The organism is Nonomuraea sp. NPDC050663, from assembly GCF_044456985.1.
In the GTDB taxonomy this organism is placed as follows: Bacteria; Actinomycetota; Actinomycetes; order Streptosporangiales; family Streptosporangiaceae; genus Nonomuraea.
Map to the genome: position 1 here is coordinate 84,345 of NZ_JBITGL010000003.1, position 453,036 is coordinate 537,380.

393 protein-coding genes and 1 pseudogene (1 of these 394 cut by a window edge) are annotated in these 453,036 nt (G+C 71.9%); 217 read left to right on the forward strand and 177 right to left on the reverse strand.

The annotated features are described in order from the left end of the window. Window positions 1-88: 88 nt before the first annotated feature. The 6 genes and pseudogenes from ACIBH1_RS09510 to ACIBH1_RS09535 form a co-directional block, all read left to right on the forward strand. Window positions 89-1,530: pseudogene (locus ACIBH1_RS09510) on the forward strand (molybdopterin oxidoreductase family protein); the annotation flags it as partial. Continuing rightward, window positions 1,527-2,921 (forward strand): FAD-dependent oxidoreductase, encoded by a 1,395-nt coding sequence (locus tag ACIBH1_RS09515; RefSeq protein WP_397313202.1) that lies wholly within the window; start codon window positions 1,527-1,529, stop codon window positions 2,919-2,921. The pseudogene ACIBH1_RS09510 and the gene ACIBH1_RS09515, both read left to right, overlap by 4 nt. Beyond that, window positions 2,918-5,341, forward strand: a complete 2,424-nt coding sequence (gene nirB / locus ACIBH1_RS09520) for a nitrite reductase large subunit NirB (RefSeq protein ID WP_397313203.1) — start codon at window positions 2,918-2,920, stop codon at window positions 5,339-5,341. Before ACIBH1_RS09515 ends, nirB begins: the two co-directional genes overlap by 4 nt. Continuing rightward, window positions 5,338-5,667 carry a nitrite reductase small subunit NirD gene (gene nirD / locus ACIBH1_RS09525; RefSeq protein WP_397313204.1) on the forward strand — a complete coding sequence of 110 codons (330 nt, stop codon included), beginning with the start codon at window positions 5,338-5,340 and terminating at the stop codon, window positions 5,665-5,667. Before nirB ends, nirD begins: the two co-directional genes overlap by 4 nt. Window positions 5,668-5,690: 23 nt before the next feature. Further along, on the forward strand, window positions 5,691-6,848 hold the full coding sequence (locus ACIBH1_RS09530) for a uroporphyrinogen-III synthase (protein ID WP_397313205.1): 1,158 nt from the start codon (window positions 5,691-5,693) through the stop codon (window positions 6,846-6,848). Further along, complete coding sequence (locus tag ACIBH1_RS09535) at window positions 6,845-7,639, forward strand: sirohydrochlorin chelatase (RefSeq protein ID WP_397313207.1); 795 nt, start codon at window positions 6,845-6,847, stop codon at window positions 7,637-7,639. Before ACIBH1_RS09530 ends, ACIBH1_RS09535 begins: the two co-directional genes overlap by 4 nt. 252 nt (window positions 7,640-7,891) lie before the next feature. On the opposite strand, the gene ACIBH1_RS09540 is transcribed toward ACIBH1_RS09535, so the two are convergent. From ACIBH1_RS09540 to ACIBH1_RS09550, 3 genes are all read right to left on the reverse strand, one after another. Continuing rightward, on the reverse strand, window positions 7,892-8,461 hold the full coding sequence (locus ACIBH1_RS09540) for a hypothetical protein (RefSeq protein WP_397313208.1): 570 nt from the start codon (window positions 8,459-8,461) through the stop codon (window positions 7,892-7,894). Between the two features lie 251 nt (window positions 8,462-8,712). Then, window positions 8,713-9,567, reverse strand: a complete 855-nt coding sequence (locus tag ACIBH1_RS09545; protein ID WP_397313209.1) for a PAC2 family protein — start codon at window positions 9,565-9,567, stop codon at window positions 8,713-8,715. 295 nt (window positions 9,568-9,862) lie between these two features. Continuing rightward, a complete protein-coding gene (locus ACIBH1_RS09550; protein WP_397313210.1) occupies window positions 9,863-10,369 on the reverse strand; it encodes a universal stress protein in 507 nt (168 codons plus the stop codon). Window positions 10,370-10,426: 57 nt separating this feature from the next. Here ACIBH1_RS09550 and metH point away from each other — a divergent pair, with 57 nt between their 5' ends. The 13 genes from metH (at window position 10,427) to ACIBH1_RS09615 (ending at window position 27,987) form a co-directional block, all read left to right on the forward strand. Next, complete coding sequence (gene metH / locus ACIBH1_RS09555) at window positions 10,427-13,885, forward strand: methionine synthase (protein WP_397313211.1); 3,459 nt, start codon at window positions 10,427-10,429, stop codon at window positions 13,883-13,885. A gap of 735 nt (window positions 13,886-14,620) precedes the next feature. Further along, the gene (locus ACIBH1_RS09560; protein WP_397313212.1) at window positions 14,621-15,271 is read left to right on the forward strand and encodes an HAD family hydrolase; all 651 of its coding nucleotides are present in this window, start codon (window positions 14,621-14,623) and stop codon (window positions 15,269-15,271) included. Between the two features lie 125 nt (window positions 15,272-15,396). Next, complete coding sequence (locus ACIBH1_RS09565) at window positions 15,397-17,073, forward strand: ABC transporter substrate-binding protein (protein WP_397313213.1); 1,677 nt, start codon at window positions 15,397-15,399, stop codon at window positions 17,071-17,073. Next, window positions 17,074-18,081, forward strand: coding sequence for an ABC transporter permease (locus ACIBH1_RS09570; RefSeq protein WP_181614812.1), 1,008 nt, complete (start codon window positions 17,074-17,076; stop codon window positions 18,079-18,081). It abuts the gene before it with no gap. Then, complete coding sequence (locus tag ACIBH1_RS09575) at window positions 18,078-18,986, forward strand: ABC transporter permease (RefSeq protein WP_397313214.1); 909 nt, start codon at window positions 18,078-18,080, stop codon at window positions 18,984-18,986. The genes ACIBH1_RS09570 and ACIBH1_RS09575 overlap by 4 nt, the downstream gene beginning before the upstream one ends. Before the next feature lie 4 nt (window positions 18,987-18,990). Next, window positions 18,991-19,977, forward strand: a complete 987-nt coding sequence (locus ACIBH1_RS09580; RefSeq protein WP_397313215.1) for an ABC transporter ATP-binding protein — start codon at window positions 18,991-18,993, stop codon at window positions 19,975-19,977. After that, a complete protein-coding gene (locus ACIBH1_RS09585; RefSeq protein WP_397313216.1) occupies window positions 19,967-21,019 on the forward strand; it encodes an ABC transporter ATP-binding protein in 1,053 nt (350 codons plus the stop codon). The genes ACIBH1_RS09580 and ACIBH1_RS09585 overlap by 11 nt, the downstream gene beginning before the upstream one ends. A 160-nt stretch (window positions 21,020-21,179) precedes the next feature. Next, on the forward strand, window positions 21,180-21,719 hold the full coding sequence (locus tag ACIBH1_RS09590; protein ID WP_397313217.1) for a cellulose synthase: 540 nt from the start codon (window positions 21,180-21,182) through the stop codon (window positions 21,717-21,719). Between the two features lie 317 nt (window positions 21,720-22,036). Next, window positions 22,037-23,047, forward strand: a complete 1,011-nt coding sequence (locus ACIBH1_RS09595; RefSeq protein ID WP_397313218.1) for an ABC transporter permease — start codon at window positions 22,037-22,039, stop codon at window positions 23,045-23,047. 17 nt (window positions 23,048-23,064) lie between these two features. Then, window positions 23,065-24,843 carry an ABC transporter substrate-binding protein gene (locus ACIBH1_RS09600; protein WP_397313219.1) on the forward strand — a complete coding sequence of 593 codons (1,779 nt, stop codon included), beginning with the start codon at window positions 23,065-23,067 and terminating at the stop codon, window positions 24,841-24,843. Window positions 24,844-24,911: 68 nt separating this feature from the next. Beyond that, the gene (locus ACIBH1_RS09605) at window positions 24,912-25,925 is read left to right on the forward strand and encodes an ABC transporter permease (RefSeq protein WP_397313921.1); all 1,014 of its coding nucleotides are present in this window, start codon (window positions 24,912-24,914) and stop codon (window positions 25,923-25,925) included. After that, window positions 25,922-26,944 carry an ABC transporter ATP-binding protein gene (locus ACIBH1_RS09610; protein ID WP_397313220.1) on the forward strand — a complete coding sequence of 341 codons (1,023 nt, stop codon included), beginning with the start codon at window positions 25,922-25,924 and terminating at the stop codon, window positions 26,942-26,944. Before ACIBH1_RS09605 ends, ACIBH1_RS09610 begins: the two co-directional genes overlap by 4 nt. Next, window positions 26,941-27,987 carry an ABC transporter ATP-binding protein gene (locus tag ACIBH1_RS09615; protein WP_397313221.1) on the forward strand — a complete coding sequence of 349 codons (1,047 nt, stop codon included), beginning with the start codon at window positions 26,941-26,943 and terminating at the stop codon, window positions 27,985-27,987. Before ACIBH1_RS09610 ends, ACIBH1_RS09615 begins: the two co-directional genes overlap by 4 nt. 3 nt (window positions 27,988-27,990) lie before the next feature. Here the strand turns inward: ACIBH1_RS09615 and ACIBH1_RS09620 are convergent, their stop codons facing one another. The 3 genes from ACIBH1_RS09620 to ACIBH1_RS09630 form a co-directional block, all read right to left on the reverse strand. Next, window positions 27,991-28,674 carry a response regulator gene (locus ACIBH1_RS09620; protein WP_397313222.1) on the reverse strand — a complete coding sequence of 228 codons (684 nt, stop codon included), beginning with the start codon at window positions 28,672-28,674 and terminating at the stop codon, window positions 27,991-27,993. Between the two features lie 13 nt (window positions 28,675-28,687). Continuing rightward, window positions 28,688-29,848, reverse strand: a complete 1,161-nt coding sequence (locus ACIBH1_RS09625; RefSeq protein WP_397313223.1) for a sensor histidine kinase — start codon at window positions 29,846-29,848, stop codon at window positions 28,688-28,690. A 73-nt stretch (window positions 29,849-29,921) separates the two neighbouring features. Further along, window positions 29,922-30,782 (reverse strand): RecB family exonuclease, encoded by an 861-nt coding sequence (locus ACIBH1_RS09630; RefSeq protein WP_397313224.1) that lies wholly within the window; start codon window positions 30,780-30,782, stop codon window positions 29,922-29,924. A gap of 132 nt (window positions 30,783-30,914) precedes the next feature. Here ACIBH1_RS09630 and ACIBH1_RS09635 point away from each other — a divergent pair, with 132 nt between their 5' ends. Further along, a complete protein-coding gene (locus ACIBH1_RS09635) occupies window positions 30,915-32,051 on the forward strand; it encodes a site-2 protease family protein (protein ID WP_397313225.1) in 1,137 nt (378 codons plus the stop codon). A 173-nt stretch (window positions 32,052-32,224) separates the two neighbouring features. Beyond that, on the forward strand, window positions 32,225-34,084 hold the full coding sequence (locus ACIBH1_RS09640; protein ID WP_397313226.1) for an FHA domain-containing protein: 1,860 nt from the start codon (window positions 32,225-32,227) through the stop codon (window positions 34,082-34,084). A 361-nt stretch (window positions 34,085-34,445) separates the two neighbouring features. Here ACIBH1_RS09640 and ACIBH1_RS09645 read toward each other — a convergent pair whose 3' ends face one another. Both ACIBH1_RS09645 and ACIBH1_RS09650 read right to left on the reverse strand, forming a co-directional pair. Then, complete coding sequence (locus ACIBH1_RS09645; protein ID WP_397313227.1) at window positions 34,446-35,081, reverse strand: hypothetical protein; 636 nt, start codon at window positions 35,079-35,081, stop codon at window positions 34,446-34,448. Window positions 35,082-35,194: 113 nt separating this feature from the next. Then, window positions 35,195-36,298 carry a GNAT family N-acetyltransferase gene (locus ACIBH1_RS09650; RefSeq protein WP_397313228.1) on the reverse strand — a complete coding sequence of 368 codons (1,104 nt, stop codon included), beginning with the start codon at window positions 36,296-36,298 and terminating at the stop codon, window positions 35,195-35,197. An 85-nt stretch (window positions 36,299-36,383) separates the two neighbouring features. On the opposite strand from ACIBH1_RS09650, the gene ACIBH1_RS09655 reads away from it, so the two are divergent. The 8 genes from ACIBH1_RS09655 (at window position 36,384) to ACIBH1_RS09690 (ending at window position 44,848) form a co-directional block, all read left to right on the forward strand. Beyond that, window positions 36,384-37,232: a tRNA (adenine-N1)-methyltransferase gene (locus ACIBH1_RS09655; RefSeq protein ID WP_181614824.1), complete on the forward strand. Its 849-nt coding sequence runs from the start codon at window positions 36,384-36,386 to the stop codon at window positions 37,230-37,232. Window positions 37,233-37,433: 201 nt separating this feature from the next. Beyond that, window positions 37,434-39,194, forward strand: coding sequence for a proteasome ATPase (gene arc / locus ACIBH1_RS09660; protein ID WP_397313230.1), 1,761 nt, complete (start codon window positions 37,434-37,436; stop codon window positions 39,192-39,194). Window positions 39,195-39,297: 103 nt separating this feature from the next. Next, window positions 39,298-39,657, forward strand: a complete 360-nt coding sequence (locus ACIBH1_RS09665) for a VOC family protein (protein ID WP_397313231.1) — start codon at window positions 39,298-39,300, stop codon at window positions 39,655-39,657. An 83-nt stretch (window positions 39,658-39,740) separates the two neighbouring features. Beyond that, on the forward strand, window positions 39,741-40,931 hold the full coding sequence (locus ACIBH1_RS09670; RefSeq protein ID WP_397313233.1) for an acyltransferase family protein: 1,191 nt from the start codon (window positions 39,741-39,743) through the stop codon (window positions 40,929-40,931). Window positions 40,932-41,004: 73 nt separating this feature from the next. Continuing rightward, window positions 41,005-42,519 carry a depupylase/deamidase Dop gene (gene dop, locus ACIBH1_RS09675; protein WP_397313234.1) on the forward strand — a complete coding sequence of 505 codons (1,515 nt, stop codon included), beginning with the start codon at window positions 41,005-41,007 and terminating at the stop codon, window positions 42,517-42,519. A 555-nt stretch (window positions 42,520-43,074) separates the two neighbouring features. Next, window positions 43,075-43,284: a ubiquitin-like protein Pup gene (locus ACIBH1_RS09680; protein WP_397313235.1), complete on the forward strand. Its 210-nt coding sequence runs from the start codon at window positions 43,075-43,077 to the stop codon at window positions 43,282-43,284. A gap of 74 nt (window positions 43,285-43,358) precedes the next feature. Next, the gene (locus ACIBH1_RS09685) at window positions 43,359-44,243 is read left to right on the forward strand and encodes an endonuclease VII domain-containing protein (RefSeq protein ID WP_397313236.1); all 885 of its coding nucleotides are present in this window, start codon (window positions 43,359-43,361) and stop codon (window positions 44,241-44,243) included. Between the two features lie 98 nt (window positions 44,244-44,341). Continuing rightward, on the forward strand, window positions 44,342-44,848 hold the full coding sequence (locus ACIBH1_RS09690) for an acyltransferase (protein ID WP_397313237.1): 507 nt from the start codon (window positions 44,342-44,344) through the stop codon (window positions 44,846-44,848). Between the two features lie 380 nt (window positions 44,849-45,228). Here ACIBH1_RS09690 and ACIBH1_RS09695 read toward each other — a convergent pair whose 3' ends face one another. From ACIBH1_RS09695 to ACIBH1_RS09715, 5 genes are all read right to left on the reverse strand, one after another. Next, window positions 45,229-46,275, reverse strand: a complete 1,047-nt coding sequence (locus ACIBH1_RS09695) for a DNA polymerase IV (RefSeq protein ID WP_397313238.1) — start codon at window positions 46,273-46,275, stop codon at window positions 45,229-45,231. Next, window positions 46,272-47,318, reverse strand: coding sequence for an ABC transporter ATP-binding protein (locus ACIBH1_RS09700; RefSeq protein WP_397313239.1), 1,047 nt, complete (start codon window positions 47,316-47,318; stop codon window positions 46,272-46,274). Before ACIBH1_RS09700 ends, ACIBH1_RS09695 begins: the two co-directional genes overlap by 4 nt. Next, entirely contained in the window at window positions 47,315-48,133 is an 819-nt protein-coding gene (locus tag ACIBH1_RS09705) for a carbohydrate ABC transporter permease (RefSeq protein WP_397313240.1), read from the reverse strand. The genes ACIBH1_RS09700 and ACIBH1_RS09705 overlap by 4 nt, the downstream gene beginning before the upstream one ends. Next, on the reverse strand, window positions 48,130-49,041 hold the full coding sequence (locus ACIBH1_RS09710) for a carbohydrate ABC transporter permease (RefSeq protein ID WP_397313241.1): 912 nt from the start codon (window positions 49,039-49,041) through the stop codon (window positions 48,130-48,132). Before ACIBH1_RS09710 ends, ACIBH1_RS09705 begins: the two co-directional genes overlap by 4 nt. A gap of 120 nt (window positions 49,042-49,161) precedes the next feature. Next, window positions 49,162-50,514 (reverse strand): extracellular solute-binding protein, encoded by a 1,353-nt coding sequence (locus ACIBH1_RS09715; RefSeq protein WP_397313242.1) that lies wholly within the window; start codon window positions 50,512-50,514, stop codon window positions 49,162-49,164. A gap of 198 nt (window positions 50,515-50,712) precedes the next feature. Between ACIBH1_RS09715 and prcB the strand changes: the two genes are divergently transcribed. After that, entirely contained in the window at window positions 50,713-51,555 is an 843-nt protein-coding gene (gene prcB, locus ACIBH1_RS09720) for a proteasome subunit beta (protein ID WP_397313922.1), read from the forward strand. 21 nt (window positions 51,556-51,576) lie between these two features. Further along, entirely contained in the window at window positions 51,577-52,356 is a 780-nt protein-coding gene (prcA, locus tag ACIBH1_RS09725; RefSeq protein WP_397313923.1) for a proteasome subunit alpha, read from the forward strand. 153 nt (window positions 52,357-52,509) lie between these two features. Here the strand turns inward: prcA and ACIBH1_RS09730 are convergent, their stop codons facing one another. From ACIBH1_RS09730 to ACIBH1_RS09760, 7 genes are read right to left on the reverse strand one after another with little or no spacing between them, the layout of a single operon-like run. Next, entirely contained in the window at window positions 52,510-54,480 is a 1,971-nt protein-coding gene (locus ACIBH1_RS09730) for an acetylxylan esterase (protein ID WP_397313243.1), read from the reverse strand. Next, complete coding sequence (locus ACIBH1_RS09735; RefSeq protein ID WP_397313244.1) at window positions 54,473-56,011, reverse strand: right-handed parallel beta-helix repeat-containing protein; 1,539 nt, start codon at window positions 56,009-56,011, stop codon at window positions 54,473-54,475. The genes ACIBH1_RS09730 and ACIBH1_RS09735 overlap by 8 nt, the downstream gene beginning before the upstream one ends. Window positions 56,012-56,034: 23 nt before the next feature. Next, on the reverse strand, window positions 56,035-56,937 hold the full coding sequence (locus ACIBH1_RS09740; protein WP_397313245.1) for a carbohydrate ABC transporter permease: 903 nt from the start codon (window positions 56,935-56,937) through the stop codon (window positions 56,035-56,037). Between the two features lie 7 nt (window positions 56,938-56,944). Next, window positions 56,945-57,862 carry a carbohydrate ABC transporter permease gene (locus tag ACIBH1_RS09745; RefSeq protein ID WP_397313246.1) on the reverse strand — a complete coding sequence of 306 codons (918 nt, stop codon included), beginning with the start codon at window positions 57,860-57,862 and terminating at the stop codon, window positions 56,945-56,947. A gap of 4 nt (window positions 57,863-57,866) precedes the next feature. Then, on the reverse strand, window positions 57,867-59,276 hold the full coding sequence (gene ngcE, locus ACIBH1_RS09750) for an N-acetylglucosamine/diacetylchitobiose ABC transporter substrate-binding protein (RefSeq protein ID WP_397313247.1): 1,410 nt from the start codon (window positions 59,274-59,276) through the stop codon (window positions 57,867-57,869). 2 nt (window positions 59,277-59,278) lie between these two features. Further along, window positions 59,279-60,853, reverse strand: a complete 1,575-nt coding sequence (locus tag ACIBH1_RS09755) for a right-handed parallel beta-helix repeat-containing protein (RefSeq protein ID WP_397313248.1) — start codon at window positions 60,851-60,853, stop codon at window positions 59,279-59,281. Window positions 60,854-60,873: 20 nt separating this feature from the next. Continuing rightward, on the reverse strand, window positions 60,874-62,478 hold the full coding sequence (locus ACIBH1_RS09760) for an FAD-dependent oxidoreductase (RefSeq protein WP_397313249.1): 1,605 nt from the start codon (window positions 62,476-62,478) through the stop codon (window positions 60,874-60,876). Window positions 62,479-62,576: 98 nt separating this feature from the next. Here ACIBH1_RS09760 and ACIBH1_RS09765 point away from each other — a divergent pair, with 98 nt between their 5' ends. From ACIBH1_RS09765 to ACIBH1_RS09785, 5 genes are all read left to right on the forward strand, one after another. Beyond that, on the forward strand, window positions 62,577-63,674 hold the full coding sequence (locus ACIBH1_RS09765) for a LacI family DNA-binding transcriptional regulator (protein WP_397313251.1): 1,098 nt from the start codon (window positions 62,577-62,579) through the stop codon (window positions 63,672-63,674). Between the two features lie 319 nt (window positions 63,675-63,993). Then, entirely contained in the window at window positions 63,994-65,217 is a 1,224-nt protein-coding gene (locus ACIBH1_RS09770; RefSeq protein ID WP_397313252.1) for an erythromycin esterase family protein, read from the forward strand. Window positions 65,218-65,336: 119 nt separating this feature from the next. Then, on the forward strand, window positions 65,337-66,695 hold the full coding sequence (gene pafA / locus ACIBH1_RS09775; RefSeq protein WP_181614843.1) for a Pup--protein ligase: 1,359 nt from the start codon (window positions 65,337-65,339) through the stop codon (window positions 66,693-66,695). Window positions 66,696-66,772: 77 nt separating this feature from the next. Continuing rightward, the gene (locus ACIBH1_RS09780) at window positions 66,773-67,681 is read left to right on the forward strand and encodes an FKBP-type peptidyl-prolyl cis-trans isomerase (protein ID WP_397313253.1); all 909 of its coding nucleotides are present in this window, start codon (window positions 66,773-66,775) and stop codon (window positions 67,679-67,681) included. Window positions 67,682-67,801: 120 nt separating this feature from the next. Further along, window positions 67,802-68,692 carry an FKBP-type peptidyl-prolyl cis-trans isomerase gene (locus tag ACIBH1_RS09785; protein ID WP_397313254.1) on the forward strand — a complete coding sequence of 297 codons (891 nt, stop codon included), beginning with the start codon at window positions 67,802-67,804 and terminating at the stop codon, window positions 68,690-68,692. Here ACIBH1_RS09785 and ACIBH1_RS09790 read toward each other — a convergent pair. Beyond that, the gene (locus ACIBH1_RS09790) at window positions 68,689-69,204 is read right to left on the reverse strand and encodes a GNAT family N-acetyltransferase (protein ID WP_397313255.1); all 516 of its coding nucleotides are present in this window, start codon (window positions 69,202-69,204) and stop codon (window positions 68,689-68,691) included. The two genes, ACIBH1_RS09785 and ACIBH1_RS09790, sit on opposite strands and share 4 nt — an antisense overlap. Window positions 69,205-69,316: 112 nt before the next feature. Between ACIBH1_RS09790 and ACIBH1_RS09795 the strand changes: the two genes are divergently transcribed. Both ACIBH1_RS09795 and ACIBH1_RS09800 read left to right on the forward strand, forming a co-directional pair. Beyond that, window positions 69,317-71,722 carry a protein kinase gene (locus ACIBH1_RS09795; protein WP_397313256.1) on the forward strand — a complete coding sequence of 802 codons (2,406 nt, stop codon included), beginning with the start codon at window positions 69,317-69,319 and terminating at the stop codon, window positions 71,720-71,722. Further along, the gene (locus ACIBH1_RS09800) at window positions 71,722-72,789 is read left to right on the forward strand and encodes a hypothetical protein (RefSeq protein WP_397313257.1); all 1,068 of its coding nucleotides are present in this window, start codon (window positions 71,722-71,724) and stop codon (window positions 72,787-72,789) included. The genes ACIBH1_RS09795 and ACIBH1_RS09800 overlap by 1 nt, the downstream gene beginning before the upstream one ends. A gap of 149 nt (window positions 72,790-72,938) precedes the next feature. Here the strand turns inward: ACIBH1_RS09800 and tuf are convergent, their stop codons facing one another. Continuing rightward, on the reverse strand, window positions 72,939-74,105 hold the full coding sequence (tuf, locus tag ACIBH1_RS09805) for an elongation factor Tu (RefSeq protein ID WP_397313258.1): 1,167 nt from the start codon (window positions 74,103-74,105) through the stop codon (window positions 72,939-72,941). A 342-nt stretch (window positions 74,106-74,447) separates the two neighbouring features. Here tuf and ACIBH1_RS09810 point away from each other — a divergent pair, with 342 nt between their 5' ends. The 4 genes from ACIBH1_RS09810 to rhaS are packed head-to-tail and all read left to right on the forward strand — an operon-like array spanning window position 74,448 to window position 78,967. Then, entirely contained in the window at window positions 74,448-75,917 is a 1,470-nt protein-coding gene (locus tag ACIBH1_RS09810) for a sugar ABC transporter ATP-binding protein (protein WP_397313924.1), read from the forward strand. Continuing rightward, on the forward strand, window positions 75,914-76,918 hold the full coding sequence (locus ACIBH1_RS09815) for an ABC transporter permease (RefSeq protein WP_397313259.1): 1,005 nt from the start codon (window positions 75,914-75,916) through the stop codon (window positions 76,916-76,918). The genes ACIBH1_RS09810 and ACIBH1_RS09815 overlap by 4 nt, the downstream gene beginning before the upstream one ends. A 31-nt stretch (window positions 76,919-76,949) precedes the next feature. Then, window positions 76,950-77,954: an ABC transporter permease gene (locus ACIBH1_RS09820; protein ID WP_397313260.1), complete on the forward strand. Its 1,005-nt coding sequence runs from the start codon at window positions 76,950-76,952 to the stop codon at window positions 77,952-77,954. Beyond that, window positions 77,915-78,967: a rhamnose ABC transporter substrate-binding protein gene (gene rhaS, locus ACIBH1_RS09825; RefSeq protein ID WP_397313261.1), complete on the forward strand. Its 1,053-nt coding sequence runs from the start codon at window positions 77,915-77,917 to the stop codon at window positions 78,965-78,967. Before ACIBH1_RS09820 ends, rhaS begins: the two co-directional genes overlap by 40 nt. Before the next feature lie 10 nt (window positions 78,968-78,977). Here the strand turns inward: rhaS and ACIBH1_RS09830 are convergent, their stop codons facing one another. The 3 genes from ACIBH1_RS09830 to ACIBH1_RS09840 form a co-directional block, all read right to left on the reverse strand. Continuing rightward, window positions 78,978-80,336 (reverse strand): ankyrin repeat domain-containing protein, encoded by a 1,359-nt coding sequence (locus ACIBH1_RS09830; protein ID WP_397313262.1) that lies wholly within the window; start codon window positions 80,334-80,336, stop codon window positions 78,978-78,980. A 165-nt stretch (window positions 80,337-80,501) separates the two neighbouring features. Beyond that, window positions 80,502-81,161, reverse strand: coding sequence for a response regulator (locus ACIBH1_RS09835; RefSeq protein WP_397313263.1), 660 nt, complete (start codon window positions 81,159-81,161; stop codon window positions 80,502-80,504). Continuing rightward, window positions 81,158-82,324 (reverse strand): sensor histidine kinase, encoded by a 1,167-nt coding sequence (locus tag ACIBH1_RS09840; protein ID WP_397313264.1) that lies wholly within the window; start codon window positions 82,322-82,324, stop codon window positions 81,158-81,160. Before ACIBH1_RS09840 ends, ACIBH1_RS09835 begins: the two co-directional genes overlap by 4 nt. Window positions 82,325-82,481: 157 nt before the next feature. Here ACIBH1_RS09840 and ACIBH1_RS09845 point away from each other — a divergent pair, with 157 nt between their 5' ends. From ACIBH1_RS09845 to ACIBH1_RS09890, 10 genes are all read left to right on the forward strand, one after another. Then, entirely contained in the window at window positions 82,482-83,669 is a 1,188-nt protein-coding gene (locus ACIBH1_RS09845) for an alpha/beta hydrolase family protein (protein WP_397313265.1), read from the forward strand. A gap of 89 nt (window positions 83,670-83,758) precedes the next feature. Continuing rightward, window positions 83,759-85,633: a S9 family peptidase gene (locus ACIBH1_RS09850; protein WP_397313266.1), complete on the forward strand. Its 1,875-nt coding sequence runs from the start codon at window positions 83,759-83,761 to the stop codon at window positions 85,631-85,633. Beyond that, window positions 85,597-86,916, forward strand: a complete 1,320-nt coding sequence (locus ACIBH1_RS09855; protein WP_397313267.1) for a serine hydrolase domain-containing protein — start codon at window positions 85,597-85,599, stop codon at window positions 86,914-86,916. Before ACIBH1_RS09850 ends, ACIBH1_RS09855 begins: the two co-directional genes overlap by 37 nt. After that, entirely contained in the window at window positions 86,913-88,229 is a 1,317-nt protein-coding gene (locus ACIBH1_RS09860; protein ID WP_397313268.1) for a serine hydrolase domain-containing protein, read from the forward strand. Before ACIBH1_RS09855 ends, ACIBH1_RS09860 begins: the two co-directional genes overlap by 4 nt. Continuing rightward, complete coding sequence (locus ACIBH1_RS09865; protein WP_397313269.1) at window positions 88,222-89,025, forward strand: serine hydrolase; 804 nt, start codon at window positions 88,222-88,224, stop codon at window positions 89,023-89,025. Before ACIBH1_RS09860 ends, ACIBH1_RS09865 begins: the two co-directional genes overlap by 8 nt. 4 nt (window positions 89,026-89,029) lie before the next feature. Then, a complete protein-coding gene (locus ACIBH1_RS09870; RefSeq protein ID WP_397313270.1) occupies window positions 89,030-90,592 on the forward strand; it encodes a PucR family transcriptional regulator in 1,563 nt (520 codons plus the stop codon). Between the two features lie 97 nt (window positions 90,593-90,689). Further along, on the forward strand, window positions 90,690-92,237 hold the full coding sequence (locus ACIBH1_RS09875; RefSeq protein WP_397313272.1) for an ABC transporter substrate-binding protein: 1,548 nt from the start codon (window positions 90,690-90,692) through the stop codon (window positions 92,235-92,237). Then, window positions 92,238-93,251, forward strand: coding sequence for an ABC transporter permease (locus ACIBH1_RS09880; protein ID WP_397313273.1), 1,014 nt, complete (start codon window positions 92,238-92,240; stop codon window positions 93,249-93,251). Then, window positions 93,251-94,981: a dipeptide/oligopeptide/nickel ABC transporter permease/ATP-binding protein gene (locus ACIBH1_RS09885; protein WP_397313274.1), complete on the forward strand. Its 1,731-nt coding sequence runs from the start codon at window positions 93,251-93,253 to the stop codon at window positions 94,979-94,981. The genes ACIBH1_RS09880 and ACIBH1_RS09885 overlap by 1 nt, the downstream gene beginning before the upstream one ends. Next, on the forward strand, window positions 94,981-95,667 hold the full coding sequence (locus tag ACIBH1_RS09890; protein ID WP_397313275.1) for an ABC transporter ATP-binding protein: 687 nt from the start codon (window positions 94,981-94,983) through the stop codon (window positions 95,665-95,667). Before ACIBH1_RS09885 ends, ACIBH1_RS09890 begins: the two co-directional genes overlap by 1 nt. On the opposite strand, the gene ACIBH1_RS09895 is transcribed toward ACIBH1_RS09890, so the two are convergent. Together ACIBH1_RS09895 and menC are read right to left on the reverse strand one after the other, a co-directional pair. Next, window positions 95,622-96,377: a GNAT family N-acetyltransferase gene (locus ACIBH1_RS09895; RefSeq protein WP_397313276.1), complete on the reverse strand. Its 756-nt coding sequence runs from the start codon at window positions 96,375-96,377 to the stop codon at window positions 95,622-95,624. The genes ACIBH1_RS09890 and ACIBH1_RS09895 overlap by 46 nt on opposite strands. 78 nt (window positions 96,378-96,455) lie before the next feature. Beyond that, window positions 96,456-97,556, reverse strand: coding sequence for an o-succinylbenzoate synthase (gene menC, locus ACIBH1_RS09900; RefSeq protein WP_397313277.1), 1,101 nt, complete (start codon window positions 97,554-97,556; stop codon window positions 96,456-96,458). A gap of 224 nt (window positions 97,557-97,780) precedes the next feature. Here menC and ACIBH1_RS09905 point away from each other — a divergent pair, with 224 nt between their 5' ends. From ACIBH1_RS09905 to ACIBH1_RS09920, 4 genes are read left to right on the forward strand one after another with little or no spacing between them, the layout of a single operon-like run. Then, window positions 97,781-100,174 carry a PQQ-dependent sugar dehydrogenase gene (locus ACIBH1_RS09905; protein ID WP_397313278.1) on the forward strand — a complete coding sequence of 798 codons (2,394 nt, stop codon included), beginning with the start codon at window positions 97,781-97,783 and terminating at the stop codon, window positions 100,172-100,174. Window positions 100,175-100,223: 49 nt separating this feature from the next. Further along, on the forward strand, window positions 100,224-101,225 hold the full coding sequence (locus ACIBH1_RS09910) for an endonuclease/exonuclease/phosphatase family protein (protein WP_397313279.1): 1,002 nt from the start codon (window positions 100,224-100,226) through the stop codon (window positions 101,223-101,225). 49 nt (window positions 101,226-101,274) lie between these two features. Further along, on the forward strand, window positions 101,275-102,525 hold the full coding sequence (locus tag ACIBH1_RS09915; protein ID WP_397313280.1) for an enolase C-terminal domain-like protein: 1,251 nt from the start codon (window positions 101,275-101,277) through the stop codon (window positions 102,523-102,525). Window positions 102,526-102,566: 41 nt separating this feature from the next. Further along, window positions 102,567-103,670 carry an NAD(P)-binding domain-containing protein gene (locus ACIBH1_RS09920; protein ID WP_397313281.1) on the forward strand — a complete coding sequence of 368 codons (1,104 nt, stop codon included), beginning with the start codon at window positions 102,567-102,569 and terminating at the stop codon, window positions 103,668-103,670. A gap of 2 nt (window positions 103,671-103,672) precedes the next feature. On the opposite strand, the gene ACIBH1_RS09925 is transcribed toward ACIBH1_RS09920, so the two are convergent. Then, window positions 103,673-104,167, reverse strand: coding sequence for a DUF4396 domain-containing protein (locus ACIBH1_RS09925; RefSeq protein ID WP_397313282.1), 495 nt, complete (start codon window positions 104,165-104,167; stop codon window positions 103,673-103,675). Window positions 104,168-104,211: 44 nt separating this feature from the next. Continuing rightward, window positions 104,212-104,865 (reverse strand): NADPH-dependent F420 reductase, encoded by a 654-nt coding sequence (locus ACIBH1_RS09930; RefSeq protein ID WP_397313283.1) that lies wholly within the window; start codon window positions 104,863-104,865, stop codon window positions 104,212-104,214. Window positions 104,866-104,940: 75 nt separating this feature from the next. Between ACIBH1_RS09930 and ACIBH1_RS09935 the strand changes: the two genes are divergently transcribed. The 3 genes from ACIBH1_RS09935 (at window position 104,941) to ACIBH1_RS09945 (ending at window position 108,938) form a co-directional block, all read left to right on the forward strand. Then, complete coding sequence (locus tag ACIBH1_RS09935; protein WP_397313284.1) at window positions 104,941-105,366, forward strand: winged helix-turn-helix transcriptional regulator; 426 nt, start codon at window positions 104,941-104,943, stop codon at window positions 105,364-105,366. A gap of 92 nt (window positions 105,367-105,458) precedes the next feature. Beyond that, window positions 105,459-106,436 carry a coiled-coil domain-containing protein gene (locus tag ACIBH1_RS09940; protein WP_397313285.1) on the forward strand — a complete coding sequence of 326 codons (978 nt, stop codon included), beginning with the start codon at window positions 105,459-105,461 and terminating at the stop codon, window positions 106,434-106,436. Window positions 106,437-106,505: 69 nt separating this feature from the next. Beyond that, window positions 106,506-108,938: a protein kinase gene (locus tag ACIBH1_RS09945; protein WP_397313286.1), complete on the forward strand. Its 2,433-nt coding sequence runs from the start codon at window positions 106,506-106,508 to the stop codon at window positions 108,936-108,938. Here ACIBH1_RS09945 and ACIBH1_RS09950 read toward each other — a convergent pair. After that, on the reverse strand, window positions 108,935-109,819 hold the full coding sequence (locus tag ACIBH1_RS09950; protein ID WP_397313287.1) for a pirin family protein: 885 nt from the start codon (window positions 109,817-109,819) through the stop codon (window positions 108,935-108,937). The two genes, ACIBH1_RS09945 and ACIBH1_RS09950, sit on opposite strands and share 4 nt — an antisense overlap. A gap of 37 nt (window positions 109,820-109,856) precedes the next feature. Here ACIBH1_RS09950 and ACIBH1_RS09955 point away from each other — a divergent pair, with 37 nt between their 5' ends. After that, a complete protein-coding gene (locus tag ACIBH1_RS09955; RefSeq protein ID WP_397313288.1) occupies window positions 109,857-110,531 on the forward strand; it encodes a DUF4011 domain-containing protein in 675 nt (224 codons plus the stop codon). On the opposite strand, the gene ACIBH1_RS09960 is transcribed toward ACIBH1_RS09955, so the two are convergent. The 3 genes from ACIBH1_RS09960 to ACIBH1_RS09970 form a co-directional block, all read right to left on the reverse strand. After that, window positions 110,502-113,009 carry an FtsX-like permease family protein gene (locus tag ACIBH1_RS09960; RefSeq protein ID WP_397313289.1) on the reverse strand — a complete coding sequence of 836 codons (2,508 nt, stop codon included), beginning with the start codon at window positions 113,007-113,009 and terminating at the stop codon, window positions 110,502-110,504. The two genes, ACIBH1_RS09955 and ACIBH1_RS09960, sit on opposite strands and share 30 nt — an antisense overlap. Beyond that, window positions 113,006-113,698 carry an ABC transporter ATP-binding protein gene (locus ACIBH1_RS09965; protein ID WP_397313290.1) on the reverse strand — a complete coding sequence of 231 codons (693 nt, stop codon included), beginning with the start codon at window positions 113,696-113,698 and terminating at the stop codon, window positions 113,006-113,008. Before ACIBH1_RS09965 ends, ACIBH1_RS09960 begins: the two co-directional genes overlap by 4 nt. A 257-nt stretch (window positions 113,699-113,955) precedes the next feature. After that, a complete protein-coding gene (locus ACIBH1_RS09970; RefSeq protein WP_397313291.1) occupies window positions 113,956-114,897 on the reverse strand; it encodes an AraC family transcriptional regulator in 942 nt (313 codons plus the stop codon). A gap of 81 nt (window positions 114,898-114,978) precedes the next feature. Between ACIBH1_RS09970 and ACIBH1_RS09975 the strand changes: the two genes are divergently transcribed. Both ACIBH1_RS09975 and ACIBH1_RS09980 read left to right on the forward strand, forming a co-directional pair. Beyond that, the gene (locus ACIBH1_RS09975; RefSeq protein WP_397313292.1) at window positions 114,979-115,521 is read left to right on the forward strand and encodes an SDR family oxidoreductase; all 543 of its coding nucleotides are present in this window, start codon (window positions 114,979-114,981) and stop codon (window positions 115,519-115,521) included. Then, a complete protein-coding gene (locus ACIBH1_RS09980; RefSeq protein WP_397313293.1) occupies window positions 115,467-115,811 on the forward strand; it encodes a hypothetical protein in 345 nt (114 codons plus the stop codon). The genes ACIBH1_RS09975 and ACIBH1_RS09980 overlap by 55 nt, the downstream gene beginning before the upstream one ends. An 18-nt stretch (window positions 115,812-115,829) precedes the next feature. Here the strand turns inward: ACIBH1_RS09980 and ACIBH1_RS09985 are convergent, their stop codons facing one another. The 4 genes from ACIBH1_RS09985 to ACIBH1_RS10000 form a co-directional block, all read right to left on the reverse strand. Further along, window positions 115,830-116,594: a MerR family transcriptional regulator gene (locus ACIBH1_RS09985; protein ID WP_397313294.1), complete on the reverse strand. Its 765-nt coding sequence runs from the start codon at window positions 116,592-116,594 to the stop codon at window positions 115,830-115,832. A gap of 16 nt (window positions 116,595-116,610) precedes the next feature. Next, the gene (locus ACIBH1_RS09990; protein WP_397313295.1) at window positions 116,611-117,372 is read right to left on the reverse strand and encodes an ABC transporter permease; all 762 of its coding nucleotides are present in this window, start codon (window positions 117,370-117,372) and stop codon (window positions 116,611-116,613) included. Between the two features lie 11 nt (window positions 117,373-117,383). Next, window positions 117,384-118,145 (reverse strand): ABC transporter ATP-binding protein, encoded by a 762-nt coding sequence (locus ACIBH1_RS09995; protein WP_397313296.1) that lies wholly within the window; start codon window positions 118,143-118,145, stop codon window positions 117,384-117,386. A gap of 86 nt (window positions 118,146-118,231) precedes the next feature. Beyond that, window positions 118,232-118,792 carry a TetR/AcrR family transcriptional regulator gene (locus tag ACIBH1_RS10000; protein ID WP_397313297.1) on the reverse strand — a complete coding sequence of 187 codons (561 nt, stop codon included), beginning with the start codon at window positions 118,790-118,792 and terminating at the stop codon, window positions 118,232-118,234. Window positions 118,793-118,848: 56 nt separating this feature from the next. Between ACIBH1_RS10000 and ACIBH1_RS10005 the strand changes: the two genes are divergently transcribed. Together ACIBH1_RS10005 and ACIBH1_RS10010 are read left to right on the forward strand one after the other, a co-directional pair. After that, on the forward strand, window positions 118,849-120,474 hold the full coding sequence (locus ACIBH1_RS10005) for an FAD-dependent oxidoreductase (protein WP_397313298.1): 1,626 nt from the start codon (window positions 118,849-118,851) through the stop codon (window positions 120,472-120,474). A gap of 9 nt (window positions 120,475-120,483) precedes the next feature. Then, window positions 120,484-121,254, forward strand: coding sequence for an SDR family NAD(P)-dependent oxidoreductase (locus ACIBH1_RS10010; protein ID WP_397313299.1), 771 nt, complete (start codon window positions 120,484-120,486; stop codon window positions 121,252-121,254). Between the two features lie 71 nt (window positions 121,255-121,325). On the opposite strand, the gene ACIBH1_RS10015 is transcribed toward ACIBH1_RS10010, so the two are convergent. Together ACIBH1_RS10015 and ACIBH1_RS10020 are read right to left on the reverse strand one after the other, a co-directional pair. Then, window positions 121,326-122,429 (reverse strand): MBL fold metallo-hydrolase, encoded by a 1,104-nt coding sequence (locus tag ACIBH1_RS10015; RefSeq protein ID WP_397313300.1) that lies wholly within the window; start codon window positions 122,427-122,429, stop codon window positions 121,326-121,328. A 33-nt stretch (window positions 122,430-122,462) separates the two neighbouring features. Continuing rightward, on the reverse strand, window positions 122,463-123,482 hold the full coding sequence (locus ACIBH1_RS10020; protein WP_397313301.1) for an AraC family transcriptional regulator ligand-binding domain-containing protein: 1,020 nt from the start codon (window positions 123,480-123,482) through the stop codon (window positions 122,463-122,465). A gap of 96 nt (window positions 123,483-123,578) precedes the next feature. Here ACIBH1_RS10020 and ACIBH1_RS10025 point away from each other — a divergent pair, with 96 nt between their 5' ends. Together ACIBH1_RS10025 and ACIBH1_RS10030 are read left to right on the forward strand one after the other, a co-directional pair. Next, window positions 123,579-125,483: a GMC family oxidoreductase N-terminal domain-containing protein gene (locus ACIBH1_RS10025; RefSeq protein ID WP_397313302.1), complete on the forward strand. Its 1,905-nt coding sequence runs from the start codon at window positions 123,579-123,581 to the stop codon at window positions 125,481-125,483. Then, window positions 125,480-126,919 (forward strand): aldehyde dehydrogenase family protein, encoded by a 1,440-nt coding sequence (locus ACIBH1_RS10030; protein WP_397313303.1) that lies wholly within the window; start codon window positions 125,480-125,482, stop codon window positions 126,917-126,919. Before ACIBH1_RS10025 ends, ACIBH1_RS10030 begins: the two co-directional genes overlap by 4 nt. Here ACIBH1_RS10030 and ACIBH1_RS10035 read toward each other — a convergent pair. The 6 genes from ACIBH1_RS10035 to ACIBH1_RS10060 form a co-directional block, all read right to left on the reverse strand. Next, on the reverse strand, window positions 126,916-127,485 hold the full coding sequence (locus ACIBH1_RS10035; RefSeq protein ID WP_397313304.1) for a DUF3152 domain-containing protein: 570 nt from the start codon (window positions 127,483-127,485) through the stop codon (window positions 126,916-126,918). The two genes, ACIBH1_RS10030 and ACIBH1_RS10035, sit on opposite strands and share 4 nt — an antisense overlap. Window positions 127,486-127,650: 165 nt before the next feature. Next, window positions 127,651-129,108 (reverse strand): NAD(P)/FAD-dependent oxidoreductase, encoded by a 1,458-nt coding sequence (locus ACIBH1_RS10040; protein WP_397313305.1) that lies wholly within the window; start codon window positions 129,106-129,108, stop codon window positions 127,651-127,653. A 125-nt stretch (window positions 129,109-129,233) separates the two neighbouring features. Next, window positions 129,234-129,635: a hypothetical protein gene (locus tag ACIBH1_RS10045; RefSeq protein WP_397313306.1), complete on the reverse strand. Its 402-nt coding sequence runs from the start codon at window positions 129,633-129,635 to the stop codon at window positions 129,234-129,236. Next, the gene (locus ACIBH1_RS10050; RefSeq protein WP_397313307.1) at window positions 129,632-131,680 is read right to left on the reverse strand and encodes a tetratricopeptide repeat protein; all 2,049 of its coding nucleotides are present in this window, start codon (window positions 131,678-131,680) and stop codon (window positions 129,632-129,634) included. The genes ACIBH1_RS10045 and ACIBH1_RS10050 overlap by 4 nt, the downstream gene beginning before the upstream one ends. A 172-nt stretch (window positions 131,681-131,852) precedes the next feature. Next, entirely contained in the window at window positions 131,853-132,284 is a 432-nt protein-coding gene (locus ACIBH1_RS10055; RefSeq protein ID WP_397313308.1) for a type II toxin-antitoxin system PemK/MazF family toxin, read from the reverse strand. A 19-nt stretch (window positions 132,285-132,303) separates the two neighbouring features. Continuing rightward, on the reverse strand, window positions 132,304-133,296 hold the full coding sequence (locus ACIBH1_RS10060) for a helix-turn-helix transcriptional regulator (protein WP_397313309.1): 993 nt from the start codon (window positions 133,294-133,296) through the stop codon (window positions 132,304-132,306). Between the two features lie 89 nt (window positions 133,297-133,385). On the opposite strand from ACIBH1_RS10060, the gene ACIBH1_RS10065 reads away from it, so the two are divergent. Both ACIBH1_RS10065 and ACIBH1_RS10070 read left to right on the forward strand, forming a co-directional pair. Then, on the forward strand, window positions 133,386-133,733 hold the full coding sequence (locus ACIBH1_RS10065; RefSeq protein WP_397313310.1) for a VOC family protein: 348 nt from the start codon (window positions 133,386-133,388) through the stop codon (window positions 133,731-133,733). Window positions 133,734-133,770: 37 nt separating this feature from the next. After that, window positions 133,771-136,971 carry a hypothetical protein gene (locus ACIBH1_RS10070; protein ID WP_397313311.1) on the forward strand — a complete coding sequence of 1,067 codons (3,201 nt, stop codon included), beginning with the start codon at window positions 133,771-133,773 and terminating at the stop codon, window positions 136,969-136,971. A 31-nt stretch (window positions 136,972-137,002) separates the two neighbouring features. On the opposite strand, the gene ACIBH1_RS10075 is transcribed toward ACIBH1_RS10070, so the two are convergent. The 3 genes from ACIBH1_RS10075 to ACIBH1_RS10085 are packed head-to-tail and all read right to left on the reverse strand — an operon-like array spanning window position 137,003 to window position 141,162. Next, window positions 137,003-137,185: a ferredoxin gene (locus ACIBH1_RS10075; protein WP_397313312.1), complete on the reverse strand. Its 183-nt coding sequence runs from the start codon at window positions 137,183-137,185 to the stop codon at window positions 137,003-137,005. Continuing rightward, entirely contained in the window at window positions 137,179-138,312 is a 1,134-nt protein-coding gene (locus ACIBH1_RS10080; RefSeq protein WP_397313313.1) for a cytochrome P450, read from the reverse strand. The genes ACIBH1_RS10075 and ACIBH1_RS10080 overlap by 7 nt, the downstream gene beginning before the upstream one ends. A 3-nt stretch (window positions 138,313-138,315) precedes the next feature. Further along, the gene (locus ACIBH1_RS10085; RefSeq protein WP_397313314.1) at window positions 138,316-141,162 is read right to left on the reverse strand and encodes an ATP-binding protein; all 2,847 of its coding nucleotides are present in this window, start codon (window positions 141,160-141,162) and stop codon (window positions 138,316-138,318) included. Window positions 141,163-141,199: 37 nt separating this feature from the next. Between ACIBH1_RS10085 and ACIBH1_RS10090 the strand changes: the two genes are divergently transcribed. After that, window positions 141,200-141,964 (forward strand): acyl-CoA thioesterase domain-containing protein, encoded by a 765-nt coding sequence (locus ACIBH1_RS10090; protein WP_397313315.1) that lies wholly within the window; start codon window positions 141,200-141,202, stop codon window positions 141,962-141,964. Here ACIBH1_RS10090 and ACIBH1_RS10095 read toward each other — a convergent pair. Both ACIBH1_RS10095 and ACIBH1_RS10100 read right to left on the reverse strand, forming a co-directional pair. Continuing rightward, window positions 141,924-142,916: a sialidase family protein gene (locus ACIBH1_RS10095; RefSeq protein WP_397313316.1), complete on the reverse strand. Its 993-nt coding sequence runs from the start codon at window positions 142,914-142,916 to the stop codon at window positions 141,924-141,926. The genes ACIBH1_RS10090 and ACIBH1_RS10095 overlap by 41 nt on opposite strands. Then, complete coding sequence (locus ACIBH1_RS10100; protein WP_397313317.1) at window positions 142,913-143,509, reverse strand: hypothetical protein; 597 nt, start codon at window positions 143,507-143,509, stop codon at window positions 142,913-142,915. The genes ACIBH1_RS10095 and ACIBH1_RS10100 overlap by 4 nt, the downstream gene beginning before the upstream one ends. Window positions 143,510-143,587: 78 nt before the next feature. Between ACIBH1_RS10100 and ACIBH1_RS10105 the strand changes: the two genes are divergently transcribed. After that, window positions 143,588-144,013, forward strand: a complete 426-nt coding sequence (locus ACIBH1_RS10105) for a GNAT family N-acetyltransferase (RefSeq protein ID WP_397313318.1) — start codon at window positions 143,588-143,590, stop codon at window positions 144,011-144,013. A 1-nt stretch (window position 144,014) separates the two neighbouring features. Here the strand turns inward: ACIBH1_RS10105 and gndA are convergent, their stop codons facing one another. Continuing rightward, window positions 144,015-145,436, reverse strand: coding sequence for an NADP-dependent phosphogluconate dehydrogenase (gndA, locus tag ACIBH1_RS10110; RefSeq protein WP_397313319.1), 1,422 nt, complete (start codon window positions 145,434-145,436; stop codon window positions 144,015-144,017). Between the two features lie 32 nt (window positions 145,437-145,468). Further along, window positions 145,469-146,158 (reverse strand): HAD family hydrolase, encoded by a 690-nt coding sequence (locus tag ACIBH1_RS10115; RefSeq protein ID WP_397313321.1) that lies wholly within the window; start codon window positions 146,156-146,158, stop codon window positions 145,469-145,471. A gap of 96 nt (window positions 146,159-146,254) precedes the next feature. Between ACIBH1_RS10115 and ACIBH1_RS10120 the strand changes: the two genes are divergently transcribed. Then, entirely contained in the window at window positions 146,255-147,286 is a 1,032-nt protein-coding gene (locus tag ACIBH1_RS10120) for an aldo/keto reductase (protein ID WP_397313322.1), read from the forward strand. 45 nt (window positions 147,287-147,331) lie between these two features. Here ACIBH1_RS10120 and ACIBH1_RS10125 read toward each other — a convergent pair whose 3' ends face one another. Further along, window positions 147,332-149,227: a S9 family peptidase gene (locus tag ACIBH1_RS10125; protein ID WP_397313323.1), complete on the reverse strand. Its 1,896-nt coding sequence runs from the start codon at window positions 149,225-149,227 to the stop codon at window positions 147,332-147,334. Between the two features lie 110 nt (window positions 149,228-149,337). Between ACIBH1_RS10125 and ACIBH1_RS10130 the strand changes: the two genes are divergently transcribed. Together ACIBH1_RS10130 and ACIBH1_RS10135 are read left to right on the forward strand one after the other, a co-directional pair. After that, the gene (locus ACIBH1_RS10130) at window positions 149,338-150,042 is read left to right on the forward strand and encodes a VIT1/CCC1 transporter family protein (protein WP_397313324.1); all 705 of its coding nucleotides are present in this window, start codon (window positions 149,338-149,340) and stop codon (window positions 150,040-150,042) included. A gap of 143 nt (window positions 150,043-150,185) precedes the next feature. Further along, window positions 150,186-151,094, forward strand: a complete 909-nt coding sequence (locus ACIBH1_RS10135) for a hypothetical protein (protein ID WP_397313325.1) — start codon at window positions 150,186-150,188, stop codon at window positions 151,092-151,094. Here the strand turns inward: ACIBH1_RS10135 and ACIBH1_RS10140 are convergent. Next, a complete protein-coding gene (locus ACIBH1_RS10140) occupies window positions 151,076-151,420 on the reverse strand; it encodes an MmcQ/YjbR family DNA-binding protein (protein ID WP_397313326.1) in 345 nt (114 codons plus the stop codon). The genes ACIBH1_RS10135 and ACIBH1_RS10140 overlap by 19 nt on opposite strands. Before the next feature lie 185 nt (window positions 151,421-151,605). Between ACIBH1_RS10140 and ACIBH1_RS10145 the strand changes: the two genes are divergently transcribed. Next, window positions 151,606-152,643, forward strand: coding sequence for an NAD-dependent epimerase/dehydratase family protein (locus ACIBH1_RS10145; protein WP_397313327.1), 1,038 nt, complete (start codon window positions 151,606-151,608; stop codon window positions 152,641-152,643). A 46-nt stretch (window positions 152,644-152,689) separates the two neighbouring features. Here the strand turns inward: ACIBH1_RS10145 and ACIBH1_RS10150 are convergent, their stop codons facing one another. Together ACIBH1_RS10150 and ACIBH1_RS10155 are read right to left on the reverse strand one after the other, a co-directional pair. Beyond that, entirely contained in the window at window positions 152,690-153,868 is a 1,179-nt protein-coding gene (locus ACIBH1_RS10150) for a zinc-dependent alcohol dehydrogenase (protein WP_397313328.1), read from the reverse strand. Continuing rightward, window positions 153,865-154,293 (reverse strand): DUF6789 family protein, encoded by a 429-nt coding sequence (locus ACIBH1_RS10155; RefSeq protein WP_397313329.1) that lies wholly within the window; start codon window positions 154,291-154,293, stop codon window positions 153,865-153,867. Before ACIBH1_RS10155 ends, ACIBH1_RS10150 begins: the two co-directional genes overlap by 4 nt. Window positions 154,294-154,402: 109 nt before the next feature. On the opposite strand from ACIBH1_RS10155, the gene ACIBH1_RS10160 reads away from it, so the two are divergent. Both ACIBH1_RS10160 and ACIBH1_RS10165 read left to right on the forward strand, forming a co-directional pair. Continuing rightward, the gene (locus ACIBH1_RS10160; protein WP_397313330.1) at window positions 154,403-155,128 is read left to right on the forward strand and encodes an alpha/beta hydrolase; all 726 of its coding nucleotides are present in this window, start codon (window positions 154,403-154,405) and stop codon (window positions 155,126-155,128) included. Between the two features lie 43 nt (window positions 155,129-155,171). Further along, window positions 155,172-155,957 carry a class I SAM-dependent methyltransferase gene (locus ACIBH1_RS10165; protein WP_397313331.1) on the forward strand — a complete coding sequence of 262 codons (786 nt, stop codon included), beginning with the start codon at window positions 155,172-155,174 and terminating at the stop codon, window positions 155,955-155,957. Here ACIBH1_RS10165 and ACIBH1_RS10170 read toward each other — a convergent pair. After that, window positions 155,938-156,456 carry a hypothetical protein gene (locus ACIBH1_RS10170; protein ID WP_397313332.1) on the reverse strand — a complete coding sequence of 173 codons (519 nt, stop codon included), beginning with the start codon at window positions 156,454-156,456 and terminating at the stop codon, window positions 155,938-155,940. The genes ACIBH1_RS10165 and ACIBH1_RS10170 overlap by 20 nt on opposite strands. Before the next feature lie 11 nt (window positions 156,457-156,467). Then, window positions 156,468-157,508, reverse strand: a complete 1,041-nt coding sequence (locus ACIBH1_RS10175) for a hypothetical protein (RefSeq protein WP_397313333.1) — start codon at window positions 157,506-157,508, stop codon at window positions 156,468-156,470. Between the two features lie 147 nt (window positions 157,509-157,655). On the opposite strand from ACIBH1_RS10175, the gene ACIBH1_RS10180 reads away from it, so the two are divergent. Both ACIBH1_RS10180 and ACIBH1_RS10185 read left to right on the forward strand, forming a co-directional pair. Next, window positions 157,656-158,585: a GNAT family N-acetyltransferase gene (locus ACIBH1_RS10180; protein ID WP_397313334.1), complete on the forward strand. Its 930-nt coding sequence runs from the start codon at window positions 157,656-157,658 to the stop codon at window positions 158,583-158,585. Window positions 158,586-158,690: 105 nt separating this feature from the next. Then, complete coding sequence (locus ACIBH1_RS10185; RefSeq protein WP_397313335.1) at window positions 158,691-159,566, forward strand: DMT family transporter; 876 nt, start codon at window positions 158,691-158,693, stop codon at window positions 159,564-159,566. Window positions 159,567-159,700: 134 nt separating this feature from the next. Here the strand turns inward: ACIBH1_RS10185 and ACIBH1_RS10190 are convergent, their stop codons facing one another. After that, on the reverse strand, window positions 159,701-160,525 hold the full coding sequence (locus tag ACIBH1_RS10190) for an SDR family NAD(P)-dependent oxidoreductase (RefSeq protein WP_397313336.1): 825 nt from the start codon (window positions 160,523-160,525) through the stop codon (window positions 159,701-159,703). A 288-nt stretch (window positions 160,526-160,813) separates the two neighbouring features. Between ACIBH1_RS10190 and ACIBH1_RS10195 the strand changes: the two genes are divergently transcribed. The 4 genes from ACIBH1_RS10195 to ACIBH1_RS10210 all read left to right on the forward strand — a co-directional run bounded on the left by ACIBH1_RS10195 (window position 160,814) and on the right by ACIBH1_RS10210 (window position 164,151). Then, on the forward strand, window positions 160,814-161,662 hold the full coding sequence (locus ACIBH1_RS10195; protein WP_397313337.1) for a hypothetical protein: 849 nt from the start codon (window positions 160,814-160,816) through the stop codon (window positions 161,660-161,662). 6 nt (window positions 161,663-161,668) lie between these two features. Next, window positions 161,669-162,367: a hypothetical protein gene (locus ACIBH1_RS10200; protein WP_397313338.1), complete on the forward strand. Its 699-nt coding sequence runs from the start codon at window positions 161,669-161,671 to the stop codon at window positions 162,365-162,367. A gap of 6 nt (window positions 162,368-162,373) precedes the next feature. After that, window positions 162,374-163,258 (forward strand): hypothetical protein, encoded by an 885-nt coding sequence (locus ACIBH1_RS10205; RefSeq protein WP_397313339.1) that lies wholly within the window; start codon window positions 162,374-162,376, stop codon window positions 163,256-163,258. 155 nt (window positions 163,259-163,413) lie between these two features. Then, window positions 163,414-164,151 carry a hypothetical protein gene (locus ACIBH1_RS10210; RefSeq protein ID WP_397313340.1) on the forward strand — a complete coding sequence of 246 codons (738 nt, stop codon included), beginning with the start codon at window positions 163,414-163,416 and terminating at the stop codon, window positions 164,149-164,151. Between the two features lie 83 nt (window positions 164,152-164,234). On the opposite strand, the gene ACIBH1_RS10215 is transcribed toward ACIBH1_RS10210, so the two are convergent. Further along, window positions 164,235-165,380, reverse strand: coding sequence for a UDP-N-acetylglucosamine--N-acetylmuramyl-(pentapeptide) pyrophosphoryl-undecaprenol N-acetylglucosamine transferase (locus ACIBH1_RS10215; RefSeq protein ID WP_397313341.1), 1,146 nt, complete (start codon window positions 165,378-165,380; stop codon window positions 164,235-164,237). Between the two features lie 61 nt (window positions 165,381-165,441). Between ACIBH1_RS10215 and ACIBH1_RS10220 the strand changes: the two genes are divergently transcribed. Both ACIBH1_RS10220 and ACIBH1_RS10225 read left to right on the forward strand, forming a co-directional pair. Beyond that, the gene (locus tag ACIBH1_RS10220) at window positions 165,442-167,226 is read left to right on the forward strand and encodes a hypothetical protein (protein ID WP_397313342.1); all 1,785 of its coding nucleotides are present in this window, start codon (window positions 165,442-165,444) and stop codon (window positions 167,224-167,226) included. A 9-nt stretch (window positions 167,227-167,235) separates the two neighbouring features. Beyond that, a complete protein-coding gene (locus ACIBH1_RS10225; RefSeq protein ID WP_397313343.1) occupies window positions 167,236-168,195 on the forward strand; it encodes a Ppx/GppA family phosphatase in 960 nt (319 codons plus the stop codon). Here ACIBH1_RS10225 and ACIBH1_RS10230 read toward each other — a convergent pair. Both ACIBH1_RS10230 and ACIBH1_RS10235 read right to left on the reverse strand, forming a co-directional pair. Then, window positions 168,162-168,584, reverse strand: a complete 423-nt coding sequence (locus ACIBH1_RS10230) for an ATP-binding protein (RefSeq protein WP_397313344.1) — start codon at window positions 168,582-168,584, stop codon at window positions 168,162-168,164. The two genes, ACIBH1_RS10225 and ACIBH1_RS10230, sit on opposite strands and share 34 nt — an antisense overlap. Window positions 168,585-168,625: 41 nt before the next feature. Next, window positions 168,626-169,171: a TetR/AcrR family transcriptional regulator gene (locus ACIBH1_RS10235; protein ID WP_397313345.1), complete on the reverse strand. Its 546-nt coding sequence runs from the start codon at window positions 169,169-169,171 to the stop codon at window positions 168,626-168,628. 105 nt (window positions 169,172-169,276) lie between these two features. On the opposite strand from ACIBH1_RS10235, the gene ACIBH1_RS10240 reads away from it, so the two are divergent. Further along, entirely contained in the window at window positions 169,277-170,791 is a 1,515-nt protein-coding gene (locus ACIBH1_RS10240; protein WP_397313347.1) for an MDR family MFS transporter, read from the forward strand. Here ACIBH1_RS10240 and ACIBH1_RS10245 read toward each other — a convergent pair. Continuing rightward, a complete protein-coding gene (locus tag ACIBH1_RS10245) occupies window positions 170,769-171,077 on the reverse strand; it encodes an STAS domain-containing protein (RefSeq protein ID WP_397313348.1) in 309 nt (102 codons plus the stop codon). The two genes, ACIBH1_RS10240 and ACIBH1_RS10245, sit on opposite strands and share 23 nt — an antisense overlap. Window positions 171,078-171,147: 70 nt before the next feature. Between ACIBH1_RS10245 and ACIBH1_RS10250 the strand changes: the two genes are divergently transcribed. Then, window positions 171,148-172,095 (forward strand): GNAT family N-acetyltransferase, encoded by a 948-nt coding sequence (locus ACIBH1_RS10250; protein WP_397313349.1) that lies wholly within the window; start codon window positions 171,148-171,150, stop codon window positions 172,093-172,095. Here ACIBH1_RS10250 and ACIBH1_RS10255 read toward each other — a convergent pair. Both ACIBH1_RS10255 and ACIBH1_RS10260 read right to left on the reverse strand, forming a co-directional pair. Then, window positions 172,073-172,444, reverse strand: coding sequence for an ASCH domain-containing protein (locus ACIBH1_RS10255; protein ID WP_397313350.1), 372 nt, complete (start codon window positions 172,442-172,444; stop codon window positions 172,073-172,075). The two genes, ACIBH1_RS10250 and ACIBH1_RS10255, sit on opposite strands and share 23 nt — an antisense overlap. 21 nt (window positions 172,445-172,465) lie before the next feature. After that, on the reverse strand, window positions 172,466-173,137 hold the full coding sequence (locus tag ACIBH1_RS10260; RefSeq protein WP_397313351.1) for a PaaI family thioesterase: 672 nt from the start codon (window positions 173,135-173,137) through the stop codon (window positions 172,466-172,468). Between ACIBH1_RS10260 and ACIBH1_RS10265 the strand changes: the two genes are divergently transcribed. Then, a complete protein-coding gene (locus ACIBH1_RS10265) occupies window positions 173,037-174,659 on the forward strand; it encodes a glycoside hydrolase family 3 protein (RefSeq protein ID WP_397313352.1) in 1,623 nt (540 codons plus the stop codon). The two genes, ACIBH1_RS10260 and ACIBH1_RS10265, sit on opposite strands and share 101 nt — an antisense overlap. Here the strand turns inward: ACIBH1_RS10265 and ACIBH1_RS10270 are convergent. Next, entirely contained in the window at window positions 174,653-175,339 is a 687-nt protein-coding gene (locus tag ACIBH1_RS10270; protein ID WP_397313353.1) for a class I SAM-dependent methyltransferase, read from the reverse strand. The genes ACIBH1_RS10265 and ACIBH1_RS10270 overlap by 7 nt on opposite strands. Window positions 175,340-175,362: 23 nt before the next feature. On the opposite strand from ACIBH1_RS10270, the gene ACIBH1_RS10275 reads away from it, so the two are divergent. Together ACIBH1_RS10275 and ACIBH1_RS10280 are read left to right on the forward strand one after the other, a co-directional pair. Next, window positions 175,363-175,788, forward strand: coding sequence for a hypothetical protein (locus ACIBH1_RS10275; protein WP_397313354.1), 426 nt, complete (start codon window positions 175,363-175,365; stop codon window positions 175,786-175,788). Next, window positions 175,778-176,347, forward strand: a complete 570-nt coding sequence (locus tag ACIBH1_RS10280) for a TetR/AcrR family transcriptional regulator (RefSeq protein WP_397313355.1) — start codon at window positions 175,778-175,780, stop codon at window positions 176,345-176,347. Before ACIBH1_RS10275 ends, ACIBH1_RS10280 begins: the two co-directional genes overlap by 11 nt. On the opposite strand, the gene ACIBH1_RS10285 is transcribed toward ACIBH1_RS10280, so the two are convergent. Continuing rightward, the gene (locus ACIBH1_RS10285; RefSeq protein ID WP_397313356.1) at window positions 176,334-177,290 is read right to left on the reverse strand and encodes a phosphotransferase family protein; all 957 of its coding nucleotides are present in this window, start codon (window positions 177,288-177,290) and stop codon (window positions 176,334-176,336) included. The two genes, ACIBH1_RS10280 and ACIBH1_RS10285, sit on opposite strands and share 14 nt — an antisense overlap. Beyond that, complete coding sequence (locus ACIBH1_RS10290) at window positions 177,287-178,465, reverse strand: acyl-CoA dehydrogenase family protein (RefSeq protein WP_397313357.1); 1,179 nt, start codon at window positions 178,463-178,465, stop codon at window positions 177,287-177,289. Before ACIBH1_RS10290 ends, ACIBH1_RS10285 begins: the two co-directional genes overlap by 4 nt. 76 nt (window positions 178,466-178,541) lie before the next feature. Between ACIBH1_RS10290 and ACIBH1_RS10295 the strand changes: the two genes are divergently transcribed. Next, window positions 178,542-179,753 (forward strand): lanthionine synthetase LanC family protein, encoded by a 1,212-nt coding sequence (locus ACIBH1_RS10295; RefSeq protein WP_397313358.1) that lies wholly within the window; start codon window positions 178,542-178,544, stop codon window positions 179,751-179,753. A gap of 3 nt (window positions 179,754-179,756) precedes the next feature. On the opposite strand, the gene ACIBH1_RS10300 is transcribed toward ACIBH1_RS10295, so the two are convergent. Then, on the reverse strand, window positions 179,757-180,629 hold the full coding sequence (locus ACIBH1_RS10300) for a TIGR03564 family F420-dependent LLM class oxidoreductase (RefSeq protein WP_397313359.1): 873 nt from the start codon (window positions 180,627-180,629) through the stop codon (window positions 179,757-179,759). Between the two features lie 28 nt (window positions 180,630-180,657). Beyond that, complete coding sequence (locus tag ACIBH1_RS10305; RefSeq protein ID WP_397313361.1) at window positions 180,658-181,539, reverse strand: zinc-binding dehydrogenase; 882 nt, start codon at window positions 181,537-181,539, stop codon at window positions 180,658-180,660. Between the two features lie 69 nt (window positions 181,540-181,608). Here ACIBH1_RS10305 and ACIBH1_RS10310 point away from each other — a divergent pair, with 69 nt between their 5' ends. Then, complete coding sequence (locus ACIBH1_RS10310; RefSeq protein WP_181614938.1) at window positions 181,609-182,232, forward strand: TetR/AcrR family transcriptional regulator; 624 nt, start codon at window positions 181,609-181,611, stop codon at window positions 182,230-182,232. An 8-nt stretch (window positions 182,233-182,240) separates the two neighbouring features. Then, window positions 182,241-182,585 carry a DUF6285 domain-containing protein gene (locus ACIBH1_RS10315; RefSeq protein WP_397313362.1) on the forward strand — a complete coding sequence of 115 codons (345 nt, stop codon included), beginning with the start codon at window positions 182,241-182,243 and terminating at the stop codon, window positions 182,583-182,585. A gap of 23 nt (window positions 182,586-182,608) precedes the next feature. Here the strand turns inward: ACIBH1_RS10315 and mctP are convergent, their stop codons facing one another. Together mctP and ACIBH1_RS10325 are read right to left on the reverse strand one after the other, a co-directional pair. After that, the gene (mctP, locus tag ACIBH1_RS10320; protein ID WP_397313363.1) at window positions 182,609-184,204 is read right to left on the reverse strand and encodes a monocarboxylate uptake permease MctP; all 1,596 of its coding nucleotides are present in this window, start codon (window positions 184,202-184,204) and stop codon (window positions 182,609-182,611) included. Further along, complete coding sequence (locus ACIBH1_RS10325) at window positions 184,201-184,392, reverse strand: DUF3311 domain-containing protein (RefSeq protein ID WP_181614941.1); 192 nt, start codon at window positions 184,390-184,392, stop codon at window positions 184,201-184,203. Before ACIBH1_RS10325 ends, mctP begins: the two co-directional genes overlap by 4 nt. Before the next feature lie 180 nt (window positions 184,393-184,572). On the opposite strand from ACIBH1_RS10325, the gene ACIBH1_RS10330 reads away from it, so the two are divergent. Together ACIBH1_RS10330 and ACIBH1_RS10335 are read left to right on the forward strand one after the other, a co-directional pair. After that, window positions 184,573-184,890: a hypothetical protein gene (locus ACIBH1_RS10330; protein ID WP_397313364.1), complete on the forward strand. Its 318-nt coding sequence runs from the start codon at window positions 184,573-184,575 to the stop codon at window positions 184,888-184,890. Further along, entirely contained in the window at window positions 184,887-187,001 is a 2,115-nt protein-coding gene (locus tag ACIBH1_RS10335; RefSeq protein WP_397313365.1) for a carbon starvation CstA family protein, read from the forward strand. The genes ACIBH1_RS10330 and ACIBH1_RS10335 overlap by 4 nt, the downstream gene beginning before the upstream one ends. 25 nt (window positions 187,002-187,026) lie before the next feature. Here ACIBH1_RS10335 and ACIBH1_RS10340 read toward each other — a convergent pair whose 3' ends face one another. Next, window positions 187,027-187,374 carry a hypothetical protein gene (locus ACIBH1_RS10340; protein ID WP_397313366.1) on the reverse strand — a complete coding sequence of 116 codons (348 nt, stop codon included), beginning with the start codon at window positions 187,372-187,374 and terminating at the stop codon, window positions 187,027-187,029. A gap of 71 nt (window positions 187,375-187,445) precedes the next feature. After that, entirely contained in the window at window positions 187,446-187,826 is a 381-nt protein-coding gene (locus ACIBH1_RS10345; RefSeq protein WP_397313367.1) for a winged helix-turn-helix transcriptional regulator, read from the reverse strand. Window positions 187,827-187,936: 110 nt separating this feature from the next. On the opposite strand from ACIBH1_RS10345, the gene ACIBH1_RS10350 reads away from it, so the two are divergent. From ACIBH1_RS10350 to ACIBH1_RS10360, 3 genes are all read left to right on the forward strand, one after another. Continuing rightward, window positions 187,937-188,299 (forward strand): DoxX family protein, encoded by a 363-nt coding sequence (locus tag ACIBH1_RS10350; protein WP_397313368.1) that lies wholly within the window; start codon window positions 187,937-187,939, stop codon window positions 188,297-188,299. A gap of 43 nt (window positions 188,300-188,342) precedes the next feature. Then, window positions 188,343-189,563, forward strand: coding sequence for an FAD-dependent monooxygenase (locus ACIBH1_RS10355; RefSeq protein WP_397313369.1), 1,221 nt, complete (start codon window positions 188,343-188,345; stop codon window positions 189,561-189,563). A 61-nt stretch (window positions 189,564-189,624) separates the two neighbouring features. Further along, the gene (locus tag ACIBH1_RS10360) at window positions 189,625-190,335 is read left to right on the forward strand and encodes a TetR/AcrR family transcriptional regulator (RefSeq protein WP_397313370.1); all 711 of its coding nucleotides are present in this window, start codon (window positions 189,625-189,627) and stop codon (window positions 190,333-190,335) included. A 471-nt stretch (window positions 190,336-190,806) separates the two neighbouring features. Here the strand turns inward: ACIBH1_RS10360 and ACIBH1_RS10365 are convergent, their stop codons facing one another. Beyond that, window positions 190,807-191,421, reverse strand: a complete 615-nt coding sequence (locus ACIBH1_RS10365) for a TetR/AcrR family transcriptional regulator C-terminal domain-containing protein (protein ID WP_397313371.1) — start codon at window positions 191,419-191,421, stop codon at window positions 190,807-190,809. 553 nt (window positions 191,422-191,974) lie between these two features. On the opposite strand from ACIBH1_RS10365, the gene ACIBH1_RS10370 reads away from it, so the two are divergent. Continuing rightward, entirely contained in the window at window positions 191,975-192,454 is a 480-nt protein-coding gene (locus ACIBH1_RS10370) for a DUF6326 family protein (RefSeq protein WP_397313373.1), read from the forward strand. Window positions 192,455-194,078: 1,624 nt separating this feature from the next. Here ACIBH1_RS10370 and ACIBH1_RS10375 read toward each other — a convergent pair. Then, window positions 194,079-194,519, reverse strand: a complete 441-nt coding sequence (locus ACIBH1_RS10375) for a VOC family protein (protein ID WP_397313374.1) — start codon at window positions 194,517-194,519, stop codon at window positions 194,079-194,081. 304 nt (window positions 194,520-194,823) lie between these two features. On the opposite strand from ACIBH1_RS10375, the gene ACIBH1_RS10380 reads away from it, so the two are divergent. Then, window positions 194,824-196,296: a hypothetical protein gene (locus ACIBH1_RS10380; protein ID WP_397313375.1), complete on the forward strand. Its 1,473-nt coding sequence runs from the start codon at window positions 194,824-194,826 to the stop codon at window positions 196,294-196,296. 524 nt (window positions 196,297-196,820) lie between these two features. On the opposite strand, the gene ACIBH1_RS10385 is transcribed toward ACIBH1_RS10380, so the two are convergent. Beyond that, on the reverse strand, window positions 196,821-197,591 hold the full coding sequence (locus ACIBH1_RS10385; RefSeq protein ID WP_397313376.1) for a phosphotransferase family protein: 771 nt from the start codon (window positions 197,589-197,591) through the stop codon (window positions 196,821-196,823). A 426-nt stretch (window positions 197,592-198,017) separates the two neighbouring features. Between ACIBH1_RS10385 and ACIBH1_RS10390 the strand changes: the two genes are divergently transcribed. Beyond that, window positions 198,018-199,052 (forward strand): ABC transporter substrate-binding protein, encoded by a 1,035-nt coding sequence (locus ACIBH1_RS10390; RefSeq protein WP_397313377.1) that lies wholly within the window; start codon window positions 198,018-198,020, stop codon window positions 199,050-199,052. 24 nt (window positions 199,053-199,076) lie between these two features. Here ACIBH1_RS10390 and ACIBH1_RS10395 read toward each other — a convergent pair whose 3' ends face one another. Next, complete coding sequence (locus ACIBH1_RS10395; RefSeq protein ID WP_397313378.1) at window positions 199,077-199,604, reverse strand: hypothetical protein; 528 nt, start codon at window positions 199,602-199,604, stop codon at window positions 199,077-199,079. 60 nt (window positions 199,605-199,664) lie between these two features. Between ACIBH1_RS10395 and ACIBH1_RS10400 the strand changes: the two genes are divergently transcribed. Genes ACIBH1_RS10400 through ACIBH1_RS10410 form a run of 3 tightly spaced genes read left to right on the forward strand, consistent with a single transcriptional unit; the run spans window position 199,665 to window position 202,500 of the window. Further along, the gene (locus tag ACIBH1_RS10400; RefSeq protein ID WP_397313379.1) at window positions 199,665-200,690 is read left to right on the forward strand and encodes a FecCD family ABC transporter permease; all 1,026 of its coding nucleotides are present in this window, start codon (window positions 199,665-199,667) and stop codon (window positions 200,688-200,690) included. Further along, complete coding sequence (locus tag ACIBH1_RS10405) at window positions 200,687-201,727, forward strand: FecCD family ABC transporter permease (RefSeq protein WP_397313380.1); 1,041 nt, start codon at window positions 200,687-200,689, stop codon at window positions 201,725-201,727. The genes ACIBH1_RS10400 and ACIBH1_RS10405 overlap by 4 nt, the downstream gene beginning before the upstream one ends. After that, window positions 201,724-202,500: an ABC transporter ATP-binding protein gene (locus ACIBH1_RS10410; protein WP_397313381.1), complete on the forward strand. Its 777-nt coding sequence runs from the start codon at window positions 201,724-201,726 to the stop codon at window positions 202,498-202,500. The genes ACIBH1_RS10405 and ACIBH1_RS10410 overlap by 4 nt, the downstream gene beginning before the upstream one ends. A gap of 90 nt (window positions 202,501-202,590) precedes the next feature. Here ACIBH1_RS10410 and ACIBH1_RS10415 read toward each other — a convergent pair whose 3' ends face one another. Genes ACIBH1_RS10415 through ACIBH1_RS10430 form a run of 4 tightly spaced genes read right to left on the reverse strand, consistent with a single transcriptional unit; the run spans window position 202,591 to window position 206,340 of the window. Next, complete coding sequence (locus ACIBH1_RS10415) at window positions 202,591-203,211, reverse strand: carboxymuconolactone decarboxylase family protein (protein WP_397313382.1); 621 nt, start codon at window positions 203,209-203,211, stop codon at window positions 202,591-202,593. Further along, on the reverse strand, window positions 203,211-203,759 hold the full coding sequence (locus tag ACIBH1_RS10420) for a VOC family protein (RefSeq protein WP_397313383.1): 549 nt from the start codon (window positions 203,757-203,759) through the stop codon (window positions 203,211-203,213). Before ACIBH1_RS10420 ends, ACIBH1_RS10415 begins: the two co-directional genes overlap by 1 nt. A gap of 4 nt (window positions 203,760-203,763) precedes the next feature. Then, window positions 203,764-205,425 (reverse strand): CocE/NonD family hydrolase, encoded by a 1,662-nt coding sequence (locus ACIBH1_RS10425; protein WP_397313384.1) that lies wholly within the window; start codon window positions 205,423-205,425, stop codon window positions 203,764-203,766. Window positions 205,426-205,476: 51 nt separating this feature from the next. Beyond that, window positions 205,477-206,340, reverse strand: a complete 864-nt coding sequence (locus ACIBH1_RS10430) for a DUF4394 domain-containing protein (RefSeq protein ID WP_397313385.1) — start codon at window positions 206,338-206,340, stop codon at window positions 205,477-205,479. A gap of 106 nt (window positions 206,341-206,446) precedes the next feature. On the opposite strand from ACIBH1_RS10430, the gene ACIBH1_RS10435 reads away from it, so the two are divergent. Further along, window positions 206,447-207,226: an SGNH/GDSL hydrolase family protein gene (locus ACIBH1_RS10435; RefSeq protein ID WP_397313386.1), complete on the forward strand. Its 780-nt coding sequence runs from the start codon at window positions 206,447-206,449 to the stop codon at window positions 207,224-207,226. Here ACIBH1_RS10435 and ACIBH1_RS10440 read toward each other — a convergent pair. Continuing rightward, window positions 207,189-210,671 carry a S8 family serine peptidase gene (locus tag ACIBH1_RS10440; protein ID WP_397313387.1) on the reverse strand — a complete coding sequence of 1,161 codons (3,483 nt, stop codon included), beginning with the start codon at window positions 210,669-210,671 and terminating at the stop codon, window positions 207,189-207,191. The two genes, ACIBH1_RS10435 and ACIBH1_RS10440, sit on opposite strands and share 38 nt — an antisense overlap. Window positions 210,672-210,941: 270 nt before the next feature. Between ACIBH1_RS10440 and ACIBH1_RS10445 the strand changes: the two genes are divergently transcribed. Continuing rightward, window positions 210,942-213,068, forward strand: coding sequence for an anthranilate synthase component I (locus ACIBH1_RS10445; RefSeq protein WP_397313388.1), 2,127 nt, complete (start codon window positions 210,942-210,944; stop codon window positions 213,066-213,068). A gap of 45 nt (window positions 213,069-213,113) precedes the next feature. On the opposite strand, the gene ACIBH1_RS10450 is transcribed toward ACIBH1_RS10445, so the two are convergent. Continuing rightward, a complete protein-coding gene (locus ACIBH1_RS10450) occupies window positions 213,114-213,977 on the reverse strand; it encodes a RimK family alpha-L-glutamate ligase (protein WP_397313389.1) in 864 nt (287 codons plus the stop codon). A 156-nt stretch (window positions 213,978-214,133) separates the two neighbouring features. On the opposite strand from ACIBH1_RS10450, the gene pip reads away from it, so the two are divergent. From pip to ACIBH1_RS10470, 4 genes are all read left to right on the forward strand, one after another. Continuing rightward, complete coding sequence (gene pip, locus ACIBH1_RS10455) at window positions 214,134-215,093, forward strand: prolyl aminopeptidase (protein WP_397313390.1); 960 nt, start codon at window positions 214,134-214,136, stop codon at window positions 215,091-215,093. An 84-nt stretch (window positions 215,094-215,177) separates the two neighbouring features. Beyond that, window positions 215,178-216,323, forward strand: coding sequence for an amidohydrolase family protein (locus ACIBH1_RS10460; RefSeq protein WP_397313391.1), 1,146 nt, complete (start codon window positions 215,178-215,180; stop codon window positions 216,321-216,323). Between the two features lie 74 nt (window positions 216,324-216,397). After that, the gene (locus ACIBH1_RS10465; RefSeq protein ID WP_397313392.1) at window positions 216,398-217,291 is read left to right on the forward strand and encodes an ABC transporter ATP-binding protein; all 894 of its coding nucleotides are present in this window, start codon (window positions 216,398-216,400) and stop codon (window positions 217,289-217,291) included. Then, window positions 217,288-218,070 carry an ABC transporter permease gene (locus ACIBH1_RS10470; protein ID WP_397313393.1) on the forward strand — a complete coding sequence of 261 codons (783 nt, stop codon included), beginning with the start codon at window positions 217,288-217,290 and terminating at the stop codon, window positions 218,068-218,070. Before ACIBH1_RS10465 ends, ACIBH1_RS10470 begins: the two co-directional genes overlap by 4 nt. Before the next feature lie 96 nt (window positions 218,071-218,166). On the opposite strand, the gene ACIBH1_RS10475 is transcribed toward ACIBH1_RS10470, so the two are convergent. Genes ACIBH1_RS10475 through ACIBH1_RS10490 form a run of 4 tightly spaced genes read right to left on the reverse strand, consistent with a single transcriptional unit; the run spans window position 218,167 to window position 219,674 of the window. Then, window positions 218,167-218,415: a hypothetical protein gene (locus tag ACIBH1_RS10475; protein WP_397313394.1), complete on the reverse strand. Its 249-nt coding sequence runs from the start codon at window positions 218,413-218,415 to the stop codon at window positions 218,167-218,169. A gap of 60 nt (window positions 218,416-218,475) precedes the next feature. Next, entirely contained in the window at window positions 218,476-218,787 is a 312-nt protein-coding gene (locus tag ACIBH1_RS10480; protein ID WP_397313395.1) for a hypothetical protein, read from the reverse strand. 46 nt (window positions 218,788-218,833) lie between these two features. Beyond that, window positions 218,834-219,310: a MarR family winged helix-turn-helix transcriptional regulator gene (locus ACIBH1_RS10485; RefSeq protein WP_397313396.1), complete on the reverse strand. Its 477-nt coding sequence runs from the start codon at window positions 219,308-219,310 to the stop codon at window positions 218,834-218,836. Between the two features lie 13 nt (window positions 219,311-219,323). After that, on the reverse strand, window positions 219,324-219,674 hold the full coding sequence (locus ACIBH1_RS10490) for a DoxX family protein (RefSeq protein ID WP_397313398.1): 351 nt from the start codon (window positions 219,672-219,674) through the stop codon (window positions 219,324-219,326). A 122-nt stretch (window positions 219,675-219,796) separates the two neighbouring features. Between ACIBH1_RS10490 and ACIBH1_RS10495 the strand changes: the two genes are divergently transcribed. After that, window positions 219,797-220,822 (forward strand): acetylxylan esterase, encoded by a 1,026-nt coding sequence (locus tag ACIBH1_RS10495; RefSeq protein ID WP_397313399.1) that lies wholly within the window; start codon window positions 219,797-219,799, stop codon window positions 220,820-220,822. A gap of 214 nt (window positions 220,823-221,036) precedes the next feature. Further along, entirely contained in the window at window positions 221,037-221,492 is a 456-nt protein-coding gene (locus tag ACIBH1_RS10500) for a VOC family protein (RefSeq protein ID WP_397313400.1), read from the forward strand. Window positions 221,493-221,588: 96 nt separating this feature from the next. Here ACIBH1_RS10500 and ACIBH1_RS10505 read toward each other — a convergent pair whose 3' ends face one another. Both ACIBH1_RS10505 and ACIBH1_RS10510 read right to left on the reverse strand, forming a co-directional pair. Beyond that, window positions 221,589-222,347, reverse strand: a complete 759-nt coding sequence (locus ACIBH1_RS10505) for a formylglycine-generating enzyme family protein (protein WP_397313925.1) — start codon at window positions 222,345-222,347, stop codon at window positions 221,589-221,591. A gap of 25 nt (window positions 222,348-222,372) precedes the next feature. Then, entirely contained in the window at window positions 222,373-223,161 is a 789-nt protein-coding gene (locus ACIBH1_RS10510) for a saccharopine dehydrogenase (RefSeq protein ID WP_397313401.1), read from the reverse strand. A gap of 540 nt (window positions 223,162-223,701) precedes the next feature. On the opposite strand from ACIBH1_RS10510, the gene ACIBH1_RS10515 reads away from it, so the two are divergent. Then, window positions 223,702-224,319 carry a TetR/AcrR family transcriptional regulator gene (locus tag ACIBH1_RS10515; protein ID WP_397313402.1) on the forward strand — a complete coding sequence of 206 codons (618 nt, stop codon included), beginning with the start codon at window positions 223,702-223,704 and terminating at the stop codon, window positions 224,317-224,319. Between the two features lie 4 nt (window positions 224,320-224,323). On the opposite strand, the gene ACIBH1_RS10520 is transcribed toward ACIBH1_RS10515, so the two are convergent. The 3 genes from ACIBH1_RS10520 to ACIBH1_RS10530 all read right to left on the reverse strand — a co-directional run bounded on the left by ACIBH1_RS10520 (window position 224,324) and on the right by ACIBH1_RS10530 (window position 226,803). Then, on the reverse strand, window positions 224,324-225,214 hold the full coding sequence (locus ACIBH1_RS10520; protein ID WP_397313403.1) for an aldo/keto reductase: 891 nt from the start codon (window positions 225,212-225,214) through the stop codon (window positions 224,324-224,326). Between the two features lie 208 nt (window positions 225,215-225,422). Continuing rightward, a complete protein-coding gene (locus tag ACIBH1_RS10525) occupies window positions 225,423-225,629 on the reverse strand; it encodes a molybdopterin synthase sulfur carrier subunit (RefSeq protein WP_397313404.1) in 207 nt (68 codons plus the stop codon). Between the two features lie 94 nt (window positions 225,630-225,723). Then, window positions 225,724-226,803, reverse strand: a complete 1,080-nt coding sequence (locus ACIBH1_RS10530; protein ID WP_397313405.1) for a WD40/YVTN/BNR-like repeat-containing protein — start codon at window positions 226,801-226,803, stop codon at window positions 225,724-225,726. Between the two features lie 135 nt (window positions 226,804-226,938). Between ACIBH1_RS10530 and ACIBH1_RS10535 the strand changes: the two genes are divergently transcribed. After that, window positions 226,939-227,745: a helix-turn-helix domain-containing protein gene (locus ACIBH1_RS10535; RefSeq protein ID WP_397313406.1), complete on the forward strand. Its 807-nt coding sequence runs from the start codon at window positions 226,939-226,941 to the stop codon at window positions 227,743-227,745. A gap of 141 nt (window positions 227,746-227,886) precedes the next feature. Here the strand turns inward: ACIBH1_RS10535 and ACIBH1_RS10540 are convergent, their stop codons facing one another. Both ACIBH1_RS10540 and ACIBH1_RS10545 read right to left on the reverse strand, forming a co-directional pair. Further along, entirely contained in the window at window positions 227,887-229,005 is a 1,119-nt protein-coding gene (locus tag ACIBH1_RS10540; RefSeq protein WP_397313407.1) for a globin domain-containing protein, read from the reverse strand. A gap of 251 nt (window positions 229,006-229,256) precedes the next feature. Next, complete coding sequence (locus tag ACIBH1_RS10545) at window positions 229,257-230,744, reverse strand: amidohydrolase family protein (RefSeq protein WP_397313408.1); 1,488 nt, start codon at window positions 230,742-230,744, stop codon at window positions 229,257-229,259. Window positions 230,745-230,863: 119 nt separating this feature from the next. On the opposite strand from ACIBH1_RS10545, the gene ACIBH1_RS10550 reads away from it, so the two are divergent. From ACIBH1_RS10550 to ACIBH1_RS10560, 3 genes are read left to right on the forward strand one after another with little or no spacing between them, the layout of a single operon-like run. Beyond that, window positions 230,864-232,129, forward strand: a complete 1,266-nt coding sequence (locus tag ACIBH1_RS10550; protein WP_397313409.1) for a serine hydrolase domain-containing protein — start codon at window positions 230,864-230,866, stop codon at window positions 232,127-232,129. Beyond that, the gene (locus ACIBH1_RS10555) at window positions 232,126-232,890 is read left to right on the forward strand and encodes a GNAT family N-acetyltransferase (RefSeq protein ID WP_397313410.1); all 765 of its coding nucleotides are present in this window, start codon (window positions 232,126-232,128) and stop codon (window positions 232,888-232,890) included. The genes ACIBH1_RS10550 and ACIBH1_RS10555 overlap by 4 nt, the downstream gene beginning before the upstream one ends. Next, window positions 232,883-234,457: a PucR family transcriptional regulator gene (locus ACIBH1_RS10560; RefSeq protein ID WP_397313411.1), complete on the forward strand. Its 1,575-nt coding sequence runs from the start codon at window positions 232,883-232,885 to the stop codon at window positions 234,455-234,457. Before ACIBH1_RS10555 ends, ACIBH1_RS10560 begins: the two co-directional genes overlap by 8 nt. Here the strand turns inward: ACIBH1_RS10560 and ACIBH1_RS10565 are convergent, their stop codons facing one another. Beyond that, complete coding sequence (locus ACIBH1_RS10565; RefSeq protein ID WP_397313413.1) at window positions 234,458-236,035, reverse strand: ABC transporter substrate-binding protein; 1,578 nt, start codon at window positions 236,033-236,035, stop codon at window positions 234,458-234,460. It abuts the gene before it with no gap. 200 nt (window positions 236,036-236,235) lie between these two features. On the opposite strand from ACIBH1_RS10565, the gene ACIBH1_RS10570 reads away from it, so the two are divergent. From ACIBH1_RS10570 to ACIBH1_RS10580, 3 genes are read left to right on the forward strand one after another with little or no spacing between them, the layout of a single operon-like run. Beyond that, window positions 236,236-237,198, forward strand: coding sequence for an ABC transporter permease (locus tag ACIBH1_RS10570; RefSeq protein WP_397313414.1), 963 nt, complete (start codon window positions 236,236-236,238; stop codon window positions 237,196-237,198). Further along, entirely contained in the window at window positions 237,198-238,973 is a 1,776-nt protein-coding gene (locus ACIBH1_RS10575; protein WP_397313416.1) for a dipeptide/oligopeptide/nickel ABC transporter permease/ATP-binding protein, read from the forward strand. Before ACIBH1_RS10570 ends, ACIBH1_RS10575 begins: the two co-directional genes overlap by 1 nt. Further along, entirely contained in the window at window positions 238,970-239,683 is a 714-nt protein-coding gene (locus ACIBH1_RS10580) for an ABC transporter ATP-binding protein (RefSeq protein ID WP_397313417.1), read from the forward strand. The genes ACIBH1_RS10575 and ACIBH1_RS10580 overlap by 4 nt, the downstream gene beginning before the upstream one ends. Here ACIBH1_RS10580 and ACIBH1_RS10585 read toward each other — a convergent pair. Together ACIBH1_RS10585 and ACIBH1_RS10590 are read right to left on the reverse strand one after the other, a co-directional pair. Continuing rightward, window positions 239,661-241,229, reverse strand: coding sequence for a CocE/NonD family hydrolase (locus ACIBH1_RS10585; protein ID WP_397313418.1), 1,569 nt, complete (start codon window positions 241,227-241,229; stop codon window positions 239,661-239,663). The genes ACIBH1_RS10580 and ACIBH1_RS10585 overlap by 23 nt on opposite strands. Window positions 241,230-241,250: 21 nt before the next feature. Beyond that, entirely contained in the window at window positions 241,251-243,614 is a 2,364-nt protein-coding gene (locus tag ACIBH1_RS10590) for a penicillin acylase family protein (RefSeq protein ID WP_397313419.1), read from the reverse strand. Window positions 243,615-243,822: 208 nt separating this feature from the next. On the opposite strand from ACIBH1_RS10590, the gene ACIBH1_RS10595 reads away from it, so the two are divergent. Together ACIBH1_RS10595 and ACIBH1_RS10600 are read left to right on the forward strand one after the other, a co-directional pair. Continuing rightward, a complete protein-coding gene (locus ACIBH1_RS10595; RefSeq protein WP_397313420.1) occupies window positions 243,823-244,521 on the forward strand; it encodes a sugar phosphate isomerase/epimerase family protein in 699 nt (232 codons plus the stop codon). Continuing rightward, window positions 244,518-245,603 carry a Gfo/Idh/MocA family protein gene (locus ACIBH1_RS10600; RefSeq protein WP_397313421.1) on the forward strand — a complete coding sequence of 362 codons (1,086 nt, stop codon included), beginning with the start codon at window positions 244,518-244,520 and terminating at the stop codon, window positions 245,601-245,603. The genes ACIBH1_RS10595 and ACIBH1_RS10600 overlap by 4 nt, the downstream gene beginning before the upstream one ends. Window positions 245,604-245,646: 43 nt before the next feature. Here the strand turns inward: ACIBH1_RS10600 and ACIBH1_RS10605 are convergent, their stop codons facing one another. Both ACIBH1_RS10605 and ACIBH1_RS10610 read right to left on the reverse strand, forming a co-directional pair. Then, complete coding sequence (locus ACIBH1_RS10605) at window positions 245,647-246,111, reverse strand: MerR family transcriptional regulator (protein WP_397313422.1); 465 nt, start codon at window positions 246,109-246,111, stop codon at window positions 245,647-245,649. A 25-nt stretch (window positions 246,112-246,136) separates the two neighbouring features. Further along, window positions 246,137-247,303: an alpha/beta fold hydrolase gene (locus tag ACIBH1_RS10610; RefSeq protein WP_397313423.1), complete on the reverse strand. Its 1,167-nt coding sequence runs from the start codon at window positions 247,301-247,303 to the stop codon at window positions 246,137-246,139. A gap of 77 nt (window positions 247,304-247,380) precedes the next feature. On the opposite strand from ACIBH1_RS10610, the gene ACIBH1_RS10615 reads away from it, so the two are divergent. Further along, the gene (locus ACIBH1_RS10615; protein WP_397313424.1) at window positions 247,381-248,361 is read left to right on the forward strand and encodes an acetylxylan esterase; all 981 of its coding nucleotides are present in this window, start codon (window positions 247,381-247,383) and stop codon (window positions 248,359-248,361) included. Window positions 248,362-248,409: 48 nt separating this feature from the next. Here ACIBH1_RS10615 and ACIBH1_RS10620 read toward each other — a convergent pair whose 3' ends face one another. Further along, window positions 248,410-248,694: a Fe-S cluster assembly protein HesB gene (locus ACIBH1_RS10620; protein ID WP_397313425.1), complete on the reverse strand. Its 285-nt coding sequence runs from the start codon at window positions 248,692-248,694 to the stop codon at window positions 248,410-248,412. 129 nt (window positions 248,695-248,823) lie between these two features. Here ACIBH1_RS10620 and ACIBH1_RS10625 point away from each other — a divergent pair, with 129 nt between their 5' ends. The 4 genes from ACIBH1_RS10625 to ACIBH1_RS10640 all read left to right on the forward strand — a co-directional run bounded on the left by ACIBH1_RS10625 (window position 248,824) and on the right by ACIBH1_RS10640 (window position 253,458). Then, entirely contained in the window at window positions 248,824-250,170 is a 1,347-nt protein-coding gene (locus ACIBH1_RS10625) for an aldehyde dehydrogenase family protein (protein ID WP_397313426.1), read from the forward strand. Window positions 250,171-250,299: 129 nt separating this feature from the next. Continuing rightward, a complete protein-coding gene (locus ACIBH1_RS10630) occupies window positions 250,300-251,469 on the forward strand; it encodes an alginate lyase family protein (protein ID WP_397313427.1) in 1,170 nt (389 codons plus the stop codon). Further along, complete coding sequence (locus ACIBH1_RS10635) at window positions 251,466-252,809, forward strand: ricin-type beta-trefoil lectin domain protein (protein WP_397313428.1); 1,344 nt, start codon at window positions 251,466-251,468, stop codon at window positions 252,807-252,809. The genes ACIBH1_RS10630 and ACIBH1_RS10635 overlap by 4 nt, the downstream gene beginning before the upstream one ends. Before the next feature lie 70 nt (window positions 252,810-252,879). Next, the gene (locus ACIBH1_RS10640; RefSeq protein WP_397313429.1) at window positions 252,880-253,458 is read left to right on the forward strand and encodes an AAA family ATPase; all 579 of its coding nucleotides are present in this window, start codon (window positions 252,880-252,882) and stop codon (window positions 253,456-253,458) included. 3 nt (window positions 253,459-253,461) lie between these two features. Here ACIBH1_RS10640 and ACIBH1_RS10645 read toward each other — a convergent pair whose 3' ends face one another. The 6 genes from ACIBH1_RS10645 to ACIBH1_RS10670 form a co-directional block, all read right to left on the reverse strand. After that, on the reverse strand, window positions 253,462-253,677 hold the full coding sequence (locus ACIBH1_RS10645; protein ID WP_397313430.1) for a hypothetical protein: 216 nt from the start codon (window positions 253,675-253,677) through the stop codon (window positions 253,462-253,464). Window positions 253,678-253,757: 80 nt separating this feature from the next. Then, window positions 253,758-254,810: an LLM class flavin-dependent oxidoreductase gene (locus ACIBH1_RS10650; RefSeq protein ID WP_397313431.1), complete on the reverse strand. Its 1,053-nt coding sequence runs from the start codon at window positions 254,808-254,810 to the stop codon at window positions 253,758-253,760. Between the two features lies 1 nt (window position 254,811). Further along, entirely contained in the window at window positions 254,812-256,269 is a 1,458-nt protein-coding gene (locus ACIBH1_RS10655) for an APC family permease (RefSeq protein WP_397313432.1), read from the reverse strand. Further along, window positions 256,256-256,507 (reverse strand): hypothetical protein, encoded by a 252-nt coding sequence (locus tag ACIBH1_RS10660; RefSeq protein ID WP_397313433.1) that lies wholly within the window; start codon window positions 256,505-256,507, stop codon window positions 256,256-256,258. Before ACIBH1_RS10660 ends, ACIBH1_RS10655 begins: the two co-directional genes overlap by 14 nt. Continuing rightward, window positions 256,504-257,997: an FAD-binding oxidoreductase gene (locus ACIBH1_RS10665; protein WP_397313434.1), complete on the reverse strand. Its 1,494-nt coding sequence runs from the start codon at window positions 257,995-257,997 to the stop codon at window positions 256,504-256,506. The genes ACIBH1_RS10660 and ACIBH1_RS10665 overlap by 4 nt, the downstream gene beginning before the upstream one ends. Next, entirely contained in the window at window positions 257,994-259,154 is a 1,161-nt protein-coding gene (locus tag ACIBH1_RS10670; protein ID WP_397313435.1) for a (Fe-S)-binding protein, read from the reverse strand. Before ACIBH1_RS10670 ends, ACIBH1_RS10665 begins: the two co-directional genes overlap by 4 nt. A gap of 48 nt (window positions 259,155-259,202) precedes the next feature. Here ACIBH1_RS10670 and ACIBH1_RS10675 point away from each other — a divergent pair, with 48 nt between their 5' ends. After that, the gene (locus ACIBH1_RS10675) at window positions 259,203-259,937 is read left to right on the forward strand and encodes a FadR/GntR family transcriptional regulator (RefSeq protein WP_397313436.1); all 735 of its coding nucleotides are present in this window, start codon (window positions 259,203-259,205) and stop codon (window positions 259,935-259,937) included. Window positions 259,938-259,939: 2 nt separating this feature from the next. Beyond that, a complete protein-coding gene (locus ACIBH1_RS10680; RefSeq protein ID WP_397313437.1) occupies window positions 259,940-260,617 on the forward strand; it encodes a cache domain-containing protein in 678 nt (225 codons plus the stop codon). An 88-nt stretch (window positions 260,618-260,705) separates the two neighbouring features. Here the strand turns inward: ACIBH1_RS10680 and ACIBH1_RS10685 are convergent, their stop codons facing one another. From ACIBH1_RS10685 to ACIBH1_RS10700, 4 genes are read right to left on the reverse strand one after another with little or no spacing between them, the layout of a single operon-like run. Then, the gene (locus tag ACIBH1_RS10685) at window positions 260,706-261,671 is read right to left on the reverse strand and encodes an ARPP-1 family domain-containing protein (protein WP_397313438.1); all 966 of its coding nucleotides are present in this window, start codon (window positions 261,669-261,671) and stop codon (window positions 260,706-260,708) included. After that, window positions 261,668-262,897 (reverse strand): hypothetical protein, encoded by a 1,230-nt coding sequence (locus ACIBH1_RS10690; protein WP_397313439.1) that lies wholly within the window; start codon window positions 262,895-262,897, stop codon window positions 261,668-261,670. Before ACIBH1_RS10690 ends, ACIBH1_RS10685 begins: the two co-directional genes overlap by 4 nt. Window positions 262,898-262,935: 38 nt before the next feature. Next, window positions 262,936-264,093: an MFS transporter gene (locus tag ACIBH1_RS10695; protein ID WP_397313440.1), complete on the reverse strand. Its 1,158-nt coding sequence runs from the start codon at window positions 264,091-264,093 to the stop codon at window positions 262,936-262,938. 20 nt (window positions 264,094-264,113) lie between these two features. Continuing rightward, a complete protein-coding gene (locus ACIBH1_RS10700; RefSeq protein WP_397313441.1) occupies window positions 264,114-264,431 on the reverse strand; it encodes a hypothetical protein in 318 nt (105 codons plus the stop codon). 161 nt (window positions 264,432-264,592) lie between these two features. Between ACIBH1_RS10700 and pgi the strand changes: the two genes are divergently transcribed. Continuing rightward, on the forward strand, window positions 264,593-266,224 hold the full coding sequence (pgi, locus tag ACIBH1_RS10705) for a glucose-6-phosphate isomerase (RefSeq protein WP_397313926.1): 1,632 nt from the start codon (window positions 264,593-264,595) through the stop codon (window positions 266,222-266,224). A gap of 18 nt (window positions 266,225-266,242) precedes the next feature. Then, window positions 266,243-266,578 (forward strand): spore germination protein GerW family protein, encoded by a 336-nt coding sequence (locus tag ACIBH1_RS10710; RefSeq protein WP_181615011.1) that lies wholly within the window; start codon window positions 266,243-266,245, stop codon window positions 266,576-266,578. An 87-nt stretch (window positions 266,579-266,665) separates the two neighbouring features. Here ACIBH1_RS10710 and ACIBH1_RS10715 read toward each other — a convergent pair whose 3' ends face one another. Together ACIBH1_RS10715 and ACIBH1_RS10720 are read right to left on the reverse strand one after the other, a co-directional pair. Further along, a complete protein-coding gene (locus tag ACIBH1_RS10715) occupies window positions 266,666-267,805 on the reverse strand; it encodes a site-2 protease family protein (RefSeq protein WP_397313442.1) in 1,140 nt (379 codons plus the stop codon). A gap of 75 nt (window positions 267,806-267,880) precedes the next feature. Then, window positions 267,881-268,531 (reverse strand): hypothetical protein, encoded by a 651-nt coding sequence (locus ACIBH1_RS10720; protein ID WP_397313443.1) that lies wholly within the window; start codon window positions 268,529-268,531, stop codon window positions 267,881-267,883. A 266-nt stretch (window positions 268,532-268,797) separates the two neighbouring features. Here ACIBH1_RS10720 and ACIBH1_RS10725 point away from each other — a divergent pair, with 266 nt between their 5' ends. From ACIBH1_RS10725 to ACIBH1_RS10740, 4 genes are all read left to right on the forward strand, one after another. Then, window positions 268,798-270,885, forward strand: coding sequence for a hypothetical protein (locus ACIBH1_RS10725; RefSeq protein WP_397313444.1), 2,088 nt, complete (start codon window positions 268,798-268,800; stop codon window positions 270,883-270,885). Window positions 270,886-270,949: 64 nt separating this feature from the next. Further along, complete coding sequence (locus ACIBH1_RS10730) at window positions 270,950-274,294, forward strand: phosphodiester glycosidase family protein (protein WP_397313445.1); 3,345 nt, start codon at window positions 270,950-270,952, stop codon at window positions 274,292-274,294. A gap of 73 nt (window positions 274,295-274,367) precedes the next feature. Beyond that, complete coding sequence (locus ACIBH1_RS10735; protein ID WP_397313446.1) at window positions 274,368-275,009, forward strand: helix-turn-helix transcriptional regulator; 642 nt, start codon at window positions 274,368-274,370, stop codon at window positions 275,007-275,009. Between the two features lie 12 nt (window positions 275,010-275,021). Further along, window positions 275,022-275,507: a DUF3291 domain-containing protein gene (locus tag ACIBH1_RS10740; RefSeq protein WP_397313447.1), complete on the forward strand. Its 486-nt coding sequence runs from the start codon at window positions 275,022-275,024 to the stop codon at window positions 275,505-275,507. On the opposite strand, the gene ACIBH1_RS10745 is transcribed toward ACIBH1_RS10740, so the two are convergent. Next, complete coding sequence (locus ACIBH1_RS10745) at window positions 275,444-276,592, reverse strand: monooxygenase (protein ID WP_397313448.1); 1,149 nt, start codon at window positions 276,590-276,592, stop codon at window positions 275,444-275,446. The two genes, ACIBH1_RS10740 and ACIBH1_RS10745, sit on opposite strands and share 64 nt — an antisense overlap. Before the next feature lie 57 nt (window positions 276,593-276,649). Next, window positions 276,650-277,735 (reverse strand): DUF3866 family protein, encoded by a 1,086-nt coding sequence (locus tag ACIBH1_RS10750; protein ID WP_397313449.1) that lies wholly within the window; start codon window positions 277,733-277,735, stop codon window positions 276,650-276,652. 28 nt (window positions 277,736-277,763) lie between these two features. Here ACIBH1_RS10750 and ACIBH1_RS10755 point away from each other — a divergent pair, with 28 nt between their 5' ends. The 7 genes from ACIBH1_RS10755 (at window position 277,764) to ACIBH1_RS10785 (ending at window position 284,744) form a co-directional block, all read left to right on the forward strand. After that, window positions 277,764-278,711: a helix-turn-helix transcriptional regulator gene (locus tag ACIBH1_RS10755; RefSeq protein ID WP_397313450.1), complete on the forward strand. Its 948-nt coding sequence runs from the start codon at window positions 277,764-277,766 to the stop codon at window positions 278,709-278,711. After that, on the forward strand, window positions 278,708-279,667 hold the full coding sequence (locus ACIBH1_RS10760) for a helix-turn-helix transcriptional regulator (protein WP_397313451.1): 960 nt from the start codon (window positions 278,708-278,710) through the stop codon (window positions 279,665-279,667). Before ACIBH1_RS10755 ends, ACIBH1_RS10760 begins: the two co-directional genes overlap by 4 nt. Then, the gene (locus ACIBH1_RS10765; RefSeq protein ID WP_397313452.1) at window positions 279,664-279,813 is read left to right on the forward strand and encodes a hypothetical protein; all 150 of its coding nucleotides are present in this window, start codon (window positions 279,664-279,666) and stop codon (window positions 279,811-279,813) included. Before ACIBH1_RS10760 ends, ACIBH1_RS10765 begins: the two co-directional genes overlap by 4 nt. Window positions 279,814-279,878: 65 nt before the next feature. Next, the gene (tatA, locus tag ACIBH1_RS10770) at window positions 279,879-280,172 is read left to right on the forward strand and encodes a Sec-independent protein translocase subunit TatA (RefSeq protein WP_181615021.1); all 294 of its coding nucleotides are present in this window, start codon (window positions 279,879-279,881) and stop codon (window positions 280,170-280,172) included. Window positions 280,173-280,181: 9 nt separating this feature from the next. Then, window positions 280,182-281,051, forward strand: a complete 870-nt coding sequence (gene tatC, locus ACIBH1_RS10775) for a twin-arginine translocase subunit TatC (protein ID WP_397313453.1) — start codon at window positions 280,182-280,184, stop codon at window positions 281,049-281,051. A 9-nt stretch (window positions 281,052-281,060) separates the two neighbouring features. Next, entirely contained in the window at window positions 281,061-281,939 is an 879-nt protein-coding gene (locus ACIBH1_RS10780) for a diacylglycerol kinase (RefSeq protein WP_397313454.1), read from the forward strand. A 51-nt stretch (window positions 281,940-281,990) separates the two neighbouring features. Continuing rightward, entirely contained in the window at window positions 281,991-284,744 is a 2,754-nt protein-coding gene (locus ACIBH1_RS10785; RefSeq protein ID WP_397313455.1) for a DEAD/DEAH box helicase, read from the forward strand. Here the strand turns inward: ACIBH1_RS10785 and ACIBH1_RS10790 are convergent. After that, a complete protein-coding gene (locus ACIBH1_RS10790) occupies window positions 284,726-286,051 on the reverse strand; it encodes a cytochrome bc complex cytochrome b subunit (protein ID WP_397313457.1) in 1,326 nt (441 codons plus the stop codon). The genes ACIBH1_RS10785 and ACIBH1_RS10790 overlap by 19 nt on opposite strands. Window positions 286,052-286,172: 121 nt before the next feature. On the opposite strand from ACIBH1_RS10790, the gene ACIBH1_RS10795 reads away from it, so the two are divergent. The 3 genes from ACIBH1_RS10795 (at window position 286,173) to ACIBH1_RS10805 (ending at window position 287,425) form a co-directional block, all read left to right on the forward strand. Next, window positions 286,173-286,721 (forward strand): helix-turn-helix domain-containing protein, encoded by a 549-nt coding sequence (locus tag ACIBH1_RS10795; RefSeq protein ID WP_397313458.1) that lies wholly within the window; start codon window positions 286,173-286,175, stop codon window positions 286,719-286,721. Continuing rightward, window positions 286,718-287,083 carry a RidA family protein gene (locus ACIBH1_RS10800; RefSeq protein WP_397313460.1) on the forward strand — a complete coding sequence of 122 codons (366 nt, stop codon included), beginning with the start codon at window positions 286,718-286,720 and terminating at the stop codon, window positions 287,081-287,083. The genes ACIBH1_RS10795 and ACIBH1_RS10800 overlap by 4 nt, the downstream gene beginning before the upstream one ends. Before the next feature lie 171 nt (window positions 287,084-287,254). Continuing rightward, window positions 287,255-287,425 carry a hypothetical protein gene (locus tag ACIBH1_RS10805; protein WP_181615027.1) on the forward strand — a complete coding sequence of 57 codons (171 nt, stop codon included), beginning with the start codon at window positions 287,255-287,257 and terminating at the stop codon, window positions 287,423-287,425. A gap of 68 nt (window positions 287,426-287,493) precedes the next feature. Here ACIBH1_RS10805 and ACIBH1_RS10810 read toward each other — a convergent pair whose 3' ends face one another. Further along, entirely contained in the window at window positions 287,494-288,783 is a 1,290-nt protein-coding gene (locus tag ACIBH1_RS10810) for a LysR family transcriptional regulator (RefSeq protein WP_397313461.1), read from the reverse strand. Between the two features lie 77 nt (window positions 288,784-288,860). On the opposite strand from ACIBH1_RS10810, the gene ACIBH1_RS10815 reads away from it, so the two are divergent. Next, on the forward strand, window positions 288,861-289,793 hold the full coding sequence (locus ACIBH1_RS10815) for an EamA family transporter (RefSeq protein ID WP_397313462.1): 933 nt from the start codon (window positions 288,861-288,863) through the stop codon (window positions 289,791-289,793). Between the two features lie 282 nt (window positions 289,794-290,075). Here the strand turns inward: ACIBH1_RS10815 and ACIBH1_RS10820 are convergent, their stop codons facing one another. Next, complete coding sequence (locus ACIBH1_RS10820) at window positions 290,076-291,518, reverse strand: RNB domain-containing ribonuclease (protein ID WP_397313463.1); 1,443 nt, start codon at window positions 291,516-291,518, stop codon at window positions 290,076-290,078. A gap of 126 nt (window positions 291,519-291,644) precedes the next feature. On the opposite strand from ACIBH1_RS10820, the gene ACIBH1_RS10825 reads away from it, so the two are divergent. Both ACIBH1_RS10825 and ACIBH1_RS10830 read left to right on the forward strand, forming a co-directional pair. After that, a complete protein-coding gene (locus tag ACIBH1_RS10825) occupies window positions 291,645-292,046 on the forward strand; it encodes a hypothetical protein (protein ID WP_397313465.1) in 402 nt (133 codons plus the stop codon). Beyond that, entirely contained in the window at window positions 292,039-293,187 is a 1,149-nt protein-coding gene (locus ACIBH1_RS10830; RefSeq protein ID WP_397313466.1) for a hypothetical protein, read from the forward strand. The genes ACIBH1_RS10825 and ACIBH1_RS10830 overlap by 8 nt, the downstream gene beginning before the upstream one ends. Here the strand turns inward: ACIBH1_RS10830 and ACIBH1_RS10835 are convergent. Continuing rightward, window positions 293,180-294,082: a 5'-3' exonuclease H3TH domain-containing protein gene (locus ACIBH1_RS10835; RefSeq protein ID WP_397313927.1), complete on the reverse strand. Its 903-nt coding sequence runs from the start codon at window positions 294,080-294,082 to the stop codon at window positions 293,180-293,182. The two genes, ACIBH1_RS10830 and ACIBH1_RS10835, sit on opposite strands and share 8 nt — an antisense overlap. Window positions 294,083-294,145: 63 nt before the next feature. Next, window positions 294,146-295,378, reverse strand: a complete 1,233-nt coding sequence (locus ACIBH1_RS10840; RefSeq protein ID WP_397313467.1) for a PP2C family protein-serine/threonine phosphatase — start codon at window positions 295,376-295,378, stop codon at window positions 294,146-294,148. Between the two features lie 144 nt (window positions 295,379-295,522). On the opposite strand from ACIBH1_RS10840, the gene ACIBH1_RS10845 reads away from it, so the two are divergent. From ACIBH1_RS10845 to ACIBH1_RS10875, 7 genes are all read left to right on the forward strand, one after another. Further along, window positions 295,523-296,632 (forward strand): M24 family metallopeptidase, encoded by a 1,110-nt coding sequence (locus ACIBH1_RS10845; protein WP_397313468.1) that lies wholly within the window; start codon window positions 295,523-295,525, stop codon window positions 296,630-296,632. A 36-nt stretch (window positions 296,633-296,668) separates the two neighbouring features. Then, window positions 296,669-297,331 carry an AIM24 family protein gene (locus ACIBH1_RS10850; RefSeq protein ID WP_397313469.1) on the forward strand — a complete coding sequence of 221 codons (663 nt, stop codon included), beginning with the start codon at window positions 296,669-296,671 and terminating at the stop codon, window positions 297,329-297,331. Between the two features lie 97 nt (window positions 297,332-297,428). Further along, a complete protein-coding gene (locus ACIBH1_RS10855; RefSeq protein WP_397313470.1) occupies window positions 297,429-297,986 on the forward strand; it encodes an RNA polymerase sigma factor in 558 nt (185 codons plus the stop codon). Further along, entirely contained in the window at window positions 297,983-298,942 is a 960-nt protein-coding gene (locus ACIBH1_RS10860) for a hypothetical protein (RefSeq protein WP_397313471.1), read from the forward strand. The genes ACIBH1_RS10855 and ACIBH1_RS10860 overlap by 4 nt, the downstream gene beginning before the upstream one ends. A gap of 36 nt (window positions 298,943-298,978) precedes the next feature. Further along, on the forward strand, window positions 298,979-300,124 hold the full coding sequence (locus ACIBH1_RS10865; RefSeq protein ID WP_397313472.1) for a hypothetical protein: 1,146 nt from the start codon (window positions 298,979-298,981) through the stop codon (window positions 300,122-300,124). Window positions 300,125-300,256: 132 nt separating this feature from the next. Next, the gene (locus ACIBH1_RS10870; protein ID WP_397313473.1) at window positions 300,257-300,802 is read left to right on the forward strand and encodes a GTP-binding protein; all 546 of its coding nucleotides are present in this window, start codon (window positions 300,257-300,259) and stop codon (window positions 300,800-300,802) included. Between the two features lie 17 nt (window positions 300,803-300,819). After that, the gene (locus ACIBH1_RS10875) at window positions 300,820-301,278 is read left to right on the forward strand and encodes an Lrp/AsnC family transcriptional regulator (protein ID WP_397313474.1); all 459 of its coding nucleotides are present in this window, start codon (window positions 300,820-300,822) and stop codon (window positions 301,276-301,278) included. Window positions 301,279-301,332: 54 nt separating this feature from the next. Here the strand turns inward: ACIBH1_RS10875 and ACIBH1_RS10880 are convergent, their stop codons facing one another. The 6 genes from ACIBH1_RS10880 to ACIBH1_RS10905 are packed head-to-tail and all read right to left on the reverse strand — an operon-like array spanning window position 301,333 to window position 307,916. Beyond that, complete coding sequence (locus tag ACIBH1_RS10880; RefSeq protein WP_397313475.1) at window positions 301,333-302,313, reverse strand: N-acetylglucosamine kinase; 981 nt, start codon at window positions 302,311-302,313, stop codon at window positions 301,333-301,335. Further along, the gene (locus ACIBH1_RS10885) at window positions 302,304-303,548 is read right to left on the reverse strand and encodes a 6-phospho-beta-glucosidase (RefSeq protein WP_397313476.1); all 1,245 of its coding nucleotides are present in this window, start codon (window positions 303,546-303,548) and stop codon (window positions 302,304-302,306) included. The genes ACIBH1_RS10880 and ACIBH1_RS10885 overlap by 10 nt, the downstream gene beginning before the upstream one ends. Next, a complete protein-coding gene (locus tag ACIBH1_RS10890) occupies window positions 303,545-304,438 on the reverse strand; it encodes a carbohydrate ABC transporter permease (protein ID WP_397313477.1) in 894 nt (297 codons plus the stop codon). Before ACIBH1_RS10890 ends, ACIBH1_RS10885 begins: the two co-directional genes overlap by 4 nt. Beyond that, window positions 304,438-305,382, reverse strand: a complete 945-nt coding sequence (locus ACIBH1_RS10895) for a carbohydrate ABC transporter permease (RefSeq protein WP_397313478.1) — start codon at window positions 305,380-305,382, stop codon at window positions 304,438-304,440. Before ACIBH1_RS10895 ends, ACIBH1_RS10890 begins: the two co-directional genes overlap by 1 nt. A 2-nt stretch (window positions 305,383-305,384) precedes the next feature. Next, window positions 305,385-306,743, reverse strand: coding sequence for an extracellular solute-binding protein (locus tag ACIBH1_RS10900; RefSeq protein ID WP_397313479.1), 1,359 nt, complete (start codon window positions 306,741-306,743; stop codon window positions 305,385-305,387). 12 nt (window positions 306,744-306,755) lie between these two features. Beyond that, window positions 306,756-307,916 (reverse strand): ROK family protein, encoded by a 1,161-nt coding sequence (locus ACIBH1_RS10905; RefSeq protein ID WP_397313480.1) that lies wholly within the window; start codon window positions 307,914-307,916, stop codon window positions 306,756-306,758. Between the two features lie 234 nt (window positions 307,917-308,150). On the opposite strand from ACIBH1_RS10905, the gene ACIBH1_RS10910 reads away from it, so the two are divergent. The 5 genes from ACIBH1_RS10910 to ACIBH1_RS10930 all read left to right on the forward strand — a co-directional run bounded on the left by ACIBH1_RS10910 (window position 308,151) and on the right by ACIBH1_RS10930 (window position 314,892). Further along, window positions 308,151-310,319, forward strand: coding sequence for a HelD family protein (locus ACIBH1_RS10910; RefSeq protein WP_397313481.1), 2,169 nt, complete (start codon window positions 308,151-308,153; stop codon window positions 310,317-310,319). A 444-nt stretch (window positions 310,320-310,763) separates the two neighbouring features. Further along, on the forward strand, window positions 310,764-312,635 hold the full coding sequence (lnt, locus tag ACIBH1_RS10915; RefSeq protein ID WP_397313483.1) for an apolipoprotein N-acyltransferase: 1,872 nt from the start codon (window positions 310,764-310,766) through the stop codon (window positions 312,633-312,635). Further along, on the forward strand, window positions 312,635-313,378 hold the full coding sequence (locus ACIBH1_RS10920; RefSeq protein WP_397313485.1) for a polyprenol monophosphomannose synthase: 744 nt from the start codon (window positions 312,635-312,637) through the stop codon (window positions 313,376-313,378). Before lnt ends, ACIBH1_RS10920 begins: the two co-directional genes overlap by 1 nt. Window positions 313,379-313,529: 151 nt before the next feature. Further along, on the forward strand, window positions 313,530-314,042 hold the full coding sequence (locus ACIBH1_RS10925; protein WP_397313486.1) for an FxsA family protein: 513 nt from the start codon (window positions 313,530-313,532) through the stop codon (window positions 314,040-314,042). A 31-nt stretch (window positions 314,043-314,073) separates the two neighbouring features. Next, on the forward strand, window positions 314,074-314,892 hold the full coding sequence (locus ACIBH1_RS10930; protein ID WP_397313487.1) for an SAM-dependent methyltransferase: 819 nt from the start codon (window positions 314,074-314,076) through the stop codon (window positions 314,890-314,892). A 56-nt stretch (window positions 314,893-314,948) separates the two neighbouring features. On the opposite strand, the gene ACIBH1_RS10935 is transcribed toward ACIBH1_RS10930, so the two are convergent. Together ACIBH1_RS10935 and ACIBH1_RS10940 are read right to left on the reverse strand one after the other, a co-directional pair. Then, window positions 314,949-315,293, reverse strand: a complete 345-nt coding sequence (locus tag ACIBH1_RS10935) for an RNA polymerase-binding protein RbpA (RefSeq protein WP_181615045.1) — start codon at window positions 315,291-315,293, stop codon at window positions 314,949-314,951. 249 nt (window positions 315,294-315,542) lie between these two features. Next, window positions 315,543-316,034, reverse strand: a complete 492-nt coding sequence (locus tag ACIBH1_RS10940; protein ID WP_397313488.1) for a nuclear transport factor 2 family protein — start codon at window positions 316,032-316,034, stop codon at window positions 315,543-315,545. A 40-nt stretch (window positions 316,035-316,074) separates the two neighbouring features. On the opposite strand from ACIBH1_RS10940, the gene ACIBH1_RS10945 reads away from it, so the two are divergent. Beyond that, window positions 316,075-316,566: a winged helix-turn-helix transcriptional regulator gene (locus ACIBH1_RS10945; protein WP_397313489.1), complete on the forward strand. Its 492-nt coding sequence runs from the start codon at window positions 316,075-316,077 to the stop codon at window positions 316,564-316,566. A 23-nt stretch (window positions 316,567-316,589) separates the two neighbouring features. Here the strand turns inward: ACIBH1_RS10945 and ACIBH1_RS10950 are convergent, their stop codons facing one another. From ACIBH1_RS10950 to ACIBH1_RS10970, 5 genes are all read right to left on the reverse strand, one after another. After that, a complete protein-coding gene (locus ACIBH1_RS10950; protein ID WP_397313490.1) occupies window positions 316,590-317,402 on the reverse strand; it encodes a class I SAM-dependent methyltransferase in 813 nt (270 codons plus the stop codon). An 80-nt stretch (window positions 317,403-317,482) separates the two neighbouring features. Then, window positions 317,483-318,916: an MFS transporter gene (locus tag ACIBH1_RS10955; RefSeq protein WP_397313491.1), complete on the reverse strand. Its 1,434-nt coding sequence runs from the start codon at window positions 318,914-318,916 to the stop codon at window positions 317,483-317,485. Window positions 318,917-319,127: 211 nt separating this feature from the next. After that, window positions 319,128-320,513 carry an RNA polymerase sigma factor gene (locus ACIBH1_RS10960; protein WP_397313492.1) on the reverse strand — a complete coding sequence of 462 codons (1,386 nt, stop codon included), beginning with the start codon at window positions 320,511-320,513 and terminating at the stop codon, window positions 319,128-319,130. A gap of 208 nt (window positions 320,514-320,721) precedes the next feature. After that, window positions 320,722-321,039 carry a hypothetical protein gene (locus ACIBH1_RS10965; RefSeq protein WP_397313493.1) on the reverse strand — a complete coding sequence of 106 codons (318 nt, stop codon included), beginning with the start codon at window positions 321,037-321,039 and terminating at the stop codon, window positions 320,722-320,724. Window positions 321,040-321,049: 10 nt separating this feature from the next. Beyond that, entirely contained in the window at window positions 321,050-322,210 is a 1,161-nt protein-coding gene (locus ACIBH1_RS10970; protein WP_397313494.1) for an AMP-binding protein, read from the reverse strand. Window positions 322,211-322,258: 48 nt separating this feature from the next. Between ACIBH1_RS10970 and ACIBH1_RS10975 the strand changes: the two genes are divergently transcribed. Beyond that, window positions 322,259-323,143, forward strand: a complete 885-nt coding sequence (locus tag ACIBH1_RS10975) for an o-succinylbenzoate synthase (protein WP_397313928.1) — start codon at window positions 322,259-322,261, stop codon at window positions 323,141-323,143. Continuing rightward, entirely contained in the window at window positions 323,140-324,810 is a 1,671-nt protein-coding gene (gene menD, locus ACIBH1_RS10980; protein ID WP_397313495.1) for a 2-succinyl-5-enolpyruvyl-6-hydroxy-3-cyclohexene-1-carboxylic-acid synthase, read from the forward strand. The genes ACIBH1_RS10975 and menD overlap by 4 nt, the downstream gene beginning before the upstream one ends. A 42-nt stretch (window positions 324,811-324,852) precedes the next feature. Here the strand turns inward: menD and ACIBH1_RS10985 are convergent, their stop codons facing one another. From ACIBH1_RS10985 to ACIBH1_RS10995, 3 genes are all read right to left on the reverse strand, one after another. Beyond that, on the reverse strand, window positions 324,853-330,033 hold the full coding sequence (locus ACIBH1_RS10985) for a DNRLRE domain-containing protein (protein ID WP_397313496.1): 5,181 nt from the start codon (window positions 330,031-330,033) through the stop codon (window positions 324,853-324,855). 78 nt (window positions 330,034-330,111) lie between these two features. Further along, window positions 330,112-331,065: a hypothetical protein gene (locus tag ACIBH1_RS10990; protein ID WP_397313497.1), complete on the reverse strand. Its 954-nt coding sequence runs from the start codon at window positions 331,063-331,065 to the stop codon at window positions 330,112-330,114. Between the two features lie 121 nt (window positions 331,066-331,186). Beyond that, the gene (locus ACIBH1_RS10995) at window positions 331,187-331,927 is read right to left on the reverse strand and encodes a GntR family transcriptional regulator (protein ID WP_397313498.1); all 741 of its coding nucleotides are present in this window, start codon (window positions 331,925-331,927) and stop codon (window positions 331,187-331,189) included. A gap of 52 nt (window positions 331,928-331,979) precedes the next feature. On the opposite strand from ACIBH1_RS10995, the gene ACIBH1_RS11000 reads away from it, so the two are divergent. The 4 genes from ACIBH1_RS11000 (at window position 331,980) to ACIBH1_RS11015 (ending at window position 336,944) form a co-directional block, all read left to right on the forward strand. Then, a complete protein-coding gene (locus ACIBH1_RS11000) occupies window positions 331,980-332,765 on the forward strand; it encodes an inositol monophosphatase family protein (RefSeq protein WP_397313500.1) in 786 nt (261 codons plus the stop codon). A gap of 261 nt (window positions 332,766-333,026) precedes the next feature. Then, window positions 333,027-334,937, forward strand: a complete 1,911-nt coding sequence (locus ACIBH1_RS11005; protein WP_397313501.1) for a BTAD domain-containing putative transcriptional regulator — start codon at window positions 333,027-333,029, stop codon at window positions 334,935-334,937. 25 nt (window positions 334,938-334,962) lie between these two features. Then, window positions 334,963-336,150: a CaiB/BaiF CoA transferase family protein gene (locus tag ACIBH1_RS11010; protein WP_397313502.1), complete on the forward strand. Its 1,188-nt coding sequence runs from the start codon at window positions 334,963-334,965 to the stop codon at window positions 336,148-336,150. Further along, window positions 336,147-336,944, forward strand: coding sequence for an HpcH/HpaI aldolase/citrate lyase family protein (locus ACIBH1_RS11015; RefSeq protein ID WP_397313503.1), 798 nt, complete (start codon window positions 336,147-336,149; stop codon window positions 336,942-336,944). Before ACIBH1_RS11010 ends, ACIBH1_RS11015 begins: the two co-directional genes overlap by 4 nt. On the opposite strand, the gene ACIBH1_RS11020 is transcribed toward ACIBH1_RS11015, so the two are convergent. After that, window positions 336,941-337,573 carry a TetR/AcrR family transcriptional regulator gene (locus ACIBH1_RS11020; protein WP_397313504.1) on the reverse strand — a complete coding sequence of 211 codons (633 nt, stop codon included), beginning with the start codon at window positions 337,571-337,573 and terminating at the stop codon, window positions 336,941-336,943. The genes ACIBH1_RS11015 and ACIBH1_RS11020 overlap by 4 nt on opposite strands. Before the next feature lie 135 nt (window positions 337,574-337,708). Between ACIBH1_RS11020 and ACIBH1_RS11025 the strand changes: the two genes are divergently transcribed. The 8 genes from ACIBH1_RS11025 to ACIBH1_RS11060 are packed head-to-tail and all read left to right on the forward strand — an operon-like array spanning window position 337,709 to window position 345,664. Then, window positions 337,709-338,860 carry an ABC transporter substrate-binding protein gene (locus ACIBH1_RS11025; protein ID WP_397313505.1) on the forward strand — a complete coding sequence of 384 codons (1,152 nt, stop codon included), beginning with the start codon at window positions 337,709-337,711 and terminating at the stop codon, window positions 338,858-338,860. Further along, window positions 338,860-339,786: an inorganic phosphate transporter gene (locus tag ACIBH1_RS11030; protein ID WP_397313506.1), complete on the forward strand. Its 927-nt coding sequence runs from the start codon at window positions 338,860-338,862 to the stop codon at window positions 339,784-339,786. Before ACIBH1_RS11025 ends, ACIBH1_RS11030 begins: the two co-directional genes overlap by 1 nt. Before the next feature lie 43 nt (window positions 339,787-339,829). Then, window positions 339,830-340,525: a DUF47 domain-containing protein gene (locus tag ACIBH1_RS11035; protein ID WP_397313507.1), complete on the forward strand. Its 696-nt coding sequence runs from the start codon at window positions 339,830-339,832 to the stop codon at window positions 340,523-340,525. Next, window positions 340,525-342,324 (forward strand): ABC transporter permease, encoded by a 1,800-nt coding sequence (locus ACIBH1_RS11040; RefSeq protein WP_397313508.1) that lies wholly within the window; start codon window positions 340,525-340,527, stop codon window positions 342,322-342,324. Before ACIBH1_RS11035 ends, ACIBH1_RS11040 begins: the two co-directional genes overlap by 1 nt. Before the next feature lies 1 nt (window position 342,325). Continuing rightward, window positions 342,326-343,360 carry an ABC transporter ATP-binding protein gene (locus ACIBH1_RS11045; RefSeq protein WP_397313509.1) on the forward strand — a complete coding sequence of 345 codons (1,035 nt, stop codon included), beginning with the start codon at window positions 342,326-342,328 and terminating at the stop codon, window positions 343,358-343,360. Beyond that, window positions 343,357-344,091: an HAD family hydrolase gene (locus tag ACIBH1_RS11050; protein WP_397313510.1), complete on the forward strand. Its 735-nt coding sequence runs from the start codon at window positions 343,357-343,359 to the stop codon at window positions 344,089-344,091. Before ACIBH1_RS11045 ends, ACIBH1_RS11050 begins: the two co-directional genes overlap by 4 nt. Further along, the gene (locus tag ACIBH1_RS11055; RefSeq protein WP_397313511.1) at window positions 344,088-344,891 is read left to right on the forward strand and encodes an inositol monophosphatase family protein; all 804 of its coding nucleotides are present in this window, start codon (window positions 344,088-344,090) and stop codon (window positions 344,889-344,891) included. Before ACIBH1_RS11050 ends, ACIBH1_RS11055 begins: the two co-directional genes overlap by 4 nt. Window positions 344,892-344,896: 5 nt before the next feature. Then, complete coding sequence (locus ACIBH1_RS11060; RefSeq protein WP_397313512.1) at window positions 344,897-345,664, forward strand: HAD-IIB family hydrolase; 768 nt, start codon at window positions 344,897-344,899, stop codon at window positions 345,662-345,664. Between the two features lie 72 nt (window positions 345,665-345,736). Here ACIBH1_RS11060 and ACIBH1_RS11065 read toward each other — a convergent pair whose 3' ends face one another. Beyond that, the gene (locus ACIBH1_RS11065) at window positions 345,737-346,978 is read right to left on the reverse strand and encodes a phytase (RefSeq protein WP_397313513.1); all 1,242 of its coding nucleotides are present in this window, start codon (window positions 346,976-346,978) and stop codon (window positions 345,737-345,739) included. A gap of 135 nt (window positions 346,979-347,113) precedes the next feature. On the opposite strand from ACIBH1_RS11065, the gene ACIBH1_RS11070 reads away from it, so the two are divergent. The 5 genes from ACIBH1_RS11070 (at window position 347,114) to ACIBH1_RS11090 (ending at window position 350,987) form a co-directional block, all read left to right on the forward strand. Then, window positions 347,114-348,100, forward strand: coding sequence for a sugar ABC transporter substrate-binding protein (locus tag ACIBH1_RS11070; RefSeq protein ID WP_397313514.1), 987 nt, complete (start codon window positions 347,114-347,116; stop codon window positions 348,098-348,100). A 76-nt stretch (window positions 348,101-348,176) separates the two neighbouring features. Next, a complete protein-coding gene (locus ACIBH1_RS11075) occupies window positions 348,177-349,169 on the forward strand; it encodes an ABC transporter permease (RefSeq protein ID WP_397313929.1) in 993 nt (330 codons plus the stop codon). Continuing rightward, on the forward strand, window positions 349,166-349,924 hold the full coding sequence (locus ACIBH1_RS11080; RefSeq protein WP_397313515.1) for an ATP-binding cassette domain-containing protein: 759 nt from the start codon (window positions 349,166-349,168) through the stop codon (window positions 349,922-349,924). The genes ACIBH1_RS11075 and ACIBH1_RS11080 overlap by 4 nt, the downstream gene beginning before the upstream one ends. A gap of 78 nt (window positions 349,925-350,002) precedes the next feature. Further along, a complete protein-coding gene (locus ACIBH1_RS11085; protein WP_397313516.1) occupies window positions 350,003-350,623 on the forward strand; it encodes an IMPACT family protein in 621 nt (206 codons plus the stop codon). Window positions 350,624-350,783: 160 nt separating this feature from the next. Next, window positions 350,784-350,987: a cold-shock protein gene (locus ACIBH1_RS11090; protein ID WP_181615073.1), complete on the forward strand. Its 204-nt coding sequence runs from the start codon at window positions 350,784-350,786 to the stop codon at window positions 350,985-350,987. A 38-nt stretch (window positions 350,988-351,025) separates the two neighbouring features. Here the strand turns inward: ACIBH1_RS11090 and ACIBH1_RS11095 are convergent, their stop codons facing one another. Continuing rightward, window positions 351,026-352,243, reverse strand: a complete 1,218-nt coding sequence (locus tag ACIBH1_RS11095; RefSeq protein WP_397313517.1) for an isochorismate synthase MenF — start codon at window positions 352,241-352,243, stop codon at window positions 351,026-351,028. A gap of 119 nt (window positions 352,244-352,362) precedes the next feature. On the opposite strand from ACIBH1_RS11095, the gene ACIBH1_RS11100 reads away from it, so the two are divergent. Continuing rightward, window positions 352,363-353,169, forward strand: coding sequence for a GDSL-type esterase/lipase family protein (locus ACIBH1_RS11100; protein ID WP_397313518.1), 807 nt, complete (start codon window positions 352,363-352,365; stop codon window positions 353,167-353,169). Here ACIBH1_RS11100 and ACIBH1_RS11105 read toward each other — a convergent pair. Both ACIBH1_RS11105 and ACIBH1_RS11110 read right to left on the reverse strand, forming a co-directional pair. Further along, window positions 353,147-353,842: an HNH endonuclease family protein gene (locus ACIBH1_RS11105; RefSeq protein WP_397313519.1), complete on the reverse strand. Its 696-nt coding sequence runs from the start codon at window positions 353,840-353,842 to the stop codon at window positions 353,147-353,149. The genes ACIBH1_RS11100 and ACIBH1_RS11105 overlap by 23 nt on opposite strands. Beyond that, window positions 353,839-354,735 (reverse strand): TetR/AcrR family transcriptional regulator C-terminal domain-containing protein, encoded by an 897-nt coding sequence (locus tag ACIBH1_RS11110; RefSeq protein WP_397313520.1) that lies wholly within the window; start codon window positions 354,733-354,735, stop codon window positions 353,839-353,841. The genes ACIBH1_RS11105 and ACIBH1_RS11110 overlap by 4 nt, the downstream gene beginning before the upstream one ends. 74 nt (window positions 354,736-354,809) lie before the next feature. Here ACIBH1_RS11110 and ACIBH1_RS11115 point away from each other — a divergent pair, with 74 nt between their 5' ends. Beyond that, the gene (locus ACIBH1_RS11115; RefSeq protein WP_397313521.1) at window positions 354,810-355,928 is read left to right on the forward strand and encodes an FAD-dependent monooxygenase; all 1,119 of its coding nucleotides are present in this window, start codon (window positions 354,810-354,812) and stop codon (window positions 355,926-355,928) included. A gap of 10 nt (window positions 355,929-355,938) precedes the next feature. Beyond that, window positions 355,939-356,844 (forward strand): S1C family serine protease, encoded by a 906-nt coding sequence (locus ACIBH1_RS11120; RefSeq protein ID WP_397313523.1) that lies wholly within the window; start codon window positions 355,939-355,941, stop codon window positions 356,842-356,844. On the opposite strand, the gene ACIBH1_RS11125 is transcribed toward ACIBH1_RS11120, so the two are convergent. Then, window positions 356,835-358,130, reverse strand: a complete 1,296-nt coding sequence (locus ACIBH1_RS11125; RefSeq protein ID WP_397313524.1) for a glycosyltransferase family 4 protein — start codon at window positions 358,128-358,130, stop codon at window positions 356,835-356,837. The two genes, ACIBH1_RS11120 and ACIBH1_RS11125, sit on opposite strands and share 10 nt — an antisense overlap. Before the next feature lie 141 nt (window positions 358,131-358,271). Next, complete coding sequence (locus ACIBH1_RS11130) at window positions 358,272-361,508, reverse strand: PDZ domain-containing protein (protein ID WP_397313525.1); 3,237 nt, start codon at window positions 361,506-361,508, stop codon at window positions 358,272-358,274. Window positions 361,509-361,862: 354 nt separating this feature from the next. On the opposite strand from ACIBH1_RS11130, the gene ACIBH1_RS11135 reads away from it, so the two are divergent. Continuing rightward, on the forward strand, window positions 361,863-362,891 hold the full coding sequence (locus tag ACIBH1_RS11135; RefSeq protein WP_397313526.1) for a DUF418 domain-containing protein: 1,029 nt from the start codon (window positions 361,863-361,865) through the stop codon (window positions 362,889-362,891). 137 nt (window positions 362,892-363,028) lie between these two features. On the opposite strand, the gene ACIBH1_RS11140 is transcribed toward ACIBH1_RS11135, so the two are convergent. From ACIBH1_RS11140 to ACIBH1_RS11150, 3 genes are all read right to left on the reverse strand, one after another. Further along, window positions 363,029-363,865: a DUF4097 family beta strand repeat-containing protein gene (locus ACIBH1_RS11140; protein WP_397313527.1), complete on the reverse strand. Its 837-nt coding sequence runs from the start codon at window positions 363,863-363,865 to the stop codon at window positions 363,029-363,031. Between the two features lie 5 nt (window positions 363,866-363,870). Beyond that, window positions 363,871-364,395 carry a hypothetical protein gene (locus tag ACIBH1_RS11145; RefSeq protein WP_397313528.1) on the reverse strand — a complete coding sequence of 175 codons (525 nt, stop codon included), beginning with the start codon at window positions 364,393-364,395 and terminating at the stop codon, window positions 363,871-363,873. A 111-nt stretch (window positions 364,396-364,506) separates the two neighbouring features. Continuing rightward, window positions 364,507-366,486 (reverse strand): intein-containing Rv2578c family radical SAM protein, encoded by a 1,980-nt coding sequence (locus ACIBH1_RS11150; protein ID WP_397313529.1) that lies wholly within the window; start codon window positions 366,484-366,486, stop codon window positions 364,507-364,509. Window positions 366,487-366,618: 132 nt separating this feature from the next. Here ACIBH1_RS11150 and ACIBH1_RS11155 point away from each other — a divergent pair, with 132 nt between their 5' ends. From ACIBH1_RS11155 to ACIBH1_RS11165, 3 genes are read left to right on the forward strand one after another with little or no spacing between them, the layout of a single operon-like run. Continuing rightward, window positions 366,619-366,879, forward strand: a complete 261-nt coding sequence (locus ACIBH1_RS11155) for a DUF3040 domain-containing protein (protein ID WP_397313530.1) — start codon at window positions 366,619-366,621, stop codon at window positions 366,877-366,879. A 60-nt stretch (window positions 366,880-366,939) separates the two neighbouring features. Next, window positions 366,940-367,581, forward strand: coding sequence for an HAD family hydrolase (locus ACIBH1_RS11160; RefSeq protein ID WP_397313930.1), 642 nt, complete (start codon window positions 366,940-366,942; stop codon window positions 367,579-367,581). Between the two features lie 55 nt (window positions 367,582-367,636). Next, on the forward strand, window positions 367,637-368,233 hold the full coding sequence (locus tag ACIBH1_RS11165) for a TetR/AcrR family transcriptional regulator (protein ID WP_397313531.1): 597 nt from the start codon (window positions 367,637-367,639) through the stop codon (window positions 368,231-368,233). Here ACIBH1_RS11165 and ACIBH1_RS11170 read toward each other — a convergent pair. From ACIBH1_RS11170 to ACIBH1_RS11200, 7 genes are all read right to left on the reverse strand, one after another. Next, window positions 368,221-369,816, reverse strand: a complete 1,596-nt coding sequence (locus ACIBH1_RS11170; protein WP_397313532.1) for a penicillin-binding transpeptidase domain-containing protein — start codon at window positions 369,814-369,816, stop codon at window positions 368,221-368,223. The genes ACIBH1_RS11165 and ACIBH1_RS11170 overlap by 13 nt on opposite strands. Window positions 369,817-369,868: 52 nt before the next feature. Continuing rightward, a complete protein-coding gene (locus tag ACIBH1_RS11175) occupies window positions 369,869-370,528 on the reverse strand; it encodes a lysophospholipid acyltransferase family protein (RefSeq protein WP_397313533.1) in 660 nt (219 codons plus the stop codon). 228 nt (window positions 370,529-370,756) lie between these two features. Beyond that, the gene (locus tag ACIBH1_RS11180) at window positions 370,757-371,929 is read right to left on the reverse strand and encodes an RNA polymerase sigma factor (protein WP_397313534.1); all 1,173 of its coding nucleotides are present in this window, start codon (window positions 371,927-371,929) and stop codon (window positions 370,757-370,759) included. Beyond that, window positions 371,926-372,627 (reverse strand): YciI family protein, encoded by a 702-nt coding sequence (locus ACIBH1_RS11185; protein WP_397313535.1) that lies wholly within the window; start codon window positions 372,625-372,627, stop codon window positions 371,926-371,928. The genes ACIBH1_RS11180 and ACIBH1_RS11185 overlap by 4 nt, the downstream gene beginning before the upstream one ends. Next, window positions 372,624-373,235, reverse strand: coding sequence for a hypothetical protein (locus ACIBH1_RS11190; protein WP_397313536.1), 612 nt, complete (start codon window positions 373,233-373,235; stop codon window positions 372,624-372,626). The genes ACIBH1_RS11185 and ACIBH1_RS11190 overlap by 4 nt, the downstream gene beginning before the upstream one ends. After that, a complete protein-coding gene (locus ACIBH1_RS11195) occupies window positions 373,232-373,978 on the reverse strand; it encodes a MerR family transcriptional regulator (protein WP_397313537.1) in 747 nt (248 codons plus the stop codon). Before ACIBH1_RS11195 ends, ACIBH1_RS11190 begins: the two co-directional genes overlap by 4 nt. A gap of 51 nt (window positions 373,979-374,029) precedes the next feature. Next, the gene (locus tag ACIBH1_RS11200) at window positions 374,030-374,968 is read right to left on the reverse strand and encodes a tyrosine-type recombinase/integrase (RefSeq protein ID WP_397313538.1); all 939 of its coding nucleotides are present in this window, start codon (window positions 374,966-374,968) and stop codon (window positions 374,030-374,032) included. Window positions 374,969-375,031: 63 nt separating this feature from the next. On the opposite strand from ACIBH1_RS11200, the gene ACIBH1_RS11205 reads away from it, so the two are divergent. Further along, window positions 375,032-375,724 carry an alpha/beta fold hydrolase gene (locus ACIBH1_RS11205; RefSeq protein WP_397313539.1) on the forward strand — a complete coding sequence of 231 codons (693 nt, stop codon included), beginning with the start codon at window positions 375,032-375,034 and terminating at the stop codon, window positions 375,722-375,724. Here the strand turns inward: ACIBH1_RS11205 and ACIBH1_RS11210 are convergent. After that, window positions 375,696-376,925 carry a cysteine desulfurase-like protein gene (locus tag ACIBH1_RS11210; protein WP_397313540.1) on the reverse strand — a complete coding sequence of 410 codons (1,230 nt, stop codon included), beginning with the start codon at window positions 376,923-376,925 and terminating at the stop codon, window positions 375,696-375,698. The two genes, ACIBH1_RS11205 and ACIBH1_RS11210, sit on opposite strands and share 29 nt — an antisense overlap. Window positions 376,926-376,976: 51 nt before the next feature. Here ACIBH1_RS11210 and ACIBH1_RS11215 point away from each other — a divergent pair, with 51 nt between their 5' ends. Genes ACIBH1_RS11215 through add form a run of 4 tightly spaced genes read left to right on the forward strand, consistent with a single transcriptional unit; the run spans window position 376,977 to window position 381,417 of the window. Further along, on the forward strand, window positions 376,977-378,407 hold the full coding sequence (locus ACIBH1_RS11215; protein ID WP_397313541.1) for a wax ester/triacylglycerol synthase family O-acyltransferase: 1,431 nt from the start codon (window positions 376,977-376,979) through the stop codon (window positions 378,405-378,407). Between the two features lie 10 nt (window positions 378,408-378,417). Then, window positions 378,418-379,521: a winged helix DNA-binding domain-containing protein gene (locus ACIBH1_RS11220; protein ID WP_397313542.1), complete on the forward strand. Its 1,104-nt coding sequence runs from the start codon at window positions 378,418-378,420 to the stop codon at window positions 379,519-379,521. 55 nt (window positions 379,522-379,576) lie between these two features. Continuing rightward, a complete protein-coding gene (locus ACIBH1_RS11225) occupies window positions 379,577-380,446 on the forward strand; it encodes a GNAT family N-acetyltransferase (RefSeq protein WP_397313543.1) in 870 nt (289 codons plus the stop codon). After that, window positions 380,440-381,417 carry an adenosine deaminase gene (gene add / locus ACIBH1_RS11230; protein WP_397313544.1) on the forward strand — a complete coding sequence of 326 codons (978 nt, stop codon included), beginning with the start codon at window positions 380,440-380,442 and terminating at the stop codon, window positions 381,415-381,417. Before ACIBH1_RS11225 ends, add begins: the two co-directional genes overlap by 7 nt. Window positions 381,418-381,422: 5 nt before the next feature. Here the strand turns inward: add and ligD are convergent, their stop codons facing one another. Continuing rightward, entirely contained in the window at window positions 381,423-382,313 is an 891-nt protein-coding gene (gene ligD / locus ACIBH1_RS11235) for a non-homologous end-joining DNA ligase (RefSeq protein ID WP_397313545.1), read from the reverse strand. Window positions 382,314-382,739: 426 nt separating this feature from the next. On the opposite strand from ligD, the gene ACIBH1_RS11240 reads away from it, so the two are divergent. The 3 genes from ACIBH1_RS11240 (at window position 382,740) to ACIBH1_RS11250 (ending at window position 385,204) form a co-directional block, all read left to right on the forward strand. Next, window positions 382,740-383,126: a VOC family protein gene (locus ACIBH1_RS11240; RefSeq protein WP_397313546.1), complete on the forward strand. Its 387-nt coding sequence runs from the start codon at window positions 382,740-382,742 to the stop codon at window positions 383,124-383,126. Between the two features lie 380 nt (window positions 383,127-383,506). Then, entirely contained in the window at window positions 383,507-384,376 is an 870-nt protein-coding gene (locus ACIBH1_RS11245) for an alpha/beta fold hydrolase (RefSeq protein ID WP_397313548.1), read from the forward strand. Window positions 384,377-384,412: 36 nt separating this feature from the next. Beyond that, a complete protein-coding gene (locus ACIBH1_RS11250; RefSeq protein WP_397313550.1) occupies window positions 384,413-385,204 on the forward strand; it encodes a MerR family transcriptional regulator in 792 nt (263 codons plus the stop codon). Window positions 385,205-385,266: 62 nt separating this feature from the next. On the opposite strand, the gene ACIBH1_RS11255 is transcribed toward ACIBH1_RS11250, so the two are convergent. Continuing rightward, a complete protein-coding gene (locus ACIBH1_RS11255) occupies window positions 385,267-385,608 on the reverse strand; it encodes a hypothetical protein (RefSeq protein WP_397313551.1) in 342 nt (113 codons plus the stop codon). A gap of 321 nt (window positions 385,609-385,929) precedes the next feature. Between ACIBH1_RS11255 and ACIBH1_RS11260 the strand changes: the two genes are divergently transcribed. Genes ACIBH1_RS11260 through ACIBH1_RS11275 form a run of 4 tightly spaced genes read left to right on the forward strand, consistent with a single transcriptional unit; the run spans window position 385,930 to window position 388,489 of the window. Beyond that, on the forward strand, window positions 385,930-386,271 hold the full coding sequence (locus tag ACIBH1_RS11260) for a YciI family protein (protein WP_397313552.1): 342 nt from the start codon (window positions 385,930-385,932) through the stop codon (window positions 386,269-386,271). Between the two features lie 2 nt (window positions 386,272-386,273). Then, window positions 386,274-387,527 carry an RNA polymerase sigma factor gene (locus ACIBH1_RS11265; RefSeq protein ID WP_397313931.1) on the forward strand — a complete coding sequence of 418 codons (1,254 nt, stop codon included), beginning with the start codon at window positions 386,274-386,276 and terminating at the stop codon, window positions 387,525-387,527. 9 nt (window positions 387,528-387,536) lie between these two features. Then, the gene (locus ACIBH1_RS11270; protein WP_181615118.1) at window positions 387,537-387,743 is read left to right on the forward strand and encodes a PF20097 family protein; all 207 of its coding nucleotides are present in this window, start codon (window positions 387,537-387,539) and stop codon (window positions 387,741-387,743) included. Between the two features lie 29 nt (window positions 387,744-387,772). Next, on the forward strand, window positions 387,773-388,489 hold the full coding sequence (locus tag ACIBH1_RS11275; protein WP_397313553.1) for a hypothetical protein: 717 nt from the start codon (window positions 387,773-387,775) through the stop codon (window positions 388,487-388,489). A gap of 1 nt (window position 388,490) precedes the next feature. Here ACIBH1_RS11275 and ACIBH1_RS11280 read toward each other — a convergent pair whose 3' ends face one another. Further along, on the reverse strand, window positions 388,491-389,135 hold the full coding sequence (locus tag ACIBH1_RS11280; RefSeq protein WP_397313554.1) for a maleylpyruvate isomerase family mycothiol-dependent enzyme: 645 nt from the start codon (window positions 389,133-389,135) through the stop codon (window positions 388,491-388,493). Window positions 389,136-389,197: 62 nt separating this feature from the next. Here ACIBH1_RS11280 and ACIBH1_RS11285 point away from each other — a divergent pair, with 62 nt between their 5' ends. From ACIBH1_RS11285 to ACIBH1_RS11300, 4 genes are read left to right on the forward strand one after another with little or no spacing between them, the layout of a single operon-like run. Continuing rightward, window positions 389,198-389,623 (forward strand): MarR family winged helix-turn-helix transcriptional regulator, encoded by a 426-nt coding sequence (locus ACIBH1_RS11285; protein WP_397313556.1) that lies wholly within the window; start codon window positions 389,198-389,200, stop codon window positions 389,621-389,623. Between the two features lie 38 nt (window positions 389,624-389,661). Next, on the forward strand, window positions 389,662-391,035 hold the full coding sequence (locus ACIBH1_RS11290) for an amidohydrolase family protein (RefSeq protein ID WP_397313557.1): 1,374 nt from the start codon (window positions 389,662-389,664) through the stop codon (window positions 391,033-391,035). Next, window positions 391,019-391,606: a TetR/AcrR family transcriptional regulator gene (locus ACIBH1_RS11295; RefSeq protein ID WP_397313558.1), complete on the forward strand. Its 588-nt coding sequence runs from the start codon at window positions 391,019-391,021 to the stop codon at window positions 391,604-391,606. Before ACIBH1_RS11290 ends, ACIBH1_RS11295 begins: the two co-directional genes overlap by 17 nt. Then, the gene (locus ACIBH1_RS11300) at window positions 391,603-392,334 is read left to right on the forward strand and encodes a maleylpyruvate isomerase family mycothiol-dependent enzyme (protein WP_397313559.1); all 732 of its coding nucleotides are present in this window, start codon (window positions 391,603-391,605) and stop codon (window positions 392,332-392,334) included. Before ACIBH1_RS11295 ends, ACIBH1_RS11300 begins: the two co-directional genes overlap by 4 nt. Window positions 392,335-392,421: 87 nt before the next feature. Here the strand turns inward: ACIBH1_RS11300 and ACIBH1_RS11305 are convergent, their stop codons facing one another. Further along, window positions 392,422-392,907: a MarR family winged helix-turn-helix transcriptional regulator gene (locus ACIBH1_RS11305; RefSeq protein WP_397313560.1), complete on the reverse strand. Its 486-nt coding sequence runs from the start codon at window positions 392,905-392,907 to the stop codon at window positions 392,422-392,424. 214 nt (window positions 392,908-393,121) lie between these two features. Here ACIBH1_RS11305 and ACIBH1_RS11310 point away from each other — a divergent pair, with 214 nt between their 5' ends. The 4 genes from ACIBH1_RS11310 to ACIBH1_RS11325 are packed head-to-tail and all read left to right on the forward strand — an operon-like array spanning window position 393,122 to window position 398,032. Beyond that, a complete protein-coding gene (locus tag ACIBH1_RS11310) occupies window positions 393,122-394,453 on the forward strand; it encodes an ROK family protein (protein WP_397313561.1) in 1,332 nt (443 codons plus the stop codon). Window positions 394,454-394,465: 12 nt separating this feature from the next. Continuing rightward, window positions 394,466-395,944, forward strand: coding sequence for a sugar ABC transporter ATP-binding protein (locus ACIBH1_RS11315; RefSeq protein ID WP_397313562.1), 1,479 nt, complete (start codon window positions 394,466-394,468; stop codon window positions 395,942-395,944). Between the two features lie 37 nt (window positions 395,945-395,981). Further along, window positions 395,982-396,986: an ABC transporter permease gene (locus ACIBH1_RS11320; protein WP_397313563.1), complete on the forward strand. Its 1,005-nt coding sequence runs from the start codon at window positions 395,982-395,984 to the stop codon at window positions 396,984-396,986. Then, entirely contained in the window at window positions 396,983-398,032 is a 1,050-nt protein-coding gene (locus tag ACIBH1_RS11325; RefSeq protein ID WP_397313564.1) for an ABC transporter substrate-binding protein, read from the forward strand. Before ACIBH1_RS11320 ends, ACIBH1_RS11325 begins: the two co-directional genes overlap by 4 nt. Window positions 398,033-398,072: 40 nt before the next feature. Here the strand turns inward: ACIBH1_RS11325 and ACIBH1_RS11330 are convergent, their stop codons facing one another. Next, entirely contained in the window at window positions 398,073-398,942 is an 870-nt protein-coding gene (locus ACIBH1_RS11330) for an aminoglycoside phosphotransferase family protein (RefSeq protein ID WP_397313565.1), read from the reverse strand. Window positions 398,943-399,032: 90 nt separating this feature from the next. Here ACIBH1_RS11330 and ACIBH1_RS11335 point away from each other — a divergent pair, with 90 nt between their 5' ends. The 7 genes from ACIBH1_RS11335 to ACIBH1_RS11365 all read left to right on the forward strand — a co-directional run bounded on the left by ACIBH1_RS11335 (window position 399,033) and on the right by ACIBH1_RS11365 (window position 408,409). Beyond that, complete coding sequence (locus tag ACIBH1_RS11335; protein WP_397313566.1) at window positions 399,033-399,884, forward strand: NAD-dependent epimerase/dehydratase family protein; 852 nt, start codon at window positions 399,033-399,035, stop codon at window positions 399,882-399,884. A gap of 54 nt (window positions 399,885-399,938) precedes the next feature. Further along, entirely contained in the window at window positions 399,939-402,260 is a 2,322-nt protein-coding gene (locus ACIBH1_RS11340) for a substrate-binding domain-containing protein (protein ID WP_397313568.1), read from the forward strand. Between the two features lie 98 nt (window positions 402,261-402,358). Further along, complete coding sequence (locus ACIBH1_RS11345; protein WP_397313569.1) at window positions 402,359-403,363, forward strand: glycoside hydrolase family 99 protein; 1,005 nt, start codon at window positions 402,359-402,361, stop codon at window positions 403,361-403,363. Beyond that, window positions 403,360-404,733 carry an ABC transporter substrate-binding protein gene (locus tag ACIBH1_RS11350; RefSeq protein ID WP_397313570.1) on the forward strand — a complete coding sequence of 458 codons (1,374 nt, stop codon included), beginning with the start codon at window positions 403,360-403,362 and terminating at the stop codon, window positions 404,731-404,733. The genes ACIBH1_RS11345 and ACIBH1_RS11350 overlap by 4 nt, the downstream gene beginning before the upstream one ends. Then, a complete protein-coding gene (locus ACIBH1_RS11355) occupies window positions 404,715-405,680 on the forward strand; it encodes a carbohydrate ABC transporter permease (RefSeq protein ID WP_397313571.1) in 966 nt (321 codons plus the stop codon). Before ACIBH1_RS11350 ends, ACIBH1_RS11355 begins: the two co-directional genes overlap by 19 nt. Further along, window positions 405,677-406,480: a carbohydrate ABC transporter permease gene (locus tag ACIBH1_RS11360; RefSeq protein ID WP_397313572.1), complete on the forward strand. Its 804-nt coding sequence runs from the start codon at window positions 405,677-405,679 to the stop codon at window positions 406,478-406,480. The genes ACIBH1_RS11355 and ACIBH1_RS11360 overlap by 4 nt, the downstream gene beginning before the upstream one ends. Before the next feature lie 12 nt (window positions 406,481-406,492). Then, entirely contained in the window at window positions 406,493-408,409 is a 1,917-nt protein-coding gene (locus ACIBH1_RS11365; RefSeq protein ID WP_397313573.1) for a WD40 repeat domain-containing serine/threonine protein kinase, read from the forward strand. Here the strand turns inward: ACIBH1_RS11365 and ACIBH1_RS11370 are convergent. The 7 genes from ACIBH1_RS11370 to ACIBH1_RS11400 form a co-directional block, all read right to left on the reverse strand. Beyond that, the gene (locus ACIBH1_RS11370) at window positions 408,406-409,479 is read right to left on the reverse strand and encodes a thiopeptide maturation pyridine synthase (RefSeq protein WP_397313574.1); all 1,074 of its coding nucleotides are present in this window, start codon (window positions 409,477-409,479) and stop codon (window positions 408,406-408,408) included. The genes ACIBH1_RS11365 and ACIBH1_RS11370 overlap by 4 nt on opposite strands. 3 nt (window positions 409,480-409,482) lie before the next feature. After that, on the reverse strand, window positions 409,483-410,382 hold the full coding sequence (locus tag ACIBH1_RS11375; protein ID WP_397313575.1) for a lantibiotic dehydratase C-terminal domain-containing protein: 900 nt from the start codon (window positions 410,380-410,382) through the stop codon (window positions 409,483-409,485). Then, window positions 410,375-412,822: a lantibiotic dehydratase gene (locus ACIBH1_RS11380; RefSeq protein ID WP_397313576.1), complete on the reverse strand. Its 2,448-nt coding sequence runs from the start codon at window positions 412,820-412,822 to the stop codon at window positions 410,375-410,377. Before ACIBH1_RS11380 ends, ACIBH1_RS11375 begins: the two co-directional genes overlap by 8 nt. Window positions 412,823-412,907: 85 nt before the next feature. Next, the gene (locus ACIBH1_RS11385) at window positions 412,908-413,102 is read right to left on the reverse strand and encodes a hypothetical protein (protein WP_397313577.1); all 195 of its coding nucleotides are present in this window, start codon (window positions 413,100-413,102) and stop codon (window positions 412,908-412,910) included. Next, window positions 413,099-414,625: a SagB/ThcOx family dehydrogenase gene (locus tag ACIBH1_RS11390; RefSeq protein WP_397313578.1), complete on the reverse strand. Its 1,527-nt coding sequence runs from the start codon at window positions 414,623-414,625 to the stop codon at window positions 413,099-413,101. Before ACIBH1_RS11390 ends, ACIBH1_RS11385 begins: the two co-directional genes overlap by 4 nt. Then, window positions 414,622-416,535: a TOMM precursor leader peptide-binding protein gene (locus ACIBH1_RS11395; protein ID WP_397313579.1), complete on the reverse strand. Its 1,914-nt coding sequence runs from the start codon at window positions 416,533-416,535 to the stop codon at window positions 414,622-414,624. The genes ACIBH1_RS11390 and ACIBH1_RS11395 overlap by 4 nt, the downstream gene beginning before the upstream one ends. Beyond that, entirely contained in the window at window positions 416,525-418,201 is a 1,677-nt protein-coding gene (locus ACIBH1_RS11400; protein WP_397313580.1) for a hypothetical protein, read from the reverse strand. The genes ACIBH1_RS11395 and ACIBH1_RS11400 overlap by 11 nt, the downstream gene beginning before the upstream one ends. A 250-nt stretch (window positions 418,202-418,451) precedes the next feature. On the opposite strand from ACIBH1_RS11400, the gene ACIBH1_RS11405 reads away from it, so the two are divergent. The 4 genes from ACIBH1_RS11405 (at window position 418,452) to ACIBH1_RS11420 (ending at window position 423,968) form a co-directional block, all read left to right on the forward strand. Beyond that, window positions 418,452-419,126 (forward strand): CHAP domain-containing protein, encoded by a 675-nt coding sequence (locus ACIBH1_RS11405; protein WP_397313581.1) that lies wholly within the window; start codon window positions 418,452-418,454, stop codon window positions 419,124-419,126. Beyond that, on the forward strand, window positions 419,119-419,829 hold the full coding sequence (locus ACIBH1_RS11410; protein WP_397313582.1) for an FG-GAP repeat domain-containing protein: 711 nt from the start codon (window positions 419,119-419,121) through the stop codon (window positions 419,827-419,829). The genes ACIBH1_RS11405 and ACIBH1_RS11410 overlap by 8 nt, the downstream gene beginning before the upstream one ends. A 79-nt stretch (window positions 419,830-419,908) precedes the next feature. Next, entirely contained in the window at window positions 419,909-423,010 is a 3,102-nt protein-coding gene (locus ACIBH1_RS11415) for a BTAD domain-containing putative transcriptional regulator (protein ID WP_397313583.1), read from the forward strand. 52 nt (window positions 423,011-423,062) lie between these two features. Beyond that, the gene (locus tag ACIBH1_RS11420) at window positions 423,063-423,968 is read left to right on the forward strand and encodes an alpha/beta fold hydrolase (protein WP_397313584.1); all 906 of its coding nucleotides are present in this window, start codon (window positions 423,063-423,065) and stop codon (window positions 423,966-423,968) included. Here the strand turns inward: ACIBH1_RS11420 and ACIBH1_RS11425 are convergent. From ACIBH1_RS11425 to ACIBH1_RS11475, 11 genes are all read right to left on the reverse strand, one after another. Next, entirely contained in the window at window positions 423,925-425,757 is a 1,833-nt protein-coding gene (locus ACIBH1_RS11425) for an AMP-binding protein (protein ID WP_397313585.1), read from the reverse strand. The two genes, ACIBH1_RS11420 and ACIBH1_RS11425, sit on opposite strands and share 44 nt — an antisense overlap. Continuing rightward, entirely contained in the window at window positions 425,754-431,051 is a 5,298-nt protein-coding gene (locus ACIBH1_RS11430; RefSeq protein WP_397313586.1) for an amino acid adenylation domain-containing protein, read from the reverse strand. Before ACIBH1_RS11430 ends, ACIBH1_RS11425 begins: the two co-directional genes overlap by 4 nt. Continuing rightward, a complete protein-coding gene (locus tag ACIBH1_RS11435; RefSeq protein ID WP_397313587.1) occupies window positions 431,048-431,215 on the reverse strand; it encodes an MbtH family protein in 168 nt (55 codons plus the stop codon). The genes ACIBH1_RS11430 and ACIBH1_RS11435 overlap by 4 nt, the downstream gene beginning before the upstream one ends. A gap of 5 nt (window positions 431,216-431,220) precedes the next feature. Continuing rightward, window positions 431,221-436,392 (reverse strand): SDR family NAD(P)-dependent oxidoreductase, encoded by a 5,172-nt coding sequence (locus ACIBH1_RS11440; RefSeq protein WP_397313588.1) that lies wholly within the window; start codon window positions 436,390-436,392, stop codon window positions 431,221-431,223. An 11-nt stretch (window positions 436,393-436,403) separates the two neighbouring features. Continuing rightward, window positions 436,404-439,724, reverse strand: a complete 3,321-nt coding sequence (locus ACIBH1_RS11445; RefSeq protein WP_397313590.1) for an amino acid adenylation domain-containing protein — start codon at window positions 439,722-439,724, stop codon at window positions 436,404-436,406. Next, window positions 439,721-442,714, reverse strand: a complete 2,994-nt coding sequence (locus ACIBH1_RS11450) for a thioesterase domain-containing protein (RefSeq protein WP_397313591.1) — start codon at window positions 442,712-442,714, stop codon at window positions 439,721-439,723. Before ACIBH1_RS11450 ends, ACIBH1_RS11445 begins: the two co-directional genes overlap by 4 nt. Further along, entirely contained in the window at window positions 442,711-444,345 is a 1,635-nt protein-coding gene (locus ACIBH1_RS11455) for a beta-ketoacyl synthase N-terminal-like domain-containing protein (protein WP_397313592.1), read from the reverse strand. Before ACIBH1_RS11455 ends, ACIBH1_RS11450 begins: the two co-directional genes overlap by 4 nt. Continuing rightward, the gene (locus tag ACIBH1_RS11460) at window positions 444,342-445,703 is read right to left on the reverse strand and encodes a DUF6002 family protein (protein ID WP_397313593.1); all 1,362 of its coding nucleotides are present in this window, start codon (window positions 445,701-445,703) and stop codon (window positions 444,342-444,344) included. Before ACIBH1_RS11460 ends, ACIBH1_RS11455 begins: the two co-directional genes overlap by 4 nt. A 15-nt stretch (window positions 445,704-445,718) precedes the next feature. Beyond that, complete coding sequence (locus ACIBH1_RS11465) at window positions 445,719-446,774, reverse strand: hypothetical protein (protein ID WP_397313594.1); 1,056 nt, start codon at window positions 446,772-446,774, stop codon at window positions 445,719-445,721. 146 nt (window positions 446,775-446,920) lie between these two features. Further along, the gene (locus ACIBH1_RS11470) at window positions 446,921-452,236 is read right to left on the reverse strand and encodes an amino acid adenylation domain-containing protein (protein ID WP_397313595.1); all 5,316 of its coding nucleotides are present in this window, start codon (window positions 452,234-452,236) and stop codon (window positions 446,921-446,923) included. After that, window positions 452,233-453,036: the final stretch of an amino acid adenylation domain-containing protein gene (locus ACIBH1_RS11475; protein WP_397313596.1), read on the reverse strand. The gene runs 4,077 nt beyond the window's last position; only the last 804 of its 4,881 coding nucleotides appear in the window; the start codon falls outside the window, past its right edge — the gene reads right to left on this strand; the stop codon is at window positions 452,233-452,235. Before ACIBH1_RS11475 ends, ACIBH1_RS11470 begins: the two co-directional genes overlap by 4 nt.

Genomic DNA, 453,036 nt, shown 5'->3' on the forward strand with positions numbered 1-453,036 from the left:
TAACCCAGGCCGCGTTTCGACCCCCCCCGGCCGCCCATAATCTAAACCCCCCCCCCCCCCCCCCCCCCCCACAACCCCCCGGGGCGGGGGGGGGGCCCCCCCCGCCCCCCCCCCCCCGGCACCGACCTGGCCCTCGCCCTCGGCCTGCTCCACCTGGCCATCGCCGAAGGCCTCGTCGACTCCTCCTACGTCGAGTCGCGCACCACCGGCTTCGAGGCCGTCAAGACCTCCGTGGCCGCCTGGTGGCCCGAGCGCGTGGAACGTATCACCGGCGTGCCCGTCGCCCGCATGCGCCAGGCCGCCTTCGCCCTGGCCAGGGCCGACAAGGCGATCATCCTGACCGGCCGCGGCGCCGAGCAGCACGCCAAGGGCACCGACACCGTCACCTCCTTCATCAACCTGGCGCTGGCCCTGGGCCTGCCCGGCCGCGAGGGCTCCGGCTACGGCTGCATCACCGGCCAGGGCAACGGCCAGGGCGGACGCGAGCACGGACAGAAGGCCGACCAGCTGCCCGGCTACCGCAAGATCGACGACCCCGCCGCCCGCGCCCACGTCGCCGGCGTCTGGGGCGTCGACCCCGGCACCCTGCCAGGACCCGGCCGCAGCGCCTACGAGCTCCTGACCGCCCTCGGCACCGCCGAAGGCCCGCGCTCGCTGCTGCTGTTCGGCTCCAACCCCGTCGTCTCCGCGCCCGCCTCCCTGGCGGTCACGGAACGGCTCCGATCACTGGACTTCCTGGTCGTGGCGGACTTCGTGCGGTCGGAGACCGCCGAGCTGGCCGACGTCGTGCTCCCCACAACGCAGTGGGCCGAGGAGAGCGGCACCATGACCAACCTCGAAGGGCGCGTCCTCCTGCGCCGCCAAGCCGTCGAACCGCCCAACGGCGTGCGGTCCGACCTCTACGTCCTGGCCGAACTCGCGGCCAGGCTGGGCGACCACAAGTTCGCCACCGAACCCCGCGAGGTCTTCGACGAGCTGCGCCGCGCCAGCGCCGGCGGAACCGCCGACTACTCCGGCATCACCTACGAGCGCATCGCCGACGAGACCGGCGTCTTCTGGCCCTGCCCCTCCGAGGACCACCCCGGCACTCCCAGGCCCTTCCTCGACCGCTTCGCCCACCCCGACGGCCGCGCCCGCTTCGTCGCCGTCGAACACCGGCCGCCGGTCGAGGAGGCCGACGACGACTACCCCGTCTACCTCACCACCGGCCGCGTGCTGGCGCACTACCAGAGCGGCGCCCAGACCCGCAGGATCGCCCAGCTGGTCGAGGCGGCCCCCGAGACCTTCGTCGAGATCCACCCCGCTCTGGCCGAGCACCTGGAGATCAACCCCGGCGACCAGGTCCGCGTGACCAGCCGCCGCGGCAGCACCGAAGGAGTGGCGCGCATCAGCGACACGATCCGTCCCGACACCGTGTTCATGCCCTTCCACTGGGAGGGCGCCAACCGGCTGACCAATCCGGCCCTGGATCCCACCTCGCGCATGCCCGAGTTCAAGGTGTGCGCCGTCCGCCTGGAGCGCGTCGCATGAGAGTTGTAGTCGTCGGGAACGGGATGGCCGGGTCCCGCTTCGTCACCGAGCTGACCGACCGGACCAAGGACTTCCGCGTCACCGTCATGGGCGAGGAGGCCTGGCAGCCCTACAACCGGGTGCTGCTGTCGAACGTCCTGGCCGGAGGCTACGGCCCCGACCAGGTCCGCCTGCTCGACCCCTCCTGGTACGGCGAGCACGGCGTCCAGGCCCTGCTCGGCACCCAGGTGCATCACATCGACAGGGAGACCAGGGCGGTGATCGCCGCCTCCGGCGAACGCGTGCCGTACGACATCCTCGTGCTGGCCACCGGCAGCGAGGCCATCGTCCCGCCGATCCCGGGCGTCGAGCGCGCGATCAGCTTCCGCACCCTCGACGACTGCCAGCGGATCCTCGCCCGAGCGGACGGCGCGAGCCGCGCCGTGGTCGTCGGCGGCGGCCTGCTCGGCATCGAGGCCGCCCGCGGCCTGGCCGGGCGCGGCCTGCCCGTCACCCTCCTGCACCTGGCCGGCCACCTCATGGAACGCCAGCTCGACGCCGAGGCCGGGCTGGTGCTCGGCGAGACCCTGGCCGCCCTCGGCGTCGAGGTCCGCACCGGCGTCAACGTCGCCGAGGTCCTCGACGACGGCGTACGGCTCGCCGACGGCGAGTTCGTCCCCGGCGACCTGGCGGTCCTGGCCTGCGGCGTGCGGCCCCTGACCCGCCTGGCCCAGGACGCCGGCCTGGAGGTACGGCGAGGCGTCGTCGTCGACGACGAGATGCGCACCGACGACCCGTCCATCTTCGCCATCGGCGAGTGCGCCGAACACGAGGGCACCGTCTACGGCCTGGTCGCCCCCGCCTGGGAGCAGGCCGAGGTCGCCGCCACCGTCATCGCCGGAGGCAAGGCCCTCTACCGCGGCTCGCGCCTGGTCACCCGGCTCAAGGCCCGCAGCGTCGAACTGGCCGCCATGGGCGAGACGCACCTGACCGAGGAGCACGCCGAGGTCGTGCGCTTCAGCCACCGCGCCAAGGGCACCTACCGCAAGCTCGTGATCAAGGAAGGCCGCTTGGTCGGCGCGATCGTCCTGGGGGAGAGCGACGCCGTCGGCACGCTCACCCACCTGTTCGACCGCGGCGGCCCTCTCCCCGGCGACCGGGCCGGGCTGTTGTTCCCCGGCCTCTCGGGGGCCGCCGCGGCCGACAGCCCGGTCCGGATGCCGGACTCGGCCAAGGTCTGCCAGTGCAACAACGTCACCAAGGGCCAGATCCGGGCCTGCTGGGAGGCCGGAGCGCGCGACGTGGCCGGCGTGGCCGCCGCCACCCGCGCCACCACCGGATGCGGGTCGTGCAAGAGCGCGGTCGAAGGAATCGTCGGCTGGCTGTGTGAGCAGGAAGGGGTTTCGGCATGAGCAAGGTCGTCGTCGTTGGGTACGGCCCCACCGCTCACCGGTTCATCGAAACGATGCGGTCGAAGGGCTTCGCCGGGTCGATCACCGTCGTCGGCGAGGAGCCCCGGCCCGCCTACGACCGGGTGGCGCTGACCACCTACCTCACCGAGGACGCCTCGCTGGAGTACGCGGTGCCCTCCGGGATCACCACGCGGCTGTCGACGCGCGTGACCGAGATCGACCGCCAGGCCCAGGAGGTGGTCACTCTCGACGGCGAACGCGTGCCGTACGACACGCTGGTCCTGGCCACCGGCTCGGCGCCGTTCGTGCCGCCGGTGCCGGGACGCGGGCGGGCCTTCGTCTACCGCACTATCGACGACCTGGAGGCCATCCGCGAAGCCTCGCTCGGCTCCACGCACGGCGTGGTCGTCGGCGGCGGCCTGCTCGGCCTGGAGGCCGCCGACGCGCTGCGCGGCCTCGGGCTCAAGACCGGCATCGTGGAGATCGCCCCGTGGCTGATGCCGCGCCAGGTCGACGAGGGCGGCGGCAGCGTCCTGAAGGGCCACATCGAGTCGCTCGGCCTGGAGGTCCACGCCGGCGTCATGCTGCAGAGCATCGAGGCCGACACCGTCCTGCTGGCCGACGGGCGCGCCATCCCCGCCGAGGTCGTCGTCTTCTCCGCCGGCATCCGCCCCCGCGACGAACTGGCCCGCGCCGCCGATCTCGAGGTGGGCGAGCGCGGCGGCATCGCCGTCGACGCCGGCATGCGCACCTCCGACCCCTCCATCTACGCCATCGGCGAGTGCGCCCTGGCCGGCGGCATGGTCTACGGCCTGGTCGGTCCGTGCAACACGATGGCCGAGGTGGCCGCCGACCGCATCCTCGGCGGCTCCTCCACCTTCGGCGGCTCCGACCTGTCGACCAAGCTGAAGCTCCTCGGCGTCGAGGTCGCCCAGTTCGGCGCGATGGAGGGCGCGCTCGACGTCACCTACATGGACCCGGTGGCCGGCGTCTACAAGCGGCTGTTCGTCTCCGACGACGCCTCCACGCTGCTGGGCGGCATCTGCGTCGGCGACGCCTCGCCGTACACCTCGCTCAAGGGCTTCGTCGGCAAGGCGCTGCCCGCCTCGCCGTCCGACCTGCTGTTCACCGGCGGCGGGCTCTCGCTCGACCTGCCCGACGACGCCCAGGTCTGCTCCTGCAACAACATCTGCGCCGGCATCGTCCGCGAGGCCATCGTCGAGCAGGGCCTCACCGACGTGCCGTCGGTCAAGAAGTGCACCCGCGCCGGCACCACCTGCGGCTCCTGCGTCCCGATGCTCAAGCAGCTGCTGGAGAAGTCGGGCGTCGAGGTCAGCAAGGCCCTGTGCGAGCACTTCGACTACAGCCGCGCCGAGCTCTTCGACGTCGTCAGGGTGCGCGGCATCGCGACCTTCTCCGAGCTGGTCTCCACCGTCGGCACCGGGCGCGGCTGCGACATCTGCAAGCCCGCCGTCGCCTCGATCCTGGCCTCGCTCAACGGCGAGCACGTCCTGGCCGGTGAGCTGGCCGCGCTCCAGGACACCAACGACCACTTCCTGGCCAACATCCAGAAGAACGGCACCTACTCGGTGGTGCCGCGCATCCCCGGCGGCGAGATCACACCCGACAAGCTCATCGTCATCGGCGAGGTCGCCCGCGACTTCGGCCTCTACACGAAGATCACCGGCGGGCAGCGCATCGACCTGTTCGGCGCCCGCGTCGAGCAGCTGCCGCAGATCTGGGCCCGCCTGGTCGAGGCCGGATTCGAGTCCGGCCACGCGTACGGCAAGGCGCTGCGCACGGTCAAGTCGTGCGTCGGCTCCACGTGGTGCCGCTACGGCGTGCAGGACTCCGTGGGCCTGGCCATCGCCCTGGAGCAGCGTTACCGCGGCCTGCGCTCGCCGCACAAGCTCAAGTCGGCCGTCTCCGGCTGCGCCCGCGAATGCGCCGAGGCCCGCTCCAAGGACTTCGGCATCATCGCCACCGAGCACGGCTGGAACCTGTACGTCGCCGGCAACGGCGGCTTCAAGCCCCGCCACGCCGACCTGCTCGTCTCCGACGTTCCCACCGACGAGCTCATCCGCATCATCGACCGCTTCCTGATGTTCTACATCCGCACCGCCGACCGGCTGCAGCGCACCTCGACGTGGCTGGAGTCGCTCGACGGCGGCCTCGACTACCTGCGCCAGGTCGTCGTCGAGGACTCGCTGGGCCTGGCGTCGGAGCTGGAAGCGCAGATGGAACGCCACGTCGCCGGATATTTCGACGAATGGCGCGCGGTTCTCGACGACCCCGACAAGCTTCGCCGCTTCACCAGTTTCGTCAACGCGCCCGGCCTCCCCGACCCGTCCATCGCCTTCGAGACCGAGCGCGAGCAGATCAAGCCCGTCCTGATCCCCCTGGAGGTGGTTCGCTCATGAGCACCCTGACCTGGACTGCCGTGTGCGCCTTCGACGACCTGCTGCCCGAACGGGGCGCCTGCGCCCTCGTCGACGGCAAGCAGATCGCCGTCTTCCGCGACTTCGGCGGCGCCGTGTACGCCATCGGCAACCTCGACCCCTTCAGCGGCGCCAACGTGCTCTCACGCGGCATCGTCGGCACCCGCATGGGCGAGCCCACCGTGGCCTCACCCATGCACAAGGAGGTCTTCTCCCTGGTCACCGGGGTCTGCTTCGACGATCCGGAAGTGGTCGTCCCGACCTATCCGGTGCAGGTCCGCGACGGCCGGGTCGAGATCGCCGCCTAGTGACCACCCAGAAAGGTAGTTCCATGAGTGCTCTGATGGCGGAGACCCCGCTGGAGACCGCACCGGACGCGCTGTCCGGCTTCACCGTCGGCGTGACCGCGACCCGGCGCCGCGAAGAGTTCGGCGCGTTGCTGGAACGGCGCGGCGCCCGCGTGGTCAGCGCGCCCGCCATCCGCCTGGTCCCCCTGCCGGAAGACGCCGAGCTGCTGGCCGCCACCCGCGAATGCCTCCAGGCTCCCGTCGACGACGTCGTGGTCACCACCGGCGTCGGGCTGCGCGGCTGGGTCGCCGCCGCCGAAGGCTGGGGCCTGTCGACCGAGCTCATCGAACACCTGGGCGACGCGCGCATCCTCTCGCGCGGACCCAAGGCCCGCGGCGCCGTGCGCGCCGCCGGGCTGGGCGACCACTGGACCGCCCCCTCCGAGTCGTGCGCCGAGGTCCACGACTACCTCGTCCAGCAGGACCTGCGCGGCCGCCGCATCGCCGTCCAGCTCCACGGCGAACCGCTCACCGAGTTCGTGACCGCCCTGCGGACGGCCGGCGCGCACGTCATCGAGGTGCCCGTCTACCGGTGGCTGCCCTACCGCGACCCCTCGCCGCTGCGGCGCCTGATCAGCCAGGCGATCTCCGGCGGCGTCGACGCGGTGGCCTTCACCAGCGCCCCCGCCGTGCTCGCCATGCTCAACGCCGCCCGCGCGGAAGGGCTGGAGGACCAGCTGCTGGCCGCCTTCAGCGGCGGCGTCGTGGCCGCCTGCGTCGGACCCGTCACCGCGGCCCCCCTGGTCGCGCGCGGCGTGCCCGTCGTCCAGCCCGAGCGTTCCCGCCTCGGCGCGCTGGCCCGCACCCTGGCGCGCCACCTGCCCGAGCACAGCGTCACGCGGCTCGTCGCCGGCGGGCACTCGCTGGAGATCAGGGGCCACGCCGTCGTGGTCGACGGGGAACTGCGGCCGCTGCCGCCCGCGCCGATGGCGGTGCTCAAGCGGCTTGCCGACAAGCCCGGATATGTCATCAACCGCGGGGAACTGCGCACCGTGCTGCCCGGAAGCCACACGCGGGACTCGGCCGAGCACGCGGTCGAGATGGCCATCACCCGCCTGCGCCGCGCCCTCGGCGCCCCCGGGATCGTCGAAACGGTCGTCAAGCGGGGGTACCGGCTGGCGTGCGACAGGGACGCCCTGTGAACGGCACCACGCTCCGCCGTACGGCACGCGGGACCGGCGGGGGCCCTGGCGTCCAGGGCACCGCTTGCGAGAGCACGACCGGCGACGGCGCCTCGGCCCTGGCCGGCCCTGCCCCTCGTAACGCCGATGGCGAGGGCACCCTGGTCCTCGCCGCCCACGGCACCCGGAGCGCCGCCGGTGAGGCCACGCTCGCGCGCCTGGCCGACGAGGTGCGAGCCCAGCGCCCCGGCCACCGGGTCGAGCTTGCCTACCTCGAAATCAGCCGCCCCCTCCTCGCCGACGTCCTCGACGCGGCCCACGGCCCGGTCACCGTGGTGCCGCTGCTCCTGGCAGGCGGCTACCACGTGCACATCGACCTGCCCGCCGTCGTCGAGCGGGTGCGCCCCGACGCCGTGCTCGCCCGCCACCTCGGCCCCCACCCCGTCCTCGCCGAGGCCCTCGCCCGGCGCCTGACCGAGGCGGGACTGCGGGCGCACCACGACATCGTCCTGGGCGCCGCCGGCTCATCGGACCCGGCCGCCCTGGCCGACGTGCGCGGCACCGCCCAGCACCTGGCCGTGCTCCTCGGCCGACCGGTGACCGCCGCCTTCGCCTCGGGCGGCGCCCCCTCGCTCGCCCAGGCCGTCAAGCCGGGCACGGCCATCGCGTCCTACCTGCTGGCGCCGGGGTTCTTCCACGACCGCCTGCTGGACGCGGGCGCCGACCTCGTCACCGCCCCGCTGGGCACCGAGGTCGCCGAACTCGCCTGGCTCCGCCACGACGAGGCCCGCTGCGCGGTGACCCACCGCTGACCGGGTCCAGCTCAGCGGCGTCCGACGGCGGGCCTATAGGCGTGCGACGGCGGCCCGTTGGTGCCGGGCGGCGAGATCCCGCAGGCAGACGGGCGTCCGGAACTCCGCGGGCAGACGGCGACCGGAACCCCCGCAGCCAGGCGGGCGGCCGGAACCCCCGCGGGCACTACGGCGCGCTCCGCAGGCCGGAGGCATGCAGTGCGGCGCCCGGCCCGAGGGGGTTCCCAAAGCCACCACCACCGGCGGCCCGGGTCAGGACGTAGGCTCGCCCCGCCCGGAGCCCCGCCCGGAGCCCCGCCCGGCCTCCTGTTCGGCCTTCTGCTTGCCCTCGCCGTGGCCGCCGTCGCTCGGTTCCAGTCGCAGCTCGCGGACGATCTCGACCGCCGCGTTGTCCCGCGTGGGCCCCGCGTCGGCGCCCACGAACATCTCGTAGTAAGCGTGCTGGAAGCACCCCGCCAGCAGCAGCCGCGCCGTCGCCTGCGGGTCGGCCGAGGCCACGATGCGCCCCAGCCGCTGCTCGGCCTCCAGGTACGCGGCGAGCGGCAGGATCTCGGCCATCGGCCCCAGCCCGCTGTCGCGCACGGCCTTGCGGAATCTGACGGTGACCGAGGGTTCAGTGAAGGCGGGAAGGGCCGCCGATTGCACCTCCACATAATGGTCGATGCCGGCGCGGGCGACGAATATGAGGTTGTCCGTGACCCGGCCCCGGCCGGGCGTCAGGTTGTGAAGGATACGCAGCCAGAGCGGCAGACGGTCCTGAAGCAGGGCCAGAAAATGATCCACCGGCCCGCCCTTGCGGTCTTCGCGCAGGGACAGAGCCATCCCCAGAACGCGTCGCCTGGTGTCCTGACTTCTTTGGTGCGGATCTACATGGGAAGTCGCCATGGTTGGCCTAACGTGCGCAGTCACATGGGTAGGTTCGACGTGGCACCGCTGGAATTCGCCGTTGTTACAGAGCCGTGTTTCTCCTGGTTATGGAATTGTTGTCAGCTGGAGTTCCACCTCGGTGCATTCTGGTGAAACTCAGGCTCGGGCCTGATTATTACGCGAAACGGGAGCGAAATGGCTGAAAATCAGCTGTCAGTGTTGCCGTTGCGACGACGGAGGTAACGCTCGAACTCCGCCGCGATCGCGTCGCCGCTGGCCTCGGGCAGGTCGGCGGCGTCCTTGCGCTCCTCGAGCTCCTTGACGTATTCGGCCACCTCGCTGTCCTGCGAGGCCAGCTCGTCGACGCCGTGCTCCCAGGCGCGCGCCTCCTCCTCCAGCTCGCCGACGGGCATCGGGATGTCGAGCAGGTCTTCCACCCGGCGCAGCAGCGCGAGGGTGGCCTTGGGGTTGGGCGGCTGGGCCACGTAGTGGGGCACCGACGCCCACAACGACACCGACTTCAGGCCCGCCTGGCCCAGGGCGTGCTGGAGGACGCCCACGATGCCGGTCGGGCCTTCGTAGCGGCTCAGCTCCAGGTTGATCTCTCGGGCCAGCCCCTCGTCGGAGGCGGCGCCGATGATCGGCACGGGACGCGTGTGCGGGGAGTCGTTGAGCAGCGCGCCGAGCATCACCGACAGCTCGATGCCCAGCTCGTGGGCCAGGCCGACGATCTCGTCGCAGAACGAGCGCCAGCGCATGTTGGGTTCGATGCCGCGCAGCAGCACCACGTCGCGCTCGGAGCCCGGCGGGCGGGCGTAGGACAGGCGGGTGGTCGGCCAGATGATGGATCGGGTCAGGCCGTCGCCCAGCTCCACGATCGGGCGGGTGACCTGGAAGTCGTAGTAGTCCTCAGGGTCGAGCGCGGCCAGCGGCTGCGCCTCCCACGCGTTCTCGAGGTGGGCGATCACGCCGCTCGACGCCTCGCCCGCGTCGTTCCACCCCTCGAACGCGGCGATCAGCACCGGGTCGACGAGCTCGGGGAGCCCTTCGAGCTCGATCACGCGCCCCGCCTCCTCTCGCTCTGGTGTGGCTAAGCCTATGCGGTGGGACGGGGATCACGTCACGTGTTGAGATCCCTTCCGCTTCTAGCGCACTTCGCGCCGGTTCCGTGCCCTGATGTGCCCGTACGGCACGCGTTCGGCCGGTTTGGCACCCGCCCCGGCAGTCCCCGCGGGCGCGCCCGCGAGGCCGCGAGCGCGCCCGCGGGCAGCCCGTCCACACCGCCGCGCCCGCCGGGGAGCGCGACGCGGCCAGGGAGCTCGACGCCCGCCTCCACCCCCTGCTCACGCCGTCACCTTACGAGCGCCCGCCCGGCGTCGTGTGCACGATCAGCACGTCGCACCCCGCCCGGTGCGTGACCGTCGACGGCACCGAGCCCAGCAGGCGGCCCGCCAGGCTGTTGAGCCCCCTGTTGCCCACCACGATCAGGTCGGCCCGGTGCCGCTCCGCGAGCCTGACCAGCACGTCGACCGCCTCGCCCTCCTCGGCCTCCAGCACCGTGCGCGCGGCGCCGGCCGCCACGGCCCGCTCGCGGGCGGCTCGCAGCGCGTCGTCGGCGGGCGTCGACCCGCCCACCTTGTAGGCCAGCTCGCCCAGCCGGTCGGCGGCGGCCGCGCGCTCGCTCTCGCGCATCGGCAGGTAGGCGCAGGCCAGCACGAGCGTGGCGCCGGTCGCGGCGGCCAGTCCCGCGGCCGTGGTGACCGCGCGGAAAGAGGAGGAGGACCCGTCGGTGCCCACGACGATGGTCCGGTAGGCCGGCGAGCTACCGTCTGTTTTCCCTGCGGACGCTAATGATTCGCTCATGTCGGAGCCTCTCATTGGACGCGATGTTCAATTGCCGGGAGCACTAAGCTTAGGCGCATGAGCAACACGCCCTCCTTCCGTGAAGTCCTGTCCGAGCGCGTCATCGTCGCCGACGGGGCGATGGGCACGATGCTCCAGGCGCAGGACCCGACGCTCGACGACTTCGAAGGCCACGAAGGCTGCAACGAGGTGCTCAACGTCACCCGCCCCGACATCGTGCTCGGCGTCCACGACGCCTACTTCGAGGCCGGCGTCGACTGCGTCGAGACCAACACCTTCGGCGCCAACCTCGCCGCGCTCGGCGAGTACGACATCTCCGACCGCGTCTACGAATACTCCGAGGCCGGCGCCCGCATCGCCCGCGAGGCCGCCGACCGCTGGTCCACCCCCGAGCAGCCGCGCTTCGTCCTGGGCTCCATGGGGCCCGGCACCAAGCTGCCCACCCTCGGCCACCTGCCGTACTCCACCCTGCGCGACGCCTACCGCGACAACGCCGCGGGCCTGGTCGCGGGCGGCGCCGACGCGCTCATCATCGAGACCTGCCAGGACCTGCTCCAGGTCAAGGCCGCCGTCGTCGGCGCCAAGCGGGCCATCGCCGACGCCGGCCGCGACGTGCCGATCATCGCCCAGGTGACCATCGAGACCAACGGCGCCATGCTCCTCGGCTCCGAGATCGGCGCGGCCCTGACCGCGATCGAGCCGCTCGGCGTCGACCTGGTCGGCCTCAACTGCGCCACCGGCCCCGCCGAGATGAGCGAGCACCTGCGCCACCTGGCCCGCCACTCGCGGCTGAAGCTATCGTGCATGCCCAACGCCGGCCTGCCCGTGCTGACCTCCGACGGCGCCTACTACCCGCTCTCGCCGGGCGAGCTCGCCGACGCCCACGAGACGTTCGTGCGCGAGTACGGCCTGGGCCTGGTCGGCGGCTGCTGCGGCACCACCCCCGAGCACCTGCGCCAGGTCGTCGAGCGGGTGCGCGGCAAGCAGCCCACGGCCCGCAAGCCGCACCCCGAGCCCGGCGCCTCCTCGCTCTACCAGAGCGTGCCGTTCCGCCAGGACACCTCCTACCTGGCCATCGGCGAGCGCTGCAACACCAACGGCTCCAAGGCCTTCCGCGAGGCGATGCTCGAAGGCCGGTGGGACGACTGCGTCGAGACCGCCCGCGACCAGGCCCGCGACGGCGCCCACATGCTCGACCTGTGCGTCGACTACGTGGGCCGCGACGGCGTGGCCGACATGAAGGAACTGGCCTTCCGCTTCGCCACCGCCTCCACCCTGCCGATCATGCTCGACTCCACCGAGCCCGCCGTCCTGCAGGCCGGCCTCGAGATGCTCGGCGGGCGCGCCGCGGTCAACTCCGTCAACTACGAAGACGGCGCCGGCCCCGACTCCCGCTTCCAGAAGATCATGCGGCTGGTGAGCGAGCACGGCGCCGCCGTCGTGGCGCTGACCATCGACGAGGAGGGCCAGGCCCGCACCGCCGACTGGAAGGTCCGCGTCGCCGTACGCCTCATCGAGGACCTGGTCGACAACTGGGGCATGCGCGTCGAGGACATCATCGTCGACTGCCTGACCTTCCCGATCGCCACCGGCCAGGAGGAGACCCGCCGCGACGGCCTGGAGACCATCGAGGCCATCCGCGAGCTCAAGCGCCGCTACCCGGCCGTCCAGACCACGCTCGGCCTGTCCAACATCTCCTTCGGCCTCAACCCGGCCGCCCGCATCGTGCTGAACTCCGTGTTCCTCAACGAATGCGTCAACGCCGGGCTCGACTCCGCCATCGTGCACGCCTCCAAGATCCTGCCGATGGCGCGCATCCCCGACGAGCAGCGCCAGGTCGCCCTCGACATGGTCTACGACCGCCGTCGCGAGGGCTACGACCCGCTGCAGCGCTTCATGGACCTGTTCGAAGGCGTCGACGCCGCCGCGCTGCGCGGCAACAAGGCCGCCGAGCTGGCCGGGCTGCCGCTGTGGGAGCGGCTCAAGCGCCGCATCATCGACGGCGAGAAGAAGGGCCTGGAGGCCGACCTCGACGACGCCCTCACCCAGCGCCCCGCCCTCGAGATCATCAACGACGTGCTGCTCGACGGCATGAAGACCGTCGGCGAGCTGTTCGGCTCCGGCCAGATGCAGCTGCCGTTCGTGCTCCAGTCGGCCGAGGTCATGAAGACCGCCGTCGCCCACCTCGAACCGCACATGGAGAGGGTCGAGGGCGAGAGCAAGGGCCGCATCGTGCTGGCCACCGTCAAGGGCGACGTGCACGACATCGGCAAGAACCTCGTCGACATCATCCTGTCCAACAACGGCTACGAGGTCGTCAACCTCGGCATCAAGCAGCCGGTGTCGGCCATCCTGGAGGCGGCCGAAGACAAGCGCGTCGACGTGATCGGCATGTCGGGGCTGCTGGTGAAGTCGACCGTCATCATGAAGGAGAACCTCGAGGAGATGAACTCCCGGGGCATCTCCACCCGCTACCCCGTCCTCCTCGGCGGCGCCGCCCTGACCCGCTCCTACGTCGAGCAGGACCTGGCCGCCATGTTCGAGGGCGACGTGCGCTACGCCCGTGACGCCTTCGAGGGCCTGCGCCTCATGGACGCCTTCATGGCCCACAAGCGCACCGGTGCCCCCCTGCCCGAGCTGCGCGAGCGCCGCGTCAAGACCGGCGCCGTGCTGCGCCGCACCGCCGTCGAGGAGCTGCCCGCCCGCTCCGACGTGGCCGCCGACAACCCCCTGCCCGTCGCGCCCTTCCTCGGCGACCGCATCGTCAAGGGCATCTCGCTCAACGACTACGCCGCCTTCCTCGACGAGCGCGCCCTCTTCCTCGGCCAGTGGGGCCTCAAGCCCACCCGCGGCAACGACGGGCCCTCCTACGAGGAGCTCGTCGAGACCGAGGGACGGCCGCGCCTGCGCATGTGGCTGGAGCGCATCCAGACCGAGGGCCTGCTGGAGGCCGCCGTCGTCTACGGCTACTTCCCGGCCGTCAGCGAGGGCGACAGCCTCGTCATCCTCGGCGACGACGGCGCCGAGCGCACCCGCTTCACCTTCCCGCGCCAGCGCCGCGACCGGCACCTGTGCCTGTCCGACTTCTTCCGCTCGCGCGAGTCGGGCCAGACCGACGTCGTCGCCTTCCAGGTGGCCACCATGGGGTCACGCATCTCCGACGCCACCGCCGAGCTGTTCGCCAAGGACGCCTACCGCGACTACCTGGAACTGCACGGTTTGTCGGTGCAGCTGACGGAGGCGCTGGCGGAGTACTGGCACGCCCGGGTGCGCGCCGAGCTGGGCATCGGCGGGGACGAGTCGCTCGACGACATGCTGAAAGTGAACATTCAGGGGTGCCGTTATTCGTTCGGCTATCCGGCCTGCCCGAATCTGGAGGATCAGCAGCAGTTGTTCGAGCTGCTGGACCCCGAGCGGATCGGGGTGACGTTGTCGGAGGAGTTCCAGCTGCACCCGGAGCAGGCGACGTCGGCTCTCGTGGCGCACCATCCGGAGGCCAAGTACTTCAACGTGTGACGGGGGTTGAGGCGACGGCTCAGGGTCCGGGTCCCGCGCCGCCGTGCCGCGTCGCCTCACGCCTGTGCCGTGCCGCTTCACGCCTGTGCCGCGTCGCCCCTCGTCGTGCTACGTCGCCTCACGCCTGTGCCGCGTGCCCTCGCGCTTGAGTCGTGTGGCTTCGCGCTGAGTCGTGCGGCCCGCGTGTCCATGTCGTGCGGCCCGTATGCCCGTGTCGTGTCGCCCGTGCGGCCCGTATGCCCGTGTCGTGTCGCCCGTGTGCCCGTGTGCCCGTGTGCCCGTGTGCCCGTGTCGTGTGGCCCGTTTGCCGTGTCGCGTGGCGTTCACGGTCGTGCCGCGTGGCCTTCTGGGGCGCGTGCCGCGGCTGGGCGCCGCATTTCGCGCCGGGCTTCGCCGTACACACTCGGCCGACGCCGACGCCGACGCCGACGCCGACGCCGACGCCGACGCCGACGCCGACGCCGACGCCGACGCCGACGCCGGCGTGGCGTTGGGCGTGTGCTGCGTGTCGGCTTCGAAGCGGGCGTTGGGGTGGCGCGTGTGGGGAGCGGGCGTTGCCGTGACAGGCGGTGGGGGTGCGGCCTCCCGCCGGATGGGAGCCCGCCCGTGGGAACCCCGTGCGGCGGGGCAGGGGCCGGTGGTGGCGAGGCCGGGCGTTGGTCTTCCGGTCCCGTCGGGAATGATCGAGGCGGGCGGATCGTTGCATCCTGCCCAACAGTCAACCAGGGGGGATGAATGGAAGCAGCGTTCTTCGACATGGACGGCCTGCTCGTCGACACCGAGAAGGTGTGGCTCGACATCGAGACCGAGGTGATGGCCAGGCTCGGCGGCGAGTGGTCCCACGAGCACCAGACGCACCTGGTGGGCGGCTCGATGGAGCGTACCGTCGACTACATGCTCGGCGTCTCCGGCGCCCACGTGGCCCCGGCGCGGTTGCGGCAGTGGCTGATCGACGGCATGGTCGAGCGCCTCAGGTCGGGCGTGGTGGCGATGCCGGGCGCCCTGGAGCTGCTCGACGCGCTACGGCTGGAGCGGGTGCCCGTGGCGCTGGTGACCTCGTCGCTGAAGGAGATCGCCGAGGCGGTCCTGCACTACGTGGGCCGTGACCGGTTCGATGTGATCGTGACCGCCGACGACGTGACCAGGACCAAGCCCGACCCGGAGCCGTATCTGACCGCGGCGCGCCTGCTGGGTGTGGAGCCGACGCGGTGCGTGGTGCTGGAGGATTCGCCCAACGGCGTGGCGGCGGGAACGGCCGCGGGGTGCGCGGTGGTGGCGGTGCCGAGCCTGTTGCCGATCGAACAGGCGCCTCGACGGGTAGTCGTGGCGTCACTGACTGATATGAGTGTGTCTCAACTTCGTGACCTTTCGCAGCTTGGGTCATAGACCAATCACGATTGCGACACAGGTCGTGACAAGGGCTTTTCTCACACTCCGAGACATGGCGACCATACACCGAAGACCCATGACCGGGTCCGTCCAATGGTGGGCGGAATCAACTGAGGTGGAATATGGAAGCACGCAAGCGACTGTCCGCGGTCGCCGTGGGGGGAGCGATGCTCCTGGCCGTCGCGGCCTGTGGCGGCGGCGGCACCGGCACCAGCAGCACGCCGGGCGCGACTCAGCCCCCCGCGGCGGCGGGCAGCGACAAGGCGTTCGTCTGGGCGCTGTCGGCTGAGCCCAAGGCGCTCGACGGCGCGTATGTCAGCGATGGCGAGTCGCTCCGTGTGATCAGGCAGATGTTCGAGGGCCTCGTCGGCACCAAGCCGGGCAGCACCGAGGTCGTTCCGGCCCTGGCCACGAAGTGGGAGTCCACGGACGGCACGAACTGGACCTTCACCCTCAAGCAGGGCGTCAAGTTCCACGACGGCACCGACTTCAACGCCGAGGCCGCCTGCTGGAACTTCGAGCGCTGGTACAACTTCAAGGGCGCCCAGCAGAACCCCGCAGTGAGCTACTACTGGTACACCGTCTTCGGCGGCTACGCCAAGAACGAGGACGCCACGCTGGCGCCCAGCAGCTACAAGGGCTGCAAGGCCGAGGGCGCCGACAAGATCACCATCAGCCTGGCCGCCCCGTCCGCCAGCTTCATCGCGGCGCTGAGCCTGCCGTCGTTCTCCATGGTGAGCCCCGCGGCGATCCAGAAGAGCGGCGACGCCGTCGAGATGAAGGGCGACGCGCCGGAGTTCACCGGCAAGTTCGCCACCGAGGCCCCCGTCGGCACCGGCCCCTACAAGTTCGTCTCCTGGCAGCGCGGTGACCGCGTCACCCTGCAGGCCTTCGACGGCTACCACGGCGAGAAGGCCAAGATCAAGGACTTGATCTTCCGCGCCATCTCCGACGCCCCGGCCCGCCGCCAGGCCCTCGAGTCCGGCGAGATCGACGGCTTCGACCAGGTCGAGCCGGCCGACGTCGACACCCTCAAGGGCGCCGGCTTCCAGGTCCAGGAGCGCTCGGCCCTCAACGTCGGCTACATCGGCTTCAACCAGAAGATGGCGCCGCTCGACAACCCCAAGATCCGTCAGGCCATCGCCTACGCGATCAACCGTGAGGCGCTGGTCCAGGCCAAGTACCCCGCGGGCTCGCGGGTGGCCACCCAGTTCATGCCTCCGGAGCTGACCGGCTACAACGAGGGCGTCACCACCTACGGCTACGACGTCAACAAGGCCAAGCAGCTCATCGCCGAGTCCGGCGTCGCCAACCCGACGATCGAGCTGTGGTACCCGACCGGCGTGACGCGTCCGTACATGCCGGACCCCAAGGCCAACTTCGAGGCCTTCAAGGCCGACCTCGAGGCCGCCGGCTTCAAGGTCACCGTCAAGTCCGCCCGCTGGACTCCGGAGTACCTCGACGCGGTCGACAACGGCAAGGCCATGGTCTACATGATCGGCTGGAACGCCGACTTCGCCGACGCCGACAACTTCGTCGGAACCTTCTTCCAGCAGTTCAACAAGCGCTTCGGCTTCGAGAACAAGGAGATCTTCGACAAGCTGAACGCCGCTGAGCAGGAGACCGACCCGGCCAAGCGGACCACGCTGTACCAGGAGGCCAACAAGCTCATCATGGACTTCCTGCCCGGCCTGCCGTACGTGCACAACAAGTCCTTCGTTGGTCTCGGAAAGGACGTTCAGGGCTTCCTGACCGACCCGCTGAGCAACGAGAACTTCTCCCTGGTGTCCCGCGGCTAAATGCTTCGGTTCATCGTCCGGCGGCTCCTGGTCCTCGTACCCGTTCTCCTGGGGCTGTCGATAGCACTCTTCGCGTGGGTGCGCGCGCTCCCCGGATCGCCTGCACAGGCGCTCCTGGGCGAGCGCGCCACCCAGGCGCAGATCGAAATGATCAATCGCCAGATGGGGCTGGACCAGCCGCTGTACGAGCAGTACCTGCGCTTCCTCGGCAAGGTCGTGCGGCTCGACTTCGGCACCTCGGTCCAGACCAGCCAGCCGGTGATCGACGAGATGATCCGGCGCTTCCCCGCCACCTTCGAACTCGGCGTCACGGCGCTGCTGATCGCGGTGGTCGTGGGCGTGCCCCTGGGTTATTTCGCCGCGCGCCGCAACGGCACCTGGCTCGACTCCGCCACGATCACCGGTTCGCTGATCGGCATCACGATCCCGGTGTTCTTCCTGGCCTACATGCTCAAGTACGTCTTCGCCGTGAAGCTCGGCTGGTTCCCCAACACCGGCCGGCAGGAGGCCCGGATGCTCGACGTCGAGCACCCGACGGGCTTCTACGTGCTCGACGGACTGGTGACCGGCAACATGGCGGCCTTCTGGGACGCCATCCTGCACCTGGTGCTGCCCGCGATCGCGCTGGCCACGATCCCGCTGGCGATCATCGCGCGCATCACCCGGGCCGCCGTGCTCGACGTGCTCAACGAGGACTACGTGCGCACCGCCGAGTCCAAGGGCCTCACCTCGGGCGTGGTGACGCGCAGGCACGTGCTGCGCAACGCGCTGCTGCCGGTGACCACCGTGATCGGCCTGCAGTTCGGGCTGCTCATGTCGGGCGCCATCCTGACAGAGACCGTCTTCGCCTTCCCCGGCGTGGGCAAGTTCGTCGCCGACGCCATCCCCACCCGTGACTATCCCAGTCTGCAGGGCTTCATCCTGGTGATCGCCACGCTGTTCGTGCTGATCAACCTGGTGGTGGACGTGGCCTACGGCCTGATCGACCCGAGGGTGAGGGTGAGATGAGTCTCGGAGCCGCAGAAGCGGCGATCACCGTCGCCGAGGAACACGGCGGGGGAGTGTGGCGTGAGGCGGTCAAACGCCTGGCGCGCAACCCCGCGGCCATCATCGGCGCCGTCCTCATCGCGCTCTTCCTGTTCGTGGCGATCTTCGCCGACTGGCTCGCGCCGTACACGGCCCTGACCCCCGACCTGAAGCAGATCAAGGGTCCTGGCCACATCCCGGGTCCGACCGCCGAGCACTGGCTCGGCCTCGACGACCAGGGCCGCGACCTGCTGTCGCGCATCATCCTGGGTGCGCGTCAGTCGCTGCTGGTCGGCGTCGTCTCGCTGCTGTTCGGCATGATCGGCGGCATCATCCTGGGCCTGCTGGCCGGGGGCCTCGGCGGCTGGTTCGACACCGGCGTCATGCGCCTGGTCGACATGATGCTGGCCGTACCCGGTCTGCTGTTCGCCATCGGCATCGCCGCGATGCTCGGCGAGGGCCTGCTCGCGGTGATGATCGCCATCGGGGTGGTCAACGTCCCGGTCTTCGCCCGGCTGCTGCGCGGCCAGATGCTCGCCCAGCGCGAGGCCGACTACGCGCTGGCGGCCAAGTCGCTCGGCGTCAAACGCCGGCGGATCGTCCTGGGTCACGTCTTCCCCAACTCGCTCACCCCGGTGATCGTGCAGGGCACGCTGACCCTGGCCACCGCCATCATCGAGGCGGCGGGACTGGCCTTCCTCGGCCTGTCAGGCGCGGACCCGTCCATCCCCGAATGGGGCAGGATGCTGGCCGAGTCCCAGCGGCACCTGGCCATCGCACCCCAGCTCGTCATCGCCCCAGGCCTGGCCATCGTGCTGGCCGCCCTCGGCTTCACGCTGCTGGGCGAGTCGCTGCGCGAGGCCCTCGACCCGAAGTACCGGCGGTGACACCGTGAACAATCTGCTCGACGTCAACGATCTCGAGATCGTCTTCAGCCGCCGCGGCCGCAAGGACGTGCGCGCGGTCGACAAGGTCAGCTTCTCGGTGGCGCCCGGCGAGACCGTCGGCCTGGTCGGCGAGTCCGGCTGCGGCAAGTCGGTCACCTCGCTGGCCATCATGGGCCTGCTCCCCAAGCGGGGCGTACGGCTCGGCGGCAGCATCGCCTTCGAGGGCACCGAACTGATCGGCCTGCCGCAGGACAAGCTGCGCCGCATGCGTGGCCGCGACCTGGCCATGGTCTTCCAGGACCCGATGACCTCGCTCAACCCGGTGATCCCCATCGGCGTGCAGGTGACCGAGGTCCTCGTACGGCACCGCGACATGGGCGCCGACGCGGCCCGCAAGGAGGCCGCGGAGCTGCTGGCCCGCGTCGGCATCCCCGACCCGGGCCGCCGGCTCAAGGAGTACCCCCACCAGCTGTCGGGCGGCATGCGCCAGCGCGCGCTGATCGCGATGGCGCTGGCGGCCAAGCCCCGGCTGCTCATCGCCGACGAGCCGACCACGGCGCTCGACGTGACCATCCAGGCGCAGATCCTGGAGCTGCTCAAGGAACTGGTCCGCGAGTCCGGCACCGCGCTCATCATGATCACGCACGACCTGGGCGTGGTCGCGGGCATGTGCGACACCGTGCACGTCATGTACTCCGGGCGCATCGTGGAGCGGGCGCAGCGGCACGAGCTGTTCGCCCACCCACGCCACCCGTACACCGGCGGCCTGCTGGCCTCCATCCCGCGCCTCGACCAGCCCAGGGGAGAGCGGCTGGAACCCATCCAGGGCTCGCCGCGCGACATGCTGGCGTGGACGCAGGGCTGCGCCTTCTCGCCACGCTGCCGCAACCGCGTCGACGAGTGCGTGGGCGAGGCCCCCGTGCTGGCGCCCGCCCGGCCGGACCACGAGGTGCGCTGCTACAACCCGCTCGGGGGATCAGATGACCGATGATGTTCTGATGTCCGTGCGCGGGCTCAAGGTTCACTTCCCGATCAGGAAGGGCGTGCTGGTCGACCGCGTGGTCGGTCACGTGCGCGCGGTCGACGGCGTCGACCTCGACATCCGCCGCGGCCAGACCTACGGCCTGGTCGGCGAGTCCGGCTGCGGCAAGTCGACGCTGGGCCGCGCCATGCTGCGCCTGGTCGAGCCGACCGACGGCACCATCACCTTCGACGGCGCCGACGTGCGCGCGCTGAAGCCGGAGCCGATGCGGCTGCTGCGCAAGCGGCTGCAGATGGTCTTCCAGGACCCGCTGGCCAGCCTCGACCCGCGCCAGAGCGTGGAATCGGTGCTGACCGAGCCGCTGCGCACGCACGGCTTCGCCGGCAAGCCGGCCGACCGGGTGCGGGAGCTGCTCGACGTGGTGGGCCTGCCCGCCAACGCGGCCGGCCGCTACCCGCACGAGTTCTCCGGTGGCCAGCGCCAGCGCATCGGCATCGCCCGCGCGATCGCGCTCAACCCCGACCTGATCATCGCCGACGAGCCCGTCTCGGCGCTGGACGTGTCGATCCAGGCGCAGATCGTCAACCTGCTGGAGGACCTGCAGGAGCAGCTCGGCCTCACCTACGTCGTGGTCGCCCACGACCTGGCGGTGGTGCGGCACGTCAGCGACACGATCGGGGTCATGTACCTCGGCTCGATCGTGGAGGAGTCGCCCTCCGACGACCTGTACGCCGAGCCGCTGCACCCGTACACGATCGCGCTGATGTCGGCGATCCCGATCCCCGACCCGGTGGTCGAGGAGCGGCGCGAGCGCATCCTGCTCACCGGCGACCTGCCCTCGCCGGCCAACATCCCGCCCGGCTGCCGCTTCCACACCCGCTGCCCCTTCCGGCAGACCACGCGGTGCGCGGACGAGGTGCCGGCGCTGCGCGAGATCAGGCCGGGGCGCAAGGTGGCCTGTCACTGGTCGGAGGAGATCGTGGCCGGCCGCATCCAGGCCGCCGCCAGCTCCCATGACCCGACCGCCACCGAGGTGGGCGTGCCGGTCTGACGAGCCCGTCCGGTACGGCGGAGCATGCCCCCCGGGTGCTCCGCCGTACCGGATGCGTCTCCTGGTTCCCCCTAGGGGCAGGACCCTTCTTTCGGAGGAGCGCCGATCCCCGGAGAAGGTGCCAGGATGGGAGGCAAAGCCGAGACGAAGGGCGGCCCCCATGCCTGTCGATCAGATTGCCTGGTTCCCGATCCTCGCCGGGGCGAGCGTGGTGGGCCTGGTGTTCACCTTCCTCACCTGGCGACGCCGGGGTGCCCTGGCGGCGGCCCGGGTGCTGGCCTGGTCGCTGCTGCCGATGGCCGCCTACCTGACGGGGGCGTTCAAGGCGTTGTGGACCGTGGGCTCGACGCTGGTGAGTTTTGTGGCTGGGCTGGTGCTCAACCCGCTGGTGTGGGCGGGTGTGGTCCTGGCCGGCATCTCGGTGGTGCTGTTCGTGGTCACCGGCGTGCTCAGGGGCAGGAAGCTGGCCAAGGCCGACCGCGTCGACGCGGGAGCGGAGCCGGCGGTCTCCGGCCGGGCGCGCAAGGCCGCCGTCCAGGCCGCGCCCAAGGCGGCCCAGCAGGCCAGGCAGAGCCAGCAGGCCCAGCCCGCGCAGAAGCCCGTCCCGCAGCCGGCGGCCGCGCAGGCCAAGAAGAAGCCCGCCGCAGACGACGACTTCTCCGACATCGAGGACATCCTCAAGCGCCGCGGAATCAATTGATGTCACGATTTCCGGACACAATCGGAACGGTCCCTCGATAAACCAGCCAAGATCAACACGAATGCGTTTCACGCTGATCACGGTTGAGCCACATAGCGCCTCAGGGGACTAGTCACCGCAATTGGCGCATTACATCCTCCTTCGTGGGACCGGCACCGCGGTCTCTCGCACGACCAGACGGCCTCGCATCAGAGGGACGTCTGGCAGGACACGCCGTCTGAGACCCAGGGGCTGCACAACCTCGTGAAGGCTGCGCAGTGCCCTTGGTCATGCGAGGGAGGATGCATGGCCGAACAAGGCTGCTTGAGGGCAGTCTTATGACGGCGCCGCTCGACGTCTCGGGGACGGCGGCGGAAGCCCAGCCCGAGGCCGTGCTCCAGGGCGTGGGCGCCAAGGCCATCCAGGGACGATCGCTGGGACAGATCGCCTGGACCCGCCTCAAGCGCGACAAGGTCGCCATCGCGGGAGCCGTGATCGTCGTCTTGCTCGTCCTGGTGGCCGCCCTGGCCGAACGGCCCTTCGGCGGCCTCATCGCCCTGTTCGGCGATGACCCCAACGTCCCCAACCAGGACGCGATCGACCCCCTCACCAGCGCCCCACTGGCGCCGTGGGGCGGGATGAGCTTCGAGCACCCGCTCGGCCTGGAGCCGGTCAACGGCCGCGACATCTTCGCGAGGATCCTGTCCGGCGCCCAGATCTCCCTGCTGGTGGCCTTCCTGGCCACCCTCCTGTCAGTGATCATCGGCACCCTCATGGGCGTGCTGGCCGGCTACTTCGGCGGCTGGACCGACACGATCATCAGCAGGCTCATGGATATGTTCCTGGCCTTCCCCCTGCTGCTGTTCGCGATCGCCATCGTCGGGGCCATGCCCGACCGGGCCTTCGGGCTCTCGGGCAACGGGCTGCGCATCGGTGTGATCGTCTTCATCATCGGCTTCTTCAGCTGGCCGTACATCGCCCGCATCGTGCGCGGCCAGACGCTGTCGCTGAAGGAGAGGGAGTTCGTCGACGCCGCCCGGTCGCTCGGCGCCACCAACGGACACATCATCTTCAAGGAGGTGCTGCCCAACCTGGTCGCGCCGATCCTCGTCTACTCCACCCTGCTCATCCCCACGAACATCCTGTTCGAGGCGGCGCTGTCGTTCCTCGGCGTCGGCGTGGCGGAACCCCAGGCGTCCTGGGGCGGCATGCTCACCCGCGCGGTCGACTACTACCAGAGCGCGCCCCACTTCATGATCATCCCAGGTCTGGCGATCTTCATCACCGTCATGGCCTTCAACCTGCTGGGCGACGGGCTGCGTGACGCCCTCGACCCAAGGAACCGATAGAAGGGATGTAGTTTTCAATGAGGAAGACCCGTTCCCTGGCGCTCACCGCGCTGGGCGCATCCTTAGCCCTGGCCTTGGCCGCCTGCGGCGGCACGGCGGGCGGCGGTCCCCAGCAGCAGCCGGCCGCGACAGGTAGCGGCCAGCAGCCGGCGGCCGCGGCCAAGCACAACGACGGCTACACCAAGGTCGTCAACGCCTCCGACAAGGCCGGCGGCACCCTGAAGTTCGCCCTCTCCGACGAGCCGGACTCGATGGACCCGGGCAACACCTACTACGCCTTCAACTGGAACTTCACCCGCCTGTACGCCAGGGCCCTGCTGACCTACGAGCCCGCGCCCGGCGACGCCGGCCTCAAGCTCGTCCCCGACCTGGCCGAAGGCCTGGGCGAGGCCAGCGCCGACGGCAAGACCTGGACCTACAAGCTCAAGAAGGGCATCAAGTACGAGGACGGCACCGAGGTCAAGGCCATCGACGTCAAGAACGCGATCGCCCGCAGCAACTTCACCGAGGAACTGACCGACGGACCCAAGTACTTCGCGGAGTACCTGGACGCCGGTGAGTACGCGGGCCCGTACAAGGACAAGGACCTGGCCAACTTCAAGGGCGTCGAGACGCCGGACGACTACACCATCGTCTTCAAGCTCAAGGCGCCCTTCTCCGAGTTCGACTTCCTCGTGGCCAACCCGCAGTCGGCCCCGGTGCCGCAGGCCAAGGACACCGGCCTCGACTACGAGAAGACCGTCCTGTCGACCGGCCCCTACAAGATCGAGACGCACGAGGTCGGCAAGCAGTTCAACCTCGTCAAGAACGACCAGTGGGACGCCTCCACCGACCCGACGCGCAAGCAGCTGCCCGACCGCATCGAGGTCCAGTTCAAGCAGGACGCCAACGACATCGACAACCGCCTGCTGGCCGGCCAGCTGCAGGTCGACCTCGGCGGCACCGGCGTGCAGCCCGCCGCCCGCGGCAAGATCGTCGCCGACGAGAAGCTGAAGGACTCCACGGACAACCCGTACACGCCCTTCAACCGGTACATGATGATCTCGACGCAGGTGAAGCCGTTCGACAACATCGAGTGCCGCAAGGCCATCCAGTACGCCGTCGACAAGGTCGCCACCCAGGCGCCGTGGGGCGGCCCGCTCGGCGGCGACATCGGCAGCACGCTGATGACCCCGACGACCGTCGGCTACCAGGCCTACAACCTCTTCGAGACGCCCGAGAACAAGGGCGACCAGGCCAAGGCCAAGGAGCACCTGACCGCCTGCGGCCAGGCCAACGGCTTCGAGACCAACATCGCCGTCCGCGGTGACCGCACCAAGGAAGTCCAGGTCGCCGAGGCCGTGCAGGCCGCGCTGGCCAAGGTCGGCATCAAGGCCACGATCAAGAAGTACCCGTCGGGCGACTGGAGCGCGCAGTACGCCGGCAAGCCCGAGTTCGTGCACGCCAACAACCTGGGCCTGATGATCGCCGGATGGGGCGCCGACTGGCCGTCCGGATTCGGCTTCCTCTCCCAGATCGTCGACGGCCGCTTCATCAAGGCCTCCGGCAACTACAACATGATGGAGCTCAACGACCAGGCGGTGAACGACCTGCTCGACAAGGGCATCCAGACCACCGACCCGGCCGAGCGCAACAAGATCTGGGCCGAGGTCGACAAGAAGGTCATGGAGTCCGCCGCGTTCGTGCCCTTCGTCTACGAGAAGACCCTCATCTACCGTCCGGCCAACCTGACCAACGTGTACGTGCACCCGGCCTACGGGATGTACGACTACACCTGGCTGGGACTGTCCCAGTAACCACTGAAGGCAGGTGAAGGCGCAGGCACCCGGGGCGCAGCCCGCCCCGGGTGCCGGGCCGAACGATCGTGCTCGGATTCCTCGTACGCCGCGGGGTCGCGGCCGTCCTGATGCTGGCCGTCGTCAGCTTCGTCACGTTCTCGATCTTCTTCCTGATCCCGCGCGCCATGGGCCAGACGCCCGAGGGCATGGCCACGCGCTACGTCGGCCGGGACGCCACCCCGGCGGCGATCCAGGCCGCGGTCAAGCGGCTGCACCTGGACGACCCGATCCTCGTGCAATACGGCCGGTTCGCCGCCGGCATCGTCGTCGGCGTCGACTACTCCCTCGGCCCCAGGAAGGCCGAGTGCCCCGCGCCGTGCTTCGGCTTCTCCTTCAACAACAACCAGCCCGTGTGGCCCACCCTGATGGACCGGCTGCCCGCCACGATCTCGCTGGCCGCCGGGGCCGCCGTCATCTGGCTGGTCGCCGGGGTCTCCATCGGCGTGATCTCGGCACTCAGACGCGGCTCGGCCGTCGACCGCGGGGCGATGACCGTCGCGCTGGCCGGGGTGTCGCTGCCGATCTACTTCACCGGCCTCGTCGCGCTGGCGGTCTTCGCCTACGCGCTGGGCATCTTCCCCGGCGGCGGCAGCTACTACCCGATCACGCAGGACCCGCGCCAGTGGTTCCAGGCGCTCGTGCTGCCCTGGATCTCCCTCGCCTTCCTCTACGCCGCCCTGTATGCGCGGCTGACGCGCGCGGGCATGCTGGAGACCATGGGCGAGGACTACATCCGTACGGCACGCGCCAAGGGCCTGCCCGAGCGCACCGTCGTCACCAAGCACGCCCTGCGCGCCACCCTGACGCCCATCCTCACCATCTTCGGCCTGGACCTCGGCCTGCTGCTCGGCGGCGCCGTCCTGACCGAGAGCACCTTCTCCATCCCCGGCATCGGCAAGCTGGTCATCGACGCCATCCGCGGCAACGACCTGCCCGTCGTGCTCGGCGTGACGCTGTTCGCGGCCCTGTTCATCGTGCTGGCCAACCTCATCGTGGACGTGCTGTACGCCGTGGTGGACCCGAGAGTGAGAGTGACGTGAGCCCCTTCCTCGAGGTGAAGGACCTGCGCATCCACTTCAAGACCGACGACGGCCTGGTCAGGGCCGTCGACGGCCTGTCGTTCGAGCTGGAGCGCGGCAAGACCCTGGGCATCGTCGGCGAGTCGGGCTCCGGCAAGAGCGTCACCAGCCTGGGCATCCTCGGCCTGCACAACCGGGCGCAGATCTCCGGCGAGATCTGGCTGCACGGCGAGGAACTCGTCGGCGCCGGCCCCGACCACGTGCGCGGATTACGCGGCAAACGCATGGCGATGATCTTCCAGGACCCGCTGTCGTCGATGCACCCGTACTACACGGTCGGCGCGCAGATCATCGAGGCCTACCGCATCCACAACAAGGTCACCAAGGCCGTCGCCCGCAAACACGCCGTCGACATGCTCGGCCGCGTCGGCATCCCGCAGCCCGACCGGCGCGTCGACAGCTACCCGCACGAGTTCTCCGGCGGCATGCGCCAGCGCGCCATGATCGCCATGGCGCTGTCGTGCGACCCCGAACTGCTCATCGCCGACGAGCCCACCACCGCGCTCGACGTCACCGTCCAGGCGCAGATCCTCGACCTCATGCGCGACCTGCAGCGCGAGTTCGACTCCGCGCTCATCGTCATCACCCACGACCTGGGCGTGGTGGCCGAGCTGTCCGACGACATCCTCGTCATGTACGCGGGCAAGTGCGTGGAGTACGGCACGGCCGACGACATCTTCTACCGCCCTGAACACCCCTACACCTGGGGGCTGCTCGGCTCCATGCCCCGGCTGGACCGCGAGCCGAGCGAGCGGCTGCTGCCCATCAAGGGCACCCCGCCCTCGCTCATCAACGTCCCGCCCGGCTGCGCCTTCCACCCACGCTGCCCGCACGCCGAGCTGACCGCGGGAAAGGCCCGCGCCGAGGTGCCCGACCTGCTGGCCAGCCAGCCCGGCCACCTCGTGCGCTGCCACCTGGCGCCCACCGAGCGGCGCCGCCTGTGGGACGCCGAGATCAAGCCCCACCTGGAGACCCAGTGACAGAGCCGTTGTTGTCGGTGCGGGACCTGACCAAGCACTTCCCCGTCACCAAGGGCCTGCTCAGACGGCAGGTCGGCGCCGTCAAGGCCGTCGACGGCGTCTCCTTCGACGTGCGCAAGGGCGAGACGCTCGGCCTGGTCGGCGAATCGGGATGCGGCAAGACCACGACAGGACGCCTGATCACCCGCCTGCTGGAGCCCACCGCCGGCCGGATCGTCTTCGAGGACGTCGACATCACCCACGTGAAGCAGAGCCGCATGCGCCCCCTCCGGCGCGACATGCAGATGATCTTCCAGGACCCGTACTCCTCGCTCAACCCGCGCCACACCGTGGGCACCATCGTCGGCGCGCCCTTCCGCATCCAGAACGTCAAGACCGAGGCCGGCATCAAGAAGGCCGTCCAGGACCTGCTCGAACTGGTCGGGCTCAACCCCGAGCACTACAACCGCTACCCGCACGAGTTCTCCGGCGGCCAGCGCCAGCGCATCGGCATCGCCAGGACGCTCGCACTGAAGCCCAAGCTGATCATCGCCGACGAGCCCGTGTCGGCGCTCGACGTCTCCATCCAGGCCCAGGTCGTCAACCTCCTGGAGGACCTGCAGGGCGAGCTCGACCTGACCTACGTGGTCATCGCACACGACCTGTCGGTGGTGCGGCACATCAGCGACCGGGTCGCCGTCATGTACCTCGGCAAGATCGTCGAACTGGCCGAACGCAAGGCGCTCTACGACTCGCCCATGCACCCGTACACCAACGCGCTGCTCTCGGCGGTGCCCGTGCCCGACCCGCGCAGGCGCACCGAGCGCGACCGCATCCGGCTGACCGGCGACGTGCCCTCGCCGATCAACCCGCCGCCCGCGTGCCGCTTCCACACCCGCTGCTGGAAGGCGCAGGACATCTGCAAGACCCAGGAACCGCCCCTGGAGGCGCTGGCGAGCGGCCACCTGGTGGCCTGCCACTTCCCCGAGAACGCCCCGGAAAGGACCACAGGGCAGGCCGCGGACGAGGCGACGCGCTCCACCGGGGAGCCGGCCACGACCTAGCCCCTACGGCAGCGCCCCCGGCGTGATCAGCCCGGTCTCGTAGGCCAGCACCACCGCCTGCACCCGGTCGCGCAGCCCCAGCTTCGTCAGCACGTTGCCGACGTGCGTCTTGACCGTCGTCTCGCTGACCACCAGCTTGGCGGCGATCTCGGCGTTGGACATGCCGCGCGCGATGAGCTTGAGCACCTCGAGCTCACGCTCGGTCAGCCGGTCGAGCCGCGCGGGCGTGGCCTGCTCGTAGGCGGGCGGCAGCTTGGCCGCGAACCGGTCGAGCAGCCGCCGCGTCACGCTCGGCGCCACGATCGCGTCGCCGTCGGCCACCACGCGGATCGCGGTGACCAGCTCGTCGGGCGGCACGTCCTTCAGCAGGAACCCCGAGGCGCCCGCCCGCAACGCCTCCACGATGTACTCGTCGAGGTCGAACGTCGTCAGCACCAGCACCTTCGGCACATGCGCGCCCGCAGCCCCGTCGCGCACGATGCGGCGGGTGGCCTCGATGCCGTCGATGCCCGGCATGCGGATGTCCATCAGCACCACGTCGGGCAGCAACGCCCGCGTCTGCTCCAGCGCGTCCTTGCCGTCACCGGCCTGGCCGACCACCGTGATGTCGGGCTCGGCCTCCAGGATCAGGCGGAATCCCGTGCGCAGCAGCGGCTGGTCGTCCACCAGCAGCACCCTGATCGTCACTGACCCTCCACCGTCACAACGGGAACCTGGCCTGGATCTCGAAACCGCCGCCCTGCCGCGGTCCGGCCCTCAGGATTCCACCATAGAGCGCCACCCGTTCGCGAATCCCGACCAGGCCGTGCCCGCCACGCCCCTCGCCGTCCGGCTCCGGCCCCCGGCCGTCGTCGCAGACCTCCACGTCGAGCTCGCCCGGCCGGTGCCGTACGGTCACCACGGCCTGCGCCGCCGAGCCCGCGTGCCGCAGGCTGTTCGTCAGCCCCTCCTGGACCAGCCGGTAGGCGGCCAGATCGACACCGGCCGGCAGCGCGGCCGGCTCGCCCTCCACCACCAGGCTCGTCGGCAGCCCCGCCTCGCGCATCTGCTCCACCAGCTGCGGCAGCAGCCCCATCCCCGGCTGCGGGCCGCGCTCGGCCGGGCCGCGCAGCACCTCGACCAGGTGGCGCATCTCACGCATCGCCACCCTGCCGGTGCTCTCGATCGCCGACAACGCCTCGCGCGCCTGCTCGGGATCCTCCGTCAGCACCCGCCGCGCGGCGGCCGCCTGCACCGTCATCACGCTCACGTGGTGGGCCACCACGTCGTGCAGCTCGCGGGCGATGCGCGAACGCTCCTCGGCCCTGGCGGCGCGTGTGTCGGCCTCGCGGGCCCGCTCCAGCCTGGCCGCCCGGTCCTTCAGCTCCTCGAGATAGGCGCGGCGCAGCCGCAGCGTGCGGCCCAGCCCCCACGCGCCGCCCAGCAGGACCAGGCCCACCAGATAGTCGGCCCAGCCCATCACCGGGGTGAACATCGCCGCGATCGCCGACACGTTCGACGCCAGCGCCAGCAGCAGCCCGAGCAGCGCCACCGCCAGCCCCCGGTAGGCGGCCACGGAGTACAGCAGCACGAGCGGGGCCAGCCCCGACAGCCCGTAGCCCAGGCCCGCCGCCAGCAGCTCGGGCACCAGCCCCAGGCACAACGCCGTCAGCGGCCAGCGCCGCCGTACGGCCACCGGAGCACACGACAGGACCACCAGCGCGGCGCCCACCACGTCGGGCGGGCGGAAGGCCACGACCGGCCCGGCCGCGGACACATCGGCCATCATCTCGGCCGGGCGGGTCAGATACAGCGCCAGCGAGGCCACCGCGAGGCAGGCGGCCAGCACCGAGTCGAAGAGCGGAGCCCGGCGGTTGTGCACGCTTCCACTGTAGGCCCGGCCCTCGGCCGCACTCCTCCTACCTGGGGAGGAGCTCTCCAGGGGGAGCGGGACCCTACAACTCGTCGGTGGCCGACCGCCGGGTGCTGCGCCACCGGTCGCCCGGCTTGCGGTCGGGCACCGGCGGGGGAGTGCCGCCGAACTCCGGGCACAACGCTTGGTGGTCGCACCAGTCGCACAACCGCGACGGCCGCGCCCGCCACTCGCCCGACTCCAGCGCCCGCTCGATCGCCACCCACAACGCCTGCACCTTGCGCTCGGTCGCGCGCAGATCGGCCTCGTCGGGGGAGTAGCGCAACACCTCGCCCCTGCCGCCCAGATAGACCAGTTGCAGCAGCCTCGGCACCTCGCCGCGCAGCCGCCACAGCACCAGCGCGTAGAACTTCATCTGGAACAACGCCTTGGCCTCGAAATCGGGCCCGGGGGCGCTGCCGGTCTTGTAGTCGACCACCCGCACCTCGCCGGTGGGCGCCACGTCGAGCCGGTCGACGTAGCCGCGCAACATCAGGCCGCTGTCGAGCACCGCCTCCACGTACAGCTCACGCTCGGCCGGCTCCAGCCGCGTCGGATCCTCCAGCGTGAAATATCGCTCCAGCATGCCGCGCGCCTGCTGCAGCCACGTCGCCTGCTCCTCCGGAGAGGCGAACATCTCGCCGAAGGCCGGCTCCTCGGCCAGCAACCTGGTCCACTGCGGCTCCAGCAACTCCAGCGCCGCCCGCACCGAACGCGCGGGAGCGGGCAGGTCGTAGAGCCGCTCGAGCACCGCGTGGACCAGCGTGCCCCGCACGGCCGCCTGCGACGGCTTCTCCGGCAGCTGGTCGATGACGCGGAACCGGTAGAGCAGGGGGCAGGTCATGAAGTCACCCGCCCGCGAGGGGGAGAGCGCTCCGATGATCACGGGCTCCGTCAACGTCATGCCCCGAACTGTAGGTGAAACGGCCGACAGAATGGCGCATCACCGAGCCCGTGACAAGAGGATCAGCCTCCGGGAACGCGTAGCATCAAGGGCGACAGGCACGGCACGACCTTCGAGGAGTGGTGACAGCCGGTGAGCGAGCAGGACCCGCCGCAGGAGTTCTCCGGCATCCGCATGGGCAGGCCCTTCGGCATCCCCGTGTACGTCTCGTGGACGTGGTTCATCGTGGCGGCGGTCATCACGTGGATGTACGCCGAGGCGGTCCGCACCCAACTGCCCGGCATCGACACCGTCGTCTCGTACGTGGTCGCCTTCGTCTTCGCCGTCCTGCTCTACGTCTCGGTCCTGCTGCACGAGCTGGCCCACAGCGTGGCGGCCAAGATGTACGGCCTGCGCGTGCGCCGCATCACCCTCTACCTCCTCGGCGGCGTGTCCGAGATCGAGAGCGAGCCCAAGTCGCCCGGCCGCGAGTTCGTCATCGCCGCCGTCGGCCCGCTGCTGTCGCTCGGCTTGGCCGGCCTCGGCCTGGGCCTCGACTGGCTGCTGTTCAACGAGGGCGGCATCGCCGAGGTCCTGGTGCGCATGCTGTGGTTCGCCAACCTCATCGTCGGCGTGTTCAACCTGCTGCCGGGCCTGCCGCTCGACGGCGGCCGCATGCTGCGCGCCGGCGTCTGGAAGGCCAGCGGCGACGCCGGCACCGCCACCGTCGTGGCCGCCTGGGTCGGCCGCGGCCTGGCCGTCCTGCTGGTCCTGGGGCCCTTCCTGCTGTCGGTGATGAGCGGCCAGCCGCTCGACGAGCGCAACATGATCTGGTCCTTCATCCTGGGCGCCTTCATCTGGATGGGCGCCAGCCAGTCGCTGCGCGTGGCCAAGGTCCGCGCCCGCATCCCGCAGGTCGACGCCCGCGCGCTGGCCAGGCGGGCGGTGCCCGTCACCCCCGACGTGCCGCTGTCCGAGGCGCTGCGCAAGGCCGCCGAGCAGGGAGCCGGCGCCGTCGTCGTCACCGACTACGAGGGACGCCCCACCGCGATCGTGCACGAGGCCTCCGTCCAGGCCACCCCCGAGCACCGGCGCCCCTGGCTCACGGCCGGCTCCGTGGCGCGCACGCTGGAGCCCGAAATGGTGCTCCCCGCCGACCTGACGGGCGAGGCGCTCATCGACGCCATGCGCCGCACGCCCGCCGCCGAGTATCTGCTGGTCGAACGGGGCGGAGAGATCTACGGCGTGCTGGCCACCAGCGACGTCAACCGGGTCTTCAGTGGCGTGTGATGCGGGGGTTGATCGCCCACTTTCGGGCGATTGACCGTTGCGGATAGGGTTATCGGCGTCCAGCGGATTCACCGAATCGAGACCGACGGTGCGTGACAGGGCGAGTCACGTCTGGGTATGCGTTAGGCCATGAGTCCGCTACGGCAGGGGCTGCTGCGGGGAGGAGAGGTTCAGTGACCGACCAGGGCTTCGGGGTGGTGCGACCGCTTCCGGGCAACGGACTGGTCGCCCACATGGGCGGACTGCTGCTGGTGTGCGACGCCGGAGAGGCCGGCACCGACCTGCTGCAGGCGTTGCGCGAGACCGCGGCAGGGGGCGGCGACGGCCGGGCCCTGGCGCGCCGGGTGGCCCAGATCCTCGACCGTTCGGTCGCCGGCAACCCCGCCACGTGCGCGGTGGCCTGGCCCGCCGGTGGCGGCGTGGCCGTGATGGTGAGCGGCGAGGCCGTCGCCGTCGTGCGCGCCGGCGACGGCGAACACCGCCTGGCCGGCCGCGACGCCCTGCTCACGTGGACCGACCGGCTGTTCAAGGGACCGATCCAGTCGGTCGAGCTGAGCCTGCCCGGCGCCGGCCAGCCGCACCCGGCGATGCGGCTCGACGACGGCGTGGTGTTCGGCGGCGGGCTGGTCGTCGAGGTGGGCGAACAGGCCTCCCGGCCCGCCCCGTCCTCGGGTGAGCGTCCCTCGGGCGCGCAGCCCGCCTCCTCCTACCCGCTGACCATGGACCTGCCGCCCACGGGCGTGTTCGAGGACCCCGACCTGCTGCCCAAGAAGGACCGCCAGCAGCCCGCGGCGCCCTACCCGTGGCCCTCCGACGGGCCCGAGCGCCAGCCGGTCTCCGGGCCGATCGGCGTGCCCGACCAGCACGGTCCCGGCTCCGGCCCGCAGCTGCCCGGCTCCGGCCCTCAGGGTCCTCAGGGTCCTCAGGGGCCTGGTCCCGGCCTTCCCGGCTCCGGCCCGCAGCCGCCCTCGGGCCCGCAGGGCCCCGGCCCCCACAGCCCCTACGGCCCCGGCCCTCATGGCCCCGGCTCGCACGGTCCCGGCTCGCAGGGCCCTGGTTCGCAAGGCCCTGGTTCGCAGGGTCCCGGTGGGCACGGACCACAGGGCCCCGGTGGTCCCGGCGGCCCGGGTGGTCCTGGCGGTCCCGGTCACGGTGGTCCCGGTTCCGGCGGCCCCGGCGCTCCCGATGGGCCCGGTGGGCCCGGTCAGCAGGGTCCCGGTGGGCCCGGCCCGCTCGGGCCGCTCGGACCCGCCTCCGGTCCCATGCCGCCCCTCGGCCCGCCGTCGGGCCCGATGCCGCCGGTGGGTCCCCCCTCCGGTCAGGGAGGCCCCGAATACGGCTCCGACTTCGGCCCCATGGGCGGGCAGCCCGGCGGCCCCATGAGCGGGCCCATGCCGATGGGTCCTGGTCCGCAGCCGCCGTCAGGTCCGCAAGGCCCGGGACCGCTCGGCGGCCCCGAGGGTCCCGGCGGACGCCACCTGCAGTCCGTTCCGCCGCAGGGCAACGGCACCGCGCCCGACGCCCTGCCGTACGACCAGGGCGAGGAGTCGGCCGACGGCAAGCCTCTCGTCTACGGCGTCGACTGCAAGAACGACCACTTCAACGACCCGCGCCTGCCGTACTGCGCCTCCTGCGGGGTGGCGCTGGTGCAGCGCACGCTGGTGCCGTACAAGGGGCCGCGTCCGGCGCTCGGCGTGCTCATCCTCGACGACGGCACGGCGCTGCCGCTGGAGAGCGACTACCTGCTGGGCCGCGACCCCGACCGCGCGCCGGAGGTGGCCGGCGGCACCGCCAGGCCCGCCAAGGTGACCAGCCCGGACGGGTCGGTCTCGCGGCGGCACCTGAGGGTGGCGCTCGACGGGTGGGACGTCAACCTGGTCGACCTCGGCTCGGTCAACGGCACGCAGATCCAGCCGCCGGGCGACCCGAACTTCTACGACATCCCGCCGAACGAGCCGGTCACGATCACGCCGGGGACGACGGTCCGCATCGGCGTCTCTCGCACGATGAGGTTCGAGTCCCGCCGGCCCTGACCGTCTCTTTTCGTACGGCACGCATGGGTCACCGCCACCCGCCGACCGTGGCCGGCGGCCTTCCAGGGTGACGCTCACCGGCCGCCCCACCCGGCCGCCGTCACGGAGCCGGTTCTAGGGTCGATGGCTCACCCGCTTCCCCGCGCCACGACAGCCGAGCGCGGCGGCAGCGGAGGGCTGGCGCGGGGTCAGCGGAACGCCTGACGCGTGGTCGGCAGCGGGCTGCGTGGCGCCCACAGGAGGCCGGGCGTGTCAGCGGAGGGCCTGGCGCGGGGCCAGCGGAGGTCTGGCGCGACCAACGGAAGGCAGGCACGCGGGTCAGCGGAAGCCTGGCCGGGGTCAGCCGAAGCCTGGCGCGGGGTCAGCGGAAGGCTTGGACGGCGCGGAGCATGCGCGCTGCGGCCTCCAGGCTCCTGGCGCCCTCCAGGGCGCGGCCGGCGGCGGTGGCGAAGCGGCCTAGCAGGTGCTCGTCGATGTCGTCGAAGGCCCGCCCCGCCACCCACAGGTAGGCCTGGGCGTGCGTGGCCAGCGGCATCGGCACCGCCAGGAAGCCCGGCTCGCCGAACTCCGGGTCGGCGGCCAGCCGTACCGCGCCGCAGGCGGTGGCGAGCGTCTTGAGCGCGCCCGACTCGGCCAGCCAGCGCCGCACCCGCTGCGGGTCGCCCGGTGGCACGTGCACCCGCACCGGCCACGCGCAGTCCTGCAGCGGGTCCACTTCCACGAACCCGGCGCACCCGGCCCCGGTGACCGCGGCCGCCGCACGCGCCATACGGTCGAGCAACTGCTCGGCGTTCACACGCGACAGCTCGGCGACCAGGCCGCTGACGCCGGAGGCGGCACAGGCGCCCGGCAGCGACGTCGCCGGCAGCGTCGTGCCCGGCAGCGTCGTGCCCGGCAGCGTCGTGCCCGGCAGTGACGTGCCGCTTCTCGCGGTGGGCGTGGCCGGGGGCGGGGCCGATGCGGGCATGGCGGAAGGCACGGACAAGGGCATGGTCATGGGCGATCCTCTCGGCGGCACGCCGGTTGATCACTGGAACCTCATGGGCGGTGACTCAGAGTCTTCTATGCCGATCCGCCCTTGCCTAGCCCCGAACCGGAAATTCGGATTTTTCACATGTTGTCGTCATTCTTCGGTCGAAGCCGCAACCACGACAGATCGTCCGACCGTTTCCCGTCCTTGCGCGGGAACAGCTCCCGCTCCACGAACTCCCGCGTGAACCCCGCCCGCTCCAGCACCCGGTGCGAGGCCGTGTTCGCCGTGTCGGTGCCCGCGATGACGCGATGCAGCGGCGTCGCCTCGAAGGCCCACTCCACCAGCATCCGCACCGCCCGCGTCATGAACCCGCGCCCCCGGAAGGCGGGCATCAGGCTGTAGCCGACCATCGCCTGGTCGAGCGGCTGGGCCACGTTGGCGAGCTGGATGTGCCCGGCGAACTCGCCGCCGGCGGCGTCGCGCACGGCGAGCTCCACCCGCTGGCCGGTCGCCCACCAGAACCCGGTGCTCCGCAGCCGCCGCAGCAGCCCCTCCATGGGCGGCACGGGGAAGACGGAGAAGCGCGCGGTCTGCTCGTCCTCCAGCAGCGCCTTGAACAGCTCCGCGTCGTCCGGCCCGATCGGCTCCAGCCGGACCGTGCCGTCGTCGAGCGCCTCGAAGAACGGCAGGTAGGGCTTCGTGTCGGGCACCGGCTCCCCGGCCAGCCTGGCGAAGCCCGCCCAGTCGGCCCAGCGCCCGTCACGCAGCCGCTTGGCCTCGCGCTGCACCCCCTCCAGGGTGAACCCCGCCGCCAGGGCCGTCCGGACCGAGGCCACGTTCTCGATCTCGGCCTTCAATCCCACCCGGTGCAGGCCCTGATCGAACAGCCAGTCCGTCACCGCCCTGGACGCCCGCGCCGCCACACCCCTCCCGCGGGCCCAGGGCGCCACCAGGTAGCCGATCTCCACCGCACCCCACCGGTCGGGCGCGGGCACGCCGACGGCCCCCAGATAGCCGCCAGAGGCGTCGGAGATCACGAAGTCGGCCCCGCCCTCGTCCCGGCGGTCCCGCGTCTTCTTGATCCACTCACGCGCGTCCTGGGCCGTGTACGGCTGGGGCAGCAGGGGCAGGAAACGGGCGGTCACCGGGTCGTTGGAGGTGCGCACGACCGCCTCGACGTCGTCGTCGGAGGGAGCGCGCAGGATCAGGTCTCCGGTGGAGATCACGTCACGGGGCAGCATGGGAGTATTGCTACCAGGCGGGCGGCCCGGCCACACAACCGGTTACCGCACGGGACACCCCCGATTTGGCCCTAGCCTTTACGCCATGGGTTTCCGCAGGCACGGGCCGTTCCAGCCCGGGGATCAGGTGCAGCTCACCGATCCCAAGAACAAGCGCCACACGATCACGCTCAAGGAAGACGGGATCTTCCACACCCACAAGGGGGCGATCCCGCACGCCGACCTGATCGGGCAGCCTGAAGGCTCCGTGGTGCGCTCGTCGGGCGGCACGCAGTATCTGGCCTTCCGTCACCTGCTGCAGGACTACACCCTGGCGATGCCGCGCGGAGCGGCCGTGATCTACCCGAAGGACGCGGCGCAGATCGTCGGCATGGCCGACATCTTCCCCGGCGCCCGGGTGATCGAGGCCGGCGTCGGCTCCGGCGCGCTGACCTGCTCGCTGCTGCGCGCGGTCGGCCCCGAGGGTCACGTCACCAGCTACGAGCGCCGCCAGGACTTCGCCGACATCGCGCGCAAGAACGTCACCAACTTCTTCGGGCCCATGGACGACAACTGGCGCCTGGTCGTCGGCGACCTGGTGACCGAGATCGACGAGGTCGACGTCGACCGGGTCATCCTCGACATGCTGGCTCCGTGGGAGTGCGTCGACGCCGTCTCCAAGGCGCTCACGCCCGGCGGGGTGATCTGCGTATACGTGGCCACAACCACCCAGATGTCGAAGACCGTCGAGACGATTCGGGATCATGGAAGTTTCACCGAGCCCCACGCGTGGGAGACCCTGAGTCGCGACTGGCATGTCGAAGGACTCGCGGTCCGGCCCGATCACCGGATGATCGGCCACACGGGATTCCTCGTCATGGCCCGCCGCATGGCGGACGGGGTCACCCCGCCGCCGCGCCGCCGCCGTCCGAAGGGGACCACTGAAGAACTGTGACAATTCGGCCACGAGAGCGTATAGATCCACTACGCGGGAACAGATCACATCCCTCGTACGCTGCAAGGACTAAACGCTCTTATGGGGATTAATTACCGAATACTTAGTGTCATTGTACGAATACTGCCCGGCCAGGTTACGGAGGGGCCCGAGATAGGTAAGTCCCTAGTAGTCTTCCGACTTGGAAGGAGGTGACGGGGCGTGGCAGCTCGCGATGATGAGGCTAGGCACGCGCAGCGCGATCGGGAGGTCGCTGATCTCAACACACAGGTCTCCTTCCTCCAAGAGGAGATCACCGCGCTGAGGCGTAAGCTCGCCGAGTCTCCCCGTCAGGCCAGGGTTCTCGAAGAGCGTCTCCACGAGACACAGGCGAATCTGGCGGCCGTGACCGCCCAGAACGAACGCCTGGTCTCGACGCTCAAAGAGGCCAGAGACCAGATCGTCGCCCTGAAGGAAGAAGTCGACCGGCTGGCCCAGCCGCCATCCGGGTTCGGCGTTTTTCTCGAAGCGCGTGAAGACGGCACGGTGGAGGTGTTCACGGGCGGCCGCAAGCTGCGCGTGAACGTCAGCCCCGCCGTCGATGTCGACAACCTCAAGCGTGGCCAGGAGGTCATGCTCAACGAGGCGCTCAACGTGGTCGAGGCGCTCGGCTACGAGGATCTCGGCGAGATCGTGATGATGAAGGAGCTGCTCGAAGACGGGCAGCGCGCCCTGGTCATCTCCCACGCCGACGAGGAGCGGGTCGTCAGGCTCGCCGAATCGCTGCTCGACCAGCCGATTCGCGCGGGTGACTCGTTGCTGCTGGAGCCCCGCTCCGGCTACGTCTACGAACGTATCCCCAAGTCCGAGGTCGAAGAGCTGGTGCTCGAAGAGGTCCCCGACATCTCCTACGAGGAGATCGGCGGCCTCATGCGGCAGATCGAGCAGATCAGGGACGCCATCGAGCTGCCCTACCTGCACGCCGACCTGTTCCGCGAGCACAAGCTGCGTCCCCCGAAGGGCGTGCTGCTGTACGGCCCGCCCGGTTGCGGAAAGACGCTCATCGCCAAGGCGGTCGCCAACTCCCTGGCCAAGCAGGTCGCGGAGAAGACCGGCCAGTCCGGCAAGAGCTTCTTCCTCAACATCAAGGGGCCGGAGCTGCTCAACAAGTACGTCGGCGAGACCGAGCGGCACATCCGCCTGGTCTTCCAGCGGGCTCGTGAGAAGGCCTCCGAGGGCACCCCGGTGATCGTGTTCTTCGACGAGATGGACTCGATCTTCCGCACCCGTGGCTCGGGCGTCTCCTCCGACGTCGAGAACACCATCGTCCCGCAGCTGCTCAGCGAGATCGACGGTGTCGAGGGCCTGGAGAACGTCATCGTCATCGGCGCCTCCAACCGCGAGGACATGATCGACCCGGCGATCCTGCGGCCCGGCCGCCTGGACGTCAAGATCAAGATCGAGCGGCCGGACGCCGAGGCGGCCAAGGACATCTTCTCCAAGTACCTCATCTCCGACCTGCCGCTGCACCCCGACGACCTGGCCGAGCACTCCGACTCGCGCGAGGGCACCATCCACGGCATGATCCAGAGCGTCGTGGAGCGTATGTACACCGAGAGCGAGGAGAACCGCTTCCTCGAGGTGACCTACGCCAACGGCGACAAGGAAGTCCTGTACTTCAAGGACTTCAACTCCGGCGCGATGATCCAGAACATCGTCGACCGGGCCAAGAAGATGGCGATCAAGCAGTTCCTGGAGAGCGGCACCAAGGGCCTGCGGGTGCAGCACCTGCTGTCGGCCTGCGTCGACGAGTTCTCCGAGAACGAAGACCTGCCCAACACCACCAACCCCGACGACTGGGCCCGCATCTCCGGCAAGAAGGGCGAGCGGATCGTCTACATCCGCACGCTGGTCTCCGGCAAGACGGGCACCGAGGCGGGTCGCTCGATCGACACCGTCGCCAACACCGGTCAGTACCTCTGACCCAGCTTTCACCAGAAGGCCCCGCGCTCATCCATCCGGAGCGCGGGGCCTTCTGGGTGGAAACGCCTTTCCGCGCCCACGGCGGCGTCGTTAGCGTGACTCCATGCGACTGCGGCACCTCGCGCTCCCGGTGCGCGACCGGGAGCGATCACGCGCGTTCTACGAGACGTACTTCGGCTTCGCCGCCGGCCCCGCCACCGAATACCCGGACGGCACCCTCATCATCCGCACCGCCGACGGCTTCGACCTTGCCCTGCACCCCGACCCCGGGCACGGCCCCGCACCCGCCTTCCTCCACTTCGGCTTCACCTGCGCAGGCCGCGACGAGGTGACCCGCATCCAGGCGCGGCTGCGCTCCGGCGGCGTCGAGATCGTCGAGGAGGACGACGAGGACGACCTGGTCAGCTTCAAATGCCTCGACCCCGACGGCTACCGCATCGAGGTGTACTGGGAAACCGTCTGAGCCCGGCCGGACCAACAGCCGCCACATAAGTCACAAAAGCTGTCACACTGGTCTCTCCTGTCACAGCAGTCCCGGGGAGAACGGTGACCGACCAGCCGCGCCTGCGCGAGCTCGACGCCCTGCGCTTCCTCGCCGCCTTCGCGGTGATGGCCTTCCACTACCTGTCGGCGTTCAAGTCGATCTGGGTGACCGAGCCGAACCACATCTTCGCCCCGGTCGCCCCCGTGACCACGCTCGGCATCCTCGGCGTGGAGCTGTTCTTCCTCATCAGCGGCTTCGTCATCCTGATGAGCGCCTGGGGCAGGACCGTCGGCGGCTTCGCCGTCTCCCGCTTCGCCCGGCTCTACCCGGCCTACTGGTTCACCGTCCTGGCCATCTGGGCGCTGTACTCCTTCACCAGTGTGCAAGGCTTCCGGCCCAAGTTCGAGGTCTCCGACTACCTGTGGAACCTCACGATGTTCCAGTCGGCGGCCAAGGTCGGCCACGCCTCCGGCGTCTTCTGGTCGCTCTGGGCCGAACTGCGCTTCTACATCCTCATGGCCGTCTTCGTGATCATCGGGATCACTCTCAAACGCTGCTACGCCTTCATGGGCCTGTGGTCGCTCGGCGCCCTCGCCGCCGAGTTCACCACCAAGACGTGGCTCGTCGACCTCTTCGGGATCACCCCCGAGCGCTGGCTCGTCAAGACCAACGAATGGCTCACCCTCATCTTCATGCCGCGGCAGATGCCGTACTTCATCGCCGGCATGTGCTTCTTCCTGCTGTGGCGCTACGGCCACTCCTTCCTGTCGTGGTTCTTCGTCGCGCTCAGCTTCTACCCGGCCGTATGGGTCGCGCTGGAACGGGTCGGCAGCCGCGTCAAATCCAAGGGCTACGAGGACTTCCCCGCCTCCGAGACCGGCGTCGTCATCGCCATCACGCTCATCTACCTGCTCATCGCCGCCGTCGCGCTCGGCTGGCTGAAATGGATGACGTGGAAGGGCCTGACCATCCTCGGCGCCCTCACCTACCCGCTCTACCTGGTGCACCAGACCCTCGCGGCCGTCGTCATCCCGCCGCTGAAGGACTCGATGAACCCCTGGCTGCTCGCCGCCCTCACCATGGTGATCGCCATCGTCGTCTCCTACCTCGTCTACGCGCTGATCGACAAGCCCGGCCAGCGGCTCCTGCGCAAACTCATGCCCCGCGACAAGACCCGCGGGCGGCGGCGTAAGCCCTCGTCGGAGCCCATTCCCGAGATGTCTCCGCGAACGCATCAGGCATCTGTGCCATAACGGAGTGCTGGCCGGGCATCAAGAAAGGGCTAGGCTCGGGAACGAACGGACTGCCGCTAGACATGGGGTGCGCATGACGGTGCGTCGGGTGATGGGCATCGAGACCGAGTACGGAATCTCCGTACCCGGCCAGCCAGGCGCCAACGCGATGGTGACGTCGTCACAGGTCGTCAACGCCTACCTGGCCGCTTCGGCCGCCAGGGCGCGCAGGGCGCGCTGGGACTTCGAGGAGGAGAATCCGCTGCGCGACGCGCGCGGCTTCGATCTCGCCCGGGAGGTCGCCGACCCCAGCCAGCTGACCGACGAGGACCTGGGGCTGGCCAACGTCATCCTCACCAACGGGGCGCGGCTCTACGTCGACCACGCCCACCCGGAATACTCCACGCCCGAGTGCACCAACCCTCGCGCGGCGGTCATCTGGGACAAGGCCGGCGAGCGCGTCATGTACGACGCCGCCGTACGCGCCTCGGCGATCCCCACCAACGCGCCGATCCAGCTCTACAAGAACAACACCGACGCCAAGGGCGCCTCCTACGGCTGCCACGAGAACTACCTCATGCGCCGGGCCACCCCCTTCGCCGACATCGTGCGGCACCTGACGCCCTTCTTCGTCTCCCGCCAGGTCGTCGTCGGCGCGGGCAAGGTCGGCATCGGGCAGGACTCCCGCACCGAGGGCTTCCAGATCAGCCAGCGCGCCGACTTCTTCGAAGTCGAGGTCGGACTCGAGACCACACTCAAGCGGCCGATCATCAACACCCGCGACGAGCCGCACGCCGACCCCGAGAAATACCGGCGGCTGCACGTCATCATCGGCGACGCCAACATGTCGGAGATCTCCACCTACCTCAAGCTCGGCACGACCGCGCTCGTCCTGGCCATGATCGAGGACAACTTCCTCACCCGCGACCTCACCGTCGACAACCCCGTGCAGGCCCTGCGCGCCGTCTCCCACGACCCGACCTGCCGCTACGAGATCGCCATGCGCGACGGGCGCAAGCTCACCGCCATCCAGCTGCAGATGGAATACCTGGAGCAGGCCCGCAAGTACGTCGAGGAACGCGGCACCGCCCAGGAGGAGATGACCAAGGACATCCTCGACCGGTGGGAGTCGGTGCTCACCCGCCTGGCCGACGACCCCATGCAGCTGTCGCGCGAGCTCGACTGGGTCGCCAAGCTCGAACTCCTCGAGGGCTACCGCACCCGCGACAGCCTGCCCTGGTCCCACCCCCGTCTGCAGCTCGTCGACCTGCAGTACTCCGACATCCGCCCCGACCGCGGCCTGTACAACCGGCTCGTCGCCCGCGGGCGCATGCAGCGCCTCGTCACCGAGGAGCAGGTCCTGCGAGCGGTGGAGAACCCTCCCACCGACACCCGCGCCTACTTCCGCGGCCGCTGCCTGGCGCAGTACTCCGAATCCGTCGCCGCCGCCTCCTGGGACTCGGTCATCTTCGACATCCCCGGACGCGAGTCGCTGCAGCGTGTGCCCACCCTTGAGCCGCTGCGCGGCACCAAGGCCCACGTGGGGGAGCTGTTCGACCGCTGCCGCACCGCCGCCGACCTCGTCGCCGCCCTCACCGGCGGCGAATGACCCGCCCCGCGCTCCGCCGTACCTGTTCCCGGTACGGCGGAGCCGTGTCGGCCCCGGACTCGGCCAGTCAGAATCTACAAAGTAAAGCCGCTCGGTTCGGTGTGCCCCCATCGAACAGGCCACCATGAGCAAACCTGCACGACGTGTGCACCCACGCCCAGGTCGGGGGACCCCACCCTTGCGGGACCGCACCGACGGCCCGTCCTGGCGCCGACTCGCGGCCAACGCCCAATCCCCTGCGGCTGCCCCACCACCGCCAACGACACCGTCAAACGCGGCGCCCTGCCCGCCCAGCTCTTCCCGCTCCCGGCCGAGACGGCCGACCCAGGCGGTATCTGCCTTGATCACATGTCGCACCGGACCATAGGGTCGCCGCCAACCCTGGGGCTCCAGGTTTCCGTGGTCCGCCATTGTCCGGGCCCGCCGGACATCCTTGGGGCCTGGATAGTGAAGGTATCCGGGGAAGTGGCGAAGATCGCCGGGTCGTCTGCGCGAAATGTCGGCCGGTTCGGGGAAGATATAGGTCAGAGGCAGTCCCCCAACCGGAGGTAAGAGATGGCAGCGAAGGACACGGGCGGCCAGAAGCAGGCCGGTCGGCGCGAGGGCGAGGTCGAGGCGGTCGAGGCGACCGCCGAGACCGACGTCCAGGAGCGGCACGAGAAGCTCACGGACGATGTCGACGCGATTCTGGACGAAATCGACGAAGTTCTCGAAGAGAACGCAGAGGAGTTTGTCAGAGGTTACGTGCAGAAGGGCGGAGAGTAGGGCAAAACGGGCGCTGAAATCGGGTTAGACCGGTGGGAAGTGGTCCTGGGGTGAAGCGGTGCCCGGATTGTGGGGTGGTGAAGGCCGTCTCGGAGTTCGGGCTCAACAAGCGCATGTCTGATGGGCGGGCGCGCTACTGCAAGGCCTGTTTCGGGGTTCGCTCGAAGACGAGTTATCGCAAGCGGGCGGCCGAGCAGGGGCGGAGCGTGCGCGAGCGGGCGGAGGCTCCTGAAGGCCACAAGTACTGCCCGCGATGTCAAGAGACCAAGCCGACCGCCGAGTTCGGGAGGAACCGCTCGGAGTCGGATGGGCTCACGTCCTACTGCAAGCCGTGTCACACGCTGGTGGCACGGGAGAACCGCATCAAGAATCACGGCAGCGAGCGCAACTACAAGCTCCAATACCGCTACGGCATCACCGAAGACGACTACGAGCGCATGCTCGCCCAGCAGGGCGGGCTCTGCGCCGTGTGCCGGGAGAACGCCGGCACGCATGTCGACCACTGCCACAGCACCGGCCGGGTGCGTGGCGTTCTCTGTTTCAACTGCAACAACGGCCTCGGGCACTTCCGTGACGATCTCACGGGCCTGGCCCTGGCCGCGGCGTACCTGTGGGACGTGGAGGTCTGGGCCGACCGGCCCGCGGTGCCGGGGCCGCGGCGGGCGCAGGCCGCGCCGACCCGCTCCTACCACCTGTCCCAGCGGTACGGCCTGTGTCATGCCGACGTGGAGCGGATGATCGAGGCGCAGTCGGGGCTGTGCGCGGCCTGCTGGGAGCGGGAGCCGGAGCACGTCGATCACTGTCATGGCACGGGTGAGGTGCGCAAGGCCCTGTGCCTGCCGTGCAACACCGGGATCGGCCAGTTCCGCGATGATGCCCGGTTCGTCTGGCGGGCTCTGGAATATCTGGCGCCGCCGATCGCGTGGGAGGATTACCTGGCTCTGGTCACGCACGACTAGAAGGGGTGCACGCGGTCTTGTTGATTCGTCATCGGGGGCATGAGCCGCAGGTCGACCCGAGTGCTTTCGTGGCGCCCACGGCGACGTTGGTGGGGCGGGTGAGTGTCGGGCCGCGGGCGAGGGTGATGTACGGGGCGGTGCTCGACGCCGAGGACGGGGCGATCGAGGTGGGGGAGTCGTCGATCGTCTGCGAGCACGCCGTGTTGCGTGGTGACGTGTCGTTGGGTGATCACGTGTTCGTGGGGCCGCAGTCGACGTTGCTGGGGTGCCGGGTGGGGCGCTGCTCGTATCTGGCGACCGGGGTGACGGTGCTGCAGGAGGCGGTCGTGGGGGCGGGCGCCGTGGTGGCGATCGGCGCGGCCGTCCATGCGCGGGCGGTGGTGGCTGAGGAGTTCTTCGTGCCGCCGATGACGGTGCTGGTGGGGGAGCGGGTTTTCGCGCCGGGGGATCCTGGGTTGCCGGAGGCGATCAAGGAGGTGGGGTTCGCGAAGGTGGCCTTCGGGGTGGAGGCCGACTGGGAGGATCGCATCGCCCGGTATGAGCGGATCGCCGAGGTGCGGTCGGCGCAGTTCGCCGCCCACGCGGACGACGAGATCGTGGGCTGAGGGGCACGGGGACGAGGCGCCCCACGCGGCGGGCTACGTCCACGCACCGGCCGGGCCTGAGGGGGTCGCGGGGACGAGGCGCAAAACGCGCCGGTTGGCGCCCACGCGGCGGTTGCGCCCACGTGGCGGCCGTGAAGGGGGCGCTTGGCCCGCGCTCACGACGAAGCGCGATGCTCACGACGAAGCGCGACGCCCACGACGAAGCGCGACGCCCACGACACGGGCCTTCCCGCGCTCACAACGAAGCGCTGCGCCTGCGGCGCGGGCCTCCCACCCCGCACGAGGGTGCGTCGCGCCCACGGCGCAGCGCCGCGCTCATGACAAAGCCGCTGCGCTCATGACGAAGCGCTGAGCTCACGACGGAGCATCGCGATCCCGCGTTAGCGGGGCGTTGGGGCGAATTCGACTGCGACCCCGATCAGGCGCACCGGTCGGCGTAGGTCGAAGCGGTCGAGGAGGTCCGTCGCCGTGGCCGCGAGAATGTCGGGGTCGGTGGTGGGCTGGGTGAGCTTGGTCTGGCGGGTGCGGGTGAAGAAGCTGCTGAGGCGGATCTTGACCACGACCCGCACCGCCGTACGCCCCTCGTCGCGGGTTTCGGCGGCCAGGGTGCGGGCGAGGGTGTCGACGTGGGCGTCGATGGCGGCGCGGTCGGTCACGTCTTCGGCGAGGGTGATCTCGTGGCTGCGGCTGCGTGGCACCCAGGGCACGTCGGTGACGCTCTCCTCGCCCTTGCCGAGCGCGAGGTACCGCAGCCAGGGCCCGTTGGTGGGGCCGAAGGTCTTGGCGAGCAGGTCGACGTCGGCGGCGGCGAGCTGGGCGACGGTGTCGATGCCGAGGGCGGCGAGTTTGGCGGCGGTGCGGCTGCCGATGCCCCACAGGGCGGTGACGGGCCGTTCGTTCATGACGTGCGCCCAGTCGGCGGAGGTGAGGCGGTTGACGCCGGAGGGTTTGTCGAAGGCGGCGGCGAGTTTGGCCTGGTGTTTGTTGTCGCCGATGCCGACTGAGCAGGTGAGGCCGGTCTGTTCGGTGAGGGCGTGCTGGATGGCGTGGGCGAGGGTGAAGGGGTCGCCGTCGTAGCCGTGGCCGTCCCAGCCGAGGAAGGCCTCGTCGAGGCCCCAGACCTCGACGATGACGGGGAAGGTGCGCAGGACGTCCATGACCTGGGCGGAGGCGTGTTCGTAGAAGGCGAGGTCGCGGGGGATGAAGACGGCGTCGGGGCAGGCGCGCATGGCGGCGCGGATGGGCATGCCGGAGTGCACGCCGTGGGCGCGGGCTTCGTAGGAGGCGGTGGCGACGACGGTGCGGGCCTGGGTGGGTTCGGCGCCGGTGCCGACGATGACGGGTTGCCCGCGCAGGTCGGGGTTGCGCACGATCTCGACGGCGGCCATGAAGAAGTCGAGGTCGATGTGGATGACCCAGTTCTTCATCCCACCAGTGTGTCATCGGCGTAGAGGAGGGCGCGGCGCCGGCGGGGTACGGCCCAGGCGCGGCTGCCGATGGGGGGTTCGTCGCCTTCGGGGACGAGGACCTGGATGAGGCGGTCGCGGGCTTCGAGGGTGACGAGGGTGGCGGTGCCGAGGTTCTCCAGGACGGCGACGGTGCCGGGGAAGCCGTCTTCGCGTTCGTCGAGGGCCAGGTCGGCGTATTCGGGCCGCACGCCGTACAGGATCTCGCTGCCGTCGGCGAGGGCGCCGGCGGGCAGGACGGCTCCGGCGACGTGCAGGGTGCCTCCGGTGACCTTGCCGGGCAGCAGGTTCATGGGGGTGGAGCCGATGAAGGAGGCGACGAAGGGGGTGGCGGGGCGTTGGAAGATCTCGGCGGGGGTGCCGACCTGGATCATGCGGCCGTGGTCCATGACGGCGATGCGGTCGGCCAGGGCGAGGGCTTCGGCCTGGTCGTGGGTGACGAAGACGGTGGTGACGGCGAGTTCGCGTTGCAGGCGTTTGAGGAAGGTGCGGGCTTCGAGGCGCAGGCGGGCGTCGAGGTTGGACAGGGGTTCGTCGAACAGGAAGGCGGTGGGGTGGCAGGCGATGGCGCGGGCGAGGGCGACGCGTTGCTGCTGGCCGCCGGAGAGCTGGCTGGGGCGGCGTTCGAGCAGGTCGCCGAGGGAGAGCCTGGTGGCGACCTCGCGGGCTTTGGCGAGGCGTTCGGCTTTGGCGATCTTCTTGATGCGCAGGGGGTAGGCGATGTTGTCGGCGACGCTCATGTGGGGGAAGATCGCGTAGTCCTGGAAGACCATGGCCACGTCGCGTTCGCCCGGCTGGCGGGTGGTGACGTCGGTGGTGTTGATGGCGATCGTGCCGGTGGTGGGGGTCTCGAGGCCGGCGATGGTGCGCAGGAGTGTGGTCTTGCCGCAGCCGGAGGGGCCGAGCAGGGCGAAGAACTCGCCGTCGCCGATGGTCAGGTCGATGCCGTCGAGGGCTCGTACGCCGCCGGGGAAGGTCTTGGTGAGGTCGCGCAGAGAGATCATCGTTTGATGCCTCCGTGGAAGCGGAAGCCGTAGCGCTGGCTGACCAGCAGGTACATGGCCACCACCGGCAGCGAGTAGAGCAGGGAGAAGGTGGAGATCAGGTCGAGCTTGGGCGCGCCGCCCTCGGTGTAGAGGGTGTAGAGGATCACCGAGCCCGGCAGTTTCTCGGGGTCGCGCAGGAGGATGAACTGGAACAGGAAGCCGCCCCAGACGGAGGCCATGGCCCAGACGCCGATCGTGGCCAGGCCCGGCCGGACGAGGGGGATGACGATGTGGCGCAGGATCTGCAGGGGTGAGGCGCCGAAGACGCGCGCGGACTCCTCGTAGGAGGTGGGCGTCTCGTCCATGAAGTCCTTGAGGATGAAGATCGCCGCGGGGAGCAGGCCGCCGGAGACGACGAGGATGACGCCCAGGTGGGTGTCGATGAGGCCGAGTCTGGTGGCCAGTTCGAAGATGGGGACCATGGCGGCGGTGCCGGTGACGACGCTCGACATCAGCAGGAGCAGGTAGAGGAGCAGGTCGCGGCCTGGCACGTGGACACGGGAGAGGGCGTAGGCGGCCAGGGCGGCCAGGGCGACGACGAGGACGGCGGCGCCGCCCGCCTGCAGCAGCGAGTTGACGATGGATCCGGCGGCGTAGGGGTTGTCGAGGATGGCCTGGAAGTTGCCGAGGGTGAACTGGGGGATGGAGACGGTGATGGTCGGCGTGTCGTCGAAGGGGGCGGCGGCCAGCCAGAGCATGGGCAGGGTGAAGAAGCCGATGACGACGGCGAGGAAGGCGGTGGCGGCCAGGCGGCCGATGACGTGCCGGGTCATGCCGGTGGTCCTTGCGCGGCGGCGGCTTCCTGGCTGCGGCGCCGGCCGCGCAGCAGGCGCAGGTAGGCCAGGGCCAGGATGAGGTTGATCAGCAGGATGAGGAAGGAGATGGCGGCGCCGACGCCGAGCGAGCCGCCGCGCAGCGCCACGTTGTAGACGTAGACGGGCAGGATCTCCGAGCGTCCTTCGGGACCGCCGGCGGTCAGCAGGAACGGGGTGAAGTCGTTGAACGTCCACAGGCTGATGAGCAGCAGGTTCGTCAGGATGTGGCGGCGCAGCAGGGGGAAGACGACGTCGCGCAGCTGTTGCGGCACGCTCGCCCCGGCCAGGCGGGCGGTCTCCAGGTGGGAGGGCGGCACGTTCTCGAGGGCGGCGGAGTAGAGCATCATCGAGAAGGCGGTGCCGCGCCAGGTGTTGAAGACGATGATGCTGAGCATCGGGTAGTCGAGCAGCCAGGCGAAGCCTGGGGTGTTGAGCAGGGCGTTGAGGGTGCCGCCGCTGCGGTCGAGCAGGGCGATCCACAGGAACGCCACGACGGAGCTGGGCAGGATCCACGACAGCAGGACGACGCCTTCGACGAGGCGGCGGACGGGGCCGCGGCGGCTGCGCAGGATCCAGGCGATGGTGAAGCCGAGGACGGCCTGGCCGAGGATGGCCGAGCCGCCGACGAACAGCACGGTCAGCCAGAGCGAGGTGTGGAAGCGGGTGTCGGCCAGGGCGCCGGTGTAGTTGTCGACGCCCACGAGTTGGGGTTCGGCGGCGGCCAGGCCGGTGAGGCGGTAGTCGGTCAGGCCGAGGTAGATGGTCCAGAGGGCGGGGAAGATCAGGAAGACGGCGATGAGGGCCAGGGCGGGCAGGATGAAGGCGCTCGCCCTGGCCTTGCCGAGCCCCGCGGCGTCGGTGGTCATGCGGGCGCCGCCCCGCGGTGGTACGGCACGCGCCCGGGGGTGGTCCGGGCGCGTGCCGGACCGGCGAAGGATGCGCGTGCCGTACCGGCCGGGCGCGTGCCCGCCTCGCCGGGGGTGTGGTCAGCCCGCGATGTTGGCCGCGCCACCGACGAGTCCCTCCAGTTTGCCCTGGTAGGCCCCGGCGGCCGCGTCGGGTGTCTGGCCGCCGACGATGGCCGCGGTCGCCTCCTGCAGCGCGGTCGACACCTGCGGGTAGACGGCCAGGGGCGGCCGGTAGGCGGTGATCGGCAGGACCTCCTCGGCGACGAACTTCAGCATCGGGTCGGCCGTCAGCACCTCGTCGTTGACGTCGTCGCGCGAGCTGATGCGCACCTGCCCGGCCAGCTGCGACTTGATGGCCTCGGCCGAGTGCATGAAGGCGAGCAGTTCCCAGGCGAGCTTGCCGTTCTTGGAGAAGGGGTTGAGCGCTCGTACGGCTCCGCCGGACATGGAGACGAAGTCCTGGCCGCGGATGCCGGCGCCGGGCTGCTTGGCGGGGATCTTGGCCCAGCCGACGGCGGTGTCGCGGTCGGCCATGGGGGCGACGCCCGCCTTGGGTTCGATGACCGAGCGCCAGAAGTAGTCGCTCTCGGCCAGGATGGCGATCTTGCCTTCGGCGAACTGGGCGAAGGAGGTGTCGCGGCCCTTGGCCTCCTGCTGGAGTTTGGGGTCGCCGAGGCCGCTGCCGCCGTAGATCTGCTGGTAGAAGCCGAGCACGTCCTTCATGGCCTGGGAGGCGCCGGCCCACTTGCGGTCGGCGTAGATCTCGGCTCCCGCTCCGACCAGGAGCGGCAGCGCGCCCTGCATGGTGGTGGCCTCGCCCATGGCGGTGCCGGCGTTGATCTGGATGGGGATCGGCACGCCTGCGGCCTTGAGCTTGGTGCCGGCGTCGATGATCTCCTGCCAGCTGGCGGGCTGCCAGGGTTCGGGCAGGCCGGCCTTCCTGAACAGCGTCTTGTTGTAGAACAGGACGCGGCCGTCGGTGCCCTGCGGCAGGGCGTACTTCTTGCCGTCGAAGATGCCCAGTCCCTGGACGGCCTGCGGGATCTGGCCCCAGCCCTCCCAGGTGTCGACGGCGGGCCCGCCGACGTCGGCCAGCGGCTTGATGTATCCGGCCTGGGCGAACTCGCCGACCCAGATGCCGTCGAGGTCGATGACGTCGGCGCCGGTCTTGGACTTCAGGTCCAGGGCGATCTTGGTCTTGTACTGTTCGTCCTCCACGCCGCTGGACTGGAAGAGGACCTTCACGTTCTGGTGGGTCTTCTCGAACTCGGGGATGACCCACTTCTTGATCCAGGCGGCGCTCTCGGAGTTCTTGCCGCCTTCGATGGAGTTGGCCGCGATCGTGAGCGTCACGCTCTCCGGTCCGGCCGGGGTGCTGGACCCGCACGCGGTCAGGGCGATGGCCAGGGCAGCCACGAAGACACGTCTCACAGCGGCCTCCCGTGTGGATGGACGTGCAGACATACCGACAATCGCACGGGGCCCGTGACGCGTAAAGAAACGATCTGATGAACGCTGTTTGATCACGGCCGGTTCGCCGCGAGCTGATCGGGGGAAGTGCAAGCTGCGACGGAAGATGAGTAGGGTCGAGCCTGTCGGATCTATCGTTTGGAGGGAGCCGGAGTGGCAATGCACAAGGATCTGCCCGCCGGATTGTCGAACCATCTTTTCACCAACACCGGCAACTCCTCGTTCACCGAGTTCCTCGGGTCGTTCGCCCCGCAGCTGCTGCCGGTGCGCGACGACAGGCTGGCGACTCCCGTCGGTGACCAGGTCCCGCACGCCACCACCATCGTGGCGGCCTCCTTCGCCGGTGGCGTGGTGATGGCCGGCGACCGGCGCTCCACCTCGGGCAACATCATCGCCCAGCGTGACATCGAGAAGGTGTTCCGCACCGACGACTACTCCTGCATGGGCATCGCGGGCACGGCGAGCACCGGCATCGAGATGGCCAGGCTGTACAGAGTGGAGCTTGAGCACTACGAGAAGCTGGAGGGGCGCACGCTGTCGGTGGCGGGCAAGGCCAACCGGCTCGCGGCGATGATCCGCGGCAACCTGGCCATGGCCATGCAGGGCCTGGTCGTGGTGCCGCTGTTCGCCGCCTACGACCCCGACCGCGACGCGGGCCGCATCTTCGGCTACGACGTGGCGGGCGGGCCGTACGAGAAGGAGCGTTACGACGCCATCGGCTCGGGTTCGATCTTCGCCAAGGGCGCGCTGAAGAAGCTGTACCGCGAGGGCGCCTCGGCGGACGACACGGTGACGATGCTCATCCAGGCGCTCTACGACGCCGCCGACGACGACTCCGCCACCGGCGGACCCGACGTGACCCGTAAGATCTGGCCGGTCGTCTCGGTCATCGACGCCGACGGCTTCCGCCGGCTGGGCGACGACGAGGTCGCGGGCGTCGTGCAGCGCATGCTCGACGAACGCATGATCTCCCCTGACGGCCCCATCGCACCGCTGCGCTAGAAAGGATCCTCGAAGGTGACCATGCCTTTTGGATACGCCTCTCCCGAGCAGATCATGCGGGACAAGGCCGACTACGCGCGCAAGGGCATCGCCCGCGGGCGTAGCGTCGTGGTGCTGCAGTACCAGGACGGCATCCTGTTCGTCGCGCCCAACCCGTCGCGGGCGCTGCACAAGATCAGCGAGATCTACGACCGGATCGGCTTCGCGGCCGTCGGCCGCTACAACGAGTTCGAGGAGCTGCGGCTCGGCGGCATCCGCTACGCCGACATCAACGGCTACACCTACGACCGCTCCGACGTGACCGGGCGCGGCCTGGCCAACCTGTACGCCTCCAACCTGGGGCGCATCTTCACCGAGTCGATCAAGTCGCTGGAGGTCGAGGTCGTCGTCGCCGAGGTGGGCGACACGGCCGACGGCGACGCGATCTACCGGCTGACCTTCGACGGTTCCGTCTTCGACGAGCACGGTTTCACCGTGATGGGCGGCCAGGCCGAGGCGGTGTCGGGGCGGCTGAAGGAGCGTTACCAGGAGGGTGCTCCGCTGGCCGACGCGCTCGAGGTGGCGCTCGTGGCGCTGACGGAGCCGGGCGGCGAGCGGCCGGCGGTGGGGCAGCTGGAGGTGGCGGTCCTCGACCGCAACCGGGAGCACCGCAAGTTCCTGCGCCTGGTGGGGCCGAGGCTGGAGCGGCTGCTGCAGCGTCCGGCCGGTGAGGCGCTCGCGGCGCCGGCGGTCACCTCCGAGGAGGGTGACGGCGACGGCGCGCCGACGGCGCCGGAGGGTCCGCTCGACGACGGTTCCTGACCTGTGAAAAGGACGGCGGGCGCACGGCCCGCCGTCCTTTCGCATGCCGTACGGCCCGCATGGGTCACCCCCACCCGCCGCACGGGGCCGGTGGCCTTCCAGGGTGACGCTCACCGGCCGCACCGGCGGCCCGCCGCGACGCGACGGCGGTTCTCAGCCCCCCGGCACCCGCGCGAGCGGTTCGCCGGTGAGCCACCGCTCGCCCGGCGACAGGCGCGCCCCCAGGGCCTGGTCGATCCGCTGCTTGGGGCAGTGGTGTGCCATTCCGGGGATGAGGCTCTGGTGGTCGCGTTCGGGCCCGTAGAAGCGGGTGCGCACCAGCTCGGCCGGGTCCAGGGCGGGGGTGAGGCAGACGATCTCGGCGACGCCGGGGTCGAGGGCGCCGGCCAGGCGGGCGAGGAAGGCGCCCTGTCCGGCGCCGACGAGCCGCACCGGCAGCCCGCCGCCGAGTCCGGGCTCGGAGCGCACGAAGTCCACGGCCCGCAGCACGTCGTACACGCGGGCGGCGCCGAGGCTGTCCGACAGGCCGATCAGGTCGGAGACGAGCTTGAACGTCGTGCCGTACATGGCCTCGGGGTCGAACTCGTTGAGGCGGTGCGGCGTGAGCGCGCCGCTCGCCCGCACGTCCACGACGACGACGTGCCGTCCGGACCGGGCGGCGCGGCGGCAGGCGCCCGCGTGGGCGGGCAGGTCGTCGGTGCCGCGGTCGAGCAGTACCAGGTCGACACCCGAGGCGGGCCCGGAGGGGTCGAAGACGACGGCGGCCGTGACGATGTCGTGTTCCGCCCACCAGAACGCCTTGCGCACCCCCGGCTCCTGCGTGTCCCACCAGCGCGGGTAGAACTCCTCGCCGGGTTCGCGCCCGGCCTCGACCCGGGAGCGCAGCCACGGCAGCCCGCCCCCCGCCTCGCGCCGGTCCAGCTCGGCCAGGCGCCGCATGTTGAGGTCGAAGACCTTCGCCGAGCCGGGCAGGTCGGTGGAGATCTGCCCGCTCACGGTGCACTGCAGAGCCTCGTCCGGCTGCGCGGCCGGTTCCCCGGGCGGGGCGTTCCCGGCCCGGCCGAGGTGGCGGCGGAAGAAGGCGGTGGCGGCGGCGGCGAGCTCCGGCGACAGCCCGTGGCCGCCGTCGGCCCGCACGTGCTCCAGCGCCCGCGAGCCCAGCACCTCGTAGAAGCGCCGTCCCCGCGTCACGGTGCGGACGGCTCCTTCGACCGGGAAGAAGTCGTAGTTCGCCGACATGACCAGCGTCGGCCGGGGCGCCATGGCCAGCAGGAAGTCCTCGTGGTCGAGCCCGAGCAGCGTGCCGCCGGGGATGATCTGCTCGGGGTCCTGGGCCTGCCCCGAGCGCTGGTAGTCCTCCCGTGAGGAGACGAAGCAGCTCGGCGCGGCGGCGGCCAGCCGGGGCTCGACGAGCATGAGCCACGTGGTCAGGGTCCCGCCGCCGCTGTTGCCCATCACCCCGACGCGGCGCGGGTCGACCTCGGGCCGGGCGCTCAGGTAGTCGAGCATGCGCCGGGCGTCGGAGACGAAGTAGCGGGCCAGGGAGTCGCCGGTCCACCAGCACTGCACGCCGGCGTGCGAGTGCTCGGGAACGTTCGCCGGGATGATCTCCCGGCCGGACGCGTCGAGGTAGCTCTTGCGCTCGCCCTGGCCGATGGTGTCGAAGCTGAGCGTGATGAGCCCGGCCCTGGCCAGCCGGGCGCACATGGCCTGGTAGCGGGGGGCGGCCTTGCCGGTGGGCGCGTGGCCGCACAGGAACAGCACGGCGCCGGCGGGCTCTGACAGATCGTCGGGCAGGTACAGGTTGGCCGGGATGTGGACGCCGTCGCCGACGTCCACGATGAGCCGGTCGACGCGGTGGCCGTCGCCGCGCACCGACCCGGTGCGGCGCGCCACCGGGACCGGGCGGTCCTGCGGTAGGTCGCCGCCGAGGGCGTCGAGGGCGATGCGGCGCAGTTCCTCCTGGCGCCGCCGTACGTCGTGGGGGGTCAGCAGCAGGTCGTTGGCGGCGCGTCCGGCGGCCAGCGCCTGGGCGGTGCGCCGGTAGACGTTCTGCTGCACCTGGGTGGAGGCGTCCCACAGGCCGTCGAGAAAGGGGGCGAAGCGCGGTGCGGCCTCAGCCATACGTGCCCACAGGGATCACGCCCACCGCGCCGGTGGGGCTGCCCCAGCGCACCGTGGGGCCGGCCACCGTGGTGGGCGTGCCGTCGGGACTGGCGGCGACGACGACGCCGTTGAGGTGGACGTACCAGCGGGAGGTGGTGGTGCCCGTGTTCTCGGTGAAGGCGCACGCCACGAACCGGGCGCCCCACGGGTGGCTCTGGATGCCGCCCTCGGTGACGCCCGCGTGGCGGTGGTCGAAGGTGCAGCGCAGGAAGGTCTTGACCGCGGTGTCGGAGTTGGTCCACACGCTGCGGACCTGGCGGGCGACGAAGCGGCAGTCGGCGAAGCGCACGTTCTGCCCGGACGCGGCCGACGCCTCGTCGGTGATCAGGTAGCCGTCGCGGTAGACCTGGCCGTTGGTCCAGGGGCGGTCCTCGAACAGGCAGTCGGCGTAGGAGGTGGCCAGGGCGGCGTCGGCCGCGCCGTACCCGAGGTTGTTCCTGCCGTAGAAGTTCGACCACTTGAAGACCAGGCCGGGCTTGTCGGTGTAGGCGCTCCAGGTGGTGGTGCCCCAGAAGGTGCAGCCTTCGAAACGGGTGTGGCCGCCGTCGCCATGGGTGGCGATGACGCCGGGGCCTCCGTTGTCGACGAACTCGCACCGGGTGAACAGGCCGTTGCGGCAGACGCTGCTCTCGGCCTCGATGTCGAGGCCGGAGGTGGGCGCGGAGCGTACGGCGCCGCGGCCGGTGTGGTTGAACTGGCTGTCGGTGACGGTCAGGGAGTTGCCGCCGGTCCACGACAGGCCCTGACGGCCGTTGTACTCGCTGCGCACGCCGGTGACGGTGTGCGGTTTGGGCGGGTCGGCGGTGGTCAGGCCGCCGTAGCCGATGGTGAGCCCGTCGAGCCCGTGGTGGTGGGTGTGCACGTCGGAGATCGTGACGTCGGTGTTGCGCAGCAGCCGCATGCCGGTGGCGGTGGCCTGGATGCCGGTGTCGCCCCATCGGGCGCCCAGGACCAGCGTGCCGTTGCGGCCGTCGAGTTCGAGGTTCTCGATGGTGACGTCGCTGCTGTCCTCGACCTGGATCATCGCGCCGACGCGTGCCCGGTACAGCTCGTTGAAGTCCTCGCCCGCCGGGGGTTGCTGCGGGGTGCCGTCGTCGGGGTTGAAGGAGCCGTAGTGCATACCGGCGGCCAGGCGCAGGACGGCGCCGCCGCTTCCGCGGATGTGCAGGAAGGCCAGGTTCTTGAACTCCAGCATCGTCCAGTAGCGGTAGTAGGGCTGTCCGGCCACGCGTCCCTGGTTCTGGCCGCCGATCTTGTACACCCCGGCCGGGATGTCGAGCGTCCCGCCTCCCGCGGCGGTGATCTTCTCCACGGCCCTCTGCAGGGCGCCGGTGTCGTTGCCGACGCCGTCGCCCTTGGCGCCGCAGTCGGTCTTGAGATTGATGACGGGGTAGGCGGCGGCGCGGGCGGGCAGCGGTAACCCGCCTGCGGCGGCGACGGCGGCGGCGCCGAGCAGGACGGCGCGGCGGCGGAGCGGGGGACGGGACACGGGGACTCCTCCGAGTCGGGTGATCACTTGAGGGCGCCGGCGACCATGCCGGTCTGGATCTGCCGCTGGAAGCTGAGGTAGACGACGAGCACGGGCAGGATGGAGATGGTCAGCCCGGCGAACAGGGCGCTCCAGTCGCCCGCGTACCCCTGGCTGACGGCCAGGTTGGCCAGGCCCTGCGTCAGGACGTACTTGTCGGGGCTCGACTGCAGGATCAGCGGGAGCAGGTACTGGTTCCACTGCCCGAGGACGACGAAGATGCCGACGCTGACCAGGCCGGGCCGCGCCACCGGCAGCATGATCCGCAGGAACGTGCCCCAGTGGCCGCAGCCGTCGATGAAGGCGGCCTCGGCCAGGCTCGCCGGCAGGGTCCGGAAATAGGCGGTCAGGAAGAAGACCGCGAACGGCAGGCTGTAGACGGAGTAGATGAGGGCCAGCCCGAGCAGCGAGTCGGCCAGGCCCAGGCCGCGGGCGATGAAGAACAGCGGCACGATCGCCAGGAACGTCGGGAAGGTCATCCCGGCGACGAACAGGTAGTAGACGGCCCGGTTGCCGCGGAAGGTGTAGCGGGCCACGACGTAGGCGACGAGCGCGCCCATGGCGAGGGTCAGCGCGGAGCCGACGGCGACCACGACGATGGTGTTGAAGAAGTAGCGGCCGATCTCCGCGGTGGTCCAGGCGTTGACGAAGTTCTCCCAGCGCGGGCTGGCCGGCAGGCTCCACGGGTCGGCCAGCACCTCGTCGCTGGTCTTGAGCGACGACAGCACCGCCCAGGCCAGCGGCGCGACCACCAGGGCGGCCCAGGTGAGCAGGATGCCGTGGGTGAAGACGTTCAGCACGGCCCCGCCCGCCCGCTCGCGCACCGGCGGCGACGCGGGCGGGGTGGTGACGTCGGCGGGCCGGGGGACTTCCAGCAGTGTGCTCATCGTGGTCCTAGTACTCGATGCGGTCGCGGCGGGTCACCTTCAGCGACACCCAGGCGAACACCAGGGTGAGCAGCAGCAGGGCGACGCCGATGGCGGTGGCGTAGCCGAACCGGCTGTCCTGGAAGGCGGTCAGGTAGAGGTGGTTGCCCAGCACCTGGGTGGCGTTGTCGGGCCCGCCCGAGCCGCCCGCGGCCGACATCACGTTGACGATGGCGAACATGTCGAGGGCGTGGATGCCGAGGTAGACGCCGGCGACCTGGACGGTGTCCCAGATGAGCGGCAGGGTGACGCGGTGGAAGATCTGCCAGCGGGAGGCGCCGTCGAGGCGGGCGGCCTCGTAGATCTCGTTCGGGATCGAGCTCATCGCGCCCATGAAGAGCACGACGTAGAAGCCGACCGACAACCACACGATGACGGCCAGGATCGCCGGGTAGGCGGTCTGCTTGTCGCCGAGCCAGTTCACCGGGTCGATGCCCACCACCCCGAGCAGGCCGTTGGCCAGCCCGCTCGCGGTGGGGTCGTAGACGTTGGAGAACAGCACGCCGATGACGGCGATCGACAGCACGTGCGGGAAGAAGTAGGCGATCCGGTAGAACGCCGCGCCCCGCACGCCCGTGGCCCCGCCGCGGGCGCGGTAGCGCCCGACGCGGATCATGGTGGCGAAGAACAGGCCCAGCGCGAGCGTGGCCGCGGGGATGACGACCACGGCGATCACGTTGTGCCACAGCGAGATCCAGAACACCTCGTCGTCCAGGAGCCGGGCGTAGTTGGCCAGCCCGACGAAGTTCCGCTCGGGCGAGAGCCCGTTCCAGTCGGTCAGGGAGATGTAGAACGACTGGAGGTAGGGGGAGACCACCAGGACGCAGTAGAGGAGCACCGGCACCGCCAGCGCGGTGAGGATGAACCTTCGGCTTCCCGCACGCATCGGCTCACACCTCGTACTTGGGGACGGAGGGGTCCTCGCGCAGCGTGTCGGCGATCTTCTGGCAGCGTTCGCTCCACTGGTCCGGGTTGATCTCGCCGGTCATGAGCGCGCTGGTGGCGGCGGACGCCTCGGTCTGCAGCTTGGGGTACCAGGTGCCGTAGCGCCAGTGGAAGGTGTCGTCGCCGGAGGCCGCCAGCGCGTCGCGCAGCGACTTCAGGCCCGTGCTCTCCCGGTCGGGCGTGTACCCGGCCAGGCTGGTGAGGGTCTGGGTCTGGCCGGTGAAGTTCTTCGACGCCTGCGGCGACAGCAGGATCCGCATGAGCTCCAGGCCGCCGTAGGGGTTCTTGGCCTGGGCGGGCACGATGTAGCCCTCGTTGCCCATGCCGCGGATCGCGGCCTGCGGCAGCGCGTCTGCGCCGGTGAGCGAGGGGGTGGGGGCGATCACCATGTCGAAGCCGTCGGGGGTGACGTCGCCGAGTTCGCTCTCCAGCCAGGAGCCGCACGGGATGAACGCGGCCTTGCCCTTGGCCCAGTAGGTCTGCGCCTGGATGTGGGTCAGGCCGGAGGTGCCCTGCATGATGTAGCCCTTCTCGACCAGCTGGTGCAGGGCTCTGGCGGCGGCGAGCACGGGCTCGCTGCGCCAGCTGCCGGGGGCCAGGGTGTCGAGCGCCTTGCGGGTCTCCAGGCCGCCGGCCTTGATCGCCATCATGATGAGCGGGGTGAGGATGTAGCTGGGCACCTTGCCCTGGTAGGTCCAGGGCGCCATGCCGGTGGCCGACTTGATCTCGGCGCACAGGTCGAGCATCCCGTCCCAGGTCGCCGGGTAGGTCCAGCCGTGCTTGTCGAACAGGGAGCGGCTGTAGTACAGGCCGTGGACGGTGTAGGTGTAGTAGAGGACGTACGGCTTGCCCTTGAAGGAGCCCTGGTCGACGATGCCGGGCAGCAGGGTGTCACGCACGGTCTTGCCGCCGCCGTCGAGGGCGGGGGCCTCCAGCAGCGGGGTGAGGTCCATCAGCTGGCCGTTGTCGACCAGCGGAGGCAGCAGCAGCGCGCCGGCGCCGGAGTTGTCGATCAGGTCGGGCACGTCGCCGGAGACGAAGCGGGGCTGCAGCTGCTTGCCGAGCTCCTGGCCGCCGGTGTGCTTGAACTGGGCCTTCGGGAAACGCTGCTTGAAGATCGTCTGGGCGTCGAGCACGTACTGGTCGCCGTAGCCGCCCTTGAAGATGACGGTCTCCACGGGCTTGTCGGGCAGGACTCCCAGCGGGTTGTCGGGGGTGAGCTTGCCGCGGGTGGGAGCGGCTGCGGGGGCGGTGCCGGTGGAGGTGGTGGCGCAGCCCGACAGCAGGGCGGCGCCGAGGCCGGCGCCCAGGGCGAGCACCGATCGGCGGCTGGGCCGGGTGGTGGGATCGATCATCGTCACTGCCTGCCTCTCACGGTGATGGTCAGCGCGTCGCGCCCGGCCACGGTCGTCCCCGGCAGGGGGCGCAGGGTGAGGGTGAGCTCGCACGCCGCGGCGTCGGGGCGGATCCTGACGGGGATGTCGGCCGTGCGCGCGCCGGGAGGGATGACGGCCACGCCGGGCAGGCCGTCGTAGTCGACGCGGTTGCGGGCTCTGCCGCCGGTGTCGTAGCGCAGCACCAGGGGGGTGGCCGTGTCGGGGCCGAGGCGGCGGACGGTGACCGTGACGGTCTGGCCCGCCTGGGCGACCGGGCGTCCGGTCAGCGCCACCTGGGCGGCGCCATCGTGGGGGCGGATGTCGAGGTCGACGTCCTTGGTGACTCCGGCCGTGTCGATGATCGGCTGCTGCGGGCGCAGAGCCCAGACGGTGCCGGAGACGTTCGACAGCACCGGGTCACCGGCTCCCTCGACTCCGGCGACGAACGGCCCGGCCAGGTCGGCCAGGACGACGCAGTCGTCGAAGCGCGCGTTGCCGTACTCGGGCAGGACCGTGACCATGCCGGACCAGATCTTCACGAACGCGTCGGTGCGCGGCTGCTCGCGCAGCGCGGTGAAGGCGACCCGCTCGAACGTGGTGCGCAGCCCGTCGTAGCCGCGCACGCCGTACAGGTTGACGGTGCCGGGGGAGTCGCCGGCGTCGAAGACGCAGTCGCGGAAGGTCATCGTGCCGGAGGCCGGGCCCCGCACGCCCGGCTGGACGTGCACGACCGCGTCGCCGGTCGGCCCCATGTAGCAGCGCTCGACGAGCACCGAGGCCGGGGTGCTGTCGGCGTTGTAGCGCATGAGGTTCATCTCGAAGCTGTACTTCTTGTTGCCGGCGAAGACGGTGTCACGGATGACGACGTCCTTGATCAGCTGGGGCGCCGAGTCGGGCTCCAGGTCGATGCCGGCCTCGGGGGCGGTGCCCTGGGTGTTGATCAGCGCGCAGCCCTCGATGAGCAGGCCGTCGGCGTAGATCACGCTGATGGCGTTGCGCTTGTTGTCGTCGCAGACCACGTTGCGGATGACGACGTTCTTGGAGCCGCCGCCGAGGATGACGCCGTCGCCGGGGGCGCCGCGCAGCACCAGGCCCTCGACGGTGATCGACTCGCTGGTGCCCATGCGGACGATCGAGCGCCACTCGCCGGTGTACTCCGGCTTGTTCATCACGCACGTCGCGCCGTACCCGATGAGCTTGACGTTCTTGCGGCCGTGGATGCGCCAGATGCCGTCACGCATGTCGGGGAAGCCGCCGGCCAGGCCGCGCAGGGTGACGCCGTCCTCGAGGATGACGGTGAGGTCGTCGCGGTTGATCCAGAGCGGGCGGGTGATCCAGTCCTGGCCGACGTCGTCGATGATGACGACGTCGGCGCCGCTGGCCAGGGCGGCGGTCAGGGCCGGGGTGGCGTCGACGGGGTCGAAGCCGAAGTCGGAGGCGCGCACGGCGGTGGCGTCGGGGGAGGCGTGCGCGGCGGCGACGCTGGCCTGGGTGGCTCCGTAGAGCACGGGGGCGAGCGCGGCCATGCGCAGGAGGGTCCTGCGGGTGAGGGGCATGTGGGGTCTCCGGGGGGTTCTCAGATGATCTTCGTGCGGATGCGCTCCGGCCAGGACAGCTCGAAGCCCAGCCGGGTGCCGAGCAGGTGCTGGAAGTCGGCGAGCAGCGCGGGCGTGCCGCGCACCGCGCGCGGGCTGTGCCCGGTGCGCAGGCAGTGGGCGGCCAGGGCGCCCGCGGCCTCGCCGATGTTCCATTCGACCGGGTGCATGCGGTAGCAGCCGTTGGTGACGTGGGTGGTGGCGATGTTCTTGGCGGCGGGCAGCAGGTTGTTGGCGCGCACCGGGATCAGCGCGCCGAGCGGGATCTGGAAGGGGTGGCAGGCGACGTCCACGTAGGTGCGCGGCTCGCCGGAGCCGGTGCTCGGGTGCAGGTCGATGCGGTAGCAGCCGATCCCGACCGAGTCGGGGAAGATCTCGGAGCCGGCGCCCTGGCGGGCCTCGGCGCCGATGTGGGTCTCCAGGACGGTGAACTCGCCGACGATGCGGCGCGATTCGCGGACGTAGGGGCGCAGGGCCAGCTCGTCGGGGGAGCCGAGCAGGTCGCCGCGCGGGCGCAGCTCCGGGTAGCCGGTGCCGCCGTCGTGGCGCGGGGCCTCGGTCTGCATCCAGTGCAGCAGCGACAGGCTGAGCTGCCGGGACGCCTCCAGGTGGCGGCACCGCTCGGCGTCGGTCACGCCGATCAGCGGGCCGAGCCAGTAGTCGTTCTGCGGCCAGTTGACGAGGGTGACGTCGCCGGCCGCGAAGGCGGGGTCGAAGGTGCGGGTGCTGCGGATGCGGCGGTATGTCCACCGGTCGACGGCGTGGCCGCCGGTGAGCGACTCCTCCTCGCGCAGGAGGGGGTGGGTGCGCGGGGCGAGGGTGTCGGGGCGCACGTCGGTCCACGACAGCAGCGGGCCGGGCCAGAAGGCGGGGGTGTAGGCGCGCCAGGTGTCGTAGTCCTTGGGGCGCTCGACGGTCCAGTCCTCGCCGTGGCGGTAGTCCATGGCGAAGCACCAGGTGAAGGCCTGCTGGTCGAGCGGCTGGGGCGGGCCGGGCACGGCGTGCGGCTCGCCGGTGTCGTCGCGGCTCTCGGCGCCGCACACCCACTCGACGCCGCCCAGGTCGAGCAGGTCGCCGAGCTCGGTGGCGTCGAGGTAGTAGGAGGCCTCGACGTGGACGTCGCCGTGCGTGGCCGAGGCCAGCCGGACGCCGGTGATCCGGTCGCCGTCGGTCGCGACCTCGCGCGGCTCCGTGCCGGTCAGGACGGTCAGCCGCCCTGTCGACACGTACGGCGCGAGCATGCCCTCGATGGCGGCCAGCGCGGCCCTGGGCTCGTGGCACAGCGGGCTGACGCGTCCGCCGCCGGGGTTGAGCGCGGCGGCGGCCCTGGCCGACTCGGTGAGGGGGTAGAAGCGCCGGTAGTGGTCCCGGATCTCCTGGCGCAGCCTGCGGTAGGAACTGGTGGCGCCGGACGTCTCGATCCAGGCGTTCTCGTCGGGCGGGACGGCCTGGCTGGTCAGTTGGCCGCCCAGCCAGGGGGACTCCTCGGTGAGGACCACGTTCTCACCGAGGCGTAAGGCGGCCAGCGCGGCGGCCACGCCGCCCAGACCGCCGCCGGCCACGAGGATTCCGGTGCCGAGATGCATAGTGAAGCTCGTCCCAGTTATGCGCTTAAGCACCCTGCTTAAGCGCTTTAGCGGATGCTAGGCTTGCCCCAACGACGTTGTCAACGGAGGCAAGCGGAATGAGCGAGCGCAAGGCCGCCGGGCGGCGACGGGTGACCCAGCAGGACGTCGCCCGCGCGGCGAACGTCTCCATCGCCGTGGTGTCCACCGTCGTCAACGGCAAATCCGACACCCTGCGCGTCAGCGAACAGACCCGCGCCAGGGTCATGCAGGCCATCCACGACCTGCAATACGTCCCCAACGTGGCCGCGCAGAGCCTGGCCGGCGGGCGCAACCGCATCATCGGCGCCTTCACCTACCAGCGGCTCTTCCCGTGGGAGAGCGGCGACTTCTACTACGACTTCCTGCTCGGCATCGAGGAGGAGGCCGAGAAGACCGGCCACCACTTACTGCTGTTCACCGGCGCTCGCAACGAGGCGGGCGAGAGATCGATCTTCAACCGCAACACCAACGTGCTGGAGGTCGCCGACGGCTCCATCCTCGTCGGCGGCCGCATCGACGGCGAGGAGATCAGGCGCCTGGCCGAGGAGGGGTACCCGTTCGTCATGATCGGGCGCCGCAACGCCGCCGGGGAGAACGTCTCCTGGGTGGCCGCCGACTACGCCGCGGCCACCGAGGACGTCGTCGACCGGCTCCACGGGCTCGGGCACCGGACGATGCTCATGGTCGTCGGCGCCCGCACCCTCGAGACGATCGTCGAGCGTCGCGAGGGGTACGCCGGCGCGTGCGCGCGGCACGGGATCGAGCCGCGCATGGCCGCCTTCGCCGCGCCCAACCCGGACGTGCCAGGGGCCGCGCCGTGCCTGGCCGACGAGCGCGAGGTGCTGCGCTTCGCCGCCGAGCAGGGGGTGACGGCGGTGATCGCCGAGTCGTCGTACGTGGCACACCGGCTCTACGAGGCGGCGCGGGAGCAGGGCGTGGCCGTGCCGGGGGCGCTCAGCGTTGTGGGGCTGGGCGACCACGGGGACCGGCAGAACGTGCTCGCCCCGGACCCGGCGGTCGCCGTGGTGCGCACACCGAGCCGGCAGATCGGGGCGTCGGCGGTGCGGATGCTGCTGCGGCGGCTGGAGTCGCGCGACCGGGGGGTCGAACACGTGCGCCTCGCGTGCGACCTGACCGCCGGCACCACACTGGGACCCGCCCCACGATCCGGCTGACCGGTCGCCTTCGCGCGGTCGTCTCTCGCGGTCGCCTTCCCTCCGGCGCGCCTTCACTCGGTCGCTTTCTGCCGCCCGCCTTCACCCGGCCGCCTCTCCGGTCGTTTTCTCCCCATTCCCGCCTCCGACCCCGTCGACCTGGCCCGCCGTCCTCGGGCTGTCTCTTTACGGCACGCGGGCTCACCTCCGCCCGCCGACCGGGGCCGGGGGCCCTCCAGGGGGACGCTCACCGGCCGCGCCCGCCGGCCGCCGTCACGGACGGCGTGGTTCGTAGGATGGTCGAGCGCGTCCCACCGGAGGGCGCACCCGGGGAGGCGTGGTGGCGGTCGAACGGTCCGGAGCGGTGCACGACTGGCTGGCCGCTCGTGCCGTGCCGCTCGGCGACGAGGCGCGCCTGAGTGCGGCGCTGGCGGGTGCGATGACTGGTGTCCGGGTCGTGGGCCTGGGCGAGGCCACCCACGGGAGCCGCGAGTTCTTCGAGCTCAAGCACCGGCTGCTGAAGATCCTGGCCGGGCAGGGGTTCACGACGCTCGCCATGGAGGCCAGCATGTCGGCGGCCGAGCGGGTCAACGACTACGTGCTGCACGGCAAGGGGGATCCGCTGCGGGCGGTGGCGGAGATGGGGTTCTGGACGTGGCGCACCGCCGAGGTGCTGGCGATGGTCGAGTGGCTGCGCGAGTACAACCGCGACGGGCCGCGGATGACCTTCGCGGGGATCGACCCGCAGTACCCGGGCGACTCGCTGGCGGCTTTGGGCGAGGGGGTGCCGGAGGAACTGCGGGCGCTCGGCGGGTTCCGCCTGGGGGACCCGCCGCTGCCTCCGGCCGTGGCGGAGGCCGCCAGACGCCTGGCCGCCTCCGACGCGCAGGCCGCCAAAGGCTCGGCCGCTGCCGCTGACCCGCACGCCTCCGACACGCAGGCCGTCGGCACGCCGGATGTCGACCGGCATGTGCGGGCCGTGTTGCAGAACGCCGAGCTGGCCGTGGTGCCGTTCCACGAGGTGCCGGCGCTGCGTGACCGCTTCATGGCTGACAACGTCGACCGGCTCCTGGCCGACCCGGCGGCGAGGGTGGCGGTGTGGGCGCACAACGGCCACGTGATGAAGGGCAACGCCAAGGGCGGCCTCGTCGCGGCCATGGGACACCACCTGGCCGAGCGCCACGGCCCGGCCTACTACGCGCTGGGCCTGCTGTTCGGCCAGGGCGAGTTCCTGTCCAGGCGCCGGCGTTTCGGCAAGGCCGTACGCACCAGGCAGCCGGTCCGCAACCGCGTGCCCTTCGCCGCCACGCCGACCACGGTCGAGGCGTGGCTGGCGGCCGCGCACCCCGGCGACCACCTGATCGACCTGCGCGGCGACGGCGCCAGGCCGCCGGAGGCCGAGGCGTGGCTCGGCGAGCGACGGCACCTGCGCTCCTTCGGCGGCGTCGTGGGCCGTTTCACCTACAAGACGTCCTTCTCCTCGACCGTTCCAGGCGACGACTTCGACGGCCTGGCCTACATCGAGCGCACGACCTGCTCCACTGTTCTGCCCGATCCGAGATGACGCCGCACCCGCCTGACCGGCCGAATCGAGCGCCGTTCGGCGCAGGCCGCGGGCCGTACGGCAGAAATCCTTCGCCAAGATCTCTCCCTAGCCCGCTTTCGGGGAACTAGTGTGAGGTGATGGATCGTCGCATCTTCGGGCTGGAGAACGAGTACGGCGTGACGTGCACGTTCCGGGGGCAGCGCAGGCTGTCGCCGGACGAGGTCGCGCGCTACCTGTTCCGGCGAGTGGTGTCCTGGGGCCGATCGAGCAACGTCTTCCTCCGCAACGGCGCACGCCTGTATCTCGACGTGGGCAGCCATCCCGAGTACGCAACCCCCGAGTGTGACAACGTCATCGAACTGGTGACCCATGACAAGGCGGGCGAGCGCATCCTCGAGGGGCTCCTGGTCGACGCGGAGAAGCGGCTGCGCGAAGAAGGCATCGCCGGTGACATCTACCTGTTCAAGAACAACACCGACTCAGCGGGCAACTCCTACGGCTGCCACGAGAACTACCTGGTCGGGCGGCACGGAGAGTTCGGCCGCCTGGCCGACGTGCTGATCCCGTTCCTGGTCACCCGCCAGATCATCTGCGGCGCCGGCAAGGTGCTGCAGACGCCGCGCGGCGCCGTCTACTGCGTCTCCCAGCGCGCCGAGCACATCTGGGAGGGCGTCTCGAGCGCCACCACCAGGTCCAGGCCGATCATCAACACGCGGGACGAGCCGCACGCCGACGCCGAGCGTTTCCGCCGTCTGCACGTCATCGTCGGCGACTCCAACATGAGCGAGACCACCATGCTGCTCAAGGTCGGCGCCACCGACCTGGTGCTGCGCATGATCGAGGCGGGCACGGTGATGCGCGACCTGTCGCTGGAGAACCCGATCAGGGCCATCCGCGAGGTCTCCCACGACATGACGGGACGTCGCCGCGTCCGGCTGGCCAACGGCCGGGAGGCGTCGTCGCTGGAGATCCAGCAGGAATACCTGACCAAGGCCAAGGACTTCGTCGACCGGCGCGGCGGCGACCCCGTCTCCCGCCGGGTGCTCGAGCTGTGGGAGCGCACCCTGCGCGCGGTCGAGACCGGCGACCTCGACCTGGTCAGCCGCGAGATCGACTGGGTGACCAAGTACCAGCTGATCGAGCGCTACCGCAAGAAGTACGACCTGCCGCTGTCGTCGCCGCGCGTGGCGCAGCTCGACCTGGCCTACCACGACGTGCACCGCCGCCGGGGCCTGTTCTACCTGCTGCAGAAGCGCGGCGCGGTCGAGCGGGTGGCCTCCGACCTGAAGATCTTCGAGGCCAAGTCGGTGCCGCCGCAGACGACCAGGGCCAGGCTGCGCGGAGAGTTCATCCGCAAGGCCCAGGAGAAGCGCCGCGACTTCACCGTCGACTGGGTGCATCTCAAGCTCAACGACCAGGCGCAGCGCACCGTGCTGTGCAAGGACCCGTTCCGTAGCGTCGACGAAAGGGTGGACAAGCTCATCGCGGGCATGTAGGTGCGCTTATCCGGGGCCTACGGTGAAGTCCGGTAGTGTGGCGCGGACCGAAGCCGTCTGTCCCCGAGGATGACCCCATGCGCCGCCGACTGGCCGTCCTGGCCGCTGTGCCCTTGCTGTTCGCCGCCGCCTGCGGCTCAGGCTCCGCAGACTCCCTGCAGATCAACGGGAAGCTCGGAGCCGCGCCGGAGGCGGTCTTCCCTGCCGGCGACCCGGTGAAGGTCTCCTCCTACCAGATCATCAACCCGGGCACCGGTGCGGCGTTCGCCAAGGGCCAGACCGTGAACGCCCATTACACGGTCTGGGACTGGGACGGCAAGGAGAACAAGCAGCGCATCTCCTCCTACACCGCCAACGACACCTCGCCGATCAAGATCGACGACCGGCTGCCGAAGGTCATGCTGGAGGGCTTCACCAAGACCAAGGCGGGCGGCCGCTTCCTGGCCGTGGTCGGTCCCGACTCGATGAGCAAGGAGGCCGCCGAGGCGGCCAAGCAGGCCGGTGAAGACCCGAACAAGACCCAGGTGTTCGTGATCGACCCGATCTCCGCGATGCCCAGCGCCGCGAGCGGCACCGAGACCGGCGAGAAGGTCGACGGCGTCACCGTGGTCAACCCCGGCGGCGACAAGGCCCCGACGCTGACCACCAAGACCGACCTCAAGCCGCCGACCGAGCTGATCTCCAAGATCCTCATCACCGGCACCGGCGCCAAGGTCAAGGAGACCGACACGGTCCTGGCCCACTACACGGGCAAGATCTGGGGCACCGACAAGCAGTTCGACTCCAGCTGGGACCGGGGCGAGTCGGCCGAGTTCAGCCTCGACGGCGTCATCCCCGGCTGGAAGCAGGGGCTCAAGGACGTGCCTGCCGGCAGCCGGGTGCTGCTGGTGATCCCGCCGAGCCTCGGCTACGGCGACCAGGAGCAGAACGGCATCCCGGCCAAGAGCACCCTGGTGTTCGTGGTCGACGTGCTCTTCGGCGGCTGACAGACGATCGTGTGAACGGCCCCGGGCTCCGGCCCGGGGCCGTTCTCTTGCCCGGGGCCGGTCGCTCTCTTCGCGGCGTGGACTGACAACGCGTCCAATAGGCCGATACCATCACCAACCATGCGCCCCTGGGCCCCGCTCCTCCCGGTCCTGCTGCTGGCCGGATGCGCCCAGCCCGCGCAGGGCGGCGGGCTCGAGGTCGGCGGCCCGTTCGGCGCCCGCCCCACCGTCGTCTTCCCCGACGGCGAACCCGCCACCGCGCTGCAGGTCGACGAACCCACCACCGGCAAGGGCGCCCGGCTCGGACGCGACAGCGTGGCCGTCGTCCAGTTCACCGCCCACGTGTGGGACGGCGCGGAGAACCGCGTGGTCGACTCCACCTTCGATCGCGGCGCCCCCGCCGCCCTGCGCCTCGGGAGCCTGCCGAAGGGCCTCGACGCCGCCCTGCGCGGGCGCCGCGCGGGCAGCCGCGTCGTGGTCGCCCTGCCGCCGGGCGACGGGTTCGGCCCCAACCCGCCGCAGGGCGTCGGCCCCGGCGACGAACTGCTCTACGTCGTCGACATCCTGGCCGCGTACGGCAGGGGCGCGGCGGCCGGGCACGCCCGCGGCGGCACGCTCGAAGGCGTCACCGTCAGCCCCGGCGCCCCACCGCGCGTCGTGATCCCCGCAGGACCCGCCCCGGCGCGCTTCGCCGCCAAGATCGTGACGAAGGGCGACGGCCCGAAGACCAGGGCCGGGCAGCTTTTGGTCACCCAGCACGTCGGCCTGCTGTGGCGCGGCGGCCGGGTCGTGGAGGGGTCGTGGTCCGACGGCTGGCCCAGGGCGGTGAGGCTCGGCGACGGCAGCGTCGTCAAGGGCTGGGAGCGGGCGCTCACGGGCGTGCCGGTCGGCAGCAGGGTCGCCTTCGTGGTGCCGCCCGCCCTCGGTCACGGCCGCACCGGCGTGCCCGCGCTCGGGATCCGGGGGAGCGACACCCTGGTCTTCGTCGTGGACGTGCTGGGCGCCCACTAGCGCAGCTCGCCCTCCAAGAGCCCCATGAGCACCATGTCGTGCCACACCCCGTCGCGGGGGAAGCAGGCCCGCCTGACGCCCTCGGTAACGAACCCGATCTTCTCGTAGACGCGGACCGCCGCGACGTTGGCCGCCACCACCGTCAGCGCGATGCGGTGCAACCGCAGCTCGTCGAAGCCGTGACGGCAGATCACCCGCATCGCGTCGGTGGCGTAGCCGCGGCCCCAGAAGTCGCGATCGCCGATCCTCAGGTCCAGTTCGGCGCTGCCGTCGGCGGGGGACAGGTCGCGCAGCCGGGTGGAGCCGATCAGGCGCCGCTCGCCCAGCGGCTCGATGCCGAAGAAGGCGGGTTCGGCGGGCAGAGCGGCGAAGCGGCGGGTGATCTGCGCCAGCGACTCGGGGTGACGCCGGAACATCCAGCGGGTCACGTCGGGGTCGTTGTTCCACCGCCACATGGGCTCGGCGTCGGCCGGTTCAAGGGCGCGAAGCCGTACGAGTTCGCCGGTCGGCATGCGGTGATCCCATCGTCGGGCCCGGGTAACGATTCGCGCATCCGACCAGGAAGCGGAGCTCTCGTGACGGGGGCGGCGCACCGGGCGCTCGCGAATCAACAATAATCTTCCTATGTCGTTAGTGTCTGACCTGCGCGCGGATGATCCCCAGCGAATCGGTGCGTACGAACTTCGCGGGCGCCTGGGTCAGGGTGGGCAGGGCGTGGTCTACCTCGGCGCGGACCCCTCAGGGCAGCTCGTCGCGCTCAAATGGCTGCACCCCCACCTCACCGACGACGCCGTCGCCGCCGAGCGGTTCGCCCGCGAGGTGGCCGTCGCGCAGCGGGTGGCGCCGTTCTGCACGGCCAAGGTGATCACGACCGGCGTGCACAACGACCGGCCCTATATCGCCAGCGAATACGTCGAGGGACTTTCCCTGGCCGCCGTCGTGCGCGCGGAGGGCCCGCGGACCGGCGCCAGCCTGTCGCGGCTGGCCATCGGCACCGCGACCGCGCTGGCCGCCATCCACCAGGCGGGCATCGTGCACCGCGACTTCAGCCCCGGCAACGTGCTGCTCGCCTCCGACGGGCCGCGCGTGATCGACTTCGGCATCGCCAGGGCCCTGGAGGGCACCTCCACGATCACCTCGACGCCGATGGGCACGCCCGCCTTCATGGCGCCGGAGCAGATCATGGGCGCGATGGTCTCGCCCGCGGCCGACATGTTCTCGTGGGGGAGCACGATCGCGTTCGCCTCCAGCGGCACGGCGCCGTTCTTCGCCGACTCGGTGCCCGCGGTGATCAACCGGGTGCTCAACGCCCAGCCCGACCTGTCGGCGATCGAGGGCGACCTGCGTGACCTGGTGGCGGCGTGCCTGGCCAAGGACCCGGCCGCCCGGCCGACGGCCCAGCAGGTGATCATGCGGCTGCTGCACAGTCCCGGCGCCGCCCTGCCCGACGCGCCTGTGGGCGCTCCGGCGGGCCCCGCCTCGTGGTCGCCCCCCGGCCCGCCGCACGTCAGCGGCCCCCAGCAACCACCCGCCGGGTACGGCCAGCAGCCCCCGTACGGCCAGCCGCCGTGGGGCGGGGCCCCGCCGCTGTACTCCACCGGCCCGCAGCAGCAGTACGGCAACGCCCCCCAGTACGGCGCGCCCGCGCAGGCACAGAACAGCGGCGCGCAGTTCGGCGGGCAGCAGGGGAGTGGTGCGCAGTTCGGGGGCCAGCAGGGGAGTGGTGCGCAGTTCGGCGGGCAGCAGGGCAACCCCGCCCACTACAGCGGGCCGCAGGGCGGCGGCGCGTTCGCCGGGGGCGGGCCTCAGCAGCCCCCGGGCGGCACCGGTGACATCTTCGGCATGGGCGGCCAGCCGTACGGAACCCCCGCGCAACCGTGGCAGCAACCCGCCACCGCCCCGCAGGAGCAGAAGAAACGCCCCTGGCTCATCGCCGTGATCGCCGCGACGGTCGCCCTCGTCGCCACCGTCGCCGCGGTGATCTTCGTGGTCAACAACACGGGCGAGTCCGGCAAGCAGAACGTCGCCGCCACCTCCCCGGCTCCCAGCGACCCGGCTGCCACGAGCGCGCCCCCGGCGACCCCCGACCCCACCCCGACTCCCACCGAGTCCCCGCAGCCCACCGCCACCGGCGTCCCGAAGACGGACCTGGCCAAGGTGGTGCTCCCCGACGCCAAGGCCAGCGTGTTCTCCCACCCCGACGACCCCATCACCCTGCTCGGCTTCTCCTACAAGAAGACCAAGAACGGCGACTGGGTCGACTACGTCAAGACGTCGGGCTCCTTCCGCGCCTACAACAACTACCTGGCCGCCCGCATGTCGCCGAACGGCAAGTACACGGCCCTGCGCACCACGAAGTACACCAGCGACAACTGGGACACCGTCGAACTGCGCGACAACTCCACCGGCCGGACCACCTCGATCAGGACGGTCAAATCCCCCCAGCAGGCGTACGTGGAGAGCTGGTCGCTCGACAGCACCCGCATCCTCATCAACGTCGGCAAGTACGTCGGCGACGACTTCCACTCCAGCGGCTTCGCCATCATCGACGTCTCCCAGCCGGACGCGCCCGTACGGCCCCGCGTGATCAAGGGCCTGCACAAGGAGACCAACTTCGGCTTCGACCACCGGCAGCAGGGCGTCATCGGCATCACCAACACCGTCTCCAAGCAGATGCTGCGCTTCTACTCGCCCGACGGCAAGCTCGCCAAGACGGTGAAGAACGTCGGCGAGGGCGAGGCCGAGGTGCTCTTCTCGCCGTCGGGCGAGAAGTTCGTCACCGACTGCCCGGGCGGCAACAACAACAGCCACTGCATCTTCTCCACCGCCTCGGGCGCCGAGGTCACCCGCTTCGCCTCGGCGTGCACCTTCCAGAGCGGCTGGTACGACGAGGAGCATCTGACCTGCTGGTCCGACACCGACTTCCGGGTGATCGACTTCGAGGGCAACAAGGTGCGCGAGCTGGCCAGGTTCTCCGAGGCGGTGGGCGACAGGCTCAACCTGTACTACAGCCGCAAGGCCGGTTCCTGATGCTCGACCGGCGATGCGACGCCCTCGCGGACGCGCTCGCCGCCCAGGACCCCGGCGCCGTCCTGGCCGCCATCCAGTCCCTGTTCGAGGCCGCGCAGGGCGGGGACGCCGACGAGACGACCGGGGCTCTGCGGCGGGTGAGCTCGTTCGTCGCCCGGCCCGACGTGCCCCTGGGGCTGCGGGCCGAGCTGGCCCTGCTGTGCGGCGCCCTGGTCGAGAAGGGCGCCGACCCGCGGCCCCTGGTGGAGCCGGTGGCGGAAGGGCTGGCGGAGACGCTGGAGAAGGCGGCGGGATTCGCCGAGGCGTGGCGCGTGGTCAGCGGCAAGGAGCTTCCCGACCCGCCGCAGGACGACCGGAGGACGGCGGCGCTGATCAGGACGCTGAGCGGTGGCCTCCTGCGCCGCCCGAAGCAGCGGATCTCGCGGGACGAGGCGCAGGAACTGGTCGTCGCCTGGTCGGTCGCCGAGAGGTGGAGCATGCCGGCCGCCACGCTCCTGCAGCAGTCGCCCGAGCTCAGGGCCGATCTCGCCGGACGGCCGCGCCTGGCCGCCGCGGTCGCGGCGATAGCCGAGGACCGGCCGGATCTGTGGTGCCTGACCGGGCTGATGGCGGTCCTCGACGGCGAGCGGCTGGTGGTGCTGGAACGGGCGAGCGGCCGCGCTTTCGACGTCGTCATCGGCGGCATCGGGCACAACTACCAGCTGCACACCCTGCTGATGCACACGCTCGTCGGCCCCGGCCTGCTCGACGGGGCCCCGCCCGCGCCCGTCTGGGTGTCGGCGGCGACGGACGGGCCGATGGAGCCGGTCTCGGCCATCCAGGGGCGGTTCAACCTCGTCGGAGCCGACGGCCGGTGGATCTGGAACGAGGGCGTGCCTGCCGACATCCCGGTCCTGGACGGGCGGCGCGTCGTCGTGCTGGACGCCTCGCCGTACCTGCGGACCTGGAACCTCGGGCGGGCCTATCCGATGATGCGCCCGGCGATCACCCTGGAGCGCGAGCTGCCGGGGGACGAGGCGGCGCGATGGCTGGGCCTGGTCAAGCCCGCGACCAGGCACGGCGGCTGAGCAGAGGGCCCGTGGTCAGGGACGGCGGTTGAGCAGAGGGCCCGCCACCAGACGCGAGGCGTGACAGTGGAAGGCCGGGCCCCTGTGTAAGGGACCCGGCCTCGGGGTGGGTGGTGTTCAGCCGTAGACGCCGAGCACCGGGCCGTCGTTCAGTCGAGCACTTCGAGCACCGTGCCCGCGCCGACGGTGAGGCCGCCCTCGCGCAGCGCGAAGCCGAGCCCCGCCTCGACGGCGACGGCCTTGCCCAGCTCCACCCGCACCTCCACGGTCTGTCCCGGCTCGGCGGGACCCGTCAGGTCGAGCCGCCCCGGCACGTCGGTGGTGCGCAGGTAGAACTGCGGCCGGTAGCCCGGCCCGACCGCCGTGCGGCGGCCGCCCTCCTCGGCGGTGAGCAGGTAGATCCGGGCGGTGAAGGCCGTGCGGGCCCGCTGGCTGCCCGGGGCGGCCAGCACCTGGCCGCGCCGTACCTGCTCGCGCTTGACGCCGCGCAGCAGCACGGCGGCGTTGTCGCCGGCCTGGCCGCTCTCCATGGTCTTGCCGAAGGTCTCGACCCCCGTCACGACCGCGGAGTACGGCTCGCGGAAGCCGACGACCTCGACCGTGTCGCCGACGCGGACGGTGCCGCGCTCGATGGCGCCGGTGACGACCGTGCCCCGGCCGGTGACCGTGAGCACGTTCTCGACCGGCATGAGGAACGGCGCGTCCACGTACCGCTCGGGCACGGGGATGTGGTCGTCGACCGCCCGCAGCAGCGCCTCGATGGAGGTCACCCACTGCGGGTCGCCGGCCAGCGCCTGCAGCCCTGAGACCCGGACCATGGGCACCTCGTCGTAGCCGTGCGCGGCCAGCAGCTCGCTGAGCTCCAGCTCGACCAGGTCGGTCAGCTCCGGGTCGGCGCCGTCGGCCTTGTTGACGGCGACGACGAGGTGCTCGACCCCGACCCGCTTGGCGAGCAGCACGTGCTCGCGGGTCTGCGGCATGATGCCGTCCTGCGCCGAGACGACGAGGATGGCGCCGTCGAGCTGCGCCGCCCCCGTGATCATGTTCTTCACGTAGTCGGCGTGGCCGGGCATGTCGACGTGGGCGTAGTGCCTGGTGGCGGTCTCGTACTCGACGTGCGAGATGTTGATCGTGATCCCGCGGGCCGCCTCCTCCGGCGCCCGGTCGATCCGCTCGAACGGCGTGTACGTCGCCCCGCCCCGCTCGCTGAGGACCTTGGTGATGGCCGCGGTCAGCGTGGTCTTGCCGTGGTCGACGTGACCCATGGTGCCGATGTTGAGGTGCGGCTTGTTGCGGACGTAAGCCTGCTTGGTCATGTTCCTTTTCCTTGGAAGCCTGAGGTGTCGTGACCCGTGGGCGGGTCGGTCAACCCTCCCTCGCCGGGTCACATCAGGACTTACGAGGAAGGGTCAGCGCTCCAGGCCGTCGCAGGCACGCTCGAACACACCGGCCGCTGCTGCGGCGGTGGTCGGGAGCGTGTAGCGGAACATGAGCGTCATAGTGCCCGGATCAACTGGTGGGGCGCAACGGATATTCCCGTGAGTGAAACGATTTAACCGTCCTTGACACCTATGCGTCGCCGATTTACGTTCTGCAAATTAAAACGATTTGCCCAGCCAGTCGATGGAGGGCATGTGGTCGTCCTTGAGTTGCGTGACGTGGGCAAGGCCTTCGACGCGGTCCAGGCCCTGCGTGCCGTACGGCTCGGCCTCACGGCGGGCCAGGCGCACGGCCTGGTCGGGGAGAACGGCGCGGGCAAGTCCACCCTGGTGAAGATCCTGGCCGGGGCGCACCCTGCCGACGAGGGCACGCTGCTGATGGACGGCCGCGAGTTGCGGCTGGCGGGACCGGCGGACGCGCGCGCCGCCGGGATCGCGGTGATCTACCAGGAGCCGACGCTCTTCCCCGACCTGTCGGTCGCGGAGAACATCTTCATGAGCCGCCAGCCGTTGCGCGGCCTGCGACGGATCGACGCCAAGGCCATGCGGGCCAGGACCAGGGAGCTGTTCGACCGGCTCGGGGTGCCCATGGACCCCGACCGGCCCGCGCGCGGCCTGTCCATCGCCGACCAGCAGCTCGTCGAGATCGCCAAGGCCCTGGCCTTCGACGCGCGCGTGCTCGTCATGGACGAGCCCACCGCCGCGCTGTCGGGACCCGAGGTGGAACGGCTGTTCGCGGTGGTGCGGGCCTTGTGCGAGACGGGCAGCGCGGTGTTGTTCGTCTCCCACCGCTTCGAGGAGATCTTCGCCCTGTGCGAGCGCGTCAGCGTGATGCGCGACGGCCGCCTGGTCTCCACCGACCTGGCCGCCGAGGTCACGGTGGCGGAGCTGGTGCGGCGGATGGTGGGGCGCGAGGTCGCCGAGATGTACCCCAAGACCGAGGCGAGCAAGGGGCCGCCGCTGCTGGAGGTGCGCGGGCTGACCAGGCACGGCGCCTTCACCGGCGTCAGCCTGACCGTGCACGCCGGGGAGATCGTGGCACTTGCCGGGCTGGTCGGCGCGGGACGCAGCGAGGTGGCGCGGGCGGTGTTCGGCGTCGACCGCCCCGACGAGGGCGAGGTTCTGGTCGACGGCAGGCGGCTGCGCAAGGGCGACACCGCCGCCGCCATCGCCGCCGGACTGGCGCTGGTGCCCGAGGACCGCCGCCAGCAGGGCCTGGTCATGGAGCTGTCGGTGGCGCGCAACGCCACCCTCGCCCGCCGCTGGTCCCTGGCCAGGCTCGGCCTGCTGACCGGCGGCGCCGAGCGGCGGGCGGCCAGGGCCTGGGGCGAGCGGCTGCGCGTCAGGAGCGCGGGCCCCGACGAGGCGGTCTCGGCGTTGTCCGGCGGCAACCAGCAGAAGGTCGTGCTGGCCAAGTGGCTGTCGACCGAGCCGCGCGTGCTGATCGTCGACGAGCCCACCCGCGGCATCGACGTCGGCACCAAGGCCGAGGTGCACCGGCTGCTGTCGGAGCTCGCCGGGCGCGGCGTCGCCGTCCTGATGATCTCCAGCGAGCTGCCCGAGGTCCTCGGCATGGCCGACCGGGTGCTGGTCATGCACGAGGGACGGCTGGTCGCCGACATCCCGCGGGCGCTGGCCGGCGAGGAGACCGTCATGCTCGCCGCCACCGGCCACGGCGGTGCCGGATGACCGCGACCCTGGCCAGGGCCGCGTCGCGCCGGCTGCGGCAGGAGAGCTCGCGCCTGTTCGTGATCAGGGAGCTGGGCATCGTCGCGGCGCTGGCCCTGCTCGTCGTGGTCACCACCGTCGTCAACCCGCGCTTCCTGACCTCGCAGGGCGTCAAGGACCTGCTGCTCGGCTCGACCATCCTGGCGATCCTCGCAGTGGGGCAGACCGTCGTCGTCATCACCAGGAACGTGGACCTGTCGGTCGGATCGGTACTGGGCCTGTCGGCCTTCGCCACCGGCAGCCTGTTCGTGGCGGCGCCGGGGCTGCCCATCCCCGTCGCGGTGGTGGCCGGAGTCCTGCTCGGCGCCGCCTGCGGCGCCGTCAACGGCGGGCTGATCGCCGCCGTCCAGGTGCCGTCGCTGGTGGTCACGCTCGGCACCCTGTACGTCTTCCGCGGCATCGACTACACGTGGGCGTCGGGGCGGCAGATCAACGCCGCCGACATGCCGGGCGCCTTCCTGGCCATGGGCAACACCACGCCCGTGATGACGATGTTCGCGATCGTGGTCCTGGCGGCTGCCGGGTACTACCTGCGCGTCTTCCGCGGCGGGCGCGAGCTGTACGCGATCGGATCCCACCCCGACGCCGCCCGCCTGGCCGGCATCCCGGTCGGGCGCAGGGTGCTGGCGGCCTTCGTCGTCTCCGGCGCGCTCGCCGGGCTGGCCGGGGTGCTGTACGCGGCCAGGTTCGGCACGCTCGACGCCAACGCCGGGACCGGCCTGGAGCTGAACGTGGTGGCCGCCGTGGTCGTCGGGGGCGTGGCCATCTTCGGCGGCAGCGGATCGGTGTACGGCGCGGCGATCGGGGCGCTGCTGCTCACCACCATCGGCAGCGCCCTTCCGGCGCTCGGGGTGAGCCCCTTCTGGCAGCGGGCGAGCGTGGGCGCGCTGATCCTGGCCGCCATCGGGCTCGACAGGGCGCTTGCCGTACGGCTGGCCAGGACGCTGAGGAGCGGCCGATGAGAGGCGTGGTCGTGGTGGACAGGGGCGGCCGATGAGACGCCTGGTCCGAGGGCTCGCGTCGTGGGACGCGGTGGTGGTGGTCGCCCTCGTCGTCGTGGTCGCGGTCGGCGCCCTGGCGATCGAGGGGGTGGCCAGCCCCCGGTTCTGGCGGTTCGTCTCGCTGGAGGTCATCCCGATCGCGCTCATCGCCCTGCCGATGACGCTGGTCGTCATCACCGGCGAGATCGACCTGTCGGTCGCCAGCGTGCTCGGCCTGACCTGCGCGACCATGGGCCAGCTGTGGGTGTGGGGCGTCACCTCGCTGCCGGTGCTGGTCGCCGCCGCCCTGCTGCTGGGGGCGCTGCTCGGCGCGGTCAACGGCCTGTTCGTGACCGGGTTCGGGCTGCCGTCGCTCGCCGTGACCATCGGCACGCTCGCCCTCTACCGCGGCCTGGCCTACGTCATCCTCGGTGACCGCGCGGTGGCCGACTACCCGCCGGAGTGGGCGAGCGCCGCGATCGCCCCCATCCCCGGGCTGACGATCCCGTGGATGATCATCGTGGTGGCGGTGCTGGCCGCCGGATTCGGCGTCGTGCTGCACGCCACGCCGATCGGCCGCGGCCTGTACGCCATGGGCAACAACGCCGAGGCCGCCCGCTTCACCGGCATCTCCGTCAGGCGCACCAAGTTCTGGCTCTTCGTCGCCACCGGCGCCATGTCCGCGCTCGCCGGCGTGTTCTGGACGTTGCGCTACGCCAGCGCCCGCGCCGACAACGGCACCGGGCTCGAACTCGCTGTGATCGCCGCCGTGCTGCTGGGCGGCGTCTCGATCTTCGGCGGCAGGGGGCGCCTGGCCGGCGTCCTGGCCGCGGTGATCCTGCTCGGCACCCTGCGCAACGCCCTGCAACTGGCCGACGTGCCCGCCAACACCCTCACCATCATCACCGGATCCCTGCTGATCGTCTCCGTCGTGGGACCCAACGTCGTCGTCAAGCTCCGAGCCAGAAAGGACACATCATGGCAGCGAGGAGTGCCCTGGCGATTCTCACAGCGCTGAGCCTTGCCCTCGCCGGATGCGCGAGCCAGGAACAGCCCGCGACCCAGCCCTCCCCGGGTGGTTCCGCTCCCGCCGGGACCACGATCAAGGAGGGACTGAAGATCGCTTTCCTGCCCAAGCAGGTCAACAACCCCTACTTCGACACCAGCGACAACAAGGGCGGCAAGCCCGCCGTCGAGGAGTTCAAGGGCGTCTACAGCCAGACCGGCCCCTCGGAGGCCAGCCCGTCGGCCCAGGTCAGCTACATCAACACGCTCTCGCAGCAGGGCACCGATGTGATCGTGGTGTCGGCGAACGACAAGGACGCCATCTGCGGCGCGCTCACCGAGGCCCGCCAGGCGGGCGCCAAGGTCGTCACCTACGACTCCGACACCAACCCGACCTGCCGCGACCTGTTCATCAACCAGGCCAGCGCCGAGGGCATCGCCGCCTCCCAGATCAAGCTGATCTCCGACGCGGTCGGCCCGGACGGCGGGGAGATCGCGATCCTGTCCGCCACCGCGAACGCCACCAACCAGAACGCCTGGATCGAGATGATGAAGACCGAGCTGGGCAAGCCGGAGTACGCCAAGCTCAAGCTCGTCACCACGGTCTACGGCGACGACGACGACCAGAAGTCCTTCCAGGAGGCGCAGGGCCTGCTGGCCTCGCACCCGAACCTGAAGGGCATCATCTCGCCGACCACCGTGGGCGTCGCGGCGGCGGCCCGATACCTGTCGGGCTCGGAGTACAAGGGCAAGGTCCAGCTGACCGGGCTCGGGACGCCGAACCAGATGCGCGCCTACGTCAAGGACGACACCGTCAAGTCCTTCGCCCTGTGGAACCCCGCCGACCTCGGCTACCTGGCCGCCTACGCCGGGGCGGCGCTCGCCTCCGGGCTGATCACCGGGAAGGAGGGCGAGACGTTCACCGCGGGCAAGCTCGGCGACTACACCGTCGGCAAGGACGGCACCGTGCTCCTGGGCGACCCGTTCGTCTTCGACAAGGGCAACATCGACACCTTCGACTTCTGAGCCAGGCGGCTCACCGTGGCCGGACCAGGTCGCGGAGCCGCCCTGCCACGGGATCGTCCGGGCGGCCGGCGAAGGCGATGCCCAGCCATCCGGCGGCGTCGAGCCGCAGGAGGTCGTCGCGCACGGACGGGTCGGCGCCGCGTTCCATGAGCAGCCGGACCACGCGCGGCCGGCCGCTCTGGATCGCCCAGTGCAGGCCGGTGCGCCCGAGGTAGGGAGCCACGTCGGGATGCACGCCGTGGTCGAGGAACCAGCGCACCACCTCGACCCGGCCGTGCTGGCAGGCATGGACGAACGCCTCGCCCACGGTCTCCGCCGGGTCGTCGGAGGGCGGCAGCCGGGAGGGGAAGCCCGCGCCGGTGTCGGCCAGATCGGGGCGCGACGGCGCGGCGCCCGGCAGGAGGGCGCCGTCCGGGCCGAAGCAGGCTCGCACCAGGTCGAGCCGGCCGCAGGCGGCGTAGGTCCACAGCGCCCGCGGGGCGATCACGCGCTCGGCCAGCAGGTCGACCACCGCCGTGTGGTTGTGGTAGATCGCGTTCTCCAGCGCGGTGACGCCCCGCGCGCGGGAGGCCGGATCGGCGCCCGCCCCGAGCAGCAGCCGCACCAGGTCGACCCGGTCGAAGCAGGCCGCCCTGGCCAGGGGGAGATCCAGGTCGGTGGCCTTGGCGACCAGCACGGCGACCGCGGGATGCGGCGCGCCGAGGTGCTTGCCGAACCTGGTGCCGTCCGGAGCTTCGGGGCCCGCGACCATGTGCAGCAGGGTGTCGGCCTGCTGCGGCGTCAGGCCGGTCAGGAGATCGAGGTCGCCGGACAGGACGGCCCCGGCCTCGCGGCGCAGCAGCCGCTGCCGGTCGCGCCGCTCGCCGAGGTCGCGCTGGGACTTCTCGGTGAACGCCACGAGCTCGCGCCAGGTCGGGAAGCCGAGTTCCCGCGCGATGATCAGCCGCGTGTCGGTGAGCCCGGCGGCGGCGCCGGATGTCGCGGCGGCGTGCCGGGGCACGTAGGCGCGCAGCCGCCGCAGCGCGCCCGGGTCGTCGCGGCGCACCTCGGCGAGCAGGAGCGCCGCCATCGAGTCGTACACTCCAGGCCTGACGCCCATGAGGCGGGAGACCGGCCGGTCCTCGATGCCGGCGCGGCCCTCGACGTGGGCGCGGAACTCGGCCCAGGTCCTGAAGCCGTGCTCCTGGGCGAGCACGAACTGGGCGTCGCTGAGCAGGAACCGTCCGGCGGCGCGCCCGCCCAGAACGTCGCGGACCTGGGCCGCGGCCTCGGGGTCTCCGGAGGTGTGGGCGTGGTGCAGGTGCTTGGCCCGCTTGCGGTAGAACTCCAGGTTCGGGTGGGCGGGCAGCTCGAAATGACGGTCGGCCATGGCAACCTCCTTCGTCGCCGGTGTCCGCTCGCCCGGCCGGAAAGAGGTTGGTCCTGTCGAATACGCCGACGTGCCCGTCGAGGTGGGAAAATCCCTGCCCGCGGACTGGCAGCGCCCTCGCACGCTCCCTTCAGAGTAGGCATCGCCCCCGCGCCGGGGCAACCGTCAGGAGGCGGGGCGGGCGATGCCGTTCTCGTAGGCGAAGACCACCGCCTGGGTGCGATCGCGCAGGCCGAGCTTGTCCAGGACACGGCTCAGGTACGCCTTGACCGTGGCCTCGGCCAGGTGCATGGCCGCGGCGATCTCCGCGTTCGACAACCCGCGCGCCACGTGGGCCAGCACCTCGTGCTCGCGCGCGGTCAGCGACGCCAGCCGCCGGTCACGGGCGGCGGGCTCCGGACGCATGTGCGGGGCGAACCGCTCCAGGACGCGGCGGGTGACACGCGGGGACAGCGCCGCCTCGCCCGCGGCGACATGGCGGATCGCGTCCAGCAGGTCCTTTGGGCGGGTGTTCTTCGGCAGGAATCCGGACGCTCCTGCGTTCAGCCCGGCGAAGGCGTACTCGTCCAGGTCGAAGGTGGTCAGGATGAGTACGCGGGAGCGGGGGCTGTCGCGCACGATGCGGCGGGTGGCCTCGATGCCGTCCATCCCGGCCATGCGCACGTCCATGAGGACCACGTCGGGGCGCAGCCGCCAGGCGAGCCGGGCGGCCTGCTCGCCGTCACCGGCCTCGCCCGCCACCTCCATGCCGGGCTCGGCGTCGAGGATCATCCGGAAGGCGGTCCGCAGGAGGGGCTCGTCGTCGGCGACGAGGAGCGTGATCATCGCGGCTCACCCAGCTCCAGGACGGCCAGCACCCGCCACCCACCCGGCACCGGCCCGGCGTGCAGGGAGCCGTCGTAGATGGCCACCCGCTCCCGCATGCCCGCGATCCCCCGCCCGTGGCCCGCGGTGCGGGGGAGGGGAGTCGCGTCGAGGTTCGAGGCCGAGGGATGGGGGTCGTGCGCCTTGGAACCGGCGGGCGCGGCCGGGGAGCGCATGTCGGTGACCTCGATCTCGGCGCGGTCCGGCGACAACGTGAGCCGCACGACGGCGCGGGCTCCGGGCGCGTGCCGCAGCGTGTTCGTCAGCGCCTCCTGAACCACCCGGTAGATCGTCACCTGCGCCGCCGCCGGGACCGCCGCGACGGTGCCCGTCACGTGGACGCTCGTCGCCAGCCCGGCCGCGCGCATCCGCTCGGCCAGGGCGCCGAGCTGGGCGATGCCCGGCGCCGCTTGGCTCGGCGCGGCCTCGGCGCCCAGGGAGCGGCGCATGTCCTGCAGAGCCTGCCGCCCCGTCGTCGCGATCTGCTCCATCGCCCCCTCGGCCAGGCCCGGGGCGGTGGCGCGGACGTGCAGGGCGCTGTCGGCCAGCGCCACCATCACCGACAGGTTGTGGGTGACGATGTCGTGCATGTCGCGGGTGATCCGCGCCCGTTCCTCCGCCACCGCCAGCCGGGCCCGATGTTCGCGGTCGCGTTCCAGGGAGGCCACGTGCGCCTGCCGTACCCGGGTCCATCGGCCGGCCATGAGGGCGGCGGCGGTCATGGCGCCCAGGGCGGCCACGGCGAAGGGCAGCCGGCCGGGTGGCGCCCAGCGGGCGGCGGCGAGCACGGCTCCGGCCCCGACGGCGGCTGTCGCCACGAGGGCGTGACGCCACGGGCGGTGCGCGGCGACCGTGTAGAGGGCCACCAGCAGCGCGGCGTCGGCGGGAAGCTGCACGTCGAGCGCCCACTGGACGGCGGCGGCCAGGCCGATCGTGCCCAGCACGGCCAGGGGAGCCCGCCTCCTCCAGGCCAGCGGGGCCACCAGCGCGACCTGCAGCGCCGGCAGCCACGGCGGGCCCGAGAGCACCTGGCCCGGTCCCAGCGTGACCAGGAACAGGGCGGCGGCCAGGAGCGTGTCGGCCGGCAGGGCGAGGCGGGCCGCCGGGACGTCGGCTGGTCTCATGATCTTCACCCTAGGCGGGTGAGCGGGGCGTTCCCGCTCCTCCTCGGGGAGGAGCGTCATCCGGAAGTCGCAGGCGGGGACGAGACCTGAGCAGCTGGCCCGCCGGCGACGCCGGGTGCCAGCCTCGTCGGACGTCGATTCCGTTCGAGGAGCTCTCATGTCGTTCAAACTCGCCGCACTGGTCGTGGCCGTCCTCCCGGTTGTCGCGGTCCCGGCGGCGGCGCAGGTCAAGGAGCCGGTCAGGGTCAGCCTGCCGGCGCCCGGGGGACCGTACCCGGTCGGGACCGTGGCCGTGCGGCTCGTCGACCGTTCGCGGCCCGACCCCCTGGTGCGCGCCAGGCCGTACCGGGAACTGATGGTCAGCCTGTGGTATCCGGCGAAGCCGGGCGGCGGGCCGCGCGCCCCCCACATGTCCCCGCTGGCCGCCGCCGACTGGGACCGTCACTCGGCCCCGCCCATGGGCATCGGCAAGGGCGCCGTCGACTGGGCGGGCACGCGCACCACGGCCCGCGTGGGCGCGCCGGTCGAGCGGCGGGCGGGCAGGCTGCCGGTGGTGCTGTTCGGTTCGGGCGACGGCGGCCCGCGCACGCTGGGCACGACCCTGGTCGAGGACCTGGCCTCGCGCGGGTACCTGGTCGTCACGGTCGACCACACCTACGAGGCCGACCAGGTGGAGTTCCCCGGCCGCCGGCTGGTGCGCGCCCTGCCGCTGCCCGCGAAGCTGACGCCGGAGGTCATCGAGAAACTGCTGGCCAAGCACGCGCGGGCCCGCCTGGCCGACATGCGCTTCGTCCTGGACCAGGTCGGCGTGCTGGCCCGGGGGCGCGGGATCGGCGCGGTGCCCGTGGGCATGCCCGGCGCGCCCGACATGACGCGGGTCGGGGCGCTGGGGCAGTCGCTCGGCGGCTCGGTCGCCGCGCAGCTGACCCGCGACGACCGGCGGGTGGACGCGGGCGTCAACCTCGACGGCGCCTACGTCGGCGAGGTGGCCGAGCGCGGCGTGGCCAGGCCGTTCATGCAGCTGGCGGCCGAGACGCACACGCGCGAGTCCGAGCCGAGCTGGAAGTCGTTCTGGCGGGCCTCCACCGGGTGGAAGCGGGAGCTGCGGTTCAAGGGCGCCGCCCACGGCTCGTTCACCGACCTGCAGGCGCTGCTGCCGCAGGTGGCGGCGCGGGTGCCGGGGGTGCCGCTCGCGGACTTCGTGGGCATGGCCGACCCGGGACGGTCGGTGGCGGCCCAGCGCGCCTACGTGGCGGCCTTCTTCGACCTGCACCTGCGCGGCAAGGCGACCCGGCTGTTCGAGGGCAGCGACCCTCGCTTCCCCGGCGTCTCCCTCATCCCCTGACCACGGTTAGGGGGACGGCACAACGATGGGCCGCGTCCTTCGTGCGCGGCTCCGAAGAACCATCAGGAACGGGGCCATACGGTTCGACCATGCGCCGCCTCACCCTGGATGACCTCTATCGCCTAGCGACGCCCGCCGACCCGCGTCTGAGCCCCACGGGCGACGCGGTCGCCTACACCCTGACGACGGCCGATCGGGAGGCCGACGCGAACCGTACCGAGATCTGGCTGGCCGCCCCCGGCCGCGCGCCCCGCAAGCTGGCCGACGGCACCGCGCCGCGCTGGTCGCCCGACGGCCGCACGCTGGCCTTCCTGCGCCCGGTCGACGGCGCCGCCCAGCTCCACCTTCTGCCGATGGACGGGGGCGAGGCGACGGTCCTGACCAAGGCGCCGCTGGGCGCCGGGGCGGCCGTGTGGTCGCCGGACGGCACGCGCATCGCGTACAGCGGCCCCAGCGGCTCCCTCGACCCGCATGCCCCGGTGGTGGCCGACCGCCTCGACTACAAGGCCGACGGCACCGGCCTGCTGCGCGGGCTGACGGCGCAACTGTTCGTGGTCGACGTGGCCACGCGCGAGAGCACGCAGGTCACCTCGGGAGACTTCCACGCGGGCGAGCCGTCGTGGGAGCCGGGCGGCGCCAGGCTGACGTTCGTCTCCAGCATGGCGCCCGACCGCGACCTGGTGGTGGGCGGCGCGGTCTACGCGGTGCCGGTACGGCAGGGCGAGGCGAAGGCCGGTGACGCGGAAGAGGAGGGCGGCGAGCCGCCCGCGCCGGAGTGCCTCACCGGGCCCGAGCTGATCGCGATGGCCGCCTGGTGGCTCGGCGAGCGCCTGGTCGTCGCGGGCCTGCGCGGAGGCCCCTCCGGCCACGTGCGCCTGTTCGACGAGCACGGCGAGATCGAGACCGGCCTCGACCGCAACGTGATGGTCGGCGGCCCCGGCTACCCGGGCGCCCCGCCGTCGCTGCGCGGCGAGGAGCTGCTCTTCTGCGCCAGGGACAGGGGCCGCACCCACCTGTACGGCCTGGCCGACGGCAAGGCGGCCAAGCTCCTCGACGGCGACCAGACGATCTCCGGCGTCAGCGTCGCGGGCCAGAGCATCGCCTACGTGGCCTCCACCCCGCTCAGCTCGGGCGACGTCCACCTCGACGGCGAGAAGCTCACCGACTACGCCCTGGACGGCGTCGAGCTGGTCAAGGCGCGCACCCGCACCTTCACCGCGCCCGACGGCACCCGGGTCGAGGGTTTCGTGCTGCGCGACCCCGCGACGGCGGGCCGCTCGCCGCTGCTGCTCGACATCCACGGCGGCCCGCACAACGCGTGGGCGCCCGACTTCGACGGCGTGCACCTCTACCACCAGGTCCTGGCCGCCCAGGGCTGGACGGTGCTGACGCTGAACGTGCGCGCCAGCGACGGGTACGGCGAGGAGTTCTACACCGCCGCCCTCGGCGGGTGGGGCCTGGCCGACCAGGACGACTTCCTGTCGGCGGTGGACGAGCTGGTCGCCGACGGCATCGCCGATCCCGAGCGGCTGGCGGTGACCGGCTACAGCTACGGCGGCTACATGACGTGCTGGCTGACCGGCCGGACGGACAGGTTCAAGGCGGCGATCCCCGGCGGCGTCGTCACCGACCTGACGAGCATGTCGGGCACCTCGGACGCCGGGCTGTACCTGAAACTGCACGAGCTCCAGGGCGACCTGGTCCGCCAGTCACCGTTCACCCACGTGGCGAAGGTGACCACCCCCACCCTGATCCTCCAGGGTGAGAACGACGACCGCTGCCCGGTCGGCCAGGCCGAGCAGTGGTTCGCGGCGCTGCGCGAGCAGGGTGTTCCCGCGCGCCTGGTGCGCTACCCGGGCGGTTCGCACCTGTTCATCCTCAATGGCCGCCCCTCGCACCGTTTCGATTACAACGAAAGGATCGTCCAGTGGCTGGAGCAATGGGTCACCGGCTCGCAGAGCTGATCGCCGAATACGAGGTCCCGGGCTCGAACCTGGCCTACTGGCATCAGGGCGAGCTGCACGAGTACGCCGCCGGCGTGCTCAACACCAGCACCGGGGTGGAGGTCACCACCGACTCGCTCTTCCAGATCGGCTCGGTGACCAAGGTCTGGACCGCCACCCAGCTGATGCTGCTGGCCGAGCAGGGCCTGCTCACGCTCGACACCCCGGTCAAGCAGCTGCTGCCCGAGTTCGAGGTGGCCGACCCCGAGGTGACCGAGCAGGTGACCGTGCGCCACCTGCTCAGCCACACCAGCGGCATCGACGGCGACCTGTTCCTCGACACCGGCCGCGGCGACGACTGCGTCGAGAAGTACGTGGCGGCCTGCGCCGACCTGGAGCAGAACCACCCGCTGGGCGTCACCCAGTCCTACTGCAACTCCGGCTTCATCATCGCCGGGCGCATCGTGGAACGCCTGACCGGCAAGGTCTGGGACCAGGCGCTCAGGGAGCAGATCCTGGAGCCGCTCGGGCTCACCCACACGTGGACGCTCCCCGAGGACGTGCTGCGTTTCCGCGCCGCCACCGGCCACGTCGAGGGCGGCGCGCCCGCCCCGATCTGGGGCCTCATGCGCTCGGCGGGACCGGCCGGGCTGATCTGCGCCCGCCCCGCCGACGTGGTCGCCTTCGGCCGCGCCCACCTGGGCACCGAGCTGCTCAAGCAGCCCGAGGCGATGTGGGAGCCGCAGGTCGCCATCCCCGACCCGCACGCCCTGGGCAGCCACTGGGGCGTCGGCTGGATCCTGGACACCTGGGACGGCAAGCGGGTCATCTCGCACGGCGGCAACACCATCGGCCAGCACACCATGTTCTGGGTGGTGCCCGAGACCGGCACGGTCGTGTGCGTCACCTCCAACGGCGGCCACTCGGGCGCCTTCACCCACGCGGTGGCCACCGAGCTGTTCGCCGAGCTCGACGGCCTGACCGTGCCGCCGAGGCTGACGCCGCCCGCCGAGCCGGTCGAGGTCGACGTCACCCGGTACACCGGCGTGTACGAGCGGGTCGGCGTCACCATGACCATCACCGAGGCCGAGGGAGGCGTCAAGCTCGTCGCCGAGTCGACGGGCGCCCTGGCCGAGCTCTCGCCGGGCTGGGAGATGACCATGGTCCCGGTCGACGAGACCACCTTCGTGGGCCGCCGCGAGGGCGACCCCCAGTGGTTGTCCGGAGTCTTCTACCAGCTGCCCGACGGCGCGCCGTACCTCCACCTCGGCGTGCGGGCCACCCCCAAGAAGGAGACGGCGTGAACCTGCAGAAGCGCCTCAACGACGCGGTCGACAAGCACGGCGTGCCCGGCGCGGCGATAGCCGTGTGGCACGGCGGCGAGCTGCACGAGGCCGCGTCCGGCGTGCTCAACACCCGCACCGGCGTGCTGGCCACGCCCGACAGCGTCTTCCAGGTCGGCTCCACCACCAAGGTGTGGACGGCGGCGCTGGTCATGCAGCTGGCCGAGGAGGGCCTGGTCGACCTCGACGAGACCGTCGTCGCCTACCTGCCCGACTTCCCGGTGCAGGGCCACATCACCGTGCGCCACCTGCTCACCCACACCGGCGGCTTCGACGGCGACCTGTTCGAGGACACCGGGCGCGGCGACGACTGCCTCGACAGGTATCTGGGCTTCCTGAAGGACGCCGGCCACGTGCACGCGCCTGGCGAGCTGTTCTCCTACTGCAACGCCGGATACTGCGTGCTCGGCGCGCTGGTGGCGCGCCTGCGCGGCACCACGTGGGAGCAGGCGCTGCGCGACCACCTGATCACCCCGCTGGGGGTGACGCAGGCGGCGCTGTTCGGCGAGGAGGCGGTGCTCTTCCGCGCCTCGGCCGGGCACATCGGCCCCGACAACCAGGTCTATCCGCAGTGGCAGATGCCGCGCTCCAACGCCCCAGCCGGTTCGACGTTCTGCCTGGCGCCGCGCGAGCTGGTCCGCTTCGGCCGCATGTTCCTGGCCGGAGGCGTCGCCGAGGACGGCACCCGCGTGTTGTCGGAGGCGACGGTCGAGGCGATGCTCACCACGCAGGTCGAGGTCCCGATCCGGCACGGCATGCTGGGCGACCGCTGGGGCCTGGGCTTCGAGCTGTTCGACTGGGGCGGCTACGGCCACGACGGCGGCACCCCCGGGCAGTCGACGTTCTGGCGCGTGGTGCCCGGCAGCGACCTGTCGATCGCGCTGACCGTCAACGGCGGCGGCGCGACGGGCCTGATCGTGGAGCTGGCCGTGCCGCTGATCGAGGAGCTGACCGGGCTCAGGCTGCCCGCGCAGCCCGTGCCTCCGGCGAGCCCCGGCGCGTTCGACGCCTCGGTGTACGCGGGCCGCTACCAGGGCCCGCAGATGGCCTACGAGGTCAGCGCCGCCGGGGCCGAGCTGGAGGTCGCCCTGATCCCCGGCGAGCTGATGAAGAGCATGGGCCAGGAGGGCAAGGTCGCCCGCTACGTGCACCTCGCCGACGACACCTTCGTCGCCGTCGAGGCCGAGGAGGGCCGGCACGAGACGGTCTCCTTCGTCGTGCGCGACGGCCAGGCCGCCTACCTGCACAACAGCAGGGCACTGCCCCGTGTATGAGATCTTCGTCCACGCGCGTGACGTGGACGGGGAGGCGGAGACGGGCGAGCGCGCCGACGACCTGGTCGTGCTCGCCTCCGTCTTCAAGATCCCGATCGCGCTGGAGTACGCCCGCCAGGCGGCCGAGGGGCTCATCGACCGCACCGAGCGCCTGACGGTCACCGAGCGCGACAAGGACGGCGGCATCGGCACCTCGGGCTGCGCCGACGACGTCTCCCTGACGTTGCGCGACCTGGCCCACTTCATGATGACGATGAGCGACAACGCCGCGACCGACGTGCTGCTGAGGCGCGTCGGATGCGACAACGTCAACGCCACCCTGCGGGACCTCGGCCTGAAGCGGACCCACCTGATCGGCGGGTGCGCGGAGTTGTTCGCCCAGATCGACTTCCCGCTCGAGGAGATCACCGACGACCTGATCCGCGACTGCGCGGTGCGCGACCCCGAGCGCACCACCAGCGGGACCCCTCGCGAGATGACCACGCTGCTCGGCCTCATCTGGCGCGACGAGGCGGGCCCCGCCGAGGCGTGCGCCGAGGTGCGCACGATCATGGGCAACCAGGTCTGGCCCCACCGCCTGGCCTCGGGCTTCCCCGACGAGGTGAAGGTCTCGGGCAAGACCGGCACCCTGTGGGGCGTGCGCAACGAGGTGGGCGTGGTGGAGTACCCCGACGGCAAGAGGTACGCCGTCGCGGTGTTCGTGCGTTCCGGCCACTTCGGCTTCCGCGACCCGGAGGCCGACCGGGCGATCGGCAGGGCCGCCCGCGAGGCAGTGGACAGGTTGCGTGTATCTTGACGCGATGAGCACCCGGCCGCGAGCCAGCCTGCGCAGGATCCTGGAGGACCTGGGCAGCACTGTGCTGAACGTGGCCGTGGCCGCCGGTGACCCCGACACCGAGGTCACCGGCGTGCACATCTACGACCCGCTCGACGATCTGGCGCCCCCGGCGGGCTCGCTGCTGCTGGCCGTCGGGGTCGAGAGCGCCTCGCGCATCCACGAGCTGCTCGCGCTCACGCCGTCCGCCGCCGGGCTGGTGGTCAAGCAGCCCGTCGACGTCGACGACGGCGTACGGCAGGCGGCGGCGAGCACCGGCACCACGGTGCTCGGCCTGACCAGGGCCGCCTCCTGGTCGCAGGTCTCGGCCCTGCTGCGCACGCTGCTGGCCGAGGGCGAGCTGGAGGAGGAGCCGCAGGACGACCTGTTCAGCCTGGCCAACGCGGTGTGCGCGCTGCTCGACGCGCCCGTCACCATCGAGGACCGCTCGGCGCGCGTGCTGGCCTTCTCCACCCGCCAGGAGGAGGCCGACGCCGGACGCATCGCCACGGTGCTCGGGCGCCAGGTGCCCGAGGAGTACCAGCGCATGCTCTTCGAGCGCGGCCTGTTCAAGCAGCTGTACCAGAGCCGCGAGCCGATCTACATGGAGCTCGACGGCGACAGCATGAACCGTGTGGCGATAGCCGTACGGTCGGGAGACGAGATCCTCGGCTCCATCTGGGCGGCGGTCCACGAGCCGCTCAGCGAGCAGCGGCAGCGTGCCCTCACCGACGCCGCCAAGATCGTCGCGCTGCGGCTGCTGCGCGAGCGCGCCGGCGCCGACACCCAGCGGCGGCTGCGCGCCGACCTGCTGTCGACCGTGCTCGCCGGAGGCCAGGGCGCGGCCGAGGCGGCCGGCAGGCTGGGCCTGGCCACCGAGCGCCTGTGCGTCCTGGCCGCCCAGCTCACCCAGCCGCAGGAGGCCGACCTGGCCAAGCGCGAGAGCGACCGCCAGCGCTTCTGCGACGCGCTGGCCCTGCACGTCGGCTCCATCCATCCCAAGGCCGCGGCCGCGCTGGTCGGCACGGTCGCCTACGCCATCCTGCCCAGCCACTCCGACGAGCGGGCGGTCAAGGTGGCCGAGAGTTTCCTGTCGAGCGTGGCCCCCCGCTACGAGGCCAACGTCGGCGTCGGGCGCCTGGCCCACCACCTGGCCGAGGTGGCACGCTCCAGGGTCGACGCCGACCGGGCGCTGCGCGTGCTGCAGACCAGGGGCACGTCGGGCCAGGCCGCCGACTACTCGGCCGTGCACGTGGAGTCGCTGCTGCTGCAGGTGGCCGACGCCGCCGCCGCGGAGGAGCAGACCCCGACCGGCCCCTACCAGCGCCTGCTGGCCTACGACGCCGAGCACGGCAGCCAGCTGCTGGCGACCCTGCGCGCCTACCTCGACGCCTTCGGCGACGTCAACGTGGCCTCCGCGCAGGTGATGGTGCACGCCAACACCTTCCGCTACCGGCTCAAGCGGCTGGCCGAGATCGGCGAGTTCGACCTGCACGACCCCGAGGCGCGCTTCGCGCTGCTGCTGCAGATGCGGATCTTCGGGCTCTAGCACGACGGCGGCCGCGCTTTTCGTGACCGGGCACGAAGCAGCGCCATGCCACCAGGGGCGAATGTGGGGCATCACCCCCACGTTCTGGAGTCCGCCCATGAGAAAGACAGCAGCCGTCGCCGCCTTCGCGCTGCTCACCGCCGGATGCGGTAGCTCCCCGTCGGCGGAGCAGCCGGCCACGGGCACCGGCACCTTCACCGTGGCGCTGGCCGCCGACCCCGGAGTGCTCGACCCGGCCATGGGCGTGCTCTCGGCGACCAACACCGCCCTGTCGGTGGCCTACGAGAGCCTTGTCACCGTCGACAAGGACGGCAAGACCGCGCCCGGACTGGCCGAGAAGTGGGAGATCAAGCCCGACTCGGTCACCTTCACCCTGCGCAAGGACATCACCTGCTCCGACGGGTCGAAGCTGACGCCCGCCGACGTGGCCGACAACGTCAACCACATCGTCAACCCTGACACCAAGTCGCCGATCTACGGTGTCCTGATCCCCGCCGGGATGAAGGCCACCTCCGACGCCACCTCCGTGACGCTCTCCACGCCGGAGCCGTTCGGCTTCATCCTGCAGAGCGCCCAGAACCTGCTGGTGGTGTGCGGCAAGGGCGTCAAGGACCGGTCCCTGCTGGCCAAGTCGACCTACGGCACCGGGCCGTTCGCGCTCAGCGAGGCGGTGCCGGGCGACCACTACACCTTCGGCCTGCGCAAGGACTACTCGGGCCCGACCGAGGGGCTGCCGGGCAAGGTCGTCGTCAAGATCGTCCCGAACGAGCAGACCGCCGCGAATCTGCTGATGTCGGGCGCGATCAACAACGCCACCTTCTTCGGCCCCGACCGGGCCCGCGTCGAGGCGATCCCCGGCGTCACCAAGGAGGTCATCGCCCCCACCAACGCCCAGTACTTCTACCACCAGGGCGAAGGCAGGCCGGGAGCCGACCCCGAGGTGCGCAAGGCCCTGACGCAGGCGCTCAACCTCACCGAGCTGGCCGGCATCGTCTCCAGCAACACCGGCAAGCCCGCCACCGGGCTGGTCTCCGAGCCGCGCCCGTGCCCCGGCGACACCGTCACCGGCCACGTGACGCCCACCGACCCGGCCGCCGCCGCCTCCGGGCTCGACGCCGCGGGCTGGAAGGCCGGCGCCGACGGGATCCGCGCCAAGGACGGCAAGAAGCTGAGCCTGCGGGTGCTGTACGCGACCACGCGCGGCCCCGGCTTCCAGGCGGCCGCGGAGTACATGGCCGCCACGTGGAAGAAGGTCGGGGCCGAGGTCACGCTCAACGGCGTCATCGACACCAAGCTGGCCGAGTCGCTCAACGTCACCCAGGACTGGGACGTGGCCTGGCTGCCGATCGGCGTGACGCTGCCCACGCAGCTCGTCGGGTTCCTGTCGGGCCCGGCCGCGCCCAAGGGCGCCAACTTCGCGCACCTGAACAACGAGCGCTACACCGAGCTGGCCGCCCAGGCCGCCGCGACGCCCGGTGACGCCGGCTGCAAGCTGTGGTCCGAGGCGGAGTCGGCGCTGTTCGACAACAACGACCTGGTGCCCGTCACCGGCCTCACGATCCTCATCGCCAGCAAGGGCGGCACCGTCCGCCAGGTCGCCGGCTTCTACCAGCCGACCACCTTCCGTCTCACGCAGGGAGGGTGAGTGGCCGAGCTGAAGAACCCGGCCGGCGCGTCGCTCGACGCGCCGGCCGCGGCCCGGCCCCCGGCCCGCTCCGCCGTGGCCCGCAGGCTCGTACGGCACGCCGTGCGCCTCGTGGTGTCGCTGGCCGTGCTGATGGTCGCCTCCTTCGCCATGATCCACCTGATCCCCGGCGACCCCGTCCGCGCCTCGCTCGGCCCCGCCGCCCCGGTGGAGCTGGTCGAGGCCCGGCGGGTGGCGCTCGGCCTGGACCGCCCGTGGCCGGAGCAGTTGCTCGCCTACACCGGTGACGTGCTGACCGGCGACTTCGGCACCTCCTTCATCACCGGCGAGCCGGTCGGCCAGGTCATCGCCACCCGCCTGCCCAATACCCTCGCCCTGGCGCTGATCGCCACCCTGCTGGCGCTGGCCGTGGCGATCCCGCTGGGCATGTGGGCGGCGGTGCGCACCGAGAACGGCCGCAACCGCGGCACCGAGGCGGGCTTCGGCGCGACCACGGGGGCCGCGGTCGCCGTGCCGGAGTTCCTCTACTCGATCGCCCTGGTGGCCGTCTTCGCGATCTGGCTGAAGTGGCTGCCGCCCGCGAGCAAGGCGGGACCCGAGTCGTACATCCTGCCGATCCTGTCGCTGGCCATCGGCCCCACCGCGATGATCGCCAGGATCGCCCGCGCGCAGACGCTGCGCGAGCTGGGCCAGGACTACGTGCGGCTGGCCCGCGCCAACCGCCTGCCGGTCCTGCGGCTGCACCTGCGGCACGTGCTGCCCAACACGCTGACGGCCACCCTCACCCTCGGCGGCCTCCTGCTGACCTCCCTGATCGCCGGCAGCGTGCTCGTGGAGTACGTCTTCGCCTGGCCGGGCCTGGGCATGCGCATCGTGGAGTCGATCACGATGAAGGACTATCCCGTCGCCCAGGGCGCGATCCTCGTCTACGGCGCCCTCGTGCTGGTCGTCAACTTCCTGGTGGACGTGCTGATCGGCGTGCTGGACCCGACCTCTGCCCTCAAGGAGAACTGATGCGCGCCGGTCTGGCGATCGTCGCCGCCCTGATCGTGCTGGCGATCATCGGCCCGCCCCTGTGGGGCGAACAGGCCGAAGCGATCAACTCGGCCGCCATCCTGCAGGGCGCCTCGGCCGCGCATCCGCTGGGCACCGACAACCTGGGCCGCGACCTGCTGGCCAGGGTGCTGGTGGCCGGGCGGTTCACGCTCGCGCTGGCGCTGCTGGCCACGCTGATCGGAGCCGTCGCGGGCATCGTGCTCGGCGCGCTGCCCGCCGTCCTGCCCAAGCGGGCGGCGCGGTTCGTGACCGGCCTGGTCAACGCGCTGGTCGCCTTCCCCGGCCTGCTGCTGGCGATGTTCGTCGCGGTGATCGCCGGGCTCGGCGCCAAGGGCGCGGTGCTGGGCATCGGCGCGGCGATCGCGCCCGGCTTCGCCCGCCTCACCCAGACGCTGGCCGCCTCGGTCGCCGGGGCCGACTACGTCAGCGCCGCCCGCATGCTCGGCGTGCCGCGCGGGCGCATCCTGGTCCGCCACGTGCTGCCCAACATCGCCGAGCCGCTCATCCTCAACCTCACCCAGGCCATGGGCGGCTCCCTGCTGGGCCTGGCCGGCATGTCGTTCCTGGGGCTGGGGGTGCAGCCTCCGGCGTTCGACTGGGGGCGCCTGCTCTTCGACGGCTTCACCCGCATCTACGTCACGCCAGAGGTCGCGCTCGGCCCGGCCGTGGCCGTCGCCCTGGCGGGCATCGGCTTCAACCTGGTCGGCGACGGACTGGTCGAGAAGTCGCGCAGGGCGCGGCCGGCCAGTGACAAGGCCGTGGCGCCCCAGCCCGAGCCCGTCGAGGCCGACCCGGAAGCGGTCCTGGACGTGCGCGAGCTGACCGTCGCCTTCCCCGGCGGCGTCACCCCGGTGCGCGAGTTGTCGCTGACGATCCGCCCCGGCGAGATCGTCGGGCTGGTGGGGGAGTCGGGCAGCGGCAAGAGCCTGACCGCCGCCGCCGTCGGCGGGCTGGTGCCGTACCCGGGGGTGGTCGGCGCGAGCCTGCTGCACCGCGGCGGCGAGGTCGCGATGGTCTTCCAGGAACCCGCGCTCAACCCCGCGCTGAAGGTCGGCGGCCAGCTCGCCGAGGTGGCGATCGTGCGCGATGGCCTGTCGAAGACCGAGGCCCGCGAGCGGGCGATCGACCGGCTGGGCCGCGTGCACCTGCCCGACCCCGCCCGCAGCGCCAAGTCGCACCCGCACGAGCTGTCGGGCGGCATGCGCCAGCGCGCGGTCATCGCCATGGGCCTCATGGGCAGCCCCAAGCTCATCGTCGCCGACGAGCCGACCACCGCGCTCGACGTGACCGTCCAGGGCCAGATCCTCAAGCTGCTGCGTGAGGTGGTCGACCAGACCGGCTCGGCGGTGCTGTTCATCTCGCACGACATCGCCGTGGTGGGCGAGCTGTGCGACCGCGTCGTGGTGATGTACGCCGGGCGGGTGGTCGAGGAGCTGCCCGTCAAGGAGCTGGCGGCCGGAGCCGCCCACCCGTACACCCGCGCGCTGATCGCCTCGCTGCCCGACATGGAGACCGACCGCTCGCGGCCGCTGGCCAGCATCCCCGGCCGCCAGCCCGCGCCCGCCGACGTGGGCGAGGGCTGCGCCTTCGCGCCCCGCTGCGCGCTGGCCACCGAGCGCTGCGCCGCCGAGCGACCCCCGTTGACCCCGTACGGCCCGGCGCACCGGGTCGCCTGCTGGGAGGCCTGATGCGCATCGAGAACCTGACCGTCCGCTACGGCTCCTTCGTGGCCGTCGACGACGTCAGCCTGGAGATCCCCACCGGCTCCATCGTCGGGCTGGTGGGGGAGTCGGGCTCCGGCAAGTCGACGCTGGCGCGCGCGGTCAGCGGGCTGGTGCCGTACACCGGAGGGCTGGCCGGGGCCGAGCGGGTCCAGATGGTCTTCCAGAACCCCTACGCCTCCCTGGACCCGCGCATGACCGTGGGCCAGTCGGTGGCCGAGGCGCTGCTGCGCCTGCCGTCAGGCAGGCGGGCGGCGGAGGTCGAGCGGCTGCTGGACCTCGTGGCGCTGCCCGGCTCGGTGGCCGGGCGTTACCCGCGCGAGCTGTCGGGGGGCCAGCGCCAGCGGGTGGCCATCGCCCGCGCCCTGGGCGCCGAGCCGAGCCTGCTGGTCGCCGACGAGATCACCAGCGCGCTGGACGTGTCGGTCCAGGGAGCGGTGCTCAACCTGGTCCGGTCGCTGCGCGAGGAGTTGGGCCTGTCGATCCTGTTCATCTCGCACAACCTCGCGGTCGTGCGCTACGTGTGCGACTCCATCGCGGTGATGCACCGCGGCCGCGTGGTGGAGGCGGGCCCGACGGATCAGGTGACCCTCGAGCCCGCCCACGACTACACGCGCTCGCTGCTGTCGGCCGTGCCCCGGCTGACCACGTAGAACTGCTTGGCGTGGAAGCCGGTCACCCGGCCGCCTTCCGCGATCAGGCCGCCGAGCACCTCACGCACGGCCAGGCGCCAGGCCTTGGCCGTGCCGGGCTCGCTCCTTCGCAGGCTCTCGATGTCCTCGGGCACCGCCACCAGCACGGTCGGGGCGTCGGAGCCGAGCGTGACGGGCCTGCCGCCGTCGTCGGCCAGGACGACCGCGGCGTTCTCCAGTGACATCTCCGGCCTGCATCCGCGCAGCTCCCAGACGGCCAGCAGGCGGTCGGAGTCGTCGCCCTGGTTGATCGAGTCGGCCATCTCCCCGTAGAAGCTGGGCAGGTACTCGTGGGGCAGGGCGCCCAGCTTGGCGAGATTGAAGTGCGCGTTGCGCCGCACCAGCGGGTCGTAGGTCCACGTGATGCGCGCCAGGCCGCGCTCCAGCGCCCACTCGCGCTGGTGCAGCTTGAGCTCGTGGCCGATGCCACGGCCCAGGCGGGCGCCGGTGATGTGTGAATGCAGCGCGTTCCCGGTCGCCAGGAAGCCCACCGAGCCGCCCACCAGGCGGCCGGCGTCGAAGGCGCCGGACACGTAGCCGCCCGCGTGGGACAGGGCCCGCATGAGCTCCGGGGTCACCGGCATGCTGTCGGCGTCGAAGTGCCAGATCGCCTTGAAAAGCTCGGTGACCTCGGCGAACTCCTGAATACTGCGCAACTCTCGCACGTTCACAGCGCGACGCTATGACAGTGCGGCGGGGCCCGGATTCGTGCGGCTTCACCAAATGCCGGGCCCCTCTTTGTGGTGCCGCTAGAGGGTGATCCACTCGCTGGAGGTCGTGACCTCGTCGAGGATGGCGGCGATCGGCTCGACGCCGAGGCCGGGGCCGGTCGGCACGGTCAGGTGGCCGTCCTGGAGCTCGAACGGCTCGGTGATGTCGGTGGCGTAGTAGCGCCGCGAGCCCGAGGTGTCGCCGGGCAGCGTGAAGCCGGGAAGCGCCGCCAGCGCGACGTTGGCGGCGCGGCCCAGGCCCGTCTCCAGCATGCCGCCGCACCACACCGCGATGCCGTGCGCGCGGCACAGGTCGTGGATGCGGCGGGCCTCCAGGTAGCCGCCGACCCGGCCGGGCTTGATGTTGACGATCGAGCAGGCGCCCAGCGAGATCGCGGCGGCGGCGTGCTCGGCCGACTCGATCGACTCGTCGAGGCAGATCGGAGTCTTGAGCTGGGTGGCGAGCTGGGCGTGCTGGGCCATGTCGTCGTTGGCCAGGGGCTGCTCGATCAGCAGCAGCCCGAAGTCGTCGAGCTTGGCCAGGTGGCGCGCGTCGGCCAGCGTGTAGGCGGCGTTGGCGTCGACCTGCAGCAGGATGTCGTCGCCGAACCGCTCGCGCACCGCGCGGACCGCCTCGACGTCCCAGCCTGGCTCGATCTTCAGCTTGATCCGCACGTAGCCCTCGGCCAGGTAGCCCTCGACGGCGTCGAGCAGCTGCGGGATGGCGTCCATGATGCCGACCGAGACGCCGCACGGCACCCGGTCGGCGGACGCGCCCAGGAACTGGCCGAACGACTCGTTGCCGGCGCGCAGCTGCGCGTCGAGGATCGCGGTCTCCAGCGCCGCTTTGGCCATGCGGTGGCCCTTGATCGGCTCCAGGTGCCGGGCGACCGCCTGGGCGTCGACGTCGTCGGGCAGCGAGGGCAGGAGGAAGCGCTTGATCACCGCGGCGGCCCCGTCGACGTACTCGGAGGAGTACAGCGGCTCTGACATGGCCACGCACTCGCCCCAGCCCTCCGCGTCGGGGGTGACCACCCTGACCAGCAGGACGTCGCGGGACGTCTCGGTGCCGAAGGAGGTACGGAACGGCGCCACGAGCGGCATCGCGATGCGGCGCAGCTCAACTCCAGTGATCTTCACGCTTTCTCACTTCCCGGGTTGGAGAACCTCATTCCCCGATGACCATAAGGCGACGGTATGTCAGCAGAAATCGTCGAGCACGCCGAATCGCCGACGCTGTCTTGTTTCCGGCTCCAGTTGGAAGTTAGGAAAGGTTCCTAAAAAATGGGCCTCCCTTTCCTGCCGGACCTCGTGACAACCTGTGGGCACCTGGAGCAAGGCACCCCCTCCCACCGAGGAGCATCATGTCCTTACGAAGGTCACTGACCTGCGCTCTGGCCCTGGTCGCCGGCCTGATGGTCCCCGCCCCGGCCCACGCCGCCCCCACCCGGTACGAGGCCGAGAACGCCACGATCGTGCAGGGCGCGGTCGAGTCCAACCACGCGGGATTCACCGGCACCGGCTTCGTCAACGGCGAGAACGTGGCCGGGCCGTACGTGCAGTGGACGGTCAACGCGCCCGCGGCGGGCACCGGCACCCTCACCTTCCGCTACGCCAACGGCACCACCTCGCCCCGCGTCGCCGACCTCGCCGTCAACGGCGCCGTCGTCGCCGACGACCGGAGCTTCGCCCCGACGGGCGCCTGGTCGACCTGGGCCACGGCGACGATCACCGCGCCGCTGAACGCCGGCGCCAACACCGTGCGCGCCACCGCCTCCGCCGCCGGCGGCAGCCCCAACTGGGACCACCTCGACGTCGAGGTCGCCGCGCCGGTCACCTCCTACCAGGCCGAGAGCGCCACGATCTCGCAGGGCGTGGTGGAGTCCAACCACGCCGGATACACGGGCTCGGGCTTCGTCAACTACGACAACGTCGCGGGCGGCTATGTCGAGTTCGCCGTCAGCGCCGCCACCGCGGGCCCGCAGACGCTGACCTTCCGCTTCGCCAACGGCACCACCACCGACCGGCCGATGGCGATCACCGTCAACGGAGGCGCCGCGGTCACCCGCGGCTTCCCCGGCACCGGAGCCTGGTCGACCTGGCAGGAGGTCGCCGTGCAGGCCTCGCTGCAGGCGGGCGCCAACACCGTGCGCGCCGCCGCCACGACCGCCGGCGGCGGGCCCAACCTCGACCGGCTCTCCGTGACCGGACCCGGCGACACCCAGGCGCCCACCCCGCCGGGACAGCCCGCCTGCGACCAGTTCACCTCCAGCGGCATGCGCCTGACCTGGCCCGCCTCGACCGACGACATCGGCGTGGTCGCCTACGACATCTTCCACCTCGGCACCCAGATCGGCACCGCGGCCGCCTCGCCGCACACGCTCACCGGCCTGCAGGCGAATTTCACCTACACGATCTCGGTCTTCGCCCGCGACGCTTCCGGCAACGTCTCGGCCAGCAGCCCCGAGGCGACCTGCCAGACCCAGCCCGCCCCGCCCGACAACCCGCCCACCGCTCCCGGCCAGCCCGCCGTCAGCGGCGTGCAGCCCACCCAGGCCACCGTCACCTGGGGCGCCTCGACCGACGACAACGGTGTCAGCGCCTACCGGGTCGTCGACCAGTCGGGCTTCCAGCTCAAGCAGGTCGCGGGCGACGTCACGAGCACCGGCGTCGCGCTGCAGTGCAACACGGCCTACCAGCTGCGCGTGATCGCCGTCGACACCGCGGGCCAGACCTCCGCGCCGAGCGCGGCGTCGGCCTCCTTCACCACCGGCGGCTGCGGCACCGTGCCGCAGACGCCGGCGACCGTCGCGGGCGGCTGGGACGTGCCGTGGGACGTCTCCTGGGCGCCCGACGGCTCCTTCGCCCTGGTCACCGAACGCGACACCTTCCGCGTCTTCAAGCTCACCCCGTCGGGGACCAAGACCCAGGTCGGCACCGTGCCCAGCACGGTGACCACCGACGGCGAGGGCGGCCTGATGGGCGTGGCGCTCTCCCCGGCCTGGAACGGCGGCTCCGACCAGGAGGTGTACTTCATGCACACCGCCTCCGAGGGCAACCGCGTGGCCAGGATGAGCTTCAACGGCACCACGCTGTCCGGCTACGCCTCGGTGCTGCAAGGCATCGCCAAGAACCGCTACCACAACGGCGGGCGCATCAAGTTCGGCCCCGACGGCTTCCTCTACGTGACCACCGGCGACGCCCAGCAGACCAGCCACGCGCAGAACCTCTCCTCGCTCAACGGCAAGATCCTGCGCATCACCAAGACCGGCGCGGCCGCCCCCGGCAACCCCTTCGGCACCCGCGTCTACAGCTACGGCCACCGCAACCCGCAGGGCATCGCCTGGGACTCGGCCGGACGGCTGTGGTCGTCGGAGTTCGGCAACGCCACCGCCGACGAGCTCAACCTGATCCTGCCAGGGCGCAACTACGGCTGGCCGACCTGCGAAGGCACCTGCAGCGTCTCGGGCATGACCAACCCCAAGCGCACCTGGACCACCGCCGAGGCCTCGCCCTCGGGCATCGCCATCGTCAACAACACCGTGTTCATGGCGGCGCTGCGCGGCCAGCGGCTGTGGCGCATCGTGCTCAACGGCGAGAACGTCTCGACGGTCAACTCCTACTTCAACGGCACCTACGGCAGGCTGCGCCTGGTGGAGAAGGTGCCGGGCGCCAACGCCCTGTGGTTCGGCTCCAGCAACTCCGACAACAACGGCAACGGCAGCGCCGACGTGATCAGGCGCTCGGCCATCCAGTGAGCGAGACCCCTCTCACAGGTTTCTCACGTTCGTCCAGGACACTCGGGGCGTGCATGACACCGTGACGGGGGAGAGCGTCGCGCCCGCGCGGCCGTCGAAGCGGCGGCGCGGGCGCTGGTTCTCGTGGACGATCGTGACACTCCTGGCGTTGTGGGCGCCGGTGCGCCTGCTGGGGTGGGAGACGGGCAGCTTCCTCACGCAGCTGATGACCATGACGCCGTACGCGGCCGCCTTCGCCCTGGTCATGGGCCTGTTCCTGCTGCTCAGGAGGGCCTGGCTCCCGGCGGTGGCGGCCCTGGCCGTGTGCGCGGCACTCGCCGCCGCCGTGGTCCCGCGAGCCGTCAGCGGGAGTGCGGGCGGGGGCAGGGCCGGCGGGGTCGAGCTGCGGGTGCTGGCGCTCAACATGTTCGGTCGCGCCGACGCCCGGGCCGTCGTCGACCTGGTGCGCCGCCACCGGCCCCACGTGCTCAGTGCCCTGGAGCTGACCCCGACCCAGGTCGAGCGGCTCGACGAGGCCGGGCTGAAGGAGCTCATGCCGCACCGGGTGCTCGAACCCGAATACAGCGCCTCCGGCAGCGGCCTGTACTCCACGCTGCCGCTGACCAGGCTCGACGGGCTGTTCACCCCGATCGGCCACCACATGCCCGCCGCCTCGCTGACGCTGCCGGGCGCGGGAACGGTCCAGGTCGTGGCCGTTCACCCCAATCCGCCGCTGGGACGCATGACCGCCGAATGGAACGCCTCGCTCGCCGCCCTGCCGCCGCCGGCAGCCGAGGAGATCCGGGTGCTGGCCGGAGACTTCAACGCCAGCCTCGACCACCGCGCCTTCCGCGACCTGCTCGCCCGCGGCTACGTCGACGCCGCCGACCAGGCGGGCAAGGGACTCGTGCCGACCTGGCCCAACAGCAGGCGCCTGCCGGTGCCGCCGTTCATCACCATCGACCACGTCGTGGCCGACGCGCGGGTCTCGGTGGCGGGCGTGGAGGTCCACGACGTGCCGGGCACCGACCACCGGGCCGTCTTCGCCGATCTGCGGCTGCCGCGCGGCTGATCGCCAGGGCAGGATGTCGGGAGATATCCCCCTGAGGAGAGGCACCCCCATGCAGGAGACCCAGGCTCCCTGGCCGCCCCGCGACAACCTCACGATCACCCGGGTGCGCGCGATCGTGACGGCGCCAGAGGGCATCCCCCTGGTCGTGGTGCGCGTCGACACCTCCGACGACGGCCTGTACGGCCTGGGCTGCGCCACCTTCACCCAGCGTTTCCACGCGGTGGCGGCCACCGTCGACGAGCACATCGCGCCCATGCTGGTCGGACGCCACCCCGCCGACATCGAGGACATCACCCGGCTGATCCACCTGTCGTCCTACTGGCGCACGGGACCGGTGCTGAACAACGCCCTGTCGGGCATCGACATGGCCCTGTGGGACATCGCGGGCAAGCGGGCGGGCATGCCCGTCTACGAGCTGCTCGGCGGGCGGGTGCGCACCGGCGCACCGCTGTACCTGCACGCCGAGGGGGCCACGGTCGAGGCCACGCTGGAGCACGCCGCGCACCTCATGGAGCAGGGTTACACGCACGTGCGGCTGCAGACCGGCCAGCCCGGACTGGGCACCTACGGCGCGCCCGGGAGCGCCGGCGCCTACCCCCACGCGCCGCACCCGGACGGGTGGGACAGGCGGCAGTACCTGCGCACCACGCCCGCTCTGTTCGAGCGGGCCAGGCAGGTCCTGGGGGAGGAGGTCGAGCTGCTGCACGACGTGCACAGCAGGCTGACGCCCAAGGAGGCGGTCGTGCTCGCGCGCTCGCTGGAGCCGTACCGGCTGTTCTTCCTGGAGGACGTGATCGCGCCCGAGAACTACGACCGGCTGCCGGAGGTGCGGGCGGCCTCGCCGGTGCCGCTGGCCGTGGGCGAGCTGCTGGTGTCGGCGCAGGAGGCGGCCAGGATCGTCATGGACAGGGGCGTCGACCTGCTGCGCTGCCACATCTCCGCGATCGGCGGGCTGACCCCGGCGCGCAAGCTGGTGGCGTTGTGCGAGCTGACCGGCACGCGGACGGCCTGGCACTCGCCCGGCGACGTCTCGCCGATCGGGGTCGCCGCCAACCTGGCACTCGACGTGAGCACCAGCGCGTTCGGCATCCAGGAGGCGCACGTCTACCCCGACGAGGTGGGCGAGGTCTTCCCCGGCGCGCTCAACCCGGTGCGCGGCTACCTGTACCCGTCCGACCGGCCGGGCTGGGGCGTCGAGCTGGACGAGAAGCTGGCCGCGCAGTACCCGCCGGAGACCCACCTTCACGAGCGGTGGGCGGCCCGCGTGCGCCGCCCCGACGGCGGGCTCGAGGCTCCGTAGGGAAGAGCGGCGGCCGCCGCGCTGTTGCCGCCAGTGTGACCGTGGAGATCGAAGCCGTCGTGATCGGCGCCGGGCAGGCGGGCCTGTCCAGCGCCTTCCACCTGCGCCGCCTCGGCGTGCCCGCCGTCGTCCTCGACGCGGCCGACGGGCCCGGCGGCGCGTGGCGGCACCGTTCTCCCTCGCTCACCATGGACAAGATCCACGGCATCTTCGACCTGCCCGGCGTCACGTGGGAGGAGTCGGGGCTGCTGGAGCCCGGCGCCGCCGATGCCGTACGGCAGGCAGGTCGGGGGCCGCTGCCCCGCGAGCAGGCCCGCGTGGTCGTGCCGCGCTACTACGCCGACTACGAGCGGCGCACCGGGCTGGAGGTGCTGCGCCCCGTGACGGTCTCGTCCGTCACGCGAACCGGGAGCGGGCTGCTGGTGAGCGCCGACGCCGGGCAGTGGGCGGCGCGCGCCGTGGTCAACGCCACCGGCACGTGGAGCCGCCCGCACTGGCCGTACTATCCGGGCGCGGCCGACTTCCGCGGACGGCAGCTGCACTACGCCGGCTACGACGGGCCGGACGGCTTCGCCGGGCGCAGGGTCGTGGTGGTCGGCGGGGGAGCGTCGGCGATGCACGTGCTCTCCGAGGTCGCCGGGGTGGCCGACACCGTGCTCTGGGTGACCAGGCGCCCGCCGGTGTGGCGCGAGGAGTTCGGCGAGCAGGCCCGCCGCGACGCGGTCGCCAGGGTCGAGGCCAGGGTGCGCGCCGGGCTGCCGCCGACCAGCGTCGTCGGCGTCACCGGCCTGGGCTCCACCGCGGTCGTCCGCGAGGCCCTGGCCAAGGGGGCGCTCGACCGGCGGCCCATGTTCGCCAGGGTCCTGCCGTACGGCGTGGCCTGGGCCGACGGGAGCATCGCCGAGATCGACACCATCGTGTGGGCGACCGGCTTCCGCTCCGCGCTCGACCACCTCGCCCCGCTCAAGCTGCGCGAGCCGGGCGGCGGCATCAAGGTCGACGGCACCGCCGTGGTCAGGGAGCCGCGGCTGCAGCTCGTCGGCTACGGCCCCTCGGCCAGCACCGTCGGCGCCAACCGCGCCGGGAGGGCGGCCGCGCGGCGGGTGCGCGACCTGCTGAGAGCCGAGGCCCTGCCCGCCGCCTGAGCTCAGTGGTAGGCGTGGACCACCGCGTGGCCCCTGCCCTTGCCGATGATCCACTTGTTGATCGGCCAGGTGACGAGGAAGGCCACCAGGAAGGCGAAGGCGAGCGCTCCCCAGAACAGGGCGCTGGCCAGGCCCGCGTCCATGGCGCCCGGCACGACCAGCATGACGCCGTTGTCGACGATCTCCATGATCGCGATCGAGATGGTGTCGGCGGCCAGGGCGACCTTGAGCGCCTGCTTGAAGCCGAGCCCCGCCTTCATCACGCCGCGCATCGTCAGCGCGTAGCCGAAGACGAACGCCAGAGCCACGGCCAGCACGATGGTGGGCAGGTTCGACCAGCCGAGCGCGGTGCCGATGACCATGCCCAGGACCTCGCCGATGGCGCAGCCGGTCAGGCAGTGGAGGGTCGCCGAGGCGGCCATGCCCCAGGTGGTGACACCATGACCGGCGTGCTGGCCGTGGTGCTCGTGATGGTGGTGCTCATGATGCTGTGACATCGGTCTTTCACTCCTGCTGTCGATTCATGGGACACCGTATACCCCTATAGGGTGTGTTGCGCAACCGGCGAGTGCGGGACGGCGGAGCCGGGGTCGGTGCCGGCGAAGGCGAGCCCGATGACGAAACCGGCGACCTCCTCCAGCTGGCGGGCACGATCCAGCGATCCCAGCACGGCCGGGGCTCCGCCGACGTCACGGACCAGCTCCCCGACGATCTGCAACGCGCCGGGATCGTCACCGCACATCGCCACCGTGACCGGATGTCCGCCGCCGGCGCGAGGCCTGGTCCACTGCTCGGAGGGGAACAGGTGGAAGGCCTTCACGACGTGCGCCCCCGGAGACAGCACGGCGATCCGCTGCGCCATCGCCTCACCGGGTCCGGTGAGCACCACACCCACGCCGTGCTCGACGGCGTTCGTCGGATCGATCAACGCCGTTCCCTCCAGGGAGCCGTCGGCCGCGCCCGCACTGCGCAGCATGTCCTCGGCGCCCTGCCAGGACACCGCGAGCAGCACGGCGTCCCGATCCACGACCGCCTGACGCGGCGTGACGGCGCGCGCCCCACGCCCCAGCCGGTCGGCGAGCTGCCTCGCCCTGGCCGGGGAGCGCCCGGCGACGGCCAGCTCATGTCCTGCGCGCAGCCAGCCCTCGCCCAGCGCCGCCGCCAGCGTTCCCGTGCCCAGAATCCCGATGCGCATCCGCATCCCCTTTCACCTCGCGTCGAGCGGTGATCGTCTGGTGGCTACGGTAGGGAGGGCGTTACGCACCGATCGGTGCGCGACGGGCCGTCGATGATGGTCGGCGAGAGGGGCGATCGGGGCATGGACCGTGACGAGTTCGTGGCGGATTGCCGGGTGCGAGCGGCCACCGATCTGTTCGCCCACACGTGGGACCCCGTGGTCCTGGCGGCCCTCGCCCCCGGCCCGCTGCGCCGGCGCGAGCTGCGTCACGCCATCGGCGGCGTCAGCGACAAGGTGCTGACGCAGGCGTTGCACCGTCTGCTCGCCAGCGGGCTGATCGACCGCCGTGCGCATGCCGAGGCTCCGCCGCGTGTCGAGTACGCCCTGACCGGGCTGGGGCGGAGCTTGGTGGACGGTCCGTTGAAGGCTCTCGGGCACTGGGCGCAGGAGCACGGTGACGAGCTCCTCGACGCTCAGGAGAAGGCCGGCGCGGAGGTGAGCCTCGGCGGGATGCCGTGAATGATCAGATGTTCCCGGCAGTCCGGGCATAAGCTCTCCAACTGACCGCTACTATCGTCCATCGGACAGTCAAGTGCGGGCAAAGGAGAAGTGTGGCGGTTGGGTGCCTTCGAGCGCTCGTCGCGGCCGTGGTCGCCATCTCCCTGCTGGCGGGGCCCGCGCAGGCCGACCCGAAGCCGTCGCTGAAGAAGCTCAAGAGCGAGCTGACGGCGCTGCAGAAGGAGTCCGACCGGCTGATCGAGGACTACTACCAGGCCCGGATCCAGCTGGAGAAGGTCGAGCAGGCCGACAAGGACGCGCAGGGGCAGCTCGACGAGGCGCAGGCGGTGCTCGACCACGAATCCGGCCAGCTCAAGCGCATGGCCGTCGAGCACTACATGAACGGCAACGGTGAGACGGCCGCGCTGACCATGATCTCCGGCGGCGTCGACCCGCAGACGCACCTGCGGCGCCTGACCATCAACCAGCACATCCTCGAGGAGGAGGCCGACCGGCTGGCCGGGTTCAAGGCCGTGCGCGACAAGCACCAGGCCGCCCAGACCGAGGCCTCCGAGCGCGGCAAGGCGCTCAAGGACTCGATGAAGGACCTCGACAAGCGCAAGAAGCGCGCGGAGAAGCTCATCGAGCAGATCCGCGACAAGATCGACCTGGCCCACGACGCCCCCGGCTTCCGCCAGTCCGACGGCACGTGGGTGCCGCAGCTGCCCACCGGATCCGACCACATCACGCCGCGCATGCGCCTGGTCCGCGACCTGATCGTCGGCCGCTTCGGCACCGGCGGGTACGGCGTCGGCTGCTACCGCGCCTTCAACGACGGCGGCGAGCACCCCCTGGGGCGGGCGTGCGACTTCATGCTCAGCACCGGCGGGCAGATGCCGTCGAAGGAGCAGGTCGACCGCGGCCACAAGATCGCCGCCTGGGTGGTCAAGAACGCCAAGCGGCTGGGCATCATGTACGTGATCTACCGCCAGCGCATCTGGCACGTGCGCAGCGGCCAGTGGCGCGTGATGTCCAACCGCGGCGGCACCACGGCCAACCACTACGACCACCCGCACGTGTCGGTGTACTGATCGACCTGGCCTCCAGGTGGGGTGGCGGTTCTGCAAGCCCGCTGCAAGGAGGAACCGCATAATCCAGGCATGCCGTCGTATACACCGCGCAGGCCGGAAGACCCCGAACGCCTCGGAGGCTACGAACTCCGCGGCCGGTTAGGCGAGGGCGGCCAGGGTGTCGTCTACGTCGGCGCCGACGAGCGAGGCGAGCTCGTGGCGATCAAATGGCTGCGGCCCCACCTGTCGGGCGACACCGTCGCCGCCGAGCGGTTCGTCCGCGAGGCGTCGGTGGCCCAGCGCGTCGCGCCCTTCTGCACCGCACGCTGCATCGCCACCGGCATGCAGGACGGACGGCCCTACATCGTCAGCGAATACATCGACGGGCCCACGCTCCACCAGGTCGTCACCCAGCAGGGGCCGCGCAGCGGACCGGCGCTGCACCGCCTGGCGATCGGGACGGTGACCGCGCTGGCCGCCATCCACCAGGCGGGCATCGTGCACCGCGACTTCAGCCCGGCCAACGTGCTGCTGGCCTCCGAGGGGCCCCGGGTGATCGACTTCGGGATCGCCAGGGCGCTGGACATGACGTCCATCACCTCCTCGCCGGTGGGCACGCCCTCGTACATGTCGCCCGAGCAGATCATGGCGCATCCCGCAGGACCCGCCTCGGACATGTTCGCGTGGGCCTCGACGATGGTGTACGCCGCCTGCGGGCGCGGGCCGTTCCCGGGGGATTCGGTTCCGGCGATCATCCACCAGGTGCTCAACAACGAGCCCGATCTGTCGGGGCTCAGCGGGACGTTGCGCGATCTGGTGGGGGCGTGCCTCAGCAAGGACCCGGCGCGGCGGCCGACGGCCGAGCAGGTGATCATGGCGCTGGTGGGGCAGCCGGTGCAGCTGTCGGAGGCGGCGTCGGTGGCCAGCGGCCAGGGGCCACTCCCGGGCGCGCCGATGGTGCCGCAGCAACACTCGTGGCCGCCGTCGAGCGCGGAACAGCCGTCCCCGCACCCCTCGCCGCGATCGTGGCCGCCGTCGGGAAGCGGCCCGCAGCCGCCGCACACCTGGCCGCCCGCGGGAAGCGGGCCCCAGGCGCCGCACTCGTGGCCACCGGCCGCAGCCGGGCAGGCCGCGCCCCAGTCGTGGCCGCCCGCGAGCGGAGGCCCCGCCGTACCCCAGTCGGGGCCGCCCGCGGGTGGCGGCCCCGCCGTACCGCAGTCGTGGCCGCCCGCCGGAAGCGGGCCGCAGGGGCAGCAGGCCTGGTCGCCAGCGGACGGTGGCGCGCAGGCGTGGCCGCCGCCCTCCGGGGGAGCGCAGCAGCAGTGGCAGCAGCCCGGCCACCAGGAGCAGGCGTGGGCCTCGCCCGGCGCCACCGTGGGAGGAAACGCGCCCTGGTCCCCGTCGTCCACCCCCGAGCGCCGCAGCCGCGGGCCGGTGGTGGCGGGCATCGCGGCGAGCCTGGCCGTGGTGGCCACCGTCGTGGCCGTCGTGGTCGCCGTGCAGAGCAACCGCGGCACCCCGACCCCGAGCCCCAGCCCGATGGCCGCCAGCTCCCAGGTGACGCCGTCGCCCTCGCAGACGCCGGAGGTCACCCCCACCCCGTCCCCGTCGCCGCAGCAGATCAGCACCACCGACCTGGTCACCGTGGAGCTGCCCGACACCGGCGTGAAGATCTACGAGCACCCGTCGGACGCCGTGCGCCTGACGACCTACACCGTGCGCGACCCCGTCACCAAGAACGCGATCTACTACCCGCGCGAGTCGCTCACCGGCGGCTTCACGCGGCGCGGCGACGACTGGGAGGCGCTGCTGTCGCCCGACGGCCGCTGGGAGGCCTCGCGCGGCAAGCAGTACACCGAGAACAACCGCGACAGCGTGAAGATCACCGACAAGGCCAGCGGCGAGAGCTTCGTGGTCGAGACGGCCAAGAAGCCGCAGAGCGGCTACATCGAGATCTGGTCGAAAGACAGCGGCAAGCTGCTGGTCAACATCGGCAAGCCGGTCAAGGACGGCTGGCAGTCGACCGGCTTCGCCATCGTCGACATCGAGTCGCGCACCGCCCAGGTCGCCACCCTGCGCGAGAGCTCGCTGCGTGACATCCGCTACGGCTTCGACGGCGAGCAGAACGGCGTCGTCGCCCTGCACCCCGACACCGACACGCAGGCGCTGCGCTTCTTCGACAAGAGCGGCGAGCGGGTGCGCAGGGTGCCGAACGTGGGCTCGTCCGTGGCCGGGTTCCTGTTCTCCCCGTCGGGCAGGCTGTTCCAGACGACCTGCCCGGGGCTGAGCTCCAGCGACCACTGCGTCTACGACGCCACCACCGGCGGCGAGGTCGAGCGGTTCGCCTCCGCCTGCACCGGCGACTCCTGGTGGTACGACGAGCAGCACCTGGTCTGCTGGGCCGGGCTCAGCGGCGGCGGCTCGGAGATCCGGGTGATCGACTTCACCGGCGAGAAGGTTCGCGTGCTCGCCGAGCTGTCGAAGACCGACGACAAGGTGTCGGTCTTCTACACCTTCCGCTAGCCCAGCCGCCCCCGCGCCTTCAGCCGGGCGTTCGGCAGCGCGGGGGCGGGCAGCCGGGCGCCGTCGAACCCGTCGACGGCGCCGAACTCGCCGCCCTCGGCCCACTCCTTGCGGTAGGCGGCGATCTCCTCGTGGGTGCGGCCCACGAAGTTCCACCACATCACCAACTGCTCGGCGAACGGCTCGCCGCCGATGAGCAGCACCCGTCCGCGCCCGGACAGCGACAAGGAGGTACGGCCGGGCGCCAGGTAGCGCAGGCTGTCCATCGGGCCGGTCAGCCACAACACCCCGTGTTCGAAGGCCGGGTCCAAGGGCACCTCCCGCTCCCCGTCGACGGCGATCTCCGCGCACACCAGCGGCGTGTAGGCGGTGGCGGGGGAGCTCAGCCCTCCCAGCGAGCCCATCACGACCCGGACGCCGCCCTCCTCGGGCAGGCCGGCGTGGTGCTCGAAGTGCGGCGCCACGTGACGGTCGGAGCCGGGCAGCGCCACCCACAGCTGCACGCCGTGCAGGAGCGTGCGCGGCGACTCCTCCGAGTGGGAGATGCCGCGACCGGCGGTCATCAGGTTGAGCTGCCCCGGCCGGACCCGCTGCACGCTGCCGACGCTGTCCTGGTGCAGCACGTCGCCCTCGACCAGCCAGGTGACCGTCTGCAGGCCGGTGTGCGGGTGCGGCGGCACGCGCATGGTGGACACCTCGGGGCCGTAGCTGTCGAGGAAGCACCAGGCGCCGATCATCCGGCGGCCGCGGTTGGGCAGCACGCGGTTGACGTTCATCATGGCGCGCGGGCCGCCGAGGGCCACCCGGTGCCCGGTGAGCACCTCGCCTTCGCCGCCTGCCGTACAAACCAGCTCTTCAGGGTGGTCGTCAACATTGCTCACGTATTCGAGGGTAGTGGTCCGACTCATGGCAGAGCCCATGGAGAGCCCCCGTGGGGAGCTGCTCGACCTGGCGGCTGCCGAGCCCGCGATGCTGGAGCGATTCCTGCGCACCGGCTCCATCCGCCGGGTGCAGACCATCCACCGCAAGGCGCGTGAGCTGCTGGAGGAGCGCGGCATCAGGGCCGCATACCTGGCCACCGGGCTGGCCCGCTGGGACGAGTTGTTCCTGCAGCCCGCCGCGCCCGTGCTGCTGCGCGGGCTGACGATCACCCCGACCCGTGCCCGCCACGACGACTTCGAGCTCGGCCTCGACGCCGGCGGAGCGGACGCGCTGGACGCGTTCGAGGCCGGCGTGCGCGACAGGCTCGCGCTGTTCGGGATCACCGTCGTGCCGCAGTACGGGGTGGGCGGTTTCCGCGTGGACTTCGTGGCCACCCATCCCCGCGACCCGGAGCGCGTGGTGCTGGCCATCGAGGCCGACGGGCCGTCGTATCGGGACTCGCGCAGCACCAGGGACCGGGACCGGCTGCGCGAGGAGCGCCTGGAGAGGCTGGGGTGGAGCTTCCGCCGGCTGTGGTCGACGAACTGGTTCCACAATCCGCAAGGGGAGATCGCCAAGCTGAGGCAGGCGTACGAGCGGGCGGTGGAGGAGACGCCGGGCACGGACCTCGAGTGCCGCCCGTCAGCCCCAGGAGGTCCTCCGGATCCCTGACCCGGTCCGGGTGAGCAGCGCCGCCGCGCTCGACAGGAGGGGCAGCCCCACGACGACGGCGGCCACGAAGAGCCACGGGACGGCGATCGTGGCGGGGTCGCCGGCTCCGTGGGTCGTCATGGGCCGGGCCAGCGCCACGCCTGTCACGGTGCCCGCGCCCAGGCCGATGAGCGCGCCGAGCCCCGAGATGTAGAGCGCCTGCCCGGCCACGACCAGGCGCAGCGTCCTGCGCGGGGCGCCGATGGCCGTCATCGTCGAGCGCTCGGGCCGCATGTCGGCGGCGGCCAGGCCGGTGGCGGCGAGTGTCCCGCCGACGACGAGGATCAGGGCGCCGACGAGCCAGCCCCACAGGCCCGGATCCGGCAGGTTGCGGTAGCCCTCCTCGGAGGCGACGGTCACGCGCGGAATCACCGCGGCCAGGTCGCCCGCCAGCGTCGATCCAGCGGGCGGCCGGTGCATGGCGTAGAGCTGACGCTCCACCGTCAAGAACCCCGCCTGCTCGACCAGGGCGCGCGGCAGCAGGAAACCTCCCTGGTGCTCCTCGGCGGGCGTCGCCACCACCGCCGGGACCTCCAGGGTGCGCGCGGGACCCGAGGTGGAGCCGGCCCGCAGTTTCAGCTTGCCGTCGCGCACCGCGGACGGGTCGAACACCACGGCCTTGCCGCCGGCCAGCGCCGCGGCGGCCTGAGGGTCGTGGCGTCCTTGCAGGAGCCTGAGCAGGTCCTGGCCGCCGACGGCGGCCGTGCGGCGGATACGGACGCCGTTCCAGCGCACGGTGTAGCGCAGCGCGTAGCGGTGGCGGCCCGTGGTGTCCCGCACCTGGTAGCCGGAGGCCAGGGAGACGCCGGGCAGCCGCCGCACCGCCTCGGCCCTGAGCTTGTCCCAGGACCTGTCCGGCATGGTCCCGCCCCAGATCGCCAGCATGCCGGTCGGGCGCGCGGAGGTGTAGGCGCGCCGCTGGTCCAGGTGCTCACTCTGGGCGCCGATGCCCACGGCGACGACCGTGGCCGTGACGCCCATGACGGCCGCCACGGCGCTCGCCGTACGGGACCGGTGGCGGACCGCGTCGCGCACGGACAGCCGCAGGGGCAGGCGCAGCCGGGCGGCGGCGCGGCCGGTGAGGCGGACCAGCCACGGGGTCAGCATCACCAGCCCGACCATGATCAGGACCGCGGTGGCCCACACCCACGTCGAGCCCGTCTGGCGGCGCGCGACCACGATCGCCGCCAGCCCGGCCAGCACCAGCACGAGACCCAGGACGGGCAGGGTGCGCCGCTCGCGGCGACCGGCCACGGACGGCGCGCGGTCGGCCAGCACGCTCACGACGTCCTGCCGGGCCGCCTGGACGGCGGGCACCAGCGCGGCCGCGAGCCCGGAGACCAGGCCCAGCGCCGCGACGCCCAGCACCGGCGCCCACGGCACGTCGGGCGGGCCGACCTGCCCGCCCCATCGCGCCGCGACCGAGGCGCCCAGCACGCCGGCCCCGATGCCCAGCGCCGTCGCCAGCACGGTGGCCGCGCCGCCCAGGATCAGGCCGTCGGCCAGCACGATCATCCGCAGGTGGCGCGCGGAGCCGCCCTGCGCCGCGATCTCGGCCAGCTTGCGACGCCGCCGTCTGAGGCCGACGGCGAAGGCGGGCCCGGCCAGCAGCACGGTCTCCAGCACCATCATGATCACCATGGTGCCGAGCCCGACCGCGTGCTGGACGTTCACGGGGGAGGAGCGGGAAGGCGCATCCTCCATGATCACGGCGTGGGAGGTGACGTGCAGGCCGGCCGCGTTCAGCGTGCGTATCTCGCCCCAGCTCACCGGTGCGGGAGTCTCGGCCAGCCAGCCGGGGCCGAACTCGCCCGGCGACCAGAACCGCTTCGGAGGCGCGAGCGGGAGATCGGGGCCCACGACCTGCCGCAGCGAGGGCCGGTGCGGGTGTTCGACCACGCCCACCACTGGCAGCGGCGTCGCGCCCACCGGCCGGAGCAGGTCGCCGGGCCGCAGGCCGAGCGCCGGCGTCACCGCGACCTCGCCCGCGGACGGAAACCTGCCCTCGGCCAGCGTCAGCATGCCCGTGGTGAGGGGGTCGCGCAGGTCGGTGCTCAGGGCTTCGACGGGTCCGGTGGGCAACGGGAGCTCGCCGGTGCCGTAGGGGATCAGCCGGGCACCGGGCGGGAGCAGGCGCGCCACCTCGGCGACGCCGAGCGTGGGTTCGTCGTCGCCGCGCTCGCCCGTGGTCCAGCCGCCCCCGCCCGGCTTCTGCTGGAGCACCGTGCCCGCGGGGACCTGCATGAGGCGGACGTCGGCCGCGCCGAGCTCGGCGACCAGGCCCTCCTGCGAGGTGATGGTCGCGGTCTCGATGAGGGTGAACATCGCCGTGATGACCAGCACCGGCAGCCCGATCATCACCATGATGAGCGCGCTTCGTCCCCGCGACCTCCACGCCGTACGGCGGGCGATGCGCAGCGCGGCTCGGGCGGCGCTCATCGGGCGCTCCCCGTGACGACGTGCGAGTGGTCGGCGATCATCCCGTCGCGCAGGAACACCACACGGTCGGCCCACGCGGCGTAGCGCGGCTCGTGGGTGACCAGCAGGACCGCGGCGCCCGCGTCGCAGCGCGCGCGTAAGACGCCCAGGATCTCGTCGCCGGTGCGCGTGTCGAGCGCCCCGGTCGGTTCGTCGGCCAGCAGCAGGCGCCGATCGCCGACCAGGGCGCGGGCGATCGCCACCCGCTGGCGCTGGCCGCCGGACAACTCCTCGGGATACCGGCCGGCCAGGTCCTCGGCGTCGAGCTCGGACAGCACCGCCATGGCCTCCCGCCGGGCGCGGCCCGAGCTCAGGCCGTCGAGCTCGCGCGGCAACATCACGTTCTCCGCCGCCGTCAGCGAGTCGATCAGGTTGCGGTCCTGGAAGACGTAGCCGACGCTGCGGCGCCGCAGCGCCGCCAGGTCGCGCACCTCGGCCAGGTCCTGCTCGCCGAGGTGCACGCTTCCGGAGGTGGGCCTGTCGAGGCCGCCGGCCAGGTTGAGCAGGGTCGACTTGCCCGACCCGGACGGGCCCATGACCGCCACCAGGTCTCCCGCGCCGACCTCGAGGCTCACGCCCCTCAGCGCGTGTACGGCCGTCGCCCCCTCGCCGTGAACCCTGGCCACGTCGGCCAGCCGTACGAACGTCATCGTTCCTCCATGAGAACGGCCTCGCAGTGGTCGAGCCGCCGTTGCCCGGCCGGTTCGCCCAGCGGCCGGTCGGAGTGGACGACCGGTGTGCCGGACCACCGCTCCACTTCCGTCCGGCCGGCCCCTGTGATCGTGTGGGCGGCCCGGCCATGCACGTCCGCCTTGCCCCGCGCCGGATCGGCATGAGTACTCAGTATGCATACGCAGTATGCACAACTCAAGGGCTATGCCCGTTCTGTGCCGACGGGCGGCGGGGCTCAGTTGGCCGGTGCGGTGGCGCGGTGCTCCTGCGGGCTGATGCCGTACACGCGCTTGAACGCCGAGCTGAGCGCGAACCCGCTGCCGTAGCCGACCTGGCGGGCGACGGCGTTGAGGGTGGCGTCGGACTGGCGCAGCAGATCGGCGGCCAGCGCCAGGCGCCACTCGGTCAGGTAGGTCATCGGCGGCGTGCCGACCGTGGCGCGGAAACACTCGGCCAGCGTCGCCCGGGACACGCCGATCTCGGCGGCGACGCGCTCCAGGGTCCAGCCGTGCGCGGGGTTCTCGTGGAACAGGCGCAGCGCCTCGCCCGCCACGGGGTGGGCGTAGGCCTGGTACCAGGAGGGCGACTCGGTCTCCGGGCGGTCGAACCACGCGCGCAGCACCGAGATGAGCAGCAGGTCGAGCAGCCGGTCGAGCATCACGCTCTGCGCCGGGCCCTGCTTGGAGACCTCGCCCGCCAGCACCGGGATGAGCGTGGAGTCCCACGTGTCCTGGGAGACGACCAGCAGCGGCGGCAGGACGTCGAGCAGGCGCTGGCCCACGGCGCCGACCTCCTCGTAGACGCCCAGCAGCAGCTGCACGGAGCCGCCCGGGTCGCTGCCCCACGTGCGCACGCCGAGCGACATGCGCTCGCGCAGGTCGACGCCGTCGAGCGCGACGCACCGCTGGCCGGGATGGACGATGACCATCGGCGGGGTGGCCGGGTCGTCGCGCATCACGTACGGGTCGCTCCCGCGCACGATGGCGACGTCGCCGGGGCGAAGGCGCGCGGGCTCGCCGTGGTCGGGTTCGAAGGACGCCTCGCCGCTGAGCATCACGGCCACGCACAGCGGCGAGCCGTCCTGGACCCTGATCGACCACGGCGGGTCGAGGACGATGCGGAGGAGGAAGGCGCCGCTGGCGCGTGGTCCCTCGAGCAGTCCCGCGAGTGCGTCCACGCGCTCCACCCTAGACGATCGCACATGCGTTTCGGCATCTCGGCCATGGACCATCCAGAACCTCGTGGCCAGGCTTGAGGCATGACAGTGAACGAGCACACGACATTGGTTCTCGGCGGCACCGGCAGGATCGGGCGCCGGGTGACCAGGAGGCTGGTCGAGCGAGGCGTCGACGTGCGGGTCGGCTCCCGCGCCGGCGAGCCGCCGTTCGACTGGGAGGACTCCTCGACCTGGGCCGGCGCCTTCGCCGGGGTGAGGTCGGCCTACCTGATGTACTACCCCGAGGTCGACTGGCCCGGCGCGGCGGACGCGATCGGCGCCGTGGCCGGGCTCGCGGTCGACGCCGGGGTGCGGCGCCTGGTGCTGCTGTCGGCCCGCAACCAGGACGAGGCGACGCGGTGCGAGGACGCGGTGACGAGCCTGCCGGTGGAGTGGACCGTCGTCGCCCCGGCCTCGTTCAACCAGAACTTCGACGAGGGCGTGTTCCTGGAGCCGCTGCGCCAGGGGTGCTGGCCCTGCCCGCCGGTGACAACGCCGAACCGTTCGTCGACGCCGACGACATCGCCGACGTGGTGGTGGCCGCGCTCACCGAGGACGGGCACGTCGGCGAGAGGTACGAGCTGACGGGGCCGCGGCTGTGGACCTTCGCGGAAGGCGTGGCCGAGATCGCCAGGGCGACGGGTCGCGAGCTGCGCTACGTGCCGGCCACGCGCGAGCAGTTCGCCGACGCGGTCGTCGCGGAGGGCGCCCCGCGCGCGTTCGCCGAGCCGCTGGCGACGTTGCTCTCGGAGTTCTTCGACGGGCGCAACAGCACGCTGGCCGACGGCGTCGAGCGGGCGCTGAAGCGCCGGCCGCGCGACTTCGCCGACTGGGTGGCCGAAATCGCCCCCAGCGGGGTGTGGAACCCCGCGTAGCCCAGTGCGGCCTCCGCGCTAGCCGGGTGGTCGTGGCACTCGTTCGGGACGGGACCAGCCGCTCCACCCGCGCTCGCGCAGCAGCTCCAGCAGCCGCTGCGACCGCGGATCGGACTCCACGACCAGCGCGTCGATCAGGTCGTGCGCCACGTCGTCGCCCCCCGCCTCGCCGGAGGGAGGCGCCCGCTCGGCCAGGTCGGCGAGGATGTCGGCCACCTCTACCAGGCGCGGATCGTCCGCCGTGCCGTCCTCCAGCAGAGCCGACCCGACCTGGTAGAGCCGCACCATGAGCGGGTCTTCGAGCTGGGCGTGCTTGGTCGGCATGATCTCGGCCAGCTGGTCGCGCCAGCGGGCCGCGACCAGGATCCACCCGTCGCGCTCGGCCTCGACCATGCGCTCCGAGGCCCCGATCTCCCGCAGCCGGTCGAGGAAGGCGACCACCTCGGGCGGCAGCACCAGGCTGTCGCCCGCGGCGAGCTGCGCGATCTGACTGCGGCTCGACTCCAGCCGTCCGATCTCCTCGCGCAGCCGGTCGTCGATCTTCCGTACGGCCAGCGCGAAGGTCTCCGCGTCGGCGTCGAGCAGGTGACCGATCTGCGACAGGGGCACGCCGGCGTCGGCCAGGCTGCGGATCTTGATGAGGGCGACGACGGCCGTCGCGCCGTACTGCCGGTAGCCCGCGGCGTCCCGCTCGGGCTCGGGCAGGAGCCCGATCTGGTGGTAGTGCCGCACGGCGCGGACGGTGACGCCCGCGTAGGCGGCCAGTTGACCGATCGTCAGCATGGTCCGATCATGCCTCCTACGCGATCCGCCGGCGGTACACGAGCGTGGCCAGGACGTAGGCGAGGGCGATGATGCCCGCGCACCAGGCGATGGCCGTCCAGAGGCCGGACCCGGCCGGCTGCCCGGTGAGCAGGTTGCGGATGGTGTCGATGACGGAGGTCACCGGCTGGTTCTCGGCGAAGGCGCGCACCGGGCCCGGCATGGTGTCGGTGGGCACGAACGCCGAGCTGACGACCGGCAGGAAGATCAGCGGGTAGGAGAAGGCGCTCGCGCCGTCGACGGTCTTGGCCGTGAGGCCCGGGATGACCGCGATCCAGGTCAGCGCGAGGGTGAACAGGACGAGCAGGCCCGCGGCCCCCAGCCACGCCGTCACCCCGGCGTCCGGGCGGAAGCCGATGAGGAAGGCGACGCCGACGACGAGCACGAGCGAGATCACGTTGGCCGCCACCGAGGTCAGCACGTGCGCCCACAACACCGACGAGCGGGCGATCGGCATCGACTGGAAACGTTCGAAGATGCCGCCCTGCATGTCCAGCATCAGGCGCATCGCCGTGTAGGCGATGCCGGAGGCGATGGTGATGAGCAGGATGCCGGGAAGCATGTAGTTCACGTAGGGGACCGGCCCGGTGTCGACCGCGCCGCCGAAGACGTAGACGAACATCAGCATCATGGCGATCGGAGTGATCGCCGTGGTGATGATCGTGTCGAGGCTGCGCGTGATGTGGCGCAGGGACCGTCCGGTGAGGACGGCGGTGTCGCCCAGGAAATGCGTGGCCATGATCGATCCCCTCAGGTGCGGACGACGGCGAGGAACACGTCCTCGAGGGAGGGCTGCTTCTCGACGTACTCGACCTTCGCCGGCGGCAGCAGCTTCCTGAGCTCGTCCAGGGTGCCGTCGACGATGACGCGGCCCTGGTGCAGGATCGCGATCCGGTCGGCGAGTTGCTCGGCCTCGTCCAGGTACTGGGTGGTGAGCAGCACGGTCGTGCCGCCCTGGGCTAGAGACCGCACGGCCTGCCACACCTCGATGCGCGCCTGCGGGTCGAGCCCGGCCGTCGGCTCGTCGAGGAAGACGACGGGCGGATCGGCGACGAGGCTCATCGCGATGTCGAGGCGGCGGCGCATGCCTCCGGAGTACGTCGCCGCCCTCCGTGACCCCGCCTCGGTGAGGGAGAAGCGCCGCAGCAGGTCGTCGGCCACGGCGCCCGGGTTCTTGAGATGCCACAACCTGGCGACCAGGACGAGGTTCTCGCGCCCGCTCAGGACGCCGTCGACGGCCGCGAACTGGCCGGTCAGGCTGATGGACCCGCGCACTCCTGCGGCCTGGGCCGCGACGTCGAAGCCGTTGACGCGGGCGGTGCCCGCGTCGGCCTTGAGGAGCGTCGACAGGATCCTCACCACCGTGGTCTTGCCCGCGCCGTTCGAACCGAGCAGGGCGAAGATGCTGCCGCGCGCCACCTCGAAGTCGACGCCGCGCAGGACGTGCAGCTCCTTGAACGACTTCTCCAGGCCCCGCACCTGGATCGCCGTGGGTGTTGGGGGAATGCTCATGGCGCCAGCATGAGGGGTTGACGCTGCGTCAGGGTCAAGCCCCGCTCGTCGAGGCTTGAACCGCGGGATGGGCCCAAGGCGCCGGGCTAGTCGGCCTTCTCCGGAGAGGCGGCGCCCGTCAGGAAGAGGGTGACGATCGCCGACGCGGCGTCCTCGACGCCGAGCGAGACCAGCGGCTCGTAGGTGAGCGAGCCCGCGATGAGGGTGCCGAGCAGGGCGCCGAGCTGGTCGGCGGGGATGTCGGTGCGCAGCGAGCCCGCCTCCTGCGCCCGGGCGACGAACTCCTGGATCCACCACCCCACCTGCTCCTCCTCCGGCCACAAGGAGGCGTGGCGCGGGCTGAGGGCCCAGTAGGCGCGGCCGGTGGTGAGCAGGGCTCGTACGGCGCGGGCGAGCGTCTCGGGCAGCGGCAGGTTCGGGGAGTCGACGCCCGCCTCGGCCAGCACGCGCAGCGACTCAGAGGCGGAGAAGCGCGCCAGCTCCGCCAGGAGTTCCTCGCGGGTGGCGAAGTAGCGGTAGAGCGTGGCCCGGCCGATCCCGGCGGCCGTCGCGATCTCGGCCATGCCGGCCGCGGGGTCCGTGCGCAGGGTGGCGGCGGCTCCGCGCAAGATCGCTTCCCGGGTCAGCTCGGAATATCTCTGCGCCATGAGACGTATAGTACTCATAGTGAGACAGAGATGTCTCGCTTCACCGGAGGAACGCCATGGAGCACATCTACGACGTCGTGGTGGTGGGATCGGGAGCCGCCGGGCTCACCGCCGCGCTGACCGCCCGCCTGCGCGGGCTGACCGCGCTCGTGATCGAGAAGACCGGCAGGTACGGCGGGTCCACCGCGATCTCCGGCGGCGCCCTGTGGGTGCCGGGCAACCCCTACCTGGACCACCAGGGGCTCGGCGAGTCGCGCACCAAGGCCGAGCAGTACCTGCAGGCCACCGTCGGCGACCGGGTGCCGGCCGAGCTGAAGACCGCCTACCTCGACCGCGGCCCCGAGATGCTCCGCTTCCTGCGCGACAAGACCCGCCACGTGCGCTTCCAGTACGCCAGGGGCTACTCCGACTACTACCCCGAGCGGCCCGGAGGCTTCGGCGCCGGGCGCTCCATCGAGCCGCCCGTCTTCGACCTGCGCAGGCTCGGCCCGCTGCTCGGCCAGATGCGACGCTCCGAGCTGCCCACCTACGGCATGGTCATGACCTCGACCGAGTTCAACAAGGTCAACATGATGATGCGCACCTGGGCAGGCAAGGGCACCGCCGTCAAGATCGGCCTCAGGGCGGTGAAGTCGCTGCTGACCGGCGCCAGACCGGCCTCCCTCGGCGAGTCGCTGATCGCCCGCCTGCGCCTGTCGCTGGCCGAGGCGGGCGGCGACGTGTGGGTGTCGACGCCGCTGAAGGACCTGCTCGTCGAGGAGGGCAGGATCGCCGGGGTCGTCGCCGAGCGCGAGGGCAGGACGGTCACGATCCGCGCCCGCCGCGGCGTGGTCCTGGCCTCGGGAGGGTTCTCCCGCAGCCAGGAGATGCGCGAACGCTTCCTGCCCGCGCCCACCGACGCCTCGTGGACCTCGGCCGCGGAAGGCCAGACCGGCGACGTCATCGACGTGGCGCTGGCCCAGGGCGCCGCGCTCGACCTGATGGACCGCGTGTGGGGCATGCCCTCGGCGGTGCCGCCCGGCGAGCGGCCCGTCTTCCTGGTCACCGACCGGGCCGTGCCCGGCCTGATGATCGTCAACGGCCGGGGCGAGCGTTACCTCAACGAGGCCCTGCCGTACGCCGAGTTCGTGGACCGCATGTACGCCGAGGACGCCGTGCCCTCCTGGATGATCATCGACAGCCGGACCAAGAACCGCTACCTGGTGCTCAACCACTTCCCCGGCCAGCCGTTCAAGAAGGCCTGGCTGAAGAGCGGCTTCGTGAAGAAGGGCGGCAGCGCCGAGGACCTGGCCGACCAGATCGGCCTGCCCGCCGGCACCCTGCGCAAGACCTTCGACCGCTACAACACCCTCGCGCTGCGCGGCGAGGACACCGACTTCGGCCGGGGCGACAGCGCCTACGACAACTACTACGGCGACCCCACCCTGCCCAACCCCAACCTCGCGCCGCTGGACAAGCCGCCGTTCTACGCCATCCCGCTCGTGCCGGGCGACATCGGCACCAAGGGCGGGCTGGTCATCGACGCCCGCGCCCGGGTGCTGCGCGAGGACGGCTCGCCCATCGAGGGGCTGTACGCCGCGGGCAACGCCTCCGCCTCGGTGATGGGGGAGACCTACCCCGGCGCCGGAGCCACCATCGGACCCGCCATGACCTTCGGCTACATCGCCGCCATGGACCTGTAGGAGATCATCGTGAAGCGTTTCGCCGACAAGTCGGTCCTGCTCACCGGCGCCGCCACCGGCATCGGCCGCGCCACCGCCGTACGGCTGGCGTCCGAGGGCGCGAGCGTGTTCGCCGTCGACGTCAACGCCGAGGGCCTGGCCGAGACCGTCAAGGAGGTCGAGGCCGGGGGCGGCACGATCACGACGCGAGTCGTCGACGTCACCGACGAGGCCGCCGTCTCGGCCGCCGTGCAGGGCGCCGTCACCGCCTTCGGCGGGCTCGACGTGCTGGTCAACGTGGCCGGCATCCACCGCGTCACGCCGCTGCCCTCGCTCACCGTCGCCGACTTCCGCAAGCTGCTCGACGTGAACATGATCGGCACGTTCCTGTTCGTCCGCGAGGCCATGGCGCACCTCGTGGAGCGCAGGGGCGTCGTGATCAACACCGCGTCGACGTCGGCGACCCACGCCCACCCGTGGATGACGGCCTACGCGGCCAGCAAGGGCGCGGTGTTGTCGTTCACCCTCAGCCTCGCCGCGGAGTACGGCGAGCAGGGCGTGCGGGCGGTGGCGGTCTCACCCGGCGGGGTGGCGACCCCGCTGACCCAGGCCGTGACCTTCCCCGACGGCACCGACCAGGCCTGGTACGGCCGGATCACGCCGCAGGTCGGACAGCGGTTCGGGCCCTACAGGTTCGGCCGGCCCGAGGACGTGGCCGCGACCATCGCCTACGCGGCCTCACCGGACGCCGCCTACCTCACGGGCGTGGAACTGCGCGTGGACGGCGGCTCTCACAACTAGTCGGGCTTGCACAACTGGACGGGCTCGCACGACCAGAAGAGCGCGGGGCTTGCTCGGCCCCGCGCCCGCGGTCAGCCGAGGGTCTCCCACCAGCCGTCGACCTCCGGCGCCGACCCGGCCTCGACGAGCTCGCCCGGCCGGGGCACCACGATCGACACCTCCCGCGCCTTCGCCTCGCTCCACAACCGCCTGACCGGCTCCGCCCACGGGTGCAGGGCGAGCGTGAAGGTCGCCCAGTGCACCGGCAGCAGGAGCTTGCCACCCAGGTCGAGGTGGGCGTTGACCGCCTCCTCCGGGTTCATGTGGATGTCGGGCCAGGCGGGGGAGTAGGCGCCGATCGGCATCAGCGTCAGGTCGAACGGACCGTGCGCGGCCCCGATGCCCTTGTACCCCTCGAAGTAGCCCGAGTCGCCCGCGTAGAAGACCTTGCGCTCACGTCCGGCGACGACCCACGAGCCCCACAGCGTGTCGTTCCGCGTGAGGGACCGCCCGGAGAAGTGGCGCGCGGCGGTCGCGACGAAGCGCAGCCCGGCCACCTGGGCCTCCTCGTCCCAGTCGAGCTCGACGATTCGGTAGGCGGGCACGCCCCAGCGCTCCAGGTGGGCGCCGATGCCCAGCGGCACCAGGAAGGGCGCCCTCTGGGTGCGGGTCAGCGCCTGGACGGTCACCATGTCGAGGTGGTCGTAGTGGTCGTGGGAGATCACGATCGCGTCGACCTGCGGCAGCTGCGCCAGCTCCACCGGCAGCGGGTGATGCCGCTTGGGGCCGAACAGCTGCGAGGGCGAGACCCTGCGGCTCCACACCGGGTCGAACAGCACCCGCTTGCCCTCGATCTCCACCAGCGACGACGCGTGGCCGTACCAGACGACCGAGAGACCGTCGGGGTCGGGCTCGCGGGCCGGCGGCACCAGCAGCGGGATCATGCCCTTGGGCCTGCGGGCCTCGCGGTCCCTGGCCAGCTCGCGCAGCAGACCGGCCGAGGGAGCGCCGACCTGGGTCGGCTCGGGCATGGGGTTGTAGAAGACGCCGTCCTTGAACTGCGGCGAGGCCTTGATCCGCGCCTCGCGATCCGGCCCCGACCCCAGTGGCCGCACTCCCAGCTCGGCCGGGACCTTCCGTGCCGCCCACACGGCCCCCGCCAGCGCCGCACCCGCCACGATCAATGATTTCCGCATGTCGCCCCCTGCACCATCAGTTCACTCTCTGAGTCAACTTCCCGGATACTCCGGCATGTTCCCGGATCTGGCCCATTGACTGGGCGGCGACCCGGACCATTTGGTGAAGGCATGGGTGAAGGCTGCGGTTTCGCTGTACCCCAGCCGCCGGGCGGTGGCCTCGACCGTCATGCCGCAGCCCAGGTACTGCTCGGCCAGGCCGCGCCGTACCTCGGTCACCAGGGCGCGGTAGCTGGTGCCCTCCTCCTCCAGGCGGCGGCGCAGCGACCTGGCCGAGGTGTGCAGCGCGGCGGCGGCCCGCACGATCGTCGGCATGTCCGCCGGATCCTTCAGCAGCAGCTCGCGCACGTCGGCACGGCCGCCGGGACGGCGGTGGCGGCGGGCGCTCAGCTCCATGCAGCGCTGCGCCGCGATGGCGTGCATGGCCGCGTCGGCCTGCGGCAGCGGCAGGTCGGCCAGATGCTCGTGGTAGACGATGCGGTTGGCCCCGGCCTCCCACCACACCGGCACGCCCAGGACCTCCGAGACGTGCTCGGCGTACGGCCCGCGCGGCAGCGCCAGCTCGATCCGTTCGACCGGCGAGGAACTGACCAGCAGCTCCCACCCGAATGCCGCGGTCGCCACCATGTCACGCCACAGCACGAGCTCCCGCACGTCCTCTGGCAGCAGGGAGGCGTCGAACACGAGCGCGGCCCTGCCCGGCTCGACCGAGACCGAGCAGAAGCCGAAGGTGAGTCCCAGGTGGTCGGGGCCGAACGTGATGGCCCGGCGCAGCGTCGGGCTCGTCGCGATCGCCCACCCCCACACGCCGTGCGTGCCCAGGTGGTAGCGCAGCCCGGCGGCCAGGCCCAGCTGGGTCTCCCCGGGTACGGCGGCCGCCAGCGCCCGAAGCGCCTGCAGCTCCTGCTCCCCGGTGATCTCCGCGCCCGGCCGGCGCGCGCTCTGCTCGTCGAGCCCCGCGGTCGCCAGCAGCCGTTCGCGCGGCACGCCGTACTCCTCGCCGAGCCGCGCCATGATGAGCAGGCTCGTGGTCGCGCGGCGGTCGTCGGGCATGCGGGGCGCCTCCTGGGGTGATATTGGCCGAAAGTATCAAATCCCTGGCCGTGTAACGCCTGGGTTACCCACCGGTCACACTCCTACTGTCTGGCCATGAGCCTGACTGACGCGCAGCGCGAGGTGCTGCGAGCTCTGGTCGACACGGTCGTGCCGGCGCTGGAGCACCCCGACGACCCCTCAGGGTTCTGGGCCACCCCGGGCAGCGCGCTGCCCGTCGTCCCGGCCATCGAGGAGATCCTGGCCCAGGCCGAGCCCGAGCAGCAGGCCGGAGTGGCCCAGCTGCTCGACGCGTTGCGGATGGTGGGCTTCGTGCACGGCTCGCCCGCCGTACGGGAGTCGCTGCTGGCCACGGTGGCGCGCCTGTCGCCCGAGGCGGCGCAGGGCGTGGCGACGCTGCGCTCGGGCGCGGCGATGTACGCCTACTCCCTGACGGGCGACGACGGGCGCAACCCCTTCTGGGCGGGCGCCGGCTTCCCCGGGCCGCAGGCCGCGCCGTCCGGCCCCGTCCACGACGTGCTGCCGATCACCGAGCCGGACGGCGACCTCGAGGCCGACGTGGTGGTCGTCGGCTCGGGCGCGGGCGGCGGCGTCGTCGCCGGCGTGCTGGCGCGGGCCGGGCGCCGCGTGGTCGTCCTGGAGGCGGGCGAATACTTCCACGAGGGGCACTTCTCCCAGCAGGAACGCTGGGCGACCGAGAACATGCTCTACCGGAGCGGCGTCGCCGCGACCATCGACGGCAACGCCGCGCTGCTGGCCGGGCGCACCCTCGGCGGCGGCACCACGATCAACTGGCAGAACTGGATCAGGCCGCGCGACCACGTCGTCGCCGAATGGGGTCTGGACCCGGCCGAATGGGACAGGCACGTCACCGAGGTCAGCGCGCGAGTCCTGGCCAACGCCGACTGCTCCGACCTCAACGGGCCCCACCAGCGCATGACGGCGGGAGCCGCCGCGCTCGGCTACTCCTTCCACGGCACCACGCGCAACGTCGACCCCGAACGCTACGACCCGAAGATCGCCGGATACACGCAGTTCGGCGACCAGGGCGGCTCCAAGCAGTCGACCGTCGTCACGTTCCTGCGCGACGCGGCCTCCTGCGGGGCGCGGATCGTCACTGGGGCGAGCGTGCGCCGCGTCCTGGTCGGCGCGGGCCGCGCCGCCGGGGTCGAGGCCGACGTGCGCGGCGTGACCGTCACCGTGCGCGCCCCCGTCGTCGTGCTGGCCGCCGGGGCGCTGGAGACCCCCGCCGTGCTGCTGCGCAGCGGCATCGGCGGCCCGGCCGTCGGGCGCCACCTGCGGCTGCACCCGTCGTCGCCGATGTTCGGCGTCTACACCGACGAGCTCGACCCCTGGTGGGGGCCGCCGCAGGCCGCCGTCGTCGACCAGTTCGCCGACCTCGGCGACGGGCACGGCTACCTGGTCGAGGGCTCGCAGTACTACCCGGGCATCTTCGCCCACCAGTTCACCGCGCAGTGCCGTACCGGGCGCGAGCACAAGCGGGCCATGGCCGGCCTGAACAGGACCGCCGACTTCCTGTTCATCCTGCGCGAGCACGGCGGCGGCCACGTCGACCTCGACGCGGCCGGCGAGGCGCGCCACCACTACCTGCTGTCCGACCCGCGCGACGTGGCGAACTTCCACCACGCGCTGGGCACCCTGGCCCGCCTGCACGAGGCCGCGGGCGCCGTCGAGATCAGGAGCGCGGCCCCGCAACTGCGGCCCTGGCGGCGCGGCCAGAACCTGGAGGCCTGGATCGAGGCGCACCGCGCCGTCCCGATCGACGCGAACGGCATCAAGATCGGCTCGGCCCACCAGATGGGCACCGCCCGCATGGGCGCCGACCCCGCCACCTCCGTGGCGAACCAGGACGGCGAGCTGCACGACACCCCCGGCGTGTGGATCGGCGACACCAGCGCCTTCCCCAGCGCGTCCGGCAGCAACCCGATGCTTTCCTGCATGGCCCTGGCCCACCGCACCGCTGAGAGGATCCTCGCGTGAGAACACCCGTCAAGAGCTGGGACTCCCACTGGATCGACGGCCGCTGGGTACCGGGCGCCGGAGCCATCGAGGTCACCGACTCCCACACCGAGGAGGTCATCGCCACCGTGCCCGAGGGCACGGCGGCCGAGGTGGAGCTGGCCGTCGACGCCGCCCGCCGCGCCTTCCCCGCCTGGAGCGCCACCCCCGCCAAGGAACGCGCCGCGATCCTCCAGGCCGTCGCCGACGGCATGCACGAGCGGCAGACCGAACTGGCCACGCTCATCAGCCGCGAGGTGGGCACCCCGTTCATGCTCGCCAACCTCGTGCAGACCGGGCTGCCGAACGTCTCCTTCTCCTCCATGGCCGAGCTTCTGGACGGCTGGGAACCCGACAGCAGGCAGGGCAACTCGATCATCACCCGCGAGCCCGTCGGCGTCGTCGCCGCGATCACCCCGTGGAACTACCCGCTCCACCAGATCGCCGCCAAGATCGCCCCCGCGCTGGCCGCCGGATGCACCGTCGTGCTCAAGCCGAGCGAGGTCGCCCCGCTCAACGCCTTCGTCCTCATGGAGATCCTCGACGCGGCCGGAGTGCCCGCGGGCGTCGTCAACCTCGTCTGCGGCACCGGACCCGTCGTCGGCGAGGCGCTCGCCGCCCACCCCGGCGTCGACATGATCACCTTCACCGGCTCCACCGCCGCCGGACGCCGCGTCGCCGCCGTGGCGGCGCAGACCGTCAAGAAGGTCGCGCTGGAACTGGGCGGCAAGTCGCCCCTGGTGGTGCTGCCCGACGCCGACATGGGCAACGCCGTCCTGCGCTCGCTCACCGGCTGCTTCATCAACTCCGGGCAGACCTGCTCGGCGCTCACCCGCCTGGTCGTGCCCGCCTCCCGCGCCGCCGAGGTCGAGGAACTCGCCGGAGGCTTCGCCGCCTTCGCCACCGTCGGCGACCCGTTCGACCCCGCCCACCAGCTCGGCCCGCTCGTCTCCGCCCTCCAGCGCGACCGCGTGCGCGCCCACATCGGCCGCGCCCTCGACCAGGGCGCAAGGCTCCTCGCCGGAGGCGTCGAACCACCGCACGAGACCGGCTTCTACGTCCAGCCGACCGTCCTCGGCGGCGTCACCGGCGACATGGCCGTCGCGCAGGAGGAGGTCTTCGGACCCGTCCTCGTCGTGCAGTCCTACGACGACGGCGGCACCGAGCAGGAGCAGGACGACGCCGCCGTCGCCGTCGCCAACGACACCGTGTACGGCCTGGCGGCAGGAGTCTTCGGCGGCGACCCCGAGCGCGCCCTGCGCGTCGCCCGCCGCATCAGGGCGGGACAGGTCGAGGTCAACGGCGGCGCGTTCAACCCCGTCGCCCCCTTCGGCGGCTACCGCCAGTCGGGCGTCGGGCGCGAACTGGGCAGCTTCGGGTTCGAGGAGTACCTGGAGGTCAAGGCGATCCAGCTCTAGGCCGCACTCCTCGGATAGGGCCACGGGTTGGGGCGGCAGCCGCCGAGCGTCTTGCTCTGCTGCGCCATGACCGGCGCCTTCGCGCCCCTGCGAGGGCACGAACGGTGACCGTGGCCCAGACCGTGGCCCACCTCGTGGCTGATCACGTACTGCCGGTAGGCGCCCAGGTCCGGATACTGCCGCACCCCCTTGGCCCACCGGACCGCGTTGATCACCGAACGGGAGCCGTTCCAGCACGACAGGTCGCCGCCGGTGTTCAGCGGCAGGCACTCGCGGTTGGTCGTGGCCGGGCTCGACAACGCCACGCTCAGCCGGACGGGGCCGCCGTCCACGCGGCGGAAGCGGCCCCACCCGCGCGGGTCGTTCAGCGTCCGGTGCACCTGGGCGGCGAACTCCCGGCCGCGGTACGGCAGGCCGCGCTCGACCTCCACCTTGTAGCGGACCACAGGCCCTCGCCCCGCCCGCGGCGCGTCCTCGCCGCGCACGGTGACGTACCGCCCCGAGGCCTCGTACGGCACGCGCACCTCGGCGCGCCTCCGGGGCGTATCGGCCGCGGGCCTGTCCACCCGAGGCACCTCGGGCTCCTCGTGAACGGGCGTGTGCTGGGGCGCCTGCTTCGTCGCCTGCTCAGGCGCCGCGCTGGGAGCCCCACACCCCGCGAACAGCACCATAGCCACCAAGGCCCCCGCTGCGCGCATGCCGCTCCCCCTCATGATCGTGCGGGGGAGCGGCTAGATCATATACGGCTCCGGATCGATCGGCGGACGCTCCCCTACGGCCAGCGCGGCGGCCATCAACCCGGCGAACGGCCCCGCGGTCAGCCCATAGGCGCCGAGCCCGGTCGCCACCACCACCCTGTCGCCGACCGCCGCGATCAGCGGCCGCCGCCCGTCGCCGTACACCGGCCGCAACCCGGCCCTCGCCTCCACCACCGTCGCCCCGGCCAGCCCCGGCGCCAACCGCAACGCCCCATCAAGCACCTCGGCCAGCCCGGCGGCGGTGACACGGGCATCGAAGCCGACCCTCTCAACGGTCGCCCCCACGACGAGCCGGCCACCCTCGAACCCCACCATGTACGGCCCGGCCTGCGGGAGCACGATCGGCCACGAGGCGGTGTCGTGGCCTTGGAGTTGAAGGTGGAGGATCTGGCCCCGCCTGGGCCACACATCGAGCCGGACGCCCAGGGGCCGGCACACCTCACCACTCCACGCCCCGGCGGCGACCAGCACGACGTCGCAGGGAATCACCCGCCCGCCACCGCCCGCCCCGCGCCCGCCACGGGCCCCGCTGCCGCTGCCGACTCCGCCGCCCATGTCGCTGCCGGCTCCACTGCCTGCGGCGATGCCGCTGCCTACGCCGCTCACGCCAGAGCCCCCGGTCGCGCCCCTGGTCGCGCCTCCCGCACCACCGCTGATGCCGCTGAGACCGTCGTCCCCGCCTCGGCTGCTGCCGCCGCCGTCCTCCTCGCCTCCCCGGTCGCCATCGCCGTCGCCCTCCCCGCCCTCCCGGGTGCCATCGACGCCGGAGTCGCTGCCTCGGCGGCTCTCTCCCGAACCCACCTCGGCCGAGCATGCGGGGTGACTGACGACGACCTCGCCGTCCGGGCGCAGGGTCGCCTCGCCGGGCAACACTGTGGCGCCGAGCCGTACGGCCTCGGCGAGCAGGGCGTCGCGGACCACGCGGCCGTCCACCCGCGCTGCCCCCGGCACGTACAGCGCGGCCAGGCCGGGAGCGAGCACCGGGACGCCGCGATCCCCGAGCCCGGGCCGCTCGACGTCGAGGATCTCGCCCATCTCGGGCGCCCCGGCGCGTCGCCGGTCGAGCAGGCCGCGAACCCGCCGCAGCCCCTCGCTGCCACCTCCACCGGCACCGGCGCCTTCACCCGCTCCACCAAGAGCGCTGGGCGGCGCCGGGGCGAGGTCGTCCCCCACCACCAGCGCCCCCGTGCGTGCATACCCGCCGCCGAGCAGCCCCGCCAGTTCCCCGTAGTACGCCGCCCCGGCCCGAGCCAGCGCGTACCAGCCCGCGTCGTCCTCGTGGTCGACCCACGGGCACACGATGCCTGCCCCGGCGGCTGTCGCCTGCCCGGTGTGCCCGCCGTCGACGACCGTAACCGCGACGCCGCGCCCGGCCAGATGGAAGGCGGCGCTCGCCCCGACGATCCCGCTTCCGATCACTACAACACGCATGCCCGACATGATCGCACTTGTCCGATCGTGGGTGGTCCTGCGACCACGTGGAACGAAGGCAGGTCCCAACGGATCGTGTGGCGCGACACGATCACCGGGCGTGCGCGGGAGGTTGTCCCGCCCGCTCAGGAGTCCCGGACCTCCGTGCGCGCCTGCTCGATGTCCCCACCCGCCGCGATGGCGCCGCGACCCGGAGCGCTGATGCCCGGACCGACGGTGCCAGGTGCGCTGGCCTGCGTGGGAGGCGGCGACATCGTGCTCTCGACCCGCGTGCTGACCCCGGTGATGTTGCCCGCCGCCGCGATCGATCCGTCGCCCGATGCCGTCACCCGGTGGTGCGACTCGCTCTGCCGTGGAGTGAGCCACCACTGGAGGCCGAACCCGGCCAGAGCGAGGGCCAGCGCGCCGCCGGTCGCCCACCACCCCGCGGCGCGGTCATCGGTGATCAGCGAGGTGGCCACGTTGACCGCCGCCGCGACGGCGAGGGCGGCGCCCGCTTTCGCCACGCGGGCCAGCCCCGGAGTCATGCCTCCTCCCGCAGGAACGGCAGGGCTTCGCGCAGCGATCGTGCGGAAGGATGGCCGGGTCCGAGAGTGAGATCCAGGTCGAGGTCGATCCGGGCGCCCAGCGGCCGGAGGCGGTCGGTGTCACCGGTGGAGACGCAGGCCAGGACGAGCTGGGATCGCACGGTGATGGCGCTGTCGTGGTCGAGGCCGAAGCGGTCGGCCTTGTGGTCGTGCTCCTCCTCCAGCAGCGGGATCGCAGGCGTGAAGTCCCGTGCTTCCATGTACGCCTCGATGAGCCGGGCGCGGGCGGTGCTCGTCTTGGCGTCGTCGGCGCCGTGGTCGCGCAGGCTTGCGGTGTAGGCGTCTTCGAGCAGCGGGATCGTGGACGATCCTGTCGTCTGCGGACGAAGCTCGGCGAGCTTTTCCGTGATCCGCTGGAGCAGGTGATGGCCGAGTCCGAGAACAGGCGCGGATTCGGTGATGATCCGTTCGAACAGGGCGGCGGCTTCATCGGAGCGTTGGGCCGCATGAAGTGCGTCGGCCAGGTTCACCCGCGCCTCGGTGGCGAGCGGGGCGTCGGCGCCGAACTCGGCGGCGTAGCGGGCCATGCGCTCCCTCAGGAACGCGAGAGCGGACTCATGGTCACCCAGGCAGCCGTGGGCGACGGCCAGGTTGTTCTCCAACTGGAACAGGACCTCGCGCGACTCCTGGTCCACCCAGGTGGCCCCGGCGTCCAGGGCACGCTCGAAGACGACGATCGCCTTCTCGTGCTGATTCCAGACGAGGAACTGGGAGCCGACGATGCCGAGCAGGAGCACCATGTCCGAGGTGTCGTCCTCGGGCGGGAAGTGCTCCAGGAGCGCTTCGGCGTGCGGGACGAACGGATTGAGCAGGCGGAAGGCCTGAGGCTTGCCCATGAGCGGCTCCGTCGCCTGCCGCAGGAGGTGGAGAGCCTGGTCGCGGGCCTGTGCGATCTCCTCGGGGCTGCGGCGGGGGCCCGGCGTGCGGGCGAGGGACTGCACCCGTCTGTGCACGGAGATGGTGTCGTCCGCGAGGGAGATCAGGCGGTAGTCGGCGAGCGTGTCGAGCGCGGCGCCGAGGACGGGTTCCGGGAGGAGCGGGGTGAGGAGCGACCGGGGGATGTCGTCGGGGCTCCACCAGGCCAGGACGCGCAGAAGGCGGGCAGCTTCGGGGGTGAGCCGGTCGAGGGTGATGTGCCACAGGCGGGTGACGGCATGTTCGGCGTCGCTGTCGAGCGGCTCGGAGGTGTCGAGGAGCCGCAGGGACTCCGCGGGGCTCAGGCCGGTCTGCAGCAGGTACGCGCCGATCTGTTCGATGGCGAGGGGCAGGTAGTCGAGGTCGGCGCACAGGTCGGCGGCGCCGGTCAGGTCGGTGACATCGGAGACCCGGCGGAGTAACTCCAGGGCTTCGTCCGGCTGGAGCACGTCGAGCCTGACGGGGGCGGCGATCTGCCGCCAGCCTCCGGTGCGTTGCGTGGTGATGAGGAAGCGGCCGTTGCGGGCGGTCGCCAGGAGGGCACGGATGTCGGTCTGGTCGGCGACGTTGTCGAGGATCAGGAGCCACTCGTCGTGGCTGGACAGCCAGCTGGTCGCCCAGGCCGCGGCGTTCTCCTCGGGCCACTCCGCGAGGGCGGGCTGCAGGGCGACGGCCAGATCGGCGAGGCCCGTGCACAACGACGCGGGCGAGTCGGCGGTGATCCACCACATGATGCCGGGGTCGGTGCGCCGCCGGTCGGCCCAGTGGGCGGCCAGGGCGCTCTTGCCGATGCCGTCGAGGCCGTGCGCGGCGTAGATGACCGCGCTTCCTGGTCCGGCGAGCGCCTGGTCGAGCAGGGCGAGTTCGGTGGTGCGGCCGACGAAGGTCCGCAGGTGGAACGGGAGCCTGACCAGGCGTTCCGGGCCGCGGACGTCACCGGCCGCTCGGACGGTGCCGGGGGAGAGGTCGTAGTGGACGCTGGTGCTCACGTCCGTGGCCTTGGTCGCCACGACGCTGGCGGGCCCGATGGCGGCGAGGTTCTGTGGCTTCGGCTTCCTGCGAAAGATCATGCACCACCCCTTGGTGTCGGACCCCCTACGGTCAGTATCGCGGGATCCGGCGCGGGCCGCGCGCTTCTCCGTGGCATCCCGCTCGCCCCGGTGGTGCCGGGGCATCCTCCGGATCGCCGCAGCCTCGTTGGCCTGGGCAGGGCGCGCAGCGCGGCACCGCTTCGTGGCGCTGCTAGCCGTCGGCCGCCCACCCGTGGGTGCGCTTGAGGCGGGCCGCGACCCGGGCGAAGCGCTCGGGGTGCAGGACCGCGCCCTCACGCCGGATGTCGTCCTCGTCGAGCACGAACACCCGGTCGAGCCGCAGGTAGGAGACGCGCCCGTCGTGGTCCCAGGAGCCCAGCTCCAGCCAGTCGGGTCCGTCGTCGCCCTTGCTGGACAACATCATGCCCAGCAGCCTGCGACCGGAGCGGCCCACGATGAGGAGGGGGCGGTCCTTGCCGCGCGCGGGATCCTCCTCGTAGGGGACCCACGCCCAGACGACCTCTCCTGGGTCGGCCATGCCGTCGAGGTCGGGCGTATAGGCGAGCGAGGCGGCTCGGTCGATGGAGTAGATCTCACGGACCGCGCCCCGCTGCGGCCGGGAATCGTCTTCGTAGAAGCCCACGGAGGGAGCCTAAGGGTGATCAGCCGTCCATCTCCACCGGAAGAGGGTGATCGGGGGGTGCGGGGGAAAGGAGGCGGCGCAGGGTGGTGGGGGTGTGGCCGATGTGCCGGCGGATGGTGCGGGTGAGGTGGGCCTGGTCGGCGAAGCCGAGGTCGGCGGCGAGCAGGGCGAGGCTGAGCTCGCCCTGCTCCAGGCGGTCGAGGGCGCGGCTCACGCGCACGCGGTTGCGGTAGTGGGTGAGGGAGACGCCGAGGGTGTGGGTGAAGGCACGGCTGAGGCGGAACGGGGAGACGTGGAGGTGATCGGCGAGGGGGAGGAGGCCTTCGGCGGCGGGGTGGTCTTCGAGAAGGGCTTCACGGGCCTGGTCGACAAGGCTCACAGTCGATGCGGGCGATGCGGGCGATGCGGGCGATGCGGGCGATGCGGGCGATGCGGGCGATGCGGGCGATGCGGGCGATGCGGGCGCGGCGAGGGGCGCGGCGGAGGGCGCGGCGGTGGACTTGGCCGGCGCGGGTGACTTGGGCGCCCGGGCGCCTGAGCCCCCCGCGCTCACCGGTGTCGTGCCGGTCGCTGTCTGGCCGAGGGTGTGTTCCAGGAGCCCGAGCAGCGCCTCCACCAGCCCGTACGACACGTCCCCCACCCCCGCCGCCCGCACCACGCGCCGGTGGGCGAGCTCCAGGTGCCCGTCGACGTAGAACGTCGGCAGCGTGGGCCCGTCTCCGGCCAGGCGCCCCCACAGCTCGGGCGAGACCGCCAGCGAGGTGCACACGTCGCCCCCGCACGGGTGCGAGAACCGCTCCTCCTCGCCGGGCAGGCTGAGGTAGCCCATGGTCGCGTCGAGGTCGGCGGGGCCCGTCCCGGTGAGGCGGCGGAAGCGGCCGCGGCGGATGAGGACGAGCTGGTGGTCGCCCGAGGACGGCGCGGGCGTGGACCAGCCGCGGTGGTCGTCGACACACGTCACCGCGTCGAGGCGGAAGCCCGGCCCGCGGGCCAGGGCTACGGCGGAGCGCACAGCAGGAAACCTACGCCCGCCGACCGACAGTTTCGCGGGCCGCAAGGATGTTCAAGACCGCGCGCACCCGCCGGGGCGAGGCTGGGGGCATGAACACGATCTCAGCGTTCGTCATCGACTGCGCGGCCCCGGACCGGCTCGTGACCTTCTACCAGAAGGTGCTCGGCGGCGAGGTCAGCAGCGACCCGGACTTCTCCTCGCTCAACACCGGCCGGATGAGCCTCAGCTTCCAGCGGGTCGACGGCTACCGGCCGCCCGCGTGGCCGGACGGGGGCAAGCACGCCCACCTGGATCTGGCGGTCGACGACCTGCAGGCGGCTGTCGACGAGCTGGTGAGCCTGGGCGCCAGCAAGCCGGAGCACCAGCCGGGCGGCGACGGCTGGGTGGTGCTGCGCGACCCGGAGGGTCATCTGTTCTGCGTCGCGCAGAATTCCTGACCCATACGGATCCGGCGCTCTCCGCTTAGATGGAGGGGTGATCGACGAGCTGGAGTCCCTGTCGCACCCTGAGCGTTGCCGCCGCCTGTCCGAGCTGGCCAGGTCGGGGGAGCCGCTGCCGCTCGGCGAGCTGGCGGGCGGCGGGCCGTACGAGCGGGGGATCGCCCTGACGCTGGCCGTCCACCGTGCCAGGACGGGGGCGGGTGGCGCCGATCAGGTCGTCGCGGCCGTCAGGGATCCCGATCCGCGCATCGCCGCCAGGGCGATGCGCGCCGCGGCCGTCCTGGGCCGGACGGACGCGCTGTTCGAGGTGGTGGCGACGGGTTCGGCGGCCGCGCGGGAGACGGTCTACCGCGTCGTGCGCGGCCTGCGCGACAGCGGGGCGGCGGGCGCCCTGATCGACGTGGTCAGGCCCCGGTGGGGCGACGGCGAGGCGGCCGTGCTGCTTCCGGCCTGCGACGGGGACCGGGCCGGGCGGCTGGTCGACGGCCTCGCGCACGCGGTGCGCAACTGGGGCGCGGTGGCCAGGGCGCATCCCGATGTGTTCCTCGGCCACGCCTCCAGGACTCTGAGCGCCCTGCCGGGCAGCCTGCACCGGGAGTGGTGGGAGCGCCACCGTGCGGGCGTGCAGGTCGCGGCCCGGCTGCGGCCGTCCGTGACGCTGGACCTGATCGAGGCGCACTGGATGCCCGAGGCCTGGCCGCGCAATGCCCGGCCCCTCGTCGCCGCGGACCCCGACCGGGTGATCGCCTTCCTGACCCACCCCGACAGGAAGGCGTTCCTGACGCGCACGGTGCGCGACCGCGGGGTGGTCCGGCGCCTGGCCGCGCTCTCCGACGACCGGCTGGCCCCGCTGGCGCGGGCGCTCGCCGACGACCCGAACGTCCTGGCGCGGCTGTTGGCCGGCATCGCGCCGAGCCGCCGCGCGCACCTGTTCGACGTGGCCATGGCCGGCCGCGACCTGTCCGAGGCGCACCTGCGCGACGAGATCATGGACGTCCTGCCGTACGAACGCAGGAGCGCCGAGGCGCGCAGGATGGCGGGCATGCGCTCGGTGGCCGACGATCCGCGGAGCCAGGTCGCCGTGGCGGCGTTCCTGCCGTACGCCGAGGCCGAGCCCATCGTGCGCCCCTGGACCCGCCGTCCCGACGCGGAGGAGCGCGCGCTCGGCTATGGCGTCCTGATCGCCGCGGCGGGGCGTGAGCGCGACCCGGCGGTCCTCTCCGGGCTGCTGTCGTCGATGGATCGCCTGCGCAACGAGCAGGACCCGGTGCGCCAGGTGGCGCTCGACGAGCTGACGATGGTGCCGCCGAGCCTGTTCGGCCCCGAGCACCTCCCGGCGCTGGAGCGCCTGATGCTCGACGCGCTCGCCGCCAGGGACCTGTCGTACGGCACGCGCTCCAGCCTGACCCGCCTGGCCGACAGGATCTTCGCCCAGGGCGCGGCGCGTGGCCACGGCGAGCTGGTCGAGTTCGCGCTCCACGCCGCCGAGCTGCTGACCGAGCACGCGGGCAGGCTGACCGTCGGCGACCTGCGCCCGCTGCTGCGGCGCGGCCAGGAGGCCGGACTGATCGAGCGCCTGACCCCGTGGCTGCGCTCCCAGGCCGCCCGCGACGAGCACGAGCTGGCCCTGAACCTGGCCAGAGGTCTCGGCAGGCGCGGACACGGCCTGACGGCGCTGCAGGAGGCCCTGGAGCAGGCCACCCGCTCACGCCACGACGGCGTCGCCAGGACGGCCATCGGAGTGTGGCTGGAACCGCCGCGCACGCGCGAGCCGCGCGCCGAGGTCCTGATCGCGCGTGACCCGTCGGCTGCCGTCCTGCCCGAGGTCTTCGCCGTCCTGGCCCACCGCCGCACCGACCTGCTCGGCGTGGTCCTCGGCACGCAGGCGCCCACGGGGCGCTTCGCCAAGGCGCGCGTGCTGCCCGTCGCGAGCGACCTGGCGCTGTCCCGCTGGACCACCCGCCAGCGCGCCAGATACGCCGAGCTGCTCGCCGGCTTCGCCACCCGGCGCGCCGTCCCCGACACCGAGCGCGACGGCGCGATCAGGCGGCTGCGCGACATCGAGGCGCTGCGGCCCTTCCTCGGCTCCGGCCACGACCTGCTGCGCCGCGCGGCCCTGACCGCCCTGCCCTGGACACCGAGCCCGCAGGACGCGCTGGCGCTCCTCCTGGAGCACATCGCCGGCGCGGACGCGCACGTGGCCGCCTACGCCGCCTCCCGCGCCGCGCGGTTCGTGCCCCCGGCCGACCTGACCGCCCCGCTGGCCGCGGTGCTCGCCGCAGGCAAGGTGACCGCCCGCAAGGAGGCCGTACGGCTGGCCGCCCGCTTCTCCGTGCCCGGCGTGCTGACCTGGGACGACTCCCAGCACATCGACGTGCGCAGGGCGATCGCCTCCTCCGCCGCGCAAAACCTCCTCGACCGCGACGAAGGCTGGCAGGTGCTGCGCCGCGCCACCGAGGAGGGCCTGGCCGACGTGCTGGGCGAGCGCCGGCCGCTCGACCTGCCGCCTGCCGCCCGCGAGCGGTACGCCGACCTGCTGGTCGCAGCGGTGCGCGAGCGGCCGGACAAGGAGGAGGTGCTGACCGCCCTGTCGAGGTTCGCCCCGTTCGCCCCGCGCGCCCTGGAGATCCTCGCGACCCTCGCCCGCGACCTGGAACGGTCGCGGTTGCCGCAGTCCGCCCTACGGGCCCTGGCCGGGCTGGCCGCCACCGGTGTCGGCGGGCGGGAGCTGGTGGAGACGATCGAGGCGCTGGCCGGGGCGCGGGACCAGCCCGACGCGGAGCCGGGGCGCGACCTGCCGGCTTTGCGGCGCCTGCGCTCGCTCGTCACGGTGTCGATCCACCTGATCCAGACCCGGCCGTGGCCGGTCGCCGGGCTGATCGCCCCTGTCCTCCCGGCCGACCTCGGGGCGGAACTGCTGGCCGCCTCGGTGCGCTGGGAGGCGCCCGAGCTCGATGCCATCCGCCCCAGCGGGGTGCTGGCCGCTCTGGAGGTGGGCCGCGCCCTGGCCGGTTCCGCCGAGCGTGCCGACCCCTCCCTGGTGCTCCCGCACGCCGGGCGGCTCGCCGGGGGCCCGGCGACGACGGCGCTGCTGGCCTGCGCCCTGGTGGAGCGCTGCGGCCCCCGCGCGTTGTGGCCGGGGCCGTGGCGCGACCTGCTCAGGACCCTGCGCGCCCACCCCGACCCCGAGGTCGCCTACCGGGCCCGCCAGATCTTCACCGCCGCCGAGGTCTAGCGGCCGGGCCGGGCGAAGAAGGCGCGCACCCCTATCCCCAGGAGAGCGCCCCGGTCGGGCAGCCGGTCACCGCCCGCCGTACCTCGGGCCCGGCGGCCGCCTCTCCCAGGAGGATCACCCGCCCGTCGTCGGGGTCTTGCCCGAACACCCGCGGCGCCCAGGTGACGCACTGGCCGGCGCCGGCGCAGCGCTCGCGGTCCACGACGATCACCACGTCACCTCCAGCCGGTGCACGCCGTAGATGGCCATCTCGTCGCGGAAGGGCACGCTCGACAGAGGAACCGCCAGGCGCAGCTCCGGCAGCCGCCGCAGCAGCGCGGGGAAGGCGATGTCCAGCTCCATGCGGGCCAGGTTCTGCCCCAGGCATTGGTGGGCGCCGAACCCGAACGCCAGATGGTGGGTGCGCGGCCGGGTGACGTCGAGCTCCTGCGGCCGTTCGAACACCGACGGGTCCCGGTTGGCGGCCCCCAGCGACGAGGTGACGAACTCGCCCGCCTCCACCCGCCGCCCGCCGATCTCCACCGGCTCGGTCGCCAGTCTGTACAGCCCGACGTCCACCACCGACAACCAGCGCAGCAGCTCGTCGACCGCGTCAGGGGCCTTGCCCTGCCTGACCAGCTCCAGCTGCGCGGGATGCTCCAGCAGGGCCAGCGTGCCCAGGGCGAGCACGTTGGCGGTGGTCTCGTGCCCTGCCACCAGCAGCAGGATCGCCATCCCGGCCAGCTCCTCCTCGGTCAGGCCGGTGCCGATCATGTCGGCCAGCAGGCCGGGGCCCGGCGGCCGGCGCAGCAGCTCGACCAGGTAGGCCGACAACTCCAGCAGGGCGGCGTCGCTCTGCTCGGCGGTGCTGTCCATGCGCATCAGCTCGGCGCCGGCCCGCTGGAACCGCTCGCGGTCGGAGTACGGCACGCCGAGCAGCTCGCAGATCACCAGCGACGGGATGGGCAGCGCGAAGTGCGTGACCAGGTCGGCGGGCCGGGGCTGGGCGGCCAGGTGGTCGAGCTGGTCGGCGACGATCTGCTCGATCCTGGGCCGCAGCGTCTTCATGCGCTGCACGGTGAAGCGCCCGGTGACCAGGCGGCGCAGCCGGGTGTGGCGGGGCGGGTCCATCTGGATGAACATGCCGGGGATCGGCTCGGTCCTGTGCAGCGGGATGCCGTGCGATCCGCCGTCGATCTCGGAGCTGAACCTGGCGTCGCCGTACACCTGCCTGACCAGGTCGTGGCGGGAGACGAACCAGATCTCGTCGCCGGTGTCCAGCCGTACCTTGGTCATCGGCTCGTCGGCGGCGCCGTCGGGCGGGCCGAACGGGCACGATCGTGTGGTCGGAAGCTCTCTCATGCCTCAACGGTGCGCGGTGCCGCTGGCAGAGCCCGCACGCGGCGCTGACACGAGCCGCACGATCTGCTCACGCGACATCGCCGCGCCCTTGACGTAGGCCTCGTCGGTGCGCGAGCCGGGCACGCCGCGCAGTGCGGCGGCGGCTCCCTGGAGCTGCGCGGCCCGCTCCTCGGAGGGCTCCAGCGCGGCCAGGCCCTCGACGGCCTCGGCGGCGGCGGGCAGGTCCAGCGTGCGCATGAGCACCGAGAAGGCCTCCCTGTGCAGCCCGGCGTCGCCGGTGACCTGGCCCAGGCCGATGAGGATGCGGGCGCGCACCTCCTCGGCGCCGACCCACAGTGTCTCGCACCCGGCCAGCGCCCGGCCGTACAGCTCCAGGGCCCGTTCGGGCTCGCCGCCGAGCCTGGCCACCTCGCCCAGCCCGAACAGGGCGATGGCCAGCATCTCCTCGGTCTCCCGCGTGCGCGCGACCTCGGCCGCCTGCAGCAGGTCGCGTCGCGCGCCGTCGAGGTCGCCGCACCTGGCCAGGGCCAGGCCGCGGCTCGACAGCGCGCCCGAGGTGTCCTCGGTGGCCCCGAACGGCGCGGTGAGCGCCAGCGCCTGGTCGGTGATGGCCAGCTCGACCCGGTGGTCGCCGCGCAGGCCCGCGATCAGGGCCTGCTGCAGCATGGCCTGCGCGGCGCCCCAGCGGTCGCCGGCCAGCCGGAAGGCGGTCAGCGCGCTGTCGAGGTGGCGGTCGGCCCGGTCGAGCTCGCCGCCGCCCGAGCGCAGGAGCCCGAGCATGAGCTCGGCGAAGCCGCGCAGCCAGGGCTGCGGTTCGGTGCTGGAGCGCAGCAGGGCGGGGATCAGCGCGGTGTAGTCGCCGTCGATGATCGCCGTCATGGGGTGGACCATGCGGACCAGCGGGTGCTCCAGCCCGCCGGCCAGGCGCTCGGCCACCTCCATCAGGGGCCTGATCACCGGCTCGGGCGGTCCGGCGGAGACGACCTGCAGCACGCTCATCACGTAGTGCTCGCCGCACTCGTCGGCGCCGGGCAGGTCGAGCGCCCGCAGCGACAGCCGGGCGCCGTGGTGGCGCAGGCCGCGCAGCCACCAGTAGAACCACAACGAGCCGGTCATCCGCAGCGCGGTGCCCGCCTGGCCGGCGCCGATCGCCCAGTTCAGCGCCGCGTTGAGGTTGTCGTGCTCGGCGGCGAGCTCGGCGAGGGCGGCGAGCTGGCGGTGGTTGCGCAGGTACGGCTCGGCCTCCTCGGTCAGGCGGGCGAAGAACTCCGCGTGCGCCTGCCGTACCGGGTCGTCGCCGAGCTGCTCGGCGCAGAAGGCGCGCACGGTCTCCAGCATCCGGTAGCGGCCGCCGTCGGCCTGGACCAGCGACTTGTCGACCAGGGCGGCCAGGAGTGCGGGCGTGGCGCCGCACACCTGTTCGGCGGCGGCGAGGGTGGCGCCCGACGGGAAGACCGACAGGCGGGCGGCCAGCCGCCGCTCACGTGGGCACAGCAGCTCCCAGCTCCAGGAGACGACCGCGCGCAGCGTGCGGTGGCGGGGCGGAGCCGTACGGCTGGCCAGCAGGTCCAGGTCGAGCCGGTCGGCCAGGTCCTCGGCGCTCAGCGCGCGCAGCCGGGCGGCGGCCAGCTCGATCGCCAGGGGCAGCCCGTCGAGCGAGCGGCAGATGCGCCCCACGGCCTCGGAGGGCTCGAAGTCCGGCCGTACGGCACGCGCCCGGTCGACCAGCAGGCTCTCGGCGACCCGCGCGGGCAGCGGGTGGACGGGCAGCACGCTCTCGCCGTCGAGCCCGAGCGGCTCCCTGCTGGTGGCCAGCACCCGCAGCGCGGGGCAGCCGTCGAGCAGCCGGGCGACGAGCTCGGCCGCCTCGGGGAGGACGTGCTCGCAGTTGTCGAGCAGCAGCACCCCGCTCTCGCCCGCCAGCGCCTCGACCGGGTCGCTGCCGCCGCCGGCGGCGGCCAGGACGGCCGGCGCCACCTCGGTGGCGGCGGCCAGCTCGACCAGCACGATCCGGCCGGCGGTCTCGGAGGACCCGGGTGCCTCCAGGCGTCTGGCCGCTTCGACGGCCAGGCGCGTCTTGCCTGCGCCTCCTGGCCCGGTGAGCGTGACCAGCCGCCGCCGCGCGAGCAGGTCCCCGAGCGCGGTCAGCTCGGCGTCGCGGCCGACGAAGCTGGTCAGCGGCGCCCGCAGGGAGGGCCGTCGCCCGTGCCGGCCGCGCAGGATCTGCAGGTGCAGCCGCTGGAGCTCGGCCGACGGGTCGGCGCCCAGGCGCTCGCCGATGAGGCGGCGGCCCTCCTCGAAGGCGCTCAGCGCCTCGGCCTCCCGGCCGTCGCGGGCCAGCGCCCGGATCAGCAGCACCCGGGGCCGCTCGCGCAGCGGGTGTTCGCGCACCAGCTCGCGCAGCTCCTCGACGACCGGCGCGCCGAGCCGCAGGTCGGCTTCGACACGGTGTTCCAGGGCCTGCTGCCTGGCCTCGTTGAGCCCGTCGAGCGCGGCCTGGCCCCGCCACAACGCCAGGGCTTCGCGCAGCAGTCCGGCGGCGTCGGCCGGGCGGCCCGCGCGCAGCGCCCGCTCGCCGTCGGCGGCCAGGCGGGCGAAGAGGTGGGCGTCGACCTCCTCGGGGTCGGCGGGCAGCCGGTAGCCCGCGGGGGTGCGCTCCACCGGCACGAGCTTGCGCAGCCGGGAGATCTGCGACTGCAGGGCGTTGGCGGTGGCGCCGTCGTGGCGCAACCGCTGCTCGGGGACGGCGGCGCCGCCCGCCATGAGCAGCTCCGACAGCAGCATCTGCAGGCCGCGGCCGGGGACGGGTTCGCCCGCCACCTCGGTGGTGCCCAGGATGCGGAAGCGCATGGTTCGATTCTGACCTTCGCCAGTAGAATAAGGTTCTGTGACTGCCTTCTTCACTCTCAAGGCGGGGGAGCTCGTCCCGGCGCCCCACGCCCGCGGCCCCTGGTCTCCCGACATGTTGCACGGCCGCCTGCTCGGCGGGCTCGCCGCCAGGGCCGTCGACGAGCACACCGAGCCCGGCTTCCGCGCGGCCCGGCTGACGGTCGACCTGTTCCGCAACAGCCCGCTGCTGCCGCTGACCGTGGCGAGCACGGTGGTGCGCGACGGGCGCAGGATCCGGGTGGTCGACGTCGAGATCGGCTCCGCGCACGGGAAGGTGGCACGGGCCTCGGCCGTCCTGCTGAAGGAGAGCACGCAGCCGCCGGGCGAGGTGACCGCCACACCCGCCTGGGACGTCGGGCCGCCCACCGGCGAGCCGGTCGGCTCGGGGGAGTGGTTCCCGCCGTTCGAGTTGTGGCAGCTGACCCAGTGGGGCGAGCCGGGACCGCACCGCGCGTGGATGCGCGAGCGGTTCCCGCTGGTCGAGGGAGAGGAGCACACGCCGCTGGTGCGGGCGGCTCTCGCCGCCGACTTCGCCAGCCCGATCTCCCACTTCGGCACCGCGGGGCTGCAGTTCATCAACGCCGACTACACCCTCACGCTCAGCCGCCTGCCCGCCGGGCCGACGCTGGGCCTGGAGGGCACCGGTCACGTGTCCGACGACGGCATCGCCGCCGGGCAGTGCACGATGCACGACGAGCGCGGGCCGATCGGGTTCTGCGTGGTCACCGCTGTGGCGAATCCGGGGGATCGGCTCGCGAGGTGACCCGGCTGAGGTCGAGGCGGCAGCGGGCGCCGCTGACCCAGTGGGTGGCCTGGGGGCGTTCGCCGCTGTCCTGGATCACCCACGACGCCCCGGTGTCGGCGCCGTCCCTGAACAGGCGGGCGGCGCCCGCGCTGTCGACCACGACCTGCCAGGTGGCGGTCCCGCCGGGGTGATCGACCAGGCGGCTCCACCGCGCGGAGCCCTTGGTCATGACCCAGACCGCGTCGTGCTGGACGGTGAGCATCAGCCGCTTGGCGCCGTTGGCCACCTTCACCCCCATGCTCACCCCCTCGCCGGTCGCCGGGTCGAGCCGGGCCGCCGTCAGGACCTCGCCACGGAACTCGACCGCGAAGTCGCAGCGGGGGATCGGCTTGGAGACGCTGCCGCGCAGGTCGAGCGGGCCCTCGAAGGAGGCGAGCAGGCTGGGCACGGGCGTGTCGAGGTCGAGCGTGACCACCTTGATGTTGGTCTGGTTGTGCTCCCAGACCACGACGAACCGGCCGGGCTCGTACTCGTCGGCGCTGGCGTAGACGTCCCAGCCGCGCGCCGCCTGCCCGGTCAGCCGGCCGCCGTCGGCGAACAGCAGGCCGGGACTCCACGCCTGGCCCGGCCGTTTCGTCTTGTAGTGCAGCACCTCCCGGTAGCGGTCGGGCCGTTCTCCCTGGAACGGGCCGCCCAGGGTGTTGTAGACCGCCAGGTAGCGGTCGTGGCTGTCCTTGCCGAGGAAACCCTTGACGTAGAAGTTCGGGATGTCGGGGTCCAGGGCCATCGGTGACCAGGTCGCCCCGCCGTCGGCGCTCGTCGCCGTGGCGGCGTAGGCGGCGTGCGTGCGGTAGCGGCGGTCCTTCTCCTCCGGCGTGCCGCCGCCGCGCAGGTCCAGGGTCCTGGCCATCATCAGCAGCGTGCCGGGGTCGTCCTGCGAGACGACCACCTGCGGCTCCTCGATCATCATCTGGCGTGGGGGGGGGGGCCGGCCCCCCCCCCCCCCCCGCGCCCCGCCCCCCCCCCCCCCCCCCCCCCCCCCCCCCCCCCCCCCCTCCAGGTGGCCAGATCCGCCGAGCTGAGCACGCCCGCGCCGCCCTGCTGCCAGTACGGCAGCAGCCATCGGCCCCGGTGCCTGACCGGACGGGCGGCCAGCACCACGCCCCGGCTGTTGCGCGGCACGTCCACGCTGACCGGGAAGTCGCTCCAGCTCGCCCCGCGGTCGCGGCTGCGGCGGGCGACGAGCTCCACGGGGAAGCCGTCGCGGTCGGGATCGTCGACCACGCGGCCCAGGAAGGCGTAGAGCGTGCCCGCGTCGTGCAGCAGGATCACGTAGTGGTAGCGCCCGGCGGCCAGCGTGGAGACCGCCCACGTCCGGCCCCCGTCGTTCGACCGGGCGCACAGGATGGACCCCTGGTCCTTGCCCGGCATCCCGGCTCGCCAGGCGACCACGAACGTGCGCGGGTCCAGCGCCACGACGTCGGGCACCCGGTTGCCCTCGTGGGCGAGCTCGCCGTCGGGGCGCTTGGAGACCTTGCCGTAGATCGTGACCGGTGCGTCCATGCGGGACAGGCAAGTGGATCGGGCTCGGGTACGGCAAGGCGTTTCACCCGATGTTCACCCGTAATCTACATTGTAAAGGTGACCTTCCAGGAGATGACCGTCGCCGACCTCCAGCGCATCGTGGCCGATCACCCCCGCTACTGGGGCGAACGCGACCTGCGCGCCCTCCACCTGACCGCCCTGGTGCAGGAGTTCCCCTCCACCTGCCTGGTCGAGCGGGAACTTCGCGGCTACCTGATCGGGTTCGTCACCCCGGCTCTGACGGGATACGTGCACCTGATCGCCACCCGCGACGACGCCCGCGGCCAGGGCCTGGGCAGGGCGTTGTGGGAGGAGTTCACGCGGGCCGCGCGGCAGCAGGGCGCGACGAGGCTGAAGGCGATCACGTCCGTGGCCAACACGGGCTCGATCGCCTTCCACCGCGGCCTCGGCTTCGAGGTCGACCTCGTCGACGACTACAACGGCCCGGGCGAGACCCGCGTGGTCTTCACCCGGGACCTGTGACTCACGCCGGGTGCTCGGCCCGGTCGCCCGACCAGTCGGTGTGGAAGGCGCCCTCGCGGTCGACGCGGTGGTAGGTGTGCGCGCCGAAGAAGTCGCGCAGCCCCTGCACCAGCGCGGCGGGCAGGCGGTCGCGGCGCAGCGCGTCGTAGTAGGCCAGCGCGGAGGAGAAGCCCGGCGTCGGCACGCCGATCGACACCGCCGTGGTCACCACGCGCCGCCACGACTCCTGCGCCACCGCCAGGGCGTCGGCGAAGTACGGGTCGGCCAGCAGCGTGGGCAGCTCCGCGCCGTCGTAGGCCTGCCGGATGCGGTCGAGGAAGCGGGCGCGGATGATGCAGCCGCCGCGCCAGATGGTCGCCATCGCGCCGGGGTCGACGTCCCAGCCGTACTCCTTGGACGCGGCGGCCATCTGGTCGAAGCCCTGCGCGTAGGCGACGATCTTGGAGGCGTACAGGGCCTGCCGCACGTCCTCGATCAGCTCGCGGCCCGCCACGCCCGACACCGACGGGCCCTCCAGGCCGCGGGCCGCCGCGCGCTGCTCCGGATGGCCGGACAGGGCGCGGGCGAAGACCGCCTCGGCGATACCGGTCACCGGCACGCCCAGGTCGAGGGCGCTCTGCACGGTCCAGCGACCGGTGCCCTTCTGCTCGGCCTGGTCGACCACGACGTCGACGAACGGCGCGCCGGTCTCGGCGTCGACCTGCGCGAGCACCTCGGCGGTGATCTCGATCAGGTAGGACTCCAGCTCGCCGGTGTTCCACTCGCGGAAGATCTCGGCAAGCTCGGCGGGGGTGGCGCCGAGCGCCTGGCGCAGCAGGTCGTAGGACTCGGCGATGAGCTGCATGTCGGCGTATTCGATGCCGTTGTGCACCATCTTGACGAAGTGGCCGGCGCCGTCGGGGCCGACGTGTGTCGCGCACGGCACGCCGTCGACCTTGGCCGAGATGTCCTGCAGGATCGGGCCGAGCGCCTTCCACGACTCGACCGAGCCGCCGGGCATGATCGAGGGCCCGTTGAGTGCGCCCTCCTCGCCGCCGGAGATGCCCGTGCCGACGAAGTGCAGGCCGCGCTCGCGCAGGGCCGCCTCGCGGCGCCGGGTGTCGGTGAACAGCGCGTTGCCGCCGTCGACGATCATGTCGCCGGGTTCCATCAGCTCGGCGAGCTGGTCGATCACCGCGTCGGTGCCGGCCCCCGCCTTGACCATGATGATCGCCCGGCGCGGCCGCTTCAGGCTCGCGACGAAGTCCTTCAGCTCCTCGGCCGGCAGGAACGTGCCCTCGCCGCCGAAGGTCTCGACCAGCTCCTTGGTCCGGCTCCCGCTGCGGTTGTGCACGGCGACCGCGTAGCCGTGCCTGGCCAGGTTGCGCGCCAGGTTCCGGCCCATGACCGCCAGTCCGGTGACGCCGATGTCCGCAAGCTCCATATCTGCTCCTACGCAGGCTCGTGGGTTCAGGTTCAGTCGAACCGGACGCCTAGCTCGTCCAGGCGATCAAGCATATCGGCAGGGTCGGCGTACACGCGGAAAGCGCTTGCCCGTTCTAGCTCGTCGCGCCCGTATCCGCCCGACAGCAGGCCGATGCCCAGCGACCCGGCGCGCCTGGCGGCCAGCAGGTCCCAGACGCTGTCGCCGACCACCATCGCCGAGCGCGGATCGATGCCGAGCAGCGCCGCCCCGGCCAGGAACAGGTCGGGATCGGGCTTGGCACGGCGCACCAGATCGCGGGTGACCATGGGCGTGTCCTCCGGCAGGCCGAGCATGCCCAGCGCCAGCCGGGCCGTACGGGCGTAGCCGCTCGTCGCGATCGCCCACGGCACGCCGCGCGAGGTCAGCTCCGTCAGCAGCTCGACCGCGCCGGGCAGCGGGCGGACCGACTCGACCTGGTCGGTGTAGGCGTCGGCGTGGGCACTCTGCAGATCGTCGATCTGCGCCTGGCTCAGCTTGAGCCCGGTCTCGCGCAGCAGCGCGGTGACGAACAGGCCGCCGCTCATGCCGATGCGCCGGTGGATACGCCACACCGACAGGTCGATGCCCATGCTCGACAGGGCCGTCCGCCAGGCGATGACGTGCTGGTACACGCTGTCGATCAGGGTGCCGTCGAGGTCGAACAGGAACGCCGGCGCGGGCGGCTCCGGGAAATGGCTCATCGTTCCATTGTGAGCCGCGCCCTTCCGGCCACCTGGAGGAGGGTGGCGGCCGGTGGGAGGGCGACCGCGGGCCGCCGCCGGGTCATGCTGGTCACCATGACGGAATATCGCTTACTCGGACGCACCGGACTCGAGGTCAGCCCGATCTGCCTGGGCGCGATGATGTTCGGCTGGTGGGGCGAGAACGACCCCAAGGAGTCGGCGCGCATCATCGGCCGCGCCCTCGACGCGGGCGTCAACTTCGTCGACACCGCCGACATCTATTCCCAGGGCCAGTCGGAGGAGCACGTCGGCCAGGCCCTGGCGGCCTCCGGAAGGCGTGACGAGGTCGTGCTGGCGACCAAGTTCTTCGGGCGCATGGGCGAGGGGCCCAACCGCGGCGGCGGCTCGCGCCGCTGGATCGTGCGCGCCGTCGACGACAGCCTGCGGCGCCTGCGCACCGACTGGATCGACCTCTACCAGATCCACCGCCCCGACCCCGGCACCGACCTCGAGGAGACCCTGGGAGCCCTGACCGACCTGGTACGGCAGGGCAAGATCCGCTACCTGGGCAGCTCCACCTTCCCCGCCCACCGCATGGTCGAGGCCCAGTGGGCGGCGGCCAGGCGCGGCGGCGAGCGCTTCGTGTGCGAGCAGCCGCCCTACTCCCTGCTCGTGCGCGGCATCGAGGCCGACGTGCTGCCGGTGGCCCAGCAGTACGGCATGGGCGTCATCACCTGGAGCCCGCTGGCGGGCGGCTGGCTCACCGGCCGCTACCGGCGCGACGCCGTCCCCGAGAGCCGCAGGAGCGCCCTGCTGCCCGAGCGCTACGACCTGAACCTGGCCGGCAACCAGGCCAAGCTCGACGCGGTCGAGCGGCTGGCCGCGCTGGCGGAGGAGGCCGGGCTCACGCTCATCGAGCTGGCCCTGGCCTTCACCCTGCGTCATCCGGGCGTCACTTCCACCATCGTCGGGCCGCGCACGATGGAGCATCTGGAGAGCCAGCTGACCTGCGTGGACGTGCGGCTGGGCGACGACGTGCTGGACCGGATCGACGAGATCGTCCCGCCCGGGACCACCCTCAACCCCGCCGACCGCGGCTACCAGCCGCCCGAGCTCACCACCCCCGCGCTGCGCCGCCGCGCCTGAGGCCGCGCCCTGGCACGCCCGGCCTCAAAGCGGACCCTCAACGGCCTACAGGTGCCTGCCCCACCAGTCGAGGATCGTCTCGAACCGCGCCACGCGGTGGCTGGGCAGGCCGGTCCGTGACATCTCGTGGCCCTCGCCGGGCACCAGCAGCATCTCGGTCTCGACGCCGCGCAGCTTGAGCTTGACGAACAACCGCTGCGCCTGCTCGACCGGGCAGCGCCAGTCGTGCTCGGAGTGGATGATCAGGAACGGCATCTCGATGCGGTCGGCGTGCGTCAGCGGGCTCTGCTCGGCCCACCCCTCGGGCTCGCCGTACAGATCGTTCGCGAACGACCAGCCGATGTCGCTGCTGCCGTGGAAGCTGTCGATCGCGTTGACCGCCCGCTCGCTGATGGCGGCCCTGAACCGGTCGCCGTGGTGGGCGGCCAGCCAGGTGGTCATGAAGCCGCCGTGCGAGCCGCCCAGGACGCCGATGCGGGAGGCGTCCAGGTCGTCGCGGGTCAGCGCCTCGTCGAGCAGGGCGAGCAGGTCGACGGCGGAGCGGCGGCCGACGTCGCCCTTGATCACCCTGCCGTGCGCCTGGCCGTACCCGGAGGAACCGCGGGGGTTGCCCATCACGACGGCGTACCCGGCCCCGGCGTAGACCTGGGCCTCGTCGAACAGCGTCCAGCCGTACTGAGCGAAGGGCCCGCCGTGGATCATGAGCAGCACCGGGTGCGGACCCTCGCCCTCGGGGCGGACCAGCCATCCGTGCACCGGATAGCCGTCCGGGGCGCTCGTGACGATCTCCTCGATCGCCAGCACGTCCGGGCCGGAGGCGAACGACGTCAGCGTGGTCTCCTTGCCGTCGCGCACCCCGACCAGCTCGCCGGCGCTCATCGGGTCGCCGACGGCCGCCACGGTCGTGCCCTTCGCGTGCGCGAAGCCGGTGACCTGGCGCCGTCCCTCGACGACCGTCTCGGGCTCGCCTCCGCCGTACGGCACCAGCAGCAGGTCGACCGCGCCCCGGTTCTCCACGGCGCACAGCACCCCCTCGGGCGTCGGCACCGGCATGCCGGTCACCTGCAGGCGCTCGGCGTCGGTGAGCCTGACCGGCTCCTGCGAGCCGTCGAGCGGCACCGACCACAGACCCAGGTGCGAGGCGACCAGCGTGCGGCGGTTCTCGCCCGCGTCGGCGCCCAGGAAGCACAAGGTGCGGCCGTCGGGGGCGAAACGCGGTGCGGCGACCGCCAGGTTCGTCCCGGTCACCCGGCGCAGCCCGGAGCCGTCGGGCGCGCACAGCCACACGTCGTTGACGAGCATGCTGTCGCTGTCGTCGTGCCGGGCCGCGGTGAACGCCAGCAGCGTGCCGTCCGGGCTCCACGTCACGCCGCCGTGGTCGACGTCGCCCTCGGTGATCCTCGTGGCCTCGGCCGTACCGTCGGCGGCGGAGAACGGGTCGGTCACGAACACGTGCGTGCGGCGGTCCAGGACGAAGCCGATGTTGTCGACGCGGTAGCGCAGGGTGGTGATGCGCCGGGGGCGCTCCTTGCCCGGCTCGCCCTCGCCGTACCTGCCCTCCTCCGGCACCCTGGCCACGAACGCGATGCGCGTGGAGTCGGGGCTCCAGCAGATCTGCGACACGCCCAGCGGCTGGTCGGTGACCCGCCAGGGCTCGCCGCCCGCCGTGGGCATCACGTGCACCTGCGGCTTGGCGCCCTTCCCGCCGCGCAGGAACGCCAGCCACGCGCCGTCGGGCGAGTACACGGGCTCGCCGTCGTTCGGCCCCCCGGTCAGGCGGCGCGGGGCGCCCGACCCGTCGGCGGCGACCAGCCACAGACCGGCGCGGTACTCGTCGGCCTCCAGGTCGGCGCGGCTCACGGAGACGACGGCGTGAGCTCCGTCGGGGGAGATCGCGGGGGTGCCCAGGGTGTGCAAGAGGGAGATCTCGGCAGGCTTCATAAGGTCCTGCTTACCACGATCGTCCGCTTTGCCGGACCTGAGGAGGCCGGTGCGCCGCCTTTACCGACCGGAGGGCTTGACCGGCGGGCGACGCGGAAAGGTCGCCGGAGGTGAAGGATCTTCCCACCGCCGACCTGGCCCGCCGCGCCGACCAGGTGCAGAAGGGCGGTGCCAGGGCCGCCGTGCTGGGCGTCAACGACGGCCTGGTCAGCGTGCTGTGCATCATCCTCGGCCTGGCCGGCGCGGGCGCCGGCGCCGCGGACGTCCGGCTCGCGGGCGTGGCCGGGCTCGTGGCCGGCGCGGTGTCGATGGCGGCGGGGGAGTGGATCTCCGTCACCGCCCAGGTCGAGCTGTTCAAGGGGGTCCTCACGGAGCTGCGCGGCTTCGTCCGCGACGCGCCGCAGGCCCTCACCGAGGAACTCGCCGGCGCCCTGCGCCGCTCCGGCTTCTCCGACCGTACGGCCCGCGCCGCCGCCGGTGAGGCGGCGCAGGACCAGGAGCAGCTGTTCACCGTCTCGGCCCGCCGCATCGTCGGCATCGACCCCCACGAGCTCGGCTCACCCTGGACCGCGGCGCTGTCGTCGTTCGCCCTGTTCACGGTGGGCGGGCTCATCCCGTGCGTGCCGTGGTTCCTCGGCGGCGGGCCGGGCGCCGTGACGGCGTCCATCGTCTGCACCTGCCTGGCCGCCCTCGGCGTCGGCGCCGTCGTCGCCCGCTCCAGCGGGCGCAGCCTCCTCTACGGGGCCGTGCGGCAGCTGGCGATCGTGCTGATCGCCGCGGCGGTGACGTACTTCGCGGGCACGCTCGTGGGCTGAGGGCGCGTATAGCTCGCCTCCCTTGCATTCGGCGATCAAGGCGCCCGACCCGACGGCGGCACGGACGTCGTCGACATAGCTCATCGGCATTCCTTCCGAAGGCGGGCTGCTCGGTATCCACCGACTCTGGTAGGAATGGACGGATGCGCGTCAAGCCCCTGATCGCGGTCGTCCCCCTCGCCGCCGGGCTCCTGGTGGCGGCCCCGGCCGCCGCGGCCCCGCCGAAGATCCCCGCCGGCACGGCCGCGGGATATGTCCTGTTCGACCGCCAGGCAGGCAAGATCATCGCCTTCCGCAACGTGCACAGGAAGTTCCGCTCCGCCTCCGTCAGCAAGATCCTCATCGCGATCGACTTCCTGGAGCGCACCCCCACGGTCTCCCAGGCGGACGCCAGGCTGCTGCGCGTGATGCTCCGCTCCAGCGACGACTCCGCCGCCACCACGTTCTGGAACCGGGGCGGCAAGGGGAAGATCGTCGAGCGGATGGCGCGCAAGCTCCGCCTGGCCGACACCGCGCCGCCGCCCGCCTCCAAGCCCGGCTTCTGGGGGTACGTCACGCTCAGTGCGCATGACATGGTGCTGACCTATCGCTACCTGCTCGACACGGCCAAGCCCGCTGTGCGCGACCTCATCCTCGGCCACCTGCGGCGGGCGACCAAGTGCGGGACGGACGGGTTCGACCAGTCGTTCGGCATCCCCGCCGCCGTGCCCCGGCCGTGGGCGGTCAAGCAGGGGTGGTCGGGCTTCGGCACGGTGCCCGCGGTGAAGTGCACGACAACACCGACGACCCGCACCGCGGCAGGCGGCCGGCCGTCGTGGAGGGCGCTGAGCGGCGGCCAGATGGCGGTGCAGCCGCCCACCCTCACCGGCGTCACCACCACGACCGGGGTGCCCGACCTGGGCAGGCCCGTGCTCCACACCACCGGGCTCGTCGGCCAGAAGGAGCGCTACATCCTCGTCCTGCTCACCGCCCACCCGGCGGGCGGGCGCTGGAACGACTCGGTCAAGCGCACCAACCACATCACCGCCGGCATCTACAAGGCCGCCATGTAGGCCGCGTAGACCTTCTTCGGCACGCACATCCTCCACGCCTCGGTCACGAGCTCGCGCATCTCGCCCTCGTCGAGCTCCGACATGCGCGCCTGCACCCACTGGTAGCGCAGGTCGCGCTCCTCGGGCATGAGGAACTTGTCGGGCTCGGCGGCGACCAGGGCCTCGCGTTCCTCCTTGGGGAAGCCGAACCCCATGATCGTCTCGTCGCGGGAGAAGGCGACGTAGACGATGCTGCCCACGCGGAACTTCACCCGGTCGCGGATGAGGTGCTCGGAGGAACGTGGCAGCCTCGATGCGAGGCGGCGCACGTCGTCGACGGTGACCATGCCGCGGACTCTAACGACCGCCGCCGACAGTTTCGGCGAACCGGGGCGGGCCGACTGTCCAGCCCGCTCCAGTTTCGGCGAACCGGGGCGGGCCGACTGTCCGGCTGCCCGCCGCCAACGGCTGTGCCCGCCCCCGACGATCACCGCCGATGACTAGCACCCCCCGCCCAGGGCAGCCGTGTCGTATGAGAGTCGTCGTCGTGGGCGGATCGGGCAACGTGGGCACCAGCCTGGTCGCCGCCCTGGAGCGGGACCCGGGCGTCACCGAGGTGGTGGGCCTGGCCAGAAGGGTGCCGACCTGGAAACCGGGGACCAAGACCACCTGGCGCCCGGCCGACGTGGCCGAGGCCGACCTCGCGGGGTCGTTCGCCGGGGCCGACGCGGTGGTGCACCTGGCGTGGCTGATGCAGCCCACCCGCGACCCGGTGGCCACCTGGCGCGCGAACGCGCTGGGCAGCGCGCGGGTGTTCCGCGCGGCCGCGGAGGCCAAGGTCACCACGCTCGTGTACGCCTCGTCGATCGGCGCCTACTCGCCGGGCCCGAAGGATCGGGCGGTGGACGAGTCGTGGCCGGCGCACGGCTGGCCGAACGCCGCGTACGCCAGGGAGAAGGCCTACGTCGAGCGCCTGCTCGACTCCTTCGAGCGCGATCATCCGGACATGCGCGTGGTGCGCATGCGGCCGGGGTTCATCTTCAAGCGGGAGGCGGCCAGCCATCAGCGCCGCCTGTTCGCGGGGCCGTTCCTGCCGAACAAGCTCATCGGCGCGCTGCCGTTCGTGCCGGACCTGCCGGGCATGCGGCTCCAGGTGGTGCACGCCGACGACGCCGCGGAGGCCTACCGGCTGGCGCTGACGAGTGACGTCAAGGGAGCGGTGAACCTGGCGGCCGACCCGGTGCTGGGCGCCGCGGACCTGGCCTCGCTGCTCGACGCCCGTACGGTCAGGATGCCCGCCTGGCTGGCGCGCACCGCGCTCAGCGCCGCCTGGCGCGCACGCCTGGTGCCGGCGTCGCCCGGCATGCTGGAGATGCTCCTGGGCCTGCCGGTCATGGACGTCACCAAGGCCAGGACGGAGCTCGGCTGGCAGCCGCGCCACAACGCGCTGGCCACCGTGCGCGAGCTAATCGAGGGCCTGTACGGCGGAGCGGGCATGGACACCCCGCCGCTCGAAGCCCACCCCAGCAGGGTGAGTGAGTTGTCGACCGGAGTGGGCAGGAGGCCCTAGCAATCAGTGAGCCCCGGGAAGCCATGGTCCGGGGCTCACCCATCGTTCAGGGCTTGAGCAGCACCTTGACGGCGCCGTCGCGCTTCTTCTGGAACATCTCGTACGCCCCCGGCGCCTCCGACAGCGGCAGCCGGTGGGTGGCCAGGTCCATCACGCCGAGCGGGTCGGACTCGTCGAGGACCAGCGGCATCAGCGCCGGGATCCACCTCTTGACGTGCGCCTGCCCCATGCGCAGGGTGATGCCCTTGTCGAACATGCGCAGCAGCGGCATCGGGTCGGCCATGCCGCCGTAGACGCCGACGACGGAGACCGTTCCGCCCCGCCGTACCGCGTCGATGGACTCCAGGAGCGCGGCCAGCCTGTCGATGCCGGCGTTGCGCATCAGCGGCGCGGCCAGGGCGTCGGGCAGCAGGCCGGTGAACGCCTGGCCGAGCTTGGCGACGGGGGAGCCGTGCGCCTCCATGCCGACGGCATCGATGACGGCGTCGGTGCCGCGCCCGCCGGTCAGGTCGCGCACCTTGTCGGCGACCTGGCCCGCGCGGGCGTCGATGACCTCGGCGCCGTGCCTGCGCGCCATCTCCAGCCGCTCGGGCACGCCGTCGACGGCGATGACGCGGTGGCCGCGGTGGCGGGCGACGCGGCAGCACATCTGGCCGATGGGTCCCAGGCCGAAGACGGTGACGCTGCCCGACTCGCCGAGCGAGCAGTACTCGACGGCCTGCCAGGCGGTCGGCAGCACGTCAGACAGGTAGACGAAACGCTCGTCGTCGCCCTCGGCGGGCAGCGGGATCGGGCCGAACTGGGCCTGCGGCACGCGCAGGTACTCGGCCTGGCCGCCGGGCACCTGGCCGTACAGCCTGGTGTAGCCGAACAGCGCCGCGCCCGAGCCGTACTCCTTGACCTGGGTCGTCTCGCACTGGGCGTACAGCTCCTGCTGGCAGGGCACGCAGTGGCCGCAGGAGATGTTGAACGGGACCACCACCCGGTCGCCGGGCTTGATGTGCCCGACCTGGGAGCCGACCTCCTCGACGATGCCGATCGGCTCGTGCCCGAGGACGTCGCCCTCGCTCATGAAGGGGCCGAACAGCTCGTACAGGTGCAGGTCCGAGCCGCAGATCGCGGTCGTGGTGATCTTGACGATGGCGTCGGTGGGTTCCTTGATGGCGGGGTCGGGGACCTCCTCGACCCTGACGTCGCGCTTGCCGTGCCAGGTGACAGCCTTCACGATGTGCTCCTTCCAGCGGAGCGGAGCGAGCGGGCGAGGGTCGCGCCGTAGACGAGGTGGGCGGCGATCATGACCGCCTGCCGCCCCGGCCGGTCGCGGTGGGCGGGCGGCATCGCGCCGATGGCGGGCACCCAGCCCTGGTAGGAGGCCAGCCAGATGGCCATGCCGTAGCCGGCGCCGAGCCAGGTGGGCACGCCGCGCCCGCGCGACAGGGTGCTGAGCAGCGCGCCTCCCGCGGCGCCGAATCCGAAGTGGCTCGCGATCGCCACCGGGGTCTCGCCCTGCCGGCCGAACAGGCGGCGGGCGACGCGTCTGGGTGGCTGCTCTCCCATGAGCCCGAGCTTGTCGCCCGCGAGCATCACGGTGCTCATCGCCGTCGTGGCCATGCTTCCGGCGGCGGCTCCTCGCAGCAGGTTGCGTATCATCCGACGCCCCTGCCCCGGCCCCCGGAGGCGAAACCGCTCGTCGCACGGGGGCGCCCGCTCGCCCGTTACACACGGTTACCGGATCTCGCGCACGGGGACAGCCCGGCTCGTGAGTCTCTCCGCGATGGTGCTGGCGTTGACCATGACCGTCTCGTACGGCCCGCAGAGCATGGATGTGCTGCCCGGCGACGGCGGCAGGCGTCCTGGCGTCTTCCTCGTGCACGGCGGCTGGTGGTCGGAGGGCGACAAGTCGGCGCTCGCCTCGGTCGCCCGCCGGTTCTCCGCGCTCGGTTACGCCGTCTTCAACCTCAACTACCGGCTGTCGGGCGCCGCCCGCTGGCCCGCGCAGCGTGACGACACGATCGACGCGATCGAGCACGCCCGGCGCAACGCCGCCCGCTACCGCTTCGACCCCTCCCGCTACGTGCTCGTCGGCTTCTCCGCGGGCGGCCACGTCGCCGCCTCGGTCGGCGTGCACGACAGGCGTCCGCCCGGCCTGCGCGGTGTGGTCGGCTTCTCGCCGGTCTCCTCGCCGCTGCTGGCCTACGACACCGGCGGCCGCCTGGGCCGCTCGGCCCGCGCCCTGGCCGGATGCCCGCCGCGCGCCTGCCCGCGCACCTGGCGGAGCATGGAGGTGGCCCAGCACGCCGATCCGGGCGATCCGCCGATGCTGGTCTTCCACGCGGCACGCGAGTTCGTGCCGCCGGCCCACAGCCTGCCGCTGCGCCCGCTGGCCGAGGTGCGCGTGCTGCCGGGCGCCGACCACAGTCTCAGGCTGTACGGCAAGCGTTCGGTCGCCAGAGCTGCGGAAAGGTGGATCAAATCCATTATGTGAGACAAAGCTTCTCGAAATATGGAAGATCCGATAGCGTCGTGCCATGACGTACACCCACGGCCACCACGAATCGGTCCTGCGCTCGCACCGCTGGCGCACGGCGGAGAACTCCGCCGCCTACCTGCTGCCGCACCTGAAGCCCGGCCACACGCTGCTCGACATCGGCAGCGGCCCCGGCACCATCACCGCGGACCTGGCCGGCCTCGTGGCGTCGGTGACCGCCTCGGAGGTCAAGCCGCAGGCCCTGGAGCTGGCCCGCGCCGAGATCGAGCGCCGAGGTGTGCGCAACGTGGAGTTCGAGGTGGCCGACGTGCACGCCCTCGACTACGCCGACGGCAGCTTCGACGTCGTCCACGCCCACCAGGTGCTGCAGCACGTGCAGGACCCGGTGCGGGCGCTGCGCGAGATGGGCAGGGTGGCACGCGAGCTGGTCGCGGTGCGCGACAGCGACTACGCGGCCTTCACCTGGTATCCGCTGCTGCCGGAGCTCGACGAGTGGATGGAGCTGTACCAGCGGACCGCCCGCGGCAACGGCGGCGAGCCGGACGCCGGGCGGCGGCTGATGGCGTGGGCACGCGAGGCGGGCTTCACCGACGTGAGCGCAACCTCATCGACCTGGTGTTTCGCCACCTCGGAAGACCGGCAGTGGTGGGGAGGCATGTGGGCCGAGCGCATCCTGTCGTCGGACATGGCTGGGCAGGTCCTGGAACGGGGCCTGGCCACCGAGGCGGACCTGCGGCGCATCTCGGAGGGCTGGCTCAGGTGGGCTCAGGACGAGGACGGCTGGTTGTCGATCCTGCACGGCGAGATCATCTGCCGAGTGTCCTGACGCGCTGCCACCGGGGGTCGTTGTAGAGGAAGGTCGGCACGTCGTCGATCAGCTCGTCGGGCGCGGAGACCATCACGATCTCGCCCCACTGCTGCAGCTGCAGGAGCACGTCGCGCACCCGCGGGCCGACCGGCAGCCGCCCGAACTCCAGGCTCAGGCCGCCGCGCACGGCGTCGGCGATCTCCGACAGGTGGAACGGGCCGTCGAAGCCGGCGATCACCGTGCGGGCCAGGGTGACGGTGATGACCTGCTCGGCCTCGGCGTGGGCGAGCTGCCAGTGGATCTGCTCGCGGCGCCGGCCGGTGCCGGCGCACGACGAGCACCCGCGCAGCAGACCGGGGGCGATCTCCTCCTGCTTGCCGCCCAGGCACACCGTGCACAGCCTGCTCTCCGCCGCGTGCACCTCGGCGGTCATGCGGTCGGCGAGGGACAGGCCGCACGCGCAGCCGTACGCCTCATCGCCGAGGAACTCGCCGGACCGCCGGGTGATCACATGCATGGTCATAGACCCTACCCGTCGGCCAGCCCCCGGTGACGCCGCAGGGCCTTGCGGGCGGCCGCGGCCACCTTCGGGTCGGGGTGGCGCTCGACCAGCGTGAGCAGCACCTTCCCGGTGTCGGGGTGGCGGCCGAAGGCCAGGATGGAGATGCTCTCGGCCTGCTCCTCCGGGGCCATGCCCATGGCCATCGCCTCGACCACCTGCTCGCTGTCGCCGCCGTACTCCAGCAGCGAGGCGGCCATGTCGACCAGCACCCACGCGATCTCCTCGGCCGACGACTCCCGCTCGGCGCCCAGCCGGGCGGCGACCAGGGCGCCCACGCGCGGGGTGCCGAGCAGGCCGCGCAACGCCTCGCGCCCGTCGTCGCCGAGCTCGGCGTCGAGGATCTGCAGGGCGACCGTACGGCCCAGCGGACTGGCTCCGGCCGCGGCGGCGGCGATCTCCTCGGCGGCCTTGGCCCGGTCGCGCCCCGACAACCAGCCGGTCAGCTCCTCACGCCGTTCGTCCTCGGCGTAGGAACGCAGCCCCTGCAGCAGCGCGGCCGCGTCCTTGCCGGCCAGCGAGCCGAACACGGGCACCTGCTGGCCGGTGATGCTCGCGAAGACCCGGCGCGCGGCCCACTTCCCGAGCGGCGTCAGCTCGCTCGGCCTGTCACCGGGGCCCTCGTCGCTCCCGCTGCCGTCGCCGGGCCGCTCGGCCACCAGTCCCAGCTCACCCAGGATGCCCGGCGGGACCGGCCGGGGCTCGCCCGACAGGAACAGCTCGGTCAGCGTCACCGCCTCCTCCTGGCCGCCCAGCTCGGCCGGGTGCACGGCGACGAAGCACACCTCGTCCCACAGCCGCAGCACCTCCTCGTCGGAGCCGTCGCGCAGCACCTCCACCTCGCCGTCCGGCGTGTCGAGGCCGGTGCGGCCGGCCAGCTCGGCCGGCGCGCTCTGGTCGAGGAATCGCGCGGCCATCGGGGTGGCGCGCACGGCCGCGGCCAGCTCCGCGTCGCCGGGCAGGTGCAGCGGCGGGAGCAGAGGCATCGGCAGGTCGTCGAAGGAGTCCATCAGACCATCTTGGCGGAAAACGGGGTGACACGGAGACAGCCCCACGCTAGAGTCCCTCGTGCCCGATTAGTCGAATGAAAGGAGTAGATGCCATGCTTCGCCGCTTTGGGGCATCTAATGCCTCTAATGTCGCTTTTCGGAGGAAATATGCTGTTCCGTCCCACGGTCGAGGCTGATCTCGACCGGCTGCTCGACGTCGTCGTCGACGAGCCCGTCAGCTGGGCTCACCCCGAGCGTGTCCGCGCCGAGCTGAAGCTCGGCAACTACCGGCCCGAATGGATGTGGATCGCCGAGGACGACGGCGTCATCCTGGCCCGCGTCGTGTTCTGGGGCATGCCCGCCGACGCCAAGCCGTACTCCATCGACTGCCTGTCGGTGCACCCGTCGGTCACCGACCGCGTCGGCCTGGCCGCCGAACTGATGAGCGCCGCGATCGAGCAGCTCGGCACCAAGCCGGAATACCACCTGTTCCTGCCCAACGCGTGGCGCGAGCGGCCGGACGTCGCGGCCGCCGTCGGCTGGCGCGCCGAGGTCATGGCCAGGGTCGGCATCGCCCACCGGCTCGAACGTTTCCGCTACGAGTGGACCCCCGCCGCCCCGGTGCCCGAGCCCTCGCGGCGCCTGGTCTTCCGCCCCGAGCCCGACGACGAGGTCATGGTCGACGCCTTCCGCCGCGTGGCGCAGGGCACCCTGGACCACTCCACCCTCAAGGAACTGGCCACCATGGACCCCGTCGCGCAGGCGCGCGGCGACGTGGAGTCGTACCAGCACAACTTCCGCGGCGAGCGCGACTGGTGGCGCCTGGCCTTCACGCCCGAGGGCGAGCTGGTCGGCCTGGCCCTGCCGTCGGCCAACAACGGCGGGCCCATCGTCGGCTACATCGGCGTCGTGCCCGAGCACCGCGGCAAGGGCTACGTGGGCGAGCTGCTCGGTGAGATCACCCGCTTCCACGCCGCCCGCGGCGCCGAGGTCGTGCGGGCCGACACCGACTTCGCCAACGTGCCGATGGCCAAGGCCTTCGAGCGGGCCGGATACGTCAACACCTCGGTGCGCCTGGTCCTGTCGGACGAGAGCTGAGCCGTGCGGGGCCCCGCCCGGCGAGCTCCCGTCCGGCGAGTTCTGTCCGGCGAGGCCCCGAACAATTCGATGTTCAACGAAACGTTCCGGCTATAGCGTTCCGCCATGGATGTGGTCACCGAGAAGACCGACCGTCGCGCCCTGCTCGCGGCCGCGGTCACCGTGGTGTTGTGGGCGTCGGCGTTCGTGTCGATCCGCGCGGCAGTCGAGTCGTATTCCGCAGGAGCGCTGGCCCTGGGGCGCCTGGTCGCCGGGACCGTGGCGCTGGTGGCGATCTTGCTGATCCGGCGGGAGGGCTGGCCGGCCCGCAAGGCCTGGCCCGGCATCGCCGTCTCTGGAGTGCTCTGGTTCGGCGTCTACATGGTGGCGCTCAACTGGGGCGAGACCCAGGTCGACGCCGGGACGGCCGCGATGGTGATCAACACCGGACCGATGATGATCGCCCTGCTGGCCGGGTTCTTCCTCAAGGAGGGATTCCCCCGGCCGCTGCTGATCGGCATGGCGGTGGCCTTCTGCGGCGCGGTGGTCGTCGGGATCTCCATGTCGGAGGGCGGCGCCGCCTCCATCCTCGGCGTGGTCGCCTGCCTCGTCGCCGCCGCCTCGTGGGCGGTGGCGATCATGGTGCAGAAGCCGGCGCTCCAGCACGCCTCGGCGCTGCAGGTCACCACCTTCGGCTGCGCGATCGGCATGGTGGCCTGTCTGCCGTTCACCGGCCAGCTGATCGACGAGGCGGCGCGGGCGCCGCTCTCGGCCACGCTCAACGTGATCTACCTGGGGGTCTTCCCGACCGCGCTGGCCTTCACCACCTGGGCCTACGCCCTGGCCCGCACCACGGCGGGACGCATGGGGGCCACGACGTACGTGGTGCCCGCGCTGGTGGTGCTGATGGCATGGGTGGCGCTGGGGGAGGTGCCCGGCTGGCTGACCTTCGTCGGGGGCGCCCTGTGCCTCGTCGGCGTGGCGATCTCCCGCCGAAAGTAGAACCCGCCGACCTCGGAGCCGGTCAGCCTTCGAGCCCGCCGACCGGCCGACCTTGGAGTCGGCCGACTGGGTCGGCGACCGGTCGTTCGCCCTGCTCAGGGGCCCTGCTCGGCGGCTCTGCTCGGCGGCCCTGGTCAGCGGCCGGTGGTGCGGCCTGGTCGGCGCCTGGCGTGCTGCGGGCGCTTGGCGCCGGTGATGCCCGTCAGCCATGCGACCAGGCGGGGCGTCACCCACGCCTGCCCGAGGATCAGCCGCAGCGTCAGCGGAAGCGCCGTGCGCCGCCGCCCCTTGCGCGTGGCGTTGACCAGCGCCCTGGCCACCTGCTCCGGCGTCACCTCGGGAATCATCGCGCTGATGGTCGGGATGCGCTCCTCCGACCCCGGGTTGCTGGCGAAGTAGTCGCTCGACACCTTGCCCGGCAGCACCTCGGTCACCCCGACCCCGGTGCCCCGCAGGTCGGCGTGGAGGGCCTGCACCAGGCCGCGCAGCGCCCATCGCGCCGCCGCGTACCCGAACGCGCCGGGCCAGGCCACCCGCGACACGGGGGAGTTGACCACCACGATCCGCCCGCTGCCCCGCCGTACCATGTCGGCCGCGAAAGCGGTCGTCACGTAGCCCGCCGCCAGGTACGGCACGGCGGCCTGGCGGAGGAAGTCGTGCGGCGTGGTCTCGTCGGCGAACTGCCAGGTGCCGGCTCCGGCGTTGTTGACGATCACGTCGGGCGTGCCGAGCTCCGACTTGACCCTCGCGGCCATCGCCACCACCGCGTCGGGATCGCCCAGATCGGCGGGGTAGACCCAGGCGAGCTCACCGATCTCCAGGGCCAGGGCCTTGAGTCGCTCCTCGCGCCGGGCCACCAGAGCCACCTTCGCCCCCGCGCGGGCGAACTCGCGGGCGGTCGCCTCGCCGATGCCGGACGAGGCCCCGGTGATCAGCACGACCTTGTTCCACAATTCCACGTCGAACTCCCGAGGCGACAGGTGACGGTAGCCGCCTCATGTTAGCCGCGATCACGCACCCGCATTGACCTCGGCTCTCGTCCCCGGCGGCCCTCCCAGGGCGAGGGTCACCCGAGGTTGACATCTCCGTTTCTTGGTTTCACCGTCGTAAGACGGGCATATATGGGGCTGACATTCGCCCAGATGCATCCGTAGTATCCGAAATATCCGGAGCGTTGGGGGCTTCACGTGGCGGGACGTGGCTCGAGTGTGGTAGTGAACCCGGAGGTGTCTCCGGAAGTAGCGACGGTGCTGCGTGCGAACGCGCCCTTATTAGCCCGGATGCGCAACGGCTGGGTGCCCACCCGGGACCGCCGCCGCGTTCTGGCCCGCACCGGCTGGAAGATCGCCAGGGTGATGGCGGCCCTGGGCGCCCTGGTGATGGCCCTGATCCTCTTCGACGCGACGATCCTGGCGCCCTTCGCGCTGGTCATGCTGGGCCTGTCACTGCTGTTCTTCGGCTCGCTCGTCAAGGGCGACCCCGTCAGCGAGGGCGACCGGCGGGCGGCCGCCGAATGGAAGGTCTACGAGCAGGCGCGTGACCACCAGGGCAAGTACGTCCTGCTGGACCGTTTCGACGACGCCTCCATCCGCCTCATGCGCCGCGCCCAGATCGCGGTCGACTCCGTGATGACCTCCACGGTCAACGAGGAGGGCCTGCTCGACGACGCCCGCAACGCCGTGATGTTGCCGGCGCAGGAGTGGGAGATCGCCCGCCTGCTGTCGAAGTTGTCGGGCCTGAGGGTCGAGCACAAGGAACTCGTCGCAGGCGAGATCACCCCCGAGGTCAAGGCGGTGGCCGAGCCGCTGTCGCGGGCCCTCGACAGCAGCGAGGCGGCGGTGATCGCCCGCGTGGAGGCCCTGGAGAACTACGCCGCCCACGTGGCCGAGGCCGAGCGCGCCTACCGCGCCCAGCACCAGATCGAGCAGCTGCGCGCGAAGCTGCCGCGCTACGAGGAACTGCTGGCCGAATCGGGCGCCGAAGACTACATCGAGCCCGAGATCGCCCGCCTGTCCGACGACGCCGACCGCCTGGAGCAGGCTCTGAGGCGCAGTGTGCTCTCCGCCCACGACGCCTTCCGCTACCTGGAGAAATGATCGGCGATGGACCTCGTGGTCGACCCGCGGACACCGGAGGCGCAGACCCGGTTCCTGCGGGAGAGCACGGCCATGCTGGAACGAATGCGGCGCGGCTGGATGCCCGCCAGGACCCATCCCGACCACGGCTCGGCGCCCTATCTGGTCCTGCTGTTCGTGCCGCCTGGCCTGCTGTTGATGGGCGACCTGACCCTGCTGCTGCCGTTCGTCCTCTTCGTCACGGTGGTGATCCTCGCCTTCTGCGCGGTGCCCTGGAATGAGGGCCAGATGACCGACTACGCCCGCTACGAGCGCCTGCGGGTGCTGGCGGGCCACTACGTCCTCGTCGACGACCTGGACGCCGACTCCCCCCGTCTCTGGAGCAGGGCCCGGGCGGCCCTGGCCGTGGCGCGCGGCAGCACCGCGCTCGACGCCGACGGCGAACTGGCGCTGAGCCACCTGGAGTGGCAGATCGCCCGCCTGCTGACCAGGCTCTCCGCCCTGCGGGCCGAGCACGCCCAGCTGGTCACCCCCGAGATCGAGGAGGTCGCCAGGCCCCTGACCTCGGTGCTGGAACGCAGCAGGGCGGGCGTGGAGGCCAGGGTGGCGTGCCTGGAACGCGTCGCCGAGGCCGAACGCATCCGTGCCTGGCTCGAACGCCTCAGCACGGCCGTACCGCGTTACAAGGAGCTGCTCGACGACGCGATCGACTACCAGGGGAGGTGAGGTCCGATGGACGTCGTGGTGGATCCGGAGGTGCCGGAGGAGGACGCCAGGGTCCTGAGGGAGAGCACCGGGCTGCTGGCCCGCATCCGCAACGGCTGGGCGCCCCGCAGGTTGTCGTCGCGCCGTCTCGGCCTGGGCAGCGCGCTCATCATGGGCCTGATGGGCTTCCTGGCCGTCTGCACCCTGATGATCTTCATCGGGCTGGCGCGGACCGGCCCCGGCCTGACGATCCTGGGGTTCGTCGGGTTCATCATCTTCACCGCCGCCTTCATCAACCAGCCGGTCGACACCGAGGACGAGGAGGAGGCCGCCGACCGTGAGATCTACGAGCGAGCGCGCCGCCACCAGGGCCGCTACGTGCTCGTCGGCGACCTCGACGAACCCTCGACCCGGCTGCTGGACCGCACCCGCGGCGCCATCCGCGCCATCACCGGCGCCGCCGTCAACGCCGACGGCCTGCTCGACACCGCCAGCAACGCCGTCACCCTGCGCGCCCAGGAGTGGGAGATCGCCCGGCTGCTGGCCAAGCTGTCCGGCCTGCGAGGCGAGCACCGGCGCACCATGGCCAAGAACCTGGCCCCCGAGGTGGCGGCGATCGCCGAACCCCTGGGCAGGGCCCTGGACGCCAGCGAGAACGCCGTGGTGCGGCGTGTCGAGGCCCTGGAACGTTACGCGGCGCACGTGGCCGAGGCCGAGCGCGCCTACCAGGCCCATCTGCAGGTGGAGGAGCTGCGCGCGCGGCTGCCCAAGTATGAGCAACTCGTGGCCGAGGCGGGCGCCACGGCGGTGCCCGAACTCGAACGCCTGTCTGACGACGCCGAGGCCCTCCAGCGGGCGCTCGGACGCACTCTGGAGTCGGCCCGTGACGCCTTTCGCTACCTGGATGGCTGACAGCCCGGCGAATCCCGCCATAGGATCGCGCAGTAATGGATGTCGTAGTTGATCCAGGAGTGCCGGAAGAAGAGGCGCGGCTGCTCCGAGAGAACGGGGACCTCTTAAGAAGGTTCCGCGCGGGCTGGGTCCCCGACGGACGGCGAAAGCGCCTGATGGGCAAGGTCCCGGACCTGGCCGTGATCGGCGTCGTGACGGCCGTTCTGTTCATGGCGGGCGTGGCGATGGACGGGCCGCTGATCCTCGCGTTCGTGGGGCTTTTGGCCTTCCTCGCCTACTATGTCCGGCTCAGCGCCCAGCAGGAGGAGTCGCGGGCCCGCGAGATCTACGACCAGTCCCGCTGGCACGAGGGCCGCTACGTGCTCACCAGCGACCTGGACGAGGCGTCGCAGCGCCTGCTCAAGCGCGCCAGGGACGCGATCACCACGGTCACCGACTCGATGGTCAACGCCCAGGGGCTGCTCGACGACGTGCGCAACGCCGTCATGCTGCCCGCCCAGGAGTGGGAGATCGCCCGGCTGCTGGCCAAGCTGTCGGACCTGCGGGGCAAGCACCGCGAGACGGTGTCGCACGGCCTCAGCCCCGAGGTGGCCGCGGTGGCCGAGCCGCTGGCCAAGGCGCTCGACAGCAGCGAGGCCGCCGTGGTGGCGCGGGTCGAGGCGCTCGAACGCTACGCGATGCACGTGGCCGACGCCGAACTGGCCTACATGGCCCACCACCAGGTCGAGGAGCTGCGCAGCAGGCTGCCGCAGTACGAGGAGCTGGTGGCCGAGGCGGGGGCCACGGCCGTACCCGAGCTCGACCGGCTCACCGACGACGCGGGGGAGCTGGAGCAGGCGCTACGGCGGAGCCTCAGCTCCGCCCACGACGCCTTCCGCTACCTGGGCCAGTGAGGCCCCGGGAGTCCTGAGCTACCTGGGCCAGTGAGGCCCCGGAGTCTTCGGCCACCTGGGCCGGTGAGCCCTGGCCTCCTGCGCTACTCCGGCTTGCGGCCGACGCCCGCGTGTGCCTGGGCCGCCGTCTGCAGCAGCAGGTCGGCCAGCGCGTCGGCCGCGTCGACCCGCCCGATCTTGCGCGCCGCCTCGCCCATCGACGCCCGCAGCGCCGGATCGGCCAGCAGCGGCATCAGCTCGCCCAGCAGGTCGTCGGCGGTGGGCTTGGGCTCCAGCAGCGCCCGCGCCGCCCCCGACTCGGCCAGGTAGCGCGCGTTCTTGCGCTGCTCGTCGCCCCCGGTCGGGATCAGCGGGATCAGCACCGACGGCTTGCCGATCGCGGTCAGCTCCGACACCGTGCCGGCCCCGCTGCGCGAGATGACCACGTCGGCGGCGGAGTACAGGTCGGGCAGCTCGGCGCCCACGTAGGGCAGCGGGTGGTAACGCTCGGCCAGCTCGGGCGGCAGCTGGATGGCGCGCATGCGCTCGATCCAGGCCGGCCCGCACTGGTGCACGACCTGGGCGTGCGGCAGCAGGCGCGGCAGCAGCTCGGAGATGAGCGTGTTGATCTGCAGGCTGCCGGTCGCGCCGCCGGTGACGTAGATCACCGGCACCTCGAAGGTGAGCCCGAAGTAGTCGTAGGCGGCGGCCCGGTTGCCGTGGAGCAGCTCGGGGCGGACCGGGTTGCCGGTGACCACCACGCGGTCGCGCACGTTCTCGGGCAGGTGCGCCAGCGACGAGACGTGGCTGACGGCGATGGCGGTGGCGAAGCGGGCCAGGATGCGGTTGGCCAGCCCGACGACGGTCGTCTGCTCGTGCATGACCAGCGGCCGCCGGATGATCTTGGCGGCCAGCCCGATCGGCACGGCGACGTAGCCGCCGGTCGACAGCACCACGTCGGGGAGGTAGCGGGCGGCGTGGCCGATGGCCTGCCCGACGCCGAGCGGGATGCGGAACATGTCGGCCACGTTGGTGCCGAGCTCGCGCAGGTTCGGCCGGCGGCGCAGCTTGCCGGTGGTGATGGCCTTGAACGGGATGCCGTGCTCGGCGGTGATGCGGGCCTCCAGCCCGCCCGCGGTGCCCACCCACAGGACATCGTGCGGGATGCCCCGCTTCTGCAGGGCGGACAGGGTGGTGAGCGCCGGATAGGTGTGTCCTCCGGTGCCACCGCCGGTGATGAGCAGTCGCATGCGATCAGATTATGGCCGGGAGCCGTGGTGTCGTGACTTCAGGAGGGGGTAGTCGGCAAGAATGTCGACCATCTCCCGCATCGCCGAACTGCGCCATGGACGAGCTCTGCACACGATTGGCCGTCTGTTCACCGGTGAGCTGGAGCCGCTCGGCCACGAGCCGCTGGGCGTGCCCGTGCTCGACGGCGGCGGCAGGCGCGAGGTGATCGTGCGATTGTCCAAGGGCCTGTCGTTGCCGGGCGGCATGCCGGACGTCCTCGGCATCGCGATCAAGATCCCGGGAGGCGGCGCCGACGGGGGCGACCTGGACCTGCTGCTTTCGAGCAGCGGTCCGTTCCGCCGCCTGCCCTTCCCGCTGACGGGCTTCACCCGGGGACGCTTCTCCACGCTGATGCGCCCGCGGCTGACCGCCGAGCCGCTCGACACGGGCCACCACGCGGGCCACGACACGGGCCACGACACGGGCCACGACACGGGCGCCGATCCTCGCGACCTGGCCCTGCCGCTGGCCTTCGTGATCAAGCGGGGTCGTGCGAGGCTCGCCCTGCTGCGCGTCGTGGAGCCCCGCGAGGGCGAGGCCGACTTCGACCCGGCCGTCAACCAGCACCCGGTGCTGCGCCCGCGCGGCGTGCTGGCCCGCCTGCGCCAGGTGGCCTACGCGCGCTCCCGCGAGGGCCGCAAGGGCCTGCCCAGGGCGAGCGCCGTCGACACCGTACGGCTCGGCGCCCAGGTCCTGGTTCCGACCCTGCTGCAAGGGGTGATCCTGCGGCGCCGGGCGGGCAGCGCCCTGGCCGGGCTGATCGACGCCGACGGCCGCGCCACCCGGCTGCTGCGCCGCATGCGCGCCAAGCACGGCGACGGCCCGCTGCTGGTGCGCGTGCCGATGCGCGGCTGGCTGCTGCTGCCGCTGACCGAGGCCGACGTGCGCCGGGTCCTGCACGATCCGGCCTTCCACCCGGCCACCAGGGAGAAGCGCGGCGCCCTGGCCCACTTCGCCCCCGAGGGCGTGCTCGTCACCGTCGACCGGGAGCTGCGCGGGCGCCGCCGGCGCTTCAACGAGCAGGTGCTGGCCACCGGCGAGGCCGAGCACCCCTTCCACGAGCGGTTCCGCCGAGTCGTGGCCGAGGAGGTCGCGGGCCTGCCCCGCGAGGGCACGCTGACCTGGGACGCCTTCGGCGCGGCGCACTGGCGGATCGCCCGGCGGATCGTGCTGGGTGACGCGGCCCGCGACGACGAGGAGCTCACCTGGCTGCTCAACCGCCTGCGCGGCGACGCCAATTACTCCTACGTGCGCGGCCACCGCACCGACGTGCGCGCCCGGTTCGCGCGCCGCCTGTCGCGCCACCTGGAGCGCGCGGAGGACGGCAGCCTGGCCGCACTGGTGCGGTCCACGCCCGCCGCGCCCGACGTGGACCCCGGCGGCCAGGTGCCGCACTGGCTGTTCGCCTTCGACGCCGCGGGCATCGCCGCCTACCGGGCCCTGGCGCTGCTGGCCGGGAACCCGGACGCCGGCGCGCGCGAGGCCGTGCGCGAGTCGGTGCGGTTGTGGCCGACGACGCTCGCGATCCTGCGCGACAGCCCGCGCGGCGCGATGGTGGCCATCCACAGCCCCTATGCCAACCGCATCGAGGGCGACGACTTCCAGCCGGGTTCGTCGGCCGGCGTTCCCTTCAGCGACGGCCACGGCCGCTGTCCGGGCGAGGACCTGGTGATGCTCGTGGAGAGCATGGTCATCGAGGAGTACCTGAGCTCGCGCGAGATCGAGGGGCCCGACCTGCCCGTGGCCCTGCCCGGCAGCCTCGACCACTTCACCCTCCGCTTCGCCGTACGACCGGCTGAGCGGTAGCGTGCGGCCATGCGACTCGGAGTACTCGATATCGGCTCGAACACGGTCCATCTGCTCGTCGTTGACGCCCATCGTGGGGCCAGGCCGTTGCCCGCGTACTCCCACAAGGAGGAGCTGCGCCTGTCGGAGCTCCTCGACGACGGCAACAAGCTGGCCAAGCACGCTGTCGAGCGGCTCAGCGAGTTCGTCGCCGAGGCCCAGCAGCTGGCCGAGGACAAGGGGGTGGAGGACTTCATGGCCTTCGCCACCTCCGCGGTGCGCGAGGCCTCCAACGGCGAGGAGGTGCTCGCCGAGATCAACGCCCGGTGCGGACTCGACATCCAGGTGCTGAGCGGCCACGAGGAGGCCAGGCTGACGTTCCTGGCGGTGCGGCGCTGGGTGGGATGGTCGGCGGGGCGGTTGCTCGCCTTCGACATCGGGGGCGGCTCGCTCGAGGTCGCGACGGGGATCGATGAGGAGCCCGACGCGGCGATCTCGCTGCCCCTGGGCGCGGGGCGGCTGACCCGCAACTGGTTCACCGCCGACCCGCCCTCCTCCGACGAGGTCCGCAAGCTGCGCAGGCACGTGCGCGCCGAGATCGCCCGCACGGTGGGCGGCGTGGCCCGTTACGGCCAGCCCGACCGGGCGGTGGCCACCTCCAAGACCTTCAAGCAGCTGGCCAGGATCGCCGGGGCCGCGCCTTCCAGCGACGGCCTCTACGCTCCGCGTGTGCTCACCCGCGAGTCGCTGGCCGACTGGGCGCACAAGCTGCCCAGGCTGAGCGCCAAGGAGCGGGCGGAGCTCTCGGGCGTGTCGGCGGGCCGCGCGCTGCAGCTGGCCGCCGGGGCGATCGTGGCCGACGCCGCGATGGACCTGTTCGAGGTGGAGCGCCTGGAGGTCTGCCCTTGGGCGCTGCGCGAGGGCGTGATCCTGCGCCGGCTCGACACCCTGCCCGATCAGAAGACCGACAGCGGCGCGCCCGGCTCGTAGCTCAGCTTCTTCTCCAGGCACACCACCGCGCCGTGCTCGTGGCGGTTGTCGAAGCGCACGTCGTCGGCGAGCGCCCGCATGATCTGCAGCCCGCGCCCGCTCTCGGAGGAGGGGGAGGGGGCGGTCATGGCCGCCGGGTCGAAACCGTGGCCGGTGTCGACCACCCTGATCGTGCACAGGTCGCGCTGGACGGCGGCGCTGACGGTGTACTCGTCGGCCGGATCGGCGTGTCTGATCACGTTGGAGCAGGCTTCTGTCAGCATGAGCTCGATGTCGTCGCGGATGGTCGACACGACGCCCAATGACGCCAGAGCGGCGTCGAGCATCCGGCGGATGAGCGGGACACTGGCGGCGTCGCGGGGGAGCCGCAGGGCGATCGTTGCCTCCATGAGCAACCTCTTGCCCCATATCCGGCGCCCCAATCGCCCCTTCAGCGCTCTACGAGGTCGAGGGCCACTTCCAGCGCGGCGTCCTGGCGCTCCTGAGGGCTCAGTTCGCGGTTTTCGGCCAGGAACAATCCGGCGTGCAGGGTGAACAGCGCCATCGCCCTGCGCAGCCGTACGGCATGCGGCTCGTCGGGCTCGCTCAGCTGCTCCACCAGCGCGATCATGCGCTCCTTGATGCCCCTGGTGGTCGGGTGGCCGCGCAGGGAGGTCTGGTTGCGCTCCAGGAAGTGCATGACCTTGCTGTGGCGGCCGGTGTAGAGCTGGTCGGCGTAGCGTTCGACCAGCTCGCGCCTGGTGCCGGCGTCCTTGGGCCGGCTCTGGGCCCATTCGAGCAGCTTGTCGAGCTCGGCTACGCGCTCTTCTATGAGGCTCAGGACGATGTCGTCCTTGGTCTTGAAGTGGTAGTACAGCGCCGCCTTGGTCACCCCGAGCTGCTCGGAGATCTCGCGCAGCGAGGTGGCCTCGTAGCCCTTCTCGATGAACAGCTCGAGGGCGATCTGCTGGATCCGCGTCCGCGTGTCTTCCCGCACGGTGCTCCATTGTCCTCGAAGTCGGAACTTACTTGACGACCGGCTAGGGGGAAATCTACTGTTTCATGGAACTAGCCGGTCGGCAAGTAAGGGGGAATCCGGTACATGGCCAGAAATCGTGAGGTCATGGTCGTCCTGCCAGGACTGATGCTGGCGATGGTCCTGGCCATGCTCGACAACATGATCGTCGGCACGGCCATGCCACGCATCGTGGGCGAGCTCGGCGGGCTGACGCACCTGTCCTGGGTGGTGACGGCCTACGTGCTGGGCACCACGGTCTCGACCCCCATCTGGGGCAAGATCGGCGACATCTTCGGCCGCAAGACCATCTTCATCATCTCGATCGTGCTGTTCATGATCGGCTCGGTGCTCTGCGGCATGAGCCAGGACATGGGCCAGCTCATCGCCTTCCGTGCGATCCAGGGCCTGGGCGCCGGCGGCCTGATGGTCAACGTGATGGCGATCATCGGCGACCTGGTGCCGCCGCGCGAGCGGGGTCAGTACCAGGGCATCATGGCGGGCGTCATGTCGCTGGCCATGATCGCCGGACCGCTGGTCGGCGGCTTCATCACCGACCACCTCGACTGGCGCTGGGCCTTCTACGTGAACCTGCCGGTCGGCTTCGTCGCCCTGGCGCTCATCGTGGCCAAGCTCCACCTGCCCAAGCGCTCGGCCGCCGTGAGGATCGACTGGCTGGGCGCGATAGTGCTCACCATCGGCATCACCGCGCTGGTGCTCATCACCTCGTGGGGCGGCAACGACTACGCGTGGGGCTCCTGGCAGATCCTGTCGCTGGCGGCCGTCGCCGTCGTCAGCCTGGGCCTGTTCGCCGCCGTCGAGCGCCGCGCCGCCGACCCGATCCTGCCGCTGACGCTGTTCCGCGACCGCAACTTCACGCTGATCACGATCATCGGCTTCCTGCTCGGCTTCGCGATGTTCGGCGCGATCAACTTCCTGCCGCTGTTCCAGCAGACCGTGCAGGGCGCCTCGGCGACCAATTCGGGCCTGCTCCTGCTGCCGATGATGGCCGCCGCCATGGTGATCTCGATCTTCGTCGGCAAGCGCATCACCGTGACCGGGACGTACAAGATCTACCCGATCATCGGCGGCGTGGGCATGGTGGCGGGCGTGTGGCTGCTGTCGCTCATGGACGTCAACACCCCGACCTGGCAGACCGGCGTCTTCATCGCCGTGCTGGGCGTGGGCATGGGCTTCCTGATGCAGACCACCATGCTCATCGCGCAGAACAGCGTCGAGCCCAAGGACATGGGCGTGGCCAGCAGCACCTCGACCTTCTTCCGCTCCATCGGCGGGTCGTTCGGCGTGTCGCTGTTCGGCGCGATCTTCAACAACCACTTCCTCGACGGGCTCACCCAGCACTTCGGCGCCCAGGCGGCCGACCAGCTGGCCAAGGGCGGCGGCCAGATGAACCCGGCGGCGCTGGCCGCTCTCGACCCGTCGGTCAAGCAGGGCGTGCTCGAATCGCTGGCGAGCGCGATCTCCGGGCTGTTCTGGTGGGCGATCGTCTTCGCCGTGGCCGTGCCGGTGCTGGCGATCTTCATCAGGGAGATCCCGCTGCGCGGCGCGCCCGAGCAGGTCAAGGCTGCGGTGGCAGAGTGAACATGCGGTCGAGCGCCGTCATGCGCAGCAGGTTGCGCAGGTAGGGCGTCAGGGCGGTGAGCTGGAGCGCCGCCCTGGCCTCGGTCGCCCGGTGGTGCAGGCGGATCAGCGCCGCCAGGCCCGAGGAGTCGATGAACGACAGCCCGCCCAGATCGAGGTCGATGCGGTTGAGGCCAGGTTCGAGCGGGACGTCGCCGAGCTGGGCGGCGGAGGTGTAGTCGAGGTCGCCGCTCAGCACCATCAGGACCATGGCCGTCTCAGGGGTCTCCAGGTCGATCCGCAGCATTCTTCGCAGTCTAGTGACCTGGGAGAAAACCTGAGGCGTCAAGGGCCACTCGCTGTGCACAATCGGGCACATGGATACCTACGAGCTCCGCAGGCCGCGTGTCGAGGACGCCCCTGAGATCTTCGAGCTGGCCTCGGCCTGCACCGTCGAGTCGATCGGCTTCGCCGACGTGACGCTCGACGACATCGCCGACGAGCTCGTCGAGCCCGGCTTCGACCGCGAGCGTGACGGCTGGCTGGCATGGCGCGACGGCACCCTGGTCGCCTGGGCCTGGGCCTGCCGCAAGGGCGACAGCGACAACGTCGACATCGAGGTGCTGGTCCGGCCCGGCACGCCGGACGACCTGGCCCCCCGGTTGTGGGAGCTGGTCCTCGGCCGGGCGCGCGAGATCGCCGCCGAGCTCGGCCACGAGTCGGTCACCGTCGACATCGGCGTCTACCGGCCCGACACGCTCCAGCGCGACATGGCGGCCCGCCACGGCTTCGCGCCCGCCACCTCCTTCCACCGCATGCGCGTCGACTTCACCGGCCCCGTCGAGGCTCCCGAACTCCCCGCGGGCCTCACGCTGCACCGCGGCGAGAGCGAGGAGGTGCTGCGCGAGGCCCATCGGGTGCAGCAGGAGGGCTTCGCCGAGCACTTCGGCTTCGTCAAGACGAGCTTCGAGGAGTGGTTCGCCCGTCGCGACGCCTCGGCCAGCACCGACTGGTCGCAGGCGCTGGTGGCGCGCATCGACGGCGAGCCGGCCGCGCTCGTCATCGGCACCGACCAGTTCGCCGAGGACGAAGACTGCGGCTACGTGCTCACGCTGGCCGTACGGCCGGCCTACCGCGGGCGCGGCCTGGGCAGGTTCCTGCTGCGCACGGCCTTCGCCGAGGACCACGCGCGCGGGCGCAAGGGCACGCTGCTGCACGTCGACTCGAACAACACCACCCCGGCCCTGGGCCTGTACACCTCGGCGGGCATGCGGCCGGTCCTGGTGATCGACGTCTGGCGCCTCACCCTGAAGGTGCGAACGTGAAGTGCTCGACGACCACGAGGTCGTCGTCGGTGAGCGGCTCGTTGAGGTAGGGCGCCCAGAAGTCCTCGTGCGCCGCCCGCCAGGCGGAGGCGTCGGCGAAGCCCTCGCCCTCGGCGTGGGCCACGTCGTCGCCCACCTGGCCCAGGGGGATCAGCTCGACCTTGACGACCTCGAGGATGCCGCGCACGCCCGAGCTGTCGGCCAGCAGGAAACGCCCCGGCTCGGGCAGCGGATCGCCGTCGCCGTAGAAGAGCTTCAGGCTGGAGGTGGCGCTCTTGACGCCGCTCACCACCGCGGCGACGAGGCGGTCGCGCATCTCGCCGGGCACCCCGAGGTCGTAGATCTCCACCCGCCCATTGTGGGCCATCGCTCAGGCGAGCGGGTGGACGGCGCGGTTGGGCGTGAGGCTGGAGGTGGCCTGGGCGCACGGCCGCCCGTCGGCGTCGGTGACCGTGGCCAGGGCCAGCAGCCTGGTGCGTCCCCGGTGGGTGACGGTCCCGGTGACCAGGTAAGTCTGTCCGACCTGGACCGGGCGCAGGTAGTCGACGTTGAGGTTCATCGTCAGGTGCAGGGTCGGCTGGGGGGCGGCGCTGCCGCAGGCCATGCCGCAGGCGTCGTCGAGCGCGGTGGCGATGTAGCCGCCGTGGACGACCCCCGAGCGGTTGGTCAGGGCGGCGCCGGGCCGCCACTCCAGGTGGACGCTCCCCGGTTCGACGCGGCTGAGCCGCAGGCCGAGGTGGGCCGGATGGGGGAGGACTCGACGGTCCCCTCCGCGATGGCGCGCAAGAAGTCTGCTCCGGTCACCGACACGTCGGCCAGCGTAATGGAATCTTATTCTGATGCGGTCTGGCGGGGTGTGCGATGCCTGGGTTATACGTATAAGCGTGTACAAGGACAAGAATCGCCCGGTCGCCGAGCGCGTCGAGGATCTGCTGGCCAGGATGACCCTCGAGGAGAAGGCCGGCCTGCTCTTCCAGACGATGGTCTTCTTCGGCCGGCCGGTGGACCAGATCGACGAGCTCGCGATGACCCACTTCAACATCCTGGGCAGCGGCTCGCCGCGCGAGATGGCCGAATGGCACAACGCCCAGCAGGAACGGGCGGCCGCCACCCGGCTGGGCATCCCGGTGACCTTCTCCACCGACCCCAGGAACTCCTTCTCCCACAACCCCGGCGCCGCGATCATGGCAGGGCCGTTCTCGCAGTGGCCGGAGTCGACGGGCCTGGCGGCGATCGGCGACGAGGCCCTGGTCGAGCGCTTCGCCGACATCGCGCGGCAGGAGTACCTGGCCGTCGGCATCCGGCTCGCCCTGCACCCGCAGATCGACCTGGCCACCGAACCGCGCTGGGCCCGGGTCAACGCCACCTTCGGGCAGGACGCCGACCTCACCTCGCGCCTGGTCAAGGCCTACATCCGCGGCTTCCAGGGCGAGCGCCTCGGCCCCGGCAGCGTCGCCTGCATGACCAAGCACTTCCCCGGCGGCGGACCGCAGAAGGACGGCGAGGACCCGCACTTCGCCTACGGCCGCGAGCAGGTCTACCCGGGCGGCAACTTCGACTACCACCTCAGGCCCTTCCAGGCCGCCTTCGAGGCGGGCACCAGCCAGATCATGCCCTATTACGGCATGCCGGTCGGCACGCCGTACGAGGAGGTCGGCTTCGGCTTCAGCGAGGGCGTCATCACCGGCCTGCTGCGCGAGCGCTACGGCTTCGACGGCATCGTCTGCACCGACTGGGGGCTGCTCACCGACGCCGAGATCATGGGCCAGGAGATGCCCGCGCGTGCCTGGGGCGTGGAGCACCTGACCCCGCTGGAGCGCGCCCGCAAGGCCGTCGAGGCAGGGGTGGACCAGTTCGGCGGCGAGCAGTGCCCCGAGCTGATCGTCGAGCTCGTGCGCGGCGGCGCGGTCGGTCAGGAGCGCATCGACGCCTCCGTGCGCCGCCTGCTGCGCGAGAAGTTCGTGCTGGGCCTGTTCGACGACCCTTACGTGGATCCCGACAGGGCCGAGGAGATCGTCGGCCGTGAGGACTTCGTCCAGGCCGGGCTCGAGGCCCAGAGCGCCTCGCTGACGCTGCTCAAGAACGGCCCGCTGCCCCTGGCGGAGGGCACGGCCATCTACGTCGAGGGCATCGACGCCGAGACCGCCTCCGCCTACGGCACGGTCGTGGCCACGCCAGAGGAGGCGCAGGCCACGCTCGTCCGGCTGGCCGCGCCGCACGAGCCCCGCGAGGGCGGCTTCGAGGCCTTCTTCCACTCGGGCAGCCTGGCCTTCCCGCCGGAGGAGATCGACCGGCTGGAGCGGCTGAAGCCCACCGTGCTCGGCCTCTACCTGGAGCGTCCCGCGGTCTTCCCCGAGGTCGACCAGGCCTGCCAGGCCGTGCTGGCCGACTACGGAGCACGCGACGACGCCTTCCTCGACGTGGTCTTCGGCCGCAGGTCACCGCGCGGGCGGCTGCCGTTCGAACTGCCCCGCTCGATGGCCGCCGTCGAGGCGAGCAGGTCAGACGTGCCGGGCGACACCGCCGACCCGCTCTACCCGTACGGCCACGGCCTGGCCTACTGACCGGCGGGCACGGCGGGCACGGCGCGCAGCCAGCTGCGGTCCTCGGTCAGGAACCGGTCGAGGACCAGCCCCGCCGTCCCCAGCTCGGCGGCCAGTTCCTCGTCGGTGAACTGGCGCGACTCGAAGGACTGGGTCCAGGCCCGCTCGCCGTGGGTGTAGCGCATCGTGGCGGAGAACAGGCGCGGCTCGACGCGCTCCACCCGGTCCATGACGATCCCGATCGGCCCCGTCGTCCGGCCCATGCCGGGCGCCCACCGTTCATGCGTCTCGTACGGCTGCCACTGCACCAGCACGGAGCCGCCGGGCGCCACGTGCCGCGCGCACGCGGCCAGGAAGGCGCGGCGCAGGTCGTCGTCGGGGGTGTTGAGGAGGAAGGAGGCCAGGACGACGCCGTCGAAGCGGCGGCCCAGGTCCAGCTCCTGCACCCGGGCCTGGACGGTCTCGGCGCCGCGCACGTGCGCCAGCATCTCGGCCGACTCGTCGACGGCGACCACCGACAGGCCCTTGGCCAGCAGCGCGTGGGTGACGCGGCCGACGCCGGAGCCGAGCTCCAGCAGGGACGCCCCGGCGGGCACGGCCGAGGCGATCACCTCGGCCTCGTCGTCGGCGTCGAGGAGGAGGTAGAACTCCACGGGGGATCCGTCGGGCGTGATCGCGCCAGGACCGGTACCAGTGTTCATGACCGTGACCCTAGGCTGTGCGCGTGCCGTCCGCGCTGCGTCATCTCCTGGGGGCCGCCGTCGGCCTGCTCGCCGCCCCGGTGGCCTTCTACCTGACCGAGGCGGGGGCCAGGGCCCTGCGCGCCGCGATCGCGGGGTTCGTGCCGGGGTGGGGCGGTCTGGCCTGGTTGTCGGGGGTGGCGGTGCTCGGCGCGGCGCTGGCCTGCTGGCCGGGGTTGTCGCCGCTGGCCGCGGCGTGCTGCGGGGTGCCGCTGGCCGCGGTGGGGGCGCTGTTCGCCACCGAGCCCGAGGTGGCCGCCGGTCTGGCCCGCGGCCTGCCCTACCCTCCGATCCTGCCGGACCCGGGTGAGCCCGCCGGGGCCGTGGCCGGTCTGACCGGGCTGTACGTGCTGCTCGGCGGCCTGCTCACGGTGTCGGCCGTCCGGCTATGGTGGCGTCGTGAGTCGTAGCCCCGATCGGCGCAGAGCCCTGCTTGACGCGGCCGACAGGGTGATCCTGCGGGAGGGGCACGAGGCGTCCATGGCGCTCATCGCCACCGAGGCGGGCATCACCAAGCCGATCCTCTACCGCCACTTCGGCGACAAGAGCGGGCTGTACGAAGCGCTGGCCGACCGGCACGTCCGCACCGTCATCGCGCACCTGCTGCCCGAGCTGGCCGGTCCCGGCGACCTGCGCGAGCGCACCCGCGCGACGATCGCCGTCTACCTCGACCTGATCTCGGCCAACCTCAACCTGTACCGGTTCCTGTTCCACCGGGCCAGCGCGGAAGACAGCCGCATGCGCTCCCACATGACCTCGCTGGTGCGCAGCCTGGGCGAGGAACTGGGCCGGCTGCTGGCCGCCGAGGGCGTCGTGCGCGACCCGGTGCGCGCCCAGGTGCTCGGCCACGCCTTCGTCGGCATGGTGCAGACCACCGGCGACTGGTGGCTGGAGCACCCGGAGGTGGAGCGTTCCGCGGTGGTCGACGGCCTGGCCGACGCCATCGTGGCGGCCTTCACAGCAGGTTGAGCAGGTCCCACTCGGTCTCGCACACCCGCCGCCCGATCGCGGCCAGCTCGACCGACCTGGCGCCGCCCTCCAGGTGCCGCATCGCCTGCATCACGCAGATGACGCCCCACTTGAGCACGCCGAAGGTCTCCCACCAGCGCAGCGCCGCCGGATCCACCCGGCGCCCGCCCGCCTTCTCGTAGGCCGCGACCAGCGTGTCGTAGTCGCCGAACCCGCCCACCGGGCGCGGCGCGCCGAACCGCCAGGCCTTCACGCACAACCAGCCCAGGTCCTCGATCGGGTCGCCGACGTGGGCCAGCTCCCAGTCGAGCACCGCGCGCAGCCCTTCGGGACCGACGATGAGGTTGCCGTTGCGGAAGTCGCCGTGCACGACCGCGACGCCGCCGGGGTCGGGGCGGGTCTCGTCGAGGCGGCGGAAGGCCAGCTCGAAGGCGGGGTGCGGCTGCCCGGTGAGGTCGAGCACGTCGCGCCACTGGCGCAGCGGGTCCGGGGGAGCCGCCTCGGCCACGGCGGTCACGGGCATGCGGTGGATCGCCGCCAGGGCGGCGCCGCACTGCTCGGTCAGGCTCTCGCGCGCCCCGGCGAACTCCGGGTCGCGAAGGATCTTGCGCGGGATGGTCTCGCCGTCGACCCGGGTCATCAGGAGGTAGGGCCGCTCCGCCGTGCCTTCCGCGACGATGCGGGGGACCGGCACGCCCGTCTCGGCGGCGGCGCGCATCAGCCGCGCCTCGGCGGCCAGCCCGGATCCCGCCCCCGTCTCCAGGACCGCCCCCGGGCCGTCCATCCTGAGCACCAGCTCGTGCGTGACGCCGTCCGCGCGCACGTCGAGCGACCAGGTCTCGCGCGAGGCGCCGCCGGGCAGCCTGGCCGCCGACGACACCCGCGCCTGCTCGCCGAAGACCGCGCGGACGACGCTGGCGGCCGGATCGCCCGCGCTCGTCATCGGGCGAATTCCCATGAGCCGCCCGCCGCGTACGTGCCCAGGAGGCGCCGCCCGACCGAGTCGATGTGCACCTCGTCGGGGCCGTCGTAGATCCGCCCGGCCCGCGCGTGACGGTACATCCGGTCCAGCGGGGTGTCGGGCGTCAGGCCCGCCGCGCCGTACACCTGGATGGCCCGGTCGATGACGGCGTGCAGCATGCGCGCGCCCACCACCTTGATCGCCCCGATCTCCACGCGCGCGTCGGAGCCGCCGTCGACGGCGTGGGCGGCCTGCAGCGTGAGCAGCCTGGCGGCCTGGATGTCGGTGTAGGAGTCGAACACGTGCTGGCGCATCAGCTGCTTGCGTGCCAGCGGCTCGCCGAAGGCGGTGCGCTCGTGCAGCCTGCGGCACATCAGGTCGAAGGCCCGTTGCGCCTGTCCCAGCCAGCGCATGCAGTGGAAGATGCGGCCGGGTCCCAGCCGCTTCTGCGCGATGACGAAGCCGTGGCCGCGCGGCCCGAGCAGGTTGCCGGCGGGCACGCGCACGTCCTCGTAGCGCACCTCGCAGTGCCCGCCCGACAGTCCCAGCACCGGCGTCTCGCGCACGATGCGGTAGCCGGGCGTGTCGGTGGGGACCACGATCATGGAGAAGGCCAGGTGCGGGGGAGCGTCGTCCTCGGTGCGGCACATGACGGTCGTGTAGGCCGCGCGGGAGGCGCCCGTGGTGAACCACTTGTGCCCGTTGATCACCCATTCGTCGCCGTCGAGCACCGCGCTGGTCTGGATCTGGGTGGGGTCGCTGCTGGAGACCGTCGGCTCGGTCATCGCGAAGCTGGGCCAGATGTCGCCGCGCACCAGCGGCTGCAGGTAGCGCTCGCGCTGCTCGTCGGAGGCGTGCTCGTGCAGCATCAGGGAGTCCTGCAGGGTGAAGGTTCCCAGGGCCAGCTGGCCGTACTCACTGCGTCCCTGCACCTCGTTGACGTAGACGTAGTCGAGGAAGCCGAGCCCGCCGCCGCCCAGCTCGCGCGGGTGGCCGAGCGCCCACAGGCCCTCCTTCTTGGCCTCCTCCTGAAGTTCGCGCAGAATGGATGCGTCGCCGGAGTGCAACGCCTCCTCGGCGGGTTCGACTCGTTCGGTCATGAAGGCCAGCACGGCCTCACGGATGGGGCGGACACTGTCGGGTACGGCGAAGCTCATGCTCCGGATCACAACGCAGAACCGTTGCACGGTCAACATCCTGTAATTCCTACCAAAACTATGGGATAATTGGGACGTGAACACCCCGCTGAGCGTGGCCGTACGGGCCGAGCGCCTGATCGGGCCGGGACCGGGCCTGTCCCTGTATTCGGGCGAGGCCGGGATCGTGCTGTTCCAGCTCGACCTGGCGGCCGCCACGGGCCGGGCCGACCACCTGGCGCGAGCACGCGAGGGTGCGCGGCGCCTGGTCGCCGCCTGGCCCGAGCATCGCGACGACCTCACCCTGTACCGAGGCCTGTCCGGCGTCATGATCGCCCTCCTCGAAGCGGGCTGGGTGCTGGGCGGCGGCGAGTTCGAGCAGGCCGCCGCCGACATCGCCGAGCTGATCGCCGCCCAGGCGGGCGTGGGAGGCCTGCCCGGCGACTGGTTCGGCGCCTCCGACGACTACGTCGGCTGGACCGGCGAGCCCGCGCTGCGCGGCGACGGCGGCATCGTCCTGTCGCTGCTGCGCGCCGGGGCCGAACTGGGCCTGTCAGCCTGCACGGCGGTCGCCGTCGAGGTGGGCCGCCGCATCGCCGGCCGCCCCGTGCCCGGCCACCGGCTCGGCGCCCGCGCCGGGCTGCCGGACGACTCCGTCACGCCCGGCTTCCTATCGGGTACGGCCGGCACCATGTACCTCCTGGCGCGACTGCACGCGGTCACCGGCGAGGAGCCGTTCCTGCGCGCGGCCCGCAGCGGGGCGGCCTTCATCCGCGAGGTCAGCTCGCTGACCGACGGCGCCGTCGTGGTGCCCCACCACCTGCCGCAGGGGCGCGACCTGTTCGCCGTCGGCTTCTGCTCGGGCTCGGCCGGGGTGGCGCGGGCCTTCTTCGAGCTCTACCGCTCCGGCGGCGACGCCCGCGACCTGGAGTGGGCCGAGATGCTCGCGCGCGGCATCGAGCGCCACTGCCGCGAGCAGGGCATGCCCGACGCCTCCTGCCAGTGTTGCGGGGTGGCCGGGCTGCTGGAGCTGTTCGTGGGCCTGTGGGCGGGCACGGGCAAGCCCGCCCACCTCGACGTCGCCCACGAGCTGGCGGGCGAGCTGGTGAGCCGCGCCGGCGACCCCGACGGCGCCGGCTTCCGCTGGCCGCGCACCACCAAGCCGGGCTACCTGCCCGGTCCCGCCGGCATCGCGGCGGCCCTGCTGCACCTGCACGCGGCCGGGCAGGGGGAGCGGGCGGCGCGGTTGCCGCTGCTGCCCGACAACCCCTTTCCCGCGATACCCGTCCCCCTGAGCGTCGGGCCCTGAGCCTCAGACCCCCGCGCCTGCCAGGAAAGCGGTCGTGCGCTCCTGCTCCTCCGGCGTGCCGATGGGGACGGCCAGCAGTTCGGTCGCGCCCGCGCCCGCCAGCCGCCCCAGCTGCTTGAGGACGTCCGCCTCGTCACCGGCCACGATGACGTCGGCGGGGCCGCGCGCCCCGCCGCGTTCCAGGATCGCCCGGTAGGCGGGCAACTCGTTGACCACCGCGAACTGCTCGGCGACCATCGCTCGCACGCCCGCCTCGTCGCCGGTGACGCACACGCAGACGGTCGCCACCACGCGAGGCGCGCCGCCGCCCAGGGCCGGGATCACGTACGACTCCAGCGCCTCGGGTCCCGCCCAGGTGGTGACCACGCCGTCGGCCAGTTCCCCGGCGATGCGCAGCGACGCCGGTCCCAGCGCCCCGACCAGCAGCGAGGGCGCCGTGGTGGGCACGCCGACCGCGCCGGACGCCTTCAGGGTCTCGCCCTCGAACGCCACGCTCTCGCCGCGCAGCAACGGGGCCAGCACCGACAGGTACTCGCGCAGGTGGCGGGCGGGACGCTCGTACGGCAGGCCGAAACGCCCCTCGACGATCGGCCGGTGGCTGACCCCCACGCCGAGCGTCAGCCGCCCGCCCACGGCCTCTTGCGCCGTGAGCGCCTGGGCGGCCAGGGCGAGGGGGTGACGCGGCTGGGTGGGCACCACGGCGGTGCCGAGCGCCGGGCCCCGCACCGCGCGGCCGACGACCGCCAGCGCGGTGAGGGCGTCCCTGCCGTCGCGCTGGCCCGCCCAGAGGCTGTCGAAGGCGGCGTGGGCGCGGGCGAAGGAGATCATGTCGTCCAGGGACGGGGCGAGCTCGTCGATCCAGAGTCCGATGCGCATCGGTCGGCCTTTCAGCGGGTGACGGTTTTCAGCGGGTGACGGTGACGACGGAGCGGGCCGCGGGGCGGCGGACGGCGGTCCACGGCTGCGCGGGCGGGTCCTCGGGGCGCAGCAGGCCGCGGTCGATCAGCGTGAGGACCTCGCCGAGCGCCCGGCCGGAGGGCCACTGGCCCCAGAAGGTCTCCAGGGTGCGGCGGGCGGGGGTGATCAGGGCGGCGGGTTCGAGGAGGAGGGGCTCGCCCGACATCGTGCCCACCGCGATCGCCCGGCCGCCGTCGGCCAGCAGTGCGAAGGCGCGGCCCAGCACCGCGCCGCCGACGACGTCGATCACGCCGTGCACGGGCTCGGTGACCTCGTCGAGGTCCGCGACCACCTCGGCGGCCCCGGGCGGCGCCGCAGGGGGCGGCTGGGCGGCCTTGCGGGTGGCGGCGATCACGTGGGCGCCCGCCAGGGCCGCCAGCTGCACCGCGTACCAGGCGACCGCTCCCGAGGCGCCCGTGACCAGGACACGGCGGCCGAGCACCGGACCGAGCCGCCGGACGGCCTGCAGCGCGCTGAGCCCCGGCACCGCCAGCGCGGCGGCCCGCTCCAGCGTCACCGACTCCGGCACGACCGCCAGATCACCCGCGCCGAAGGCGGCCACCTCGGCCCAGGCTCCGGGCCGGTCGCCCAGCCCGACGACCCTTGCGCCGGGCGCCGGACCCGTGCCGTCGGCCGCCTGCCGTGCGACCACGCCCGCCGCCTCGAACCCCCACACGCCCCCGTCGCCCAGCACCGCCGGCGCGTGGACGGCGTCGCGGCCGGTGACTATGACGTGATGGACCTCGACCAGCGCCTGGTCGGGCCGCGGATCGGCGGCGGGCCGCTCGGCCAGGACGAATCCGTCCCCGGAAACCGTGAGAGCGCGCACGATGAAACCCCCTGAACGGAAAGGTTTGAAAAATTGAACCGCGTAGTTCAGTGAAGCTAACATGACCGTATGCACGACGGCAATCGGCCCAGAGGCCGCATCGACAAGCGCGAGATGATCGTGGAGGCGGCCTTCCGCGTGTTCGCCCGCGAGGGCTACGCGCAGGCGAGCGTCGATGTGATCGCGGCCGAGGCGGGCGTGGCCAAGCCGACGATCTACGCCCACCTGGGCGGCAAGGAGCAGATGTTCCGCGAGGTCATCAGATCCACGGCGGCGCGCGGCATCGCCAAGTCGTCGGCGGTGCTCACGGAGCTGCCCGCCGACCCGCCCGACCTGCGGGAGGCGCTCATCGCGGTGGCGTGGGGCCTGGTCGGCTGCTTCCAGGACGAGCGCTCGGCTGCCCTGCGCAGGCTGCTGAACGCCGAGATCGTGCGGTTTCCCGACCTGTTCGACCTGATCCGCGCCGACGCCGTCGACCCGTTCAACGAGGCCCTGGCCGGGCGCCTGGCCAGGTTCGCGCACGCGGGCAGGCTCACGCTCGACGACCCGGTGCGGGCGGCCAGCCAGTTCGTGGCCCTGATCACCGAGGAGCTGCCGATGTTGTCGGCCTTCGGCACCCGGCCGATCCCGCGCGAGAAGCTGGAGGAGATCGTCGTCTCGGGGGTCGACCTGTTCCTGCGCGCCATGCGATAAAGGCGGGCATGGAGCCTCACGACGCCCCCACGGCCGCGCAACTGCTGGCCGCCGTACGCGACTTCCTGTCCGACGACGTGCTGCCCGCGGTCGACGGGCGGGTGCGCTTCCACACGCGGGTCGCGATCAACGTGCTCGGCATGGTCGAGCGCGAGCTCGAACTCGGCCCCGGGCAGGCCGCCGAGCACCGGCGGCGGCTGGCGGAGCTGGGCGTGGCCGACGACGCCGAGCTGGCCGCCGGAATACGCGAAGGCCACCTCGACGGTCCTGAGAACAGGGCCGAGGTGGCCGAGCTGGTACGGCAGGCGGTGCGGGCCAAGTTGCAGGTGGCCAACCCCGGCTACCTGGCCTGACCCGTCCCGCCTGCCGTACTCCTCTAGTGGGTCAGGTCGAGATCCTTGACCCGCGGGTCGCCCTCGTCGGCGAAGTACTCGTCGCGCTTGGTGGCGTCGACGCCGTCGGCGACCTTGAGCGCGCGCAGCGCCACGGTGCCGATCGCGGCCGCGATCAGGTTGACCGCCAGCGCCAGGATGCCCGCGTAGATGGTCATCTTGGTGTCGAAGCCGAGGTTGCTCAGCGAGAAGGCCGAGCCGCCGAAGTGCAGCTTGCCGCTGGCCGGGTTCGGGATGGTGTAGAGCATCCACATGCCCGCGGCCATGCCCAGGGCCCAGCCGATGAGCAGGCCGCCCTTGTGGAACCAGCGCGTGTACAGGCCGAGCGCCACCGCCGGCAGCGTCTGCAGCATGATGACGCCGCCGATGAGCTGCAGGTCGATGGAGAACTGCGGGTCGAGCAGGAGGATGCACAGCACCGCGCCGACCTTGACGAGCAACGAGACGATCTTGGAGACCTGGGCCTCCTGCTTGTCGCTGGCCTGCTTGTTGATGTACTCCCGGTAGATGTTGCGGGTGAACAGGTTCGCCGCGGCGATCGACATGATCGCGGCCGGCACCAGGGCGCCGATCGCGATGGCGGCGAAGGCCACGCCGGTGAACCAGTCGGGGAACATCTGGTCGAACAGGTTCGGCACGATCGTGTTGCCGATCGGCTTGCCGTTCTCGCCGACCGTGGGCTTGGTGCCCGCGGCGATGGCCATGTAGCCGAGCAGGGCGATGAGGCCCAGCAGCAGCGAGTAGGCGGGCAGGGCCGACATGTTCCGCTTGACGACGTTGCGGTTCTTGGCGGCCAGCACGCCGGTGAGGCTGTGCGGGTACAGGAACAGCGCCAGCGCCGAGCCGAAGGCCAGCGTGATGTACTGCAGCTGGTTGCCGGCGTTCAGGATGATGCCGTCACCGGGCGCCGGGGTGGCCGCGAACTTCTCGGCCGCCTTGTCGAAGACGATGTCCCAGCCGCCCAGCTTCACCGGGATGTAGATGATCGCCACCAGGATCACGACGTAGATGAGCGTGTCCTTGACGAAGGCGATCAGCGCCGGGGCGCGCAGGCCCGACTGGTAGGTGTAGGCGGCCAGGATCAGGAAGGCCACCACGATCGGCCAGTGGCCGGTGATGCCCATCGACTGCAGCACGGCCTCGATGCCGACCAGCTGGAGCGCGATGTAGGGCATGGTGGCGACCAGGCCGGTGATCGCGATCACCAGGGCGAGCATCGGCGAGCCGAAGCGGGCGCGCACGAAGTCGGCCGGGGTGACGAAGCCGTGCACGTGCGAGACCGACCACAGGCGGCACAGCACGAGGAAGACCAGCGGGTAGATGATCACCGTGTACGGCACGGCGTAGAAACCCATCGCGCCCGCGCCGAAGACGAGGGCGGGCACGGCCACGAACGTGTAGGCCGTGTAAAGGTCGCCGCCGACGAGGAACCAGGTAATCCAGGAGCCGAAATTACGGCCACCCAGGCCCCACTCGTCCAGGCTGTCGATGGAATCGGGGCGGCGCCACCTTGCGGCGACGAAGCCCATTCCGCTGACAAGGGCGAACAGGACGATGAAGACGACGATCTCTGTGGTCATTTCGTCATCCTGTAAACGATCGTGGTGCAGGCGACGCCGAGCGCGATGAAGGCCAGCTGCAGCCAGTAGAACAGCGGGAATCCGAGCAGGCGGGGCTCGTCGGAGTTGAACAGGAACGTCAGCAGCGGTACCACGATGGGCACGAACAAGAGCCAGTTCCACCGGCTCTTGTCAGTCCGGGTGGTCATCTTTTCTCCGGGGAGTCAGGGGGTGTGACGGGGTGGGAGCGTAACGTTTCGGAGGATTTAACCCCAATGGCCTCTGTATTACAGTTCGGCCAAATCGTCCCAGCGCTTGAGATGGAAGCCGCTTTACGGGTGTGACTTTCGGGTCTAGCGTCGAAGTCAACTGATCGTCAGGAGCCCGCCATGTCCTCGATCACGCTCACGCCGGCCGCCCTCGACGCCCTGCGCGGGGACGAGGTCGTCTACTTCGACTGGCACGTGACCGGACTGTGCTGCGCGGACGCGGGGGAGTTCTCCGTGCGGGCGCTGCGCCGTACCAAGGTCCCGAAAAGAGCGCGGCGGCTCGGCGATCAGGTCTACGCCCACCCCACCGCCTGGGTGCACCTCGCCGAACTGACCGTCGCCGTGGACTGCCGGCCCCTGGGCCGGTGGCGGCGCTTCACCAGCGACCTGCCACCCGACGCGGGCCTGCGCAGTTGCCTAGGGAGGCTGACTCGGTGAAGGTGCGCTCCATCATCGTCTGGACGGCGGTCGCGCTGGTGGGCGCGGCCGGGTGGGCGGTGCTCGCCCTGTCCAGAGGTGAGAACGTCAACGCGGTCTGGCTGCTGGCCGCCGCACTCGGCTCCTACGCCATCGCCTATCGCTTCTACGCCCGGTTCATCGTCAAGAAGGTGCTGCGCGCCGACGACAGCCGGGCCACCCCCGCCGAACGGCTCGACAACGGCATCGACTTCCAGCCCACCGACAGGCGCATCCTGTTCGGCCACCACTTCGCCGCCATCGCCGGAGCGGGCCCGCTCGTCGGCCCGGTGCTGGCCGCCCAGATGGGCTACCTGCCCGGCACCATCTGGATCGTCGCCGGCGTGATCTTCGCCGGCGCGGTGCAGGACATGGTGATCCTCTTCTTCTCCATGCGCCGCAACGGCCGCAGCCTCGGGCAGATGGCCCGCGACGAGGTCGGGCCGATCGGCGGCGTCGCCGCGCTGATCGCCGTTTTCGCCATCATGATCATCTTGCTCGCCGTCCTGGCCCTGGTGGTCGTCGGCGCGCTGGCCCAGTCGCCGTGGGGCGTCTTCTCCATCGCGATGACCATCCCGATCGCCCTGTTCATGGGCTTCTACCTGCGGATCCTCAGACCAGGCGCGGTCGTCGAGACCACCCTGATCGGCGTGGCCCTGCTGGTGCTGGCCATCATCGCGGGCGGCTGGGTGCAGGAGTCCTCGTGGGCGCCGGTGTTCACGCTCAGCCCGTCGGCGTTGTCGCTGTGGCTCATCGCCTACGGCTTCATCGCTGCTGTGCTGCCGGTGTGGATGCTGCTGGCACCGCGCGACTACCTGTCGACCTTCATGAAGATCGGCACGATCGTCCTGATGGCGATCGGCGTCGCGGTGACCATGCCGGTCATGCAGAACACGGCCTTCACCGACTTCGCCTTCAACGGCAAGGGGCCGGTCTTCGCCGGATCGCTCTTCCCGTTCGTCTTCATCATCATCGCCTGCGGCGCGCTGTCGGGGTTCCACTCGCTCATCTCCAGCGGCACGACGCCCAAGATGATCCAGAAGGAGACCCAGGTACGGATGATCGGCTACGGCTCCATGCTGATGGAGTCGTTCGTCGCGGTCATGGCGATGATCGCCGCGTGCATCCTGAGCCCGGGGCTGTACTTCGCGATGAACTCACCCGCGGGGGTGATGGGCGCGACCGTGGAGACCGCGTCGCAGGCCGTCGCCAACCTCGGATTCGTCATCACGCCCCAGGACCTGCAGGCCGCGGCCGCGGCGGTGGGGGAGAGCACCCTCGTCTCGCGCACCGGCGGCGCCCCGACGCTCGCCGTGGGCATCTCGGAGATCTTCTCCGGCTTCCTGGGCGGCGACGGGTTCAAGGCCTTCTGGTACCACTTCGCGATCATGTTCGAGGCGCTGTTCATCCTCACCACGGTCGACGCGGGCACCAGGGTCGGGCGCTTCATGCTCCAGGACACCCTCGGCAACGTGTGGAAGCCGATCGGGCGCGTCAGCTGGTGGCCGGGCCTCGTCGCCGCCAGCGCCGTCGTCGTGGCCGCCTGGGGATACTTCCTCTACCAGGGCGTCAACGACCCGCTCGGAGGGATCAACCAGCTCTTCCCGCTGTTCGGCATCGCCAACCAGCTCCTGGCCGCCGTCGCTTTGACGGTGGCCACCACGCTGCTCATCAAGAGCGGGCGGCTGAAATGGGCCTGGGTGACCGCGGTGCCGCTGGCCTGGGACGTCGTGGTGACGCTCACCGCCAGCTACGAGAAGGTCTTCTCGCCGGTGCCGACGCTCGGCTTCTTCGCCCAGCGCGACCGCTACCAGGCGGCGCTCGACCAGGGGCAGCTGCTGCCTCCGGCCAAGACGCCCGAGGCGATGCAGCAGATCGTGATCAACTCGACGGTCGACGGGATCCTGGCGGCGCTGTTCGCGGTGCTGATCATCATCGTGATCCTCGACGCGGCCCGGGTGTGGGTGAAGGCGATCAGGTCGCCCGCGCCGCTGCCCTCGACGGAGGCGGAGTACGTCGAATCGAAGATCGTCGCCCCCTCGGGTCTGCTGGCCACGCGAGAGGAGAAGGAACGGATGGCTGCGGCGCCGTAGGGCCGGCGCCGGGCTGTCATGCCGGTTATCGTGCCGGGACCCTCGTGTCCCTCGGCGGGCGCCAGTCGGCGCGGCGCACCCTGAGCGCGCCGCGCTGGTGCAGCGCCTGCACCACCCGCTGGGCGAGCAGGTCCAGCTGGGTGTCGGTGAGGAACACGTGGGTCTCGGCGAGCTCCTGTCGCACCAGCGCCTCGGCGTATCCGAGCGTGGTCTGGTCGCCCGGTTCGACGGCCAGCCCGCGGATCTCGCCCTCGTGCATGCTCGGGTCGGCGGCGCTCACCCGGAACCCGCAGACCACGCAGGTGCCGGGCTCGGCGAGCTCCTCGTCGGAGCTGGTCCTGGGCCGGTGGGTGAAGTCCACTTTGGCGGGCATCGTGCACCTCCCTTGTGGCGGGCATCGTGCACCTTCCTGCCCTCCAGGGTAGATCTCATCGGCGCCGCCCGTCAGGTGGCGTTTCTCGACTCGTAGGCGGTGCGGCTGGCCTCGATGTGCGGGACGTGCTCGATCGCCCACCCCGCCAGGGCCAGCGCGGGCGGGATCAGGCTCTTGCCGGTCGCGGTCAGGGCGTACTCCACGCGCGGCGGCACCTCCGCGTGGACCGTGCGCGACACCAGGCCGTCGCGCTCGAGGTTCCTGAGCGTCAGGGTCAGCATGCGCTGGGAGATGCCCGGGACCTGCTGGTGCAGGTCGCCGAAGCGCAGCCGTCCCTGGTCGAGGGTCGCCACGATCAGCAGCGTCCACTTGTTGCAGATGCGGTCGAGGATGGCCCGGATCGTCCGCCCTCCGTCGCCCCGGATCATGCAGGTGTGCTCGTACTCCGACATGACAGTCCTCTGTGGGTAACGCACACGCGTGTGCCTTTTGTACGCCCCTCAATAGTGACGCATCATGTGGCTACTTCCTGTCAGTAACCATTGCCTTCGAGGTGCGGATCATGGAGATCACCTACTGGATCGTCGCGGCGCTGCTGGCGCTCTTCTTCCTCTACGCGGGCGGCAAGAAGGTCGTCCAGAGCCAGGAGCGGCTGCGGCCCATGATGGGGTGGGTCGACACCGTGCCCATGCCGTTCGTGCGGGCGATCGGGTTCCTGGAGGTGCTCGGCGCGGTGGGGCTGATCCTGCCGCCGCTCACCGGGATGGCGCCCTGGCTGGCCGTCGCCGCCGCGATCGGGTTCGCGGTGATCCAGGTCTCGGCCACCGTGCTCCACCTGCGGCGCGGGGAGGCGAGCGCGATCTGGCTCAACCTCGCGCTCCTCGTCCTCATCGGCGCCACGCTGTGGCTGGCCATCGCAAACTGACCAGAATGACCAGATTGGTCAGTTTCTCGGATATCGTCGTCTCATGGACGACTACACGACCCCGCAGCACGGCGGCCGCGCCCTGGTGGTCGGCCTCGGCATCGCCGGCATCGCCACCGCACTCCGGCTGCGCGAGATCGGCTGGGACCCCGTGATCGTGGAACGCGCGCCCTCCCGGCGCGCGGGCGGGTACTTCATCATGCTGTTCACCACCGGCGTCGCGTCGGCGCGCAGGCTCGGCGTGCTCGACACGATCGGCGACCGCACCCCGTCGCCGCTGGTCAACCACGAGGTCAACCGGGCCGGCCGCCGCCGTCCCGGCATGAGCTCGGCGGGACTGCCCGGACGGCCGCGGCAACTGCTGCGCGGCGACATCGAGCAGGCCCTGTACTCCGCCCTGCCCGCCGACGTGGAGATCCGCTACTCGACGATCCCCACCCGCATCACGCAGGACTCCTCGGCCGCCGAGGTCACCCTCCACGACACCTCCTCGGGCGCCACGACCACCGAGCGTTTCGACCTGGTCGTGGGCGCCGACGGCATGCGCTCCGCCGTACGAGAGCTGGCCTTCGGCGGCGGCTTCCTGAGCCCGCTCGGTTACGTCATCGGCGTCACCGTCCTCGACGGGCCGGTCGACGGCTTCCGCCAGGACGAAGGCCTCACCCTGGCCGAACCGGGACGCTCGGCGACGGTCTTCCCCTTCCGCGACCACCCGCCGAGCCTGCTGTTCTCCTACCGCACCCGCGACCTCGACGCCGAGTTCCGGCGCCCGCCCATCGACTCCATCCGCGCCGCCTTCGGCCCGCAACCGCCAGGCCCGCTGCTGGAGCACCTGTTCAGCCGGTTCGAGCAGGCGCCAGAGCACCTCTTCGACTCCGTCAACCAGGTCAAGATGCCGAGCTGGCACCACGGCCGCGTCGTCCTCATCGGCGACGCCGCCTGGTGCGTCACCCTCTACGCCGGCATGGGCGCCTCCAGCGGCATCGCCGGAGCCGAACTCCTCGGCACGATGCTGCGACGCCACCCCGGCGACCTGCCCGCCGCCCTCGCCGCCTGGGAGGCCAGGATGCGGCCCTTCATCTCCACCGAGCAGGACAGCGCCCTGTTCATGCGCAAGATCTTCACCCCGCACGACCGCGGGGAACAACTCGCGCGCGCCATGATGATGCGCATGATGCGCACCCCGGCCCTGGCCAGGGCGATGGGCAAGATAATGAGAGGTCCCGACATGAGCAACAAGGAGCTGGACGTCGCCGCCGCCTGAGCCGCCTGAGCCGCCTCAGCCGCCTGAGACGCCGACCGGCCCCGGAGGAGGAACGATCCCGGTGAACCGGCTCGTCGAACAGCACTCGCGCAAGGCCGCCCGCATCCTCGACAGCGCGCGCGAACTGGTCGCCGACCACGGCGCCGGCAAGGTCACCGTCTCGGAGATCAGCCGCGCCGCCGGCGTCGGCAAAGGCACCGTCTACCTGTACTGGCCCACCAAGGAAGACCTCATCCTGGGACTGTTCGCCCGCGAACTGCTGACCTTCCTCGACGAGGTGATCGCCCGCATCACCGCCACCCCCGACGCCGTACGGCCACGGCACCTGGCCCCGCTGCTCCTGCGCACCGGGCTGCGCTCCCCCCTCGCCCACCGCCTCGCGGTCGACCTGCTCCACCTGCTCACCGTCCAGGGCGCCGACCGCGACCTGTTCGCACGCACCCAGCCCAGCGCGCTGTGCGAGGCGGTGATGCCGATCCTGCGGCGTCACGGCCTCATCCGCCAGGACCGGCCGCTGGCCGACCAGTCGTACGGCATGCACGCGGTTCTGGCCGGGTTCGGCGCCGCCATGGCGGACCCGGGATCGGCTCCGTCTAGTGCGGCGGACCCTGGGGAGATCCTCGCCGACGCCGTCGCCCTGCTGCTCGAACCGGCCTTGCCGCCGGGCGAACAGAGCGTCTTCGCGGCGGCGGAGGAGACGGTGACGGTGTTCCGCAGGACGCGGGAGGGGGTGCTGGACATCATCGAGCGAGGGCAGACGCCTCGCCAGTGAGCGGGGAGATCGATCGCGGCGTATTGGGCGGGGGGTGGCGTGGCGTGTGTGCCGGGCGCCGGGTGTGGTGCGCTTCCGGCACGCCTGGGTGCGGTGTTCGTCCGGAACGCCTGGGTGCGGTGTGCTTCCGGAACGCCCGGGTGCGGCGTGCTTCGGCGCGCCCGGGTGCGGTGCGCTTCCTTGGTGCCGGATCCCCGCGACCGATGAACCGGCTCCCGCGACCGTCCCGCCACGCCCAGGGACCCCCGTCTCCCTGCCCTGTCCACCGAGCTCAACGTCGACGTGACGCCGGCCGCCACGCTGCTGTCGGCCTATGCCTCTGCCTATGCCTGACCGAACCACGGCTGCTGCAGCCGTGGCTGCAAGCGCTGGCGGCCGAGCAGCCACTCAACACAGGCTCATGGCCGGGCGGCCTCCCCCGAACCAATTAACGACCTCGTCCTGGCCGCCCTGGAAGCCGACCACCGCGAACTACGCGGAGCCTCTCAGCGGCTCCAGCGCGGCCAGGACGAGATCGAGGCCGAAGAAGAACTCCTGCGCCGGGTCGTAGCCCGCAGCGGCGAGCGTTGCGGCGGACTCGTTGAGGTAGGGAAACTCGTCAGGAGAAAGCTGGGGCAGGAAGACGTCCTCGGTCATGCCCGCGAGCTGATCGGCGGTGTCGAACGGCAGGTTGGCTTCCTGCAGCGCGAACCCGTAGACGTAGCTGTCGAGCAACCAGTTGGCGTGCGTCGCCATCACGACCGAGAAGCCGGCCCTCCGCAGGCAGGCGGTGACCGCCTCGCGGTGTCGGAGGTTCGCGGGCCCCGGCGATGTCCGCGACTCCATGAGGCCGATCGCCCACGGGTGACGCGCGAGAACCTGACGGGCGGACACCGCCCGCCGCCGCATCGCCGACTGCCAGCCGGTGTCTGCGGGCGGCAGCTCGATCTCCCCGAAGACGATATCGATCATGGCGTCCAGCAATTCTTCCTTGTTCGCCACGTAGTAGTAGAGCGACATTGCGCCCGCGCCGAGCTCGCCGGCCAGCCGGCGCATGCTCAGCCCGTCGACCCCCTCGCGGTCGGCGAGCCGTACCGCCTCGACCACCACTCGCTGCTTGCTCAGCCCCGCGTCTGTGGCGACCTGGCGCCGTTGCCTCCCAGGCACGCTTCTCCTCGCTCTCGAACGGCTTGACTTTCGTACATCGTACTATCATAGTACAGCGTACGAAGTACGGTGTACGAAAGCAGCGCGAGTCGCAGCTCGGCCATGGGGAGGCTGCCGTGGGAATCGAACAACAATCGAATGCCGGAGCACACCTGGCGCCGAGCATGAGTCCGGCCGGGCTGAGCACGCTGCGGGCCCGGGCCGCCCAGCACCGCGCCCAACCCACCCTCGATGCGGGGTCGTCCGACGACGAACTACCGCCGCCGCTAGGTCAAGTCGCTGGGCTCGTCCAGACGGGCACGCCTGCCTCGGTACATCCCGGCGACTGCTCCGTCACGACCGGTGAGCCGTCCGGCGTGGGCCGTTGGGGTCGGTCCGGCCGTCAGACGACGACCTTCCCTCGGCAGCCTGAACGCCAGCCCCACCCCGTGCGTGCACACCCCACCCTGCCGCCCCACCGGCGCAGGGACCGCCCTAACGAAGGAGGAACCCGATGACCACCCGAACGAAATCGCCGACCCTGCTCGACAACCCGCCGATTCCCGTGCAGGCCAAGATCGCCGCCGCATGGACCAGCTTCATGTTCCTCTACATCTACGTCGACTACTTCCACCTCTACAAGCCCGGCACGGTCGACAACATCCTGGCCGGCGTCGTCTTCGAATTCGACATCAGCCCGACGTTGTTGACCATGATGCTCGCGTCTGTGGCGATCCCCGCCGTGATGGTGATGCTCTCCATAACGCTGCCCGGCCGCGCGAACCGCGGCACGAACCTCGTCGTCGCCTCGCTCTACATCCCCTACTCCGTGGTCAACGCGCTAGGGGAGTCCTGGGACTGGGCCTTCTTCTACGGCCTCTCCATTGGAATCGAGGTACTGCTCCTAACCTTCATCCTGCGCTCCGCGTGGACGTGGCCCCGAGCCCTCGCCGTCCCAGCCGCCGGTCCTGCGACGGTCGACCTCCGACAGTAGCCACCGCGGACACCGGCCCGACGGGTGACCACCTCAGTCGCGCTATACGCATAGCAACTTGCTCACGAACGGCCGGCCGAGACGTCCGCGGCGCTGTTCGCGCAGGCGGCCGACAGCTACCCGGGGCCCAGCCGCCGGGGGTCCGCGGTGCCCAACATCGCTCCCCGCAGAGCCGGCGTCTCAGCGCACGCCGGATACCTGGGCCGATTGGGCGGCCGATCGTCTTCCCTGGTTGATCCTGCACGTGCTCCTGGCGATGCTCATCGGCCACCTGGCGGTCGGCCCAACCACCCTCGTCGTCATCGCTGGATACTCGGCCGGCCTCAGATCCATGACAAGGCCACGGTCGAGCGCCTGGGCCCCCGACGCTGAACGCGCCTTCCCGCCGTATATGAAGGAGGCGGTATGCCGTGCACTCGCCGCGGTCGCCTCACGGCCCGTGGCTTCCGGCTGGTCACCTCGATCGCCCGGCTTCGGCACAGCCATCGGTTCTGAGCCTCTTCCTGCAGGCCAGAGCGTCCTGATCCTGTCGGTCACATAAGGCGTGTTGGCCGGCGCTGCCGGCACGTTCCAGGGGCGAGGTCCATGCCTACGCCGGAACCGACAGTATCAGCGCTCGTGTCAGCACCCGTGTCAGCGCGACGCCAGCTGCTCATCAGAGCGCCCAGCGACCGTAACGGCCATGAACGGTTCACTGATGGCGGCCGCGACGCCGCCGGCCCGCTACGGTGCCAGGTTCAAGAGCCACATGGCCATCATCCGGCTGGCGCCGACTGGCAAGAAAGGGCTGGGCGTGCCGCTATCAGCTGGGCCCCAGTCGCTCACCCCGCTCATCGAGACCCTGCGAGGCCTGCTGGCGGGTCCGCCGTCGGTGGTCCCGTTCTTCATGACGATCGCCGGGTGCGCCGTGCTCACTTTGCTCGGCTACCTGTGGGTGCGCGCGCAGTTCACGAAGCGATCTCGGCTGGCGTCTCGACCGAGGCGTTTCGCCTTGGCAGATCTGGACTTTGCCACCATCCAGGAGGCGGAGGCCTTTCTCGAGCTCTGCGCACGAGGGTGTGGACATGACGGGAGAGCCTTCCGGTGCTCGCATCCGCCTCGGACGCGCGGATCCTCCCCCGGTGGCCTGACCCGTCTCCTCGCGCACCGAGGCGAGCTTCTACCCGTCCGACCTGCGGAACAAGAAGGCGTACGGCCCCGCGACGGCCCCGCGACGGCCCCGCGACGGCCCCCGCGATGGCCCCGCGACGGCCCCCGCGATGGCCCCGCGACGGCCCCGCGACGGCCCCGCGACGGCCCCGCGACGGCCCCGCGACGGCCCCGCGACGGCCCCGCGACGGCCCCGCGACGGCCCCGCGACGGCCCCCGCGATGGCCCAGCAACGGCCCGCGACAGCACAGCGGCGGCCCAGCGACGGACGGCACGGCCCGCGACAGCACAGCGGCGGCCCAGGGACGGCCCCTTGCCACAGCCATGCGACACGCCAGGGCTCTGCCCACAGCCGTTGTGACAGGCCAGGCCCCTGACCGCCGCGACATGGCGCCAGAGCCACCGCCCCGCAATCGCGCAGGCCGAGCCCAGGCGGCGCCCCCTGCAAGATGGCGACCGAGGTCCCCGCCACCTCTCAGCCGAGCTGCTGAGCCAGCCCAACGACGATGCCCTCCGGCCCCCGGACGTAGCAGAGCCGATAGACGTCCTCGTAGTCCACCACCTCACCCACCAGCTCGGCGCCGTGGTTGAGCAACCGCCCCACGACCTCCTCGATGTCATCGACCGCGAACATGACCCGACGAATCCCCAGCGTGTTCGCGGGCGCGTCCCTCGGCTCCGGCCTGATCACCTCAGGCGTGTGGAACATGGCCAGCTCGATCCGCCCATGCCCGTCCGGCGTCTTCAGCATCGCGACCTCCTGCCGCACCCCGTCGAGCGCGATGACCCGCTCCACCCAGCGCCCCTCGGCCGGCCCCCTGCCCTCCACCTCCATGCCGATCTCGACGAAGAACGCGATGACGGCGTCGAGATCCTCGACCACGATGAGAACGTTGTCCATCCGCTGCAGCGCCATGCCGACCTCCTTCACGTGGTGCGGCCCACCACCGGGCCGCCTCTGCCCCTTGGACGGAGCCGACACCCCATTTCCGACACCCTCATGGCACCATCTTCGGGATCCGGTCCTCGGGGCCTTCAGCGCAGAATCCATCCCCCGTACGAGGGACCCTCATCCCTGACACCAGGGAGGCGGAAGATCGCTCCCCGGCGTGACGCCCCCGGCAGCCTCCGCTGCCTAATCTGCCACCCATGAAACCCACGGCCGAACCCCCGACCACCCCGAACGCTCAGCCGCGCACCACGGCAGGATGGCAGTCCCCGTGATCCGCGCAGCCTGGACCACCTTCGTAACAAGCCGCGCCCGCCTCATCGGCCTGATAACGGTAACCTTGATCACCCTGGCAGCGGGCCTCACCCTTGCCGCCACCTCCAACGCCACCTGCGGAACATTCGACCTGAAAACCCGCACAGAAGTCCCTGAGCCCTGCCCAGCCCCCATCCTCGGCCCCGGCGGCCAAGCCGTCCAAGACCACTTCTCCTTCGTCCACCAGCCATTGCGGGGCGACGGCAGCCTCACCGTCCGAGTCACCGCCATGACCGGCCGAATCAAGCAACCCCCACCCCCGGGCACAGGAGCCGGCCCAGCCCCCGTCCCCGGCCTCGTGCCATGGGCCAAGGCCGGCCTCATGGTCAAGGACGGCGTCAACCAGGGCTCCCCGTACGCCGCCATCATGGTGACCGCCGAGCACGGCGTCCGCATGCAGCACAACTTCACAGAAGACACGGCAGGCTCATCGGCTGACGGCTACCCACACTGGCTACGCCTGACCCGCACCGGCGACACCCTCACCGGCTTCGAATCAGCCGATGGCAACCAATGGACCGAGGTAGGCAAGGCAACCCTCGACGGCCTGCCCGACACAGTGCAAATCGGCCTCTTCGCCGCTTCTCCCGGCGCCATCACCAACAGCGGATCAGGCCCCGAATCCCGCTTCGCCGAAGCCACCGCCACCTTCGACCATCTCACCCCCCAAGCCGGCACCTGGAAGCACGACGACATCGGCGTGACGATGGAGCTCGACGGCGTCACTCCCCACCACCCGGGAGCCTTCATCCGCTCAGGCGACACGTTCACGGTGACCGGCGTCGGCGACATCGCCCCCAGCACCGACGGCCAGCCCATCGAGCGCATGCTCATCGGCGGCTTTGCAGCCCTGCTCCTCGTCATCATCATCGCAACCACCTACGCGACGACGTCCGAATCCCGCCCCAACGGCACCACCCTCCCTGCCAAGGCAGCTGTCATAGGCGCAGCATCCTTCGCCGCCGGAGTGATCCCCGCCGCCATCGTGATCCCCGTCAGCCTGGCCATCCTGCCGTCCAAAGGCGTCCACCCACACCCAATCGCCTGGCCGACATACCTCCAGCTGATCGTCGGCACCGGCCTCCTCTTCGCCGCCGTCGCCGTCCTGTCCGTCGCCATAGGCGGCCTGCTCAAGCGCACCCTCGTAGCCATCACGGCAACCACGACGCTGATCTTTGTCCCTTACCTCCTCGCCCTCGCAGGCATAGGCGAATGGCTCCTGATATTCACCCCCGCAGCCGGATTCGCGATCCAACAGAGCGTCAGTGAATACGCCCAGGTAGAGAACTTCTACCTGCCGGCCACGGGCTACTTCCCCCTCTCACCATGGGCCGGCCTCGCCGTCCTCTGCGCCTACGCCGCCCTCGCCCTGTGGTCAGCGACCTCGCTCCCCAAGCGCCGACGACCAGGCCACTCGAGAGCCCGCTGAGAGTCCGGGCGGAGGCCTCACGACGATGCGTGCCGCCCGCCCGCCGTTCCCCGCGTCAGCACAGCACGGCACGGCACACGGCACAGCGCGGCACGGCACGGCACACGGCACAGCGCGGCACGGCACGGCACGGCACGGCACGGCACAGCGCGGCACGGACACCACGCCTTCGCTCGACCGACGCTGGATCTCCGGTAGCTCCGCGGGCGATCTCCGCGGGGTCGAGCACGCGATATGACCCCCCGCCGGGCTGAGCATCGGCCGTGCGTAGACCCCCGCCGGGTCGAGCATCGCGCTGTACGTATACCTCCGCCGGGCGAGGAGCGGTACGGCACGGACGCCACCTCTGTGAGGCCAAGAAGACGGCCGCAACGTGATGTCACTCCCCGCGGGGTGAGAACGGGCGCGAGTCGAACCGAGCCACCACTCGCCGTGCGCGGCGGCGGAAGTGCCACGACCTAGGTAGACGCGAAGACGGGCGCCGAGGAAGGTAGGCCCGGATGGCTGTGGGGCGGGGTTACTGCCTACATCCGTGCTTTCAGCACATCGACCTCGCAACCCGGCAAGGACGGGTCGTACCCATGTTCCACCAGCCACCGAATGGCCAGCAGGCTTCGAATAGACCACCACCCGCGGATCACATCGAGGTCGACATCGCGGCCGTACCCGGCAACGAGGGCGTCAAGGTGCTCCTCATGCCCGAGCGTCAGGGTGGCGAGGTCGTACAGGGCGTCCCCTTGGCTCGCCTCCGACCAGTCGATCACGCCAGTGACCTTGTCGCCTTCGAGGAACACGTGACAGATCTGCAGATCGCCGTGAATGAACGCGGGCGTCCAAGGCCGGAGCGCGGCCTCGGCGACCTGACGGTTACGCGTGACGAGATCGGCAGGGAGGATGCCGTTCGTGACGAGCAGCTCACATTCCTGATCGAGTTCGGAAGTGATCTCGTCGAGGCTGCGACCGGGCCATGGCGGCAGCGGCGCATCGTGCAGCATCCGGACTGCGGCGCCCGCGGCGGCCCACGCGGCCGGAGAGGAGGTCGAAGGCTCGCCAAGGCGCCCGAGAGCTATCCCAGGGACAGCAGCGATCGCGAGTACAGGCGGCTTGCGCCACAACACCTCAGGAGTCGGGAGCGGCACCATGGCCATCGCCTCGACTTCTACGTCGATGCGTGCCTGATCGGTGTCGATCTTCAGGAATACATCACCGACACGCAGAGTCGCGCGCTGCTGATGGGCGACTACGACCTCGATGATCTCCTTCACGTCGGCCATTCTCTCGGCGACGAGCGTCATCGTCACCGGGTTTACAGCCTGCAGCGCGGACGAGGTGGCGGGACTATACGGCGGTGGCGGGAGGGGGCGTGTAGGTGATGTGCGTAGCGCTTCGCAGGTGAGCGGTCCCTTGTGCCGTCGAACTGGTCGTGCCGTGGGGTTGGTCGTGCCGTGGGGTTGGTCGTGCCGTGGGGTTGGTTGTGCCCAGGATTGGTTGTGCCCGGGATCGGTTGTGCTCGGGGTCAGTGGTGCCCGGGATCGGTTGGGCCCTGGGGTCGGTGGTGCCCTGGGGCCGGTTGTGTCATGGGCGGTGGCGGCATGGGGTCGGGTTCGTAGTGCCGTATAGCACAGGCGATCAACAATCTGGCGTTTGGGGTGGACTTGCAAAGTTGGTTAGCCTAACCTAACTTATTGCGGAGTTTCCCCCCGAGAGAACAGGAACGCCGCATGCGTGCGCTACGTCCAGCTCTAGTCGTGGCGGCGTTGAGCCTTGTGCTCATCGGCTGCGGCTCGCAGAACACCGCCGGTACCAGCTCCGCCGCTCAGCCGAGCGGGAGCGGGGCTCCGGCCGCTGCCGGTCCCTGGCAGTTCACCAACGGCGATGGACAGGTCGTCAAGGCCGACAAGGCACCCACGCGGATCATCGCCCACGCTGGTGAGGCGGCCGCGCTCATTTCCTTCGGCATCAAGCCGGTCGGCATCTACGCCGACGAGTCGGTGAAGACGGACCCCAACCTGAAGGACCTCGACCTCACGGGCATCGAGGTGCTCGGCGAGGAGTGGGGGAAGATCGACGTCGAGAAGGCCGCCGGGCTGCGTCCCGACCTGATCGTGGCCGACTGGTGGCCCGCCGAGAAGGCGCACAGCGGTCTGGAGGAGGGCGTCGACGAGAAGAGCAAGAAGCTCAAGGAGCTCGCTCCGATCGTGGGCGTCTCGCAGGGCAAGTCCATCGAGGACCTGGCCAAGGGGTACGAGGACCTGGCCAAGAGCCTCGGCGCCAAGGTCGACTCGCCGGAGATCGCCGCCAACAAGAAGCGGTTCGAGGAGGCGGTCGCCCGCTTCAAGGAGACGGTGTCGGCCAAGCCCGGCCTGACCGCGCTGGGGATGTCGCCCGCCGACGACAAGGTGTACGTCGCCAACCCCGAGTACGCCCCCGAGCTGCTGGACTTCCAGAAGTGGGGGCTGAAGGTCATCAATCCCTCCAAGCCTGACGCCGACTTCCCGTACTGGGAGTCGCTCAGCTGGGAGAACGCTGACCGGTACCAGCCTGACCTGATCCTGTGGGACGGGCGCTCCTTCAAGCCGACCTCCAACGACGAGTGGGGGACCAAGCAGCCGACGTGGTTCAAGATCAAGGCTGCAAAGGCTGGCGCAGTTGCCTCCTGGCCGGCGTACTGGATGCACACCTTCGGGCACTTCGCGACCGAGCTGGACAAGCTCACTGAGGCGATCAAGAGTGCCGACGAGAACATCGGTGACTGATCGCCGTCGATCGGTGAGGTCTGGTCACCGCACCATGGTGGCCAGGCCCCTGGCTGTGGCCAGGCCCAAGGCGGTGGCCGGGCGGTTGGCAGTTGCCAGGCGCAAGGCGACGGCCAGGTACAAGGCGACGGCCAGGCCCAAGGTGGTGGCCCCCAAGGCGACGGCCGGGCCAAAGGTGGTGGCCAGGCGCTTGGCGGTGATCACGCGTTTGGCGGGCATCGGTCGTTCGCGGGTGATCGGCCAGTGGCCGGTGATCGCTCGTTCGGCGGTGATCCGCGGGACGGCTTCGATCCGCAGGACGGGTTCGGTCCGCGGGACGGGTTCGGTCCACGGGACGACGTTGATTCGCTGCACGGCGCTGGCCCGCTGCACGGCGCTGGCCCGCTGCACGGCGCTGGCCCGCTGCACGGCGCTGACCCGCGGCGCGACGGCGTCGACCCCCCTGACCCGTGGTGACGTGCTGCACGACAGCGGCTGGCTGCCTGTTGGTGGCTGGCCGTGTGCGGGGACCTCTTCGCCGGCAGCGCCCCCGACCACGGCGGCCTCTGACATGACCCTCACGGCATGACCCCCCTCAACCCCACCCAGGACCATGACCCACACCCACGCACGATGACACAAACCCTCAAAGCACGCCGGGCCTCCCTTCTCGGGCCGGGGCTCGTGGTGCTGCTCGTCCTGTTGGCCGTCGCGGCCTTCCTGAGCGTCACGCAGGGAGCGCGCGACATCGGCCTGCCCGAGGTGATGCGCGCGCTCGGCGGCCTGTCGGTCGACGAGGCGATCACCAGTACGGTGACCCTCGAACTGCGGGTGCCGCGCACCCTGATCGGCATCCTGGTGGGTGCGGCGCTCGGCGTCGCGGGCGCGATCCTGCAGGGGGTGACCCGTAACCCGCTGGCCGATGCCGGGATCATGGGCATCAACGCGGGCGCCGCCGTGATGGTGGTCTTCGCGATCACCGTGCTGGGCATCCGGGGCGTCAGCCTCTACATCTGGTTCGCCTTCGCGGGTGCCGTCATCGCGACGCTGCTGGTGTACACGATCGCCTCGATGGGGCGGGAGGGCGCCACGCCGGTGAAGCTCGCGCTGGCGGGGGCGGCGGTGACCGCGGGGCTCACGTCGGTGACGACCGGCATCGTGATGACGAACGTCGACGCGCTGCAGGAGCTGCGGTTCTGGCAGGTCGGGGCGCTCGCAGGCAGGTACATGCCGGTGCTGGTCGGCGTGGCGCCGTTCCTGATCGTCGCCCTGGTGGTGGCGTTGGGGCTCGGCCGCATGCTCAACGGGCTGGCGCTCGGCGAGGACGTGGCGCGCGGACTGGGGCAACGGGTCGGCCTGACCAGGGCGGTCGCGTTCGGCGTGGTCGCGGTGCTGGCCGGGGCGGCGACGGCGGCGTGCGGGCCGATCGTCTTCATCGGCCTGGTGGTGCCGCACCTGGCGCGGCTCATCTGCGGGCCCGACTACCGATGGCTGCTGCCGTACTCCATGCTGCTGGCGCCGATCATCCTGCTGCTGGCCGACGTGCTCGGCCGGGTCGTGGGGGCGCCGGGCGAGCTGCAGGTGGGCGTGGTGCTCGGGGTGCTGGGCGCGCCGGTGTTCGTGGTGATCGTGCGTTATGGACGGATGTCGGAAGTATGACCACCCTGACCGTGGCGAAAGCCGTACGCGCCGACCGGCGCCGCCGTACGACCCGCACGGCGGTGGTGACCGGCGGGCTGGCCCTGGTGGTCTTCGCGTTGTTCGTGGTCACCATGATGGTCGGCAGCTTCCAGCTGAGCGCCGCCGAGGTGCTCGGGTCGCTGCTCGGCACGATCGACGACCCCAGCCTCGACTTCGTGGTGCTGGGGTTGCGCCTGCCGACGGCCGCTACGGGGCTGGCCGTGGGGCTGGCCCTGGGAGCCTCGGGGACGATCTTCCAGCATCTGCTGCGTAACCCGCTGGCCTCGCCCGACTTCGTGGGCATGTCGTCGGGCGCGAGCCTGGCGGCGGTCAGCGGGATCGTGTTCTTCCAGGTCGGCGGGCTGGTGGTGGCCGGGCTGGCGCTGGGCGGCGCGGTGGTGGCGGCCCTGCTGATGTATCTGCTCGCCTGGAAGGACGGGGTGAGCGGTTACCGGTTCATCCTGATCGGCATCGGTGTGGCGGCGTTCTTCGACGGGCTCATCGGGTTCGTGCTCACCAGGGCCCAGCTGTTCGAGGCGCGGCAGGCGATGCACTGGCTGACCGGCTCCGTGGGCCAGGCGAACCCGACGGAGCTGCGGCTGCTGCTGGGGTCGCTGGTGGTGCTGCTGCCGGTGGCGATGATGTTGCAGCGGCAGTTGCGGATGCTCGAGCTCGGCGACGACGCGGCGCGCGGGCTGGGCGTGTCGGCGGAGTTGTCGCGGGCTGGGCTGCTGGCGACGTCGGTGGTGCTGCTGGCGCTGGCCGTCGCGGCCGCGGGGCCGATCGTCTTCGTGGCGCTCGTGGCTGGGCCGATCGCCAACCGGCTGCTGGGGCCCGCGACCGGCGGGATCGCCCCGGCCGCGCTCGTGGGCGCCGCGGTGTTGCTGACCTCCGACCTCGTCGCCGTTCACCTGCTGCCCGCGCCGTTGCCGACGGGCGTGGTGACCGGTGCGGTCGGCGCGCCGTACCTCCTGTGGCTGCTGGCCACCACGAATCGACAAGGAACAGGCGGATGACCCGACTGCGCGCCGAAGGGCTCTCCCTCGGATACGACGACGCGACGGTCGTCACCAACCTCGACGTCACCGTGCTCGACCGCAAGGTGACCGCCATCGTCGGGGCCAACGCCTGCGGCAAGTCGACGCTGCTGCGCGGCATGGCCCGCCTGCTCAAGCCCCGTAAGGGCGCCGTCTATCTCGACGACCGCCCGATGGCCGAGCTGAGCACGCTGGAGGTGGCCAAGGTGCTGGGCCTGCTGCCGCAGACGCCGGTCGCGCCCGACGGCATCACCGTCGCCGACCTGGTCGGCCGCGGGCGCTACCCGCACCAGGGCTGGTTCCGCCGCTGGACCGAGCGTGACCACGAGGCGGTGACGCTGGCGCTGGCGGCGACCGACACCGCCGACCTGATCGACCGCCCGCTGCGCGGCCTGTCGGGCGGGCAGCGGCAGCGCGTCTGGGTGGCGATGGCGCTCGCCCAGGACACCGACCTGCTGCTGCTCGACGAGCCCACCACCTACCTCGACATCAATCACCAGGTCGAGCTGCTGCGCCTGCTGCGCAAGCTGAACGGCGAGCAGGGCAAGACGATCGTGGCCGTGCTGCACGACCTGAACCTGGCCAGCCGCTACTGCGACCACATCATCGCCATGGCGGACGGCTCGATCGTCGCCGAGGGGCCGCCCGCGTCGGTGATCACGGCGGAGCTGGTGCAGAAGGTCTTCGGCCTGTCCTGTGTGATCGTCACCGATCCGGTGGCGGGGACCCCGATCGTGGTGCCCGGCGAATAAGAGCTCCTGGCGCGTAGGTGCTCCTGGCGAATAAGGGCTCCCGGCGCGTAAGGGCTCCCGGCGAATAAGGGCTCCTGGCGAGTAAGGGCGCTAGCGGGCGAAGTCGTCGGTGATGTCCCGGTTGCCGAACTCGTCGGGGGCCGGGACCTCGACGATCGGCTCGGGCCGGTCGTCGAACTCCAGGCGCAGCGCCCTCGACATGGTGGCGTGCATCTCGTACAGGCACGTCACGTAGGTCAGCTCGAGGATCTGCTCGTCGGGCAGATGCTTCTTGAGTACGGCGAAGACCTCGTCGGCCACCCGCCCGCCGTCGAGGACGAGCCCGTCGGTGTAGGCGAGCACGGCGCGTTCGAGCTCGCCGAAGTGCTCGCTGACCTGCCACGCGGCCACGGCCGCGATCTTCTCTTCCGGTACGGCGAGCGCGCGCAGTTGCTTGCAGTGCTGCGAGTAGACGAACTGCGACTGCCGCGCCCACCCCGCCCGGGTCTGGCCCAGTTCCCGCAGCAGCGGGTCGAGCCCTCCCGAGCGGTAGAGCTGGAAGCCCTGCACGCAGTGTTTGAGTATGCGCGGGTCGAGCGCGAAGACCGTCCACCAGGTGCCGGGGGAGCCGGTGGCGGTGCCCTCGCGGTCGGGGGAGAAGAGCCGGTCGTAGAAGTAGCGCGTGAGCGAGTCGGTCACCTCGTCGGAGGGGACCTCACGAAGGCGCGGCATCAGACCGTCCGCTCGGCGGCGGTCTTGGGCTGGTGGCGCACGTCGGAGGGCAGGTTCAGCTCCCGCAGCCAGCACGCGAACTCGATCAGGATGCCGTCGGGGTCCTTGAAGTAGATCGAGCGCACGAACACCCCTTCGTGCACGGAGGGGGCGACGCCGAACTCGCTGTCGTCGTGGTTGAGCAGCACCCCTACGTCGACGCCCTTGGCGATGAGCTTGTCGCGGTACTCCTCGATCAGCTCGGGCGGCACGTCGAAGGCGATGTGGTTCATCGAGCCGACCGCCGACAGCAGTTCGCCTCTGTCGGGCAGGTTCTTCGGCGCCGAGACGCCCGGCACGGGCTCGGGCGCGTCGGGGAACCAGAAGAACGCCAGCGCGTTGCCGCCCCCGCAGTCGAAGAAGAAGTGCTGGCCCCAGCCCATCGGCAGCTCGATCGTCTTGATCAGCGGCATGCCCAGGATGCCGGAGTAGAAGTCGACGGTGCGCTCCATGTCCGAGCAGACCAGGGCTAGGTGGTTGACGCCGCGCAGCTCGAATTCGGTGTTCATAGGCTCATTTAACGCGCGGAAGCAGCAGAGCAGAAGGATGTTCCGGCGAATGGGACACCTCGATGTCGGCCGGGACCATCTCGTCTGAAGCGGACGCCAGCGAGCCTGTCCCGAAATTTCGGGCAATGGTGGGGTAGGCGCCGCTGGCGATGTGCACCCGCACCCGATGCCCCGCCTTGAACCGGTGCCCGATCGGCCACAACTCCACCTCGACTCGCCGCCACCCGTCGGCATCCGGCTCCGCCGACGAAAGAGAGGAGGAGGGGGGAGGGGCGAGAGTAGAAGGGGCCGGGGAAGAGCCCTGGTCGTCGAGGGCGCCTCCCGACGGCCGCAGCCGCCGCACCCCCTCGCACACGTTCATCGAGCGCCCGTCCGGATGCACGTCGCACAGCCGTACGACGATGTCCACGTGCGGCGTGCTGGAGCGCACCCACAGCCGCGCCGACACGGGCCCGATCGCCTCCAGGTCCTCCCGCAGCGGCTCGCCGCTGTAGACGAGCACGTCGCGCCGCGCCTCCAGCCGGCGCTGGTCGCGCGGCAGCGAGTTGGACAGCAGCACCGGCCCGCCGATCACCGGCGTCGGGTGCTCCGGGTGGTATCGGTACCGGTCGGGCTCCGAGGGCCGGGGGTTGTCCGGCGACAGGCCGAACCCGGGCTGCAGGTGCCAGGGCTCGGCGCGCATGCCGGGCACCGGCCAGTCGGGGTAGTCGCGCCACTCGCCGGCGCCCGTGATGTGCAGGCGCACCGGGTCGGCCCGCAGCCCGGACGGGTCGCTCATGAGGTGCGCGCGGAACCAGGCCAGCGCGTCGGCGGTGGAGTAGCGCCCCTGCCGCGGGTCGACGTGGTACCAGGGCCCCACGGTCAGCTGGGGCCGCCGCCCGGCCGCGCGCAGCGTCAGGTAGTCGCGCAGCTGCCACGGCAGGAACACGTCGTACCACCCGCCGACCAGGGTGACCGGCGCCTCGACCTCGCCGACCGCGGCGGAGAAGTCGCGCTTGCTCCAGTACGGCACAGCCGGGTCGGCGTGGTGCCCGAGCAGGTCCCGGTAGAAGGCCAGCGGCTGCCCGGCCGAGACGAGGTCGAGCTCGTCCACGGCCCGCTTGGACAGCACCGCCCGCCGCGCGTTGCGCGGGGCGCGCAGGATGGCGGTGGCGCCGAACCGCCCGGTCATCGCGTGGGTGAGCGTGGTCCATGACAGCGTCGACTCCAGGGCGAAGGCGCCGCCCACGTAGGCGGCGTCGCGGAACTGGGAGGCGCTGATCTGCACCGCCATGGCCTTGAGGTCGGGCCCGGCGTAGGGGGCGATCGCCCACTGGGTGTAGCCCAGGTAGGAGGGTCCGAACATGCCGAACGTCCCGCCGTACCAGCTCTGGCGCCGCAGCCAGGCGACGGTGGCGAGCCCGTCGTCGTGCTCGTCGCCGAGCGGGTCGAGCAGGCCGCCGGAGCCGTAGCCGCCGCGGCAGCTCTGCATGACGACCTGGAAGCCCTGGCGGGCGAAGCCGCGGCCGAAGGCCCAGCCGAACGCGCCGCGCCTGCCGTACGGAGAGCGGATCAGGATCGTCGGCGGCCGTTCGGCCCCCACCGGGATGTAGCGGTCGGCCAGGAGGACGACGCCGTCGGGCATCGGCACGGGGAGATCACGTTGCAGCCGGACGCGAAAGGCCATTACTCATGAGTAACAGATGGAGCCCGGGGTGCGGTAGCCCGGGTCCCTCGCTCAGCGCAGGGTCACCGCGACGTCGACGACCTGGCGGCTGCTCGGGAACGTTCCAATGAGCATCGCGTTCCCGGTCAGCGCGTTGACCGTGTAGAAACGGTAGGCGCCGTTGACGCGCAGCGTGGCGTAGGCGGTGTTCGACACCGTCACGCCGTCGCGCACCTTGCTGTGGATGTCGAACCCGGCCACGGGTCCGGCGTCGACGCCCAGCTTGCCGGTGGGCGCCAGGGAGCCCGCGTTGGCGGGCGACTGCAGGGAGACCTGGTCGCCGGTGGTGTCCACGTCGAACAGCGTCGTGGCGGTGGCCGGGCTCAGGTCGTTGTTGGTGTAGGCGGCGCCGGTGACGCCCAGGGCGGTGACGCCGGTGGTGGCCGGGGGCACGGGCGGGTTGGTGAGCTTGCCGTCGGTCACGGTCATGCCCGCCGCGGGTGCGCCCATGGCGTCGTCGATGTTGTGCCGCAGGTTCTGCCCGGTGTCGCTGATCACCCGCAGCCGGTTGGCGGCCGGGTTGAAGTCGACGCCGAAGCTGCGCCCGTCGAGGTCGACGGTGAGCTGGGAGACCTTGCTCGCCCTGGCGCGGGCGTCGAGGGTGTAGACGCCGCCCTTGTCGCCGACGGCGTAGAGCTTGCCGTCCTGGACGCGGAAGTCGATGCCGACGACCTTGGCGTCGCCCCTGAGCCCCGCGACCTTGCCGATCCGGTTGGTGGAGCGCGGGTTGTCGGCCTGGAAGGCGACGAGGGTGCCGTCGTCGGTCAGGCCGATGACGGTGGGTCCTGCCCGGTGGGTGGTCGCCGCGCTCGCGGGGGAGGCCGCGAGAGTCCCCGCCGCCACGGCGAGCAGGCCCGCCATGAGTGCCTTTCGCATGGGTGCTCCTTGGGTGAGGTTGCTGTCCCCGGTACTTCGGTGCGGAGCCCGCCGCGGATTGCCTACGGTCGCGTAAGGAGATCGATTGTTGGCACACTGTCGGGTCATGGGACGAATCACGGCATTTGTCGCCTTGGGGGACAGTTTCACCGAGGGGCTCGAAGACCCCGCCGAACAGGGGTACCGGGGCTGGGCGGATCGCCTGGCCGAACACATCGAGGCGCGGGATCCGGGACTGCGCTACGCCAACCTGGCCGTGCGCGGCCGCCTCATCCAGCAGATCGTGCGGGAGCAGGTGCCTGCGGCCGTGGCCAGTGGAGCCGACCTGGTCTCGTTGTGCGGGGGAGGCAACGACATCATCCGGCCGGGGGCGCGGGTGGAGCAGGTGGCCCGCTGGCTGGAGGAAGGGGTGCGGCGGATCAGGGAATCCGGCGCGCAGGTGCTCCTGTTCACCGGCTTCGACCTGCGCCACGTGCCCGTCATGCGGCTGGCGCACACGAAGATCGAACAGTACAACCTGCACATCCACGACATCGCCCGGCGCCACGACACGCTCCTGGTGGACCTGTGGCCGATGCCGACCTTCCGCGACCGGCGCGCCTGGAGCGAGGACCGGCTGCACCTCAGCTCCGACGGCCACCGCCGGGTGGCGCTGCGCGCCGCCGAGGTGATCGGGCTGCCGGTCGACGACGACTGGCGCAACCCCTACCCGTACGTGCCGCAGCAGGGCTGGACCCTCAACAGGCGCGACGACCTGCACTGGGCCAGGGTCCACCTCGCCCCCTGGATCACCCGCCGGTTCAACGGGCGATCGTCAGGGGACGAGGTGGACCCCAAACGGCCGGACCTTATCCCGATTTATCCGGACGCTCGGAGATCCGGATGAGGTTCACGATCGGCTGGCCCTGCCGTACGGCGAAGCGCACGTTGAGCTGCCCGTCGGTCACCGTCGTGGTGTAGGAGCGGGCGCTGGCGGTGTAGTTGCCCACCTCCAGCGCCAGGTCCAGCGCCGGGATGGCCAGCTGGCCCTCGACCAGCACGTCGAAGACGCGCCTGCCGATCTGCGAGCCGCGGGTGTCGGCGAAGCCCAGCTCCACCGTGTAGGTGCCCGCGGGCACGTTGTCGAAGCGGTACTCCAGCATGTTCTCCCGCGCGGTGCGATACAGCGCCTGGTCGGAGGTGCCGGAGATCGTGCGGTTGGTGGTGTGGGTGCGGTTGCTGGTGCCCACCCAGCCGTAGGAACCGGCAGAGTACTTGCGGTCCGGACTCCAGGCGTCGCCGACCGCGTCGACGGAGGACTTGGTGCCGCCCGCGTCGACCGCGACCTGCAGCTTGGGCACCACCACGGTCACGAGCACCTCGGAGATCGGCTTGCGCCCGCTGTTCGACTTGACGATCAGCTTGGCCGCCTGCGTCGTGCCGGGCGCCACCCCGGCGCTGGAGACGGTGACGGTCACCGTCGCCTTGGCGCCCTTGGCCAGCTCACCCGAGGTGGGCGCGGCGGTCAGCCAGCCCGCCTCGCTGGTGACGGTGTAGGCGGCCGGCGAGCCGAGGTTGGTCAGCTCGAAGGTCCGCGTGCGGGTGGCGTTGGTGGGCATCACCACGGTGATCTCGCCCACGCTCGCCGCGACCGCACCCGTGACCAGGGCGGTGTCGATCCTGGTGACGGAACCCGCCGCCACCGTCACCTCCTGGGTGAAGGTGCCGTAGTGCTCCTTGGAGACCGTCACCTGGTAGTCGCCCGCGAGCACCTGGCCGTAGAAGGAGCCGTCGGCGATCGTGGTGAAGGTCGCCACGTCGCCGATCTTGACCGTCGCCCCGGCCAGCGGCTTGCCGTCGTTGGCGTCGGACACCACGCCGGTGACCAGGCCGTGGCGGCTGGCCGAGATGGTGATCGACTGGCCGCTGGAGACCGCCGCGCCCTCGTAGGAGTACAGCAGCGCGTCGGTGCCCGTGGCGTTCTCGACGCCGATCGTGGCGCTGGTGCCGCGCTCGCGCTCGGAGTCAATGCTCGCATACCGGTAGGAGACCGAGCCGTTCTCACTCAGGATCAGTGAGAAGGAGATCCGCAGGTCGGTGGCGTTGTAGAACTTCACGTTGCGCCACTCGACCACGAACTGGCGGTTGGGCGCGGTGCCCGACGAGGCCGTGTAGATGCCGGACTCCGCGTCGGCGACCAGGTCGTCCCAGTAGGCGTAGACGGAGTTGTTGGGCGATGCGGTCGAGGGGATCGTGCCGTTGCTGCCCGTCACCGTGTCGTTGCCCGACATGTTGAGGTAGCCGTTGGTGCTGATCAGGGCGTTGGTCTGGGCCACGCCGTAGAAGGGGAAGGCGAACGGCAGGGTGACCCGCTGGCCCTGGTCGTCGCCGGTCAGGGCGAGCTTCTCCGTTCCCTGGACGTACGGCTCGGCCCCGCTGCGGCAGGTGTAGCCGAAGTTGTCGCCACGCAGCGGCAGCTCCACGTCCTTGGTCACGTCACCGGTCACCACGACCTCGGCCTGCGCCCCGCTGGAACACCGCGAGCCCGGAGTGATCCGCAGCGTGTAGGTGCCCAGGGGCAGGGAGAGGCTGTAGCGGCCCTGCGCGTCGGTCGTCGTGCTCGCCGGGGTGCCGACCGCCTCGACCGTGGCGTTCGGCTCCGCCGTACCGGCCGTGGTGATCGTGCCGGAGACCGTCGCTGACGGCAGCTGGGTCAGGGACAGGTCGGCGGTCGCGTTCTGGTCGGCCACGACCGTGGCGGTGCCGGTGGCGTTCTCGTAGCCGTACTTGGAGGCGGTGATCTGGTAGTCGCCCGGGCTCAGGCGCGGGAAGGCGTACGTGCCGTCGGGGCCGGTGACCACCGAGCGGTCCAGCGGCCCGGAGACGGTGACGGTGACGCCGCTCACCGGGCTGCCGCCGGAGGTGACCGTGCCGCCGAGGCCGCCCATGCCGCCGCGCGGGGTGGCCTGGACGGCGGCGAAGGCGTCGAGCCTGCCCTCGCCCCAGTTGCCGTTGTCGTCGGCGGTGCCGCCGCAGCCGAGGTCGTCGACGTCGATCGCGGTGTCGTCGAGCAGCTGGCGGGTGGCGTCGATGTCGCCGATGAGCGCCGGGGCCGCCGACCACATCAGCGCGACCGTGGCCGCCACGTGGGGCGAGGCCATCGAGGTGCCGGTGTAGTTGTCGTAGCCGCCGCCGGGGACCGACGAGCGCACGCTCACCGCGGGAGCGGAGATGTTGGGCTTGGTCTCCGGCCGGGAGGCCGAGCCGCGGCTGGAGTTGGTGTAGATCGCGTTGTTGATGTCGAAGCCGCCGGTGCTGTAGCTGTTGAGGTAGTCACCGGGCGATCCGGCGGTGCCGCACGCGGGGCCGGAGTTGCCGCTGGAGAACATCGGGAAGATGCCCGCGGCCACCCACGAGTCGACGATCTCCTGGTACCAGGGGTCGCCGCCGGGGCCGCCCCACGAGTTGTTGACGATGTCGGGGGCCAGCTCCGGGCGCGGGTTGGCGCCGCTGAGGTCGGTCGGCGCGGCGATCCACTGGCCGGCCGACAGCAGCGAGGCGTCGCTGCAGGTGCGGGCCTCGCAGCCCTTGGCGGCGATCCACGTGGCGCCGGGTGCGACGCCGATGCCGTTCTGGCCGAGCATGGTTCCCATCACGTGGGTGCCGTGTCCCTGGTTGTCGCAGGGCGCGGCGGTCGGGCAGATGTCGGCCGGGTCGTGCCAGTTGTAGTTGTGGTCGAAGGTGCCGTCGGCGTTGCGGCCGCGATACCGCGAAGCGATCTCGGGGTGGGTGAGATCGGCGCCGGTGTCGATGTGGGCCACGACGATGCCCTCGCCGCGCACGCCCAGTTCGCTCCAGACGCGGGGGGCGCCGACGCGGTCGATGTTCCACTCCACGGCGTTGACCTGCGCCTGGGAGGGTGCCTCGACGACCTTGGGCACTTCCAGCACCCGGATCGGGGTGAGCGCCGTGACCTCGGGGAGCTTGGCGAGCTCGGCGGCCAGCTTGGCGTCGCCGGTCACCTTGACGGCGTTGACCAGCCAGTAGGAGGTGAAGTCGGCCTTGACCGACTTCAGCAGGTCGATGACGTTCGCCTGGGTGCTCTTGGCGAACTGGGTCTTGGTCTCGTAGACGCTCTTGGCCTTGGCCGTCTTGGTGGTGGCCCGGCGTGCTTCGGCCAGGCTCGCCTGGCCCTTGACGCGGACCCAGAAAGTGGCCTTGTCGTCCTGATCCAGATCGGCGGCGACCGCCTTGTCGATCTTGTCAGGATCCGGAGCGGCGTGGGCGACGCCGCTCGTGAAGGTGAGGGTGAGGAACGCGGATAAGACCGCCCGGGTGATCTTTCCAGCCATGTGCTGACAGTGCGACCGAGTTGACTGCTTTGCAAGTGGCATTTATCGCCGAAATGTCAAAAGTCATGAAGCGTTACGCTAGCGACATCTGGTGAGACCGGTTTCCCCCGCCCCGTGCTACGATCCCAGGCATGCGAAACACCCTCCAGCTTCAGTGGTGGCGCCGCTCCTAGGCGGCGCGAGTTTCGCATTCCTCAACGGACGGCCGCCCCGGAAGGCGGCCTTTCCTGTGTCCGCCCCGGGGCTCTCACCAGGTGCTAAGGGGCAGCAGTGGAGACGAGCGGATATACCACCTCAGGTGGCGTCGGCGTCGAACGCCAGACGCGGGAGGTGCCCGAGGAGGCGCTCGAGGAGATCGTGACCGCGCTGGGCAGCAGGCGCGGCGGAGCCTTCTCCTCCGGTATGGACTATCCGGGCCGTTACAGCCGATGGGCCTTCGGCTACGTGGATCCCTGCCTGGAGCTCGTCGCCAGGGGGCGCACCATCCACGCCAGGGCGCTCAACGACCGCGGGCGCGTGGTGCTGCCGATCGTGGCCTCCTGCCTGCTGGCCGCGGGCAAGCCGGTCTCGGAGCCGACGCCCGACTTCGTCGAGGTGTACGTGGCCGACTCCGAGGAACTCGTGCCCGAGGAGATGCGCAGCCGCCGTCCCACCGTCTTCTCCGCCATCCGCGAGGTCATCGCCGCCTTCAAGGGCGACGACCCGAACCTGGGCCTGTACGGCGCCTTCGGCTACGACCTGGCCTTCCAGTTCGAGCCCATCCGCCAGGAGCTCGTGCGCCCCGCCGACCAGCGCGACCTCGTGCTGCACCTGCCCGACCGGATCGTCGTGATCGACCGCCAGCGCGAGACCAGCGTCGAGCACCGCTACGAGTTCACCGTCGACGGCGTCTCCACCCACGGCATCGAGCGCACCGGCGAGACGCAGGCGCCCACCGTGCCCGCCGCCATTCCGGCGGACCCCGTGCCCGGCACCTACGCCCAGGTCGTCGCCGCGGCCAAGGAGAAGTTCAAGCGCGGCGACCTGTTCGAGGTCGTGCCCGGCCAGGTCTTCCACGGCGAGTGCGCCGACCCGTCGGCCTTCTACCGCTCGCTGCGCGTGTCGAACCCGGCGCCGTACGAGTTCATCATCTCCCTGGGCGAGGGCGAGCACCTGGTCGGCGCCTCGCCCGAGATGTACGTCCGTGTCTCCGGCGACCGCGTCGAGACCTGCCCCATCTCCGGCACCATCGCCCGCGGCAGCAACCCGGTCGAGGACGCCGAGGCCATCCGCACGCTGCTCTCCTCCACCAAGGAGGAGTCCGAGCTGACCATGTGCACCGACGTCGACCGCAACGACAAGTCGCGCATCTGCGTCCCCGGCACCGTCCAGGTCATCGGCCGCCGCCAGATCGAGCTCTACTCCCGCCTGATCCACACCGTCGACCACATCGAGGGCCGCCTGCGCCCCGAGTTCGACGCCCTCGACGCCTTCCTCACCCACATGTGGGCCGTCACCGTCACCGGCGCGCCCAAGACGTGGGCGATGCAGTTCATCGAGGACCACGAGGCCACCACCCGCCGCTGGTACGGCGGGGCGATCGGGTTCATCGGCTTCGACGGCTCCATGAACACCGGCCTCACCCTGCGCACCGCCCAGATCAGGGACGGCGTCGCCACCGTCAGGGCGGGCGCGACCCTGCTGTTCGACTCCGACCCGGAGTCGGAGGAGAAGGAGACCGAGCTCAAGGCCAGCGCCCTGCTCGCCGCCCTGGCCGCCGTCAACTCGCCCGCCTCCGCCGTCGAACCCGAACCCGTCGTACGGCACGGCGAGGGCATGAAGGTGCTGCTCGTCGACCACGAGGACTCCTTCGTCAACACGCTGGCCGACTACTTCCGCCAGCAGGGCGCGACCGTGACGACCCTGCGGCACGGCTTCCCGACCGCCATGATCGACTCCATCGCCCCCGACCTGGTGGTCCTGTCGCCCGGCCCCGGCTGGCCCTCCGACTTCGGCATGTCGGCCCTCATCGACGAGGTCTACGCGCGCGACCTGCCGGTCTTCGGCGTCTGCCTCGGCCTGCAGGCCATGGTCGAGCACGCGGGCGGCTCGCTGGAGCTGCTCGACTACCCCGAGCACGGCAAGCGCGGCCAGGTCTCCCGGCTGGGGGAGTCGGCGCTGCTGGAGGGGCTGCCGCCGCAGTTCACGGCGGCGCGCTACCACTCGCTGCACGCCAAGGAGCACGGCGTGGTCGGCTTCACGCCGATCGCGGTCACCCCCGACGGCAACGTCATGGCCATCGAGGACGTGGCGGCCAAGCGGTTCGCGGTGCAGTTCCACCCCGAGTCGATCCTGACCGCGGAGGGCGGGGCGGGCGCGCACATCATCGGCAACGTGCTGCGCCTCACCCGCCGCTGAGCGGGGCCTGAGCCCGGGCGGCGCCTTCGCGGCACCGCCCGGGGTTCAGGACATGACGACCGCGGCCCGTTTCTCGACCGCCGCCAGGATGCGGTCGCAGACCGGCACCCCGGTGGCCTGCTCGGTGGCGATCAGGCCGGGAGAGTTGTTCGCCTCCAGGACCAGCGGCCCCTCGGCGGTGCGGATGACGTCGATGCCCGCCACGTCGAGCCCCAGCGTGGCGGCGGCCGTCACCGCCAGCTCCACCTCGGCGTAGGACGGTTCCACCTCCACGGCGGTGGCGCCCTGGGCGACGTTGCTGCGCCACTCGCCGGCGGCGGCGCGGCGCTGCATGGTCGCCACCACCTCGCCGTCGACCACCACCAGGCGCAGGCTCCACCACGCCTCCGGCACCCATCGCTGGGCGACGAGCAGCTGGTGCCCGTTCATGGCCTTCTCCTGCAGCAGCAGCCGCAGTTCTGCGAGGGTCTCGGCCTTGACCACGCCCGCTCCGCCGTACCCGCTGTCGGGTTTGAGCACCAGCGGGAAGCCGAGCAGGTCGGCCAGGTCCGAAGGGTCGGCGTAGGGCGTGGTCAGGCAGGTTTGCGGGTGAGGCAGGCCGTGGGCGAGGTAGATCGCCGCCTGGCGGGCCTTGCTGACGGCGTTCTCGACCGCGCCCGCCGCGTTGACGGCGGGCACGCCCCGGTTCTCCAGCTGCCGCTGGAGCAGGAGCAGATGGGTCAGATCGGGCTCGCTGCCGAGGATGCGGTTGAGGATGACGTCGGGGGAGATCCCGGCGTGGGAGCCGAGGGGGGTGATCGTGGCGGGGTCGCCGACGATGTGCACGTCCCAGCCGCGCGAGAGGGCGGTCTGGGCGAGCCGTGAGGCCGTGGCGCTGAGCCGGGCCCTGGAGACAAGAGCGAGTCGCATCACGTGCTTTCGCGACAGATGGGATAAGGGAGCGCTCAGCGTAGCGGAGATCGTCACCTTGCGCGTCATCCTACGAAAAAGGCATGTTCGTGCAGGTCAGGACCCTGATGGGAGGGTGTTCTGGCGCGGCCCCGAGGTGCGGCATAGTGGGTGAGCATGAAGACGCTCTATCCGCCCATCGAACCCCACGCCAGCGGCCTGCTCGCGGTCGGCGACGGCAACGAGATCCACTGGGAGGAGTGCGGCAACCCGCACGGCAAACCGGTCGTCATGGTGCACGGCGGACCGGGTGGCGGCTGCACGGCCAAGCAGCGCCGCCAGTTCGATCCGGAGGCGTACCGGATCATCCTGTTCGACCAGCGCAACTGCGGCCGCAGCCGGCCCCACGCGAGCGATCCGGCGGTGTCGCTGGAGCACAACACCACCTGGCACCTGGTCGCCGACATGGAGCTGCTGCGCGAGCACCTGGGCGTCGACCGCTGGCAGGTGTTCGGCGGCTCGTGGGGCAGCGCGCTGTCGCTGGCCTACGCCCAGACGCACCCCGACCGGGTGAGCGAGCTGGTGCTGCGCGGCATCTTCATGCTTCGCCCCTTCGAGCTGCACTGGTTCTACGAGGAGGGCGCCTCGCTGGTCTACCCCGACCTGTGGGAGAAGTACGTCGAGCCGATCCCCTCCGAGGAGCGCGACGACCTGATCGGCGCCTTCCACCGGCGGCTCAACGACCCCGACCCCGCCGTGCGCCTGCCCGCGGCGCGCGCCTGGAGCGTGTGGGAGGGCTCGACCATCACGCTGCTGCCCGACCCCGAGATCATCGCCTCGCACGAGGACGACGACTACGCGGTGTCCTTCTCCCGCATCGAGAACCACTACTTCGTCAACGGCGGCTTCTTCGAGGAGGAGCAGCTCCTGCGCGACATCGACAAGATCCGCCACATCCCCGCGGTGATCGTGCAGGGCCGCTACGACATGTGCACCCCCGCCGCCACCGCCTGGGACCTGCACCGGGCCTGGCCCGAGGCGGACTTCCACCTCATCCCCGACGCTGGCCACGCCTTCGTCGAGCCGGGCATCACCGACGCTCTTGTCACGGCCACGGACCGGTTCGCCGGCCGCTGACCAGGGGCGGGATGGGGATCGGCGACAATCGGGACTATCCGGGAAGGCGACGGCGGGCGCGCACCCAGCGCCTAAGGTGGGCGCATGCTCCCCGCCAACCTTCCGGATGCGGTCCGTGACGCCCTGCTCGCGCCGCTGGTCGACCATCACTGCCACGGGGTGCGGCGCGACGAGGTGTCCAGGGCCCAGTTCGAGCTGCTGATCACCGAAGGGGCCGCGCCCGCACCGCCGGGCACGACCCACTTCGACACCCCGGCCGGCGTGGCCATCAGGCGCTGGTGCGCGCCCGTGCTCGACCTGGAGCCGCACGCCTCCCCGGCCGTCTACCTGGCCAGGCGGCTCGAACTCGGCGCGGGAGAGGTCAACCGCCGGCTGCTGCGGGCCGCCGGGGTGGTGGCCTTCCTGGTCGACACCGGCCTGGAGGAGCCCGACCTGCTGACCGCGCCCGAGATGGGACGCCACGGAGGCGCCGCGGCCGACGAGATCGTCCGCATCGAGCAGATCGAGCAGGACGTCGCCGAGGTGGCGCCCCTCGCCGTCGACTACATGGACAGCCTGGCCGAGGAACTGGCCGCCCGCGCCGCCCGCGCCGTGGCATTCAAGTCGATCATCGCCTACCGGCACGGCCTCGACTTCGACCCGTCGCGGCCCAGCCGCGGATCGGTGATCGCGGCGGCCAACCGGCGCCTGGCCGACCCGAAAGCCCGCCTGACCGATCCGGTGCTGCTGCGCCACCTGCTGTGGGCGGCGGTCGACGTGGCCCGCGACCGCGGGCTGCCCATGCAGTTCCACACCGGGTTCGGCGACCCCGACGTCGAGCTGCACCGGGCCGACCCCGCGATGCTGACCGTCTTCGTCCGCGCGCTGCAGCCGCTGAACGTGCCGGTGGTGCTGCTGCACTGCTACCCGTTCCAGCGGCAGGCCGCCTACCTGGCCAACGTCTACCCGCACGTCTACGTCGACCTGGGGCTCACCCTCACGCACACCGCCGCCGGCGGCGCCCGGGTGCTGGAGGAGATGCTGGAGCTGGTGCCCTTCCACAAGCAGATGTTCAGCTCCGACTGCTACGGCGTCGCCGAGACCTGCCACCTCGGGGCGCTGTACTTCCGGCGCGGCCTGGGCAGGGTGCTGGCGGCCCGCATCGACGAGGGGGAGTGGAGCGTCTCCGACGCCGCCCGCGTCGCCCACATGATCGGCTCCGGCAACGCCAGGCGGGTCTACCGGCTCTGAGCGTTCCGTCATGAACGATCTCCTCCTCCAGGAGGAGGTAGGACGCGGCTCGCCATCGGGATAATCGCCGCATCATGAGCGCGATCGAGATCAGTCAGCTCGCCAAATCCTTCGGACCGGTCAAGGCGGTCGACGGCGTGTCGTTCACCGTCGAGGCGGGGACGATCACCGGATACCTCGGTCCCAACGGCGCGGGCAAGACCACGACGCTGCGCTGCCTGCTCGGCCTCGTCACCGCCGACGCGGGCACCGCCCTGGTCAACGGCGTGCCGTACCCGCAGCTCAAGCAGCCGCTGGCGGCGGTCGGCGCGGTGCTGGAAGCCACCAACTTCCACCCCGGCCGCACCGCGATCAACCACCTCAGGATCCTGTGCGCGGCCGCCGGGCTGCCGCCGGAACGCGCCGCGGAGGCGCTGGAACAGGTGGGCCTGGCCGACGTGGCGAGCAAGCGGGTCTCGGGCTTCTCGATGGGCATGCGCCAGCGGCTGGGCCTGGCCGGAGCCCTGATCGGGCACCCGGAGGTGTTCATCCTCGACGAGCCCGCCAACGGCCTCGACCCCTCCGGCATCCAGTGGCTGCGCGGCTTCCTCAAGCACCTGGCCCACGAGCGCGGCGCCGCCGTCCTGGTCTCCAGCCACGTGCTGGCCGAGGTGGAACAGACCGTCGACAACGTGGTCATCATCGCCAAGGGCAGGCTCGTACGGCAGGGCACGCTCGCCGAGCTCACCCGCAACGGCGACGCCCCGCTGCGGGTGCGCAGCCTCGACCCGCAGGCTCTCGGCCCCGCCCTGGAACGTGCGGGCGGCGCGGTCGAACCGCTCGACGACGGGGCGCTGCGCGTGCGCGGCCTGGCCGCGGAACGGGTCGGCGAGGTCGTCCTGGCCGAGCAGGTCGTGCTCACGGAACTCGTCCAGGAGCGCACCGACCTGCAGCGGGTGTTCCTGGAGCTCACCGAGGAGGCGTCGTGAAGCTGGTACGCGCCGAACTGCTGAAGCTGTTCACCACCCACCTGTGGTGGATCATGCTCGTCGTGGTGCTGAGCTACCTGACCCTCAGCCTCGGCCTGGTGATCGGCTTCGCCGGGCTGGAGCAGAACGGCGTCAGCGTCTTCCCCGCCCGCGACACCCCCGAGTTCCAGCGGGTGGCCTGGGAGCAGTCGATCAGCGGATCGATCCTCGTGGCGATCCTCGGTGCCACCATGATGACCACCGAATTCCGCTACCAGACCATCACCAGTACCTTCCTGACGACGCCGAGACGCGCGCGAGTCGTGGCGGCCAAGCTGGGCGCGGGCGTGCTGATCGGGCTGATCTTCGGACTGGCGATCCTCGTGCTGTTCGCCGTCGGCATCGTCCCCGCCGTGCTGCTGTCGGGCGGCGACCTGCTGATCACCGAGGGCGGGATCCCGCGCATCCTGGGCGGCGTGCTGGCGGCCCTGGTGCTCTACACCCTGTTCGGGATCGGGATCGGTGCGCTGCTGCGCAACCAGATCGCCGCCATCGTCACCGTGGCCGTGTGGATGTTCGTGCTCGAACCCATCGTCAACGCCATCCCGCAGCTGCAGGTCGTGGGCGCGTGGACTCCTGCGGGGGCGGCCAGGTCGCTGACCAACTCCGGCGTCGACGTGGGGCAGATGGGACTCGACTACCTGCTGCCCGCCTGGGGCGGGGCGCTGGTCCTGCTCGGGTACGCCGCGGTGTTCGGGGTGCTGGCCTCGGCCACCACGCTGCGGCGCGACATCACGTGAGGTGCGCCTGCCGTACGGCCCGCTCGCGGCGGGCTTCCGTCCTTTCGTCCGGCGTCCTTTCGTCCGGCAGACTTCTCGTACGGCAGGCGCGGACGGTCACGGCCGTTCGGTGCGCTCCTGGCGCGGGACGGACGGCCTGCCGGACCGCGGCAGTACCTTGACCTGCAGCGCCGCGCAACGCGGGCAGTTGGTCGCCTCCGACCAGGGCGGCATGCTGGCCTGCCCGTTGTGATGCCAGGCGACGCTCTCGCCGCAGTGATGCGCCTGGAAGGCGTCCTGCCAGATGTGCAGGCACCGCAGGCAGTGGTAGGACCAGATCTCCTCGATCGTTTCGATTTCGCGCATGACGAATGCACACTCCGAGCACAGGGTGAATGGACGACGGACGGAAACGCTCGTCCGGCCCTATATGCGCCAGATGCTCAGGTGGGCCCGGCCGCGGCGCACGGCCGGAGCGGGCAGGAGGTCACGCACGGTGACGCGGCTCGCGCCGCGCCGCGCGGGAAGTGCGGCCTTGGTGGCGCCGCCGCCCAGGGTGCGGGCCTTGGACGTGGCTGAATAGCCCCATTCATCCGAGCTGCGCGGACGCGGGCACTCGCCCTCCGCGACGTCCACCACGGAGAACGGCGGGATCGCCTGGACGTTCTGCGGCTGCCACGGGCCGAGGCAGCACAGAACGGCCGCGACGAGCAGGAACAGGCGCAGACCCGGAAACACATCACCACACTACGTCACTCTGTGTGACGATTAAAGGCGGGTCCGGTTATATTCGCTGGTCAGGTCCCATGCAGGCCCCGAGTCGCGTGCCGACGGCCTGCAGAGCCTCGGCGAGGGCGGCGGTCTGTTCGGGGGTGAGGTGGTCGAAGAGGACCTCGCGTTGCGCCCGGGCGTAGTCGGGCGCGATGGAGCAGATGACCCCGCGCCCGTCCTCCGTGATCTCGGCGACGCTCGCCCTGCCGTCGGAGGAGTCGGGACGAAGCGTCACCAAGCCCCGCTCGACGAGCTTGCTGATGCGGTGGCTGAGGCGGCTGATGGAGACGTTCGTCAGCGTCGCCAGATCACTCAGCCGGCACGGCCGCAGCGACAGCGCCGTCAGCAGGCCGTACTCGACATGCACCAGGCCGTGGCGGCGGAAGACCCGCTCCACCTGCGGCATTCCCACGAGTGTCACCGCGAGCAGGCCATGCCAGGCGCGGACCTGCGTCTCGTCGAGCTCCGTCTCCCCGAGCCCCTCGGCCACCGGCCCCCCAGTGTCAGAATCTGCCGATCGCGACGATGAGTGCCAACGCCGCCAAGACCAGATTAAACGCGATCGACTCGCCGCGTCGCCGGTGAACCAGGGCGGCGATGACCATCGTGATGACGAGGCCCACGGCGGCCAGCGGCGTCAGGATCGGGGCGATGCCGGTCGCCCAGGGCAGGACCAGGCCGATCGCCGCCACGCCTTCGATGAGGCCGATGGCCCGGATCTGGCCCTGGGAGAAGTCCTCGACGTACGGCATGCGGGCCTTGAGGTCGTCTTTGGCCACGGTGTTCTTGACGACGGCCGAGCCCAGGAAGGCTGCGGCCAGGAGGATCTGCAGGATCCAGAGGAAGATGTCCATTTGTTGACCCTTCAAGTGATGCGGTGGGGTGGAGTGTATAACTTGAAGCATCAACAAAGCCAGCGCCGTGCCAGGGTCGGGGCGCGGCGGTTCCGGGGTGGGGCGGCTCTAGGATCTGGCCGATGAGCACGCACACCGCCGCCCCCGACCCCGACGCTACCCCCGCCTCCGACCCCGCCTCCGACCCCGCCTCCGACCCAGTCCTCGGCTTCGACCCGACCTACGGCTACGACCTCGACGCGCTGCTGGCCGTACCCGCGCCCGAGCCTCCCGCCGACTTCGACGCCTTCTGGCAGGGCCTGTACTCCGAGGCCCTCGACGTCACCGTCGCGCCCGAGCTCGGCCCCCTGGAGTACGAACAGGACGGCATGCGCGTCCACGGCGTCACCTACACCTCCAGCGGCGGCTTCCGCGTCGGCGGCTGGCTCACGCTGCCCGCCGACGGCGAGGTCACCCGCGGAATGGTCGTCGTCCACGGGTACGGCGGGCGCACCGCTCCCGAGACCAGCCTGCCGGGCCCCGGCACCGCGGCCATCTGGCCGTGCGCCCGAGGACTCGCAGACCGCAGCCTGTCGCCCGAGATCCCCTCCCTGGCCGCCGAGCACGTCCTGCACGGCATCGCCTCACGCGACACCTACGTGCACGGCGGCAACGCGGCCGACGTGTGGTGCGCGGCGACCGTGCTGCGCGAGCTCGTGCCGCAGGCGTCGCGGCTCGACTACGTGGGCACCAGCTTCGGCGGCGGCATCGGCGCGCTCGCCCTGCCATGGGACCCGCGCTTCACCAGCGGCGTACTGGTGGTGCCGAGCTTCGGCAACATCCCGCTGCGGCTGACCCTGCCCTGCCTGGGCAGCGGCGAAGCCGTGCGCGCCCACCACGCCGCCCACCCGGAGGCGGTCGAGGTGCTGCGATACTTCGACGCGGCCTCGGCGGCGACGCGCGTGAACATCCCGACGCTGGTGGCCGCCGCCCTCTACGACCCCGCCGTGCCACCGCCCGGGCAGTTCGCCGTGCACAACGGGCTGGCGGCCGGGGTGCGGGAACTGGTGGTCCTGAGCCACGGGCACGCGGAGCACGAGGGAGCGGAGGCGGAGGCGGCATCGTTGCGCGGCGCCATCAACCACTTCCTCTCCCGCAAGCGAGCCTGACCGCCGCCGCAGACGGGTTCGCCGCCGCCGGGGCTGGAGCCAAGGCCACCCGCCATCTGCCACCCGCCATCTGCCACCCGCCATCTGCCACCCGCCATCGGCCACCCGCCATCGGCCGCCGTCCACCTGCTATCGGTCAGGGACCATTGGGCGGGGGCCGGTGGGCGGTGGCCGGTCGGGCCGGATTGTCGGTGGGCCCTGGCACCATCTCCCTATGGCAACCCGCCTCCAGGTCACCATCGACTGCGCCGACCCCGACCGGCTGGCCCGCTTCTGGGCCGCCGCGCTCCACTACCAGCTCCAGGAGCCGCCCGACGGCTTCGACACCTGGGCCGACTACTGGCGCAGCAGGGGCCTGCCGGAAGGGGAGGTGAACGACGCCATCGGCTACGACTCCATCGTCGACCCCTCCGGCATCGGGCCCCGCATGTGGTTCCAGCAGGTGCCCGAGAAGAAGTCGGTCAAGAACCGCCTCCACCTCGACCTCGACGTCACCAACCGGCGCAGCGGCACCCTCGAGGTGCGCCGCAAGCTGATCGACACCGAGGCGGCCCGCCTGGTCGCCCTCGGCGCCACGATCTCCCGCGTCGCCGGGCCCGAGATCGGCATCGCCGACTACTACGCGATCACCCTGCTCGACCCGGAGGGCAACGAATTCTGCATCAGCTGAGCCCCACCACCGACTCGGCGACGCGAAATCAGCTGTGCGCCGCCGACCGGGCGCCGCGAAATCAGCTGAGCCCCGCCGCCGACCGGGCGCGGCGAATCAGCTGTGCGCCACCGCCGACCGGGCGACGCGGAAGCCCACGTCGTCCAGCCGCAGCGTCGGGTGGCTGCGGCGGCGCACCGAGGCGCGGCAGCTCCACGGTTCGTCGAACCACCCGCCGCCGCGCAGCACCCGGTAGCTGCCGTAGACCTCGGCGTCGTAGACGTCCCAGCACCACTCCCACACGTTGCCGAGCATGTCGTGCAGGCCCCACGCGTTGGGTGTCTTGCCGCCGACGGGGTGGCTGCGCTCGCCGGAGTTGGCCCGATACCAGGCGATCTCGTCGAGCGTGCCGTACCTCGGCCCGGTGGTGCCCGCCCGGCAGGCGTACTCCCACTCGGCCTCGGTGGGCAGCCGGTAGCCGTCGGCCCCCGTGTCCCATGCGCAGTCCGTCCCGTCGGGCGACAGGCGGTAGGCGGGGGTGAGGTACTCGCGTGCCGAGCGGGCGTTGCAGTAGCGCACCGCGTCGTGCCACGACACGGTCTCGACGGGCAGGCGCCCGGCGCGAGCCTGCCCGTCATGCCACGACCCGGTCTCGACGGGCAGGCGCCCGGCGGAAGCCTGCCCGTCGTGCCACGACCTGGTCTCGACGGGCAGGCTCGCCCCGGGCGCGGTGCTGGGGTTCACGCCGGTGACGTCGGCGTAGTCGTCCTGGGTGACGGGACAGGAGGCGAGCAGGAAGGGCGCGACGGGGGCGGGCCAGGTGCGCTGCGTCCGCCGGTCGGACAACATCACCTGCCCGGGGGCCAGGGGGATCATCTCGCCTGCTCTCACGGCGGCGATCTTATCGGCGCACCTCGACGGGTTCGTCAAGGTGCAACTCGAAGCCGTCATGGGCGAGCTCGGTGAGGAAGGCGACGGGATCCACCAGCTCCTCGATGTGCCACACCCCTGGCGGGAACGACGCCGGGTCTCGGATCAGCAGCGCAGCCGCCCGCCCGGTGGCGCGACTCTGGCCCTGCCCGGTGAACGCGGCGCGCGCCGTACCGGCCACCACCGTGACCGCGAACCCGTCACCTCCCACATGAACCCTGCCCAGCACAGCAAGTAGCCACGAGCGAACCAGCGGCCGACGCAACACCCGAGCCACCCCGGGCCGCCCGGCCGCGGCCAGGAGCCGCGTCAGGAGGCGCGAGTCCAGACATATGCCGGTACGCGCAGCGGGCACGCCGAGCGTCCGCGGCAGGGTGTACTGGTCGGAGAACGGGAACCGGTGCACGGCCCGCTCGCCGTACGGGACGGGGAAGGGCATCGCCCACGAGCCGCCGAGCGCCCCGAGCCCGTCAAGGGTCCATTCGAGCGCAGCCGGGCCGTGCTGCTCTCCCGCCCCGAGCAACACGCCGATGCTGGGCTCCGCGCCCGGCGCCCGGTCGGCGCAGATGCGGGCAAGCAGGTTCGTGACCCCAGGCGCGAGCCCGACGCTCAGCGCGACGGTGGCGGAGGCGGCCTTGGCGAGACCGTCCAGGGTGTCGAGATCGGCGAGGAGAGCGGGGGAGGCCGACACGTCCACGTAGGAGATGCCGCGCTCTAGGCAGGCGCGGGCGACGCGCACGTTGTCGATCTCGGCACACATGAGCACGACGACAGCACCACTCGGTCGACTGTCACTCGGTCTGCTGTCACTCGGTTGACTGTCACTCGGTCGACTGTCATTTGGCTCGCTAGACCTCGGTTCGCGGTACCTCGGTTCGTGGCTGGCTGGCTCGTGGCTGGTGGCGAGGGTGTTCAGTGCGCGTGCCAGGTCGGCCGGGTCGGTGGCGTCCACGCGCATCGTCGTGACCCCCTGGACGGGGGCCGCGCGGTCCGGGTGGCGGCCGGCGACGATCACGCGGGTGCCGGGGTGACCGGCGAGGGCTACCGCGGCCTCGCGGCCGACGGCGCCGTAGCCGCCGAGGATGAGCACGGTCGTCGTCGGCCGAGCGCTCGATGGGGTCATGGCGTCGTTCCCGTCTTGGCTCCGGAAGGTCGAGCTCCGGCCCGATTCGCTTCCACGGTGGTGGTCACGATGAGGGCGGGCGTCTGTCTGTTCATGGCCACTCGAAGGCCTTTCGCTGTAGCGGCACTCCAGTGAGTTTGTTGCTATAGTGGCGCTCCAGTCAAGTGGGGGTGCGCGATGGGTAAGCCGGGCGTCCGGGCGGCGAAGGCGGCGGCGACGCGCGAGAGGATGCTCGGCGCGGCGAGGGAGTTGTTCGTCGAGCGCGGCTACACGGCCACGACCGTCCAGGCCATCGCCGCGAAGGCGGGCGTGGCCGTGCAGACGGTGTATTTCACGTTCGAGACGAAGCGGGCGATCCTGAAGGAGTTGCTCGACGTGCAGGTTGCCGGCGACAGTGCGCCGGTCGCGACCCTGGAGCGCCCGTGGGTGGCGCGGGCTCTGGCCGCGCCACCCGCCGAGATGGTCCGCGCGCTGGCCGAGGCGACGGCGGAGATCCATGCCCGGGTCGCGCCGGTGCTGGAGGTGGTGCGCTCGGCGGCGGCCACCGATCCGGAGATCGACGAGATGTGGCGCACCAACCTCGCCCAGCGCCACACGGTGTTGTCGGTCTTCGCGGGGGCGCTGGCTGCCAAGGGCGGGTTGCGTGACGGGGTGAACGCCGTGCGGGCCGCCGACATGGCCCTGGCGGTGCTGGCGCCCGAGTCCTACCGCCTGCTCGTCGAGGGGCGGGGGTGGACGCCGGACGCCTGGACGGACTGGGCGGCCGACACGTTGACGCGCACCCTGCTGAAGTGATGCTCTAGCGAATCGAGGAGAGGAGAGTCATCTCCTCGTCCGTCAGGCGCAGCGAGGCGGCGGCCACGTTGTCGTCGAGGTGGCCCGGGTCGCCGGTGCCCGGGATGGCCAGCACGTGCGGGCCCTGCTGCAGCGTCCAGGCCAGGCGCACCTGTGCCGCCGACACGCCGTGGGCGCGGGCGACGGCGGTGACGGCCTCGGCGTCCGTCGACGGCGCGCCCGACTCGCGGCCGGCGCCGGCGATGGCGAAGAACGGCACGAAGGCGATGCCCTGCTCGCCGCATGACCGCAGGAGGTCCTGGCCGGCGGCCGGGGAGCCGATGCCGTACGGGTTCTGCACGCACACCAGGGGCGCGATGGCCTGCGCCTCGGCCAGCTGCTCGGGTGTGGCGTTGGAGATGCCGAGCTGGCGGATGAGCCCGGCCTGGCGCAGCTCGGCCAGCGCGCCGAAGTGCTCGGTGATCGAGGTGGCCACGCGGCTGGGCGGGATGCGGAGGTTGACCACGTCGAGGTGGTCGCGGCCGAGCTGGCGGATGTTCTCCTCGACCTGGCCGCGCAGTTGCTCGGGGGAGGCCCACCACCACTGGCCCGACGGGTCGCGGCCGGGCCAGACCTTGGTGGTGATGACCAGGTCGCCGGGGTAGGGCGCCAGGGCGCGGTTGATCAGCTCGTTGGCCGAGCGGGTGGAGGAGAAGTAGAAGGCGGCGGTGTCGATGTGGTTGACGCCCAGTTCCACGGCGCGGCGCAGGACGGCGATGGAGGGTTCGCGGTCGCGGGGGACGCCCTGGTCGAAGGCGGCGGTGCCGGTCAGGCGCATCGCGCCGAAACCCAGGCGGTTGACGACGAGGTCGCCGAGTTTCCAGGTGCCTGCCGCGGCGGCGTTCGGGGTGGTCATCGAGCGTGGTCTCCTCTGCGGGGTGTGGACACGCGAATTTGCGGGGTGTGGACACGCGAAATCCGCGGGGGTGCGGACACGCGAAATCTGCGGGGGTGCGGACACGCGAAATCTGCAAGGTGCGGACACGCAAAGAAGCCTCCAGGTGCGACTGGGGCGGTGCCCGGTCGACGTGGAGGCTTCAGGAAGTGGTTGAAAATATAGCAGATCAGCCGAGGGCCGGCAGTACGTAGACCTCGGCGCCGGGAGGCAGGGCGCAGTCGAGGCCGCCGACCGCCCGGGCGTTCTCCCCGCACACCACCATGCTGATGTGGCGCCTGATGCGCCCGTCGACGTCGCGCAAGCGCTCCTCGAGCACGGGGTGGGTGCGCCTGAGCGTGTCGAGCGCGGCGCCCAGGGTCGGGGGCGCGCCCACGGCGAAGACCTTGACCTCGGTGTCACCCCCGACCCCAGTGGCGCAGGGTCGCGGGCAGCACGAACACGACCATGGTCGCGGCTTTCCCCATGGGTCAGAGCACCGCGGAGCGGACGGTGAGCACGTCGGGAAGGTGACGCGCCACCTCCTGCCACGTCTGGCCGTCGTCGCGCGAGCCGTAGACGAAACCGTCGCGGGTGCCGAAGTAGATGCCCGCCTCGGAGGTGCTCATCGCGTCGCGCAGCACGGTGCCGTAGACGGGTCCCTCGGGAAGCCCGGAGTCGAGCGGCTGCCAGGAGCCTCCCGCGTCGTCGCTGCGGTAGACGCGGTAGCGGTGGCCGACGGGGGTGCGGTCCATGTCGGCGTGGAGCGGCAGGACGTAGACGGTGTCGGGCTTCGAGGCGTGCACGGCGATGGGGAAGCCGAAGTCGGAGGGCAGCGAGGAGCCGATGTCGGTCCACGACAGGCCGAAGTCGTCGCTGCGGTAGACGCCGAAGTGGTGCTGCAGGAAGAGCCGGTCGGGCCGCGACGGGTGGACGGCCACCTTGTGCACGCACTGCCCGAACTCGGGATACTGCTGCCCGTCGGGCATGAACGGGGCGCGGATGCCCTGGTTGGCCGCCTGCCAGGAGATGCCGCCGTCGGTGCTGCGGTAGAAGCCGCCGGTGGAAACGGCCACGCCCATGATCTTCGGGTCGGTGGGGTGGTTGAGGATCGTGTGCATGCACAGGCCGCCGCCGCCGGGCTGCCACTGCTCCCGGTGGGGATGCTCCCACAGGCCCTCGACCAGGGTGTAGGTCACGCCGCCGTCTTCGGAGCGGAACAGCGCGCCGGGCTCGGCGCCGGCCCAGACGACACCGGGCTCCGACGGCGAGGGCAGCAACTGCCAGACCTTCTCGAGGGTGGCGCCGGTCTTCTCAGGGAAGGCCACCGGTGGTTTGTCGGCTTCGTGCCAGCTGGCACCCAGATCATCGGAGTACATCACCGAGGGGCCGAAGTGGCCGTACTCGATCCCGGCCAGGAGCCGCGGGGTCTCGCCTCGGGTGTCGATGGCCACGCTCTGGACCCCGACGGTGGAGAACTGGATGGGCTCGACCTCGAACGGGCCCCCGTCGCGTGATCGGGCCAGGATGAGGCCCTTGCGGGTGCCGATGGCGAGCAGTGCATCAGTCATGATCTTGCTCCCTGTCGAGATGGTTGCGGCCATGGTGTCACGGGCTACCGACAAAAGCCGGGCTCTACGGGTTTTGCCCGTCCGCTACCTCCCAGGTAATCGTGGGCATTCCCATATGTCGGTAACGTGCCGACCATGACTGCTCTTGCCGTACACGAAGAGACCTTCGGAGAGCTCCTGCGCTCCTGGCGCCAGCGGCGCCGGGTCAGCCAGCTCGACCTGGCGATCGAGGCCGACGTGTCATCGCGGCACATCAGTTTCCTGGAGACCGGCCGGGCCAATCCCAGCCGCGACATGGTGATGCGGCTGGCCGAGGAGCTCGACGTGCCGCTGCGCCATCGCAACCGGCTGCTGGTGGCCGCGGGCTTCGCGCCCGCCTTCCGCGAGCGCGAGGTGCGGGCGCCGGAGATGGGGGTGGTACGGCAGGCGATCGACAAGATCCTGCACGCCCACAACCCCTTCCCGGCGGTGGTGGTGGACGCGGCGTGGAACCTGGTGGCGGCCAACGAGGCGGCGATGGCCTTCTTCGGCGGGAGCGTGTCGGAGGAGCTGATGAAGACCGACCCCGTCAACGTGCTGCGGATGACCCTGCACCCGGACGGCATGGCGGGCAAGCTGGTGAACCTGGCCGAGGTGCGCGCCCACCTGCTGCAGCGGCTGCGCAAGCAGGCGGAGGCGTCGGGCGACGGCCGGCTGGGCGAACTGCACGACGAGCTGGCCGCCTACACCTATCCGGGGGTGGAGCTGAACGTCGCCCACGTGCCGGGACCCGGCGACATCCTGCTGCCGCTCCGGGTCCGCCACGGTGACGCGGTGTTGTCGATGTTCACGACGATCGCGACCTTCGGCTCGCCGCTGGACGTGACGGTCTCCGAGCTGGCGATCGAGACGTTGTGGCCCGCCGACGAAGCGACCGCCGCCGTCTTCAACGGCGGCGGCTGACCAGGGAACGGCTGACCGGGGAGCAAATGACCGGGCAGCGAATGACCGGGGAGCGAATGGCCGGGGAGCGAATGGCCGGGGAGCGACTGACCGGGGAGCGAATGGCCGGGGAGCGGATGACCCGGGGAGGGGGAGGCCGGGTCACTGCTCGCCGTGCACCACGTCGCGGCTGATGCGCGCGAGCGGCACCCCGTTGACCTGCAGCCGCCGTACCGTCTCGTTGACCATGTCCGGCGGCCCGCACACGTACACCTGGTGCTCGGACCAGGTGTGGAACCGTTCGGTCACCTCGGGCAGGTGTCCGCGCATCCCGTCGAAGGCCGGTTCGTCCGACACCACGGGAAGCACCCGCAGCCAGGGGAAGGACGACTCCATCCTGATCAGGTCGGGCAGGTCGTAGAGCTCGGCGGCGGTCCGCGCGCCGTACAGCAGGTGGACGTTGGGCCGCCGCCCCGAGGCGATGACCTGCTCGATGATGGCCTTGATCGGCGCCAGCCCGGTGCCCCCTGCCACGCACAGCAGGTCGCGGTTGCCGCGGTCGGGCGGCGTCATGGTCCCCATGGGCGGCCCCAGCATGATCGTGTCGCCGATGCGGGTGTGGCGCACCAGCGAGGTCGAGACCCAGCCGCCGCTGACGGCGCGCACGTGCAGCCGGATGGTGTTGTCGGCGCGCGGGGCGTTGGCGATCGAGAACGTGCGCCACACCCGGGGCCAGCGGGAGGTCTGCACGTTGACGTACTGTCCCGCGGTGTACGGCAGGCGCTGCGTCGGCCGGAGCGTGATGACGGCGATGTCGGGCCTGCGCAGTTCGTGATCGATGATCTCGGCCAGCCACCACGCCGGGGAGACCCCCGCGTCGGCGTCGGCGGAGTCGATCATGAGGTTGGCGGCGGCGGTGTAGGCGGCCACCCAGGCGGCTTCGATCTCGCTGTTCCACACCTCGCGCGCGAAGCGCCGGATGGTGGCCAGCAACGCGTTGCCGACCGCCGTGTAGTGCTCGGCGATCACGCCGTACTTGCGATGGTCGCGCCCGAGCTGGCTCAGGTAGCCGGCCATGCTGTCGGGACTGTCGAGGCTCCAGACGATCCGGGTCAGCGAGCTGAACAGCCGGTCCCTCTGGACGTCCATCGCCGGGGGGAACATTCCCCGAAGGTGTGGATTCTCGGCGAAGAGGCGCCCGTAGAAGTAGGCGGTGGCCTTGTCGGCCACCGGCTCGACGACGGAGAAACTCTCCTTGACGAGGCGCGGATTCAACGACATATAGCTTTTACCCCACCTTTCGATCGGAACGGTTATTTCCGATCGAGTCGCAGCACCTCCCTGGCATTCCGGGTGAAGAGCGTCCGGCGGCCCCGGCCCAACCGATCGCTCGAATTCGAGTCTTACACCCGCTCTCGGGCGTCACAACCGTTTCCCCTCAATACGGTGCGAAGTAGAACTATCCGTAACGGTACTGTTATTTTCCGTATCAGAAGTCACAGAAGAAAAAGCGAATAATCATCACTTTCGCGTTAGGCCATTCTCAGCACGCGTCCCGCGCGGACTCCGCCGAACTCCCCGTCCTCGATCACCGGCCGCCCTTCGAGCAGAACGTGCACGATTCCGGTGGGCCGGACGGAAGGCTCCAGATAGGTGCCCGCGTGCCCGACGGTCTCCGGGTCGAAGACGGTGATGTCGGCATACGCGCCCGCTCCCAGCCAGCCCCGGCCCGCCAGCCCGAACTGGTCGGCCACGTGGGAGGTCATCTTGCGCACCGCCTCGGCCATCGGCACCACGCCGCGCTCGCGCACGTAGGCGCCGAGGAAGCGCGGGAAGCAGCCCCACGTGCGCGGGTGCTCCAGCCCGACGGGAGCGCCGTTGTCGGAGCCGATGCCGATCAGTGGATCGGCCATGATCTCGACGACGTCGGCCTCGTCCATCATCTCGATGACCATCTGCGCGGCGGGGTCCTCGGCGACCAGGTCGCAGAGTGTGTCCCAGGTGCCGCCCAGGTCGGCCAGGGTCCGCCCCGCCACGCCGGGCCGGGCGTGCGAGGTGATCAGGACCTTGCCGGGCGAGGCGTCGCGCCACAACCCGGACCCGGAGCTGAGCTCCAGCAGCCTGGCCCGCTCCTCGGGCGACGACAGCCGGGCCGCGACGTTGCCGCCCGACAGGGCGACGGGCGGCAGCAGGGCGGCCAGCACGGTCGAGCCCGCCAGGTAGGGATACTGGTCGCCGAGCACGTCGACGCCGCGGGCGCGGGCCGAGCGCAGCCGCTCCAGCAGCATCGAGGCCTGGCCGTGGTTGGGCAGCCCGCCCACCTTGCAGTGGGAGACCTGCAGCCGCACCCTGGCCCGGGTGGCGACCTCGATCGCCTCGTCGAGCGCGGCGGCCAGCTCCGAGCTCTCGTTGCGCATGTGCGTGGTGTACGGCCTGCCGTACGCGTGGGCGACCCTGGCCAGGGCGACCAGCTCCTCGGTGTCGCCGTAGGAGCCGGGCGGGTAGATGAGGCCGCTCGACAGGCCGCACGCCCCCGCCTCGAAGGCCTCGCGCGCCAGCTCGGCCATCGCCTCGACCGACGTCGTCTCGGAGAAGCCCGACACGGCGGCCCGCAGCGTGGAGTGGCCGACCAGGGTGGCGACGTGGTTGGTGGGCCCGGCGGCCTCGATCGCGTCGAGGTAGCCGGCGAAGCTCCAGTCGGGCACGGCGTGGCCGGTCAGCTCCTCCAGCGCGGGAGCGGAGGGCGCGTAGGAGAAGCCGCAGTTGCCGTTGATCTCGGTGGTGACGCCCTGGAAGAGCTTGAACGGCTGGGGCTGGTCCATCAGCGGTACGAGGTCGGAGTGGCAGTGCGCGTCGATGAAGCCGGGCGCGACGGCCAGGCCCGAGACGTCGATCACGCGCGACGCCGTGAGCCCCGGTCCCACGGCGGCCACCCGGCCGCCGGAGATCGCCACGTCGGCCACCACGCCGGGCGAGCCGAGACCGTCGTACACCGTGCCGCCGCGAAGCAAGAGATCCATACGTGTCACCCAACACCCTGATATTTCGGGAAATCTTGTTGTAACAGACCTAAGAACCGGCCACCGCTTGGTCGATAACGACGAAGAGACGGCCGCCACCCCCCGCCTAGCGTGCCAGCATGACGATGTCGTTGGCTGAACTGAGCAAACGCTTCCGTATCCCCGGCGCGAGCCTCGCCTACTGGCACGACGGGCACCTGCGCGAAGAGGCCACCGGGGTGCTCAACCTGGACACCGGCGTGGAGGTCACCCCCGACTCGCTGTTCCAGATCGGCTCGATCACCAAGGTCTGGACGGCCACCCAGCTGATGCTCCTGGCCGAACAGGGCGAGATCACGCTCGACGCCCCCGTCGAGGGCTTCCCCGGCGTCACGATCAAGCACCTGCTCACCCACACCAGCGGCATCGACGGCGACTTCTTCCACGACACGGGACGCGGCGACGACTGCCTGGCCCGCTACGCCGAGGACGCCAGGCACGTGGCCCGCGTGCATCCGCCCGGCGCCGCCCACTCCTATTGCAACACCGGCTTCTCCCTGGCCGGACGCGTCATCGAGACCGTCACCGGCACGGTGTGGGACGCCGCCCTGCGCGAGCAGATCATCGAACCCCTGGGCCTGACCCACACCTGGACCCTGCCCGAGGACGTGCTGCGCTTCCGCGCCGCCACCGGCCACCTCGGCGAGCCGGGGGAGGAGCCGTCGCCCACCCCGCGCTGGGGCATGATGCGCACCGTCGGCCCCGCCGGGCTGATCTGCTCCACCGCCGCCGACGTGGTGCGGTTCGCCCGCTCCTTCCACGACGGCGCCCTGCTGACGCCCGCGAGCGCCGACCTCATGGTCACCCCGCACGTCGAGCTGCCCGCCAACCCGTACGGCACGCACTGGGGCCTGGGCTGGATCCTCGACACCTGGCAGGGCCGGGCCGTCTGGAGCCACGGCGGCAACACCATCGGCCAGTCGGCGCAGCTGTGGACCCTGCCGGGCACCGGCACCACCGTCTGCGTGCTGGCCAACGGAGGCGACACCTACGGCTTCTTCCAGGCCGTCGCGCAGGAGCTGTTCCCCGCGTTGTGCGGGGTGCGCCCGCACCCGCTGCCGCAGCCGCCCGGCGAGCCCGCCCCCATCGACGGCCGCCACGACGGCGTCTACGAGCGCGAGTCGGCCCGCATCACCGTCGAGGGCGCCCGCATGACCTACCTCAACACCAGCGCCTTCGCCGACCTCGACGAGCCGATGCTCTTCGACCTGGTCGCGCTCGACGACGACCGGTACCTCGCCCGCCGCGAGGGCACCGCCACCTGGGTCGGCGTCACCTTCGCCACCCGCGACGACGGCACGCCCTACCAGTACTTCAGCCTGCGCTCCACCCCCAGGCTTCCGTGAACGAGACCGCCGAGCTGACCATCAGCGAGCTGACCGAGGTGGCCGACCACCATCGCGCCGCCGAGCTGATCACCCGCATCTGGGGCAGCATGCTGCTCGAACCCGGCCTGATCAGGACCATCTCCCACGTGGGCGGCTACGTGGCGGGCGCGCACGCGCAGGGCGAGCTGGTCGGGATCGCCGTCGGCTTCTTCGCCGGCGACGGCCACCTGCACTCCCACATCACCGGCGTGCTGCCCGGCGCCCGCGGCGGCACCGGGTACGCGCTGAAGCAGCACCAGCGCTCCTGGTGCCGCGAGCGCGGCGTGCCGTACATCTCCTGGACCTTCGACCCGCTGGTCAGCCGCAACGCCTACCTCAACGTGCACAGGCTCGGGGCCCGCATCGCCGCCTACCTGCCGGACTTCTACGGCACCATGAGCGACTCGATCAACGCGGGCGACGCCAGCGACCGCCTCTACGTCGTGTGGGAGGTGGAGCGCCCCCGCGACCCGTCGGGGGCGGCGGACGCGGCCGTCCTGCTCGGCAGGGACGGCCTCGACCCCGTGCGCCTGGGCGTCCTGCCCGGCGAGCACGAGCGGCTGGCCGTGGCGATGCCCAAGGACGTCGAGGGCCTGCGCCTGCGTGCCCCGAACAGCGCCAGACGCTGGCGCGCGGCCGTACGGGAGGCCCTGATGACGGCGGCCGACGCCGGTCACGAGATCGTCGACGTGACACGAGATGGGTGGTATGTCCTGAACCGTGAGCAACAGCGTGAGTAGCCTGGCCCGGATCCTGGACGACCTGGGCTCGACGTTCCTCGACGTCGTGGCCTCGCCGGGGGAGCTGGAGTGCGAGATCAGCTCGGTCCAGATCTACGACCCGCTCGACGAGCTCAGCATCGGCCGCGGCGCCATCCTGCTCGGCGTGGGCGTCGAGGGCGCGGACCGCGTCTGCGCCCTGCTGGACGAGCTCGGCGCCCAGCAGGCGGCGGGGCTGGTGGTCAAGATGCCGGTCCAGCTGGACGAGGTGGTGCGCGCCAAGGTGCTGCAGACCGGGGTGGCGCTGCTGGGGCTGACCCGCGCCGCCTCCTGGGCGCAGGTCGCCGCGCTGCTGCGCTCGCTGCTGGCCGAGGGCGACGTCGCAGGCGAGCCCGCCGAGAGCCCCGACGACCTGTTCACCCTGGCCAACGCCGTGTGCGAGCTGCTCGACGCGCCGATCACCATCGAGGACCGCTCCTCGCGCGTGCTGGCCTTCTCCGGGCGGCAGGACGAGGCCGACCAGGCTCGCATCGAGACCGTGCTGGGGCGCAAGGTCCCCGAGAAGTACCAGCGGCTGCAGGAGGAACGCGGCATCTACCGCGAGCTCTACCACTCGCGCGAGCCGATCTTCTTCGACCTGGGCAACGGCATGCTGCCCCGCGCCGCGATAGCCGTACGGGCGGGCGACGAGATCCTCGGCTCCATGTGGGCCACCGTCGACGGGCCCCTGCCCGACGGCAGGCGGCGCGCCTTCGCCGACGCGGCCAAGATCGTCGCCTTGCACCTGCTGCGCCAGCGGGCGGGCGCCGACGCCCAGCGCCGCCTGCGCGCCGACCTGCTCTCCACGGTCCTGGAGGGCGGGCGCGACGCCGCCGACGCCGCCGCCAGGCTCGGCATCGCCACCGAGCGCGTGTGCGTCCTGGCGGCCGGGCTGCACGAGACCTCGATCGAGGACGCCGCGGGACGCGAGGGCGAACGCCAGCGGTTCTGCGACGCGCTCGCGCTGCACGTCGGCGCCATCCACCCGCACGCCGCCGCCGCCCTCGTCGGCAGCGTCGCCTACGCGGTGCTGCCCATGCACGCGCCGGGGCCGGACGCCGAGGCCCGCGCGGTCAAGGTCGCCGAGAGCTTCCTGGCCAGGACCGGGCGGCGCTTCCCCGCCGCCATCGGCGTCGGGCGCCTGGTCAACACGCTGGCCGAGGTGGGCAGATCACGCGCGGACGCCGCGCGTGCGCTGCGGGTGCTGCGCTCGCGCGGCGCCTCGGGCGTGGCGGCGTCGTACGCGGAGGTCTACTTCGACTCGCTGCTGCTGCAGCTGGGCGACCTGGTGGCGGCCGAGGAGCAGCCGCCCGCCGGGCCGTACGAGAAGTTGCTGGCCTACGACGCCGAGCACGGCACCGACCTGGTGCTCACCCTGCAGGCCTACCTGGACCACCTCGGCAACGTGCACGCCGCCGCCAAGGCCGTCCAGGTGCACCAGAACACCTTCCGCTACCGGCTGCGCAGGCTGACCACGATCTCGGGCCTGGATCTCGACGATCCCGGCGCCCGGCTCGCGGTCAGCCTGCAGTTGCGGCTCCACCAGTGACTACTTGGCCAGCATCCTGATCGTGCTCGGGTGGAAGGGGCCGCCGATGCGGGCGAACTCGGCGCCGTTGCCGTACAGCGGCGTCGTGGTGTCGGCGAAGGGCACGATGTCGGCCTTGGCGAACAGCGCCTCCTCGGCGGCGTTCCACTTGGCGCAGCTCTCGGCCTCCGTCGGGGCCTTGGCCGCCTCGACGATCAGCCGGTCGTAGTCGGCGTTCTTGATCGACGACCAGTTCGCGCCGCCCTCGGTCGGGGCCTTGCCCGACAGGAACGGCACGATCATGCTCGGCAGCGGCACGTTGACCTGGATCCAGCCCGCGTCCCAGTCCATGGAGCCGTCGTTGATCGCCCCGAGCTGCGCCGAGGTGATCTGCTTCAGCTCGGTCTGCACGCCGAGCGCCTCCCACTTGCTCTTGACCAGCTCCATCGCCGACTTGCCCGGGTCGCCGTGGTCGGTCAGGTAGACGAAGGTGGCCTTGAGCGGCTTGCCGCCCTGCCCATATCCGGCCTCCTTGAGGAGCGCGGCCGCCCCCGCCGGGTCGTGCTGCGGCAGCTTGGAGGTCGTCACGCCGGGGCAGACCTTGGGCTGCATGCTCAGCCCCTCGGGCAGCGCGCCGGTGCCGCTGGTGGCCACGCGCATGAGCTCGTCGAGGTCGAGCGCCATGGTCAGCGCGCGCCGCACCCGGTCGTCGGCGGTGGCCCGGCCCGCGGCCTGGTTGAAGGTGTACTCACCGAACATCAGCCGGATCTCGGTCTTGAACAGCTTCTTGGCCTCCACGCGCGCCCGGTCGGGGCCGATGATGCTGGCGGCGTTCAGCTGGCCCGACAGCAGCAGGTTGGCGGCGGTCGCCTCGTTCTTGATGACCTTGAGGATCACCTTGTCCGGCAGGCCCTCCTGCTGCGCGGTCACCCCGCCGGGTCCCCAGGCGTAGTCGGCGCGCCTGGTGAGGGTGTAGTGGTCGTCGGCGACCGACTCGGTCAGGGTGAACATGCCGGTGCCGTGCTTGCCCGTCTTGAGCCCGGCCGGGTCCTTGAGCCCGGGGCCGCACACGATGAAGACGCTCGACAGGCGGCGCAGCAGGAACGGGTCGGCGTTGGTGAGTTTCACCGAGACGGTTCCCGCGGCGTCGTCGCCGGAGGCCTTCAGATCGGTGGGCACGAACAGGCCGTACAGCTGCGACTTGTTGGCGGGGTCCGCGATGAAGTTGAGGCTGCCGGCGACGTCGGAGGCCTTCAGCGGGCTGCCGTCGGCGCACTTCACGTCCTTCTTGAGCGTGAAATCCGCCGATTTATCGGTGGATTTCCAGTCGGCCGCGAGCTGCGGGATGATCGTGCCGTCGTCCTGATAGGCGATGAGCGTGTCGTAGAGGAAATAGTCGACGTTCCGCGGCTCCGACAACGCGGTCAGCAGCGGGTTGAGGTCGCCCGGTTCCATGATGGCCATCGTGAAGGTGGCCCCCTTGGCGTATTTCCCCGCCGCCTGCGAGGAGGCCGTGGGGCTCGCGGTCCCTCCGGAACCGCCGCACGCCGCGGTCGCCAGGGCCACCGCGCTCATCACCCCGAGCAATCGTGCGCGCATCGCCAACTCCCATCTGAGCTATGCCTGGATACCGGTCAGCGTGGACCCCGGAGCTTTCCTCTGCATCGTGAGATCCGCCAAAGCAACGAAATATCGCGGTATTTCTCGACAACTCCTCGTCGAAGCCGACAGGCCGCACCGCCCCGACTGGGTCAAGTGAACGATGCCGATTTATCGCCACAACTGGTTAGATGCCCGACATGCCCCGCCATCCCTGGGCCCACTACCTGCTCCGCCGTGCCACCCGCTTCCTCGTCAGCATGGCCCTTCTCGTCACCGCCACCTTCGCCATGGTCCACGCCATCCCCGGCGACCCCGTGCGCGCCGCCCTGGGCGCGACCGCCTCGCCGGAACTGGTCGCGGCCAAGACCCACGAACTCGGCCTCGACCTGCCCGTGTGGCAGCAGTACGTCCGCTACCTGGCGGGCCTGTTCTCCGGCGAGCTCGGCACCTCCATGACCTCGGGCCTGCCCGTCGCCCAGACGATCGCCGACCGCCTGCCGTACACGAGCCTGCTGGCCGCCGTCGCGCTGGCGGTGGTCATGCTCGTCGCGGTGCCGGTCGGCATGGCCATGGCCGCCGTCACACGTGGCGGGCGCGGCCGGGTGAGCGAGCTGCTGTTCACCGGCGTCGCGGGTTTCCTGGCGGTCGTGCCGGAGTTCCTGCTGGCCGTCTGCTTGGTCGCCCTGTTCGCGATGGGCCTGGAATGGCTGCCGGTGGCCGACGTGACCGGCAGCATGGGCCCCGAGTTCTACATCCTGCCCGCGCTGGCCCTGGCGATCGGCCCGGCCGCCGCGCTGGCCCGCATCGTCCGGGTCGAGGGGCTGCAGGTGCTGGCGTCCGACTACGTCCGCACGGCACGCGCCAAACGCCTGCCCGCCCGCGTGGTCCACCTGCGCCACGCCCTGCCCAACCTGCTCACCTCCGCGCTGACGATCGGCGGCCTGCTGGTGTCGGGGCTGGTCGCGGGAAGCGTGCTCGTCGAGAACGTCTTCGCCTGGCCGGGCCTGGGCACCGCCCTGGTCGAGGCGATCAGGGCCAAGGACTTCCCGGTGGTCCAGGGCGTCGTGCTGATCTACGGCAGCGCCGTGCTGCTGGTGAACTTCGGGGTGGACCTGCTGCTGGGACGGCTGGACCCGCGCTCGGTGATCGGGGAGTCGTGATGTTGCGCATCGCCGCGCTGCTGTCGCTGCTGTTTTTGCTCTTCCTGACGGTCCTGGGGCCGGTCATCTGGGGCGACGACGCCCTGGCCATCGACACCGCCGCGCTCGCCCAGGGCGCCTCGGCCGCCCATCCGATGGGCACCGACGGGCTGGGCCGCGACGTGCTGGCCCGCATCATGGTCGCCTCCCGGCTGACCGTCGGCCTGGCCCTGCTGACGACGGCCGTCGCCGTCGCCGGCGGGCTCGTCCTCGGCGGCCTGCCCGCCGTGCTGGGGCCTCGCGCCGGGCGGCTGATCAACGGCTTCGTCGGCCTCGTCGTCGCCTTCCCCGGCCTGCTGATCGCGCTCGTGCTCGCCGTCGTCTTCGGCAGCGGGGGCACCGCGGCCGCGCTGGCGATCGGCGTGGCGTCGATCCCGAGCTTCGCCCGCCTGACGCAGACCCTGGCCGCCTCGGTCGCCGGCCGCGACTTCATCGCCGCCGCCCGGGTCCTGGGCGTGGGCCGGATCAAGATGCTCTACCGGCACATCCTGCCCAACATCGCCGAGCCGCTGGTCGTGCAGGCCACCCTCGGCGCGGGCGGCGCGCTGCTGGCCTTCGCCGCCCTGTCGTTCCTGGGCCTGGGCGTGCAGTCCCCCGACTACGACTGGGGCGTGCTGCTCAACGAGGGGCTCAACCGCGTCTACATCAACCCCGCCGCCGCGCTCGGCCCCGGCCTGGCCGTGGTGCTCGCGGGCCTGGCCTTCAACGTGATGGGGGAGTACGCCGCCCAGGCCTTCGGCGGCAGATCCCGCGTGCTGCGCACCCGCGGCCGCTCCTCCCGGCCCGCCCCGGGCCCCGCCCTGCGGGTGCGCGACCTGACGGTCAGGTACGGCGACGCGGTCCCGGTCAAGGGCGTCTCCTTCGAGGTCGCCCCCGGCGAGCGGGTCGGCATCGTCGGCGAGTCCGGCTCCGGCAAGAGCCTCACCGCCCTGGCCGTCTCCGGCCTGGTCGAGCCGCCCGGCCAGGTCACCGGCGCCATCGAGGCCGCCGAGACCGCCATGGTCTTCCAGGACCCGATGACCTCGCTCAACCCGGCGCTGCGCATCGCCACCCAGCTCGCCGAGGTTGCCACGACCCACGAGGGACTCTCGCGCCGCGCCGCCCGGTCGCTGGCCGTCACCCGCCTCACCGACGTGCACATCGCCGAGGCCGCCCGCGTCATCCGCCAGTATCCGCACGAGCTGTCGGGCGGCATGCGCCAGCGCGCGATGATCGCCATGGGCCTGATGGGCACGCCCCGGCTGATCATCGCCGACGAGCCCACCACCGCGCTCGACGTGACCGTCCAGAAGCAGATCCTCGACCTGCTGCGCGAGGTCAGCACCACGACCGGCGCCGCGATCGTGCTCGTCTCGCACGACCTGGCCGTGGTCGCGCAGCTCTGCTCGCGCGTGCTGGTCATGTACGCGGGCGTGATCGTCGAGGACCTGCCCGTCTCGCGCCTGCTGGCCGGATCGTCGCAGGACCCCGGAGCGGCGGGCCCCGCGCACCCGTACACGCGGGCGCTGCTGGCCGCCGTGCCCGACCTGACCGCCGACCGCTCGCGGCCGCTGGCCACCATCCCCGGGCGCATGCCCTCCCCGCTGGACGTCACCGGCGGCTGCCCCTTCGCGCCGCGCTGCCCCCGCGCCGACTCCCGCTGCCACGCCGAGATGCCCGCCTTCGACGGCGCCGTCGCCTGCTGGCACCCGCACACCGCAGGTCACAGCTCGGAGCACATCAAGGAGACCGGATGACGGCCCTGGAGTTCGACGGCGTCTCGGTACGGCTCGGCCGGGGCCGCAGGGCGGTCACCGTGGTCGACGACGTCACCCTGACCGTGCCCTCGGGCGGCGTCACCGGCCTGGTCGGTGAGTCGGGCTGCGGCAAGACCACGCTGGCCCGCGCCGCCGTCGGCCTGGTGCCGCTGTCGAGCGGCGCCATCCACCCGCGCAGCCGCGTCCAGCTCGTCTTCCAGGATCCCTACTCCTCGCTCGATCCCCGGATGACCGTGGGCGCCGCCGTCGCCGAGGCCCTGCCCCGCCGTACGCTCTCCGGCGAGGTCGCCCGCCTGCTCGACCTCGTCGGCCTGGACCCGGAGCTGGCCGTACGGCTGCCGCGCCACCTGTCCGGCGGCCAGCGCCAGCGCGTGGCCCTGGCCCGCGCGCTGGCCGCCCGCCCCGAGGTGGTGATCGCCGACGAGATCACCTCGGCGCTCGACGTCTCGGTGCAGGGGCTCGTGCTCAACCTGGTCCGCGAGATCCAGCGCGAGCTCGGCCTGACGATGTTGTTCATCTCCCACAACCTGGCCGTGGTCCGCTACGTGAGCGACCACGTGGCGGTGATGCGGGCGGGCCGGATCGTCGAGAGCGGCCCGGTGGAACAGGTGCTCTCCGAGCCCGCCGACCCCTACACCCGCACCCTGCTGGCGGCGGTGCCGACGCTCAGGTCAGCACCGGGAGCGTGAGCGCCGAGGTGTGGCCGATCTCGTAGGAGACCCGCTTGCCGGCCACGGCCGAGGCGACCGGCTCGCCGGTGCCGTGGTTGCGGCCGAAGCGCGGGAAGGAGCCGCCGGAGACCTGCACGCGCAGCCGGTGGCCGCGCAGGAAGCGGTAGCCGGTGGGGAACAGCTCGACCGTGACCTCGTCGTCGCCCGGGGACAGGCGGAGCACGCCGTCGGTGACGTTGCGCGACAGGCCCGCCTGGTCGACGTCGCACAGCCGGACGAACAGGTCGCCGAACCCGGTGTCGGTGCGCACGGCGACGCGCGCGGTGACCGGGCCGACCAGGTCGAGGTCGCGGGTGAGCGGGGCGGAGGTGTAGACGAGCACGTCGCGGCGGCGCTCCAGCTCGCGCTGGTCGCGCTGGCCGCCCTTGCCGCCGAGCAGCGGCCCGCCGACGGTCGGGGTGGGGTCGGAGGGGTCGTAGACGAACGTGTCGTGACCCGGCTCGACGGGCGCCTCCCAGCCGAGCCCGCCGCGCGGACTCAGGTGCAGGGTCGTCGGGGTTGCGGGCGGCGGCCAGCTGTCGAAGTCGAGCCACTGCCGGGCGTTCTGCAGGTGCAGCCGGACCGGGGCGCGGCGGAGCTGGGCGCCGTCGTCCATGAGGTGGGCGCGCAGCCAGGAGACGGCGTCGACCAGGCCCGCCCGGATGGCGCCCGCGTCGTGGCCCCAGGGGCCGATGGTGATGCGGGTGTTCCGCCCGGCGGCGAAGTCGGCGATCGTCTCGGGCAGGAAGATGTCGTACCAGCCGCTGACCATGCTGGCCGGCGTGGTCAGCCCGGCCGCGGCGGGGCTGTGGTCGCTCTCGGCCCAGAACGCCCTGTCGTGGTCCACGACGTCGCGGAAGAAGGCCGACGGCCTGCCGACCGCCGCCAGGTCGGCGGTGGCCAGCGGCAGGTGGCGCTTGGCCCGCTCGACCTTGCGGTGGTAGAGCGGGCTGATCGGGGCGCCGAGCGGCGCCGACTCCTGCACGGTGATCAGCGACGACCAGCCGAGCAGGTTGTGCAGGGCCAGGGTGCCGCCCGGATAGAAGGTGTTGACCAGGCCGGAGGCGGTGATGCCCAGGCACATCGCCGACAGGGGCCGCTCCAGGTAGGGGCCGAAGGCCCACTGGGTGTAGCCGCCGTAGCTGTTGCCCGCCGTGGCCAGGCGCCCGTCGCACCAGGGCTGGGCGCGCAGCCACGCGGCCGTCGCCAGGCCGTCGGCGCGTTCCTGGGCGAAGGGCATGAAGGTGCCGCCCGAGCCGAACGTGCCGCGCACGCTCTGCGCCACGACCTGGAAGCCCTGACGCGACAGCGCGCCGCCGAGCAGCCGTGATTCCAGGTTGGCCCTGCCGTACGGCGTGCGGATCAGCACCACCGGCAGCGGCCCCGCGACCCCTTGCGGGCGGTAGCGGTCGGCCAGCAGGACCGTGCCGTCGGGCATCGGCACGCGCAGATTCCTGGTGACCGTGACCGCGTTCGTCCGTGCCTGGGGCAGGCCCATGAGCCTGTCGATAAGTCGCCCGATCATGTGCGCAAGTATCCCCTTATATCAAGGCGACGTAACCGTGATCGTGCGCAAAGCGGGCGATGCCAGGATGTCGGCCTCGCAGAACCGCTGGGTGATCCACCGCTTGGCCGAGAACTCCCTGGTCTGGTCGGCGTGGTGGGGCGAGTTCGGGTTCTCCGACTGCGAGTAGGTCAGGAAGCCCCGAGCGTCCGGGCAGCCGTCGCCGTCGAACGCGACCGCCTGCAGGTAGCTGGAGCCGTGGTTCATCTCCTTGTAGCCGCCCTGCCAGTCGGCGATCGTGACGTTGTAGACGCCGCCGTTGTGGCCGCCGCCCCCGTGGATCGGGATGCGGGTGCCGCCGCGCGTGACGTAGTGGTGCTCGCCCCACGGCGCGTCGTAGGCGATGCCCGCCTCGCGCAGGTCGGCCAGGGCGTTGCCGAAGTCGATCTGGTGGCCGAGGTTGATCGACACCCCGCGCGGCGTGGCGACCGGGTCGGCGGCGGAGAAGGGCGTGGCCCACGGGTTCTTGGTCAGCTGCTCGGGCAGGCTCGCGCCGACGGTCATGTGCTCCCAGAAGCGGGAGAACAGCACCGCGCCCCGGCTGCCCGTCTCCAGCCGCCCGTCCCAGGCCTCCAGCACGTCGCAGGAGTTCGCCACCGCGATCGGCCCCACCCGCGAGGGCGCGTGGCCGAGCGGCATCGTGCGGCACAACTCCAGCACGTCGGCCCTGACCAGCTCCCAGGCGTGGAAGCGGTTGGTGAAGACCAGCTGCTCCATCGAGGCCCTGGTCAGCCCGGTGCCGAGGGCCGGGATGGCGGTCAGGCCGTAGCGGGTGCGCAGGTCCTGCTGAACGCCGGTCCTGACCTGGTGGCGGGGATAGGCGGTCAGGCGGGTGGTGTCGTTCAGCAGCCACGGGCTGTCGTTGGAGTTGGCGACCCAGGTGCGGTTGGTGATGGCCGGCTGGTTGGCGGGGCCGAAGACGCCCGGCACGATCGCGTCGGGATCGGTGCCCGGCTGGCAGAGCGTGCGCGTGCCGTCCAGGATCGCCACGTAGCTGAGGGTGCTCGCCAGTTGCCCGAGCACGGTGACGCACTCGTCGAGCTGGGCGTCGGAGATGTTCTGCACGACCTGGATGTCGGAGAAGTAGGCGTTGCCCGCCGCGTCGGCGGCGATGGTGTTGACCCACGGGATGCCCTGGTTGCGGCGCAGCGCCTGGTCCAGCTCGGCGACGCTGCCCGCGTGGTCCATGTCGAACCAGGCGTTGGCGGCGCGCAGGTTCGTCACGTTCGCGTCGGCGATCGTGAAGGCGAGCAGGCCCGCCCACGGCGTCGGCAGGGAGGTGATCTTCGTGGTGACCGGGCCGTAGCGGGTGGACCAGACCTTGCGCGTCACGGTGCCCGTGGAGGTGGGCACGACGATGTCACGGCTGGTCATCTGCTCCACCTGGCCGTCGACCAGGTAGGAGGTGGGGGAGCCCGGGATCGTCTTCAGGTCGTAGATCACGAACGGGTAGCTGGCCGAGACCGTGTGGCTCCAGGCGACCCTCTCGTTGAAGCCGATCTGCACGCCCGGCAACCCCAGCAGCGACCCTCCCGACACGTTCAGCCTTCCGGGCAGGGTCAGCTGCGACTGCCAGAAGCGCAGGCCGTCGTGCCACGGGAAGTGCGGGTTGCCCAGCAGCAGGCCCCTGCCGCCGGCCGAGCGCTCGCCTCCCACGGCGACCGCGTTGCTGCCGATCTGCCGCTCGCTCTGGAACCGCGCGGCCCAGGCGGCGACCTCGGCGGGCGTCGGCGCCGTGCCCGTGCCCCGCGTCAGGTCGGCCTGGGCGATGCCCGCCGCCGCCTGGCCCAGCCCGCCGTACAGCATGCGCGCGTAGACGAACAACCACGCGTCGTGCTCGCTGATCGGCCGCAGCCACGGCTTGCCCGCGCAGCGGGTGTCGGTCGTGCCCTCGCCTACCGCCCTGTTGTAGCCGGCCACGTAGCCGCGCAGGATCTCGAAGATCTCCGTCCTGGGTCCCTGCGGGTACGGCTTGGCGAGCAGGCCGTCGAGGGCGGGGGAGACGCTGCGGAAGTAGACGTCGCTGTCGAGGTTGACGTCGGCGGTGGAGTAGACGTCGTCGCCCGGCACGCGCAGCGGTTCCGCGTCCACGCCGAAGGCCTTGCCGTCCTTGCCGAAGAACAACGACCGCTCGCCGCGCACGGTCACGTAGCCGTTGGCGAGGGTGCACAGGTTGTCCTTGGCCATCGCGTATCCCTGGCCGAAGCCCAGATCGCCGTACGTGCCCGCGGTGATGTGCGGGACGCCGTACTCGGTGTAGCGGATCGTGGCGCTGTAGGCGGGCGTGGACTGCACCGCGACGGCACCGCTGAGCAGAGGGAGCAGGCATAACAGACGTTTGATCATCATTCGAGTCTGAGCTCGGCCTCCCGGCCCGCCATCGTCGAAACCGCCCAAGCGACGCCGGGCCGTTGGTGCCGAAACCCCACTCCCGGCGCCGGTCGCGCAGGGTGAGCCTTCGCCGCGATCACGGGCGAGGCACTCGACGTCCGATAGTTTCGACTCACGGCCGAATCTTCCTTGATCGGGTGGGATGTCCGTAGAGTCGGGTGGTATGTATGCCGTCCAGCTTTATACCCTTCGTGACCAGTCATCCCTCAGTGACACCCTCCATCGTCTCGCCGGACTCGGATACGCCGCCGTCGAGCCCTTCGACATCCTGACCGACACCGCCGGCCTGCGCTCGCTGCTCCAGGAGACCGGGCTGCAGGTGCGCTCCGCGCACGTGCCGATCATCGGCGAGCGGCGTCAGGAGGTGGCGGAGGCGGCCGGGGTGCTCGGACTCGACACGGTCATCGTGCCCTTCCTGCCCCCGGACGACTTCGCCGACGCCGGCGCCGCACGCAAGAGCGCCGAGGCCGTCAACGAGGCCGCCGCCTGGGGCGCGGAGCACGGGCTGCGGGTCGGCTACCACAACCACAACTGGGAGCTGGCCCAGTGGGACGCCTTCCTGGACGCGCTCGACCCCTCGGTCTTCCTGGAGGTGGACGTCTACTGGGCGCACGTGGGCGGCGCCGACGTGCCGGAGCTGCTGCGCGGCCTGGGCGAGCGGGTGCGCTTCCTGCACGTCAAGGACGGCCCCGCCAACACCACCGACGCCATGACGGCCGTGGGTGACGGCGTGCTGCCGATCAAGGACATCCTGGCCGCCGTGCCGCACGCCCAGCGCATCGTCGAGCTCGACCGCTTCGACGGCGACATGTGGGACGCGGTCTCCCGTTCGATCGCCTACCTGCGGGAGGTGGAGGCTTGATCGGCGTCGGCATCATCGGGTGCGGCAACATCAGCCACGCCTACCTGCGCAACTTCCAGACCTTCCCCGAGGTGAAGGTCGTCGGCGTGGCCGACCTCGACGTGGAACGTGCCCGCGAGACCGCCGAGCAGTACGGCGTGCCCGTGTGGGGCGAGGCCTCGGAGGTGATCAACCACCCCGACGTGGAGCTGGTCGTCAACCTCACCGTTCCCGCCGCCCACGTCGAGGTCTCGCTCACCGCGGTGCGCGCGGGAAAGCACGTCTACGTGGAAAAGCCCCTCGCGCTCGACCCCGAGGCCGGCAGGGCGCTGCTGGAGGAGGCCGACAAGCTGGGAGTGCGGGTCGGCTGCGCCCCCGACACCTTCCTCGGCGCGGGGCTGCAGAGCGCCCTGCGCGCGGTGAGCGGCGGGCAGATCGGCGTGCCAGGCTCCGCCCTCACCCTGCTGCAGGGACCGGGACCCGAGGCGTGGCACCCCAGCCCCGCCTTCTTCTACCAGCGGGGCGCCGGGCCGCTGTTCGACATGGGCCCGTACTACCTCACCGCGCTCGCCGTCCTGTTCGGGCCGGTCACGCGGGTCGCCGCCAACGGCTCGCGCGCCCACACCCGGCGCAGGGTCGGCTCCGGGCCGCTGGCCGGGACCGAGTTCGACGTCGAGGTGTTCACCCACGTCAGCGCGCTGCTGGAGTTCGCCTCCGGTCAGAACGCCACCGCGGTGTTCAGCTTCGACTCGCCGCTGCCCCGGCACGGCTTCATCGAGATCACCGGGACCGAGGCGACGCTGGCCGCTCCCGACCCCAACACCTTCGCCGGGCCGCTGCGGCTGCGCAGGCTGGGGGAGGGGGACTGGATGGAGCTGCCGGTCGACGGGACGACGGTGGGGCGCGGGATCGGCGTGGTGGAGATGGCGCGCGCCATCGCCGCCGGCCGGCCGCACCGCGCCTCGGGCGAGCTGGCTCTGCACGTGGTGGACGTGATGTGCGCCATCGTCGAGTCGGCGGAGCAGGGACAATTCGTCCCGATCACCTCGACCTTCGAGCAGCCCCCGCCGCTGCCGGAGGACTGGGACCCCGCCTCCGCATGACACACCGCCGGGCGGGGGCGACGACCACCCGCCCGGCGATGGGTCAGCGGGAGCTCCCCGGCAGCCCTGACAGTCCCGTCGGTGCCGTCGCCTTTCCCGCCAGGCGATCGACCGTGGTGACGCCGTCGACGAGGGCGTCCAGCGCGCCCGTCATCGTCGGGCAGTCCCGCGCCGGGTGCTCGGCCGGGCAGTCGCGGGCGTGCACCAGGAACTCCCGCGCCTGCGCGGCCCGCGCGACGAGCTGGTCCAGCTGCCCGATCTGCTCGTCGATCGACGAGCGCCAGCGCGGCGCCGGGCCGTCGAGCACCGCCCCCGCCGTGTCGAGCGAGAGCCCCAGCCGCTGCGCGATCCGCAGGAAGGCGACCCGGCGAAGCTCCCGCCTGCCGTACATGCGCCTGCCGCCCGCCCGCGCGGCGGGCGGCACGAGCCCGAGCTCGTCGTAGTAGCGCAACGCGGAGGCGCTGATCTCCAGCCGCCGCGCGGCCTCACCGATGGGAATCAGGTCCATGTCTTCCATTTGACGTCACGCGTCGTCATGAGAGGAAGCCGCGCAGTGCCTGGATGTACTCCTGCGGCCGGTCCTCGTGCACCGCGCTCCCGGCCGACGGCACGGTGACCACCTGGGCCCCGGGGAAGGCGGCGAGGTACTCGCCCGGTGTCAGCGCCTGGTCGCACGAGCCGCGCACGATCAGCACCGGCAGCACCGGCAGCGCCGACGACTCCGGCACGTCCGCGGCGCGCAGCCGTGGAGCGGGGCGGTCGAGCAGGTCGGCGTAGCCGCCGCCCCCCGGGGTGCTGGGCGCGGGCGCGCCGGGGCAGTGCAGCGCGGGCGCGGTCAGCCGGTGGCGCGTGTCCAGCCGGGCGTCGAGTTCGGCGTCGTCGGCGAAGGTGCGCACGGCGCCGGGGTCGACGCTGGCGAGCACGTCGATGGCCAGAGAGCGGGGATGCAGCATCGACAACGCCAGCCGCCCGCTCTGCGCGCCGTCGAGGTGGGCGAACATGGCGGGGCGGGTGCCGAGGGGTTCGGGGGAGGACAGCACGAGCCTGGCCACCCTGCCGGGGAAGGCCGTGACGTAGGCGGCGGCGACGGTCGCGCCCTCCGCGTGGCCGACGAGGGTCAGCTTCGCGGCGCCGAGCCGCTCCCTGATCTCCTCCAGGTCCTCGACGTCCCGTGCCAGGCCGTACCCCGAGGGGTCGGTCAGCCGCGCCGAGCGGCCCGTGCCGAGGCGGTCGTAGAGGTAGACGGCGTGCCCGTCGGCCCGCAGGGAGCTGAACGTGCGCGACAGCCCGGCGAGGTCGGGGCGCCCGTGCAGGACGATCACCGGCTCCGGCCGCGGCTTGCCCGGGGCGTGCCGCACGTACGCCAGCCGCGAGCCGCTCTTCAGCTCCCACGTCTGCTGCCCGGCCAGTTCGGGCAGCGCGGCGGCGCGGTCGGCGGGGTTGAGCGCGGCCACGCTGACCTGCCAGCCGACGAATGCCGCGACGCCCAGCACGATCAGCGCCCGCACGGTGCGCAGCACCGGCCGCCCCGGGCGGGGCACGCACAGCAGCAGCCCGAGCAGGAAGACGCCGCAGAAGGCGGCCAGCCCCGCGACGGTGTAGACGGTGGGGCTGGCGGTGACCGAGGCGACCCCGGCGAGGGTGGCCAGGCCGAGGACGGGTGCCAGGAGCAGGACCCCCAGCCCGGAAAGCGCTCGCACGACTCGCCTCACCATGAGGATCGAAGCTATCGCTTTTCTGGTGGAATATCGGGAGCTACCGAACAAAAGGAGTTGTAGTGCCGCTTTTCGATCTACCCCTCGAGCGTCTGCGTGAGTACCGCCCCGAGCGGGACGAGCCCGCGGACTTCGACGGCTTCTGGGCCCGCACCCTGGCGGAGGCGGCCGAGCACGACCTGGCCGCCGAGTTCGTCCCCTACGACGTGCCCCTGGCCAACGTGGAGGTCTACGACGCGTCCTTCTCCGGCTGGGGCGGCGACCGCATCCGCGGCTGGTTCGTCCTGCCGCGCGGCGCCGAGGGCCCGCTGCCGTGCGTGGTGCAGTACATCGGCTACAGCGGCGGCCGGGGCTTCGCCCACGACAACATCCTGTGGGCGACGGCGGGTTACGCCTACCTGATCATGGAAACCCGCGGCATGGGCGGCGGCAACACCGAGCGGCCCGGCCACACGCCCGACCCGCACGGCGGCGACCACGTGCACGCCTTCGGCATGATGACGCGCGGCGTGCTCGACCCCGAGCAGTACTACTACCGCCGCGTCTTCACCGACGCCGTGCGGGCCGTCGACGTCGTCAGGTCCCACCCGGCGGTGGACCCGTCGCGCATCGCGGTGCTGGGCGGCAGCCAGGGTGGCGGCATCGCCCAGGCCGTGGCCGGGCTCCGTCCCGACCAGGTGCGGGCGGCCCTCATCGATGTGCCGTTCCTGACGCATTTCCGCCGCGCGGTCGAGATCACGCCGCGTGACCCGTACGCGGAGATCGTGCGCTTCCTGTCGACCCATCGCGACGCCGAGGAGCAGACCTTCCGCACGCTGTCGTACTTCGACGGGCTCAACTTCGCCGCCCGCGGCCGGGCCGACGCGCTCTATTCCGTCGGCCTCATGGACGACGTGTGCCCGCCGTCGACGGTCTTCGCCGCCTACAACCACTGGCAGGGCGAGAAGGAGATCAACGTCTACCCGTGGAACAACCACGAGGGCGGCAGCGGCTTCCAGAAGGAGGCGCAGCTGCGTTACCTGGCCGGGCTGTTCAAGGGCTGATCAGGGTACGGCGGGCGAGCGGTGCGCGTGCCCGCCCGCCGTACATGCTCATGGCTGTTCTGTCACCGTGAAGGAGAGCCCGCCCTCGGCGGTCTCCCCGGCATCCAGAGCCTTGTCCCCCAGGGCCACCGCGGCGGTCTGGTCGAGGTAGACGCGGGCGCCCTCCTTCTCCACCACCTCGTCGGCCGGTTCGGGCCCCGTCGCGAGCGACAGGACCAGTGAGTCCGCCTCAGGACCCTTGGCCGAGATGCGGATGCCGCTCGACTCCGGCTGCGGCGCGGTGGCCGTCAGATCGCGGATCGCCTGGGCGGCGTTGGTTGTCAGGGTGAGCACGTCGGCTCCTCCTCACCTTTCGATTCTCGGACCCGTCCGGCCCTGCCCGTTTTCTACCGACTCAATCACCATTGACGCTTCACTACTTATTTTAAACAATGCACAAAGCCTAAAAATATGGAGTGAGACATGGCTGAGGCCTCCCCCTACCTCAACGGCGTCTTCCGGCCCGCGGAACGCTGGAGCCCGGTGCACGACAAGGCCACCGGCGAGCCGATCGGCCGGTACGCGCCCGCCGGCGCCGCCGACGTGAACGAGGCGGTCGCCGCCGCCCGCGCCGCCCAGCCGGGCTGGGCCGCGCTGGCCGCTCCCGAGCGCGCCGCCTACCTGCGCCTCATGGCCGAACATCTGCAGAGCCGCTTCGAGGAGCTCGTACGGCTGAGCATGAGCGAGACCGGCGGCCTGCGCCGCAAGGCCGAGGACGAGGTGTCGACCGGCATCAAGCAGCTGCACATCTCCTCGGTCCAGGCCATGGGCACCGCCGGCGACATCCTGCAGCCGTACAAGGCGGGCAAGGTCTCGCTCTCGCGTGCCGTACCCCTGGGCGTGATCGGCGTGATCACGCCGTGGAACTACCCGCTCAACCTCGCCATGCGCGCGGTCGCGCCGGGTCTGGCCTTCGGCAACACGATCGTGCTCAAGCCGGCCGAGCTGACCCCGTTCATCGGCGGCCAGGTCATCGCCGAGGCCGCCGACGCCGCGGGCCTGCCGCCCGGCGTGCTGAACGTGCTGCCGGGCGACGGCCCGGAGGCGGGCTGGGCGCTGGCCGAGCACCGCGGCCTGGACCTGCTGGACTTCACCGGTTCGCGGGAGGTGGGCCTGGCCATCGCCGCCTCGGCGGCGGCCGACCTGCGCCCGATCCGGCTGGAGCTGGGCGGCGACAACGCCTTCATCGTGCTCGACGACGCCGACGTCGACCTGGCGGCCGACCACGCGATGATCGCCTCGCTGGAGTTCCAGGGCCAGACGTGCATCAGCTCCAGCAGGCACCTGGTCATGCGGCCGGTGGCCGACCGGTACCTGGCGGCAGTCACCGAGCGGGCCGCGGCGATGGAGGCGGGGCGCGACTTCGGCCCCCTGATCAGCACCGCCCAGCGCGACCGGGTGCACGCGCTCGTCGAGCCCTCCGTCGCCAAGGGCGCCAGGGTGCTGACCGGAGGCACCTGGGACGGACCGTTCTACCGGCCGACCGTGCTGGCCGACGTCACCCCCGACATGCCCGTCTTCACCGAGGAGATCTTCGGTCCGGTGCTGCCGGTGACGGTCGTCGACTCGGAGGAGGAGATCATCGAGCTGGCCAACCGCCACCCGATGCTCATGAACTCGGTCTTCACCGCCGACCTGATGCGCGGGATGGCGCTCGCGGAACGCCTGCACGCGGGCGAGGTGCACGTCAACGACGCCCACGCCCGGCACGGCGCGGAGAACCAGATGGCGGGTTTCACCAAGCGTCAGTGGATCGGTCTAACCCGCTGATCACCGCCGTGTCGGATAGGAAAGTTTCTTAATTTAAGTGTTGACTCAAGGTGAAAGGTCACCGTAACGTCACGGGTGCCGTTCACAGTTGCGGCCTTTGTTCACATATGTGAATCGAAAGGCAACCACATGCGAACCATCCCCCTGATCGCGGCCCTGCTGGCCTGCCTGCTGGCACCCCTGCCGGTGGCACTGCCGGCGCGGGCCGCACCCGCCCAGTTCACCCACCCCGGCGTCCTGCTCGGACGTGCCCAGCTCGACGTCATGCGAGCCCGGGTCCGAGCCGGCGCTCAGCCCTGGAAGAGCGCCTTCGACCAGATGATGGCGCACAACCTGGCCTCGCTCTCGCGCACGCCCAAGCCCAGGGCTGTCGTCGAGTGCGGCTCCTACTCCAACCCGAACCACGGGTGCACCGACGAGCGCCAGGACGCCCTGGCCGCCTACACCATGGCGCTGGCCTGGTACGTCACCGAGGACACCCGCTACGCCACCAAGGCCATCCAGTACATGGACGCCTGGTCGGCCACCCTCCGCGACCACACCAACAGCAACGCCCCGCTGCAGAGCGCCTGGTCGGCGTCGAGCTGGCCGCGCGCCGCCGAGATCATCCGCTACACCTACTCCGGCTGGTCCCAGGCGGGCATCGACCGCTTCTCCACGATGCTGCGCACCGTCTACCTGCCCGAGGTGATCAACGGCTCCAACAGCAACGGCAACTGGGAGCTGTCGATGATGGAGGCCGCGCTGGGCATAGCGGTCTTCCTGGAGGACCGCTCGGCCTACGACCGCGCCGTGGCCCGCTGGCGCAACCGGGTGCCGGCCTTCATCTACCTGGACAGCGACGGCGAGCTGCCCCGCACCGTGCCCGGCAGCGGCCTCGACACCCGCTCGGAGATCGTCGGCTACTGGCACGGCCAGACCACCTTCGTCAACGGCCTGGCGCAGGAGACCTGCCGCGACTTCGTGCACACCGGCTACGGCCTGTCGGCCGTCTCCCACTTCGCCGAGACCACCCGCCTGCAGGGCCAGGACCTCTACCCGGAGATCGCCGACCGGCTGCGGCACGCCCTCGGCCTGCACAGCAAGTACGAGCTCGGCACCGCCCCGCCGTCGTGGTTGTGCGGCGGCAGCCTCAAGCGAGGCCTCGGCCCGATCACCGAGGTCGGCTTCAACGCCCTGCACAACCGCATGGGTTACGCGATGTCCAACACCCAGGCCCTCACCGAGCAGCGCCGCCCGGCCGGCACCAACGTGCTCTTCGTGGCCTGGGAGACCCTCACCCACGGAGGAGCCCCGTGAAGCGCGCCATCGTCATCACCGCCACCGGCCTGCTCGCCCTCACCGCCCTGACCGCGCTCCCCGCCCAGGCCGCCGTCGGTCAGATCACCGGATTCGGCGGCAAGTGCGTCGACGTCGCCGGGGCCGCCAGGGCCAACGGCACCCAGGTCCAGCTCTGGACCTGCAACGGCACCGCCGCCCAGAGCTGGGACGTGCGCTCCGACGGCACGATCCGCGCCCTGGGCAAGTGCCTCGACGTCAACGCCGCCGGCAGCGCCAACGGCACCAAGGTGCAGATCTGGGACTGCAACGGCACCGCCGCCCAGCAGTGGCGCGCCGCCGCCGACGGCACGCTCCGGGCCCTCGGCGCGTGCCTGGACGCCACCGGCGTCAGCTCCGCCGACGGCACCCCGCTGCAGATCTGGAGCTGCGGCACCGGCGCCAACCAGAAGTGGACGCTGCCCGGCGGCGGCACCCCCGAGCCGCCCACCGGCAAGATGGCCGGAGCCCCGTACCTCTACATGGGCTGGGGCAGCCCGCCCAACCCGGGCACCGTCATGGACGCCACCGGTGTGCGCTCCTTCACCATGGCCTTCATCCTGTCGGGCGGCGGCTGCACGCCGCGCTGGGACGGCTCGCGCCCGCTCACCGGCGGCGCCGACCAGCAGGCGATCAACACGATCAAGGGCAGGGGCGGCAGCGTCCAGGTGTCGTTCGGCGGCTGGTCGGGCAACAAGCTCGGGCCCAACTGCTCCACGCCGGCGGCCTACGCCGGTGCCGTCCAGCAGGTCATCAACGCGGTCGGCCCGGCCGTGGTCGACTTCGACATCGAGAACAGCGACGAGTTCACCAACTACACGGTGCAGGACCGCATCCTCAACGGCCTGAAGATCGTCAAGCAGAACAACCCGAACGTGAAGGTCGTCGTGACCTTCGGCACCGGCGTCAACGGCCCCGACGCCGCCGGGATCCGCCTCATCAACCGCTCCCGCGAGCTCGCCGTGCCGATCGACAACTACACGATCATGCCGTTCAACTTCGGCGGCTCCAACCTCTACGCCAACACCGTCAGCGCCTCCGAGGGGCTCAAGAACGCCCTCAAGAGCGCCTACGGCTGGAGCGACGCCCAGGCCTACGCCCGCATGGGCATCTCGGGCATGAACGGCCTGTCCGACCAGCGAGAGACGACCACCGTCGCCACCTGGACCCAGATCCGCGACTGGGCCAGGTCCAGGGGCCTGACCAGGCTGGCCTTCTGGTCGGTCAACCGCGACCGTCCGTGCGCGGGCGGCCTCACCGACACCTGCAGCGGCGTCCCGCAGGCCAACTGGGACTTCACGCGGGTGACCGCGGGATTCTGATCACCTGGAGGGTCGGCGTACACTGGCACGCCTTCCCCATTCGCCCGGGGTCGGGGGAGTGGGGGAGAGCGTGCCGGTCAGGACGCAGAAGCTGATCTATCGTCCCGGGTCGCTGGTGATCATCACCGGCCTGCCGGGCGCGGGCAAGAGCACGCTGCTCAGACGCCTGTACGGCCTGAGCGGCCAGGAGGACCGGCCGCACCTGCGCGGCCGGGTGAGCGTCATCGACTCCGGCCAGTCCAGGCTCACCTGGGCGGGGCGGCTGGCCTGGGCGCCCAAGCAGGTCCGCACCGCCGTCGTGTGGGCCACCCATGTCGGCCGCATCTCCCGCGCCCTGTCCGCCGGCCGGTCGGTCGTCGCCCACAACCGCGGCGGCCACCCCCTGGTCCTGTACGGCTTCGCCTGGCTGGCCAGGCGAAGCGGCCTGCACCTGATCCTGCTGCAGGTCGACCAGGAGCAGGCCCAGCAAGGCCAGCGGTCACGCGGCAGGGTCGTGCCCGGCCCCACCTTCGCCCGTCACGTGCGACGCCACGAGGCGCTGCTGGCCCGGGTCCGGGCAGGAGACCTCGAACCCGCCGCCAGCGTCACCGTGCTCACCCGCCCGGCCGCCGACCTGGTGGAGACGATCGACTTCACGCCAGGACACTGACCTCTACCCCCACTGCTCGGCCAGCTTGCGCAGCTCCGCGGGGTCGCGCGACAGGCCGTGGCGGCGGGTGACGGCGGCGAGCCTGCGCACGATCTCCTCCACCGGCCGCTCCGCGCTCTCGCGGAGGGTCTGCCTGATCTCGGCGTCGTAGGCCGCGAGCACCTGGGACAGGTGCTCGCGGACCTCGTTCTCGAAGTGGGGACCCCACACAACCGTCATGCCGCCATCCTGGGCGCCCCGGCGGAGGGCGCCCTGGGAGAAACGCGGCACTTTGAGCTCTGATGAACGAGCGGCCCCCGTCAGCTGGAGAACGCGGGCATGATCTCGTCGTGGATCAGCCGCAGCTGCGTCTCCACCGGCGCCACCTGCGGCAGGTCACGTCCCATGAACTGCTTGACCAGGGTCGCGTCGGTGATCGCCAGGATCATGTGGTTGACCCCCGCGGGCTCGATCTCGCGCTTGATCTTCTCCACGCACTCGGCGGGCGTGCCCGCGATCGACAGCCGCTCGCCCAGCTCGGGCGTGGTCAGCTCGATCGCCTTGGCCAGGTCTCCGGCGCCGAGCGCCTCGACGATGGGCTTCATCGTGTTGGGGTTGACGCCGTTGCGCTCCAGCTGCTCGGCGGGCATGGAGGAGGCGTAGAGGCCGACCATGCTCCTGGCCGCCTCCTTGGCGACGGCCGAGTCTGGCCCGGTGGCGAAGACGACCCAAGCGCCGATGTCCATGGCGGCCGGGTCCTTCCCGGCTCGCGACGCGCCGTCGCGGAAGTTGGAGACGAGGTAGTCGTAGGCCTCGCGGGTGTAGCTGAGCGCGTGGTGCACGCCGTCGGACAGCTCGCCCGCCGCCTGGAAGGACCTGGGCCCGCGCATGGCGCCGAACTTGACGGGCACCCGCTCCTGGACGGGCCTGGCGAAGGTGAACAGCCCGTTGTAGGTGAAGAACTCGCCGTTCATGGTGATCGCGCCGGTGTCGAGCAGGGTGCGCACGACGTGGGCGGCCTCCTTGACCCGCGACAGCGGCTTGCTGACGGTCCAGTCGATGCCGTACTGCGCCAGCAGCCCGAAGTTGCCGCAGCTGAGCACCACCTCGGCGCGGCCGCCCGACAGCTCGTCGAGGGTGGCGGCGGCCTGGGCGATCAGCGAGGGCTCGCGCAGCACCACGCTGGAGACGCTGGGGCCGAAGCGGATGCGCGAGGTCTGCTGCGAGGCGGCGGCGAACAGCAGCCACAGGTCCTTGTGCCAGGTCTCGTCCGCGGCGTAGCAGGCGTGGAAGCCGAGCTCGTCGGCGAGCTTGATGGCCTCGATCGACTCGGTGAGCGGATAGTCGGGCAGCATCACGTAGCTGAACTTCATCTCAGCCTCCTGAAGAGGGGATGGCGTCGCCCGCCGGGGCGTCGCCGCGGTCGTAGGGCCGGACGACGAGCAGGTAGACCAGCCCGAGGCCGATCACCACCAGTCCGGACAGGAGCACGAGGTAGTTGTCGTACCAGGGGGCGTCGGGCGTGCGCGGCCAGACCATGTTGAGGACGGCCAGCACGCCGTAGGCCAGGGCGGCCACGTTGACGGCCGTCCCGGCGGCGCCGAGGGTGAACGGCCCGGCGGGCCGCCAGCCCAGGAGGCGGGCGCGGAGCGCGGCCAGCACCACCATCTGGAAGGCCAGGTAGATGCCGAGCACCGCGAACGAGATGATCTTGACGAGGGCTTCCTCGGAGACGATGGAGCCGATGACCACCACCGCCGGGACGATCGCGGCGACGGCCAGCGTGTACGGCGGGACGTGCCGGGCGGAGGAGAACGTCGACAGCAGCCTGCTCCCGGCGATCATGCGGTCGCGGGCGTAGGCGTACAGCAGGCGGCTGGCGGCGGCCTGCAGGCTCATCGCGCACGACAGGAACGACAGCAGCACGATCGCCAGGACGACCTTCAGGCCCGTCGTGCCGAAGGCCGCGGTGAGCACCCCGGTGACCGGGTCGCCCGCCGTGCCGGCGATGACCGCGCCGAAGTCGGGGACGGCCAGCACCAGCGCGAGGCAGACGAAGGTCGCCGCCGCCCCGCCCACGTAGATCGTCATCCGCATCGCCCTGGGGATGCGCCTGGTCGGGTCGGGCACCTCCTCGGCGACGTCGCCGCAGGCCTCGAAGCCGTAGTACTGGAAGATGCCGATGAGCCCGGCGGCCAGGAAGGCCGCGAAGTAGCCGGTCGAGGAGCCCGCGCCGAAGGAGTCGAACAGCACCCCGAGCCCGTGGTGGCGCTCGGTCAGCAGCAGCCAGCCGCCCACCACGAGCGCGCCGGCCAGCTCGGCGGCGAAGCCGATGATCGCCGCCATCGCCAGCGCCCGCGTGCCCGCCAGGTTGATCGCCACCGCGATGGCCAGCATGACCAGCGCGCACAGGATCGTGTTGGTGGTGCTCACCCCGATGCCGAGGAAGGCGCTGAGGTAGGGCCCGGCGCCGTAGGCCACGCTGGCGATCGTCACCAGCAGCGCGATCAGGTAGACCCACCCGGTCATCCAGGCGTAGCGCCGGCCCCACAACCGGCGCGCCCACGGATAGATGCCGCCGGTCAGCGGGTACTGCGACACGATCTCCCCGAAGACCAGCGCCACCAGGAACTGCCCGGCGCCGACGATGACCAGGCTCCAGATCATCGGGGGCCCGCCGGTGGCCAGCGAGACGGCGAAGAGCGTGTAGATCCCCACGACCGGCGACAGGTAGGTGAAGCCCAGCGAGAAGTTCGCCCACAGGCTCATCTCCCGCCGGAACTGCGAGGTGTAGCCGAGGTCGGCCAGGCGGCCTTCGTCAGTCGAGGTCATCGAGCAGCTCCTCGCCCGAGATCACGGTGTGGGCGAAGTGGCGGTGCATCCAGGCCAGGTGGTCGGCCCGCGAGCGCACCAGGCGCAGCGTGTCCCAGTTGGGGAAGACCTGCTGGAGCACGTGCTCGGTCATCAGCGCCGGATCGACCTCGAAGACGTGGGCGAACCGGGTGATCGCCACCGGCGAGGCCCGCTCGGCCGAGGGCGGGGTCATCTCCTTGTCGTAGCGGTAGCTCATGAGTAGGCCCTGTCCAGGAGGTACTTGCCCGGGTTCATGATGTTGTTCGGGTCCAGCTCGCGTTTGACGGCGAGCATGATGTCGAAGCCGCCGCCGAGCTCCTCCGGCACCAGGTCGACCTCGCCCTCCCGGCACGAGCCGTGGCAGGCGCTGATCGACCCGCCGTGGCGCAGGGCGACGGCGGCCAGGTCGCGCTTGGCCTTGACCCACGCCGCCCACGAGACGTCGTCGAGGCGCTGCTCCCAGATGCCGATGTCGATCTCGGTGAGGTAGTCGGCCCCCGTCGAGCCGTTGGTGTAGGCGAACATGCCCCAGTCGTCGAACACGTCGCTGGTCCTGCGCAGCTCGGCGGCGATCTCGTGCCACGCGAGCCGTACGGCCGGCAGGTTGCCGTAGGTGATGGAGGCGTCCTCGCAGTGCCAGCTCATCGGCACCACCTGGCCGGCGCGGGTGCGGCCGTGCAGGGGAGTGGCGTAGCGGTCGTGCCTGGCGGCCCAGTCGCCCTGCGAGATCTCGTCGCCCAGGTAGCGGGCGCCCAGGTCGCGCGCGATGCGCATGAGCCGCCGCCCGCCCGCCCTGACCTCGTCGTCGTAGCCGTACAGCGCCGCGCAGACCAGGGCCTTCACGCTCGACGGCTGCGGGATGTAGGCCTCGTCGTCGCGCCGCAGGTAGTCGACCTTCCACTCGTCGAAGAGCACCGCGGCGGCGAAGGTCGCGACCCCGGCGCGGGCCAGCGCGCCCACCGCCCGGTAGGCGCTGTCGTAGTCCTCGAACGCCCAGAACGGCGAGAACTCCGCCTCCGGCTTGGGGAAGAGCTTCAGCGTGGCTTCGGTGGCGATGCCGAGCGTGCCCTGGTGCCCCATGAACAGGTGCTTGAGCTGGTAGCCGCTCGACGACTTGGTGATCTTGCCGCCGATGCCGTCGCCGATGTGCACGACCTTCCCGGTGGGCAGCACGTGGTCGAAGCTGAGCACCAGGTCGCGGGTGTGGCCGTAGCGGGATCCGATCAGCGACCAGCCGCTGGTGCCGATCCTGCCGCCGACCAGCGAACAGGGGTACGACGCGGGGTCGTCGGGATAGAACAGCTCGTGCGCGGCCAGCACCTCGTTGAGCTTGAGCGCGTTGATGCCGGTCCCGACCGTGCAGGTGCGGTTGACCAGATCGATCTCCTTGATCTGGTTGATGCGCTTGACGTCCAGGAGGATGCCGCCGCGCAGCGGCACCGCCCCGTCGGTCAGCCCGGTGCCGCCGTCGCGCGGCACGACCGGGATGCGCAGCCGGTTGGCCAGCCTGACCACCTCGGCCACCTCCTCGGTGGAGGCGGGCATGACCACGACGTCGGGCATGCGCTCGGCCCAGCGGTGCACGGGGAAGGGCGCGGGCACGCGGGCCCGGTTGAGGCGGTCGGCCTTGCCGGTCAGCACGTACGGCTCGCCGAGGATGCGCCGCAGCTCCTCGACGACCGGGTCACTCAGGGCGACGGCGGTCACGGCTCGCCCACCCCCAGCGATTCGGCGAGCAGCTCGTGCAGGTCGACGACGCCGATCGTGCCGACCTCCGACAGCGGGCGCTCGGCCCACGGGCAGGCGGTCACCAGCGTGTCGACGCCCAGCTCCAGGGCCTTGTCCACGCGGGCGGCGCTGATCTTCGCGGTGAGTTCCGGCTTCTCGATGGCCAGCCCGCCCCCGGCCCCCGAGCACGAGGACCACTGCGTGACCCGGTCGACGTCGCGGAAGTCCAGTCCGGGGATGGACCGCAGCAGCTCGCGCGGCTCCTGCCAGATGCCCTTGCGCTTGTTGAGCCGGCACGGGTCGTGGTAGGTGACCGAGCGCTCGACGGGCACGTGCGGGGTGAGCACGCCCTCGCGCACCAGCGAGGCCAGCAGTTCGATCACCAGCACGACTTCGATGTCGAACTCCTCGCCGAAGTAGCGCGGGTAGTCCTCGGTGAAGGTGATGTAGTCGTGCGGGTCGAGCACCAGCACCCGCCGCACGCCGTGGGCGCGCCAGTCGTCGAGGTTGTGGCGGGCGAAGCGCTGCGCCTGCTCGGCGTAGCCCATCTCGGCCGCGGGCCCGCCGCAGCACCACTGCTCGTTCATCAGCCCGAACTTGTAGCCCGCCAGGTTCAGGATGCGGGCGACCGCGCGGGGTAACGAGGTGCGGTAGAAGGCGGCCTCGCAGTCGACGAACAGGATCGTCTCCCCGCCGACGGGCAGGTCGAGCCCCTCGGCCCAGTCGCGCACCCGCTCCTGGGAGACGCCGTCGAGCACCGGCTCGTGGGAGTTCCGATCGGTCAGCAGGTTCCACCGTTGCCAGCCCGGCTGGTGGACACCTTCGGAGACGGCCAGCCCTCGCATCGCCTTGACCAGGTCGACCGTGCGGGTCCTGAAGCGGTAGAAGTCGCCGGTGAACAGGGAGTTGGGGCAGCGCAGCTCGCAGGCGCCGCAGCCGGTGCAGTTGACGTAGTCGGCCGCGACGTCGGAGACCTCCAGCTCGCCCTTCTCCATCGCCACGACGTTGGCGTGGAAGGCGGTGGGGCTCCACGACTCGTTCCTGGTCACCTGCATGACCGGGCAGACCTCGCGGCAGAACTTGTGTCCCGAGGAGAAGCAGTTGTAGGCGGCATCGCGCCACTCTTCGAGGAACATCACTTAAAACTATGAGTTCATATTTCATAAGGCAATATGCTGGATCCCGTGACCCAGCTTCCGGACGCCGCCGTCTTCTCGCCTCTGGACGACGGCTCAGGACGGGTCGAGGTCGTCGTGCGCCGCCTCGGCGAGGCCATCGCGCTCGGGCTCATCACCGACCAGCTGCCCGCCGAGCTGGAGCTGGCCGCCCAGCTCCACGTCTCCACCGTGACCCTGCGCGCGGCCCTGGCCGCCCTGCGCGAGCGCGGCCTGGTCGAGACCCGCCGGGGCAGGGGCGGCGGCACCTTCGTCGTCGGACCCGCCGACCCCTCCACCGCCCGGCTGCGCACCCGCCTGCGCGAGCTGAGCAGCTCCGAGCTGCGCGAGATCGGCGACTACCGCTGCGCCATCGCCGGCACCGCCGCGCGCCTGGCCGCCGTCCGCGCCTCCGCCGACAACGTCGCCCGCCTGCGCCACGTCGTCGACCGCCTGGAGGCCGCCACCTCCACGGGCGAGCGCCGCCGCGCCGACGGCCGTTTCCACATCGAGGTCGCGGCGGCCGCCCAGTCGGTGCGGCTGACGCGCGCGGAGATCGACATCCAGGGCGAGGTGGGCGAGCTGCTGTGGCTGCCGTACGGCGAGGCGGTCGATCCGGCGCTGGTCGTCAGCAGCCATCGCGAGGTGATCGAGGCCGTCTCCGCCCGCGACGCGGAACGCGCGCGCACGCTCACCGAAGAACACATCGACAAGGGCATAGAGCGTCTGATGGAGTTGCACTGGCGGCTGGTGGCCGGGAGGTGACCATGAACGAGTTGGCCGATCGAGCCCGCTCCATCATCGAGGAGGTCTTCGCCTCCCTGGAGGAGATCCGGGAGAGCGTCGTCGCCTGCTACCGCTCGTCGGCGGGGTTCTGCACCGCCGACCTGGCCGGGGTGCGCCCCGACATCTTCCGCTGCCTCGGCCGGGCGCCCGGCACACTCGCCGGCGCCGGGATGATCGTCGCCCCCGGCGTGCTGGCCGACCGGCCGCGCTGGCTCGAATGGTGGCAGGCCCCCGACCCGACCTTCCTCGACGTCGACCTCGATCCCGACAGCCTCGACTTCTACGACTACACCGCCGCCGAGTGGTTCGCCGTGCCCGAGCGCACCCGCCACCGGCACATCGTCGGGCCGTACGTCGACTTCGGCGGCACCGACACCTACATGCTCACCCTCACCACGCCGGTCGAGGACGGCCCGCGCTTCCTGGGCGTGGTCGGCGCCGACGTGCGGGCGGCGAGGTTCGAGGCGCTGCTGCTGGCCGAGCTGACGGCGTGCCCGACGGAGGTGGCGCTGGTCAACGCCGAGGGAAGGGTCGTGGTGGCCAACTCGCCGCGGCACCCGGCGGGCTCGCTCCTGCACGAGGCGGGCGAGCGCCTGCCGGGGTTGCCGTGGGCCCTGGTCAGCGCGAGACAGGCGGCCGGCGCCTCGGCGAACCTTTAGATCGCGCACAGCGATTGCTCTTATCTGGAATGAGAGTGTCGTTCGCCATGCCCGGCACAGTTCTCGCTCCCACCATTGAACCGGCCGCTCACCCCACGGGCAACCGGTTAAACAGCGAGGCGTAGACCAGCCGGCCGCCGTCGGTCACCACCTGGCCCGCCAGGTGACCGCCGGTGAGCGTCGACAGCCGCAGGTCCAGGTACCGCTCCTCCTCGACCGCCTCCACCGGGCCCATCGGCACGGCCGACAACCATCCGGCCACCCGCTCGGACAGGGCCGCGCGCTCGCCGTCGAGCTCGCGCCGCAGCCCCGCCAGGTCCGTCGCCCCGTACGGCACGGCGGGCGCCACCGCCGGCTCCCGCTTCCACGCCGCCACGCCGTAGGCGAAGCAGACCAGCGCCATCCACAACTCGGCGAAGTAGCCGGGGTCGGGGGCGATCTCCAGCCCCGCCCAGCGGTCGCCTTCGAAGAACGCCGCGCCCAGCTGGCCGGGCACCAGCTCCAGCCGGCTCTGGAACTGCGTCAGCACCGCGCGCCTGCGCGACAGGATCTGCTCCAGGTGGCCCCGCGAGGGCAGATCGTAGCCGCGGTTGAGCTCGGCGATGTCGTCCCACAGCTTGGAGTAGCCGCGCTGACCGCGCAGCTCCAGCGCCCTGGCCCGCAGCTCGACCGGCAGCACGAAGAACCACTGGTCGTCGCGTCCGGACAGGAAGCCGCCCTGGCTCTGCTGCACGCAGCAGGCGTCGTGGAAGACGCGCTTCTGACCGGCGGCCAGCAGCGCCGAGCCGCACAGCGCGTGGTTCTGCGCCGCGTCCTGGACGTAGCCGATGTGCAGCGGCACGATCGCCACGCCCTCGGGCATGCCGTTGTACAGCTCCACCTGGCCGTAGCCGACGACCCTGCTGAGCTTGAGCCCCGAGCGCGGCGGGACGAAGCCCGGCCTGACCGGCCCGGTGACCGGCACCATCGTCAGGGCTCCCGCGCGTTGCGGCGTGCCCAGCCGGTAACCGCTCAGGTCGAGCGGCGCGGGCATCAGCGTGTCGAGCTCGCTCATGAGTACCTCCTCCGGATCCAGTCGGCGCCCTGCGGGGCGTGGGTGAGCAGCCAGGGCAGCAGCCCGGCGAAGTCGTCCTCGTGCCAGAAGCCGTGGCACGGCAACGACGGGGCGGGGTTCCTGAACGTCAGATCGTCGCTTCCGGTGAAGGTGGCGCGGCACATCACCACCGGGACGTCGATCCCGGCCCGCGGCAGCGTCGCCGCCACGCGGGCCAGGTCGCCGGGACAGGCGTTCTCGTAGCCGTCGCTCACCACGGCCACCAGGTCGGGCCGGTGCTCCAGCGCGTCGAGGACGCCGGAGGCCAGGTCGGTCTCGCCGGACGCGCCGACCTCCACGACCGTCAGCCGGGCGCACACCTCGGCCAGCACCAGGCGCAGCGCGAAGGCCTGGGCCAGCACCGCCCACTCGCGCTCGCCGTACCCGCGCATCGACGGCGAGGTGTCCAGGACGAGCGCCAGGTGCCCCTCGAAGCGGGGCAGGCCGCCGGTGAGCGCGCGGGTGTAGCGGCCCAGCGCTGGGCGCAGCTCGGCCTGCGGGCCGCCCCGGTACAGGTGCACCAGGGTGGCCGCGAGGTCGCCGCGGTTGGTCGGGGTGACCGTCGCGGGCCGCTCGGCGCGGGTCTCCAGCGGCACCGGCGCCTCCACGGGCGCGAGCGCGCCGTGCACGCCGGGGGAGTAGAGCCGGGTGAGCCGCTCGCGCGCGACGCCGGGGTCGGCGACGAAGCGCAGCAGGTGCCGGTGGAGATAGCCGGAGCCGCTGGCGCCCTCGCGCACCAGCCGGGCGCAGCCGCGGGCGGTCGCCTTGCCCAGGGCGTGCTCCAGGATGTCGGTCAGGGCGGGGCGCCGGGCGTCGACGAGGGTGTCGAAGTCCGGGTGCTCCAGCACGAACGCCACGGCCGCGCGGGTGAGCCTCTTGTTGCCGCGCCGCATCCGGCGCAGGGCCAGCAGCACGGTGATCACGTGTGAGGGCGGCACGCCGTACATCAGCGCCCGCACCGCCGCGTCCTGGCCCTCCCGTGGTGCGGCCAGCGAGCGCAGCAGGACCCTGGCCCGCTGCCACGGCTGGACGCCGGGCACCAGGGCGAGCAGGGTGTACAGCTCGGCGTCCTCCTGCTGGGCCGTGGCGTGCAGGTCCGCGTCGTCCCAGCGCGGCTCGCCCGTCCTGGGCAGGACGAGCGGCTCGGCGTGGTCGCGGAAATGCGCCAGCAGTAAGGAAATGTCCATAAATAACGAGAGTAAAGAGAAAGGCGCGGACTTTCCGTTTATTTATTTCCCGACGGTTCCCCCTCGGGACGGGTCCACCGGCGGCGTCCGAGGGTGGCGGTCAGGCCGAGCGGGATCGCCAGGAGCGCCGCCCAGCCGAAGATCTCGGCGTACCTGTCCGCCTGGGCCAGCGGTCCGGCGAGCACCGCCGCCAGGGCGCCGCCGAGGAACAGGCAGCCCGCGAACGCCGACACCACCGCCGCGCGGGCCCGCGGCAGCACCTCCGTGGCCCAGGTCTGCAGGCTCGAATGCATGAACGCCCACGCCGCGCCGATCAGCACGGCCGCGACGCTCGCGGTGACGACCGAGGGGCGCAGGGCGATCAGGCCGCACCCGGCGACGGCCCCCGCCGCGCCCAAGCCGATCAGCCGCGAGGCGTGCAGGCGGCGCGACAGGCGCCCGGCCAGGGGCGCGCAGACGAAGACCGCCACGCCGTACAGCGCGGTCACCGTGCCCGCGATCGAGGCGTCGACGCCGCTCGCCTCGATCGCCGAGGGCAGCAGCGTCAGCACGCCCAGCAGGACCAGGCCCTCGACGAAGGCCAGGCACAACACCAGCGCCGCCCAGCCCGAGCGGCCGAGCGCGACCAGCGGCGCCAGCAGGCCGGGTTCCGCGCGCCTGGGCGGCGCGGGCAGCCCGCCGACGGCCACGGCCAGGGCCAGGGCGGCCAGGCCCGTCGCCAGGAACGCGGCCCGCCAGCTTCCGTACTGGGCCAGCAGGCCGCCCGCCCCGCAGGCCAGCGCCGTGCCCGCCGCGACCCCCGACATGAGCCGGGTGATCTCGCGCTGCCGCAGACCGGCCGCGACGGTGTCGCCCACGTAGACCAGGCAGGCGGGGATGGCGGCGCTGAAGAACGCGCCCGCCAGGCCCCGCGCGACGGCCAGGCTCGCCGCGTCGCCGGCCAGGGCGGACACCATCGTCGTCACCCCGGACACGGCCAGCGCGGCGCGCAGCGTCGGGACCAGGCCGAACCGGTCCGACAGGATGCCCCACACCGGCTGGAGCAGGCCGTAGGCCAGCACGTAGGCGCCGATCGCGTTGACCACCTGGGCCAGCGGCAGGCCCAGGTCGCGCGAAATCGCGATCAGCATGGGCGGCATCGCGAAGCGGTCGAGGGTGCTGACGAAGGGGACGATCCATAACCGGCGAGGGGTCATGATCGTAGCTTGCCGCACGGTCAGTGGTTCACCCTCCGCAGGTACGGCCGGTAGGCCCAGCCTGGCGACCCGTCGTCGCTCCCGACGCGCACCCAGCCGCCCTGGCTCTGGCACGAGCCCCAGATGGTCTCCATGTAGCCGGCCGCGCCGACGGCGTCGTACCCCGTCCCGGGGCCGGAGCGGATCCGCAGGTTGGCCGGGTACGGCGGCATGACCTGGTAGTAGCAGCCCTCGGCGGACGCGGTCGATGCCGTGGGCGCGGTGGCGGCCCGAGCGGCGGCCGGTGCTGCGACGAGGGCGAGAGCCGCCAGCGAGGTGACGGCGATGATCCTGCGCATGCTGCATCCCTCCAGGAGAACCGGGGGAAGTGCCACCCATTTTATCCCGATATATCCAGATATGAGAAGGTCGGTGAATTCCTCCGACTCACCCCCTCCTCACCGAACGGGCGCTTGGGACATGGAAGAGTGACGGTGAGGCGTTATGGAAAGATGGAGGAATCGTGGCTGACATTACGCAGACCCCGGAATGGGCGGCGCTGAACAAGCACTACGACGAGTTCGCCGGCAGGACACTGCGCGAGCTGTTCGCCGAGGACCCCCAGCGGGCCGAGCGCATGAGCCTGACCGCCGGAGACCTCTTCCTCGACTACTCCAAGCACCGCGCCGGCGCCGAGACCATGGAGCTGCTGCTGGCCCTGGCCGCCACGTCCGCACTGCGTGAGCGCATCGAGGCCATGTTCACCGGCGAGCACATCAACGTCAGCGAGGACCGCGCCGTGCTCCACGTCGCGCTGCGCATGCCCCGCGACGCCCAGCTGGTCGTCGACGGCCAGGACGTGATCGCCGACGTGCACGCCGTCCTCGACAAGATGGGCGCCTTCGCCGACCGGGTGCGCTCCCAGGAGTGGCGCGGCCACACGGGTCAGCCCATCAAGACCGTGGTCAACATCGGCATCGGCGGCTCCGACCTCGGCCCCGCGATGGCCTACGAGGCGCTGCGCGACTTCCTCGACGCCGGCATCGAGGCACGTTTCGTCTCCAACATCGACCCCGCCGACATCACCGGCGCGCTGCGCGGCCTCGACCCGGCCACCACGCTCTTCGTGATCAGCTCCAAGACCTTCACCACGCTGGAGACGCTCACCAACGCGCGCGTCGCCCGCGACTGGCTGGTCGACGGCCTCGGTTCCGCCGACGCGGTCGCCAAGCACTTCGTGGCCGTCTCCACCAACGCCGAGAAGGTCGCCGAGTTCGGCATCGACACCGCCAACATGTTCGGCTTCTGGGACTGGGTCGGCGGACGCTACTCCTACGACGGCGCCATCGGCTTGTCCCTGATGATCGCGGTCGGCCCCGGGCGCTTCCGCGAGATGCTCGACGGCTTCCACACCGTCGACGAGCACTTCCGCACCGCCCCCTTCGAGGCCAACATGCCGGTGCTGATGGCCCTGCTCGGCATCTGGTACGCCGACTTCTTCGGCGCCGAGACCCGCGCCGTCCTGCCGTACTCCCAGCGCCTGCACCGCTTCCCCGCCTACCTGCAGCAGCTGACCATGGAGTCCAACGGCAAGTCCGTGCAGGCCGACGGCACGCCGGTGACCGTGCAGACCGGCGAGATCTTCTGGGGCGAGCCGGGCACCAACGGCCAGCACGCCTTCTACCAGCTGCTCCACCAGGGCACCCGGCTCGTGCCCGCCGACTTCATCGGCTTCGCCGAGCCGCACGAGGACCCGGCGGGCATGCACGACATCCTCACCGCCAACCTGCTCGCCCAGACGACCGCGCTGGCCTTCGGCAAGACCGCCGAGGAGATCGCCGCCGAGGGCACCCCGGCCCACGTCGTGCCGCACAAGGTCATGCCGGGCAACCGCCCCACCTCGACCATCCTGGTCCCGCGCCTGACCCCGCACACCCTGGGCCAGCTGGTGGCGCTCTACGAGCACATCGTCTTCGTCGAAGGCACCATCTGGGGCGTCGACTCCTTCGACCAGTGGGGCGTCGAGCTGGGCAAGAAGATGGCGCTGGCCCTGGAGCCCGCGCTGACCTCGCCGCAGCCGGTCGCCGACTACCCCGACGCGTCGACCGCACAGCTGGTCCGGAGGTACCGGAAGCTGCGGGGACGCTCCTGAGTCCTTACATTTAGTTCCATGAACATCATGGAGCTGCTGGACCAGACCACCGACGCCGCCACGGTCGGCCGGGTCTTCGGTCAGCCCGTCACCCACGACGACGTCACCATCATCCCGGTCGCCCGGGTCGCCCAGGCGGGCGGCGGAGGCACGGGGAAGGGCTCGATCGACGAGCCCGGCGGTGGCGGTGGCTACGCCGTCGCGGCCAAACCGGCCGGGGTGTACGTCATCAAGGACGGGGAGGTGTTCTGGAAGCCGGCCGTCGACGTCAACCGCATCGTCGTGGGCGGGCAGCTGGTCATGGTGGTGCTGCTGATGACGCTCCGGGCGATCTTCCGCAAGCGCCGCAAGTGACGCCCGCCGCCCCGCCGTACGACACGGGCGTCGTGCGGCGCGGGCTTGGTACGGCGCGGGCTTCGTGCGGCGCGGGCCTCGTGCGGCTCAGCGCAGGTCGGCGCCGCGCTGGGCGTAGGAGCGCAGGTCGCCCCGCTGGATGGCGCGGCTGATGTCGCTGGGCGAGACGATGCCGGCCACCCGCCCCGTCTCGTCCAGCACCACCGACCGCCCGTCGGCGCAGCCGTTCATCCGCGGCAGCAGCTCCACCAGCGGCTCGGCGGGGCTCGTCAGCGGCAGCTCGTCCGGCGGGCAGGCGATCTCCGACAGCCGGGTGGCCGCGTGGCGCTCCCTGGGCAGCGCCCGGATGCGGTTGAGCGTCACCAGCCCGGCGAAGCGCCCGTCGCGGCCGATCAGGGGGTAGGCGGAGAAGCGCGAGTGCAGCAGCACCCGCCCCACGAAGGAGAAGACGCTCTCGTCGGGGTCGGCGGTGACCGCCGGCGAGCTCATCACGTCGCCCACCCGCAGCCCCTGCAGCGCCGACGACGCCTGGGCCTGCGCCTCCTCGGCCGCGGCGGCGTTGACCAGGAACAGTCCGATCACCGCCAGCCACAACCCTTGCAGGCCGAGGCCGGTCACCACCTCCAGCAGCCCGGCGGCGATCAGCACGTAGCCGAAGATCCGTCCCGCCTTGGCCGCCGTCACCGCCGCGAAGGTCCTGTCGCCTTTCCACGCCCACAGGCCCGCGCGCAGCACCCGGCCGCCGTCGAGCGGCGCGGCGGGGATCAGGTTGAACAGCGCCAGCACCAGGTTCACCCCGGCCAGGTACAGCAGCGTGCCCTCGGCCAGGCCGCCCAGCGGCAGCGACGACACGAGGAACAGCAGGGCGCAGCCGAGGCTCGTCAGCGGGCCGACCGCCGCGATCCGCAGGTCCGCGCCGAGGGAGCGGGCCTCGCCCTTCAGCTCGGCCACCCCGCCCAGCAGCCACAGCGTGATCCCGGCGACCTCCACGCCCTCGCGCCTGGCGACCAGGGCGTGCGCCAGCTCGTGGGCGAGCAGGCTCGCCAGGAACAGCACTCCGGCGAGCGTCGCCGCGAGCAGGTAGAGCGCCGTGCCGTACCCGGGGAAGGCCGCGGGGAAGCGGCCGAAGGCCAGGCCCAGGATGAGGACGGCCAGGATGAGCACGACGGAGAGGTTGAGGCCGACGGGGACGCCGCCCACGCGGCCCAGGGGGATCGTGGGGCGCACCGGGTGCCTCCCGTCGGCTGGGTCGTGCCTGACTGCTGCTCGCCGCCCGCCGGCCTGACCGGCGGGCTCCGGCGGTCAGCCCGTGGCGGCGGCCGGCGCCCGGTGGACCGCGGCGTCCCGCGACGGCGGTTCGACGAGTGCCGTCACATCGGCGATCGCGTCGCTCAGCAGCCCCTTCAGCACGGCGTCCGGGTCGCTGATGCAGGCCTGCGCTATGCCCACCACCGACAGCTGGACCGCGTTGGGCGCCGCGTACTTGCGGAAACCCTTGTCGGTGATGCGGGCGGCGCGGCTGAAGCGCCGGGCGTACTCCGCGGCGAGCGGTACCTGTTCCATCGCCCGGCGGCCGGCCTCCCCGAGCCTGCCGGGGGCGCGCCCGTCGAGGCGGGCGAGCATCTCCTCGGCCGCCAGCACCGACACGGCCAGCGCCAGCTGGCGTTCCGCGGCGGCGACGGGCAGGGCGGTGGTGGCGCACCTCAGCGAGAGGGTCGCGTCGATCCGCAGGTCGTCGCCGGTCAGCCCGATGATGGACGGCACCAGCGTGACGAGCTCGCCGCGCCGGGCGTCGGTGGTGTTGTCGTTGACCAGCCTGGCCAGGGCGGCCAGCAGCGGGTGGGTGCAGGCGGGGTGGTCGCTCCACCGTTCGCCTGCGAGATAGGAGGCCAGCTCCATGAAGCAGGCGCCGCGCCTGGGATTGCGGTGTCTGCCGCGGGAGAGAACGGGCATGGGTTCAAGGTGAGTGTCCACGAGGGCTCCACTGCTCAGCGCGTTCGCCTGTTCTTCCAGTCTGCGCCGCCGACATCGTGTTCGCCAGAGCGCACGACAGGATCATCCTGCCCACGACAAGAAGGTCCATTCCTGAACATTCGGCACTAGTCGGGACTTTTGTTGAATAGGGCGCACGGGGATCTCTTCGGTAAGCCGAGTTCGGCGCACGCTTTCGTGCTACCTTTCCCAGGCATTTGCCAAGCTGAGCCGCATGGGGGCCGACGTTGAGATGGGTGCTTCTGCTGATGGTGGCGGCCTTCTGGGCGGTCGTGCCCCAGCCGGCCTCCGCTGAAGAGCAAGGGCGAGTGGCGCTCATCGGCGTCCCCGGCCTGCACTGGGACGACCTGAGCCCCGAGCGGACCCCGAACCTGTGGAAGCTGGCCGGCCAGAGCGCCGTCGGCTCGGTCTCGGTCAAGGTCGTGGGCACCACCACCTGTCCCTACGACGGCTGGCTGACGGTGTCGGCGGGCCGCCGCGCGGCGGTGGGCGGCGGTTGCGGCCTGGCCCCCGAGCCGATCGAGCAGGGCGACGGCGCCGTCGTGCCGGGCTTCACCGACCTGCAGCGCTCGGGCGAGGGCGTGCACGCGGGCACCCTGGGCGAGGCACTGCACCAGGCCGGCCAGTGCACCAGCGCCGTCGGCAAGGGAGCCGCCGTCGCCCTCGCCGACCGGGCGGGCAAGGTCGATTACTACGGCCCCGGCCTCCAGTGGGCGGGCGACCTCGCCAAGTGCCGGGTCATGGCGATCGACATCGACCATCTGATCAGGCCCTACCTGCGAGACGGCAAGCTGCCCAAGGAGCCCGAGGTCCTGACGGCGGCCGAGCGTCAGCAGGCGGTCAAGGCCGCCGACAACGAGGTGAGCGTCGCGCTGGGCATGCTCCCCGCCGACACCCGGGTGATCCTGGCGGGCCTGGGCGACCACGGCAGCGTGCCGCACCTGCGCGTGGCGATGTGGAAGGCGCCGCAGGTCCAGGGCGCCTACCTGACGACCACCTCGACCCGCCGCCCGAACATCGTCATCATCCCCGACCTGACGCCCACGATCCTGACCGCCGTGGGCGCCCCGATCCCGCCGCAGGTCGTCGGCGTCGCCTTCGGCACCGGCGCGGGCGCGCCCCTCGCGGAGGCGGCCGAGACCCTGCGCCGCTCCGACGTGACGGGCGTGACCGTGCGCGGGCTGACCGGCCACTTCTTCACCGGCTTCGCGATCCTGCAGGTCGCCTTCTACGCCGTGACCTTCCTGCTGCTGCGACAGCGGCGCAGGGCCACCGTCGCGGCGGCGCTCGGCCTGGGCCTGGCCTCCATCCCGGTCTCGACCTACCTGGTCAACCTGCTGCCCTGGGCGCACGCCGGCGTGCCCGGCCTGGCGCTGGTCGGCGGCGTGCTCACCATCGCCACGATCATCCTGCTGATCAGCGTCTCCGGCCCGTGGCGCAGGCACCCCCTCGGCCCGCCCGCGATCGTCGGCGGCATCACCGGCGCGGTGCTCCTGGGCGACCTGCTCACCGGCACCACCCTGCAGTTCAACAGCCTCATGGGCTACACCGCGGTCGTCGGCGGGCGCTACCACGGCCTGGCCAACATCCCCTTCGCCCTGCTGGCGACGGCGGTGCTGATGGTGACCGCGGTCGCCGCCGACGGGCTGGTGCGCTCCGGGCGCAAGCGCGTGGCGGTCAGCCTGGTCGTCACGCTCGGCGTGCTGGCGCTGCTGCTGGCGGGCTGGCCCGGCATCGGCAGCGACTTCGGCGGCGTCATCGCCTTCGTGCCCGGCATCGCGGTGACCGCCCTGCTCGTGGCGGGCAAGCGCGTGTCGGTCATCAAGCTGGGGCTCTTCTGTGTCCTGGGCGGGCTGGTCGTCAGCGCCATCGCGGTCCTCGACTTCATGCGGCCCACCGCCTCCCAGACCCACCTGGGCCGCTTCGTCGGCCAGGTGATCGACGGCACGTTCTGGCCGCTCATCGGGCGCAAGCTCGGCGCGATGCTGAACACCCTGCTGTCGCCGAACCTCATGCCGATCGTCATCGTCGGCCTGGCCTTCCTGATCTTCGCGATCATGCGCCCCGGCAAGGTGAGCGTGGGGGCGGTGCCCGAGGCCTTCACCCGCGCCCCGATGTTGCGGGCCGGGCTGATCGGCGCGCTGGTCAGCGCCGGGGTGGGCATGCTCGTCAACGACTCGGGCACCGCGGTGCTGTCGATGGCGATCGCGCTCGCCGTACCCCTGGTCCTCTACGCGGGCGTGCGGAGCATGGCCATGGCTCCCACGCAGGTGCTCGAGGAGCCGGGAGGGGCCGAGCTCACCCCCGTCTCATGAAATTCTCTTTCAGTTTACCGTTGGGTCTTGAAACTTAATACCATCTAGCGATTGAGTCTGGGTCGTGCAGACCCTCACCATCGCACTGACCGCCACGCTCTTGTTAGGGACGCCGCCGGTCGAGGACGCCCCCAGGGCGTCCTCGTACGACGCGCCCTCCACCCTCGTGGCGGCCCCCGCGCCGAGCTTCCTCGAGACCGCGAGCCGCGAGCGCCCCGTCGCCCCCGGCATCACGCTGACCTCCTTCGACCGCTACGACGCCGCGGGCTGGCTGCGCGCCGACGCACTCTCGGCCGACCTCGGCACCGCCAAGGCGGGCTACCTGTTCTCCGGCGAGGTCTCCAAGACCGAGCCGCTGTCGGGGCCCGCCGGACGGGCCAGGGCCGTCGCCGCCGTCAACGGCGACTTCTTCGACATCAACCAGTCCGGCGCCGCCCAGGGCATCGGCGTGCAGGACGGCAAGCTCGTCCAGTCGCCGGTGGCCGGCTGGGACAAGGCGGCGGCGATCAGCCCCGACGGCGTCGGCAGCGTCATCACCGCCGCCTTCGAGGGCACCGCCGCCGTCCCCGGCGGCACGATCGCCCTCACCCAGTTCAACCAGCGCGTCCAGAGCGGCGGCGTCGGCGTGTTCACCTCGCTGTGGGGCTCCTACACGCGGGCACGCGCCGTCGAGGGCGCGCCGCGCGTGACCGAGGTCGAGCTGCGCGACGGCGTGGTCCAGGCCGTACGGCAGGCGGCGGGCACCGGCCCGGTCACCGCCGGCACCTCGATCCTGCTCGGCCGCGAGGCGGGAGCGGACGCCCTGGCCGCCCTGAAGCCGGGCGACGCGGTCGACGTGACCTACCAGCCCAAGCCCGACGGCATCCAGACCGCGGTCGGCGGCAGCCACGTCCTGGTCAAGGACGGTGCCGTCGTCCCGATCACCGACCCGGCCGCCCACCCGCGCACCGCCGTCGGCTTCTCCGCCGACGGGCGCACCATGCACGTGCTGACCGTCGACGGCCGCCAGGCCGACAGCCGCGGCGTCACGCTCAGCGAGCTGGCCGCGATGATGATCGAGCTGGGCGCGCACAACGCCCTCAACCTCGACGGCGGCGGCTCCTCCACGCTCCTGGCCCGCGAGCCGGGCTCGGCCTCCGTCCAGGTCGAGAACAGCCCCTCAGACGGCGGCGAGCGGCACGTGCCCAACGGCCTGGCGCTCTACGCCCCCGAAGGCAGCGGCACGCTGAAGGGCTTCTGGCTGGAGACCGCCACCGACCCGGCCAAGGCGCCCGGCGTCGGCCCCGTCGCGGGCGGACGACCCGAGCGGGTCTTCCCCGGCCTGACCCGGCGCCTGACCGCCGCCGGATACGACGAGACGTACGGCCCGGCCCAGGGCGCACCGCACTGGCGCGCCAACCCGGCCGTGCACGGCCTGGTCTCCTCCAAGGGGCTCTTCCGCGCCCTGGTCCCCGGCCAGACGACCGTCACCGCCTCCCGCGACGGCGCGAGCGGCAAGCTGGACCTGACCGTCCTGCAGCCGCTGGTCAGGCTCGGCTCGACCGCCGACCGCATCAGCCTGCCGGGGGCCGAGGCGCTCGGGACGTTCGGCGTGGTCGGCTACGACCGCAACGGCAACACCGCCCCCATCGAGCCCGCCGACGTGAAGCTCACCTACGACCAGGCCCTTTTCGAGGTGACCGCGTCGCAGCACGGCTTCTTCCAGATCAAGCCCAAGCAGGCGACCGGCTCCGGGCTCATCACCGCCGCCGTCGGCCGCACGACCGTGGCCGTGCCGGTCACGATCGGCTCGGTCGAGGCGCCGGTGGCCGACTTCGAGAACGCCTCCTCCTGGACCTTCGCCGCCGCGCGCGCGACCGGGTCGCTCGGGGCGGCCCCCGGGCAGAGCGGCACCGGCCTGAAGCTGTCGTACGACTTCACCCAGTCCACCGCCACCCGCGCCGCCTACGCCAGCCCGCCCGGCCAGCTCGTCGTCGAGGGGCAGCCGCAGGGCTTCGGGATGTGGATCCACTCGACCGGCAAGGGTGAATGGCCCAGCCTGGAGTTCTACGACGGGCTCGGCCAGTCGCAGATCCTGCGCGGGCCGTACCTGACCTGGACGGGCTGGAAGTACGTGGAGTTCGCCGTCCCGGCGGGCGTCACCTACCCGCTGCGGTTGCGGCGCTTCTACGTGGCCGAGACCAAGCCGGACGCCAAGTACACCAACGAGATCGTCATCGACGGGCTGGTGGCAAAGGTGCCGCCGCCGGTGACCGTGCCGCCGGTGGCCAAGGTCGCCGACCCCGTCGTCGTGCCGTCGGTGTCGGAGTCCTCGTGGCGCTTCGCCGTCATGTCCGACGCGCAGTTCGTCGCCCGCGACCCCGACAGCGACATCGTCCGCAACGCCCGCCGCACCCTGCAGGAGATCAAGGCGGCCAAGCCCGACTTCCTGCTGATCAACGGTGACCTCGTGGACGAGGCGTCCCCCGCGGACTTCGAGCTGGCCAAGCGCATCCTCGACGAGGAACTGGCCGGGACGCTGCCCTACTACTACGTCCCCGGCAACCACGAGGTGATGGGCGGCAAGATCGACAACTTCAAGGCCGCCTTCGGCGACACGTACCGGAGCTTCGACCACAAGGGCACGAGGTTCGTCACCCTCGACACCTCGCGCCTGAACCTGCGCGGCGGCGGCTTCGACCAGGTCGCCCTGCTGCGCTCGCAGCTCGACGCGGCGGCCGAGGACGCGGCGGTGGGCTCGGTCGTGGTGCTCTTCCACGTGCCGCCGCGCGACCCCACCCCCGGCAAGGGCAGCCAGCTCGGCGACCGCAAGGAGGCCGCGCTCGTCGAGGGCTGGCTGGCCGACTTCCAGCGGGAGACCGGCAAGGGAGCGGCGTTCATCGGCTCCCACGTGGGCACCTTCCACGCCTCCCGGGTCGACGCCGTGCCGTACCTGATCAACGGCAACTCCGGCAAGAACCCGGCCACCCCCGCCGACGACGGCGGCTTCACCGGCTGGTCGTTGTGGGGCGTCGACCCCGTCAGCGAGGCGGAGGCCGCGCACGTGCGGCGCAACTGGTTCGTCGACGCGCCCACGTGGATCGGCGCCCAGGTGCGCCCGCACGTCGACACGCTGACGCTCTCGGCGCCGTCGTCGGTCGAGGTCGGCACGCCGGGCAAGGTCAGCGCCTCGCTGGCCCAGGGCAGCCGGGTCGTGCCGGTCGCCTACCCGGTGTCGGCGCAGTGGTCGGGCTCGCCGTCACTGCACATCGGCGGCAGGGCGGGGCTCAAGCCGTGGCACGTGGCCTGGCTCGACCCGGCCGGCGGCACGCTCACGGCGATCAGGGCGGGGCAGGTGGTGATCTCGGTGACGGTCAACGGCGTCAGCCAGTCGGCCACCATCGCCCTCGCCGCCCGCGCCGCCGCCTGACGTGACAGTGCCCGATCCCGGCCCGCCCCTCCGCGGGCCGGGATCGGGCACTGGATCGCCCTAGACTCGCCATGTGAGCAGCACCGACGACCTCGAGGCGCTGGCGGGTCTGGCCGACCCGGCGCGGCGACGGCTCTACGACCTGGTCGCCGCCTCTCCCCGCCCCGTGGGCCGCGCCGAGGCGGCCGAGGCGGCCGGCATCTCCCGCACCCTGGCCGCCTTCCACCTCGACAAGCTGGTCGAGGCCGGACTCCTCGACAGCGGCTTCCAGCCCCCGGTGAAGAAGGGCCCCGGCAGCGGGCGCCCGGCCAAGGTATACACCCGCGCCAGGCGGGAGCGCGCCGTCTCCCTGCCTCCCCGCGACTACGTCACGCTAGCCGCGGTCCTGGCCGAGACGGTCGAGCTGCTCGACGCCCAGGACAAGGCCGAGCAGGCGGCCAGGAAGGCGGGGGAGAAGCTGGCCGCCGGCGGCGGAGACCTGCTGGAGACGCTGCGGGAGCGCGGCTACGAGCCGTACGCCGAGGGCGAACAGATCCGCCTGCGCAACTGCCCCTTCCACACCCTCGCCGAGGAGCAGCCGGTGCTGGTCTGCTCGCTCAACCTGGCGTTGTGCCAGGGCCTGCTCCAGGGGCTGGGGCAGGATCCCGCCCGCGCGAGCCTGGACCCGAGACCGGGTGAGTGCTGCGTCGCGGTTTCTAAAACAAACAAAAATTGACATAGTGGTCGCATGCATCTCGCACAGCTGAACGTGGCGCGCATGGTCGCGCCCCTCGACGACCCCGTGATGGCCGACTTCAAGAACGCCCTGGGCCCGATCAACGAGCTCGCGGAGAGCACTCCCGGCTTCGTGTGGCGCCTGAAGGGCAGCGACGACGACCCGACCGCGCTGGTCGACCACGACTACGGCGACTTCGCCGTCACCTACTCCATCTGGGAGTCGCGCCAGGCCCTGTGGGACTTCATCTACCGCACCGGCCACCTGCCCTACCTGCGCCGCCGCCGGGAGTGGTTCCACCACACCACCCTGCCGAGCGCGGTGTTGTGGTGGGTGGAGGAGGGCGAGATCCCCTCGCTCAAGCACGGACTGGAGCGGCTGGAGCACCTGCGCGAGCACGGCCCCACCCCGCACGCCTTCACCTTCAAGGACTTCTACGAGACCACCACGATCCCCAGGCACATCTCGTCCTGGGTGCCCTCGCCCCAGACGACGTAGCGCGGCGGCAGGTCCTTCAGCACCGGCAGCTGGGCGCGCAGCCCGGCGTCGTGGGTGCAGGTGACGGTGACCTTGTCGCCCTTCTTGACGGCGACCGGCTCATCGAGGGGCTGCAACGCCTGGTTGTCGAAGTTGTACTGCGGCACGTCGAGCAGCGTCTTGCCGTTCAGCTCGACCTTGATCGAGCGCCCGAGCAGGTGCATGTGCCCCGCCAGCGCGTGGATGGTCGCCGGCTGCTCGACCGGGATCGTGCACGACTGGGTGGCGCCCGCGACCGGCTTGTTGCCGTTGCACCACTCGCTGAGCTGCTGGATCTGCGACAGGGACCGCTCGCCGAACCGCTTGCCCACGTCGGCCACGGCCGCCTCGCGCGAGCACAGCGGGCCCTTCTCCGCGTCGGTGCACGGCAGCTCGACGGGCGCGGGGAACAGCGCGGTGCCGAGCGGCGTGCGCTTGCCGCTGGCCATCCGCATCCGCACGCCCGATTGGTCGCTCGTCGCGGGCTTGCCGCCGAGCGCCAGCGTGCTGTAGTGCACCTGCATGATCAGCATGCTGCCCGGAGCCATCGGATAGCCGAGCTTCGGGTCGAGCAGCACCTCGTTGGTGCCCGGCGCCCAGTGCCCGATCCAGTCCCCCTCGACGCCGGCGTCGCCGAAGCAGGTCCAGCCGGGATCCGGCGACTCGGTGTCGAGCTTGCGCGCCTGGCCGACCTTGTCGGCGCGGAAGAAGATCGCGTGGTGGACGACGTCGCCGTTGCCCGGCAGGAACTGGGTGCCGGCGAGGTAGGTGTCGGGCGCGACGATCTTCGGGTCGATCAGGAAGCAGCGGTATTCGTCGGTGCCGCCGCCGGTCGGCTTGGGCGTGTACGGCTCGGCCATGGTGAGCGTCACGAAGCTCTCACCCGTGCGCAGCGCCGCGGCCGGCGGAGTCGGCGAGGCGGAGTGCGGCCCCCCGTGCGTGGAGGCCGAGGGCGAGCCCCCGGCGGAGTGGCCGCCCCCGTGGGCGGACGTGGAGGCGGTGCCCCCGCAGGCGGCCAGGAGAGCCGTCACGAGCAGGCCTGCGGCCCCGATGGCGATACGTCTCATGCCTCCACGGTCTCGCGCGGCCGGGGCGCCTGTCGTCGTGCCACGGTAGGGACCGCGTCACCCGTTGGGAGGAGGCCCGCTCTCCGCCAGAAGGGCGGCGGCCAGCCGTCCGGCCGCCGCGGAGGCCAGGAAGTAGGCCAGGTCGCCGTCGAGGCCGCGCCCCATCGTCGACAGGCGCGCGGGGGAGGCGTCGAGCGCCTCTCGCAGGCCCTCCAGCTCGACGTCGACCAGCTCGTGCCGTACGGCCAGGGCCTGCGCCTGCTCGCGCACCCGCTCGCCGAACGGGCCCGGCAGCGCGGGCACCGCGACCAGGGCGGACGCCAGCGCCACCCTGCCGTAGGCGGTCAGCGAGTGGTGCGACAACCCCTGGTGCCGCTCGCGGGCGTCGCCCTCGCTCACCCGCAGCGCCGCGACCGGGCGCCCGCCCAGGACGGCGGCGGCGTTGACCGCCTCGCCCGCCGACACCCCGGAGAAACCCCACCGGGTGCCGGTGCCGAGGTTGCCAGGCCCCTGGGTGACGATCGCCACGTCGGCGCCGAGCACGTGGCGGGCGGCCAGCAGCCCGGTGTGGGTGGTGACGGCCTCCACGTCGCCGCCGAAGGCCTGGCCGACCGTGACGACCGCCTCCAGCCAGCCCGCCTCCTTCAGCTGCGCGCACGACATGGAGAACCACGCGGGCAGCGCGCCGCCGTCGAGCATCACGTAGACGGCGCGGGCCGTACGCGGCAGTCCGGCCAGGACGGCGGGCAGCGCCGAGTGGAGGTCGGCGACCACGACGGGCATGCCGTCGAGGGTGTCGGCCTCGCGCAGGACCTCGTGCCACGGCGAGTCCTGCTCGTCCGCGCCGAGCACCGTGGCCTGCAGCGGCGTGTACCGGGCCTTCACCAGGTGGCCGGGGCCCGACGGATCTTCCGGCAAACGGTTCGGCAGGGCCACCACCATGGCGTAACCTCCCGTACCGAGACCCATCGCGAGCGCGGTCGTGTTGAGCAGCACCTCGTCACCGGGTTCGGGGCGGCCCACGAGCGCTGGATAGGCCAGCGCCCGGCAGGTGCCCTCCGAGGCGACGGAGACCACCAGCTCCACCGCTCCCGGCCACTCGCGCCGGATCTCGAGCACCTCGCCTTTGCGCCATCGGATCACGCAGGGCAGGCTATACGTGGAGGGGACGATGTCGCGCAGGAAAACCGAGCGGTTGCTGAATCTTGTGATCTGCCTGCTCGCGACGCGGCGTCCGCTGTCGGCCGAGCAGATCCGCCAGGCCGTTCCCGGCTACGACCGCGAGAGCGACGAGGCCTTCCAGCGCATGTTCGAGCGCGACAAGAACGAGCTGCGCGAGATCGGCATCCCCATCGAGGTGATGCGCGACCCGTGGGAGGACGAGCCCGGCTACAAGATCGAGCGTCAGTCCTACGAGCTTCCCGAGATCACGCTGGAGCCCGACGAGGCGGCGGTGCTGGGCCTGGCCGCCCAGGTGTGGCAGCGCGCGAGCCTGGCCGACGCCGCCTCAGGCGCGTTGCTGAAGCTGCGCGCGGGCGGCGTGCAGACCGACGCCTCGCCGCTGGGCGGCGCCCTGGAGCTTCGCGTCGACAGCAAGGACCCGGCCTTCCCCGCGCTGTGGGAGGCGGTGCGCGACCGCAAGGTGGTGCGCTTCGACTACCGCGCCTCGGGCAGCGAGAACGTCCGCACCCGCACCGTGGAGCCGTGGGGCGTGGTCTCGCGCCGCGGCCGCTGGTACCTGGCGGGCTTCGACCGCGACCGTGACGCGCCGCGCGCCTTCCGGCTGTCGCGGATCATGGGCGAGGTCGCCACGCTGAAGGGGCCCTTCACCGTCCCCGACGGCGTCGACCTGCGCGAGATGGTCGGCTTCCCCGAGGGCGAGCCGATGGAGGAGCGCACCGCGATCGTGCTGGTGAGAAAGGGCACGGGCGAGGGCCTGCGGCAGATCGCCAGGGCCGTGCGCCCCGCCGACGAGGAATGGGATCGGGCGGAGCTGACCTTCGCCGACCCCGAGCGGCTGGCCGGATGGCTGGCCAGCCTGGGCGCCGACGTGCAGGTGGTGGAGCCGCCCGACGCCCGCGACGCGGTCATCAGAAGGCTCAAGGGGGCATGGGCATGAGTGGAGCGGCCGACCGGCTGCCGAGACTGCTGGCGCTGGTGCCGTACCTGATGTCCCACCCCGGGGCGCAGGTCGGCGAGGTGGCCCAGGTGTTCGGGCTGAGCGAGAAGCAGCTCATCGACGATCTCCAGCTCGTGTGGATGTGCGGGCTGCCCGGCCACACGCCGGGCGACCTGATCGACGTGTCGTGGGACGGCGGCGAGATCGTCATCGACAACGCCGACACGATCGCCAGGCCGTTGCGGCTGGGCATCGACGAGGCCAGCGCGCTGCTGGTGGCGCTGCGCATGATCGGCGCGATGCCGGAGGTCGCCCAGGGCGACGCGCTGCCGAGGGTCGTGGCCAAGCTGGAGCAGGCGGCGGGCGCGGGCGCGGCGGCGGTCAGCAACCAGGTGGAAATCGACGTCGACGCCACGCCCGACGCGCTCCCGCTCGTGCGCGAGGCGCTGGTCAGGGGCCGCAGGGTCTCGCTGCGCTACTACGTGCCCGGCCGCGACGAGGTCACCCCGCGCGAGGTCGACCCGACCAGGCTGGTGATGGCCGACGGCCGCACCTACCTGGAGGGCTGGTGCTACCGCGCCGAGGGCATGCGCCTGTTCCGCCTCGACCGCGTGATGTCGGTGGAGGTGCTCGACGTGCCCTCCAGCCCTCCGGCCGAGGCCGAGCCGATCGACGTGACACAGGGCGTCTTCCGCCCCTCGCCGACCGACCGGCTCGTGGTGCTCGAGGTGACCGCGGCCGGCCGCTGGGTGGCCGAGTACTACCCCTACGAGGAGGCCGCCGAGCTGGGCGAGGGCCGGTTGCGCATCACGTTGCGCGCCCGCGACGACGACTGGGTGCTCAAGCTGATGCTGCGCCTGGGCGACACCGGGCGGGTGGTCTCGCCGGAGAGCCTGGCCGAGAAGGTTCGGGCCGAGGCCGGGCGGGCCCTGGCGTTGTACTCTTCTGCCCCATGACGTGGATCTACGTGGGCGTCGGCGCGGCGGGCCTGCTCGTGCTGGCCGTCCTGGGCATCCGGGTGCTCGTGGCGGCCCGCGGCCTGAACAGGCAAATCGCCGCAGCTCATGAAACATTTGGGACAGAACGGCCGTCGGAGGGATGAGACTGTCCTCAGGGCAGCGTACGATCGTGGCTGAGAACAGCCATCTGGGCATTTAAGGAAGTCGCATGAACCTGGGACCTACGGAAATCATCCTGATCCTGCTGGCTCTTGTGCTGCTCTTCGGCGCCAAGAAGCTGCCGGACCTGGCTCGTGGTGTCGGCCGGTCGCTGCGGATCTTCAAGGCCGAGACGAGCAAGCTGTCCGAAGACCCCGACGAGGACGTCAAGACCTACACCGTCCAGCAGCAGCCGCAGCCGCTGCAGGCCACCCCCGTGCTGAGCCCGGAGGAGCAGGCCCGCAAGCTCGAGGAAGAGGCCGCCCGGCTGCGCGCCTCCGCCCAGGCCGACAAGAAGGCGTAAGCATCAGCGATGGCGCTGCTCAAGCGGTCGGGCAAGAACAGCCCACCCCCTGACCCCGAGGGGCGCATGCCCCTCATGGACCACCTGCGCGAGCTGCGGAACCGCATCCTCATCTCGATGGCGGCCGTGGTCTTGGCCATGGTGGTCGGATTCCTGGTCTTCGATCCGGTATGGGCAGTGCTGAAGGAGCCCTACTGCTCCACGGAGGCCTCTCGCCAGCTCACCGGCGAATGCAGCCTGACCTACACGGGCATCTTCCAGTCCTTCTTCATCACGCTGAAGGTCTCGGCGATGGTAGGCATGATCATTGCCTCGCCCGTCTGGCTGTACCAGCTCTGGGGTTTCGTCACCCCCGCGCTGTACAACAAGGAGAAGCGTTACGCGATCACCTTCCTGGGCCTGGCCGTCCCGCTGTTCGTCGGCGGCGCCTTCCTGGCCTACGTGATCATGGACACCAGCCTGGCGTTCCTGCTGTCCTTCAGTGTCGACGGCTCGGTGGCCACGATCGGCATCGACGACTACCTCGACTACATCCTGATCATGATCGTGATCTTCGGTGTGTCGTTCGAGCTGCCCTTGGTGCTGATCTTCCTCAACATCCTGGGCGTGCTGTCCCACGCCACGGTGGCCAAGCACCGCCGGATGATCATCTTCCTGATGTTCGTCTTCGGAGCGGTGGTCACACCCGGCGGCGACCCCATGGCCATGATCGGGCTGGCCCTGCCCATGATCATCCTGTTCGTGGCGGCCGAGCTGTTCATGTACGTGCGTGAGAAGCGCGCCGCCAAGAACGACGAGTTCGCCGACCTGTCCGACGACGAGGCCTCCGAGCTGCCCGTCGACGAGGAACCTCTGGATTCGGAAGGGGAACGCCGGTAGGTTGCGGGCGTGTCCCCGCACCTGGCCCTGCTGGCCAACCCCACCGCCCGCAACGGCGGCGCGCTGCGCCTGATGGAGCCGGTGGTGCGCCGTCTGCGCTCGCGCGGCGCCGACGTGAGCGTCATCGTCGGTGACGACGCGGCCGACGCGCTCGACCGTGCCTGCACGGCCGTGGCCGAACGTCCCGACGCCCTGGTGGCCTTCGGCGGCGACGGGCTGGTGCATCTGGCGCTCCAGGCGGTGGCGGGCACCGACGTGCCCCTGGGCATCATCCCCGCGGGCACCGGCAACGACATCGCCTCGGCCTTCGGCCTGCCGTCCAAGGACACCCTGGCGGCGGCCGACGTGGTGCTCGGCGGCACGCCGCGCGTGGTCGACGCCGCCCGCATCGCCGACGAGTGGTTCGCCGGGGTGGTCTGCTGCGGATTCGACTCCCGCGTCAACGAGCGCGCCAACCGCCTGACCCGCCCCCGCGGCGTGGCCAAGTACCTCGTCGCCCTCGCCCAGGAGCTGCGCTCGTTCCAGCCGATCCCCTTCCGCGTCGTGCTCGACGAGCAGGAGGTGCTGGAACTGGAGGCGATGCTGGTCGCCGTCGGCAACACCTGCTCCTACGGGGCGGGGATGAAGGTCTGCCCGTCGGCGCTCTACGACGACGGCCTGCTCGACGTGACGATCCTCGGGGCGGTGGGCAAGGGGGAGTTCCTGCGCACCTTCCCGCGCGTCTTCAAGGGCACCCACGTGAGCCATCCGGCGGTCATCACCAGGCGGGCGCGCAGCGTCAGGGTGGAGGCGCCCGACGTCGTGGCCTACGCCGACGGGGAGCGGGTCGGGGCGATTCCGGTGACGTGCGAGGTCGTTCCCGCAGCTCTCAGCGTTATTACTTTGTAAAGGCGCCCGGCTTGGACGGACCGGAATCTTGGTTTCGGTAGGCTGACAGGCATGACGACGCCAGCTTCACCAGCGGAACGGTACGCGGCCTTCCGGGAGAAGCTCTCCGGCGACGGCCCCGCGATGACCTCCTTCCGCGGGCTGTACGACTTCGATCTCGACGAGTTCCAGCTCGACGCCTGCCGCGCCCTGGAAGCCGGCGACGGCGTGCTGGTGGCCGCGCCCACGGGCTCCGGCAAGACGGTGGTCGGCGAGTTCGCCGTGCACCTGGCCCTGGAGCAGGGGCGCAAGTGCTTCTACACCACCCCGATCAAGGCGCTGTCGAACCAGAAGTACAACGACCTGGTCAAGAGGTACGGCACCGCCAAGGTGGGCCTGCTCACCGGCGACAACAGCGTCAACGGCGAGGCGCCGATCGTCGTCATGACGACCGAGGTGCTGCGCAACATGCTCTACGCCGGCTCCGGCACCCTGTCGGGCCTGGCGTTCGTGGTGATGGACGAGGTGCACTACCTGGCCGACCGCTTCCGCGGCGCGGTCTGGGAAGAGGTCATCATCCACCTGCCCGAGTCGGTGCGCATCGTCGCCCTGTCGGCGACCGTGAGCAACGCCGAGGAGTTCGGGGAGTGGCTCGGCACCGTGCGCGGCGACACGACCGTCATCGTCGACGAGCACCGCCCGGTGCCGCTGTGGCAGCACATGATGGTCGGCCACCGCATCTACGACATGTTCACCACCGAGGCCGGCGACGGTACCGACCACGGGGGGCCCAAGCACATCAACCCGTCGTTGATGCGCATCGCCCGCGACGAGGAGCGCCTGGCCGGACGCGGGGGCAGGCGAGGGTACGGCAGGCCGCCGCGCAACCGGCCGCCCGACCGCGCGCAGACGATCGAGAAGCTCGACTCCGAGGGCCTGCTGCCGGCGATCACCTTCATCTTCTCCCGCGCCGGCTGCGACGCGGCCGTGATGCAGTGCCTCTACGCCGGGATCCGGCTGACCGACGAGCGCGAGAAGCACGAGATCCGCCAGATCGTCGACGAGCGCACCGCGCACCTGCCCGACGAGGACCTGGCCGTGCTCGGCTTCCTGGAGTGGCGCGACTGCCTGGAGCGCGGCCTGGCCGCCCACCACGCGGGCATGCTCCCGGCCTTCAAGGAGGTCGTCGAGGAGCTGTTCGTGCGCGGCCTGGTCAAGGCCGTCTTCGCCACCGAGACCCTCGCCCTGGGCATCAACATGCCCGCCCGCACGGTGGTCATCGAGAAGCTCGACAAGTGGAACGGCGAGATGCACGCCGACCTGACGCCGGGCGAGTACACCCAGCTCACCGGCCGGGCAGGGCGGCGCGGCATCGACGTCGAGGGCCACGCGGTGGTGCTGTGGCAGCCGGGCATGGACCCGCTGTCGGTCGCGGGCCTGGCCGGCACCCGCACCTACCCCCTGCGCTCGTCGTTCCAGCCGTCGTACAACATGGCGGTCAACCTCGTCGGCCAGTTCGGCCGCGAGCGTGCCCGCACCCTGCTCGAAGCCTCCTTCGCCCAGTTCCAGGCCGACCGGGCCGTGGTGGGGCTGGCCAGGCAGCTGCGCAAGCACGAGGAGGCCCTGGCGGGCTACAAGGACGCCATGACCTGCCACCTGGGCGACTTCCCCGAATACGCCGCGCTGCGCCGCCGGCTGTCCGACCGCGAGGCGGAGCTGGCCAAGCAGCGCGGCCACGCCCGGCGTGCCGCGGCGCTGCGCTCGCTGGAGGCCCTCAAGCCCGGCGACGTCATCAGGGTCCCCGGCGGGCGCCGTGCGGGGCTGGCCATCGTCCTCGACCCCGGCATCACCCCGCGCGGCGAGGGGCCGCGCCCGCTGGTCCTGACGATCGGCAAGCAGGTCAAGAAGCTCGACCCGGCCGACTTCCCGGTGCCCGTCGAGCCGATCGAGACGCTGCGCATCCCGAAGAACTTCAACTCGCGCTCCCCGAAGGAACGCGCCAACCTGGTCTCGACGCTGCTGGCCAAGGTCGGCGACCGTGACCTGGGCAAGCCCGACCGGGCCCGCGACCACGCCGTCGAGGACGCCGAGCTGCTGGAGCTGCGCCGCCTGATCCGCCAGCACCCCTGCCACGGGTGCGACGAGCGCGAAGACCACGCCCGGTGGGCCGAGCGCTACTACAAGCTGCTGCGCGAGACCGAGGGGCTGCGCCGCCGGGTCGAGGGCCGCTCCCACGTCATCGCGCGCACCTTCGACCGGGTCTGCGGCGTGCTGGAGCAGCTCGGCTACCTGGAGGGCGAGACCGTCACCGAGGCGGGCCGCCGCCTGGGCCGCCTGTACACCGAGCTCGACCTGCTCACGGCCGAGTGCCTGCGCTCCGGCCTGTGGGACAAGCTGGAGCCCGCCGAGCTGGCCGCGTGCGTGTCCGCCCTGGTCTTCGAGTCGCGCCAGTCCGACGACGCGCGCCGCCCGAAGATCCCCGCGGGCAACGCCCAGGACGCCCTGACGGCCATGATCCGGCTGTGGGGCGAGCTGGAGGGCATCGAGCGCGACAACGGCGTGTCCATCATCCGCGAGCCCGACATGGGCTTCGCCTGGGCGGCCTTCCGCTGGACCAAGGGTCACTCCCTCGACGCGGTGCTGATGGACGGCATCAACGGCAACGAGCTGGCGGCGGGCGACTTCGTGCGCTGGGTCAAGCAGCTGATGGACCTGCTGTCGCAGCTCGGCGACGCCTGCCCGCCCGGCAGCCCGGTCAGGCAGACCGCCTCCAAGGCCATCGACGCGATGCGCCGCGGCGTCGTCGCCTACTCCTCGCTGGTCTGATCGTTCCCGCGGGGCGCGATCGCGTGCCCCGCGGGGACGAGCCGCTCGTGGAAGCCGCCGTCCGGCGAGCGCACGATCACGCCGGTCTCCACGCCGTGCTCGGCCTCATGCCGGTCGGCGCTCTGCAGGCCGAGGCAGATCCAGCGGGTGACCAGGAAGGCCACCACCGGGCCGATGACCACGGCGTACCTGAAGAAGATCGTCACGGTCTCGACGGTCAGCTGGAACTGGTGGGCGAACTGGTCGTTGGCGGCCGAGGCCCACAGCAGTCCGTAGAAGGCCACTCCCGCGACGGCGATGGCGGTGCGCACCGGCGCCTGCCGCGGCCGCTCCAGCGTGGCGCTCGCCCCTCGCCCCTTCAGCAGCCGGCGTTCGGCCAGCGGGTAGAGCGCCAGGACGGTGAAGAAGATCCCTGGCAGCACGATGACGGGGACCAGGACGGCCAGGCTCAGGGTGTAGCCGCCGAGCGTCACCTCCCAGCCGGGCATCAGCCGCAGGGCGCCGTCGAGGAAGCCCATGTACCAGTCGGGGACCGATCCGGCCGAGATCTGGGTGGGCCTGGCGGGGCCGTACAGCCAGATGGGCGCGACCTGGAAGGCGAAGCCGAGGACGATCAGCATGCCGAGCGTCGCGACCGCCATCAGCGGGCGCGCGCCCGGCCTGGCGGGCGCCGCGTCGGTGAAGTGCGTGTGGCCGTTGCGCCGCACGAGCCAGGCGCGCGCGGCCAGCAGCGCGGCCATCACGGCGGGGATGACGAGCGCGTGTCCCCAGTACAGGGTCGTGATCACGCTCTGGCCGGGGAAGTCGGTGCCGAACAGCAGCATCACACCATAGCTGCCCACCAGCGGCAGCGACTGCAGCACCGACTTGATCAGCCAGAGGCTGCCGCCCGACAGCATGTCGTCGGGCAGGATGTGGCCGGTCTCGCCCGCCGCCATGCCCAGCGGCAGCAGCGCCACCCAGATGAGCCACTGCGCGGTGCGGGGCCGCCGGTAGGCGGCGGTGGCGAACATGCGCAGCAGCTGCAACGCGACCGCGGCCACGAAGACGAGCGCCGCCCAGTGGTGCATCTGGCGGATGAGCAGCCCGCCGCGCACCTCCAGGCTCAGGTGCATCGTGGAGTCGAAGGCCCGGCTCACCTGGGTGCCGCGCAGCGGGGCGTAGGTGCCGTCGTAGGTGACCGGGGCCATGCTGGGGTCGAAGAAGAACATGAGGATCGCCCCGGTCACCATCAGAACCCCGAACGACCACAGGGCGATCTCGGCGAACATGAACGACCAGTGGGAAAACCGGAACTCGCGACGCATGGGTCCCCCTTCGGATCCGTCTCGACAACAAGACGAAACGGGGCGGCCAAGCGTGACGTCCCGAGGGAGTGAATCCCGTCACGTTCTCCTTTGGTGGAAATAGTTCGCTATAGTGCCATTCGTGGATCTTGTGGCGTTGGGAGAGCGGCTCAGAACCGAGCGCGTACGGCGGGGCGTCACGCTGGAAGGGCTGGCCGCCGCCAGCGGGGTCAGCCGGAGCATGATCTCCACCATCGAGCGGGGGCTGAAGGCTCCCACCGTGATCGTGCTGGCGCGCCTGGCCACCGGCCTGGGCACCACCGCGGCCCGGCTGCTCGACGAGAGCACCAGAGCCAAGGTCATGGTCATCCGCCACGAGCAGCAGCGCGCCCTCGTCGACCCCGGCGGGTGGGAACGCCGCATCCTGTCGCCGAACCTGCCGGGCGTGGAGTTCGAGTTCATTCGCACCACCGTCCCCCCGCACGTCGTCCTCGGCGAGTTCGCCGCCCACGCGGCGGGCTCGCGCGAATACGTCGCCGTCGAGAGCGGCCGGCTCACCGTCACCGTCGCCGGCGAGGGCTACCTGCTCGAGGCGGGCGACTCCCTGTACTACGACGGCGACCAGGTGCACTCCTTCGCCAACCACCACGACGCCGCGTGCGTGTACTACACCGCCATGGAGGTCCCGTGACCATCACGTCGTTCCGCCCTGAGTCGGCCTACTGCCAGGGCGCCCTGGCCACCGACGTCTCCCGCCTGCTGTTCGTCAGCGGCCAGATCCCCGTCGACGCCGACGGCCACGTGCCCGGGACCTTCGCCGACCAGGCGCGCCTGGCCTGGCGCAACGTCGAGTCGGTGCTCGCCGAGGCGGGCATGGGCCTGACGGACCTGGTCAAGGTGACCGTCTTCCTGTCGGACCGCCAGTACCGGCGGGAGAACTACGAGGTGCGCAAGGAGGTGCTCGGCGAGCACATGCCCGCACTGACGATCATCATCACCGGCATCTACGACGAGGCGTGGCTCCTGGAGATCGAGGCCGTGGCGGCAAACTGACCGCCCGGTCAAAGTGACGTGTTCGTAGGTTCACCCAACGTCACCATGTGGTCAGTTTCCGGGATGATCGCAGCGGAAATCCCCATGTCGAACGCGTAAAAGCCCTCGGACGCACTACCGCTGAGGCCCGCCCACCCGCGGAGTGCGGCCACCCCGCCCGGAGGTTGGAAGATGTTCGCTCTCCTTGCCGCCCTGCTGTTCGTCCTCGCCCTCGTCTTCGAAATCGCCGGCGTCGCCGTCGGCGGCGTGGTCACCGTCGCCACCCTCGGCACCGCCGGCCTGCTCTGCGTCGCGCTCCACCTCATGGGCGTCGGCGCGGGCTGGAGCCCCCTCAAGAAGTGAGTGACACCCGGAACCGGTTACCCGGAAAGCCGCCCCGCGTCCGGGGCGGCTTTCCCGCCTTCCAGGGGTCAGATCCCGGCGAGGACCTGATCGACGACAAGCCGCACCCCAGGCCACCGCCACCCGCCGGGCCGCGTGACCGCGTACATGCGCCGCCGCACGTCGAGCCCATGAAGCGGCAGCAGCCTCACCCCCGCCCGCGGCGGCAGGAAGGCGGGCACCAGGGCGATGCCCAGCTCCGACTCGACGATGTCCAGGACGAGCTCGAGACTGTCGGCCCGGTGCGCCACCACGGGCGTGAACCCGGCCAGCGCACACACCCGCGCCGCCAGCTCGTCATCGGCCCGGCTCCGCGAGTTGACCACCCAGGGCGTGTCGGCCCACCGGGCCAGCGCGTCAAGAAACGGCGCACCACCACGTCGAGCGGCACCGCCCAGCGTGCCCTCGAGGGCCGCACCCGCCCCTCTGTCGAGCGTCGCCCCCGGCCGGGCGTCGATTGACGCGCCCGGCCCACCGTCGAGCGCCGCGCCCGGCCGGGCGTTGGGAAGCGCGTCCGTCCCTCCGCCGAGCGTCATGTCCGTCCCTCCGCCGAGCGTCGTGCCCGCCTCGAGGCCTGTCCCGTCGTCGAGTGACACGGCAGCCTCCGAGGTCGGCCCGCCCGCCTCGACGCCCGACGTGCCCGTGAAGGACGCGCCTGCCTCGGAAGCCGTTGCCCCCGGTGCGCCGGAGACGAGCGTGCGGGTCGTCGGCGTCGAGCCGCCCCGCGTGCTGCCGAGGGCGGCGTCCGTCGAGGGCCACTGCTCACCCTGCTCGCTGGAGCCGTACGCGGTGGCGAGGGCGGCTGGGACGGCGAGCACGAGCGGTGTGTCGCACAGCAACTCCGTGGGCTCGCGGCCGGCACACGGCACGAGGTTGTAGTCGTACACGAACCCCAGCTCGATCCGCCCCGAGTCGAGCAGCTCGAACACCTCGTCCGGCTCGTGCTCGCTGAGCAGCAGCCGCAGCGACGGATGGCTGACCGCGAGCCTGCGTGCCACCGGCAGCAGGTCGCGTGAGAGGGCCCCGGCGAAGGCGGCGATGCGCAGGGTGCCGCTGGGTTCGCTGAGCGGGTCGAGTGCGGCGCGGGCTTCGGCGACGGCGGCGAGGATGCGGCGCCCGTGGTCGGCCAGCAGTTCACCGGCGGGTGTCAGCCGCAACCGGCGGCCGTCGGGCTCGACGAGGGTGGCGCCCACGTCGCGTTCGAGGGTGGCCAGTTGCTGGGAGACGGCCGAGGTGCCGTAGCCGGTGGCCTCGGCGACGGCGCGCAGGGTGCCGCGGCGTTCGAGTTCGACCAGGACGCGCAGGAGCCGGGTATCCATCTGTCCAGGATATGCGGATATATAGTCCGCGATCATGTGGTGGACGCGGACGTAGTCCATGCAGTGACATGGACGCCATGACGACCTCCACTTTCTCCTCCGGCTCCCGCCTGGGCGCCGTCGGCATGGCTCTGGGTTCCATGGCGAGCGTGCAGATCGGCCTGGGCGCCTCGACAGGCCTGTTCGATCGGGTGGGACCCGCCGGCAGCGCCTGGCTGCGGCTGGCCTTCGCCGCCGTGTTCTTCGTGGCGCTGGCCCGGCCGCGGATCCGTTCGCTGCCCCGTGCCGACGTCGGGTGGTCGCTGCTGCTCGGGGTGGTGACCGGCTTCATGACCGTGTTGTTCGTGGAGGCGATCGCCCGGATCCCGCTGGCCACCGCCACAGCCCTGGAGTTCCTCGGGCCGCTGGGCGTGGCCGTGCTGCGGCGCAGCGGGCGGTGGGGGCTGCTGTGGCCCGCGCTGGCGCTGGCGGGGGTGCTCGCGCTGACCAGTCCCTGGGAGGGCGGCACCGACCTGCTGGGCGTGGCCTTCGCGCTGGGGGCCGGGGTGTGCTGGGGCGCCTACATCCTGCTCACCCAGCGCGTGGGGGAGCGGCTGCCGGGGGTGCAGGGGCTGGCCATCTCGATGCCCGCCGCCATGGTCGCCGTCGCCGTGGTGGGGCTGCCGCAGGCCGCTGCCGGGCTGAGCTTCGAGGTGGTGTGGCAGGCCGCGCTGCTCGCGCTGCTGCTGCCGGTCGTGCCCTTCACGCTGGAGCTGATGGCGTTGCGGCGCCTGCCGAGTGCGGTGTTCGGGGTGCTGATGTGCCTGGAGCCGGCGATCTCGCTGGTGGTGGGCGTCGTGCTGCTGGGCCAGATCCCCGGGCCTGTACAGGCGGCGGGGATCGTGCTCGTCTGCCTGGCCGGGGTGGGAGCGGTCAGGCCCCAGGTGACAGCGCAGCCCCCGACCGCACCCGAGCCCGGCGCGGCCCCTGAGCCCGAGGCGCCCCGAGACCGCGTCGGGAGCGGCTCCTAGGGTGTCCGACGTGCCGCGCCGGGGGCAGCTCGCGGCTCCTAGGTCCCCGACGTGCCGGGGGCGGCACCACGTGGTCGGCACCGCGCCCGAGGTTGCCCGAGGTTGCCCGAGATTGCCCGAGGTCGCCCGAGGTCGTCTGGTGGCGCCCGAGGTGCCCCGAGGTGGCCCGAGGTGGCCCGAGGTGGCCCGAGGTGGCCCGACCGCGCCCGAGGTCGCCCGAGGTGGTGCCGGGTTGCGGGCCCCGTGACGGCGCCATGAGCCCCGCCCCTGCTCGCGGTCCCTCTAGGCGAGGGTGAAGCGCACCTCGCGGGTGGCGGGGTCGGCCTTGACCAGGCGTACGGTCACCCGCTCGCCGAGCGGCAGCGCCTCGCCGTCGCAGCGGGCGATGACCGCCGGGTCGAGCAGCTGCACGAGCCCGCCCTTGCGCCGCTCGTCGATGTCGATCACCGACGCCTCGAAGGTCTGCCCCACCCGGTCGCGCAGCACGAACGACTCGACCAGGTCGACGCAGGCCCGGTCGACGGCGTTGGCACGGCGGCCGGTGGTCGACATGATCTCCGGCACCTCCGGCAGCGCCTCCTGGATCTCGTCGGGGACCGGCTCGCCGGCGGCGACCGCCAGGCAGATCTCGGCCGCGTAGCGGTCGGCCAGGCGGCGCAGGGGGGCGGTGACGTGGGCGTACGGCGCCGCGACGGCCGCGTGGTCGGCGTGGGAGGGCGGCGCCCCGTTGAAGGCCACGTAGCCGCTGCCGCGCAGCAGCACCTTGGACTCCTGCAGGAAGGCGGCCTGCTGCGGCTTGCTCGGGTCGAGATCGTGCACGACCGCGCCGTACGTGGCGCCCTCGGGCCAGGGCACGTCGAGCGCGGCCGCCACGCGGCGCACCTTGGCCAGGTCGGACGAGTGGGGCGGCGGCAGCACCCGGAGCAGCCCGAGCTCGGCGTCGAGCATCATCGCCGCGGCGGCCATCCCGGTCATCAGCGAGATCTGGGCGTTCCACGCCTCGGAGGGCAGCGGGACGCGATATTCCAGCCGGAAGTCCTCGCGCTCCCTGGCCGCCGCGTCGAGCGCGACGATCTCCTGCTCGGGCGTGGGCAGCGTGACGCCGCCGCGCTCGCGCTCCAGCTCCAGCCGGAGCCGGCCGACCTGGGCCAGCAGGCGCAGGGTGCCGTCGGCGGTGCCGGTGTCGACGGCGGCCTGGACGTAGTCGTAGTCGAGGCGTTCGCGGCTGCGCACCAGGCCGCGCTGGACGTCGGCGCCGATGGTGCGCCCTTCGGCGTCGAGGTCGATGCGCCAGACCGCGGCCAGCCGGTCGGCGCCGGGCAGCAGGCTGGCCGCGCCTTCCGACAGCACCGGCGGGTGCAGCGGCACCTTGCCGTCGGGCAGGTAGACCGTCTCGCCGCGCTGACGCGCCTCGACGTCGAGCGCGCTGCCCGGCCGTACGTAGGCGCCGACGTCGGCGATGGCGTACCAGACGCGGTAGCCAGGGCCGAGCTGTTCGATGCAGAGCGCCTGGTCGAGGTCCATGGAGCCGGGCGGGTCGATGGTGACGAAGGGCAGTTCGGTCAGGTCGCGGCCGGTGTGGGCCGGGGAGGTGGCCATCCACTCGGCCTCGTCGAGCGCGGCCTGGGAGAAGGCCGACGGGAGCTGCTGCTCGCGGCGGATGCGCTCGAAACCCTCGGTCAGCTTGCGATGCGCCTGCTCCGGCACCCGGATTCTGGTCGACACGGGATCAACCTATCGGGTGCTGAGGGTCCGGCAGGCGAGCACCGCTGCGGAGCCTCGTCAAGATCTTTCCTTTTGTCCCGGTTCTGCTTGGCTTTGGGATTGACGATCTCTACGTGGAGGTGACACTTGCTGACCAAACGGTTGGCCAGGTGGGCCGCGGCGGTCTGCCTGGCGATGGGGATGTGCCTGGTCGGAGTGCCGCCGGCCCACGCGGGCACCAGCGGCATCACCTACAACGGCAACGGCAGCGCGTACGCGGGGTTCATCGACGACGCCGTCTACTGGTGCAACTCCGGGTGGGAGATGGTCTACCTGGAGGACACCGTGGCCGACGGCCTGGGCGTGCGCGCCTACGTGAACGGCTACTTCTACTACGACTACACCGGCGGCGCCTCGGGCGGCGGCGGGGACCACTGCTACAACTTCAGCGAGTGGAACCACGTCTCCTTGCAGGCCTGCAGCCGTAACGCCGTCAACGGCACGATCCGGCTGTCGAACTGGGGCGCGACGGAGGGCTTCTATGCGTGAGCTCCCCAAGTGGGCCCTGGCGGCGGCCGCGGTGGCGGTCGTGGCCGGTGGCGGCGCCTGGCTCTCACAGCCGGGCGCGCAGCCAAGCGCACAGCCGGGCGCGCAGCTAAGCGCACAGTCAAGCGCACAGCAGGGCGCGCAGGCGGGCATGCAGGCGGCGCGCCCTGGAAGCCAGGCGGTCGCAAGGGTCGCCGTCATCCCCGAGGCGCAGCAGCTGTGGCCGCGGGCGGTCCACCGCGTCCCCAGGACGCTGCCCGAGGGCGGCCAGGTCGTGCCCAGGCTGCTGCTCGACTCCTCGACGCTGCTGTTCACGGCCGAGTCGAGCTTCGAGAGGGCCGACGCCCTCCTGACCTACGACCTGGCCTCCGGCCGGGTGACCAAGCTGGCCGACATCCCGGTGCCCGACGGCTCGACCGTCTTCGCCTCCGACTTCGCCGCCGGTGACGGCGAAGTCGTGTGGTGGACGGCTCGCAAGGGCCGCGACGGCTCGCTCGTGGAGATCTGGAGGGTCCCGGTGAGCGGCGGGACGGCCGAGGTGGCCCTGTCCATGACGGCCGGGGACCGCTCGGGACACCCCACGGCGCTGGCCGTCGCCGACAAGGAGATCGTCTACTCCCTCGGAGCGGGCGGGGTCTACCGGGGCACGAGGCTCGTGCCCGGCACCGAGGGCCAGTATCTGCTGAACTGGCCGTGGATCGGCTCGCCGGGGCCGCGCCCGCACGGCGACGGCAGCTTCGCCTCCGTGCGCAACCTGCGGACCGGCCAGGCACGCACCGCGGCCACCTCGGCGGCCGCGGGGAAGATCGTGGCCTGCGGCTTCACCAAGTGCCTCCACGCGGCCGGGCAGGGGCGATCGAGCACGCTGGTCGCCGCCGACGGCAGCACCACCCACCTGCCCATCGTGGCGGGCGGGGTGCCCCGCCGCCTGCTGAAGGACCGTTTCCTGGCCACCGCCGCCCCCGAGGACGGCCGGCGCAGGCCGGTCATCTGGGACGTGGACCGGGGCGTGGCGGGGGCGCTGGGACCCGCCAAGGGCCCGGCCGAGCCCTTCGAGGGAGCCTGGGCGATGCCCGACGGCAGGACCGTCGGGTTCAAGCTGGATAAGGAGTGGGTGATCGTGGACCTGGAGGCGATCAGCTAGCGGACTTGGCCAGCTCGTTGAGCAGCCGGTTGAGCGGACTGTTGAGGTCGTAGCGGTCCGCCAGCCGTACGAGGGCCTCGGGGTCCTTGGGCTCGGCGGGCAGGGTCAGGTCGGCGTCGGGGAGCGGGGCGTCGGGGGCGACCTCGACCACGGCGGGGGCCACGGACAGGTAGTCGCGCGCGGCGGCCAGCTTGAGCCTGGCCCCGGCGGGGAAGCCCTCGGTGACCCCGCCGTCGAGCGCCTCCAGCAGGCTCCGCAGCGAGCCGAAGCGGGTGATGAGCGAGGCGGCGGTCTTCTCGCCCACACCCGCGACGCCGGGCAGGCCGTCGCTGGGGTCGCCGCGCAGGGTGGCGAAGTCGGCGTAGCCGCGGCCGGGGATGCCGTACTTCTCGGTGACGAAGCCCTCGTCGACCACCTGGAGGTTGCGGATGCCGCGCGCGGTGTAGAGCACGCGCACCGGGCGGCTGTCGTCGACCAGCTGGAACAGGTCGCGGTCGCCGGTGACGATGTCGACGGCGCCCTTGGAGCGGTGGGTCAGGGTGCCGATGACGTCGTCGGCCTCGTAGCCCTCGCACTCGAGGCGCGCGATGCCGAGGGCGTCGAGGACCTGCTCGATCACCGGGATCTGCGGCACCAGCGTGTCGGGGACCTCCTCGACGTCGCCGTGGGCCACCCGGTGGGCCTTGTAGGTGGGGATCGCCGACACCCGGAAGGCGGGCCTCCAGTCGGCGTCCATCGTCGCCACCAGCTCGGCCGGCCGGTATTGCCGCACCAGGGTGGCGATCATGTCGATCAGGCCGCGCACGGCGTTGACCGGCATGCCGTCGGGCGCGGTCATCGACTCGGGGATGCCGTAGTAGGCGCGGAAATACAGCGACGGGGTGTCGAGCAGCATCAGCACCGGTCCAGTATGCCGGTGCCCACCGACAATGGCGCGGAAGCGGCCTGCCGGGGTCGGTCAGGCGAGCATGCCGATCGCCAGCAGGCAGGCGTCGTCCTCCGGGTTGGGCCCGCCGATGGCCTCCAGGAGCCGGTCGAGCCCCGCGTCGAGGTCGAAGGGCGGCAGCTCGCGGGCGGCGCCGACGGCCAGCTCCAGCCCCGCGTCGAGGTCGCGGGTGCGCCGCTCGACCAGGCCGTCGGTGAACAGCAGCAGCACGTCGCCCTCCTGCAGCTGGGTGACGGCCAGGTGGTACGGCTGGTCGCAGGTGGCGCCCAGCAGCACCCCGCGCGGCGCGATGAGCTGGTGGGCGCACCCGTCGCGGACCAGGATCGGCGCCAGGTGACCGGCCTGGCCCCAGGTGAAGGTCCGGCTGACCGGGTCGAGGTGGCCCAGCACGCAGGTGGCGGTGGTGTCGTCGAGGCGGTGCATGACCAGCTCGTTGAGCCAGCCGAGCAGCCGGTCGGCGGGCTGGCCCGTCATGGTCAGCCCCACCAGCGCGTGGCGCAGCTGCGCCATGTGGGCGATGGCCGGCAGGCCGTGCCCGGAGACGTCGCCGATGGCCAGCAGCACCCGCCCGTCGGGCAGCGCGGCGGCCTCGAACCAGTCGCCGCCCAGCGAGGCGGTCTTCTCGGCGGGCACGTAGCGCACGGCGACGCGGGTGCGAGTCAGGTCGAGGTAGCCGGAGTGGGCGGGCAGGATCGCCTCGCGCAGGGTGAGCATGACGGTGCGGTCCTCGGCCGCCTTCTCCCGCTCCTCCAGCAGCTGGCGGCGCGACTCGCTCATCATGCGCTCGGCGCGGCGGCGGCCGGTGATGTCCTGGATGACGCCGTGCACGCCGGCGTGCCCGTCGGGGGCCTGCAGCGGCTCCAGCACCATGCGCACGTTGCGCACCTCGTCGCCGCGCCGGATGCGGAACTCGGCGTGCCCGGCCGCGCCGCCCTGGCCCACGGTCGCCAGCAGCCGTTCGAGGGCCTGCTCGTCGCCAGGCTCGACGTAGGCGGCGAGCTCGGCCAGCCCGACGGGACCGCTGGCGCGGTCTCGGCCGAAGATCACGTAGACGTGATCGGACCAGATGATCTCACCGGTGCGCGCGTCCCATCGGACCCAGCCCATGTTGCCCAGACGCTGGGCATGGGCCAGCTGGACGGACAGCAGCGCGGCGTCACGCTCGGCCTGCTGCTCGGTGAGCTGCTTGACGAGCTCGGCCGCGGTCAGCGGGCGGTCTTGCGACGAGGGTACGACGCCGACCATATGACTCACTCTCAAACCTCAACGGAACAGGACAATTGCCCCCACAGTACGTGATCGCCCTTGAACGGAGTGTAGCGATAGCTTGCCGTGTTGTGAGAGCTTTTCGTGGATTTTGCCTACCTGCGCCGGAGTAGATTTGAGCCCGTGACTGACTCAGAGCTGTACCCCGTGTCCCGGCTTTCCGCAGTTCGGCAGGCGACCGCCCAGGCCGGGCTCGACGCCCTGCTGCTGACCCCCGGCCCCGACCTGCGCTACGTCAGCGGCTACGAGGCACTGCCCCTGGAGCGTTTGACCTGCCTGGTGGTGCCCGCTTCGGGCGAGTCCTTCATGATGGTGCCACGACTGGAGCTCCCCGCGGCGCAGGCCTCGCCCGCGTCTCGCCTCGGACTCGACTTCGTGGCCTGGGACGAGACCGACGACCCGTACGCCGTGGTCGCCTCCAGGCTGGGCCGCGTGGGCACCGTGGGCCTGGCCGACCGCATGTGGGCGATGGCCTCCCTGCGTTTCCGCGACGCCATGCCCGGCACCGAGCAGGTGCTGGCCGGCAGCGTGTTGCGCGAGCTGCGCATGCGCAAGTCGCCGGTGGAGGTCGACGCGCTGCGCGAGGCGGGCGCCGCGATCGACGCCGTGCACCGCCTGGTGCCGAACTTCCTCAAGGCCGGGCGCACCGAGCGCGAGGTGGGCAAGGACATCCACGACGCCATCCTGGCCGCCGGCCACGCCACGGTCGACTTCGTCATCGTCGCCTCAGGACCCAACGGCGCCAGCCCCCACCACGAGGTCTCCGACCGCGTCATCCAGCCGGGCGAGCCGGTCGTGGTCGACATCGGCGGCCAGTTCCACAGCGGCTACTGCTCCGACTCCACCCGCACCTACTGCGTGGGCGAGCCGCCGGCCGACTTCGCCGAGTACTACGCCGTGCTGCAGGCCGCGCAGGACGCCGCGTGCGCGGCCGTACGGCCGGGCGTGTCGTGCGAGTCGGTCGACGCCGCGGCCCGCGACGTGATCGCCTCCGCCGGGTTCGGGCAGTACTTCATCCACCGCACCGGCCACGGCATCGGCATCGAGACGCACGAGGAGCCGTACATCGTCTCCGGCAACGCCGAGCTCCTGGAGCCGGGCTTCGCCTTCTCCGTCGAGCCCGGCGTCTACCTGCCCGGGCGGCACGGCGCCCGCATCGAGGACATCGTCGTGTGCACCGCCGACGGCGGCGAGCGCCTCAACACCACCACCCGCGATCTGGTCATCGTCTAGGGGAACCGCTGACGCTCTGATGGCGTTGATCCCAGCATGCGTAGTTCCGTCTTCGGCAACCTGGATCCCCAGCACGCCCCGCCCGGTTTCGCCCTGGCCAACTCCAAGATGCTGCGGGTGCAGCTTCCCGAGGTGCTGGCCAGGCAGGGCTCGATGGTCGCCTTCCAGGGGCAGATGACCTTCGACTACGAGGGCTCCGGCGGCATGGGCAAGCTGTTCAAGAAGGTCGTCACCGGCGAGGGCGTGCCGCTGATGCGCGTGCGCGGCCAGGGCAGCCTCTACCTGGCCGACAACGCCGACGACATCTTCCTGTTCTACCTGGAGGACGAGGGCATCACGGTCAACGGGCGCAACCTGCTGGCCTTCGAGCCGCAGCTGAAGTGGGACATCAACCGCGTGCAGGGCGCGGGCGTGGCCGCGGGCGGGCTGTTCAACACCACCGTCACCGGCACCGGCTGGGTGGCGGTCACCGCCCACGGCACCCCGATCACCCTGGACGCCGGCCAGGCGCCCACGTTCGCCGACGGGCAGTCGGCGGTGTGCTGGAGCGCCTCCCTCCAGGTGGGGGTCAACCGCACCTTCAAGGCGGGCGCCATCATCGGGCGCGGCAGCGGCGAGGCCATGCAGCTGGCCTTCCAGGGGCAGGGGTTCGTGCTCATCCAGGCGAGCGAGGGGCCGCCCGTCGTGTCGGCGTCCTGACCTCCGGAAGATTTCTCCACGAAGCACGAAATGATGGCCGCCTGCCGTACATAGGCCTAGGTGACCGCATGGAGGCGCTGAGCGAGGAGTCCGGCCCGTGTCCAACGAGCAGCCGCAGCAAGCACGGCTGGCCCGGTTCGAGGCCGTCTACCGGCACAACTACAGCCTGATCACCGCCTACGCCGCGCGCCGCTGCGCCTCACCGCAGGACGCGGCGGACGTGGTCGCGGAGACCTTCACCGTCGCCTGGCGCCGGTCGGGCGAGCTGCCCGACGGCGAGCAGGCGACGCCGTGGTTGTACGGCGTGGCACGCAAGGTGCTGGCCAACCACTTCCGCGGCGAGAACCGCAGGCAGGCGCGCAACGTCGAGCTCGACGCCGAGCTGGCCGACCTGTACGCGGCCGCGCCCGAGCAGGGCGTCGGGGTGGCCGCGATCGGCGAGGTCTTCAGGGCGCTGGGCGACGACGACCGCGAGCTGCTCGCCCTGGTCGCCTGGGAGGGCCTGGACCGTGAGCAGATCGCCGCCGCCATGGGCCTGTCGCGCAACGCCGTGCGGATCAGGTTGCACCGTGCGCGCAGACGCTTCGCGCGCGCCCTGGCCGTGGCCGGGGTGCGCGGCGCCGATCAGACGCTGCAGATGGAGAGCTCGCTGTGAACGACGTCGACAAGATCACCGAGAGGCTCGCCAGGGTGGGGCGCGACCACCCGGGGGCGAAGGAGTCGGACCCAGGAGCCCGCGCCCTGCTGGCGTCGATCACCGCGGACGAGGAGCGGAGCCCCGCGCCGCGTCGCCGCCTGCCCGTCGCGCGGCTGGGCGTGGGACTGGCAGCGGCGGCGGCGCTGGCCGTGGGCATCGTGGTCGTCCCGAGCCTGCTCGACGACCGTCCGGGCGTGAGCGCCTCCTACGCCGTCACCAGGTCGCCCGAGGGCGTCGTGATCATCGTGGTACGCGACTTCTCCGACGCGCCCGGGCTGGCCAGGACCCTGGCCGAGCTGGGCGTGCCGGCCATCGTCGACCTCGTCCCCGAGGGTTCGCGCTGCCGCGAGCCGCGCGGCGTGTCGGTGGACGACATCCCCAAGGGGCTCTACTCGCTGCCGGAGAACATCGCGAGCGACCCGAAGGGGCCGGGGTGGCAGATGCGCATCGACACCCGCCTGTTCAGGCCGGGGGAGACGTTCGTGTGGACGATCTCCCCGCACGCCGACGGGGGCAGCTCGACCAGCACCATCCTCATGAAGGACCCGGTGGCGCCCTGCGTGCTGGAGGCCGATCCGCAGGCGGGGTCGCGCATGGTGCAGGGGGCCGCGCTCGCCGACCGCCGCGGCGGGTCGCTGGAGGGCTTCCGCTCCGACGAGAAGAGCGTCGGCGAGGTGCGGGCGGAGCTGGCCAGGCGCGAGCTGAAGGCCGCGTACGTGATCATGGACGTGCCCGAGGGCAACCCCGGCGGCTACGCGCGGCGCCCCGGCCAGGACAGGACGGTCGGCGACGACTGGGTGGTGTGGGAGGCCTTCGACGCCGAGCCGGGAACGGTGCGGCTGCTGGTCACCGAGCGGCGCTACGACCGCAACCCGGTGTACGGCGGGCCGCGCGACGCCGTCCTGCCGGAGTAGGCGGAACCCGGGGGCCTCGCGCGGTGTAATCGCGGTGTGAGGAGTGTCGCCCGGCTGGCGCTGCTGGCCATGCTCGCCGCGTGCTCGGCCCAGCCGCCGGGCCCCGCGGCGGGAGCACCGCCGCGGGGCGGCACTCCCGGAGCCCACGGGCCCGCGGCGACGGCCCAGGAGACGCCCGGCCGGACGACCGCGGGCCCGCCGGAGCCAGTCCGGACGACCGGGCAGGCGCGAGACCCGGCCGGTGCCGTCGTCACGACGCCCGGCGGGAGCCGGTACGACGCGCGTCCGCTGACGGGCGCTCCCTTCCCCGCCCGCACCGGGCTGAGGCTCCTGCTCTCGCCCGCCCTGGAGGTCCTGGACGTCGACAGCGGCGGCAGGCGGCCGGTCATGGGCGTCCCGCCCGACCCGGGCCGGTGGCTGGAGAGCGCGGGCGGCCTGGCGGTGACCCGGTCGCTCGGCAAGGTCTACACGCTGCGCAAGGGCAGCCTGACCGCCACCGACGCGGGCCCGGCCGCCGACATCGAGCCAGCGGCCGACGGCAGGAGCGTCTGGCTGACCTCCACCGAGGGCTGCACGACCCATCGCGCCGACCCGTCGGGTGCGCCCCGGACCGCGCCCAGGCGCGTCCCCTGCAACGCGGTCACCGTGGACGACGTCCCGGCGGGACTGCTGCTGTGGCTGCCCGAGTTCCCTCCCTCCAGCCTGCTGCTGCCCGCCCGCGCCGGCGAGGCACGCCCGCTGCCGTGGCTCGTCGACGGCGTGGTCGGGGGCGATCTGGTGCTCAGCGCCCCCTCGCGCGGCAAGCCCGTCACCCTCGCCGACCTCGGCACCGGCAGGAGCACCACGATGCCGTGGCCCAGCAGGATCGGCGCCGCGGGCAGGATCGTGGCCTCCGGCGGGGCGGGCAGGGCGGCGGTCGCCTTCTACGACGCCGACCCCGCGCCCTGGCTGGCGGTCGACGTCTGGCTCCTGGACGTGGCCGAGCGCCGCTGGCGTCAGCTGCCCGGCATGCCCGTACGGCTCGCGCGCAAGCCGTACCTGGCCTGGACCTCGGACGGGCGGCTGCTGATCCTGGCCACGAACGCGGGTGAGGCCGACGCGACCCTGGCGTCGTGGGACGGCGCGACCCTGCGCGTGAAGAAACTGACCGGTCTGTCAGCGGACGGTTTCGTGCTGTGGTGAAAGGTTGACAAGGGATGTCAAATGGCCGACAAATCCACAAAGTGGAAAAATAGGTCTTGAGGGGCATTTGAGGCGTTGCTAGATTCTTGACCACTCTCCTGACTCGAGTAACACCTGCAGGGATGGTGCTCGATGTATGTCTCGCAAGTGCCGATGGCGATCAAGATCCTCATCGCGGGCGGCTTCGGCGCGGGCAAAACCACCCTTGTCGGGTCGATCTCCGAGACCAGACCGTTGCGCACGGAGGAGAGCATCAGCGGGTTCTCCGCGGTCGCGGGCAAGACCACCACGACGGTGGCCATGGACTACGGGCGCCTGACCATCCGCGACCAGTACACCCTCTACCTGTTCGGCACCCCCGGCCAGGAGCGGTTCTGGTTCGTCTGGGACGAGCTGGCCTCCGGGGCGATCGGCGCCGTCGTCCTGGCCGACGTGCACCGGCTGGCCGACTGCTTCCCCGCGGTCGACTACTTCGAGCAGAACCGCACGCCCTTCATCGTGGCGCTCAACAGGTTCGAGGACCTGCCCGAGCTCGAGGTGAGCAGAGTACGGCAGGCGCTGGACCTGCCCGACGACATCCCGATCGTGCTGTGCGACGCCCGCAGGCGCGAATCGGGCAAGGAAGTCCTCATCGCCCTGCTCCAGCACGCCCTCACCCGCAACGGCACACCCGCCTGACCCGATACCTTTGCCCCATGGAGGAGATCGACCGCCGCATCGTCACGCTCCTGGCCAAGGACGGCCGGATGAGCTTCACCGATCTGGCCAAGGAGACGGGCCTTTCGGTGTCGGCCGTGCACCAGCGGGTGCGCCGCCTGGAGAAGCGGGGTGTGCTGCGGGGCTACACAGCCGTGATCGACCACGACGCGATCGGGCTGCCGATGACCGCGTTCGTGTCGATCAAACCGATCGACCCCGCCGCCCCCGACGACGCCCCCGACCGCCTGGCCCACCTGACCGAGATCGAGGCCTGCCACAGCGTGGCAGGCGACGAGAGCTACATCCTCAAGGTCCGCGTGGGCTCCCCGCACGCGCTGGAGGACCTGCTGCAGCGCATCCGCGCGGCGGCCAACGTCTCCACCCGCACCACCGTGGTGCTGAGCACCCCCTACGAGCACCGCCCGCCCCAGCTCGACCTCGACGGCGAGCAGTAGGCGCACGACCCCCACGTCCCCGCGCGGGCGGAGACGTGGAGGTCCGGTGGTGCGTCAGCGGTGCGGGGCGAAGTGCTCCCGCAACCGCTCCTTGGCCTCCTGCGGGGCGCCCAGGTGCTCCATCCCCAACAGTGCCGCCCCCACCAGCGGCGGCACGTCGGCCACGACCGGCTTGGCCTGCGGGGCCCGCGCGGCGAAGCGCTCGTCGAGCAGGCCGTCGAGCAGGGTGTGCCGGGCGGTCAGGATCCCGCCGCCGAGCACGACCTCGGTGGGCGTCTCCAGCAGTCCCAGCCGCCGCAGGCACGTCTCGGCCATGGCGACCACCTCGTCGGCCTGCCGTACCACCAGCGACCTGGCCACCTCGTCGCGGTCGGCCACTGAGAACAGGCCCGGGGCCAGCTCCAGCAGCCGGGTCGGCCGCACGCGGCCGAAGTGCAGCTCCAGCACCAGCTCGGCGACGGTGGCGACGCCGAAGTGCGCACGGACCACGTCGATCAGCGCGGTGGCCGGCCCGCGGCCGTCCTCGCCGCGCGCGGCGTGCCAGAGCACCTCCTCGCCCAGCACCTGGCCGCCGCCCCAGTCGCCGCTGATGGAGCCCAGGGCGGGGAAGCGGGCGACCTGTCCGGTGGGGGAGACGCCGACGGCGTTCATGCCCGCCCCGCACACCACGGCCACGCCCCAGGGCCCCGAGGCCCCGGCGCGCAGCAGCGCGAAGGTGTCGTTGGCGACGGTCGCGCTGGAGGCCAGGCCGCGCGCCATGAGCTCGGCGTGCAGCTCCTCCTCCTCGACGGGCAGGTCGGCCCCGGCGAGGTAGGCGGCCAGATGCGTGGCGTACGGCGGGGCGGACGCGGCGCCGCATGCCTGCCGTACCGCCTCCTCCAGGACGTCGACGGCCGCGCGCACGCCCGCGCTCTGCGGCTCGAACCCCGCCGACCGCCCGGTGCCCAGGACGGTGCCGTCCCCGGCGACCAGGGCGACGGCGGTCTTGCTGTTGCCGCCGTCGACGGCCAGCACGGTGCCGGCGTTCACACCCACGGCAGGTACCTGCCGTTGGCCTCCAGCAGCAACGTGGTCAGCTCGTCCGCGACGGCCAGCTGACCGACCAGCGGGTGCGCCAGCAGGGCGTCGTGCACCCGCTCGCGCCCCCCGTGCAGGGCGGCCTCCAGGGCCAGCTCCTCGTAGGCCGACACGTTCGCGATCAGCCCGCGATACAGCGGCTCGACCGGCTCGACCGGCAGCGGGAGCGCTCCCGCGGACGAGATGCGTGCGGGGACCTCGATGACCGCGTCGTCGGGCAGGAACGGCAGCGTGCCGCCGTTGCGGGTGTTGACCACCTGCACGTCGCCCCGATCGGAGGCCAGGGAGGCGACCAGCGCCACCGCGGCCTCGGAGTAGTAGGCGCCGCCGCGCTTGTCGAGCTGCGCGGGCTTGGTGTCGGAGGCGGGGTCGGCGTAGATCCGCAGCAGCTCGTCCTCCAGCGCCGCGACCTCCGCAGCCCGCGACGGCTTGCTGCGCTGCTCCTCGACCACCTGGTCGTGGGCGTAGAAGTAGCGCAGGTAGTAGGAGGGCACCACGCCGAGCCGGGTGATCAGCTCGAGCGGCAGGCCGAGCGAGTCGGCCAGCTCCTGGTCCAGCATCCGCGGCAGGACGTCCTCGCCGTCGAGGTAGACCGCCCGCTCCCACGTCAGGTGGTTGAGCCCGACGTGGCCGAGCGTGATCCTGGAAGGGTCCACGCCCAGCCTGGCGGCGAAGCGGCGCTGGAAGCCGATCGCCACGTTGCACAGCCCGATCGCGCGGTGCCCGGCGTCGAGCAGGGCCCTGGTGACGATGCCGACCGGGTTGGTGAAGTCGACGATCCACGCCTGCGGCGCCCGCTCGCGGATGACCTCCGCCAGCTCCAGCACCACCGGCACCGTGCGCAGCGCCTTGGCCAGCCCGCCCGCCCCCGTGGTCTCCTGGCCCACGCAGCCGCACCGCAGCGGCAGCGTCTCGTCGACGTCGCGGGCGGCCTGGCCGCCGACCCGCAGCTGCAGCAGGACCGCCGCGGCGTCCTCCACGCCGCGACGCAGCTCGGTCGTGGCGGTGACCGCGGCGCGGTGGCCCGCGCGGGCCAGCATGCGCCTGGCCATGCCCGCGACCAGCTCCACCCGGTCGGCCGCCGGGTCGATCAGCGTGATCTCGGTGAGCGGGAGTTCCTCCCGCAATCGGGCGAACCCGTCGATCAGCTCGGGCGTGTACGTCGAGCCGCCCCCGACTACCGCGAGTTTCAACCCTTCACTCCCGTCAAGGTGACGCCCTCGATGAAGACTCTCTGGGCGAAGAAGAAGACGATGATCACAGGTGCCGTCACCAGCAGGGTGGCGGCCATGGTGAGGTTCCACTGCACGCTGTGGAAGGCCTTGAAGGTGGCCAGGCCCAGCGACAGGGTCCAGCTGCTCTGCTCACCGGGGTCGGTGTAGAGCAGCGGGCCGTAGTAATCGTTCCAGCAGTAGAAGAAGGTGAACAGGGCCACCGCCGCGATCGCCGGGCGCGCCATGGGCAGGATCACCCGGATGAGCGTGGTGAAGTCCGAGCAGCCGTCCACGCGGGCGGCGTCGGTGTAGTCGCGCGGGATCGTGACCAGGAACTGCCGGAGCAGGAAGATCGAGAACGCGTCGCCGAGCAGCATCGGCAGGATCAGCGGCCACAGCGTCCCGGTCAGCTCGAAGCGGGCCCACAGGGTGTAGACCGGCACCGCGACGACCTGCGGCGGCAGCATCATCATGGTGATGACCAGCAGGAAGGCCGCCTTCCTGCCGCGGAAGCGGAAGCGGGCCAGCGCGTAGGCCACCGGCACCGACGACAGCAGCATGAACACCGTGGCCGTGGCCGCGTAGACGAAGGTGTTGGCCGTCCACTGCAGCAGGTGCGACTTGGAGAAGACCTCGGAGAAGTTGGACCAGTTCCACTCCTGAGGCCACAGCGAGCTGGTCAGCGCCTGCTCGTCGGTCATGAGCGCGGTCAGCGCCACGAAGACGATCGGCGCGGCGAACATGATGGCCAGCGCGATGGCGATGGCGTGGGTGGCGATGAAGTACAGCGTGCGCCGCCTGCGGGTGCCGCTGCGCGGCACGGGCCTGGCGCGGTGCGAGGCCGGGCGCGCGGTCAACGTCGACGTCATCAGGACTCCTCGGCCTTGCGGAACTGCCGCAGCAGCATCAGCGTGAAGATCATCGCGGCGGCGAACAGCAGCAGCGCGTGGACCGAGGCCACGCCCATCATCCAGTCGCGGAACCCGGTGTGGAACAGGTGCTGCGGCAGCGTGAGCAGCGACCCGTCCGGGTAGCCGGGGGTGAAGGTGCTGCCCGCCGAGTCGGTGCCGCCCGACGCCACCCGGGAGGCGATCATCGCCTGGGTGAAGTACTGCAGGGCGTAGATGACCCCGGTGATGGCCGAGAACATCAGCACCGGCGAGATCATCGGCAGCGTGACGCTGCGGAACTGCCGCCAGGCCGAGGCGCCGTCGATCGCGGCCGCCTCGTACAGGTGCTTGGGCACGTCCAGCAGCGCCGCCAGGAAGATCATCATCGTGTTGCCGATGCCCCACATGCCCAGCAGCGTCAGGCTCGGCTTGGACCAGGCCGAGCTGCCGAACCAGTCGGGCCCCTCGACGCCGAAGAAGCCCAGGATCTGGTTGACCGGACCGGTGGCGGGGTTGAGCAGGAAGACGAAGGCGACCGTCCCGGCCACCAGCGGCACCAGCGAGGGCAGGTAGAAGATCGTGCGCAGGATGCCCGCGCCGGCCTTCACCTTGGTGAGCAGCTGCGCCATGCCCAGCGCGAACAGCAGCTGGGCCGGGACCATGAAGACCACCAGCCACAGCGTGTTGGCCGCCGACTGGATGACGAGCTGGTCGGAGAAGACGTAGGCCCAGTTGTCCAGGCCCACGTACTCCAGCGTGAACAGGTCGTAGCGATGGAAGGAGAAGAAGATGGTCGCCAGGAACGGATAGACGAAGAACAGCGACGTCCCGACGAGGAAGGGCGAGAGCCAGAGGAGAGCCTTCAGGCCCTCGCCGCGCCGCCCCCGTGACGGAGGGGGCGGTGCGGCGTGGGTGGCAGCCATGGTCAGCCTCCGGCCAGCTTCAGCTTGTCGTTGATGCGCTTGTCGACCTGGGCCATGGCGGCGTCGAGGTCCTTGACCTTGCCGGCCTCCCACTGGACCAGCAGGTTCTGCACCTCGGCCTGGTTGAAGACGCTGTTGACGGAAGCGGGGACCGTGGTGGTCCGCGGGTGGTTGAAGATGTCGATGAAGGTCTTGAAGTTGTCGTCGACCAGCAGGTCGGGCGAGGCGGCGGCGTCCTTGGTGGTGGGGACGTTGCGCAGCTTGTTGGAGAGGGTCACCAGGCCCTCGGTGTCGGTGGTGAGGTACTTCAGCAGCTCCCAGGCGTGCTGCGGGTTCTTGGCGCCCTTCGGGACGCCGATGACGGTGCCGGCGGTGAAGCCGCTGCCGTGCAGGTCGGGCTTGTCGTCGGCGACCGGCAGGGGAGCGGTGCCGAACTTCAGGTCCTTGGTCGCCTCGGGGTTGGCGGCGATCATGCCGAGGCGCCACTCGCCGTCGAGGATCATGGCGACCTTGTTCTTGAAGAACGGGTGCTCGGCGCCCCACTCGTCACCCAGGCCCTTGCGGAACTTCTCCAGCTTGTCGTAGCCGTACCAGTCGACGAGCTCCTTCTGCCAGGTCATCAGCTGCTTCCACGCGGGGTCGGAGCCGATGGCCGAGGTGCCGTCCTCGTTGTACCACTTGGCCCCGGTCATCGGCGCCATGTGCGAGGCGGAGTTCTCGTAGTACTGGAAGCTGGGGATGAACCCGGCCACCTTGATGTCGCCGTTGGCGTCGCGGACGGTGAGCTTCTTGGTCAGCTCCGTCAGCTCGGTCAGCGTCTTGGGCGGCTGCTCGCCCTTCATCAGGTCGGTGTTGTAGAACATGCCGTAGGCGTCGGCCAGCAGCGGCATCGTGCACCGCTTGCCCTCGAACTCGGTGTAGGAGCGCGAGGTCGCCGGCAGGACGTTCAGGTCGATGCCGTCGGCCTTGATGACCTCCGTCAGATCCTGGAACGCTCCCGACTTGCACCATTGGGCGACGTTGTCGGTGGTGAACGAGGCGGCCAGGTCGGGCGCCTTGCCGCTGCGGATGGCCGCGGTGATCTGGTCGTCCTGGATGCCCTTCTTGGCGACGACCTTGATCTGCGGGAACTTCTTGGTGAAGCCGGTGATGGCCTCCTCGAAGGCCTTGACCTCCGAGTCGGCGGAGAAGCCGTGCCACAGCTCCAGGGTGGCGGGAGGCAGGGCCGCGGCGACCGGCTCCGTGCCGGTCGTGGTGGGTTTGGCCTGGGCGCCCAGGGTGGGCGCGGGAGCCTTGCCCGCGGTGCAGGCGGTCAGCGCCAGGGCCATGAGCCCGGCGGCCGCGAGGGGGGTGAGGCGCACGGAGAGTCCTTTCTAGGGGAAGACCTCTTCACGGGTCGCGTCCAGTGCCAGGCCGAGCGCCCCGGCCAGGACCGGGTTGCCCTCGACGGCCGACATGCGGACCTGCGGCTGGGGGATGGTGAGGGCGTGCAGCTCGTGCTCGACGAGCTCGCGAAGCGTCTCGCCGCCGGCCTGGACGGCGCCGCCGGTGAGCACGATGAGCGCCGGGTCCAGCACCGAGGTGATGGCGGCCAGGCCCACGGCCAGGCGGGCGGCGACGTCGCGCAGCCCGGCCCTGGCCTCCTCCGAACGTCTGGCCGACTTGGCCGCGGCGGCGATCGCCTGGCGGAAGTCGGCGCCGCGCACGCCGTACGAGCGCAGGACCTTGTGGATCGCCCGCCCGCCGGTCAGCGCCTGGTAGCCGTGGTCGTCGGTGCGGCCGGTCTCCCGGGCCGTCGGCGCGCCCGGGGTGGGCATGTAGCCCACCTCGCCCGCGCCCCCGGTGAAGCCCCGGTGGATTCGGCCGCCGAGCACGACCGCGGCGCCCAGGCCCTCGTCGGCCCACAGCAGCACGAAGTCGTCGTGGCCCATGGCCGCGCCGCCCGCCTGTTCGGCCAGCGCGACCAGGTTGACGTTGTTCTCCACCGACACCGGGGCGCCCAGGCCCGCCGACAGCGTGGGGAGCAGGTCGGGCATCTGCCAGCCCGGCATGTCCTTGGCGGTGGCGTAGCCGAGCTTGCCGGTGGTCGGGTCGATGGCGGCCTGCACGCCGATGACGACGTGACGCGGCGGCGCAGGAGCGGCCGCCCCGTCGAGGGCGGCCTTCAGCCGCTCCACCAGCTCGCCGGCGGGCCGGCGCGGGGTGGGCAGCGTGTACTCGCCGACGACGGTGCCGGTCAGGTCGGCCACCCTGGCCTCGATGCGGTCGGGGGTGACGTCCAGCGCGGCGGCGTAGGCTGCGGCCGGGTTGATCCGGTACACCTCCGCCGTGCGCCCCGGCAGGCCCTCGCGGATGCCGTCGAGCACGACCAGGCCCGCCTCCTGCAGCCTGACCAGCAGCTGAGATGCTGTTGGCTTGGACAGGCCGGTGAGCGTGCCGATCTCCGGCCGGGTGAGCGGTCCGCGCTCCAGCAGCGCCTCCAGCGCGGCCCGGTCGTTGATGGCGCGCAGCAGGCTGGGCGTTCCCGGTTTCACTTCCGCAACTCCGATCAGAGTTAGGAAACTTTCCTAACTTCAAGGTGACCGTACGGAAATGGGCCCGCGGTGGTCAAGAGGCGAAACCAAGACGTGACACAGTCGTGGGAAAGCCCCGCCCTGGCATACTGGAGAGCTGAATCGATAAGGAAATGGCCGGAGTGTCCCATTACCACTAATTCGGAGCTCGCCAAGGAGCAGGAGTACGTCTCCCGCCTCTACGACCGCCTCGACGTGTTGCGCGAGCGAACCCAGCGTCAGCTCAAGGAGATCCTGGCCACCGGTGCGGTGGGCACCCATCAGAACCGCTCGGAGCGCGACGACTTCGCCGTCATGTACGCCAACCGGCTGGCCCGGCTGTGGGCCGTCGAGCGCGGGCTGGCCTTCGGCCGGCTCGACCAGGTCGATGGCGACCGGTTCTACATCGGCAAGCTGGGGCTGACCGACGACGAACAGGAACGCCTGCTCATCGACTGGCGCGCCCCCGTCGCCCAGCCCTTCTACCAGGCCACGCCGCGCTCTCCCATGGGCGTGACCCGCCGCCGCCACCTGCAGTCGCGCGGCCGTACGGTCACCGGCGTCGACGACGACCTGCTCGACCTCGACAACCTGGCCGAGGCCGACCGCGCGACACTCAACGGCGAGGCGGCGCTGCTGGCCGCCCTCGACGAGGAGCGCACCGGCCGCATGCGCGACATCGTCGCCACCATCCAGGCCGAGCAGGACCGCGTCATCCGCGACGACCTCAACGGCGTGCTCGTCGTGCAGGGCGGGCCCGGCACCGGCAAGACCGTCGTCGCCCTGCACCGCGCCGCCTACCTGCTCTACTCCCACCGCGAGCGCCTCGAGCGCCGAGGCGTGCTCATCCTCGGGCCCAACCCGACCTTCCTGCGCTACATCGAGCAGGTGCTGCCCTCTCTGGGCGAGACCGACGTGCTGCTGTCGACCGTCGGCGAGCTGTATCCGGGCGTGCATGCGACACGCCGCGACACGCCCGAGGCGGCCGCGCTCAAGGGCGACCTGCGCATGGCCGAGGTCCTGACGCGTGCCGTACGCGAACGCCAGCGCGTGTCCCGCACCGCCATCGAGCTGCCCCTGGGCCGCTACACCCTGACCATCGACGGGCGCATGCTCGAATCGGCGCGCAACAAGGCGGTCAAGTCCCGCCGCCCGCACAACGCCGCCCGCGCCGTCTTCGTGCGCTCGGTGCTCAACGCCCTGGCCCGCCAGGCGGGCAAGAAGATCGGCAAGGGCCTGCTCGACGACGAGGAACTGGCCGACCTGCGCGAAGACCTGCGCACCGAACCGGCCGTGCGCGCCGCGCTCAACCGCTTCTGGCCCTACCTCACCCCCCAGCGCCTGCTGCTGACCCTGTACGGCTCGGCCGAGCGCATGGCCGCCGCCGGGCTCACGGAGCGGGAGCAGCGGCTGCTGGCGCGCACGTCGGCCGAGTGGACCGAGTCCGACGTGCCGCTCCTCGACGAGGCGGCCGAACTGCTCGGCGAGATCGACGAGCAGGTCCTTCGTGCCTCCGCGGCGATGGCCGAGGAGGAGCTCCTGGCCGCCCGCCTGGCCGAGGAACGCGAGCGCCAGAGCGAGCTGGAGTACGCCCGCGAGGTGCTCGAGCTGACGGGCCTGTCCGACGTGATGGAGGCCGAGCGCCTGGCCGAACGCCAGCGCGGCGAAGGCCCCTACCTCACCACCGCCGAGCGCGCCGCCGCCGACCGCACCTGGGCCTACGGCCACGTCATCGTCGACGAGGCGCAGGAACTCTCGCCGATGGCCTGGCGGGCGATCATGCGGCGCATCCCGACCCGCTCGATGACCATCGTCGGCGACATCGCCCAGACCGGCTCCGCCGCCGGTGCGCGCTCCTGGGCCGCCGCGCTCGACCCCTACGTGGCCGGACGCTGGCGCCAGCGCAAGCTCACCGTCAACTACCGCACGCCCGTCGAGCTCATGGAGGTCGCCGGCGATGTGCTCGCCGCGATCGACCCCGCACTCGAAGCACCCGCCTCAGTGCGCCACAGCGGCCAGCACCCCTGGTCGGCGCCGCTGGAGCGGCTGCCGGAGCTGGTCGCGGCATCGTCCGGCAAGACCGTCGTCATCGCGCCGTCGGCGATGCTCGACACGCTCGGACTCGAAGGCTCGGTGATCGTACGGCCCGGCGAGCGCTCCGACGCGCTCGACGCCGCGGTGTCGGTCATGGCCGTGACCGACGCCAAGGGACTGGAGTTCGACTCGGTGATCGTCGTCGAACCGGCGCTGATCGTATCCGAGTCGCCACGCGGTTTGAGTGATCTTTACGTAGCCTTGACTCGGGCGACGCAGCGTTTGGGCGTCGTGCACGACTTGCCGCTTCCATCCAGTCTGCGGCGGCTGGTCCTAGCTGCGAAAACTTGATGTCGCCGCTGATCGGGACACGGTTGACATCATCGCCAGAGTCGGTAGTTTGCTGCGCAGTCCAGCACGGGACTTGGCCGGTTGGCCGTCTCTGACATCGACGGATCCTGCGTCCGTGACGAAGCCCTCGGGTTCCGTCCACACAGCCAGGTGCAGGGCCGTCGGTCCGTCGAGTCGGGGCACCCCAACCGGGCGGGGGGTTGGACCCGGGACGGGCCCGGCAGCCCAGTAGACAACGGAACTCCGCGCTCGCCGCCGACGAGACGGATCCGGTCCGAAGGGTTGCCGGGCCCTCTTCCCGCTCCCGTGCGCCTGGACCACCGCGAGAGCGCCGGGTGATCCCACGACGGTGGGGTCACCCTGCCTTGCGTTTACGCCGGGATACTCCTCGGGGGCGGTAGCTTTTCATGCAAGCCGTTTTCATCGCGAGGAGAACCCCCGGCCGTGGCGCAGGACCTTTCCGACACCGCTGGCACCCCGGTGCCGCCCGGCTCCGCCACGCCCACCCCGGCTGACGGCGCCCCGCCTCCCGCTGAACCTTCCGCCGCGCCTCCTGCGGTGCCCTCTGCCGTGCCGCCTGCCGTGCCGCCTGCCGTGCCGCCTGCCGTGCCGCCTGCCGTGCCGCCTGCGGTGCCCTCTACCGTGCCGCCTGCCGTGCCTCCCGCCGTTCCGCCGTCTGTGCCCTCCGAGCCCGCGGAGCCGCCCGTGGGAGTGCCGCCGGGCAAGGAGCCGCGCAGGGTCCTGCTGGCGAGAGTGGCCGCCGCGGCGGTCGGCGGACTGCTGCTCTACCTGTCCTTCCCGCCCCTCAACTGGTGGCTGTGCGCCCCGCTCGGCCTCGCCCTGGTGGCGGGCAGCCTGTACGGCACGCGGCCCCGCAGAGCCGCCTGGCTGGGCTACCTGGCCGCGCTGGTCTTCCTCCTGCCCGCCCTGGCCTGGGTCCGCCCCATCGGCTACGACGCCTGGCTGGCGCTCGTCGGCGTGGAGTCCGCGTTCTACGCGCTGATGGCCGCCGGAGCCGCGATGGTGATGCGCCTGGCGTGGTGGCCGCTGTGGTTCTCGGCGCTCTGGGTGGCCATGGAGTGGATCCGCGGCCTCGTGCCCATCGGGGGCTTCCCGTGGGCGAGGGTGGGATTCAGCCAGGGCGAGACGCTGTACACGTACTACGCGGCGCTGGGCGGCGTGCCGCTGGTGTCCTTCGCCGTCGCCCTCAGCGGCACCCTGCTCGCCGCCGCCGCCCTCCGCCTGCTGCGCCGCCGTACCGAGGGAGCGGCCGAAGCCGGGGAAACGGCGCCGGGCGTGCGCGGGGAAGCGGCGCCGGGTGTGCGCCGTGGCGCGGCGCCGGTGTGGAAGGTGAGCGCCGCGCTGACCGCCGGCGCGCTTGCCGTACCCGCCCTGACCTTCCTCATCCCCCGCCCCGGCGACGAGGGCAAGACGGTCAACGTCGGCGTCGTCCAGGGCAACGTGCCGGGCGAAGGCATGTACTTCCTCGGCGACGAACCCGCCGTGGTCCTGAAAAATCATGCGAACATGACGCATGAGCTGGCCAAGCGGGTCCGGGAAGGGAAACTCCCGAAACCCGACGTCGTCGTGCTCCCGGAGAACTCCACCGACATCGACCCCTACGCCGACCCGGCCGCCCACGCCATCATCGACGCCTCGGTCAAGGACGTCGGCGTGCCCACCCTGATCGGCGCCGTCGTCGGCATCGGCCAGACCGAGCGTGCCACCCGCAGCCTCGTGTGGGACCCGGTCACCGGCCCCGGCGCCTACTACGACAAGCAGAAGCTGGTGCCGTTCGGGGAGTACACCCCGATGAAGGAGATCTTCCTGGCCCTGTTCGAGCGGGCCAGCCTGGTCGGCCGCCAGTCGGTGGCCGGCACCCGCGACGGCGACCTGAAGATGGGCCCCGTCATCCTCGGCGCGGTCAACTGCTACGAGGTCGCCTACGACGGCATCGTCCGCGACACCGTGCGCACCGGGGCGACCCCGCTGGTGGTCCAGGGCAACAACGCCAGCTACGCCCTGTCGAACCTGCCGCCCCAGCAACTGGCCATGTCGCAGTTGCGCGCCGTCGAACACAACCGCGCCGTTGTGACCGCCTTTACCACGGGGATCTCGGCATATGTGACTCCAGAGGGTAAGGTCTCCTGGCAGACCGCCGAGCGTGTCCCTGACGCGACCGTGGTCACCGTTCCGGTCCGCACCCAGGGCACGATCGCCACGAAGGTGGGGAGCGCGCCGGAATGGGCATTGATAGTGGTGGGAGTGGGGGCCATCGGGGCCGCCGCATGGCGTCGGGTGAGGCATCGCAGCTGATGGAGACTCTGGGCAAGGTTCTTGTCATCGTCCCCACCTACAACGAGCGGGAGAACCTGCCTGTTATCGTCGAGCGCCTGCGATCGGCCGTGCCCGAAGCCGACCTCCTGATCGCCGACGACAACAGCCCCGACGGCACCGGCAAGATCGCCGACGAGTTCGCGGCCACCGACGACCACATCCACGTTCTGCACCGCGAGGGCAAGCAGGGGCTGGGCGCCGCCTACCTGGCGGGCTTCGCCTGGGGGCTGGAGCAGGGCTACGACGTGCTCGTCGAGATCGACGCCGACGGCTCCCACCAGCCCGAAGAGCTCCCCAAGCTGCTGCGCGCCCTCACCGAGGGCGCCGACCTGGCGATCGGCTCGCGCTGGGTGCCCGGCGGCAAGGTCGTCAACTGGCCGGCGCGCCGGGAGTTCCTGTCGCGCGGGGCGAACATCTACACGCGCGTCATGCTCGGCATGCACGTCCGCGACGCCACGGCGGGCTTCCGCGCCTACCGGGCGGCCACGCTGGAGAAGATCGGCATGGCCGACGTCGAGTCGCAGGGGTACTGCTTCCAGATCGACCTGACGCTGCGCACCGTCCAGCAAGGGCTGCGGGTCGCCGAGGTGCCCATCACGTTCGTGGAGCGCACGCAGGGGCACAGCAAGATGGGCAGGGCCGTCGTGACGGAGGCGCTGTGGCGGGTGACCGTCTGGGGCGTCCAGGGCCTGCCCCGCCGCTTCCGCCGCACCCGCCCTTGACCGCGGCTGCTTCCACCCGGCGCCCGTGCCACCACCGCCGCACGTGGCACCCGCACCCCTCTCCCGGCGTGGCACGGCTCGTGGTGGAACGTGCGGCCGTCGCCGGGCGTTAGCCTTCATGTAAGGCTTTCGCGTGCGAGTGAGGACGACGATGCGGATCCTGCTGTTCCTGGCGTTCCTGGTGGTCCCGGTCCTGGAGATCTGGCTGCTCATCCAGGTCGGCCAGGTGATCGGCGGCTGGACGACTGTGGCGCTGCTGATCGCCGACAGCCTTCTGGGCGCGTGGATCGTGCGGCGGGAGGGGCGCAGGGCCTGGAGGGCGCTCCAGGAGGCCCTGGGCGCCGGGCGCATGCCCGACAAGGAACTGGCCGACGGCGGCCTGATCCTGGTGGGCGGCGCGCTGCTGCTGACCCCCGGCTTCCTGACCGACGTGTTCGGCTTCCTGTGCGTCCTGCCGTTCACCAGGCCGCTGATGCGCCGCCTGGCGGGCTGGTTCTTCGCCAGGCGCGTCAAGACGCTCGCGCAGGCTTCGCCGTACTCCAGGCTGGTCTTCCGCGACGGTGTCGACGACTACAGCGGCAAGGTCGTGCACGGCGAGGTCATCAAGGACGGTGCGGTGATCAAGGACGGCGTCGTCGTCAAGGACGACGAGCGCTTGCGCTGACGCCGGGCCGCGCGCCTGCCAGACTGATCACATGGACGCCTTACCGGGGGTCAACCCCGAGATTCCCAGCCCGGCGCGCATGTACGACTACTACCTGGGCGGCAAGGACCACTTCGCCTCCGACCGGGCGGCGGCCGAGCAGATGATCGAGCTGGGCCGCCGGATGGGCAACGACGCCCGCGAGCTGGCCCGCGCCAACCGGGGCTTCCTGGGCAGGGCGGTCCGCACGCTCGCGGAGTCGGGGATCCGGCAGTTCCTGGACCTGGGCGCGGGGCTGCCCACGCAGGAGAACGTCCACGAGGTCGCGCTGCGGCACGCCGCCGACTCCCGGATCGTCTACGTCGACAACGACCCGGTCGTGATCGTGCACGCGCACGCCCTGCTGAGCGACTCCCGCTCGACCGTGGCGGTGGCGGGCGACCTGCGCGATCCCGAGGCGATCCTGTCCGATCCCGAGGTCACCGGGCACCTCGACCTGAGCCGGTCGTACGCCGTGCTGATGGCGGCGGTGCTGCACTTCATCCCCGACGACGCCGAGGCCGTCCGGGTCACCGGGGTCCTGCGTGAGCGGCTGCCGAGCGGCGGATACCTGGTGCTGTCGCACGTCAACGCGGGCGACGTCAACGCGTCGCTGGCCGCCCAGGGGCAGCAGGTGTACGCCAAGAGCTCTTCGGGCGGGCTGGCCAACCGCGACGCCAAGCAGATCCTGACCTTCTTCGACGGCCTCGACCTGCTGGATCCGGGGCTGGTGCCGGTGGGCGCGTGGCGGCCGGATCCGGATGCGATCGACGTCGCCGACGCGGATCTGTCGCGGCCCGGCATCGCGGGCGGCGTGGCACGCAAGCCCTGAGAAAACGGAGAACCCCGGACGTCTCCGTCCGGGGTTCTCTTCACACCATGTGAGATTCAGGCGCTCTTGCGGCGCTGGGCCCTCAGGACCGCCAGCCGCTCGTTGAGCACCTCTTCCAGGTCTTCGATCGAACGCCGCTCCAGGAGCATGTCCCAGTGCGTCCTCGGGGGCTTGGACTTCTTGGCCTCCGGCAACTCGCCGTCCACTCGCCAGGCGGTGACGCCGCACATGCGGCATTCCCAGGTCGCGGGGACCTCGGCCTCGGCGGCAAGCGGGACCTCGAAAGTATGGCCCTTGGAGCAGGTGTAGGACACGTCCTGGCGCGGGGCCAGATCCGTGTTACGGTCGTTCTCGTAGCTGGTTGCCCCGAGCCGGGTGCCACGAAGCGCGCGCTCGCCCATGTCTAAATGCCTCCTACAGGGCCCCCATCGTGAGGGTCTGTCTCCCACGGTGTCTAACGCTTGATACCGTGATGGGATTCCCACATGGCGGTTGATCCAATCGCGCTTTTTCGGCTTTCCGTGTGACGGCAGTGGTTGACCGCCGATTCCGGGTCCAGTCGAGGCGATGAGTCAACCGCATCGCCCTCGAAGAACGACGGCGGGAGCCCCGGCATTCCCAGGCCCTCGCGCGGGTACGGCATGCGGTCGTTATCGCCCGGTCACCAGGGGCACCACGCGCTTGTCTCCCAGTTCGGTGAACAACACGAGCGGGGCGGCGCTCAGGCCCACCAGGCGCCCGATAGCCGGCCTGCCCTTCTCCCGGGCCAGGGCCGGGCCGATCGCCGCCATGAAGGCCGTCAGGGCGGGTAGCGGGCGGACCCACAGCGTGAGCTCGGCGATGCGCCCCTCGTCGTCGAGGCGCACCAGCACGCTCTCCTCCAGCTCCCGCCGTCCCAGCCGGGCCGTGGCGGCCAGCATGCGGGTGCGGTCGTCGCCCACGTCGGTGTGGTAGCGGATGTCGCTCAGCAGGGGCAGCACCGCGGAGAACAGCTCGCGCAGCTGCCCGACGCCGCGGAAGGTGGTGCGGGCGCTGAGCGGGGAGTGCAGGACGGCATCGGGGGCCAGCGTGGAGACGAGAAGGTCGAGATCGTGCTTCTCGCCGGCCTCGCGGTAGCGGCGGGTGGTTTCTGCTGCTGACATAGTTCAGATTTTGAACTGACTGAGTGCATAAAATCAACCCATGAACAGGTTCACCGAGATGCACTGCTCGATCGCGCAGGCCGTGGGAGTGGTGGGGGAGCCGTGGACGCCGCTGATCCTGCGCGACCTGTTCCTGGGGCTGCGCCGCTTCGACGACCTGGCTGCAGACCTCGGCGTGTCGCGCAACCTGCTGACGCAGCGGCTGGAGCGGCTGATGGAGGCGGGGGTCGTGGAGCGCCTGCCGTACCAGGAACGGCCGGTGCGCTACGAGTACCACCTGACGCGGGCGGGGCTGGACATCGTGCCTGCGCTGACGACGCTGATGGCGTGGGGCGACAAGTGGTCGACGCCGCCCGGGGGGCCGCCGGCGTTGCTCATCCACTCGTGCGGCGAGCAGTTCACGCCCGTGGTGGCCTGCCCGCACTGCGGGGGAGAGGTGACGGCGGAGTCGATCACGATGATGGGAGGCCCCGGCGCCGCGCCGGGACCGGGCACGTGGGTCCTGGCCGGGGGGTCGGGCCCGGTCGACTGAAACCCGGGCTGAGGTGGCGGGTGTCAGCGGCGGCCGAGGCGGCGGGCCCAGCCGACCGCGCGCCGCATGACCGGCCGCGACTCCGACACCTCTCGCGTCGCGGCCCGCAGCTCGGCCGTCACCTTCACCAGGTCGGCCGTCACCTTCTTCAGGTCAGGAGGCTGCGCCGCCTTCTTGCGCTGGTTGACCCGGATCAGCCGGTGGTCGCCCAGCGGGTCGACGGTGTGCCACAGGTCCTCCTGCTCCTTGAGCCAGCCCAGCAGCTCCTCCCGCAGCCGGGTCGGCTCCCCCCAGGTGGCGTAGAGCTTCTGCGTGGTGATGCAGATCGGCGACAACCCCAGCGTCGAGACCGCCTCCCACACCGCCAGCGCCACCCCGGGCGTGTGCTCGCTGCGCACGTCGTCGAAGACCACGACCCCGTCGGCGGTCAGCAGGGCGCGCGCGGAGTCGACGTCCTGGCGTACGTGGACGTACAGGTGCGAGGCGTCGACGTGGATGAACCGGCACGAGCCGGGCTCGACGTGGTCGAGGATCACCGACGTGGGGCCGTGCACGATCTGCGGCAGCTCGGCGTGGTGGCTCAGGTAGTTGCGCTCGAAACGTTCGCGGGTGAGCTCCTTGTACGAGCCCGCCTCGGGCTCGCCGGACTCGAACAGGTCGCAGACCGTGAAGCGCTCGCCCGCGCGCAGGTGCCGGCCGATGAGCACGGCGCTCTTGCCCAGGTAGCACCCCAGCTCCAGCAGGTCGCCCCGGTCGTCACGGGACAGGAACCAGTCGAACAACCGCTGGTCGGCCGGCCAGAACCAGCCGGGAATGCCGTCGAGCTCGCGCGTCATGGCCGGACGCTAACAGCGCTCCAGCGCCGGGCTGAAGAGGCTTTGCCGCCTCGACATCGCCCCGTCGCCGAATGTTCCGCTCAGATCTTGGCGGGCACCTGGTTGCCCGCGGCGCGGATGGCCTTGGGCAGGTCGAGCCGCCACAACATGAGGCCGCCGATGATGAAGAAGACGACCAGCGACAGGATCGCGATCCGGTAGCTGTTGGTCAGGTTCACCGCCAGCGCGATGGTCCACGAGCCGAGCAGGGTCGAGCCCTTGTCGCTGATCTCGTAGAGGCTGTAGTACTCGGCCTCCTTGCCCTGCGGGATGACGTAGGAGAACAGCGAGCGCGACAGCGCCTGGGTGCCGCCCATCACGATCGCGATGGCGAAGCCCATGGCGAAGAAGGCCGTGGCGGAGCCGCGCGGCAGGAAGTAGGCGACCGCGACCACGATCGTCCAGGCCACCAGGGCGAAGAGCACGACCTGCTTGGCGCCGTAGGTGCGGGCCAGGCGGCCGAGCAGCAGCGCGCCGAAGAAGGCGACCAGCTGCACCATGAGGATGGCGCTGATCTGGACCGTCTGGCCGAGGCCGAGCTCCTTGCTGGCGTAGGTGGCCGAGAAGGAGATGACGGTCTGCACGCCGTCGTTGTAGATCAGGTAGGCGACCAGGAAGCCCAGCGTCAGCGGGTAGCGGCGCAGCTCGCGGATGGTACGGCCGAGCTGGCGGAAGCTGCCTGCCACCGCCTGCCCGGTGGTCTCGGCGCCCCGGGCGAGCGGGCGGCGGTTGCGCAGCCGCAGCAGCGGGATGATCGTGAAGCCGCCCCACCACACGCCCGCCGAGGCCAGCGCGATCCGTACGGCGTCGCCGGCGGACACGCCGAGCGCCTCGTGGCCCAGGAAGATGCCCAGGTTGATCGCCAGCAGCAGGAAGCCGCCCAGGTACCCGAATCCCCAGCCCTGCGCGGAGACCTTGTCGCGCTCGTCGGGTGTGGAGATCTCCGGCAGGAAGGAGTTGTACACGACGAAGGCGCAGGCGAAGGAGACGCTGGCGATGATGTAGAGGAAGCCGCCGAGCAGGTAGCGCCCGTCGGCGATGAACCACATGGCCAGGGTGGCCGCGGCGCCCAGGTAGGCGAAGAAGCCCATGATCTGCTTCTTGCGTCCCGTGTGGTCGGCCAGCGCCCCGGCGACCAGCATGAGCACGACCTGGATGATCGCGGCGGTGCCGACGACGAACGGGTAGAACGCTCCCGGACGCATCTCCAGGCCGAGCACGTCGATGTAGCCCAGCCCGGGGCTGGCCGCGACGAGGGCGTCGAAGGTGTCGGCGCCGCAGGTGGCGTCGGCGGCGAAGTCCTTGGCGCACGCGGCCGCGGTGGCGATCTCGGTCAGGTAGGGCCCCAGGAACACCGTCAGGACGGTCGTGGGGAACGCCGAGTTGGCCCAGTCGTAGAAGTACCAGCCGCGTTGCTCGCGCTTGCGCGCGGCGGGGGAGTCGTCGAAGACCGCATGCGGCGAGGGGACGGTCATGCTGCGTCCTGTCGGGGATGGGGGTGTTGTCGGGTGATGGCCGACACCTTGCAGGTTGTCGCAGGTCCCGGAGGTGCGGGATCGGCTCGCCATGACCGTACAGTGATCGCTTCCCGAGTGGAAGAGGGCCCCACGAGGCTCGCATTTCGGGCCGACCCGACCCCCGGAGACGACGAAAGGCCCCGCCGGAGCGGGGCCTTTCGTGACGGGCTCAGCTGGCCCAGTCGAGCAGGGGCCGGGTGTTGCTGGGGTGGCGCAGCTTGGACAGCGACTCCTTCTCCAGCTGCCTGATCCGCTCGCGGGTCAGGCCGAGGTGCTTGCCGATCTCGTCGAGCGTGTGCGGCTTGCCGTCGATGAGGCCGAAGCGCAGCGCCATGATGCGCGCCTCGCGCTGGGACAGGTTGCCCAGCACGCCCCGCAGCTGGTCGGCCAGCAGCTGCCGGTCGACGATCTCGGAGGCCTCGGGGGAGTCGACGTCCTCGATGAGGTCGCCGATCGTGGTCTCGCCGTCCTCGCCGATGGTCGCGTTGAGCGAGATCGGCTGGCGGGCCGTGCGCAGCAGTTCCTCGATCTGGTCGGGAGTCTTGTCGAGCTCGACGGCCAGCTCCTCCGGCGTGGGCTCGCGGCCCAGCCGCTGGTGCATGTCGCGCTCGATGCGCGACAGCTTGGAGAGCATCTCCAGCACGTGGACGGGCAGCCGGATGGTGCGGGCCGAGTCGGCGAAGCCGCGCTGGATGGCCTGGCGGATCCACCACATGGCGTAGGTGGAGAACTTGAAGCCCTTGGTGTAGTCGAACTTCTCCACGGCCCTGATCAGGCCGAGGTTGCCCTCCTGGACCACGTCGAGCAGGGCCATGCCGCGGTCGGTGTACTTCTTGGCCACCGAGACGACCAGGCGCAGGTTGGCCTCGAGCATGTGGTCCTTGGCGCGACGGCCGTCCTCGACCACCCACCCCAGGTCACGGCGCATCGAGGGGGTGAGCTTGTCGGCCTGCTCCTCGAGCTTGTACTCGGCGTACAGCCCGGCCTCGATGCGGCGGGCGAGCTCGACCTCCTCGGCGGCGGTCAGCAGCGTGCGGCGGCCGATCGACTTGAGGTAGGTGTGCACCGAGTCGCCCATGACCGAGGCGGTGTCGTCGAGGTCGAGCGACTCCTTCTCCAGCTCGGCGTCCTCGGCGTTGAGGTCGATGTCGTCGGGAGAGCCGTCCTCGTCGTCGGAGGCCGTCGCCTTGGCGGCCTTCGTGGTCTTGGCCGCGGCCTTGGTGCCGGCCTTGGTGGTGGCCTTGGCGGCCTTGGCCCTGGCGGGCTTGGCGGCGCTTCCCGGCGTGCTCTCGGAATCGGTCGTTTGGGCTGCGGGCTTCTTGGCGGTAGCCTTCTTGCGAGGCGCGGCCTTGGAGAGCGACGGCTCGTCCTCGGCGGCCAGGCTGACGCCGGCCTCGGTCAGCTCACGCAGGATCGAGCGGCCCTGGGCGGGGCTGATCCCGGCCTCGGCGAACGCGTCGCGCAGCTCCGCGAGCGACAGGTGACCCTGGGCTCGTCCTCGGTCGAGAAGCTGGTCGAGGGTGGCGGGCGTGGAAGCCACAGCGGTGGTGGGCATGAGGACACCTCCTCCTCGCGGAGTCGAAATCTGTGCTGGCATGTGTACGGGGGCGGGCGGCTGGCGTTCGTGGGAGCCGCATCGACGCACCAGTACCAATAACGTCAATTTCCGCAGATTGTTCCCGCCGACCGAAAACTCCTGCGGGGCGAAAACGCAGGTGGGCCGCCCGGAGGCGACCCACGTGGCCTACATCACTGGGGGAAGTTCACTCCTCGGGGCCGACGACCACCACGGGCATGGGCATGGGCTCGGCGCCCTGGAGCCGCTCGGGGGTCCAGTACTTCGCCACCTCGCCGGGGTCGGCGTTGAGCTCGTGCGAGACGACGAACTCCGGGACCTTCTCGTCGTCGGACGAGGGCTTGCCCGAAGGCGGGGGAGTGGTCACGTCCTTCACCACCGCTCTGGTCTGTCCGCGGACGGATTCCAGCGCACCGGCCGAGGCGGAGGCGGCCACGTAGACGCCGCCCGCCACGACGGCGGCGACGACTCCGGCGGACACCCACAACTTCCGGGACTGGTTCATAGACACAACCCTATGACGCATCCTCGGCGCGGTCAGTTCCATGCCGAAGCGATTCGAGATCTGTCTTGCCGTTGGCCAGGAGTGGCAGGCGGGGCAGAAGGCGCAGGTGGCGCGGGGCGGCGTGGGGTGGCAGGCGGTCCTTGACGTACGCGCGGAGCTGCTCCAGCGTCGGCGCCCTGCCGGGGTGGGAGGGCACCACGACGGCCTCGACGATCTGGCCCCACTCGTCGTCGGGGCGGCCCACGACGGCCACGTCGGCGATCTCGGGGTGCTCGGCCAGCACGGCGGAGACCTGGGCGGCGACCACCTTCTCGCCGCCGGTGTTGATCACGTCGTCGGCGCGGCCCAGCACGCGCAGCCGTCCTTCGCTGAGCTCGCCCAGGTCGGAGGTGGCGAACCAGGGACCGTCGAAGGGCTCGCCGAAGCGGTAGCCGGAGAACAGGACGGGCCCGGCGATCTGGATGAGGCCGTCGGGGCCGATTTTGAGATCTACATCGTAAAGGGGTCGGCCGTCGTACACGCAGCCGCCGCAGGTCTCGCTCATGCCGTACGTCGTCACCACCCGCGCGCCGAGGCCGCGAGCCCGGTCGAGCAGGCTCGGCCGGGCCGGCGCGCCGCCGAGCAGGATGGTGCGGAAGACCGACAGGTCGGCGCCCATCTCGACCAGGCGGTGCAGCTGGGTCGGCACGAGCGAGACGTGGTCGGCGCCGGAGGCGGACACGGCGGCCGGGTCGAAACGTTCGTGGATGATCGGCTCGCTGCCGGCCAGCATCGAGCGGACCAGCACCTGGAGCCCCGAGACGTGGGAGGGCGGCAGGCAGCACAACCAGCGTTCGCCGGGGGAGGCCGCCAGGCGCCTGAGCGAGGCGGCCGCCGAGGTGCGCAGGGCCGGGGCGCTCAGCTGCACGCCCTTGGGCGCGCCGGTGCTGCCGCTGGTGGCGATGACGACGGCGACGTCGCCGGGCACGCCCACGCCGTCGTCCTGCCGTACGCCGCCGATGTGGGTCGGGCGCAGGGCCCGCACCGCGTGCGCGGGCGTTCCCGGAGGTAGGGGCAGTACGGCGGGGCCGTCGCCGGACAGCGCGGCGGCGACGGCGGCGGCGAGCGCCGGACCCGGTGGCGAAACCACCGCGTGCAACGCGCGCTCCAGATTCGATGACCTCCCCGGCATGTCCGTAAGGTTAGCTCTGTGAACGACCCCGTCATCTTCCGGATCCCGATGCGCACCCGTTTTCGCGGCCAGACGGTCCGCGAGGGAGTCCTGCTGCGGGGACCGGCCGGATGGGGGGAGTTCTCGCCGTTCCCTGAGTACGGCCCGCGCGAATGCGCCCGGTGGCTGGCGTGCGCGCGGGAGGCCGCCTTCGAGGGCTGGCCGGCGCCGCTGCGCTCCCGTGTCCCCGTCAACACCACCGTGCCCGCCGTCGGCCCCGAGCACGCCCACGAGCTGGTCCGGCAGTCGGGCGCGGGCACCGCGAAGGTGAAGGTGGCCGAGAAGGGGCAGAGCTTCGCCGAAGACCTGGCCAGGGTCGAGGCGGTGCGCGACGCGCTCGGCCCCGGCGGCAGGGTGCGTGTCGACGCCAACGGCGCCTGGGAGGTCGACGAGGCGGTGCGCAAGCTCAGGGAGCTCGACCGGTTCGGCCTGGAGTACGCCGAGCAGCCCTGCGCGACCCTCGACGAGCTGGCGCGGGTGCGCCGCTCACTCGACGTGCCGATCGCGGCCGACGAGTCCATCCGCCGCGCGGAAGACCCGCTGAAGGTGCGCGCCGCCGAGGCGGCCGACATCGCGGTGGTCAAGGTGCAGCCCCTGGGCGGCGTGCGCGAGGCGCTGCGCGTGGTGGAGGCGTGCGGGCTGCCCGCGGTCGTCTCCAGCGCCGTGGAGACCTCGATCGGGCTCGCGGCCGGCCTCGCGCTGGCCGCGGCGCTGCCCGAACTGCCCTACGCCTGCGGCCTGGGCACCCTCAGCCTGCTGTCGGGCGATGTCACCACCGAGCCCCTGATGCCGGTCGACGGGTGGCTCGAGGTGCGCCGCCCCGACGCCGACGCCGTGTCCGATTTCCAGATCGATTCCCCCTCATGGTTGCGCCGTATGGAGGCAGCACAGTGAATCCCGCCACCGCGCTGGCCGCAGTGCTCATCGACGAGCTGGTGCGCTGCGGTCTGACCGACGTGGTGCTGGCTCCGGGCTCGCGCTCGGCCCCCCTCGCCCTGGCCTCGCACGCGGAGTCGCGGGTGCGGCTGCACGTGCGGCTCGACGAACGTTCCGCGTCCTTCCTGGCCCTCGGCCTGGCCCGCAGGGCCGAGCGGCCGGTGGTGCTGATCTGCTCGTCGGGCACGGCCGTGGCCAACTTCCACCCGGCGGTCGTGGAGGCCAGCGAGTCGGGGGTGCCGCTGCTGGTGCTGACCGCCGACCGCCCGCCGGAGCTGCGCGGCACCGGCGCCAACCAGACGATCGACCAGATCAAGCTGTACGGCTCGGCGGTGCGCTGGTTCGCCGAGGTGGGCGTGCCGGAGGAGCGGCCCGGCCAGGTGGCCTACTGGCGTTCGCTGGCCTGCCGCGCCTGGCAGCGGGCGCTGGGGCCGCACGATCCCGGCCCGGTGCACCTGAACCTGCCCTTCCGCGAGCCGCTGATCCCCGACGGCGACTCGACGTGGTGCGAGTCGCTCGACGGCGACAGCCAGGGCGGCCCGTGGATCCGCGCCCGGGTGGCGCCGCCGCCCGTGGCCTTGCACCTGCCGCCGACCAGGCGCGGGGTGCTGGTGGTCGGCGACGGCGCGGCCAACGTGCGGCGTTACGTGGCGGCCGCCGGGATGGCGGGCTGGCCGGTGTTGTCGGAGCCGAACGGCAACGGCCGCTACGGCGACCACGCCATCTCGACCTACCACTACCTGCTGGGAACCCCGGAGTTCGCCGAGGCGCACCGGCCCGAGGTGGTGGTGACGCTGGGCCGTCCGGGGTTGTCGCGCCCGCTGATGTCGTGGCTCAAGCGGGCCTCCTCCGACGGCGCCGAGCACATCGTGGTCGCCACCGACCTGACCCGCTGGCCGGATCCGACACGTTCGGCCACGCAGGTGGCGCAGGCGGTGGAGATCCCGGTGGCGGCGGGCGACGACGAGTGGCTCAACTCCTGGCGCCGGGCCGACCTGGCGGTGCGCGGGGCGATCGACGGGATGCTCGACGTGTCGGGCCTGTCGGAGCCGAGGCTGGCGCGTGACCTGGTCGAGGCGCTGCCGAACGGCTCGTTGTTGTTCACCGCCTCCTCGATGCCGATCCGCGACCTGGACCAGGCGATGCGGGCCAGGCGCGGCATCCGCGTGCTGGCCAACCGGGGCGCCTCGGGCATCGACGGGATCGTCTCGACCGCGATCGGCGCGGCGCTGGCGCACAACGGGCCCTCGTTCGCGCTGCTGGGCGACCTGTCGTTCCTGCACGACCAGAACGGGCTGATCCTGGGCGACCGGGAGCCGCGGCCCGACCTGTGCCTGGTGGTGGTCAACAACAACGGCGGCGGCATCTTCTCGCTGCTGCCGCAGGCGGCGCTGCGCGATCCGTTCGAGCGGATCTTCGGCACGCCGCACGGGGTCGACTTCGGGTACGTGGCGGCCTCGACGGGCACCCCGTACACCCTGGTGACCGACGAGTCGGAGCTGGTCAAGGCGCTGCGCGGCGAGGGCCTGCGCATCGTCGAGGTGCGCACCGAGCGGGAGGGCAACGCGCAGCTGCACGCGCAGCTGCGCGATGTGGCCCAGGTGGCGCTGCGGGACGCGCTCTGAGGCCTCCGGCCGTGGGGGTCCCACGGCCGGAGAGCGGTGTTCTCAGTAGGGGCGCTGCAGGAAACGGCCCAGCGCCGGGTCGTACAGGCGCCCGCCCGCCAGGACGGCGCCGCCCGGCAGGGTGGGCCGGTAGGCGCCTCCCAGCCAGCCGTACCTCAGCAGCGGCTGCGTGGTCACGCCGAACTCGTCGTAGGCCGCCACGGTGGCCAGCTCCTGGACGAGGTCGAGCTCGGTGCCCACGTGCCCGTCGATGGTGAGCAGCTGGAGCCGGACCGCCCCGGCAGGGCCGGTGAGCGCGGCCAGCGCGCCGCCCGGTCCCGCCACGTGGCGCACGACTGTCGTGCCGGAGGTGGTCCAGGCGGGCCGGTCGCCGTCCGAGCCGTAGTGGTGGACGGTGACGGCGCCCGTCTCGGTGGTCTCCGACCGGACCCGCCCGGCCGGGTCGTGCTGCCACGCCACGCTCCGGCCGCCGGAGGTCAGGACGGCGGGCAGCCCGTCGGCGGTGTAGGAGAAGGTGCGCCCGCCGGGCAGTGACGTGGCGCGGCCCGCCGCGTCGTGGGCGTAGCCGTCGCCGGTGGCTGTGCCGTCGGCGGCGTAGGTGTAGGCGGTGACGGTCGAAGCCGCGTCGTCGGCGACCGGGCAGTCGAGGTCGGAGGCCTGGACGGCCAGCCGGACCCGCTCGCCCCTGGCGTTGTGGTCGTAGCGGCGCAGCGTGCACAGCGGGAAGCCGAGCTCCAGCACCGAGGAGAGCAGGCCCGCCCGGTCGTAGGCGAGCTGGCGTTCCGTCATGGTGTCGGTGCGCAGGCGCAGCATCTCCTGCCCGTGCACGTTGCGGCCGATCTGGTCGATCATCACCGGCCCTTCCAGGCCGTCGCGGGTGTAGATGCGGGCGTAGGCCTGCCCGCGCTCGTCGAAGCCGTTCAGGACGTGCAGCCCGCCCGGCAGGTCGCCGCCCGACAGGCGGCCCTCGGCGTCGTAGCGGGCGGTGAAGGTGCCCGCGGCCGAGTCGGTGAGCGAGGTGAGCAGGCCGCGCGGCTCGACCGCGTGGTCGTAGGTGTAGACGGTGGTGGAGGGGGCCGAGTCGACGACCTTGGCGGGCCGGTCGAGGTCGTCGTAGTCGGTGCGGGTCTGGCCGCCGTCGGCGTCGGTGTGCGTGATCGGCCGGCCCAGCAGGTCGTGTCCGGTCACGACGGCCTGCGTGCCGCGCGTGCGCTCGGTGAGGCGGCCGGTGGCCTGGCTGTAGCGCAGCCCGGTCTCGGGGTCCTGGCCGGTCTGGGTGGCGATGGGCCGGCCGGCTCCGTCGTGCCTGATGGTGGTGGTCGTGCCGCCCACGGTCACGGTGTGCGGCAGGCCCGAGGCGGTGTGGGTGTAGAGGCGCTCGCCGTCGCGGCAGGGCAGGCCCGCCCACTCCGGCCTGCCGCCGCACTCGCCGCCGCCCGTGGCCGCGTAGAGGGTGCGCGCGGGGGCGGTGGTGGTGACGGCGCGTCCGCCGGGGTCGCGCACGGTCGTGAGCGGCCTGCCGGTGGCCCAGTCGTAGGTGAGGGCGGTGGTTCTGACGTCGGCGTCGGGCAGGGACTCGCGCCCGACGATGACGGCGCCCGTCCTGACCGTGGTGGGCAGGTCGCGGGCGGTCGCGGTGGCGGGCCGTCCCTCGTCGTGGACGGTGACGGTGCGGGTCCTGGCGCCGATGGCGTACCCGGCGGGCAGGTCGTCGACGTCGGACTCGAGGTTGACGATGTGGACGGGGCTGAGCTCCTCGAGCTTGCGCCGGCCGGTGGCGTCGTAGACCGAGCGGGTCGAGAGCAGTTCCGCCCGCTCGTCGGGGCTGTAGCCGGTGATCGCCAGCTCGGCGAGGCGGTCGTCGGTCATGGGCCGCTGCGACAGCTCCCTGTTGCCGGCGGTGAGCACCCGTATGGCGTGGCCGGACCGGTCGTAGTCGGTGGCGGACAGGTGGCCGCCGGGGGTGAGCACGTTGACGGCCCGGCCCGAGGCGTCCAGGTAGGTCACGGTGGCACGGTCGGTGGCAGGGCCGGTGGAGTTCGGCGGGTGCACGGCGGTGGCGGTGACCGGCGCCGTCGCCTGGCCCCAGGCGGCGATCTGCTTGGCCGTCATGTCGGCGGGGCCGCCCGCGGCGGTGGTGAGCGGCACGCCGTACCCGATCGTGGTGGTCGCCTGGCCGGAGACCTGGTCGGCGGTGCCCGGCTTGAGGGTGGCGCGGGTGACCGAGCGCAGGCGGCCGTCGCTGTCGTAGTCGAAGGTCCAGGGCAGCTCGCCCGGCGGGGTGAGCGTGGTGACGCGCCCGGCGGCGTCGTAGCCGTACAGGGTCTTCAGCGGCGGGCTGATGCGCGGGTCCCAGGTCTGCGCCAGGCGTCCTGCCGCGTCGTAGCCGTACTGCGCGACCGTCTCGCCCTTGAGGGAGACGGTGGCCAGCCGCCCGGCGGCGTCGTAGCCGAAGCCCAGTGTGTGCCCGAGCCGGGTGATCGAGGAGGGCCGCAGCCGGTCGCCGGCCTGCTCGTAGACGTGCCCGTCGGGCACGCGGAGCTCGCCCTGCCCGGTGAAGGTCGTGACCTCGCCGCAGGAGGCGTCGGTGAGCGTGTAGGCGCCGGTGAGGGTCAGGTGCTCGGCGCCCGGTTCAGGACGCCAGCCGTCGGCGGTCCTGGTGAACTGCACGGGCGAGCCGTCGGCGCGGGTGAGCTCGACCGACGTGGGCGAGGTCTCGCGCAGCGTGGCCAGACCGGCCGTCCACTCGGGCAGGCGGGAGGAGACGCTCCTGGTCAGGGCCAGGCCGAAGGCGCCTCCTGCCGTGGTACGCAGGCGGTAGTCGCCGGTCTGCAGGTTGAGGACGCCGGGCCCGACCTCGCTGGTGGCGGCCCTGGTGGCGCGGCGGTCGACGACGACGTGCGCGGGGCCGGACTCGTACGGCGGGGCGGAGGCGCCGGAGACCACCGCCCTGACCTGGACGGCGGCGTCGCCCAGCTGGGCGGCGGCGTCCCAGGCCAGTCCCGACACGCCGTTGGGGGCGGCCACCGGCCAGGCGGTCAGCGGCTTGCCGTCGGCGCCCGTCACGTGGGCGGGCGGCAGGTCGGCCCAGGTGTCGAGGTCGGAGCGGCGGAACTGGAACCTGGCCTGGGTGAATCCCGTCCCGGTCACCGCGAGCGGGACCCTGCCGGTGCTGCGCAGGCCGTCGGCGGGCGCGGTGAGCGCGGCCACCGAGCTTCCCGAGCCCACGTTGAACGTGTACGCGGTGGTGGGGGAGGTGTTGCCCGCCTTGTCGATGGTGTAGACGCTGAGCGTGTGGGCGCCGGTCGAGGGCGGCGTCAGCTTGGCGGTGACGGCCGCGCCGGTGGTGGCCGCCTTCGTGGTGGTGCCGTTGCCGAGCTTGTAGGCGATCCAGGCGGCGTCGGTGCTCGCCGGGGTCATGGTGAAGGTGCCGGCCTTGCCCGCGTCGCCGTGCCAGCCGCCGTCGGCGGGGTAGTCGGCGGAGGCGACCCTGGGGGCTGCGGGCTTGACGGTGTCGACGGTGAAGGACCAGCTCTGGTAGGCCTTGGACGACAGGGAGCCGTCGTTGGACCACGAACGGACCGTGTAGGTCCTGCCGTTGACGAGCTTGCCCGCGGGCACGTTGCCGGTGGAGGAGAATCCGCCGCTGGCGACGTAGGCGCCGTAGAGGTTGTCGATGACCGGCGTGCTGCCGTCGTAGACGTCGAACAGCCCGCGTACGTTGCCGCCGTCGGGGTCGCCGACGTGGGCGCGCAGCTGCGGGGTGGCGGTACCCGTCCACTTCTTGCCCGCGTGGTCGGTGTGCGGGTTGACCCAGGTGGAGACCGGCGTGCTGGGGTAGGAGTTGTAGGTCACCGAGATGGAGGGCACGTTGGAGGCGGCGTCACCGGAGTTGAAGCGCTTCCAGCCGTACTCATCGCCCTCGTCCTTGGCCCTGATGCCCATGCCGGAGCGGGTCCAGCCCTTGTCGGCCCAGTGCTGGGCGAGGGAGGTCACGTTGGCCTTGACCCAGCCGTCGGCGCAGCCGGTGCCCCAGCCCTTGGTCTCGGTCGAGGTGGCGTGAACGACCGCGATCTCCGGGCCGGGCCAGCGGGAGGCCGTGGTGGCCTGGTTGGCCGTGCCGACCTGCCATGACCTGGCCTGGCAGGACCACGAGTGCCAGTTCCACAGGTTCAGGGTCGCGGAGGTGATCTTCTTGCCCGCGATGCCGGCGGTGTTCCAGGTGATGAACGAGCGCGCCACCTGGCCCGAGCCGTTGTTCCCGATCTTCAGCTCGTCGGTGGCGGACTGGTCGGTGCCGTACCCCTGCTGGACGAAGGTGTCGAAGGTGCCGCGCACGGTCAGCGCGGGGTCCACGGTGACGGGGTAGACGGTCGCCGGGTCGTTCAGGAAGGCGGGGTCGGGGGTGAGGACGAGGTCGTCGCCGCGCAGCTTGAAGGCGACGGGAGCGCGGCGGGCGTGCTCGCCGGAGCCGGGCGCGATGGAGGCGTCCCACATGACCGGGGCGGGCAGGCTCATGACCGCCCTGCCCTTCGGGTCGGCCAGCTCGATTCCGCCGTCGGCGGCGGCGCGCGGCTTGAGCTTGGGCGAGCTGAACCTGAGCGTGTATTCGAGCGGCGTGGCGGGGCGCTGGTTGAGCAGGAGGAACTGTTCGGCGCCCGTCCTGGTGGCCTCGACGACGAGGTCGGCTCCGGGGAGCACGCCGGGGTAGGTGGCCTTGGCCCCATCGAGCTTCGGCGCCGGGAGCGTGCCCTTCCACTGCAGGGTGACCTGCTGCTCGCCCTCGCCCAGGGTGATCAGGTCGGTGTGGCCGCCCGCCGTGCGCTGCCGGGACGAGGCTCCGCCGCCCAGGCGCAGCCGGCCGCGGTGCCCCCTGGGGGCCACCTGGCCGTCGGGTGTGGTGGTGAGGGTGATGTCGACGGGCTTCCACGCGCCGTCCTGGCGGTAGCGGACGGGTCCGGCGAAGGTCTCGAGGGTGAGGGTGCCGTCGGGGTTGGCGTAGGTGGTGGTGGTCTCGGTGCGGGCCGACTCCACCTCCACGCGCGTGCCGCCGAGGCGGGCCGACAGGCGCGCGGACGGCTCGTCGGTCGCCACCGGCCCGGGCGTGGCGGCCAGGGCGGCAGGGGCGGAGGGTGGGGGTTCGGCCGTGGAGGGCTGCGCGGTCAGGGGCAGCAGCAGGAGGGCGAGGCCACCGGCGAGGGCCCGTGGCAGGAGGGCAGACATGAGGGCTCCGGGTCAGGGGTGTGCAGGCGTGAGACGGCGCCCCCGCCGCGAGGGCGGGGGCGCCGGGGGAGGCGGTGCCTAGTTGTTCATGCAGCTCTTCTTGCGGACCTCGTACCAGACGATGCCCGGAGCCTGGAAGCGCACGGCGAAGCACTGGCCCTGCCTGGCGGCGTCCCTGAACTTGTAGATGGCCGAGGCGCCGGCCACGGTGTAGGCGGTCTTGCAGATGACCTTGGCCTTGCCCTTGAGCTTGTCGCAGACGCTCTTGAGCGCCTCGATGGCGCCGGCCACGCCGCCGACGAGCCAGACGCCGTAGATCTGCTTGGTGAGCTTCCTGGAGAAGATCAGGCGGCACATCGCCTTCCACCACTCACACTGCAGCTTGAGTGCGGGGTCGGCGACCACGGGGTAGGCGGCGCCCGCGTGGTTGACGGTCTGGACGAGCGTCATGCCCTCCACCCGGTAGGAGGTGGGGACGGGGTTGCCGTCGGCGTCCTTGGCCCAGGGCAGGTCGATCTCGGCGAGGTAGACGTCGTCGGTGTAGATCAGGACCGTGCCGTCGTCCTCCTCGACCTGCAGCTCGCTGTTGGGCGGGGCGGAGATGGGGAAGCGGTACTCCGTCGGCGCCGAGGCGTCGTGGATGATCGTCAGCGACCGGGCGATCCGGTCGGTGCGCTGGTGGGCGTAGGAGACGCTGGGCCGGGCGGCGGCGTAGGTGACCAGGCCCGGCAGTGCCTGGTTGCCCGCGGCGGCGGCCTCGGGCAGGCCGATGCCGATCTCGCTGTCGCTGACCACGGCCACGAGCGAGCGGCCGGGGTCGGTGGCGGCGGCGAAGACGCGCTGGGTGTTGCCTTCGGGGATCTCGACCGGCGGGACCGTCTGGGCCTCTTGGACGATGTCGGGGACGACCTGCTGGAGTGCGGCCAGCGTCCGGTCGTCCTGCGCGGAGACGGGGCTTCCGTAGACGCCCGCGCCGCTGAAGGCCAGCGCCGTCACCAGGGTGACGGCGAAGGCCCGTGCGGAGATGCGCATGGATGTCCTTCCACATGCGTGAGGGGGAGTGCGCAAACGCCGCAACCATAAAGATCATTTAAGAACATGAAATGATCTTGGATGGCCTTGCGGTAAACGTTTGCGGTCCTCCAAGCTCCGCTCAGCGCTCGATGAGGGTGACCTCCAGGGAGTAGTGGGAGGCGCGGTAGACGTGGGAGCCGTGCTCTACGGCGCGGCCCTGGTCGTCGTAGGTGGTGCGGACCATGGTCAGCAGGGGCGCGCCCCTGCGCTCCTCCAGCAGCTTGGCCTCGTGGGCGCTGGCCGCCCGCGCGCCGACACGCTGGTTGGCCACCCGCATGCGCACGCCCGCGCTGCGCAGCAGTTCGTACAGTCCCCGGTTGTGCAGGCCCTCGGGGGTCAGCGGGGCCAGGCCCACGGGCAGCCAGTTGTGCATGATGGCCAGCGGCTCGCCCGCGGCGAAGCGCACCCGCTCCAGGTAGATGACGTGGGTGCCGGTCTCGACGCCGAGGATGGCGGCGATCTCCTCGTCGGCGGGGCGGGGCTCGAGGGCCAGCACCTGGGTGGCGGGCTCCTGGCCGGCGCGGCGCAGGTCGTCGTAGAGGCTGGTCAGCTCGACCGAGCGCTTGACCTGGCCGTGCACGACCTGGGTGCCGACGCCCCGCTTGCGGACCAGCAGGCCCTTGTCGACCAGGTACTGGATCGCCTGCCGTACGGTCGGCCTCGACAGGCCCAGGCGGTCGGCGAGGAGGATCTCGTTGTCGAGCCGGGCGCCCGGCGCCAGGTCGCCGTTCTTGATCGCTTCGGCGATCTGCTCGGCCACCTGGAAGTAGAGGGGCACGGGGCTGGATCGGTCCAGGTCGATCGCCAGGTGCGAGGTCATGTGATCAGGGTAATGGGGTCAGAATGTCCTGACAAACGGCTACGGTGGAAATATGGCGCCTTCAGCTGAACTCCTGGACATCGCGGTGGAAGCGGCCCGGACGGCGGGGGAGCGGCTGCGCGCCGCGTTCCGCACCAGGCCCGCCGTGGAGACCAAACGCGACTTCCACGACCCGGTGACCGAGCACGACCTGGCGGCCGAGGAGACGATCCGCGCGGTGATCGCCAAGCGTGCGCCGGGCAGCGCGATCGTGGGGGAGGAGGGCGGGGGAGCCGCGGGCGAGGGCGTCACGTGGTTCGTCGACCCGATCGACGGCACCGCCAACTTCGCCGCCGGGGTGGCCTTCTGGTGCGTGTCCATCGGCGTGGCCGTGGGCGGGGACCTGGTGGCGGGCGTGGTGTACGACCCGGTGCGCGACGACCTGTTCGCCGCCTCGGAGGAGGGCGCGTGGTGCAATGGCGCCCCGCTGCGCAGCCGGGGCGCCACGCGCGACCGCGAGGCGATGTTGCTGACCAGCTATCCGACCCCGCGCGACTTCGACGAGCACGGTGACGAGGCGCTGCGGCGATACGGCAGGCTGCTCACCTCGTTCTCGGCGCTGCGCCGCCCCGGCAGCGCCGCCCTCAAGCTCGCGCACGTCGCGGCCGGCTGGTCCGACGCCTGCTTCGGGCGCGGCGCGAGCCCGTGGGACGTGGCCGCGGGCGCGGTCCTGGTACGGCAGGCGGGCGGGCTCTACCTCGGCGACCCCTTCCGGGTGGGCCCCTACCTGGCGGTGGTCGACGGCTTCGACCTGGACTCCTCCGCGCTTCACGAGCTCGACCCTCGTACGAGCTCGTGAGCGGGTTCACGGCGTGCCGGTCAGCGAGATCACGGTCGGCGAGAGCGCCTGGATCACCAGCCAGGTGATCCCGAATCCGGCGATCAGCGCCAGCGGAATTCCCACGAAATTGATGAGCAGCTCTCGCCTTAGCCGCCCGCGCCTAAATGCCCCCATGGCTTTGCCCCCTTCGTCCGTAAGGAAGGTTTCCAGTCGCGCATTGACATGGGCGCAAAGACCTCCGTATAAATCCCGCTAAGGGGGTCCAAAGACGGGGGCGTCATGGATTTCAGGGTGCTCGGCCCTGTGGAGGCCGGCAGCCCGGCTACTCGGCTGCCGCCGAAGCCGTTGCTGCTGCTCGCCACGCTGCTGTGCGAGGCCAATACCCGCGTGGGGCACCACCGGCTGGTGGAGGCGCTGTGGGGCGCCAGGCCGCCGGAATCGGCGGCCAGCAGCATGCGGATCTACGTTTCGCAGGTGCGGCAGGCGTTACGCGATGACAGCAGGATCGTGGCGGAACGCGGTGGATATCGGATTCGCATAGATCCGGGGGAGCTCGATTCTCACGAGTTCGAGGAATTGGTCCGTCAGGCGGCCTCGGCCGACACCGCCACCGCCGGGCGGTTGCTGGGCCGGGCGTTGCGGCTGTGGCGTGGTCCCGCGTTCGCCGATCTGGAGCACCACGGCAGCCTGAGCGCCACCGCGGTGCGGCTGGAGGAGCTGCGGGTCAGCGCGACCGAGCAGTGGGTGGCCGCGGAGCTGGGGCAGGGCAGGCACCGCGAGGTCCTCACCGAGCTGCAGACGCTCGTGCGCGCCCACCCGCTGCGCGAGCGGTTGTGCGGGCTGCTGATGCTGGCGCTGTACCGCTCGGGGCGCCAGGCCGAGGCGCTGGAGGCCTACGGGCGCACCGGGGCGCTGCTGGCCGAGGAGCTCGGCGTGGATCCGGGGGCCGAGCTGCGGCGGGTGTACGAAGGGCTGCTGCGTGGCGACGAGGGCGTCGCCGCAGACCTGGGGGTTCGGGGATCGCTCCCGGCGCCGGTGCCGGCGCTTGCCGTACCCAGGGAGCTGCCCGCTCCGGTGCCCGGCTTCACCGGCAGGCAGGCGGCGCTGGCGGCCCTGGACCGGTTGCTGCCCGGCGACGGCGCGAGCCCGCCGATGGCGATCTCCGCCATCGCGGGCGCGGTGGGCGTGGGTAAGACGGCGCTGGCGGTCCACTGGGCGCACCGGATCGCCGGCCGCTTCCCCGACGGCCAGCTCTACGTCAACCTGCGCGGCTACGAGCGCGCCCTGCCGATGCGGCCGCTCGACGCGCTGGCCGGATTCCTGCTCGCGCTGGGGGTGCCGCGCGAGAGCATCCCCGGCGAGGTGGAGTCCGCGGCGGCCCGGTTCCGCTCGGTGGTGGCCGGGCGCCGGATCCTGGTGCTGCTCGACAACGCCGGCTCCGCCGACCAGGTGCGTCCCCTCCTGCCGGGCACGCCCGGCTGCCTGGTCCTGGTCACCAGCCGGGACCGGCTCACGGGCCTGCTGGCGCGCGAGGGCGCCAGCCGGGTGACGCTGGGCGTGCTGAGCCAGGACGGCGCCAGGGCGCTGCTGACCGAGGTGCTCGGCCCGAGCCGGGTGGAGGCCGAGCCCGGGGCCACCGCCGAGCTGGCCGAGCTGTGCGGCAGGCTGCCGCTGGCCCTGCGGATCGCCACCGCGTACCTGTTCGACCATCCCGGCCAGACGATCGCCGACTACGTGCACACGCTGCGCACCGGTGACCCGATGACGGCGCTGGCGATCAGCGGCGAGCCCGACGCCGCGGTGCGGGCGGCCTTCGACCTGTCGTACGGCACGCTGGATCCGGCGGCGCGGCGGGTCTTCCGGCTGCTGGGGCTGGTGCCGTGCGACGACTTCGACCTGCGCGGCGCCGGCGTGCTGGCCGGGATGGCCGAGCAGGAGGTCGCGGGCGCGGTGGACCGGCTGGCCGACGCGCACCTGATCGAGTGGCACGGCGGCGGCCGGTTCGGCCTGCACGACCTGCTGCGCCGTTACGCGGGCGGGCTGGCGCGGCAGGAGGACGGCGAGGCCGAGCGGGCGGCGGCCCGCCGGCGGCTGTTCACCTGGACGCGGGACATCACCTCGACGGGGGCGCCGCCGTACCCGGGCTACGCCGGCTGCCCGCGCTCGACCGCCTGCCGTCAGTGGACCTAGGCCCGCTGTCCATAGGATCACCCTTATGGGAGCTTTGAGTGGTATTCGGGTGATCGATGCGGCCACGTTGTTCGCCGGGCCGTCGGCGGCGATGATGCTGGGCGACTTCGGCGCCGACGTGGTCAAGGTCGAGCACCCGCGCAGGCCCGATCCCTCGCGCGGGCACGGCGCCTCCTCGGGCGGGGTGGGCCTGTGGTGGAAGACGCTGGGCCGCAACAAGCGCGCCGCCGCGGTCGACCTGTCGAAGGCCGAGGGCCAGGAGATCCTCAAGCGCCTGGCCGAGCGCTCCGACGTGCTCGTCGAGAACTTCCGCCCCGGCACCCTGGAGCGCTGGAACCTGGCGCCCGAGCTCCTGCAGGAGCTCAACCCGCGCCTGGTGGTGGCGCGCATGACGGGGTTCGGCCAGGTGGGCCCGATGGCCTCGCGGCCGGGGTTCGGCACGCTGGCCGAGGCGATGAGCGGGTTCGCGGCGATGACGGGGGAGCCCGACGGTCCGCCCACGTTGCCGCCGCTGGCGATGGCCGACGGCATCGCCGGGCTGGCCATGGCGTACGCGGTCATGGTGGCCCTGCACGCCCGCGAGCAGACGGGCAGGGGCCAGGTGATCGACATGGCGATCATCGAGCCGATCCTGGGACTGCTCGGGCCGCAGATGACGGCCTTCAAGGAGCTGGGGGTGGTGCCGCAGCGCACCGGCAACCGCTCCAGCAGCAACGCGCCGCGCAACACCTACCGCACCAGGGACGGGCGCTGGGTGGCCATCTCCACCAGCGCGCAGAGCATCGCCGAGCGGGTGATGCGGCTGGTGGGGCGCGAGGACCTGGTGACGGAGCCGTGGTTCGCCACGGGGGCCGGGCGGGTGGCCCACGTGGAGGAGCTGGACGCCGCGGTGGGCTCGTGGATCGGCGAGCGGGACGCGGCGGAGGTGATCGCGCGCTTCGAGGAGGCCGACGCGGCGGTGGCTATGATCTACAATGTAAAGGACATCGCCGATGACAAGCAGTACGAAGCGCTCAACACCTTCATCGAGCTCCCCGACGAGGAGCTCGGTTCGGTGACCATGCAGAACGTGATGTTCCGCCTGTCGCAGACGCCGGGACAGGTGCGCTGGCCCGGCGCCGCGCACGGCCGGCACACCGACGAGGTGCTGGGGGAGCTGGGCTACGACGCCGCGCTGATCGCGCGGCTGCGCGCCGACGGGGTGATCGCATGATCGTGACGTGGCTCTACGTGCCGGGTGACCGGCCCGAGCGGTTCGCCAAGGCGGCGGCGTCCGGCGCGGACGTGGTGATCATCGACCTGGAGGACGCGGTCGCTCCCGATGGCAAGGACACGGCGCGGGAGAACGCACTGGCCTACCTCGCGGCGCGGGAGCCGGGAGGCCCCGCGATCCACGTGCGGGTCAACGACCTGGCGACGCCGCGGGGCCGCGACGACGTCAGCGCGTTGATGGGCAGCGGGGTCGACGGGGTGCGGGTGCCGAAGGTGGAGGCGCCCGACGTGCTGGACCTGCTGGGCGACCTGCCGGGATACGCGCTGCTGGAGTCGGCCAGGGGAGTGCTCGGCGCGGCGGCGATCGCCGCGCACCCGAACGTGGCGGGGATCGCGCTGGGGGAGCAGGACCTGGCGGCGGAGCTGACGATCACGGCGGACAGTGCGATGGATCACCTGCGGCTGCAGGTGATCCTGGCCGCTGCGGCGGCCGGGCTGCCGCAGGTGCCGATGTCGGTCTACCCGGACGTGCGTGACGAGGCGGGGCTGCTGGCCTCCTCGGCGCGCGGGCGTTCGATCGGGTTGTACGGCAGGGCGGCCATCCATCCGCGCCAGCTCCCCGTCATCCGCGAGGCCTTCCGGCCGAGCGGGCAGGAGGTGGAGCGGGCGCGGGAGGTGGTGGCGCTGGCCGGGCAGGGGGCGAGCGCGCTGCCCGACGGGCGGTTCGTGGACGCGCCGGTCATCGCGCGGGCGCGTCAGGTGTTGCGGCTGGCCGGTGAGGAGATCGAGATCTAGCCCTTGTAGACCCACCGCTGCTCGATCTCCTCGCGGGAGGGCGGTGGGCCGGGGAGAGGGATGGTGCCGGGGGCCTTGAGCGAGTCGAGGGCCAGGGCCAGGTAGCGCAGGCGCAGCTGGGCGGAGCGTTCGTCGTCGCCGAACTTGATCGACGACAGCTGCTCGAAGAGCGCGGCGAGGTCGTCGACGATGATGTCGGAGCGGATGACGCCGGCCTGCTGGGCCCGGTCGAAGAGCTGGATGGTGAGCTCGTTGGCCTGGACGGAGGCGTGGTAGAGCTCCTCGGTGGGCTGGAAGGTGCCGGCCAGGGCGATGGTCAGGGCGTTGGTGTCGTAGACGACGACGCCGCGCAGGAACTCGGCCAGGCCGTCCCAGGGGTCGTCGATGGCCAGGCCGTCGTGCGCGGACTTGATGTAGAGCTGCAGCCCGTCGAAGCAGAGCTTGCGCAGGAGCTCTTCCTTGCTGGAGTAGCGGCGGTAGAGTGCGCTGATCCCGACGCCCGCCCGTTCGGCCACGGCGGCGATCGGGGCGCCCGGGTCGGCGGTGAAGACCGCGCGGGCGGCCTCGAGGATCAGCTCGTCGTTGCGCGCGGCCTGCTTGCGGCGGCCGCTCAAGGGTTGGGACGTCATGCCCCCACTATACATGGAACAGATAATTCCGTTCTAGTCCTAGCTCTCGTCAAGAGGTAAGTATGTCTTGACAAAGCGTTCACCGGACGTTCATTTTTGAGGCACCTCGGGGCACGCTCTGCCGAAGGAGCCCACATGCGAACCGTTCCGGCCGTCTTATCGGCCCTGCTGCTGCTGACCGCCTGCGCCCCCTCCACCACGGGAGCCTCACCCGCGCCGGCCGCCCCCAAGCCCGCCGCGTCGCAGGACCGGGCCTTCGACCTCAACCAGCTGATCACGGCCGCCAAGGCCGAGGGCAGCGTGGTCGTCTACGACTCCAGCGGCGACATCGAGGACGTCGCCAAGGCCTTCACCGCCAAGTACGGCATCGCGATGGAGGGGGTCAAATCCGACTCCCCCGAGACCGCGGAGAAGATGATCCGCGAGCACGCCGCCGACAACGTCACCATCGACGCCACCATGTACGAGGACGGCGGCGTCCTGGTCGGCCAGCTGCTGCCGCAGCAGATCGTGCACACCTGGATCCCCGGCGACCTGGCCGGCGACATCCCGGCGGAGAACCGCAACCCGCTGATGGCCCTGGCCAAAGCCACGATCTTCGCCTACAACACTACGCTGTCGCCCGGCGGCTGCCCGGTCAAGAACGTCTGGGACCTGACCGAACCCGAATGGCGCGGCAAACTCGTCATGCAGGACCCGCTGGGCAAGCCGACCGTGCTGTCGTTCTTCACCCAGCTCGACGCGCACGGCAACCAGGCCCTCGAGCAGGCCTACCAGGCCAGGTACGGCAAGCCGCTGCAGACCTCGGAGAAGAGCGCCACCTTCGAGCTCATCAAGCGCCTGGCCGCCAACGACCCGGTGCTCACCGGCGCCGACGAGGACATCTCCGGGGCCGTCGGGCCGAAGGACGCCAAGGACGTGAAGATCGGCCTGATGTCGATCTCGAAGTTCCGCAACAACCAGGACAAGGGCTACACCCAGGCCGCCTGCACCGGCATGCAGCCGTTCGCGGGCTTCAGCTACCCGAAGTACGCGATGATCGCCACCAAGAGCAAGCACCCGAACGCCGCCAAGCTCTTCGTGCACTTCATCATGACCGAGGAAGGCGTCAAGCACGAGATCGCCGAAGGCGGCGTCTCCGGCAACGCCACGGTCAAGCCCCTGGTCACGCCCGAAGGGCTGAAGGACTGGAAGAGCGACCTGTTCCACACCGACTCCGGGCAGCTGCTGGCCGACTTCCAGAACCGGCAGGTCGTGTCGGACTTCTGGCGCGTCAACCACGGGTGATGGGGTGGGGACTCCTCATCGCGGTGCCGTTCGTGCTCGTGTGCGGGGCCAACGACGGCGCGGTCCTGCTCGGCCTGGCCCTTCGCGCGGGGCTGGGCAGGGCGGCGCCGCTGCTGGCGCCGTCGACGCTGGTGCTGTCGCTGGTGACGGTGCCGGTCCTGTTCGGGTACGGCGTGGCGGGCACGTTCACCGGCGGCCTGGCCGGGCTGAGCGGCGGGCCCTTCCTGGGCGGGGTGGTCACCTCGCTGGTCGTGGTCGGGGTGCTCAGCTGGCGCGCACTGCCGACGAGCCTGACGCTGGCCCTGGTGGGCGGGCTCACCGGGGCGGCGCTCGGAGGCGGGCTGGCGGTGTCGTGGGATCGGGTCGCGGTGGTGCTGGCGGCCGGGCTGGGCGCTCCGCTGGCGGGGCTGGTTCTGGGCTACCTGCTGGGCGCGGGCTCGCGCCGGGTGCCCGGCTCCTCCCGGATGCCGGTGGTGGCGCGGGCCCTCGGGGTGGGCAGTTACGCCCTGCAGTGCGCGGCGTACGCGGCCAACGACGGGCAGAAGATGTTCGCCGTGCTGGCGGTGGCCGTCGGCGGGACGCCCGGGTGGGGGTGGCTGGTGGCGGTGGCGCTGGTGTTCTGCCTCGGGGCGCTGCCGGCGGTGGCCGGGGTGGGGGAGCGGCTGGGGCGCGGGCTGGCGTTGCTGCGGCCGGTGCACGTGATGTCGGCGCAGGGCGCGTGCGCGGCCGCGGTGCTGGCGGGGTCGGCGCTGGGCAGCCCGGTGAGCATGACGCAGTCGCTGTCGGCGGGCGCCGTGGGGGTGGCGGCCAGCGAGGGCGTGCGCCGGGTGCGCTGGCCGCAGGTGCTGCGGCTGGGGCTGGCCTGGGTGCTCACGCTCCCCTCCGCCCTGGCACTCGGCGCCGTGGCGGGACTGCTTACACGCTGAAGCCGGTCCGGTGGTCGGGGGCCCGGTGGCGCGGGGTGCGGGCGTGCGGGCGGTGGGCGTCGTGAGCCGGGCCAGGCGTGGCGGGCGGTTGCGGCGGGCGTGGGACGACCTGCGCGGCGCCTCGGGCCCGCGCATCGTGGCGCTGGTGGCCGCCCAGATCGCCACCGCCCGCTCCGGCGCCGTCCTGGCGCTGGAGACCGCGCACGGCCGGGTGGCGCCCCCGGTGGCCAGGGCGCGCATGGCCCGCATCGAGCACGAGGGCGACGCGGCCAGGGCCGAGCTGGTCAAGGCCCTGCGCGGAAGCCTGGCCACCCCGATCGACCGCGAGGACCTCTACCGGCTCTCGCGCAGCGTCGACGACGTCCTCGACCACCTGCGCGACTACGTGCGCGAGGGCGACCTGTTCGGCCCCACCGGCAGCGGCGCCGGGGCGGACACCGCGCGCTTCGCCGTCGAGCCGTTGCGGGCGATCATCGACGGCCTCGACGGCCTGCAGGTCGCCCTCGGGCGGGTGCTGGCCGATCCCGCCTCGGTGACCTCGTGCGCGCTGGCGGCGCGCAAGGCAGGCGGACGGGTGCGCCAGCACTACCAGACGGAGCTGGCCAGGCTGTTCGCCGGCCCGCTGGAGATGGAGGTGCTGCGCCGGCGCGAGTTGCTGGCGCGGCTGGACGCGGTGGGCAGGCGGCTGGGCGAGGCGGCCGACGCTCTGGCGGATGCGATGTTGAAGAGGAGCATGTGATGTTCAAGTCCAGACCCCGCCTGCGCTACCGCTTACAGGTGCTGCGCCACGATCCGACGGCGGCGATGGGGCTCGTCCTGGCGGTGCTGCTGGTCTACCTGGTGGTGGCGCCGCTGGGGGCGGTGCTGTCGGACGCCTTCCGGGTGCAGTTCGGCGACCAGGTCCATGCCGGCCAGCAGCCGGGGGAGTGGACCGGCTACTACCTGTGGCGGGTCTTCCGCTCCCAGATCGCCGAGCTGATCTTCTGGGAGCCGCTGCTGAACACGGTGGTGATCAGCCTGGGCACGGTGGCGTTCGCGCTGCTGGTGGGCGGCGGCATGGCGTTGCTGGTGGCCAGGACCGACGTGCCGGGCAGGCGTTTTCTGGCCGGTGCGCTCGTCGTGCCGTACATGCTGCCGTCGTGGACGTTCTCGCTGGCGTGGCTGACGTTGTTCAAGAACGAGCGCGCGGGCGGGCAGCCGGGGGTGCTGCAGGCGGCGGGGGTGCGCACGCCGGACTGGCTGGCCTACGGGGCGGTGCCGATCACCGTGACGCTGGGGCTGCACTACTTCCCGTTCGTCTTCCTGCTGGTGGGCAATGCGTTGCGGCGCATCGACTCGCAGCTGGAGGATTCGGCGCGCATCCTGGGCGCCTCGCGGGCGACGGTGTTGCGGCGGATCACCGGGCCGCTGCTGCTGCCGGCGTTGTCGAGCGCGGTGCTGCTGGTGGTCGGGCGGGTGCTGGGGACGTTCGGCACGCCGTACATCCTGGGCTTGCCGGCCGACTACCGGGTGTTGTCGACGGGGTTGTACCAGTCGATCCGTGACCGGAGCACGGGCGTGGCGTCGGTGCTGGCCGGGGTGATCGTGATCATCGGGGTGGTGGTCGTGCTGGTGGACATGCGGCTGATGCGCGAGCAGCGGCGGTTCGTGACGGTGGGCGGCAAGGGCGCGATGGACCGGGTCGGTCATCTGCGGCGCTGGCGCTGGCCGTTGTGGGCGGTGGCGGCGGGGGTGCTGATCCTGTCGGTGGTGGTGCCGATCATGACGTTGCTGCTGTCGACGGTGATGCGCACGCCGGGGGTGTGGCGGCTCGACAACTTCACGCTCGACTTCTGGCTGGCCGAATCCCTGCCGGGCGCGGTGGGGTTCCCGCACGGGGTGCTGCGCGGGGGCGAGTTGTGGGAGGCGGCCTACAACAGCCTTGTCATCGTGGGACTGGCCTCGGTGATCTGCGGGGTGCTCGGCCTGCTGGTCGGCTATGTGGTGGTCAGGGGCACGGCGCCGCGGGTGGCGGCGCTCCTGCGGCAGGTGTCGTTCCTGCCGTACCTGATTCCCGGCATCGCCTTCGCGGCGGCGTCGTTGTCGTTGTTCGCGGTGCAGCGTGGTCCCGTCCCGGCGCTGTACGGCACGACGGCGCTGCTGGTGCTGGTGATGGCGGTGACGCATCTGCCGTACTCCTCGCGTTCCGGCATCGCGGCGATGACCCAGCTGGGGCGCGAGCCGGAGGAGGCGGCGCAGATCTGCGGCGCGTCGTGGCCGGCGCGGATGCGGCGCATCGTCTTCCCGATCCAGAAGGGGGCGCTGGTGACGGGGGTGGTGCTGCCGTTCGTCTCGGGGCTGAAGGAGCTGAGCATCGTGATCATGCTCACCACCACCGGCACCCAGCTGCTCACGACGTTGTCGATCACGCTGGTCGACTACGGCTACACCCAGCTCGCCAACGCGGTCGTGCTGATGATCGCGCTGGTGTCGTTCACGATGACCTACCTGGCCCAGCGACTGACCCGGAGCAGCCTGGCTTCCGGGCTCGGAGGATGAGTTGATCACTTTACGCGGAGTGTCGAAGAGCTACGGCGGCTCCGACCTGGCGGTGCGGGATCTGGATCTGGTGATCCCGACCGGTTCGTTCATGTGCCTGCTGGGTCCCTCGGGCTGCGGCAAGACCACCACCCTGCGCATGATCGCCGGGCTGGAGCAGCCGTCGTCGGGGACGATCGAGGTCGACGGCAGGGTCCTGGACTCGGTCGAGCGCGGCCTCTACGTGCCGCCGGAGAAGCGGCGCATGGGACTGGTCTTCCAGAACTACGCGTTGTGGCCGCACCTGACCGTGCTGGGCAACACCGAGTTCGGGCTGCGCATGCGCAAGGTGCCCGCGGCCGAGCGGCGCGAGCGGGCGATCGAGGCGCTGCGCATGGTGCGCGTGGACGACGCCCTGGAGCGCTACCCGTCGCAGCTGTCGGGCGGCCAGCAGCAGCGGGTCGCGCTGGCCCGCATGCTGGCGGTCAACCCGTCGGTGCTGCTGCTGGACGAGCCGCTGTCGAACCTGGACGCGCGGTTGCGGCTGGAGATGCGCGCCGAGTTGAAGCGCATCCACGAGGAGTCGGGCACGACGGTCGTGTTCGTCACCCATGACCAGCTCGAGGCGATGACGATGGCGACCGACGTGGCGGTCATGGAGGCGGGGCGGCTGCAGCAGGTGGCGCCGCCGATGGAGATGTACCACCGTCCGGCCAACCGGTTCGTCGCCGAGTTCGTCGGCAGCCCGCCGATGAACCTGCCCACGGGCGCGCTGGCCGAGTCGCTGCTGCGGTGCGCGGGTGCCGGGTCGGGGGTGGGCGTGCGGCCGGAGGCGCTGCGCCTGGGCGAGCCGGAGCCGCAGGCCTGGCAGGAGGAGGCGGTGGTGGAGGCGGTGCTGCCCGCGGGCTCGTCGTGGACGGTGCGGTTGCGGGTGCTCGACGGTGAGCTGTTCGCGCTGTCGTTCAGGGAACTGGAGGTCGAGGCGGGCCAGAAGGTGCGCGTGTGGGCGCGCCGTACGCAGGTGCACGTGTTCGACGCCGAGGGGGTGCGGGTGTGAAGGCGCTGCTGCTGGACTTCGGCGGGGTGCTGGTGCAGACCTCCAAGCGGCCTTCGTGGGCGGCCGAGCTGGCCAAGGAGGTGCACCAGCGGCTGGCGCGGGCGGGCTTCGCCGGGCTGGCGGCCGAGGAGATCGAGGTGGACATCAGGGCCGGGGCCGACGCCGACCGGTACTGGAAGGACGCCATGTCGCGGCTTGCCGCCCCGGTGGAGATGACGCATCGGGGGTTCTGGGGCGATTTCGTGGCCGCCGACTGGCCGCAGGCGGCGCGTGAGCTGGTGAGGGCCGAGGCGAGCGCGTTGTGCCGGCGCATGGGGGAGCTGCGGCAGGAGCGGGTGGTACGGCCGGGCATGCGCGAGCTGCTGGAGCGCTGCCAGGTGCCGGTGGCGGTGGTGAGCAACGCGTTGTGCGGGGCGGTGCACCGTGACTTCCTGGCGGCGGCGGGGGTGGAGGTGGCGTTGCAGGTGTACAGCGACGAGGTGGGGGTGCGTAAGCCGAACCCGGAGATGATCTGGATCGCGACGCGGGCGCTGGGGGTGGACCCGTCGCGGGTCTGGTACGTGGGCGACAACTACGACCGGGACGGGTTGTGCGGGGTGCGGGCGGGCGTGGGCACCACGGTGATCATGCGCTCGGACAGCACCGACACGATCCCGTACCGGGTGCGTCAGCGGCCCTCGGCCGTGGTCGAGGACGCGGCGGGGCTGCTGCGGCTGATGGAGGCGTCGTGAGCGAGGAGCTGATGCGGGTGGCCGAGGAGGCGGCGCGGGCGGTGGGGGAGCCGTTGCGCGCGGCCTTCCGTTCGCGTCCGGCGACGACGGCCAAGCGCGACTTCCAGGATCCGGTGACCGAGCACGACCGGGCGTGCGAGGAGATCATCCGCGGCGTGATAGCGGCCCGTGCTCCCGGCGGCGTGGTGGTGGGGGAGGAGGGCGGCACCACCGGCACTCGGGGCGGTGAGGGTGGGCGGGTGACGTGGTTCGTCGATCCGATCGACGGCACCGCGAACTTCGCCGCCGGGCTGCCGTTCTTCTGCGTCTCGATCGCGGCGGCCGTCGGGGGCGAGCTGGTGGCGGGCGTGGTGTACGACCCGGTGCGCGAGCAGCTGTTCTGCGCCAGTGACGGGGGCGCCTGGTGCGACGGGGTGCCGCTGCGCAGCACGGGCGCGTCGGCCGATCGGGAGGCGATGTTGCTGACCAGCTTCCCTGCGCCGCGCACGCTGGCCGCCGACGGTCAGCGCGCGCTGGACGGTTTCGCCCGGCTGCTGGCCTCGTTCGCGGCGTTGCGCCGGCCGGGCAGCGCCGCGCTCAAGCTCGCCCACGTGGCGGCCGGGTGGGCCGACGTCGCGTACGGCAGGCAGGCCAGTTCGTGGGACGTGGCGGCGGGTGCGCTGCTGGTCCGGCGGGCGGGCGGGGTGTTCCTGGGCGACCCGTTGTCCGGCGGCGACTATCTGGCGCACGTGGCGGGCTTCGACCTGCCGGGCTCGGCGCTGGCCGGGGTGGCCGGGGACCTGCTCGGCGCGGGGCGGTGAGCGGGGTGGGGGCGATCGAGTGGATCGTCACCGATCTCGACGGCACGCTGGTGGGGCGGGATCTGCGGATGGTGGAGGCGAGCAGGGCGGCGCTGGGGCGTTTCGCGGAGGCGGGTGGCCGGGTGGTCATCGCCACGGGGCGCAGCGAGGCGTCGGCTCGCCGCTACTACGACGAGTTGCGGCTGCGTGGTCCGGCGATCCTCTACAACGGGGCGCGCACGGTGGACCTGGGCACCGGTGAGGTGCTCCATGAGCGCACGCTGCCGGCGCACGCTCTGCCGTACCTGGTGGAGAGCCTGCCGGAGGGGCTGTATCCGGTGGCGTTCGTGGAGGGGCGCGCGTATGCCGCGCATGATGTGCCGGAGCTTCGGGAGTACGCGCGGCGTGACGGGCTGCGGCTGGAGCGGGCGTGCTGGGCGGAGCTGGCGCGGCGGCCGGTGACGAAGGTGATGCTGATCGGAGAGCCGGGGGTGCCGCCGGTGGTGGAGGGCACGACGGCGGTGCGGTCGGAGCGCACCTACCTGGAGTTCCTGCCGGAGGGGGCGAGCAAGGGCGGCGCTCTGCGGGAGCTGGCCGCGCGGGAGGGGGTGGCGATGGAGCGGGTGGCGGCGATCGGTGACAATCCCAACGATCTGGACATGATCGAGGTGGCGGGGCTGGGGGTGGCGGTCGGGGACGGGCACCGGGTGGTGCGCGAGGCGGCCGACCGGGTGGTGGCCGGGTGCGCGCAGGGCGCGGTGGCGGAGCTGGTGGCGCTGGCGCTCGGCCGGTGAGCCCTCCATGGGCCCTGTCAGGCGGCGGCCCCGGCTCGGAACTCCGAGCCGGGGCCGTCAGTGCGTTGCGTGTCAGTCGAGGTCGAGCGGGTCGCTCACCTCGTCCCAGTCGACGAACTTGAAGTTCGTCGCCTCCCGCTCGCCGTCGCCCGGCGTCTCCACGCCGTCGTGCACGACCAGCAGCCCGTCGGGGTAGCGCGAGCCGAGCGGGGTCGTGACGACCATGGCGCCGTCGCTGGTCTGGGCGCCGTCGATGGAGCCGCCGTGCACCCGGAACTGGGCCAGGTAACGGTTGCCGCTCTCGCGCTCGTAGACGGCGAAGGTGTCGTCGCCCTGGCTGGAGGCCAGCAGGTAGCCGTCACCGTCGTCGCCGTAGGCGATGGTCAGGCCCTCGGCGTCGGCCGACAGGCGCCGTCCGCCGTAGCCGGGGTCGGGGCCGGGGGCGCACTCCTCGGTGCCGGGGTCGTAGGTGCCCGGCCTGCCGTACTCCTTGACCTTGTCCATGAGCACGGGCGGGCCGGTGAGGTCGGCGCGCATGCGCCAGACGCCGACGTCCTCCTGGGCGGCGTAGAGCACGTCGCGGTCGCGGTCGACGACCATGCCCTCGACCTGGGGCAGCTCGCCGGGTTCCAGGCAGGGGGTCCAGGAGGTGCCGTTGGGCAGGGTGAAGGCGGCGGGCAGGTCGAGGGTGCGCACGAGGGTGTAGGAGACGCGCCCGCCGGCGGTGGCGGTCAGCCTGGCCAGGCCGATGCGGGTCTGGTGGCGGCGGCTGACCAGGGCGAAGGTGCCCGTGCGATCCTGCCAGGTGGCCAGGCCGTAGGCCGTCTCGGCCTCGTTGACCTGCTCCTGGGTGCTGTTGAAGACGTACGGCACGGCGGGATCGGTGAGGTCGGTGAGCTGGCCGGTGGCCGGGTCGATGCGGTAGATGCGCAGGTGGTCGCGGCCGCGGTCGGAGACGACGGCCAGGTCGGCGCCGGCGCCGGTCGACAGGCGGAAGCCGTAGACGAGGTCGACGTTGTTGAAGCGGCCGGGCTCGTCGTCGGGGCCCGGCGCGGAGGGGGCGGGGATGTGCTGGCGCTGGGCGCCGGTCAGGTCGTAGACGTACAGGCCGCCTTCCTTGGCGGTGGCGATGACGAGGCTGCGGCCCGGCCGGGTGGGGTGCACCCAGATGGCCGGGTCGTCGCCGTTGGCGTTGCCTCCTGCCTCGTCGTCGAAGAGGGCGGGGGTCTCGGCGTCGGCGGGTGCCTCGGTGATGCCGCTGGTGGGGGATAACCAGGTGGTGATGGCCAGAGCTGCTGCTAACAGGGGGCGCATGGCGACTCCACGGGTTGGATGTGACGTCACGATGTCATGACATATGAGTGAATACAAGGTGAACAAATGAGCTTGTAAGTCCGCATGTCTATACATAGCGTTGACGAGCTCGTTAATCGGCGGTTACATCGGTTCATGAAGCGAACCCCGATCTTTGTGGCGTTAGCCCTGGTTCTTGCCGCGTGCAGCAGCGGGGGACAGGAGCCGGCGGCCCAGCAGCAGACCCAGCAGCAGACAGGGCAGTCAGGGCCGGCCGCGGCGGCGGGCGCGACCTTCGCCGTGATCACCCACGCCTCGGCGGGCGACTCCTTCTGGGACGTGGTCAAGAACGGCGCGGAGGCCGCCGGCAAGGCCTACGGCGACACCGTGACCTACCAGGGCGACGGCGACCCGGGCAAGCAGTCGCAGCTCATCGACCAGGCCGTCTCGCAGAAGGTCGACGGGATCGTGGTCTCCATGGCCAACCCCGACGCGCTCAAGGAGGCCATCGCCAAGGCTGTGGCCGCCAAGATCCCGGTCGTCACCATCAACTCGGGCGCCGACCGCTCCAAGGAGTTCGGCGCGCTGACGCACGTGGGCCAGTCCGAGGACGTGGCCGGCCGGGGCGCGGGCGAGCAGCTGAAGGCCGCGGGCGTGACCAAGCTGCTGTGCGTCATCCACGAGGCCGGCAACGTCGGCCTCGACCAGCGGTGCAAGGGCGCCGAGGAGACGCTGGGCGGCACGGTCGAGCGCCTGCAGGTCGACATCGCGAACCTGGCGGACGTGACCTCGAAGGTGGCGGCCAAGCTGCAGTCCGACAGCGCGGTCACCGGGGTGCTGGCGCTGAACCCGGGCGTGGCGGTGGCGGCGCGCGACGCGATCCGCGACGCCGGCTCGCAGGCCAAGCTGGCCACCTTCGACCTGTCGGCGGACGTGGTGACGGCGATCAAGGACGGGCAGATCCTGTTCGCCGTGGACCAGCAGCAGTACCTGCAGGGCTGGCTGCCGATCACCTTCCTGCACCTGTACAAGGCCAACCTGAACACGGTCGGCGGCGGCCTGCCGGTCAACACCGGTCCCGGCTTCGTCACCAAGGACACCGCCGAGCAGGTGGCCAAGCTGACCGAGGCCGGCACCCGATGACGGGTCCGCAGCCGAGCGGGGCGGGTCCGCGGTGACGGTCGCCGCGAAGGCGGACGAGCGGCTGGCCCAGGCCGGGATGCTGCGCCGGCTGCTCATCCGCCCCGAGCTCGGGGCGGTGGTGGGCGCGCTGGTGGTCTTCGCCTTCTTCGCCACCCAGTCGCCGGTCTTCCGCTCGGTCGACGGGGTGGCCAACTGGCTGGACCCGGCGGCCACGCTGGGCATCATGGCCGTCGCCGTCGCCCTGCTGATGATCGGCGGCGAGTTCGACCTGTCGGCCGGGGTGCTGACCGGCACCAGCGGGCTCGTGCTGGTCACCCTGGCCACCCGCTACGGGCTGAACGTGTGGCTGGCGATGGCGGCCGGGCTCGTCGTGGCCCTGGCGGTCGGGCTGGTCAACGGGCTGGTGGTGACGCGCACCAAGCTGCCGAGCTTCATCGTCACGCTGGGCACCTTCCTGATGCTGCAGGGCGTCAACCTGGGCGTCACCAAGGCGCTCACCGGCACCGTGCAGGTCAGCGGCCTGGCCAAAGCCGACGGCTACGAGGTGGCGCGGGCGCTCTTCGGCGGCACGATCGTGATCGGCGGCACGCCGTTCCGGGTGGCGATCCTGTGGTGGATCGGCCTGACGCTGCTGGCGACGTGGGTGCTGATGCGCACCCGCGCGGGCAACTGGATCTTCGCCGTGGGCGGCAACGACCAGGCGGCGCGCGCGGTCGGGGTGCCCGCGGCCCGGGTGAAGATCGGCCTGTTCATGACGACGGCGGTGGCGGCCTGGCTGGTGGGCTCGATGATGGCGCTGCGCTACACCAGCGTGCAGGCCAACATCGGCATCGGGCAGGAGTTCATCTACATCATCGCGGCGGTGATCGGCGGCTGCCTGCTCACGGGCGGGTACGGCTCGGCGATCGGCGCCTCGATCGGTGCGGTGATCTTCGGGATGGCCGACAAGGGCATCGTCTTCCTCGGCTGGGACGCCGACTGGTTCAAGTTCTTCCTCGGCGCGATGCTGCTGCTGGCCACGCTGGCCAACCGGCTGGTGCGCCGCTACGCCGAGCAGGTGAGGCATTGATCCTGGAGACGCGGGAGATCGGTAAGTCGTTCGGCTCGGTGCTGGCGCTGCGCGGGGTGTCGATGCGGGTGGAGCCCGGCAGCGTCACGTGCGTGCTGGGCGACAACGGGGCGGGCAAGTCGACCCTCATCAAGATCCTGTCGGGGGTGCACAGGCACGACAGCGGGGAGTATCTCCTCGACGGGGCGCCGACCGTGCTCGACAGCCCTCGCCAGGCCCTCGACCTGGGCATCGCCACGGTCTTCCAGGACCTGGCGATGATCCCGCTCATGTCGGTGTGGCGCAACTTCTTCCTGGGTTCGGAGCCGCGCAAGTCGCTGGGCCGGTTCGACGTGGCGGCGGCCAAGCGCATCGCGCGCGAGGAACTGCGGGCGATGGGCATCGACATCCGCGACGTTGACCAGCCGGTGGGCACGCTGTCGGGCGGCGAGCGGCAGTCGGTGGCGATCGCGCGGGCGGTGTACCTGGGCGCCAGGATCCTCATCCTGGACGAGCCGACCTCGGCGCTGGGGGTCAAGCAGGCGGGGGTGGTGCTGCGCTACATCGTGCGGGCCAGGCAGCGGGGGCTGGGGGTGGTGTTCATCACGCACAACCCGCACCACGCCTATCCGGTGGGGGACCGGTTCCTGCTGCTGAACCGGGGGGTGAGCCTGGGGGAGTACGCCAAGGAGGAGATCGCGCTGCAGGAGCTGACCACGCTGATGGCGGGAGGGGCGGAGCTGGAGCAGCTCGAGCACGAACTCCGCGGTCAGTGATCTACTTTGTAAAGGCAGCGGGTTTTTCAAGAATCACCGAGAAACAACCCCCACAAACCCGCTCCCTAGGATGAGAGCGTGGCCAAGCCGTATCTGACCTTGACATCCGTGTTCGAGCACGAGACGGAGGTGCGGCGTTCGCGGTTCGTGTGCGCCGTGGCTCCGGCCGGCAGCGTGGAGGAGGCGGCGGCGTTCATCGCCGGGCGCCGTGCGCTGCACGCGGGTGCGACGCACAACTGCAGCGCCTACGTGATCGGTGAGTGGGTGCAGAAGGGCGACGACGACGGGGAGCCCGGCGGCACGGCCGGTACGCCGATGGTGCAGGCGTTGGTGGGGCGGGGTTTCGCCGATGTGGTGGCGGTGGTGACGCGGTACTTCGGTGGGGTGTTGCTGGGTGCGGGTGGGTTGGTGCGGGCTTATGGCGGGGCGGTGACGGAGGCGTTGGATCGGGTGGAGCCGGTGCGGATGGTGCCGGCTCGGGTGATTCGCGTGTCGGTGGCGCACGATCAGGCGGGTCGGGTGGAGAGTGATCTTCGGGGGTCGCGTTTCTCGGTGCGTGAGGTCGTCTATGGGGCTGACGTGCGGTTCGTGGTCGCGGTGGGGGTCGACGAGGTGGAGGGTTTCACTGATTGGGTGGCCGGGCTGACGGCGGGACGCGCAAAGGTGTGGGTGGAGGGGGACATCCACGTGCTATCGTGAACGCGATGCTTTGTTGTACCCATGAAACGTGCGAGCGCCTGGTGGACGAAGTCCCCTTGGGCGCTTTTTGTTTGCCGGTTCTGTCCGGATGTGGGGCACATAGCTCAATCGGGGGCGCGCACGGTGCACGCTTCCAAGTGCCCTATCAAAGGAGATAGACATGGCTACCGGAACTGTGAAGTGGTTCAACTCGGAAAAGGGCTTCGGCTTCATCGCCCAGGACGGCGGTGGCGCTGACGTCTTCGCTCACTACTCCAACATCGCCAGCTCGGGTTACCGCGAGCTGCACGAGGGTCAGCGCGTCTCGTTCGAGGTCACGCAGGGTCAGAAGGGCCCGCAGGCCGAGAACATCGTGCCTGAGTAAATAGTTGGGAAAAAGGGGGCCTTCGGGCCCCCTTTTTTTCATCCCTCCAGGGCGTACTGCATGACGCGGAACTTGGTCTGGGCTTCGGCGAGCTCGGCGGCGGGGTCGGAGTCGCCCATGATGCCGCAGCCGGCGAACAGGCGGGCGCGGCGGCCGTTGATGTGGCCGGAGCGCAGGGCGATGCCCCATTCGCCGTCGCCGGCGGAGTCGATCCAGCCGACGGGTCCTGCGTAGCCGGCGCGGTCCATGCCTTCGATGTCGCGGATGAGCTGGACGGCCTTGTCGGTGGGGGTGCCGCCGACGGCTGCGGTGGGGTGCATGGCGGCGACGACGTCGAGGACGGAGGCGCCGTCGGCCAGGCGGCCGGTGACGTGGCTGGCCAGGTGCTGCAGGTTGGGCAGGACGAGCAGTTCGGGTTCGTCGGGGGTGTGCAGGACCGAGCAGAGCGGCGCGAGGGTCTGGCGGACCGAGGCGATGGCGTATTCGTGCTCGTGGCGGTCCTTGGCGGAGGCGAGCAGGGCTTGGCCGCGGCGGTGGTCGTCGTCGGGGTCGGTTCCGCGGGCGGTGGTGCCGGCCAGGACGAGCGATTCGATTTCGGCGCCGGTGCGGCGGATGAGGAGTTCGGGGGTGGCGCCGATGAGTCCCGCGACGGAGAAGGTGTAGCAGTCGGGGTAGCGGTTGGCCAGGCGGCTGAGCAGGAGGCGGGCGTCGATGGGGTGCTCGGCGGTGGCGACGAGGTCGCGGGCGAGGACGACCTTGTCGAGGTCGCCGTTGCGGATGCGGGCCGAGGCCTGGGCGACGATGTGCTGCCAGGCGGGTGCGGTGAGGCTGCCGTCTCCGTAGCTGATGCGGCCGGGGGCGGTGACGGGGCTGGCGTGGTTGAGTGCGGGGTCGCCGATGGTGGTGAGCCAGGTCTGGCCGTCGCGGCGGGTGAGGGTGGCCTGGGGGATGACCAGGACGGAGCCGGGGCTCTCGGGGTCGAAGGTGAAGCTGCCGAAGGCGGCGGGCCGGGGCGCGCCTGGTTCGGTCGACAGGTCGGCGAAGGCGTCCTTGAGCCACTGGCGGGCCCAGGTGAAGCGGCCGGGTCCGGTGGGCACGTTCACGCGGGCGGCCTCTCCCCACCCGACCAGGCCTTGGCCGTGCCGTACCCAGGCGTATGGTGCCGGGGTGGGCAGTGCCTTGAGCAGGTCACCGGGGTCGCGGACCGTGGTGGTGCGAACCGGCAATGGGTGGGTTGTTCCCAGTGCGACACTCACTCAAGACACTCTATGCGGAATCTGAACACGTTCGACTTCCGGCCCCCGGTCTGTCAAGAAGCGATGCGAAGTGGGTTCGGCTCGTATCCGGGGGCGGGGGTGGTCTCTACCGTCGGATCATGTTCGCTCATCTGGCGGTAGCCGCCGTTGTCGTGTCGTCGTCCCTGCAGCCGCTTCCGTCGGCTCCGTCGGTGATGGCGGCGCTGGGGGATTCGATTTCCGCGGGCTTCAACGCGTGCGGGTGGTATGTGGCGTGTACGTCGCGGTCATGGGCGGCGGGTGACGATCGTGAGGTGAACAGTCACTTCGTACGGCTGGGCATGCGGGAGGGCAATCTCAACTTCGCGGTGCCGGGGGCGACGTCGGCGGATCTGGGCGGTCAGGTGCGTCAGGCGGTGGACGCGGGCGCGGGGTATGTGACGGTGCTGATCGGGGCTCAGGACGCGTGCGTGTCGAATGAGCGGAAGATGACGCCGGTGGCGGTGTACCGGGATCGGGTGGCGCGGGCGTTGTGGGCGTTGAAGGGCGGGGCGCCGGGGGTGCGGGTGTTCGTGGCGAGCATTCCGGATGTGCGGCGCTTGTGGCAGGCGGGCAAGGACAACGTGATCGCGCGGACGTTCTGGGCGGTGGGGCGGATCTGTCAGGCGATGCTGGCCGAGCCGACGTCGACGGCGCGGGCGGATGTGGAGCGGCGGGCTCGGGTGCGGGCGCGGGTGGTGGCCTACAACGAGGTGCTGGCGGATCTGTGCGCGCGGTTCGGGCCGAACTGCCGGTTCGACGGGGGTGCGGTGTTCGCGTATCCGTATTCGCTCAAGCACATCAGCAAGTGGGATTTCTTCCATCCGAACGCGGTGGGGCAGAAGGCTCTGGCGGAGGTGACGTACAAGAAGGGGTTCGACTGGCTCAACGGCATTGGCGAAGCATGACGCTCTTGTCGCCGGGGGTGACGGGGAGCTTGTACTTGAGGGCGACCTGGGCGAAGCGCACGGCGTAGGCGCAGCGGATGGCGCGGCGTGGTGGGAGCCAGGCGGCGGGTCCTGAGCCGTCCTTGGCCTCGTTGGCGGTGCCGAGGACGGGCAGGAGGTTGAGGGGGTCCTGGGCGAAGTCGAGGCGTTTGCTCATGCGCCAGCCGCGGGCTCCCATGTACCAGGCGTAGGACAAGGGGACGACGTGGTCGACCTGGATGTCGGCGGGGCGGGTGACGGTCTGGCCGGTGTAGGGGTCGTCGAGGCGGATGGCGGTGACGGTGCATCCGTCGCGGGTGACGTCGTGGCCGTCGCGGGCCAGGAGGTCGTCGCGGGTGCGGCAGCCGTTGCGGGCGTAGGGCACGCCGGGGGCGGTGTCGGTCCAGTTGTCGCCGTAGCGCAGGCGGTCGTAGCCGCGTCTGGCGCCCATGGGGCGGGTGCGGAGGGTGGCGATGAGGTCGGCGGCCTGGCGGCGTTCGGTGGCGGTGGTGAGGGGGGCCAGGCCTGAGCGGACGCCGTCGCCGTTGTGCAGGGGGCTGGCGGCGGCGGCTTGGGGGGTGGAGTGGGACTGTCCGAGCAGTGAGGCGATGATGACGGCGCCGGCCAGAACGGCGACCGTGTCGCGGGTGCTCAATCGCGCCTCCTTCCTCCAGCAGTGTCGATGAGGTGGGCGATTCCGTCCAGCAGGCGGTTGAGGCCGTGGTCGAAGAGGCTGTCGAGGTCGTAGTCGAGGGCTGGGTCGGCGATGAGGGCGGTGAGGTTGGGGTGGTCGCCGTCGTCGAGGATGGCGTTGAGCTCGGGTTCCTGGCCGGCGAGCCATTGTTCGTCGTCGAGGCCGCTGTCCTGGGTGAATGCGGCTTCGGTTTCGAGGTTGACGGCGACCCCGCGGACGTAGGTGGCCAGGGCGAGGGCGGCGTGGAAGGTGTCGTTGGGCGGCAGGCCGAGGTGGTTGAGGGCGCGCAGGGCCCATTCGGTGTGGGCCATGCCGGAGCGGGCGAACATGGGGCGGGTGAAGGAGATGACCTGGGCGAGCCAGGGGTGGCGGCGGTAGGTGGCCCATTGGAGGCGGGCGAGGGTGTCGAGCTGGGCTCGCCAGCCGGGTGGCGGGGGGTCGGGCAGGGGGATCTCGCCGAGGGCTGCGTCGGTCATGTGGAGCAGGAGGGTGTCCTTGTCGCGGATGTGGCGGTAGAGCGACATGGTGGGCAGGCCGAGTTCGGTGGCCAGGCGGCGCATGGTGAGGGCGGCCAGGCCTTCGGTGTCGGCGATGTGCAGGGCGGTGGCGAGCAGCTGGTGCTTTTCGGCTGCGGGGCGTGGGGTGTGGTGGGGGTCGCTGACGACGGTGCCGACGCCGGGCAGGGCGTGGACGAGGCCCTGGTTCTGGAGGGTGGTGAGGACTTTGGTGGCGGTGGCCATGGCGACGCCGTAGTCCTTGGCGATCTGGCGGGTGGAGGGGATGCGGTCGCCTGGGTGGAGGCGGGCGATGTCGCGGGTGAGGTCGGCGACGATGCGCAGGTAGGGCGCGGTCACACTAGTGCACTCTAGCGGTGCACTAGTGCGCTTGGCCATTTACCGCGCTGAATAAGCGTTTGTACGTTGTACGCATGGATGTTGTGATCTCAGGGGCCGGGATAGCCGGTCCGGCGCTGGCGTGGTGGCTGGTGCGTAGCGGGCATCGGGTGTGCGTGGTGGAGCGGGCGGCGTCGCTGCGTTCGGGTGGTCAGGCGGTGGATTTCCGCGGCCGGGTCCAGCTGGGGGTGCTGGAGCGGATGGGGCTGCTGGAGGCGGTGCGCGAGCGTCAGACGCGCATGGGCGCGATCGCGATCGTCGACGAGCGGGGTCGGCGGGTGTCGTCGGTGCCGGCGCAGCTGTTCGCGGGGGATGTGGAGATCCTGCGCGGCGATCTGGTGCGGGTGTTGTACGAGGCGACGCGTGACGACGTCGACTACGTCTTCGGCGACACCGTCGCGGAGTTCGGCGGGGGGCGGGTGCGGCTGGCGTCGGGGGGTGAGCGGCCGGCGGATCTGGTGGTGGGCGCCGACGGGCTGCGTTCGGGGGTGCGGAGGCTGGCGTTCGGGCCGGTGGAGCCGGTGCATCTGGGGATGTACGGCGCGCTGTTCACGGTGGCGGGTTCGGGTGAGCCGGGGACGGCCACGATGTTCAACGCGCCGGGGGTGGGGGCTGGGGTCTTCCATTACGAGGGGCGCAGCGTGGGCAGCCTGGACTTCGCCTCGCCGGTGGTGGCCGATCCGCGTGCGGCGCTGGCCGGGCGGCTGGTGGGGGCGGGCTGGCGGGTGCCCGAGCTGCTGGCGCAGGCGCTGGAGGCGGGCGATCTGTATCTGGACGCGGCGGCGCAGTTGCGGCTGGAGCGGTGGTCGGCCGGGCCGGTGGTGCTGGTGGGGGATGCGGCCTGGAGTCCCGGTCCTGGCGGGATGGGGACGGGGCTGGGCGTGGTGGGCGCCTATGTGCTGGCGGGGGAGCTGGCGCGGGGGGCGGAGGGGTTCGCGGGGCGGTATGAGGCGGCGTTGCGGCCGTATGTGGAGGTGTGCCAGAAGCAGGCGCTGGGGTCGGAGGCGTTCCTGGTGCCGGGGACGCGGCGCGGGATCTGGGCGCGCAATCAGATGTTCCGCATGTTGCCGTACGTGCCGTGGCGGGGGGTGGTGCGGTGGATGGCGACGAAGGCGGCGGAAAAGGTCTCGCTCGCCGACTACGCATCGGAGTAATCATGTAAGCATGGACGAGTATTCGCGGGTGGTGTCGTCGGTGGCGGCCGAGCTGATGCCGAAGGTCGCCTCGGTGCGGGCCGGGCGGGGCAGCGGGTCGGCGGTGGTGTTCACCGCCGACGGGTTCCTGCTGACCAACGCGCACGTCGTGGGGTCCGCGCGGTCGGGCACGGTGGCCTTCGCCGACGGCAGCTCGGGCGACTTCCGGGTGGTGGGGCGCGATCCGCTGTCGGATCTGGCGGTGATCAGGGCGCAGGTGCCGGCGCCGGAGCCGGTGGTGCTGGGTGACAGCGACGATCTGGTGGTGGGTCAGCTCGTGGTGGCGGTGGGCCATCCGCTGGGGCTGGCCGGGTCGGTGACGGCCGGGGTGGTCTCGGGGCTGGGGCGTTCGCTGCCGGCGCGGGCCGGCTCCGCCGTACGGCTGATCGAGGACGTGATCCAGACCGACGCGGCCCTCAACCCGGGTAATTCGGGTGGTGCGCTGGCCGACGCGCGGGCGCGCGTCGTCGGGATCAACACGGCGGTGGCGGGCGTGGGGGTGGGGCTGGCGGTGCCGATCAACTCCACCACGCGGGCCATCGTGGCGGCGCTGATGCGTGACGGCAGGGTACGGCGGGCGTTCCTGGGTCTGGTGACCTCGCCGGCGCCGCTGCCGGAGGGGCTGCGGCGGCGCACCGGCCAGGACAGCGCGCTGCGGGTGGTGGAGGTGGTGTCCGGTTCGCCCGCCGACCGGGCAGGCCTGCGGGCGGGCGATCTGGTGTTGTCGGCGGGGCGGGTGGCGGTGGGCGACGCGCAGAGCCTGCAGCGGCTGATGTTCGCCGAGGCGATCGGGCGGCCGTTGCCGGTCACGGTGTTCCGCAACGGCGCGCTGGTGGATGTGATCGCCGAGCCGGTGGAGCTGACGGTTCAGGCCTGAGCTTGCGAGGTCTCGGCGGGTTTGACCGGCCGGACGTAGGTGCCGTTGCGGCGGGCCAGGAGTTCCTCGAACAAAGCCTCCCACTGGGCGCCGACGGCCGCGACGTCGTAGGTCTTGGCCGTGTCGAGGGCTCCGGCGGCCAGGTCGGCGCGCAGCTGCTCGTCTTCGATGACGCGGTTGAGCGCGGCGGCGAGGTTGTCCTCGGTGCGCGGTTTGACCAGCAGCCCGTCGAACTCGTCGGTGATCATTTCCTTGGGCCCGTGGGGGCTGGCGAAGCTGACGACGGCCAGGCCCTTGGCCATGGCTTCGAGGATCGTCATGGGGAAGCCCTCGTGGCGGGAGGACAGCACGAAGACGGAGGCCTGCTCCAGTGCGGCGTAGACGTCGGGGGTGGGGCCCATCATCTCGACCTTGCCGGTCAGGCCCAGCTCCTCGATCTGGGCGCGCAGGTTCTCCTCCTGCGGGCCGGCGCCGTAGATGCGCAGCTTCCAGCCGGGGTGGACGGCGGCGACCTGGCGCCAGCAGCTGATGAGGCGGTGGAAGCCCTTGAGCCGGGTCAGGCGGCCGACGGTGACGACGATCTTGCTGTCGAGCTTGGCCAGGCTGCCGGTCATGGGCGGCACGGCGTTGGGGATGCGGGTGAGCTTCTTGGGCTTCTTGGTCAGGGCTTCGCGATAGTCGCGCAGGTCGGCCTTGGTGAGGGTGACCAGGGCGTCGAAGCGGCGGTAGCGCCACTTGATGAGCTCCTGCATGGGTTCGGCCTGGGTGCGGAAGGCGACGTGCTCCTGGCCGATGGTGATGACGCTGGGCGGGGTGAGCTGGGCCATGGCGAGGTTGAGTCCCGGCCGGGTGGCGATCAGCACGCCGGTCTGCAGGGAGCGCAGGTAGCGGGCCAGCTGGATGTCGGTCCAGACGTTGAAGCGGTGGAAGGCCGTCTCCTCCTCGGGGATCAGGCGGCTGGGCAGCTTGGACAGCTGGCCGCGCAGGCCCGTGCGCTCGGTGAGGCGGTCGTCGAGGAAGCGGAACTTCACGCGCGGGTCGATGGGGAAGAACGGCTCCTCGGCCTCCTTGAGGATGGAGACGATCTCCACGTCGTGGCCGACGGAGGCCAGATGGCTGGCCTGGTTGAAGACGGTGCGGATGGTGCCGCCCATGCCGTGGGCGTGCAGCAGCAGGAAGCGCACCTGCTGGATGGAGGGGGGTGGTGCGTTGCGCGCCCGTCTGCGGTTGATGCCGTTGTAGAGCCGTCTGACCGCTGCTTTGCCCTTGCGTGCCACTCCGCGCACCGGTGGAGTCCCCCTCTGTCTGGACACTATGTGGAGCCGGAGGGTGTGCTCCGGCTGTGCTCCCGTGTCGGCGGGTCGGTGGCCGGTCGTTCCCCGTGGCCAGCTTCCCCGCCTGTGCCCCTTTAGACGCGGAAATGTCGGTCAAGGTTGCATGCGTGGGCGAGGTGAACGGCCGGGAGTGTGCGGCGGGCGGCGTTCCAGGCGTTCGAGCGCGACGCGGATGGCGGTCTCGAGCTGGGTGTCGACGCCCTTGGCGTAGTCCTGGGGGGTGATGTCGACTTCGATGTCGGGGTCGGTGCCGTGGTTCTCTACCTGCCAGCCGCCCTGGCCGGAGGTTCCGCCGAAGGTCGCGTCGGAGGAAGCATCGGAGGTCTCGTCGGAGGTTGCGCCGAAGGTCTCGTCGATGGTCTCGTCGATGGTTTCGTCGAAGGTGAAGGAGAACTCCGGCTGGGTGGTGAGGGTGCCGTCGGCCAGGGTGTGGCGGGGCCAGATGCCGACGACGCCGCCCCAGGTGCGCTTGCCGACCAGGGGTCCCAGGCCGAGGAGTTTGAAGGTGTGGGCGAAGATGTCGCCGTCGCTGCCGGCGTACTCGTTGGCGATGGCGACCATGACGCCGCGCGGTGATTGCGGCGGGTAGGGCTCGGGGTCGCCCCAGCGCGGGTAGTCGTAGCCGATGCGCCGGCGGGAGAGTTTCTCGATGAGCAGGGCCGAGACGTTGCCTCCGGAGTTGAAGCGCACGTCGACGATCAGGGCCTGGCGGTCGTATTCGGCGAGGAAGCCGCGGTGGAACTCGGCGAAGCCGTCGGTGCCCATGTCGGGCACGTGCAGGTAGCCGACGCGGCCGCCGGACAGCTGGTGGCAGCGCAGGCGGTTGAGGTTGACCCAGTCGCGGTAGCGTCCGGGGCGTTCGTCGGCGATGGCGTTGACGCAGACGTGGAAGATCTGCTCGCCGCGCTGGACGGTGAGTTCGACCTCCTGCCCGGCCTGGTTGACCAGGCGCTGGTTGGGGGTGATGCCGTCGCCGCCCGGCTGGGCGCCGATGGGGGCGCCGTTGATGGCCAGGACGGCGTCGCCGGGCCGTACGCTCACGCCGAGCCGGTTGAGGGGCGAGGTGGCTTCGGGGTCCCACGGGTCGCCGTGGACGAGGGCGCCGATGTGGTAGCGGCCGTCGCGGTAGTCCCAGTCGACGCCGAGTTTGCCCTGGACGTAGTCGGGTCCCGGCCGGTATTCGCCGCCGCTTTCGTAGGCGTGGCTGGTGCCGAGTTCGCCCTGCAGTTCCCACAGCAGGTCGGAGAACTCGCTGCGGGTGGTGACGTGGTCCAGCAGGGGGCGGTAGCGGTCGTGGACGGCCTCCCAGTCGAGGCCGGACATGTCGTGGCTCCAGAAGTGCTCGCGTTGCAGGCGCCAGGCTTCGCGGAACATCTGGCGCCATTCGGCTTCCGGGCAGACCGAGACCTTGACGCGGTCGAGGTCGAGCCAGCCGCTCTGGCGTCCGGCGGGGTCGTCGTCGTGTTCGGGCACCTCGCCGGCCTTGACGACGCGCAGCCGGTCGCCGGTGCGGTAGAGGAGGGTCTTGCGGTCGCGGCCGAGTTCGAAGTCGGTGACGTCGTCGGCGAGGGTCTCGGTGGTGTCCTTGTCGATGTCGTACAGCTGGAGGGTGGATTCGTCCTGGTTGAGGGCGCTGGATTGGAGGATGACCTTGCCGCGCAGGGCGGCGATGCGGTCGTAGCGGGCTTCTGGCAGGGGGAAGGCGGTGACGCGGCGGGTGAGGCCTTCGACGTCGATGGCCAGGTCGCCGGGTTCGGCCGGTTCTGTGTCGTCGTCGTCCTTGTGGTCGAGGGGGCGCGGCTGGGGCACGAACGGGTCGGGCGCGTCGGCCTGCAGGGAGATCGCGTACGGCTTGGCTCCGAGGGGGAAGCCGAGGTCGAACTGGAGCGCGTCGTGGACGGGGCTGAAGCAGCGGCTGCCGATGAAGTACAGGTAGCGGCCCTGGGGGTCGAAGGCGGGGGCGGCGTCGCGCAGGACCGGTTCGGTGGCGTGCAGGGTCTGGCCGGTGGCGGGGCGGTGCAGCTTGATGACGGTGGTCTGGGCGGTGGTGGCGGCGGCGTAGGCCAGCCAGGTGCCGTCGTGCGACCAGGCCAGGTCGGCGGGGCAGGCGTGCGGGTTGGCCTCGACGAGGGTGGTGGTGGCGCCGGCCAGGTCGACCAGGTGGAGTTCGTTGCGGTGGTTGGTGACGGCCAGGCGGTCGTGGACGGGGTCGGGGGCCAGTTCCACGATGCGGCCCAGGGTGGCCAGCGTGGTCTGCTGGCCGTCTGCGGTCTGCTGGCCGTCGAGGAGGACGAGGTGTTCGTCGCCGTGCTCTCCGCTGGCGGCGGCGACCAGGCGGCGGCCGTCGTTGAGGAAGGTGAGCAGGCGGTAGCGCACGCCGTCGTTGTCGCCGTGCTGGCGGACGGGTCCCTCCCAGTTGGCCAGGGTGTAGGCCTTGCCGCGGGCGGTGAGGGCGACGGCGGTGCCGTCGGGGGCCAGGGTGGCGCTGTCGAGGTAGTCGGCGGCCTCGACGAAGCGGCGGTTGCGCTGGGTGCGTGAGCTGGCCAGCCGTACCTGCAGGTGTTGCGGTCCGCTCTCGCAGTCGAGCAGGTACAGCTCGCCGCCGGCGTGGTAGACCAGGCGCCGCCCGTCGCTGGAGAGGTTGCGGGCGTAGAAGTCGGTGTGGTGGGTGTGCCGGCGCAGGTCGCCGCCGTCGGGGGTGCAGGAGTAGACGTTGCCGACGCCTTCGTGGTCGGACAGGAAGCAGACGCGCTCGCCGGCCCAGCAGGGGGCGGCCAGGTTGCCGGGCAGGGAGATGAGGCGACGGAAGGTGCCTTCGCCGCGGGTGTCGATCCACAGGTCGCCGACGGTGCCGCCGCGGTAGCGCTTCCAGCGGGCGGGGTCGGCGGTGTTGCGGCCGAGCACGATCATGTCGTGGGGGCCGTGCGCGATGGAGTTGGCCGGGCCGTACGGCAGGCGTTCCGGGTGGCCGCCGGGCACGACGCGGTGCAGCCATTTGCGGCCTTCGAAGGGCTGGCACTGGTCGCTGGCGTACAGGACGGCGCCGGCGGGGTCCCAGCCGGTGACGGTGCAGCGGGCGCCGTGGAAGGTGACGCGGCGGGCGGCTCCGCCCTCGGCGGGCATGACGTAGACCTCTTCCGGGCCTTCTTCGCGGCCGACGAAGGCGATCTGGTCGCCGCGGGGGGAGAAGCGCGGGTAGGCGGCTTCGGCCACGCCGGCGGTCAGGCGGAAGGCGCGGCCCCCGGTGGCGGAGACCATCCAGAGGTCGTCCTCGGCGGTGAAGACGACCACGTCGCCGAGGATGGCGGGAAAGCGCAGGTAGGCGGGCATGAAGGTTCCGTTTCGACGGGCCGGCAGCCGGGGTTGTACCCCGGCTGCCGGCTCGATCCGCCTGCGTCAGGCCTCGGGTTCCTTGCGGGCCTGCTTCTTGGCGCTCTTGGCGGCGCGTGTCGACTTGATGGCGGCCTTCTTGGCCTTGCCGGACTTGGCCGCGGGTTTCTTCCTCGCGTCTGTCATGGTGTTTCCCCCGATGATGCTGAATGCCCTGTTTGGGCGTCCGTGAGTTGAATACCCACTATGTCGAGAGGTGTAGCAACGAATGTGGCCGAAAGGATGACCGCGGGGGCCGGATAACCCTGCTTTCGGTTCAGGGGCGGCGTTCGGGACTTGGCGACGATGTGGCGCATGCTTCCCCTTCAACACGCGCCCTCCCCTGCGACGCGGGCGCGCCTGCTCTGGCTCGACGTGGTGCGCGGATTCGCGCTGTGCGGCATCCTGCTGGCCAACGTGCGGCCCATCGCCAACGCCGGCGAGGCCGTCATCGCGGCCGGGCCCGCCCCCGCCTTCTTCGGGCAGATGTGGCCCGGCCTCTTCGTCGACCAGCGCTTCTACCCGATCTTCTCCCTGCTGTTCGGCGTCGGCTTCGCGCTGCTGTACGGCTCGGCCCAGGCGCGGTCTCCGCGTCCCCGGCTGATACTGCTGCGCCGGCTGCTGGTGCTGCTCGCGCTGGGGCTGGCGCACATGTTCCTGCTGTGGCGCGGCGACGTGCTCACCATCTACGCGGTGGCCGGGCTGGTGGCGCTGCTGCCGTCGACGTGGCTGCCCCGCTGGGCGGTCGCCGTCCTCGGCGCGGTCGTCGTGGCCGCCTCGCTGGCGTTGTCGGGCGGGGCGTTCACGCTCGTGCCCGGCCTGTTCCTGCTGGGGGCCGCGCTGGTGCGCTACGGGGTCGTCGATGCGGCCGAACGTTCGGCGAAGGGAGCCGTGGCGGGGGTGGCGCTCTTCGCCGTGCCCGCGGTGCCGCTGCTGGTGTGGCAGGTATCGCTGGACCCCGCCGACCCCGCCTTCTCCCGGGCGTTCGCCCTCGCCGGGCTGGCGGTGGCCGGGGTGTACGTGTGCGCGATGGCGGCGCTCATGCACACCTGCGCGCGGCGGGCGCTGGTGGCGGCGTTCGCGCCGCTGGGGCGGATGGCGCTGACCAACTACCTGAGCGCCACAGCCATCGTGCTCGCCGTACGTCCCCTGGTGGGCGGGACGCCCGACCAGTGGGGGCAGGGGACCGTCGCGGTGATCGCGGGGGCGGTGCTGGCGGCGCAGTGGGCGTGGTCGAGCTGGTGGCTGGCCCGCTACCGGCAGGGGCCGCTGGAGTGGCTGTGGCGCTGGGCCACCTGGGGCCACCGCCCACCCTTCAAACGAACCCCACCGACCACCACCTGATGACCGGGCCGCCTCCACCGGGGGACCTGCGCGACACCCGGTGGCCGGGTCGGCCCCTCCCGCGACTTGGCGCACCCAGCGGCCAGTCACACCCGGCGGACGGTCACACCCAGCGGCCAGTCACACCCGGCGGACGGTCACACCCGGCGGACGGTGATGCGGCCGTAGCCGGTGCGGGCGCGCAGGCGTACGGTCTGCGCGCCCTCGGCCGGTGGCGTGGCCGCGGGCCGGGGCACCTCCACCTCGCCATAACTGGAGCTCACATCCAGCCACGCGGCGCTCCCGGCACCGATGCCGACGTCCAGATCCCCCGAGGCGGTCTCCAGCGACACCGTCCCCCGCACCACCTGCCCGACCCGGATGCTGCCGTGGGCGGTCTTGGCCGCCAGCCCCGCCAGGGCGCGCTCGACGTCGATGCTGCCGGAGGCGGTGTTCAGCCGCAGGTCCCCGGCCGCGGTGCCGATCTCGATGTCGCCGTTGGCGTTCTTGGCCACCGCCGACGAGGCCAGCTCGCCCGCACGGATGCGCCCGTTGTGGGTGGTCAGCTCGGCGTGCCCGCTCGCCCGCTCGATCTCGATGTCGCCCGAGGAGGTGCTCAGCCGCGTCCTGCCGCTCTCCTCCACCAGGATCGCCCCGTAGGAGGTGTCGAGCACGCACTCGCCCAGCACCCCGTCGGCGCGGATGTCGGTGGTGGCCTGGGCGTTGACCCGAGACCCCGCGGGAAGACCCACCCTCAGCTCCACCAGCGAGCCCCAGCCGAACCACGAACGGGACTTGGGCGACGTGACGCGCAGGCGCCCCCCGGCGAACTCCACCCTGGTCTGCTCCACGGCGGCCAGGCTGCTCTTGTCGCCCGGGTCGGCCGCCCGTACCTCGACCACCGTGTCTCCGCGCTCGGAGGCGCTCAGCCGGATCGAACCGGAGCCGATCTCGATCAGGGCGGAGATGGGGCCGGGGGTGTCGAACGTGGTCATGGGCCTCAGCCCACCCAGCCGGTGTAGCTCTGGCCGCCGCGTTCGCGCCGGGGCACCTTGGCCGGGCCGCTGTCGATCGCGGCGGACACCACGCGCACCAGCCAGGAGTTGACCGACAGGCCCTCGCGTCCGGCGGCCTCGTCGATGCGGGGCTTGAGGTGCTCGGGCACGCGCAGCGCCACCCTCACCACCGCCCCCTCCTCGGCGTCCGCAGGCGCTGCCGCCGGCGGGGCGGCGGCGACCGTGCGGGGGGTCGGCTCGTCGAAGGCGTCGTCGGCGCGGGAGGTGGGGGGCGGGGTGACGACGAAGTGCGGGTCGCGCCCGCGCAGCCGCACGTCAACGGAGCCGGGGGCCAGGTCGCGGGTGATCTCGTCGGCAGCGGCCGACAGGGCTTCCAACAGGGCCAGGCGGGTGGCGGACTCGATGGTCGCGGCCAGGCGCTCGGCCAGCGCCCGGGCCTCCTCGCCGGTCGCCTCCGCTGCCAGGGCCAGTTCGCGGCGCAGGCTGTCGATGTACGGCGAGAGGTCCATGACACCAGTATGACGCCACCCGGCACCATGCACCGCTCAGCCACGCACCGCTCAGCACGCCCACGCCGTGCCGCCCACGCCGTGCCGCCCTTGAGCCGGCAGTCCGCCCCGCTACAGCAGCGTCAACTGCTCCGGCCCCGCCACCGCCGCTTCCGCTGGGACGATGCGATGGGAGTCGCCCCGGCGACGGCGGCCGATCCCGTGGCGGTCGGCCAGCTCCTTCACCCGGGCCGCGATGTGCTCCTGGTAGCCCTTGGGCGCGTACGCCCCCCGGCCGTACAGCTCCAGGTAGCGGGGCACGAGCCGCGGATGGGTTCGCCCCAGCCACCCGAGGAACCACTCCCGGGCCCCCGGCCGCAGGTGCAGCACGATGGGCGAGACGTGGGTGGCGCCCGCCTGCGCGATGGCCCGCACCGTCTCCTCCAACTGCGCCGGGGAGTCGGTGAGGTAGGGCAGGACGGGTGCCATCAGCACCCCGCACGGGATCCCGGCGGCGTTCAGGGTGCGGCACGCCTCCAGGCGGCGCAGGGGATGGGGGGTGCCCGGCTCCACCGCCCGCCACACCTCGCCGTCGACGAAGCCGACCGACACCGCGGTGCTCACCTCGGTCACACCGGCGGCCGCGGTGAGCAGGTCGAGGTCGCGCAGGATGAGCGTGCCCTTGGTGAGGATGGAGAAGGGTGTCGCCGTGTCGGTGAGCGCCTGGATGATGCCGGGCATCAGCGTGTAGCGGCCTTCGGCGCGCTGGTAGCAGTCGACGTTGGTGCCCATCGCGATGGAGCGTCCCCGTCCCCGCCACCGGGGCGAGGCCAGCTCGCGCCGGGCGAGTTCGGCGGCGTTGACCTTCACCACGACCTTGGAGTCGAAGTCGAGCCCGGCGTCGAGGTCGAGGTAAATGTGGGTGTTGCGGGCGAAGCAGTTGTGGGAGACGACGCCGTCGGCGATGAAGTCTCCGGTGCCGGTGGTGATGTCGTAGAGCGGTAGTTCCAGGCCGAGGGGCTCCACGGCGACGACCTGGAGGCCGGCGGAGGTGCCGACCGCGGCGCCCTCGAAGGAACGTTTGCGGGTGGCGGCGGGATCGACCGTGTGGAGGAAGCGCAGCCGCTCGGGCAGGCCGCCCAGCAGGCGGACGACGCCGGGACGCTCGCTGACGTGGGCGAACCCGAACGCGTCGAGACACTCCTGGAGCTGGTCGACGAGGTCGACGAGGTCGGCGCTGGCGATCGTGAGGTCGCCAGCAATCGTGAGGTCGCCGTGGATCGGGCCGTTGTGGATCAGGCCGCCGTGCACCAGGCCGGAGTCGCCCCCGGAGTCGCCCCCGGAGTCGCCCCCGGAGTCGCCCCCGGAGTCGCCCCCGGAGTCGCCCCCGGAGTCGAAGGCTCCCGCGAGGAACCCCTTCCTCCAGCTAAGCCCCCGAAAGCCGGGTTCGTGCGACGCCCCGCAGTGGTCGAGGAAGGCCGCTCGGCGGTCGAGCGCGTCGGCGTCGGCCGGGGCGAGGCGGGTCGTGGCGTGCAGGTAGCCGTGCCGGTAGTCGTCGTCGATCTTCGGTGGCTCGGCGAACCGGCCGCTGCCCATCAGGTGGTCGCCGCGGGTGAGAACCCGTCGCCGGCCTTGCGGGGAGCCGGTGACGTATGCCCAGCCGCGTTCGGAGAGGAAGCGGTGGTCGGCGCCGGCGACGAGGCGGGTGCCGTCGGCCAGGGTGACGCGGTGGGCGGGCTTGTGGGTGGACCAGTGGGCCAGCACGTCGGTGATGACGTACCGGCGCTGGGAGCCCTGCCGTCGCGTGCCGTAGACGCGGTCGCCGACCTTCAGGTCGGCGATGGGCGCCGTGCGCCCGTCGGCCGTCAGGATGGGCGTGTCGCCCTGCAGGCAGTAGGTGCACGCGTGGCCGCATCCGCGGTAGGGGTTGATCGTGTAGTCGAAGGGCACGCGGCTGGCGGCCGGGACGCGGTTGACGATGGAGCGCGCCCGGATCTCGTAGAAGGTCATCCCGCGGAAGGCGGGCGTGTCGAAGGTGCGCGTGACCGCGCCGAAAAGGGGCACGGCGGGGGTGTCGGCCGTGCCGTCGAGTCGGAGGTTGTCCCAGCGCACGCCATGATTAGAACAGGCGTTCGACGATGATCGCAACCGGAAAGGTCGCGCAATTACCTGACCATGGAGTGGCTAATGATCTTCATGGTTGGGCAGAACCTCGGCACAGTGCTTGCGTTCCGGAGGTGCACCATGGCCTGGTCGCAGGACGAGGAGCGGTTGCTCGCGCAGATCGAGCAGCGCCTCGTCGATGAGGATCCACGGCTCGTCGCGCGGCTGGAGTCCTTCAACAGGCGTGCCGGGAAGAGCGAGACCCGCGCCAAGGGGCCGCGCCGGCGGCTGAGGCGCTCGACCGTCATCATCGCGGTGAGCTGGTTGCTGATCGCGACCCTGGTGACCACGCTGCTGATCCTGGTGCTGCGGCACGAGGCGGCGGCGATGGCCCTGCTGTGAGCCGGCCACGACCGGGCTGGCATCCCCCAGGCGCCTGCCGGTAGCCTCGCGCGCGTGAACATGCGCGCGGTGGTGTTCGATCTCGACGGCACGCTGCTCGACACGATGGCCATCTCGCCGCGCGTCTACGTCGACACGGTGCTGGCCCTGGGCGGGCCGCGACACACCCCTGACGACGTGGTGGCGATGTGGCACATCGGGCCGAGCCCGGTGGTGCTGGCCAGGCTGCTGGGCCGCGGGCTGCGCGAGGGCGAGCTGGAGTGCTACTACGCCCACGTGGAGCGTGCCGTACGGCAGGCCAGGGCCTTTCCGGGGATTCCCGAGGCCGTGGCGGGGCTGGCCGCGCGCGGCGTGCGCACGGCGGTCTACACGGCGGCCACGCGCCGGGCGGCCGAGCTGAAGCTGGAAGCGGCCGGGATGGGCGGCGCGTTCGACGTCATCGTCTGCGGCGACGAGGTGGCCGCGCCCAAGCCGGCGCCCGACGGGTTGTGGCGCGCGCTGGAGCTGCTCGGCGTGGAGCCGGCGCTGGCGGCCTACGTCGGCGACGGAGCGGTGGATCTGGGCTGCGCCAGGGCGGCAGGCGCGCACGGGGTGCACGCCTGCTGGGGTACGGCGGAGCCGGGCGGGTGCGGGTTGCCGGAGCCGGGGGCGCACGCGGGCTCGCCCGCCGCGTTGGCCGATCATCTCGGCGGCCCCCACTAGCAAGACGCGACACTATACGCAACGCAAGACGCAACGTTGCGTATAGTGTCGCACCATGACTCCCAACCCGGCCCGTCGCAGCGAACGTTCCCGCATCGCCATCCTGGCCGCAGCGCTGGAACTGGTGCGCGAGCTGGGCTACGCCAAGCTGACGGTCGAGGCGATCGCCGCCAGGGCGGGTGTCGGCAAGCAGACGATCTACCGGTGGTGGCCGTCGAAGGCGGCAGTGATCTTCGACGCCTTCCTGCAGCACAACCAGACCCCCGCCGCCGGCGAGGTCGTGCTCCCCGACACCGGCGACTTCGCCGCCGACATGCGCCTGGTGCTGCACGCCACGGTCGCCGAGTTCAACGACCCGACCTTCGCCTCGGCCTACCGCGCGCTCAACACCGACGTCCAGGACGACCCCGAGCTGGCCGAGCAGATGCTGGCCCGGGTGCTCAAGCCGACGCTGGAGGCCGTGCGGGAGCGGTTCGGCGCGGCCCAGCAGGCGGGCCAGATCGCCGACGGCGTCGACCTGGAGGTGGCGGTGGAGGCGCTGTTCGGGCCCATCTACTACCGGTGGCTGCTGCGCACGGCCCCCCTGACCGACGAGTACGCCGACGCAGTGCTGCGGCAGCTCCTGCTGGGCTGGCAGGCCTACAGGCCCTGAAGGAAGCGCGCCCCCACCGGCGCGGCGACCTTGCCGCCGCCTCCGCCGCCCTCGACGATGACCGCGAAGGCCACATCGCCGCGATAGCCCATGAACCAGGCGTGCGACCCGGCGACCGGGTTGCCGTATTCGGCCGTGCCGGTCTTGCCGTACGTGCCCGACGGCAGCCCGGCGTCCTTGGCGGTTCCCTTGACCACCACCGCCCGCATCATCTGCTTGAGCGCCCGCACCGCGTCGGCGGGCAGCTCGTGCGGCTCGGCCTCCTGCTTGCGCCCTTCGACGAGGGTCGGCGGGCGCCAGGTGCCGTCGGCGATCGCGGCGGCCACCGAGGCCATCGTCAGGGGCGTGGCCACCAGGCGGGCCTGGCCGAAGGAGGAGGCGGCCAGCTCGGCGTCGGACTCGGGCGCGGGGAAGCTCGGCTGGCGGGCGGGCACGCCGATCTTCAGCGGCTGGTTGAACCCGACGCTCTCGGCGGCCGCCTTGAGCTTGTCGCCGCCCAGTTTGTCCTGGGCCAGCGGGGCGAAGCTGGTGTTGCAGGAATGGGCGAAGGAGTCGGAGAAGCTGAGCGAGCCGAAGGAGGCGTGCTCGGAGTTGCGGATCTTCAGCCCGCCGACGGTGGCGTACTGCGGGCACTGCACGGTGTCGCCCGCCTTGACCCCCTCGGTGAGCAGGGCCAGCGCGGTGACGGCCTTGAACGTCGAGCCGGGGGCGTACTGCCCGTCGAGGGCGCGGTTCATGTCGCCGCGGTTGTTGACGACGGCCAGGATGCCGCCCGTCGACGGCTTGATCGCCACGATCGAGGTGGGCTTGTCCATCTGGTCGACGGCGGCCACGGCGGCCCGCTGCACGCTCGGGTCGAGCGTGGTCTCCAGGGGCTTGCCGGTGGCGCCCTTGAGGGTGGAGAGCGTCTTGTCGCCGAGCATGATGTCGGTGGCCGGGGTGCCGGCCAGGCGCTGCTGGAAGGTGGCCTGCAGCCCGCCGCGCCCGATGGCCTGACCGGTCTTGTACGGCGGGCCGTACTTCTTGACGTCGTCGGCGGTGGCCTTGTCGAGGAAGCCGACGAGCTGCTGGATGGAGTCGCCCGAGCCGCCGTCGATGCGGCGCCCGTCGGCGTCGGTGATGGCGGCGCGCTGGGGCCAGCGGCTCTTGAGCGAGAAGCTCGCGCCGGGGGTGAGGTCGGGGTGGAGGGTGGCGGGTTTCCAGTCGACCTTCCAGGCGCGCTCGTGCACGATGACGTCGATGGTGCCCTCGTAGCTCCACTGTCCGGCGTTGGCCAGGGTGAGCGTGGCGGTGTACGGCACGGCGGCGCGGTCGTCGCCCTCGCGCACGGCGCCGAGGGTGACCTTGGTGGCGGTGACGCCCAGGCCCTTGCGCAGCTGGTCGTAGGCGGCCAGCGACTGGGGCCGGGCGAGCTCGGCGCTCATGGCGCCGGTGTTGCCCGCCTGCCAGCCGGCGGCGAAGCGGGCGGCGGTCTCGGCGGGTGTTCCCCGGGTGTGCAGCAGGTAGTAGGCGCCGCCCGCCGCGGCGCCCACCACCAGGACGCTCGCCGCTGAGACGAGCACGATCGTACGGCCACGAGCCACTGGTCGCCCCCTGACAAGTGATGGCTGGGACCAGAAGCTTAGCGGCGACAAATCATGACTTGTCTGGATTTGCCTTGACTGATGTCGCGTACTGCGCCACGTACTCCTGACCGGACAACTTCTGGATCGCCGCCATGATCTCGTCGGTGACCCGCCGCCGGTCGCGGGCGTTGGTGTGCTCGCCCTCGAAGTGCAGCGGCTCGCCGATCTTGATGCCGATGGTCACCGGCCGCGGCAGCTTGGACCCCGCGGGCATCGCCCGGTCGGTGCCCGACAGCGCCACCGGCAGCACCGGCGCCCCCGTCTTCAGCGCCAGCCACGCCACACCCACCTTGCCACGGTACAGCCGTCCGTCGGGCGAGCGCGTGCCCTCGGGGTGGATGCCGAACAGCTCGCCCGACTCCAGCAGCTCGGCGGCGCCGTCGAGCATCGCCTGGGCCGCCCCGGCGCTCTCGCGGTCGATCGGCAGGCTGCCGCCCAGGCGCATGAAAAACTGGGACAGGGGATTGCCGTTGAAGTACTCGTTCTTGGCCGTGAAGGTCACGTGCCGCGGCAGCAGCGCCGGCAACAAGAAGGAGTCGATGATCGACAAGTGGTTGGCGGCCAGGATGCCCGGGCCCTTGGCCGGCACGTTCGCCGCTCCGGAGATGTGCGGACGCCACAACACGTGAGCTGTGGGCGCGGCGACGAACTTGACCATCTCGTACAGCAACGCATCTCTCCCGGGGTTCGTGGGGACGGCGCACCCACCATAAAGCGCAGGGGTCCCGTCGTGTGACGGGACCCCTGCGATGCCTTTAAGGCCGCTGTGGCGGTCGCCTCCTCGGCGAGAGGCACAACACGGCTCCAGCCGAACGGTATTCCGTGAAGGCGGTAATTTGCGGCCCGGGGGACACAAACCACAGCGGCCTCACCGATGCTAACGGACATCCGGGGGTTGCTATTCCACCTGACCCAAAGATTGCGCTCGCGTGATGAGGAACTCACGTTCCAGCGAGGTCCCCACCTGCGCGATCGCCTCCCGATACGCCTCCATGGCCGCCTCGAATCGCCCGAGCCTTCGCAGCAGCTCCGCCCGGGTGGCGGGCAGCAGGTGGTAGCCCGGCAGCTCCAGCCCCTCCAGCAGCCGCAGCCCCTCGGCCGCCCCTTCGGCTCCTCCGCCGGCCTCGGCGACCGCCACAGCGCGGTTGAGGCGCACGACGCCCGACCCCGTCAGGTGCTCCAGCACCCCGTACAGCTCGGCGATCTCGCGCCAGTCGGTGTCGTCGGCCTTGGCGGCGATGGCGTGCTCGGCGGCGATGGCCGCCTGCAGCAGGTAGGGGCCCGGAGCGCCCGGAGTGAGCACGGCCAAAGCCTGGCGGATCTCCTCCTGGTGCCAGCGGGTGCGGTCCTGCTCGGCGAGGGTGACCAGGCGGCCGTCGGCGTCGGTGCGGGCGTCGCGGCGGGAGTGGTGCAGCATCATGAGCGCCAGCAGCGCCAGCACCTCGGTGTCGGCCGGCATCAGCTCGGCCAGCATGCGGGCCAGCGCGATGGCCTCCTCGGCCGGCTCGCCCGCCAGGTTCTTGTAGCCCTCGGTGAAGATCAGGTAGATGACCGCCAGGACGCCGTCGCGCCGCTCGGCCAGCTCGGGGCCGGCGGGCACCCGGTAGGGGATGCCGGCCTGGCCGATCTTCTTCTTGGCGCGGGTCAGCCGCGCGGCCATGGTCGCCTCGCCGACCAGGAACATGGCGGCGATGCGGGGCGTGGGCAGGCCCGCCACGCAGCGCAGCGTCAGCGCCACCCTGGCCTCCATGGACAGGGCCGGGTGGCAGCAGGTGAAGATCAGCCGCAGCCGGTCGTCGGGAACCTCGTGCAGCTCGGGCTCGTCGACGACCAGCAGGGGCAGCTTGCGGGCCGCCACCGCCGTACGGCGCAGCCTGTCGACGGCGCGCCGGCGGGCCGCGGTCAGCAGCCACGCCGGCGGGTTGGACGGCACCGGCGGCCAGGCGGTCACCGCGGCGGCGAAGGCCTCCTGCAGCGCCTCCTCGGCCAGGTCGAGGTCACGCAGCTCGGAGGTGAGCAGGGCGAGCAGGCGCGCCCAATGGTCGCGGTACGCCTGCTCGACCGGGTTCATCCCGTGTACTCCACCACCGGCCGCACCTCGATGATGGGCTCCGGCACCGCCTTGGCCAGCTCGATCGCCTCGTCGAGATCCTTGGCGGCGATCTCGTAGTAGCCGCCCATCTGCTCGGCGGTCTCGGCGAAGGGCCCGTCGGTGACCAGGATCTCGCCGCCTTCCTTCTTGCGGACCGTGCGCGCGGTGCCGGTGTCCTGCAGGGCCTCGCCGGAGATGTAGGCGCCGCGCTCGCGCAGCATCTCGGTGAACTTCCAGTGCGCCTGGGCGGTCGCCTCGATCTGCTCCGGGGTGGCGTTCTCCCAGACGCTCTGGTCGCCGTAGAGCAGCAGGGTGTACTTCAGGCCGGGCGGCACCTCGGCGGGCGGCTCGGAGGGGTACTCCATCACGGGCCTGATCTCCACGTCGCCCGGCTGGGCCTTGGCGAACTCCAGCGCCTCGGCGTCGTCCTTGGCGTCCACCAGCATGTATCCGGTGATCTGCTCGGCCGTCTCGGCGTAGGGCCCGTCGGTGACGATCCCGTTGCGGATGGTGGTGGCCGTGTGCGACAGGGCCAGCTCGTTGCCGCCGCGCGCGGCCCCGCGCTCGTCGAGCATGGCGCTGTAGGCGCCCCACTCGGCGTAGACGGCCTCGCGCTCGGCCTGAGTCGCGTTCTGCCAGGGCTTCTCGTCGCCGACGACGAGCAACACGTATTTCATGTCGAAACCTCCTTGGCACCATGACGCGCGGGCGGCTCGGGAATCGACAGCGCTCGCACAAAACTTTTCGGATCGTCGGCGTGCACCCGGATGAGGCTGGCGGTGCCGGTCTTGCCGAGTGGCCGGGTGACCGTCACCGGCTCGCTGAGCCGGATGGTGACGTTCGTCTGCGAGGAGACGACCACATCCAGGCGATCGTCGGCAAGCGTGACCACGCCGCCGTCGTGGATCTTGGCGTCGGTGCGGGCGCTCTCGACCAGGTGCAGGGGGATGCGCAGGTCGAAGGCGGCGCCGTAGCGGATGCGCAGCTCGCCGTCGCCGATCAGGTGGGTGCGGGTCCGGCAGGCGGCGATGACGCCGAGGATGAGGACGACGGAGTAGAGGTGGAGCACCACCATGGCCTGGTGCAGCCACGGCCAGGGGATGAGGAAGTAGAGGGCGACGCCCTCCAGCGTCATGGCGAACAGCCACACCAGCAGCGTGGAGGACTGGCCGCGGAAGTAGCCGAACGGCGTCACGCCGGGCCTTGCGTCGTGTTTGAGGCCGCGCGCCCAGTAGTACAGGCTCGTGGTGGCCCTCAGCTCGTGCATGAACAGTCTGCGGATCACCGGGTGTCCCTTTCGCCGAGCAGCTGGAAGGCGTGGCGGACGATGGCGGCCTGGCCGGGGGTCAGGTCGGCCAGGAAGGCCGCGCCGAAGGGGCTGTCGAGCATCTCCTGGCCGTCGCCCGGCAGCACGCCCGCCGGGAACAGGGCCAGCAGCTCGCGCGCCACCTGCGGCACCCTGGGGTCGCCTGGATCGCTCACCTCGTCCATGGCGGCGTAGACGTCGGCGACGCGCTGGACGAACGCCGGATCGTCGGCCATCGGGCCGAGCATCGTGACGATCTCGTCCTTGACCTGCGGGCTGGCGGCGGTGTCGAGCATCGCCAGCCACTGGCGCTCCTTGGCCAGCAGGCCCTGGGCCTGGGCCGGGATGCGGGTGAACAGCGCCGCCATCTCCGGCGAGACCGGGTCGTCGGGATGCAGGTCCTGCTGCGCCATGAGCGCCGCCAGCCGTTCGCGGCGGCGCGCCAGGTCGGCCTCCTGGCGGGCCAGGTCGGCGTCGAGCTCGCCCAGCACCTCGCGCAACTCCCGGCCGTAGTCGTCGGCCAGCACGTCGCGCACCTCCTCCAGCGACAGGCCCAGCTCGGTCAGGCGCCTGATCCTGGCCAGCTCCACCGCGTCGCGAAGCCCGTACACGCGATAGCCGTTGGCCCGGCGCCTGGGTTCGGGCAGCAGGCCGAGCTGGTGGTAGTGGCGCACGGCCCGCGTGGTCACGCCGGCCAGGGCGGCCAGTTCTCCGATCCGCATGACTCCATGAAAAACGTTGACGCTACGGCAAGGTCAAGTTGATCTTCGAGGTCACGCCAGGGGGCGGGCCTCGGGCAGGCGCAGGCGGTCGACGGCTTCGCGGCGGGTGCGCTCGGGGCGGCGGTCGTAGCGGGCGGTCGTGGCCGGCGAGGAGTGCCCCACCAGCGCCTGGGCCGTCGCCAGGTCCACCCCCGCGTCCAGCAGCTCGCCGATGAAGGTGCGGCGGAAGTCGTGGGCGGTGCGCCGCGGCGCGCCGGCCTCGCCCAGCCGCCGGGTGAGGATGTCGGCGATGCCCTGCCCGCTGAGCGGGCGCGGGCGCAGGCCGCCGGTCTTGGTGAAGGGCGAGAACAGTGGCCCGGGCGAGTCGCCGCGCACCGCGATCCACCGCTCGACCAGGGCGATCGCCTCCCGCGTCAGGTACACCATGCGCTGCTTGTCGCGCTTGCCGCGCACGCGCAGGCTGCGACCGCCGCTGTCGTAGTCGGCCAGGGTGAGCCCGGCGATCTCGGAGCGGCGGCAGCCGGTGGAGTACAGCACCGCGATGAGCGCCGCGTCGCGCACCCCGGCGGGCGTGGCGTCGCATTCGGCCAGCGCCGCCCCGACGACCTCGGGCGGGACGTGGTGGCCGGTGGGCAGGCGGCTTTGCCGTACGGGGGCCAGGTCGGTGGCGCGGGCGTGTTCCTCGGCGGTCAGCTGCCCCAGCCGCCAGGCCTCCTTCAGCACGCGGCGCAGCGCCACCAGGTGCTTGTTGACGTAGGCGGCCGACCAGCCCTGCTCGGTCAGCAGGGTGCGGATGCGCACGGTGTGCTCGTAGCGCAGCAGGTGCCAGGGCAGGCCGCTGCCGGTGACGGCCTGCTCGCCGCTGATCAGGCGGGCGATGCGGTCGAGGCAGCCCTGCATGGTGCGGCGCGACTCCGGGCTGGTGAGGGAGTCGAGATAGACGTGGTACGGATCACGGACCGGTTCCACCTGCAGCGCTAGCTCACTCACTCTCCCGATCATGCCAGAATACGGCTAGGTTATACGTATAAACGACCCTCCCGGAGGCCCCCAGTGCAGCTGAACATCCACGAGCGCGGCGACGGCGACCGGCTCGCCCTGCTCATCCACGGCGGGATGAGCGACCACCGCACCTGGCACGCGGTGGAGGACGAGCTCATCGCCCGCGGCTACCGCGTCATCGCCCCCGACCTGCGCGGCCACGGGCTCAGCCCGCGCGGCGGCTACAGCGCGGAGGCGCTCGGCGCCGATCTGGTCGAGAACCTGCCGACCGGCGCCGACGTCGCCATCGGCCACTCGCTCGGCGGGCTCTCGCTCGGGCTCGCGGTCGACAAACTGCGGCCGAAGAAGGCGATCTACTCCGATCCCGGCTTCAAGCTGGGCAACGTGCCCGCCGAGGCGACGACCTTCATGCGCAAGATGGTCATCACCGCCACCGCCGAATCGGTGCGGACGATGAACCCGCGCTGGTCCGACGCCGACATCGAGGCCGAACTGGCCGGATTCGCCCTGTTCGACCTCGACTTCTTCGAAGGCGTCGTGGAGGGCGTGGTAGCCGACCACACCCCGCCCCTCGTCGTGCCCTCGCTGGTGCAGCTGGCCGAGCCCAGCTTCACCGTCACCCCAAAGGACGCCGTCGAGCTGGCCGGGCTCGGCTTCGAGGTGCGCACCGTCAAGGGCGCCGGGCACTGCATCCACCGCGACGACTTCGCCGGGTTCATGGCCTCGCTGGAGGGCTGGATCTGAGTTCGGCCACCGCCGCGAGCAGGCGCTGGACGTCGTCGCGGCTGTTGTAGTGGACCAGACCGGCGCGTACGGCTCCGCCGCCGTCTCGCACGCCGAGCGCCCCGGTCAGCTCCCACGCGTAGTTGTGGCCCGACCAGACGTTGACGCGGCGCTGCGCCAGGTGTTCGGCGACCTCGCGCGGGGTCAGGCCGGAGACGGTGAAGTAGGCGGTGGCCGTACGGCGGGCGGGCTTGCCGTACAGGGTGACGTGGGGCATCGCGGCCAGCCCGTCGACGAGCCCGGCGAACAGCTCCAGCTCGTGCGCCTCGGCGGCGGCCATGGACGTCAGCAACCGCTGACGGCGGGAGGACGGCCCGGTGGTTGCGGGGGCATCCACCGGGCCCATCCACGCCAGCCCCGCCAGGTGGTCCACGGCCGCCGTCACCCCGGCCAGGTCGGCGAAGGCGGCGGTGCCGGTCTCGAAACGGTCGGGCACCGTGTCGGGCGCCGGGGTCAGCTTGTCGGGGAAGATCGTCGCCAGCAGCCCGGGATCGGCCACCAGCGCCCCGATGTGCGGCCCCGACCACTTGTAGGCGCTGGTCACGTAGAAATCGGCCCCCAGCTCGGCCATGTCGACCGGCCCGTGCGGGGTGGCGTGCACGCCGTCGACGAACACCAGCGCCCCCGCCCGCCGGGCGATCGCGGCGATCTCGGCCACCTCGGGCCTGGTGCCCAGCACGTTGCTGGCCGCCGTCACCGCCACCAGCCGGGTGCGCGGCCCGACGAGCTCGCGGTACTGCTCGACCGGCAGCTCGCCGGTGACCGGGTCGACCTCCGCCCAGCGCACCGTGGCGCCGGTCTGCGCCCAGGGACGCACGTTGGCGTCGTGGTCCAGGCGCGACAGCACGATCTCGTCGTCCGGCCCCAGCCGCAGGGCGGCGGCGATCCGGTAGGTCAAGGTCGTCATGTTGGGTCCGAACACCACCCCCTCGGCGCTGCCGCCGACCAGGTCGGCCACGGCGGCGCGGGCCTGCTCGACGATCTGGCCCGAGCGGTGGCTGGCGGGGAAGGCGCCGCCGACGTTGCCGATGCCGGCGCGGTAGGCGGCCGAGATGGCCTCGATGACGGAGACGGGGGTCTGGGTTCCGGCGGCGCCGTCGAGGTAGGCGTAGCCGTCTGACAGGGCGGGATAGGCGGCGCGGACCGCATCTAGGGGGAACACGCGGCTGTTATGCCCCTTGAAGGCGTCGGACAAGTCTGGTTTGTTCGGGACATGGCGCAGCTGTCGGCACTGGACGCGCAGTTCCTCCACTTCGAGACCGCCACCAACCACGCCAACATCGCGGGACTGGCCGTCCTGGAGGGCGACGTCAACCGTTCGGACCTGCAGGACCTGCTCGAGCAGCGCCTGCCCTACGTCCCGGCGATGCGGCGCAAGCTGGCCCCGGTGCCGTGGGGGCTCGACCACCCCTACTGGGAGCAGGAAGACGACCTCGACCTCGACTACCACGTGCGCGAGATCGGCCTGCCGCCGCCCGGAGACGACCGGCAGCTGGCCGAGCAGGTCTCGCGCCTGCACGCCCGGCGCCTGGACCGCGGTCACCCGTTATGGGAGATCTACCTGATCCACGGCCTGTCCGGCGGCCGAATGGGGCTCTACACCAAGATCCATCACGCGGCGGTGGACGGCATCGGCGGCGCGGACGTGCTGGCCGCCCTGCTCGACGTCGGCCCCGACCCCGCGCCTCCGCCGCAGGGGCCCGCCGGGCGCGAGGAGCCGGTGCCCTCGAAGCTGGCCATGGTGGGCAACGCGCTGACCAGGCTGGCCGCCAACCCCGCGCAGGCCGTGCGCTTCGCCGCCGCCGCGGTGCCGCACCTGGACGAGATCCCGGTCCTGTCACGCCTGCCCGGCACCGCCCTCGTCTCCCGCCTGGCCCGCCAGATGGCCGGATCGGGGGAGCTGCCGCAGCTGCCCCCGCTGCCCGCTCCGCGCACGCCGTTCAGCGGGAAGATCTCCGCGCACCGCCGCTTCGCGTTCGTGTCGCTGCCGCTGGAGGAGATCAAGCAGGTACGGCGGGCGTTCGAGGTGACGGTCAACGACGTCGTCATGGCGATCTGCGCCGGGGCGCTGCGGCGCTGGCTGGAGACGCACGGCGGGGTGCCCTCGCGGCCGCTGGTGGCAGGGGTGCCGTTCTCGCTGCGCGAGGCGGGCGAGGTCGCGCCAGGCAACCAGGTGACGATCATGACGGCGCCGCTGGCCGTGCACCTGGACGACCCGGTGGAGCGGCTGCGCCACGTGCAACGCGCGATGCAGCGCATCAAGGACCGCTTCGCCCTGGCCCCCGCCACGTGGCTGCGGGAGTTCTCCGAGTCGATGCCGGCCGCCCTCATGGGGCTGGCCGCCCGCTCGGCCTTCGGCCTGGTCGGGCAGACGATGCCGCCGATCAACGTGGCGATCTCCAACGTGCCGGGGCCGCAGTTCCCGCTGTACGTGTGCGGGGCGCGGCTGCTGACCCACTACCCGGTGTCGGTGATCACCGACGTGAGCGGCGGCGTCAACATCACCGCCTTCTCCTACAACGGCTCCGTCGACGTCGGGGTGGTCACCGACCGCCAGATGGTGCCCGACCCGTGGGAGCTGGCCCACGACTTCCGCAAGGCTCTCGACGAATTGCGGAACGAAGCCTTCCGCGATCGGGTCTAGTTTGGTGGTCATGGACCTCAGGACGCTGAACCGCACCACCCTCCAGCGCCAGCTGCTGCTCGGCCGATCCTCCGACCTGTCGCCGTACGAGGCGATCCGGCACCTCGTGGCGCTGCAGGGCCAGGATCCCAACCCGCCCTACCTGGGGCTGTGGTCGCGACTGGAGTCCTTCACCCTCGACGCGCTCACCGACCTGCTGTACGGCAGGCAGGTCGTGCGCGGCTCGCTGCTGCGCGGCACCCAGCACCTGTGCGCCGCCGAGGACTACGTGTGGCTGCGCCCGCTGATGCAGGCGCCGATGAGCCGCGCCCGCCAGGGCAGCTTCGGCCGCGCCACCCAGGACCTCGACCTGGAGGAGTTCGCCAAGCACGCCCGCGAACTGCTCGAAGGACGCACCCTGACCCGGCCCGAGCTGGCCGCCCTGCTGATGGAGCGCTACCCCGGCTACGACAAGCTCGCGCTCGGCTGGTCGGCCCAGGCCCTGCTGCCGCTGGTGCACACTCCGCCCAACGGCACCTGGAACCGGCGAGGCGCAACCCCCTTCACCCTGGCCGAGGAGTGGATCGGCCGCCCGGTGGAGTCCGCACCGCCGGTGGAGCGCCTGATCACGCGCTACCTGGCCGCCTTCGGCCCGGCCACCGTCAAGGACGTGCAGACCTGGTCGGGGCTGACCCGGCTGCGCGAGGTGATGGAGGCCATGCCGCTGCGCCGCCACGGCGAGCTGTACGACCTGCCCGACGCGCCGCTCGCCGACCCCGGCACGCCCGCCCCCGCCCGGTTCCTGCCGTGGTTCGACAACCTGGTGATCGCCCACGCCGACCGCTCGCGCCTGATGAGCGGGCAGGCCCGCCGCCGGGTCTGCCCCGGCGGCTCGCTGGTCTACCCGACCTTCCTGGTCGACGGAATCGTCGGCGGCATCTGGGACTTCGTGGAGGGCGCCCTGGTGATCCTGCCCTTCGACCCCGTCGCCGACGACGACGCGGCCGAGCTGACCGCCGAGGGCGAGCGCATGCTGGCCTTCGCCGGATTCGACGAGGGGAGTGTCACCTGGATGCCGCCGCACGACGGCTCCACGACGCCCTGGCCGCCGAGCACCTGGCCCGGCCCGAGGTGAGCCTGGGCCGCATGCCCGCGCCGCCGAGCAGCGTTAGGACGTTAAGCTCCACGAAATGAAGATTCGCACCCTTTCCGGCCGTGACGAGCTCGAGCTCTTCAACCGCATCCCGTACCTCCTCAACCACGAGCTCGACGACGACCTGGCCGGCGGGCGCAGGAAGCCCGAGTGGATGTGGGTGGCGATCGAGGGCGATGACATCGTCGGGCGGCTGGCGTACTGGGGCGCGGGCGAACCCCAGGTGATCGACATTCTCGACTTCGACGACCTCGACGTGGGCGTCGAGCTGCTGACGGTCGCCCTGAAGACGGTGGGCAAGGCCGACTACAGCCGTTTCGTGCCGGCCGACTGGCGCTCCTCGCCCGAGCCGGTGCGGCTGCGCATGGCGGCCGTCGAGCGGCTGGGCGGCACCCTGCTCGTCGAGCGGCTGCGCCTGGAATGGAAGGCCGGAACCGACCTGCCGCCGCTCGACCCGCGCCTGACCTTCCGCCCCGTCGAAGGCCGCGACGAGCTGCTGTCGATGATGATCCCGGTCCTCGAAGGCACCCTCGACGCCCACGACCGCGACAACCTGACCCGCATGACCCCCGCCGAGGCTGCCGCCGACCACTTCGACGGCGAGTTCGCCCGCTTCACCACACCCCGCGAGTGGTGGCAGGTCGCGCTGGCCGACGGCGAGCCGGTCGGATTCGTCGTGCCGGCGCGCAACTCCTACAACCCGATCATCTCCTACATCGGCGTGCTGCCCGCCTTCCGCGGGCGCGGCTACATCAACGGCATCCTCGCCCAGGGCACCCGCACGCTCGCCGAGACCGGCGTCGAGCGCATCAGGGCCGCCACCGACGTGGGCAACGTGCCGATGGCCAAGGCCTTCGAACGGGCCGGCTACGTCACCTTCCAGCGGCAGATCGACATGACATGGTGACCGCCGGCGAGCCGCGGGACGTGCGCGCGCTGCCCAAGGCGCACCTGCACACCCACCTGGAGAGCACGCTGCGCCCCGCCACGATCGAGGAGTGGGGCGGCGACCCGCCGGCCGCCCGCGGCTTCTCCGGCACGCCGATCTACCCCGACTTCCGCGCCTTCGGCGACGAGCGGGCGGCCGTGCGCGACCTGCTGAACTCGCCCGAACGCTTCCGCCGGGCCGCCTACGAGTTCTGCCAGGACGAGGCCGCGCAAGGCGTGCGCTACGCCGAGGTCACCTTCACCGCCGCCTCCCACGGCGAACGGGCCGGCGACGCGCGCATGCCGCTCGAAGCCGTCCTCGACGGGCTGCACCAGGGCGAGCGCGACTTCGGCCTGCGCACGGCCGTGCTGCTCGACCACTCCAGGCGCCGCTCCACCGAACGCCTGGCCCGCACCGTCGACCTGGCCCTCGCCTACGAGCGCGTGGTCGGGGTGGGCCTGGCGGGAGACGAGAGCCACCCGCTGACGCCGTTCGGTCGCGAGCTCGACCGCGCCCGCGCGGAAGGCGTGCACCTCGTGCACCACGCGGGCGAGGCCGCCGGAGCCGACAGCGTGCGCGAGGCGCTGGAGGTGGGCCACGCCGAACGGCTCGGCCACGGCATCCGGGTGCTCGACGACCCCGCCCTGGTCACGCGGGTGCGCGAGAGCGGCGTGCCCCTGGAGGTGTGCCCGTCGTCCAACGTGATGTTGTCGCTGGCCCCCTCCTGGGCCGAGCATCCGCTGCCGCGTCTGATCGAGGCGGGCCTGCACGTCACGCTCAACACCGACGGCGAATGCGCCCTGAGCGGGGAATACTCATCGGCGCGCGAGGTCTTCGGCTTCGGCGACGACGTGCTGGCCGAGCTCGCTCGTGCCTCGGTGCGCGCCTCCTTCGCGCCCGGCGCGGTCAAGAAGGAGATCCTGGCGGAGATCGACGCCTGGGCGAGTTGACCTGGTCACTCCCTCATCCCTCGCCACGACGGGTGGCGCAGCAGCCCTTCCCGGGTCCACTGGGCGAACTCCACCTCCCCGGCCAGCACCGGCTCCACCCAGCGTGCCGGGCCCGGCGGCTGCGGGCCGGCGAACGGGCTGGAGTCACGCTCCAGCGGCGCCAGCCGTACGGCCAGCTCGCGCAGCGCCGCGTCGGTGAAGCCGGTGCCCACGTGGCCGGCATACCGCAGCCCGTCCGGCCCCGGCACGCCCACCAGCAACGATCCCGGCAGCCCCGACCGCCGTCCCTCGCCCGGCTTCCAGCCGCCCACGATCACGTCGACCGTGTGCGTCAGCTTGGTCTTGCGCCACAGGTCGCTGCGCCGCCCGGGCAGGTACGGCGAGTCGAGCCGCTTGCAGATCACCCCCTCCAGCCCCCTGGCCCGCGCCGCGGCCAGCACCGCCGAGGCCTGGCCGGGGTAGGCGGGGGAGACCTGCGGCAGCTCCAGCGTCTCCAGCAGCTCCCGCCGCCGGGCGTACGGCAGGGCGAGCGTGTCACGGCCGTCCAGATGCAGCACGTCGAAGGCGTAATAGGCCACCGGTACGGCGCGCACCAGATCCGGCTGCGGATGCCGTACATGCATCCGGGCCTGCAGCGCCCCGAAATCGGGACGGCCGTCGGGGCCGGTCGCCACGATCTCCCCGTCCAGCACCGCCCGCCGCCCGCCCGCCAGGCCCGCCAGCTCCGGATAGCCGCCGGTGATGTCGCGATCGTTGCGCGAGAGCAGCCGCAGGCCGTCGTCGCGGACGTAGGCCACGCAGCGCAGGCCGTCCCATTTGAACTCCGCGCACCAGGCCGCCTCGTCCCCCGGCAACCGCGCGGTGACCGCCAGCATGGGGTGGACCAGCTTAAGCATGGTGAGAAGTCATGGTCATTGGCCTGTGCACGGCATCCGCCCCCCGCGTGACCTCGGCGATCTCTCGAGATTACGGGCCGGCCCCTATATCCCTGCCTTGACGACTCCAAGGGCACGGAAAGGTCCGTCACCGATCAGGAGGGCATCTTCTGCGACAACGACTGGTCGCCAGCGGGGCTCAAGAGGAGATCAGGCAGCTGATCGCCGCAATCACGGCTGGACAGATCGCCATTGTCTGGTTCTTGGAGCCAAGCCGCGGCCGGCGCTGCCGCGAGCCATGAGGGTGCCCGGCCGGAGTATCGGCTGGCGTTCGGCCCCGATGCGGACGAACGCGAGAGGGCCGGCCTCTTCGCCGCGTCGCAGTCGTTGTTGACACATGTCCTGCATCACCCGACTGAGGCGGAGTCACAGCGATACGTTGTCGACATGGCAACACCTTGGACGCTTGGCTGCGATGCAGCCGACCCGCACGGGCTCGCTGCGTTCTGGGCGATCGCGCTCGGGTACGTGGCCGAGCCGGGGTACGACGAGCCGGACGGTGCCTCCATCGTCGATCCGGACGGTGTGGACCCAGCCATCGGCTTTCTCAGGGTGCCCGAGGGCAAGACCGCCAAGAACAGGATGCACATCGACATCCGAGTTGCCGGCGAGCCGTCATGGGACACGGCCGAGCGTGAGAAGGCCATCCGTGCGAAAGCAGCCGAGCTGGTCGCCGCCGGGGCTGCGGTTGTCCGCGAGGTGTCCTATGGTGAGCAGCGCCTTGATCATGTCGTCATGACCGACCCGGAGGGCAACGAATTCTGCGTCGCGTGATGGCGGGTGACCAATCCTCACGATCAGCGCCCCCGTACGGTCACCGAGGATAGGCGGAGCCGCGATGACCCGCCCCCTACAGCGCGCCTCTCTCGCCGAACGGCTGCTTCAAGAATGAGTCGTCCCAGGGGTCGCCCGTCTTCATCGCCTCAAGCTGTTCTTCTCGCCCGCGACTGATGAGCACGCCTGCCGGCATCAGGCATGCCAGGCGTGCCGTACGCCCGAGCAGGACGCGCGCCCGGCGCCAGCGTGCGGTCGACATCGTCCAGAGCAGGCGCAGTCCGGCCGGGTGAGCAGGTCTCGGACGTGACGGATCTGCTCGATGGTCATGGCCGGCGGGCCGCCTCTCGCAGCTTCGGCCCAGAAATCGGCGACCGCGGGTGTACGGACGCCATGTCGCCGCGCCGCTTGACCCTGACGCAGGGTCAAGCTTTCAGCATGGTGGCATGACCACGGAAACCAGTGCGATCGACAGGAAGATGCGGCACTTCACCATCCACCACGGCGGCGTCACCATCCCGGTGTCTCGGGAGGGCCAGGGACGACCGCTGGTTCTGTGCCCTGGCCTCAACTCGACCCAGGCCGACCTGCGCCAGCTGACCAAGCTGCTGAGACGCGACCACGAGGTGGTGACCTTCGACCTGCGGGGCCATGGCCTCGCCTCAGCCGCCGACCGGTACTCCTTCGAGGCGTTCCTCAGCGATCTCGACGCGGTGATGGCAGAGCTGGGGAACCGCGCCCTGCCCGCGGCGCCTGTGCTGGTGGGCTACTCACTGGGCGCTGACCTGGCCGTGCACTATGCCTCCGAGCATCCTGGCAGCGTCGCCGAGCTTGTTCTCATCGACGGGGCCAATCCGGTGCCAGAACCGTTCATCACCGAGGCCGTCCTGCCGCAGTTCCGCGCCATGTGGGAGGACCTGGCGGCGCAGCAGGAGACCGAGCGGGGCACCGCGCGTCAGGTGTTGCTCACCGCCCAGGAAATTCTCGACCTGAACCTCGAGATCGATCTGATCCGGTCCAGGATCCTCGACCGGTACAGGAGGATCGACCGGCCCATCACCATGATCATGTCGACCTCGATGGCCGGCGACAGCAGCGAAGGACACGCCCTGCGGTTCAACCAGAACTGGCGCGCAGGCGTCGAGCGGCTTGTCCACGAGCATCCGCACATCGCCACCACCTGGCTCGACGCCGACCACCAGCTGGTCTTCACCCATGCCCCGGAAATCGCCCAGATCATCCGAAGATAGAGGCGACCTCTTGAGCAACTGCTGGAGACTGTTCTGATGCTGACCATCGGCGAGCTGGCGGCGTACGCCGGGGTGACGGTCCGGGCTGTGCGGCACTACCACGCCAAAGGGCTGCTGCCAGAGCCGGAGCGGGACCACTCCGGCTACCGCAGATACGACGCCGGCGCCGTGGTCGAGCTGATCAAAATCCGGACCCTCGCCGAGGCCGGGGTCCCGCTGGCGCGGGTGCGAAACCTGCTGCGGTCAGGCGAGGAGGAGTTCGACGCGGCGATCGCAGAAATCGACAGGAGGCTGCGGGTGGAGATCCGCCAGCGGCAGCGGCATCGTGAGCGGATTGCCCGCCTCGCCGCGGGTGAACACCTGGTGCTGCCCCCAGAGGTGGTCGAGTATCTCGACCGGCTGCGGGCGCTCGGGGTCGACGAGCGGATCGTCCAGGCCGAGCGCGACGGCTGGATCCCGCTGGCCGCGCACTCACCCGAGCGGGTATCGGAGTGGATGGCACGCAAGCGGGAGCAGATCGACGACCCGCAACTCGTCGATTTCTACCTCACCCTGAGCCAGGCTCTCGACCGAGCCGACGACGACCCGCGGCTGGTCGAGCTGGCAGACAAGCTGGCCGCCTACATCACCCGGATGGCCGATGAGCGGGGCGAGGACTATGTCGACGACACTGATATCGAGCTACCGCTCGTCAAGCTGATGGACACGCTGGCGTTCGCCACGGTGCCGCCGGCGCGTCGGCTGATCGAACTGCTGCAGCAGCGAGGCTGGACAGGGTGGACCAAGCTTGAGCGCGTGGCCCGCGCGCCGGGTGCGACTCCCCAGTAGCGCCAGTACGCGCAGGAAGACACCACCGTGCGGTAATCCGAGCGAGCCGAGGGCACCCACGCTCAGCCGGGCGGCCAAATCGAGACGCACCTCGCCGTCGGGCGGACGTTCGATGTGCCGGTGCACCAGGATTCCCCGGCCGCTATGGAGCCCTGGCCCGGGCGGCATTGGCGATCTCGACCGCGATGGTGCGGGCCACCTCCGGGGTTGGTTAGCGGCGGGGCCCTGATCGCGTTCAGCTTGCGGATCTCCGTCAGCATCGAATCCAAGCTCACGTGGCCCGGCATCGCCTTGATCAAGGACAGGACCGAACGCTCCTCCTCGTCCAGATCGTCATCGCTCTCCTCGGTCTCCACCGCGCCACCGTCGCCCCATCCAGCCGTGCCGCCATTCGGTGAAATCATGCCTGCTCCGTCTTGTGCAGCGCCGGCGAGGACGGTAGGGCGCAGGAGTGGTCATGGGTTGACGGCATCGAGGGGGATCGGTCAGGGGAGCTCGCTCGGGCTGGGCCGGAGTGGATACGCGAGCAGGGAGAGGTGCCGGAGGTGGAGGAGAAGGCGGATGTGCGGTCGATAGCGCCGGATGCAACACCGCGACAAGCGAATCTACATTGTAAAGCCCATTGATTGGAGCAACTCTTTTCATCACACATCACCAACCCGCACCGAGGGCAGCAGGCGCCGATACCCGGCGGCAGGTCGAGCTCCGCCCATACGATGGGCTGCGTGAAGTACTTGCTGATGATCTACACCAACCCCGCGGCGCGCGCCGCCATCGAGGCCGACTCCGACCAGGTGATGGCCGAGGTCGACGGGCTGCTCAAGGAGATGCAGGAGACGGGCGAGTGGGTCAGCGGCATGGCGCTGGCCGACACCTTCCGCACCGTCAAGGTGCGCGACGGCGTGCCCGCCGTGACCGACGGGCCGTTCATGGAGGCCAAGGAGGTGCTGGCGGGAGTGTGCCTGCTCGAGTGCGACAGCATCGAGCGCGCCACCGAACTGGCCGCCCGCTGGCCCGACGCCCGCTACTGCGCCATGGAGGTCCGGCCGCTGCTGGACGAGGCATGAGCCTGCCCCCGGAGCCGCCCCAGCCGCCAGCCGAGGCACGAGTCGAGCCGCCAGTCGAGGCGCAGGCCGAGGCACGGGTTGACGCTCAGGTCGAGGCGCTGTTGCGGGAGCTTGCGCCGCAGGTGCTCGGCGTCCTGGTGCGCCGCCATGGCGACTTCGACACCTGCGAGGACGCCGTCCAGGAGGCCCTGCTCGACGCGGCCCTGCAATGGCCGGAACGCGGCGTGCCGGGCAACCCGCGCGGGTGGCTGGTCACCGTCGCCTCGCGCCGCCTCATCGACCAGGTGCGCAGCGAGAGCGCCCGGCGGCGGCGCGAGGAGGGCTTCGCGGTGAGCGAGGTCGCCCCCGAGGAGCCGCCCGCTCACGACGACACCCTGCGGCTGCTGTTCCTGTGCTGCCATCCGGACCTGCCGCAGGCCTCTCAGCTGGCGCTGACGTTGCGCGCCGTGGGCGGGCTGACCACCGCTGAGATCGCGCGCGCCTTCCTGGTACCCGAGGCCACCATGGCCCAGCGCATCAGCCGCGCCAAGCAGAAGATCAAAGGTGCCGCGTTCGGCGAACCGGGCGAGCTGCCCGTCGTGCTGCACGTGCTGTATCTGATCTTCAACGAGGGCTACACCGCCTCCTCGGGGCCCGAGCTGCATCGCGGCGAGTTGACGGGGGAGGCGATCCGGCTGGCGCGTGCCGTACACCGGTTGCTGCCCGGCGACGGCGAGGCGGCCGGGCTGCTGGCGCTGATGCTGCTCACCGAGGCGCGCGGTCCCGCCCGCACCGGCCCGGACGGCGTGCTGGTGCCGCTGGAGGAGCAGGACCGGACCCTGTGGGACCAGCCCATGATCGCGGAGGGCGTCGGGCTGATCACCGCCGCTCTCAAGCAGGCCGCTCCCGGGCCGTACCAGGTGCAGGCGGCGATCGCGGCGGTGCACGACGAGGCGCCCAGCTGGGAGCGGACCGACTGGCCGCAGGTGCTGGCCCTGTACGGGCTGCTCGCCGACAGCCCCGTCGTGCGGCTCAACCGGGCTGTCGCGCTGGCCATGGTCCAGGGGCCCAAGGCCGGGCTGGCGCTGCTCGACACCCTGGAGGGCGGCGAGCTGTCGGGGCACCACCGGCTGGCCGCGGTCCGCGCCCACCTGCTGGAACTCGACGGCCAGACGCTGGCCGCCCGCGACCACTACCTGGCCGCCGCCGGGCTCACCTCGAGCCTGCCGGAACAGGGCTACCTGCGCGCCCGAGCGGAGCGGCTGATCGTTACGTAGGCTCGGGGCATGACGGACGAGCTGTCGTGCCCCCTGTGCGAGTCGGCGATGGAATCCGGGCAGATCGTCGGGCGCTCACCCGGCGTGAAGTTCAAGAAGAGCGCCGGGCTGCTCGGCGACCTGAGCGGGGTCCCCGTCACGCAGGGTTTCTTCAATCACAGCGCCGACGCGCTGCGATGCCGCGACTGCGGAACCGTGGTGATTCCCGGCCGATAGAGCGGCGCGGCGAGGGGTAGGGCACGACCATGCGGCTCAAGCTGATCGTTCTCGTCATGGCGCTCTGTGCGCCAGTCACGGTTGCCGTGGTTCCGGCGTCCGCGGACACGGGTACGGCCGGCCGGCCCGACCTGGTCGCGGGCACCTACCTGCCGCTGTGGCCGTTCGCCACGCGTCATGAGGCGGCCCGGTGGCAGCGGGCCTACCGCGAGGGCGGCCACCAGCCGTGGCATCTCGACGCGGGGGAGACGGCGCTCGCCTTCACCCGCGGCTACCTGGGCTTCACCGAGATCGACAAGGCGGTCGCGGTCGCCGTCGACGGGCGTCACGCCCGCGTGCGGGTCGGCTATCTGACGCAGGAGAACCCCAAGCCGCTCGTCGCCGCCGTCGTGCACCTGGTGCGCTACGGCAAGGGCGCCGACGCGCCGTGGGAGGTGGTCGGCACCGACGACACCACGATGACCCTCGACAAGCCCCGGTACGGCTCGGCCGTACGCTCGCCGGTGAAGGCCGGCGGGATCATCACCGGGGTCGACGAGAGCATCAGGGTGCGGATGTTGCAGCTGGGCGCCAAGCGGGCGCTGGGCGAGGTCGACCGCATCCCGGCCGGCGGTGAACGCCAGCCGTGGTCGGCGGGTTTCGGCTTCCGCAAGGGCAAGTGGCGGGTGGCCACGATCGTCGCCTCGACCGGCGGGCACGTCGCCGACGTGGAGCGCTTCGCCATCACCGGCGTCGTCCTTCGCTGACTCAGCCGGGTGACAGGCGGGCGGCCAGCGACTGCAGCCCGGCTCCCTCCAGGTCGGCCAGTCCGGCGGGCCGGCCGCTCATCGCCAGTACCAGCGACTGGATCGGCCCCGACACCTTGCTGCCCTCGCCGTACTCCCACTCGACGTCGGTCGCCACCAGGTGCAGCCCGCGCATCTCCTTGCGCGGGGAGTAGCCCGGCAGGTCGCGCTGTCCTATGTAGGACGCGGCGACCCGCGCCAGCTCCGGCGGCATCGAGCTGCGGACGCCCAGGGGCAGCGCGATGTCCTGGGTGTGCACCAGCGCGTCGAACAGCGGGTCGAGCGGCTTGGTGACCGGGGCGCGGCGCCGGGAGGTCGCCGAGCGGCGTAGCAGGTCCAGGAGTTCCTGGTCGGACGAGCGTGAAGCGATGTGGACGGCCGAGTCGCGGATGGTCCTGTTGAGGTTGCCGCGGGCCCGGACGAACTCGGTGAAGACCTGTCCGAAGGTGATGAACGGGGTGGACGCCACGTGCGCCACGACGTCGCGCACCTGCCATCCCGCGCACAACGACGGCTGTTCCCACTGCTGCGGTGTCAGGTCCTCGAGCAGGTCGGCCATGCGGGTGCGCTGCGCCTCGACGGCGGCCCAGATCTCGTCGGCGTTCATGACCCCTCCCATTTGATAAGGTAGCATTAATATAATGCAGCCTTAGTAAAAGGAGAAGCCTGGTGGCCGCGACACACCCGCCCCACGTCCACGCCCTGCTCTACGAGGCCTATCTGCGGGTCTCCGACGTGGTCTTCGAGGGCGCCAGGGCGATGGACGCCCGGGTGCGGCCCTCGCACTCGGCGGTGTTCTTCCACATGGAGCACGCCGGCATCCGGCTCGGCAGGCTCGCCGAGAAGGCCCAGATGACGCCGCAGGCCATGGGGGAGCTCGTCGACGACCTGGAGGACTTCGGTTATCTGCGCAGGGTGCCGGATCCGACGGACCGGAGGGCCAAGCTGATCGTCTTCACCGAGGAGGGCGACGCGGCACTGCGCACCGGCTACAAGATCATTGATGACGTGGAGCGGCGCATGTCGGAACTGCTGGGGGAGGAGGGATTCGGCGAACTGCATCGCATGCTGACGCGGATCATCACCGATTTTTAGTTAGACGCAAGATAGTTAGATGTCGTACTATCTAGGGCATGCGCACACTTCTTCGCGATGTCCGTGTTTTCGACGGCGAGCACACCACGGCGGCCGCCGACGTCCTGATCGACGATGACCGCATCGCCGCCGGCAGCGCTGTCGGCAGCGCTGCCGACACCGTCATCGACTGCCGCGGCAAGACCCTGCTCCCGGGCCTGATCGACGCGCACGTCCACGTCGCCGACGGCCTGCTCGCCCAGGCCCTGGCCTTCGGCGTGACCACCAAGCTCGACATGTTCTGCCTGCCCGGCAACCTGGCCAGGCAGCGGCGGCTGGCCGCCGAGCGTGACGACGTGGCCGACCTGCGCAGCTCCGGCGTCCTGGCCACCGCGCCCGGCGGGCACCCCAGCCAGATCATGGCCGCCGAGGCCGCGCACCTCGGCCACCTGGGCGACGCGATCGGCCCCTTCGACACGATCGCCTCCGCCGGGCAGGCCGAGGCCTTCGTGCGGGCCCGCGTGGCCGAGGGCTCCGACTACCTGAAGATCGTGATCGACACGGGTGAGAGCGCCGGGCTCGACCTGCCCGTCCTGGCTCCCGACGTGGTCGCAGCCCTGGTCCGGGCCGGGCACGCCGCGGGGCTCACCACGATCGCCCACGTCGCCACCGCCCGCGACACCGCCGTCGCCCTGGACGCCGGGATCGACGGCCTCGCCCACGTCTTCCACGACCTCCCCCCGGGTGACCCTCGGGTCCAGGAGCTGGCCGTCCGGATCGCCGCGCAGGGCGTCTTCGTCGTCAGCACCCTGGCCTACATCGAGGCCATCACCCAGGGACCGGGCGCCCTGGAGCTGCTGCAGGACGAGCGCATCGCCGCCCGCCTGCCCGAGCAGGCGCGAGCGTCGATCCCACCCCGCGGCCACGCGGCCACGCCCGTGCATCCGGCCAGTGACAACGCAGGTGCGCCCACGGACCCGGCTCACGACCACGCAGCCCTGCCCGCGCATCCGGCACGCGATCACACGGTCGTTCCCGTGCATCCCCAGGGGCTGGTCAACGCGCTGTACGCCACCGGGGTGCTGCACCGGGCCGGGGTCGACGTGCTGGCCGGGACCGACGCCAACTTCTTCGCGCCGCTGCACGGCGCGGGCATGCACCGCGAGCTGTCCTTGCTGGTCGAGGCCGGGCTGGGCCCGGAGGCGGCCCTCGCCTCGGCCACCCACCGCAGCGCGGCGCGCTTCGGTCTGCACGACCGCGGCCGGATCGTCCCGGGCGCCCGCGCCGACCTGCTGCTCGTCGACGGCGACCCGACGACCGACATCACGGCCAGCCGCTCCATCGCGGGCATCTGGCGGCGCGGCCGCAGGCTTGATGTCCCCCTAACAACATGCGAGAATCCTAACTATGTTCGGAATGCCGAATCGCGATAGGAAGACCGAGCGTCACACGCGGACCAAGCAGGAGATCATCGACGCCGCGTGGGACATCGCCAGGTCGGAAGGGCTGGCCGGGCTGACCCTGCGCGACGTCGCCCAGCGAGTGGGCATGCGCGCCCCCTCGCTGTACTCCTACTTCGCCTCCAAGCACGCCATCTACGACGCGATGTTCGCCGACGGGTTCCGCGCGTTCCTGCACGAGCACGCCGCCCTGGAGCCGGCGGGCGACACGCTGGCCGAGCTCACCCTCATCTGCCGGCACTTCCTCGCCTTTTGCACCGCCGACACGGTCCGTTTCCAGCTGATGTTCCAGCGGACCATCCCCGGCTTCGAGCCCTCGCCCGAGTCGTACGCGATCTCCCTGGAAGGCCTCGACCTGCTGCGCAAGCGCCTGGCGCGTCTCGGCATCACCGACCAGGAGTCCCTCGACCTGTTCACCGCGATCGGCAGCGGCCTGGCCGCGCAGCAGATCGCCAACGACCCCGGCGGCACCCGCTGGACCCGCCTGGCCGACCAGGCCATGGCGATGTTCCTCAGACAGATCGAGAGCGGGAGGACACCATGAAACCTCCGATCGGCCTGCACAGGCAGGAGGCCGCGACGCTGGCGGCCACCGAGAACGAACGCTTCGCCCGGCTGGCCGCGCTCCTGGGCCCGGGCGACTGGGGCAAACAGACCGACTGCCCGGCATGGGACGTGCGGGCCATGAGCGCTCACGTGCTCGGCATGATGGAGTTCGGCGCCTCGCTGCGGGAGTTCGTCCACGTCCTGCGGGCGGGCCCGCGGGCCGCGCGCGGCCGTCCGGTGATCGACGGCATCACCGAGGTCCAGGTCGCCGAGCGCGCCTACCTGGGCGAGGACGAGGTGGCCGACGGGCTCGCGCGCCTGGCACCGGTCTCCGCGCGCTCACGCATGCGCCGTGCCGCGCTGCTCGGCGGGCTGCCCACCCGGCAGGAGTACGAAGGCCGGATGGAGACCTGGCCGCTGGGCTACCTGATGGCGGTCATCCTGACGCGCGACACGTGGATGCACCGCGTCGACGTCTGCCGGGCCGTCGGCGCCGACCTGGTCCTCACCCCGGAGCACGACGGCAGGCTGGTGGCCGACGTGGTGGCCGAGTGGGCCTTCCGGCACGGCGAGCCGTACCGTCTGACCCTGCTCGGGCCCGCGGGCGGCCACTTCGCGTCGGGGGAGGCGGGCGAGGAGATCACCGTCGACGCCGTCGAGTTCTGCAGGATCCTGTCGGGCCGGGCGACCGGCACGGGCCTGCTCGGACGGCCGGTGCCCTTCTAGCTCAACAGCGCCTGTTCCTCGGTGCGGAACGGCCTCAGCGCCGACAGCGTCAGCGCCGACAGTGCTCGCTGGACGGCCGGTGGCCTTCTAGCCCGACAGCGCCTGTGACATCTCGCGGGTGATGCGGTTGAGCGCCTCGGCGTCGCCGGGGCCGAGGGCGCGCGCGAGGCGCGCCAGGTTGGAGGCGTGCTCGGTCACCGTGACGTCGATGACCTGCAGCCCCCGGTCGGTCAGGGTGATGCGGAAGCTGCGCCGGTCGTCGGGGTCGAGGCTGCGCGCGATCAGTCCGGCGTTCTCCAGCCGGTCGAGCCGGTTGGTCATCCCGGCGCGCGACATCATGAGCTCGGCCGACAGCTCCGAGGGGATCATGGTGTACGGCGAGCCGCCACGGCGCAGCGCCGCGAGCACGTCGAACTCGCCGGGGCGCAGGCCGTGGCGTGTGAAGACCTCCTCGACCGCTGTCTCGACCAGGCGAACCAGGCGCGACAGCCGGGCGAAGACGCCCATGGCCGACAGGTCGAGGTCGGGCCGCTCCTGGCGCCATTGCGCGAGGATCGTGTCGATGGGGTCCATCAGATGATTTTATCTCGGACTATCAGGGGCCGGAGTATATTCGCGCTAGCGTTCTATACCGCTGTCTAGCTGTCAGCAATTCCGCAAGATCGTGTAAATATCGGCGCATGTTACGAAAATGTTAGAGCTCTTGGTACGTTCCACATCTTGTAGGTCAGGCGGGGGCGGCATTTAATTCGGCGGACCATCCGAATTAACTAAAGGAGGGCCCCGGGTGCCCGCCGACCAGGCTCTGGTCCGCCGCGCCAATCTCTCCCTGGTGCTGCGCCACCTGCACGAGCGCGGCCCTCGCTCGCGGGCGGCCGTCGCCGCCGAGACCGGACTCAACAAGACCACGGTCACCAGCCTGGTGGCCGAGCTGCAGGCCCGCGGCCTGCTCAAGGAGACCGGACCGCAGCACGAGGGCGCGATCGGCCGTCCCGGGCTGCCGCTGGCGCTGGACGGATCGGCGGTCGGGGCGCTCGGCGTCGAGGTCAACGTCGACTACATCGCCGTGTTCGCCACCGACCTGGGCGGACGCGTGCTGATCGACCGGCGGGTGAGCTTCGACGCGATGAGCTGCCCGGCCGAACGCACCCTGGCCGAACTCGAGAGCATCATCCGGCAGGCCTCCGACGGGCTGCAAGCGCTGGGCGTGCACCTGGCGGGCATCACCGTGGCCGTCCCCGGCCTGGTCGACACCGCCTGCGGCCTCGTCGTGGTCGCGCCCAACCTGGACTGGCACAACGTCCCGGTCGCCGCCTGGCTGAGCCGCCGCGCGGGCCAGGAGAGCGGCGAGCTCCTGGCGCAGGTTCCCCCCGCCGCCCCCGGCATGGTCGCGACTGCCGGCGGGCTGGTCGCCGGGCCCGCCAGCGCGCCGGTCGGTGGGCTGGGCGCCGTTGACGGGCCGCAGGCGCCGATCACCGTCGACAACGACGCCAACCTCGCCGCGCTGGCCGAATACACCGCCACCGGCGTCCCCGACCTGGTCTACCTCACCGGCGAGGTCGGCGTCGGCGGCGGCATCATCGCCGGAGGCCGCCTGCTCGGCGGCGCCGACGGCTTCGCCGGCGAGGTCGGCCACGTCCTGGTCGACCCCGGCGGCGAACGGTGCGGCTGCGGGCGCATCGGCTGCTGGGAGACCAAGGTCGGCCTGGCCGCCCTCATCCGCAAGATCTCGCCCGAGCAGGCGTACGGCACGCCGCACCAGGTGCTGCGCGACCCCGAGGAACGCCTGGCCGAGCTGCAGCTCCTGCGCGCGGCCGGGGAGCCGGGCGTGGAGGAGGCGCTGGCCGAGGTGGGCCGCTGGCTCGGCCGCGGCGCCGCCACCCTGGTCAATCTGTTCAACCCGCGCGTCATCGTGCTGGGCGGCTACTTCGCCCAGCTCGCCGAGGCGCTCATCCCCGTCGCCCAGGAGGAGCTGGAGCGCATCGGCGTGGCCGGATCGGTCGCCCGCTGCCGCTTCGTCGCCTCCGATCTCGGCTTCGGCGCCGCCTCGCGCGGCGCGGCCGGGGTCGTGGTGCAGCGGGTGCTGGCCGACCCGACCCTGATCGCCGTCCGACCCTGACAGGAGGGGCCCATGCTGGAGATGCGGGGAATCGTCAAGGAATTCCCCGGCGTGCGCGCGCTGGACCACGTCGACCTGCTCGTGCGGGCCGGTGAGGCGCACTGTTTGCTGGGCCAGAACGGGGCGGGCAAGTCGACGCTCATCAAGATCCTGGCCGGGGTGCACCGGCCGGACGAGGGCACGATCACCTTCGGCGGCGCCGACTACCGCCCCTCCAGCCCGCTGCACGCCCTGCGCGCCGGCGTCGCCACCATCTACCAGGAGCTCGACCTGGTCGACGGCCTGAACGTGGCCGAGAACATCCTGCTCGGCCACGAACCCGCCCGATTAGGCTTCAGCCTGCGCGCACGGGCCAACGCCGCCGCCCGTGAGGTGCTCACCCGCCTGGGCCACCCGGAGATCAAGCCCACCACCGAGGTCGGGCGCCTGTCGCCGGCCGCTAAGCAGATCGTCTCCATGGCCCGCGCGTTGTCGCACGACGCCAAGCTCATCGTGATGGACGAGCCGTCGGCGGCGCTGGCCCACGACGAGGTGGCCAACCTCTTCCGCATCATCCGCGAGCTGACCGCCCAGGGCGTGGCCGTCATCTACATCTCCCACCGCCTGGAGGAGATCCGCGAGATCGGCGACCGCGTCACCGTGCTGAAGGACGGCCGCACCGTCGAGGTGGGCCTGCCCGCCCGCGAAACGCCCACCGACCGGCTCGTCTCGCTGATGACCGGACGTACGGTGGAGTACCTGTTCCCGCCCCGCGCCTCCCGCCCGCCCGGCGAGGAGATCCTGCGCGTGGAGCACCTGACGGGGCCCGGCGTGAGCTTCTCGGTCCGCGAGGGCGAGATCGTCGGCCTGGCGGGCCTGGTCGGCTCGGGCCGTACGGAGATCCTCGAAGCGGTGTACGGCGCGCGCCGCGCCGCCGGCCGGATCTTCCTGCAGGGCAAGCAGGTACGGCCGGGCGAACCGCACACGATGGTGCGCCGCGGCCTGGGGCTGGCGCCCGAGGAGCGCAAGGCCCAGGCGCTGCTGCTCGACCAGAGCGTCACGGCCAACATCACCCTGGGCAGCCTGCCCGGCTTCGCCCGCCGGGGCTGGCTGGATCGCGCACGCGAGGCCAAGGAGGCCAGAAGGCTGACCGACCTGCTGGCCATCAGGCCGCCCGACCCCGAGCGGCCGATCAAGACCTTGTCGGGCGGCAACCAGCAGAAGGCGGTGCTGGCCCGCTGGCTGGTCGGCAACCGCAAGCTGCTGCTGCTCGACGAGCCCACGCGCGGCGTGGACGTGGGCGCCAGAGCCGAGCTGTACGCGGTCATCAGACGCCTGGCCGACCAGGGGATCGGGGTGCTGCTGGTCTCCAGCGAGGTGCCCGAGGTGCTGGGCCTGTCGGACCGGGTGCTGGTGATGCGCGAGGGCGCGCTGATCCACCAGGCCGACGCGGCCGAGCTGGATGAACACGCCGTCCTGGACATGATCATGCAAGGGAGCCTCACACCATGACCGATCCCGCCGCCCCGCGGCCGACGGAGGAAGTCCCATGACCAGCCCCAACCTCAAGAAGGTGGCCCCCGCCGGCCTGCTCGGCCGGGCCGGCCTGGCCGGGCTCGGGCAGGCGCGGCACCTGGGGCTGGTGGCCGCCCTGGTGCTGCTGGCCGTCGTCGGCCTCGTCACCAGGCCCGACACCTTCGCCACCACCTCCAACCTCGTCAGCATCCTGTCGCTGGCCGCCACCATCGGCGTGATCACCGTCGGCATGACCTTCGTCATCATCGGTGGCGGCATCGACCTGTCGGTCGGCGCGATCATGGCGCTGGCCTCGGTATGGGCGACCACCCTGGCCACCCAGGAGTTCGGCCCGTTCGTCATGGTGATCTGCGCGCTGCTGGTCGGCACCGGAGCCGGCCTGGTCAACGGGCTGCTCATCTCCTACGGCCGGCTGGTGCCGTTCATCGCCACGCTCGCGATGCTGGTCGCGGCACGCGGCCTGGCCCAGCGCATGTCCGACCGCAAGACCCAGCTCGTGCAGCCCGAGAACGCCGGCCTGGTCGAACTGTCGACCACGCGCTGGCTCGGCATCCCGCTGCTGGTCTTCATCTTCGCGCTCGTGGTGGCGCTGGGCTGGGTCGTGCTCAACCGCACCACCTTCGGCCGGCGCACCTACGCGGTGGGCGGCAACCCGGAGGCGGCCAGGCTGGCCGGCATCGACGTGCGCCGCCACACCATGCTGCTGTACGCGCTGTCGGGACTGTGCTGCGGCATCGCCGCCGTGCTGATCATGGCGCGCACCACCACCGGCTCCTCCACCCACGGGGACCTCTACGAGCTGGACGCCATCGCCGCCGTCATCATCGGCGGCACCCTGCTCACCGGCGGCCGGGGCACCATCATCGGCTCCATCCTCGGCCTGCTGATCTTCACCCTGATCACGAACCTCTTCATCCTCAACGGGCTCAACACCAGCGACCAGCTGATCGCCAAGGGCCTGATCATCGTCGTCGCCGTCCTGCTCCAGCGGCGTAATCTCAAGGAGAGAACCTTATGAAGCGCAGAGGATTCCTTGTCGGCGGTGCCGTCCTGGGCGCCGGCACCCTCGTGTCTGCCTGCACCAGCAACGAGCCCGCCGCCACGGCGAACTCACCCGCCCCTGCCCCCGCCGCCACCGCCACCGGCGGCAACGACCAGCCCGGCACCAAGGTGGTCATCGGCTTCTCCGCCCCCGCCGCCGACCACGGCTGGATCGCGGCGATCGCCAAGAACGCCGAGGCGACCGCCAAGCAGTACCCCGACATCGAGTTCAAGCCCGTCGAGCCGACCAACGACATCAACGCCCAGATCTCCGCGGTCGAATCGCTCATCCAGGCCAAGGTCAACGCCCTGGTCCTGCTGCCCAACGACGGCCAGCAGCTCAACCAGGTCGCCCTGGCCGCCACCGCCGCCGGCATCCCGGTGATCAACCTCGACCGCATCTTCCCCGACAAGCTCGCCTACCGGACCTGGATCGGCGGCGACAACTACGGCATGGGCGTGGCCGCCGGGCACTACATCGGCAAGAAGCTCAAGGACAAGGGCGTCAGCAACCCCGTCATCGTGGAGATCCAGGGCATCGCCACGCTGCCGCTGACGCAGGACCGCAGCAAGGGCTTCGAGGACGCGCTCAAGACGTACGGCTTCAGCGTGACCGCCAAGCAGGACGCGCAGTTCACCGTGGAGACCGGCAACGAGGTCGCCACCAGCCTGCTGCAGGCGCACAAGAAGATCGACGCGTTGTGGAACCACGACGACGACCAGGGCGTGGGCGTGCTCGCGGCCATCAAGGAGTCGGGACGCAACGAGTTCTTCATGGTCGGCGGCGCCGGATCGGCCAACGCCATGCGCGAGATCCAGGCCGGATCCAGCGTGCTGGAGGCGACCGTCACCTACAGCCCGACCATGGCCTCCTCGGCGATCAAGCTGGCCAGGCTCGTCGCCCAGGGCAAGGGCATGACGGACCTGGTGGAGACCCAGGTGCCGCAGTCGATCACGCTCGCCTCGGAGACCATCACCAAGGAGAACGTGGAGAAGTACCTGCCGCTGGGCTTCGAGTCCTGACAGCGGGCGGCGCCTCCCCTCGGTGCTGGGGAGGCGCCGCTCAGCCGATCAGCACCTGTTCGAGCACGTGGTCGCCGATGGCCGCCATGGCCGGGTTGTCGGCCGAGAAGGTGGCCAGGGCGCTGCCCATGGCCAGCGCCCAGCCGCGGGCGCGCTGCCAGGTCACCTCGTCGGCGTCGACGTGGGCGCGGAAGATCTCGCGCCCCTTCTCGTCGAAGACCAGCCAGCCGGCGGCCAGGTCGGTGGCTGGGTCGCCGCTGGTCAGATCGCCGAAGTCGAGCACCGCCGCGAGCTTCTCCGCGCGTTCGTCGCCCACCAGCAGGTTGCCCGGGTGCGGGTCACCGTGCAGCCACACCGGCGGACCCTGCCACGCGGGAAGGTCGACCAGCGTCTCCCACAGCGCCAGGAGCTCCTCCCGCCACTTCATGTGGGGCAGCCGCTGCCGTAGCGCCGGATCCCGGCTCGGGAGCGGGACGCCGCGCACGGCGTTGGGCGGCGCGTCCGCCGGCGCGGGCCGGTGCAACTGGTTCATGAACGCCGCCAGCTGCGGTGCCAGCGACGCCCGCTCCGACGGCGGCACCTCGGCCACCGTCGTGCCCTCGAACCACGGCGCGATCGTCCACGGCCACGGATACCCCTCGCCCGGCACCCCCAGCCTCACCGGGACGGGCAGCGCCACATCGACATGTCCGGCCAGCACCGGCAACCAGCGCTGCTCGTTGACGATCAGGTTCACCCCGAGCTGACGACGCGGCAGCCGTACGGACAGGTCCGTCCCGAGCCGGAAGATCACATTGTCCCAGCCGTTGGCGACCAGGGTGAGGGGGCCGGCCAGGTCGGGGTGCTGGGTGCGGACCAGGCGGTCCACCAGGTCCACGTGGACGTCGAATTCAGCGGCAGGGGTGTTCATCCCGACAACGTTACAGTCACTGCAACCTTGACAGATCCCGGCGGGGCGGGGCATGCTGCCGCTCACAAAACGATTTGCGTAGGGGAGTGGATGGCCGATCATCCTCGCCGGGTCCTCGTCACCGGGGCCGCCGGAGATCTCGGGCGGGTCGTCCTGGAGCTGCTGGCCCGCCTGGGCGTGTCCGTCACCGGTCTCGACCGCCACGATCCGGGAGACCTGCCGCTCGAACGCATGGTGGTCGGCGACGCGGGCGAGCCGACCGTCGTCCGGCAGGCGCTGCCGGGAGCCGAGGCGGTGATCCACCTGGCCGCCATCCCGGCGCCCGTCCTCGGCACGCCCGAGGAGGTCTTCTGCGGCAACACCCGCGCCACCTTCGTCGTCCTGGAGGAGGCCGGGCACGCGGGCGTCCGTCGCGTCGCCCTGGCCAGCAGCATGTCGGCCACCGGCATGGCCTGGGCGGAACGCGACCTGCACCCCGCCTACGTGCCCGTCGACGAACGGCTGCCGCTCCAGGTCGAAGACCCGTACGGCCTGTCCAAGCAGGTCGACGAGGCCACCGCCGAGATGATGAGCCGGCGCCACGGCATGACCACCGTCGCGCTGCGCTTCCCCCGGCTCGGCGGGCCCGGCGACAAGCTCCAGGAAACCGCCAAGCAGTGGGCCGACGAACCGGGCAGCGGCGCCGCGGAACTGTGGGCCTACCTCGACTACCGCGACGCCGCCAGGGCCGCGTGGCTGGCGATCACCCGGCCGCTCACCGGGCACCACGTGCTCTTCGTCGCCGCGCCCAACACCCTCGCGGCGCTGCCGACCGAACAGCTGCTCGACGCCTACCACCCCGACGCGGCCCGCACCGCCGCGCTGCCCGGCCGCAGCGTCCCGGTCGACGTCGGAGCGGCGCGCAGGGCGCTCGGGTTCTCGGCCGGGCACGTCGTACCGTGAGCGGCCGTAAAGTTTCTGCGGATGTAAGGATGGTTTGACTGTAAGATCTGGCGCATGTCTGCCGAGGAACGTCCCGCCGACCGGCGCGAGCGCAAGAAGGCCGAGTCGCGGCGGGCGGTCGCCGAGACCGCGCTGCGGCTGTTCGCCGAGCGCGGGTTCGACGGGGTGACCATCGCCGAGGTCGCGGAGGCGGCCGACGTGTCGGCCAAGACGGTGTTCAACTACTTCCCGGCCAAGGAGCAGCTGTTCTTCGAGCACGAGCCGCTGCTGGCCGTGTCACCGCCGGAGCTGGCGGCGGGGCTGGAAGCGGGGCTGGAAGCCGGACTGGGAGCCGGACTGGGAGCGGGCGCGCTGCGGGTCGCCGACGAGGCCACGCTCCGCACCTATGCACGCATTTATCGCGACAGTGGCACGCTCCAGGCCTACGGGCGCGAACTCTTCGCCGCCCACCAGCGCGAGCTAGCCGGACTGCTCGCGCGCCCGGAAGGTGAACGCTCACCGCAGGCGCTCACGGAAGGTGAACGCTCACCGCGGGCACTCCCGGAAGGTGAACGCTCACCGCGGGTGCTCCCGGCTCCCGGGATGCTGGCCGCGCTCATCACGGCTGCCCTGCACGAGGCGTGGGAGCGGGTGCTACTGGAGGTCGCCGAAGGGCAGGCCGCCGGGGAGGCCGTGGGGGAGGGGCTGCGGGCCCTGGAGGCGGCGGTGGCGCCCCTGGCGGGTCTGCTGGGCGGTCCCGCCCGCGCCACCAAGCCCGCGCCGTCGCCCCGACCGGAGGGGGCTTTCGAGGCGGCCCCAGGAGCGCCGAGCGCCCCCGCCGCCTCGCGCGCGACGGGCGTCGCCGCAGGTCACCGGGCCTCGCACGCGCAGGACGCCACCGTCGGCGCCGCCCTGCGCGGCGAGGATGCCGCGGGCGATGCCGCCATGCACGGGGCGATGGCCGCAGAAGGCGTCGCCAAGCGCGGCAAGGAAGCCGCAGGCAGCGCCGCCGGGTACGGGACGGAAGCCGCAGGCGGTGCCGCCGGGCGCGGCGAGGATGCCGCTGGTCAGGCCGCTCCGGCCGCGCGGAGGCCCGCCGTCCCGCCGGCACCGGCCGTGGGCGGTCAGGCCCTCTTGCCTGCCCGGAGCGGCGTCTCCGGGCACGCCGCTCAGCCCGGCCTGTTCTCCGAGGGTGCCAGGACCCCGCGCGGTGACCGGCCGAGCATCACGCGCGTCGCCGAGCTGGCCGGCGTCAGCGCCACCACCGTCTCCCACACGCTCAACGGTCGCCGCCCCGTCGCCGAGGAGACCAGGCGGCGCGTCCTGCAGGCCATCGACGAGCTCGGATACCGCCCGAACGTCCTGGCCAGGGGCTTGCGCACCAGCCGCAGCCAGACCATCGGCCTGATCATCCCCGACATCACCAACCCGTTCTACCCGGCCCTGGCCCGCGGCCTGCAGGACGTGCTCGGACCCGCGGGATACGACCAGATCATCGGCAACACCGACGGCGACAGGAACCTGGAGCAAGCGGCGATCGAGCAGATGATCGCCCGCCAGGTCGACGGCCTGGCCTTCGCGGTCTTCCACACCCACGCCGAGGACCTGCTGCCCGCCATCGAGGCGGGCATCCCGGTGGTACGGCTGGGCGGACGGCTGGCCCAGCACGGCGTCGACCTGGTGCACAGCGACGACGAGGGCGGCGCGGCCGAGGCCACCCGCTACCTGCTGTCACGCGGCTACCGGCGCATCGGCTTCGTGTGCGGCGCCCAGGCGGAGGGCCCGGCGGCCGAGCGCGTGGCGGGCTATCGCGCGGCGCTGAGGGAGGCAGGCCTGCTCGAAGGTGGCGAGACGAGGTCAGGCGAGTCGACCTCAGACGAGGCAACGCCAGGCGAGGCAACGCCAGGCGCAGCGAGGTCAGGCGCGGCCCCGACAGGCACAGCCCCGACAGGCGCAGCGACGTCGGGCGCGACCCCGTCAGGCAAGGCCCCTTCCCCCACTGGAGCGGTTCCGGGCGACCCCCGTCGCACCCCCTCCGACCTGGTCGTCTACACCGACTTCAGCCGTGCGGGCGGCGCCGAGGGCGTGGCGCGTCTGCTGGACCTGCCCCACCCCCCTGACGCGGTCCTGTGTGCCAACGACCTGATGGCGATCGGCGCCCTCGACACCGCGGAGGCGCGTGGCCTGCGGGTGCCCGATGACCTGGCGGTGATGGGGTTCGACGACATCGAGGCCGCCGGACTGGTCTCACCCGGGCTGACCACGATGGCCAATCCCGCCAGGGAGATCGGCCAGGCCAGCGCCGCCAGGCTGCTGGAGCGCCTGGAGGGAAGGCTCGCCGAGCCGTACAGCGAGATCGTCATCCCGGCACGGCTGGTGCGCCGCCGTTCGGCGTGAGTCTTGACACGCGAGGCGTTGCGTGTAGATTTCGAGCACGAATCTTAACGATTTGCATAGCTGCGCTCCTGGAGTGACCCCCCATGAAAGGACGCCTCGTGCGAGCTTCCGCAAAACGTCGAAACCTCGTCCTGACCGCTCTGGTGATGGTGCTGGCCGTCCTGCTGCCCGTCCCGCAGGCGGGTGCCGCCAAGCTCTCGGACAAGGTGCACCTGTTCTACTACCCCTGGTACGGCACCAGCCCCTGGCGCCACTGGCAGCAGGGCGGCCACACCCCGCCCGACGACATCGGCGCCGACCTCTACCCCTCCCTCGGCGCCTACGACTCCGCGAGCGCCGCCGACCGGCACATGAAGTGGGTGCGCCGCTCCGGCGCCGGGGTGATCGTCTACAGCTGGTGGGGCCAGGGCAGCTACGAGGACGGCCTCATCCGCACCGTGATGGACGCCGCCGCCAAGCGGGGCGTCAAGGTCGCCTGGCACCTGGAGCCCTACGAGGGCCGCACCGCCGCCTCGACCGTCGCCGACATTCAGTACCTCAACCAGGCGTACGGCGCGCACCCGGCCTTCCACAACGTCTTCTACGTCTTCTGGAGCCTGCAGATCGCCGACTGGAGCGCCCTGGAGCAGGTCAACGACGAAAACATCATCCTCGCCCAGACGACCGACACCTCCAAGATCGCCCACTTCGACGGCCTGTACACCTACGACGGCATCGCCGGGGCCACCGCACCCGGCTGGAAGCAGGCCGGCGAATACGCCAAGGCCAACGGCCTGATCTGGGCCCCGTCGGTGGCTCCCGGCTACATCGACGACCGCGCGGTCCCGGGCAACACCACGCCCACCATCACCCGCGACGACGGCGCCGCCTACGACAAGCAGTGGAACAACGCCCTGACCAACCAGGCCACCTGGGTCTCGGTCACCTCCTTCAACGAGTGGCACGAAGGCTCGGTCATCGAACCGGCCGACAGCAGCCCTCCGCCCGGTTACGGCTACCAGACCTTCGACGGCGCGTACGGCAAGCGCGGCAAGGCCGCCGAGACCGCCTACCTGGACCGCACGAAGTACTGGGTCGACAGATTCGACAGGGAGCGCTCATGACCGCAGGACGCACGCTCGCGCTGGTCCTGGCCGCCGCGGTGGGCCTGACCGCCTGCAGCGCCGCCCAGCAGCCGCAGCAACAGCAGCAGGGCGGCGCGGCCGCCTCCCTGACGATGTGGACCTTCAAGAAGTCGCACGCCGACGCGCTGAACAAGGCGGCCGGGCAGTTCAAGGCCGAGACCGGCATCAGCGTCACCGTCGAGGCCGTCACCCCCGACGACGTGTTCGTCAGCAAGGTGCAGAGCGCGGCGCAGACCAACGGCTTACCCGACGTGCTGGAGGTGCACGCGGGCGGCGAGGACCTGGAGATGGGTGCCTCCGGCCTGCTGCAGGACCTGGCGGCCGACGTGGGCGACGCCTGGAAGGGCCGCCTGCTGCCCTCCACCCAGGAGACCGGCGTGCTCACCCAGGAGAAGATCGACTCGGTGGCCGCCGACTCGCCGATGAAGCAGGGCAAGGCGGGCCAGCGGTTCAGCGTGCCGTTCACCGCCGGGGCCTTCGGCATCGTCTACGCCAACAAGGACAAGCTCAAGGCGGCCGGGCTCGACCCGGAGACGCCGCCCAGGACCTGGGAGGAGTTCGTCGCCGCGCTGGAGAAGACGACCGCGGCCGACCAGGGCGGGCTCTCGCTCGGCCTGAAGGTGTCGCAGACCGGCTTCAACTGGATCTACCAGCCCCTGGCGTACGCCTATCTGGGCAAGGAGCGGTTCCAGGCGCTGTTCGCCAAGGGCGGCACGCAGGGCTTCTCCACCCCTGACGGGGTCAAGACGTTGGAGGTCTACGGCAGGCTCTCGCCGTACTGGATGCCCGGGGCCACCACGCTCGGCATCGACGAGGCCGACGTCGCCTTCGCGCAGGGCAAGTCGGCCTTCAACGTCGGCGGCACCTTCACCCTGGCCTTCCTCAACCAGAACGGCCTGAGCCCCGACAAGCTGCTCACCTTCCCCATCCCGCCCTCCGCCGAGGGCAGGAACCAGGCGATCTCCATGTCGCCGCTGGCCCTGACCGGGCTGGGCGTCACCGCCTCCACGGCGAACCGCGAGGCGGCGGTCAAGTGGATCGACTGGGTGACCTCGCCCAAGGGCGCGGGTGTCGTCGCCAAGGAGTCGCTCGACCTGCCGGCCACCGACCTGGGCGCCGAGGCGGAGAGCCTGCTCGGCAAGGACCTGGCGGCGCTGCAGAAGTACTTCACCGGGCCGCCCGAGACCGCCTACGAGGCCGGAGACTCCAGCTTCTTCCCCTCCGACTACGACCAGGTCAAACCGGGTGACCTGACCGTACGGCTGACGCCGCTCAAGGAGCTGACCGCCCAGCAGGCGGGGACCGAGCTCGACAAGGTCATCGCCGCCATGTGGAAATCCACGCAGTGAGCACGCTGACCACCGGCGACCGCGCGGCGCGGCCTGAGGCCAGGCCACCCGCGCGGCCTCCCCGGCTGCGGCGCTGGCTGACCGGCTGGGCGTTCGTGACCCCGGCCGTGGCGCTCTTCCTGCTCATGGGCGTCTACACCATCGCCAGCGGCTTCCTGCTCAGCTTCGCCAAGTGGAACGGGTTCACCCCGCAGTGGACCTGGGTGGGGCTGAAGAACTACGCCGACCTGCTGTACGCGGACCTGACGCTCGCGCCCGAGCTGCGGCGGGCGTTGTGGAACACGCTGCAGGTGATGGTCGCCGTGCCGGTGCTGACCGTGGTGGTGGCGCTGCCGCTGGCGATGATGCTCAACTCCGTCACCCGCCTGCGCGCCCTGCTCAGATCCGTCTACTTCCTGCCCTACGTCACCAGCGGAATCGCCGTCTACTACGCCTGGCGCTACGTGCTGCAGCCCGACGGGGCGATCAACCTGCTGCTCGGCTCGCTCGGCCTGGGCAGCCTGGCCCAGCCGCAGGGCTGGCTCGGCAACCCCGGCACCGCCATGCCCACGCTGATCCTCATCCTGGTGTGGTCGAGCGTGCCGGTGGCGACCCTGCTCTACCTGAGCGGCCTGCAGGCCATCGACGGCAACGTGATCGAGGCGGCCCAGATCGACGGCGCCGCCCCCCGCCACGTGCTGCGCCACATCATCTGGCCGCTGCTGCGGCCCATCACGATCGCGATCGTGCTGCTCGGCGTGCGGGACGCGCTGCACGGCTTCCAGATCTTCCTGATCATGACCAACGGCGGGCCGGGCGGCCACACCGACGTGCTGGGTCTGATGACCTACCGGCTGTCGTTCATGAAGGGCCTGGCCCCCACCCTCGGGGTGGCCAGCGCGCTGGGCTGGCTGCTGTTCGCGGGCGCGGTGCTGATGACGCTGGCGTTCGGAAGGAGGGTGCGATGAGGCGCTTCGCCTACCTCGGGCTGATCGCCTACGCGCTGATCAGCATGTACCCGTTCGTCTGGATGGTGTCGGGCGCGTTCAAGTCGCGCACCGAGATCCTCGAAGGGAACCTGCTGCCGCGCGATCCCACCCTCGACACGCTGATCACCACCTGGGGGCAGCTGCACTTCTTCGACTACTTCCTCAACAGCCTGAAGGTCACCGCGATGACCGTGGCCGGGGTGCTGGTCGTCTACAGCCTGGCCTCCTACGCCTTCGCCGTCCTGGACTTCCCCGGCCGGCGCTTCCTCTACTGGTTCTTCGTCGCCCTGCTGTTCGTGCCCGGCATCACGGTGCTGCTGCCGGTGGTCATCCTGGAGAAGAACCTCGGGGTGCTCGGCACGCACCTGGGGCTGGTGCTGCCGTTCGTCAACGGGACGGCGCCGCTGACGGTGCTGCTGCTCACCAACTCCTTCCGGTCGATCCCGAGAGAGTTGCGCGAGGCGGCACGCTCCGACGGGGCCGGCGAGGCACGCATCTACTGGTCGGTCTACCTGCCGCTGTCGAAGCCCGCCCACATCACGATCGCCGTGCTGACGGCGGTGCCGACGTGGAACGAGTACGTGCTGACGAGGGTCTCCATCTCCGACAAGGCGCTGTACACGCTGCCGCTCGGGCTGGAGTCACTGATCTCCGGCGAGGTGCCGCGCTACAACGAGGTGATGGCCGCCTCCCTGATCGTCGTGCTGCCGGTGATCGCGCTCTTCCTGCTGCTCCAGCGGTATTTCGTGACGGGTCTGGTGGGGGCGGTCAAAGGGTGATTGTGTGCGGCCATGGGGGAGTTAATCAACGGGCGTTACCGGTTGCTCGAAGCCGCAGGCGCGGGGGCCATGGGGCGCGTGTGGCGGGCCCACGACGATCTCCTCGACCGTGAGGTCGCGGTCAAGGAGATCATCTTTCCGGAGGGCCTGGACGCCCGCCAGCGGACCGAGCACAGCCGGCGCGCGATGCGCGAGGCCCGCTCGGCCGCCCGGCTCAACCACCACGGCATCGTCACCGTCTTCGACGTCACCACGCGCGACGGCAGTCCTGTCATCGTCATGGAGTTCGTGCACGGCCGCCCCCTGAGCGAGCATGTCGGCCCCGGCACCCGGCTGTCACCGGAGGAGGTGGCCAGGATCGGCGTGGCCGTGCTGGACGCCCTGGCCGACGCGCACGCCGCCGGGATCGTGCACCGCGACATCAAGCCCGCCAACGTGCTGCTGGAGGGTTCGCGGGTGGTCCTCACCGACTTCGGCATCGCCACGCTCGCCGGGGACGTGGCGCTCACCGAGGCGGGCACGCTGATCGGCACGCTCGCCTACATGGCGCCCGAGCAGGCCCGAGGGCTGCCCCTCACCCCGGCTGCCGACCTGTGGTCCGTCGGCGCCACCCTGTACGCGGCTGTCGAGGGCCGCGCGCCGTACGAAGGTGTGTACCATGTGGCGGTGCTGGCCGCGCTCCTGCAGGGCGGGCCACCGCCGCCGCAGCACGCGGGGCCGAAGCTCTCGGCGATCCTGCGCGGCCTGATGCACCAGAACCCGGACAGGCGGACGAGCGGCGCCGAGGCCGCCGCCGCCCTGGCCAAGCTGGCGCGCGTGGCGCCGCCGAGGGTACGGCCCGCCGTACCCGCCGCTGCCGGACAGCCGGCGCCGCGCAGATCCTCGACGATGGCGGGATTCCCGGCGGGCGTCCGGCACTCGCGCAGGCAGGCCGTGCTGGCGGGCTCGCTGGCGATCCTCGCGTCGGTGGCCCTGACCGGCGCAACCCTGCTGTTCACGCAATCGGAGGAGCCCGCGGCGCCTAGCGGCCGCGCCGCCCGGGTGGGACAGGAGCTGCTCTGGGACGACCGCGTCACCTTCGACGCGGGCAGCGCCGTCAACGCCGTCGTCTTCAGTCCTGACGGCGGCGAGGTCGCCACGGCCGACGACGGCGGCGAGCTGATCCGGTGGGACCCGTCCACCGGGCGGGTGGCCGACTCCCTCCAGCTGAGCGAGTGGCGCCTGACCTCCTTGGCCTACAACCCCGACGGCAAGAGCATCGTCGCCGCGAGTGACTTCAGCACTTTGCACGTCTTCCAGATCGCCAAGGGCATGCAGGCCCCCAGGGACGAGGAGAACACCCTCACCGCCCTGGCCTTCAGCCCGAGCGGCGAAGTCCTCGTCGGCGGAGACGAGGCCGGAAGCATCCGCCCGATGTTCGCGCCCGATCTGAGCACCCGCCAGAGTTACTGGCGCCACTCCGGAATGGTCACCAGCCTGTCGATCAGCGCCGACGGCAGATGGCTGGCCAGCGGCGGCATCGACCAGAGCGCCCGCGTGTACGGGACCGAGAAGTACGAGGAGATCGCCACCTTCGGCGGCCATCCCGGCGCGGTCTACTCCGTCGCCCTCAGCGCCGACGGCAGCCTGCTGGCCACCACCGGCATCGACGCGCTGATCCGGATCTGGGACGTCAAGGGCCATCGCAAGCTCGTGGAGTTCGACACCACCAGCGCCTACGTGCGCGCCGTGACCTTCAGGCCCGGCGGCAGGCAGGTGGCCGCGGGCACGGCGGACGGCCGGGTGGTGCTGTGGGACGTCGACGCCGACACGGGGACGATCATCACCGGCGCCCACCCCGGCCCCGTCACCGCCCTGTCCTTCAGCGCCGACGGCCGCACCCTGGCCGTGGCCTCCCGCACCTCGGTCAGGATCTGGCGGGCGCCCTAGGCCGGGCTCGCCTGCTCGCCGTAGCGGCGCATCAGCTCCAGCGCCGACACGCCGAAGGCCTCCTCCACCGAGCTGGCCGTGGCGTGGCAGACGTAGAACCGGTCCAGGGGCGTCAGCCCCATCCGCGTCAGATGCAGGTAGGTGTAGTTGAGCAGCACCCGGTACTGCGAGAACTCCGGCTTGGCGAACACGTCGCGGTAGTAGGCGGGGTTGTCGAAGATGAGCCGGTGCAGCTCGCCGTACTCCCGCTGGGGCGCCAGGATGTCGGCCGACGGCTTGTCGGGCGGCGCGAGGCCGAGCGCGCCCGCCCGCTCGCGGAAGGCGGCCAGCAGGGCGGCCCACTCGCGCACGAACGGCACGGCGGGCGCGGCCGGGTCGTCGAGCGCGGCGATGGCGGCGCGGGTGAGCGGCACCAGGTGGGAGGCGCGGGCCTGGTAGGAGCCGTCGAAGGCGGCGCGGGCCGCCGACGGGTCGCCCGCCCAGGTGAGGTAGCCCTCGGCGTGCACGCGGAAGGAGACGAAGCTGCGCACGATCGGGTGGGCGGTGTGGGCGACGGTCAGCAGCAGGCATTGGGCGAGGTCGGCCTTGCACGCGTGCCCGGCGCGCACGTGCTGCAGCATGTCCATGAGCAGCGGCGTGCTCGCGGTGTAGAAGCGGGCCAGCAGTTCGACGGCCTCCTCGCTGCCCAGCACGTGCTGGCGGGAGTCGTAGGGCGCCTCGTGGATGGAGTTGTCGGCCGGCCACGGGGTCAGCGGCCCGGGTTCCTGTTCGCGTACGGCCAGGAGGCGGTGGCGGTCCAGGCTCGCGGCCGGGTCGAGCACGGTGGTGGAGGGGTGGCGGGCCAGGTAGCCGCCGACCACCTCGTCGACGGCCGGGCGCACGGCTCGCTCCCAGACGTCGCGCTCGCATCGCGCGTTGAACCGCAGGTGCGGGCCGCGCCGCCAGTGCCGCAGCACGAACGCCGCCTCGACGTGCGGTTCTATCCGCTCCAGCAGCGGCCGTACGGCGTCGAGCAGCAGGCCGTCCTTGTCGGGCGCGTGGTAGAAGACGTGGACGCTGTGCCAGGGCATCGGTTACCTCCGGAGGTCGGCGAGGGCTCGGGCCGCGAGGAGCGACAGGTGGAGTTCGGCGCCGGCGCGCAGGCCGATCCGGTTGTGGAACAGGTGCGCGCAGCGCAGCAGGATGAGCGGGACGGTACGGCGGGCCGGCGGAACGATCATGGCCAGGTGGGCGTGGGGCGAGCCGGAGTCGACCGGCGCGCACCGGCCGGCCGCGCGCAGGTCCTCCAGGCTGTCGCGCAGCTGGCGGACGGAGGTGCTCCACGAGCTGAACGCCGCGCAGGCGGGATCCCACAGGCGGCGGGTCTGCGACAGCAGGGCGCGGTGGTCGCCGTCGGGTCCCGGGTGGCGCCAGCCGGCGGCGAACCGGGCGGCGGCGGCGTCGAGGTCGGGTTCGCAGGCCGCCAGCGTGAGCGTCAGCACGGCCAGGCCGACGGCCGCCCGCTGCTCCATCGGGATCCGCAGCACCTGAAGCGCCAGCTCGCTGGCGTCGGTGAAGTGCCGCTCGACCGCGGCGATGCAGGCGGCGTCGCCGTAGACGTCGTACTCCGGGCGGTAGGCGACGAACTCCACCGTGTCGGGCTCGCGCAGCCGGGTGTCGTAGACCGCGCGCCGCTCGCCCCGGGCGGCCGAGGCCGCGAACGCCCGGTAGGCGCCGGCGTCGACGGCGGTGGTCGAAGGGTGGCGGGCGAAGTGGTCGGCGGCCAGCCCGGCGATGAGCCCGCGGATCCTGGCGGCCTCGCACGGGTCCGCGACCCGCACCCGCAGCCGCAGGTGCTGGCCTCCCTCCCAGTAACGCAGGAAGAAGTGGCCGCGTACGGCACAGCGCAGCACCACGGGCTCCACCACCGCCTCGATGAGCGCGTCGAGGTCGCCGTAATGGAACAGGTGGGCGCTGAGCCACCCCTCACTCATCGGTCGCCGAGACCTGGACGATGTATTCGCTCACCCGGCGCCGACCGCCGTACAGCGGGGCGTGCGCGGGGTCGGGCAGCACCTCCTCCAGCACCAGCAACGAGCCCGGTTCGCCGAGCGTGCGCAGGAACCCGGTCAGCAGTAGAGGGTCGGCGACGTCGACGTACATCGGCTTGCGGTCCTTGCCGAGCAGGCCGACGGCCAGCCCGTGGCGCAGGTCTACGACGCGGGCGAAGAAGCGCGGCGGGATGCCGTGGACCTCCAGCCACCGGGCCAGTTCCGGCAGGTGGGCGGCCAGGTCCTGGCCTCTGGCGGGGGCGGGGAAGTCGCCGGTCCGCAGCCGCCAGCAGGCGCGCACCAGCGTCACCCGGCCCACGTCCAGCCGGGGGTGGTGCTCCACGACGCCGTCGTCCGGGAGCCGGTTGCCGGGGCGCAGGACCCAGCCGGGCACCATCGCCACCGACGGCTCGCCGAACGCGCGGATCAGGAACTGCAGCCATGGCGGCAGCCAGTGCTGGGCGGTCATGCCGAGGTGGACGGGGCGGATCCGGGCGCCGTCGCGGTCGAGCAGGTCGAGCAGGCCGCGGGCGCGGTCGAGGCGTGCGGTGAGCTCGCCGGGTTCGAGCGCGGGCAGGTGGTCGTCGCCGTAGCCGAAGGGGTAGTCGAGCGCCCGGTCGGCCGTGGGCGGACGCAGGTTGAGCCCGCCGCCGACGATGGCCCGGCATTCGGCCGACAGCACCCCGTGTTGCGGCGCGCGCAGCTCGTCCAGGTCGGGCGCCTGGCCGCCGGCCAGCGTGACCAGGCGGTGCAGCCGTGACAGGCCGCGGCCGTATCCGGCGGTGGCGGTGTTGACCACCAGGCCGAGCCCGTCGTCGCGGGGCACGGGCTGCACGTAGAAGCAGACGGAGCCGGGCGCGCGCAGGAACGCGGGCAGTCCGGCGGCGAACGGCTCCAGTCGCCCGGGGTCGTGCTCGATCAGCTCCCAGAACGTGGCGCGCAGTTCGGCCAGGGTAGTCAGCTCCGGCGACGGCGCGGCGGGGCGGGGGGCGCCCACGGGGTCGCGCAGCAGTTCGCGCAGCCTGCCGCCCTCGGCGTGGGCGTCACGGTAGAGCTCGAGCGCGCCCACCGCGGCGGCCGGGCCGTACCGGTCGCGGAAGAAGCGGGCGGCGGCCAGCTTGACCGCCAGGTCGGAGTCGAACAGGCCGAGCAGGCGGCGCACGGTGTCGAGGTCGTCGCAGGCGGGCCGCCAGGCCTCGCTCTCGCAGGCGCCCGCCGGGGCGGGCATGACGGCGCTGTGCCAGAACAGGTTCTTGTCGGGCAGGGAGCCGCCTTCCGCGGTCAGGACGTCCTCGAGTGTCCGGCGCACCGCGTCGGGGGCGGCTCCGGGCTCGAACGGCGGGCCCAGCCGGTCGAGCGGGTCGGGTGACTGCTCGTCGAAGGGCGGCACGAGTTCGAGCAGCCCCGCCTCGACCAGGGGCGCCAGTCCCGGTGCTGCGGCGAGAACGGGGGCGGGACGGTCGCGCACCCACTCCAGCGCCTGCCGTACGGCCGGGGTGTCGGGGACGCTGCACAGCGGCTCGGTGGCGGCGGCTCCGAGGAACCAGATCCGGCCGTCGGCCGGGTGGGCGGTCGGATTGACGCGCAGCCGGGCCTGGTCGCGCACCTCGGGGCGGCGGGTCAGCGCCGCCCACAGCGGGCGCAGCACCGCCCGGTCCAGCTCGGCCACCTCCCGCCAGGCGAGGTCCGGCGGCGGTTGCAGGGAGGGGCCGCCGCTGGTCCAGGAGGCGAAGCCGCTGACGGCGAACGTCGCGTACGGGCTGGTCTTGACCGTGGCCCTGGCCAGGTAGCGGGCCAGGGCGAGCAGCTCCTGCCGGTCGGGCGGCCGGTTGGCGGGGCCGTCCAGCCAGGTGTCGAGCCGCCCGGACAGGACCGGGCTGCCCAGGGACAGGCCGTGGCGGAAGTCGGCGTCGCTGACGGCCTGCCGCAGGCGGGCGAGCTGGGTGGCCTGCTCGCCGTCCAGCGTGGGGGCGAGCGCGGCGCGTAGCCGTCCGGCCTGCTCGTGCCGCGCCAGCCAGCGGCGCACGCGATCTTCGAGGGGCGGGGGCAGCGCCCGCAGCGCTTCGTCGGAGCGGGCTCGCCGGCCGGGCGCGCGACCGGAGAAGATCGTCCGGCGCAGCGCCACCAGCAGGGGTTTGGCCGGATCGCCCGCGAGGGCGCCGATCGCCTCGTACAGGGGCTCGGACAGGGCTCGGCCCTCGTCGCTCAGCCACTGGACGGCGGTCGCCAGCTCACCGGCCAGCTGCCAGGTCCGGGTGCAACGCAGCCCGTCGAGGACGTCGACCGGCACGCCCGCCACCCGGACGGCGACAGCGGCGCAAACCGCGTACCCGTGACCGGCGGGGTGCCTCGACTGGCCGGCGATACCGGCGGGATGGATCATGTGCTCGTTTCTCCTGGGCGGAAGGCCGGGGGCGCTCGAGGACGGCACGCCCCCGGCCCGTCTCATGGCTGCGGGCTCGGCTCGCCTACGCCTCGGGCGCCCAGCAGCTCATCGCCGACAGGTAGGACGAGCAGTAGCCCGGCGAGGATGAGGCGCCGGTCTCGATGGTGGCGTGGCCTTCGACCACGATGGAGTCGGCGGACAGGACGTCGATGGAGTGCACGTCGAGGCCGCGCAGGTCGAGGCTGAGGTTGTCCTGCATGGTGATTCCCTTCTTCATGAGGTGGGGGTGAGGCCTGAGAAACAGGGATTCGTGGCTGGTGCCCTCGCGGGTGAGTGATCACCTCCTTGGCTCGTCAGGTCGCGGACCAGGGACGGGCCGCGGGTCAGGGGGGTGCCCAGGAGCAGGAACGACAGGCTGCGGAACGGGGTGCCCGCCAGCCCGAGCACGTGGTCGGTGGCGTCGTTGGCGCCGTCGGAGTGGATGCGGGCCGCCCGGCCCAGCGCGAAGGCGGCCAGGGCGGCGCGGTGGGCGGCGGCGCCTGCGGCGATCTGCTGCAGGCGGTACCAGCGGTCGCCGACCTGCTCGACGGCCGCCAGGGGGTCGCCCACCGCGATCAGGACGGCCGCGGCGGTGCGCAGTGCGGCCCTGGTGTTGGCGTGGAGGGGGCCGGGCGGCGCATCGGGCGGCCCGACGCGGGTCAAGGTCCTGGTCGCGGGGTGGTGGCGGTAGGCGGCGGGTGGCAGGCCGTCGACGCGCTGGGCGAGCAGGTAGGTCGTGAGGGTGGCCTCGGGCAGGTCGCCGGGGTGCGGCGGGCCGGCCGCGGCGAGCACGGCGGCCAGGTCGGCGAGCGGCAGCGCCACGGGCCGGTAGCCGGCCGGGGGAGAGGTCCGCGAGGGCCTGGTCACGGGAACGGGGGCCGGGTCACCGAGCGGGTGCCGGTGGCCCGGGGCAAGTGGCGGTTCGGGCAGGGGGCCGGGTTCACCCGTGGTCGCCGTCGAGCGGTGCAGGAGCGCGGCCGGTCCCCCGATGAGAGGCAGCGGCGGCGGCGAACTCGGCCGCGCCCGATCCCCGTGCACCGGCTCGCCCGGGCCGTCGTCGCGGCAGGGGAAGGTCAGCGAGAGCGCGGCCATCACCGCCTCGCGGCGGCCGTCCAGCCCGAGCACGCACTCCAGGTCGGCGTCGCGCAACCCCAGGTGCGCGCGGACCCCGATCTCCAGCCGCGCCCCCGCCGCCTGCGCCTGCGCGAGCAGGACACCCGTCTCCTGGCACATCAGCCGGTAGCCGAAGTCCCCGTACTTGAACATCGACCGCCAGAACACCGCCGTCAGGACCAGCACTCCTCCGGCCTGCGGCAACCCGAGCACGGGACGGTGGTCGCCGCCGCGCACCAGCTCCAGCACGTGGTGGACGGGGTCGTAGTGGTAGAGCCCACCGGCCAGGGCGACGTAGGCCTCGATCGGATACAGCGCACCGCCGGAGGGCGCCGGACGGCCCAGCACCAGCATCGGCGCGCCGCCCGCCGCCGCGCACTCCTCGTCGAGCTGGTGCAGCCACACGAGGCGGTCGAAACCCAGCAGCTCGCGCAGCAGCGCCCCCGCCAGAATCTCCGGGCTCGGCTCCGGGCTCGGCTCCGCCGTCCGCCACGGCAGGGTCACCCGCGCGGCCTCCGGGTACCGCTTGTGCCGGGTCGGCGCGCGGTCCCACCGGACGTCCAGGGGGCCGCGCTCGCGCAGGGCGGCCAGGTAGCGCCGCGTGGCATCGCCGGGCATGAGCCGCCTCTCGTGATCGTTCGCGGTCATGGGAACGGGTGGGGGTAGGGGTTGAGGTCGCCGTGCGGAAGATCGTCGGGGCGGAAGCCGAGCGTGCGCGGGCGCGACAGCAGGCGGGGCAGGCCGTGGACCCGCCGGTAGCGGTGGCCGAAGGTCATCGGCATCGCTTCGGGGACGATCACCTTGGCGCAGGCGAATCCCGCCGCCGCGGCCTCGGGGCCGGTCGTGTCGACGGCGATCACGTCCAGGCCGGTGTCCAGGTAGCGGCCGACGAGGAAGGCCAGGTCGTCGTTGAGGTCGTCGTGGAGGGGCCAGCTCAGCCGCCGGGTGATCTCGCCGAGCGCCAGGCCGGGTCCTTCGGTGGTCAGGAAGGAGAGCCGCTCGAACGCCTCCGGGTGCCCGTAGAGCAGGGGATGGTGTTCCAGCAGTTCGACTCTTGAGGAGTCGGCCGCCAGGCGGGCGGCGTGCCCGGGGTCGTAGCGGGCGATGTGGCCGTCGAGCATCGGCCCGAGGTCTTCGAGCGCGTGCAGGAGAGCCTGCTCGGGCACGGGATGGGCGGCGGAACCGCACAGGGCGCTCGGCCGGGTCTCGTCGCCTGCCGCCTCGACGGCCGTCACCCAGAACACCGGGATGCGCTGCTCCATGACGGCCAGGTGGGCCGACACGCGGTAGCCGTACCGGTCGAGCACGCGCTGGGCGATCATCGGGATGCGGCGGTCGGCGGCCGTGGCGAGATCCACCCATGGCAGCGGCAGCCGCGCGTACCAGGTGGTCAGGGCGGCGTCGCGTTCGGCGATCTCCAGGAGGCCGTGCAGGACGGCCTCGGCCGCGCATCCGCCGATGGCGCCGCCGTTGGAGCACTCGTAGGCGAAGCCGGGGTCGTCGGGAGGGCGGGGGCCGAAGTAGGCGTAGCTCTCCGGCACCAGCACGGGCGCGTTCCTGGCGAAGGAGTGGCCCCACACCCAGGCGGTCTTGCGCTCGGGGTGGAAGCGGGTGAACCAGAAGTCGTGCCCGCCGTACCAGTCGTCGGGGTAGAGCCCGAGGGTGCGCGGGTCGAGGGCGTGATCGGCGATGTCGGCGTAGGCGGCCTTCACGACGGTGCGGCGGCCTCGCGGGTGGATGCCGGCGATCCGCTCGAGCGCCTCGGCGACGGCGGTCGCCCGCGCGGAGGCGAAGGAGTCGCTGCGGCCGAAGCCGTGGTGGCTCTCGTGGGCGGTCTGGGCCGGGCTGAGCCTGGCGACGGCCAGCGGGTTGCCGCCGAGGGTCTCGCATGCCAGCGACTGGACGATCCCCGTCTCGGCGTCGACGAAGCGCCGCTCCAGGTCGGGCAGGCGATCGGTGAGGGTGCGGACGCGGTAGACGGTGGGTGCCGGTTTGGGAGCCGGCTCGCGCGGAAGGCGCGCGGCGGCCGGACGGTCGTCGGGACGGGTTCCGCAGTCGGGGCAGAGCGGGTCGGGCAGGAAACGGTGGCGCCGGATCGCGGCCGTCGGCAACGCGACGCGGAGGAGGGCGCCGGTGGTGCGGGCCGAGGTGGGGTCGTGACGTAATCGCCGCGCCTCGTCCGCGACCAGTGCGCCGACGGCGCGGGTGAGGGCGGGCGTCAGCAGGGTCGCGGGGCGTTCTGCCAGGTCGGGGCCGTAGCGGCGGCGCAGCTCCTGCCGGGCGGCGGCGTCGGGCCGGTTGCCCCGGCGGCGGCGCTCCACGCACGTGGGGCAGCCGGGCAGCGGTGGGCGTACGGCGGGGCCGACGAGGACCCAGCCCGCCTCGACCCGCACGGGGAGCCAGGGGGTGGCGTGCTCGGTGGCGTGGGCGCGGACCTGGTCGTACGGCGGCGCGTCGTCGAAATCGGAGACGACCACGATGAGCGGAGCCGTGGAGGGGGTGAGGGCGTCCTGGATGGCGGCGTGGAGGCGGCCGGAGCCCCAGATCTCAGTCGTCACAGATCACGACCTGGACGAGGTGGGGGAGGATCCGGGCGACGTCGCGATCGTGGGCGAGCGAGACGACCACGGGGGTGCCGGGGAAGGCCCTGGCGAGGCGGTCGAGGTCGTCATGGGTGACGGCCGGGTCGTCGCACCAGTGGTGGGAGCGCTCCCAATTCGCGCCGTGCTGCCACCGCAAAAGCAGGCGTTCCAGGCCGTCGCGCAGGGCGGCCCGGGTGGTGAGGCCGGTGGAGACCACCGGGGGCCGGCCCGGGATCGACCACACGTAGGCGGAAAAGCCCGCCACCGCCGTGGCGTCGCGCACCTCGGGCAGCTCGCCGGCCAGGGTCAGCTGCTTGACCAGCGGATCGTCGTCGGGCAGCGGAAAGGACGGCAGTGCGCCCGGTGCGGCCCCAGGGCGCAGGGTGGCGGCCAGCCGAGCCTCACCAAGGGCCAGCAACGCGGCCGTGGCCGCTCCCGCCCAGGTCAGACCTGCTGCCGCCCCAGTCGGAAGATCTCCGACCGGTACGGCACGCGGCCGCATCGTCGGCAGCTCCACGCCCCAGACGACCTCGGCGTCCAAGGGCACACTCCGGGTGCCGTAGGCGGCCAGGGCGGCCAGCAGGCAGCGCAGCCTGGCTCCCGCCCTGTCCTCCGCCCAGCCGTACACGACGGTTTCGCCGCCGGTGCCGTACGGGTCGGAGACGATCGCCCGGCACGTGGAGAGGGGCGTCTGGGAGAGCTCCTGCTCGTCGAGCAGCCCGATCACGCCCGTCCGCGCGTCCACGAGTTCGCGGGTCGCGGCGAGGAGGCCCGCGACGGGCCGCTCCTCCACGGCTGGCCTCGCGGCATGGGCGAAGGGGAGGAAAGCGTGCGTGGAGGTGTCGAGAGTGCGCAGGTCGATCCGGGTGAGCGCGCGTGCGGGCACGGGGTCGAGGCCCGTCAGGTACGAGAACCTGGCCAGGCTCATCATGGCCGCGACCACCGACGGCACGGGCCCGATCAGCAGGTCGTCCGCGACGCCGGCGGGCGGTCCGGCGCCGTCGAGTGCCATCAGCCGGAGCCAGGCCGACTCGGCGTGGGGCGAGCCGATCGGCGACAGCCACACCTCGTCCGGCCGGACGAGGGCCTGCCCGACGACGACACCCGCCTCGGACGCGGCCCGCGCTCCCGCCTTCAGCTCCTCCACCTCGGACGAGACCTGCAGAAGCACGTCGGCCTCGCCGAGGTCGGCCTCCCGCTGGATGCGCACCCGTTGCGCCGGATCCCGGCGCGCCGCCTCCGCCACGCGCTCCAGGTCGCCGGGGTCGCCGCAGATCACGAGTACGTCCCGGCAGCCGGTGCTCACGCACGACTCCAGCACGGCCTCCAGCACGGGCCCGCTGCCCGCCAGGACCAGCCGGCTGCGGCGGTGCCGTTCGAAGCGCAGCCCGGGGGAGTCGAGGGCGTAGCCGATGAAGGCGATCTCGGCGGCGTAGGCGGCCTCTTCGTCAGGAGTCAGCCCGTGCGGCAGGGCGGCGCGGGCGTCGACGACGAACCGCTGCTCGGCCAGGGTGCCGACGAGGCGTTCGACCATGCCGCGTTTGTCGTCGGGCAGCCCCGAGGTGAGGTCGCCCAGCGTGCGTTCGCCGGTGAGGGCGGGAGCGAGCCTGGTCAGCCAGGCGTAGGCCTGGGGTCCGCGCACGGTGCACGCCCCGAACGAGCTGTGGACGTAGGCTCCGTCAGGACACTCGACGAAGCGAACGTCCTCGCGTAACCGCGGTCGGAAAGTCCCTTGTGGGAGCGCTCCCATACTAGCGATGATAAAGGAACGATCACTTTGCTGCAAGAGTGTGATCTTCTGACATCGAGAGCCAGACCGCCGACAGCTCAGGACCTGGCCGTTTGAGCGGCTTTGAAGAGACTTTGGAGAGCCCGGCCCCAGGCTTCGGCCCATGACTCATCCGAAGAAGCAGGCACGGCCCCTGGCGACCGTGCTCTCCATCGCTGCCGTCGCCGTGTGCGCGGTGGCCGTCTCCCCGGCGCCCGCGGCGGCGGTCCCCCGCTCCACCATCGTCTCGGTGGCGCAGGGCGAACTGAACGACTCCTCGCGCAACCACGAGTCGCCGGCCGGCAGCGGCTGCAACTTCTACACCGGCTACTTCCGCACCTGGAAGCCCGCGGACGGCTGCCCGAGCACCGACGGCGTGCGCTGGCGCGACAGCGACTGGTGCGCCGACTTCGTCAAATACGTCTGGTCCAAGGCAGGCGTCACCCACGCGAGCATCCCCGAGGGCACGGACGGGGCCATCACCGGCTGGGCCTCCTCGCTCAAGGACTACGGCCAGCGCTACGGCACATGGCACAGCCGCGGCAGCGGATACACCCCGCAGCCGGGAGACGCCGTCGTCTTCGACTGGGACGGCGACGGCGACATCAACCACGTCGGCGTCGTCACCTCCGCCACCTCCAGCACGGTCTCCACGATCGAGGGCAACAGCGACAACCGGACCAGGGCCAAGAGTTTACTCCCGCTCCAGCTCCGACATCGTCGGCTACAGCGCCCCCGTCGGAGGCTCGTCCGGCGGCTCCGCCTACGGGGCCGACTTCGACGGCAACGGGGTGGGTGACATCTTCACCACCGCGGGTGGCGCGCTGTATGTGTGGAACGGTCAGGGCGGTAACGAGTTCGGTGGCCGGGTGAAGATCGGTGAGGGGTGGTCGGGGTTCGGCAAGCCGGTCTCGGGTGACTTCAACGGTGACGGCCGCAGCGATCTGGCGGCGATCAAGGACCACGAGGTGCTGACCTTGTGGACCGGGCGGGGCGGTAACGAGTTCAACGCCGCGGTGCCGGTGGGTGGCGGCTGGGGCGCCTTCGGCGACTCGCTGACGTCGGTGGGTGATGTCAACGGCGACGGCCGTGACGACATCGCGGCGGTCAAGAGCGGCAGCATGTTGTATGTGTGGAACGGGCGCGGCAACGGCGAGTTCGGCGCGGGGGTGCCGGTCGGCGGCGGCTGGGGCGCCTATGGCAAGCCGGTGGGCGGCGACTTCAACGGCGACGGCCGGGGAGACCTGGCGGCGATCAAGGACGGCGAGACGCTCTACATCTGGAACGGTCAGGGCGGCAACGAGTTCGGCGGGGCGGTCCGGGTCGGCGGCGGCTGGTCGACCTACGCGCTGCTGATGTCGCTGGGTGACGTCAACGGTGACGGGCGGGGCGACATCGCGGCTGTGAAGGATCGCAGCACGTTGTATGTGTGGAACGGCCGGGGCGGCAACGAGTTCGGCCAGGCCGTACGCATCGGCGCCGGCTGGGCCGACTACCTCTGACCCGTCCTTGACATACCTCCTCCATACCGTGACTTCCTAGAGTTGCCCGCGGCACATCGGCTTCTTCTTGGGAGAACCAATGGAGTTACGGCTCCTGGGTCCGGTTGAAGTGTGGTGCGACGAGCGGCAGCTCCTCCTCGGGGGAGCCAAGCCGCGGGGGTTGCTCGCCGCCCTGCTCCTCGACGCGGGACGGGTGGTCACCGTCGAGCGGTTGGTGGAGGCGGTCTGGGGAGCCGACCCGCCACGGAGCGCCCGGGGGGTGCTCCACACCTACGTGGCCTCGCTGCGCAGGGCCTTCGGCGGCGTGGGCCAGGAGGGGGTCATCGTCTCGCACCGGGTGGGCTACACCGCCGCCGTCCCGCCCGGTGCGCTGGACAAGGAGGTGTTCGAGAGCCTGGTCGCCCACGGGCGGCGGGCGGCGCGCGAGGGCGGCCACCACGAGGCCGGCCGTACCTTCCGCGCCGCGCTCGCGTTGTGGCGCGGCCCGGCCCTCGGCGGGCTCGGCGACACCTGCCTGCGCGCGGAGGCCGCCAGGCTCCAGGACCTGCGCCTGGCCGTCCTGGAGGAACGGATCGCCGCGGACCTGGCCTCGGGCGGCTGCGAGGGCCTGATCGACGAGCTCACCGAGCTGGTCGCCGCCCACCCGGTCAGGGAACGGCTGCGCGGCGACCTCATGGTGGCGCTCTACCGGGCGGGCAGGCAGGCCGAGGCGCTCGCGGTCTACCAGCAGGGCAGGCTGGCGCTGATCGACGAGCTGGGCATCGAACCGGGACCCGCGCTCCAGCGCACCCACGAGGCGATCCTGCGCTCGGACCCCGCCCTCCTGGGCGTCGCCACCACAACCGTGGCGCCCAGGCAGCTGCCCCCTTCCGTGCCCGACTTCGCCGCCAGGGAGGTCGAGCTCGACACCCTGCGCGCACGGCTCACCCGGCCCCGCACCTGGCCTGTCTGCGTGATCGTCGGGCCGGGCGGCGTCGGCAAGTCGGCCCTGGCACTGCGGGCCGCGCACGAGATCGCGGCCTTCTACCCCGACGGCCAGCTGCACGTGGAGCTGCGCGGCACGACCGAGACGCTGGCCACGCCGCGCGAGGTGCTCGGCCGCCTGCTGCGCGAGCTGGAGCCCGGTATGCTCCCGCCCGACACCCTGGAAGAGTGCGCCGCCCGCTACCGCACCCTCCTGGCCGGTCGCCGGACGCTGGTCCTGCTTGACGACGCCGCGTCCGAGAGCCAGGTCAGGCCGCTGCTGCCGGGCACACCCGGCTCGGGGGTGATCGTCACCTCCCGCGTCCGGCTGACCGGCCTGGCCGGGGCGAGCGCCCTCGAGCTCGGCATGCTCCCCGACGAGGCGGCGCTGCGCCTGCTGGGGCGGATCGCGGGACCGGCGCGGATCGCCGCCGACCCGGAGGCGTCCGCCCGTCTCGTACGGCAGTGCTGCGGCCTGCCGCTGGCGCTGCGCATCGCCGGGTCGAGGCTGGCCTCGCGCGGGCACTGGTCGGTGGCGCAGTTCGCCGACCGGCTGGCCGACGAGCAGCACCGGCTCGACGAGCTCACCGTCGGCGACCAGGAGGTGCGGGCCGGCATCGCCCTCAGCTACGAGCTGCTGCGGCCCGATGCCAGGGCGGCGCTGCGGCGCCTGGGGATGCTCGGCCTGCCGTCCATCTCCGTGTGGGTCGCTGCGGCGGCCCTGGAGACCGGGCTGGAGGAGGCGGAGCGGGTGCTGGAGCACCTCGTCGACGCCTCCCTGGCCACCGTCGCCGGTCAGCGTTATCGGCTGCACGACCTGATCAGGTTGTTCGCCCGCGAGCGGGCCCACCAGGAGGAACCGCCCCCGGAGCGCGAGGCCGTGGTGCGCAGGGTGCTCGGCGGGTGCCTCTGGCTGCTGCAGCGGCTGGGCGAGGCCGCCTCGGCCGGGGTGCCGCTGCACCGCGGTGTCCGCGACCTGGCGCGCCCGCTGGAGGCGGCGGTCCTGCGCGCGGCTCTGGCCGACCCCGACGGCTGGCTGCGTGCCGAGGAGGAGAACCTGATCGCCGCGGTCGAGCTGGCAGCAGGCCTGGATCTCGACGACGTCGCGGTGGAGCTGGCCGCCACGGTGTGCTCGGTCGCGCTGGAGGGCAGCAGGCACGTGTTCGACGACCCTTTCACGGCCTGGCACCGCACCCACCAGGCCGCGCTCGGTGTCGCCCGGCGCATGGGCAACGGGCTCGGCGAGGCGACCCTGCTGGCGGGGCTCGGGCGGCTGCACTTCGAACGCGATGACTTCCCGCGCTCGCGGGAGTGCCTGGGGCGGGCGTTGCCGCTGTTCCGCTCGGCGGGGGAGGTCAGGGGCGAGGCCGCCGCGCTGGCCGCGCTGGGCGCCGCCTGCCGCGAGCAGGGGCATCTGGCCGAGGCCCTGGAGTTCCTGGCACGGGCCGACCGGCTGTGGAGCGGCCCGGCGGCACCCTCACACGCCAACAGCCCGGCGGCGCCCTCACACGGCAGCAGCCCAACGGCGCCCTCACACGCCAAGAGCCCGGCGGCGCCCTCACACGGCAAGGGCATGTCCGACCCTGCGGCGCTGGCGCACGTCAAGCGGCTGGCTGGGAGCGTGCACCTGGAGAAGGGCGACTACCCGGCTGCCTGGAGCGAGCTGGCCGCAGCGCTTCGCCTCTATCAAGAAGCGGGCAGCGTGCGCGGCGAAGGGCTGACCCTGCGCACCATGGCCCTCCACCACCGGGCGCGCGGCGAACTCGACCAGGCGCTGGAGCTGTGCGAGCGCGCGCTGGCGATCTTCCACGGCCAGGGCGACCGGCTCATGGCCGCCTACACCCTGGGCGCTTTGGCCAAGACCCGGATCCGCCTGGGCGCCCTGGTCCCGGCCCGCCTGGAGCTGCGCGAGGTCCTCGCGGTGACCCGCGCGCTCAACGACCGCTGGGGCGAGGCCTGGACGCTGCGCACGCAGGGCGAGCTCGCCCTGGCCGAAGGCGATCCGCTGCCGGCCAGGTCACGCCTGGAGGAGTCGCTGGCCCGGTGGGAGACGGTGAGCGCCGCCGTGGCGCGTGCGCGCACCCTGCGCGACCTGTCGCGAGCGCACCGGGAACTCGGCGACGCCGCTGCCGCCGCCGCGGCCATGGCCGAGGCGCTGGAGGTCTTCCGCGTGCACGGGGCGCGGGAGTATAGAGAACTCCTGCCATTTTCAGGATAAACGAAGAAATTCGATTGGTCCATTCGGCAATTTACGTCGTATATTCCGGGGCGTGAGCGAAGAAAAGGCAGTGAATGTCGGACCGGCGAAAATCGAAATAGCCTACGAACGTTTCGGTGATCCTTCCGCGCCGCCCGTGGTGCTCATCATGGGCATCGGCGTGCAAATGCTCGGATGGGCGGAGGAGTTCTGCACCGCCCTGGCCGGCGAGGGGCTGCACGTCGTCCGCTTCGACAACCGCGACGTCGGCCTGTCGACGCACCTGCACGACGCTCCCGCCCCCGATCTGCCGGCGGCCATGGCCGGGGACATGTCGTCCGCCTCCTACACCCTGTCCGACATGGCCGCCGACACCGTCGGCCTGCTCGACGCGCTCGGGCTCGCCAGCGCGCACCTGGTCGGAGGCTCGCTGGGCGGCGCCATCGCCCAGACGGTCGCCATCGAGCACCCCGGCCGGGTCAGGTCGCTGACCTCCATCATGTCGACGACAGGCGACCTGTCGGTCGGGCAGGCCAGACCGGAGGCGCTGGCCGCGCTGGCCGGTGGCGGGCCGGCCACCACCCGCCAGGAGGTGATCGACCAGATGCTGCGGGTGTCGCGGGCGGTGCGCTCACCCGGGTTCGCACCCGACGAGGCGGCGCTCGCCGAGCGGACCGGGCGTTCCTTCGACCGCTCCTACGACCCCGTCGGCATCGCCCGCCAGGCCGTGGCCTCGCTGGCGTCGGGCGACCGCACCGGCCGGCTGCGGTCGGTGTCGGTGCCGACGCTGGTGGTGCACGGCGCCGACGACGTGATGTGCGACGTCAGCGGCGGGCACGCCACGGCCGCGGCGATCCCCGGCGCCGAGCTGGTGATCATCGACGGGATGGGCCACGACATCCCGCGTGACGTGCGACCGCGCCTGATCTCGCTGATCACGGCCCTCGTCGAGCGCGCCGAGAAGGAGCGCCGAGAGTAGAGGTGCGGCGGCGGGCGGCGCGGTCGGCCGCGGCGCTGGCCATCGCCGACCCGCCCGCATCGGACGCCTCCAGATGGGCGGCCAGCGACGAGACCGTCGGGAAGGCGTACAGCGTGGTGAGCGGAACGCGCCGCCCCAGCACCTCTTCCAGGCGCCGCTGCACCCGTCCCATCGCCAGCGAGTCTCCTCCCAGGTCGAAGAAGTTCGTCGCCGCCCCCACCCCGGGCAGGCCGAGCACCGCGCTCCAGGCGGCGGCGATCATGCCGCCGAGCCCGTCGGCGGGGGCCGTGGCGTCATCCTCCACCGCCACGGGGGCCGGAAGCGCCGCGGTGTCGATCTTGCCGGTGGGCGTCATGGGGAAGGCGTCCACGCGCACCACCCGCGCCGGGACCATGAAGTCGGGCAGCACCTCGCCCAGCGCCTGCCGTACGGCGAGCGGATCGGCGTGCTCCCCGTTGACGTAGGCGACGAGCGTGCCGTCCTTGACGGCCACGGCGGCCCTGGCCACCTCGGGCAGGGCCGCCAGGGCGGCCTCCACCTCGCCGAGCTCCACCCGGTTGCCGCGGATCTTGACCTGGCGGTCGGCCCTGCCCAGGTAGAGCAGGCGGCCGTCGGGCAGGCGGCGGGCCACGTCGCCGGTGCGGTAGTGGCGCACGCCGTCGGGGTCGACGCCGAAGCGGGGGTCGTCGACGCGCCAGTAGGAGGCCAGGTGGGCGCTGCGGATGACGATCTCGGCGACGCCGTCGCCGCCGCGCAGGTCGACCTCGGCGCCCTCCAGGGGCAGGCCGATCGGCACGACCCCGGCGCCGACGCTGCGTCCGGCCTGGATGTCGGCGACGGTCAGGTGGTTCTGCACGGCGAAGGAGATCTCCGTCGCCCCGTAGCCGTTGACGAACACCGCGAAGCCGGGGAAGTGCCTGACGAACCGTTCGAGGTCGTGCCGTACGACCTCCTCCCCGCCCAGCACCACGGCGCGCACGCTGTCGAGCCGCTGATCGGGGGCCAGCGAGTCGAGCAGGTAGCGGTAGACGGTGGGCGTGGAGTGGTAGATGGTGACGCCGTGCTCGCCGAGCAGCGCGGCCAGGCCGTTGAGCCCGTCCCTGTGCAGGTCGACGGCTACGGCGGCGCCGCCGTTGAGGAGGGCGGAGAAGCCGTCCGTCACGGCCATGTCGAAGCTGAACGACGACAGCACGCTCACGCGGTCGCCGGGTCCGATGCGCAGGTTGGTGGAGTGGGTGCGCACCTGGAACAGCGCGTTGCGGTGGGTCTGGACGACGCCCTTGGGCCGGCCGGTGGAGCCGGAGGTGAACAGGATGTAGGCGGGCTCGTCGGGGTCGACCTCGACCGGGGTTAACGCGGCGTCCGGCCCGGGAACGACGTGCGGGACACCGGGAGCCAGCCGCGCCGCCAGGTCGCGGTGCCCGGGTGAGACGACGACGGCGTCGGGTTCGGCCAGCTCGGCCATCTGTTCCAGCCGCCGCGCCGGGTAGCGCGGGTCCAGCGGCACGTACAGCGCCCCGGCGCTGAGCGCGCCGAGGATGGCGGCCATCAGGCCGGGCCCGTGGTCGAGCAGGATCGCCACCCGCTTGGCGCCCCGCACGGCCGCGGCCACCGCCCTGGCCCTGGCGCCGAGCTCGGCGTAGGTGAGGCTCTCGTCGCGCCCGATCACCGCCACCCGGCCGGGATGGGCGCCGGCGACCTGCCAGAATCGTCCGTGGATGGTCGCCGCGTCCCACGGCTGGTGGTCGGGGTCGCCGCGGTGCAGGTGGGCGAACTGTCCGGTGGTCATGAGCGTGCCGCCAGTTGCTGGATGCCGATGAGGTCGTCGGGAAGCGCGTCGGGCAGGTCGGTGTCGAGCCGCGACAGCACCCGGGTGCGCAGGCCGATGGCCGCCGCGAGGGCCAGGCCGGCGCCGCACAGCAGGTAGGCCAGGGCCAGGCCGCGGCCGGGCCCGGTGCCGATGAGGGCGCCGAGCGAGCCGGCCAGCGCGCCCTGCTGCTGCATGAGCGGCTCCAGGACGCTGCCGGCCAGCGGCGTCAGCACGCCGAAGCCGAGCGGGAAGGCCGCCCATGAGATGGCCTGGTTGATCGAGATGACCCGGCCGTGGAAACGCTGCGGCACCTTGATCTGCACGATGGTGGTGTAGACGCCCTGGCTGAGCGCCAGCCCGAAGCCCATGCCGAACAGGCCGAAGGCGATGAGCGGCAGCGAGGGCTGAAGCCCCGCGACGAAGCAGCAGGCCGCCACGAGCAGGGTGAAGGTCATCAGCCTGACCATGCGCCGCCGGCGGGGGCCGCCCCACAACGCCATGAGCAGCCCGCCCAGCACGGTGCCGACGCCCTCGGCGAAGGCGACCGCGCCGACGTCGGCGGTGGTGCCGAAGCCGAGGACCATCGGGGAGACCAGGAACAGCGGTGCGGCCAGCAGCAGGTTGAGCACCGAGAAGTAGATCAGCATGGCGCGGAAGCCGCGGTTGCCCCAGGAGTAGCGCAGGCCTTCGGCCATCTCCTTGAGCAGCGGCTCCCTGCGCCGCCGCCCGAGCAGGTTCGGGAAGCGCACGACCAGCAGCACCGAGATGGCGATGGTGTAGCTGATGACGTCGAGCACGAGGATGCCGCCGAGCCCGATCGCGGCCAGCATGCCGGCGGCGATGAGCGGCATGACGAGCATGGCGGTGCCGTTGACGAGCTGGGCGACGCCGTTGGCGTGGCCGAGGTAGCGCTTGGGCGCCAGCTGGGGGATGGCCGCGGTGTAGGCGACGCGTTCGAAGACCGAGGCGATGCTGAGCAGGGAGATCAGCGCCAGGATGGGCCCGACGCCGGTCCTGCCGCTGAGCACCAGGACCGCCATGGTCGCCTCGCACGCTCCGGCTGCCAGGCTCGACATCAGCAGGAGGCGGCGCCGGTCGTGCCGGTCGGCCAGCGCTCCCGCCAGGGGCATGGCGATGAGGCCGGGGGCGTAGGCGAGCACGCCGAACAGGCCGAACCAGAAGTAGGAGCCGGTCTCCATGAAGATCCACACCGGGACGGCCCACTGCGTGAGCGCCGAGCCGAGCAGGGAGAGCAGCTGGCCGGAGGTGACGGCCAGGAACCGCCGCAGCCCGGCCTGGGAGGTGTCGGGGGTCGAGCGCTCGGCGACGGCTTCCAGGCGCCAGGTGTCGCCGCCGACACTGCCGCCTGGCAGGGCCTGCGGCGTCTCGGTGAGGATGCGCGCCAGCTCGCCCGCCCGGTGCTTGACGAAGAAGTGGCCCGCCTCGTCCAGCACCACGAGCGCGGTGGTGCCGGTCAGGAAGCCCCACTCCTTGAAGCGCTCCTGGTGGTAGTCGGTCAGCGGGTCGCGCTCGCCCACCACCGACACGATCGGCGCCCGCAGCGGCGCGGCGCCCTCGTCCAGCAGCCGCGTGAAGTACGCCTCCGCGTTGCGCGTGTCGTGCCGCATGTTGGCCACGATCCGGTCGGCCTGCGCCGGGTCGAGCTCGTCCATGTCGACGCCCATGCCCTTGAGCCAGTTGGCGTGGTGCCGGTTGCTCGACTTGCTGTCGAGCCAGGTCAGGAACCTGGCCATGGCGCCGGGCGCCTGCGCGGCGGGGAAGACGCCGCCGGTGAAGACGGCACGCACGTCGCGTCCGGCCGCCTCCAGTCGCCTGGCCAGCTCGATCACCAGCGCGCCGCCGACGCCGCAGTGGCCGTACAGGACGATCGGGCCGCCGACCCGGTCGAGGATCTCCTCGGTCGAGCGGGTGGCCAGCTCCTCGAAGGGCAGCGCCTCCTCGTCGACGCCCACGTCGTGGCCGGGGATGGCCAGGGAGTACAGGGCGTGGCCTTCGGGTAGCGCCTCGGCCAGCGGCAGGTAGACGACCGCGCTGCCTCCGCCGTACGGCACGCAGACGATCGACTGGGTGACGTGGCGCGAGGGCCTGGTCAGCTCGTGCAGCATGCCGCGTTCGGCCACCGCCGGGCCCTCGACGAGCTCGGCGAGCTGCCTGATGGTCGGCGACTGGAACAGGTCCATGACGCTGATCTGCCGCCCGGTGGAGGCGGTGAGCTTGCGCAGCTTGGCGACGACCTGGGTGGCCAGCAGGGAGTGGCCGCCGAGCTCGAAGAAGTCGTCGTCGATGCCGACGCCGTCGATGCCGAGCACCTCGGTCCAGATGGCGGCGATCTCCTGCTCGGTCCCGGTGCGCGGGGCGACGCTCTCGCCGACGAGCAGCCGCTGGCCCTCGGGGGCGGGCAGCGACTTGCGGTCGAGCTTGCCGTTGGTGGTCTGCGGGAAACGCTCCATGGTGACGAACGCGGTGGGCACCATGTGGTCGGGCAGGCGCTTACGCAGCTCGACGCGCAGCTGCGCCAGGTCGGGCTCGGCATCGACCGCCAGGTAGCCGACCAGCCGCTTGTCTCCCGGGTTGTCCTCGCGCACCAGCACGACCGCGTCACGCACGCCGTCCTGGTCGCGCAGCGCCGACTCGATCTCGCCCAGTTCGATGCGCAGGCCGCGCAGCTTGATCTGGCCGTCGGTGCGGCCCAGGAACTCCAGGGTGCCGTCGGGCCGCCAGCGGGCCAGGTCGCCGGTGCGGTAGAGCCTGCTGCCCGGCGGGCCGTACGGGTCGGGCACGAAGCGGTCGGCGGTCAGCGACGGCCGCCGGTGGTAGCCGCGCGCGACCTGGACGCCGCCGACGCACAGCTCCCCGGCCACGCCGGGCGGCTGCGGCCGCAGGGCCGCGTCGAGCACGTAGATGGTGGTGTTCTGGATGGGCCCGCCGAGCGGCGCGACGGTCTCGCCGTCGATGGTGTCCGTCGTGACGGGCCACCAGGTGACGTCCATGGTGGTCTCGGTCGGCCCGTAGATGTTGACCAGCCGGCAGCCGGGCAGCGTACGGCAGAAGCGGGCGCCGACGTGCCCGGGCAGCGCTTCGCCGCCGCTGGTCACCAGGCGCAGCGAGGCGCAGCTGGAGACGTCCTCCTCCAGGAAGACCGCGAGCATGGAGGGCACGAAGTTGGTCACCGTGACGTGCTCGGCGTTGATCAAATCGCGCAGGTAGGCGGCGTCCTTGTGCCCGCCGGGGCGGGCCAGGACCATGCGGGCGCCGGTCTGCAGCGGCCACATGAACTCGCGCATCGACACGTCGGCGCTCATCACGGTCTTTTGCAGCATCACGTCGCCTGGACCCAGGTCGTGGCGGCGCTGCATGTCGTCGATGTGGTTGACGGCGGCCCGGTGCGGGGTGGGCACGCCCTTGGGGCGGCCCGTCGAGCCCGAGGTGTAGATCATGTAGGCGAGGTTGTCGGGCGTGACGCCGGAGTCGGGGTCGTCGTCAGGCTCGTCCCATGGCTGGTCGAGCAGCAGCACCTCGACGCCCTCGGGCAGCAGCCCGGTCAGGTGGCCCTGCGCGAGCAGCACCGGCGCCTGGGCGTCCTCGACGAGGAAGGCGAGCCGGTCGACCGGGTACTCGGGGTCGAGCGGCATGTAGGCGCCGCCGGCCTTCATCACGCCCAGGATCGCCGCCACCAGCTCGAAGGAACGTTCGGCGCAGACCCCGACCAGGGTCTCGGGGCCGACGCCCCGGCGGCGCAGCCCGTGGGCGATGCGGTTGGCGCGGGCGTTGACCTCGGCGTAGGTGAGGGTGCGGCCCTCGAAGGTCACGGCGGGCGCGCCGGGCGTGGCCGCGGCCTGCCGCTCGATCAGGCCGTGCAGGGTGGCCTGGTCCGGGTACGGCACGGCGGTGTCGTTGCGGCCGTGCAGCAGCCAGTCGAGCTCGTCGGGCCCCAGCAGCGACAGCTCGGAGACGCGCCGGCCCGGGTGGGCGACGGCCTCGGTGAGCAGCCGCAGGTAGCGCTCGGTGAGAGCGGTCGCGCTCGCCTCGTCGAACAGGTCGGTGGAGTACTCCAGCCGGCACTCGCCCGCGGTCAGCTCGAAGGCCAGGTCGCGGCGCGAGGTGCCGTTGCTGTACCCGGTGCCGGAGTGGGGCAGGTAGTTGAGGCTGATCTGGAACAGCGGGTGCACGCCGGGGTCGCGGCGCGGCGCCACGGCCTCGACGACCTTGTGGAAGGGCACCTCCTGGTGCTCCCACGCCTCCAGGGTCTGGTCGCGCTCGCGCTCCACCAGCTCGGCGAAGGCGGGGTCGCCGGTCAGGTCGGTGCGCAGCACCACGTTGTTGACGAACATGCCGATGAGCGGAGCCAGCTCGGGCCGGTCACGACCGGCGACCAGGGCGCCGATCACGATGTCGGTCTGGCCCGACAGCCGGTGCAGCAGGGCGGCCAGGGCGGCGTGCAGCACCATGAACGTGCTGGCGCGGTGCTGCCTGGCCAGCGCGTTCACCGCGGCCAGCAGGCCGGGGCCGAGTGTGAAGGGAACCTCGGCGCCCCGGTGCGAGGGCGTCGCCGGGCGGGGGCGGTCGGTGGGCAGGGCGTGCACCGGCGGCAGATCGGCCAGCCGCTCGCGCCACCAGCCCAGCTCGGCCTCCATGGCCGGGCCCGCCAGCGCGTCGCGCTGCCAGGCGGCGAAGTCGGCGTACTGGATGGCCAGCTCGGGCAGGTCGGCGGGGCGGCCCTCGACGGCCGCCGCGCACAGCTCGCGGATCTCGGCGGCCAGGTTGAGGTCGGAGCCGGCGTCGAGGACGGTGTGGTGGCCGACGAAGGCCAGGCGCCATTCCTCGTCGGCCAGCCGCACGATCGTCGCCCGCCACAGCGGGGCCCGCTCCAGGTCCAGCTCCAGCCTGCCGTACTGGGCCAGCAGGGCGCGCAGCCCCGACCGGCGCTCGTCGGCGGGCAGGTCCGACAGGTCCAGCAGGCCGGGCTCCACCGCGACCTCGTCGAGCACGACCTGGGTGAGCGCCCCGTCGACCATGCGCAGGCCGGTGCGGAGCGTCTCGTGCCTGCGCACCACCTCGGCCAGCGCCCCGGCGATGGTCTCGGGGTCGAGTGGCAGGTCGAGGGGGACGGCGTCGACGACGTTGTAGGCCGGGACGTCCCCGGCCAGTTGCGCGGCCAGCCAGACCCGCTCCTGCGCGAAGGAGGCGGGAGCCAGCCACTCGCCAGGGGGCAGGACGCTCTCGGGCTGCTCGGAGGGGATGAGGGTGGTCATGCGCGCACCCGCTTGGGCCGCATGTCGGTCCACACCTGCTCGATGTGCTCCAGGCACGCCTCGCGCGCCCCCTCGAACCCGGCCGGGCGCCAGCCCGCCGGGAGGGGGCTGCCGTCGGCCCAGATCGAGTACTGCTCCTCGTCATTGACGACTACGAGCCACACGGTTGCTACCTCCGGGCCAGTCTCGGGATGGCGGTGGGCGCCTGCGGTTTGGCGCTGAGCTGCTCGACGCGGGCGGCCATCTGCTCGACGGTGGGCGCCTCGAAGAGGGTGCGCATCGGCAGCTTGACGCCGGTCGCCGCGCGCACCTGGGCGATGAGCTGGACGGCCACGAGCGAGTTGCCGCCCAGGTCGAAGAAGTCGTCGTCGGCGCCGACCCGCGCCACGCCCAGTACCTCGCCCCAGATGCGGGCGATGGTGACCCCCAGCTCGCTGGAGGGCGCGTTGTACGGGGTGGAGCGCTCGACGGGCCCGGCGGGCTCGGGCGCGGCGGCGGGGGTGCGTTCGCGCTCGGCGATCTGCGCCAGGGCGGTGGCGCTGACCACGACCTGCGGGCCGGGATCGGCGGCCAGCACCCTGAGGAAGGCGGCGGCGCCGTCGGCGGGCCTGATGCCCGCTCCCGCGGGTTCGGCCGACCGCGCGCCCGCGAGGTCGAGCTGCGCCGGGTCCACCCGCCGCAGCGTGAACTCCTCGATCTCGACCAGCACCGAGCCGCTCTCGTCGAACAGCGTCAGATCGGCCGCGACGACCTCCGCCCCGGTGCTGCGCCGGCGCAGGTGGCTGTAGAAACGTGCGGGCAGCGGCCCGTGAACCAGCAGCCGCCCGTAGCCGAGCGGCAGGTAGGTGCCGCCGCGCGCGGACCCGAACGAGGTGGCCACGTCGAGCAGCGCGGGATGCAGCACCCACTGCGAGGCCTCCTCGGGGAAGACCGCCTCGATCAGGGCGAGCTCCTCGCCGTCGCCGTGCCAGACCCGCTCCGGCTCGCGCCAGTGCGGTCCGAAGGTGATCGCGCTCTGCCCCGCCTGCGGCTCGGCCGGCCGCATGCGTCCCATCAGGGCGCCGGGATCGACGCTGGCGGGTCCGGCCGGCACCCAGGCGGCGGCGCCCGAGGTGCGGGCCCTGCCGCCGGCGGCCACCTCGAAGCGGCCGCCGGGGTCGACGGCGACGCTCACCTCGGTGCGGTCGGGTACGGCCAGCGGCTCGGCGAAGACCACGTCGCTCAGCTCGATCGCGTGGCCGTCCCCCGGCGCGGGCACGCACGACTCGAAGGCGGCCCTGGCGCACTCCAGCTGGGCGGTTCCCGGCAGCAGCGGGGTGCCGCCGATCCGGTGCTCGTCGAGCACCCAGTGGGTGGCGGCCGACAGCAGGCCCTTGACCAGCTGCCCGCTCCTGGTGCGCAGCATCGGGTGGGCGACGGGCTCGGCCGGTGCGGTGCCGGCGGCCTCGGCCGCCATGCCGACCTCGAGCCAGGCGCCCCAGTTGAGCGACACCACGCGCGTGCCCGTGGCGGCGCGGGCGTAGGCGTCCTGGAAGGCGTTGGCGGCGGTGTAGTCGACCTGGCCGACGCCGCCGGTGAGCGCGGTGACCGAGGAGCACAGGGCGATGAAGTCGAGGTCCTGGCCGGCGAAGGCGCGCGCCAGGGCGACCGTGCCGGTGACCTTGGGCGCCAGGACGCGCCTGGACTGGGCGGGGTCGCGCACCTCGATCATGCCGTCGCCCGGCAGGCCCGCCGCGTGGATGATGCCGTCGAGGCCGCCGTAGGCCGCCAGCACCCGGTCGGGCGCCGGGTCGGTGACGTCGGCGGTGACGACGGTGACCTGGCCGCCGGCCTGCTCGATGCGGCGCACGGCCGCGATGGCGCGGGCCGTGCGGGCGTCGCCCGGGTGGTCCCACTCCTCGCGCGCCGGCAGTCCCGAGCGGCTCAGCAGGACGAGCCTGGCCCGGTGGCGGGTGCCGAGCTCTTCGGCCAGGGTGATGCCGATGCCGCCCAGGCCGCCGGTGACCAGGTAGCGGCCGCCTTCGCGGACGGCGGTGGCGCCGTCGGGCACGGCGAGGGGTTCGAAGCCGCGCTGCCAGCGGCGCCTGCCGCGCAGGGCGACGGTCTCGCCGTCGGCGGGGCGGTGCAGCTCGGCCAGGATGGCGGATTCGGGGGTCGCCCGGTCGGTGTCGATGTGGGTGACGGTGAGGCCGTCGAGCTCCAGCGGGGCGACACGGACGATGCCCGCCACGGTCGCGTGCTCGGGCCGGGTCAGGTCGCCGCCCAGGGGATCCTGGGTGCCCTCGGTCAGGACGTCGAGCCGCAGCCCCTCGGCCGCGCCGCCCAGGGCCTGGAGCAGGAGCAGGAGGCTGAGGAAGCCGCGCTCCTGCGCGCGCTCGACAGCTCCCGGGCCGTCGCCCGCCGGCTCGCCGTCGAGCGCCCAGGCGTGCACGATCCGGGTCACCCCGCCGAGCACCGGCGTGTCTTGGTCCTGCGTGACCCGTCCGAGCGCCGCGACCAGGGCCTCGTAGTCCTCCGCGACCCCTGGCCGCAGCGTGAAGCCGCCGTCGACCGCCGCGAAGGCCTCGCCCGGCCGCACCACCACCACGGATCTCCCGACCGCGGAGCTCCCCGCCAGCCGGGAGGCGCGCTCGCCGTCGGCGAAGAGCACGCAGCCCGACAGCGGCTCACCCGGCCCGGCCGGTGGCAGCTGCCGCCACACGGGCACCTCGAACCAGTCGTGCGTCGTGCGCGGGGCGGCGGGAGCGACGCTGACCGCCCCGGCGCCCGCCTCGACGAAGTGGCGGGTGCGCTCGTACGGGTAACCGGGCAGCGACACGCGCCGCCCCGACGACGGCAACGAAACGGGGACCCCCGCCACCCAAAGCCGGGCCGCCGTGCCGTACAGGACCGTGAGGTCGTCGCTCTTCTCGCCCGGTCCTGGCAGGCTCGCCGCGGGCGCGAAGGCCCCGGCGGCGACGGCCTCGCGCAGCTGCATGCGCGCCAGGCTCGACAGCTGCTTGCCGGGACCGCACTCCAGCAGCGCCCACTCGCCCTCGGAGACCAGGGTGCGCACGCACGCCCCGAACAGCACGGGCGAGCGCAGGTGGCGCGCCCAGTACGCCGGGTCGGTGGCCTGCTCGGCGGTGATCCAGTCGCCGGTGACGTTCGACAGGAACGGGATCTCGGGCGCCCGCCTGGGCACGGAGGCGACCACGGCGGTGAACTCGGCCAGGATCGGGTCCATCATCGCCGAGTGGAAGGCGTGCGAGGTGCGCAGCGGCGTGCAGCGCAGCCCGGCGGCGCGCAGCCGTACCGCGAGCTCGTCGACGGACTCCGCCGGGCCGGCCACCACGCAGGCGCCGGGCCCGTTGACCGTGGCGACGCAGACGTCGGCGGGCAGCAGCGCCTCCAGCTCCTCCGGGTCGCGCTGCACGGCCAGCATCGAGCCGGGCGGCATCGACTGCATGAGCCGGCCGCGCGCGGCCACCAGGCGCAGCGCGTCGGGCAGGGTGAACACGCCCGCCACGGTGGCGGCGACGTACTCACCGATGGAGTGGCCGATCATCGCGGCGGGCCGTACGCCCCACTCCTGCCACAGGCAGGCCAGGGCGTACTCGATCGTGAACAGCGCGGGCTGGGTCAGCCCGGTCTGGCCGAGGTCTTCGGCCGTCAGCTCGCCGCGCACGTCCACGCCCAGTTCGGGCAGCAGCAGCTCGGCGCAACGGTCCACGGCGGCGGCGAACACGGGCTCGGCCGCGTACAGGCCCGCGCCCATGCCCGCGTACTGCGCGCCCTGACCGGAGAACAGGAAGGCCACCGACGGATCGGCGCTCGTGCCGCTCTGCCAGCGTTTCGCGTCGCCGAGCGCGGCCGCGTCCTCGGCGAGTATCGCGGCCCGGTGCTGGTGGGCCGGGCGGCCCACGCGCAGCGTGTGCGCCACGTCCGCGAGTGGCACCCGCGGCTCGCGCGCCACGAAGTCGGCCAGCCGGGTCCTGGCGGCCTCCAGGGCGGCGGGGGTGCGGGCCGACAGCTGGATCAGCTCGGGCCGGGTCGGCGCGGGTACGGCCGGCCGCGACGGGGCCTCCTGCAGCACCAGGTGCGCGTTGGTGCCGCCGATCCCGAACGAGCTGACCGCGGCCCGGCGCGGGCCGCCCGTGTCGTCCCACTTGGTGAGGCTGGAGGCGACGTAGAAGGGGCTGGAGTCGAAGTCGATGGCCGGGTTGGGCCGCTCGTAGTTGACGGTGGGCGGGATCAGCCCGTGCTCCATCGCCAGCACCGCCTTGATCAGGCCGACGACGCCCGAGGCCTGGCTCAGGTGGCCCAGGTTCGACTTGACCGAGCCCAGGCCGCACCAGCCGGTCTCGGAGTGGTCGCGGCCGTAGACGGCGCTCAGCGCCGCGACCTCGATCGGGTCGCCCATCGCCGTGCCGGTGCCGTGCGCCTCGACGTAGCCGATCGTGCGCGGGTCGACCTCGGCCATGCCGAGCGCCTGCGCGATCACCTCGGCCTGGCCCTGCAGGGAGGGCGCGGAGAAGCCGACCTTGCTCGCGCCGTCGTTGTTGATGGCGTTGCCGAGGATGACGGCGCGGATGTGGTCGCCGTCCTCCAGCGCGTCCGACAGCCGCTTGAGCGTCACGACGCCGACGCCGTTGCCCCACATGGTGCCGTCGGCTCCGGCGTCGAAGGGCCGCACGTGCCCGGAGGAGGAGGTGTAGCCGTCGAGCGCGACGTAGCCGCGGCTGTAGGGCAGCTCGACGCAGACGCCTCCGGCCAGCGCCATGTCGCACTCGGCGTTGCGCAGCGCCTCGCAGGCCAGGTGGACGGCCACCAGCGAGGTCGAGCAGGCCGTGGTGACGCTGAGGCTGGGGCCGCGCAGGTCGAGCCGGTAGGAGACGGTGGTGGCGATGTAGTCGGGGTTGTTGCCCACCGACAGGCCCAGCAGCCCGGCGCCCGCCACCTTGGGGTTGGTGCGCAGGTTCAGCCATTGGTAGGTGCTGGGTCCCGCGCCGCCGTACACGCCGATCTCGCCGTCGTAGCGTCGCGGGTCGTAGCCGGCGTCGGTGAGGGCGGCGTGCGACTGCTCCAGGAACAGCCGCTGCTGCGGGTCGGCCAGCTCGGCCTCGCGCGCGCTCATGCCGAACAAGGGCGCGTCGAAGCCCTCCATGTCGGCCAGCACGTGTACGGCGGGCACGAACGCGGGATCGTCGAGCTCGGCCTCGCTCACCCCCAGAGCGAGCTGCTCCTCGCGGCTGAAGACGGTCACCGACTCGACGCCGTCGACCAGGTTGCGCCAGAACTGCGCCAGGTCACCGGCTCCGGGAACCCTGGCGCTCATTCCGATGATCGCGATGGGTTCCACGCTGAACTCCGTCACAGCCGGCCTCGCTTCCTGCGTTGGTCGGACCGCTGGCGGCGCGCCTGCGCCCGCTGGTCGGCCCGGTTGAGAAGGGGTGCGCCCGCGTCGCCGTCGAGGTAGCTCGCCAGCGCGCGGACGGTCGTGTGCTGAAAGAGGTCCACCACCGCGGGCCGCCGCCCGGTCCGCGCGGTCAGGCGGTCCTGCACGACGAGCAGGGCCATGGAGGTCCCTCCCGCGTCGAAGAAGTTGTCCGTCGCGCCGACGGACTCGCGCCCGAGCACCTCGCACCAGACGGCGGCGACGAGCTGCTCGGTCTCGGTGACCGCGGCCCCGCCCCTGGAGGCGGGACGATCTGGCAGGGCGGGCGCGAGGGTCCCGGCCCGCAGCGACGCGAGGCCGTCGACCGTGAGGGCGGCGACCGGCCGTGACGGCTCGCGCGTGCCCTGCTCCAGCAGGGCCGCGTAGGCCGCGACCAGCGTCTCGATCCTGGAGCGGTCGAACAGGTCGGTGTTGTAGACGCAGTCGACGGCATGGCCGCCCTCGCGCTCTGCCACGTAGACGGTCAGGTCGAACGGCGAGCCGGGCTGGCCGGCCTCCAGGCTGCCCGCGGTCACCCCCGGCAGGTCCAGGTGCGGCGGGGGGAAGTTGTAGACGTTGAACAGCACCTGCACCAGCGGCGGGCGGCGCGGGTCACGGGGCAGGGCGAGCGCCTCGACCACCGTCTCCAGCGTCGCGCCCGGGTGGGCCAGCGCCGACAGCAGCTCGTCGGAGGCGGCGCGCACCCGCTCGGCGAAGCTGTCGTCCTCGCTCATGCGCAGCCGGAGCGGGGTGATCTCGACGAAGAAGCCGACCAGGTCCTGGAAGGCCTCGTGGCGCCGGTCGTCGATCGGGGTGCCGATCACCAGGTCGTCGCGGCTGGTGACGCGCCGCAGCAGCTCGCCCAGCCCGGCCAGGAGCACCGCGGGCACGGTGACGCCCAGCTCGCGGGCGGCGGCGGTGAGGTCGGCCTCCAGCCGCCGGGTGACCATCGCGCCGTTGTAGGTCTGCGCGGGCGGCCGGGGCCGGTCGCCTGGTAGCTCCAGCACCGGGGAGGCGCCCGCCAGGTGCTCGCGCCACCAGGTCAGGTCCGCGGGGCCGCGCCTGCCGTCCCTGGCGGCGCGCCAGGCGGCGTAGTCGGCGAAGGAGGCCGGGGGAGTCTCCAGCGGTCCGTCGCGGTAGGCGCGCGACAGGTCCTCCAGCAGGGGCCGCTGCGACCAGCCGTCGAACACGGCGTGGTGGAAGGTCAGCACCAGCACGTGATCGTCGTGCCCGCGCCCTACCAGCACCGCCCGCCACAGCGGCCCGGTGGCCAGCTCGAAGCGGTGCCCCGCCTCGGCCTGGACGATCTCGTCCAGCTCGCCCGCCGTCACCATGAACGGCGCCTGGCCAGGCGGGTCCACCTCGACGTACGGCAGGCCGCCCGTGTCGGGCACCCGCCAGCGCAGCACCTCGTGCCTGGCCGCCACCGCGGCCAGCGCCTTGCCGAGCACCTCCACGTCGAGCGGTCCGCGCAGGTGCTCGACGATCTGGATGTTGTAGGCCGAGCTGTCGGGGGCGAGCTTGTCGAGGAACCACAACCTGCGCTGGGCCGGGGTCAGCGCGGGCGCGCTGCCGTGCGGCAGCGCCTCGGCCCGGCCGAGCGCCCGCACGACTCCGGCCAGGGTGCGTTCGGCGTAGACGTCCTCGACGGCGACGGACCTGTCGAGCTCCGCCCTGATCGCCGCGACGAGCGCCATGACGCTGATGGAGTCGCCGCCGCAGGCGAAGAAGTCGTCGTCGAGACCGGCGGCGCCGGTGCGCAGCACGCGCTGCCAGATGGCCGCCACCTGCTGTTCGAGCTCCGTCTCCGGCGCTCTGACCGCCCGTTCCTCCCGCAGCGCGGCGGTGTCGACCTTGCCGGACGGCAGCAGGGGCAGCTCGGGCAGGAGCACCACCCTGGAGGGCAGCATGGCGCCGGTCAGCCGCTGGGCGCAGTGCTCCAGCACCTCCTCGGCGGTCGCGGTGTCCGGGGTGCAGAAGGCGACCAGCCTGCCCTCGACGAGCTCGACGACGGCGTGGGCGAGCCGGGGATGGGCCCGCAGCACGGTCTCCACCTCGCCGATCTCGACCCGCTGGCCGCGGATCTTGACCTGCCGGTCGGCGCGGCCCAGGAACAGCAGCTCACCGTCGTCCTGCAGCACCACCAGGTCGCCCGTGCGATACAGCCGCGCTCCCGGCTCGCCCCACGGGTCGGGCACGAACCGCTCGGCCGTCAGGCCGGGCCGCCCCAGGTAGCCCCTGGCCAGGCCGGGGCCGCCGATAAGCAGCTCGCCTGGCTGACCTGGCGGCACCGGGCGCAGGCCGTCGTCGACGACGTGCAGGTGATGGCCGCCGAAGGCACGCCCGAACGGCAGCGGACGTGTCCAGCTGCCGCTGGTCTCGAACGCGGCCACGCACACCGTGGCCTCGGTCGGGCCGTAGGCGTTCAGGAACCGCCTGCCGCCCGACGACCAGCGTTCGACCTGCTCGGGACCGGGAGCCTCCGCGCCGGTCATCATCACCCGCAGCGACGGCAGGCCGTCGGGGTCGAGCAGCGGCAGCAGCGGAACGGGCAGGATGGCGAAGGTGACCTCGTGGGCGGCGGCGAACCGCTGCGTCCTGGCGGCGTCCCTGCGGTCCTGCTCGCCGACCAGCATGAGGGTGCCGCCGGCCGCCAGCGTCACCGCGAGCTCGGCGACCGCGACGTCGAACAGCAGGCTGGTGAAGCCAAGAGTCCTGGTGTCGCGGCCGGCTCCGACCAGGGCGCCGCAGCTCTCGGCGAAGGCCGACATGGCGGCATGGCTGATCATCACGCCCTTGGGGCGCCCGGTGGAGCCCGAGGTGTGCAGCACGTAGGCCAGGTGATCGGGGGACGCCGGGCAGCCGGAGGACATGGGTGCGTCATGGCTCTCGCCGACGCGGACCAGGTGCTGGGCCGTCACCGATCCGGCGGTCTCGTCGTCCACGACGATGAGGTCCAGCCCGGCGTCGGCGATGATCTCGGCCCGGCGCGCGGGCGGCCCGTCGGGGTCGAGCGGCACGAACGCCCCGCCCGCCAGGAGCACGCCGAGCAGGCCCGTCACCATCGACGGCGTGCGTCGCAGGCACACGCCCACCAGCCGGTCGGGGCCGATCCCGAGCTCGCCCAGCCTCCCGGCCAGCGCCCGCATCCCGGCCGCGAGCTCGCCGTAGGTGACGACCTGCTCCCACTGGCGTACGGCCGGCGCGTCGGGACGCCGCGCGGCGTGCTCCAGCACCAGATCGGGAAGCGACCTCATGACTGTGCCCCCAGAGGGTCGGTGGTGTGCAGGCGGAGCTCGGTGAAGTAGTGGCGTCCCTGTGCGTCGGTCAGCCACGCCTGCTCGGGGCCGGGCAGCATCTCGGTGACCACCAGGCGCGTGCCGGGATCGCCCGCCCTTCGCACCATGGCGCACAGCAGCGCCGCGTAGACGGGGCTGCCCAGGTCGACGTAGGTCGGCTTGATCTCGGTGGCGAGCTTGACGTACACCCGCTCGGGCAACCCCATGGCCAGCCGCCACGCCCGCACCGCCAGGTAGGCCTCACGCTCCGAGCGCACCCCGGCCAGCCCCGACTCTCCCGCGGTGGTCCGCCAGGTCTCGCGTCCCACCACCAGGCGGTCGATGGTCAGGCGCGGGGTGTGGCCGCGCGCGGCGGTGAGCTTGAAGCCGTCGACCGCGTGCATCGACACCAGGCCGGCGAACATCTCCAGCAGCGGCCTGCGCCGCCCGTCGGGCCAGCGGGCGACCAGCTCGCCCTCCTCCTCGGTGACCAGGACGGCGGCGGCGGGCAGCAGCCGGTCGGGGTCGGCGCCGGGCGCGGCCGCCCAGCCGAGCTGCCGGTCGGTCGGCCCGTCGAGGTCGCCGGCCATGCGGCCGGTGTGGCGCGGCCACTCCTCAGGCGCCAGCGGGCGCACCCGGTCGGGTCCCAGGTCGGCGGCCATGGCCCGGCGCAGCGCGTCGGGGTCGTGGTGGGCCCGGGTGAACACCGCGCAGTCGAAGGTGGGCCAGGCGGCGTGCAGCTCGCCGAGCACGACCAGGAAGTCGCCGTTCCTGATGGCGTCGGCGCTCTCGGCGCAGATCTGCAGGTCGGGGCTGTGCAGGCGCGCTGTCGACCAGCCGGGGCGCGTCGCGGGGAAGGCCCTCGCGATCGCCTCCGACAGTCCGGAGGCGGTGAAGCGCAGCTCCCGGTCCGCGTCGTCGCCGGTCAGGCCGAACACCTCCGACCAGCGGGCGGCGAATTCGGCGGCCACGTCGTCCACCGGACGCGGCCCGGTGCCGAACAGCGCGCCCTGCGCCAGGAACCACAGGTCGGCCAGGCGCACCTGCTCGTCTCCTGCGCGCAGCTCCTCGTACAGCTCGCGAAGGGCCGCGCCGTACGCCGAGGCCAGCTCGGCGCTCAGCCAGCGGGCGGCGCGCAGCAGCAGCGCCAGCGGCTCGGCCAGGACGTCGAGCACCGGGCCGCCGAAGGAGACGTCCACGTCGCGGGTGGTGTCCTCGTAGACCAGGCCGCGCCCGGCGTAGGTCTGCCCGGCCTTGCGTTGCGGCGGCAGCCCGGTGACCTCGGTGAACTCGGCGTCGAGCGCGTCGAGCGCCTCGCGCAGCGCGTGCGGGTCTCCCGCGGCCGCCGCCACCAGGTCGCGGGCCGCGCACAGGCGCTCCAGCCCGTCGAGGGCGCGCCGGTGCTCGGCGGTGTCGCCGTGGGTGAGCAGGGCACGCAGCCGCACCTCGCAGTCGGGTACCTGCGGCAGCTCGCCCCACGACAGCAGGCCGCGTTCGTGCAGGCGTTCCAGCAGCACCATCGCGTCGGCGGGGGTGCGGATGCCCGCCTGGCCCGCCGCCTCGGCGGCCACCTTCTCCGCGCTGCGCCGCCCGTCGCACAGGGCCAGCGTGGCCGCCTCGGGCGCCGACAGCTGCAGCGGCGGGTGCGCGGGCCGGTGCAGCAGCCGCTCCTCCAGCCACAGGTGCGGCTGGAGGGCGACCGGCAACGTGGGCCGCACGGCCGGGTCGGCGGCCACGCGCGCGGCGTAGGCGCGGATCGCCCAGTCCTCGAAGCCCACCCGGCGCTCGCGCAGCAGGCCTGGGCCGGGTTGCAGGGTGATCGCGGGGGCGTCGGGGTCGATCCTGGTCCAGGCGACGGGGCCGAAGAAGCCGATGGTCTCGTTCTTGGCGCAGTAACGCTGCCAGTACTTGGCCAGCATCAGCTCGCGCGAGCGGCGCCGGTGGTTGCGCGGCCCCGGCGTGGCCAGGCCGTCGAGCGAGGGGAGCATGGTGCGGTTCTGCCAGGTGAGCGCCTCGCGCAGGAGCGGGTCGGCGGCCAGCTCCGTGGCCTGGGCGGCGCTGACCTCGACCGCGGCGTCGAAGGCCGTCTCGAAGTCCTCGCGTAACCCGTCGCCGGCCAGGAACGCGTCGGCCGCGCGGGCGGCCTCGGGCGCGGTGAACAGCTCCAGCCCCTCGGCGGGGAAGCCGGTGCTGCGCAGGATCGCCTCGCGCCACACCGACCAGCCGGTGTCGCCCAGCGGAGTCAGGTGCGGCCGCTCCAGCAGGTCGGCGGCGACCGTGGTGAGGATGCGCTCCATGGAGCCGTGCAGGAAGAAGTGCCCGCCCGGCTCCACGTGCAGCCGGAAGCCGGCCCCGGTGTGCGCGGCCCAGTGCCCCATCACCTCGGTGACCGGGTCGTCGGCGCCGCCGAACGCGGTGATCGGCACCGGCAGCGGCTCCTCCGGCACGAACCGGTAGCCGTCGAGCCAGACGAAGTCGGCGCGCAGCGTCGGCAGCACCACCGCCAGCAGCTCGGGGGAGTCGAGCACCTCCTGCGGCATGCCGCCCAGCTCGGTCAGTCCCGTCAGCAGGTCCTCGTCGGAGGCGTGCGCCAGCCCGTCGAGCGGCTCGGCCAGGTCGGGCGGGCGGCAGCCGCCCAGGTAGAACCGCTCGGGCAGCCGCGCGCCCCGCCGCCGCAGCTCCCTGACCAGCTCGAACCCGACGCGCCCGCCCATCGAGTGCCCGTACAGGGCGTAGGGGCGGTCGGCGCGGGCGACGATCTGCGTCGCCAGCTCGCCCACGTCCATGGCGGCGGGCTCGGAGTAGCGGTGCTCGCGGCCCGGCGGCACCACGGCGACGACCTCCAGCCCCGGGTCGGCCGCGGCCGCCCAGCCGCGGAAGGCTCCCGCGCCCGCCCCCGCGTACGGCAGGCAGAACAGCAGCGCCCGGGCCTGCGGCCTGGGCTGGACGACGCTGAACCAGCGGCTCACGAGCCCACCTCGATCCAGTAACGCTCGCGTTGGAAGGGGTAACCGGGTAGCGGTATGCGCCGCGCACCCGTTTCTGCGGGCACGGCGTCGCACTCGCCGCCCCGCCACGCCACGGCCCGCGCCCGCAGGCCGGCCGGAGCCTCGCCGGGCACGCCCTCCTGGCCCGCCAGGAGGGCGCGCAGGCCCGCCACCGCCTCGGGCACGTCGCGGCAGAGCACCACCGCGCGCTCCTCGAAGGCACGGCGGCCGGCCAGCGTGTGCTCCACGTCGTCCAGGCGGCACGGGACGGCCCGCAGGAAGTCCGCCAGCGCTGTCAGGGCGTCGTCGAGCGCGGCGGGGGTGCGCGCCGACACCGGCAGCAGCCGCCACCCGCCGCTCTCGGGGGCGCGTTCGGGCTCGTCGAAGTGCTCGACGATGACGTGCGCGTTCGTGCCGCCGAGCCCGAACGAGCTGACCCCTGCCCGCCGTACGTGCAGGTCGTGGTTCTTGACCGGCACGAAGAACGGCGAGGTGTCGAAGTCGATCTCCGGATTGGGCCGCGAGAAGTGCAGGTTGGCGGGAACGACGCCGTGCCGTACGGCCAGCACCGCCTTGACCAGCCCCGCCACGCCGGAGGCGGCGTCGAGGTTGCCCACGTTGGTCTTGACCGAGCCCACCGCGATCGAGCCGGGAGGCAGGCCCGCGCCGAAGGCACGCGACAGCGCCGCCATCTCGATGGCGTCGCCCGTGGTGGTGCCGCTGCCGTGCGCCTCGACGTAGCCGATGTCGGCGGGCGTCAGCTCGGCCCCGGCCAGCGCCTCGGCCACGACCATCGCCTGGCCGGACAGGCCGGGGGCGGCGAAGCCCGCGCGGGCGGCGCCGTCGTTGGCCACCGCCCATCCGCGCAGGACCGCGTAGACGTGGTCGCCGTCCTGCAGCGCGTCGTCGAGACGCTTGAGCGCCAGCACCGCGACGCCGCTGCCGTACGCCGCGCCCTTGCCGTCGGCGTCGAAGGCGCGGCAGCGCCCGTCGGGCGAGACCAGGCCGCCCGGCGTGTGGCGGAAGCGCGGCTCGGTGACGCTCACCCCGCCCGCCAGGGCCACGTCGCAGCGGAAGTCGAGCAGGTTCTGCGCCGCGATGCACACCGCCACCAGCGAGCTGGAGCAGGCGGTCTGCACGGCCATCGCCGGCCCGGTCAGGCCCAGCCGGTAGGCGGCCTGGGCGGTCAGGTAGTCGGCGGCCCACCCGGCGGGATGGTTCCAGTCGCCGTCGAACTGCCTGAACAGGAAGTACCTGTTCGGTGAGGCTCCGGCGAAGACGCCGACGAGGCCGTCGTAGGACTGCGGGTCGCACCCGGCGTCCTCCAGCGCCAGCCAGGCTTGCTCCAGGAAGAGCCGCTGCTGAGGGTCCATGCGCAGCGCCTCGTCGTCGGGCACGCCGAAGAAGCCGGCGTCGAACCCGGCCACCCCGTCGAGTCTGCCCCCGGCGGGCACCGCGCTGCCGGGCTCGATGCCCAGCGCGCGCAGCTCGTCCGCGCTGTAGTCGTGGACGGCGTCGGTCCCGTCGAGCAGATTGCGCCAGAAGGCATGCACGTCTTGCGCGCCGGGGAATCGACCCGCCATCCCCACGACGGCGACAGACAGCTCGCTCACGGGCGCAGGACCGCCTCGGCGACGTCCTCGACCGACGCGACCGGGATGGTCGCCTCCTGCTCCAGGAGCGTGTAATCGGCCACGCCGTAGGAGCCCGAGCCGTGCACGACGATGTCGCGGCCCTCCTCGACCAGGCCCCGGTCCACCGCGTTCAGGACGCCGGTCATCGCCATCACCAGCGACCACTCGCGCAGCGTGCGCAGGTCGGCGGGCAGGGCGCAGCCGGTGGGGGCCAGCAGCTCGCGCAGGTGCGGGTATCGCTCGACGCACTCGGCCAGCGAGACCACGATGCCGTCGCCGCCGAAGCGGCCGATCAGGTCGTTCATGGCCGGGGAGGTGGCGGGCCTGTGGGTGTAGAAGGTCGGGTCGAGCACCTCGTGCGGGTCGTAGGTGACCTGCGGGAAGCGCGGGTCGGCCGACTGGGCGTACAGGCCGCGGCCGTCGGGCTGGAAGGCGGGCAGGTGCGAGCGGTCGAAGGAGTCGTGGCGCAGGCTCAGCACCATGTCGGGGGTGCCCAGGTGCTGCACCAGCAGCGTGGCCGGGCGGGTGGCGGGCGAGGCCAGGCCGTCGTCCTCCAGGACGGCACGGCCCCGGTGGTAGCCGAGCATGCCGAAGGCGCTGGAGACGGCGTGGGCGTGCAGGCGGGGCGTGTCGCCGACGGGGTCGGCCTCGTGCTCGAAGAAGGCGCGGGCGGTGTCGGCCACCAGGTAGTTGGCCAGGTCCAGGGAGTACCACAGGCGCCCGTCGACCTCGCCGCCGTGCTTGTCGGCGAACGCGCGGCCGATCGCCTTGACGTCCTCGGGCTCCTGGCCGGTGTAGAGCAGCAGCGGGTTGAGCGCGCGCAGCCCCGGGTCGGCCGACAGGCGGCTGGAGCGCAGCTTGGCGGCGCACGAGGCCGGGGCCAGGATCACCACGCGCAGCTGCTCGGGCTCGACCAGGCCGGTCTCGATCGCGCGCAGGACGGCGTCGCGCAGGGCGGTGCCCTTGTTGGCCGAGGTGGGGGAGAAGATCGTGACCGGCTCGCCGTATCGCCTGATGTACTCCACCGCCCGCGCCACGATCAGCAGCGAGGCGAAGGTCTTGGTGGTGCCGGTGCCCGGGTTGCGGGTCAGGTCGAGCAGGGTCAGCGCGTGCCCGCCGTACTGGCCCATGGGCTGCCAGGCGGCGGTGGCCACCGACAGGAACTCCCGCATGGGGCCGTCGAGCTCCGGCAGCAGGAAGCCTGGTGAGAAGGCGGCGCCCTCGCGCACGGGCGACGGGTCGTCGACGCACGCGGCGATGGAGCGCGGCAGCCTGTCGTAGAAGTCGACGAGCAGGTTGGCGTGCCGGGTGGCGGGGGTGAGGACGGACTGGGTCATGCTGGCGGACCTCGCTCAGAGGGATGGGGAGGAGGACGGGGGTCGGTCACGTAGCCGGGTCCTGAGCTGGTCCAGCTCGATGCGGACCCGGTCGAGCTCGTGCACGGCGAAATCGGGCAGGGTGAACTCGGGCGGGGACGGGGTGGTGAAGCGCACGGTGCCGTTCTCGACGACGACACCGTCACGCTCGGCCGAGCGCTGGTTGAAGGCGACCGCCTCCTCCAGGCTCAGTCCGGCCGGCAGGTCCAGCTCCAGGTGAGTGCCTGCGGCACGCACCGGATAGCCGCCCGGCAGGCCCAGCGGGCCCGGCAGGCTGGTGTGCTGGACCGCCCCGGTCAGCAGCCCGGTGAGGAATCGGGCTGCGGCCAGGCCGGTGACGTGGTTGAGCTCGCTGCGCGTGGTGGCGCGCTGGGCGGCCAGCGCCTTGCCGACCTCGGGCACCTCCTCGCCCTCCAGCCATGCCCTGGCCTCTTCCGGCTGGGCGTGCAGGTGGGCGTGGTGGGCCAGGACGGCCAGGCGGTCGGCGGGCGCGAGTCCGAGCGCGGAGCGCAGGCTCGCGGCCAGCAGGCTGACGTTGCCGATGCCGCACAACACGGGCACGCCGTGGGCGTCGAGCACCGGGTTGACCGCGTCGGGGAAACACGCGTTGACGAACCACGCCCGTGGGCAGGCCGCGGTGAGGGCGCGGCCGACACGAAGCGCAAATTCGGCTTGGAAGGGGAGCGTCACGCCGAACCCGGACTGACGCACGAACGCCGTCCAGGCCGAGGGTGCCTGCGTGTGCTCCCAGGGGGACTGGGTGGAGGCGGCGAGCACGACACCCGCCGGGTCGAGCGCGGAGAGGGAGGCTGCCAGGTCGTCGCCCGCGAGATCCAGGGTGACCGGCCGGACGGTCAGCGGAGTGCCTGACAGGGCGGCGCGGGTGGCGGTGACGTAAGCGAGTTCGGCGGTGCGGTCGAGGCTGCGGCCCGCGATCACGAGGTCGAGCGGGGTCGTCGTCGTGGCGAGCGCGTACGCGATACCTCGGGCGAGCCCACCCGTGCCGATCAGGACGAGTGTGGTCTTGGACAAACGGTGAGGCTCCTGGAACGTCATTGTTCTGGGAAACGAATTCCGGCCCGGGTTCGCCGGGCCGGAAATCATTGTGGTGATCCACACGAACTACTGTCAAATGCCTTGTCGAAGGCCTTGAAAACAATAATTCGTAACACGAAGTATCATTTGCGTGAAGCCATTTCTCTATCGATCAGGTCGAGATTGTCGGCGATTTCCGCGCCGGCGATCGCGTCGGGCAGTTCGTCCTCCATGAGGCGCAGCGGGCGGTAGGCCAGCCCCAGCGCGCCCCAGGCCACGAGCACCGCTCCTGTCGCCGCCAGGAGCAGCCCGACGCCGCGGCCGTCGCCGACGCCCACCAGGTCGCCCACCCAGGTGCCGTCCAGCGCCCCGCCGGGATCCAGCAGCGGCCCGAACCACGCCGACAGCGCCGGAGCCGTCAGGAACGCCAGCGGCGTCATCGACACCGCCAGCATCTGGTTGGTGGCCAGCACCCGCCCCTGAAGATCGAGCCCCACCTTGAGCTGGATGATCGCCAGCCAGTGGGCGTTGAGCACGCTCAGGAACAACCACGAGACGAAGCCGCCGAACGCCGCCACCCAGACCGACGGCTGCAGGCCGATGAGGACGATCCCGAAGCCGAAGCCGCTGACGAAGCCGACCATGCCGATCGCACGGCGCCTGGTGCCGTTCCAGAAGACCATGACCAGGCCGCCCGCGACCGCTCCCAGGCCCTGCAGGGCGGTGACCGTGCCGACCCCGGCGACACCGCCGAAGCCCATCACCACGGGGACGGTGATGGCCAGGGCGAGCATGCCGAAGTAGTTCTCGATCGCGAAGAAGACGATCATGACCATCAGCGGGCGCCGGCGGACAAGGAAGCGCCAGCCGCCCGCGATCGCCTGCCAGAACGACTCCTCCAAACGGCGGAAGAGCCGGTCGGGGAAGCGCACCAGCAGGAGCGTCGCCAGGCCGAACAGGAAGGTCACCACGTCCACGGCGATCACGCCGTGCACCCCGACCAGGGTGATGAGCGCCGCGCCCGCCAGCGGGGCGATCAGCATGCCCAGACCGGTGCCCAGATTGGCCAGCGCGTTCGCCTGCATCAGGTACGGCTTGGGCACCAGCTGCGCCACCGCCGCCAGGTAGGCGGGCCGATGGAAGGCGGTGACCAGCGACAGCACCGCCGCGATCACGCCGACCTGCCAGACCTCCAGCCGTCCCAGCCACAGCAGCACCACCAGGGCCGCCGTGGCCAGCGCCGAGACGCCGTCGCAGGCGAGCATGACCAGGCGCCGGTCCACCCGGTCGGCCACCGCGCCGCCCAGGGGCGAGGCGAGGACGGCCGGCAGCAGCGCCAGCATGGTCACCAGCGCGTAGTCGGAGACCCTGCCGCTGGCCTGGTAGGCCCATACGCCCAGCGCGAAGGAGGTCAGCGCGTTGCCCAGCAGCGAGGCCGTCTGACCGGCCGCCACCGTGTAGAAGCGGCGCAGATCCCGGCGAGCCTGCTCGCCGACCACCTCGACCGCCTCCAGCGGCTCCGGCACCCGGCCCGCCTCCCAGCTCGACAGATGGCCGTCGATCAGCTCGGCCAGCTCCCGCGCCTGGTGCTTGATGAAGTAGTGGCCCGCCTTCGGGATGGCGGCGAGCTCCACCCGGTCGGCGAAGGCGCCCCACTCGCGGTAACGCTCGGTGTACAGCTCGGTGGCACGGTCGCGCTCGCCCACGACGCACAACACCGGGGCGCGCAGCTTGCGCGGCGCCTGGAGTTCGCGCGTGAACCAGACCTGCGCCTGTTCCACGTCGTGGCGCAGGCCGCGCACCATCACCGACACGTCGCCGGCGTCCTCGGCCATGCCCAGGGTGCGCAGGAAGTCGCGCTGGGCCCGGTCGTTGCTCCAGCGATGGGCGGGGAAGCGCCGGTTCCACCACTGCGAGAGCCGTCCTGGAAGCTGGGCGTCGGGGAAGCTGCCGCCCACGATCAGGCCGCTCACCTCGACGCCCGCGTTCTCCAGCCGCAGCGCCAGCTCGGTCGCGACCGCCGAGCCGACGCAGTGTCCGTACAGCGCGACGGGCCCGCCGCCCTCCAGCTCGGCCGCCAGCCGGCCGGCGATTTCGCCCAGCGGCAGCATCGCCTCCTCCGGCCTGGCCGGATCGTGGCCGGGCAGCTCGACCGCCAGCACCGCCGTGCCCGTGGCGCCGAGCTCGGCCGCCAGCGGCCCGAAGGAAGCCGCGGAGCCGCCGCCGTACGGCACGCACACGAGCGTACGGCGAGCGGTGCGCGGACCGGCCAGGCGGTGCAGCAGCCCGCTCCCGGCCAGCGACCCCGACTCCAGATGGGCGGCCAGCTCGCGCACCGTCGGCCGCGTGAACAGGTCGATCACCCGCAGCGACGGGTCGATCAGCTTGATCGCCTTGATGGCGCGGAAGGAGTCGCCGCCGAGGGCGAAGAAGTCGTCGTCGATGCCGAATTCCTGCTCGGGCAGCACCTGCGCCCAGGCCTGCGCCACCCTCAGCTGCGCCTCCGTGCTCGGAGCGACCCGGTCGGCGACGGAGATCTCCGGCGCGGGCAGCCGGGCCCGGTCCACCTTGCCGAGCGGCGTGAGCGGCAGCTCGTCCAGCACGACGATCGCCGCGGGCACCATGTAGTCGGGCAGGCGTTCACGCAGTCCCGCCCGCAGCTCGGCCACATCGACACGTCCCGGAGCGACCCAGGCGGCCAGGCGGCGCGAATGACCCTCGCCGACCGGCAGCACCGCCGCCTCCGCGACCCCCGGCTGCTCCTGCAGGGCGCTCTTGACCTCGCCCAGCTCGACGCGGAAGCCGCGGATCTTGACCTGGTCGTCGACCCGGCCCAGGAACTCCACGAGACCGTCGGCGTTGAGCCGCACCCGGTCTCCCGTCCGGTAGCAGCGGTCGGCGCCCGCGACCGGGTCGGGGACGAACCGTTCCGCGGTCAGCTCGGGCATGCCCAGGTAGCCGCGCGCCACCGTGGGACCGGCGATCCACAACTCGCCAGGCACCCCGGCGGGCAGCGGCCTGCCGTGCCGGTCGACGATGTAGCAGGAGACGCCGGGCAGCGGACGGCCGAGCGGCACAGAGCCGGAGCCGGTCGGCACGGAGGGCGCGGTGCCGGCCAGGACCGAGACGGTGGCCTCCGTGGGGCCGCAGTGGATCTGCAGCTCCAGGTCGGGCCGCGCGGCCCTGATCCGTCCCGCCAGCTCCCACGAGGTGGCCTCGCCCGCCAGGATGAGCAACCTGCGCGGCAGCACCTCCGCCAGCTCGCCGTGCGCGGCCAGCAACTCCAGGTGGCTCGGCACCATCTTGACCACGTCCACCGCGCCGACGTCGTAGAGCGCGGGGTCGGTGGCGGCGTCCTGGTCGACCAGGTGCACGGTCCCGCCGCTGATCAGCGCGCCGAACAGGCACGTGAGGATCAGGTCGGAGGCGATCGTGGAGACCACGCCGAACGAGTCGTGCTCGGGCCCCACGTGGTCGCGCACCGCGTTCAGGTAGTGCACCAGCGAGCGGTGCTCGACGCCCACGCCCTTCGGCCGGCCGGTCGAGCCCGAGGTGAACTTGACGTGCGACAGGAAGTCGGACCGCACCGCCACCCCGGGCGGCGCCGGCGCCTCCTCCAGCAGGTCCTCCAGCACCAGCGCTCCCGGGACCCGCCCGGCGTGCTCGCGAGAGGCGATGACCAGCCGCGCGCCCGCCGTCTCGGCCATGTAGGCCAGGCGGTCGTCGGGGTAGGCGGGTTCCATCGGCATGTAGGCGCCGCCCGCCTTGAGCACGCCCAGCAGGGCGGGCACCAGCGCCGTCCCCCGTCCTGTCAGCACGCCGACCGGCTCCTGGGGCAGCAGGCCCCGCGCCACGAGCCGGTGGGCGACGCCGTTGCCGAGCCGATCGGCCTGACGGTAGGTGAGGCTGCCGTGCGCGTCGGTGGCGGCGACCGCCTCCGGACGGCGTACGGCCTGCTCCTCGATGAGCTCGTGCACTGGGCGCGACAGGTCGAAGCTCGCCCGGCGGCCCTCGATCTGGGGGCCGTCGACCGCTTCCAGCGCGATCGCGCCCACCGGACACTCAGGGTCGGTCAGCATGCCGTCGAGCAGCGTCAGGTACCACGACGCCATCCGCTCCGCCGTACGCGGCTCGAACAGGTCCGTGCGGTAGGCCAGCATGCCCTCGTAGCCGTCGCCCGTGTGGGTGAACGACAGGTTGAGGTCGTACTTGGCGGTCCGCACCGGCGGCTCGAAGACCTCCACTCCCAGGCCCGGGAAGGACGGCGGCGCCGGAGCGGTGTCGACGACGTTGAGCAGCACCTGGAAGATCGGTGTGGTCGCCAGGCTGCGCTCGGGGTGCAGCCGCTCGACGATGCGCTCGAACGGCACGTCACGATGGGCGAAGGCGTCCAGGGCGACGTCGCGGGTGCGCGCCAGCAGCTGCGCGCCGGTCGGGTCGCCCGACAGGTCGCAGCGCATGACCAGCGTGTTGACGAAGCAGCCGAGCATCGTATCGGCGTCCGAATGCAGGCGTCCCGCCTCCGGCGCGCCCACCGGGACGTCGTCGGTGCCGCTGATCCTCGACAGCAGCGCCGACCAGGCCGCGAGGAAGACCATGAACGGGGTGCAGCCCCGCTCGGCCGCGCTCGCGCGCACCTTCGCGGCCAGTTCGGGCGTCAGCCGTACCGGCACCTCGGCGCCCGTCCAGGCTGCCACGCTCGGGCGCGCCCGGTCGGTGGGCAGGTCCAGCACGCCCTCCAGGCCCGCCAGCCGCGCCTCCCACCAGGCCAGGTCACCCTCCGGACGGGTGGCCAGCCACGCGGCGTAGTCGCCGTAGCGCACCCTCGGCGGCGGCGGCGCCTGCCTGTCGCCCAGCCGGGCGGCGTAGAGCGCGCCGAGCTCGGCGACGGCCAGGTCGCGCGACCAGGCGTCGAAGGCGATGTGGTGGACGGTGAGGGCCAGCACGTGCTCGTCACCGGCCTGGACGTGCTCGTCGCCTGGCAGCGCGTGCCCGCCGTCTGCCTGGACGTGCTCGTCGCGTTCCAGGCGGAACAGGGTGGCGCGGGTCGGGGGCTCGGTGGCCAGGTCGAAGGGGGTCTGCTGTTCGCGGCGCAGGCACTCGGCGAGCTCGTCCCCGCCCACCTGCGCCAGACGCAGCGGGATCGTGTCCGCGGGCAGAGCGGTCGTCGTCTCCCCGTCGACGGTGCTGCGCAGGACCGGATGGCGCTCGGCCAGGTCGCGCACGGCGCCGAGGAGGGCGTCGGGGTCGAGGCCGCCGGTCAGGCGGATGGCGGTGGGGACGTTGTAGGCGGCTCCGTCGTCGAGTTGCGACAGGAACCAGAGCCTGGCCTGGGCGGGGCTGAGGGGTGTGGCGCCCTCGGCGACGGGGATGCCCGTCGGCCGCTCGCCCAGTGCCCTGCGGCCGGCCGACAGGCGGGCGGCGAGCCGCTGCTTGACCCGCTCGTCACTGACGGTCATCGCGCGCCCGCCTCTTCCTCGTCCAGGTCGGCCAGCAGCAGCGCTTCGACGGCCGCGGCGAAGGCGCCCAGCGTCGGCCGCTCGAACAGCAGCCGCACCGGCACCTCCAGCTCCAGCACCTCGCGCAGCCGCCCGGTCACCCGGGTCGCGGCCACCGAGTGCCCGCCCAGCACGAAGAAGTCGTCCAGCACGCCCAGCCCGGTACGTTCCAGCACCTCCGACCACACCTCGGCGACGAGCAGCTCGGCCTCCGTCTCCGGCGGCGGTGAGTCGGTCGCCGCCGTCCGCACCGGCTTGGGCAGCGCCCGCCGGTCCACCTTCCCGGAGGACGTGGTCGGCATCGCCTCCATCGCCACCCACTGGCCGGGCACCATGTAGCCGGGCAGCCGTTGCCGCAGCCGCGCCTCCAGCACGGCGGGGTCACCCGCGCCGACCACGTAACCCACCAGATGGTCACCGTCCACGACGGCCACCACGGCGTCCGCCACGTGCTCGCGCAACACCGCCTCGATCTCGCCGAGCTCGATCCGATGGCCGCGCAGCTTGACCTGGTGGTCGCGTCGGCCCAGGTAGTCGAGCGAGCCGTCCGCCCGCCACCGGGCCAGGTCGCCGGTCCGGTAGCGGCGCTCGCCCGGCATGAAGGGGTCGTCGTCGAACACGGTCGAGGGCCGCCCCCGGTATCCCCGGGCGACGCCCGCACCGCCGATCCACAACTCGCCGGTGGCCCCGCGCGGCAGGAGGCGGCCCGCCTGGTCGAGCACATAGGCCCGCTCGCCGTGCAGCGGCCGGCCGATCGGCAC

Excerpts from the sequence above, each read along its gene's own strand:
- ACIBH1_RS10205 (WP_397313339.1), top strand. The coding sequence starts at position 162,374 with ATGGACGTCGTGGTGGATCCGGAGGTGCCGGAGGAGGACGCCAGGGTC.
- ACIBH1_RS10350 (WP_397313368.1), top strand. The coding sequence starts at position 187,937 with ATGGAGATCACCTACTGGATCGTCGCGGCGCTGCTGGCGCTCTTCTTC.
- ACIBH1_RS10565 (WP_397313413.1), bottom strand. The coding sequence starts at position 236,035 with ATGCGCGCACGATTGCTCGGGGTGATGAGCGCGGTGGCCCTGGCGACC.
- ACIBH1_RS10930 (WP_397313487.1), top strand. The coding sequence starts at position 314,074 with ATGGACGCCTTACCGGGGGTCAACCCCGAGATTCCCAGCCCGGCGCGC.
- ACIBH1_RS11165 (WP_397313531.1), top strand. The coding sequence starts at position 367,637 with ATGACTCCCAACCCGGCCCGTCGCAGCGAACGTTCCCGCATCGCCATC.
- ACIBH1_RS09665 (WP_397313231.1), top strand. The coding sequence starts at position 39,298 with ATGCGACTGCGGCACCTCGCGCTCCCGGTGCGCGACCGGGAGCGATCA.
- ACIBH1_RS10005 (WP_397313298.1), top strand. The coding sequence starts at position 118,849 with ATGGAGCACATCTACGACGTCGTGGTGGTGGGATCGGGAGCCGCCGGG.
- ACIBH1_RS09560 (WP_397313212.1), top strand. The coding sequence starts at position 14,621 with ATGGAAGCAGCGTTCTTCGACATGGACGGCCTGCTCGTCGACACCGAG.
- ACIBH1_RS09695 (WP_397313238.1), bottom strand. The coding sequence starts at position 46,275 with ATGAAGAACTGGGTCATCCACATCGACCTCGACTTCTTCATGGCCGCC.
- ACIBH1_RS10940 (WP_397313488.1), bottom strand. The coding sequence starts at position 316,034 with ATGTCAGCAGCAGAAACCACCCGCCGCTACCGCGAGGCCGGCGAGAAG.
- ACIBH1_RS10325 (WP_181614941.1), bottom strand. The coding sequence starts at position 184,392 with ATGACCACCCGGACTGACAAGAGCCGGTGGAACTGGCTCTTGTTCGTG.
- ACIBH1_RS10040 (WP_397313305.1), bottom strand. The coding sequence starts at position 129,108 with ATGCGTGTTGTAGTGATCGGAAGCGGGATCGTCGGGGCGAGCGCCGCC.
- ACIBH1_RS10355 (WP_397313369.1), top strand. The coding sequence starts at position 188,343 with ATGGACGACTACACGACCCCGCAGCACGGCGGCCGCGCCCTGGTGGTC.
- ACIBH1_RS10790 (WP_397313457.1), bottom strand. The coding sequence starts at position 286,051 with ATGCGTCGCGAGTTCCGGTTTTCCCACTGGTCGTTCATGTTCGCCGAG.
- ACIBH1_RS09740 (WP_397313245.1), bottom strand. The coding sequence starts at position 56,937 with ATGAGCACACTGCTGGAAGTCCCCCGGCCCGCCGACGTCACCACCCCG.
- ACIBH1_RS10085 (WP_397313314.1), bottom strand. The coding sequence starts at position 141,162 with ATGCGCTTCCGCATCCTGGGCACCACCGAGGTGGCGGGCGAACCCGTC.
- ACIBH1_RS10870 (WP_397313473.1), top strand. The coding sequence starts at position 300,257 with ATGTATGTCTCGCAAGTGCCGATGGCGATCAAGATCCTCATCGCGGGC.
- ACIBH1_RS09850 (WP_397313266.1), top strand. The coding sequence starts at position 83,759 with ATGCGCCGCCTCACCCTGGATGACCTCTATCGCCTAGCGACGCCCGCC.
- ACIBH1_RS10815 (WP_397313462.1), top strand. The coding sequence starts at position 288,861 with ATGACGACCTCCACTTTCTCCTCCGGCTCCCGCCTGGGCGCCGTCGGC.
- ACIBH1_RS11240 (WP_397313546.1), top strand. The coding sequence starts at position 382,740 with ATGGCAACACCTTGGACGCTTGGCTGCGATGCAGCCGACCCGCACGGG.
- ACIBH1_RS09995 (WP_397313296.1), bottom strand. The coding sequence starts at position 118,145 with ATGAGCATTCCCCCAACACCCACGGCGATCCAGGTGCGGGGCCTGGAG.
- ACIBH1_RS09835 (WP_397313263.1), bottom strand. The coding sequence starts at position 81,161 with ATGATCACGCTCCTCGTCGCCGACGACGAGCCCCTCCTGCGGACCGCC.
- ACIBH1_RS11330 (WP_397313565.1), bottom strand. The coding sequence starts at position 398,942 with ATGAACACCCCTGCCGCTGAATTCGACGTCCACGTGGACCTGGTGGAC.
- ACIBH1_RS11005 (WP_397313501.1), top strand. The coding sequence starts at position 333,027 with ATGGATTTCAGGGTGCTCGGCCCTGTGGAGGCCGGCAGCCCGGCTACT.
- ACIBH1_RS10265 (WP_397313352.1), top strand. The coding sequence starts at position 173,037 with ATGACCCTCGAGGAGAAGGCCGGCCTGCTCTTCCAGACGATGGTCTTC.
- mctP (WP_397313363.1), bottom strand. The coding sequence starts at position 184,204 with ATGACCACAGAGATCGTCGTCTTCATCGTCCTGTTCGCCCTTGTCAGC.
- ACIBH1_RS10680 (WP_397313437.1), top strand. The coding sequence starts at position 259,940 with ATGAACGAGTTGGCCGATCGAGCCCGCTCCATCATCGAGGAGGTCTTC.
- ACIBH1_RS10260 (WP_397313351.1), bottom strand. The coding sequence starts at position 173,137 with ATGTTGAAGTGGGTCATCGCGAGCTCGTCGATCTGGTCCACCGGCCGG.
- ACIBH1_RS10140 (WP_397313326.1), bottom strand. The coding sequence starts at position 151,420 with ATGGTCACCGTCGACGACGTGCGCCGCCTCGCATCGAGGCTGCCACGT.
- ACIBH1_RS09830 (WP_397313262.1), bottom strand. The coding sequence starts at position 80,336 with ATGGCCGACCGTCATTTCGAGCTGCCCGCCCACCCGAACCTGGAGTTC.
- ACIBH1_RS10345 (WP_397313367.1), bottom strand. The coding sequence starts at position 187,826 with ATGTCGGAGTACGAGCACACCTGCATGATCCGGGGCGACGGAGGGCGG.
- ACIBH1_RS10685 (WP_397313438.1), bottom strand. The coding sequence starts at position 261,671 with ATGAGCGAGCTCGACACGCTGATGCCCGCGCCGCTCGACCTGAGCGGT.
- ACIBH1_RS10395 (WP_397313378.1), bottom strand. The coding sequence starts at position 199,604 with ATGTCAGAGGCCGCCGTGGTCGGGGGCGCTGCCGGCGAAGAGGTCCCC.
- ACIBH1_RS10290 (WP_397313357.1), bottom strand. The coding sequence starts at position 178,465 with ATGAGCTTCGCCGTACCCGACAGTGTCCGCCCCATCCGTGAGGCCGTG.
- ACIBH1_RS10660 (WP_397313433.1), bottom strand. The coding sequence starts at position 256,507 with ATGAGCTACCGCTACGACAAGGAGATGACCCCGCCCTCGGCCGAGCGG.
- ACIBH1_RS10240 (WP_397313347.1), top strand. The coding sequence starts at position 169,277 with ATGGCCAGAAATCGTGAGGTCATGGTCGTCCTGCCAGGACTGATGCTG.
- ACIBH1_RS10655 (WP_397313432.1), bottom strand. The coding sequence starts at position 256,269 with ATGACCTCGACTGACGAAGGCCGCCTGGCCGACCTCGGCTACACCTCG.
- ACIBH1_RS11220 (WP_397313542.1), top strand. The coding sequence starts at position 378,418 with ATGGACCTCAGGACGCTGAACCGCACCACCCTCCAGCGCCAGCTGCTG.
- ACIBH1_RS09930 (WP_397313283.1), bottom strand. The coding sequence starts at position 104,865 with ATGCGCATCGGGATTCTGGGCACGGGAACGCTGGCGGCGGCGCTGGGC.
- ACIBH1_RS11130 (WP_397313525.1), bottom strand. The coding sequence starts at position 361,508 with ATGCCCGCCTACCTGCGCTTTCCCGCCATCCTCGGCGACGTGGTCGTC.
- nirD (WP_397313204.1), top strand. The coding sequence starts at position 5,338 with ATGAGCACCCTGACCTGGACTGCCGTGTGCGCCTTCGACGACCTGCTG.
- ACIBH1_RS10995 (WP_397313498.1), bottom strand. The coding sequence starts at position 331,927 with ATGACCTCGCACCTGGCGATCGACCTGGACCGATCCAGCCCCGTGCCC.
- ACIBH1_RS10985 (WP_397313496.1), bottom strand. The coding sequence starts at position 330,033 with ATGTCTGCCCTCCTGCCACGGGCCCTCGCCGGTGGCCTCGCCCTCCTG.
- ACIBH1_RS11275 (WP_397313553.1), top strand. The coding sequence starts at position 387,773 with ATGCGGCTCAAGCTGATCGTTCTCGTCATGGCGCTCTGTGCGCCAGTC.
- ACIBH1_RS09655 (WP_181614824.1), top strand. The coding sequence starts at position 36,384 with ATGGGTTTCCGCAGGCACGGGCCGTTCCAGCCCGGGGATCAGGTGCAG.
- ACIBH1_RS10450 (WP_397313389.1), bottom strand. The coding sequence starts at position 213,977 with ATGCGACTCGCTCTTGTCTCCAGGGCCCGGCTCAGCGCCACGGCCTCA.
- ACIBH1_RS11360 (WP_397313572.1), top strand. The coding sequence starts at position 405,677 with ATGAGGCGCTTCGCCTACCTCGGGCTGATCGCCTACGCGCTGATCAGC.
- rhaS (WP_397313261.1), top strand. The coding sequence starts at position 77,915 with ATGGCAGCGAGGAGTGCCCTGGCGATTCTCACAGCGCTGAGCCTTGCC.
- ACIBH1_RS10690 (WP_397313439.1), bottom strand. The coding sequence starts at position 262,897 with ATGGACATTTCCTTACTGCTGGCGCATTTCCGCGACCACGCCGAGCCG.
- ACIBH1_RS10185 (WP_397313335.1), top strand. The coding sequence starts at position 158,691 with ATGGATGTGGTCACCGAGAAGACCGACCGTCGCGCCCTGCTCGCGGCC.
- ACIBH1_RS10570 (WP_397313414.1), top strand. The coding sequence starts at position 236,236 with ATGCCCCGCCATCCCTGGGCCCACTACCTGCTCCGCCGTGCCACCCGC.
- tuf (WP_397313258.1), bottom strand. The coding sequence starts at position 74,105 with ATGACCAAGCAGGCTTACGTCCGCAACAAGCCGCACCTCAACATCGGC.
- ACIBH1_RS10955 (WP_397313491.1), bottom strand. The coding sequence starts at position 318,916 with ATGACCGTCCCCTCGCCGCATGCGGTCTTCGACGACTCCCCCGCCGCG.
- ACIBH1_RS10595 (WP_397313420.1), top strand. The coding sequence starts at position 243,823 with ATGTATGCCGTCCAGCTTTATACCCTTCGTGACCAGTCATCCCTCAGT.
- ACIBH1_RS10545 (WP_397313408.1), bottom strand. The coding sequence starts at position 230,744 with ATGGATCTCTTGCTTCGCGGCGGCACGGTGTACGACGGTCTCGGCTCG.
- ACIBH1_RS09955 (WP_397313288.1), top strand. The coding sequence starts at position 109,857 with ATGGAGAGCCCCCGTGGGGAGCTGCTCGACCTGGCGGCTGCCGAGCCC.
- ACIBH1_RS09760 (WP_397313249.1), bottom strand. The coding sequence starts at position 62,478 with ATGCATCTCGGCACCGGAATCCTCGTGGCCGGCGGCGGTCTGGGCGGC.
- ACIBH1_RS10460 (WP_397313391.1), top strand. The coding sequence starts at position 215,178 with ATGCTCCCCGCCAACCTTCCGGATGCGGTCCGTGACGCCCTGCTCGCG.
- ACIBH1_RS11025 (WP_397313505.1), top strand. The coding sequence starts at position 337,709 with ATGCGAACCGTTCCGGCCGTCTTATCGGCCCTGCTGCTGCTGACCGCC.
- ACIBH1_RS10505 (WP_397313925.1), bottom strand. The coding sequence starts at position 222,347 with ATGATCCCCCTGGCCCCCGGGCAGGTGATGTTGTCCGACCGGCGGACG.
- ACIBH1_RS10580 (WP_397313417.1), top strand. The coding sequence starts at position 238,970 with ATGACGGCCCTGGAGTTCGACGGCGTCTCGGTACGGCTCGGCCGGGGC.
- ACIBH1_RS10605 (WP_397313422.1), bottom strand. The coding sequence starts at position 246,111 with ATGGACCTGATTCCCATCGGTGAGGCCGCGCGGCGGCTGGAGATCAGC.
- ACIBH1_RS10765 (WP_397313452.1), top strand. The coding sequence starts at position 279,664 with ATGACGTGGATCTACGTGGGCGTCGGCGCGGCGGGCCTGCTCGTGCTG.
- ACIBH1_RS11390 (WP_397313578.1), bottom strand. The coding sequence starts at position 414,625 with ATGACCGCGAACGATCACGAGAGGCGGCTCATGCCCGGCGATGCCACG.
- ACIBH1_RS09540 (WP_397313208.1), bottom strand. The coding sequence starts at position 8,461 with ATGGCTCTGTCCCTGCGCGAAGACCGCAAGGGCGGGCCGGTGGATCAT.
- ACIBH1_RS10530 (WP_397313405.1), bottom strand. The coding sequence starts at position 226,803 with ATGACTGATGCACTGCTCGCCATCGGCACCCGCAAGGGCCTCATCCTG.
- prcB (WP_397313922.1), top strand. The coding sequence starts at position 50,713 with ATGCACAAGGATCTGCCCGCCGGATTGTCGAACCATCTTTTCACCAAC.
- metH (WP_397313211.1), top strand. The coding sequence starts at position 10,427 with ATGAGCAACACGCCCTCCTTCCGTGAAGTCCTGTCCGAGCGCGTCATC.
- ACIBH1_RS10520 (WP_397313403.1), bottom strand. The coding sequence starts at position 225,214 with ATGACCACCCCGAACGCCGCCGCGGCAGGCACCTGGAAACTCGGCGAC.
- ACIBH1_RS10475 (WP_397313394.1), bottom strand. The coding sequence starts at position 218,415 with ATGCGCGAAATCGAAACGATCGAGGAGATCTGGTCCTACCACTGCCTG.
- ACIBH1_RS09590 (WP_397313217.1), top strand. The coding sequence starts at position 21,180 with ATGCCTGTCGATCAGATTGCCTGGTTCCCGATCCTCGCCGGGGCGAGC.
- ACIBH1_RS10230 (WP_397313344.1), bottom strand. The coding sequence starts at position 168,584 with ATGGAGGCAACGATCGCCCTGCGGCTCCCCCGCGACGCCGCCAGTGTC.
- ACIBH1_RS10200 (WP_397313338.1), top strand. The coding sequence starts at position 161,669 with ATGGACCTCGTGGTCGACCCGCGGACACCGGAGGCGCAGACCCGGTTC.
- ACIBH1_RS09575 (WP_397313214.1), top strand. The coding sequence starts at position 18,078 with ATGAGTCTCGGAGCCGCAGAAGCGGCGATCACCGTCGCCGAGGAACAC.
- ACIBH1_RS10650 (WP_397313431.1), bottom strand. The coding sequence starts at position 254,810 with ATGAAGTTCAGCTACGTGATGCTGCCCGACTATCCGCTCACCGAGTCG.
- ACIBH1_RS10875 (WP_397313474.1), top strand. The coding sequence starts at position 300,820 with ATGGAGGAGATCGACCGCCGCATCGTCACGCTCCTGGCCAAGGACGGC.
- ACIBH1_RS11335 (WP_397313566.1), top strand. The coding sequence starts at position 399,033 with ATGGCCGATCATCCTCGCCGGGTCCTCGTCACCGGGGCCGCCGGAGAT.
- prcA (WP_397313923.1), top strand. The coding sequence starts at position 51,577 with ATGCCTTTTGGATACGCCTCTCCCGAGCAGATCATGCGGGACAAGGCC.
- ACIBH1_RS10315 (WP_397313362.1), top strand. The coding sequence starts at position 182,241 with ATGGAGCCTCACGACGCCCCCACGGCCGCGCAACTGCTGGCCGCCGTA.
- ACIBH1_RS10400 (WP_397313379.1), top strand. The coding sequence starts at position 199,665 with ATGACACAAACCCTCAAAGCACGCCGGGCCTCCCTTCTCGGGCCGGGG.
- ACIBH1_RS10310 (WP_181614938.1), top strand. The coding sequence starts at position 181,609 with ATGCACGACGGCAATCGGCCCAGAGGCCGCATCGACAAGCGCGAGATG.
- ACIBH1_RS10330 (WP_397313364.1), top strand. The coding sequence starts at position 184,573 with ATGTCCTCGATCACGCTCACGCCGGCCGCCCTCGACGCCCTGCGCGGG.
- ACIBH1_RS10385 (WP_397313376.1), bottom strand. The coding sequence starts at position 197,591 with ATGACGCTCGTCGCCGAGAGAATGGCCGACGTGAAGGAGATCATCGAG.
- ACIBH1_RS10095 (WP_397313316.1), bottom strand. The coding sequence starts at position 142,916 with ATGATGATCGAGGAGCCGCAGGTGGTCGTCTCGCAGGACGACCCCGGC.
- ACIBH1_RS11120 (WP_397313523.1), top strand. The coding sequence starts at position 355,939 with ATGGACGAGTATTCGCGGGTGGTGTCGTCGGTGGCGGCCGAGCTGATG.
- ACIBH1_RS11290 (WP_397313557.1), top strand. The coding sequence starts at position 389,662 with ATGCGCACACTTCTTCGCGATGTCCGTGTTTTCGACGGCGAGCACACC.
- ACIBH1_RS11075 (WP_397313929.1), top strand. The coding sequence starts at position 348,177 with ATGCTGCGCCGGCTGCTCATCCGCCCCGAGCTCGGGGCGGTGGTGGGC.
- ACIBH1_RS10435 (WP_397313386.1), top strand. The coding sequence starts at position 206,447 with ATGGGACGAATCACGGCATTTGTCGCCTTGGGGGACAGTTTCACCGAG.
- ACIBH1_RS09705 (WP_397313240.1), bottom strand. The coding sequence starts at position 48,133 with ATGACCCGGCACGTCATCGGCCGCCTGGCCGCCACCGCCTTCCTCGCC.
- ACIBH1_RS09730 (WP_397313243.1), bottom strand. The coding sequence starts at position 54,480 with ATGGCTGAGGCCGCACCGCGCTTCGCCCCCTTTCTCGACGGCCTGTGG.
- ACIBH1_RS10925 (WP_397313486.1), top strand. The coding sequence starts at position 313,530 with ATGCGGATCCTGCTGTTCCTGGCGTTCCTGGTGGTCCCGGTCCTGGAG.
- ACIBH1_RS10830 (WP_397313466.1), top strand. The coding sequence starts at position 292,039 with ATGCGTGAGCTCCCCAAGTGGGCCCTGGCGGCGGCCGCGGTGGCGGTC.
- ACIBH1_RS09870 (WP_397313270.1), top strand. The coding sequence starts at position 89,030 with ATGAGCACCCGGCCGCGAGCCAGCCTGCGCAGGATCCTGGAGGACCTG.
- ACIBH1_RS10630 (WP_397313427.1), top strand. The coding sequence starts at position 250,300 with ATGCGAACCATCCCCCTGATCGCGGCCCTGCTGGCCTGCCTGCTGGCA.
- ACIBH1_RS09650 (WP_397313228.1), bottom strand. The coding sequence starts at position 36,298 with ATGCTGCCCCGTGACGTGATCTCCACCGGAGACCTGATCCTGCGCGCT.
- ACIBH1_RS10440 (WP_397313387.1), bottom strand. The coding sequence starts at position 210,671 with ATGGCTGGAAAGATCACCCGGGCGGTCTTATCCGCGTTCCTCACCCTC.
- ACIBH1_RS09700 (WP_397313239.1), bottom strand. The coding sequence starts at position 47,318 with ATGATCTCTCTGCGCGACCTCACCAAGACCTTCCCCGGCGGCGTACGA.
- ACIBH1_RS10975 (WP_397313928.1), top strand. The coding sequence starts at position 322,259 with ATGCGCACCCGTTTTCGCGGCCAGACGGTCCGCGAGGGAGTCCTGCTG.
- ACIBH1_RS11155 (WP_397313530.1), top strand. The coding sequence starts at position 366,619 with ATGGCCTGGTCGCAGGACGAGGAGCGGTTGCTCGCGCAGATCGAGCAG.
- ACIBH1_RS10065 (WP_397313310.1), top strand. The coding sequence starts at position 133,386 with ATGAACACGATCTCAGCGTTCGTCATCGACTGCGCGGCCCCGGACCGG.
- ACIBH1_RS09630 (WP_397313224.1), bottom strand. The coding sequence starts at position 30,782 with ATGACGTTGACGGAGCCCGTGATCATCGGAGCGCTCTCCCCCTCGCGG.
- ACIBH1_RS11340 (WP_397313568.1), top strand. The coding sequence starts at position 399,939 with ATGTCTGCCGAGGAACGTCCCGCCGACCGGCGCGAGCGCAAGAAGGCC.
- ACIBH1_RS09990 (WP_397313295.1), bottom strand. The coding sequence starts at position 117,372 with ATGGCCACGCATTTCCTGGGCGACACCGCCGTCCTCACCGGACGGTCC.
- ACIBH1_RS09745 (WP_397313246.1), bottom strand. The coding sequence starts at position 57,862 with ATGCGTGCGGGAAGCCGAAGGTTCATCCTCACCGCGCTGGCGGTGCCG.
- ACIBH1_RS10535 (WP_397313406.1), top strand. The coding sequence starts at position 226,939 with ATGACTGCTCTTGCCGTACACGAAGAGACCTTCGGAGAGCTCCTGCGC.
- ACIBH1_RS10755 (WP_397313450.1), top strand. The coding sequence starts at position 277,764 with ATGTCGCGCAGGAAAACCGAGCGGTTGCTGAATCTTGTGATCTGCCTG.
- ACIBH1_RS10695 (WP_397313440.1), bottom strand. The coding sequence starts at position 264,093 with ATGACCCCTCGCCGGTTATGGATCGTCCCCTTCGTCAGCACCCTCGAC.
- ACIBH1_RS11070 (WP_397313514.1), top strand. The coding sequence starts at position 347,114 with ATGAAGCGAACCCCGATCTTTGTGGCGTTAGCCCTGGTTCTTGCCGCG.
- ACIBH1_RS10300 (WP_397313359.1), bottom strand. The coding sequence starts at position 180,629 with ATGCGCATCGGACTCTGGATCGACGAGCTCGCCCCGTCCCTGGACGAC.
- ACIBH1_RS09710 (WP_397313241.1), bottom strand. The coding sequence starts at position 49,041 with ATGACCACCGACGCCGCGGGGCTCGGCAAGGCCAGGGCGAGCGCCTTC.
- ACIBH1_RS09530 (WP_397313205.1), top strand. The coding sequence starts at position 5,691 with ATGAGTGCTCTGATGGCGGAGACCCCGCTGGAGACCGCACCGGACGCG.
- ACIBH1_RS11145 (WP_397313528.1), bottom strand. The coding sequence starts at position 364,395 with ATGGACCTCTCGCCGTACATCGACAGCCTGCGCCGCGAACTGGCCCTG.
- ACIBH1_RS11185 (WP_397313535.1), bottom strand. The coding sequence starts at position 372,627 with ATGAAATACGTGTTGCTCGTCGTCGGCGACGAGAAGCCCTGGCAGAAC.
- ligD (WP_397313545.1), bottom strand. The coding sequence starts at position 382,313 with ATGCTTAAGCTGGTCCACCCCATGCTGGCGGTCACCGCGCGGTTGCCG.
- ACIBH1_RS10370 (WP_397313373.1), top strand. The coding sequence starts at position 191,975 with ATGACCACCCGAACGAAATCGCCGACCCTGCTCGACAACCCGCCGATT.
- ACIBH1_RS10390 (WP_397313377.1), top strand. The coding sequence starts at position 198,018 with ATGCGTGCGCTACGTCCAGCTCTAGTCGTGGCGGCGTTGAGCCTTGTG.
- ACIBH1_RS11365 (WP_397313573.1), top strand. The coding sequence starts at position 406,493 with ATGGGGGAGTTAATCAACGGGCGTTACCGGTTGCTCGAAGCCGCAGGC.
- ACIBH1_RS10220 (WP_397313342.1), top strand. The coding sequence starts at position 165,442 with ATGTCGACCATCTCCCGCATCGCCGAACTGCGCCATGGACGAGCTCTG.
- ACIBH1_RS10135 (WP_397313325.1), top strand. The coding sequence starts at position 150,186 with ATGCGCGTCAAGCCCCTGATCGCGGTCGTCCCCCTCGCCGCCGGGCTC.
- ACIBH1_RS10490 (WP_397313398.1), bottom strand. The coding sequence starts at position 219,674 with ATGGACATCTTCCTCTGGATCCTGCAGATCCTCCTGGCCGCAGCCTTC.
- ACIBH1_RS10465 (WP_397313392.1), top strand. The coding sequence starts at position 216,398 with ATGAGCGCGATCGAGATCAGTCAGCTCGCCAAATCCTTCGGACCGGTC.
- ACIBH1_RS11350 (WP_397313570.1), top strand. The coding sequence starts at position 403,360 with ATGACCGCAGGACGCACGCTCGCGCTGGTCCTGGCCGCCGCGGTGGGC.
- ACIBH1_RS09765 (WP_397313251.1), top strand. The coding sequence starts at position 62,577 with ATGAGCGAGCGCAAGGCCGCCGGGCGGCGACGGGTGACCCAGCAGGAC.
- ACIBH1_RS09585 (WP_397313216.1), top strand. The coding sequence starts at position 19,967 with ATGACCGATGATGTTCTGATGTCCGTGCGCGGGCTCAAGGTTCACTTC.
- ACIBH1_RS11385 (WP_397313577.1), bottom strand. The coding sequence starts at position 413,102 with ATGAAGAAGGGAATCACCATGCAGGACAACCTCAGCCTCGACCTGCGC.
- ACIBH1_RS10720 (WP_397313443.1), bottom strand. The coding sequence starts at position 268,531 with ATGCCCGTTCTCTCCCGCGGCAGACACCGCAATCCCAGGCGCGGCGCC.
- ACIBH1_RS09550 (WP_397313210.1), bottom strand. The coding sequence starts at position 10,369 with ATGAGCGAATCATTAGCGTCCGCAGGGAAAACAGACGGTAGCTCGCCG.
- ACIBH1_RS11430 (WP_397313586.1), bottom strand. The coding sequence starts at position 431,051 with ATGACCACCCTCATCCCCTCCGAGCAGCCCGAGAGCGTCCTGCCCCCT.
- ACIBH1_RS10965 (WP_397313493.1), bottom strand. The coding sequence starts at position 321,039 with ATGAACCAGTCCCGGAAGTTGTGGGTGTCCGCCGGAGTCGTCGCCGCC.
- ACIBH1_RS11325 (WP_397313564.1), top strand. The coding sequence starts at position 396,983 with ATGAAGCGCAGAGGATTCCTTGTCGGCGGTGCCGTCCTGGGCGCCGGC.
- ACIBH1_RS10835 (WP_397313927.1), bottom strand. The coding sequence starts at position 294,082 with ATGCTGCTCGACACCCCGTCGCTGTATTTCCGCGCCTACTACGGCATC.
- ACIBH1_RS10225 (WP_397313343.1), top strand. The coding sequence starts at position 167,236 with ATGCGACTCGGAGTACTCGATATCGGCTCGAACACGGTCCATCTGCTC.
- ACIBH1_RS09565 (WP_397313213.1), top strand. The coding sequence starts at position 15,397 with ATGGAAGCACGCAAGCGACTGTCCGCGGTCGCCGTGGGGGGAGCGATG.
- ACIBH1_RS11090 (WP_181615073.1), top strand. The coding sequence starts at position 350,784 with ATGGCTACCGGAACTGTGAAGTGGTTCAACTCGGAAAAGGGCTTCGGC.
- ACIBH1_RS11140 (WP_397313527.1), bottom strand. The coding sequence starts at position 363,865 with ATGACCACGTTCGACACCCCCGGCCCCATCTCCGCCCTGATCGAGATC.
- ACIBH1_RS10025 (WP_397313302.1), top strand. The coding sequence starts at position 123,579 with ATGAGCCTGACTGACGCGCAGCGCGAGGTGCTGCGAGCTCTGGTCGAC.
- ACIBH1_RS09780 (WP_397313253.1), top strand. The coding sequence starts at position 66,773 with ATGCGCCGCCGACTGGCCGTCCTGGCCGCTGTGCCCTTGCTGTTCGCC.
- ACIBH1_RS10050 (WP_397313307.1), bottom strand. The coding sequence starts at position 131,680 with ATGATCTTTCGCAGGAAGCCGAAGCCACAGAACCTCGCCGCCATCGGG.
- ACIBH1_RS10970 (WP_397313494.1), bottom strand. The coding sequence starts at position 322,210 with ATGCCGGGGAGGTCATCGAATCTGGAGCGCGCGTTGCACGCGGTGGTT.
- ACIBH1_RS11405 (WP_397313581.1), top strand. The coding sequence starts at position 418,452 with ATGACTCATCCGAAGAAGCAGGCACGGCCCCTGGCGACCGTGCTCTCC.
- ACIBH1_RS09925 (WP_397313282.1), bottom strand. The coding sequence starts at position 104,167 with ATGTCACAGCATCATGAGCACCACCATCACGAGCACCACGGCCAGCAC.
- ACIBH1_RS10515 (WP_397313402.1), top strand. The coding sequence starts at position 223,702 with ATGGGTAAGCCGGGCGTCCGGGCGGCGAAGGCGGCGGCGACGCGCGAG.
- ACIBH1_RS09680 (WP_397313235.1), top strand. The coding sequence starts at position 43,075 with ATGGCAGCGAAGGACACGGGCGGCCAGAAGCAGGCCGGTCGGCGCGAG.
- ACIBH1_RS10645 (WP_397313430.1), bottom strand. The coding sequence starts at position 253,677 with ATGACGGTTGTGTGGGGTCCCCACTTCGAGAACGAGGTCCGCGAGCAC.
- ACIBH1_RS10850 (WP_397313469.1), top strand. The coding sequence starts at position 296,669 with ATGCGTAGTTCCGTCTTCGGCAACCTGGATCCCCAGCACGCCCCGCCC.
- ACIBH1_RS09820 (WP_397313260.1), top strand. The coding sequence starts at position 76,950 with ATGAGACGCCTGGTCCGAGGGCTCGCGTCGTGGGACGCGGTGGTGGTG.
- ACIBH1_RS10340 (WP_397313366.1), bottom strand. The coding sequence starts at position 187,374 with ATGCCCGCCAAAGTGGACTTCACCCACCGGCCCAGGACCAGCTCCGAC.
- ACIBH1_RS10990 (WP_397313497.1), bottom strand. The coding sequence starts at position 331,065 with ATGCGCATCTCCGCACGGGCCTTCGCCGTCACCCTGGTGACGGCGCTG.
- ACIBH1_RS10590 (WP_397313419.1), bottom strand. The coding sequence starts at position 243,614 with ATGATCAAACGTCTGTTATGCCTGCTCCCTCTGCTCAGCGGTGCCGTC.
- nirB (WP_397313203.1), top strand. The coding sequence starts at position 2,918 with ATGAGCAAGGTCGTCGTCGTTGGGTACGGCCCCACCGCTCACCGGTTC.
- ACIBH1_RS09570 (WP_181614812.1), top strand. The coding sequence starts at position 17,074 with ATGCTTCGGTTCATCGTCCGGCGGCTCCTGGTCCTCGTACCCGTTCTC.
- ACIBH1_RS09890 (WP_397313275.1), top strand. The coding sequence starts at position 94,981 with ATGCGCATCGAGAACCTGACCGTCCGCTACGGCTCCTTCGTGGCCGTC.
- ACIBH1_RS11280 (WP_397313554.1), bottom strand. The coding sequence starts at position 389,135 with ATGAACGCCGACGAGATCTGGGCCGCCGTCGAGGCGCAGCGCACCCGC.
- ACIBH1_RS10245 (WP_397313348.1), bottom strand. The coding sequence starts at position 171,077 with ATGCTGCGGATCGACCTGGAGACCCCTGAGACGGCCATGGTCCTGATG.
- ACIBH1_RS10540 (WP_397313407.1), bottom strand. The coding sequence starts at position 229,005 with ATGTCGTTGAATCCGCGCCTCGTCAAGGAGAGTTTCTCCGTCGTCGAG.
- ACIBH1_RS09600 (WP_397313219.1), top strand. The coding sequence starts at position 23,065 with ATGAGGAAGACCCGTTCCCTGGCGCTCACCGCGCTGGGCGCATCCTTA.
- ACIBH1_RS11445 (WP_397313590.1), bottom strand. The coding sequence starts at position 439,724 with ATGAGGTCGCTTCCCGATCTGGTGCTGGAGCACGCCGCGCGGCGTCCC.
- ACIBH1_RS09875 (WP_397313272.1), top strand. The coding sequence starts at position 90,690 with ATGAGAAAGACAGCAGCCGTCGCCGCCTTCGCGCTGCTCACCGCCGGA.
- ACIBH1_RS09815 (WP_397313259.1), top strand. The coding sequence starts at position 75,914 with ATGACCGCGACCCTGGCCAGGGCCGCGTCGCGCCGGCTGCGGCAGGAG.
- ACIBH1_RS10165 (WP_397313331.1), top strand. The coding sequence starts at position 155,172 with ATGACGTACACCCACGGCCACCACGAATCGGTCCTGCGCTCGCACCGC.
- ACIBH1_RS11270 (WP_181615118.1), top strand. The coding sequence starts at position 387,537 with ATGACGGACGAGCTGTCGTGCCCCCTGTGCGAGTCGGCGATGGAATCC.
- ACIBH1_RS10950 (WP_397313490.1), bottom strand. The coding sequence starts at position 317,402 with ATGACGCGCGAGCTCGACGGCATTCCCGGCTGGTTCTGGCCGGCCGAC.
- ACIBH1_RS10945 (WP_397313489.1), top strand. The coding sequence starts at position 316,075 with ATGAACAGGTTCACCGAGATGCACTGCTCGATCGCGCAGGCCGTGGGA.
- ACIBH1_RS10760 (WP_397313451.1), top strand. The coding sequence starts at position 278,708 with ATGAGTGGAGCGGCCGACCGGCTGCCGAGACTGCTGGCGCTGGTGCCG.
- ACIBH1_RS09645 (WP_397313227.1), bottom strand. The coding sequence starts at position 35,081 with ATGACCATGCCCTTGTCCGTGCCTTCCGCCATGCCCGCATCGGCCCCG.
- ACIBH1_RS10495 (WP_397313399.1), top strand. The coding sequence starts at position 219,797 with ATGAGCACGCACACCGCCGCCCCCGACCCCGACGCTACCCCCGCCTCC.
- ACIBH1_RS09800 (WP_397313257.1), top strand. The coding sequence starts at position 71,722 with ATGCTCGACCGGCGATGCGACGCCCTCGCGGACGCGCTCGCCGCCCAG.
- ACIBH1_RS10890 (WP_397313477.1), bottom strand. The coding sequence starts at position 304,438 with ATGACGTCGACGTTGACCGCGCGCCCGGCCTCGCACCGCGCCAGGCCC.
- pip (WP_397313390.1), top strand. The coding sequence starts at position 214,134 with ATGAAGACGCTCTATCCGCCCATCGAACCCCACGCCAGCGGCCTGCTC.
- ACIBH1_RS10740 (WP_397313447.1), top strand. The coding sequence starts at position 275,022 with ATGCATCTCGCACAGCTGAACGTGGCGCGCATGGTCGCGCCCCTCGAC.
- ACIBH1_RS10415 (WP_397313382.1), bottom strand. The coding sequence starts at position 203,211 with ATGCCGCGCCTTCGTGAGGTCCCCTCCGACGAGGTGACCGACTCGCTC.
- tatC (WP_397313453.1), top strand. The coding sequence starts at position 280,182 with ATGGCGCTGCTCAAGCGGTCGGGCAAGAACAGCCCACCCCCTGACCCC.
- ACIBH1_RS10285 (WP_397313356.1), bottom strand. The coding sequence starts at position 177,290 with ATGACGAGCGCGGGCGATCCGGCCGCCAGCGTCGTCCGCGCGGTCTTC.
- ACIBH1_RS11040 (WP_397313508.1), top strand. The coding sequence starts at position 340,525 with ATGTTCAAGTCCAGACCCCGCCTGCGCTACCGCTTACAGGTGCTGCGC.
- ACIBH1_RS10840 (WP_397313467.1), bottom strand. The coding sequence starts at position 295,378 with ATGGTCGGCGTCGTACCCTCGTCGCAAGACCGCCCGCTGACCGCGGCC.
- ACIBH1_RS11470 (WP_397313595.1), bottom strand. The coding sequence starts at position 452,236 with ATGACCGTCAGTGACGAGCGGGTCAAGCAGCGGCTCGCCGCCCGCCTG.
- ACIBH1_RS10080 (WP_397313313.1), bottom strand. The coding sequence starts at position 138,312 with ATGAGAGAGCTTCCGACCACACGATCGTGCCCGTTCGGCCCGCCCGAC.
- ACIBH1_RS10550 (WP_397313409.1), top strand. The coding sequence starts at position 230,864 with ATGACGATGTCGTTGGCTGAACTGAGCAAACGCTTCCGTATCCCCGGC.
- dop (WP_397313234.1), top strand. The coding sequence starts at position 41,005 with ATGACGGTGCGTCGGGTGATGGGCATCGAGACCGAGTACGGAATCTCC.
- ACIBH1_RS10115 (WP_397313321.1), bottom strand. The coding sequence starts at position 146,158 with ATGAGCCATTTCCCGGAGCCGCCCGCGCCGGCGTTCCTGTTCGACCTC.
- ACIBH1_RS10670 (WP_397313435.1), bottom strand. The coding sequence starts at position 259,154 with ATGTTCCTCGAAGAGTGGCGCGATGCCGCCTACAACTGCTTCTCCTCG.
- ACIBH1_RS11295 (WP_397313558.1), top strand. The coding sequence starts at position 391,019 with ATGCCGAATCGCGATAGGAAGACCGAGCGTCACACGCGGACCAAGCAG.
- ACIBH1_RS09790 (WP_397313255.1), bottom strand. The coding sequence starts at position 69,204 with ATGCCGACCGGCGAACTCGTACGGCTTCGCGCCCTTGAACCGGCCGAC.
- ACIBH1_RS10895 (WP_397313478.1), bottom strand. The coding sequence starts at position 305,382 with ATGGCTGCCACCCACGCCGCACCGCCCCCTCCGTCACGGGGGCGGCGC.
- ACIBH1_RS11460 (WP_397313593.1), bottom strand. The coding sequence starts at position 445,703 with ATGACCCAGTCCGTCCTCACCCCCGCCACCCGGCACGCCAACCTGCTC.
- ACIBH1_RS11065 (WP_397313513.1), bottom strand. The coding sequence starts at position 346,978 with ATGCGCCCCCTGTTAGCAGCAGCTCTGGCCATCACCACCTGGTTATCC.
- ACIBH1_RS10575 (WP_397313416.1), top strand. The coding sequence starts at position 237,198 with ATGTTGCGCATCGCCGCGCTGCTGTCGCTGCTGTTTTTGCTCTTCCTG.
- ACIBH1_RS11315 (WP_397313562.1), top strand. The coding sequence starts at position 394,466 with ATGCTGGAGATGCGGGGAATCGTCAAGGAATTCCCCGGCGTGCGCGCG.
- ACIBH1_RS09515 (WP_397313202.1), top strand. The coding sequence starts at position 1,527 with ATGAGAGTTGTAGTCGTCGGGAACGGGATGGCCGGGTCCCGCTTCGTC.
- ACIBH1_RS09965 (WP_397313290.1), bottom strand. The coding sequence starts at position 113,698 with ATGACGTTCGTACGGCTGGCCGACGTGGCCAGGGTTCACGGCGAGGGG.
- ACIBH1_RS11300 (WP_397313559.1), top strand. The coding sequence starts at position 391,603 with ATGAAACCTCCGATCGGCCTGCACAGGCAGGAGGCCGCGACGCTGGCG.
- ACIBH1_RS10785 (WP_397313455.1), top strand. The coding sequence starts at position 281,991 with ATGACGACGCCAGCTTCACCAGCGGAACGGTACGCGGCCTTCCGGGAG.
- ACIBH1_RS09975 (WP_397313292.1), top strand. The coding sequence starts at position 114,979 with ATGACAGTGAACGAGCACACGACATTGGTTCTCGGCGGCACCGGCAGG.
- ACIBH1_RS10960 (WP_397313492.1), bottom strand. The coding sequence starts at position 320,513 with ATGCCCACCACCGCTGTGGCTTCCACGCCCGCCACCCTCGACCAGCTT.
- ACIBH1_RS10100 (WP_397313317.1), bottom strand. The coding sequence starts at position 143,509 with ATGGACGCACCGGTCACGATCTACGGCAAGGTCTCCAAGCGCCCCGAC.
- ACIBH1_RS10270 (WP_397313353.1), bottom strand. The coding sequence starts at position 175,339 with ATGAACACTGGTACCGGTCCTGGCGCGATCACGCCCGACGGATCCCCC.
- pafA (WP_181614843.1), top strand. The coding sequence starts at position 65,337 with ATGGATCGTCGCATCTTCGGGCTGGAGAACGAGTACGGCGTGACGTGC.
- gndA (WP_397313319.1), bottom strand. The coding sequence starts at position 145,436 with ATGGAGCTTGCGGACATCGGCGTCACCGGACTGGCGGTCATGGGCCGG.
- ACIBH1_RS10405 (WP_397313380.1), top strand. The coding sequence starts at position 200,687 with ATGACCACCCTGACCGTGGCGAAAGCCGTACGCGCCGACCGGCGCCGC.
- ACIBH1_RS10210 (WP_397313340.1), top strand. The coding sequence starts at position 163,414 with ATGGGCAAGGTCCCGGACCTGGCCGTGATCGGCGTCGTGACGGCCGTT.
- ACIBH1_RS10375 (WP_397313374.1), bottom strand. The coding sequence starts at position 194,519 with ATGGCGCTGCAGCGGATGGACAACGTTCTCATCGTGGTCGAGGATCTC.
- ACIBH1_RS11015 (WP_397313503.1), top strand. The coding sequence starts at position 336,147 with ATGATCGTGACGTGGCTCTACGTGCCGGGTGACCGGCCCGAGCGGTTC.
- ACIBH1_RS10700 (WP_397313441.1), bottom strand. The coding sequence starts at position 264,431 with ATGCGCAGGATCATCGCCGTCACCTCGCTGGCGGCTCTCGCCCTCGTC.
- ACIBH1_RS10710 (WP_181615011.1), top strand. The coding sequence starts at position 266,243 with ATGAACATCATGGAGCTGCTGGACCAGACCACCGACGCCGCCACGGTC.
- ACIBH1_RS09885 (WP_397313274.1), top strand. The coding sequence starts at position 93,251 with ATGCGCGCCGGTCTGGCGATCGTCGCCGCCCTGATCGTGCTGGCGATC.
- ACIBH1_RS11160 (WP_397313930.1), top strand. The coding sequence starts at position 366,940 with ATGCGCGCGGTGGTGTTCGATCTCGACGGCACGCTGCTCGACACGATG.
- ACIBH1_RS11370 (WP_397313574.1), bottom strand. The coding sequence starts at position 409,479 with ATGCCCTGGCACAGCGTCCACGTCTTCTACCACGCGCCCGACAAGGAC.
- ACIBH1_RS11255 (WP_397313551.1), bottom strand. The coding sequence starts at position 385,608 with ATGATTTCACCGAATGGCGGCACGGCTGGATGGGGCGACGGTGGCGCG.
- ACIBH1_RS11250 (WP_397313550.1), top strand. The coding sequence starts at position 384,413 with ATGCTGACCATCGGCGAGCTGGCGGCGTACGCCGGGGTGACGGTCCGG.
- ACIBH1_RS11225 (WP_397313543.1), top strand. The coding sequence starts at position 379,577 with ATGAAGATTCGCACCCTTTCCGGCCGTGACGAGCTCGAGCTCTTCAAC.
- ACIBH1_RS09785 (WP_397313254.1), top strand. The coding sequence starts at position 67,802 with ATGCGCCCCTGGGCCCCGCTCCTCCCGGTCCTGCTGCTGGCCGGATGC.
- ACIBH1_RS10155 (WP_397313329.1), bottom strand. The coding sequence starts at position 154,293 with ATGATACGCAACCTGCTGCGAGGAGCCGCCGCCGGAAGCATGGCCACG.
- ACIBH1_RS09755 (WP_397313248.1), bottom strand. The coding sequence starts at position 60,853 with ATGCCCCTCACCCGCAGGACCCTCCTGCGCATGGCCGCGCTCGCCCCC.
- ACIBH1_RS11425 (WP_397313585.1), bottom strand. The coding sequence starts at position 425,757 with ATGACCACCGGACAGTTCGCCCACCTGCACCGCGGCGACCCCGACCAC.
- ACIBH1_RS10425 (WP_397313384.1), bottom strand. The coding sequence starts at position 205,425 with ATGGCCTTTCGCGTCCGGCTGCAACGTGATCTCCCCGTGCCGATGCCC.
- ACIBH1_RS10935 (WP_181615045.1), bottom strand. The coding sequence starts at position 315,293 with ATGGGCGAGCGCGCGCTTCGTGGCACCCGGCTCGGGGCAACCAGCTAC.
- ACIBH1_RS10410 (WP_397313381.1), top strand. The coding sequence starts at position 201,724 with ATGACCCGACTGCGCGCCGAAGGGCTCTCCCTCGGATACGACGACGCG.
- ACIBH1_RS10805 (WP_181615027.1), top strand. The coding sequence starts at position 287,255 with ATGTTCGCTCTCCTTGCCGCCCTGCTGTTCGTCCTCGCCCTCGTCTTC.
- ACIBH1_RS11215 (WP_397313541.1), top strand. The coding sequence starts at position 376,977 with ATGGCGCAGCTGTCGGCACTGGACGCGCAGTTCCTCCACTTCGAGACC.
- ACIBH1_RS11195 (WP_397313537.1), bottom strand. The coding sequence starts at position 373,978 with ATGCGGATCGGAGAACTGGCCGCCCTGGCCGGCGTGACCACGCGGGCC.
- ACIBH1_RS11020 (WP_397313504.1), bottom strand. The coding sequence starts at position 337,573 with ATGACGTCCCAACCCTTGAGCGGCCGCCGCAAGCAGGCCGCGCGCAAC.
- ACIBH1_RS10125 (WP_397313323.1), bottom strand. The coding sequence starts at position 149,227 with ATGAAGCCTGCCGAGATCTCCCTCTTGCACACCCTGGGCACCCCCGCG.
- ACIBH1_RS11320 (WP_397313563.1), top strand. The coding sequence starts at position 395,982 with ATGACCAGCCCCAACCTCAAGAAGGTGGCCCCCGCCGGCCTGCTCGGC.
- ACIBH1_RS09960 (WP_397313289.1), bottom strand. The coding sequence starts at position 113,009 with ATGAGCGCCGCCCGAGCCGCGCTGCGCATCGCCCGCCGTACGGCGTGG.
- ACIBH1_RS10810 (WP_397313461.1), bottom strand. The coding sequence starts at position 288,783 with ATGGATACCCGGCTCCTGCGCGTCCTGGTCGAACTCGAACGCCGCGGC.
- ACIBH1_RS11030 (WP_397313506.1), top strand. The coding sequence starts at position 338,860 with ATGGGGTGGGGACTCCTCATCGCGGTGCCGTTCGTGCTCGTGTGCGGG.
- ACIBH1_RS11180 (WP_397313534.1), bottom strand. The coding sequence starts at position 371,929 with ATGAACCCGGTCGAGCAGGCGTACCGCGACCATTGGGCGCGCCTGCTC.
- ACIBH1_RS10120 (WP_397313322.1), top strand. The coding sequence starts at position 146,255 with ATGACGGAATATCGCTTACTCGGACGCACCGGACTCGAGGTCAGCCCG.
- ACIBH1_RS11135 (WP_397313526.1), top strand. The coding sequence starts at position 361,863 with ATGCTTCCCCTTCAACACGCGCCCTCCCCTGCGACGCGGGCGCGCCTG.
- ACIBH1_RS09840 (WP_397313264.1), bottom strand. The coding sequence starts at position 82,324 with ATGAGACCAGCCGACGTCCCGGCGGCCCGCCTCGCCCTGCCGGCCGAC.
- ACIBH1_RS10215 (WP_397313341.1), bottom strand. The coding sequence starts at position 165,380 with ATGCGACTGCTCATCACCGGCGGTGGCACCGGAGGACACACCTATCCG.
- ACIBH1_RS10170 (WP_397313332.1), bottom strand. The coding sequence starts at position 156,456 with ATGCATGTGATCACCCGGCGGTCCGGCGAGTTCCTCGGCGATGAGGCG.
- ACIBH1_RS09915 (WP_397313280.1), top strand. The coding sequence starts at position 101,275 with ATGCAGGAGACCCAGGCTCCCTGGCCGCCCCGCGACAACCTCACGATC.
- ACIBH1_RS11115 (WP_397313521.1), top strand. The coding sequence starts at position 354,810 with ATGGATGTTGTGATCTCAGGGGCCGGGATAGCCGGTCCGGCGCTGGCG.
- ACIBH1_RS11100 (WP_397313518.1), top strand. The coding sequence starts at position 352,363 with ATGTTCGCTCATCTGGCGGTAGCCGCCGTTGTCGTGTCGTCGTCCCTG.
- ACIBH1_RS10920 (WP_397313485.1), top strand. The coding sequence starts at position 312,635 with ATGGAGACTCTGGGCAAGGTTCTTGTCATCGTCCCCACCTACAACGAG.
- ACIBH1_RS10180 (WP_397313334.1), top strand. The coding sequence starts at position 157,656 with ATGCTGTTCCGTCCCACGGTCGAGGCTGATCTCGACCGGCTGCTCGAC.
- ACIBH1_RS09985 (WP_397313294.1), bottom strand. The coding sequence starts at position 116,594 with ATGCTGACGATCGGTCAACTGGCCGCCTACGCGGGCGTCACCGTCCGC.
- ngcE (WP_397313247.1), bottom strand. The coding sequence starts at position 59,276 with ATGATCGATCCCACCACCCGGCCCAGCCGCCGATCGGTGCTCGCCCTG.
- ACIBH1_RS09845 (WP_397313265.1), top strand. The coding sequence starts at position 82,482 with ATGTCGTTCAAACTCGCCGCACTGGTCGTGGCCGTCCTCCCGGTTGTC.
- ACIBH1_RS10420 (WP_397313383.1), bottom strand. The coding sequence starts at position 203,759 with ATGAACACCGAATTCGAGCTGCGCGGCGTCAACCACCTAGCCCTGGTC.
- ACIBH1_RS10020 (WP_397313301.1), bottom strand. The coding sequence starts at position 123,482 with ATGCCCGACGACCGCCGCGCGACCACGAGCCTGCTCATCATGGCGCGG.
- ACIBH1_RS10175 (WP_397313333.1), bottom strand. The coding sequence starts at position 157,508 with ATGGACTCCTTCGACGACCTGCCGATGCCTCTGCTCCCGCCGCTGCAC.
- ACIBH1_RS10625 (WP_397313426.1), top strand. The coding sequence starts at position 248,824 with ATGGCTGAGGCCTCCCCCTACCTCAACGGCGTCTTCCGGCCCGCGGAA.
- ACIBH1_RS09905 (WP_397313278.1), top strand. The coding sequence starts at position 97,781 with ATGTCCTTACGAAGGTCACTGACCTGCGCTCTGGCCCTGGTCGCCGGC.
- ACIBH1_RS11010 (WP_397313502.1), top strand. The coding sequence starts at position 334,963 with ATGGGAGCTTTGAGTGGTATTCGGGTGATCGATGCGGCCACGTTGTTC.
- ACIBH1_RS10430 (WP_397313385.1), bottom strand. The coding sequence starts at position 206,340 with ATGCGAAAGGCACTCATGGCGGGCCTGCTCGCCGTGGCGGCGGGGACT.
- ACIBH1_RS09795 (WP_397313256.1), top strand. The coding sequence starts at position 69,317 with ATGTCGTTAGTGTCTGACCTGCGCGCGGATGATCCCCAGCGAATCGGT.
- ACIBH1_RS11305 (WP_397313560.1), bottom strand. The coding sequence starts at position 392,907 with ATGGACCCCATCGACACGATCCTCGCGCAATGGCGCCAGGAGCGGCCC.
- ACIBH1_RS11415 (WP_397313583.1), top strand. The coding sequence starts at position 419,909 with ATGGAGTTACGGCTCCTGGGTCCGGTTGAAGTGTGGTGCGACGAGCGG.
- ACIBH1_RS10500 (WP_397313400.1), top strand. The coding sequence starts at position 221,037 with ATGGCAACCCGCCTCCAGGTCACCATCGACTGCGCCGACCCCGACCGG.
- ACIBH1_RS11380 (WP_397313576.1), bottom strand. The coding sequence starts at position 412,822 with ATGATCCATCCCGCCGGTATCGCCGGCCAGTCGAGGCACCCCGCCGGT.
- add (WP_397313544.1), top strand. The coding sequence starts at position 380,440 with ATGGTGACCGCCGGCGAGCCGCGGGACGTGCGCGCGCTGCCCAAGGCG.
- ACIBH1_RS09945 (WP_397313286.1), top strand. The coding sequence starts at position 106,506 with ATGCCGTCGTATACACCGCGCAGGCCGGAAGACCCCGAACGCCTCGGA.
- ACIBH1_RS10015 (WP_397313300.1), bottom strand. The coding sequence starts at position 122,429 with ATGCGGAAATCATTGATCGTGGCGGGTGCGGCGCTGGCGGGGGCCGTG.
- ACIBH1_RS10045 (WP_397313306.1), bottom strand. The coding sequence starts at position 129,635 with ATGACTCCGGGGCTGGCCCGCGTGGCGAAAGCGGGCGCCGCCCTCGCC.
- ACIBH1_RS09595 (WP_397313218.1), top strand. The coding sequence starts at position 22,037 with ATGACGGCGCCGCTCGACGTCTCGGGGACGGCGGCGGAAGCCCAGCCC.
- ACIBH1_RS11375 (WP_397313575.1), bottom strand. The coding sequence starts at position 410,382 with ATGAGTGAGGGGTGGCTCAGCGCCCACCTGTTCCATTACGGCGACCTC.
- ACIBH1_RS11000 (WP_397313500.1), top strand. The coding sequence starts at position 331,980 with ATGGCGCCTTCAGCTGAACTCCTGGACATCGCGGTGGAAGCGGCCCGG.
- ACIBH1_RS10585 (WP_397313418.1), bottom strand. The coding sequence starts at position 241,229 with ATGATCGGGCGACTTATCGACAGGCTCATGGGCCTGCCCCAGGCACGG.
- ACIBH1_RS10145 (WP_397313327.1), top strand. The coding sequence starts at position 151,606 with ATGAGAGTCGTCGTCGTGGGCGGATCGGGCAACGTGGGCACCAGCCTG.
- ACIBH1_RS10000 (WP_397313297.1), bottom strand. The coding sequence starts at position 118,792 with ATGGCGCAGAGATATTCCGAGCTGACCCGGGAAGCGATCTTGCGCGGA.
- ACIBH1_RS10250 (WP_397313349.1), top strand. The coding sequence starts at position 171,148 with ATGGATACCTACGAGCTCCGCAGGCCGCGTGTCGAGGACGCCCCTGAG.
- ACIBH1_RS10745 (WP_397313448.1), bottom strand. The coding sequence starts at position 276,592 with ATGAGACGTATCGCCATCGGGGCCGCAGGCCTGCTCGTGACGGCTCTC.
- tatA (WP_181615021.1), top strand. The coding sequence starts at position 279,879 with ATGAACCTGGGACCTACGGAAATCATCCTGATCCTGCTGGCTCTTGTG.
- ACIBH1_RS10510 (WP_397313401.1), bottom strand. The coding sequence starts at position 223,161 with ATGTGTGCCGAGATCGACAACGTGCGCGTCGCCCGCGCCTGCCTAGAG.